Here is a 415,214-nt window from a genome sequence, read left to right as displayed (position 1 = left end):
GGCTTCCCTGACCGTGATCATGCATCGATTCCGCCGCACGCGGCCTGATCAGGGCCGACCCTGTTTGTGATCATGCAGTGTCCGCCCGTCGGGCTCACCCGCGTGATGCATGATCACGCTCCATGAAGCGCCAGGTAGGACGTTGCGTGCGGGAACTCGCGCATGATCACGCTGCACAAAGGGTGCGTGCGGGAACTCGCGCATGATCAGGGGGCATGAAGTTCGACCACGGAGCCGGTGGTGGCGGAGCGCTTGGCGGCCTCCAGCACGGCGAGAGTCTCGATGGCGGTCTCCATCGTAACGGGCGGTGGAGCGCCGTCCCGCAGGCAGGCCACCACGCCCGCGTAGAACTCGGGGTAGGCCCCGGGCTCGGTCGGGACGGTACGGCTGTCGCCGTCGACGCCCAGCACGCCCCAGTGCTCGGCGGGCTCGGCGCCCCAGCCGGGGCCGCCCGGGCGCTCGCCCGCCCGCAGGCGGTCCTCCTGTGGGTCGAGGCCCCACTTCACGTACGCGGCCCTGGACCCGAGCACCCGGAACCGGGGCCCGAGCTGCCCGGCCACCGCGGTCATCCACAGGTGGGAGCGCGTGCCGCTCTCGTGGGTCAGGGCGATGAACGCGTCGTCGTCGGTCTTCACTCCGGCCCGCCTGATGTCGGTCTCCGCGTAGACCCGCGACGCCGGCCCGAACAGGCGGAGCGCCTGGTCGACGAGATGGCTCCCGAGATCGAAGAGGACGCCGCCGATGTCGTCCGGGCCGCCCAGCTCGCGCCAGCCGCCCTTCGGCACCGGACGCCAGCGCTCGAACCGGGACTCGAAGCGGTGGACGTCGCCCAGCTCCGGCTGCAGGCGGCGGATCGTGAGGAAATCGCCGTCCCAGCGCCGATTCTGGAAGACGGTCAGCATGAGGTCGCGGTCGCGGGCCAGCCGTACGAGATCGCGGGCCTCGGCGGTGGTCCCGGCGAGCGGCTTGTCCACGACGACCGGGAGGCCCGCCTTGAGCGCCTCCTGGGCCAGCGGCACGTGGGTCCGGTTGGGAGAGGCGATGACGATCAGATCCGAGCGGTCCCACAGCTCGTCGGCGGAGCCGAAGACCTCCGCGCCGGGATGGTCCCGCCGTACGAGATCGGCCTTGGCGGGGTCGCGGGTGACGACGGCGGCGAGGCGCAGCCCGGGCGTGGCCGCGATCAGCGGCGCGTGGAAGAACGACCCGGCCGGGCCGTAGCCCGCCAGCCCGACGCGGATCTCATCAGATTCGTACGGCATGAGCACACGATATGCCGGATGGATCAGTTGTCGCGGTCGTCCCGTTCGGCGAGGAATGCTTCGAACTGGGCGGCCAGTTCGTCGCCGGTCGGCATGGGAGTGCTCTCGGCGAGGAGGTTCTCCCGCTCGGCGCCCGACTGGAAGGCGTCGTATTGCTGCTCCAGCCCCTGGATGGCGCCGGACAGCTCCGCCGAGGCGCTGATCTGCTCCTCGATCTCGGCCGTGGTCTTGTCGGCGGCGTCCCGGAGACTGTCCATGGGGAACACCAGACCGGTCCCGCGCGTGATCGCCTCGAGCGCGGCCACCGCGGCCTGGGGATATTCCGCCTGAGCCAGGTAGTGCGGCACGTGGATGGCGTAACCGAGCGCGTCGTGGCCCTTGGCCCCCATCCGGAACTCGATCAGGGCCTCGATGTTCCCGGGCACCTGCACCTTGCCGAAGGGGCTCGGCGGGCCGGTGACCAGCTCGGGACGGCTGCCATGGGCCGTGAGGCCCAGCGGGCGGGTGTGCGGGACGCCCATGGGGATGCCGTGCACGCTCACCAGCTTGCCGACCTTCAGCCGGGTGGCCAGCATGCCGACCGCCTCGGTGAACAGCTCCCACTCCCGGTCGGGCTCCGGGCCCATCATGATCAAGAAAGGTGTTCCGGTCATGTCGTGGGTGAGGCAGACCACCAGCTCCGGCGCGTCGTAGTCGACCCAGTGATCGCCGTCGAACGTCATCACCGGCCTGCGGGACCGGTAGTCGAGCAAGCGGTCCACGTCAAAGGTCGCCACGATCCGGTGCTCGAGCTCGGCGAGCAGGTGCCCGAGGGCGAGCTTTCCGGCGCCACCCGCGTCCACGAACCCCTCCAGGTGGTAGAGCAGCACCGGATCGGACAGCTCGGGAAGGTCCCCGTCGAGCCGGTAGAGATCCGTGGGGTCGAACACCGTGTCCCAGCCTTTCGCAAAGGGTCTTTACCTAGTGAACCGACGGAGGGTCGTCTGGATTCCTGTGATTGCGGTGGACCCTATCGGTGGACAATGGTTGGTATGGAGCCGGACCCGGAAGTGGAAGAGTTGGCGACCAAGCTGTTCGGCCTCGCGAGGGCGGGGGAGACCGGCCCGCTGTGCGCGTACGTCGACGCGGGGGTGCCCGCGAACCTGAGGAACCAGAACGGCGACACGCTCCTCATGCTCGCGGCCTACCACGGGCACGCCGACACGGTCCGGGCCCTGGCGGAGCGGGGCGCGGACCCGGATCTCGCCAACGACCGGGGGCAGACCCCGCTGGCGGGCGCCGTGTTCAAGAAGGAGCCCGAGGTGGTCAGGGCCCTCGTGGACGCCGGTGCCGACCCTCGGGCCGGCACGCCGTCCGCCCTGGAAACCGCTCGCATGTTCGGCAACTCCGAGCTTGTCGCACTGTTAGAAAAGTAAGTCAAGAGTCCGAAATAGCCGTAAATGCCGCTGGTCTGGCGATCTATTCAGCCGATGGTCATGCTTGTCGGGTGGCTACTACCTCTGCGGACCCCATCAGTAGGCACCCACTCCGCATCCCCCCGCTCGGCTGCCCCTTCCCCAGTGCGGTGAACCCGCACGTCGAGGAGATCGACCGGGACACGCTGGCGTGGCTCTCCGCTTCCGGGATGATCGGCGACGAGGGTCACCTGGAGCGTTTCCGCCAGGCCAGATACGGACTATTGGGTGCGCGCGCGTATCCCTACGCGTCTCGGGAGCTCTGCCAGCTCGTCACCGACTGGTGCGTGTGGCTCTTCGCGTTCGACGACGCCTTCTGCGAGTCGGACCGGCGGGCCGCCGAGATCGCCCGGACCCTTCCCCAGCTCTACACCGTCGTCGACGACCTCGACGGGGGTGAGGCGGTCGAGAACGTCTTCGCGCGCGCCCTGCTGGACGTCAAGTCCCGGATCGCCGCCCACGGCGACGCCGACCAGCTCGACCGGTGGCGCACCATGACCAAGGACTACCTGTTCGCCCAGGTCTGGGAGGCGGCCAACCGGGAGGACGACGTCGTCCCCACCATCGATGACTACATCTTCATGCGCCGCAGGACCGGGGCGATGCTCACGGTCTTCGCGCTGATCGACGTGGCTGCCGAATGCCGGCTCGCCCCCGCCGAGTGGCGGCACCCCGCCGTGCGCGCAATGACCGAGCACGCGAACGACGTCGTCGTGTGGGACAACGACCTCATCTCCTACGCCAAGGAGCGGTCGGAGGCCAACATCCGCAACAACCTGGTCAGCGTGCTGGCCGGCCACACCGACTGCACCGTCCAGCAGGCGATGGACCGGATCGGGCGAATGCGCGACCAGGCCATCGCCGAGATGGTGGCGCTCGGCCCGGTGCTGGACTCGTTCCGCTCCCCGTCCGTCTCCGCCTACGCCAGAGGTCTGGAGTACTGGATCAGCGGCAGCGTCGACTACTCGCTCACCAGCTCCCGATACGTCGACGCCTGGCGCTGACCGGACCCGCGTTCACCCCGGGGGAGCGCGAAACTCGTCGAAGTCGTCCAGCGCGAACTCGATGAGGTCACCCAGGTTGAGCCGCGTTCCCTCGGCGTAGGCCTCCTCGTAGGCGGCGTCGCCGATCAGCTTCTTGCACTCCTTGACGCACTGCTCGTGCTCCGCCGTGAAGAACGGCGAGCCGAACTGGGGCAGGCCGAAGGTCCGCCAGTTGGCCTGGGCCGCGCCGAGGAGGAGCGCCGTGCGGTCCGGCCAGCCCAGATCGAGGCTGAGCCGCGCCAGTGTGTCAACGCAGAGGACGACGCCGAGCACGTCGTGGAAGTGCCGCTTGATGCGCAGCGCCTCCTTGCAGCTCGACAGCGCGTCGTCGCGCCGGTCGGTGGCGCGCTGGACGAGCGACGTGACATACCAGGCGTAGGACCGCAGCCACAGCTCACCCCGCTCCTGGCAGACCTTCATACAGTCGGCCAGCAGCGTCTCGGCCTCCAGGAAGTCGCCCTGTGCGAGCAGCACCATCGACAGCTCCACGATCGCGGGCAGCAGTCCGGGGTTCAGCTCGCGCCCGCCCCGGTGGAACTCGATGGCGACGCCGAGCAGGGCCGTGGCCTTCTTCGCGTCGCCCTGCAGCATGGCGGCGGTGCCCTGCATCTTGGTGGCCAGGAGGACGGCTCCCGAGTCGCCGACCCGGACGGCGTCGGTGCTGCACTCCTCCGCCGCCGCGAGCGCGCCGGCCATGTCGCCCTGGGCGCTGCGGATGTAGGCGAGCACCCACAGCGCCTTGCAGCGCTCCTTGCTCGGCGTCGGGCAGGTCTTGAGCGCCCGCTCCAGGTAGACCGTGCCCTCACGGGCGAACCCGCAGGCCACCCAGAGGAACCACAGGGACGACAGCAGCTCCAGCCCGACCTTCGCCTCGCCCGGGACGGTGAGGCAGTAGTCAAGGGCGACGCGGATGTTGTCGTGCTCCTGCCGCATCCGCGTGAACCAGTGCACCTGCCGCGGACCGGACCAGGAGTGCTCGCTGCGCTCGGCGAGCTGGAGGTAGTAGTCCCGGTGACGGCGGCGCAGCGTGGCCGTCTCGCCGAGCTTGTCCAGCCATTCCCCGCCGTACTGCCGCAGCGTGTCGATCAGCCGGTAGCGCTGGCCCGCCGGCGTGGCGAAGCTGAGCAGCACGGACTTGTCGACCAGGCCGGAGATGACGTCCATGATGCCGCCGGCCGGGAGGGCGTCGCCCGCGCAGACGTAGCGGGCGGCCTCCAGCTCGAAGTCTCCCGCGAAGACCGACAGCCGGGCCCAGAGCAGCCGCTCGGCCGGCTCGCACAGCTCGTGGCTCCACCCGATCGCCGCGCGGAGCGTCTGGTGCCGCGGCAGTGCCGTACGGCTGGCGCCCGCGAGGAGGCTGAACCGGTCCGCGAGCAGGGCGAGGATCTGCTCGACCGACAGTGTCTTGAGACGGACCGCGGCCAGCTCGATGGCCAGCGGAATCCCGTCGAGGCGGCGGCACAGCTCCGCGACGGCCGTGACGTTCTCCTCGTCCACCACGAAGTCGGGCACCACGGCGGACGCCCGCTCGCTGAACAGCTCCACGGCCTCGTTGTTGTACGGGTTCTCCGCCGGCTCGTCGCCCGGCACGGTCAGCGGCGGGATGGCGAGCGTGTACTCGTGCCGCGAGTTGAGCGACCGGCGGCTCGTCGCGAGGACGCGCAGGTTGGGCGCGGCGTCGAGGAGTTGCTCGATGAGCTCGGCGCAGGCCTGGACCAGGTGCTCGCAGGTGTCCAGCACCAGGAGGATCTCGCGGTCGGCCAGCCACTCCGCCAGAGTGTCCGCCCCGTCCCTGGCCCGCTGGTCGGCGATGCCGAGCGCGGCGGTGATCGTGTGATGGACCATCCCGGGGTCCTGCAACCGGGCCAGGTCGGCGTACCACACGCCGTCCCTGAACTGGCGGCGGATCTGGTGCGCGATGCGCAGCGCCGTGCGGGACTTGCCGACGCCGCCGATCCCGGTCACGGTGACCAGCCGGGATTCCTGCAGCCGCTGTCTCAGCGAGGCGAGCAGCCTGGTGCGGCCCACGAAGCTGGTGAGCTCCACGGGCAGGTTGCCTTCTCGTCGCCATCCTGCTGGCGTTGCCATGCCGCCTCACGGGGGGGATCGTCCGGCGTGCTGTCTGTTCCCGCATCGTACCTTTGGGGGCCGACAGATGTCCGGGGGTACCGCGGTGACGTTTCTCCTCCATGCGCGACCGGGACGGGGGGATTCCGGGGTCATCCTTCGCGGCGTTGCCGATACGATTGGCCCGTGACTGTGCAGCATCCGGATGACATGCGTCCGGTGGACCTCTTCGACGAGGGACTGCCGGTGCTGCCCGACCAGACAAGCGACGACACGGATCTCGGGTGGGGCGATTGGCGCTCCGACTCCGACGATTCCCGCTACCTGGAGGAACGCCCACCGCACTGGGACTAGCGCGTCAGCCGCAGCTGGAGCCAGAGGAACAGCCGCGCGTCGGCGTCGCCGAGCGTCAGGCCGAAGAGGTCCTCGGCTCTGCCGAGCCGATACCTGCAGGTGTTGGGGTGCACGTTGAGCCGCCGCGCCGTTGTCGAGATGTCGCCGCCGGAGGCGAAGTAGGCCAGCAGCGTGTCGCCGTACGACGTGCCGTGCGTGCGGTCGTGCGCGCGGATCACCGGTCCCGCGCCCTCCGACAGCCGGGGCATCAGCGTGGACAGCTCGGCCAGCTCCGCCAGCGCGACGCTCGGCCGGACGTCGTCGATCGTCGCGACGTCCGGAGCGCCGGGGTCGTCCTCCTCCCGGCTCGCCAGCGCGCGCAGCACCGCGTCCGCGTCGTCGCGGGACCGGGCGGCCGCGCGCAGCCCGGTGACGACGGACCCCAGAGCCGCGCGCACGGGCACCCGCAGGGCGCGCCGGGCCCGGGACGCGATGTCGGTGATCAGCTTCCGGTGCGCCGCCCCCGGTGACCCGGCGGGCAGCAGCGCGTAGACCGTGCCGCCGATCAGGGCGCAGCCGTGGCGGCCGTAATGCGCCTCACAGTGCAGGCTGACGAGGTCGGTGAGCTGAAGCGCCGCCCGGGCCGCCACGACGCCCTCGGGATCGTCGGACGTGATGAGGAAAGCGGCCACGACGGCGCTCGCGTCGGGCCGCATGCCGAGTTGCGGGGCCACCACGGTGGCGCTGGCCGGGTCTTCCAGCACCCGGCGCAGCAGGTCGCCGCGCTGGCGCCGGGCGAGGTCGTGAGCCGTGCGAGCGCGCAGCAGGTGCAGGGCGGCGATGTGGGCGGCGTTGTCGAGCGCTCGCTCCGCGTCCTCACCCAGGTCGTCGTCGGCGTCGACCACCCATAGGGAACCGAGCAATTCGCCCCCGGCCCGGACCGCCACCGCCATCCGCGCCAGGCCGCCGGGCTCCGCCGGGAATCGGCACACCCCGTTGGTGCGCGCCAGCAGGCGGTACTGCTCTTCGTTGACCGGCGCGTACGGCACGTGCAGGCCGAGGATGCCCTGGCGCCGGTCTTCGTCGATGGGCTGCCCTCCGAGCGTGGAGTATGCCAGGATCCGCTGATGCGGGTCCTCGATCGCCGTGGCGCCGCCCACCGTCCCCGCGATCGCGTTGGCCAGCGCGAACAGGTCTCCCGTGTCGGGTCCGGCCGCGCCGGGTCCGGTGCGCGCGATGGCCGACAGCGCGGAGGAGACCAGCGCGTCGAGCTGCTGCCAGGTCAGATCCTCGTCGGCGGACAGCAGCGCGGCGCCGGCGGCCTCCGCGACCGCCGCCAGTTCGGTGACCGGCTCGCCGTAGCGCTTCACGACGACCCCGGCGAACCCGGCCTCCGCGGCCCGCCGCACCAGCTCCTCGGCCTGGGGCCGGGCGGGACGTGTCCCGACCGCCAGCAGGAGCGCTCCGTTGAGCCTCGGCAGCGGCGCGCGCGGCTCGTGGATCAGCGTGCCGGACACCAGGGCGTCGCCGCCGCGCGGAGCGGCGATCAGGCGGAGCGACGACGGCCCGAGCGCGTCGAGGAGCTGCTTGACGCTCGAAGTGAACACCTGGTGATGGTAAATGGGGCTTTGACCGATTCCACAATTCGGCCGGGTCATTTCCGTCCGATGGTCTGAAGCCGTGCCGGGTGCCCGCTTCCCAGACTGGGGTCCGTGTTCACCTCTCCTCCCACGTCTGACGACGAGGGTCTCCCCGAAGGCATGGCGGATGCGGCGCGTCACGCGGAGGCCGCGGCCGCCGCGGCGGGCGTGCGGATCCAGGAGGTCGGCGATCCGCGGCGGCTGCGCGCAGTCGCCGGCATGTTCGCCGAGGTGTGGGAGTCCCCGCCGGGACAGGACCCGCTCGCCGGCGACGTGCTGAGGGCCATCGCGCACTCCGGTGGCGCGGTGCACGTGGCCTACGGAGCGTCGGGGCTGGCGGGGGCGACGGCGGCGGTCTTCGGGCCGCCCGGGTCGCGCGGCGTCTACTCTCTGATCGCGGCCGCGCCGTACGCCGACCGGGGAGTGGGGTTCGCGCTGAAGCTGGCGCAGCGCGCGTGGGCGCTGCGGCACGGGGCCACGTCGATCGCGTGGACCTTCGACCCGCTGGTGCGCAGGAACGCCCGGTTCAACCTGGTGAAGCTCGGAGCCGTGGCCCGCGAGTACCTCCCCGACTTTTACGGCCCGCTCGACGACGGCGTCAACACAGGGGACGAGACCGACCGGTTCACCGCGCAGTGGTCGCTGACCGGAGCGAGGACCGCCGAGGCCGCGCGGGCGAGGCAGGTCACCGTGGAGGGCCCCGACCTCGCGGTGGTCACGGTCGACCCCGCGCCCGGGCCCGACGGGCGTCCGTTCCTCGCCCGTGGCGCCGGATCGGTGTGGTGCCGGATCCCCGAGGACATCGTCGCGGTCCGCCGCGCCGACCCCGCCCTGGCCGCCCTCTGGCGTACGGCGGTGCGCGAGGCCATCGCGCCGGCCCTGGCCGACGGCCTGGCCGCGACGGCCATGTCCCGCGACGGCTGGTACCACCTGACCCGTGAGGAGACCCAGTGAAGATCGAACGCATCGAGCTGCTGCACGTGCGGCTGCCGCTCGTCGGCCGTTTCCGGACGTCCTTCGGCACCGCGACGGACCGGGACACGTTCCTGCTCCGCGTGGTCACCGACGCCGCCGAGGGGTGGGCCGAGTTCGCGGGCGACCCCGACCCCCTGTACTGCTCGGAGTTCGCCGCGAGCGCGCACCTCGCGCTCCGCGACCACCTCGTGCCGCGCGTGATGGCGCTCGGGGAGGTGACCGCCGCCATGGTGGGCCAGGCCGTGGAGGAGATCAAGGGCCACCGGCTGGCGAAGGCCGTGCTGGAGACCGCGATCCTCGACGCCGAGCTGCGCTCCTACGGGATGTCGTTCGCCACCTACCTCGGGTCGGTCCGCGCCCGGGTGCCGGCGGGGGTGTCGGTCGGGATCATGGATTCGATCCCCGAGCTGCTCGACGCCGTCGCCGGATACCTCGGCGAGGGCTACCTCCGGATCAAGCTGAAGATCGAGCCCGGGTGGGACGTGGAGCCGGTCAGGGCGGTGCGCACGGAGTTCGGCGACGATCTGCAGCTCCAGGTCGACGCCAACACGGCCTACTCACTGACCGACGCCGAGCACCTGCGGCGGCTCGACGACCACGGGCTGCTGCTGATCGAGCAGCCACTCGCCGAGGACGACCTGCGCGGTCACGCGGCGCTCTCCGCGCTCGTCCGCACGCCGATCTGTCTCGACGAGTCGATCACCTCGGCGCGCGACGCGGCGACTGCGCTGGCCCTCGGCGCGTGCCGGGTGATCAACGTCAAGCCCGCTCGCGTGGGCGGATATCTGGAGGCCAGGCGCATCCACGACCTCGCCGCCGCGAGCGGGGTGCCCGTCTGGTGCGGAGGAATGCTCGAAACCGGCGTCGGCAGAGCGGCCAACCTGGCGCTCGCCGCACTGCCCGGTTTCGTGCTGCCGGGGGACACCTCCGCGTCCAGCCGCTACTACGCGGAGGACATCACCGAGCCGTTCGTCCTGGACGGCGGCCACCTGAACGTTCCCGACGGCCCCGGGATCGGCGTCGACGTGCTCCCTGGCCCGCTGGGCCGCGTCACCGTCGCCCGGCACGACCTCTATCCCCTCTGAGCTCCGTCCCGTCCGAGCTCCGTCCCCTCCGAGCATCCGTCCCCTCTGAGCATCCGTCCCCTCTGAGCATCTGGAAGCCGAACGCATGTCTCTCATCCCACTCGGTCCTCGGCGCCTGGCCGGCGCGGCGGCCGCGGTTCTCCTGCTCGGAGCGGCCGCGGCGTGCGGCTCCTCAGGCGACGCCGCGCCCCAGCCCGTGGCGACGACCGCCCCGCTGTACAAGGACCTGCCCGGCGAGCAGCAGAAGGCCGGGAAGGTCGTGGTCGGCTCGGACATCTCCTACGCCCCGATGGAGTACTACGACACCGACGGGACCACGGTCCTCGGCTTCGACAAGGAGCTCGCCGACGCGCTCGGCAAGCAGCTCGGCGTGCCGTTCGAGTTCCAGAACGCGTCCTTCGACGGCCTGATCACCTCGTTGAAGGCGAACAGGATCGACGTCGTCATGTCCGGGATGTCCGACACCCCGGAGCGGCAGCAGAGCGTGGACTTCGTCGACTACTACACCGCCGGCGCGATGCTGCTCGTGCCCAAGGGCAACCCGGACAAGCTGACCGCACTGGCCGACCTGTGCGGGCGCACGATCGCGGTCCAGCGCGCCACGACCCAGGAGGGCTACGCGCAGAAGCAGAGTGCGAGCTGCGTCCAGGAGGGCAAGCAGAAGATCGAGATTCTCTCGTTCGACCGCGAGACCGAGGCGCTGCTGCAGGTCAAGCAGCACCGCGCGGTGGCCGGCCTGGAGGACTACCCCGTGGCCACCTACAACGCCCGGACCTCCGGAGGAGGCGGCGACTTCGAGGTGGCCGGACAGCAGATCGAGGCCGGCCCGCTCGGCATGGCCGTCTCCAAGCAGGACACCGCGCTGCGGGACGCGCTCAAGAAGGCCCTGGACGCGCTCATCGCCAACGGCGAATACAAGAAGCTGATCGACAAGTGGGGCATCCCGGCCGGAGCACTCAGCGCGGCCACGGTCAACGGCCAACCGGCCGGCGGCGGGGCCTGACGGTGGCGGACGTGAGCACGCACCCCGGCCCGCCGCCGATCCGGGCCGTCCCCGTGCGCCACTACGGGCGCTGGGTGTTCGTCGCCGTCATGGTGGTCGCGCTCGCGCTCGTCGTGCGGGCGTTCTGGGGCGCCGACATCGACTACTCCGTCACGCTGCGCTTCCTCACCGCGGGCAACGTGCTGAGCGGGCTGGTCAACACCGTCGTGATCAGCGTCCTCGCCCAGGCCGTCGGCATCGCGCTCGGCGTGGTGTTCGCCGTCATGGCCATGTCGCGTCACGCCGAGGTGCGCGCGGTCTCCGCCGCCTACGTCTGGCTGTTCCGCGGCACGCCGGTGCTGGTCCAGCTCCTGCTCTGGTACAACCTCTCGCTCGTCGTCAGCACCGTGACCGTCCCTGGAGTGGGAAGCTGGCCGACCAACCAGCTCATCACCCCGTTCATCGCGGCGCTGCTCGGTCTCGGGATCAACGAGGGCGCCTACATGGCCGAAATCGTCAGGGCGGGCATCCAGTCGATCGACCACGGGCAGAGCGAGGCGGCGCAGGCGCTCGGCATGTCACCGCTGCTGACCATGCGCAGGGTCGTGCTGCCGCAGGCCATGCGGGTCATCGTGCCGCCGACGGGCAACGAGTTCGTCAGCATGCTCAAGATGAGCTCGCTCGCGTACGCCATCCAGTACGGCGAGCTCCTGCAGTCCGCGGTGAAGATCTACTCCAACAACCTCGCGATCGTGGAGCTGCTGCTCACGGTCTCGATCTGGTACCTGGCGCTGACCTCCGTGGCGACCGTGTTCCAGGGTTTCCTGGAGCGGCGGTTCTCCCGCGGAGTCATGGGCAACGGCCGCCCGTCGGTCCGCTCCCGGCTGCTGGGCCTCGGAGGCCCGGGAACGAAGGGGGCCGTGCGATGACCGCCAAGCCCATGATGACCGCCAACCCCGCGATGCCGGTGGTGAGCGCGCAGGACGTGCACAAGTGGTACGGCCAGGCGAAGGTGCTGAACGGCGTCGACCTGGAGGTCGCGCCCGGCGAGGTCTGCTGCGTGATCGGCCCCTCCGGGTCGGGCAAGTCCACCTTCCTGCGCTGTGTCAACCACCTGGAGAAGATCGACGCCGGGCGGCTCCAGGTCAACGGGCACCTGGTGGGCTATCGGGAACGCGGCGGCAGGCTCCACGAGCTGCGCGAGAAGGAGGTCGCCGCGCAGCGCCGGGACATCGGCATGGTCTTCCAGCGCTTCAACCTGTTCCCGCACATGACCGCGCTGGAGAACATCATGGAGGCGCCGTGCCGGGTCAAGCGCGAGGCGAAGGCCGTCGTGCGGGAGCGGGCCATGCGCCTGCTCGACCGGGTGGGGCTGGGCGCCCGCTGCGACGCCTACCCCGCCCAGCTGTCCGGCGGCCAGCAGCAGCGGGTGGCGATCGCCCGGGCGCTGGCGATGGAGCCCACGCTCATGCTGTTCGACGAGCCCACCTCAGCGCTGGATCCCGAGCTGGTCGGCGAGGTCCTCGACGTCATGCGCGACCTGGCGACCTCCGGCATGACGATGGTGGTCGTCACGCACGAGATCGGCTTCGCCAGGGAGGTGGGCGACGCGCTGGTCTTCCTGGACGAGGGCACGATCGTCGAGTCGGGCCATCCGCGGGAGGTGTGCGCCCGGCCACGCCATGAGCGGACCCGCGCGTTCCTGTCGAAAGTCCTTTAGGAGACCGGTGCTTCAGGAGACCACGTCCTTGCGGCGGAAGCGCCGGAAGGCGAGCGCGATGAGGATCGCCGAGTACGTCACCGACAGCGCGACGCCCTTCACCATCCCGCTGTAGTCGGGCCGCGGGGCCAGCGCGTCCAGCCAGGCCGTGTTCCAGAACGTGGGCAGGAACTCCCGGATCGAGCCGAGCGCCTCGACCGCCTGGAGGATGCTGCTCACGATGACCAGGCCCACGGCCCCGCCGACGGCGCCCAGCGGCGAGTCCGTGCTGACCGACAGCAGGAAGGCCAGCGACGCGACCACTAGCTGGCTCACCAGGGCGTACGCGATGACGATGCCGAACTTCGGCAGCACGTCGGCGGCGGCGATGACCTCACCGGTGCCGGGCACGCGGATGTCGTGCCAGCCGAACGCCAGCGTGCCCGCCACCAGGGCCATGACCGGCAGCACGGTCACGGCGGCGGCCGAGTATCCGAGCGCGACGATCAGCTTCTGCCGCAGCAGCCGGTCACGGGGCACCGGGGCGGCCAGCAGATAGCGGAGCGACGACCAGCTGGCCTCACTCGCCACCGTGTCGCCGCAGAACAGCGCCACGGCCACGACGAGCAGGAAGCTCGCCGACACCGACAGCGCGAACGCGGCGAAGTTCAGCCCGCCTTCGGTGGCGAGGTCCGACAGACGCAGGGCGTTCTGCTGGTTGCCCGACTGCGGCCCGAACTGGAACGCCACCACGAGGATCCACGGCAGCGCCAGCAGCAGGCCGAACATGGCGATCGTTCGCCGCCGCCGGAACTGGCGGACGATCTCGACGCGCAGCGGCAGCGTCCGCCCGGGGGCGTATCCGGCGGCCGCGCCGGTCGTCTTCGTCGCGGGGGTCAACGGCTTTCTCCGATCAGGTCGAGGAAGACGTCCTCAAGCCGGGGGCCGGAGCCGTTGCCGGAGGTCGTCGCGCCGAGCAGGTCGCCCACCGGTCCCGCGGACACCAGCCTCCCGCGGTGCATGACCACCACGTGGCTGCAGGTCTGCTCGACCTCGCCGAGCAGGTGGCTGGAGATGATCACCGTCCGCCCGCGCGCCGCGTACGCCTTGAGCACCCGGCGCATCTCCGCGATCTGCGGCGGGTCGAGCCCGTTCGTCGGCTCGTCGAGCACGAGCAGATCCGGCAGGCCGAGCATGGCCTGGGCGATGGCGAGCCGCTGCCGCATCCCCTGGGAGTAGGTGCGAACCGCGCGGTCGAGGGCGCCGCCCAGCCCGGCGATCTCCAGGGCCTCCTCCAGGTGCGCGTCCCCGGCCGGCCGCCCGGTCGCCTGCCAGTACAGCTCCAGGTTGGCCCGGCCGGTCAGGTGCGGCAGGAACCCCGGCCCCTCGACGAACGACCCCAGTCGCGACAGCACGGGCGCGCCCGGCACCACGGGGTGCCCGAAGATGCGGATCTCCCCCTCGTCGGGGAGGATCAGGCCCATCAGCATCCGCATGGTGGTGGTCTTGCCGGCGCCGTTGGGCCCGAGCAGCCCGAGCACCTGGCCCTTCTCCACCCGGAACGACAGGCCGTCCACGGCCTTCTCGCCGTTGCTGTAGCGCTTGCCCAGCCCGGTGATCACCAGCGGCACGTCATCGTGCCCCGGCTCCGTCTCCGTACGGCTTTCGCCCCGATTGCCCCGGTCGCCCCGCTCGGCCAGCCGCGTACGGCCGGCCAGCAGCAGCGCGGCGGCGATCACGATGGCGGCGAGCGGCATGGCCCACGTCCACCAGGCCGGGCCGGTGGCCGGGGCGTCCAGCGCCGGGTCGGCGGGCAGCGTCAGCCCCGGAGAGGCGAGCCCGATCCGGTAGACGGCGGGGGCGGCCGGAGTGGCGTACCCGAGGTCGGTGGTCGACACCACGAGCCGCAGCCGGTGCCCGGCGTCGAAGCGCCTGTCGATGGCGGGCAGCGTCACGGTGACCGGCGTGCCCGCCTCCGTCGCGGTCACGCGCAACGGCGCCACCAGGCTCGACGGCAGCACCGCCAGCGCCCCGCCGGACGAGTCGTAGAGCTTGGCGAACAGCGTCGCCTCGCCCGTGCCGTACACGCGGATCTGGACCGTGGGACTGCCGGTGACCTGCGTGGATCTGGGCAGCGGCGCTGATTCGAACGCGGCGGCCTGCCCGGGGATGTCCAGGGCCACCCCGACGTTGCCGCCCACGCCGCTCAGCAGGCCGCCGAATCCGGGCACGGACGAGATCGCGGCGGGCGATCCGCCGGGCGGGTTCGCGACCTGCTGGTCCGGTCCGGCGACCGCCACCGTGGTGCGGGCGCTGCCGGACAGGCCGGGATAGCCGCCCCCGGTGGCGTGCACGATCACGGGACGCCGGGTGCCCGGGTCACGCCCGCCGTCTCGGCTGACCGTGAAGGCCGCCGCACCCGCACCCCCCGCGTCCGCACCTCCGGAAGCGGCACCTCCGGAAGCCGCACCCGCCACGTCGGCACTCCCAGCAGCCGCGCCCCCGGCGCCGGGGGCGTCCGCCTTCTTCTTGAGCCAGCGGTCGAACCAGTCCGAGACGCGGTCACCGGCCCAGTCCGGCTCGCTGTCGCCGCCGTCGTGCCCGCCGTTGATCCAGGCCACCTCGACGGGAGCGCCGGTCGCCGCGATCGCCCGGGCGTTGGCGTCCGCCTGGCCGAGGGGGAACAGGGAGTCACGCTGACCCTGGACGAGGAGTGTGGGAATGCGGATCTTCCCCTGCACCGAGACCGGGCTGGACCTGCGGAGCAGCTCGACGGCGGCCGGAGTGGCCCGCCCGGTCTCCGCCACGGTCTGGTACATGTCACAGATCGCGGGGAGGAACCGCCCGCACCTGACCTGCTGCGCCGTCATCGGCTGGGCGGCCGGCGGCATGTCCCCACGCCCTCCGCCGGATGAGAACGGTCCGTTGCCCGCGCCGCCGGCTGTGCTGCCCGGTCCTGTGCTGCCGAGGCCTCCTGAGGTGAGCCCGCCGCCGGGGGACAGACCGGGGGACAGGGGGCCGTTGCCCGTGCTGAAGAAGATCCCCGCCCACATCTTCTTGAAGACGCCGTTGACCGGACCCCTGCCGGTCGCGTCCGGGAAGAGGGCGTCGGCCAGGTCGTACCAGGTCACCATGGGGGCGATCGCGTCGATCCGGCTGTCGTAGGCCGCCGCCATCAGCGCGATGGCTCCGCCGTACGAGCCGCCCGTGATGCCCACGCGAGGGTCTCCGCCGGCGTCGAGACGCACCTCCGGCCGCTTCGCCAGCCAGTCGACGAGCTGACGGACGTCCTTGACCTCGTAGTCGGGGGAGTTGAGCGCGATCTCGCCGGTGGAGCGGCCGAACCCGCGAGCCGACCAGGTGAGCACCGCGTAGCCCTGATCGGCCAGCCGTTCCGCCTGGGCGCGGACGCTCTCCTTGCTGCCGCCGAAGCCGTGCGCCAGCAGCACCGCGGGGGCCTTGCCTCCGGAGGCCGGCGGGAAGAACGTCGCGTCGATGGTCACATGCTGATCGCCGGCGGGGCCGTCCACGACCGGAATGGCGACGTCCTGGCCCTTCGCGGGCGCGCCGGACGGCCACAATGCCCACGTCAGGCCGCCCGCCACCAGGATGACCAGCGCGACCGCCACGACCAGGGCCCGCCGCCCACCTGGAAACGTCATGTCGTGATGCTACTGAGCCGACCCTGAGAGATCGCTGAGGAGGAGGCGCGGATCGTCGGGAATGGCCGATCCGGGCGGACCTTTTCCCCCGATCAGATGGCAGGAAACGGCATCGCCCTTGTGATCTGACCGGGATCGATCAAGATGGGCTCACATCCCCACATGCCGCAGCAGGAGACGAGCCTCGTGACGGACCACGATTCCCCCCGGCTACCGGACGAGTCGCCACTCAAGATCGACACCACCGTGCCGCACAGCGCCAGAGTCTGGAACCACCTTCTCGGCGGCAAGGATAATTACCTCGTCGACCGCCAGGCCGCTGACCGGTACCGGGAGATATTCCCGCAGATCGTCGACATCGCCCGCACCGATCGGGCCTTCCTGGGCCGCGCTGTCCGCTACCTCGCCGGAGAGGCGGGCATCCGGCAGTTCCTGGACATCGGCACCGGCCTGCCGACAATGGACAACACCCACGAGGTAGCCCAGCGCGTCGCCCCCGAATCCCGCGTCGTCTACGTGGACAACGACCCTCTGGTCCTGCTCCACGCCCACGCCCTGCTCACCAGCACCCCGCCCGGCGTCACCGACTACATCGAAGCCGACCTGCGCGAACCCGATGAGATTCTCAGCGCCGCCGCCAAGACGCTGGACTTCAGCAAGCCGGTCGCCATCATGCTGCTGGGGATCCTGCATTTCGTCAGCGATTTCACCGAGGTGCGCCAGATCGTCACCCGGCTCCTGGACGCCGTGCCCTCCGGCAGCTACCTCGCGCTCACCCACGCGACCTACGACATCGGCGACCAGGCCACCGTTCAGGCCAACGTCGAGGTCCACCAAGACTGGAACGACAACGCGGCGGTCCCGATCACGGCCCGCACCAGGCACGAGATCCGCCGATTCTTCGATGGCCTGGAGCTGCTGGAGCCCGGCCTGGTCTCGATGTCACGATGGCGGCCCGAAGCCACCCCCTGGGATGAGCCCCCCGAGGTCGCGGGCTTCTGCGGCCTCGGCCGCAAACCCTGAGCCCTGGTTTCAGGCCGTGTCCGGCGAATCATGCGAACCCGGCCGGCACGCGCGCCGGCCGGGGACTCGCCGGAACCGTGGGCGCGAGACAGGCCTGCACGGCCTCCCGCCCCGCCCGGGCCTCCTTGTCGCGCGGGCGCACCGTCACCGTGCCGTTGCCGTACGCGATCGGCTCCAGGCCGATTGCTCGGCCGGCTCCACCTGACGCGAAGGCGCGGATAGGATAAGCGGCCGGGCCGCCGTGCGGAATCGTGACAACGCATCCGGGTAATCCCTGATTGCGCCCGCAACCTGCGGACCGGCATCATTTCGCGCGTGACGACAGGAACGACGCTCAGGCACGCGCCCGCTCGCATCCTCGGATGGGCCCTTCCTTACTGGACCCGTGGAGAGGCGGGAAGGGAGACCCCGGCCGATCTCTTCCGGGTCCTCTACCTCGGCTGGCTCGCGGCGTTCGTCCTGAAGGTGCTCGGGTCCACATGGGACGTCTCGTGGCACTTCCGGTGGCTGCGCGACGACCTCGCCCCGCCGCACCTGCTCAACTCCGTCGGTACGGCGATCGCCGTCGGCCTGGCCCTCGTCCACTGGTACACCGGCTACGGCGTCGACCGCACGGCCTCCCGGCTGATCCAGTGGGGCACCGGGATCTTCCTCATCGCGATCCCGCTCGACCTGATCAACCACCGGGTCAACGGGCTCGACATCACCGCCTGGAGCCCCTCGCACGCGCTGCTGTTCATCGGCACCGCGCTGATGATCGCCGGGGTGATCCGGGGGTGGTATCTCGGCGCGGGGACGTCCGGCGCGGTTCCGGAGCGGCGGCGGACGCTGGTGCTCGGCGCCCTCTTCGCGTTCTTCCTGGAGAACGTGCACTTCCCCGCCCAGCACCAGGAGTACGGCGTGCTGGAGCTGGCCTCCTGGGACCGGGGCCAGCCGTACGCCGAGCCGAGCCTGCTCCGGTTCGCGGCGGCCCAGATGGGCCGGCCCGTGGACCACGCCATGATCCTTAAGTTCTCGCTGCCGGTGCCGGACTACGTGTACCCGGTCTACGCGGGCGTGATCGGCATGGCCGTGCTGGTCTTCGCCCGGCTGATGGTCGGGGCGCGCTGGACGGCCACCGGGATCACGGCCGGCTACGTCGCCTACCGCTGCCTCGTGTGGCCGCTGCTCGTCGGAGGCGGCTTCCCGCCGTCGGCGATCCCGTTCTTCTTCGTGCTCGCCGGGATCTGCGTGGACCTCGCCTTCTTCGTGCGTGTGCCGTACATCCGGCCGGTCCTCGGAGCCGCCATCGTGACGACCGCCGTGTACGGCGGGCTCGCCGTACAGGACCGGGTGCTGGAGGCTCCGCCGTTCGCGATGGGAACGTGGCCGGTGACCGCCGCCGCGCTGGCGGCCGTCTGGCTCGCCGTCGAGTGGTTCGTCGGGAGATATCACCTCTCGGGCGCCGACGCGCCGGCCTATGCGCCTGCGGACGTCCTCGGGACAATCGCCGTCGCGCCCGCTGCCGCCGCGGAGCCCCCAGCCGTCGTTCCCGTCGCCGCTGCGGAGTCCCCTGCCGTGGCCACCGCGCCCTCGGCCCCGGCCGGAGAGCGATGACGCCGCACGACATCTCCCGCTGAGCCGCGATATCTCCGTGAGGTCGCGAGATGCCCCGGTGAGGTCGCGAGCCAGCTTCGCTGGGCTCACCTCCGGGCGCGCCGCTCGGGGTCCGTCATGAGCTCGGAGAGGGTCATCGCCACGGTCCGCTCCACGACGGGGAGCCAGTCGAGCGTGCGCAACACCGCGTTGCGCACCTTCTGCAGCGGGCCGCGGCCCAGCGTGGCGAGGCGGGTCATCCGATGCGTGAGGGCCACCACCTCGGCCGCGACGGGCCGCCGCTCCGCCTCGTAGCGGTCGAGCTCCGTCTCGGGGGCGCCGTCGCGCACGACCGCCGTCAGCCGGGCGGCGAGGGCGACGGCGTCCTGGATGCCGGTGTTCATGCCCTGCCCTCCGGCGGGGCTGTGCACGTGCGCGGAGTCCCCGGCGAGGAGGAGACGCCCGGCCCGGTAGTGGTCGGCGAGCCGGTGATGCACCCGGAAGCGCGAGCTCCACACCACGTCCCGGACCTGGGCGGGCCGCTCTCCCGGGCCCCGGGCGTCCAGGATCGCCTGGACGTCGTCGCGGCCGGGATGATCTGGCGCCTCGTCCGTCGTGGCGACGACGCGGTGCCGTCCCCCGGGCAGCGGCGCCACGACGGCCAGACCGGCCGGCGCGAAGAACAGAACGACCTCGTCGCCGGGCAGGTCCCAGTCCAGGTGCACGTCGGCCAGCACGAACGACTCCGCGTAGGTGTCCCCGGTGAAGCCGATCCCCGTCTGCTCCCGGACCGTGCTGTGCATTCCGTCGGTGCCCACGACGTACGCCGCGCTCACGGTCTCTCCGGTCGCCGTGGTGACGGTGACCCCGCCGGCGTCCTGCGCCACGGCCGTCACCTCGTGCGGGCGGTGCACCTGACCGCCGAGGGCGTGCAACCGGTCCAGCAGCACCTTCTCGGTGACGTTCTGCGGGACCATGAGCGTGAAGGGGTAGTCGGTCGGCAGTTCGGTGAAGTCGATCGACATGAGCGTCCGGTCCCGATCGCGGACGGTGAAGCGCGGCACGACCACGCCGTGGCGGACCAACTCGTCGGTGACGCCGAGGTCGCGCAGGACCTCCAGCGTGCGCGCGTGCACCACCGCCGCGCGTGAGGTGTTGGCGCCCTCGGCCTGCTTGTCGAGGAGCACCACGTCCACGCCCTCGGCGACCAGCGAGGCGGCCAGCGTCAGGCCGACCGGCCCGGCGCCCACTATCAGGACATCGGCCGTGCTGGGAAGTCGGTTCCGTTCGGCCATTTCGGCCTCCTAGGCCTACGAGAGGGGCGTCCGACATCGACCTGCGTCTGCCCGACCTGAGCACCATGCCCCGCGAAGAGGCGGGTGAGACGCTGATGCGGCACTTCATCGAGCGGTGGGAGGGCGGGCTCGCCGATGAGGTCCTGATCGTGCTGTTCCGCTCGGCCATCACCAACGAGGCGGCGGCCGAGCGGCTCCGCGCCGTTTCGGCGCGCAGGTCGCCCGGACGCAGGGGGCGATCGTGGACGACCCGGAGGAGATCTCCACTTTCGCGCGATGCTCCGTCCGCCGTTGGCCGTCCGCCGTTGGCCGTCCGCCGTTGGCCGTCCGCTGTCCGGACTGTCCGCGCGCCGGGTACGTCAGATGACCGGCGCCCTGGTGAGCGCGACGGCCACGCCGTACGCCAGGCCCATCACGGTCAGCTCGAACGCCGCCCACGCGGCGAACGCGGTGGGGGCCTGACGGGCTATCGACGGCATCAGGCGCCAGCGGATGTTGGCGCCGAGCACCGCGATCACCCCGGTGAGCAGTGTCTTGGCCAGCACGAACCAGCCGTACCGGGTGGTCGCCAGCGACAGGGGGAAGGTCTGCCCGGGGGCGAGCAGCAGCTCGATGAGGCCGTTGAAGACTCCCGACAGGCCGACGACGAGCAGCGCGACCGTGGCCAGCTTCGAGAAGCGCGGCAGGGCGAGCGCCAGCAGGTCGCGGTGGCGGGGGAGCAGCACGGCCAGCGCGACCAGGCCGCCGGTCCACGCCGACGCGCCGATGACGTGCAGCTCCATCGAGACCATGCTGAAGTCGTGCCAGTACCAGTTCGAGGCGTGGCCGGTGACCGGGAGCGGCAGCAGGCCGAACCCGGCGATGAGCACCCGCAGCTCGGCGGGGACCTTCTCGCCGAACCGCACGGCGAGCATGCCCACGGCCGAGCTCGCCAGGGCGCAGGAGGCGCTCACGATGATGCCCTGACCGGAGCCGATCCGCTCGACGTAGGAGGCGACGTCCGGCAGCCCGCCCGGTTCGAGCTCGGCAGCGCTCAGCACGGCGGAGAGCAGCGCTGCGGCGCACCAGATGAGGGCCGTCAACACGGCCCAGTGCCTGGCCTTCGCGGCCACCCGCTCCGTCCGCTCCGGCGTGTCGAAGCCGAGGAGCTTGGGCAGCAGGCTCAGGCCGACGGTGGCCATCGCGGCCAGGTCGAGGATCACACGGGCGACGGGCAGGCCGTATTCGACGAGCCGTCCCGGCATCGGAATCCCCGGCGCGGGGGCGGGGAGGGTCAGCCACGTCGCGATGACGACGGCCAGGAGCCCCGCCGCGACGACTCCCGCGACCGGAATCCGGGTCCGCGACGCCTCGGAGATGCCGGCCGGCGCCTGCCCGCGCTCCGCCGTCGCCGTCACGCGCCGCTCCTGAGGCCGGGCTCGCCCGATGAGCCCCCCGCCGTGTGGGGGGCGTCGTCTAGATACGCGAGGGCGCGGCGGTCGTGCCGTACGAGCACGAGGGCGGCCAGGGCGAGCAGCGCCGCGGTGGCGATCAGCAAGCCCCAGACCCAGCCGCCGCTCGACCCGGGAATCTCCAGAGACGCCGGCTTCCCGATGGCCGCTGTCGTGCCCGGCTTCGGGTCAGGGGCGGGACCCGTCCCCCCCTGGCCGCCGGCGCCCGTGACGGTGAAGCCGATGGTGCCGGTGACCGGGTGGCCGTCGTTGGAGACGATGCGGTAGCCGATCACGTAGGCGCCCGAGGGCCCGGAGCCGCGCACACCGATGAAGACGCTGTCACCGCTCACCCAGACGTCCCCCTGCTCGTAGCGGGCTCCGTCGGGACCGGTCACCGCGATCCTGGCGAAGTCACGGCGGACGGCCTGGTCGAAGGTGAGCGTCACCCTGGCCGGCATGGCCGAGAGCCGCGCGCTGTTCTCAGGGTCGCTGGCGATCAGGACGTTGTGGGCCCGCGCCGGCGTGGTCAGGAACAGCAGCGGCGCACAGGCGAGCAGCAGCACGACAAGGGTCCGCGCGAGCGGCCGAACTGTCCTGCCGAGCGCCCGCCCGAGGACGCTGAGCGGTCTCGTGATCAGGCCGGTGGTCCACGGCGCGCGATGGGGAAGCCGTGTGGCCGGGGTGCGCCGGGGCGCGCCTCCGGAACGGTGGGCGAGGAATGACACCCCCGGGCGGTGCAGGTGACCCCCTGGCCGGGACGATCCGGCCCGCGCGACCTCGAACAACTGCCTTGCCTCCCGGTTGGGGACCCGCTGACCCAGACATGGTCCCACTGATCGCCCCCGGCCGATTCCCGGCCCCCGGCAAGCCCGCGACGGGCCCCTCCAGACCCCTGACGAGCGGTGCCCGGCGATCCCTTGTGGGGATCGCCGGGCACCGGTTGGGACTCCGGGCCGCGCGAGCGTCACCGGTCTCACGCGGCCCGGAGGCTATGCCCGGCGGCGAGGGCGTGTCGCGCCTGCCGCCGAGCACGTCTTCGGCGGGGTCAGATCTTCTTCCAGAGGGCCGGCACGTTGGGCGGTTCCCAGCCCGTGATGGCCGTGTGCGCCTGGAGGCACTGGTAGTTCGACCCGCCGTAGCTGACCTTGGCCCCCACCGCGTAGCTGGTCCCCGCGGCCCAGGCCGGGTAGGCGCCGGTCGGGCTGGGCGTGGGGCTCGGCGTCGGAGTCCGGGTCGGAGTGGGCGTGGGTGTGGGTGTGGGCGTGGGTGTGGGCGTGGGTGTGGGCGTCGGGCTCTTGGTCGGCGTCGGCGTCGGGGTGGGCGTCGGGGTGGGCGTCGGGGTGGGCGTGGGTGTGGGCGTGGGTGTGGGGGAGGGGCTGCCGCCCGCGCAGGCTCCCTGGTCGGCCCACACGTCCGCGCTCCCCGGCGTTTCGCCCTGGGTCCACCACTTGGCCTTCCAGGTGTGGCCGTTGTAGGAGGCCAGGTCGCCGCCGACGTAGACGGCAGTGGACGACCAGGCGGAGGCCGTACAGGATCTCGTGGGGGAGGGCGACGGCGACGCGCTCGGCGACGCGCTCGGGGAGGCCGACGGGGAGGGCGACGAGGTCGTGCCGCCGCGGGCGTAGTCCTGGAGGAGTCCGTACGTCTGGCCGCCGAACGTCACCGTCCAGTTCGACGGGGTTGAGACCGGCAGGTAGTAGACGAAGGCCACGTCGACGGAGGCGCCGGGGGCGAGCGTCTGCCAGCTCGGCAGCTTCAGGGACACCCGGTTGTAGTCGCCCTGGAGCCCGCCGATGTTGTTGGCCGCGGTGTGGTCCTTGCGGATCACGACGGACCCGAATCCCGACTGGTCGGCCGCGTTGCCCGGAGCGGAGTTCGCGTAGTCGAACTGGAACTCCGTGCCGCCCGGCAGGGTCACCGACGAGTTGTTCGTGATGTGGATCTTCGGATTGATCGGGTAGTTGTTGTCGCCGAGGGCGAACTCCCGGAAGTCGACCGAGATGTCCAGCTTCTGCGCCGGGATCGTCGTGGTCGCCCGGGTGTTCCCGTACGCCGAGGCCGTCTTGAACTTGTCGTACATGACCGTGGTCAGCGTGGACCCGGGCTCGTACTGGCCCTTGGCGGCGTTCCAGTCGTAGTCGCCGGCGAGCTCCCAGACCATCGCGCCGCCGAGGCCCTTGGACACCACGTAGTCGGCCTTGGCGCCGACCGACTGGTCGTCCTCGGTGGACAGGAACACCTTCTTGGTGGAGTTCCACAGCCAGGGGGCGACGAGGGTCGAGTTGTAGTAGCGGGTGTAGGCGCCGGTCAGCGACGTGTCCGTGATGCCGTATGAGGACAGGTAGTCGCCGAGGATGCCCTGCTGGAGGTTCTTGGCGTGCCACATCGGGTTGGACCCGGCGGGGGCCTCCTTGCCGGCCGTGTCCAGGTCGTGCCACAGGTTGTCGATGCCGACCGCTCCGTCGCCGCAGCTCGTCAACCCTGCTCCGGCCGGGCATGTCGTGGCGGCAGCCGTACCCCACAGGCCGTTCGTGCCGCCCGTGACGTTCTTGAAGCCGCGCGTGTAGTACGGCAGGCCGATGTTGATCCGGCCGGGCTGCATCGCGCCGCGGAAGTAGTGGTACGCCCAGTCGGTGTTCAGGTAGCCGATCCCGCCGTACTGCGAGGTCGTGTAGACACCGGCGGCGGCCAGCTCGGCGTCCTTGCCGTCGTCGTACAGCGAGGCGTTGGGGCCGACGAACTTGTTCCAGGCGCCGTGCAGGTCGTACGACATGATGTTGACGTAGTCGAGGTACTGCGTGACCTGCGTGGTCTCCATGCCGCGCAGCAGGTAGCCGGAGGACGGCGCGGCGATCGACAGCAGGTAGTACTTGCCGTCGGCGGCCGAGGCCGTGTCGAGCTTCTGGCGCAGCGTCTTCATCAGGGCGACGTAGCCCTTCATCAGGCTCGCGCGCTTGGCGTTGGCGGTGTTCCAGTCGAGCGGGTTGCCCGCGTCGTTCATCGACGTCGGGTACTCGTAGTCGATGTCCACGCCGTTGAAGCCGTACGTCCGGATGAACGAGACGGCCGAGTCGGCGAAGGTGTTGATCCCGGTCTGGTTCACCGAGCCGTCGGAGTTGACGGTCATGGAGTAGAACCCGCCGCTGGCCTGGCGGTTGCCGCTGTCGTCGAAGTAGCCGCCGGTCTCGGCCCAGCCGCCGACGCTGATCAGCGTCTTCGTGTTCGGGTACTGCTTCTTGAACTTGTTGAGCAGGTTGAAGTGGCCCTTGTAGCTGTAGGCCGGGTCCATCTCCGCCCCGGCGACGCCCGGCCAGGTCTCACCGATGGCGGCGTTGGCCGCGGTGTTCGAGCCGACGGAGAGCTTGTTGTCCGGCCCGACATGGCCGAACGCGTAGTTGATGTGGGTGACCTTGCCCCAGGGGATGTTGTTGACCAGGTAGCGCGTCTGCCCGTTGGCGCCGTCGCGCCATCCGGTGAAGTAGCCGATGATGCGCCGGGGGTGGTCGGAGCCGTTCTTCTCCCGGCCGCCCGTGTCATAGGCCAGGCAGTAGGGGACGTCCACGCCCGGCGTCCGGTAGAGGCCGTCGGGGCGGCAGGTCTCGTTGTCCACCGCCGCGCTGGCGACGCCACCGATGCCGCCGACTCCGCCGATGACGGCGATGCTGCCGGTGAATATCCCGGCCATGAGAGCGAGCGAGGCTGCTCCCGCTGATGCCGCGCGCAAGCGCACAGGCCACCTCCGATAGGCGACGTGCCAGTGTTACGACCCCCACCCCAGGGGATTGCTCGGAAACTAAGCCTGTGTGAACTGGCGCGTCAATGCCTTCTTTTAAGAAACTTTCCTGATAGTTATTTGTTAAGGGCGCCTTAAGGAACGCTTGACCCCCGCACGCTCGTCTCTTGTGCCCGGATCAAGGCGCGGACTAAGATCCGAGCACTGCTCACGAACAACCGCTAGGTAGGTGGCCGTGGCCGCTCCCGCCGCTTCCCCGGTGGCGCTGGCGGAGCCGGTCCGGCGGGTGGGGCCGAGCGGCGCGCGCCGCGGCCACTGCGGAGGATCTGGTGTTGGCGTACGCGTTCGCATGCAGAGCCAGGTAAGACAAGCGGCCCTGGGGTGCCTGTCGGCAATGTCGAGCCGAAGCTGGGCTACTTGGCCTCGCCGACGACGAAGCAGTCGTCCCGGTCGTCGATCAGGACCAGGTCAGCCCAGCCGCTCCCGAGCAGGAGGCGGCGACCCGCGTCCGGACCGCGTCGATATCACTGCTCTGTGATTATCTGAGCACCGTCGGTGATGGATATGGGAGTATGGGTTCATGGGTATGGTGACCAATATGAAGACCACGGTCGACATCGCCGACAGCCTTCTTCAGGAGGCACGCCAGGTCGCCCACGCCGAGGGGACCACGCTGAAGTCGCTGATCGAGGAGGGTCTCCGCGCGGTGCTGTCTCGCAGGGTCCCCAGAGTCGACTTCCTTCTGGAGGACGCCTCGGTTCCGGGTGACGGCTTGCAGGCCGCGGTGAACACGGCGTCGTGGGACGACGTGCGCGCCCTCGCGTACGGAGATCGCCTGTGATCGCCGTGGACACGAACATCCTGGTCTACGCTCATCGCCAGGACAGCGAATTCCATGCCGACGCCGCAAGGCGGGTCAGGGAACTGGCGGAGAGCCGTGCCCCATGGGCGATTCCGTGGGCGTGTCTGCACGAGTTCTTCTCGATCGTCACACATCCACGCATCTATGCCCCGCCGAGCACCACCGACCAGGCGCTGCGCCAGATCGAGGCATGGCTGGCGTCTCCCTCGCTGGTGACCCTTGGCGAGGGAGCTGGATACTGGCCGGCCCTCAGGAACGTCCTCGTCGAGGGGAAGGTCACGGGGCCACTGGTGCACGACGCCCGTATCGCGGGTCTCTGCCTTTCCCATGGTGTCCGCGAGCTGTGGACGATGGACCGCGACTTCAGCAGATTTCCCGCATTGACTACGCGGAACCCGCTTCGCCGTGAAGGCCGGGGTGCATGATCACTGCCGGAGAGTGCGCAGGTGGCGATGGGAGCCGGGGAACCTGTGCATGATCACGGCCTGGGGAGGCGGTGGTCGTTGACGTAGGACTCCAGGCGGTCGCGGCTCCACCGGCCGTCCGCGACCACGACGCGGTAGGCCAGACTCAGCGTGTCGCCCGGCGCCAGCCGCACCTCCTCGTCGAAGGCGATCGACGGGTTCACCGCCGCGAACGGGGTGGTTCTGACGAACCACTTCGCCGGTTGCGCGCTGATGAACAGCAGCGTCGAGGAGCGGTCCACCTCGTCGTGTCCGCCGGCGTAGGCCAGCCACCGCGCCTGGCGGCCCATCATCTCCGGGCCGTCTCCGGTCTCCGCGATGACCTCGCCGTGCTCGAACGAGCGGGGGCCGCGCCAGAACAGGCCGCAGTAGCCCGCCATCGGCCGGCCGTTCGTCGTCGGGCTGCCGAAGACCAGGTCCTCGCCCCGTGTGTTCGTCATGGCGGTGGTGAGGTCGAGGGCCCACGAGTCGTCCTCGACGTCGCGGATCTCCAGCGTGCGGACCTCGTCGACCCAGTGGTCGCCCGCCTGGGTGTGCCAGGTCAGCCGCTCCACGCCGGGCTCGGGGAAGCCCTCGTGCCGCATCGTCCCGTTGTTCGGCAGATCGACGTAGGTCTCCTCCTCGCGCACATAAGTGCCGCCGCCCCAGAAGTTCTGCCCCGAGAGGTTGGAGACGGTCATCTGGAGGCCCTTGTGCCACAGGTGGTCGTGCGGCCGGTAGGCCGTCACCACGTCACCCGCGAGGGTCCGCATCGGATGCAGGTACGGCTTGGGCGACTCGTAGATCGGCATGTCCGGTTCGTAGACGTAGTGGAGGATCTCCACGCCGCGTTCCTCAACGACGAGCTTCTTCACCGATCCCACCGGGCACCTCCGTTGTCGTGAAAAGTCCACGCCGAGACGTGGAGGTCCAGGAGCTCACCGGCGTGTCACCCGAGCAGCCAGCCGTACAGCCAGGCGAGGAGCGCCAGCCCGGCCAGGCTCGGCACGATCTGGATCGCCCGCGCCCGCAGCCGGAAGGCCGCCACGGTGGACAGCGCCGTGGCCAGGACGGCGAGCAGGCCGTACCACGGCAGCGCCTTCGGGACGCCGATGGCGAGCGCGGTCTCGTCGGCCATGCCGTACACGCTGAGGGCGGACAGCCCGGCGAACGCGAGCCCGGCGAGCCCCGCCAGCGCGGTCGGCCCGCCGCCCCGCCGCCTGACCAGCCCCGCCAGCCCGGCGAGGAGTTGTACGGCCGACACGAGCACGAACAGCGCGAGCGGCGCGAAGAGCGCAGGCGAGTTGATCGCCTTGTAGGCCGACGAGGTGAGGGCGAGCTCGCCGGGACGGACGATCGGGTACGGCGCGCGCGCCGGGTCGCACGGCGCTCCGGTGGCCGCCGGGTCGTCGAGGAACGCGGCGATCGTACGGCGCCCGCACTCGCTGGACAGGAACACCGCGTGCCCGATCCCGGCGAACTCGGTGAAGCGGGCCCCCGGCACGCCGCGGGCGGCCTCGCGGGCGGACTCCGGAGGCGTTGTCGGGTCGAACTGTCCGCCTACGACGAGCACGGGCGGCGCCGGCGTAGGCCGGCCCAGGGGAGCCGGTGCCGTCCCGTCTCCGGTGGCCGTGCCTCCTGTGCCCGTCGCGTTCCCGGTGTCCTGCGTGCTGATGGCGGCCACGCTCTCGCCGCGGGCGGCGGGCAGGTTCCAGGCCCCGCACACGGCCGCGTCCGCGACTCCGGTGAACAGCCGGAGGCGGCCGCCGCCCCGGAAGGAGTTGAACGGCACCTCGTCCTGGCACTGGACCGCGTAGTACAGCCCCCAGTCGTGCGAGGTCAGGCCCTCGCCCACCTGGTCGATCAGCGGCTGCAGCAGCCCCGTGCGCCCGTCGGCCAGGCCGTCCACCAGCGCCGGGACGATCGGGATGACGTCGGCCTCGTGCAGGGCCTCTTCGAGGATCGTGGCCACGTCGTCGCCGGTCAGGTTGACCGTGATCCGCTTGTGGGTGAGCGGGTCGCGGGTCTCCAGCGTGGCGGGCCGGGCGTTGAGCCGGGCCACCATCGCGTCGAACCGCGCCGTGATCCCCAGCTTGGCGATGGTCGCCCCGAGCGCGGGGGTGGCCTCGTCGTACCACTTCGTCTTGGCCGGGAGGAAGGAGTCGAGCACCACGCTGCGCGTGCCCGCCGGGTCGTCCGACGCGGCCTGGAGCATCGAGCGGGTGGAGTAGCTCACGCCGAAGAGGTTCCACTTCGGGTAGCCGAGCGCCTTGCGCAGGTCCACGACGTCGGCGGCGATCTCGGCGGTCTGGTAGCCCCGGAGGTCGATGTGCTCCCCCTGGAGACGGTCCTGGCAGGTCAGCGCCTCTCTAATGATCGGCGCGGTCTCCGTGGCCATCTGCGCGGGGCTCTGCAGGGTCTGGACGAGGCCCCTGACGATCTCCGGACAGGCCAGCCGGGGCTCGGAGTAGCGCCCGCCGCGCTGCTCGACGACCACGACGTCCCGGTCGGGCAGCATCCGGGAGAGCAGCCCGATGAGCTGGAGCGACGGCGACCCCGGGCCGCCGTTCGAATAGACCACCGGGTCCTGCTTGCGTCCCGCCGCCGTCGATCGGTGTACGGCGTAGCCAACCTTGATCGTCCTGCTGTTGGGGACGTCCCGCCGCTCGGGTACGAGGAGGAACCCGCAGGTCGTCCCCTCCGGCACCGCGACCGGGCAGGGCTGCTCCTCGGTCTGGCCCGGTCCGGCGGCGTACGCCGCGCTGGAGAGGCCGCTGGAGAGGCCGCTGGAGACGCCGCTGGAGGCGCCCAGAAAGGACACAACGAGGGCCGCGGCGAATGCCGTGACGGCCGCTTTACGCACACCCCGCAACCGTCAGCCCCGTCCCGCGAACCCGGCGATATCCGCAGAAACCTTAGCGCGAATCATCCCCAAGCCGTGTCAAAGCCCCCTATTCGCCCCACGAGCCGTTGCTGTGCATGATCACGCTGGGCATCGTGGCTGGTGAAGACGCGGGCGGGGGAAGACGTGCATGATCACCAAGGGGATGCGGGCTTGTCAGGCCGCCCACGCGGGAACATGTGCATGATCACGCCGGAGGCCTGCTCGGCCGCGAACCTTTCCGCGCGGACCTCTCGTGGACCTTTCGCGCGGACCTCTCGGCACGGACAACGACTCTGGGCTATTTCCCGGTCCGCAAGATTCCCGCGCGATACAGTTCCGCCGAGGCCACACGTCTGTGACCTTCTTGAACGGCCCCGGCTCGCCTACTGTCGAAGCAGGGGACGGCGAAGCATTGGGAGCCCGCGTGCCTGAGACCTGCGACGTCGCGATCATCGGTGGTGGAGTGATCGGGTGCGCGATCGCTCACAGGCTGGGAGCCGAGGGCCGGAGCGTCGTCCTCCTGGACGCGGAGCCGAAGCTCGGCCAGGGCGCCTCGGACGCCGCCATGGGCGGCATCCTCACCCAGACGGAGCCCGCCTGCCTCGGGCCGCTCAGCACCGTGCTCAAGCGCGGCCGGGACCTGTACCCCGACTGGCTGGCGGAGCTCACCGCGATCTCGGGGGTCACCGTCCACGTGCTCGACGGCGGAGACATCCAGGTCGCCCTCAACGAAAAGGAGATGGAGCGCCTCGAGACGCGCGTCCTGCCGCTGTGGAAGAACTCACCGTTCGCCGTCGTCCGGCTCACCGCCTCCGATGTCAAGGAGCTGGAGCCCAAGCTGAGCGACGCGGTCGTCGGCGGGTTCCTCCTCCCGGAGGAGCTGGCGCTCGACCCGCGAGAGCTCATGGTCGCGCTGGCCGCGACCCTGACGGCGGGGCGCCACCCGATCCGGGTCCTGCTCGGCTCCCGCGTCACGCGGGTGGAGTCGGCGGCCCACGGCGCCGAGGCCGAGCTCGAGGACGGCACCCGGATCTCGGCCGGGACGGTGATCGTGGCCGCCGGGCATCGGAGCGGCGCCTTCCTGCCCGACCACAGGAAGCACCTGTTCCCGATCAAGGGTGAGGCGTTCGACATGCGGCCGCCGGGAGCCACCACCTACGCCCTGCGGCACCACGTCTTCACCGAGATCGTCGAAGAGGGCGGCGTGGAGCGCTACCCCTATCTCGTGCCGCGCCATGACGGCAGGGTGGCGGTGGGAGTCACCTACGAGCCCCACGTGGGCGATCCCCAGGTGACCGACCGCGCGCTCGACGAGATCATGGAGGGGGTGACCGCGCTGCTGCCGGAGGCCGCCACCTGGGACGTCGGGAAGAGATGGGCGGGGCTCCGTCCGGGCAGCACCGACCACCGGCCGATCATCGGGTACGTCGACGAGCACGAACGGGTGCTCGCGGCCACCGGGCACACCGGCCTCGGCGTCACCCTCGCCCCGGTCACGGCGGAGATGGTCTCGGCCCTCGTCAACGGGGACGTCGACGCGGACACCCGCGAGCGGCTCGACGTCTGCCGGCCGGACCGGGAGTTCCGCCCGCCTACGCCGGTGGGGACGCCGACTCCCACAGCTCAGTGAACCGTTCGACCTTCTCCTTCACCTTCTCCGGCTCGCGCACCAGGATCGTGCTGAGGATCATGGGCGCGATGCCGTCCCCTCTCTGCGGCGAGGGATTCGACTCGTAGTACAGCACGCCGTCGAAGAGGATGAAGTCGGACAGCGAGCCCCTGAGGGTCGGCGGAGCCTCGGCGTACGTCAGCACCCTGACCTCGATTCCCACCTCCGACTGCGACTTCCAGATGCGCTGGAAGGCCTCGGAGTCGAGGAGCTCGGAACGATCCACGATGAAGATGCGGCGGGCCCGGGCGCCGCGCTGCACGAGGTCCCGCTGGATCTTCACGTATCGCTGGCCGAGGTCGGTCATCCAGAATCCGCCGTCGAACTCGGTGGCCCGCGCGTCCACGCTGGTCGTGCTGATCGCGTCGAGACTCGTTCGCGTGCTGGCCGCCAGGGCGAGCAGCCAGTCGCGGTCCTCGCCCTCGTAGATGGCGTGGCCGCCGTCGCCCAGCTCCTTGAGGAACTTGGACATGCGGCCGATCTCGTGGTGCACGAGGTTCCTGACCAGCTCGGGCACGTCCTCGCCGATCTTCGTGGCGTTCCGCACGAACTGCGTGACCACGTCGCTCTGCAGCGCGGAGGCCTCCATCAGCCCGAACAGCTTGCTCGCCTCGTTGATTTTGGAGAACCCGTCTCCGACCAGCACGTGGGTGCTGCGGTGCTGCTCGCGCTGCTCCTGCCGGACGACCTCGAGCTGGGCGTCCACGTCCGCGAGGAACTGCACGACGAAGACCACGCCACTGATGAACGTCGCGAGCAGCAGGCTCCACAGGTCCTCGTTCGGGCCGTGGATGAACGAGTTGGTCACCAGGTAGCTGACGCCACCGACCAGCATGGTGACGAGCAGCTTACGAATGATCTTGGGGACCACCAGCGTGGCCGGCTCGCGGGCTCCGCCGTTCATTGCCGCCTCCGTCCGGCGTCCGCGGTCGCGCTGAGAAGGGCGAGGGTGTTCACGGCGACCTGGTCACGGACGCGGTCGACCAGGGACTGCCACTGGCGGGTGAACCCGGGGCGGCGATCGAGGCTCTCCCAGAAGGGCGCCAGCGCGTCGTCCACCCGGGCCGCGGGCATCCACAGGTGCAGGAGGTGATCGACGGCGGGAGCGAGTTTGGCCGCCGCCTCCGGGCCGGGCCGGCCGCCGACGCGGGCCCGTTCGATGATGACCAGAAGCGCCGTAAGCAGCCAGTCGTGCAGCGCCAGATCCTCGCAGAGGTCGGCGACGGCCGGTGTGAACTCCCCTTCGTGGACGATGCGTAGCGTCCGCACCTGATCGGAGTGCAGGGTGAGGCGGATGGCCGGCTCCCCCGTCCGCGCCACCCACCGGAGCCGGGCACGAGCGATCTTGAAGGGCGCCCGCCGGTCCAGCAGGGGCGACGCCTGGACGGTGTCCATGAACCGCGCGCTGATCGCGCCGAGGTCCAGGCAGTCCGCCGGTGGGTCCTCGGTGAACCCGTCGGCCAGGTCCTCCGCCCTGGCCTTCCCGAACACCTCGATGACCCCCGGGCGGGCGAGGTAGTGCGACCACGCCAGCCGGCGGTCGGAGCCGCTGCGCTGGACGTGCGCGTAAGACGAGCCCTGCACGACCCGTCCGCCGGTGATCGACGACCGGGACACGACCGTGCCGACGCCCCTGACCCGGGACTGCGAGGCGGCCGGAAGCCTGCAGTCCACCCCGGTCAGCCGGTCGGGCGACACCGCGTAGGCGATCGGACGCCGGGAGACGCGGACCGTCTCACCCGCCAGCAGCCGGAGAACGTCACGGGCGCTGGACTCGGGGATCTCCCCGGAGTTCTGCAGCAACCCGGTGTGCACTTCCCCCATGACCAGCATCAGTCCGGACTCCAAGGGACACGACCTAGGTGAAGACGTAGGAGATGCGGTCGACGAGCTCCTCTTCGAGCCTGACGCCCTCGCTCTCGCTTCGAGCCGCCACCTGCCGCAGGACGTCCGCGTCCACCGCGACCTGGCTCAGAATCGTCCGCACCGCCAGCTCGACCGGCAGGAAACGGGGCGAGAGAACGGACAACGTGGTGTACGCGCTGAACGGCGTGGCCGCCGGGTTGAGCTGGACGACGGCGGGGAGCGAGTCCCAGTCGCCGGGGAAGGCGTCCTCGCGGGGGACCGGCCGGAGCGGCAGCCGCCCCTCACTCCGTAACAGCCCGAGCCGCAGGAGCTGCCAGACGGCGGCCAGAAACGGGCACGACCACGTGCGCCGCCCGGCGGCCTCGTCCCACAGCTCCACGTCGACGAAGATCGAGTGGCCTCGTTTGGCGTTCTGCACGGGCGGCGCCCACCGCTGCGCCTTCCCCATGGCCTGGACGGCGCCGACCTGCGGGGACCGCGCGCCGTTGGACAGCCACCCCGTCTCCTTCACCGGAGGGCGGGATCCGTTGGTCTCCGGCGCCGGGTCGTCGACGAGCCGGTCCTCGACCAGCCTGGCCAGCTCGACGCCGTCGCTCTCCGCACAGGAGGACTCCCTGGCGAGGTAGTCGATGGTCAGGTCGCTCTCGGCCGCGGCGTCGAGCACCATCGGCACCAGCTCGGCCGGGGTGCTGAACGGGCTGAAGTAGTCGTCGATCAGGAAGCAGGTGCTGACCCTCGCCCTGCGTCCCGGCACCCGGTCCTGCCAGCTCGCCCTTACGCTCCGGACCCAGGGAGCCACCCGGCGGAACTGCTCCCGCAGCCGCTCGGGACCGGCCTCGAAGTCCTCCATGTAGAGATGTCCGAGCTCGATGGACACGTGGGAGAAGGGAGCCGACGCGATCCGGCGCTCCGCCGCGACCTCGCCGAACGTCGCGTTCACCGACGTCACAGACCCTCCCATGCGCTGTCGTCGACGATCTTCTTGGCGAGATCGTCGAACGCCGCGGTGGTCTCCGCGTTCGCGATCTTGCTGGCCAGCACGTCCTCGTCCGAGATGAGCTGCTCACGCCACTGGAGGACCGGATCGAGAGGGATCTTGCCGAGCATGGCCGTACGGCCGACCTTGTGCCGGCGCGCGAGCTCTCGCAGGTCGTTGTCGCAGGCGCTCAGCCAGGCTCGCTGCTCGTCGCGCAGGCCCACCAGCTCGGCGGCGTCGGGCTCCAGGACGGCGGTGCGGACGAACCGGATACGGTCCCGCAGCATGTCAGCGTCGTGCCCGACCCTGGCGCCCACGTCGAGCAGCCCGTCGGCGCCGGTCACCAGGCCGTCGGCCGCGATGATGTGCTGCCGCGTCCAGCGGTGGAAGACGAGCCAGCGGAAGGGGATCGCCGGAAGCCGCACGGTCGCCTTGAGGACCATCTCGGCGGTGAACGAGCGTCCGGCGCTCACGTCCACCATGCACAGGTCGAACTCCTCCTCCAGGCGGCTGAAGAGCTGCACGCACCTGCTGATCATCTCCTCGTCCACCGTGGCGAGCTCGCCGCCTCCCTCGGTGCCGGGGAGCAGCACGAGCCGCCCGGCGCCGGGCGGTTTGATCCGGAGACCTTCGCGGTCGGATTCGGACCAGATGTCGATCCGGCGCGGCTCGGCGCAGTCACCTCGGAGGTATTCGTGGAGGCCGCCCGTCTTCGTGCCGCGGGCCACCGAGCTGACGCTGAAGATGGCCCCGGCCGTGGGCGAGCCGAAGTCGAAGTCGAGGTAACACACGTCGTTGCCCTGCAGCGCGTGCCGGTAGACGATGTTGGTGCTGGTGACCGAGCGGCCTGTGCCGCCCTTGTCGGAGATCGCGAAGATGAGCATCTAGATCGCCTCCGACGCGCTGTCGCGGGCGACGGCGAGACGCTCCAGGTCGAGCAGGGCGTTGTTGATGAGCGCGTTGGCGGTCGCCGGCCGGTCACTGATGATCGACCGCGCCCGCTGGAGCGCCGCCTGGATGCTCCGCAGCTTGGGCTGGATGGTCTGTCCCTCCACGAGCTGCCTGGTGACCAGCTCCTGATCCAGGAGGTGCTCGGCCTCGCTGAGCATCTGGTAGGCGAAGTCGACCAGCTGGGGGCTGCGCAGGGGGGACTCGCCGCTGGCGCGGGCGGCGGCGACGAGGAACTCGACGACCCGCTCGCTGAAGTACCAGGAGGGCTCCTCGTGCCGGACGTCTATGTCGGTGAAGATGTTGCCCGGCTGGTCCCAGAGCCCGCGCGCCGCCCCGTCCGTGCAGCGGCGGTGCATGATGTGCCGCCAGATCTGGTCGGCCAGGGTCAGCAGCCGCTCCCTGGTCCGGGTGTTCTGCGCGATCGTGGCGGCCCAGATCGTGCGTTTCAGCAGCGTGATCGCGAAGTCGGAGACGACCCAGATCATGGGCGGGCCGAGCTCCTCGCTGCCGCGCAGGTTGACGGAGACTCCGGGGGAGTGCATGAGGACGGGGGGGTCGCCGGGCACGGCCCTGCGGATGATCCTGGCCCTGATGGCCAGCTCCTCCAGCACGTTGGCGACGCGGCCGAGGTCGACGTCACTCGCCCTGCTGTTGACCAGGCTCTGCACGACCATGGCGGTGACGCCGAGGCTGTAGTAGTCCGACTCCTTCTCGTCGGTGGTCTTCCAGGGGATGTCCTCCAGCGGCCAGGTGCCCCGGCCGTACATGGCGATCGTGCGCCAGTAGAGCTGGGTGAGGTCCCAGCGGCGCTGGAGCGACTGGGCGAGGTTGAGCTGGTCGTCGTTGAGCAGGCCGAGCACGCGGGTGCGCTCCGACCACAGGTCGCTGATGCCGACGAGGGCGTTGACGGTGAAGTAGAGGAACGGGTTGTCGGCGGCGACGCCCTTGGGCTGCGGCCCGATCTGGAGCGGCGTGGAGACGTCCGGGGCGTCCTTGACGATGCCCCAGGTCCACCCGCACTCGAACAGCAGGTTCTCGTTGTCGAGGTCCACCTCGCTGCCGGACCCGATGGTGAGGTCGCGCAGGCCCGCCCGGACCGGGCGCAGCTCCCGCCGGAGATCGTCGAGCACGCGACGCTCGGGGGCGCCGGTCTGGTTGACCGTCCGGAGCAGCGCGCGGCCCGCCGGCGCCCCGGGATCGAACGCGTTGATGGTGAAACTCCGCAGCAGTCCAACCATGGCGGCCGACAGCCGGCTGCTCGCGAGATCCTCCAGCTCGCGGATCTCCCTGCGGATGTCCTCGCGCCGCACGCTCTGCCGGAAGACCTTGAGGAAGCCCAGTGTGCCGAGTGCGAGCGTGACCGACATGGAGAAGGAGTCGACCACGTCGAGCTGTAGCTGCTCGGGGGTGATCTTGGCGTCCTCGTCGGCCGGGATGAAGTAGCTGCCGCCCGAGAAAATCGGCCGTCCGTCATCTCCGGTATAGGTCCGGAGGTATTCGCCGATGACTTTCAGGAGAAGCTTGGGGATTTCGACGCTGTCACCCAGGCCGGTGAGTGCCGCCAGCACGTCGTCGGCGGTCTCGTCCGGGGTGTCAAGCCGGAAACCCGGCAGTTCGGAGGCGGGATACATGAAACAGAGGAGCTGTTCGGCATCCGATATGGAGTTCGAACCGCCGCGCCCACCCCAGGTCCACCCGCCGTCGCGGAGGGAGGTGCGCGCCGCCGCCTCCCAGACCTCCAGAAGCTGCTGGCGGGGCTGCAGTTTCATGTGGACCTCTCTGCACTACGAGTGACTTACGTAGTCGGGCGGGCGGAGGTCGGTCTCGCTTTCTCTACCTAGGGGTCGGCCTTTAACGACTAGGTGGAGACGGGGCCCCCAACTCCTTATACCATTGAAAACCGACTCCGTCGCCTGACCGGCCGGTAATTCCGGCATGTTGCCCGGGTTTGAGCGATAGGAAGCCCGAAAACGGACACCCGTGTCCTGACTCTGAGAGATATTTAAATGTCCCAAACCGAGGTTACCAGGCATATAACGGACCATCTGGATAATAGTTTCCCGTCCACTGGTGAGACGCCGGTGACGAGCGGGAAGCTCCTGGTGACCGGGGCATGGATCGACAGGGCGCGCCTGGAGTCCCTGGAGAGGCTGGGACTACGGCTGCGCAGGCCGTCGCATGTACTGACGGAGGAGGAGCTCGAACACGAGCTGAAGGGCGCGGTGGCCTACCTGCACGGCGGGGAGGAACGGGCCACCGCCGCCGCGCTGCTGAGCGCGAAGGAGACGCTGAAGGTCGTCGCGTTCGTCGGCGTGGGATATGAGAGCTTCGTCGACGTGGCCGCGGCCGACGATCTCGACATCGTCGTGACCAGCACGCCCGGAGCCGCCAGGGACTCGGTCGCGACGTTCACCGTGGCGCAGATCATCAACACCAACTGGCAGATCGTCCAGCAACTCGGCAACCGCTACCCGGACTGGGACAACCCCGACGAGCTTCCGCACGAGCTCAGCGCCCGCAAGATCGGCATCGTCGGCATGGGGACCATCGGCACTCGGATCGCGGAGATCCTCAGGCAGGCGTTCGGCGCCAAGGTCGGATATTACAGCCGGACCCGCAAAGAGATTCTGGAAAAAGAGCTGGATTTGGAATACCAGCCTCTCCGGGAGTTGGTGGCATGGAGCGACATTCTCGTCGTCATGGTGCCGGGAAACGAGAAGACGAAATACATGATCGACGCGGGGATCCTCGCCGAGGCGCGGAAGGGGACGATCCTCATCAACACCGCCAGGCCGTCCGTCGTGGATCCCGAAGCTCTTTACACCAGCATGGAGGAGGGCCGGATCAGCCTCGCCGTCTTCGACGGCTTCTACCCCAAGGACTCCGAGGCGGCGGCACGCCTGCTCGAAGACTTCGGCGGCCGGCTTCTCGTCACCGGCCATATCGCGTCCCACACGCGTGAGGCGATGGACCGGATGGTCAATCAAGCGGTTCGGTCGATCGAAAACGTTCTTAACGGCCTGACCGATCCATACGCCGTGGGCGCTCGCTCCGACCGCCTTCCGGAAGCACGGGAAAGCTCGCCCTGAAAGACAAAGAATTGCGTCCCTGTCTGGCGTAGTGGGAGCGGGAAAACGTACCATGAAAACTCCCGCGACTCCTTGCCGGAAAGTGATGCGTGATTTGACACCCGCAACCGCACGGACGACCCCTGCCACGGGGGCAGGTGCGCTTGTCGCGGCTCTCAGGGCGCACGAAGTGGACACGATCTTCGGAATTCCGGGGACGCACAACCTCTCGATCTACCAGGAGCTCGACTCAGCCGGGATCAGGTGTGTGACGCCGCGCCACGAGCAGGGCGCCGGATACGCCGCCGACGGCTACGCGCGGGTCACCGGCCGTCCGGGGGTCGTCGTCACCACCACGGGCCCGGCGGTGGTCAACGCGGCCACGGCTCTCGCCCAGGCGTACTCCGACTCGTCTCCGATCCTGCTCATCTCACCGGGAGTGCCGACGGACCACCCGCGCCAGGGCCGGGGCTACCTGCACGAGAGCAAGGACCAGTCGGGGGCGATCGACGCGCTCTGCGCGTGGAGCCACCGGGTCGCGTCGGTGCGGGAGATCCCGGCCGCCGTCGCCCGCGCCTTCGGCCAGTTCGCGGAGGGCCGTCCCCGTCCCGTGCACATCGAGATCCCCGCCGACCTGCTCGACCGGGAGGACGCCGCCGCGCTGGCCCCGCCGTACCGGCTGATGCCCCGCGTGCCCGACCCCGCGGCGCTCGATGAGGCCGCGAGGCTGTTGCGTACGGCCGGCCGGCCGGGCCTGGTGCTCGGCGGGGGAGCCCAGCGGCCGGGGGACGACGGGCAGCCCGTCGGCCGCCTGGCCATGCGGATCGCCGAGCGCGTCGGCGCGGGCGTGGTGACGACGGTGAACGGCAAGGGCGTCGTGCCGGAGAGCCATCCGCTGGCCCTCGGGGCCACCCTCCACCTGGACGGCGTGCGGCGGTGGCTGGCCTCCTGCGACGTTGTCCTCGCCATCGGGACGGAGCTGGGGCCGGCCGACCTCTGGGAAGACGACTTCGCGCTCGGCGGGACGCTCATCCGGGTGGACGTGGACCCGGGGCAGATGTACGGAGACCACGTGGCGGCCGTGGCGGTCGTGGCGGACGCGGCGCTGGCCCTGGAGGAGCTGCACAACCGGATGGGGGAGGCCGAAGCCGCGTCGCGTCCGGAACGCCCGCACGTCCCCGAAGGTCACGTCGCCGAGCTGGCGGAGCTCGCCCGGCGATGGGCGGGGCACGTCGAGGCGCTGCGCAGGGCCATGCCGCAGGAGACCGTCGTCGTCGGCGACAACTCGATGATGGTCTACCACGGTGCGCTCGTCGCCCTGCCCATGGACCCGCCGGGGCGGTTCCTCTTCCCGGCCGGGTTCGGCACGCTCGGCTTCGCGCTGCCCGCGGGGATCGGCGCCAAGATCGGCAGACCGGACCGGCCGGTCGTCGTGCTCGCCGGGGACGGCGCTCTCCAGTTCAGCGTGCAGGAGCTGGCCACCGCTGTGGAGCTGGGGCTCAGCCTGCCGATCGTCGTCTCGGTCAACGGCGGCTTCGGGGAGATCCGGGAGGAGATGAAGCAGCGGGGGATGACCCCGGTGGCCGTCGATCTGCTCGGGCCCGACCTGCTCGCCCTGGCCGTCGCGTACGGCGCGCGGGGGCGGGCGGTGGAGACGCCGGAAGAGCTCCAGGACGCCGTCGCCGAGGCGCTTCAGGCCCCGGTCCCCACGGTGATCGTGGTGACCGAGGCGCAGTGATCCGCGCAGTGATCCGCGCGCTGAGCGACTCTCCGGCGAGGTCTCATTCCTTTGGCGCCGACGGGAGCCGCATGACGAACCGGGCGCCCATCGAGCTGTCCTCGATGGTGAGCGTGCCCTCGTGGCTTTCGGCGATCTGGCGGGCGATCGAGAGGCCCAGCCCCGTGCCGCCGGCGTCCTTGCTGCGTGCCGCGTCCAGCCGGGTGAAGCGCTGGAACACCACCTCGCGCTTGTCGGGCGGGATGCCGCCGCCGTCGTCCACGACCTCCAGGACGCATCTGTCCTCGTCCCGGTCCACCTTCACGACGAGCATCGAGCTGGCGTGGCGCTCCGCGTTGTCGAGCAGGTTGTTCAGCACGCGGGCGAGCCGGAGCCGGTCGCCGATGACCTCCGTGCCGAAGGTCAGCTCCCGGAGGACCTCGACCTTGCGCTGGCGGCGGTCGAGCTCCCAGGCGGCGAGCTCGGCGAGATCGATCCGGTCGTGCTTGGGCGGCGCTCCGGCGTCCAGCCGGGCGATCTGCAGCAGGTCGGTGACGAGGGCCTGCAGGCGATCAAGGCTCTCGAGCAGGGTCTCGCCGGTCGAGGGCCAGTCGGCCTCCTCGGGATGCAGGAGCGCCTCCTCGATCTCGGTGCGCATCGCGGTGAGCGGGCTGCGCAGATCGTGAGACGCGTCGGAGGCGAACCGGCGCTGCTGCTCGACCGCCATCTCGGCCCGGTCGAGGGTCTGGTTGGCGGTCTCGGCCAGCCGCCGGATCTCGTCGCGGAACTTCGGCACCGGCACGCGCTGCCCCAGGTCGGTCGCCGTGATGACGCCCAGCTTGTCGGCGATCGCCTCGACCGGCGCGAGCGCCCTTCCCACGACCTGGTACGTCCCGAACGCCGTCAGCGCGATCAGCAGCAGCGACCCGCCGACGAGCGCCGTCACGAGCGGGGCGTTGACGTATCTGGGCACCTGGTAGTCGGCCGCGTAGACGATCCACATGCCGTCGGGCTGCGGCACGCGGAAGGCCACGACGATCACGCACTGTTCCGGGAAGGCGGGGCTGTGGCAGAGGACCTTGTTGGCCTGGGGGCTCGACTCGCTGGGCCGGAAGGCCGCCATCCGGGGCCGCCCCAGGATCCGGGCGCTCGTCGAGACGATCTGACCCTTCGGGTTCAGAACCTGAATCCCGGTGACCTCCTCGTCCAGCATGACGGGAGGGAGCCGCTCGCGGTTGATGAGGTAGACGACGCGCACGGCCGCCGCGATGACCTCCTCGGTCTTGTACCTCTCAGCGGTCCCGCGGACGGACATCAGGATGAAGGCCGCGGTGGCAGCGCAGACCAGCGCCATGACGGCACTGGCGATTACCGTCAGGCGAGTCCGTACCGACCATCCGTGCCAGAACCCCACCTGATCCCCCCGGTGACCAGACGATCACATTAGGTCAACCCTCCGCCACTTAAGGGAGATTCGGGGATAAAAGAGGGCAAACCTACTCTCTAGTGGGGGCTCTCCTCACATGTTTTACGGCATCACGCTCCCGAGGAGCCCTTCCGGGCCCCCGTCAGGACTCCTATAAGGACTTTTCCAAGGACTGCTCCACGGATGTCCACGGGTCACTTCCACGGGGCTTGCGGCCCCGGCCCATGATCATCCGAGCGGGGGGGATGAGCAGGGCGCATCCCGCGACGAGGAGGAGCAGAACGAAGATCCACTCCCGGGAGCCGCCCGGGCCGTACACGAGGTGAGGACGGCCCGTGTCGATCGCCCGGACCTGCTCACCCGGCCGCAGGGTGTCGCGGTCGGCGCCGTAGAGGGAGACGTCCCGCTGCCCGGCCGGGCCGCGGAACGTGCCCGACCACGAGCACGCCTCGTGTCCGGGATGCTCGACGCAGGTGACCCGGCCGGCCGTGAAGACGCCGGGCGTCCCGTCGCCGCGCGCCGCCCGGAAGGCGGGCGCGACGTTGGGCACCGAGAGGAACAGCAGCGCGAGGCCGGCCACCGTCGCCACCACCAGGCCGAAGCCGGGCCGGCGAGGCGGCCGGGTCATGCCGCGGCGTACGCGCAGGAGCAGGCCATGCTCTTACGCTCGTCGGTCCTCGGCCAGCGGTGCAGCACCATGGCCACGACCATGGGGATGAACACCACGGTGTTGTAGAACAGGTGCAGCTCCACGCGGGGGACGATGAGCTGGATGATGCTGGTCGGCACCGGCTTGCCGAAGAAGTTGTGGTGGCTCTGCGCCTGGATCAGGAGCAGGAGGTGCTCGAAGTGATGCCAGACCTGGATGCCGAGCGCGATGTTCCACCAGGTGCGCGAGCGACCCACGAAGCCCTTCCGCAGGAGGATCAGCCCGACCAGCATGACCAGCGCGTAGCCGTAGTGGAGGAACTCCGACTTGACCAGCCAGGGGAACCAGAGCCCGAGGACGCCGCGCGCCTGTGGCACGGGCCAGCCGAGGACCCAGATCTGGACGGCCTGCGCGATGTGCTCGGCCCAGTGGGCGAGGACTATCGCGGCGAAGACGTTGAGCCCGATGCGGTGACGGTCGGTGTTGAGTGCGGTGGTCAGCCCGCTGCCTGTCGCGGTCATGGGGGGAACTCCTTGTCGGCCGGGGAGAGGTCCGAGTGGACGCCCCGAGCGCGGGCGCCCCGAGATGGGCGACCGTCCTGGAGCCGCGCGGCCGGGGATCAGGCGGCCATCGCGGACTCCCTTCCGGCTCTCGCCATCCGTGGCTCACGGTAAGAGCCCGGGGCTTTCCCGGTCCTCTTCCAGATTGCGGAAATCCACGAACCTGACCGGCCCGGCCCGATCCGACCGGCCCGGCCCGGCCAGCGGCCGGTTATGCGGGCAGCCACTCCACGGAGGTGGTGACCTCGGCCAGGACGGCGGGGTCGGGGTCGACGCCGATGCCCGGCCCGGTGGGGACGGCGAGGTGTCCGTCGCGCAGCTCGAAAGGCGCCGTGACGTCCCTGGCGTAGTACCTGCGGGAGGCCGACGTGTCGCCGGGCAGCGTGAAGCCGGGAAGGGCGGCGAGCGCGACGTTCGCGGCCCGGCCGATGCCCGTCTCCAGCATGCCGCCGCACCACACGGCCACACCGTGCGCCCGGCACAGGTCGTGGATGCGGCGGGCCTCCAGGTAGCCGCCGACCCTGCCGGGCTTGATGTTCACGATCGAGCAGGCCTTGAGCGAGATCGCGGCCGCCGCGTGCGCCGCCGAGTGGATCGACTCGTCCAGGCACAGCGGCGTCCTGAGCCGCCTGGCCAGCTCCGCGTGCTGCACCAGGTCGTCGTCGCCGAGCGGCTGCTCGATCAGCAGCAGGTCGAACGCGTCGAGCCTCGACAGGTGGGCGGCGTCCGTCAGCGTGTAGGCGGCGTTCGCGTCCACCTGTAGCGGAATGTCCCCGAACCGCTCCCGGACCGCCCTGACCGGTTCGACGTCCCAGCCCGGCTCGATCTTCAGCTTGATCCGGACATATCCCTCGGCCAGATAGCCGCCGACGGCGTCGAGCAACTGGGGGATCGAGTCCATGATCCCCACTGAGACTCCGCACGGCACGGCGTCCCTGGAGGCCCCGAGGAACCGCGCGAACGGCTCGCCCGACGCGCGGAGCTGGGCGTCGAGCACGGCCGTCTCCAGGGCCGCCTTCGCCATCCGGTGCCCCTTGAACGGCTCCAGCGTCCGGCCCACGCCGTACGCGTCGACATGGTGGAGCGCGGCCAGCGCCGGGACCATGAACCGGCGCATCACGTCGGCGGCCCCGTCCACGTACTCCGGCGAGTACAGCGGCTCCTCCATCGCGACGCATTCGGCCCAGCCCTCGGCGTCCGGCGTCACCACCCGGACCAGCAGCACGTCACGCGCCCGCTCGGTCCCGAACGACGTGCGGAACGGCGCCACCAGCGGCATCGAGATCCGCCGCAGCTCCACACCTGTGATCTTCATGCGCGCTCCACCACGTAGCAGCCCTCCGCGAAGCCCGTCACCCGGGCGCCCCGCGCCATCATCCCGCCCAGCACGTCCCGTACGGCATGCCGCCACGCCTTGGCGCCGCCCGGGTCCTGGCGGCGGAGCGCCTCGATGTCCCCGGGGAGCGCCACGAGCACGACGCCCCCGTCCGTCGTGCCGATCGACGGCCGCCCTTCCCGCGCCGCCACGCCGACCACCGCGTCCGCCGGGATCTCCGGCCGGTACGGCATGCCGTCGCAGGCCGCCACGACATGGCGCTCGCTCAGCCGCCAGACCGCCAGCACGCGATCGGACTCGTCGCCCACGTTTATCGCGTCGGCCATCGCCCCGTAGAAGTCCGGCAGGTACTCCTCCGGCCGGGCCCCCAGTTTGGCCATGTTGAAGTGGGCGTTGCGCCGTACGAGCGGGTCGTAGGTCCAGGTGACGCGGGCGATGCCCCGCCGGAGGGCCCAGGCCCGCTGATGGAGCTTGAGCGCGAACCCCGCGCCGCGCTTGACCGCCCCGGTCACCTGGGAGTGCAGCACCTCGCCCGGGGGCCCCGCGAGGAACCCGGCGGAGGCTCCCACGAGAACCGCGCCGTCGAAGGCCCCGGCGACGTAGTTCCCGGTGTGGGAGAGCGCCCGCATCAGCTCCACGGTGGCCGGAGGGTTGGCGGGGCCGGGGTGCCAGATGTCGTCGAACAGCCGGACGACCCGCTCGAAGTCGGCGATGTCGTGCAGCTCCCTGAGCTCCACCCCGCTCCGGATCGCCGCCTCTTCGGCCTGCCTGGCCGGGTCCGTCATCTGGCCGGCTCCCCGTTGAGGACACTGCCGGGGCCGCCGCCGGGGCCGCTGCTGAGCACCTCGGCCGCCAGGGCGGCGACGAGCCTGGCGCGGACCGGCATCTCGGCCACGACGACATGCTCCTCGGCGGCGTGGGCGCCGCCGCCGACCGCGCCGAGGCCGTCGAGCGTGGGGCAGCCGACCCCGGCCGTGAAGTTGCCGTCGGAGCCGCCGCCCACGGAGACTCCCCGGAGAGGTCCAATGCCGAGACCGCCGGCGATCCTCGTGGCGACCTCGAAGAGCGCCGCCGAGGCCGACGCTTCCAGGGGCGGCCGGTTGGGGCCGCCGCGGAGCTCCAGGCGTGTCCCGGGAGTGCGGGGAGTCAGGCCGCGCATGAGCTCGTCCACGCGCTCCTGCGCCGCGACGTCCGGCACCCGGACGTCGATCGCGACCCGTCCCACCGCCGGAACCGTGTTCGTGCTGGTCCCGGCCGACATCAGGGTCGGGGTCACCGACACCACGCCCGCCTGGGAGGACGACTCGACCTGCCGGGCGATGTCGTTGACCGCGAGGATCTGGTGGGCCAGCTCGACTCCGGCGTTGATCCCCAGCTCGGGTTCGAGCCCCGCGTGGGCGGCCTTGCCGTACACCACGAGCTCGTAGCGCGAGACGCCCTTGCGTGCGACCTTGAGCGCGCCGCCGTCCGCGCTGGCCTCCAGCACGAACGCCGCCCCGCACTCCGACGCGATCGACTCGATGAGCGGACGGGAGGTCGGTGAGCCGAGCTCCTCGTCGCCCACGACGAGCACCGTGATCCCGTCCGGCGACGGCAGCGAGGCGACCGCGTGGAAGAGCTGCACGAGCCCGGCCTTCATGTCGAAGACGCCCGGCCCCCTCGCCACCCCGTCCACGACGGACCAGGGGTGGTCGCGGAGCGAGCCGATCGGCCAGACGGTGTCGTGGTGGCCGAGCAGCAGCACCTTCGGCGTGCCGAACGACCAGCGCAGGTGGGTCACCCCGCCGATCACCGCCGTCTCCGGCTCGGCCTGGAGCACCCGGCGTCCCTGCGCGGCGACCACCCGCGCGCTGCTGGCCACGGCCTCGTGGTCGGCGGAGTACGACTCGCAGAGGACGAGCTCCTCGAGGTCGGCCAGCATGTCCGCCAGCGACTCGTCCGGCGGGCCGACCGGCATACCGCCGAGGTTCACGGCCGGGCCCGGCCCAGCTCGGCGCGGAACAGGCGCATCACGTTGCCGCCGAGGATCTTGACGATCTCCTCCTCGGAGAACCCGTGCTTGAGCAGCGCCTCGGTCACCATGGGCAGGCCGCGCGGGCCGTCCAGGCCGGGAATCGCCGCGGCCGAGTCGATCTCGCCGAGGCCGAAACCCTCGCAGCAGGGCGGAGTCAGGTCGCGGTGGACCTCGCGGATGAAGTCCGGGCCGAGACCGACGTGGTCGATGCCCGCGACACCCGCGACGTGCTCGATGTGGTCGACCAGGTGGTCGATCGTGGCGCTGCGCGCGTCCACGGTGAGGAACGCCGCGAGGAAGTTGACGCACACCACGCCGCCGTTGGCCGCGATCCCCCTGAGCTGGTCATCGGTCAGGTTGCGGTGGTGGTCACGCAGCGCCCGCGCGGAGGAGTGCGTGGCGATGACCGGCCGGGTGGCGATCTCCAGGACGTGCCCGACGCCGGAGGCGCCCAGGTGGGACACGTCGAAGATCATGCCGAGCCGTTCCATCTCCTGGAGGGCCTCAACGCCGTGGCTCGTCAGCCGCGAGCCGGTGCCGTCCTGCCCGCTGCCGTCGGCGAGAGCCGTACGGTCCCAGTGGGCGATGGAGGCCACGCGGACGCCGAGCCGGTGCACGGTCGGGATCAGCTCGACGCTGTCGCCGATGCCGGGCATGCTCTCCATGGCCAGCACCAGGGCGATCCTCCCGAGAGCGAGCGCCTCGTCGATCTGCTGCCCGTCGTAGCAGATCCGCACCGCCTCCGGGTTGCCCTCGGCCAGGACGTGCGCGCACTCGATCATGCGGAGCGTCTGGCGCAGCGCGCCCTCAGGCCGGTACTGGTCGTCGATGAACACCGGCAGGACCTGCACGTTGACGCCGCCCGCCACGAGTTGCGGAAGCCACTGGTCCCGGAAGAACGAGGCCCACATCCGGGGAGGCCGGGCGGAGACCGCCATGAGGAGGTCGTTGTGCGCGTCGGCGACGACCGCGTCCGCGTGGAGGTCACTGAGCTGATCAACGGGCACGTCGGAGTCCTTCCTGGCGGCGGGAGCCTTCATGTGACGTTACCTCTCCCGCACCGGCGCTCCGAGTGGCGATTTCTTGTCCGCCCTGCCCTTCCCTGAGTTCCCTTCCCCGGAGCCCGGCTGGGAGCGCGGTAGTCTGCGCGGGTGTCATCGATCTCCTGCTCCCTGGCCGAGGTCGTCGCCGAGATGGAGGCGATGTACGACCCGTCCTGGGCCGAGCCCTGGGACGCGGTGGGCCTCGTCTGCGGCGATCCGGCGGCGGCCGTACGGAAGGTCCTGTTCGCGGTCGACCCCGTCGCGGTGGTGGCGGACGAGGCGCTCGAATGGGGCGCCGACCTGATCGTCACGCATCACCCCCTCTATCTCCGCGGGACCACGAGCGTCGCCGCCACCACCTTCAAGGGCCGCGTCATCCACCGGCTGATCAGGAACGACGTCGCGCTCTACACGACGCACACCAACGCCGACGTCGCCGATCCCGGGGTCTCCGACGCGCTCGCGCGCGCCGTGGGGCTGCGTTCCGCCCTCCGCCCGCTGCAGCCCTCTCCGGCCGACCCGCGCCGCGGGCTCGGCCGCATCGGGACCCTGCCGTCGCCCGTGTCCCTGCGGGAGTTCGCCGCCCGGGCCGCGTCGGGCCTTCCCCGTACGGCCGGCCCACTGCGGGTGGCCGGCGACCTCGAACGCCCGGTCGAGACGATCGCGGTGAGCGGGGGAGCGGGGGATTCCCTTCTCAGTACGGCTCGCGCCGCCGGGGCCGACGTCTTCCTCACCGCCGACCTGCGCCACCACCCCGCCAGCGAGCACATGGAGGCCGGGGACGGGCCGGCGCTGATCGACGCCTCGCACTGGGCCACCGAATGGCCCTGGCTGGCCGACGCCGCCGGACGTCTGACGTCAGCGTTGCGGGCCAGGGGCATTACTGTTGAGGCGCGCATCTCGGACGTCGTCACGGACGCGTGGACGGCGACCGCACCAGACACCGCAACAGACCTGGACACGCGAAGACCTTGAGGATAGGGATGAAGGCCGCACCGGAAGCACAGAAGCGTCTGCTCGATCTGGCGGAGCTGGATGCGGGTCTCGACCGGCTGAGGCATCGCCGCCGCACCCTGCCCGAGCTCGCCGAGATCGAGGAGCTGTCCAAGAAGGTGGCACAGCTCGCCACCCAGGCGATCGGCGCCGAGACCGAGGCGGGTGACCTCGCCAGGGATCAGGCCAAGGCCGAGTCCGACGTGGACGCCGTCCGCACCCGGGCCGAGCGCGACCAGAACCGCCTCGACTCCGGCCAGGTGTCCTCGCCCAAGGACCTGGCGAGCCTCCAGTCGGAGATCGCCTCGCTCCGGCGGCGGCAGGGAGACCTGGAAGAGGTCGTGCTGGAGATCATGGAGCGTCGTGAGGCCGCCGACGCCCAGGTGGCGACGCTCAAGTCGGAGCGCGACAAGGTCAGCGGCACGCTGGCCGCCGCCGAGGACCGCCGCGACGCCGCCCTCGCGGAGATCGACAAGGACGCCGCCGAGCTTCAGGGCAAGCGCGCCTCGATCGCCGGCATCCCCGCCGACCTGCTGGCGCTGTACGAGAAGCTGCGCGAGCAGTCGGGCGTCGGCGCCGCGATGCTGCACGGCGGCCGGTGCCTCGGCTGCCGCACGACCCTGTCCATCGCCGACCTCAACCGCATCCGGGCCGCCGCACCGGACGAGGTGGTCCGCTGCGAGGAGTGCCGCCGGATCCTGGTCCGGACGGCCGAGTCGGGCCTGTGAACGGCCGTTAAGGATCTGGGGGCGTTTTGGCCGGCGTGAAGTTCGTCGTCGAGGCTGACGGCGGGTCCCGGGGCAACCCCGGACCCGCCGGATACGGCGCGGTCGTGAAGGACCCCGCGGGCCAGGTCCTCGCGGAGGCCGCCGAGTCGATCGGCACCGCGACCAACAACGTGGCCGAGTATCGCGGGCTGATCGCCGGACTTCAGGCACTGCTGGCCCTCGGCGCCGAAGGCGAGCCCGTCGAGGTCCGGATGGACTCCAAGCTCGTCATCGAGCAGATGGCCGGCCGCTGGAAGGTCAAGCACGAGGGTCTGCGGCCGCTCGCTCTGGAGGGCGCCGCCCTGGCCCGGCGCTTCCGGGTCAACTGGAAGTGGATCCCCCGCGAGCAGAACAGCCACGCCGACCGCCTGGCCAACGAGGCCATGGACGCCGCCGCCCGGGGCGAGAAGTGGCAGGCCAAAACCATTTCGGCGAGCACCTCAGCGACCACGTCCGCGTCGGTGACGTCCTCGTTCGAGCGACAGCCGGACGCCCTGTTCGAACCGCCCGGCGCCCAGGGGCCCGGCGTCCGGGCCGGGCGTGGCACCGGCTGGATGGCCCGTCCCACCAGGACGGCCACCTCGCTGCTCCTGCTCAGGCACGGTGAGACCCCGCTGTCCATCGAGAAGCGGTTCTCCGGCCGGGGCAACCCCGCCCTCACAGCGAACGGCGTGGCCCAGGCGGAGGCCGCCGCCGTACGCCTGTCCGGCAAGCCGTACGAGATCGAAGTGATCGTCAGCTCCCCCCTGCTGCGCGCCCGGCAGACCGCGGAGGCGGTGGCGGCCCGGACCGGCCTGCCCGTGTCAGTGGAGGACGATCTCCGCGAGACCGACTTCGGCGCGTGGGAGGGGCACACGTTCGCCGAGATCCAGGAGCGGTGGCCCGATGAGCTGGCCGCCTGGCTGGCGGACCCCGACGTGCCCCCGCCGGGCGGTGAGAGCTTCGCGACGACGGCGCATCGAGTCGACCGGGCCAGGGACCGGATCGTCAAGGCCCACGAGGGTAAGACCGTGCTCGCGGTGTCCCATGTGACGCCGATCAAGATGCTCGTACGGTTCGCCCTGATGGCGCCTCCGCAGGCGCTTTATCGCATGCATCTCGATCTGGCCTGCCTTTCGCTGATCGAGTACTACGCTGATGGGCCTGCCGTGGTCCGGGCGCTCAACGACACCGCCCACCTGCGCTGATCCGCATCTCCTTCGTCGGCCCCCTGATCGCGACCCCTGTCCGTACGGCAGGGTGGCGGGCGACTGGGGCGAACCCATGACGAACGTGGCCTGTCGGACCTCGGCGGCGTAGCGGACAACGGGGGACCAGAGCGTACTCGGCGCGCCGGATCTCTGCGGGCCACCCAAACCCCGCGAACTACTTCCGAGGTTTTCGTTGTCCGCGATCGGAGCGCCGGTCTCCTCTATGGCGGCACATGCGTTCCCGCCAGCCTCGAAACCCCCGGACCGCTCTACGAAGGGCACTGAAATCATGAGTGAGACTGTTCCGGCGGCTGCCGCGCCGGCTGGTGTGGCGGCCCGGCGGATGCGTCATGTCGCGGTCGCCGGCGTTCTCCCGATCTTCCTGGGCGGCTCCCTGGTGAACGGCATACTCCCGGCCCATGCGGCCGATGCTCCGATTTCACAAGGCCGCCCGGTGGTCGCCTCCTCGTCCGAGCGGGGCGATCTCTCGGCGGCGGCCGCGGTGGACGGCAACGACGGCACACGCTGGTCCAGCAGGTTCAGCGACCCGCAGTGGCTGCAGGTGGACCTGGGAAAGTCCACCGCCATCACGAAGGTCGTACTGAAATGGGAGCGCGCCTATGCCACCCACTTCAAGATTCTGAGCTCCGCCGACGGTAAATCCTGGACGACGCTGTACGCCACGACCTCCGGCAGAGGAGGCGTGCAGACGGTCAACGTGTCGGCCACCGGCCGTTACGTCCGGCTCTACACCACCAAGCGGGCCACCCCGTACGGCGTCTCGCTATGGGAGTTCCAGGCCTTCGGACAGACGTCGGCCACCCCCGCTCCGAGCGCGACCCCGACGAAGCCCGCACCGAGCTCCAATCCGAGCACAGCTCCGGCCACGCCCGCGCCGACCGGCCCTTCGGCGGCGTCCGGCAAGAAGGGGGTGGGCGTGTGGAAGATGACCGGAGTCAGCGAGGCGCTGGCCAAGTCGGGTGCGAGCTGGTACTACACCTGGTCCTCGAATCATGACGGCATCACCACACCCAAGGGGTCCGAGTTCGTCCCCCTGATCTGGGGAGCCGGCAGCGTCACCGACAAGACGCTCGCCGAGGCGAAGAGCGCCGGACCCTACCTGCTCGGTTTCAACGAGCCAGACATGGCCGAACAGTCCAACATGTCAGTGGACAAGGCGCTGTCCCTGTGGCCCAAGCTCATGGCAGCCGGTCGTGTGGTGGGCAGCCCCGCCGTCGCCTACGGCGGCGACAGGCCGGGGGGCTGGCTGGATCGCTTCATGTCCGGAGCGGCCCAGCGCGGCTACCGCGTCGACTTCGTCAGCCTGCACTGGTACGGCGGAGACTTCCGCACGGAGGCGGCGGTCGGGCAGCTCAAGTCTTATCTGCAAGCCGTGTACGAGCGCTATCACAAGCCGATCTGGCTCACCGAGTACGCGCTGATCGACTTCTCCCACGGCGTCCGCTTCCCCACGGAGGCGCAGCAGGCCGCGTTCGTCACCGCCTCCACCACGATGCTGGCCGGCCTGCCGTACGTGCATCGCTACGCCTGGTTCGGCCTGGGCACCTCGGACACCGGCCCCAGCAGCGGCCTGTTCCATGGCAACGGCGTCGCGACCCCGGCCGGCCGCGCCTTCCAGGAGGCCCACTGATCGGCCCTCCGCCGCGCATCCCATGCCAAGCGTCCGAAGAGACGTGAGAGAAGCGGCGATGCGGGCAAGGCTTTGCCTGGCGGGGAATGAGCGCGTAAGCCGATAGGGTTTCTATTACGGCGGACGAGCCGGCCGGGCGGCCGCGTCAGAGCTTCGTGCTCTGCCGAGGAAGGTCCGGGCTCCACAGGGCAGGGTGGTCGGTAACGCCGACCCGGGGTGACCCGCGGGACAGTGCCACAGAGAGCAGACCGCCCCCTTCGCGGGGGTAAGGGTGAAAGGGTGGTGTAAGAGACCACCAGCGCCCACGGCGACGTGGGCGGCTCGGTAAACCCCACCCGGAGCAAGGTCAAGAAGGGACGCTTCCCTGGAAGCGTCCCGCGCGCGACGTTCGAGGGCTGCCCGCCCGAGCCGCGCGGGTAGACCGCTTGAGGCCGTCGGCAACGGCGGTCCTAGATGGATGGCCGCCGATCAGCCAAGGCTGATCACAGAACCCGGCCTACAGGCCGACTCGTCCGCCCTCACCCCGTCTGAGCTGGCCCTGAAGCCTGATCAATCAAGATCAGGGCACAGTTGGGGCACATCCCGTAGTGGATCACCATGACACCTCCCACCTCTGGCTGGTTCACGTCCGAAGCAATCAGGTTGAAAAGGGTCCACGAGCCCTCATGATGCGCAAGGGTGGCTTGGCAAGGCAGTGGCATCTGTCAGTGACGGGGAGTACTGTCGGATCGAATAGACGTTCGATGTGCTGGGGTTAGAAGATTGTCCGTCTCAGGATCGGCTGTTGTCGCCTTGGCGTGTCAACCGAATGCTCCGCACTCCCAATAGCCACAAGACGAAGTCCCACGGAGGAGTAGGGCGACATGAAACATGAATTCCTCTCGCCCGGATCCGTTTCTTATGATGATCCTGCGGTTGAACGGGCAATGGAGACGATTGATGGTCTTCGACTGTCTGAACAAAGAGCACTTCTGCGTAACTCGTATCGCGCAGCCCTCGCCTTCGAACGAACCAACGATGTTGACCATCTCGTAGCTTTCGCGAAGAATCTCCTCGCGACCGTTCATCTGCGGGGTATTCCCGCCTATGCGGAAGCGCTGAGAAACACCAGTGGCAGTGCCGAATCCGGTGAGTCGCTGGACGTCGAAGAGGTGCTTAACCGACTCGTGGAGTGACCATGGCGGTACTGCGGCTCCATCCGGAGAGCGGACGAGTGCTCGCAGACTGGTGGGACTCGGCCAAGCCGAAGGAGGGAGATCACCAGCTCGTCAAGGAACTGCTCCGCACAATCGCCGATGGAACGTGGACATCACGGTGGTACGACCCTGAGGACTTGGCAAACGATCAGCCGGGTCGTCCACTGAAAGCGTTTCGGCCACGCGAGACATGAGTGGTAATGGTCCGTTTCCTGCCAGACGTGAATCCACCCCAGTTCCAACTGATCAACATCTTTGATGAGGCGGACTTCCCAGAAGACGAGTAGCGGCGTCGCCACAAGTCAGGCTTTAGTCGCCTGTGCAAACGCAACGTCTATTGCCGTACGTGCCCTATGGGAAGCATCCGGAACCAGGTGACCGTAGAGGTCGACAGTCGTGGTGATCGACTCATGGCCGAGCCACCGGGACACCTCGGAGATCGGAACGCCTTCCGCCAGAGCCGTACTCGCGAAGGTGTGTCGCAGGTCGTGAGAGGTCGTGTCCGGGAGAAGACCGGCCGCCTTGATTGCGGGTTTCCAGATGCGAGCGTTGAAGTAGTCGCGCCGCATGAGGTTGTCGCGCGAGGTCGAGAACAGGAGATCGGCGGGGGCATGGTCCGCGATGTGCTTTTCAAGCGCTTCGGAGAGGAAGGCCGGCATTGGAACCTCGCGGACCGATGCGGGACTCTTCGGAGCCGCCAAGACTGGCCGGCGATCGACGATGACCACTTGGCGGTCAATCGTGATCATCTGTTCGGCGAACCTGACACGATCCACCGAGAGGCCGAGCGCCTCACCTTGCCGCAGGCCGGCAGCAGCGCCGAGAAGGACCAACGGGCCGTACTTGCTGGGCATGGCACGGCTCAGTCTTATGACCTGCTCGGGTGACAAAAGCCGGATCACGGTTTTGGCGGCGTGAGGCAGACGGATATCCCGACAGGGTGTCTTGCTGATCAGACCGTCACGGACGGCACCGCGCATGATGCTTGCGAAGATCGTGTAAATGGTCTCGATCGTCCGAGGAGCAAGGCCCTTTGACTGGAGACCCTTGACCCACTGCTGTACGGAGGTGGGCCGGATCGACGCCAGGGAAACGGCCTCGAAGGTCGGATAGATGTGCTTCCGGAGGTGGTTCCGGTAGGTCTCCTCAGTAGTCGGCTTGTGCAGCCGAGCGGCGAGCCACTCAGGGGCGTACTCGCCGAACTTCGTCTGGCCCAGCTTGGGGTCAATCCACTCCCCGCGGGAGGTGTCCGCCTTCCGAGCAGCGTCGAAGCGTTCAGCATCGGCTTTCTTATCGAAGTTCCGCTTGGTCTGGTTTCCGGACTCGTCGCGGTAGCGGACTTGCCAGCGGTCGCCGATGCCATGCTCGGAGGTGGGAGCCTTCTTGTGTTCGGAGCATCGAGACTCGCCGGGGTTGGGCCTGGACTTGTGCCATCGATCATAGATCGTCACGACTGTTCACGCACCCAGGCAACTACATCTTCCGGGAGGTAGCGCAGATGCTTACCGATCCTGTGTCCGGTAGGGCCGATTTTCCGAGTCCGCCACTGGTACAGGGTTCCGGCAGGGACGCCAAGGAACTCGGCGACATCCTCGACAGTCCACAGACGAGACGTTGTCACTCTGGCCCTCCATTGAGACGGCGCGGTTGAGGATCAGCGGTTATCCCGGCAGCGAGGAGGGATTCACCGGGGGTGTAGCCCTGGCCGGCGAAGCTCCAGTGCGCAAGTACGAGCGTGGTGTCCGGGTCGAAAGCCCAGCCCGATTCGCGGATCTGTGCCTGTCGGTAGTCGGCCCGTGCCTGCCGCAGGGCGGTCATGGTGGTCGAGTAGGCGCGGGATCGGGTCGAGAAGTGGCCCCGGAAGCCGAGCATGTGCGCCCACTTGCGGAGCCGCAGCGTGAGCAGTTCCGGGTGTGCGACGGGGTCGCCGAGCTCCCACGCGGTGCGGATCAGCCGCGCGGCGTGGTCGGTGACGCCCTGCTGATGGAGACGGCCGAGGTCGTGAGGCCGGATACGGCGGTCCAGGGTGCCAGCTGTTTCGGCGGCTTTGGTGGCGTACTTGGCGATGTAGCCGGCAACCTTCTGCTCGGTGAGCTCGCCGGCGTCGTCGAGGTCACCCGGGGCGATGAACCGGACATCGACCTGTTGGCCCCAGACCAGGTACCGATCGGGTTGGCCGAGGTCGGGACCTTCCACCCGCACGGCAGCAGCCGCAGAGTGGATGGCCGCGTCGAGGAGCTGCACGGTGGCCCAGTCCGGCGGGGGGATCGTGGCGTCGTCTCCGTCGTCGTCGTCGGTTCGGCCGTCGAGGCGGATCACGGCATGGAAGTGGACCAGGCCGCGGGCTTGGTATTCGGCGACCTTGGCGAAGGACACCTTGACCTGACGGTTGAACGCGGCCTGAGTGAGCCCGGCAGCGCCGGCCAAGTGACGGCGCAGGTAGATCGTGAAGCGGCGCCACAGGTCACCGGCGTAGGCGTTCCACAGCACGTGACCGACGTAGTCGTAGCTGTCGGGGTCGAGGGGTTGGCCTATGCGGGGATCGTCGGCGGTATGCCGGTCGAAGCAGGCCGGCCCGGTGCGGCGGGGGTGGCACACCTGGGGTGCGCCGTGCTTGTCCGGCCCGCGATGGACAGGGCCGAAGCTGGGCGCGGTCAGCGTGGCGAGGACGCGGGGGTGAGTACGGACGGTCTCGGGAACGCCTTTGTCTCCGCCGAGCAGGCCGGCGCGGATCAGGTGGAAGGTGTCTTTGCGGTAGGTCTCGGCGCAGGAGGGGCAGCGGGAGGCGCGGCGGTTGCCGCAGCGCACGAGGAGATGCCCGTGCGGTTCGTTCCTTGTCGAGTAGGTGGCGAGGACCTCACCGGAGGCGGCATCGACGGTGTGGGTTTCGCCGGTCAGGCGGATGGGTTCGGCGCAGCCGCCGAGGCGGGCGACCTGGTCAAGCCAGCGGGTGAGGTCTTTGCCTGAGCGGCGGGCCAGGTCACGGATGACCGGCCCGACCAGCTCGGCGAGCGGCGCGGGGGCGCTCAAACGGTGATCCTCCTTGTGTCGGTGATGACGATGCGGGGGCAGCAGTTGGGGCACTGCTGGTGCAGTGGGAGCCGGCGACCGCAGGCGATGCGCCGGCGGCGGCCCGCGAGGCGGACCAGGACCGGGGCTAGGCACGGGCCGGACTCGAACGCCAGCACGCGGCGGATGGTGAGCCAGGGCTGCTCAGCCCCGGGGGCGAAGACCTCTGTGACGTGGACGCGGTGAAGGCTCACGAGGTCACCGCCGGCCCGGGCAGTCGCAGCCGGGGGTGTTGCACCAGCCGGAGGCGTTGGCCCAGGTGCGTTCGTAGATGGCCCAGCCGCCGGGTTTGGCTCCGCCGGTGTGTACGGCGTTTTGGTGACCGCATCCGGCGCAGGGCTGTTCGAGTTCGGCGAGGGTGGGAGGCATGACGGTAGCCGCCTACTGGCTGCACTTGTGGCAGGTGGTCGAGGTGCGGGGGTTGATCCCGCCGCAGCTGCACACCCAGGTCGAGGGGGTGCCGGGCGGGAGCCAGGCCGAGCCCGAGCGGAGGGGCAGCCGGCGGGGGCGAAGGTGGCGCATACTGGTGTCTCCTTTGCTTGTGGGCGAAGGGGACGCCTCACGGGGCGGCGGTTGCTGGCAGGCTTTGGCCGCCCCGTGCAGGCGTCGCAGATCAAGACCCCGGGAGTTCGGGGGTCAGCGCTTGGTGTTCGTGGCGTCCGTTCCGGTCGTGGACTGCTCGGCGAGCATGGCGTCATAGGCGTCGCGGACCACCTGAGGTTCGCCGTTGGGCCAGACGCCGTTCTGAGGTCCGTGGTCGACGCGGACGATTCGCGGCATGGCGGTGTCTCCTTTGCGTGGGCGGGAGCAGAGATGCGGTGTGGGGCGGCGGTTGCTGGCAGGCTTTGACCGACCAGGGGAGTTCAGTTGTGGTTGTCGATTCCGGTGCCGGCGCAGTCGCGGCACGTGGCGCTGTCGCAGTCGATTCCGGTGCCGTTGCAGGTGCAGCAGGCGAGACGTTCGCGCCGGGCGGCGCACGGGTTGATCGCCATCGGGGGTTCACCTCCCTACTGGGGTTCGGGGGCGGCGTGGCCGGTGCCCGAGCAGGTCAGGCAAGCGGCGTACTGCTCGACGGTGCGGCGGCGAAGACGGCCGACCACCTGAGCGGTAAGGACCTGGCCCTCCCCGTCACAATCGGGACATGGGGTCTGTGTGACCCGCACCAGAGCGTCAGCCAACATGCGGCGGTGAGCCGGGAACACCTCGCCGGCGTACGTGCGCGTGAGGTACTCGACGAGATGCTCGTAGGTGTCGGCACGCACCCATGCGGCCCGTGCGGCGTCGTCAGCGCCGACCACTTCCGGCGGGTCGTCGCGGTGGTAGGTGCCCAGGTGCGTGCGGACGGGCACGGTCACCATCCACGCCTCGTCACTGGCGCGGGGATCGGGCACATACCGAGCCGGCAGCGCCGTCCAAGCGGATGTGATGGCGTGCAGCCCGGTTTCCTCGTGCAGCTCCCGGATCGCGGCGGCTACCGGGTCCTCTCCGGGTTCGACGTGTCCCCCGGGTAGTGCCCACCCGTAGCCGTCGGCGCGTTCGACCATGACGAGCCACCGGTGCCCGTCCGGGTCTGTGGCGGTCACCATGGCGTCAGCCGCGAGGGCTTCTCCCCAGTGGCCCAGCTCGTTGCGTCCGTAGCGGATACCGGTCTGCTGGCAGGGGTTGACCGGGCGACCCTCGATCACCTTGAACGGGATGGCGGCGCGGGCCTGTCGGGCGGTCCAGTCGATACGGGTGGGGTCGGTGATCGGGTCGGCCCACCCGTCGCGGATGCCGATCGTCAGCACGTCGGGATGCGTGTACTCAACGCTGTTGGTTACCACTGGTCTCTCCTTTGCGGTCTTTGGGGCGAGGTCAGTTGGGGGTCAGCAGTGCGGGATACCGTCGTCGCAGTAGCAGGTGTTGGCGTTGGGGTCCTCGGTGATCCACCCGCAGATCAGGCACCAAGAGACGGGGTTGTATTCGTCGTCGTTCGGCATGGCGCTCCAGTCAGGTGATGATCAGGGCGGCGATGAACAGCCATCCGATGTGCCAGGACTGATCGAGCAGGTACAGGCCGTTCATCCCGCCGGTGGCCAGGTCGGCGAAGTCGCCTTTGCCGACCCGTACGGCCAGGGATCGCAGGGTGTGGCGGCGGTCGGCCCACCAGTGAGTGACAGCGGAGATCAGCAGACCGGCGGCCAGCCGGGCGGGGTCGAGGGGGAGCCCGGTGCGCCAGGCCATGAGGGTGACCGCGAGGAGAGCGGTTGCGGTGTAGGTGGCCACGTGGGCGGTGTTGGCTAGCCTTCCGGCCCAGGTCGGTGTGGACTTGGTCAGCGCTTGGCCGTGGGTCTGCACCCAGTGGTCGGCGACCATGTGCGCGGCATACAGCGAGGCGAAGACCGCGCCGAGGTCACCAGTCGCATTCACCAGACGGTCCTTTCAATTCAGGATGGACAGGAAGCCGGCGAGGTCGTCAGCGGCGGCGTGCGCGGCCCGGACGGCCTGGTTGACCAGTCCGGCGGCCGAGGCCGGGTGAGTGAACAGGTAGAACAGGGCGAACAGCACCACGGCCCGGACGACCAGCTTGCGGAGCATGGGGTTTCACCTGGCCTTCAGACCGAGACGTTGTCGCTGTAGCTCATGAGCGCGTGCCAGTCGTCCATGCGCTCCTCCGAGACCGCGACGGCGCGGTAGGTGACGGGTCCGAAGTCCCGGGCGGTGACGTAGTGGCCGCCGTCCGAGGCGGGGGCGCCGATCAGGTCGGCGATGCGGTCCACCGCCGCGCGCTGCTGGGTGTCGGTGCCGTCCGCGTGGACGGAGATCTCGGTGCCGTAGGTCGGGACGGGGACCTTGGGGTTGTCGGCCAGGAACGCGGCCAGGCGGCGCAGGCCCGCGATGAAGTCGGCGCGGGTGGTGGGGTCGGTGGTCATCACGGTTGGGCTCCTTCGGTCAGGCGGTTTCGGTGACGGGGGCGAGCCGGCGCAGCAGCTCGTGTGCGAGGTCGGGAGTGATCCGCATGCGACGGATCAGCTCATCGGCGGGGATCGGAATGCCGTGTAGCCGGGCGTACTCGGTCGCGAAGTACCGGGCGTCATCGAGGACGACAGGGCTGATCGCGGGAAGATCCGGTGCCAGGGGTGCGGAGTCGAGTTCCTGCGGCTCGTGGAGGCTCGGCAGTTCCGGCCGCTCGTCGGCAATCGCGGTGTTCGGAGGTTGGTCGGCGACGAGTTCGGCGTCCACCACGGGCGGCGGTTCGGGGGTGTGGGCGGCGCGGCGTTCGAGCATCGACATGGCGATCAGGAACGCGCCGGCAGGGGTTGCGGCGAGGATCCAGCCCCACATGCTGTGGTCGGCTTCGGCCAGGTTCGCGGCGAGGGTGAGGACGATTCCGCCGGCCAGGACCAGCGACGGCCAGGACAGCAGGCCGCGGCGACGACGGCCGGTGCGCTTGTCCCGCTGGATCTCCCGGGCGGCCATGACGCACATCAGGTCGATGCACACCGCGACCGCCCAGGAGCGCCAATCTTTCTGGCCGTTCTTGGCGGCCAGTTTGCTGATGTGGTCGAAGGAGCCCACCGCAGCGATGCCGGCGAGCACCACCACCGGCCCGGAATCGGCCAGCAGCGACCGCAGACGACGCAACATCACGGGTCTCCCTTGGAGATTCGAGGGGGTTTTCGGCATGAGTCGGGTAGGGACCTGGCGTGATCAGGGCTCACGCCAAGCCCGTACGGGAGGGGAAGGTCAGATCAGCGGTTCTAGAACGGGCAGTCCTTGACGAACTCCTGCAAGTCCTCGCGCGTGCACTGCTCGTGCGCCGCGATGTACTCCTTAGCGGCCCGGCGGTACTCCTCCAGCGTGCTTCCCTCGCACGCGGCGAGATGCGCCCGCTCCGCCGCCCCCAGTCGGTCCAGCTCCTTGTTGCCCATCGGGTTCTCCTTGTGAGCCTGATAAGCGGCACGGTCGGCTCTTACGCGACGGTGGCGGGTCAGACCGGAAGGTCTTCCAGGTCGGGGGCGGTGAACTCCTCCAGGTCGCCCAGGTCGAGGTCACCGGTCGTGGTGGTGCCGGCGGTGAGGTCGGCCCACGCGGGGGTCAGATGTGCGTGCGTGGCAGCGGCGGCTTCGGCCTGCTCTTCGGTCACGTGAACCGAGCGCATCCGGTGCCAGCGCCCTTCCGAGCCGATCACCACAGCGGTTCCCGGCATGGCCGGGGAGATCTTCCGCGCGGCCACCAGCGCGCCGGGGTCCATGTCGCCGAGCGCCATCTTGGCTGTCTCTTCGTCGTTGACCATGTGGCAGATCCGCCCGGTGAGCTGCGCTCGAAGGGCGGTGACGCCGGGGCCGAGGTCGGAGCCGACCCGCTGCCCGCACACCACCAGGTAGATCCCGAAGGCGCGGCCAAGCTGGGCCACCCGCAGCAACCGTGTGGCGACCGCGGAGACCTCGTCTTGCTCCTTCTTCTTGTCGGCCATCAGGAACAGTTCGGCCACCTCGTCCACGAGGACGACGATCGGGGTAGGCCGCTCGACCTCGGGCAGGCGCGGGTGCCAGATGTTCTTGACCCGGTGCCGGCGGCACAAGGCCATGCGGTCTTTGATGATGCCGACCAGGTCGGCGAGCAGGTCCGCGCATTCGGCCCGCTCGGTCGCCAAGGCGGACATGCGCGCCTCATACGGGGTGAACTCCACCCCGCCCTTGAGGTCGAAGCCGACCAGCGCAACCGGCTGCGGTGCCAGCCCGACCACCAGGTCATTGGCGAGATTCGATTTACCGGACTGGGTCGCGCCGACGTTGAGCCAGTGCGGCACCGTGCGGAAGTCGACGGTGAACGGGTCCCCGGTGTCGAGCAGACCGACGCGCACCCGCAGCAGCCCATCGGACAGGACCGGGATCGTCACCGACTCCAAAGGATCGGTCAGGGTGGCGACCAACGTGACCTTGCCAGGCTTCCATGAGACGAGCCGCACGGAATGGACCTTCCAGGCGTGGGAGAGCTTGTCCAGCACCCGCCCGTAGTCCTCCGGGGTCTGCCCGTCATGCAGCCGAACCGTGATCCGAAACCCCAGCGAAGTCGGCCGGATCACCCCCAACCGGGGAGCCCGCTCGACATCGACACGGCGCAGCTTGCGGCGCTGCTTCATCAGCATGACCATGACTCAGCCCCCCAATCCGGGGAAGGTCCACCGCCAGCGCTGACGACGCCTCGCCAGCCCGCAACCGGAGGCCACGGCCTTCCACGTGCTGTAGACCACCAGCGCCTTGACCGGGAAGCCCACCACCAGCCAGAACGACACTCGGTGCAGACGACGCCACACCAGCAGTCCCGCGATTATGGCCGCGACGGTCACAGTCCCCGGAATCAGGTAGTCGGTCATACTGGGGTCCTCCTTTCCTTTCCTCGTGAGTGGTTGGGAGACCCCGGGGCGGCGGAAGCTGCCAGGCGAACGGCCGTCCCGGGACCTACCTCGTGGTTGCTCAGGCCGACGGTGCGACCTCGTGCGCCGGGCGGATCGCCTCGCAGCGAAACCCGAGCCCCGACCGGCCGTTCATCTGCCAGTAGAAGGCAGACAGACCCACCGGGCGAACCTGCACCCCCTGCGGGATGTGCGGGAAGTCGATCGAGGGGAACGTCACCACGATCACCGGGTTACGACGGTCGTCGTTCGGCTGCGGCAGCAGCGGAATCGTGTACAGGTCACGACCCTCCGCATCCCGCTTCACCTCACCCGTAGCCCGATCCACAATCTTCGGCTCAGGCTCGCCGGCGACCGTGAACGCCAGACCCGAGATGTCCACCGGAATGTTTCGCATTACATGTCCTCCGATCCGTGTAGGACTCCCTACACGAAAGACTGTACAGTGCCCCCTACACGGTCGTCAAGGGGGTCCTATACGGAACTTCTGTCTAGGGGGAGCTATACGAGTCACGTACACTGAGTGCATGAAAGAAGAGGACGCGAGCGAGGCGGTCACTACCGCTCTCGGTCACCTCGATCGCGCCTACGACGCTGCCGCCGAAGCGATTCGAGCTGAATCCGATCCCCGCCGAGCATTCGAGCGCTCTACTGAGCTCGTCGAGGCGATTCGCCGGCTGTATGAAGCATCGGGCGACCTGCGAGCGCAATCAGCCGCTCGGATCTTCGAATCCGAAAAAATGTCGCTGTCGGTGCTGGCGAACCACATCGGAGTATCGAAAGCCCGCGCAGCGCAGCTCATCAACACTGCGAAGGCGATCAACAAGCCTGACAAGCCTCAGAAGTCCTGATCCACCCCCAGGGAGGGACGCGCATGACGACCAACACGACCGTTCGTGTCGAGGTCTGGCCTGTATCCGCCGACCGCGCCGGGCTATGGCTGCTCAGCGGTTCCGACGCCTGGCGGTCTGCCCCCATCCAGCAGGACCGTGACCCTCACTCAACCGTCGAGGCCATCCTTTCCGATCACGGTATCCTGACCGACGTCAAGCTCTTGCACTCCACGTCGTGGCGAGTCGATAGCCTGCACGCCACTTCATGGAGAGCCGAAGACGATTCCGTCATCCTGACCTACCTCGCCGTGATCGGATGCTCGGATTTCGTTCATGAAAACTGGCCGACGGCAACGCCGATCAGCCCTGCGGTTGCCGAAGCGGTTGGTAAGGCGATCCCTGTTGACGCTGCCGATGCACCGCTCCCGCGATACATCGACGTCCTGTTGCACGGTCTTCGTCACCTCCGGTTCCTGCTCTACACCGACTCGTCAGCACGAAACGCGCTCTGCGATACGTGGCGTGGTCACCTCGCCGCCTTTGAGCCCGCTCTTGCCGGCATGTACGACCACGAGCGCGGGGAGAAGCCGATCATGCTGCCTGACACCAGCGCCCTTCAGCGGCAGTGAGTGAGGAGCAATGCCAATGATCGAGACGACCGCCAGCGAACGACACGACTGGCAGCAGCAGAGCCATGCAGTCCTCGGGCGTCTACTCGACCGAGCCCACGACGAGGGACTACCCGTGATCGCGTGGACGATCACTGACGCTGGAGCCGGACCCTTGATCGTGGGTAATTGCTACGCTCCCGACCCCATCCAGCGTCGTCACGACTTCGAGACCTGGGCTGAGATTCTGCAAGCCACGGCATGGCCGAACGGTATCCAGCGCGACGGCGTTTTTCGCCTGCATGCCCACTCCAACGGGTTCGACGGGGCTGTATCCGTGTCGGTGTCAGCCGAGTTCGCGACCGACGAGACGAGCTGACCTGTTACCGATTTCCCTACGTCGTCAAGCCGCCGCTTTCGCGGCGGGGGGCAGCGGAGGGCGAGGAGGGGAGGGGCGGTAAGGAGAGGGATGCCAGGAGGGGGCAGTCTCGACAATCCAGGGGAGGAGGCGGTCCGTAGGAAAGGGACCGCCGGGGGTGAGATCGGCGAGGTGGGCTGTTTCCTGGGCTGCTTTCGGGGCACCGCGGGGGATCGAGTGAGGGGGATGCACAGCGCAGCCCGGTTGCCATCACGGCCCGCACTCGAAGAGAGCACACGGACGAAAGAGTCAATCCGTTGGACCGCGCGCCCGCCCTCCGGCGGGCTGCGGCTCTTCGGCCGGTCCCGCCGTCGGCGGCGCGCACCACGCCGACAAGCGGCGTGGCGTCACTAGATGGCGGCATTGGCTTGTGCCGATGGAAGTTCTCTCCCAATGGTGAACGGTCATGGCGATGAGCAGACACGAAGCCGAGGAGACCCGGAGACCGAGGGGCGACGCTGGCGGGAGATGGAAGAAGGGGCGAGGAGGAGGCGGGAAGGTGCAAGGGGAAGACCTTGGGGCGCTGCCCCAAACCCCGGGGCGCTCCGGCTCCGGGATGATCGCGATTCACAGGCGGCAGGCTCGTCAGTGGTTGAGGTAGGAGCCCTGATCTTCCCGTCCGCCTTCGACCCGCCCGTAGGGGCAGCAGACCGACTCCTACAGGTCAAGCCCGGCTGTGCAGGCAGGGCAACCAGTGCACGAGGAAGTCCACCGGGAACATGTACACGCGAAGCCGAGCTTGCCCCTCCGTCGCCGGCCCGCTGCCCCTACGGGCGGGTCGAAGGCGGACGGGAAGATCAGGGCGGGGCGTAGGAGTCGGCTGATAGCACGGACCGGCTAGGCCTCGGATATAGATGAGCAAAGTGGCGGTGCATCGCCGGGAACGAGCGCCATCCGCTCAGAGGGGGCCCTGGACTTGAGACAGATACGCCCTGACACCCAGTGGATATGTCGTCGATAACACGGCGACTCGCGCCGGAGGTCGGCGCGAGGCATCGTGTTTTCTGGGCTACTCGAAAATGTTTGGGACCGGGATCTTGTTGACGCGACGATTAGCGTTCCAAGCCGAGGCAACCGCCAGGTGGGCTGCTTTGAGGCGTCCCTTGGTGCCGTCGAGGCGGGTGTTGTTGTTGGTGGCGGCGATTTGGATCTTTGCCTTGAAGGTCGCGGGGTCGCCCTGGCGCTTGAGCTTCTGCGCCAACTCGGCGGGCTTGACCACATCGGGATGCCGGCTGATCACGATGGCGATACCTCCGATGATGACGGAGTGCCAGGTGTCAGGAGTGCGGCCCCATGCCTCCTCGGCGATGGTGAGTGACTGGTCCAGGACATCGGGACCGTACTCCTTGACTACATCGAGGATTCCCTTGATGCCTCGTACAGCGTTGACGGCACGGGTGCCGACCTTGAGCTGGTGCTTTTCGAGGACGGTATTGGTGTCCACGAACAGCGGGTGTCCAGCTACCACGCCGATCCTGAACTCATCGGTCGGGCCGACCTTCGAGGACTCCTTATTCTTGATGATGAACAGGGACGCCTCGTTGGCCATCGACAGGCGAGAGTGGACCTCACAGGTGATGGTCTGAACGGCATCGCGGACCTCATCCCGGACGGTAACTGTCTCCGCCAGGATGAGCTGGCAGGCGTAGATTCGGTGCATGCCGTCCACCGCGTACATGCCATCGTCGTCGCGGTGCGAGATGATCGGCGTTCCGAGAGCGGTGGGAACGAGTTTCTCAGCGATGGTTTTAGCACGGGTCTTGTTGAGGCTGCGCTGCGCCCGATGATCGAACTTGATGATCCTCGGATCCACCTCGACGTACTTGATCGGATGATCCGGAATGTCGTAGCTGTAGTCCTTGCTGGACAAACCCCTACTCCTCCCGTGTCAGCACCCCAGCGGGGGTGACGGCGACACGTAGTCAGCTCCCGAATGCGGGAGACGGCGACCTAACAGCGATCAGACTACAGACTGATTTGTCGCTTCACAGAGGAATTCAAGAAATACAGTCTGGAATTCGAATAGCACCAGGTCAGGGTGACAGGGAGCGCCCGAAAGCAACCCATGGTGAGGGTGATGTGCACGAGCATGCGGTCATTCTGAATGAATTGGCGCAGGACCTTCGTCCGATGTCGTGGGGTGTCGTCTGGTTCGAGAACCTAACAGCTGAGGACCAGTTGGTCGTGCTAGGCGATCTCGCCAACTACTGCATTCAGGCTGGTGCCGTCGTCGAGGATGGGCCAGAGAGTGTCCTCTTGGCGGGGATACGGCTCACCCATACTCCGGCGGTACTGATAACTCGGGGGCGACTGGCTGAGCAACTGGCGAAGATTATCAATCTGCCACAGGACGAGCGCGCCAAGGCATTCCGTCTTCTGATCGCGCTTCTGACTGTCGCGGACGGGCGCCGACGTGAGCGCTACTGCGCCGGCGGATGCAGCCACGCATGGCACCAACTGAGGAACCAGCGCGAAACGGAACGGCCACTGCCCAATTATGAAGGGGGTGTGGACCCCTAAATGAGATGAACCTGGTCGGCCTAGTGCTGCGTACAGCAACCGCTACAGCAACGCCGCCTCACACGACCACACACCACCGGCCCGTAACTGCCTCTTCAGCAGGGCGACGAGCCCTCTCCGTCGTGACTGGCTCCCGTTTGCAAGCAGGCGGTCATGGGTGACGCGCCAGCAGACGCGGGCAGGTACCGGGAGGCTTCAGGGCACAGCCAGGGCACATAAACGCGAAAAGCAACGCGAAACGATGAAGCCCGGCGAGCACTGAAAGACCAGCTTAAAGCGCGAGCTGAGCAGTCGTCGCAGGTCAGCCAGCAGGACGGATCAGATCTACGACTTGTAACCAGCCCCGCCACGCCTGTCCGGGCGGATAGCAGGGGCCATCAAGGACCTACGAGATAATGATTGGTCTTGGCTGTGATGTGCCGTCAAGCTGGAGGGGGACGATCTGGTGGGGTTCTTCGGCACCTATTTGTATGACGGAAGCCGCTGGCTGGAGCACGAGGCCGATCAACATCTCGATCTCGCCGAGCCCTGGCTCATGGTCAGTATTCATGACAGCGACATCACCACTGTGGTCTATCGGCCGGCAGGGCCGGGCTCTGGCGTCGCTTATCTGGGTGTTACCCCGCGTACCTACTTCGAGGATTCGGAGGCCTCAGCGCCTACCGACCCGGCACTTGAAGCGGCAGGACTGGCGAACTGGTGGGGGCAGGTACACGGCGTTACCAGCGATGCCGAGCGCAAGGCGAAAGAGCGCCAACTGGAGGCTTACCTTGCCGAGGACATTGACCCGGGGGAGATCAACGCGGATGAGGATGAAGACGTTGACGACCTTGATGATGCAGAGATCTTCGTGGAGGTGAAGACCGGCGCCTTCCTCGGGACACTGGATCTGCCTATACCTGATGATCTCTCCCGGTAATACCAGTAGTGACCGGGAGCGGGTAGCCGCTACCGCAGTGCAGCCGGGGCACTTTGGGGGCACACGCGCTCCGAAAACGCTGGCAAGCGATGACAACGAACGGAAGCGTTCCCGCAGGTAGCTTCTGGTGCGGAGCGATTCGCCGCAGGTAGGGGGCGGGCAGAATTTGAACCCGGCCTACAGGCCGACTCGTCCGCCCCTCACCTCTTTGACCTGGGCTTATGTTCGGGTCAAGTGCCGCTGTTCCGGCGCTGTTCCGTCAGCGCTACAGCGATCATGGTTTCGACGGGACCTCTGCCGAGATTCATCGTCGGGAAACAGGGGGCCGTATGTGTCCATCGTCTCGGCGATGGTGGCATGCCCAAGACACGCCTGAATGACCTTCGGATTCAAGTTAGCTCGGAAGAGACTCGACGCGTAGAAGTGTCGCAGGTCGTGAAAGCGCGTCCGGGCACCCTCGTCTGGCTCGTCGCGTGGCGGGTGAGGGATCACGCTGGACACGCCGACGACCTGGCCCAGGCCCGGCACCAGGCGGATGAGCTGCCTGTCGATGGGCCAGCTCACGCTGAACGCGGCGGGTGACCGAGCTCTAGGCGCGCACCACCTCCTCCGGCCTGGCCGAGGCGGGCGGCACCGGCACCTCCGCCTGACGACCTGCCCGCACCAGCAGCCGGCCAGCACCGGGATCAGAGCGAGCACCAGCAGCGCCCGGCGAATGCCGCTACCACCCAACACGGCCGAACGGCAGCCCGCTGAACTCCTTGACGTTGAGAACCGCTCCCCTAGATTCATGAAGGGACCCTTTCCTTTTATCAGGGGCCGACGGGCCTCAACTCGACTCCCGAGCTGATGACACTCTTCGTAACGGTCCTCCGTATGGCCTTCCCGCAAGTCTTGTACATCCGCAAGAAGGACAGCGCGCGAGACAAGAAGGCAAGATGGCGCGTGATGAGCGAACGGACTACCTGCGGGTCTCGATCGGCGGCCGGAAAGTGGCGGCACCTCTCGTGACTGCGGCCTACATGCCTCTGCTGGGATGGGCGCAGATTAGTGGGGGGTCGGGTTGAGCGCAGCGATGCCCTTGTTCACCCAATTTCTGGAAGACTGCCGCACATGGGGCGTGCTCTCGCATGGGTCGGAACCTGGTTGGGCTTGATCTCGGGCCTCAGCCTCATGCACATTGCGGCTTTCGAATCCAGAGATCCACTTGCCTGGAGACTGCTCCTCTTCGCGATAGGTGCCTTGCTCTTCGCACACCTGCTTAGAGGCACCATTAGGGAATGGCTAGCCTGGAGACGATACCGCTCCGGTGATTCGTCCGCCAAGCATGTTTCCCGCCGGGCAACGGTTGAGGGCGAGCTGAGGGCCACGCCCATTCTCGATTGGAAGCATCCACGGGTACTGGGGTTGGTGGCCGAAGTCCAGGACGGAAGCGGCGGGACGGACAGGGATCTCCTGGTCACGGCCCATCGGCTTATCACCGCACGGGTGCGGCCTGTGTACGCCATGAACGAGAAGCAGCCTGTCTCCAGGACGCTCCTCCTGGAGCGCGGCTCGTGCAGCCAGCGGCTGGCGCTCATGGAAGCTGTGGCGCGGGCCTGTGGGATCGCCAGCCGGGTCAGAGGATTGCTGGTAGACGGACGTTTCTGGTACACGCGATTTCCCCGGCTCCGACCGTTTATCCCTCACCAGGTGATGCTTGCCTGGCCGGAGTTCCAGCTCGACAGTCGGTGGGTAAGCGTCTCAGAGCTGTACGGCGACCTGGACACGTTGCAGAAGGCCGGCAGATTCGCCAATGATGGCGGTGAGACGCTCTTCGACGCGGTTGCCCGCACCGCCGTGGACTGGGACGGCCTCACCTGCTCATCATGCGACCTATCCGGCTATGTGCTGGCTGATCTGGGTTATTTCAGCTGCCGTGATGTCCTGTTCAGGACGCATGGCCAAACGTTGTGTCTGCCGGTTCGCATCCCCGCGGACATCATCATGAGTCGTTGGGCGGCTTGAGTTCCTGTCCGCTTCTCGAGATTGTCACGACATAACACGGCTGGGCCGGGGCGCTTTCGGCAGTGCACATTCAGGGCATTCACCGCCGTTGATCAGCAAGACGCACGCCGTTTCGGCGCCGGCTCAGGCCGTGAACGCGGTGACGGCCCCTCTGGCCTCCGATGTGACGACCGCTCAGCAGGTCGCGGCGTTCTGGCTCGCCGACGGGGGCGCCAACCTGAAGAACGCCACGCCCTACGCCGTGCAGACCTACTTCGACGGCGAGTTCTACGGTGTCTACAGCGCGGCCAAGAACCTCTGGTCCGGCTCCATCGCATAGACGACCGCCGTACATCTCCGCCGCGCCCGCCCACCCGGGCGGGTGCGGCAGGCCCCCGCATTCATCCGATCCGTGACGTTTCGTGAGGCTCCGGCGAGGAATCGGGGCGATTCACTGCGTCGCGGCGGTTAGCAGGGCGTGGAACTGCTTCAACAGGGCCGTATCGCCCGAGATGCGTACGGATGTGTCGTCGCCGCGGTTCCAGAGCCAGAGCAGGAGCGCGACCGCGTCCCCGCTCACCAGCGCGTCCCCGTCGAAGCCCATGGCCGCGTCCTTCACGTTCACATGGCCGGGCTGGGCGCTGTGGCCCGCCACGGCCGTCAGCGTCCAGGCGTGGTGGCTCGTGGAGACCGAGACCGGGCGCTCGTCCGGCGCGTCGAGAAGGGTGCCGAAGTCGTCCAGCCAGCGGGTGCTCCCGTAGCCGACGAACAGCCGCAGGACCTCGTCGATCCCGTCGAGGGCCAGATCGTCCGGGACGGGGGACACCGGACACCCCGCCGCGAGCTCCGCGTCGACGCGATGGATCACCGTCTCCTGAGCCATGCGGCGGATCCAGAAGCCGACGGTCTGATCGGACTCGTACCATGTGGCCGCGGGGTCGGCCGGGGAGTGCGCCGAGAACATCTCGGTCAGCACGGCATGGGTCTTGTCCAGCGAGGTCACGGGATCGGGGTCGAGGACGCCGGGCGGCCACTCTTCGGGGAAGGCCCCGAGCCGGATGCACTCGGCCTTGTGCAGGTAGACCTCGGCGACATGTCGCGCGAGATCGCCGACGGACCAGCCGGGGCACGACGGTACGCGCGCCGACGGATCGGCACTGACGACGGCGGCACGCAGCAGGGCGAAGTCGTCCTCAAGACAGCTGAGAAGCCGGGAGAAGTCCATCGTCACATGGAACCAGCCATCCCCGGCATCCATAAACCCATTTCCGGGAGCGGGTGCTCCTCCACGGTGCTCCTGGGGGGACGATGCACCTCGTATGGGCGGCCGTGCCAAGACTGACGTGGAGGGTCATCGGGCCGGAGGCCTAACACTGGGTGGCCAGTGGGGACCACACGCTGCACGGTTGGGTCGTTGTCGATGGCGTGCCCTACAGTCGGCACGTGCCGCCACTTGTCCCGCCCGCTTTGCCGCCCGGCTCGATGGCGGCGCTGACGCAGCCCGAGATCCGCGAAAACGGTGTGGTACTTCGGCCCTGGCGGCCGTCGGATCGGCCGGCTGTCATGGCGGCCTACGCAGATCCTGCGATCCAACGCTGGCACTGCCGGTCGATGACCGACGACGAGGCCCGTGACTGGATAGATTCCTGGCCGCGCCGGTGGCACGAGGAGACCGGTGCCGGGTGGGCCGTGGTCGAAGCGGGAGACGTCGCCGGGCAGATCAGTCTGCGCCGGATCGACCTGGTCGACGGCCTGGCGGAGGTGTCGTACTGGGTGCTGCCGGGCGCGCGGGGCCGTCGCATCGCCCCGCGAGCGCTGTCCGCCGTGACCGCGTGGTCCTTCGAAACGCTCCGGCTGCACCGCGTCGAGTTGCGCCACTCGACGGTGAACGTCGCGTCCTGCGGGGTCGCCCAATACGCCCGCTTCACGGCCGAGGGAACGAAACGGGGCGAGGCCCGCCATGCCGACGGCTGGCACGACATGCATCTCCACGCTCGCCTGCGCGACGACGCCTGACGTGGGACGAGCCGTGCGCCACAGTGGCGGATTCCGCCGCCGTGAGGAGCTTCCGTACGTCTCCCAAAAGGGTCCCCGAACGGCCGCACGCGCCGCTGTGCCGAGCCGTGCTGTCAGAGCCAGCCGCGGGTGGCGGCGTTGACGCCCGCCTGGAAGCGGGTGGTGGCGCCCAGGTCGGCCATGATCTCCGCTATCCGGCGGGTGGCGGTGCGCGGGCTCACTCCGAGCTGACGGGCGATGGCCTGGTCCTTCATGCCGGCCTTGAGCATCTGCAGGATGAGCAGGTCGCTCTCGCTGGGTTGGTCATCGGGCTGCGGACACCCGCCCGCGATCGGCTCGGCCCGCTCCCAGTAGACCTCGAACAGCTCGATGAGCGCGTCCAGGATGCCCGACGGGTGGATCACGGCAAGGCTGTCGTAGACCTCGCCGACCAGCGGCAGAAGCGCGATGCGCCGGTCCACGATCCGTAGCTTGAACGGAAGTGTGGGCAGGAGCCGGGAGTGCTCCCCGAGAGAGGCCAGCTTGACGATGGTCTCGAACCGGCCGGGGCGCTCCATGGACTCGGGACAGTAGACGGAACGCACCTCGACCCCCCGCTTCATCATCGCGAGGGTCTCCGCCGTCTCCGCCTCGTTGGTGTACGGCTGGCCGTTCGCCATGGGGCGATAGGGCGGCTTGTCCAGCACCCACAGGTGAGTCCTGATCGCGGGTGACAGCTCTTCCAGCCTCCGGTCGACTGTTTCGCGGCCCGAAAGCACTTCCACCAGGCTGTCGGGATCGCTCCTCAACTGGCCGGCCCGATGCACGTGGGCGAGGTCGGCCACTGCCGACTGCACCTCGGTGAAAGCCAGTTCGACCTCCAGCCGGCGCTGATTGAGCAACGCTGCCAGTGCGGTGTCCGGGCTGACCGGCTCGTAGTGGCCGCGCGTGTCACGCCTGACCACACCGAGCGCGCTGAGTCGCGCGAGGGCGCGCCTGACCCGGGAGGGTGACGCGCCGACCGAGACGGCGATTTCCGAAGGCCCCGGATCGACCTCACTGAGAAGCAGGAGATACACGCGCTCGTCGAACTCGCTGATCCCCAGTGCGCCCAACACAGGCTTGTTCCCCACGCGACGGCCTCGAAGAGGGACGAATGTGTCATCTTTCGCCACATGGCTAAAAGAGGCCACAAGTGTATCTAGACAATCATTAGTCGCACGACGTTCACTTTTCTCGCCGAACATCGGCGACCGCACGACGCGTGCCTAACCTCCGCGACGCGTGCCGGCGCCGCCGCGTCGAAGGGAGTCAGTCCGTCGCGTGCCGTTCGGTGATCTTCGCCGCAGAGCGGTGCAAGCCCGCTCTCGGCCTCTTCTCGCCCCCGGAGGAACAAAACGTGGCCTTCAAGTCACGAAGAACACATGCCCCCCACGGTGTGGCCGTCGTCGCAGCGGCTTTGGCGCTCGCGGCCACGATGACCCCGGCACAGGCCACCGCCTCGACGACATCCCCTGCCGAATCCCCGGCCACCGCGGCGGCGCCCGGCGCCGCGCCGTCCCCGGAGACGGGCTCTCCCGAGTCCCTCGCCGGTCGTTACATCGTCACCCTCTCGGACAAGCCGCTGGCGACGTACGAGGGCGGCGTGCCCGGCATCGCCGCCACCAAGCCGGTGCACGGCCGGAAGGTGGACACCACCACGGCCAACGCGAAGCGCTACCGGGAGCACCTCGTCGAGGAGCAGGCCACGGTGGCCGCGGCCGTAGGCGCCGAGTCCGTACGCGGCTACTCCGTCGCCACCAACGGTTTCGTCGCGGACCTGTCCGGTGTGCAGGTAGTGCAACTGATGAGAACACCCGGCGTGGTCTCCGTCGTCCGGGACGAGCTGCACCAGACGACGGACGACAAGAACTCCACCGACTTCCTGGGCCTGTCCGGCCCGAACGGTGTGTGGTCCACCCTGGGTGGTACGGCGAAGGCCGGCAAGGGCGTCGTCATCGGCGTCATCGACACCGGGATCTGGCCCGAAAGCCGCTCGCTGGCCGCGCCCGCGCTTGACTCCGCGCCGCCCTCCGCGGACGACCCCTACCGGCCGTACCTCCAGGGCGCCACGACCGTCATGCGCAAGGCCGACGGCGGCACGTTCACCGGGAGCTGCCAGACCGGCGAGCAGTTCGCGGCGAGCGCCTGCAACCAGAAGCTCATCAGCGCCCGCTACTTCGGGGACACCTGGCTGAAGCAGAACCCCCCCGCCAAGCGGGCCGACTACGTGTCCCCTCGTGACGGGCAGGGCCACGGCACCCACACCGCCACGACCGCCGCCGGCGACGCCGACGTCGATGTCAAAATCGGCGGCCGCGACTTCGGCAAGATCACCGGGGTCGCTCCGGGTGCGGCGATCGCCGTCTACAAGGCGCTGTGGCAGGGCAAGAACGGCGGTGCCACCGGCGGTTACTTGTCGGACATCGTCGCGGCCATCGACCAGGCGGTCGCCGACGGCGTCGACGTGATCAACTACTCGGTCGGGTCCGCCTTTGAGACGCCGGCCGACAGTGCCATCAATTTCGCCTTCCTCAACGCGGCCTCGGCCGGGATCTTCGTCTCCGCGGCGGCCGGCAACCAGGGGCCGGACACGTCCACCCTGGACAACACCATGCCGTGGGAGACCACGGTGGCGGCCAGCACCGTCGAGCCGTACGCGGGCACGGTGGAGTTGGGCAACGGCGCCCGCTACACCGGCGTCAGCACGTCGGTCGCCGCGACGGTGGGGCCGAAGCCGCTCGTGCTGGCGGAGTCGGTGAAGAACGCGACCGCCACGGTCTACGACGCGTCGCTGTGCTCGCCCGGCTCGCTCGATCCCGCCAAGGTCGCCGGGACGATCGTCGTCTGCGACCGGGGCGTCATCGCCCGGACGATCAAGTCCGCCGAGGTCAAGCGGGCCGGCGGTGCCGGCATGGTGCTGGTCAACCTGACCGACAGCAGCGAGGACGGTGACCTGCACAGCGTCCCAACCGTGCACCTCAACACGCCTCACTCGCTGGACGTGCGGGAATACGCCAAGACCGCCGGCGCGCAGGCGACCCTCGTCCCGGGTGGGGGGGCCATGCCGTACCCGCAGATCGCCGGGTTCTCCTCGCGGGGCCCATCCCTCACGAACAGCGGCGACCTGCTCAAGCCGGACATCGCCGCACCCGGAGTGTCGATCCTCGCCGCGGTGGCCCCGCCCACCAACGAGGGACAGGACTTCGCCTTCGAGTCGGGCACGTCCATGGCCGCGCCGCACATCGCCGGTCTGGCCGCGCTCTACCTCGGCGAGCACCCCGACTGGTCGCCGTCCGCGGTCAAGTCGGCGATGATCACAACCGCGACCGACACCAAGACCGCGACCGGTGACGCGAACACCGACCTGTTCGCGCAGGGCGCGGGCGAGGTCACCCCCACCCGGATGCTCAACCCCGGCCTGGTGTACGACTCCTCCGAGGAGGAGTGGCTCGGCTACCTCGAAGGCCGCGGCGTCCACACCGGCTCCGGTGTCCCGGCGATCACCCCGACCCAGGTGAACTACCCGTCCATCGCGTTCGGCCAACTGCTCGGTTCCCGGACCATCACCCGCAGGGTGACCGCGGTGACGCCGGGCGTGTACCACGCCAAGATCGACCTTCCGGGGATGAAGGCCACCGTCCGGCCTTCCACCCTGAAGTTCGACGCGGCGGGGGAGACCAAGGAGTTCACGGTCACCCTGACGCAGAAGACCGCCGAGTCGGGGGACACCACGATCGGCTCGCTCACCTGGGTCGGCGGCGGCGTCGCCGTGCGCAGCCCGATCGTGCTGACGCCGGAGAGCGCACTGGCGCCCGCGCAGATCAGCGGCACCGGCAAGGCCGGCAGCGTCACCTTCACGGTCACCCCCGGCCTGTCGAAGTTCCCGATCAACGCGTACGGCATGGTCTCCGGCCCGCTGACCCCCGGGTCGGTGTCCAACTTCGGCAACCCCGAGCAGGACTTCTGGACCACGGTGCCCGAGGACGCGAAGGCCGTCGAGTTCACCGCCCGTACGGACAACCCGGAGGCCGGGCTGACCGTCCTGGTCGCCCGCGAGATCGACGGCAAGCTCTGGTTCGAGGCACTCTCGGACATGGTCACGCCCGACGCCCGGGTGAGCCTGCCCAACCCGAAGCCCGGCAGGTACTTCGCGGCGGTCATCACGCTCGGCGACCTGCCCGGGACCACCTCGACGCCGTTCACCTTCCAGACGAACCTCGTCAACGGGGAGGACGGCGCCGGTGAGATCACCGTGTCGCCCAAGCACCCCAAGGTCACCCCGGGCGAGCCCCTGCAGGTGACCGCGTCCTGGTCGAACCTGCCCAGCGACGCCCGCCACACGGGCTACGTCGAGTTCCCGAACGGGTCGGGCACGGTCATCACCGTCAACTGACCCCGAGCGGCGCACAGGCCACACCCGGACCCCGGGTGTGGCCTTTTGCTTGTGCGAGGCTGGCTGCTCAGGCCGCTCAGTGTTGCGGGTGCAGGGAATTACCGATGTACATGGCCGCGAGCATGGTGAAGAGGAACGCCTGGAGGAACTGGATAAAGATCTCCAGGCCCGTCATGACGACGGCCATCGCCACGCTCAGTACGCCTATGGGCGAGCCGGGCACGGTGGGGTGCTCGATCAGGAACCAGAATCCGACCGCGCTGAAGAACGCCAGCAGAAGGTGCCCGGCGAACATGTTCGCGAACAGCCGTACAGCATGGGTGAACGGCGCGGTGACGAAGTTGTAGAGCAGTTCCAGGGGCGCGAACACCGCGATGGCCAGGGGCTTGGGCAGGCCCGGCGGGAACATCATCCCCTTGAAATATCCGGCGAGACCCTGGTGCCTGATCCCCAGATAGATCTTTATCACGTAGACGACCAGGGCGAAGACCACGGGAAAAGCGATGTGCGAGTTCACGGGGAACTGCACGGCCGGGATGACGCCCATGAAGTTCCACAGCAAGATCACGAAGAACATGCTCAGCAGGAGCGGCATCCAGCGGTCGGCGTCCTTGCCGAGGAACGGCCGGGCTATCTGGTCCCGCACGAACTCATAGCCGTACTCACCGGCGTTCTGCAGCCCCCGGGGGACCAACTTCGGCGTGGCGAACGCCGCCCAGGCCAGTGCGCACAGCACCAGCACACCGACGGCGGCGAACACCACCGGCTTGGTCAGCCAGTACGGCGCGCCGCCCCAGAGCGGGGGGAAATCGAACAGCCCCACATCCGGAGCCTTGAACCCGTCCATGGCGACGATGGCCGGCACGCTCACGGCGGCCCTCCTCCCGAAAAGCCCGAGGTCGAAACCCCGGGAGCGCCGGCATGCGAATACCTAGATGAAGGGGCGATGACGCACATCCTGAAACTGGGTACGCCGTACTCGGTTGCAGGGTCGACGATACTTACCCGGTACGGTGTACGCAATAGAACTGTTCGGTACGAGGCGATGACCGATGAAAACGCGCGAGAACCTGTGGATGCGACCCGAGCGTCCGGCCCGGGGACCGAAGCCGAGCTTCAGCCGGTCACGCCTGACAGAGGCCGCCATTCAGATCGCCGACTCCGAAGGGCTGGACGCGATCTCCATGCGGCGGCTGGCCACGGAGATCGATGCCGGGACGATGTCCCTCTACCGGTACGTGTCAGGCAAGGACGACGTGATCGAGCTGATGATCGACGCCGTCGTGGCGGACTACCTCCCGGTGGACACCGCCCTGTCCGGGGACTGGATGACCGACCTCCGGGCGCTGGCCCGGCACGCCCGGCAGACGATGCTCCGCCACCCGTGGCTCGCCCCGCTGGCGGCGACGCGGCAGCAGGCCAGCCCCAACCGGGTGCGGCTGCTGGACACCTCGCTCCGAATGGTCGACGGCCTCGGCCTCGGCGTCAACGAGATGCTGACCATCATCGGGACGGTCTTCGCCTACGTCCACGGGTTCGTGCAGAGCGAACTGGCCGACGCCGAGGCCCTCCGGCGCACCGGCCTGGATCTCATGCAGTGGATGACCCTGCAGGTTCCGTTCCTGCAGTCCGTCGTCGGGAGCGGGCAGTACCCCATGGTCGCCCGGATGCTGACGGAGGGAGGCCAGGAGTACACCGACATCGACGACCGGTTCGACTACGGGCTCGAACGCCTCCTCGAAGGCATCGCGGCCCGCCTCCCGCGTGGCGAGGGCGGCTCATCCCCTGCCGGCCGGTAGGCGATAGAGCGTCCGGACCTGCTTCCATACACGGGCGTCCAGGGTGCCCGCCTTGTTGCCGAACGAGACGGCGGGCACCCGGAGCGGCCCGGTGAGGTCGAGGAAGCTGTTGTGGTCGGCGTCCGGATCCCAGGTGCGGGTGGGGATCTCGACGTGGTCCTGGCGGTGGCGCTGGTCCTGGCTGGTGATCTTCAGCACCTCGGCGCCGTCCCCGTGGGTCCTGAGCACGACGCAGGGCCGGACCTTGGATCCCGGGCCGTCCTCGAAGGGGACGTCGGCCCACCAGATCTCCCCAGGCCGGGGCCCGCCGTCCGCGCCGGAAGCGCCCGTACGGCCAGGCGCCTCCGTACGGCCGGAACCCGCGGGACGCCGGGAAGCGCCGGTGCGCCGAAGAACACCGGTGCGGCGGGAGGCGCCACCGCGGCCGGGAGTTCTCGTGCGGCCCGCGCCGCTCCGGCGACCGGGCGGCCGTTCGGGGGCCGGGCGGCGCAGCCGCGACGCGACCGCGAGACCGAGGACAACGAGCGCAACCACGCCAAGAGCCCACCACACCATGGGGGCAAGCCTACGCCGGAAGATCAGTCGCGTGCGTCCCATGCGGCGAGGATGCGCGCCTCCTTCTCCGGGTCGATGCCGTGGCTCAGCATGGCCGACGCGAAGCTGCGCCGATCCTCGGGGATGTCCCTCAGCCACGCCCAGGTGTCCCGGACGGTCTCGGAGACCGGACGGCAGGTCAGCCCGGCGGCCACCGCCTTGGCCGACGAGGGCGTCCACGCGCCCGCCGTCTCCGGGGTGTCCGCCAGCCAGCACGGGAACTCGGTCCACTGCTCCACCCCCTGGTCGAGCAGGAACCGGTCGTCCGCCCACACCAGCTCGGCGCCGGAGCCGGTGGCCTCGACGCAGTCGGCCAGCCAGCTTCCGTACGTCGCGTTCCCCGGGATCCCGCTGGTCAGGAACCGGCCCGTGCCGCCCCTGGCCGCCTGGGCGACGGTGAAGGCGGCGATGTCCCGGGCGTCGATGAGCTGGATCGGCCGCTCGGGGTCGCCCGGGGCGAGCACGCGGCCTCCGCGCGCGATCCGGGTGAGCCACCAGGGCAGCCGGCCGACGTTCTCGTGCGGCCCGATGATCAGGCCGGGGTCGATGATCAGCGTCTTCCCGTCGAAGTGCTCCTCGACCGCCCGCTCGCAGCCCGCCTTGAGCACTCCGTAGTCCCCGTAGCTCGCGTCGGCGTCGGGCGGGCACTCGTGCCGGGGGAAGCTCTCGTCGAGCCCCGTCTTCACCGGCCAGTCCGGAAAGGCCGAGATGCTGGAGATGCACGTGTAGTGCCCCGCGTGCCCGGAAATCCGCCGCACCGAGTCGAGGACGACCCGGGGGGTGCGCCCGCAGACGTCGATGACGGCGTCCCACTCCCGCCCCTCGGCGAGCCGGTCGAGGTCCGCGCGGACCTCCCGGTCGCCGTGTACGGCATGCGCCCCCGGCAGGTCGGCGCCGCTCTTGCCGCGGTTGAACGTCGTGACCTCGTGCCCCTGGCCCAGCGCCTCCTCGGCGATCGCCCGTCCCAGGAACACCGAACCACCGATGACCAGAATTCTCATGAGGCCATCCTTGGCGAAGGCTCCGCGCCATGTCGCCGCGGTTTCACGGTCGGCGGACGTGATCCGCTGAGAGCGGACGGACGTGCTCCCTTACGGCTCAGCCGGTGCGAAGCTCGGGCACGGGCGTGAAGCGCTCCCGGTCGAGCACGTGGACGCGGGCCGCGCCGATGTCGAAGTACAGCCCGGTGAGCTCCAGCTTTCCGGCCAGCACGAGCCCGTCCACGAGGGGATGGGTCCGCAGGTTGTCGAGCTGCTGGATCACGTTGGCCCGGCACAACCGGTCGAGCGGCCCTCCGTCGTCCTCGGCGCCCTCCATAGCGACGAACCGGGCAAGGCTGTGCCGCCCGTGCCGCAGCCAGCTCCGCAGTGCGGGAAGCTCCGGGCTCTCGCCGAGCAGGGCGGCCATCGCGCCGCATCCCGAGTGGCCGCACACGGTGATCGTCCGGACCTCCAGCACCTTCACGGCGTACTCGATGGCCGCCGCAACCGAGTCGTCCGGCGGGACGCTCGACGCGCGCGGCACCAGGTTGCCGATGTTCCGCACGGTGAACAGGTCTCCCGGACCGCTCGCGGTGATGATGTTGGGCACGATCCGCGAGTCGGCGCAGGTGATGAACAGGTGCGACGGGGTCTGCCTGCGCGCCATCCGGTGCAGCAGCGGCCGGACCAGCGGCGCGGTCCGCCGCTGGAACTCCCTCGTGCCCGCCAGCAGATCCGGTACGGCTCTCGCCCCGCCCGAGGGGGCCCCGCACGTCTCGCCGTGATCCGCGGCGTCGCCGGCGCTCTGGCAGAGGACGGCGCAGGGAGCGTCGGAGGAGTCCGCGCGCGCCCCGTCATGGGCCGCATCGTGACGGGCCCCGTCATGGGCTCCGTCATGGACATTGTGATGGGCGTCGTCATACGCGCACTCGCCGCGGGCCTGCCGTACGGGATCGAGGGCGCGGCGGCGGTAGGCCCACGGCAGCCACCAGCGCTCGTGGCGGGGCGGGGTCTTGGCGGGGAAGAGACGGGCGCCGCTGACGGCCGCGGCGTACCACTCGCCGTGCAGCTCGTCGATGTCGACCGTGCCCCCGCCGCGCTCGTGCTCGAGCCGCCAGGCGTGCAGCGCCTCGAAGGCGGCGTTGTCCATGAAGTCGAGGTTCAGATCCAGCTCGACGGCCGCGCCCGGCGGGATGGCCCTCAGCGACTCGGTCAGCCGCGGCACGCCGATGAAGGTGAGGGAGCCCGTGACGACGATCCGCCAGCGCTCGCCGACCTGCCGCACGAGCACGGAGATCCAGGCGAGCCGACGGAGCGCCAGCAGCGCCGCGAGGCCGAGTCCGAGCGCGACGCCCTCGGCGAGGCCGATCAGCACGACCCCGCCCATCGTGACGAAGTAGATGGGCACCTCGCGGTGGCCCCGGAGGTTGCGGGCGTGGCCGAGGTTGACCATCTGCACGCCGATGAACAGCAGCAGCGCCGCCAGGGCCTCCAGTGGGATGAGCGCCATCACCCAGGCGAAGGCCGCCGTGAAAAGCAGCACCCACACGCCGTGCAGCACGGCGGACCAGCGGCTACGGGCCCCGGCCCGGACGTTGGTGGTGGTGCGCACGACCACGCCGGAGACCGGAAGGCCGCCCAGCGCGCCGGACACCAGGTTGGCCACGCCCTGCGCCGTCAGCTCCCTGTCGAGGTCGGCGCGCGGCCCGTCGTGCAGCCGGTTGGAGGCGACGCAGGTCAGCAGCGACTCGACTCCGGCGAGCAGGGCGACGAGCAGGACGGCGGAGGCGATGGCGTGCCAGTCGCCCTGCGGCAGCAGCGGCCCCTGGAGGGAGGAGAAGCCGCCGGACAGGTCGACCTTCGTGAGGTCCCACCCCAGGACGGAGGTCGTCACGGCGGTGATGAGCAGCGCGGCCAGCGGCGCCGGAATCGCGCGGAGCCGGGGGAGCCGCGCCCACCCGACGAGGATCCCGATGGTGACGACGCCCGCCATGACGGCGTGGCTGTGGTTGTGGATGATCTGCGCCGGCAGCTCCACGATGTTCTCCAGCGCGGAGCGCTGCGGCTTGCCGCCGAGCACGATGTGCAGTTGCGAGAGGGCGATGGTGACGCCCACCCCGGCGAGCATGCCGTGGACGACCGCCGGTGAGACGCCCAGCGCCGCCTTGGCCACGCGGAACGCCCCGAGCAGCACCTGCACCAGCCCGGCCATGAGAGTGATCATGCACGTGGCCCGCCAGCCGTACGTCTGGACCAGCTCGGCGACGACCAGTGCGAGGCCCGCGGCGGGCCCGCTCACCTGGACGACGGACCCGCCGAGCGCTCCCGCCACCACGCCGCCGACGACGGCCGCGACCAGTCCGGCCGCGACCGGAGCGCCCGACGCGACGGCTATGCCGAGCGAGAGCGGCACCGCCACGAGAAAGACCACGAGTGAAGCGGGCACGTCGTGCCGCAGCACGGATGTCCAGTGACTCTTCGGATTCGCCCGACTACTCTGCGCCATGAGGCGACCATATGACGGGTCGCCGGGCGATCAGGCAAGCTCGAAGAAAATCAGCGGTAATAGTCGGGATAGTCGGTGTCGGGGTTCCGGTGGTTGCCCCGGCGCGCGCCGGCCGAGGGTGACGCGTCGCCGTACAGCTCGTCGTAGGACGGCCAGCTTCCGCCGGTGTTCTGCTCCGGCCAGCCCGAGTTCTGCTCCGGCAATGAGGGGTGCTGGGGGTCGCCGTAATCCTGCCGCTGCTGGTCGGAGCCGTAGTAGCTCTGCCCGGAGGGGACGTCGTAGCCCGCCGACTCGTACGGCGAGACGGTCGGCGAGGGGCCGGTGGGGACGCCGGTCGCGGGGCTCGGCCCGGTCACCGCGTCGGATTCGTCGATCGTCGCCCATCCGGCGCTGACCTCGTACGACGAGGACGTGGCGGGGTAGGACGGGTCGGTGGAGTACTGGGGGTAGCCGTCGTAGGAGGGCGTCTGGTAGGTCTCGGCGTTCGGCCAGGACGACGCGCTGCGCGGGGGCTCCGGATCGTCGAGCACGTCACGGGCCGCCCATCCACCCGACGGAGTCGCCGAAGAGCCCGGAGACGCCGAGGACGGGGATGCGGACGAGGGTGGGGGCGTGACGGCGTACGACGAACCGGTGTCCGGCGACGCGAACGGACCGGTCGAGCCGTGGGACGCGCCGCCGGTCCGGGTGGTGTCGTAGGCGGCCCACGTGTCGAAGGAGCCCGTCGAGGACGCCGAGGCGTCGCCCGCGGGCCTCGGGGACGGCGTGGCATCGAAGGGCGCGGCGCTCCCTTGGGCCTCGAAGGGGCCCGTGCCGCGCGTGGCTTCGAACGATCCACGTGTGCGGCCGGTCTCGAAGGAGCCGGTGGAGGGGAACGGGCCCGTCGCGGGGAGCCCGGTGCCGGTGGAGGATCCGGTGCCGCCGACGGCGGTGAAGAAACCGGTGCTGGGTATCGGTGACGGCGTGGCCTCGAACGACGGTGCGTTTCCGGTGGCGTCGAACGAACCGGCGCCGCCCGGGACATCGAAGGGTCCGGTGCTCCCCGGGGCCCCGAACGGTCCGGTGCCGCCCGGGATGTCGTACGACCCCGTGCCCCGGCCGGTTTCGAAGGAGCCGTTCGCACGGCCCGCCCCGGTCGTGGCGTCGGCCGAGGCCGCGGAGCGACGGCCGGATCGGGCGGACCTGGTGGACCGGCCGGACGTGGAGGCTCCGGATCCGGCAGGCCGCGGCCCGGTGGTGAAGGGGTCGCTCGCCGGGGAGGAGTCCAGCGGCCCTGTGGAGGGGGCGCCCAACGTGCCCAGGATGTCGGGCGTGGGCGCGGCGAAGGTCACGGTCTTCTGGTCGGCGGAGGCGGCGGGCCGCGCGGGCCGCGCGGGCTCGACGAGGTCGGCCAGCCCGGCCGCGGCGGGCCGCTGCGGAAGAGCGGCCTGGACGGTCACGGCGTCAGGGTCGGCCATGGGGGGCCGGGAGTCCCCGGACGGGGAGCCGTTTGACGCGGAGGTCGCCGAAGCCGGACCGGCGGGGGAGTCGGCCGCCGACTGGGTGACCGGGCGCGGCGTCGCCATGCGGGCGGCGATGGTGCCGCCGAAGCCGCCGTCGTCGGCGCGCACGCGGCTCCAGTAGTCGTCGTCGTAGTCGTCGGGCTCGCCCCACTCGTCCACACCGCGCTTGCCGCGCGCTGCGGCGGGCTGTTTGCCGCCGCGCTGCGCGGGACGGGAGGCCTGCCGGCCTCCGGGGCGGGGCGCCGGGCGCGGGCCCGCGGCACGCTGCTTGGAGCCGCGGTCCGCGGGCTCCTCGAAGGCGTCGAAACCCTGGGGGAAGCTCTCGAAGAAGGTCTCCTCGGCGGGCCGCCGAGGCTTGGGGCCCTTGTTCTCGGCCATCGCCTTGATCCGCTCAGAAGAGAGAGCGCTCTCCCTGCGGTTCATCGACCGCATGCCCAGTGCCACGACGACGAGCACAAGGAGCACGACGGCGACGAGGCCCATAATGACCGCAGTCATAGCACCACCCTCAAGGCCATGGCCTTCCAGCGGCGCCGGTGAGATCGCGCGGCCATCGACGCGACCTGCCCCCTTTGATCACCTGCGCTCAGCAATTGGATCCGATTCTGCTTGACCACAATGACCGTTGTCACACCCTAGGTGAAGATTGGTGTAGCACGACTTCCTCCGGTGTTCAGCATGTCACTCGATGTTGTCCGCCGTGAGCCGTCCGCGAGCGATGGTGTGATCGGCGATGCGCTCCAGGGTCTCCGCGAGGGGGGCGCCCTGCTGGAGATCGAGTTTCGCGTTCAGGGCGTAGACCGTGAAACGGTAACTGCCGTTGGGCTGGCAGGGGGCCATATAGCCCACTTTCCCGTTTGTCGTCCGGCCCTGCCGCGCGCCCCTGGGGACGCCGTTCTCGCCCAGCTCGGTGGTGTTCGGATCGATGTTGAACACCACCCAGTGCACCTCCGCGCCGCTCTGTGTGTTGTTGTCGTCGACCACGAGCGCCACGGACTTGGCGCCCGATGTACCGGACCAGCGGAGCGGCGGATTGCCCAGCCCTCCACTACAGGAATAGCCGTGCGGCAGGGGGGCGCCGTCGCGGAACCGCGGGCTCGACACACTGATCACGTCGAGGTTCCTGGGCGATCCGCCGCCCAGGATCCCGCAGCCCGACGCCGCGAGCGTGACCGCCGTGATGGCGGCGGCGACTCGCGCGACCGGTGACTTACTCGGCGACCCCATGCCCGATGATGCTACGCGGATTGCAAAGGTGCCCTGACCCGATCGCGTTGATCCGTACCACGGCCCGGGTCCGCCCACGCCTCTCACCTGCTGTCGCGCCTTTTACGATTCGTCAAGTCCGCTGTCGCCGCGCTTCCGCGGCGGCGGCCGGAGCCTCCGCGGCGCGCGGAACGCTCCCTTTCGGCCACAATCGAGGTCCGGCCACAATCGAGGCATGAAAAGGGGGCGACTGTGGACACGGGCGTGAGCTTCGCCGTCCTGGGCCCCCTGGAGGTGCGCCGGGGCGGCCGGCTGATCGAGGTCGGCGGGCAGCGGCTGCGTGCTGTGCTGACGTTGCTGCTCCTGGACGCCGGGCGCACCGTCCCCATGGACGCCCTCGTCGCCGGAGTGTGGGAGGACAACCCTCCGACCGGCGTGGGCAACGCCCTTCAGGCCCTGGTCTCCCGGCTCCGCGCCACGATCGACCGCGGCCTCGTGGTCGCCGACCCGTCCGGATATCGCCTCATGGTGTCGCCGGACCAGGTCGACGTGCACCTGTTCGCCCGCCTCGCCCGGGAGGGCCGCGCCGCGCTGGCGGCGGGCGACACCGAGAGGGCCGCGCTGACGCTCAAGGACGCGCTCGGCCTCTGGCGCGGCGCGCCGCTCACCGACCTGCACCCGTCCGGGCCGCGCGTCGGCGTCGAGGTCTCCCGGTTGGAGGAGCTGAGGCTCGCCGCCACCGAGGACCGGATCGAGGCCGAGCTCCTGCTGGGACGATCCCCGGACCTGGTGCCCGAGGTCTCCCCGCTGGTCGCCGCCCACCCACTGCGGGAGCGGCTGCGCGGCCAGCTCATGCGCGCCCTCTACGGCTCAGGACGCCGGGTGGAGGCGCTCGCTGCCTACGAGGACGCTCGGGCCGCCTTCGCCGACCAGCTCGGCGCCGACCCGTCGCCCGCACTCACCGGCCTGCACCTTTCCATGCTGCGTGGCGACCTCGCGCTCCCCGCACCCCCGGATCAAGGGCCGGGCCCAGACCGTGAACCGGATCCGGGTCGGGGCCGGCCCGAGGCGTCTCCGCGGCCGGCGTTGGACTCGAGAGCCGTACGGAAGGGGAACCTGCGGGCGCGGCTGACCAGCTTCGTCGGCAGGGAGGAGGACGTCGAGTGGGCCGGGGAGCTGCTGGCGGCCCACCGCCTGGTCACCCTGCTCGGCCCGGGAGGGGCGGGCAAGACGAGGCTCGCGGTCGAGTCCGCCGAGGCGTTCGCGGCACGCCTTCCCGACGGGGCGTGGCTGGTGGAGCTGGCGCCGGTGCTCGACCCGGCGGAGGTCCCGCAGACCGTGCTCGCCGCGCTGGGCCTGCGGGACACGGGCCTGGTCCCGGTCCGGGCCCCGTCGGCGAGCCAGGTGCCCGACGCCGACGCGACCGGCCGCCTGCTCGCCGCTCTGTCGGGGCGCGCCATGCTGATCGTGCTCGACAACTGTGAGCACCTCGTCGGCGCCGCCGCGACGCTCGCCGACCGGCTGCTCGCGGACTGCCCGGGCGTGCGGATCCTGGCGACCAGCCGCGAGCCGCTGGGGATCACCGGCGAGATGCTGTGGCCGGTCCGGCCGCTCGACCTCGGCCATGCCGTACGGCTGTTCGCCGACCGGGCCGCGGCCGCCCGGCCGGGCTACCGGCCAGAGGACGACCGTGAGGTGGTCGAGCGCATCTGCCGCGGCCTCGACGGCATGCCGCTCGCCATCGAGCTGGCCGCCGCGCGGCTGCGCACCCTGTCCGCCGAGGTGATCGCCGACCGGCTCGGCGACCGTTTCCGCCTGCTCACCGGCGGGAGCCGTACGGCCATGCCGCGGCACCAGACCCTGCGCTCGGTCGTCGAGTGGAGCTGGGACCTGCTCGACGAGGAGGAGCGCGCGCTCGCGGCGCGCCTGGCCGTCTTCGCGGGCGGCGCCACGCTGGAGAGCGCCGAGCAGGTGTGCGAGGGCGACCCCGACGTGCTCGGCCGTCTCGTCGACAAGTCCCTGGTGGTGTTCGACGGAGAGCGCTACCGGATGCTGGAGACGATCCGCGCCTACGCCGCCGAACGCCTGGCCGAGTCGGGCGACGAGCGTGGCGTACGGCTGGCGCACGCCCGGTTCTTCGCCGAACTGGCCGAGGAGGCCGAGCCGCATCTGCGCCGCAGAGAGCAGGTGGAGTGGCTGCGGCGCCTGTCGGCCGAGCACGACAACCTCTCGGCGGCGCTGCGCTGGGCGACCGACCAGGGTGAGGCCGACCTCGCTCTGCGGCTGGTCGGCGGGCTCGGATGGTACTGGTGGCTGGTCGGCCACCGGCTGGAGGGCGCGCACCGGGCGGCGGAGGCCATCCGCGTGGCGGGCGACGGCGATCCCCTGAAGCTGGCCCTGGCCCACGCCGTCCACGGCATCACGTGGGCCGGAGGGGCGCTGACCCGGGACGAGGCCCGCGCGAGCCTGACGACGGCGAGCGAGCTCGCGGCGGCCGGCGCCGCCGGGCCGCCGCATCCGCTGATCGCGCTGGCGATGCCCGTCCTCGCGCTCTTCCTCGGGTCCGAACCGCAGGCCGCGTCGCATGTGGAGGACCTGCTGGGCCACCCCGATCCCTGGGTGGGGGCCGCCGCGTACATGTTCCGGGGACATCTGCACTTCAACAGCGGCCGGGTGGCGCAGGCCGAGGCCGACATCCGCATCTCGCTCGACGGGTTCCGCGCCGTCGGAGACCGGTGGGGGATGGGCAACGCCCTCGCCGCGCTCGCCGAGGCCAGCACCATGCGCGGCGACACCGCCGCGGCCATCCCGGTCATGCAGGAGGCGATCGCGCTCGTCAACGAGGTCGGCGCGGTCGAGGAAACCCCGTACATGTGGACCCGGCTCGCCATCGCCCTCAACGCGGACGGCGACCGGCAGGCCGCGATCGCGGTGCTGGACGAGACCGACCGGCTCTGCGCCACCACCGGGGATGTGATCGGGGAGTCCGGGGTGCGGCACATCAGGGGCGACTTCGCCCGCGAGGACGGCGACTTCGACGCGGCCCGCACGCACTATCAGGACGCGCTGCGGCTGCTGGACGGGCCGGGCCTGGTCCCGAAGCAGTTCGAGGCCACGCTCAGCACGTCCTTCGGCATGCTGGCCGAGCAGGAGGGGGACGCCCGCCGGGCCCGGAGGCTGCACGGGGAGGCGCTCGCCCTGGCGGTCGAGGCCCAGGACGGCCCGGTCGTCGGACACGTGATCATCGGATACGCCTGCCTCGCCGCTCTCGAAGGCGACCACGCGAGGGCGGCCGTGCTCCTCGGCGGGGCGGGCGCCATCCGGGGGTTCTTCGACGTCGTGGGTTTCGACCACGTCCGCGTCACTGAGGCCGCGAAGGCGGCGCTCGGGCACGGAGAGTTCACCCGGTGCCACGAGCGCGGCCGCGCGATGACCAGGGACGAGGTCGTCGCCTTCGCCCGGTAGGCCTGAGCCCCACTCCACCGTCGTGGCCGCCGCTCAGATCCGGTTACGGAAGGCACGGATCGAGAACGGGGCGAAGACCAGCACCAGCCCGGCGGCCCAGAGGAGCGAGATGATCGCGTGGGAGGCGACCGGGCCGCCCCCCAGCAGCCCGCGAACCGCGTCGGCGAGGTGGCTCACCGGGTTGACCTCGACCCACTTCTGCAGCCAGGTGGGCAGGGTCTTCGTCGGGACGAAGGCGTTGCTGGTGAAGGTGATCGGCATCATCAGGGAGAACATCAGGACCTGCACCTTCTCCTGGTCGGCCGCCTTGAGGCCCACGAGCACCGCGACCCATGACATGGCGAGGGCGAAGGTCACCAGCAGCGCCAGCGCTCCGAGGACGCCGGCCACGCCCATGTGGACGCGGAAGCCGAGGACCATGCCGAGCCCCAGGAACAGGGCGAACGCCCACACCTGCTTGAGGTTGTCGGCCACGATCCGCCCCGCCAGCGGGGCGGATCGCGCGATCGGCAGGCTGCGCAGCCGGTCGAACACGCCCTTCGTGATGTCGGTGTTCAGCCCGACCGCCGTGGTCATGCTCGCGAACAGCATGTTCTGCGCCACCAGGCCGGGCAGCGCGAACTGCAGGTAGTCGCCCGTCGAGCCGGCGATGGCCCCGCCGAACACATAGGTGAACAGCAGCAGGAACATGATCGGCTGGATGCTGAGGTCGATCAGCTCCATCGGGTTGTGCTTGACCTGCACCAGGCTCCGCCACGCCAGCGTCATGGTGTGGCGGAGGGTGGCCGCGGGGCTGACCCGCGGCGAGACGACGACCGCCGGAGCGGTCTGGGTGATCGTTGTCATTGCCTCTCCTCAACAGTGACGCCCGTGGCGCCGTGGGTCTCCCGCCGGATGCCGTGCGGGTCTCTGCCTAATGTGCTCACGCCGCGGCCTCCTCGGTCTCCGATCCGTCCTCGGCCCGGTGGCCGGTCAGGACCAGGAACACCTCGTCGAGGCTCGACTTGCGCAGCGACAGCTCCGCCGCGATCACGCCCAGGTCGTCGAGGCGGCGGACGATCGCCGGGACGACCGCGGGATCCCGCACGGCGGCGGTGACCAGGCCCCCCGAGAGGTCCGGCGCGGCGCCGAGGACATCGGCCACCACTCGCGCGACCAGGTCGGCATGAGCCGCCTCGGCGGGCCGGACCTCCAGCACCTGACCGCCGGTCGTCGCCTTCAACTCGTCCGACGTGCCGGACGCGATCACCTTGCCGTGGTCGAACACGATGATGTCGTCGGCGAGCTGGTCGGCCTCCTCCAGATACTGCGTCGTGAGCAGCACGGTCACGCCCTCGCGCTGGAGGTCGCGCACGACGCCCCACAGCTCGGTGCGGCTGCGCGGGTCGAGACCGGTCGTCGGCTCGTCCAGGAAGAGCACCGTGGGGTGCCCGATCAGGCTCGCCGCGAGGTCGAGGCGGCGGCGCATGCCGCCCGAGTAGGTCTTCGCGGCCCGGCCGCCCGCCTCGGTCAGGTCGAAGCGCTCCAGCAGTTCGGCGGCGCGCCGCCGGGCATCGGCCCTCGGCATGTCGAGCAGCCGGCCGATCATCACCAGGTTCTCCATGCCGGTCAGCGCCTCGTCGACCGCGGCGTACTGCCCCGTGAGGCCGATCAGCGACCGCACCTGGTGGGCCTGCCGTACGACGTCGAACCCGCCCACCTGCGCCCGGCCCCCGTCCGGCCGCAGCAGCGTGGCGAGGATGCGCACCGCCGTGGTCTTCCCCGCGCCGTTCGGCCCCAGCACGCCCAGCAGGCGCCCTTCCGGGACTTCCAGATCCACCCCGTCGAGCGCCTTGGTGTCGCCGTATCGCTTGGCCAGCCCCTCGGCCTGGATCGCGTATCTCATGATTCATCTCCGTTGCTCAGGTCACCCCCACCATGGACCACGGCACTGACAGTTCTCTGAGGGCTCGCTGAGGGCGGCTGACATGCTCGCCGGGGTGGATATCAGCCGCTGACAGATCGCTGACGGCCCTCCCGCGATCTCTTAGGGTGGGGAATGTGAGAGGTCCGCTGCGGGATCCCGCCCACCGCGTGTCGCGGCGTGCGATCGCGCTGTGGCTCGTGGAGGCGCTGATCGGGTTCGGCTTCCTGGTCGGCGGCGCGGCGCTGGTCGCGTACTGGATCGGTGGCAGCGACTGGGCGCTCGTCCCCGGCTGGCTGTCGGACCACGCGTGGCTGCTGCCCGTGGCCGTCGCCGTCGTGATGCTCCCCTTCGTGATCGTTGAGCCGCTGTGGCGCTATGCCGTCCACCGCTGGGAGCTGGCCGGGGACGTGGTCTACGCCCGCTCCGGGTGGCTCAGCCGTGAATGGGTCTTCGTGCCGGTCAGCCGCATCCAGACCGTGGACAAGGCCCAGGGCTGGTTCGAGCGCGTGTTGCGCCTGGCCACCGTGCGGATCAGGACGGCGTCCCACGCCGGGTCGTCCACCATCCAGGGTCTCGACTACGAGGTGGCCGCCCGCCTGGCGGAGGAACTGGCCCGCCGGGCCCAGGAGCTCAGGGACGACGCCACGTGACCGGCCCCGGCTCTCCTCCTTCCCGGCCCGGTACGGCACAGCCGGGGCGGCAGCCGTACGGGCAGGGGGCCGCGCGGCTGAGCCCGCTTGTCCTGCTGATCGACCCCATCCGGATGCTGCCCTCGCTGTTCCTGCCGCTCATGGGCGTGCTCGTGGCGGGCGGGTTCTCGCCCACGTCGTTCGGCTGGGCGGCGTTCGGCGTGGCCGGGTCGGTGCTGTACGCGGTGATCCGATGGGTGACGTTCACCTACAGCGTCACCGCTGACCGCGTGGAGCTGACCAGGGCGTTCGTCGGCCGCTCGGTCCGGACGATCCCCTTGGAGCGGATCCGCGGCGTCGACATCACCACCCCGCCTCTGCATCGCCTCCTCGGCCTCGCCGTACTGAAGATCGACACGGGTGCGGGCGGCGGGGACGCGGAGGGCGAGCTCGACGGGCTCACGATGGGGGAGGCCGAGCGACTGCGCGCCGTGCTGCTCTCCCGCGGGCCCGCGGCCCTTCCCCACCCGCAGGGAAGCCTGGCCCGCGACCATGCCGGGTCCGATATGCCATCGAATATCGGGTCGAATGCCGGATCGGGTGCCGGGCCGGGTGTTCCGGCGTTTCCGGCCGGGACCACCGCCGCTCATGTGCCCATCCCCGCCGCTCATGTGCCGGAGCAGGTGCACGCTCGCGTGCCGCGCTCCTGGCTGAGGTACGGCCCGCTGTCGGGGGCATACCTTCTGACCCCGTTCGCGCTGGCCGCGGGCGCGGTCGGCCTGGTCTTTCAATGGGGTGACGAGCTCGGCCTCACCGAACGGAACGTCAGGCGGGCCGTCGAGTGGGTCTGGGCCCATCCCGTCCTGCCGGTCGCCGTCGTCGTCGTGCTGGTGCTGGCCATGCCGCTGGCCGGTGGAATCGCGTACGCCATCTTCAACTGGGACTTCTCCCTTCGCTCCCGCGACGGGTACCTCATCGCCGAGCGCGGCCTGGTCACTCGCCGTGCGGTGTCGCTGGAGCTCCGCCGCATCAGGGGATACGAGCTGGTCGACGGGCTGATCGAGCGCTGGGTGGGGGTCGTGCGGCTGTGGGCCGTGGTCACCGGCCTGGGCGACTCCCAGACCCGGGGGCAGCTGCTGCCCGTGACGCCCAGGAAGTTCGCCGCCGCGGTGGCCTCTGAGGTCATCGGGCCCCTCTCGGCCCCACTGCGGCCGCATCCGCCGCGGGCCCGCCGCCGGAGGCTGTTCCGCGCCGTCGCGCCGTGGCTGGTCACCGCCGCGGTGGCGCTCGCGCTCGGATGGGCCGTCGTGACGCTCGCCGCTCTCGCTCTGGCCGCCGTCGGCATCCCTCTCGGGCTCGACCGTTATCGCTCCCTCGGACACGCGTACGACGGCACGCGGCTGTCGGTCCGCTCAGGATCGCTCCGACGGGCGCAGGCGGTGGTGGAGCGCCGCGCGATCGTCGGCTGGACCGTGCGGCAGACGCTGTTCCAGCGGTCGTCGGGCGTGCTGACGGTCGTCGCCGGGGTCGGCGCGGGCAGCGGCGGCTATCTCGCGATCGACACGGGGGAGGCTCAGGGCGTCGAGTTCGCCGCCGAGGTCACTCCCGACTGGATCCGTCCGTTCCTCAGCAAGCCGCCGTCATAGTTCAGTCCTGCTTCCGGGCTCCGAACATGATCTCGTCCCAGGTCGGGACCGAGGCGCGGCGGCCCCGGGACTTCCTCGGGCGCGGAGGAGCCGGCTTCGGAACAGGCGGTGCGGGCGTCTCAGGCTTGGCGTCCTTCGCCGTGTCCTTAGCGGTGTCCTTCGCGACGTCCTTGCCGGTGTCCCTGGTGACGTCTTTCACGGCGTCCTTGGCGGCATCCGCGGGAGGAGCCGCCGTGCTGCCCGACGCGACCTCGGCAGCACCCTTCGCGTCGCTCTCAGCGGCGTCGGGCTTCACGGCGTCCGGAGCGCTCTTCGCGCTGCTTCCGGCGATGTCCGCGGCGACCGTGGCGGCCGTGGCGGCCTCCGCGGAGCGGACCGGGGCGTCCGCGGCGATGTCCGTAGAGCTCTTCGCGCTGGTCTCAGCGGCGTTCGGGCCGGCGGTGTCAGTAGTGCTCTTCGGGTTCGCCGCGGCCATTTCCGGGGCACCGGTGACGGGGTCCGGGGCCTTCGCGGCGCTCACGGCGGCGCTGTCCCTCTCGCCGTCCCTGGCGCCGTCCTCGGTGCTGTCCTCAGTGCTGTCCGCGTCACTGGGCCTGGCGCTGTCCCCTTCACCGGGCCTGAGGCCGTCCTCGCCACCGTCTGCGGCGATCGTGGGCGTACGGCCGGCATCGCCCGGCTCGGCGGCGGGCTGTGGGCCGGCATCGCCGGTCGGCGCGCCCGGCGACACGGCGCCGAGCGCACCCTCGGACGCGCCAGGAATGGCACCTGGCGTCGCGTCAGCGGGCCCGTCGGCGGCGCGGGGCCCGGTGTCGGTCCGGCTCGCGGCCGCATCAGGTGCGGTGCTGGTCTGGCTCGCGGCTGCACCAGGCGTGGTCTCGGTGCGGTGGCCGGCCTGAACCTCAGCCGGGGTGGCGGGCGTCTCGGGAGCGGCGGACTCTTCCTCCGGAACGACGGTGGACGCATCCTGCCGACCGGGGGAGGAGAGCGCGTCATCCGCAGTGGGCGCGGTGTGCGCCTCCTCTGCACTGGCCGCGGTGCGTGCGTCGTCCGCAGTGAGCGCGGTGGATGTGCCGTTCGCAGAGGCGGTGACCGTCTCCTCCATTGAGGGGGCGGTGGACGCCTCGGCCGCGCTGGGGGCGGCGGGCTCCTCCTCCGCAGCGGTCTTCGAGCTCGCGGGCCGCTGCTCGGGATCCGCCACGGGGCGCAGCACTGCGGGGCGATCAGCGGCGCGATCGGCGGGGCCCGCCGACGTGTCGTGAAGCTGCGACTGCTGGGGAGGGGCGAGCCTCTGAACGACCGGCGTCGCCTCCGGCATGCGGGCAACGCGGGCGGCTTCCGGCTCGGTTGCGGGTTCCGGCATGCGGGGGGCAACCCGGGTGGCTTCCGGCTCGACCGGAGGTTCGGGGAGGCGGGCGAAGCGAGCTTCCGGCTCGGTCACGGGCTCGGTCACGGGCTCGGGCAGGCGGGTGGATGCCGCCTCTTCCGGCTCGACCACGGGGTCGGGGAGACGGAAGGGCACAGGGATCGGCTCGGGCCGGTACGCCGCGGGCTCTTCGTGGCGCGGCTCCGGCCAGGTGGCGGGCTCCAGCCGCGTGGCCTCCTGCCGGGCGGGCGGCTCGAGGCGTCCGGGCGGCTCGTGGCGCAGCGGTGCCTCCAGGCGTCCCGGAGGCTCGTGCCGTACGGCGGGCTCGGCGAGGGCGGCGGGCTCATGCCAGGCGGGGGGCTCGAAGCGCCCCGGGGGCTCGGCCAGGGCGGCGGGCTCATGGCGTACGGGGTCATGCCGGAGCGGCTCGTGCCGTACGGCTGGGAAGTCGTATTCGGCCTCCGCCCGGCGGAGCGGCTCCTGGCGTGAGGGAAGCGTGGAGTCGGGCAGCGGCGGCACGGGGGCGAGCTTGGACGCGAGCCGCGGCACGAAGGGGCGCACGGTCGCGTCATCCCTGGCCGGCTCGACGTACTCGGCCGCGGACAGGCGCATGGCCTCGTCGTCGTTGGGCGTGATGTGGCGGCGGCGGGGGTCGAACAGCCACTCGGCATGCCGGGTGTGCCCGTTCCAGACGAAGCCGAGCTTCACCCGCCAGAGGTTGTCGTCGCGCTTGGAGGAGTCCCAGTCGATCTCGTCGGCGGGGACGCCGCGCCGGGTCAGCCGCTCCGCGACGAGATCGCCCAGCGTGGGACCCGGCGTGTTCTCGCCGGGCATGCGGACGGAGACGCGCTGAGCCTGCTGAGCCATGTACTCGCGCTCCTGGAGAACGGGTCCCTCGAACCAGCGGACGCGTTCCACCGGGATTCCGGCGGTGGCCGCGATCTCCTCCGCCGTCTCACCGGCGCGGATACGAGCCTGGATCTCCTTGGGGCGCAACGGACTCTCCACTTCGATCTCGTACTGGCCGAGACGGGAGAAGTTGCCGCGGACCGCCGCGCGGAGCCGATCGTCGACGGGAAGCGTGAACCGCGTACCCCGCCCGGCCGTGGCCAGGACGAGATACGTACCGTCCTCACTTACCGCGACGAGGCGGAGCTCCTGCATGCGAGTCCCTTCGTCGTCGTGCTGAGTCTTCCCCCGGACCCTTGAGTCTCTCGCGTGAGCCGGTTGCCTTCCAGCACCGTACCCGGCATGTCCGAACATCGCCTCGCCCAGAGGCGGGGAGGATGTTGTGACCCCGGTCACATTGGTCTCGTTCACCTTGCTACAGACCGCCGGTCGAGGGGGAGCGGCTGGGTGCCTTGGACCAATTGTCCCGGATTTGCTCCCGGATTTGCCGCCGGATTTGCCGCCGGATTTGTCTCCGGATGCCGCCGGTCGCGGTGGCGGGCTCCGGTGAGGACGCGAGAGAGCGGGTCGTTGTTCCTGAGGTGGTGCGCGCCTTCTGCCCGTCCCGGAGCGGCGACGTGGTGAGCGGCTCAAGGGGCGACTCGGTGGGAGACGTCGGGGCCGCGGTGGCGGCCCGGGCCGCGTGAAGCGTCGGGCCGGATCCGCGAGAGGGGTTCATCTGCTCGTGCTCCCTCGAGGTCGAATGGCGCGCCGGGCTCAGGCCGCCCGTGTTCCGCAATGTGCCTGCCCCGGAGCCCGCCGACGCAACGGGACACGCCCGGCCAGCCCGATCAGGGGAACGGGCTTTACGCCACCGTGGGTTACCGCCCGCCGCCCCCATCCCCCGCGTGATCATGCGCGGATTCCTGATCAAGCCTGCCGACCTGGCCGAATGCCTTCGCTGATCATGCGCCTTGCCGGGGCGCATCCGGCGGCGTGCCGAGGACCCGGTCCAGGTAGTCGTTGGTGAACAGGCCCTGGGGGTCGAGCTTGTCGCGCAGCGCCACGAAGTCGGCGAACTTCGGGTAGACCGTGCGCAGGTAGGCCGCGTCGCGGGTGTGCAGCTTGCCCCAGTGCGGCCGGCCCCGGAGCCTCGTCATGATCTCCTCGACGCCCTCGAAGTAGGCGTCGTTCGGCGTCGGGCGGTAGACGTGGCAGGCGACGTACGCCGACGGCCTGCCGTACGCGGTGGAGAGCCAGGCGCCGGACGGCGGCGTCACCCTGACCTCGACCGGAAAGGTGATCTTCCACCCCGCCCTCTCGATCAGGTCGCGCGTCTCCCTCAGCGCCTGGGCGAGATGGTGGCGCGGTATGGCGTACTCCATCTCCAGGAACCGGACCTCGCGCACGGACGTGAAGACCTTGTACGAGCGGTCGGCGAAGTCCGACGCGCTCAGCACGCTCGCCGAGATCGCGTTGATGCGGGGGATGGCGCCGGGGAAGCGGGCGCCCACCGCGCACACGGCGCCGAAGAGCGTGTTCTCCAGGAACACGTTGTCCAGCCAGCGCCTGAAGGCTCCCGGAGGCCGGGCCGGGCCGGGGGAGCGGTTGTTCCGCTTGACCAGGCACGTGTCGGTGTGCGGCAGCCAGAAGAAGTCAAGATGCTCGTTGGCCTCGGTCAGCTCGTCGAGCGACTCCAGGATGCCGCTGAACGGCAGCGGTTCGCGGCGGCTGCGGAGAAGGAAGGCGGGCTCGACGCGGAACGTCACCGCGGTCAGGATGCCGAGCGCCCCCAGGCCGACCCGGGCCGCGTCGAACAGGTCGCCGTCGCGCACGGTCGCGAGCGTGCCGTCGGCGAGGACGATGTCCATCTCGAAGACCTGGTCGGCCAGGCCGCCGATCTCCCGGCCCGTGCCGTGGGTGCCGGTCTGGATGGCCCCCGCGACGGTCTGGGCGGTGATGTCCCCCATGTTGGCCAGGGCGAGGCCGCGCCGGTCCAGCTCCTCGTTGAGGGCGCTGAGCGGGGTGCCTGCGGCGACTTTGACCCACCCGTCGCCCGCGCCGAGGACGCCGGTCAGGGCCGTGGGCCGCAGCAGGATGCCGTCGGTGAGGGCCACGCCCGTGAACGAGTGTCCGGTGCCCAGCATGCGGACCCGGCGACCGCTGCTCGCCGCGTCCCGTACGGCTCGCGCCACCGCGTCCGCCGACACGGGCGTACGGACCTCCGAGGGCGTGATCGACTGGTTCCGCGCCCAGTTGACGAAGGCGTCCATGTTCCTCCTTGCCGGCGGCCTGCCCGGGCCCCCGCCAGGAACATGAACACTACTCATAAAGCAGGCGGCTGCCTATGGGTCAGGAGGTGCGCCGCTCCACCCGCATGAGCGTGGACCCGGTCACGCCCACGGCCACCGCCACGAGCGCGCAGGCGTAGGAGAAGCCGTACGCGTTGGAGGCGCCGTAGAGGTCGGTCAGCCGGCCGCCCGCCCAGGCGCCGACGGCCACCCCGAAGCCGATGGACGTTGAGATCCACGACATGCCCTCGGTGAGCTGCGCGGCCGGGACCAGACGCTGGATGAGCGAGAAGCCGGTGATGAGGGTGGGCGAGATGGACAGTCCGGCGAAGAACAGCGCGACCGACATGGCACGGATGTCATCCATCAGGAGCACCGGGGTCAGCCCCAGGGTGAACAGCGACAGCCCCCTGACGAACCGGCCGCGGAGGCTGATCTTCCAGTTGCGCGAGCCGTACCACAGGCCGGAGAGCATGCTGCCGCTCGCGATCGAGGCGAGCATGAGGCCGGCCGCGGCCTTGTCGCCGTGCTCCTCGGCGAAGGCGACGGTGATGATGTCCAGCGAGCCGAACACCGATCCCATGGAGAGGAAGACGGCGGACAGCAGCGCCACCCCCGGGATCGCGATCGGCGACCCGGCGTCCCCCCGGTGCCGCACGACGGGCGGCTCGGTCCGCCTGAAGGCGGCGAACACGAGGGTGCCGGCCACGGTCAGCACGAGCGCCACGATGAGTCCCGAGTACACGCTGACCGTGGTCGCGAGGGCCGTCACGAACGCCGGGCCGCCGACGAAGATGACCTCGTCGGCCACCGACTCGAAGGAGAACGCGATGTGCAGCTTCGCGGAGTCGTCGAGCACGTGCGACCAGCGGGCCCGGACCATCGAGCCGAGCGAGGTGGCGGTGCCGCCGACGGCCACGCCGGTGGCGTAGAGCGTCCAGGCGGGAGCCTTGCCGTGGGCGCACAGCATCAGGCCGGCGAGCGCGGCCCCGTGGAGGAAGACGAAGGGGACAAGCACCCGCGCCTGGCCGAACCTGTCCACGAGCCGGCCGGAGAGGGGAGCGGCGACGGCGTAGGCGAGCGACACCGTCGCGGCCACCGCGCCTGCGGTGGCGTAGGAGCCGGTGAGCGCCGAGATGAGCAGGACGATGCCGATGCCGAGCATCGACATCGGGATCCGCCCGACGAACCCCGCGATGACGAAGCCCTTGACTCCCGGCGTGCCGAACAGACCCCGGTACGGCCCGACCATGTCGCATTCCCCTTCGGCACTGCCTTGTGCGGCGATCTCACCCGGAGGAGAGGTCGCCGTGCGTCCGGGCGCGCCAACTGGAGTGGCGGGCGGCCGCGGGTGATCGCACCCATGGCACGCGGACGGTGTTTTATCCTATTTGAACCTTTGCGTACCTTTTACCCTGACGCACCGGCCCGTCAAGTGCAAGTGATTTTTACGTCTCTGGGATGAAGGGTTTAACGTGAGCCTTGTGCGCCCTGTTCCCCGGTTCACAACCCTTCGCACCCTCGTGGCCGGGCTCGCGGCGGTGATCACGGTCGTCATCGCCTCGGGATGCGCCTTCTTGATCCTGGACGGCGCTGGAACGCCCGGTGTCTCCATAGGCGAGGGAGACACGGGCGCGGGGGACAGAGGCGAGGGAGCCGTAGGCGAGGGAGACACAGCCGCTCAGAGCCCGGCCGCGGCGCTCGTGCCGGATCCCACGCTGCCGTCGAACTCGCCGGTCATCGGCGGTCCCGGTGTCCAGGTCACCCCGCCACGGCTCATGGCGATCTCGCCGTCCCCGGTGTCGGCCAGGACGCTACGGAAGATCGCCGCTCTCCGCCACGTGCAGAAGGTGGCGGCCACCGACGGTGGCACGGTGCGCATCTCCGGCAACGGCCTTCAACTGCTCGCCGTCGATCCCGCCCAGTTCCGGTCGTGGACCCCCAAGCCGGTGGCCGAGCACCCGGAGGTGTGGAGCGCCCTGGCCCGGAACGAGTTCGTGGCCGACGGCGCGACGATCAAGCGGCTGGGCATGGTCCTTGGCGCCGAATACCAGCTCGACGGCGGCCCGCGGCTGCGGGTGGCGGCCTCGGCGTCGCTGGGGCTTCCGGGGGTGGACGGCCTGATCAGCAAGGATCTCGGGCGGAAACTCGGCTTCGCCTCCGGGGTGGTCGTGCTCGTCCACGGCGACTCCGGCAAGGTCGACGAGCACCGCGTCGGACGTCTTCTGGGCCCCAAGGCCCAGGTGGTGACCATGGGCCCGGCCCGTGCCGACCCCAAGCCCCCGCCGGCGGCGCGGCAGGCGCTCGTGGGACGGCCCGAGAGCTACCTGGAGCTCTACCAGCGGGCCGCGACCCTCTGCCCCGGCCTTTCCTGGACCGTGCTCGCCGCCATCGGTCAGGTGGAGAGCGGCCATGGGCGCAACAACGGGCCGTCGTCGGCGGGAGCGCTCGGACCCATGCAGTTCATGCCGAGCACCTGGAAGTCCTACGGGGTCGACGGCGACGGGGACGGCCAGGCCGACATCTGGAGCGCCTACGACGCCGTCCCGGCCGCCGCCAAGTATCTGTGCGCGAACGGCGCGGGGCTCGGCGGCGAGAAGCTCAGGAAGTCGGTGTGGTTCTACAACCACTCCTGGGCCTACGTGGACCGGGTCCTGTCCCTCGCCACCGCCTATGCCCGCACGTACTCGTGAGCTCCCGAGCCTGGAGGTGCTCCTATGAGGCTCTACGAGGCCGCCGGTCGCCTGACGGGGGCCGGGCAGCAGGTGGCGGCGCAGGGCGCGGGCTCCGGCTCGGCGAGCAGCTCGCTCACCATGGACACGAACCTCGGATGCGTGCCCGCCGTGGCCGCCCTGGTGAGCGCCATCCCGAGCTTGTCCGCCGTGGCCGCCGCCTCGACGTCGAGGTCGTAGACGACCTCCATGTGGTCGGAGACGAATCCGATGGGCACGAGCACGGCCGCCCGGACGCCCTCGGCGTGGAGCGCCTCCAGATGGTCGGAGACGTCGGGCTCCAGCCACGGGATGTGCGGCGGGCCGCTGCGGCTCTGCCAGACCAGGTCCCACGGCCGCCCTGCGTCCTGCGCCTTCACCTGTTCGGTGACGAGCGCGGCGGCCCTCCGGAGCTGGGCCTCGTACGCCCCGCCGGACGGCCCGGCCGTACGGGCCATGGAGACGGGGATGCTGTGCGCGGTGAAGACGAGGCGCGCGCCGTCCCGCTCGGCCTGGGGAAGCCGGTCCAGCGCCTCGCGGGTGTGGTCGGCCATCGCCGCGATGAAGCCCGGGTGGTCGAAGTAGTGGCGGAGCTTGACGATCTCCGGGGCGCCCGGGACGCTCGCCCGCGCCCGCGTGATGTCGTCGAGGTACTGCCGGCAGCTCGAGTAGGAGCTGTAGGCCGCCGTGACGAACGCCGCCGCCTTGCGGACCCCGTCGGCGGCCATCTGGCGGACGGTGTCCTCCAGGAACGGATGCCAGTTCCGGTTGCCCCAGTAGACCGGCAAGTCCACGTCGAGCGCGTCGATCAGGTCACGGCACTGCCGGTTGATCGGGCTGACCCCGCCGAAGCCCTGGTAGTGCGCCTCGACCTCGAGCAGCCGCTCACGCGGCACCCCGCGACCGCGGACCACGTTTTCCAGGAACGGCATGACGTCCTCGGGCTTCTCCGGCCCCCCGAACGAGACGACGAGTAGCGCGTCGTAGGCGTTGGTGCTCCCCATGACCCCACACCCTACGCGCGCCGGGGGCCGGTCCTACGCGGGAGGCGTAAAGCGTTGGGGACGGCCCGAAGATCCGGGTAGGTTCGATCGGTGAGCCAATTTCCTGACATCCGTAATTACGTTGCCCTGCCGCGTGTGGTGTCGCTGCGGCTCTCGCCCGACGGGACCCGGCTCGTGTCCGTGGTCCAGTCCCTCAACCCCGACGGGAAGTCGTACGGCACGGCCCTGTGGGAGATCCCACTCGACCCGGACGCCACGCCGTACCGGCTGACCAGGTCGGCGAAGGGAGAGGCGGGCGCGCAGTTCGCCCCCGGGGGCGAGGTGCTGTTCGTCTCCCGGCGGCCCGACGCGACGGTCAAGGACGGTGACGAGGAGGTCCCGGCGCTGTGGCTGCTGCCCGAGCGCGGCGAGCCCCGGCGGATCGCGACGCGGCCCGGCGGGATCGGGGGAGTGCGGGCGGCGGGCGGGACCGTCGTCTACGCGGCCCAGGTCCTCCCCGGTGACGCCGCCACGGAGGAGGAGCGCCGCAAGGCCCGCAAGGACGCCGGGATCAGCGCGATCCTGCACGAGAGCTACCCGATCCGCTACTGGGACCACGACCTCGGTCCGGCGGAGACCCGGCTGTTCGCGGCCGCCGCCGGCGACGGGCCGGGGGCGGAGGGCGCGTTCGACGGCGCCGTGGACCTGACGCCCGAGCCGGGCAGGGCTCTCGACAACGCCGACTTCGCTCTCACGCCTGACGGCTCCACGGTGATCACCACCTGGCGCGTCCCGCTCCCGAACGGCGAGTCGCGGCACGAGCTGGCCGCCTTCGACGTGGCCGCCGGCCCGGGCTCCCGCCGCACGCTCGCCGCGTCGGAGTCCCACGACTTCGGCGGCCCCCTGGTGGTCTCCCCGGACGGGCGGTTCGTCGCCTGCACGAGGGAACGGCACGCCACCGAGACGGTGTCGTCCTCCGCCGAGCTGTGGGTCGTCGACCTGGCGACGGGGGAGGGCCGGGCGCTCGGGGGCGAGCTGTTCCCGGCCGCCGTAGCGTGGGCGCCCTCGTCGGACGCGCTCTTCGTCGCCGCCGACCACCTGGGCCGCCGCCCGGTCTTCCGCATCCCCCTGGATGTCTCGCTCGATTCGCCGGTCGAGAGGCTCACTCCGGACGACGGGGCCTACTACGACCTGTGTCCGGCTCCCGACGGCTCGCTTTACGCGCTGCGCGGCGCGGTCGACTCGCCGCCGCGGCCCGTGCGGATCTCCCCGGACGGTTCGGTCACCGATCTGCCCTCGCCCACGCCCGCTCTGGACCTGCCGGGCACGCTGACCGAGGTGAGCGCGGTCGCCGACGACGGCACCGAGATCCGCGGCTGGCTCGTCCTGCCCGCCGGCGCCTCGGCCGAGAGCCCCGCGCCGTTCCTGCTGTGGATCCACGGGGGACCGCTGGGCAGCTGGAACGACTGGTCGTGGCGCTGGAACCCGTGGATCATGGCGAAGAACGGCTATGCCGTGCTGCTCCCGGACCCCTGCCTGTCCACCGGCTACGGCCAGGCGATGATCGACAGGGGATGGGGCGAGTGGGGGCCGGTCACCCACGGCGACCTGATGGCGATCACGGACGAGTGCCTCAAGCGGCCGGACATCGACGACCAGCGGATCGCGGCCATGGGCGGCTCCTTCGGCGGCTACATGGCCAACTGGGTGGCCGGGCACACCGACCGGTTCAAGGCCATCGTGACCCACGCGTCGCTCTGGAACCTCGACCAGTTCGCCGGGACGACGGACGCCTCGATGTACTGGCAGCGGGAGTTCGGCAGGCCGGGCTCCGACCGTCTCGCGCGGCTGTCCCCCCACCACTCGCTGGACAAGATCACCACTCCGATGCTGGTGATCCACGGGGACAAGGACTACCGCGTCCCGATCGGCGAGGGGCTGCGCCTCTGGTGGGATCTCCAGCGTTCCGGGGTCGAGTCGAAGTTCCTCTACTTCCCGGACGAGAACCACTGGGTGCTCAACCCGGGCAACGCCGTGGCCTGGTACGAGACCGTGCTGGCGTTTCTGGAACACCACGTGCTCGGCGCCCCCTGGACCCGGCCCACCTCCACGGCGTGATCATGCACAGGTTCTGTGGCAGGTATCGCCCCCTGCCCCCTCCTGGTGCGTGATCATGCACACATTCCGGATCATGGCTGTTGATCTGGGAGGATGCCATTCGTGACCATGCAGTCGGTAAATACGCTGACTTATGCGTAAATGCGAAGAAGTATCAGCATCGTCCCGACTGCATGATCGCGGACCGTGTCCGCGCTGGCCGCACGCGATGATCGGGAACCCGTGCATGATCACGTACCAGGAGGGGGAAGGTCGGAATGGGTGATCGGGAACCTGTGCATGATCACGCCGAGGGGGCGGGGCTGCTGGAACTGGCGGTGGCCATCGCGGAGGAGGCAGGCCAGATGCTCCTCGCCAAGCGTCCCGCCCGGCCCGAGGTTCTGGCGACCAAGTCCAGCCCGACCGACGTCGTGACGGCCCTCGACCGGGCCGCCGAGCAGCTGATCCGCACCCGCGTCGGCCAGGCCAGGCCGTACGACGCGATCCTGGGCGAGGAAGGCGGCGCCACGCCCGGCGACGGAGGCGCCCGCTGGGTGGTCGACCCGATCGACGGCACCGTGAACTTCCTGTACGGCGTGCCCGACTGGGCCGTCAGCATCGCCGTCGAGGTGGACGGCGAGATCGTCGCGGGCGTGGTGAACAACGTCCCGCGCGGCGAGCTGTTCACCGCGTCCAAGGGCGGGGGAGCGTGGCTGGCCGGAGAGCGGCTGCGGTGCAACACCGGGGTTCCGCTCGACCGGGCGCTGGTCGCCACCGGGTTCGGCTACGCGGCGGAACGGCGCCGCGTTCAGGCGGAGGTGCTGTCCCAGGTGCTTCCGAGGGTCCGTGACATCAGGCGCGGCGGCTCCTGCGCGATCGACCTCTGCTCGGTCGCCTCGGGACGGGTGGACGCCTACTACGAGCGCGGCACCAACTACTGGGACCACGCGGCCGGGGGACTCATCGCGGCCGAGGCGGGTGCCCGCATCGCGGGTCTCAACGGCAGGCCGCCGAGCGTCGAGATGGCGGTGTGCGCGGCCCCCGGGCTCTTCGAGGACCTCCACGACCTGCTCGTGTCCCTCGACCCCGAACACGACTGATCATGAGCCTCTCGCCGGTGCCGGCCGGAGACACGACGCGGGGGCCCGCCCTGAGGCGAGCCCCCGCGTCCCTGGTCGTCGTTTAACGCTGGATCGGCACGCCGTGATCGTCTGCGAGACGCCGCAGGTCTTCGATCTCGGCGGTGAGGGTGTCGGCGAGGAAATCGTCCCCGTTCGACGTGGCCTCCTCTAGACCTTTGTAGGCCTGGTCGAGCCGGGTTTCGATCGTGGTCGTGAACTCGCCCATCTCACCTTCTTTCTCAGGGGGCGAAAGCGTCGTGCACAGACCCCGCAGCGGATCCTGGGGAGAGCGCGCCTTCCCCGGCACACGACAATTGGGGTGTAGCCGAGCCCTTACCCATAGGGGGTACAGCCTCAAACCATCGAATTCCTGTGCTCTACCTCACGTAGAGCCAGGGAACCGCTTACCGTCCGCTTACGTCGAATACGGCCACAATGAAGGCGTCGTTCCAGCTGAGGAGGATCTTGATGCGGGTGCTTGTGGTGGAGGACGAACGGGTGCTCGCTGACGCGATCGCCACCGGACTCCGCCGTGAGGCGATGGCCGTGGACGTCGCGTACGACGGCGCGGCCGCGCTGGAGAAGACCGGATACATCGACTACGACGTGATCGTGCTCGACCGCGACCTGCCCAAGGTCCACGGTGACGAGGTGGCCCGCCGGCTCGTCGCGCAGCGGTCGGCGTCGCGGATCATCATGCTGACGGCCGCCGGCGACGTGGACGACAAGGTCGAGGGGCTGGAGCTGGGCGCCGACGACTACCTCGCCAAGCCGTTCGTCTTCATGGAGCTGATCGCCCGGGTGCGCGCCCTCGGCCGGCGCTCCTCCCCTCCGCTGCCGCCCGTGCTGGAGCGCGCCGGGATCCGCCTGGACCCGGGCAAGCGCCTGGTCACCAGGGAGGGCAAGGAGATCGCGCTGACCAAGAAGGAGTTCGCCGTCCTGGAGGAGCTGATGCGCGCCGAGGGCGCCGTCGTCAGCCAGGAGGACCTGCTCGACAAGGCGTGGGACGAGCACATCGACCCGTTCACCAACGTCGTACGGGTGACCATGATGACGCTCCGCAAGAAGCTCGGTGAGCCGCAGGCCATCGAGACCGTCCCCGGAGTGGGATACCGGCTGTGACCGGGCGGGGCAATCTTCCGATGACGTCCCGGGAGGCGAGGTCATGACTCCACCGCGTGAGCCCGGCACCGGGCCCGGGGACAAGGGGGACAAGGGGGACAAGGCGGTGACGGGGGACAGGGCGGCGAGCCCGCGGATCCTCCCCCCGGGCGGTGACGCCGAGGCGGGATGGCGTGCCGAGACCCTCGGCGGCGGCCTTGCAAGGCGGATGTCGTCTCCGATGGGCACGGGCCCGTATCGCAGCCAGGTCGCGCCTCCACCCAGCGGCCCGCCCGCCTGGGACGGCCCCCCGCCCTTGAACGCCCACCCGGTGAAGCCCACTCTCATCGACGAGATCAGGGCTCTCCAGGGGCGCGTGAGCATCCGCTGGCGGCTGACGCTCACCTACGGCGCGCTGTTCTTCGTCGCCGGAGCCCTGCTCCTGTTCGTGATGTACACGCTGGTGGGTCTGTCGATCAGCGCCGCATGGCCGGAGATCGGCGTGCCCGACGGCGCGCCCGCCGGGTATGCCGAGTGGGCTCAGGGCTGGTGGACCCAGGCGCAGAACTACGCCATCCAGTCCGCGCGTGCCCACCTGCTCACCAGATCGCTCATGGCGCTGCTGGGGGTGGGCATTCTCGCGCTCATACTTGGATACGTCGTGGCGGACAGGGCGCTGCGGCCGATCAAGACGATGACGGCGACGGCGCGGAAGCTGTCGGAGACCTCGCTGGCCCACGAGCGGATCGGCCTGACCGGGCCCGACGACGAGCTCAAGGAGCTAGCGGACACCTTCGACGCGATGCTGACCCGGCTCAACACGGCGTTCGACGCGCAGAGACGGTTCGTGGACAACGCCTCACACGAGCTCAGGACCCCGCTCGCGATCAACAGGACCGTCCTGGAGGTCGCCCTCTCCGACCCCGAGGCGTCCGAAGACCTCAAGGTGCTCGGACGCACCCTCCTGGGCACCACCGCCCGCAACGAGCGGCTGATCGAGGGGCTGCTGCTCCTGGCCCGCAGCGAGCGGGCGCTGTCGGTCCGCAAGCCCGTGGACGTCCAGGAGGTGGCCAGGACGGCCGTCGAGCAACTGGCGCCGTTCGCGGCCGAGGAGAACGTCACGGTCGAATACGACCTGCACCCCGCTCCCACGACAGGTGATCCGGTTCTCCTGGAACGGTGCGTGTCGAACCTGGTGGAGAACGGCATCAAGCACAACTCTGGCCCCTCAGGAAAAGTCTGGGTCCGGACGGGAATTGTGGACGGGGGTGCCGTTGTTCAGGTCGCGAACACGGGACCGCACGTTCCCGCGTATGAGGTGGAGAGCCTGTTCGAGCCGTTCCGGAGACTGAACGCCGACCGGGTCCAATCCGCCAAAGGCGCGGGGCTGGGCTTGTCCATCGTGCGCGCGATCGTCCGGGCGCACGGCGGATCGGTCGCCGCCGTCCCCCGTGACGGCGGAGGGCTCGTGATGACGGTACGTCTCTCGGGGACCGGGGCCACCTCCGGAATGCCGCAGTCGGCGCGCTGATGGAGCGTGCGCGCCGTACATGTGGTTGGATGTGCCGTCGAAACGCGGTGGGTCATACCGTCGATACTGTGGTTTTCGCCATATTTGGCTAACCGGAGCCTTGTACGGCATACCCCCCGCGTGTCGGGAGGTTCAGTGTTCGTCGAAGCGGGGTACCGATTGCAAAATCTCCCGGATCCCGCGGGCACAACATCGGCCTTCCGAGCGTTGAAAACGCGCGACACGGCGCAGACAGATAGATGAGGGGGATGGAGTACGCAAATGGCTACCGACTACGACAGCCCGCGCAAGACTGACGATGACCTGAATGAGGACAGTCTTCAGGAACTCCAGGCACGGCGCAGCGACAAGTCGTCGGGCAGCATCGACATCGACGAGACGGACCTTGCCGAGTCGCTTGAGCTGCCAGGGGCTGACCTGTCGAACGAGGAGCTCTCGCTCCGGGTGATTCCTCGGCAGGCCGACGAGTTCACCTGCTCGCGTTGCTTCCTGGTGCACCACCGCAGCCAGCTGGCCTCCGAGAAGAACGGCCAGCAGGTCTGCCGCGAGTGCGCGGCCTAGGAGACTCTTAGGAGGGTCCGTGACTTCCGGAGCGGATCGATCACACGAAGAGGTTGCCGATCTCGTCGGTAAACTCGTGGCCCCTGAGGAGACGGACGGGGCCGAGCGGCGTCGGCTGCTCGGCCGCCTCAGCAGGGCGCTTTCGCAATCCGCCAGGAAGGCCGGCAAGTCAGGCACAGGCCGCGGCCGGTGGCTCGCCGACGTGTTCATGAACATCGCGCCGCGCTTACCCATCAGGGACCGCGCGACCCTTCAGGAACACCACTACGGGCTCACCGGAGAGCAACTGGCCGACGACCTCGTCCGTACGGCGACCAAGGCCACCATGGCCGTCGGCGCCGTCGGGGGAGCGCTCGCCGCCGCCGAGTTCGCCGCTCCGCCCCTCCTCCTGTCCGCCCCCGCCCAGCTCGTGGCCGAGACGCTCGTAGTCGCCGCCATCGAGGTGAAGCTCCTCGCCGAACTGCACGAGGTGTACGGCGTGCAGATCCCCGGCAACGGGTCGCAGCGCGCCGCGGCCTACACCGCGGCATGGTCCAGACAACGGGGCATCAACCCCCTCGCCCCGGGATCGGCCACCCTCGCCCTCGGCGCCGCGGCGAAGACCGCGCTGCGCAACCGCCTGATGCGGACGCTGGGCAGGCATCTCACCACGCTTGGCCCCTTCCTCACCGGCGCGGTCGCCGGTGGCGCGCTCAACCGGGCGGCCACCAAGCGGCTCGCGGAAGCCGTACGGGCCGATCTGCGCCGGCAGCGCGCGCTCCCGCCCGCCTGACAACGCTCGCTTGAGGTGCCCGCGCGCCCGTCTGAAACGCTCGCCTGGGGTGCCCGCGCGCCCGCCTGATCACCGTCGGGATCTCGTCCTGCCGCCTGGTATGGAAGTGTCACCGATTGGTCTAAACCTCTTCGCCACCCGCCGTGAGCTGCGTGAGATCATTCTCACACGACCTATCAGGAATTGTGCACGTCATTACGGGTATGGGCGATCGCACTGGCCTTTCGTATGGTGGGCTCAGGCGACCCTGGAGGGGCTTCATGCGTGGCACCAGCTCGTTTCTGATCGTCGCTAACCGGCTTCCGGTGGACCGGGTGGGCGAGAATGAGTGGCGTCGCAGCCCCGGCGGACTGGTCACCGCCATCGCGCCCGTCATGCAGCGGCGTCATGGGGCCTGGCTCGGCTGGACGGGAGCGGCGGGGGAGGAGCTCAAGCCGTTCGAGGACGACGGCATGCACCTGATCCCGGTGCCGCTCTCGGCTCTCGAGATGGAGCTCTACTACGAGGGGTTCTCCAACGCCACCCTGTGGCCGCTCTACCACGACGTCGTCGCGACTCCGGTCTACTCCCGCGTGCTGTGGGACGCCTACCGGGCCGTGAACGACCGGTTCGCCCGCGCCGCCGCCGACGCCGCCGCGCCGGGCGCGGTGGTCTGGGTGCAGGACTACCAGCTCCAGCTCGTGCCCGCCATGCTGCGCAAACTCCGGCCCGACCTGAAGATCGGGTTCTTCCTGCACATCCCGTTCCCGCCCGTGGAGCTGTTCTGGCAGCTCCCGTGGCGCAACGAGATCATCGAGGGGCTGCTCGGCGCCGATCTCGTCGGCTTCCAGCGCCCGGGCGGCGCCTCGAACTTCATCCGGCTCTGCCGCCGGCTGCTGGGCCTGCAGAACTACCGCAACGAGATCCTGGTCGACGGCCGCACCGTGCGCGCCGAGGCCTTCCCGATCTCGGTCGACTTCGGCGAGCTGGACCAGCTCGTCCGCGAGCCGAGGATCCTGGCCAGGGCCAAGGAGATCCGGGCCGAGCTTGGCGACCCGGAGCACGTGCTGCTCGGCGTCGACCGGCTCGACTACACCAAGGGGATCGGCCAGCGGCTCAAGGCGTTCGGCGAGCTGCTCGGCGACGGCGCGATCAAGCCGGGCGAGGCGGCGTTCGTGCAGGTCGCCACGCCCACCCGGGAGCGCGTCGCGGAGTACATCCGGCTGCGTAACGACATCGAGCTGAAGGTGGGCCGGATCAACGGCGAGCACGGCATGCTGGGCCGGCAGCCGATCAGCTACCTCCACCAGTCGTACACCAAGGACGAGCTGGCGGCGCTCTACTGCGCGGCGGACGTCATGGTGGTCACCCCGCTGCGTGACGGCATGAACCTCGTGGCCAAGGAGTACGTCGCGTGCCGGCACGACCTGCGCGGCGCGCTCGTGCTCAGTGAGTTCGCCGGGGCCGCCGACGAGCTGCGGCAGGCATTCCTGGTCAACCCGTACGACATCGACGGCATGAAGAGGGCGATGCTGGCGGCGATGCGGGCGACCCCGCACGAGCTGTCGCGCAGGATGCGCTCGCTCAGGCGGCGGGTCGCCACGCACGACGTCGACAAGTGGGCCAGCGACTTCCTCACGGCCCTGGAGTCCAGCTAGGCCGTTACCCGGAGTCGAATCAGGGCCTTCCCGGGCGTCGACCAGGGCCGTTCACTCCCGAGCAGCCGGCTGTCTTCCGAGAAGAGGGCCGCAGCGAGGATTTCCGGGCATGCCGGGCGTTTCCCGGCATGCCCGGACGGGTCGGTCCAGCCGTAGGGGCTTTTAGGCTGTGATGTCCTTGGCCGCGTCCTTCCACGACCGCCACTTCTTCGCGGCGGCGCGGGTGGTCACGATGCGGGTGATCTCCATGCCCAACCCCATCACGACGGCATAGGCGATCGCCTCACCGAGGCCGATCTCCAGCGAGTCGGCACTCGCCGGGGGCTTCTTTCCGGTGGCCTTCTCCCAGGCGAAGGAGAGCACCTTGCGCGAGGCGAACCCCACGGCGAGGCCCACGAGGCCGCCCACGATCCGCCACTGCATGTCCGGTTTCTCGGACACACCCAATTCACGCCGCGCATCCCGCGTGATATCCGCCATGATTCCTCCTCGATAACGACCTTAGTGTCTCCCCGCGGCGGTGTTGCGCACGCCATAACATTGGGAGGCATGACCGAACAGCGACCGCGCCTTTCCGCCATGCCCGAGAAACCGACTCTCGACGGCCTGGAGACGGTATGGGCAGCCCGCTGGGAAGCCGACGGGACCTACCGGTTCGATCGGTCCCGGAGCAGGGACGAGGTCTACTCGATCGACACCCCGCCGCCGACCGTGTCCGGCTCTCTTCACGTCGGACACGTCTTCTCCTACACGCACACGGACACGGTCGCCCGCTTCCAGCGCATGCGCGGGCGCGAGGTCTTCTACCCGATGGGTTGGGACGATAACGGCCTGCCCACCGAGCGCCGCGTGCAGAACCACTTCGGCGTGCGCTGCGACCCGTCGATGCCGTACGACCCGTCGTTCGAGCCGCCCGGGAAGCCCGATCCCAAGCGGCAGGTGCCGATCTCGCGCAGGAACTTCATCGAGCTGTGCGAACGGCTGACGGCCGAGGACGAGAAGGCGTTCGAGGAGCTGTGGCGCCGGCTCGGCCTGTCCGTCGACTGGTCGATGACCTACGCCACGATCGACGCCCGCGCCCGGGCCGCCTCGCAGCGCGCCTTCCTGCGCAACCTCGCCCGCGGCGAGGCCTACGTCTCCGAGGCACCGACGCTCTGGGACGTGACGTTCCGTACGGCGGTCGCCCAGGCCGAGCTGGAGGACCGGGAGTGGCCCGGTGCCTTCCACCGCATCGGCTTCGACCTGTCGCAGGCCCAGCGTGACCAGGGGTTCGGCGACCGGGTGTGGATCGAGACCACCCGGCCCGAGCTGGTCCCGGCCTGCGTGGCGCTGGTGGCCCACCCGGACGACGAGCGCTACCGGCCGCTGTTCGGCACGACGGTCCACACGCCGATCTTCGGGGTCGAGGTCCCCGTTGTGGGGCATCACCTCGCCGAGCCGGACAAGGGCTCTGGCATCGCCATGATCTGCACCTTCGGCGACATCACCGACGTCACCTGGTGGCGCGAGCTCGACCTGCCCACCCGGCCCGTCATCGGCTGGGACGGCCGCCTGCTCCCCGAGGCTCCCCACGGTGTGGCGGCCGAGCCGTACAAGGAGCTGGCGGGGAAGACCGTGCACAGCGCGCGGGAGCGCATCGTGGAGATGCTGCGGGAGTCCGGCCATCTGGACGGCGAGCCGCGCAAGATCCAGCGGCCGGTGAAGTTCTACGAGAAGGGCGACCGGCCGCTCGAGATCGTCACCACCCGGCAGTGGTACGTCCGCAACGGCGGCCGTGACGCGGAGTTGCGCCGCGACCTGCTCGATCGCGGCCGGGAGCTGACCTGGCACCCGCCGCATATGCGGGTCCGCTACGACAACTGGGTCGAGGGCCTCGCGGGCGACTGGCTGATCTCCCGCCAGCGGTTCTTCGGCGTGCCAATCCCGGTCTGGTACCCGCTCGACTCCGAGGGCGAGCCGATCTACGAGGCCCCGATCACTCCGCCGGAGCCGGCCCTGCCGGTCGACCCGTCCAGTGACGTGCCGCCGGGATTCACCGCCGACATGCGCGGCAGGCCCTTCGGCTTCGTCGCCGACCCGGACGTCATGGACACGTGGGCGACGTCGTCCCTCACGCCGCAGATCGCCGGAGGATGGGAGCGCGACGACGACCTCTTCCGCCGGGTCTTCCCGATGGATCTGCGGCCCCAGGCACACGAGATCATCCGGACCTGGCTGTTCTCCACGGTCGTCCGGGCGCACCTGGAGCACGGCGGGCTGCCCTGGAAGCACGCGGCGATCTCGGGCTGGATCCTCGACCCGGACCGCAAGAAGATGTCGAAGTCCAAGGGCAACGTGGTCACCCCCATGGGCCTGCTCGAGGAGTACGGCTCGGACGCGGTCCGCTACTGGGCGGCCAGCGGGCGGCCGGGCACCGACACCGCCTTCGACACGGGACAGATCAAGATCGGCCGCCGCCTGGCCATCAAGATCCTGAACGCCTCCAGGTTCGTGCTCGGTTTCGAGTCCACCGGCTCGACGGACGTCACCGAGCCGGTAGACCTGTCGATGCTGGCGGCCCTCCGGGCCGTGGTGGCGGAGGCCACGGACGCTTTCGAGGGCTACGACTACACGCGGGCGCTGGAGCGGACCGAGCGGTTCTTCTGGGAGTTCTGCGACGACTACCTGGAGCTCGTCAAGGCCAGGGCCTACACCGGGGACGCCTCGGCCGTCGCCGCCCTGCGCCGGGCGCTCGGCGTGCTGCTCCGGCTGTTCGCGCCGTTCCTGCCCTTCGTGACCGAGGAGGTCTGGTCGTGGTGGCGGCCGGGCTCGGTGCACCGAGCCTCCTGGCCGTCAGTGGACGAGGCTTCCTGGCCGTCAGGGGACGAGGCTTCCCGGCCGTCGGCGGACGGGGTGGGCCCGGCGGGCGATCCGGCGGTGCTGGAAGCCGTGGCCGAGGTGCTCCGCATGGTCCGCCGGGCCAAGTCGGAGGCTCGCGTGTCCATGCGGGCGGAGGTCTCCCGCCTGGTCGTCTCCGGCCACCGGGCCGATCTCGTACGGCACGCCCAGGACGACCTGTGCGCGGCCGGCAACGTGGAGGAGTTCATCCTCGACACCGCCGGCTCGGACTCCGCCGACGTCCCCCTCACGGCGGTCACCACGCTGTCGTCCTGACGTCGCCTGATCATGCACGAGTTCCTCTTCAAAGCCGCTGACCTGCGCAAATTCTTTGTGTGATCACGCGCCATCTTGTCTCATGCCAGATCACGAGTAGAGACTGCGCAGGTCAGGGTGCACGCCGGGGAACCTCTGCGTGATCACCCGGGAGGGGGTGGGGCGGCCAAGTACAGGGCCGGGTAAAACCCGTGCGCGTTCGGCATGGGAACGTGACAGGCTGGACGCGTGATCTCGCAAAACAAGCGTGACAGCGAGGGTGTGCCCCAGGTTCTGGTCACCCTGGCCGCATGGAGCTGGCGGGTGCTGCTGCTCGGCGCGATGATCTATGTCTTCTCGTCGATAGTGGCCCGGCTCAGTTTCGTCGTGATTCCCGTGGCCGTCGCCTTCCTGCTGACCGCGCTGCTGTTCCCGTTGACCAGGCGGCTGCGCGGCGCGGGGCTGCGGCCGATATACGCCACCTGGCTCACCATGCTGCTCGGCCTGGCGGTCATCGTCGGCATCGGCTTCCTGATCGGCGTGCGCGCCAACGAGGAGTTCCCGCGGCTGGTCGAGCAGATCCAGCTCACCGCCCGCAACGCCCAGGACTGGCTGCTCCACGGGCCGCTCCACCTCAAGGAGGCCCAGCTGGCCGGTATGGTCGACCAGCTCAGTCAGCAGATCAACGAGCAGCGCAGCCAGCTCACGCAGACGCTGCTGACCGGGGCGACGGCGGTCGTCGAGGTGCTGGCCTCCATCGTCCTGCTGCTGTTCGTCACCTTCTTCCTGCTGAAGGACGGCGACCGCATCTGGGCGTGGTTCCTGCGCGCCTTCGGGGGCGCCGCGCCGCGCGTGGACCGCGCCGGGCGGGCGGCCTGGGTGACGATCTCCCACTACGTCCACGGGACCGTGGTCGTCGCGGCGATCCACGGCGTCGTCATCGGCATCGTCCTGGCCGGGATGCGGGTGCCCCTGTGGGCGCCCCTGGCGGTGCTGGTGTTCTTCGCCAGCTTCATCCCGATCGTCGGCATCTTCTTCGCGGGCACCATCGCGACCCTCGTGACCTTCGGGTCCCAGGGCTGGGTGTACGCGCTGATCTTCGTCGGGGTGCTCGTGGTCGAACAGCAGTTGGAGAACCACGTCCTGCAGCCGCTCATCGTCGGACGGGCGCTGGCGTTTCATCCCTTGGCGATCATCCTGGTCCTCGCCGTGGGCGGTGTGCTGGGCGGAATCGCGGGGGCCGCGGTCGCGGTGCCGTTGACCGCGGTGATCTACCGGGCGCTGCCCGAGCTCCGCCGGGACCAGCCCGCGCTCCCGCCGGCCGGCGAGGCCGGCAGCGAAGGAGCCGAAGGAGCAGAGAGAGCCGGAAGAGCCGCCGGAGCCCCCGCGGGTGTCACGGCGGCCGAGCCCCGGCCGGGGGAGGTGCGGCCGTTGCCCGGTCCCGCCGCTCCGGGACCCCGCCCGGCGACTGACCCGGGAGAGGCCGTGTCTCCGCAGCGCAAGGGGTAGGGTCTTGCCTCATGAGCGTTGAGGTGCTGATCCACCGGCTCGACAGCGGGCTGCCGCTGCCGTCGTACGCCCATCCCGGTGACGCGGGGGCGGACCTGTACGCCGCGGAGGACGTCGAGCTGCTGCCCGGGGAGCGGGCCGTGGTCGGCACCGGAGTCGCCATCGCGCTTCCCGACGGCTACGCCGCGTTCGTGCATCCCCGTTCGGGACTGGCGGCGAGGTTCGGCGTGACCCTGGTGAACGCGCCGGGCACCGTCGACGCCGGCTACCGCGGCGAGATCAAGGTGACTCTGATCAACACAGACGCCAAGGACGCCGTCCGGCTCAAGCGCGGCGACCGCATCGCCCAACTGGTCATCCAGCGGGTGGAGAAGGCGGCTTTCTACGAGGTGGACCGGCTGCCGGGCTCCGTCCGTGGCGCCAACGGCTTCGGGTCAACCGGCAGCTGACACAGACAGAAGAGGGTGAAAGACGTGTTCCGACGCCGGCGACGCGCGGAGGAGGAGACGGCACCGGTCGTCGCGGAGGAGGGGCCCTCCGCTCCCACGCGCACAACAGGCCCCTGGGACGTCCAGGACAGCTATCCGGAGGCCGAGAGGGTCGATCTGGGCGGTCTTCACCTGCCCATCGGCCCTGGCTTCGAGGTGCAGCTCAGCCTGGCGGGTGAGCACATCGACGGCGCGGTCGTCCTCGTGGACGAGAGCGCCCTGCAGGTGCACGCGTTCGCCGCGCCCAAGCGCAGCGGCATCTGGGACGAGGTCCGCGCCGAGCTCGCCCGTGAGGTGACCGCCGCGGGTGGCACGGTCCAGGAGCAGGAGGGGCCGTTCGGCGTCGAGCTGGCGGCCAAGGTCCCGGGTCAGGGCCAGTCCGGATCTACGGGCCCGCAGCCCGTCCGCTACATCGGGGTCGACGGGCCCCGCTGGTTCCTGCGGGCGGTCATCAGTGGCCGCGCGGCCATCGACGCCGCCGCCGCCGAGACTCTGGAGAGTGTCGTGCGCGGCGTCGTGGTGGTCAGGGGCGACGAGCCGATGGCGCCCAAGGAGCCGATCCAGCTCCGGCTGCCGGCCGAGGCGCGGCAGGCGATGGAGCAGCAGGCGGCCCAGCAGGAGGAGTTCAAGCCCTTCGAGCGCGGTCCGGAGATCACCGAAACCCGTTGACGGAAGAGTGCTGTTGACGACCTCCGGTGCAAGCCCTGCCCATTTGCGTCCTTCAGGCATGGCGTGCGCTCAAGTAGGCTGCGGACAGACGGTCCTCTACCCTTGGGAAGTCATGCCGAGGGATCCTCGGGACTGTGAGCGAGGAAGCTGGTGACCGACCGATGAGCACGCCGGAGCCTGCCAAACGGGGCGGACTGCGGGGCTTTTTTCAGCGGCTGACCACAAGCCAGGCCGAGCTGGAGGCCGCCGAGCTCCGCGAGGATCTCGGACGCCAGGGCGCCACTCCCATCGCCTCGTGCGGGGAGCGGCAGCGGTTCTGCGTGGCCGGCACGCTGCGGACCGTGACGCTGCGGCCCCGTGGCGGCGCGCCCGCGCTCGAAGCCGAGCTGTACGACGGGTCCGACGTGATCGACCTGGTCTGGCTGGGCCGCCGGAAGATCGTCGGCATCGAGCCCGGCCGTGTCGTGCGGGCAGAAGGCTTGGTGAGCTTCCAGGACGGCCGTAAGGTCATGTTCAATCCCCGCTACGAGCTTCGCCCGGCGGGTGGCCCTTGATCTCCCAGGAGACCGAATGAGCACAGCGGACATGACGGCCGCGCCCGCGGCGGCGCACGTAACTGTGGAGGCGGCCGTTCGTGCCCAGCTGTCCAAGGCGCTGGGCGGCAAACGGGGAATCGTCGAGGCGGCGGTTCCCACGATCGTCTTCACCGGGATGTGGGTCGCGACCAGCGAGCTCAAGCCCTCGCTGATCGTCAGCATCGCCGCGGCGGTGGCCCTTCTGCTCGTACGGCTCGCGCAGCGGTCCACGCCGCAGTTCGTGCTGAACAGCCTTGTCGGCATCGGCATCGGGGCCTTCTTCGCCTCACGCAGCGGTGAGGCGAAGGACGTCTTCCTGCCGGGCATCCTCTATAACGGCGCCTACGCCGCCGGGATGCTGCTGTCGATCATCGTCCGCTGGCCGATCGTGGGCTTCCTCATCGGCTCGGTGACCGGCGATCCGACGGCCTGGCACAGCGACTCCGCCCTGGTCCGGCTCTGCTCGCGGCTGACGTGGCTGCTGATGCTGCCCTGCCTGATCCGCGTGGTGGTGCAGCTGCCGTTCTACTGGGCGGGACAGGTGACCGCGCTCGGAATCGCGAAGATCGCCCTCGGCTGGCCGCTCCAGGTGGCCGGCCTGGCCGCGATGGTCTGGGTCCTCGCCCGCGGCCGGACGCCGCTCCAGCCCGCCGCCTGAAACTTCAGCCCGCCTGAATCTTCCCGGTACGGCTGCCGCCCGCGGGCGGCAGCCGTACCGGCGTGAAGCGTCAGTGCGAGGAGAGCAGGTGGGCCAGCTCGTGCTCGACCTCCTGGTTGGCGACGAACAGCAGCTCGTCACCGGCCTCCAGCGGGTCGTCGGCCGAGGGGACCAGCACCCGGCCCTCGCGCAGGATCGCGACCAGGGCGGCGTCCACCGGCCAGGGGACCGACCCGGCCCGCTGGCCGACCACGGGGGCGTCCTCGGCCAGGGTCAGCTCGACCAAGTTGGCCTGACCCTGCCGGAAGGTCATCAGCCGCACGAGGTCGCCCACGCTGACCGCCTCCTCGACCAGTGCCGACAGCAGGCGCGGCGTCGACACGGCGACGTCGACCCCCCAGGACTCGTTGAACAGCCACTCGTTCTTGGGGTGGTTGGTCCGCGCGACCACGCGCGGCACGCCGTACTCCGTCTTGGCGAGCAGCGAGACGACCAGGTTGACCTTGTCGTCGCCGGTGGCGGCGATCACGACCTGGCAGCTGTTCAGCCCGGCCTCGTCGAGCGAGGAGATCTCGCAGGCGTCGGCGAGGAGCCACTCGGCCCTCGGAACGCTGTCGATCTTGATGGCCCGAGGGTCGATGTCGATGAGCAGGACCTCGTGGCCGTTCTCCAGGAGCTCGGCGGCGATGGAACGGCCGACGGCGCCCGCGCCGGCGATGGTGACGCGCATCAGTGCTCCTCGTCGGACGGCGGGCTTGACAGCACCTTGTTGATCCGGTCCATGTCGTTCTCGGCCGCGACCAGGTGGATGATGTCGCCCTCCTGGATCACGGTGTCGTCCTTGGGCACCAGGGACTCGCCCATCCGGTTGACGAAGGCGAGGCGGGCGCCCGCGGCCTCCTCGACTGCCTTGGCCCGGACGCCGATCCAGCCCTGGTTGAAGGCCACCTCCGCCAGGATCACCGTCCCGGTCGGGTCGCGCCAGAGCGGCTCGGCGCCCTCGGGAAGCACCCGGCGCAGGATCTGGTCGGCGGTCCACCGTACAGTGGCGACCGTGGGGATGCCGAGCCGCTGGTAGACCTCGGCCCGGCGGGGATCGTAGATGCGGGCGACGACGTTGTCGACGCCGAACATCTCACGCGCCACCCGGGCGGAGATGATGTTGGAGTTGTCTCCGCTGCTGACGGCGACGAAGGCGGCGGCCGATCCGATGCCCGCCTCCTCCAGGACGTCGCGGTCGAAACCGATCCCGGTGACCCGCCGTCCGCGGAATCCGGCGCGGAGGCGGCGGAACGCCTGCGGATCCCGGTCGATGATGGCGACCGAGTGTCCGTTGTCCTCCAAAATATGGGCTAGGGTCGAGCCGACCCGCCCACATCCCATGATCACAATATGCATGCTTCCCCGCCGTGGGTTGGTGGCGGACTCCTATTCCAGACAGTATGTCGCGCTTGGTCCGGGACCGCGTCAGCCGGGCGCGGCGCAGAAGGACTAGGCTCAACAGACGTGTCCAAGGTGACGGATCTTGTCAAGCGGCTTCTCGTGGGGCGTGCTCTCCGCAGCACGCAGCTCCACGACCAGTTGCTGCCCAAACGGGTGGCTCTGCCGGTCTTCGCGAGCGACGCGCTGTCGTCCGTCGCTTACGCCCCGCAGGAGATCCTGGTCATCCTGTCGTTGGCCGGGGCCACCTTCTACAGCTACAGCCCCTGGGTGGCGGCGGCGGTCGTCCTCGTCATGCTGGTCGTCGTCGCGTCCTACCGGCAGAACGTGCACGCCTACCCAAGCGGCGGCGGCGACTACGAGGTCGCGACCACCAACCTCGGGCCGAACGCCGGGCTGACCGTCGCGAGCGCGCTGCTCGTCGACTACGTGCTGACCGTCGCGGTCTCGGTGGCCAACGGCGCCGACTACGTGGGCGCCACCATCCCGTTCGTCGCCGAGCATCGGCCACTGGTGGCGATCGGGATCGTCGTCCTGCTCACCGTCATGAACCTCCGCGGCATCCGCGAGTCCGGCGTGGCGTTCGCCGTCCCCACCTATGCCTTCATGGCGGCGGTGATCCTCATGATCCTTTGGGGCATGTTCCGGCTTCTCGTGCTGGGCGAGCCCCTGCGCGCGCCAACGGCCGACTACACGATCGTGACCGAGAAGACCGACCTGGCCGGGTTCGCGCTGGCGTTCCTCGTCCTGCGCGCGTTCTCGTCCGGATGTGCCGCGCTGACCGGCGTCGAGGCGATCAGCAACGGCGTCCCGGCCTTCCGCAAGCCCAAGAGCCGCAACGCCGCGACGACGCTGCTCATGATGGGCGTCATCGCCGTCACGATGTTCAGCGGGATCATCTTCCTCGGCCTGAAGTCCGGGGTGAAGGTCACCGATCCCGCCAACGTCGCCAGGGACATTCTGATCAACGGCCATCCCGCCGGTCCGGGCTACTACCAGCAGCCGATCATCGCGCAGGTCGCCTCGGCCGTCTTCGGAGACGGCTCCATCCCGTTCGTCGTGATCGCCGCGGTCACCGCGCTGATCCTGTTCCTCGCCGCGAACACCGCGTTCAACGGCTTCCCGGTGCTCGGCTCGATCCTCGCCCAGGACCGGTACCTGCCGCGCCAGCTCCACACCCGCGGCGACCGCCTGGCGTTCAGCAACGGCATCGTCATCCTCGCCGCCGGAGCGGGCCTGCTGATCTGGGCGTTCAACGCCGATGTCAGCAAGCTGCTCAACCTCTACATCGTCGGCGTGTTCGTCTCCTTCACACTGAGCCAGACCGGCATGGTCCTGCACTGGACGCGCCATCTTAAGACCGAGACCGACCCCAAGGCCCGCTTCCGGATGATGCGCTCCCGCGTCATCAACGGCTTCGGCGGCATCATGACCGGTCTCGTCCTCGTCGTCGTCCTTCTCACCAAGTTCACCCACGGCGCGTACATCGTCTGCATCGCCATCCCCGTGCTGTTCCTGATGATGAAGGGCATCCGGCACCACTACGACCGGGTGGCCGACGAACTGGCCGCGCCCGAGGAGGGCGAGATCGACGAGTCGCTGCTGCCCGCGCGCAACCATGCCATCGTGCTCGTCTCCAAGATCCACAAGCCCACGCTGCGCGCCCTGGCGTACGCCAAGGCGACCCGGCCCTCGACCCTTGAGGCGGTCACGGTCAGCGTGGACGCCGACGAGGCGGCCAAGCTGCATGAGGAATGGGACCGCCGGGGTATCCCGGTGCCGTTGAAGATCCTCGACTCGCCCTACCGCGAGATCACCGGGCCGATCCTCGACTACGTGAAGTCGCTGCGCCGCCGCTCGCCGCGCGACGTGGTGACGGTCTACATCCCGGAATACGTCGTGGGCCGCTGGTGGGAGCACCTGCTGCACAACCAGAGCGCGCTGCGGCTCAAGGGCCGGCTGCTGTTCAAGCCCGGCGTCATGGTGACGAGCGTGCCGTGGCAGCTCGCCTCCTCGGACCGCCTGAAGGGCCGCCGCGAGCCGGTGGCGCCAGGCGCGGCCCGCCGCTCCTATCACCAGCCCGCAGCCAAGGATGACCAGGTCAAGGCATGATTGACCCAGCGAAGGCCCGGAAGGGAAGGGGGCGGTCGTGCCGATTGAGCTGACCGTGGGAGGCGTCGCCAACGGCGGCTGGTGCGTGGCCAGGCATGAGGGCCGCGTTGTGTTCGTACGGCACGCGCTGCCGGGGGAACGGGTCCTTGCCGAGATCACCGAGGAGACCGCGCGTTTCCTGCGGGCGGACGCCGTGGAGATCCTGGAGCCCTCACCGGACCGGGTCACCCCGCCGTGCCCGTTCAGTGGCCCCGGCCGGTGCGGCGGCTGCGACTGGCAGCACGCCTCGCTCGACGCCCAGCGGCGGCTGAAGGCCGACGTCGTCGCCGAGCAGCTCCAGCGGCTGGCGGGGATCGACTGGAAGGTCCTGGTCGAGGAGGTGCCGGGCGCTCCGGACGGCCTCGGCTGGCGGACCCGGGTGCGGTTCGCCGCCGACCGGGACGGCTCCGCCGGTCTGCGCCGCCACCGGTCCCATGACATCGAGCACATCGGCCACTGCCCGATCGCCCATCCCGCCGTTGAGGAGATCGGCGTCGAGGCGCTGACGTGGCGTGGCGCCGCCTCCGTCGAGGCGGTCGCGTCGTCCGGCGGCGGCAGGGCGGTCATCATCGAGCCCCGGCCGCACCGGGCGGCAGCCGTACCGGACGTGGACGCGTCGGTCCTGCTCGACGAGGGCAAGCGCGGGACCCGGGCGCTCAGCGGCCAGGCGTCGCTCGTCGAGCGCGTCGGCGGCCGGGACTTCCGGGTGACCGCCAGCGGGTTCTGGCAGGTCCATCCGGGCGCGGCGGCCACCCTGCTCGACGCGGTGCTCGACTTCGGGCAGCCGGAGGAGGGCGAGTGGGCGCTCGACCTCTACTGCGGTGCCGGGCTGTTCGCCGCCGGGCTCGCCGAGGCCGTGGGCCCCGGCGGGGCCGTGCTCGGCATCGAGTCCGAAGCGCAGGCCGTACAGGACGCGCGGTGGAACCTGCGCGACCTGCCGCAGGCGAGAGTCGAGCGGGGGAGGGTCGAGGAGGCGCTCGATCGCCTGGAGATCGAGCGGGCCGACCTGGTCGTCGCCGACCCGCCCAGAGCGGGGCTGGGCCGCCCCGTCGTCGACCGTGTGGCCACGCTGGACGCCCCCCGCATCGTCTACGTGTCCTGCGACCCGGCCACGATGGCCCGCGACATCGCCTGGTTCGCCCCGTACGGCTACCGCCTCGCCGGGTTGCGGGCTTTTGATCAATATCCGATGACCCACCACGTGGAGTGCGTGGCGCTGCTGGTCAAGGAGTCGATCTGAGGGCCCGCATCTGAGGGTGGGGCCACGCGGTCAGAATTGAGGGGTGGACCTACGCCACCTGGAGTATTTCGTGGCGGTCGCGGAGGAGCTGAACTTCACCAAGGCGGCCCGCCGGCTTCATGTGGTGCAGTCGGCGGTGTCGGCGGCGATCCGGTCTCTTGAGCGGGAGCTGGGGGTGACGCTGTTCGAGCGCTCCGCGCAGCGGGTGGCGTTGTCGGACGCGGGGGCTGCGCTGCTGCCCGAGGCCCGTGGCCTCCTGGAAGCGGCCGCCGCCGCCCGGCAACTGGTCCAGGGGGCCGACCGCCAACTGGGCGGGACCGTCAGCCTCGGCATGCTGCCCGCCATCTCGATCGTGGACATCCCCGCGCTGCTCGGGCGATTCCACGCGGAGCATCCCGAGGTGACCGTGCGCCTTCGCATCCCCGGCACCGGCTCCGCCGGTCTGGTGGAGGGGGTTGCCTCCGGGGAGCTCGATATCGCGATCCTGGCGGTGTCCAGCCGGCTTCCCGCGACCCTCGCCGCACGCCGCCTCGCCGACCCTCCACTGGTGCCGGTGACGCGCTCGGACCATCCGCTGGCCGGGCAGGAAAGCGTGGAGCTGGCCCGGCTGGCGGAGGAGGACTTCATCGACTTTCCACCCGGCTACAGCAACCGGGCCATCGTGGACCGCGCCTTCGTCGCGGCGGGATTGGAGCGCCGCATCACCCTCGAGGTCCCCGACCTCACCACCTGCTGCGCGCTCGTACGGCAGGGCCTGGGCGTCGCATTCCTCCCGGAGTTCGCCGTCGTCGACGCACCCGGCCTGTCCATGGTGAACCTGGCGGACACGACCCTCATCTGGCCGCTGGTCGTGGCGACCTCGGCCACCCGGCGGCCGAGTGCCGCCGTCCGCGCACTGCTCGATCTCGTCGACGGCTATGTGCTCGTGCCGGTCACCCGGGCGCTTCAGTAGTAAATCGGTAGGAATGGGTAGGGTGATCGAGCATGAGCCTGATATGGGAGCAAGTGGTGGTCGACGCGGCCGATCCGGCGGCGCTGGGTGAGTGGTGGGCCAAGGCGCTCGGCTGGGTGGTCGTCAACGACGCCGACGACGAGTACGAGATCCGAATCGCTCCCGATATTCTGCCCGGACTGATCTTCGTGCCCGTGCCCAAGGGCAAGACAGTGAAGAATCGGCTCCATCTCGACTTCCGTCCGGAGGACCAGCAGGCGGAGGTCGATCGGCTCCTCGCCCTGGGGGCGCGCCCGGCCGACGTCGGCCAAGGCGACCAGCCGTGGGTGGTCCTCACCGACCCGGAAGGCAACGAGTTCTGCGTGCTGAGCGCCCGCAGGTGACCCCACCCGGTATGCCCGATCTGGTGTGTGAGAGGCGTGTCGGGGGATTAAGGGGCGATCCGGATCACGGCGTCGGCCACGCTTGACGTGATGCAGAGCGCGGCGTTGCAGATGCACATTGGAGAGCGTCGGGGGCAGGCGGTGACAATTGGACTGTGGACCTACGCCACCTGGAGTATTTCGTGGCGGTCGCGGAGGAGCTGAACTTCACCAAGGCGGCCCGCCGGCTTCATGTGGTGCAGTCGGCGGTGTCGGCGGCCATCCGGTCGCTTGAGCGGGAGCTGGGGGTGACGCTGTTCGAGCGCTCCGCGCAGCGGGTGGCGTTGTCGGACGCGGGGGCGGTGCTCCTGCCCGAGGCCCGTGGTCTCCTGGAGGCGGCCCGAGCCGTTCGCCAGTCGGTCCAAGGATCTGGTGGCAGTCTCAGCGGAAGCGTCAGCATCGGCATGCTGCCCGCCATGCCCATCGTGGACCTCCCCGCGCTGCTCGGGCGCTTCCACCGCGAGCATCCCGAGGTCACCGTACGGCTGCGCTTCACCGCCACCGGCTCCAGCGGCCTGGCGGAGGCGGTGGTCTCCGGCGAGTTGGACATCGCGATCCTCGCACTGCCCGCCCGCTTGCCCTCGGCCCTCGCCGCGCACCGGCTCGCCGACGCGCGGCTGGTGCTGGTGATGCACCCCGATCACCCGCTCGCCGGCGAGCACAACGTGGCCCTCGCCCGGCTGGCCCAGGAGAACTTCGTCGACTTCCCGCCGGGCTACAGCACTCGTGTCATGGTGGACCGCGTTTTCGCCGCGGCAGGCTTGGAGCGCCGCATCCCCCTGGAGGTCCCGGACCTCACCACCTGCTGCGCGTTCGTCCGGGAGGGGCTTGGCGTCGCCGTCGTCCCCGAGTTCGCCGTCGTGACCGAACCGGGCCTATCCATCGTGTACCTGTCGGATACGACCCTCATCTGGCCACTGGCGGTGGCGACCTCCTCCGCCCGGCGCCCGAGCGCGGCCGTCCGGGCACTCCTCGACCTGGTCGACAGCTATCTGGTCGTGCCACTTTCCCCACCGGTGTCGCCGGATGGCCCTTCGTAGTCGCGCGAGTCGCGAGTCGCGCGTCGCGAGTCGCTGGCGGTGGCTGTGGCGGTGGCGTTCCTGCGCTGCCCGGGGCCAGCGTGGGGTCCGGATTCCTCGACCTGGGCGAACAGCTATCTGCTCGGGAAGCTCGCCCCGCGTTGAGGGATCCGTGCCCCGGTACGGTCGCGTCCCGAGCCTGAGGACCGGTCTGTGCTGCCAAGTGTTAGTTGGTCCGTCGTCGTTTGTGATCAGGAGCGGGCGCCACGGGCGGGTAGCGTTTGGTAGATCTTTTAACTCCCCTCCTGGCCTGGGCTTTTGTAGTGGATCAAGCTCGGGTTTGTCGTAGGTGCTGGATAGCGTGAGGGCAGTTCTTGAGATCCGTGGGAGCCCAGGGGAGGTGCCTTTCGATGGTCGGGTGGCCGATCGATGTCTTTGGTTCCTCTCGTACGGCGCGTGCCGCCAAGCGCGGGCTGCCCGAGATCCTCAGGGGCACTGTGCTGGACCCTGACTACGTCCCGCCGCAGCGCTCGGCCGACGACCCGGCCGACGACCCGGCCGACGACCCGGCCGACGATGCGTGCGGCGACGCCTGGCAGCACCAGGCGTACCCGAGCAATCCCCCAGGATCGGCAGGCTCAAGTGGGCCGGTCGGGCCGACGGGGCGGCCTGCGGGGTCGGCAGGAGGGCGCGCAGGGTGGGGCGATCGCGTGGGGGCCGGTGCCTCCTCCGGCGGTGAAGGGTCTGGTGGTGAAGGGTCTGGCGGTCAGCCGGTGGGGTCGGGGGTGCTGGTGGCGGAGTTGCGGGAGCTGGCGTCCCGGCTGGCGGTGGCCGACCTTCCCGGCACCGCCGCGGTGTGTCTGGCCGAGGCTGAGGAGTTGCTGTACGCGCGGGACCGGTTGATCTCGGCGGTCGCCGCGCGGGTGGGCCGGGTCCACGCCACCGGGGAAGCCAAGAGCGTTGGGTATGCCTCGACGGGGACGTGGCTGCGCGGCGCTGCGGGGATGACGGGTGCGGGGGCGTCGCGGCTGCTCCGGCTGGCCACGGAGCTGGCGCGGTTGCCTGTGGTGCGGGGGCGGTTCGCGGCCGGCACCCTGCCGGAGGGGTCGGTTGATGCGATCACCCAGGTCACCTCGCGGTTGACCGATGAGCAGGTCGCGCTGGTGGAGCCGATCCTGGTGGACCTGGCCGACCATGCCACCCCGGCCGAGATCGCCAAAGCCGGGCGGTATCTGCGCGAGCTGCTCGACCCCGGCAGCCTGGATGATGAGGCGGATGCCGATTACGCGGCGCGGTTCCTGCTGGTCCGCCCCTCCTCCACCGGTGGGGTGGAGGGCGAGTTCCGGCTGCCGCGTGAGGCGGCCGCCCGGCTGCGGGAGTTCCTGGCCGCCTACGCCCGTCCCAAAGGCAAAGACGACGACCGGCCGCTGCGGGTCCGCCAGGCTGATGCGCTGGCCGCGCTGTTGAGCAAGAAGGTCAGCACCGAACTGCTGGTCCTGGTCCGCGCCGAATCCCTCCCCGACGACCTCACGCCCACCAACCCCACCACCTCCGCCACCGAAGCCGCAGACCCCAACGGCGACCTCGACGACGAGCCCACCAGGGGCGACCACGCCACGGGTTCGGCCGCAGCGAGCGCTCGGACTGCGAGCACGGACCAAGAGACGGTAGACGGGGCCTGTGACAGCGCGGACGCGGGGACGGGTGCCGGCGCGGACGCGAGCGCGGACTCGGGTGCCGGCAACGACGTGGGAGCGGGCGCCGGTGCGGACGCTGGTGGCGCTGCGGGTGAGGAGGCGGGTGAGGGGGTGGGGGATGCGGCGTGTGGGAGGTGTGGACACCACCCCGACCGGCTCGCTCCCGGGCTGCTGATCGCGACCGGGCAACTGCTGCCGATCTCCGACGTGCACCGGCTGGCCCGCACCTCCCGCCTGGTCCGCATGGTCGTGGACGCCAAGGGACAGGTCCTGAACATGGGCCGCGCGGTACGGCTGGCCACCCCCGCCCAACGCCAGGCGTTGATCGCCCGCTACGCCACCTGCTACTGCGACGGCTGCGCGATCCCCGCCGACATGGCCGAGATCGACCACGTCAACGGGTGGATCAACGGCAGCGCCACCGACCTGGAGGACATGGCTCCCGCCTGCACCTGGCACAACCGCGACAAAGCCGCCCACCCCGACCGCTACACCACCCACCGCAACCCCGACGGCACCTGGACCCTCACCCACCTCGGCAGAAAAGGCCGCTACGCCGCCCGATTCCGAACCTGAGCCGAAGAGCGCCACGACGTATGGGAGCAGGTGCGCTGTCCCCGGGAATGAGAGCGTGCGTGACTGCGCCATCGCCTGGGGCTTCTTGCAGCATGGCGCTGGGGCCCCGTGAGGTAGGGCTGCCTGCCGGGCGGCGTGGTCTAAGGCGTGGTCTAAGGGGTGGTCCAAGGGCGGGAGCGGACTCAGGAGATCGGAGACGAGGTGAGGAGCTGGATCACGGCGTCGGCCGGCCGGGCGCCCCGGACTGAGAGCCAGGCGAGATCGGTCTTCGAGCGGAAGCCGACGAGGTGCTGGGCCTCGGCCACGGTCAGGTCCTCCGGATTCACGATCACCGGAGTGAGAGCCATCCGCTGCCAGCCTGGCTGGCCGGTCAGGCCGAGGGCCTCCCCGACCTGGCTGTGCGCCGACTTCGCCGCGGCGAGCAGACGGCGCATGTTGTCGGGGGAGCCTGGCACGAACGATACGAGCAGGTTGACCGTGTCGATCTCGGCTCCCGCCGCGCGGGTGGCCCGCAGCATGCCGGTGTCGGCGGGGGCCAGGCCGTACTCGGTCGCGGGAAGGGTGAAGGTGACCTCCAGCGGGCGGCCCCTGTCCCGGGCCTCCCGCTGGAGTTGCGCGATGGCCGCCGCGCGGCGCCCGGTGGCGGCCGTGTCGGCGGAGTCGCGAACCTCGAAGTCGATCCCGGCCGGGTCGAAGGCGCCGATCACTCGCCGGTAGGACGCCATCAGGCGGGTCTGGCTCGTACACGTGGACGACAGCTCGGGGCCGGCCGGCCCTCCGAACGAGAGCCCGGCGTCCCCGCCTTGGGCCCGGAGACGGCCGAGCCGGTTGGCGACCGGGTTGCGGCCCTGCTCCATGACGCCGCCCCATTTCGGCGTGCAGCCGTCCGGGCCCGCGGTGAGGTGGCCGATGGTGTACCAGTGGACGCCGGTGCGCCGGGCGCTCGTAGACAGGTCGAACCGGGGATTGCCCATGGCGTCGACGAACCCCATGTAGCCGGAAGGGTGGCTCGTCCGCACGCGCTCAGGCGACCCGAAGCGGCCCGCCGGGGGCTCGGCGGAGGCGGCTGCCGAGGATGTGACCGTAGATGTGGCTGTGACCGCGGTCGGGGGTCTGGCGGCGGCGGACTGACGGGCGGCCGGGCCGGTCGGCGGCCTCGCCGTACGGACCGCGACCACGGGGTGGGCGGCCACGAGGGACTCGGCGGGCTTGAGCCCAGCGGGGGAGCCCCAGTCGGCCCGAATGGTGGATGGAAGCAGCCAGAGGGCGAGGCCGGTGCCCGTGACAAGCGTCAGAGCTCCCAGCAGCACGAGGGATCGGGGCGGGGTTCCCGCTTCGCGGGCGTGCCGTGCCGACTCCACCGTTCACCACCCTCCGCTGTCTTGCGACTACGTTGCGCACACGAGGCTTGAACTTTAGCAATCACCCGCGACGGCAGAGGCGATAATGGGCAGATGAAGTTAAGGATCTTCACGGAGCCGCAGCAGGGATCGACGTACGACGACCTGCTCGCGGTGGCCCAGGCGACCGAGCGGCTCGGGTTCGACGCGTTCTTCCGCTCCGACCACTACATGCGGATCGGGGCGGGCGACCCCGGCCCGGGTGCGAATGACGCGTGGGTGACCCTGGCCGGCCTCGCGCGGGAGACCTCGCGCATCCGCCTCGGGACGCTGGTGACCCCCGCGACCTTCAGGCTTCCCGGACCGCTCGCGATAAGCGTGGCGGGCGTCGACCAGATGAGCGGCGGGCGGGTCGAGCTCGGCCTGGGCGCCGGCTGGTTCGACGACGAGCACCTGGCGTACGGCATCCCGTTCCCGCCGGTCGGCGAGCGGTTCGAGCGCCTCGAGGAGCAGTTGGAGATCGTGACCGGCCTCTGGGCGGCGACCAAGCCGTTCTCGTTCGAGGGCCGGCACTACCGGCTGGTGGATTCTCCGGCTCTGCCCAAGCCGGTGCAGCGGCCCCGCCCGCCGATCATCATGGGGGGCACCGGCGCGAAGCGGACGCCGAGGCTGGTCGCCCGGTTCGCGGACGAGTACAACGTCCCGTTCCGCGGCCTGGAGGACACCGGGGTCGCCTACGACCGGGTGCGGGAGGCCTGCGAGGAGGCGGGGCGCGGCTCGATCCTGCTGTCGGCCGCCCAGACGGTCTGCGTGGGAAGGGACGACGCGGAGGTCGCCAGGCGTGCTGAGGCCATCGGCGAGGACATCGCGCGGCTTCGGGCCGGCGGTCTCGTGGGAACCCCCGAGGAGATCGTGGACAAGATCGGCAAGTTCGCCGAGCTCGGCGCCGAGCGGATCTACCTCCAGGTGCTCGACCTCGCCGACCTCGACCACCTGGAGCTGATCGCGGCCGAGGTCCTGCCGCACGTCTGAGCATCCCGATACGCGCGGTCGGCTGCACCGGCGCCCCTTATTTCGCTGGCGGGCAAATCAGGCGTCCGTCACACTTTCGGGGTGCTCCTCACCATTTCGACCACCGTACGGCCTGCCACGGATCTCGGCTTCCTCCTGCACAAGCATCCCGACCGGGTGCGGGAGTTCGGCCAGTCGTTCGGCACGGCCACGGTCTTCTATCCCGAGGCGGGGGAGGACCGGTGCACGGCCGCCCTGCTCCTGGAGGTCGATCCGGTCCGGCTCGTACGCTCGCGCGGGAAGTCGTCCCCCGACTTCTCGCTCGGGCAGTACGTCAACGACCGGCCGTACGCCGCGTCCTCGCTGCTGGCGGTGACTCTCGCCGACGTGTTCCGTACGGCACGGGCCGGGCGGTGTGCATCCCGGCAGGAGCTCGCCGACCGTCCGATTCCGCTGGAGCTCTGCCTGCCCGCGCTGCCCTGCCGGGGCGGCGCGGACCTCGCGCATCGGCTGTTCGAGCCTCTTGGCTGGCAGGTGGAGGCGTCAGCCGTACCGCTGGATGAGGCGTTCCCCGAGTGGGGAGACTCCCGCTATGTACGGCTGACACTGCGGGGAGAAGTGCGGCTGGCCGACGCGCTCAACCACCTCTACGTGCTGCTGCCGGTGCTGGACGACGCCAAGCACTACTGGGTGGCCGATGACGAGGTCGACAAGCTCATCCGCGCGGGGGAGGGCTGGCTGGCCGCCCACCCGGAGAAGCCGCTGATCGCCCGCCGCTACCTCGGCCGCCGACGGGCACTGGCCCGTACGGCTTTCGCGCGCCTCGCCGAGGTGGGGGACGACGTCGAGGAGGCCCTGGAGCCGCCCGTCGAGGAGGAGCCGCTGGACCTGCCGGCGGGCGAGGAGCCCGTGGGCACGTCCGCCGAGGCTCACGCAGCCGAGAAGCCGACGGGGGACGAGGTAGCCGGGCCGCCGATCGGGGACGCGTCCGCCGGAGAGCCGATCAGGCAAGCAGCGGAGCGGCCGATGGGGGACGCCGCCGCGGCCGCCGCTGAGGACGAGCGGAGGGTTCCGCTGAACGTCCTGCGCCGCGAGGCGGTCGTGTCGGTCCTGGAGGAGATCGGCGTTCGTACGGTGATCGACCTCGGGTGCGGCTCCGGGCAACTGGTGTCCGCGCTGCTGAGCGGGCCCGCGTTCGCCAAGGTCACAGGGGTGGACGTGTCGGCGCACGCACTCGCTCTCGCGGCGCGCAGGCTCAAGCTCGACAGGATGCCGGAGGCCAAGCGAGCACGGCTGGAGCTGTTTCAGGGGTCGCTGACCTACACCGATGCCCGGTTCGCCGGATATGACGCCGCCGTGCTGATGGAGGTCGTCGAGCACGTCGACCCGCCGAGGTTGCCCGCGCTGGAGCGGGTGGTGTTCGGCGTGGCCAGGCCGGCCCACGTGATCGTCACCACGCCCAACGTGGAGCACAACATCAGGTACGAGTTCCTGGCACCCGAGAAGGGCGGCCCGGCGGCGCGACGGCACCCGGACCACCGGTTCGAGTGGACTCGGGCCGAGTTCGCGGAGTGGGCCGCGGGGGTCGGCGAGACGTACGGATACCAGGTGGATTTCCGGCCGGTGGGCGAGGACGACCCCGAGGTCGGCCCGCCGACCCAGATGGCCGTGTTCACCTCCATAGCGCGCGCAGCGCGTGATCATGCACAGGTTCCGGAGCTGGGCGATGACCGGAGCCTTCGTGGCGCGTGATCATGCACGGGTTCCCGCGTACGGCCCCCTGCCTGCGGAAACTCTTTTCGTGATCTGGCAGTGGAGACCTAAGTGCATGATCACGAGTGACGTCTTTCGAGGTGAACGGGGATGGCGGGGAGGGTGTGCATGATCACCAAATCGATGTGGGCAGGTAGCGGGTCATCTGGAGGAACTTGTGCATGATCACGCGGGGCGGGCGGTGGAGGTGAGCGTGCCGGGGATGTCGCTCGTGGTGCTCGTCGGCATCTCCGGCAGCGGGAAGTCGACCTTCGCGGCGAAGCACTTCCGGCCGACCCAGGTCATCTCCTCGGACTTCTGCCGGGGTCTGGTGTCCGACGACGAGACCGACCAGGCCGCCACGCCGGACGCCTTCGACCTGCTGCACCACATCGTCGGCACCCGGCTCCGGCGCGGACTGCTCACGGTCGTCGACGCCACCAACGTCCAGTGGGAGGCTCGTAAGAAGCTGATCGAACTGGCCCGGAGCCATGACGTGCTCGCCGACGCGATCGTGCTCGACGTGCCGGAGGAGGTGGCGATCGCCCGCAACGCCGCCAGGCCGGACCGGCCCTTCGGGGCGCACGTCATCACGCGTCAGCGCAAGGACCTGCGGCGCTCTCTCAGCAAGATCAGCAAGGACGGCTTCCGCCGGGTCCACGTGCTGCGCGGCGACGACATCGCCGACGCCGTCATCACGTACGAGAAGGCGTGGACGGACCGGACCGACCTCACCGGGCCCTTCGACATCATCGGCGACGTCCACGGGTGCAGATCCGAGCTGGAGACCCTGCTGCGCGACCTCGGCTGGGAGGTGACGCCCACGGGGGCGGTCCACCCCGAGGGCCGGACGGCGGTGTTCGTCGGCGACCTCGTCGACCGCGGCCCCGACACGCCGGGCGTGCTCCGGCTCGTCATGGGCATGGTCGCGGCCGGCACCGCGCTGTGCGTGTCCGGGAACCACGAGCAGAAGCTCGTCCGGGCGCTCGACGGCCGCAAGGTCAGGGTGGCCCACGGTCTCGAGCGGTCGCTGGAGCAGTTCGCCGCCGAGCCGGAGGAGTTCCGGACCGCCGCCAGGGCGTTCATGGACGGCCTCATCAGCCACTACCGGCTCGACGGCGGCAGGCTCGTGGTCGCCCACGCGGGGCTCAAGGAGGCCTACCACGGGCGGGCGTCCGGCCGGGTCCGCGCCTTCGCCTTGTACGGTGACACCACGGGGGAGACCGACGAGTACGGCCTGCCGGTCCGGTACCCGTGGGCCAACGACTACCGGGGCCGCGCCATGGTCGTTTACGGCCACACGCCGATTCCCGAGCCCGAGTGGGTCAACAACACGATCTGCCTGGACACCGGAGTGGTCTTCGGAGGGAGGCTGACCGCGCTCCGCTACCCCGAGCGCCGGCTCGTCTCCGTCCCGGCCGAGAAGATGTGGTACGAGCCGGTCCGTCCGCTCACCTCGTCGGCGGCCCGCGATCCCGGCGTCCTCGACATCGGCGACGTGGACGGCACCCGATACGTCGAGACGAGGTACGGCGGGCGCATCAAGATCGCCGAGGAGAACTCGCGGGCGGCTCTGGAGATCATGAGCCGGTTCGCCGTGGACCCCCGCTGGCTGGTCTACCTCCCGCCGACGATGGCCCCGCCGGAGACCTCCTCGCTCGATGGCTACCTGGAGCACCCGGCCGAGGCGTTCGAAGAGTTCGCCAGGGCCGGAGTGTCCCGCGTCGTGTGCGAGGAGAAGCACATGGGCTCGCGGGCGATAGCCGTACTGGCCAGGACTCCCGAGGCGGCGGCCAGGCGGTTCGGGGTGACGGACGGCTCGGTGGGGACCGTCTACACGCGAACCGGGCGTCCCTTCTTCGACGACCTGACCGCGGAGCTGGTCGACCGGCTGCGGGACGCGGTGAGCCCACTCTGGGAGGGGCTGCGGTCGGACTGGGTGGTGCTCGACTGCGAGCTGCTGCCCTGGTCGGCGAAGGCGGAGGGGCTGATCCGCGACCAGTACGCCTCGGTGGGGGCGGCGGCCGCGGCGGCGCTGCCCGAGGTGATCCGGGCGCTGGAGACGGCGGCCGGGCGCGGCCTGGATGTAGGCGGTCAGCTGGACCACGCCCGACGCCGTGCGGGAAATGCTGCCCGCTTCCGCGACGCCTATGCGCGCTATTGCTGGCCGGTTTCCGGTCTCGACGGTGTACGGCTCGCGCCGTTCCAGATTCTGGCCTGTGAGGGCCGGGCCACGGCGGTGGGGGAGCCGCACGCCTGGCATCTGGACCTGCTCGGCCGCCTGGAGTCGGACATCATCACCCCGACCAGGCACGTGTTCGTCTCCCTCGACTCGGAGGAGGAGCGGGCCGCGGCCGTGGAGTGGTGGTCGGCGCTGACGGCGGAGGGAGGCGAGGGCATGGTCGTCAAGCCCGCCGATCCGCTGCCCGCCGCGCCCGGTCTGCCTGGTCTTCCCGGTTCACAGGCTGTGCCCGGTCAGCAGGCTGTGCCCGGTCAGCAGGGTGCGTCCGGTCAGCAGGGTGCGTCCGGTCAGCAGGGTGCGCCCGCGCTCTCGGGCGACCCGCTGCTCTCAGGAGAGCCCGTGCCGGGTGACCCGACGGCGGAAGGGACGCCAGGGGTCAGGAGAAGCCGGGTGCAGCCGGGGATCAAGGTGCGCGGGCGGGAGTACCTGAGGATCATCTACGGCCCGGACTACACCGAGTCGCTCGATGTGCTGCGGCGGCGCTTCCCCGGCAAGAAGCGCTCGCTTGCACTGCGAGAGCAAGCTCTCGGTCTTGAGGCGCTCACCCGGCTGGCCGAGGGAGACCCGCTCTGGCGGGTCCACGAGGCGGTCTTCGCCGTTCTCGCGCTGGAGTCCGAGCCCGTGGACCCCCGGCTGTGAGGCCTCATCCCATCTCCTCGCCCCCTTATCCCATCTCCTCCAGGGCGCGGCCCTTCGTCTCGCGGATGAACGCGACGACGAAAGCGCCCGAGAGGACGGCGAAGCAGGCGTACATCGCGTAGGTCAGCGGCAGGTTCCACGCCCCGAGGGTGGGAAACGACACGGTGACCAGCCAGTTGGCGATCCACTGCGCCGCCGCGGCGACTCCGAGCGCGGCGGCGCGGATCCTGTTCGGGAACATCTCCCCGAGCAGCACCCAGACCACCACGCCCCACGACAGCGCGAAGAACAGCACGAACACGTGCGCCGCGAGGAGCGCCACCAGGCCCTGCGGGCTGGGCATGCGGACGGTCCCGCCCGTTCGTACCGCCGAGCTGAACGCCCACGCGGCGGTGGCGAGCGACACCGCCATGCCGATGGAGCCGGCCAGGAGCAGCGGCTTGCGACCGGCCCGGTCGACGAGGGCGATCGCGATGAGCGTCCCCACGATGTTGATGACGGACGTCGAGAAGCTGATCAGCAACGACCGGCTCACGCTCAGCCCGACCGACTGCCACAGGGCCGACGAGTAGTAGAAGATCACGTTGATGCCCACGAACTGCTGGAACGCCGACAGCGCGATGCCGGCCCAGACGACGGGCAGCAGGCCGCGCCCGGCCCGGCGCAGGTCGGCGAAGCGCGGCCGCCGCTCGCCCCGCAGCACGGCCTGGATCTCGGCGATCCGCGCGTCCAGGTCAACGCCGGGCCCTTCGATGACGGCCAGAATCCGCCGCGCCGCGGCCGGGCGCCCCATCGCGATGAGGAACCGCGGCGACTCGGGAATGGCCAGCGCCAGCAGCAGATAGATCGTCGCCGGGACCGCGCAGACGATCAGCATCCAGCGCCAGGCCTCGAATCCGGCCAGCGGGCCTCGCACGTCACCGCCCGCCGCCTCCGCGAGGACGTAGTCGACGAGCTGGGACACCGCGATGCCAAGCACGATCGCGAGCTGCTGGAACGAGCCGAGCCGGCCCCTGTAGGCCGCCGGAGCCACCTCGGCGATGTAGGCCGGGCCGATCACCGACGCCATGCCGATGGCCACGCCGCCGAGGACGCGCCACGCCGCCAGATCCCAGATGGAGAAGGCCAGGCCGGATCCGATCGAGCCGACCGCGAACAGCACGGCCGCCAGGCGCATCACGCGGAGCCGCCCCGCCCGGTCGGCGAGGCGCCCCGCCACCCACGCGCCGAGCGCCGAGCCCAGGAGGGCCGACGACACCGTCAGCCCGATCGCGAAGGCGCCGACTGCGAACCGGCTCCGGATGCCGGTGACCGCGCCGTTGATCACCGCGCTGTCATAGCCGAACAGGAAGCCGCCGAGCGCCGCCGCGCCCGCGATGAAGACGACCTGGCCGAGCCTGTGGTGCGCGGCGGAGTCCCGCACGCCGTCCATCGATCCCCCGGACGGTCCTTACCCGGCCTTGTGCGCCCCGAACGCCGCCGGTGCCCCACCCGGCGAGTGCCCCGACCCGCGAGCGCGCGGACTCGCGAGCGCCCCGACCCGCGAGCGCCCCGGCCCGCGAGTGCATCCGCCCGGCGAGTGGCGCGACGGGGCGAGGGCGGACAGGAAGGGACGGGCGAGACGGCATTAGCATCTGGCCATGAATCCGACCAGGGCCGACCTCGAGGCGGCCAGAGGCACGACGATCGACGACGTGCTCGGCCCCGGTCTCGAAGTGCTGTTCTGCGGGATCAACCCCAGTCTCTACTCCGCGGCCACCGGCCACCACTTCGCCCGGCCCGGCAACCGGTTCTGGCCCGCGCTGCACCTGTCGGGCTTCGTTCCCCGCAGGCTCGCGCCGAGCGAGCAGCATCTGCTCCCGTCGTACGGCCTCGGCATCACGAACATCGTCCCCCGGGCGACCGCACGGGCCGACGAGTTGTCGGCGGAGGAGATCCGTGCGGGCGGTGTACGGCTGGCGCGGCTCGTCGAGGAGACCGGGCCCCGGACGCTGGCCGTGGCCGGGGTGTCGGCCTACCGGGTCGCCTTCGGTCGCCCACGGGCCGGGATCGGCCCGCAGGACGACATGATCGGCGACGCGGCCCTGTGGGTCCTCCCCAACCCCAGTGGGCTCAACGCCGCGTATCAGCTTGACCGGCTCGCGGAGGAGTTCGCCTCGCTGCGCCGGGCGATCGAGTCCCTACCGCGCCGCCGACGATGACCCCGTGGCGCGGTAGAGATCGCGCAGGAGGGCGATCCCGGCGCCGTGGTGCCAGCAGTCCTGGTTCACCCACCAGACGACGTCGGTGAAGGGCTCGTCCGGGTCGCGCCGGGCTGCGGTCCACCGCGGTGAACCGGTGAGCCGTACGCGGCCGGCGAGCCGGGTGAGCCCCGGGCCGCTCAGGTGGAGATCCGGCTGATCTCGGGCGGGGGGAGCGGTGCGACCTCCCGCTCGTAGTAACCGAGCATCCCTTCCGCCCTGCCGTACAGGTCGGCCAGGACGCGGACGCAGGGCTCGATGACGCGCGGGTCGGTGATCCGCCGTCCTCCGATGTGAGCGCCGATCTGGTCGTAGAGGATCTCGTACATCAGGTCCGGGCCGAGGATCAGTAGTTCGGGAAGCGGGGCCGCCCGCTCCAGATGTCGTACGGCGGCCGCATCCAGCGCTCTCGCGCGCTCGCCCGCGCGGGTGCGCGCCGCCAGGAGGACGATCTCCCACTGCATGTACGGCGTGAGCGGCGTGTCGACGATCCGCAGGCGCCGGAGCTCGACGTGTGGCGGCAGGTCGTCGGTGAACCGCATCTTCTCCATCAGGGCGAGGGCGCGGTTCCAGTCGCCCTCCATCAGCGCGGCCCAGCTGGGCACGTCCGGCTCGTGGAAGTGCTGGGCGCGTTCCAGTTTCCACACCACGCCTTCCACGCGCTGGAAGCGTTCGTAGAATTCCGTCAGGTAATCGGCCGCCGCCAGGATCTCTCCCGCGGTCTGCCTGACGTGTTCGATCGCCTCTCCGGGCATGAGGGCCTCCTCCGGCGTACGCCGAAATCGTTGGTCGGACCCGCACGTCAAAGGTCCAGCCCGGATCGTGGAACCTCGCGCGCGCCTTCGTCTTTCGCGAACGTCGTGCTGTCAGTTCCCAGTTGAGTTACTGCACACCGTCGTCTCCGTCGTGTCCAGCCTTCTGATCAGGATTTTCACCGTGGCCTGTCGTTCGGCCTCGTGCTGCGCCTCTGGCTCCGCCTCGGCTGGGTCCATCTCACCCTCCGTTGTCGGATGCGTTGTGGGCACCGTCATGGCCCCGTTCTCCGCACGGCCGCACGCGTTTCCCCCGAGGGCGACACGTCGATGGTTCGCCGCCGCCGATCTCCGGTCAAGACCCAAATCCCGTACGGCGAGGCAGGAGGTGCTCCGGCGGCCGGAGCGGGGCCACCTCGCGGTCGAAGAACGGGAGCAGGTCCCTCCGCCTCGCCGTACAGGGAGATCACCGCGGCGCGGCAGGGTGACGACATGCGCCCCATCAGCCGATCGGCCGGGTCGGACCTCGCGCGAGAAAACAGGCCGATCATCATGCGGCTGACTTGACCGGTCAAGGCCCAAAACCGCCGGGCTGCTCCTCCTGGAGTCCCGCACCGCTGGAGCCCCCGCACACCGGGCATTCCGGGCGGGGCGGATGGCGGACCCAGACGTGATGGTCGGGGGCGATGAGGTTGATCCCGGCGACCGTTCCCGTGGCCGGTTCCGGCACTCCGGTGATCAGGGAGATCACCGCATGGGCGACCAGATGGCCCGAGATGCCGGCCGAGGCGGCGACCACGCCGGGTCCTCCCAGGTCCACGGGGAGGCCGGGTCGCCGGCGGCGCGCCTCCCCCTCGGAGAGGCATTCGAAGCAGGCTCCCCGTCCGCGGGTGAACGCCCCCACGGTGACCAGCGGCCCGTTGTACCCGCCGCCGACCCACGGGACCCCGGCGGCGGCGCAGGCCCGGTTCGCCCAGATCCGGATGCCCTGCCCGCGCGGCTCGTCGGCGCACAGCGCCAGCACGTCGCAGTCATCCAGCAGGGCGGCCAGTTCGGGCTCGCTCCCGATCATGCGGCGCTCGCCCGTGACCTCGATCTCGCTGTTCACCCGCCGCAACGCGGCCACCGCGGCCTCGACCTTCGAGCCGCCGATGTCGGCCTCGGTGTAGAGCACCTGGCGGTTGAGGTTCGACAGCTCCACCACGTCCGCGTCGACGCAATGCAGGCGGCCCACGCCGGACGCCGCCAGCGCCCAGGCGGCGTGGCTGCCGGTGCCGCCGAGGCCGATCACCACGACGCGGGCCCGCTTGAGGCGGAGCTGCGCCTCCCAGCAATGGTCGCGCGGCGTCAGATCGACCCGATGGAAGAATGCCTGGCTCCTGCCGTACCTTTCCCGCTCGGGCTCGCTCAGCTCCTCGGGGACCTGTGCCGACGCGTCCTCCACATGGCCCGAGGCGATCAGCGCGCGGACGATGTCCCGCGCCTCGGCCATCGAGACGCCAGGAAGGGAGCGGCACATGACCCCGGCGATGTCGTCGGGCGTGCGCGTGCCGTCCATGAGCGTCAGCGCCGCCCACGCGCCGCCCAGCGGGTCGGTGATCTCGGTGGCCAATCCGTAGATCTCGCCCCCGATCCGCACCGTGCCGTCCTCGAACCTGAACGGCTCGTGCTTCTGCTTGACCCGTGGCAACAGCACCTGTCCCGGCCCCCCTCGCGAAACGGCAGGCGGGACGGGGATTCCGTCCCGCCGTCTGCTCGTAGTCACGCGTTCAGAACCGTGGCCGCGCCGGTTGGAGTGAGTGCCGGGCTGCGGACCGTGACCGGTTCCGCACGACACATCTCATCTGTCGCCGCGTTGTTCAAGACCCAATTCCGCGGCGATGGTGGTGGTGCCACCCGCCACGCCGGTGACCGTGCCCGCGGCGGTGGCGGACCAGGCCCGCCACGGCCATGATCAGCGCACCGAACAACAGCAGCTTGACCGCGGCGAACAGCGGCCATGCCGTGCCGGAGACGAGGGCGGCGACGACCAGCGCCGCCAGGACGAGCGGCACCACCCGGGGCCCGCCCCCGCGAGCACGGCGCGCGTAGGCCCGCCGCGACTCGGCCACGTGCCGGCCCCGCATCGCCAGGTCACCCCGGCCTCCGGGCCACTGCCACCCACCGGCTCCGTACGGCATGCCGTACGGAGCTCCGGACAGGCCCGGGCCACCGAACGGCGGGCCGAACGGGCCACCGATCGGGCGGGCGGAGCCGTACGCTCCCGGGAGGCCGTGCGCCTGGCGAGAGCCGTGCGGGCCCCGCAGGTCGTGGGCATCGTCCGAGCCGTACGCCCCGGGCAGGTCGGCCGTGACCCGTCGCAGGTCGCCGGCGGTGCGCGCGGCGAAGACCGCGTCGAGGCGGTCGTCGAGCTCGTCACGGGTGATCCGGCCCTGCGCGAACGCGTCGTGCAGAACCCGGGTCACCTCGTCACGCTCCTGGTCGCCGATCCGCAGATCGTCGCGGGAGACCATGTCCGTCACTCCTCGTCCTCGTCCCTCTTTCACTACTCGTCGGAGGGGTCGCCGTCGGCGAGGATCTGGTAGAGCTTGCGCCGGGTCTCGGTCAGCACCTGCTTGGCCTGCTTGATCTGGCCGTCCGTGCCGGCCTGCGCGATCTGGAACAGGGCGGACGCGGCCTGGCGGGACAGGGCGAACAGCTCGTGGACGTTGTCCCCGATGTCGGGCGTCATGTCCTCCCAGGGCGCGCGGACCTCGTCCGGGTGCTCCGCGACGTACGCGCGGCCGGCCTCCGTGAGCTGGAAGGTCTTGCGGCCGTCCGTCTCCTCGGCGCGGACCAGGCCCTCGTCGGTGAGCTGCTGCAGGGCGGGGTAGACCGCGCCGGGGCTCGGCTTCCAGCCTCCCTCGCTGCGCGCCGCGATCTCCTGGATGATCTGGTAGCCGTTGCGCGGCTCCTCGCCCAGCAGCGCGAGGATGGCCGCGCGTACGTCGCCGCGCTTGGCCTTGCGGCCCATCCGGAAGCCGCGGCCCCCGAAGGGGAAGCCTCCCGGACCGAACGGCCCGCCGGGCCCGAAGCCGCCTCCGCCCGGGCCGCCCCACGGGCCGCGCCCCCGAGGGCCGCCCCTGTGCCGGCGCTCGTGCGGCCCTTCTTGGCCTTGGATGCCGTGGTGGATGCCGTGGCCGTGGTGGTCGTGCTCTTCATCCGAGTGGTGCTGCCACATCGCGGCCCCCTTGAGAAAACTGGCGTGCAGTGCTCGCCGCATTTGGCGGCGGCTGTCGGCGGGAGGGCGCCTGTCTGAGAAGCCCCAGGGCCCTCCCATGGCGTAGATCGTCATGTCGTCCCCCTTGCTGAAACGTTCTTGATGGCTCAAAGATATATCGAGAACATTCTACTGACAAGCCGCCGCCGATAGTGACACACATCACGCGAAACTTTCCCGAGACGGGAACATGGCCCGAGACCGGCGCGTTATGACCAGCAGGACGGGAGCGTTCTGCTCTGAGAGGGCTGGGGGGTGCTCTTGGAGCGGAACGGTCCCGTCTTTTGCGTTCCCAGCTCCCGGCTCTCGGCTGTCAGCTCCCGGTGGCCCCCCGCGACACGCCGCATGGTTCGAGCATTTTGTCGGTGCTTTGCCGTACAGTCTCCGGCGTGATCTTGTCATGATGGGGCATTCGCACGCTCTCAGCGGGGCCGCGGTGTGGCTCGCGGTCACGCCGGCCCTGATGGCCCTCCCGGGGATCCTGGCGCATCCGGAGCTCGCGACCGTGACAGGGACCGTGCTGACCCCGCCCGAGTTGGTCGCGGGGGCGGTCATCTGCGCCGGCGCCGCCATGCTGCCCGATCTCGACCATCCCAGCGCCACCATCGCGCAGACCTTCGGCCCGGCGACGTGGCTGCTCAGCAAGGGCGTCAACTTCGTCAGCGGCGGGCACAGGCACGCCACCCACTCACTGCTGTTCGCGGTGTTCGCCGGCGTCGGCACCCATCTGCTGGTCCAGCGCTACCCGATCGGGCGCGACATCATGGTCGTGTTGATGATCGGGCTGGCGCTGCGCGCCGTCGGGATCGGGGTGCCGGGACACACGATCACCTCCGCGCTCGTCAACATGGCGCTGACGGCCGGCCTGTTCGTCACCTTCCACATGATGGGCGTGACCTACTCCTGGCTCGGGTTCGCCATAGGCGTCGGCTGCCTGGTGCACGTCATCGGCGACTGCCTGACCGAGCGCGGCTGCCCGGTGCTGTGGCCCATCAAGGGGCGGTGGCTCCTGCCGTTCGACATCGGGATCAAGACGGGGAAGACGTTCGAGAAGCAGATCCTCGGGCCCGTCCTCTCGGTCGCCGTGCTGGTCTTACTCTGCCTGCGGCTCATGCCCGCCTGAGCACCCGGGCCGGACGGCGTGGGTCCGGCGGCGGGTTCGGCGTGGGTTTCGCGTGGGTTCCGCGCCCGTCCGCCTCGGTCCGCGCCCGTCTGCCTCGGTCCGCGCCCGTCCGCGCCGAATCCGGGCGCGGAAACGCCGGCCCGAAAGAATGAACGCGGAAAAATCCGCTTTTTCCCGGTGGGGACGTGTCGGCCGAGCACCTACTCCTGAGTAACTTGATGTCGAGATAACCATCGGGATATCTTGATGTCGAGACATCCGCCGACTTAGGTCAGCCTAACTGCCTTGAGTGTTCCTAAGGTGCGGCAGGATGCATACGCGAACTTTTGACAAGCCCGGAAAGTTGGGGAGGCGAACTTCGTGTCCGCGAACAGCTTCGGCAGCCGTGACACGCTGCGCGTCGGTGAGGCGTCGTACGAGATCTACCGGCTGGACGCCGTCGAGGGGTCCGCGCGCCTCCCGTACAGCTTGAAGATCCTGCTGGAGAACCTGCTCCGCACCGAGGACGGCGCGAACATCACCGCCGACCACATCCGCGCCGTCGGCGACTGGGACCCGAACGCGGCGCCGAGCGTGGAGATCCAGTTCACCCCGGCGCGCGTGATCATGCAGGACTTCACCGGCGTGCCCTGCGTCGTCGACCTCGCCACCATGCGCGAGGCCGTCCGCGACCTCGGCGGCGACCCCGCCAGGATCAACCCGCTCGCCCCGGCCGAGATGGTCATCGACCACTCCGTCATCGTCGACTACTTCGGCCACCCGGACTCCTTCGCCCGCAACGTCGAGCGGGAGTACGAGCGCAACCGCGAGCGCTACCAGTTCCTGCGCTGGGGCCAGACGGCTTTCGACGAGTTCAAGGTCGTCCCGCCGGGCACCGGCATCGTGCACCAGGTCAACATCGAGCACCTGGCCCGCGTGGTCATGACGCGAAGCGTCGAAAAGGACGGCAAGGCAGCGTTGGCCGCCTACCCGGACACCTGCGTCGGGACCGACTCGCACACCACCATGGAGAACGGCATCGGCGTCCTCGGCTGGGGCGTCGGCGGCATCGAGGCCGAGGCCGCGATGCTCGGCCAGCCGATCTCCATGCTGATCCCGCGTGTGGTCGGCTTCAAGCTGACCGGCAAGCTGCCCGCCGGCGCGACGGCCACCGACCTCGTGCTCACGATCACCGAGATGCTGCGCAAGCACGGCGTCGTCGGGAAGTTCGTCGAGTTCTACGGCGAGGGCGTCTCCAGCGTGCCGCTGGCCAACCGCGCCACGATCGGCAACATGAGCCCCGAGTTCGGCTCGACCTGCGCGATCTTCCCGATCGACGGGCAGACGATCGACTACCTCACGCTCACCGGCCGCCCCGCGGAGCAGGTCGCGCTCGTCGAGGCGTACGCCAAGGAGCAGGGACTCTGGCTCGACCCCTCGGCGCCCGAGCCGGTCTTCTCGGAGTACATCGAGCTCGACCTCGCCACGGTCGTCCCGTCGATCGCCGGTCCGAAGCGGCCGCAGGACCGCATCGCGCTCGCCGACGCAAAGCAGGCCTGGCGCGCGGCCGTCCGCGACTACGCCCCGGGCGACAGCATCCAGGGCCCGGCCGACGAGGCGTCCGCCGAGTCGTTCCCCGCGTCCGACTCCCCGGCGATCTCGCACAGCGGCAACGGCGACGTCCCGCACGCCGCCCACCTGAACGGCCGCCGGCCGCACAAGCCGACCCCGGTCACGCTGGCGGACGGCACGTCGTTCGGGATCGATCACGGCGTCGTGACGATCGCCGCGATCACCTCGTGCACCAACACCTCGAACCCGTACGTCATGCTCGGCGCGGCCCTGCTCGCCAAGAACGCCGTGGACAGGGGCCTGACCCGCAAGCCGTGGGTGAAGACCTCACTCGCTCCGGGCTCCCAGGTCGTCACCGGCTACTTCGAGCGTTCCGGGCTCACGCCCTACCTCGACAAGCTCGGCTTCAACCTGGTCGGCTACGGCTGCACGACCTGCATCGGCAACTCCGGCCCGCTGGAGCCGGAGATCTCCGAGGCGATCCAGTCCGCCGACCTCGCGGTGACCGCGGTGCTGTCCGGTAACCGCAACTTCGAAGGCCGGATCAACCCGGACGTCAAGATGAACTACCTCGCCTCGCCGCCGCTCGTCGTGGCGTACGCGCTGGCCGGGACGATGGACATCGACCTCAACAACGAGCCGCTCGGCGCGGGCGCCGACGGTCAGCCGGTGTTCCTCAAGGACATCTGGCCCTCGCCGGAGGAGGTCGCCTCCGTGGTGGCCGAGTCCATCGGCCAGGACATGTTCCTGCGGGACTACGCCGACGTGTTCAAGGGCGACGAGAACTGGCAGTCCCTGCCGATCCCGACCGGCAACACCTTCGAGTGGGACCCCGCCTCGACCTACGTGCGCAAGGCGCCGTACTTCGACGGCATGCCCGCCACGCCGGAGCCGGTGTCGGACATCTCCGGCGCCCGGGTGCTGGCCCTGCTCGGCGACTCGGTCACGACCGACCATATCTCGCCCGCCGGTTCGATCAAGCCGGACTCCCCGGCCGGTCGCTACCTGCGCGAGAACGGCGTCGAGGTCAAGGACTTCAACTCGTACGGCTCCCGCCGGGGCAACCACGAGGTCATGATCCGCGGCACCTTCGCCAACATCCGGCTGAAGAACCTGCTGCTCGACGGCGTGGAGGGCGGGTTCACCCGGGACTTCACCAACGGCGGGGAGCAGTCGTTCATCTACGACGCGTCGCAGAACTACCAGGCCGGCGGCATCCCGCTCGTCGTCCTGGCGGGTAAGGAGTACGGCTCGGGGTCGTCCCGTGACTGGGCCGCCAAGGGCACCGCGCTGCTCGGCGTCCGCGCCGTCATCGCCGAGTCCTACGAGCGCATCCACCGGTCGAACCTGATCGGCATGGGCGTGCTGCCGCTCCAGTTCCCGGAGGGCCAGACGGCCGCCTCGCTGGGCCTCACCGGCGGGGAGACGTTCGACATCACCGGAATCGAGGAGCTCAACAAGGGCGCGACGCCCGCCACCGTGACCGTGCGGGCCGGTGACATCGAGTTCCAGGCCGTCGTCCGGATCGACACCCCGGGAGAGGCCGACTACTACCGCCACGGCGGCATCATGCAGTACGTCCTGCGCTCCCTGCTCGCCAAGAGCTGACGCCCGGAGCCTGAGCCGCCCCGGGCCCCGATCCCTGGGGCGGCTCGGACTTCAAAGCATCTGCTCCAGCAGCGTGAGCACTTTGTCCAGGACGTGATCGGGAGCCTGGCCCAGCCGTGCTTTCATCCGCATCGTGGAGAGAGACCTGACCTGCTGGACCATCACCCAGCTGGTCGTGCGCAGGCCGGTGCCCCCGAGGGGAACCTCTACGTGGTTGCTCCATCCGCGATCACGGGTTGTCAGCGGCGCCGCGATGACAAGGCCGAATCCCGCCGTGTTGTAGGCGTCGTTGCTGATGACCAGTGCGGGGCGCGCGTACCCCTGCTCTCGGCCGACCGGTTCGCCGAAATCGGCGAACCAGATGTCTCCCTGAGACGCTTTCATCCCTCTCCTTCGGGGAAATCGATGAGGCCCTCCCACTCGGGCGCGAGGCGGAGGCTGGCGGAGGGCGGCCCTTGGAGCACCTCGACCTCCGCGAGGTAGTCGGCCCAGCCCTCGGGGTCTTCTCGCTGTGTTCGTTCGATCTGCTGGCGCACCGTCTGCCAGAACTTCTTGTGCTCGTAGTCGGCGACGGCGCTGTCGATCACTGCGGTCATGGGTCTGCCTTCCTGTTTGGCGATTTCCGCGATCTTGTCGCGAGTAACGATGCTGACCCGGATCGTCGTGTGCTTCGCCTCGTGCTTCGGCTCGGTGCTCATACAGGCGAGGCTACGTTGGGGTCTACAAAGCGGTCTATGCCATGTCCTCATCTGGAAGTTTAGGGACGGCCGATTACTCTCGCAACAACTTTCCGTTACTGTCGGTGATTGTCTGGCTTTCTCGTTCCCGGCGGTGGCGGATAACCCGTTTCGGGCCAGGGATGGCGGGCCGTTAGGGTCTGCGGCCATGACTCATGACGCGATATCGCTGCTCATAGCGGGATTGGCCGTCTTCACCGGGGCGGTCGTGCAAGGCGGTGTGGGGTTCGGGCTCGGGCTGGTCGCCTCGCCCCTGCTCACGCTGCTCGACCCCACCGTCATGCCCGGCGCCGTGCAGGTCGTCAACGCGACGCTCCCGTTGTTCACGCTGGCGGCCGAATGGCGCCGGGTGGACTGGCGCGGCCTCGGCTTCGCCGTACTGGGCAGGCTGCCGGGCAGTGTCATCGGCGGGTTCGTCGTGGTCTATGTGAGCACGCGCGTCCTCGGCGTGCTCATCGGCGTGATGGTCGTGATCGCGGTCGTGCTGACCGCCAGGGCGGTGTCGCTGCCGCGGAACGGCGGCACCCTCACAGCGGCAGGGTTCATCTCCGGGATCACGGGCACCGCGACGGGCATCGGCGGGCCGCCCATGGGCCTCGTCTACCAGAGCGCGAAGGGCCCGCAGATCCGGGCCACCCTGGCGATGTTCTTCTTCCTCGGTGCCGTGCAGTCGCTCGGCATCCTGGCCTTCGTCGGAAAACTGCCCGTCAGGACTCTCGGGACCGGGGCGGCGCTGATCCCCTTCGTGATCCTCGGGTACGCCGTCTCCGGTCCGCTGCGCCGCTACCTCGACGGCGGCCGGGTCCGCGCCGCCGTGCTGGGAGTCGCCGCCCTTTCCGCCTGCGCGCTCATCGGCCAGAGCCTCGCCCATTGAGCCAAGACCGATTAAGCCGCCGTTTCGTCATTGTTACCGCGGACAACAAACGTTACCTTCCTGTGTCTATCACCACCATGACTTCTGGCTTACGTTGTCTCAAACAACATTCCCTGGAGCGGTGATGGCCGTGACCCGGCTCTGCCGTACCGGACGGCCACGTCACCCGCGATCGCATGCCGACTTCTGAGATCGCGACGAGCTCGGCCGTACTTCCCTCATAGACCCCCAGCCAGAGAAAGGACCCACGCCCAATGCGCAAGGGGATCCTCAGCATCGGTGCCGCCGCCGCGGCGCTTTCCTTCGGTCTCACCGCCTGCGGGGGCGAGAGCGGTGACACCACTGCCCAGGGCGCCGGCGCCTCGTCGTCCGCGCCGGCCGCCAAGCCCGGCAAGATCGGCGTCATCCTCCCGGACAGCAAGTCGTCGGCCCGGTGGGAGACCGCTGACCGGAAGTACCTCAAGGAGGCGTTCGACGCGGCCGGCGTGCAGTCGGACATCCAGAACGCCCAGGGCGACAAGACCGCCTTCCAGACCATCGCCGACCAGATGATCACGAACGGCGCGACCGTGCTGGTGATCGTGAACCTGGACAGCGGCACCGGCAAGGCCGTCCTGGACAAGGCCAAGTCGCAGGGCGTCGCGACGATCGACTACGACCGCCTGACGCTGGGCGGCAGCGCCTCCTACTACGTGTCGTTCGACAACACCAAGGTCGGCACGCTGCAGGGCGAGGGCCTGGCGAAGTGCCTGACCGACAACAAGGCCGACAAGCCGATCATCGCCGAGCTGAACGGCTCGCCGACCGACAACAACGCCACGCTGTTCAAGAACGGCTACGACGGCGTGCTCAAGCCGAAGTACGACTCCGGCGAGTACAAGAAGGGCCCGGACCAGTCGGTCCCGGACTGGGACAACGCCCAGGCCGGCACGATCTTCGAGCAGATGCTGACCCAGGAGCCGAAGATCGGCGGCGTGCTCGCCGCGAACGACGGCCTCGGCAACGCCGCCATCGCCGTGCTGAAGAAGCAGAAGCTCAACGGCAAGGTCCCGGTCACCGGTCAGGACGCCACCGTGCAGGGCCTGCAGAACATCCTCGCCGGCGACCAGTGCATGACGGTCTACAAGGCGATCAAGAAGGAGGCCGACGCCACGTCGCAGCTCGCGATCGCCCTGGCCAAGGGTGAGAAGCCGGCCGCGACCGCGACGGTCAAGGACACCCAGAGTGGCCGGGACGTGCCCGCGGTTCTGCTCGACCCGCAGCCGATCTACTTCGACAACGTGAAGGATGTCGTGGCCGACGGGTTCGTCGCCAAGGACGAGCTGTGCACCGGCGACTTCGCCGACAAGTGTGCCAAGGCCGGCATCAGCTAAGCCCCTTCCCCTACGGGCCGGTACGGCGCGGCAAGCCGTACCGGCCCCCTTCTTCAACGGAGTAGCCCATCGTGTCCCAGGGACCGGTCCTGGAACTGCGCGGCATCGACAAGAGCTTCGGTCCCGTGCAGGTCCTTCACGACGTCGCCTTCTCGGTGTACCCAGGAGAGGTGACAGCACTGGTCGGCGACAACGGCGCCGGCAAGTCCACGCTCGTCAAGTGCATCGGCGGGATCCACCCGATCGACGCCGGCGAGTACTTCTTCGAGGGCGAGAAGGTCCAGGTGAACGGGCCGAGGGACGCGGCGGCGCTCGGCGTCGAGATCGTCTACCAGGACCTCGCGCTCTGCGACAACCTCGACATCGTGCAGAACATGTTCCTCGGCCGCGAGCGCACGAGCGGCCTGGTCCTGGACGAGGCCATGATGGAGGAGATGGCGGCCAAGACGCTGGCCGGCCTGTCGGTCCGGACGGTGAAGTCGCTCCGCCAGCAGGTCTCCAGCCTCTCCGGCGGCCAGCGGCAGACCGTGGCGATCGCCAAGGCCGTCCTGTGGAACAGCAAGGTCGTCATCCTCGACGAGCCGACGGCCGCGCTCGGCGTCGCGCAGACCGCCCAGGTCCTGGAGCTCGTCCGACGACTGGCCGACAACGGACTCGCCGTGGTACTCATCTCGCACAACATGAACGACGTCTTCGCCGTGTCCGACCGGATCGCGGCCCTCTATCTCGGGCGGATGGCCGCCCAGGTCAGGACCTCCGACGTGACTCACTCGCAGGTCGTGGAACTCATCACCTCCGGGCGCAGCGGGGAGCTCGGCCTCAGGAACGGCAACGGAGCGGCATCATGACGACGGAAACGCTCCCGGAGCGGAGCACCTCCGAGTCCGCGATCGGCGTCCACGTGAAGGGCTACGTCGAGCGGGTGCGCGGCGGCGAGCTCGGGGCCCTGCCCGCGGTCTTCGGCCTCGTCGTGCTGTGCGTGGTCTTCTCGGTCCTGCGCCCGGCCTTCCTGTCGCCGGTGAACTTCGCCAACCTGTTCACACAGGGCGCCGCGGTCACCGTCATCGCGATGGGCCTGATCTTCGTGCTGCTGCTGGGCGAGATCGACCTGTCGGCGGGCTTCGCCAGCGGCGTCTGCGCGGCGGTGCTCGCGGTCCTGCTCACCAACGAGGGCTGGCCCTGGTACGCCGCGGTCGGGGCCTCGATGCTGACCGGCGCCATCATCGGCACGGTCCTCGGCACGCTGGTCGCCAAGCTCGGGATCCCGTCCTTCGTCGTCACGCTGGCGGCGTTCCTCGCCTTCCAGGGCGTGCTGCTGCTCCTGGTCAAGGGCGGCACGAACATCTCGATCCGCGACGAGACGATCCTGGCCATCGCGAACAACAACGTTCCGCCGGTGGTCAGCTGGGTCGCCGTGATCGCGGGCGTGGCCGCCTACGCCGCCATCCAGTTCGTGAAGGCCCGCCGGCGCAGTGCCCGTGGCCTGGTCGCCGACCCGCTCATTCTGATCATCTTCCGCGTGGCGGCGCTCGCCGTGATCGCGGGCGTGGCGGTCTACGTGCTGAACCTGGAGCGCAGCCGCAACGAGCTGATCGTGTCGCTCAAGGGCGTGCCGATCGTGGTCCCGGTGATCGTCGTCCTTCTGCTCGTGTGGACGTTCGTCCTGCACCGCACAAGGTACGGCCGGCACGTGTACGCGGTGGGCGGCAACGCCGAGGCCTCGCGCCGGGCCGGTATCAACGTCGACGGGATCCGCATCTCCGCGTTCGTCATCTGCTCGTTCATGGCGTCGATCGGCGGCATCATCGCCGCGTCCCGCGCCAACTCGGTCGACCCGAACACCGGCGGCAGCGACGTGCTGCTGTTCGCCGTGGGCGCGGCCGTCATCGGCGGCACCAGCCTGTTCGGCGGCAAGGGCCGCGCCCTCGACGCAGTGCTGGGCGGGGCCGTCGTGGCCGTCATCCAGAACGGCATGGGCCTGATGGGCTACAGCGCGGGCGTGAAGTACGTCGTCACCGGTTCGGTGCTGCTGCTGGCCGCGGGCGTGGACGCCCTGTCCAGGAAACGGGCTGCCGCCACCGGACGACGGTGATCTACGCCGGATCACAGTAGGGTGTCCCCGACCCCTGACCCCCCAGGAAAGCCGAGGCTGGCTCCATGATGCGCGCAGGTCCCTCACAGGAGGAGATCCGCAAGCACAACCTCGGCACCCTGCTCCGCCACGTCCACCTGGGAGGGCCGACCTCCCGGGCGGAGCTGACCACCCTCATGGGGCTGAACCGCAGCACCATCATGGCGCTCACCGCCGACCTGACGGCCGTGGGCCTCGTCAGGGAGGAGCTCCCCAGGGACACCGGGCGGGCGGGTCGCCCGTCCCTGGTGGTGCGGCCCGAGTCGGCCCGGGTCTACGTGCTCGCCTTCGACGTGGGCGTGGACCGGGTGGCCGCCGCGCGCATCGGCCTCGGCGGCGTGATCCTCGACCGCCGCGAGGCCGTACGGCAGCGCGGACCGTTCGACATGGCCGAGGTCGTCGGCATGCTGGCCGGGTTCGCCCGGCAGATGCACCGCAAGACCCGCGCCGACACGGTCTGCGTGGGGGCGGCGGCGGCGTTCTGCGGCGCGGTGCGCAAGTCGGACGGCGTCGTCAGGATCGGGCCCAACATCGGCCTGGAAGAGGGACCCTTCGGCGACGAGCTGTCCAGGAAGCTCGCGCTGGGCCTGCCCGTGGCGGTGGGCAACGACGCCAACCTGGGCGCCCTCGCGGAGCACACGCGGGGCATCGGCATGGGCTGCCGCGACCTCATCTATCTGCACGGCGACGTCGGCATCGGCGGTGGCATCGTGGTGAACGGCCAGTTGCTCGGCGGCTTCGCCGGATACGGCGGCGAGGTCGGCCACATGGTGGTCAACCTCGGCGGGCGCCCCTGCGGCTGCGGGTCGCGCGGCTGCCTGGAGGCCGAGGTGGGGGAGCGGGCCCTGATGGAGCACGCGGGCCGGTACGGCGAGGCCATCGGAAGGGACGGCGTGCGGGCCGTGGTGGACGCCGCCGACCGGGGCGACGTGGTGGCCCAGGAGGCCCTTCAGCGCGTCGGCGACTGGCTCGGCCTGGGCGTCGCCAACCTCGTCAACGTCTTCAACCCCGAGATGGTCGTCTTCGGCGGCATGCTCAGGGAGCTGTACCTCGGGTCGGCCGCCCAGGTGCGCAGCCGGATCAACACCGTGACGCTCGCCGCGTCACGGGAGCGCCTCCGGCTGCGCACGTCCGTGCTGGGGGACGACGCGACCCTGATGGGGGCCGCCGAGCTGGCCTTCGCCCAGGTGCTCGCCGACCCCCTGGAGGTCCTGGCGCGATTCGCGCCGTGATCCCCGCTGTGTGTGAGCGCGTCAGGCGACCTTGGACGCCGGGGCGGTGAAGGTGTTGCACACGCTCGGGCCGTTGCCGTTCCAGCCGCGCGTGGCCCAGTAGATGATGTTCTTCCGCTTGCCGTGGAACTTGTCGCCGGACGTGTAGTCCAGCAGGTCGTCCCAGTCGAACTGGTCGCGTCCGAGGGAGTGCCAGATGCTGCCGATGAACGCGCCGGAGAAGCACTCGGCCTGGAGCTCGACCCGCCGGTTCAGGGCGTAGAACTTGGCCGTGCCGAAGTGGGGCGCCAGCTTGTCCATGGCTCGGAGGATGCCGACGCGGTCCTGGACGTAGTGTCCGTACTCGTGGGCGATCACATCGAACAGCTCGAACTCCGACGGGTCGGCGAGCTGCTGCTTGTAGATGAGGATCCACATCGTCTTGTCGGCCTGGCAGTAGATCCCCGCGGCGTACGGCGCCGGATACTTGCCGCAGCCCGTCTTGACGGCGCTGGTGATGTACCGGACCTTCGGCTTGGCGAACGACAGCCCGGCCTGCCGGAACTCCTCCGCCCACGAGAGGTTGAGGCAGTCGAGCAGGTGGTCCAGGTAGATCTTGTAGGAGTCGACGTCGTCCGGGCGGCGGTCCAGCTCCTTGCACTCGGTGAAGTCGAACTGGCCGGTCTTGTAAATGGGGTTCCGGGTGAGCGCGGCCTTGCCCGTCGGAACCGGCGTGGCCGCGCGGGTGGTGGTCCCCCCTGAGACCCGGGGGGCGGTGGCGCCCGAGGCGGCGGCCGTACCGGACAGGGAAAGGACGGTGGCGGCCGCGGCGACCGCTACGGCGATCGGGCGGAACCTGGTGCGGATCATGAGTAAGCGTCCCCAACGCAAAGAGAGGCAGGCAGGAAGCGTGGCAACGTGACGAAAACTAACGAGATGTAACGAAATATCCGGACACAGCGCGATATGGCGTGACATCGGTCTCGGCACGAGATCACGAGCGTAGGGGACGATTCAGCTGTGGGTAAAGCGGAATCAAAGGGATTCCAAGGTGGGTACGTCGAGGTTCAGTGCAGCCCATGGAGGGACGCGCTCCGCCGCGAACTAGACTCGATCTGTTCAACGGCGAGCGGGAAGGGATGACTCGGTGGGGATTCTGGAGACGATAAGGGACCCGCTCGATGTGAAGAACCTGGAGGCCGGACAACTACCGCGCCTCGCCGCCGAGATCCGCGACCTGTTGATCACCTCCGTCGCCAGGGCGGGCGGCCACCTCGGCCCCAACCTCGGGGTCGTCGAGCTGACCATCGCCCTGCACCGCGTCTTCGACTCCCCGCGGGACCGCATCCTCTTCGACACCGGCCACCAGGCGTACGTGCACAAGATGCTGACCGGCCGCGCGGGCGACTTCGGCACGCTCCGGCAGGAGGGCGGGCTGTCCGGCTACCCCAGCCAGGCGGAGTCCGAGCACGACGTCATCGAGAACTCGCACGCCTCGACCGCGCTGTCCTACGCGGACGGCCTGGCCAAGGCCTTCCGGCTCCGTCAGGAGTCCGACCGCACGGTCGTGGCCGTGATCGGCGACGGCGCGCTGACGGGCGGCATGGCCTGGGAGGCGCTGAACAACATCGCGGGGCACAAGGACCTGCCGCTGATCGTCGTGGTCAACGACAACGGCCGCTCCTACTCCCCGACGATCGGCGGCCTCGCGTCGCACCTGTCGTCGCTGCGGATGACCCAGGGCTACGAGCACGCGCTGGAGCTCGTCAAGAACAACCTCGGCAAGGTCCCGGTCGTCGGCGGTCCCCTTTACGAGACGCTGCACGGCGTCAAGAAGGGGCTCAAGGACATCTTCTCCCCACAGGTCATGTTCGAGGATCTGGGGCTGAAGTACGTCGGCCCGATCGACGGCCACGACGAGGAAGCCGTGGAGGCGGCACTGCGGCGCGCCAGGGCGTTCCGCGGACCGGTCATCGTGCACGTGCTCACCCGCAAGGGCAACGGCTACTCGCACGCGGAGAACCACGACGAGGACTGCTTCCACAGCCCCCAGCCGTTCGACGTCGAGACCGGCGAGGAGCGCGCCAGGCCGCACAGCTGGACCAACGTGTTCAGCGAGGAGATGGTCAAGATCGGCGCGGAGCGGCAGGACGTCGTCGCGATCACCGCGGCGATGCTCCACCCGACCGGCTTGGCCGCGTTCGCGGACGCCTACCCGGACCGGATCTACGACGTGGGCATCGCCGAGCAGCACGCGCTGACGAGCGCGGCCGGGCTGGCGCTCGGCGGCCTGCACCCGGTCGTGGCCGTCTACGCGACCTTCCTCAACCGCGCCTTCGACCAGCTCCTGATGGACGTCGCCCTGCACCGGCTGCCCGTCACGGTGGTGCTCGACCGGGCCGGCGTCACGGGCGACGACGGGGCCAGCCACAACGGCATGTGGGACCTGTCGATCCTCCAGGTGGTCCCCGGCCTGTCCATCGCCGTCCCGCGCGACGCCGTACGGCTCCGCGAGCTGCTGGGCGAGTCTCTCGGCGTCGAGGGCGGCCCGTCGGTGGTCCGCTTCCCCAAGGGCGCGGTGCCCAAGGAGATCGAGGCCGTCGGGAAGCTCGGCGAGATGGACGTGCTGCGCGCGGGCGACCCGGACGTGCTGCTGGTCGCGGTGGGCCCGATGGTGGAGATCTGCATGGAGGCGGCGACCCTGCTCGACGCCCAGGGCATCTCCGCCACGGTGGTGGACCCGCGCTGGGTCAAGCCGCTGGACGAGGCCCTCGTGCTGGCCGCCTCCGCCCACAAGCTCGTCGTCGTGGTGGAGGACAACGGCAGGGTCGGTGGCGTCGGCGACGCCGTGGCGCGCCTGCTGCGCGACGCCGACGTGGACGTGCCGGTGCGGACCTACGGCATCCCGCAGCGGTTCCTCGACCCCGCCAAGCGGGCGAAGATCCTCGCTGACGTCGGCCTCACCGGGCAGGACCTCGCCCGGGAGATCACCGAGGCGGTCGCCAAGCGCTCGCCCGTCCTGGAGGGCCACCCCGCCCGCCAGGTCTAGCGCCCGCCGCTCGGTAACTCTCCGGGCAACTGCTCCGTCAACCGCGAGTAAGGATCGCTTTTCCGGGAAGCCTGCAGGTCATCGGCATGATGAGGAGCCTGCGGATGAGCGTCTTCCGGACAAAGTCGGTGGAGCAGTCAATAGAGGACGCCGAGGGCGGCGAGCATCGCCTCAAGCGAAGCCTGACCGCCCTCGACCTGACCGTCTTCGGCATCGGCGTCATCGTCGGCACGGGCATCTTCGTGCTGACCGGCGTGGCGGCGCGGGACACGGCGGGGCCGGCGGTGGCGCTCTCCTTCGTGGCCGCCGCCGTCGCCTGCGGTCTGGCGGCCCTCTGCTACGCCGAGTTCGCCGCCACCGTCCCCGTGGCGGGATCGGCCTACACCTTCGCGTACGCCACGATCGGCGAGTTCCCTGCGTGGATCATCGGGTGGGACCTCATGCTGGAGCTCGCTCTCGGGGCGGCCGTGGTGGCGTCCGGCTGGTCGGGCTACTTCGCCTCGCTGCTGAAGAACTTCGGCGTCTACCTGCCGGAGTCGATCGCCGGTGACAAGGCGGTCTTCAACGTGCCGGCCGCGCTGATCGTGCTGCTGCTGACGGCCGTCCTGGTGGCCGGGATCAAGCTGTCGGCCCGGTTCAACGCCACCATGGTGGCGATCAAGGTCGCGGTCGTGCTGCTCGTCATCGTCGCCGGGCTGTTCTTCGTGAAGGGCGCCAACTACCAGCCGTTCATCCCGCCGTCCCACGAGATCGCGGGCAAGAGCGGGCTCGGCGCGCCGCTCATCCAGGTGCTGTTCGGGGTGAAGCCCGTCGTCTACGGCGTCTTCGGGATCTTCACCGGCGCCGCGCTCGTCTTCTTCGCCTACATCGGGTTCGACGTGGTCGCGACGGCGGCCGAGGAGACCCGCCGCCCGCAGCGCGACCTCCCGATCGGCATCATCGCCTCGCTCGTCGTCTGCACGATCCTCTACGTCGCGGTCTCGCTCGTCGTCGTGGGCATGCAGCACTACAGTCAGCTCAGCGTCTCGGCCCCGCTCGCCGACGCCTTCCGCGCCGTGGGGCAGCCGTGGCTGGCGACGCTGATCAGCTTCGGCGGCATCGCGGGCCTGACCACGGTCGTCATGATCCTCATGCTGGGTCAGAGCCGGGTGCTGTTCGCGATGTGCCGGGACAACCTGCTGCCGCGCCGGTTGGCCCGCGTCCATCCCCGGTTCCGCACGCCGTACGTCATCACGATCATCATCGGAGTGGTGACCGCGCTGCTGGCGGCGCTCATCCCGCTCAGCGCGATCGCGGAGCTCGTCAACATCGGCACGCTGTTCGCGTTCGTCGTCGTCTCGATCGCGGTCGTGATCCTGCGGAGGACCCGCCCCGACCTGCCGCGGTCGTTCCGGACGCCGTGGGTTCCGGTGCTGCCGGTCCTCTCGGTGCTCGCCTGTGTCTATCTGATGCTCAACCTGCCGGTGGAGACCTGGCTCCGGTTCCTCATCTGGATGGTCGTCGGCACCGGCGTCTACTTCGGGTACGGCCACCGCCGCAGCCGGGTCTCGGTCACCGGGGAGCGGCCATCACTCCTTGAAACATGAGCCCTTGAGACATGAGCACGGCCCCGGCGGCGGTCAGCAGGACGCCGGCGGCGCCCAGCAGGATCCGGTAGCCACCCGGGGTGAGGCGGTGCCGTCCGGCCCCGATCGCCCAGGCCAGCACCACCTTGGACCCGCACAGGACGAGGTAGAAGCCGGAGACGAAGGCGAGCGCCGACGCGGGGGCCCTGCCCCACGCGGCGGTGAAGACGGGCGCGCCGGCCGCGATCCAGAAGAGCCAGGGATGCGGGTTGAGGAGGTTGACCACGACCCCGTGGAGGACCGCCTTCCGCGCGGGCGTCTCGTCGGCTCCGGGCTCGGGCGGCTTCGCCGTACGGGCTTCGCGGATGGTGGAGACGCCGAGGTAGACCACGTAGAGGCCGCCCACGACCGACAGGACCCGCACGATCAGGCCGGGCAGCGCGCCGACGGCCGTGATGGACAGCAGCACGACCGGGAGGTCCGACAGCAGCGGCACGCAGGCGAGACGCAGCCCGGCCCGGAAGCCGCCGCGCAGGCCGGAGGTGATCACCAGGCTCAGCAGGGCCCCCGGCGTGACCCCCGCGCCCAGCCCGAGGCTGAGCCCGAGCAGCAACTCGCGCACGCCGCCACCCTCCCGATATCCCCTTTCGAGATGTTCTCGTGAGGCTATCGAGAGGGCGGCGGCGCGTCTAACCGGCTATGCGGGAACCGAGGCGACCCCCGGCGGCAGGAACCGGCCGCCGGTGACCTCCTCGGAGATGCCGGTCCGGTCGAGGTACGGTGTGACGCCGCCGGTGTGGAACGGCCAGCCCGCCCCGAGGATCATGCACAGGTCGATGTCCTCGGGAGCGGCCACCACGCCCTCGTCGAGCATGAGCCGGATCTCCTGGGCCAGCGCCCGGAGCGCGCGGAGCCGCACCTCCTCGGCGGAGGACGGGCGGGAGCCGCCCTCGAACAGCGCCCGCACCTCGGGGTCGATCTGGAAGTCCGCGCCGTAGACGCCGGGCTTGCCCGCCGCGACGAGCCTGGCCAGGTTCTCCGAGACGCCGTAGCGGTCCGGGAAGGCCGCGTGCATGGTCTCCGCCACGTGCAGCGCGACGGCGGGGCCGACGAGCTGGAGCAGCGTGAACGGCGTCATCGGCAGGCCGAGGCCGTCCAGCGCGTGGTCGGCCACCTCCAGCGGGGTGCCCTCGTCGGCGGCCGCGGTGACCTCGCCCATGAAGCGGGTCAGCAGCCGGTTGACGACGAACGCGGGGGCGTCCTTGACCAGCACGGACGACTTCTTCAGCGACTTGCCGACCGCGAAGGCCGTGGCGAGCGTCGCGTCGTCGGTCGCCGCGCCTCGGACGATCTCCAGCAGCGGCAGCACGGCGACCGGGTTGAAGAAGTGGAAGCCCACCACCCGCTCCGGATGCCGCAGCTCAGACGCCATCTCGGTGATCGACAGAGAGGAGGTGTTGGTGGCCAGCACGCACGTCTCGGAGACGACCTCCTCGACCTCGGCGAAGACCCGCTGCTTGACCTTCAGGTCCTCGAAGACGGCCTCGATGACGAAGTCGGCGTCCGCGAACGCGTCCTTCGTCAGCGAGCCGGTCACCAGGGCCTTGAGCCGGTTGGCCTGGTCGCCGGAAATCCGTCCCTTGCCCAGCAGCTTGTCCACCTCGGCGTGCACGTAGCCGACGCCCTTGTCCAGGCGGGCCTGGTCGAGGTCGGTCAGCACGACCGGCACCTCCAGCCGGCGCGCGAACAGCAGCGCGAGCTGCGAGGCCATCAGCCCGGCGCCCACGACGCCGACCTTGGTGACCTTGCGGGCCAGCGACTTGTCCGGCGCGCCCGCGGGCCGCTTGGCCCGGCGCTGCACGAGGTCGAACGCGTACAGCCCGGCGCGCAGCTCATCGCCCATCAGCAGGTCGGCGAGCGCCTCGTCCTCGGCCGCGAAACCCTCGTCCCGCGACGCGGTGCGGGCCAGCGCCACCAGGTCGAGCGCCCGGTAGGGCGCGGGGGAGGCGCCGCGGAGCTTCAGGTCGACCAGCGTCCGCGCCTGCTCGATCACCGCGGTCCAGTCGTCCTCGGTGTGCGACGCGCGCTCCACGGCCACATCACCGCGCAGGAGCTCGGCGGCCCAGCGGAGCGATTCCTCCAGGAAGTCGGCCGGCTCGAACATCGCGTCGGCGATCCCGAGCGCGTACGCGTCGCGCCCCTTGATCATCCGGTTCTGCGACAGCGGGTTCTCGATGATCAGCTTGATGGCCTTCTCGGGGCCGATCAGGCGGGGGAGGAGCTGCGTGCCGCCCCAGCCCGGGACGAGGCCGAGAAAGCACTCCGGCAGCGCGATGGCCGGGACGCCGGAGGACACGGTGCGATACGTGCAGTGCAGCGCGATCTCCAGGCCGCCGCCCATCGCCGCGCCGTTGACGAAGGCGAACGACGGGACGGACAGCTCGCCGAGGCGGCGGAACACGTGGTGCCCCAGCGCCCCGATGGCCTTGGCCTCCTCATGCGAGCTCACCGTCGCGGCGCCCTTGAGGTCGGCGCCGACCGCGAAGATGAACGGCTTGCCGACGACGCCGACGGCCGCCACATCGCCGCGGGCGGCGATGCCGTCGAGGGCCTCGTTCAGCGCGAGCAGGCCGTGCGGGCCGAACGTGTTGGGCTTGGTGTGGTCGAACCCGTTGTCCAGCGTGATCAGCGCCATGGTGCCCGCGCCGTACGGCAGCTCGACGTCGCGGACGAGAGCCTTCGTGACGACCTCGTCGGCGGTCTTCTCGCTGAGGAGGGACTTCCAGTTGTCGACGTTGCTCATGCCGGATTCCCTCCGATGTTCTCCCAGATGACCGTGCCGCCCATGCCCATGCCGACGCACATCGTGGTGATGCCGTACCGGACGTCGGGCCGCTCGGCGAACTCGCGGGCGAGCTGGGTCATCAGCCGGACGCCCGACGACGCCAGCGGATGGCCGAACGCGATCGCGCCGCCGTACGGGTTCACGCGGGGGTCGTCGTCTGCGATGCCGAAGTGCTCCAGGAAGGCCAGCACCTGTACGGCGAAGGCCTCGTTGATCTCGAAGAGGCCGATGTCGCCGATGGACAGCCCGGCGAGGCGCAGCGCCCGCTCGGTCGACGGGATCGGGCCGACGCCCATGACCTCGGGGTCAACGCCGGCGAAGGCGTAGGAGACCAGCCGCATGCGGGGGGTCAGCCCGAGCTCCTCGGCGACCTCCTCGGCGGCCACGATGCAGCCCGTCGCACCGTCGTTGATGCCGGACGCGTTGCCCGCCGTGACCCTGCCGTGGGCGCGGAAGGGGGTCTTCAGGCTCCGCAGGCCCTCCAGGCTGGTGCCGGGCCGGGGCGCCTCGTCGGCCGTGGCCAGGCTCCAGCCCTCGGCCGCCTTGCGGGTCGCCATCGGCACCAGGTCATGCTGGATCTTGCCATCGGCGTACGCCTTGGCCACCTTCTCCTGCGAGGCGACGGCGTAGGCGTCGGCGCGGTCCTTGGTGATGGACGGGTAGCGGTCGTGCAGGTTCTCCGCGGTCATGCCCATGATCAGGGCCGAGCCGTCCACGAGCTGCTCGGACAGGAACCGCGGGTTGGGGTCGACGCCCTCGCCCATCGGGTGGCGGCCCATGTGCTCGACCCCGCCGGCGATGGCCACGTCGTATGCTCCGAAGGAGATGCCGCCCGCCACCGTCGTGACGGCGGTCATCGCCCCGGCGCACATGCGGTCGATGGCGTAGCCGGGGACCGACTTCGGCAGCCCGGCGAGCACGGCGGCCGACCGGCCGATGGTGAGACCCTGGTCGCCGATCTGGGTGGTGGCCGCGATGGCGACCTCGTCCACCCGCTCGGGCGGGAGGCTGGGGTTGCGCCGCATCAGCTCGCGGATGACGCGGACAACCAGGTCGTCGGCACGCGTCTCGGCGTACAGGCCCTTGGGGCCCGACTTGCCGAAAGGCGTCCGAACGCCGTCGACGAAGACGACTTCACGGGACGCAGGCACGGGGTTGGCTCCTACTTGTCGGTAGCTTCACCCCACATGCTACTGGCCAGTAACTGTTGTCGGGATCAGGGGTGCGGCCATGGAAGCATGGCCTCGTGCCAGCGGTGCTTTGGCATACTGGAAACCGCTTTCCGAATGGAGGTGGCGTGGTCACTCTGGAAGACGTCGCGAGGCACGCGGGGGTGTCGCTCGCGACGGCGTCGCGCGTGCTCAACGGAAGCTCCCGCAACGTGGGGCGGACGATGCGCGAGCGGGTGGAGAAGTCGGCCGCCGTGCTGGGCTACCGGACGAACGTGGCCGCCCAGACGCTGGCCCGCGGCGCGAGCAACGTCATCGGGCTGGTCGTGCACGACCTCGTCGACCCCTACTTCGCCGCGCTCGCCGACGGCGCGATGCGGGCGGCCGAGGCGCACGGCCACATGGTGATGGTCGGCACCACCCACCGCGACCCCGAGCGGGAGATCGCCTACGTCTCCACCCTGAACGCCCAGCGCGTCCGCGCGGTGCTGATCTCGGGCTCCCGGGTCACCGACCCGGACGTGACCTCCCGGCTGCGGGTGGAGCTGGACCGCTACCGCGAGTCCGGCGGCCGCGTCGCCTGCGTCGGCCAGGACCTGCTCGGCGTCGGCACGATCGCGCCGGCCAACCGCGAGGGGGCGGCCGAACTGGCCCGCTCGCTGGCCGCCCTGGGGCACACCAGGTTCGCCGTGCTGGCCGGGCCGCCCCACCTCATCACGGCGGCCGACCGCTCCGCCGGGTTCGCGGAGGCGCTCGCCGGGCTCGGCCTCCCCGAGCCGCAGGTGATCCACGGCCCCTTCGACCGGGACGGCGGCTACGAGGCGGTCCAGGAGGTCGCCGGGGCGACCTGCGTCTTCGCGGTCAACGACGTGATGGCGGTCGGCGCGCTCGCCGCCCTCAGGAGCCGGGGAGTGCGGGTGCCGGACGACATCTCGGTCGCCGGATTCGACGACATAGGGCCCCTGCGCGACCTGACCCCGAGCCTCACGACGGTGCGGCTGCCGCTCGCGGAGATGGGCGCCCAGGCGGTCGAGCTGGCCCTCTCGGGGGAGGAGGGCGACGAGCCCCGCGTGGTCCCCGTCGAGTGCGAGGTCGTCCTCCGAGAGAGCGTCCGTCCCCTGGCCTGAGCGCCGTTAAGCCTCAGGCGGCTTCAGACCAGGGGCCAGGGGGCCGGTCAGAGCGGCCGGACGAGGGCGGCGAAGCGGGCCCTCATCGTCGCCATGACCTCGTCGGGGTCCGCCGCCCAGACGTCGGCGTTGAAGATCTCGACCTCGATGTCCCCCGCGTACCCGGCGGCCGTGACGGCCTCGGTCAGGGGCCCGAAATCGATCACGCCGTCGCCCATCATGCCGCGGCCCAGCAGGACGTCGGCGGGCAGCGGGCTCAGGAAGTCGCACACCTGGTAGGACGCGATCCGCCCCTCCCGGCCCGCGCGCTCGATCTGCTCGAACACCTGCGGATCCCACCACACGTGGAAGGTGTCCACGACCACCCCGACCGTCTCCGGCGCGTACGGCGCGGCGAGGTCGAGCGACTGGCCCAGGGTGGACAGGACGGCCCGGTCGGCGCAGTACATCGGGTGCAGCGGCTCCAGAGCCAGCCGCACGCCCCGCTCGGCGGCGTAGGGGGCGAGCACGGCCAGGGCGTCGGCGACCCTCTTCCGGGCGTCCGGCAGGTCGCGGGAGATCTCCCCGAGCGGCTCGCCCGGCACGACGCCGGGCAGCCCTCCGACGACCATGACCAGGCACGCCGCGCCGAGCGCGGCCGCCTCGTCGATCGCCCGCCGGTTGTCCTCCTCGTAGGAGTCCCCGGTGAGGAAGCCGCCCCGGCAGAGCGACGAGACCCGCAGCCCGGCGTCGCGGACGAGCATGATGGTCTCATCGAGCCCCTGCTCGGCGACGTTCTGCCGCCACAGCCCGATGGCCTCGACGCCGTGCCGTACGCACCCGTCCACGGCCTCCTTGACCGACCACCGCCTGGTGGTCCACTGATTCAGCGAGAGAGTCATGGCAGGACACCACAGGTGGTCAGGAGAGCCTTCATACGGTGGACGGCCAGCTCGGGGTCGGGAAGCAGGCCCGCCTGGTCGGCCAGGCGGAAGACCTCGGCCAGGTGGGTGATCGAGCGCGCCGACTGGGCGCCGTTGACCATGACGAACCCGTCCTGGCGCCCGGCGAGCCACGCGAGGAAGACGATGCCCGTCTTGTAGTGGTACGTCGGGGTTTCGAAGATCTTCCGGGACAGCGGCACCGTCGGGGCGAAGATCTCGTCGTAGGCCGTCAGGTGCCGCGCCCGGGTGGGCTCGTCGCCGGCCCACTCCGCCTCGTCGAGGGCCTGGAGCGCGGCGGCCGCCGCGGGGGCGATCGCGTCGAAGATGCCCAGCAGCGCGTGCGAGCCCGACTTGATCAGCGACGGGTAGTTGAAGTCGTCGCCGGTGTACAGCCGGACGCCCTCGGGGAGCGCCGCGCGGAGCCGCACCTCGTGGTCCTCGTCCAGCAGCGACACCTTGACGCCCTCCACCATGGGCGCGTGGTCGCGGATGAGCGCGAGGAACGACTCGGTGGCCGCCTCCACGTCGCGTGACCCCCAATATCCGGCGAGCTGGGGGTCGAACATCTCGCCCAGCCAGTGCAGGATCACGGGCCGGTCGGCCTGCCCCAGCAGCTTGCCGTACACCGCGTGGTAGTCCTCCGGGCCCCTCGCGACGCGGGCGAGCTGGCGGCTGGCCATCAGGATCACCCCGGCCCCGGCCGTCCGCACGGTCTCGACCTGCTCGGTGTACGCGGCGACGATCTCGTCCAGGGTTCCGGCGTCCGGCACGTGGTCGGTGCCCGCGCCGCAGGCCACCAGCTCCGCCGGGTCGCCGAGTGAGCCGGCCTCGGCGGCGCTGCGCCGGATCAGCTCCCGCGTGGCGGCCCAGTCGAGGCCCATGTTCCGCTGGGCCGTGTCCATGGCGTCCGCGACGCGCAGGCCGTACGACCACAGGTGCCGCCGGAAGCGGAGCGTGGCGTCCCAGTCGACGTCGGCGGGCAGACCGGGGCCGTTCTCGCCGTGGACGTTCGCGACCACGTGGGCCGCCGCGTAGACGACCCGCGAGGACGGCGCGGCGGGCGGCGGCGCCCAGGTCACGGGCTCACGCAGCCGGTACGGCTCGGCCGACCCCGGCAGCCGGATCTCCAGGCCGGTCACAGCTCCTCCACCGGGAGGCGGCGCCCCTCGGCGTGGGAGCGCAGAGCCAGCTCGGCCAGTTGCACGCCACGGGCGCCCGCGGCGAAGGTGTGCGGGAACGGGGCGTCCTCCAGGACGTGCCGGATGAACATCTCCCACTGGAACTTGAAGCCGTTCTCGAACTCGGTGTTGTCCGGCACCTCCTGCCACTGGTCGCGGAACGACTCGGTGACCGGGACGTCGGGGTTCCAGATCGGCCTCGGCGTGCTGCCCCGGTGCTGGATCCTGCAGTTGCGCAGCCCGGCGACCGCACTGCCATGTGTGCCGTCCACCTGGAACTCGACCAGCTCGTCACGGTTGACGCGGACCGTCCAAGAGGAGTTGATCTGCGCCACGACGCCGCCCTCGATCTCGAAGACGCCGTAGGCCGCGTCGTCGGCGGTCGCCTTATAGACCTGGCCGCGCTCGTCCCACCGCTCGGGGATGTGGGTGGAGACGTGCGCGTACACCGACTCGACCCGGCCGAACAGGTTCTCCAGGACGTAGGCCCAGTGCGGGAACATGTCCAGCACGATGCCGCCACCGTCCTCGACCCGGTAGTTCCACGACGGGCGCTGCGCCGGCTGCCAGTCGCCCTCGAACACCCAGTAGCCGAACTCGCCGCGCACCGACAGGATCCGGCCGAAGAACCCGCCGTCGATCAGGCGCTTGAGCTTTAGCAGTCCCTGCAGGTACAGCTTGTCCTGCACGACGCCGTTCTTCACCCCGGCCTCGGCGGCGGCCTCGGCCAGCCGTACGGCGTCGGCGACCGTCTCGGCGGTGGGCTTCTCGGTGTAGACGTGCCTGCCCAGCTCGATTGCCTTGAGAGTCGCCGCGACCCTGGCCTGGGTCACCTGGGCGTCGAAGTAGATCGTGTTGTCCGGGTCGGCCAGGGCGTCGTCCAGGTCCGTGGTGTAGTCGGCGATGCCGTGGCGGTCGGCGACGTCGCCGACCCTGCGAAGGTCGCGGCCGACGAGGACGGGCCGGAGGCTCACGCGGCTGCCGTCGGAGAGCGTCACCCCGCCCTGCTCGTTGATGGCCAGAACGGAACGGACGAGGTGCTGGCGATACCCCATCCGCCCGGTGACGCCGTTCATCACGACGCCGACAACGCGGTCGCTCATCCGGAGCACTCCTCATCGCTGTAGGAAAGCGCTTTCCCGAAAAGGATAGCCACGCCGCGATCGCCATGACAAGGCAGAGATGTCAGACCTCGCCCTTGATCTCCAGCCTTTCGAGCGCCTTGGCCATCGGGTGCGCGGTCAGCGCGATCTGCCATTCCCGCGCCCCGAGCTCGCGCAGCCGTACGGCTATCGCCTCCTCCGAGAGATCCGCGGGCGGCTCCCACGTGAGCCTCCGTACCGCGTCGGGCTGGAGCAGGTTCTCCGTGGGCATGCGGTGCTCGTCGGCGAGGGCGGCCACCACCGCCCGCGCGGCGGCGAGCCGTTTCGCGGCGACGGGGTCGCGGTCGGCCCACCGGTTGGCCGGGGGCGGGCCGTCGCCAGGGCCGACCGGCTGTGGCAGCTCCACGTCGGGCATGCTCCGCGCCCGCGTCACCGCGGAGAGCCATTCCCGCAGGTGGCGCCGGGCGCTGCGGCCGGTGAACGGCGCGATGTCGGTGAGCGCCTTGGTGGTGCGCGGCTGGTCCAGAGCGGCCTGCACGATCGCCGAGTCGGGCAGCACCCGGCCCGGCGCCAGGTCGGCGGCCTGGGCGATCTCGTCACGCAGCGTCCACAGCTCCCGCACGACGGCGAGGCCGCGCAGCGTCCGGACGCGGTGGATGCCCGACGTGCGCCGCCACGGGTCGCTCCTCGGCGGCGCGGTCGGGGCCGCCAGGATCGCGGCGAACTCCTCCAGCGCCCACTCCAGCTTGCCGGTGGCCTCCAGCTCCGCGTAGAGGACGTCGCGGAGCTCGATCAGCACCTCCACGTCGAGCGCGGCGTAGCGCAGCCACGCCTCGGGCAGCGGCCGGGTCGACCAGTCGGCGGCCGAGTGGCCCTTCTCCAGCCGGAGCCCGAGGACGACCTCGACCATCGTCCCGAGCCCGACCCGTTCGTAGCCGAGAAGCCGCCCCGCCAGCTCGGTGTCGAACAGCCGCCGGGGCCGGAAGCCCAGCTCGGCCAGGCACGGCAGGTCCTGGGTCGCCGCGTGGAGGACGATCTCGGCATCCCCCAGGGCGTCGTTCAGGGCGGTCAGGTCGCGGCAGGGCACCGGGTCGATGAGCGCGCTCCCCGCTCCCGCGCGGCGGAGCTGCACCAGGTAGGCGCGCCCGCTGTAGCGGTAGCCGGAGGCGCGCTCGGCGTCGACCGCGACCGGCCCGGTCCCCCGGGCGAAGGCCTGCACGGCAGCCGTCAGCGCTGCCGGGTCCTCGATGACGGGCGGAATTCCTTCGCGTGGCTCCAACAGGGGCTGGACTTCAGGTTCGGTCACTTGTTAAGGGACTTTCGGATCTTCACGGCGGGCCGGGCGCGGATGCAGCGCCGCGACGTCGGGGGGCAGGGGCGGGATGCCCGCCGCGATGCACATCAGGTCGCACCAGGCGGCGACGTGCGGCGACAGGTCCTCGTCCAGCGGGGACCAGGACGCCCGCAGCTCCAGCTCGGTGGTGACGGGATCCTCGGCCTTGTTGCCGAAGCCCTCCGACACCGCCCGGGTGACCGTGCCGCCGGCGGCGGCGTACGTGGCGCCGTGCGCGTCGAGCGCCTCGGTGAGCCAGCTCCAGGCGACCGGTCCGAGCAGCGGGTCGGAGGTGATCTCCGGCTCCATGTCGGCGCGGACGTAGGCGACCAGGCGGAACGGCCCCTCCCAGCCCCGCTGGCCGTCCGGGTCGAACAGCATGATCAGGCGGCCGACGGCGAGCTCGTCGTCGTCGCGGTAGACGGAGGCTCCGACCGCCCCGGAATAGGGCGCGAGCCGCTGCGGCGCCGGGATGTCCTCCAGCTCGATCTCCGGCCTGACCTGGGCGGGGCGCAACGTCTCCAGCGCGCGCCGGAAGGCGGCGGGAGGCGCCGGCGGTTCACCGAGGGTCATGACCGAAGAGTAGGTCGGATTCGGGATAGCGCGAAGCAGGGGGGTGGCTGTGGGGGGCATCGGTAGTCGTCAAGCCGTAACCATCGCAACTAGCGGGGCGCGCCCGCCGACCGTCAACACCGGTTCCGGACGCACGCCGTGGCCGGCCATGGCGCGCGGCTGCTCGAACATCTGTTCGGAGTCGCAGCCGGCACAGTGCTCAGTGCGGCGTTCGGGGGAACTCCACATCGAAGTCATCGCTCCGGGCCTCTCGTCGGATCCACGGTCGTGTCGGTCGCTCGGGACTGATCCGACGTTGGCACGTCCCGCCGACATTTCCCCGCAACGCGCTCGGCGTGTCTCGAAAGTGGTATTGGAATGGATGCCGGATGGCCGCATAACGAACACTTTGCCGAGTTGTGAAATGACTCACACGACGGGGTGGGAATCACCATACCGATCATTGACACCGTCCGTGCCGCACGACACGGGCGGCGTGGCGTGCCGCGTCCGCCCATGGTCCGTCCCGATGGCCGCCGAGACTGGTGGGTTGGGGGCCCGGCCGGTGTGCCGACGTGGGACGCTTGGAGAGTGAATCCCCAGCTGGCCGACTCTCTGGCAGACTCCGCCTTTCTCCGCGCCTGCCGGCGCGAGCCCGTTCCGCACACGCCGGTCTGGTACATGCGCCAGGCCGGCCGGTCGCTGCCCGAGTACCGCCGGTTGCGCGAGGGCATCCCCATGCTCACCGCCTGCGCCACGCCGGACCTCGTGGTGGAGATCACCATGCAGCCGGTCCGCAGGTACGGCACGGACGCGGCGATCTTCTTCAGCGACATCGTCGTCCCGCTGAAGGCCATCGGGGTCGATCTGGACATCAAGCCGGGAGTCGGGCCGGTCGTGGGATCCCCGATCCGGGACCACGCCGCCGTCGCCGCCCTGCGCCCCCTTGAGCCGACCGATGTGCCGTACGTCACGGAGGCTGTACAGGCGCTCGTCAAGGAGCTCGACGGGACCCCGCTCATCGGCTTCGCGGGCGGTCCCTTCACGCTGGCGTCGTACCTCATCGAGGGCGGCCCCTCGAAGAACCACGACCGCACGAAGGCCATGATGTACGGCGAGCCCGATCTGTGGCACGAGCTCATGGAGCGGCTGACCGCCATCACCCTGGGCTTCCTCCGCGTGCAGGCCACCGCGGGCGCCTCGGCCGTCCAGCTCTTCGACTCCTGGGTCGGCGCGGTCGCCCCCGCCGACTACCGGACCTATGTGCTGCCGCACACCCGCGCGATCTTCGCGGGCCTGGCGGATCTCGGCGTGCCCCGCATTCACTTCGGGGTCGGGACGGGCGAGTTGCTCGGCGTGATGGGAGAGGCCGGGGCCGACGTGGTCGGCGTCGACTGGCGCGTGCCGCTCGACGAGGCGGCGCTGCGGGTCGGGGCGGGGAAGGCCCTGCAGGGCAACCTCGACCCCGCGATCCTCCTCGCCCCCTGGGAGGTCGTCGGCGAGCGGGCCCGCGACGTCCTGGAGCGCGGCCGGGTGGCGGAGGGACACGTGTTCAACCTCGGACACGGCGTGCTCCCGTCCACCGACCCGGACCAGCTCGCCCGGCTCACCGACCTCGTCCACGAGATCTCGGTCCGCTGAGCGGTGCGCGGCCCGGCCCGGCGCGTCTGGATGGCGCGCGGCCCGGCGCGCCGCGTCTGGATGGCGCGCGGCCCGGCGCGCCGCGTCTGGATGGCGCGCGGCCCGGCCGGCCGCCGCGTGTTGAGCAGCGGTCACCGCTCGGCCGGCGGAGCCCTTGAGGCTCCGGGACCGCCGCCTACTCCCGCCCGTGCTCGTGCGGCTCCTGCTGTTCCGGCGTTGGGGAGCCGGGCTGCCGCCCGGGCGAGTGGGCTGCCGCTGAGTGAGCCGGCTCCGCCGTACGGGATTCGAGGCGCGGTGACGGCGGGACGGGCGACGGCGTGGATGACGGCGCGGGTGACGCTCCGGCCGTACGGCGTGGCCTTCCGCGGCGCAGCACCAACGCGACGACCAGCCAGACCACGGCGACTATCACGAGCCAGGGGAGCAGCGCGCCGAGCACGGTCAGCGCGACCTCGGTCGATGTCACGAGGGCCCTCCACCCGCCCTTGAGACCGGAGATGAAGCCCGACTCCTTCTCCTTGGGCTTCGCGGGCGCGGCCGCCGGACCGGCGAGGGTGAGGGTGACGGTCGCCATGCCGGTCTGCGCGGCGAGGGCCTTCTGCCTGGCCTGGAGCGCCTCCAGGTCGGCCTCGCGGCTGGAGATCTCCCGCTCGATCTCCAGGATCTCGCCGATCTTGCCCGCCTTGGAGAGCAGCGTGCGGAACTGGTCGAGAGTGGACTTGGCCGACCGCACCCGGCTGTCCACGTCGGCCACCTCCTCGGTGACGTCCTGCGCGCCCTGGTGCAGCGATTCCCGCTTGCCGAGGTCGCGGCCGAGCTGAGCCAGGACGTCCTGGTAGCGGGCCGGCGGGATCTTGAAGGTGATGACCGCCTCGTCGCGGCGGGAGTAGGAGTCGCTCTTCTCCTCCGCGACGTAGCCCCCGGCGGTCGTCACCAGCTGCTTGGCCTTGTCCGCCGCGGCCGCCACGTCTGTGGCCCGGACCGTCAGCTCGGCCGTGTAGACGATCGACCGATCGACCGGCTCCATCTTCAGCGGGGCCTGGTCACGCGTGGTGTCCGCCCCCGCCCGCGCGTCCTCGGCCAGGGGGGCCGGCTCCCGCTTGGCGTAGGACCTTACCCCGGCCCCCTCTGTGCCCCCCGCCGCGGGCGCCACGGGAGCGGCCACGCTCCGGGCCGTCCCGCCGCTGTCGGACATCGACGACTCCCCGCCGCCGCCGCACCCGGAAATCATGAACGCCACCGCGGCCAGGGCCGCCATTCCGTACCGGAATCGTGTCATGCCCTTAAGACGGAGCGCCGGGGACGCGGGTTTGGCGGCGGCCGTCACGATGACGTCACGGGTCCATCGCGGTCCTGCGGCGCCGCCTCCGGACGCGCGAGGGGTGCGGCGGCTGTGCCGGTGTGCCGCGCGAGACGTCACGGCGGTGGGAGGCCCGGCGCCCCGGGCGGGTAGCTTTCTCGTATGGACGGGACTCGTGATCGTCATGTGGTGGTCGTGGGGGCCGGCATCGCCGGTGTGACCGCCGCCTTGCACCTGAGCCGCGGCGACGTTCGCCTGAAGATCACCGTACTCGACGGCGCCTCGCGGATCGGCGGCAAGCTGCACGCCTCCGAGGTCGCCGGCGTCGAGGTCGACGCGGGCGCCGAGGCCATGCTGGCGCGGCGCCCCGAGGGCAAGGAGCTGGCGCGGCTGGCCGGCCTGGGCGACACGCTGGTGGACCCGGGGACGACCCAGGCCGCGATCCTGTCCAGGGGCTCGCTGCGCGGCCTGCCCAAGGGCCAGGTGATGGGCGTCCCCTCGGACCTGCTCGCGCTCGCGAGGTCGGGCATCCTGTCGCCGGGCGGCCTCGCCCGGGTGCCGCTCGACGAGATCCTTCCCCCGACGCTCGTGACCACGGACGTGTCGGTCGCGGCCTACATCCGCGCCCGGGTGGGCGGAGAGGTCGTGGACCGGATGATCGAGCCGCTGCTGGGCGGGATCTACGCGGGCCGTTCCGACATGCTCTCCCTCGAGGCGACCATGCCGCGGGTCGCCGCCGCCGCCCGCACCGAGCGGTCGCTGCTGCGGGCGGCCAGGGCGATCGTCGAGGAGGCGCCCAAGGACGCCGGGCCGGTCTTCACCACCCTCAGGAACGGCCTGGGCGGCCTGCCGCACGCGGTCGCGAAGGCCTCCGGCGCGGAGCTCCGGACCGGCGTGATGGTCCGCGAGCTCGCCCGTACGGCGGACGGCTGGCGGCTGGTCACCGGCCCGACCAGGGACGAGGAGGTCATCGAGGCCGACGCCGTCGTCCTCGCGGTCCCGGCGGCCGCCGCGTCGCGGCTGCTGGCGCGCGAGGTGCCGAAGGCGGCGGCCGAGCTGGCCCGGATCGAGTACGCCAGCATGGCCATCGTCACGCTGGCCTACCCCAAGACGGCCTTCCCGGAGCCCCCATCCGGCAGCGGCTACCTCGTCCCGCCCGTGGAGGGCAGGCCGGTGAAGGCCGTGACCTTCAGCACCACCAAGTGGCCGCACCTCGCCGAGGCCGACCGCAACCTCGTCATCCTCCGGTGCTCCCTCGGCCGCCTCGGGGAGGAGGCCGTGCTGCAACGCGACGACGCGGAGCTGGTGGCCCTGGCGATGAACGAGATGGCCGAGATCATGGGGGTGCGGGGCCTGCCGACCGACACCCGTGTCACGCGGTGGGGCGGCTCGCTCCCGCAGTACGACGTGGGCCACCTCGACCGCGTGGCCCGCGTCCGCGCCGCGATAGCCGTACAGCCCGGTCTTGCCGTGTGCGGCGCGGCCTACGACGGGCTCGGCATCCCGGCGTGCGCGGCCACGGCCCGTACGGCTGCCGCGCGCGTCCTGGAGCATCTGGAGTCACGGGCGCTGGCCGGGGCGGGAGAGGAAGCGGACCGGTGACGCGGCAGAATGGCGGTATGACGGACGGCACCCCGCGGCCCAAGGCGCGTGATCTGAACCAGGTAATCCGCTACACCATGTGGTCGGTCTTCCGGCTGCGCGACCACCTGCCGCCCAACCGCGACGGCCTCGCCGAGGAGCTCGACGAGCTGCTGGCGCAGTCGGCGGGCAAGGACGTGGTGACCCGGGGCTGCTACGACGTCTCGGGGTTCCGCGCCGACGCGGACTTCATGTTCTGGTGGCACGCGCCGTCGGCGGAGGACCTGCAGGAGGTCTACACCCGGTTCCGCCGCACCGCGCTCGGCCGCGCGAGCGAGCCGGTCTGGTCGGCCATGGCGCTGCACCGGCCCGCCGAGTTCAACAAGTCGCACATCCCGGCCTTCCTCGCCGAGGAGGAGCCGAGGGGCTTCGTGTGCGTCTACCCGTTCGTGCGGTCCCTGGAGTGGTACCTGCTGGACGACGCCGAGCGCAGGGCGATGCTGGCCGAGCACGGCAAGATGGCCCGCGACTACCCCGACGTGCGGGCCAACACGGTCGCCTGCTTCGCGCTCAACGACTTCGAGTGGATGCTGGCCTTCGAGGCCGACGAACTGCACCGCATCGTCGACCTCATGCGCCACCTCCGGGGGGCCGAGGCGAGGCGGCACACCCGGATCGAGATCCCGTTCTACACGGGAACCCGCAAGCCCGTCACGGAGCTCATCGCCGCCCTTCCCTGACGGTTGTTCCGGCCCCGCCAGAGCCACGGGAACTCGCCAGGACCACGGCCCTTCCCACCGGCCCGGGAAGCAGTCCGATGCCGGTCGCGCGGGAGGCGAGAGGGGAGTGCCCATGGAGGAGCGCGTCTGGTCGCTGGCCGGTTCCCGGCCATTGGCGGGGGACGTCACGGTCCGCCTGCTCGACGGCCACCGATGCCGGACGAAGGAGTCCCTGCTCACCCATTGGGCCGGGCGGCTGTCGTTCCCGGGGTACTTCGGCCGGAACTGGGACGCGTTCGAGGAGTGCCTGATCGATTTCCTGCACGACAGCGTGCCATCCGGGGATGGACTCGTGCTGCGCGTCGAGAACGCCGGCGACCTGCTCATCGAGGGTGACGAGAGCGAGCTGAGGGTTCTCGCCGACATCCTCCGGACCGTCGTCGCTGATTTCCGCGAGCCGGGCAGCCCGGATGTCGCCGTCGAGCTGGCCGACGACGAGGCCCGCCTCGCGGCCCTGAGGCGGCGGCTGGAAAGGAAGGGCTCCGGCGGCATCAGCGGGTGAGACAGGGCGCCGCCCGCGCCGGCGGACTTCGCCCCTGATCCGGTTCTTGCCGAGGATGCGCCAGAGAGCGCCGGACGCAGCCCCCATGACCATCCCTGGGGGCGGAAAAGGGTTTGCGCACCCGGCGGCACCTCGGATAGAACGTCGAGGAGCATCCGGCCGCCGACGACCGGAACCGAACGAGAGGAGGGATAAGCCGATGCGTGCCATGACCGTCGTGCCAGTTCCTTCCTGGGCCGCAGCCTGTAGCTGACCCCCGGGACGAGCGGGCACACCTGTTCCAAGGGAAGTGCCTTGACCCAGAACGACCTGACCATGCGCCCTATCACCGGGCGCGAAGAAATCGAGCTCTTCTGTCGCCTGCCCTACGTCCTCAACGAGGAAATGGCGCACGATCTCGACTCCGGCCGCCGACGGCCGGAATGGATGTGGATGGCGCTGCGGGGAGACCGCCCTGTCGCCAGGCTGGCCTGGTGGGCTCGGCGCGAGAACGACCCGCCGTTCATGCTGGACACGCTCGACCTCGACGACGCCACGCTTGAACCGGAGCGTGTCGACATCGGAGTCCGGCTGCTCGGGACCGCGATGGCCGCGATCCTGCCGGTGGGCGTCCGCCCGCCTGAGTACAGCCGGTTCCTTCCCCCTCGGTGGCGCGACGAGGGGGCGACCAGGCGCATGGTCGAGGACCGCATGGCCGTACTCGAACGGTCCGGCGCCCGGCTGCTTGTCGAACGGCTGCGCCTGGAGTGGCGTCCCGGGACGCCGATTCCCGAGCCGAGCCGGCGCCTGAGCTTCAGACCGGTCGGCGACCGCGAAGAGCTCGTCGAGCTGATGACTCTCGTCCTGGAGGGCACCCTCGACGCGCACAGTCATGCCGATCTGGCCCGGATGACGCCCGCACAGGCGGCCGTCGCGCAGTACGACGAGGAACTGGCGGCCTACCAGAGCCCGCGGGACTGGTGGCGGATCGCGATGTCGGCCGACGGCGATCCCGTGGGATTCGTCATCCCGGCCCGCAACAGCTACAACCCGATCATCGCTTACCTCGGCGTCCTGCCACGACACCGAGGGAACGGCTACGCCGGCGATCTGCTCGCCGAGGGGACGAGGATCCTCGCGGAACAGGGCGTCCCACGGATCCGTGCCGCCACGGACGTCGGAAACATCCCGATGGCCGAGGCGTTTCACCGTGCCGGATACGTCATCTTCCAGCGCGAGATCAATATGGCCTGGGGCTGACCCGCGGCGCGACAGCGTCCACGAACGCCTAATGGGCCGCATGAGTTAATGGGCCGCATGGGCGTCTGCCATGGGTTGCCCTTCTCGCTCACGTCGCCGTCGCCTCCGTTCCCTCTGATGCGGTCGGATGAGCGTACGCGGCCACCGCACCGGGGTCTCGACCCCCGGTGTGGTCCATCTCTGCCGCCGGACGGAAGGAACGGAATGCGGCGCAGGCGAATCGTCCTCACGCTGAAGCTCGTGCCCAGCCGGGTGCCCAGCCAGGTGCTCAGCCAGGTGCTCAGTCGGATGCTCACGCTCGTGCTCGGACCCGTGACGGCTCTCGTGACGGCTCTCGTGACGGCTCTGATCACGGGCACGCTCGGCGGGGCGGCGGCCGTACAGGCGGCCACCCTCATGCCGGTGCCCACTCCGGTGCCCATGCCGGTGCCCGCGCAGGCCGTCGCGCAGGCCGTCGCGCGGGGCGGGGCCACACCGGGGACCGCGTTCGTGCCGGTTACCCGGAGCGACGGCCGCGATGACGCGATCCGCGCGTACGGCTGGGCGGCCGCCCTGGGATTTCCGAAGTACCGGCATGTGTGGGCGGTCGGACACGGCTACTGGAACTCCGGGGGCGCGTTCCGGAACCGTGAAGGGCTGCTCCCGCCGGGAGGGGCTTACGATCGCCCTGCGTACTACGAGTACGACATGCACAGCCGCCCGCGGAACGCCCATAGAGACGCCTACCGGATCGTCGTCGATCTCCACCACCGCGATTGGGCCGGGAGGTACTCCACCTGGTACACCACCGATCACTACGGGACCTTCCGCCGGCTGTACTGAGATCCCTGTTGAGGTCTCTGTCGACTTATCGCGGCAGTGCCGGGAGCAGGGAAGATTTCCCCTTCTAACGGGACATCGATGGGCTATCTTGCGCGGAATGTCGGAAACGGTCGTGTGATCGCCATGTCTTTGCCATACTGTGACGGGATCTCCGCGTTCGAGTGAGGCATGGTGTCGACGGGTCTGGCACGTTCCAGGGGGCGCCGCCGGAAAAGGCGGGCCAGGGCACGAGTGGTTGAGGTTTCTCTGGGGGTCGCGGCCTTCACGGCGGGGGCGCTGGTGGTCGCCGGTCAGCTGACCCATCCGGGCTCCGCGGCCCCGGCGGGTACGGCTTTCGCGCCCGTGCCGTCGAGCAGCCCGGCGGGCGAGCTGACCGTGGCCAGCGTGGACACCGGAGAGAAGACGGAGAAGGCCGCGAAGAAGGCATCGGGCCCGTCGAAGTACACCGACAACAAGGCGGTGGCCTACTTCCGCGGCAAGTGGAAGGACGGGCCGGCCGCCAAGGTGCGGGACATCCGGACGACGGGCCGATACCTGCGGATCTACACGAGCCTGCCGGAGGACGCGGGCAACTCCAAGTCCGCCATCACGCTGTGCAAGCGCGGGCTGGAGTACCTGTCCGAGCAGGGGGAGCCGAACCCCGTGGTCTTCGTCCAGGCCGAGTTCGGCGAGAACGGGAACCCGGTGCTCGCGAACATCCTCGGCCCGGACGACACCGACTGCCGGGTCAGCGCGCCCAAGCCGAAGTGATCACTCCGTGAGCCCGTCCTACCCGGCGGGCTCCAGGGTCAGGGAGACGGAGTTGATGCAGTACCGGTCGTCGGTGGGAGTGGGGTAGCCCTCACCGTGGAAGACGTGCCCGAGGTGCGAGTCGCACCGGGCGCAGCGGACCTCCACCCGCCTCATGCCGAGCGAGTCGTCCTCCAGGAGCGTCACGGCCTCGGACTTCGACGGCTCGAAGAACGACGGCCATCCGCAGTGCGAGTCGAACTTCGTGTCCGAGCGGAACAGTTCGGCGCCGCAGGCGCGACAGGAGTAGACGCCCACCGTCTTGGTGTCGACGTACTCGCCGCTGAAGGGGCGCTCGGTCCCCGCCTGCCGGAGGACGCGGAACTCCTCGGGCGACAACTGCGCCCGCCACTCGGCGTCGCTCTTGATGACCTTGTCCATGGTTCACCAGCCTAAGCGTGGCGGCCCCTCTCGGGGATTACGTACTGAGAACCACATGGACCCGGGGGATCTTCCCGCAAGAGTTCTTTCGGGCGAAGCATCCTTTCGCCGTTCTTTTGGCGTCTTCACTGATGAGGGGGCTGATCGTCCTCCCTGAGGGGGAAGGCAGCCCGTCCCGCCGTCATGGCGGCGACGCGCCCTACCCGTGCTGGGCGCCGCCGGGCGGCAAGAGGATGCCGCCCCACGGGTGGCCCGTTGTGGTCCGTCCCGTCGCGATCGCAGCGAGCGCGTCACGCGCGCCGCGCGTTCCGCGACCCGAGCTCCGCGCCACGAAAGCGGGAGAGCTCGCGGGAGCTCCCGGTCCGGCCGCCGTTGGCAGCCCGGGACGGACCCCCTCTTCCCGGGTAGTGTCCGAACCATGGCTTCGCCGTACATCGAACTCGACGTCAACGGGCGCACCGTCAAGGTCACCAACCCGGACAAAATCTACTTCCCCGCCATCGGGGCCACCAAGCGGGACCTGGTGGAGTACTACGTGAGCGTCGGGGAGGGCGCGCTCCGCGCCGTCCGGGACCGGCCGACCTACCTCAAGCGGCACCCGGACGGCGTCGAATCGGAGGCGATCTACCAGAAGCGGATGCCCAAGCACCCCGACTGGATCGAGACCGTCACGGTGACGTTCCCCAGCGGGCGCTCGGCCGACGCCTTCTGCCCGACGGAGGTCGCCGCGCTCGCCTGGTGCGCGAACCTCGGCACGATCGACTTCCACCCCTGGCCCGCGCGCCGGCCCGACCTCGACCACCCCGACGAGTTGCGCATCGACATCGACCCGCAGCCGGGCACCGGTTTCGACGAGGCCAGGAAGGTGGCCTTCGCCGCCCGGGAGATGCTCGCCGAGCTCGGCATGGAGGGCTTCCCGAAGACCTCCGGCAACCGCGGCATCCACGTCAACGTCCGCATCGCGCCCCGCTGGACCTTCACCGAGGTGCGGTACGCCGCGATCGCCTTCGCCCGTGAGGTGGAGCGGCGCCTGCCCGACCTCGCGACGACGGCCTGGTGGAAGGAGGAGCGGGGCGAGAAGGTCTTCATCGACTACAACCAGAACGCCAGGGACCGCACGGTGGTCGCCGCCTACTCGGTCCGCGCCCGGCCGGACGCCCTGGTCTCGGCGCCGGTGACCTGGGACGAGCTCGCCGGTTGCGACCCCCGCGACTTCGACATCAGGACCATGCCGGAGCGGTTCGCCAAGCTGGGCGACGTCCACCAGGCGATCGACGACCAGGCGTTCACCATCGACACGCTCCTGGAGTGGTACGAGGCTGACGGCCGGGGCGACATGCCGTACCCGCCGAACTACCCCAAGATGCCCGGCGAGCCCAAGCGCGTCCAACCGTCCAAGGCAAGGCCATCTGGCAGCGAGTGATACAACCGTGGCCGCATGACGCCTGAGTAGCCTGACCTGAAGTCCGCATTGCCCAAAATCCCTGGAGAGAAGCGAGCACCGATGAAAATCGTCGTTGACGACCTGTCCGGCTCCGAGATCGCCACGCTCCTTGAAGAGCACATCCGGGAGATGCGGTCCATCACTCCCCTGGAGAGCAAGCACGCTCTGGATCTCGACGGGCTTCGTCAGCCCGAGGTCACGTTTTGGTCGGTCATAGACGGCGACACCCTGGTGGGCTGTGGTGCGATCAAGAGGCTGGACGCCGGTCACGCCGAGCTGAAGTCGATGCGCACCGCGTCGACGCGCAAGCGAAGCGGGGTCGCGTCCTTGCTGCTGGAGCACATCATCACCGAAGCCAGGCGCATGGGCTTCACTCGGCTGAGCCTCGAGACCGGCGGAGCCGAGTTCTTCCTGCCCGCCAGGAAGCTGTATGAGAAATTCGGGTTCGGCTACTGCGAGCCCTTCGCCGATTATCGACCCGACCCACACAGCGTGTTCATGACGCGAGCCCTCTGAAAGATCCTGCGGAGGCCGGGGCGGCATCGCCGGGACATCGCCGGGACATCGCCACCGCGGTTACCACGGCCGACGCACCAGGCGTAGCCGGCTGCCCGCTGTCGTAGAGACCTGGAGGTAATCAGTCACGTGGCCCGGCCCTATGGCAGGGCTCTCTCGCTGTTCAACTCTTGGCTGGGGCTTCCTTTGGTCCGCGCTCGCCGCCAGCGGGGCTTCGCAAGAACTCAATTAGGGCGGCGAGCAAGAGAATGACGGCGATGGCCAGAAAGACCAATGCGGGGACGCGGACCACGCTGCGAAGGCCGTCACAGGCTTGTGTGGCTGCGGAGCCCTCTGGGCTTTCCAGGAACGCCGACCCGCACGTGACCCCGTACGACACCGGGATGTAGCCGGTCAGCAGGCCTGCTATCAGGAGGATTGTGCCGATCCCTGCCAAGATTTTCGCCATAGCCCGATGATGTACTACTTCGGGTAAGGCCGCCCAGACTTTTGGCATGGGTCGAGAAGCGCATCGCGGATGTGATCTCTCCCGGGAGGCTGAGCCCTTATCTGACGGCCAGTGGAGGCTTCGGCGTCAAGTCACCGGAGCCCGACACCTGGTCCCGACGACGTCGTAGCCGCGCTGTCCCTCGGATTTTGGTCGCATTTGCTGGGCAGGCGCCATAATTATGAGTCGCATCTTTGGCGGCCCGTTCTCCGCCATGCCTTTCTGGGGCATTCGGGCGTTCCGGGACCGCTTCATGGGGACGTGTTCCATATTCGGTTGCTTCGGAACCGTATCGCGCACTGTGAGCCGATTCATCAACGTCACCTTGCCGCCGACTTGGAGACCCTTCTCAACGTGGTCAAGAAAATCTTTCCAAAGGCAGCCCGGTGTATTGAACGGTTTCACCCGCGTTCAGGAGGTACTCGATCGGAAAGCAGGCGTGCTTGACGGCAGCCTGCCTCCTCGGATCTGAGCTCCGAGCTTGCCCGCGCGGCGGGTTTGTCGGGGCGGTGTGCCACTGTAGAGGGCGTGCGCCGCATGCATCCCGACGTCCAGGACGAGCCCGATCTCGTCGCCGCCTACACCCCGCCGCGCCAGGAGTGGCTGCGGCTGAACATGGTGACCAGCGCCGACGGCGCGGCGTGGCTCAAGGGGCTGTCCGGCGGCCTCTCCAGTAAGGCGGACAAGCGGATCTTCGGAGTCCTGCGCGGCCTCGCGGACGTGGTGGTCGCCGGCGCGGCCACCGTCCGCACCGAGGGGTACGGCCCGGCCCGCCCGCGCGAGTCCTGGCTCGCCATGCGGGCGGGGCGGACGCCCGCGCCGCCGATCGCCGTCATCACCCGGCGGCTGGACCTCGACCTCGGGAGTCCGCTGTTCACAGAGGCCGAGCCGTACGCGCGGACGATCGTCATCACGACGGAGTCGGCGCCGAAGGACCGCCGTGAGGAGGCGGCCAGGAACGCCAGGGTGATCATCGCGGGGGACGACCGGGTCGACATGGCGACAGCCGTGCGGGAGCTGCGCGAGCGCGGGCTGAGCGGGATCCTGTGCGAGGGCGGCCCGCGGATCAACGCCCAGCTCGCCGCCGCCGGGCTGGTCGACGAGCTCTGCCTCACGATCAGCCCGCAACTGGTCGGCGGCGACGCCGCCCGCATCCTGAACGGCGTGGCGTCGCCGAGCCCGATGGTGCTCGCACAGGTCCTCGAAGAGGATGGCTTCCTCTTCTGCAGATATGTCAGAGAGGTGGGCGATGAACCTTCCGCCTGAGCCCCTTCCTATCGGGCTGAACCTGCCGGTCCAGCCGCCCGTCGCGCCGATGCTGGCCAAGGCGGTCAAGGGCATGCCGCCCCAGGACGGCTCGCTCTACTACGAGCCCAAGTGGGACGGCTTCCGCTGCATCGTGTTCCGCGACGGCGACGAGGTCTACCTGGGCAGCCGCAACGAGCGGCCGTTCACGCGCTACTTCCCCGAGCTGGTGGAGGCGGTCAGGAACGAGCTCCCGCCGCGGTGCGTCGTGGACGGCGAGATCGTCGTCATCGGGGGGCAGTCGCTCAACTTCGACGTCCTTCAGCAGCGCATCCACCCGGCGGCCTCGCGGGTGAAGCTCCTCTCCGAGCAGACCCCGGCGTCGTTCGTGGCCTTCGACCTGCTCGCGCTCGGGGACCAGGACCTCATGGAGACGCCTTTCTCCGAGCGGCGGGCGCGCCTGGAGGAGATCGTCGTCAAGGCGGGCGGCTCCGTACGGCTCACACCCGTCACCCAGGACGAGCGGCAGGCGGCCGAATGGTTCGACATGTTCGAGGGCGCCGGGCTCGACGGGATCATCGTCAAGCCGGGGGAGCTTCCGTACACGCCGGACAAGCGGGTGATGTTCAAGGTCAAGCACGAGCGGACGGCCGACTGCGTCGTCGCGGGCTACCGCGAGCACAAGACCGGCCCGATCGTGGGCTCGCTGCTGCTCGGGCTGTACTCGGACGACGGCCGCCTGCACCACGTGGGTGTGGCCGCGTCGTTTCCGATGAAGCGGCGGGAGGAGCTCGTTGAGGAGCTCGCGCCGTACCGGATGGAGGACCTGAGCGAGCACCCCTGGGGCTCGTGGGCCGAGTTCGCGGCGGGCGGGTCGGACGGCCAGCGCCTGCCGGGGGCGGTGTCGCGGTGGAACGCCAAGAAGGACCTGTCTTTCATCCCGCTCCGGCCCGAGCGGGTCATCGAGGTCGCCTACGACCACATGGAGGGCGACCGGTTCCGGCACACCGCCCAGTTCCGGCGCTGGCGGCCGGACCGCACGCCGGAGTCCTGCACCTACGAGCAGCTCGAAAGGCCCGTCGTCTTCGAGATCGACGACATCCTGCGGCGATAGGCCCGGATAGGTCCGGATAGGCCCGGATAGCTCCGGATAGGCCCATAGCCCGGACAGGTCCCGGATGGCCTCGCGACCCGAGCAAGCGTACGCTTGGTGCTGGTAACGGTCTCGTTCCGTACGGCTGACGCGGGAGTGTGGCATGTCCGAAAGCATCACCGGGAGCATCACCGGGGCTATCACGGAGTTCCGCAATCTCATCGGCGGCGAGCTGGTGGCCGCCGCGGACGGGCGCACGCTCGACTCGGTCAACCCGGCGACCGGCGAGGTGTGGGCCCGCGTCCCGGCGAGCGGGGCCCCCGACGCCGACGCGGCGGTGTTCGCCGCCCGCGAGGCCCTTACGGGGTGGGCGGGGATGCCCGCGCTCGGCCGCGCCCACTTCCTGCGCGCGGTGGCCGACGTCTTCACCCGGCACGCGGAGGAGCTGGCCAGGATCGAGACACGGGACAACGGGCGGATCATCCGCGACACTCTGAATAGAGACCTGCCGGGGATGACCTACCTGTGGCAGATCGCCGCCGGCGAGGTCATCGACGCCGTCAAGGGGGAGAGCGTCATCCTCGGCCCCGACTCGTGGGGCTTCACCCGGCGGGAGCCGTACGGCGTGGTGCTGGGGATCATCCCGTGGAACTCGCCGATCTCGACGTTCTCCGCCAAGGCGGCGTACGCGCTGGCGGCGGGGAACACGGTCATCATCAAGCCGGCCGAGCAGGCGTCCGCGTCCGTGCTGCGGCTGGGCGAGCTACTGGCCGGCGTGCTGCCCCCGGGCGTCCTCAACATCGTCAGCGGCCTCGGCGAGGAGGTGGGCGACACGCTCGTGCGGCACCGCGGCGTCAACAAGATCAGCCTCACCGGCTCGACCCAGACCGGCCAGGTCATCACCCGCGCGTCGGCGGACGCGCTGAAGCCGCTGACGTTCGAGCTCGGCGGCAAATCGCCCAACATCGTCTTTCCGGACGCCGACCTGGACGCCGCCGCGCAGGGCGTCACGGTCAACTCGATCTTCACCGGCAACGCGGGACAGGTCTGCGTCGCCGGATCCCGGATCCTGATCCACCGCTCGGTCTGGGACGAGATGATCGGCCGGATCGCGGCCATCGCCGGCGACGTGACGCTCGCCGACCCCCTCGACATGGCCACCACGATGGGCCCGATCGTGTCCGAGGGGCAGTTCGAACGGGTCACCGGATACCTGGAGATCGCCGAGAAGGAGGGGGCCGAGCGCGTCTTCGGCGGCCGGTCGGGAGCCGAGGTCGTGCCCTCGATGCCGGGCGGCTACTGGGTCGAGCCGACGCTCCTCACGACGGCCGACAACTCCCTGCGGGTCTGCCAGGAGGAGATCTTCGGGCCGGTCGCCGTGGCCCTGCCGTTCGAGACCGACGACGAGGCGCTCGCCATCGCCAACGACTCGCCGTACGGCCTGGCCGCCGGGCTGTGGACCCGCGATCTGGGGCGGGCACAGCGCTTCATCCGGGACCTGCAGAGCGGCACGGTGTGGGTGAACACCTTCCGCCAGATGCCTCCAGGGCTGCCCTTCGGGGGTGTGAAGGACAGCGGCTACGGCCACGACGCCGTCCTCGCCTACACGCGCGAGAAGGCGGCCATCATCCAGACCTAACCCCCTCCGCCGTGATCATGCACACGTTCCCGGGGACCATCCCGGACCTGCGCATATGGGGTGCGTGATCATGCGCGGATTCCTAGAGTTCCTGGTCCGCGGGACGGTGATCATGTACGGGTTCCCGGTGACCACGCCTGAGCTGGGAATGCGTGTGTGTGATCATGCACAGCCGGTCCTGGGAATGCGTATGTGTGATCATGCACAGCTGGTAAATGCTTGATCACGCCCAGGCTGTACGCAGGTCAGCAAGGGGGCGGGGGAAGCCGTGCATGATCACGAATGGCTGCTTCGCAGGTCAGAGGCATTCCTCGGGAACCTGTGCATGATCACGCGGGGTTGGGGGTGGGCTCGCAGCGGAGGATCTGGAGGGACCTGTCGGTCACCGAGATCTTGGCGCCCGCCGTCCATATGTCCTCGGAGTACGGGTCGTCGCGCGGCCCCTCGTCGGCCGTGTCGAGGACCAGCCGCCAGCTCGGCCCGAACTCCGGCCCGGGGAGGGTGAACGCCAGGTTCTCGTGATGGGCGTTGATCAGCAGCAGGAAAGAGTCGTCCGTGATCTTCTCTCCGCGCTGACCGGGCTCGCTGATGGCGTCGCCGTTCACGAAGACCGCGAGCGAGTTGGCGTAGGCCGGGTGCCAGTCGGAGTCGCCCATCTCCTGGCCCGACGGGGTCAGCCACACGATGTCGCGGGTGCCGTCCTGGACCTTGCGGCCGTGGAAGAACCGGCGCCTGCGGAAGACCGGGTGCTCGCGCCGCAGCCCGGCCAGGGTCCGGACGAACTCCAGCAGGTCGCCCTCCTGCCTGACCAGCGACCAGTCGACCCAGGAGACGTCGTTGTCCTGGCAGTAGGCGTTGTTGTTGCCGTGCTGGGTCCGGCCGAACTCGTCTCCCGCGAGCATCATCGGGACGCCCTGGGATACGAAGAGCGTGGCGAGGAAGTTGCGGCGCTGCCGCCTGCGGAGCCGTACGATGCCGGGATCCTCGACGGGGCCCTCGGCGCCGCAGTTCCACGACCGGTTGTCGTCGCTGCCGTCGCGGTTGCCCTCGCCGTTGGCCTCGTTGTGCTTGCGGTTGTAGGACACCAGGTCGGTCAGCGTGAAGCCGTCGTGGCAGGTGACGAAGTTGATGGACGCCACCGGCCGGCGGCCGCTCGTGGCGTAGAGGTCGCTCGAACCGGTCAGTCGCGAGGCGAACTCGGGCATGGTCCGGGAGCCGCCCCGCCAGAAGTCCCGCACCGCGTCGCGGTACTTCCCGTTCCACTCCGTCCACAACGGGGGGAAATTGCCGACCTGGTAGCCGCCGGGGCCGACGTCCCACGGCTCGGCGATCAGCTTGACCTGGGAGATGATCGGGTCCTGCTGGATGAGGTCGAAGAACGCGCTCAATCGGTCCACGTCGTGCAGCTCGCGGGCCAGCGCCGCGGCGAGGTCGAAGCGGAAGCCGTCCACGTGCATGTCGAGGACCCAGTAGCGCAGCGAGTCCATGATCAGCTGGAGCGCGTGCGGCGAGCGGACGTTGAGCGAGTTGCCGCAGCCGGTGTAGTCGAGGTAGTAGCGCCTGTCCTCGTCGTGCAGGCGGTAGTAGGCGACGTTGTCGAGCCCCCGGAAGCCGAGGGTCGGGCCCATGTGGTCGCCCTCGGCCGTGTGGTTGTAGACGACGTCGAGGATCACCTCGATCCCCGCCTCGTGCAGCGCCCGGACCATCGCCTTGAACTCCTGGACCTGCTCGCCGCGCTGCCCCGCGCTGGAGTACGCGTTGTGCGGCGCCAGGTAGGCGATGGTGTTGTAGCCCCAGTAGTTCGTCAGGCCGCGCGCCACCATGGCGTGCTCGGGCACGAACTGGTGGACCGGCATGAGCTCGACCGCCGTCACGCCGATCGACTGGAGGTGCTCGATCACGGCGGGATGGGCGAGGCCCGCGTAGGTGCCGCGCTGCTCCTCGGGCACCTGTGGGTGCCGCATCGTCAGGCCCCGCACGTGCGCCTCGTAGATCACGGTCTCGTGGTACGGCGTGCGCGGCGGGCGGTCGTTGCCCCACTCGAAGAAGGGGTTGACCACCACGTTCTTCGGCATGTAGGCCGCCGAGTCGGCCGTGTTGAGCCGGCCCGGGTCGGCGAAATGGTAGGAGAACAGCGACTCGTTCCACCGCACCGAGCCCTCGATCGCCTTGCCGTACGGGTCGAGGAGCAGCTTGGAGGGGTTGCAGCGGTGCCCGTGCCCGGGCTCGAACGGCCCGTGGACGCGGAAGCCGTACCGCTGGCCGGGCATGATCCCCGGCAGGTAGCCGTGCCAGACGAAACCGTCGACCTCCGGCAGGTCGACGCGGGTCTCCCCGCCGTCGTCGTCGAAAAGGCACAGCTCGACCCGCTCGGCCACCTCCGAGAACACCGAGAAACTGGTGCCCACGCCATCCCAGGTAGCGCCGAGCGGGTACGGCTCTCCAGGCCAAACTTCACGCATGTAACCTCATTCTCCTCTCCCGCGGCCAATCGCGCACCAAGGAAGATTCGCCCGTAACGGGCGGGAGAAGTGAGAGCCCCCGACCGGAACGGTGGGAATGGTCCGGACGGGGGCCTTCGTGGTCGTTCAGCCGACGAGCTCGGCGTTCAGCGTGATGGTCGTGCCGGCCAGGGCCTTGCTGACCGGGCAGTTGGCCTTGGCCGTCTGGGCCGCCTGCTGGAAGTCCTCGGCGGAGATGCCGGGCACCTGACCGCGGACCGACAGGACGATCCCGGTGATGCCCTCACCGGGCTGGAAGGTCACGTCGGCCTTGGTCTCGATGGACTGCGGCGGCGTCCCGGCCTGGGCCAGGCCGTGCGACAGGGCCATCGAGAAGCACGACGAGTGAGCCGCGGCGATGAGCTCCTCCGGGCTCGTCTTGCCGTTCGCCTGCTCGGCTCGCGACGGCCAGGAGACGTCGAAGGTGCCGACGCCGGAGGTGTCCAGCGAGACGGTGCCGGAGCCGTCGAGGAGCGCGCCCTTCCACTGGGTCGTCGCGGTACGGGTGGTCGCCATGGCGATATCCCTTCAGTCGAGAGTCTTATCCATCAGCGACCTTAACGCCGCCGCCCTACTGGAAGAGGCACCGGCATCCCGTCCCCCCCTCTCCACCGCCGTGATCATGCACGGGTTCCCGCGCATGCCTCGGGACCCGCTCACCCCCACGCCGTGATCATGCGCACTTTCCCGAACACCTTGCCAGCCTGCGGCTGTGCCGTACGTGATCATGACTGGACGGCGCGATCACAATGCCGTACGGGCCTGGTGGGCGCGGTGTTCGGCCCGGACCAGGTCCTCCACGGTGGCCTTGAGCTCGAGGAACTCGGGGGAGCGCTTCATCTCCAGCGACCGCGGCTCCGGCAGGTTAACCGCTATGTCCTGACTTATCCGGCCGGGGTCGCTGGACAGCACGAGCACCCGCTGCCCCAGGAACACGGCCTCCTCGACGTCGTGGGTCACCATGACGATCGTGGAACGGTGGGCCGGGTCCGCGGGCGCGTGCGGCGCCTCCGGGTCCGTCAGCGGGGCCGTCAGCGGGTCCGTGCCGACGTCCTGCCACACCTGCCGGATGAACAGCTGCATGTCCTCCTTGGTCTGCACGTCCAGCGCCCCGAACGGCTCGTCGAGCAGCAGGACGCGGGGGGAGCAGGCGAGCGCCCGGGCGATCGACACCCGCTGCTGCTGCCCGCCGGAGAGGCGGCCGGGGAGCGCCGTCGCGAGGTGACCGAGGCCGACCTCGTCCAGCAGCCACCGGACGCGCTCCTGGCGCCGCCCGCGGGGCACGCCCAGCGCCTCCAGGCCGAACGCCACGTTGTGCGCCACGTTCCGCCAGGGGAACAGGGAGGCGGTCTGGAACACCATGCCGCGGTCCGGACCCGGCCCGGCGACCTCGTGGCCGTCCAGCAGCACCCGCCCGGCCGTGGGCCGGGAGAGGCCGGCGATGAGGCACAGCAGCGTCGACTTGCCCGATCCGCTCGCCCCGACGACGCAGACGAACTCGCCCGGGGCGACCGCCAGGTCGACGTCCTGGAGCACCGGCCTGCCGGCCGTGAACTCCTTGCTCAGGCTTTCGATCCGGAGCCCGGCCATGGCAGCGGATGTCACCGCGTCCACCTCCCCACGCGGGAGCGCAGCAGCCGGAGCGCGATGTCGATGGTGAGCCCGATCAGCCCGATGACGACGAGGATCGCGAAGATCCGGTCGGTCTGCAGGAACCGCTGCGCCCGCGTGATCCGGTAGCCGAGGCCCGAGGTGGCCGCGACCAGTTCCGCGACCACCACGAAGTTCCACGCGGCGGCCGCGTTGACCCGCATGGCGTCGATGATCCCGGGCAGCGCGTACGGCAGGACCACCCGCGAGGCCACCCTGAGACGCGACGCCCCGAGCGTCGCCGAGACCTCCAGCAGCCGGTACGGCACCTGCCGTACGGCGTCGGCGGTCATCAGCGTGTTGAAGAACACCACCCCGAGGACGAGCAGCGCGATCTTGGACGGCTCCCCGATGCCCAGCCAGATGATCAGCAGGGGAATGAACGCCGAGGCCGGCAGGTAGCGCAGGATCCCGATGACCGGTTCGAACAGCGGCTGGGCCCACCCCAGCGTCCCCATGGCGAACCCCACGGGCACCGAGATGAGCACGGCCAGGCCGAAGCCGGCGCCGATCCGGCCGAGGCTCGCCAGCAGGTCGGACGGCAGGTCGCCGCTCTGCGCCATGGTCACGCCGGCCGTCCAGACCGCCGAGGGCGACGGGAGGAACGTGGGATCCACCACGCCCCCCGCGCTCAGCGCCCACCACGCGGCCAGCGGGCCGAGGATCGACAGCGCCCGCAGGAGCCACGCCGTACGCGAGGACACGGAGGTGGTGAGGAGCTTGACGCGGGCCGGGGGCGGCGCGGTGGCCGCGGGGCGAGCGCCGGGTGGCGCGATCGTGGTCTCCGATGTCGATTGCATGATCACCATCCGCGCGACGCCTGGTGGGAGGGCGTGACCGGGAATCCGTGCATGATCACGCCGGGGGAGGGGGCAGGTGAGGACGGGTCCCTGGGAACCCGTGCATGATCACGGCGGAGGGGGCGGGTCATGGCTGGACCGCCTGGACGAACTGGGGGGCGATGAGGCCGTCCAGGGGCGGCGCGGAGTCCACCAGCTTCGTGGAGACCAGGAAGTCCGAGATCCGCTTCGCCTGGTTCGCCAGGTCGCCGCCGAAGGCCTGCCGGTTCTGCTCCAGCGAGAAGATCGTCGTGCCCTTGTCGTACGACTCGTAGTCGGGAACGTTGACCCCGCCCCGCTTCGCCATGATCTCCATGGCCTTCGGCCGGTTCGCGGCGATCCACGCGGTCGTGTCGAACCAGGTCTTCACCAGGGCCTGTACGGCTTTGGCGTCCCGGCCGATCAGGTCACGGGTGACCACCAGATGGTCCGGGATGGCCCCCGGGAAGTCGGCCGAGGTGGCGATGGCCCGGCTGCCCTTCAACTTCAGCGCGGTGGTGGTGAACGGCGCGAACACGCCCACGGCGTCCACCTGGCCGGAAACGAAGGCCGCCGCGGCGGCGTCGGTCGCCAGCGGCTGGAACTTGACGTCGGCCTCGGTCAGCCCCGCCTTCTCAAGCGCCAGCAGGAGCAGGTAGTGGTCCACCGTCCCCTGCTCCGCCGCGACCGTCTTGCCCTTCAGGCCGGCGAGAGAGGAGATGCCGGGGCGGGCGATGATCTGGTCGTTGCCGGTCGAGTTGTCGTTGACCAGCACGATGCTCTGCTTCGCGCCACCGGCGACCGACGCGAGCGTGTCGTTCAGCGTCTGGCTGTTGGCGTCGATCTTCCCGGTGGCCAGCGCGTTCAGCGAGTCGGTGTAGCTGTCGAAATACTTCAGCTCGACGTCCACGCCGTTCTTCTTGAACAGGCCCTCCTCCTCGGCGACCTGCCAGGGGAGCCAGCCGGGCCAGGCGCTGAAGCCGAGCGTGATCTTTGTCCCGCCACCGGAGGGCGACGTCCCGGCCTTCTGGGGCGAGGTGCAGGCGGTGACGACGGAGACCAGCAGGACTGCGGAGACGACAAGCGGTAAACGGCGTGGCATCACGCCACCCCCTTCTTCTTGGGGAGGTGACCCGCGCGAACGAGGCACCCGAGGGTGTCGCAGATCACGCGGGTGGCGATGAGCGAGGTGATGTCCGCGTTGTCGTACGGCGGGGAGCACTCGACGACCTCGATCCCGGCGAGCGGCCGGGCGTCGGCGATGAGCTGGATGAACTTGAGCACCTCGCGAGGGAGGAAGCCGCCGGGCTCGGGCCATCCGGTGCCCGGCACGAAGGCGGCGTCGAGGCAGTCCACGTCGAACGACAGCCAGACGGCCTCGGCGCCGTCCCAGGCGACCTCCAGGGCCCGCTCGGCGGCGGCCTCGATGCCCATCTCGACGCAGTCGGTGACCGTCATGATGGTCGTCCCGCGCTCCCGGCCGACCTTCACGCCGGGACGAGGGGCCTGCCAGCCGCCGATGCCGATCTGGACGAGGTTCTTGGCCGGCACGTTCGGGATGTCCGTGGCGTGGAACCACGGCGTCGTGTGCATCCGCTCGTCGAGGTCCGTCTCCTGGGTGTCGACGTGCCGATCGAAGTGAATGATCCCGATATTTCCGGAATGGTGCTCGGCGATGCCCCGGACGGTCGGGTAGCCGATCGAGTGGTCGCCGCCCAGGATCACCGGGAAGGCGCCGCTCTCGTAGACGTGCGAGACGCCCTTGCTGATCTGGTCGAAGGTCTTCTCGATGTTCGCCGGGATCGTGAAGATGTCGCCCAGATCGCAGATGGTGATGGACTCCCGGAGGTCCACGCCCAGCTCGAAGCTGTACGGGCCGTAGAGAGCGGAGATCTTGCGGATGCCCTGCGGCCCGAACCGGGTCCCCGAGCGGTAGGTCGTGCCGCCGTCGAAGGGCGCCCCGAGCACGGCCACGTCGTACTCTCCGCAGCGCCGAACGTCCTCGACGTACGGAGCTTTGAGGAAGGTGTTGATCCCGGCGAAGTGCGGCAACTCGCCCCGCGAGAACGTCGGGATCGTCCGGTCGACGATCGAGTCGGCCCCCTGCAGGCCCAGCTCCAGGCCGCGCTCGATCTCACGCTGGTGCATGGTGGTGGGCAGCTCGGCCTCGCGCTCGACGGCGTATCTCGCCTCGGGGCCGTAGTTGTGGTGGAGGTGTCCCACGGATGCTCCTCAAAGGGGAAAGCCTCATGCGCAGAGGCAATGGCTTGCCTCCCGGGCTTTTGTCCCGCCGTGGAACGGCTCACGCGAGCCGCCTGCACCTCTCGGACCAGCCGAACGGAACCCTAGGTGCGCCCCACCGTCGTCCGGTGGGTCCCCTTCATGACACCGGCGTCCTGTTTCCGATTGATTAACTGCATGTAGCTGTCCCGTGACCGGCTACAGGAAGGCGGCCCGCTCGATGACGGCGTCCAGCTCCAGACCGGCTGGCAGGGTGCCGAACGCCCGGCCCCAGTCGCCGGAGAGGCGGGAGGCGCAGAACGCGTCGGACACGGCCGGGGGCGCGTGCCGTACGAGCAGGGACGCCTGGAGGACGACGGCCATCTCCTCGGCGACGCGGCGGGCGTCGGACTCACCGGCGGAGGCGACGGTCTTCAGCACCCGTTCGGACGCCTCGCTCACGCGGGGGTCGCCGGCCAGCGCCACCTCGGCGAAGAACGCCTCCAGCGCCTCGGGCTCCCGCGCGAGCGCCCGCATCAGGTCGAGCGCGGCCACGTTGCCCGAGCCCTCCCAGATGCCGTTCAGCGGCGACTCCCGGAACAGCCTGGGCATCTGCGACTCCTCGACGTACCCGTTGCCGCCCAGGCACTCCAGCGACTCGGCCGCGTGGACGGGGGCTCGCTTGCACACCCAGTACTTCGAGGCGGCGAGAGCCGTACGGCGGAACAGGCCCTCGGCGGCATCACCGCGCACCGCCCGGTCGGTCGCCCCGGCCAGGCGCAGCATCAGCGTGGTCGCCGCCTCGGACTCCAACGCCAGATCGGCCAGCACGTTGCGCATCAGCGGCTGGTCGATCAGCTCCCTGCCGAAGGCCTTGCGGTGCCGGGCGTGGTGGAGCGCCTGGGCCACGCCGTACCGCATGCCGGCGGCGGACCCGATCACGCAGTCGAGCCGGGTCATGTTGACCATCTCGATGATCGTCCGCACGCCCCGGCCCTCCTCGCCGACGAGGTACGCCACGGCGCCGTCGTACTCCACCTCGGCGGAGGCGTTCGACCGGTTGCCCAGCTTCTCCTTGAGCCGGACCAGCCGAATCGCGTTGCGGGAGCCGTCCGGCAGCACGCGCGGCAGCAGGAAGCACGACAGGCCGCCGGGAGCCTGGGCCAGCACGAGGAACACATCGCACATGGGGGCGGAGTTGAACCACTTGTGCCCGGTCAGGGCGAAGCTCCCGTCGGCGAGCGGCTCCGCCCGGGTGGTGTTGGCGCGGACGTCCGAGCCGCCCTGCTTCTCGGTCATCGCCATCCCGGCGAGCACCCCGCGCTTCTCGTGGGCGGGCCGGAGCCCGAAGTCATAGGTGCGCGAGGCGAGCAGCGGCTCCCACTCCGACCTGAGCGCGGGGGAGTGCCGGAGGGCGGCCACGGCGGCGTACGTCATCGAGATCGGGCATCCGTGCCCGGCCTCGACCTGGGACCAGGTGAAGAACTTGGCCGCCCGCGCCACATGCGCGCCGGGCCGGCGAGCGGTCCACGGCGACGCGTGCATGCCGCTCTCGACCGCGACGGCCATCAGCTCGTGCCAGGCCGGGTGGAACTCGACCTCGTCGATCCGGTGGCCGTAACGGTCGTGCGTCCGCAGCACCGGCGGGTTCTCGTTGGCGAGGCGCCCCCACTCCTGCGCCTTCGCCGATCCGGCCAGCAGACCCAGCTGGCGGAGCTCTCCCGTGGCCCAGTCCGCGCCCTCCCGGGCCATCCCGTCGAGCAGCGCGCGGTCACCTGAGACGTCGTGCCCGATCAGCGGGGGTACCTGGTTGATCACGTCGTGGGTCACTGAGGGCCTCCTGGCTGATTGTCGTAATTCATCTCAACATCTTTGGCGCAGAAAGAAATGGCCGGGTCGCCGGACGGAGGCTCCAAAGAAGGCCCGCGGCCCAGCAAGGAGGCCCAGCGGCCCATGACGAGGCCCATGACGGCGGCCCATGACGGCGGCCCATGACGGCGGCCATGACGGCGGCCAAGGCGGGGCCCATGACGGCGGTCCGAACGGCCCTTGGTGGTGACTCCATGATCGGCTTCGCGGCGCCGTACTTCGGCCTGGCGGTCGGCGTCACCAGGCAGGGCTCACGCCCCGGAGATCTCCAGGCCGAGCTCCCGGGCGGCTTCCAGGGCCAGATCGCGGGCGTAGTCCTGGTCGGGCCCACTCTCGCACAACACGCGGTGGACGCCGTCGATCGCCCGCCGGTCGCCGCGCGCCGCGAGGCCCTGGGCGGCCTCGGCGACCGTCGTGAGGTCGCTGTCGGCCAGCCGTTCGGCGAGCGCGTCACGGATCAGCGGCGTGTCGGCCGCCAGACCGGCGAGCCCCATCGTGGCCCAGTCGCGCACGTCGGCGTCGGGGCTCTCGCTCAGCCGGATCAGCGTGGCCAGCCCCTCGTCATGATCGGGAGGCAGGACGGCCGCCAGCGCCATGGGGTCGTTGACGGTCGGAGTCCGCCCGGGCCGGTTGACGATCTCCAGCACCTCGGCCACGGCCCGCTGGTCGGCGTGGTGGCCGAGCGCGTGCAGCACCGACTCGACGACCGCCGGATCGCCCTCCTGCGCCGACATGTCCTGGAGGAGCGGCAGGCTGCGCTCGCGGTAGGGCCTCCTGTCGGCGTCGTAGCCGAAATCGGCCAGCACGTCCACGCCGAACTCGCGCTCCAGCGGATCGTCGCTGTCGCACAGGCGGGCCGCCGCCTCGAACGTCTCGTCGTCGTGGCGCCGCTGCAGGGCGTGCACGGCCGCCCACCAGGTCTCGTCGTCCTCGTCGAGGGCCCGGTACGGCAGGGCGCGCCTGAGCAGCTCCTGGGCGGACGGACGGATTCCCATCGCGACCTCCAGCGAGGTGGCGATGGCCGCATGGCCGTACTGCCGGGTGATCCCGTAGCCGCCGCCGTCAAGGTTCCTGGCCTCCACGGTGACGCGCTGGGTGCCGTCGGAGGCGTGCGTCCTGGCCGTGATCACCGTGTGGTCGCCGGTGGTCTGGGCGGTGACCTCCTCGCGGATGGCGGTCTCCAGATCGACGGCGGCCCAGCGAGTGGCGGTCTCCAGGGCGGTCGCGCCGCCGAAGCCGGGCAGGGCCGGATCCGCGCCGTGCTCCAGCAGGGACCACACGAGTCCGTACGCCCCGAACCGCGCCGCCAGGGTCAGCGGGGTGTCGCCGTCGTCGTTGGCGAGGTCGGGACCGGCCCCGGAGTCGAGCAGGATGTCGGCGGACGCCAGGTTTCCGTTGGACGCCGCCCACAGGAGCGCCGTCCATTCTCCGCCCTCCCTGGCGTCCGGGTCGGCGCCGCCGTCGAGCAGCGCCTGGACGGTCTCCGCGTGATCCCAGGAGGCGGCCGCGCAGAGCGGGAGCCCCTCACACTCGCCGCCGCTCACCTGGTCCGGGTCGGCGCCGTACTCGAGGAGGAGCCGCACGATCTCGTGCGCGCCGTCCACGGCCGCCTGGTAGAGCGGCGTGGTGCCCTGGACAGGGTTCAGGACCCGGTTGACGGGATTCAGCGGGGTGTCCGGGTGGAGCATCGCCGCCACCCGGGACACGTCCCCATGCGCGATCGCGTCCAGAAGCTCCTTGCGGGTCACCTCTCCATGCTCACACAGGCGGCCGATTCCTTCCCAAGGAGGATTGGGCGGGCCCGCCCGGCGGGATAGCGTGTAGGGCGTGAATGATCCGGGCGGAATGCGTGCTTCCGACGCCGAGCGGGAGTCCGTGGTGGAGAGGCTCCGTGAAGCCTCGGTCGAGGGGCGGCTCACCCTCGCGGAGTTGACGGAGCGCACGGAGGCGGCCTACCTCGCCCAGACCCACGCCGAGCTCGCGCAGATCACCGCCGATCTGCCCGGCGGCGCTCCGGCCGCCGCCCCTCAGCCCGCCGCCCCGCAGCCCGTGGCTCCGGCGATGCGCGGCGGGGTCCGCAAGTGGATCGTCGCGGTCATGGGCGACACCGTCCGCAAGGGAAAGTGGCGGATCGACGAGGAGATCGGCGCGGTCTGCGTCATGGGAGACGTGACGCTCGACCTCCGGCAGGCCGAGGTCCGCACGAATCAGGTGGACATCGTGGCCACCTGCGTCATGGGCAACATCAAGATCATTGTCCCGGACGGCGTCGACGTCGAGCTGACCGGCATGGCGATCATGGGGGACAAGAAGGTCCAGGTCGTCGAGGCCCCGTCCGGGCACAACGCTCCCGTCGTCAGGGTCAGGGCGTACGTCGTGATGGGCGACGTGAAGGTCATCGGCGACTCGCGGGCGGAGCCGATCAAGCGCGCCTGGTTCGCGTGGAGCGAGTGGTGGTTGGACCGTCGCGAGGAGATGCGCCACGGTCTCCTCGGCTACGACCATCAGCAGTTGCGCCACGACGTCTGGCAGGCCGTACAGGACGGCCGCGAGGCCCGCCGGGAGATGATGCGCGAGGGCCGCGACGCCCAGCGCCAGTTCATGCGCGAGTCGCACCAGGCCGAGCGCGAGATCAGGCGTGAGGCGCGTCAGGCCGAGCGGGAGATCCGGCGCCAGGCCCGCCACCCCCGCCGCGACTTCGGCGATCACGCGTAACCTCCCTCTCTCTTGGGTGGTGATCATGCGCATCCCCACGTCGTGATCATGCGAGGCTTCCCCGAGGTGGCTTCCGGCCTGCGCATCCCCACGTCGTGATCATGCGCGGAGTCCCGCGGACACGCGCCGGCCTGCGGAGACGGCGCCCGTGATCATGCGCGGGACCAGGCCCAGAATGCGTTTAGGGTTTCCACTTCGCCGGGGGATGCAACGGACGGACGGGGCCGGGGCGTACTGCTCGGTGTGACGGTTCACCGGACGACTGAGGACGCCGCATGCGCGATCGAGCCGATTTCGAGCGCTACGTCGAGCAGCGCTCGGCTCGCCTGCTGCGGACGGCCTACCTCCTCTGCCGCGACTGGGCGACGGCCGAGGACCTGCTGCAGACCGCGCTGGCCAAGGCCTGGCTCGCCTGGGCCAGGGTCGGCGACAACCCCGACCCCTACGTCTACCGCGTGCTGGCCAACACCCACGCCTCCTGGTGGCGGAGACGCTGGCGCGGCGAGGTGCCGACTTCCACGCTGCCCGAGCCCGCCGCCGAGGACCGCACCGACCTCCTCGGCTCCCGCGACGCCGTACGGCGGGCCCTCGCGTGCCTGCCGCCCAAGCAGCGAGCCGTGATCGTGCTGCGCTACTTCGCGGACCTGGGCGACCCGGAGATCGGCCAGATCCTCGGCTGCTCGGTGGCGACCGTACGAAGCCAGGCGAGCAGGGCCCTGGCCAAGCTCCGTGTCGATCCCGCGGCCCGCTCCGCGATGAGCCTGGAGAGCTAGAGATGCCCATCACCGAAACCGAACTTCGCGATCTCCTCGCCTGTGACAGCGACGACGGCCTCGCCAGGGGCGTGACGGTCGCCGACGTGAACCGCCGGGTCCAGCGCATCCGGCGGCGTCGGCTCGCCTCCGCCGGCGCCGTTCTCGCGGCCGGACTGGCCACCACTGGCCTCCTCGTCACGCCCCACACGGTCACCACCCGGGCGCCGGACGACATCTGGTCCGCCGTCATGGCCCAGCCGTCCCCCACGTGGAGGCCCGGGGAATACACGGTGACCAAGGTGCTCGCCCACGCCGGCTACAGGGAGGGCGGCGTCAAGCAGCGGCTGCCGTTCGAGGGCGGGCAGAAGGCGATGGGGCTCGAAGTGGGCTGTCCGGCACCCTTGTACGTGCTTGTCTGGATCAACGGCGTCCCCGCCGCCAGCGGCCCGTGCCGTGGGACGGACGCGTCCCGCACCGGGTACAGATTGTTCGGCGAGGACGGGGAGCATCCGCGTCCGGGAACGAACACGGTGGACGTGCTCGTGGTGGCCGCCTCGGACCTTCCACGTTCGGTACGGACCTTCCAGCGGCCCCTGAACATGGCCGAGGTGGAGTCGGTCGCCGCGGGGGCCAAGCCGTACGCGGTGCGGTGGAATGTCGCCGTCACCGAGATGGAGTTTGGATCGAGTGACCCTGTCGAGTCCTCAATGTTGCCGCCGACGCCTCGCAGTTGCACCAAGGACATCGTGATCCACAAGCCCAACGGGCAGGATGTCCTGTCGTCAGAGTGCGAAGGCGCCTCCGTCGGCAATCCGTTCGCCGAGGAGTCGCAGAATCCGAGCGAGACCCTCTACGTGCCGCCGGACGGCGGCGACCCCTTCACCGAGTGACCGTTCAGGCCGTCGCCACGTCCGGCGAGCGGTGTACGGCCTGCGCGTACCGTTCGACCAGGATCGTGACGAGTTCGGGCGCCGGGCCGAGGACTCCGGCCACCACGTCGGCTCCGGCCTTCAGGCTGTCGCGCTCGACCTTGTCGGCGAAGTGACCGGGCGCCAGCAGGTAGGGCGCGACGACCACGTGGGAGGCCCCAGCGCGCCTGAGCCGTACGACCTCGTCCTCGGGGGACGGGGCGGCGGCGGAGGCGTACGCGGCGGTCACCGACCACCAGGGGCGTGACCGGGCCCATTGCCGGGCCATGCGGGCGATGACGGCGTTGGCCCGGCGGTCGCTCGAACCGGCGGAGACGAGGACCACGGCGGTGTCCGGCGCGCCGATAGTGACCCCGGCCTCGGCGAGGCGGCGTTCGAGGGCCGTGACGAGCAGCGGGTGCGGCCCCAGGGTCTCGCCCCGGTGGACGCGGAGCCTGGGGTTGCGGGCGGACGCCTCACGCAGCGCGCCGGGGATGTCCACGCGGCTGTGGTAGGCCGCCGTGAGCAGCAGGGGAAGGACGACGGCCTCATCCAGCCCGGCCAGGGCACGGGCGAGGGTGGGCGGCGCGTGGTCCAGGTACGCCGTCCGGACGTCGAGATCCGGGCGCGTCAGCCGTACGGCATGCAGGAGCTCCTCCACCGTCGCGGCGGCGCGCGGATCGCGGGACCCGTGCGCCACCGCGATGAGCGGCGGGTTGTCAGCGGTACGGCTCTGCATGATCACGGATGGACTTCTGCCTGGTCGTCGGGTGCGGACGGGAACTTATGCATGATCACGGCGAAGGGTGGGGCAGGTCGGAGGCCGTTCCCGGGAACCTGTGCATGATCACGGCGGAGGGGTGGCTCAGAGGTGGATGCCGCACTCGATCTTGCCGAGGCCGGACCAGCGGCCGCTCCTCGGGTCCTCGCCGGGGGCCACCTGGCGGGTGCAGGGAGCGCAGCCGATCGACGGGTAGTTGTCGTAGTGCAACGGGTTGATCAGCACCCCGTTGTCCGCGATGTAGTTGTCGACCTCCTCCTGGGTCCACCGCGCGATCGGGTTCACCTTGACCATCTGGCGCTTGGCGTCCCACTCCACGACCTTGGTGTTCGTCCTGGTCGGGGACTCGTCGCGGCGGATCCCGGAGATCCAGGCGAGGTACGGCTCGAGCGCCCGGTTGAGCGGCTCGACCTTGCGCAGGTAGCAGCACAGGTCGGGGTTGCGGCCGAACAGGCGGGGCCCGAGGTCGCGCTCCTGCTCGGCGACCGTCCTGGACGGCGTGATGTTGATGACGTTGACGTCGTAGACCTGCTGGACGGCGTCGCGGGTGCCGATGGTCTCGGCGAAGTGGTAGCCGGTGTCGATGAAGAGCACGTCAACGCCCGGCTTCACCCGGCTGACCAGGTCGATCAGCAGCGCGTCGCTCATCGAGGAGGTGAGACAGAGGCGGTCGCCGAACGTGGCCGCCGCCCAGCGGATGATCTCGCGGGCGGGCGCGTCCTCCAGGAACTCCGCCGCGGACTCGACGATGCTCTGCAGGTCGAGCGTCGCCCGCTGCCGGTCCAGATTGGCCTCTATCTCCACCAGGGTCATTGCTACTCCTCACACGTCAATCAACGGATCATGGATTAAGTGGTTCAGGAACGGACGCCCAGGCCGAGGAACTTCACCCGGAAGGCGCGGGCGCAGGAGCGGCAGTACCATCCGTGGCTCTCCTCCTCGGTGACATAGGGCTCCAGGTCTTCCTCGCCGCAGTAGGGGCAGTAGAACGGCGCCGCGCGCTCGCTCATTTCAGGTCTGCCTCGTCGGCGCGCTGGACCCACTCGCTGAAGGTCTCGCCCTCGTTCTTCTGCTTCTCGAAGTTGCGCACGACCCGCTCCACGTAGTCGGGGAGCTCCGCGGCGGTGGCCTTCAGCCCCCGGACCTTGCGGCCGAAGGTCGGGTTGAGCCCGATCGAGCCGCCGAGGTGGATCTGGAAGCCCTCGACCTGCTCGCCCTTGTCGTCGACGACGAGCTGGCCCTTGAGCCCGATGTCGGCGACCTGGATGCGGGCGCAGGAGTTCGGGCAGCCGTTGACGTTGATGGTCAGCGGGTCGGTGAAGCCGGGGAGCCGCTTCTCCAGCTCGTCGATCAGGTCGGACGCGGTGGCCTTGGTCTCGACGATCGCGAGCTTGCAGAACTCGATGCCGGTGCAGGCCATCGTCTGGCGGCGGAACGTCGAGGGGGTGACCCGCAGGTCGGCCGCCTCCAGCTCCCTGACGATCGAGTCGACCTGGTCGGGCGCGACGTCGAGGACGACCATCTTCTGCTCGACGGTGGTCCGCACCCGGGTCGAGCCGTGGCGCTCGGCGATGTCGGCGATCTGGTGCAGCTTGTCGCCGTCGACCCGGCCCACCTTGGGCGCGAAGCCGACATAGAAGTTGCCGTCCTTCTGCGGGTAGACGCCGACGTGGTCGCGCCGGCCGCCCCGCGGCTGCTCCGGAGCCGGGCCGTCGGGCAGTGTGTACTTCAGATATTCGGTCTCGAGCACCTGGCGGAACTTCCCGGCGCCCCAGTCGCCGACCAGGAACTTGATCCGGGCACGGTGGCGCAGGCGGCGGTAGCCGTAGTCGCGGAACACCCCGCAGATCCCCGCCCACACCTCGTGGACCTGGTCGGGCCGCACGAAGGCGCCCAGCCGCTTGCCGAACATCGGGTTGGTCGACAGGCCGCCGCCCACCCAGACGTCGAAGCCCTGCTCGCCCCGCTCGTTGACGACGCCCACGAACGCCACGTCGTTGATCTCGTGGACGGTGCAGTGCGCCGGGCAGCCGCTGACCGCCGACTTGAACTTGCGCGGCAGGTTCGAGAACGCCTTGTCGCCGATGTACCGCTCGGTGATGTCGTGGATCTGCCGGGTGCCGTCGATCACCTCGTCCGCGTCGATCCCGGCCAGAGGGCAGCCGAGCACGACACGAGGGGTGTCGCCGCAGGCCTCCGTGGTGGACAGGCCGACCGCCTCCAGCCGCTCCCAGATGTCGGGGACGGCCTCCACCTCGATCCAGTGGAGCTGGATGTTCTGCCGGTCGGTGATGTCGGCGGTGCCCCTGGCGTACTCGTTGGAGATGTCGGCGATCACCCGGAGCTGCTCCAGGCTGAGCTGGCCGCCGTCGATGCGCACGCGGAGCATGAAGTAGCGGTCGTCGAGCTCCTCGGGCTCCAGGATGGCGGTCTTGCCGCCGTCGATCCCGGGCTTGCGCTGGGTGTACAGCCCGAGCCAGCGGAACCGGCCGCGCAGGTCGGCCGGGTCGATCGAGTCGAAACCGCGCTTGGAGTAGACGTCGATGATCCGCTGACGGACGTTGAGCCCGTCGTCGTTCTTCTTGTTCTCCTCGTTCTTGTTCAGCGGCTCACGGTAACCGAGAGCCCACTGGCCCTCGCCGCGCGGGCGCTTGTGGTGGCGATTCGCCGGGCGGGCCGGGGTGCTCATGGGCACGTCCTTTTCCGAGGATCGGTCTTCTGAGGATCGGTCTACGGCTCGGGACGCGCTGCGCAGGCGGCCTCCCACCTCTTCGTCGAGTGTGGGGGCAAAGAAAAGACGCCTGTCACGCGCCCGATCTCAACAGCGGAGGGCGGCGATCAGCTGGCGTCGATACAGATGGCACTACGGACACGCAGAAGGTCGACGTGGCGTCGCACGACGAGCAATGGGTCCGCTGGCATGTCCCAAACGATACCCCGGAGAACCTGGATGTCCAAGTTCGCGTCCAGGATTCGGGACTGTAATCGGCCGTTCACGCTTTCGGCGGGCCTGACCCGCGGCGCCTACCCCTGGCGGATCCAGTTCTCCGGCGGCTCGGGGTGGCGTCCCTCCGGGGGCTCCTGGTGCTGGCAGTCGCACCACGAGCCCCCACGGCAGTCCTCGTGCCTGCGGTCTTTGCACGCTGCGCAGATCATGTACCTATTGTTCTCCCTCGGTTACGCTGGCGTGAGCCGTACGTCACCGGGAGATGTCATGGGCGTTACCATGTCCGAACTGATCGCCGACCTCCGGGCCGAGACGGCTGAGCTCATCACCGTGATCGAATCTCTCGACCCGGCCGGCTGGGAGCTGCCGACCCCCGCCGAGGGCTGGGCCGTACGAGACCAGATCAGTCACCTGGCCTGGTTCGACGACGCCGCGACCGGTGCCGCGGCCGATCCGGAGGGCTTCCGCTCCGCCCGTGACGCCCTGCTCGCCCGCGGTGACGGCGCGGTCCACGAACTCGTCCTCGCCTCCCGCGGCCTCGCCCCGCGGCAGGTCCTCGACTGGTTCGGCGCCGCCCGCGCCCGCATGACCGAGGCGCTGGCGGGGCTGGACGCGAAGGACCGGCTGCCGTGGTACGGGCCGGACATGTCGGCGGCGTCGTTCGTCACGGCCCGCCTGATGGAGACGTGGGCGCACGGGCAGGACGTCGCGGACGCGCTCGGCGTAGTCCGCGTGCCGACCGTCCGGCTCCGCCACGTGGCGACCCTCGGCGTGCGGGCCATGCCGTACGGCTTCGCGATGCGCGGCCTGCCGATCCCGGCCGGCCCCGTGCGCGTCGAGCTGACTCTGCCCGGCGGGACCGTGTGGGCCGCGGGGCCGATCGGCGTGCCCGACGTCGTGCGCGGCCCGGCCCTCGACTTCTGCCTGCTCGTCACACAGCGCTGTCACCGGCACGACACCACCCTGGAGGTGGCCGGCGAGACGGCGGACGCCTGGATGGAGGTCGCCCAGGCGTTCGCGGGTCCTCCGGGGAAGGGCCGCGCTCCCGGCCACGCCCCGGCCCTCGCCGGATAGGGGTTCCGGCCGTTCGTTCAGCGTGCTCCTTTTACGCGTGCCCGCCCCTATTCTGAGCGTCATACGACGGCGGCGAGGATCCGGCGGCGATCGAGCGGAGATCCGGCAGAGGTCCGGTCCGGCCGGTCCGTACTATCCGGCCCGTCAGCGGGTAGTTCTCAAATCCTGACAATTCGGTGTTTGTGTCATGATCGCGTTCTGCGCAGACACCTTGACTGTGCGAATACGGTTGGGTGCCATGACGTCCACGGACGCTTCGACGCGCAGGCGGAGGCATGACTCGCGCCGCGGGATGGCCCGCGCCCGGGCCCGCATGAGCGCGGTGCAGCAGACGAGCGCGTGGGAGCTGGCCAAGGCCACCACTCTGGCGGGCGTCAACTACCGCGTCACCGGGCTCGCCGGCGAGGCCGCCTTCTTCGCGCTCCTGTCGCTGCCGCCGTTCGTGCTGGGGCTGCTCGGCGTCATGGGCCACCTGAGCGGCCTGCTGGGCCAGAACAACGTCCTCGAGGTCAAGCAGTGGGTCCTCGACCAGTCGGAGCTGCTGTTCACCGGCAACACGGTGGACAGGGTGGTCAAGCCTCTCCTCAACGACGTCCTGAGCGGCGGGCAGGCCTCGCTCATCTCCGTCGGCTTCCTGCTGTCGCTGTGGTCGGGGTCGCGGGCGCTGTTCGTCTACGTGGACCTGATCTCCATCGCGTACGGCCTGGGGGAGACGCGGGGGATCATCCGCACCCGGGTCATGTCGTTCGCGCTGTACGTCGCGGCGCTGGTGATCGGCCTCGTCGTCATGCCGATCCTGGTGATCGGGCCGACCCTGCTCTCCAACGCGCTGTCCCGGTACGGCGTGCTCGTCGCGGTCTTCTACTGGCCCGTGGTCATCCTGGGGTCGGTGCTCATGCTCACGCTGCTCTACCACGTGAGCGTGCCGCACCGGACCCGCTGGTGGCGCGAGACCCCGGGAGCCGTGCTCGCGCTCATCATCTGGATCCTGTGCGCCGCCGTCCTCCGCGAGGTCCTGGCCGCCTGGTTCACGCCGCTGTCCATCTACGGCTCGCTCGCCGCCCCCATCGCCGTGCTGCTCTGGCTCTACATCACCGCGCTGGCCGTGCTCATCGGCGCGACCCTGAACGCGGAGGTCGACCGCCTCTGGCCGCTGAACGGCACGGCACGTCCCCGTTCCTGATCAGGGTTCCCGGTTTTCAGTCGAGATCGGGCGGGACGGCTCCCGGGGAAGCCTCCGATAAAGTGGGGTGGTCGCGACTGGCGCTGGCGTGCCCACGGGCGCGCCGCTAGGTGGGTCACCACCGGGGAGCGAACTCGCGGAGGCCGTGCGCCTGGGTCGCCGCCGCAGTCGACGTGGACAAGGAAGGCGCCAATGGCCGAGAACTCGCTGAACGTCGTCGATCCCGAGATCGCCGAGCTCATCAGGGCGGAGGAGCGGCGGCAGGCCGACACCGTCAAGCTGATCGCCTCGGAGAACTACGTCTCCCGCGCCGTGCTCGAGGCGACCGGGACCGTGCTCACCAACAAGTACTCCGAGGGCTACCCCGGCAAGCGCTACTACGAGGGCCAGCAGGTCATCGACCAGATCGAGACCCTCGCCGTCGAGCGGGCCAAGTCGGTGTTCGGCGTGAACCACGCCAACGTCCAGCCGTACTCGGGCTCGCCGGCCAACCTCGCGATCTACATGGCGTTCCTCAACCCGGGGGACACCGTGCTCGGGATGGGCCTGCCGTTCGGCGGCCACCTCACCCATGGCTGGTCCGTCTCGGCCACCGGCAAGTGGTTCAACGCGGTCCGGTACGGCGTGCGCAAGGACACCGGCCGCATCGACATGGACGAGGTCCGCTCGCTGGCGCTGGAGCACCGGCCCAAGCTGATCTTCTGCGGCGGCACTGCGATCCCGCGCACGATCGACTTCCCGGCGTTCGCGGAGATCGCCCGCGAGGTCGGGGCCGTGCTGGCGGCCGACATCGCCCACATCGCCGGTCTCGTCGCCGGCGGGGCCCACCCGTCGCCGGTCGGCCACGCCGACGTGATCTCCACCACCACGCACAAGACGCTGCGCGGCCCGCGCGGCGCGATGCTGATGGCCACCTCGGACGAGCACGCGACGGCCCTGAACAAGGCCGTCTTCCCCGGACTCCAGGGCGGCCCGCACAACCACACGACCGCCGCCATCGCCGTGGCCCTGCACGAGGCGGCCCAGCCCGACTTCAAGGCGTACGCCGCGCAGGTCGTGAAGAACGCGCAGGCCCTCGCCGAGGAACTGGCCGGCCGCGGCTTCGACCTGGTCTCCGGGGGCACGGACAACCACCTGATCCTGATGGACCTGACCCCCAAGGGGATCGGTGGCAAGCCCGCCGCGCAGGCCCTCGACCGGGCCGGGCTGGAGACCAACTACAACACCGTGCCGTTCGACCCGCGCAAGCCGTTCGACCCGTCCGGGATCCGGATCGGCACCCCGTCGGTCACGTCGCGCGGCATGGGCGAGGCCGAGATGCGGCAGATCGGCGCCTGGATCGACGAGGTCGTCACCGCCGTGGCCAAGGGCGACGCCGAGGACGTCATCACCCGGGTGCACCACGAGGTCAGCGAGCTCACCGCCAAGTTCCCCGCGCCGGGCCTCTCGTAATTGGGTTGCGGGGGTGAGGGCGGCGTGCGCTACTGTTCGAGCGTCGCCGCTTGAGGAGGCGGCCACGGAATCCGGGAGGTGACGACTATGCGGGTCTTTCTGACGACCACGCCGTCCGTCAACTCCCGGGTGTCCGCCTAGACCGCGCCGAGGCACCCGGTTTCCGAAGGGTGTCTCACCGCAATGTCTTTCGATCTTTCTCTTCTCGGCTGGCAGCATTTCCTGGCCGGCCTGGACCTCGACGCCGAGCTTCCGGCCGGCACCGTTCCCGCCCGCGTGGCCCGGGTCGACCGGGGCGCCGCGGAGGTCATCGCGGCCGACGGCCAGCACCAGGCCCGGTACGGCTCCCGCATCCGCCGGGCCTCCGCCGCCGACCCGGTCGCCCTGCCCTGCGTGGGCGACTGGGTGGCGCTGACCTGGCTCCCCGAGGGCCGCTACGAGCTCGACGAGGTGCTTCCCCGGCGAACCGCGTTCGTCCGGGGAGGGGTCAGCCGCCATTCCACGGGCGGCCTGTCCGGCGACGGGCAGGGCCAGGTCCTGGCGGCCAACGTCGACATCGTGTTCGTGGCCGAGCCGTCGATGCACTCCACCGACTTCGCCGATCTCGGCCGAATCGAGCGCCTCGTGGCGCTGGCCTGGGAGAGCGGCGGTCAGCCGGTCGTGCTCGTCACCAAGGCCGACCTGTTTGACCAGGGCCTCGACGACCTGCTCGCCGACGTGGCGTCCGCCGTGCCCGCGGTGGACGTCCATCCGGTCTGCTCGCTCACCGGCGAGGGCGTGGACCTCGTCCGCGGCTACCTGGGCGGCGCGAAGACCGCCGTCGTGCTCGGCCCGTCAGGCGCCGGGAAGTCCACTCTGGTCAACGCGCTCGCCGGGGACGGCGTAATGGAGACCCAGCAGGTCAGGGCGGCCGACGGGCGGGGCAGGCACACGACCGTCCATCGGGAGCTCATCCCGCTGCCGGGTGGCGGGCTCATCATCGACACCCCCGGAATCCGCCGGGTGGGCCTGTACGAGATGAGCGACGGAGTCGACCTGGTCTTCTCCGACATCGAGGAACTCGCCGAGGGCTGCCGGTTCTCCGACTGCGCTCATGGGGACGAGCCCGGCTGCGCCGTACAGGCCGCGATCGAGTCGGGCGAGTTGCCGGAGCGGCGGCTGGAGAGCTGGAACAAGCTCCAGCGCGAGGCCGCCTGGATGGCCCGCCGCACCGACGCCCGCCTGCGCAGCGAGGCGACCCGCAAGTGGAAGATCATCCACAAGCAGATGCGGGGTAGATCTCGCCCGTGAGGATCCCCGGCGGCTTATGCCGGGTATGACGGTTTTGTGAAACCGAGGCGGGTCCGGCTGCCGTTCATCGACAGAACGGAGGCGGGAACACTACTCGCCGAGGTCCTGTACGGCATGCGGCCGAGGGACCCGGTGGTGCTGGCGTTGCCGCGCGGCGGTGTGGCGGTCGCCGTGCCCGTCTCGGAGAGGCTTGACACGCCGCTCGACGTGCTCGTCACGAGGAAGATCGGCTGTCCGGGCCAGCCGGAGCTCGGCGTGGGGGCCATCGCCGAGGGCGGCGAGCCGGTGTTCGACCGCGACCTGCTGGACAAGCTCGGCCTGGAGCCGGACGACCTCGCGCCGACGGTCGAGCGCGAGCGGCGGGAGCTGGCCAGGCGGGTGAAGGTCTACCGGGGGGATCGGCCGCTGCCGGAGCTCACCGGCCGGAACGTGATCATCGTGGACGACGGCCTGGCGACGGGGGGCACCGCGAGGGCGGCGCTGAGAGCCGTCCGGGGACGGCAGGAGGGAAGCGGCACGGTGACGCTGGCGGTGCCGGTGGCCGCGGCCGACACCGTCGAAGCCCTCAGGCGCGAGGCCACCGACATGGTCGTCCTGGCGACGCCGTGGGGTTTCCGGGCGGTCGGGCAGTGGTACGAACTGTTCGATCAGCTCTCCGACGAGGACGTCCTCGACCTGCTCACCGGGAGAGCCAGGGGACCATGACAAAGGGCCAGGGGGCCACGACCAGAAGGGTGTCCCGCTGCCATGATCGGCATGCGGAACACCCTACGGCCTGCTGAAACGTGTCGGGGAAGGGGGAAGCCAGCTCAGGCGACTGCGCTGATGCCGGCGCTCGCCGCGCGGCGCATGCGGCGACGACGCTCGGAGGCCCGCTCGTCCTCGTTCAGGCCGCCCCAGGTCCCGTACTTCTCGGGCCGGGAAAGGGCGTAGTCGAGGCACTCGGCCCGCACTGGACACTGAGCGCAGATGGCCTTGGCCTTGCGCTCCCGGATGTCGCGCTCCGGCTGACGCTCACCGTCAGGACCGAAGAACAGCACAAGGTCCTCTCCCCGGCACGCGGCATCATCCTGCCAACCCCAGCTGGGGCGCGGGCGGGCGAGCTGCCGACGTACCTGAGACATGAGAAACCACCTTTGGTGAGAGGTATTTCAGTGTTTGTGCCGCTTTGGACGCTTGTGGCGTCCCTCGATCCAACGCCGGGATCGGCCGTGGTGTTCCCGGCTCCCAGGGGAGCCCTTCAGGTCAAAGCCGGGCTGAGCTGCCTCAACTCGGCCAACCTGTAGGTCGAGATCTCTTCGGCACAGGTTGTACCACACGGCGCCGTGAGCACCGCGGGTTCTACCACTACCCGAAATCGCGACGTTCCACGCTGTGACATGCATCGCACAATGCACACCGTGGTGTCGCTTTCCGACCGGGAGGATTCCACGGCCACCCCGCCGACCGAGAGCTCGCCGGTGTGGGACCGGACGAAATGCTCGGCGGCTTGCAGTGGCTCAGGGATACCCGCGCGTCCCCGGAAACGGTCGAGGACGACCTCGCCGTGCCGGTACGCGTTTGCCGCCGCGATCGCAGCAGCCTGAGACATGCTGCCGTAGTAAAGCCCGTGTGGCAAGCATACGAGGTTAGCGGCGTATCGATCGCCGCCGACATGTGTGGTTTCCCACACCTCGCCGGGAAGGTTCTCACCAAGGAACCGGGCCAGCGGAAGGCCGAGGCGGGCGCAGCACGCATTGCGCTTGCCGTGCGTGCAGACCAGAAACATCGGCTCGTTCACCAGTATGCAGGACTCCGGAACCACTCCGCGCATCACCGAGGCCAGGTCAAGATCGTCCGGGCGCTCGAAGAAGCCCTCGGCCAGCCACGGATCATCGCCGGTCGCGGAGGCCACGAAGACGTGCAGCGGCCCCCCGTGGTCCCGGCGGTGGCCGGGGCGGCGGATCAGCTGGGGCCGGATCCCGAGCGCGGTCGCGCGGTCGATCAGCGCGTGCACCTCGTCCGGAAGCCGGGACTGGTCGAGGTAGGCGGCCCAGGGGCCGGAATGCTCGACGAGCAGCCAGAACCGCGCGCCGACCGTCGCGCTCGCGAGGATCGGCGCCTCCCCGGTGTGGCAGGCGGCGAGATGGTCACAGCCGTTGGCCATTCGGTCCCGCCTCCTCGCGTAATTAGGTAAGACTTACCTTAGCCAATGGAGTCAAGCGACGCGCGATCAGGGTCCCCGCCGGCGGCTCACGGCACGATCAAAGCTTGATCACGGCGGGATCGAGCATGATCACGGCACGGTGGGAGCGCGACCAGGGGCCCCAGCGGCGCGCTCGTGTCGGCGGCGTCGCGCCCGTTCCGGCGTCGCCTGCCGTGACGAAGCCTTCACGGCGCCGCCAGGGCGGCCTCCGCGGCGGGGAGCGCGGCCGCGCGGTCCTCGGGGACGAGCCCGATCCTGGTCCGCCGGTCGAGCAGGTCCCCGGCGTCCAGCGCGCCCTCGTGGCGGACCGCCCACACCAGCTCCGCCCGGGTGACGCCCAGCGCAACCGGCTCCGCCAGCGCCGGATCCTCCCGCATCAGGTCCTGTACGGCCTCGGCCTCCGCACCGTAGCGCTCCACCAGCCGGCGGGGCGCGTTCACGGCACTCGTCGTTGCCCCCACGAGGGGGAGCCGGGCCGTACGGCTGGGGCGGGCGTGCGGGCAGGCCGCGTCGACGGCGTCCTCGGCCATCCGGCGGTAGGTCGTGAGCTTGCCGCCGACGACGGTCACGACACCGCCCGACCGGAGGACCGCGTGCCTGCGGGAGACGTCGGCGGTCCGCCCGTCTCCGGCGTCGATCAGGGGCCGCAGCCCGGCGAAGGCCCCGGCCACCTCCTCCCGTCGCACCGGCTCGGCCAGCACCGAGCCGAGCACGTCGAGGAGGAACGCCACGTCGGCTTCCGGCGCCTCCGGCACGTCGGGCACGGCCCCCTCCAGGGGCTCGTCCGTCAGGCCCACGTAGATCCGCCCGTCGGCCTGTGGCAGGACGAGCGCGAAGCGGTTCCGCTCGCCGGGGATCGGCACGTGCATCCCCGCCCGCGGCCCGCCGAGGGCGCCCGGCCGGAGCACGAGATGGGTGCCGCGGGACGGCCGGAGCCGGACCGAGGGGACGAGTTGCCCGGCCCACACCCCCGTCGCGTTGACGACCGCCCGCGCCCTGATGCCGAACTCGGCCCCGGTCAGCTCGTCGCGCACCTGGGCCCCGTCTTCGGACAGGGAGAGCGCCCGGCACCTGGTGAGGATCCTGGCTCCGTGGGCGGCGGCCGTGCGGGCGACGGCCACCACCAGCCGGGCGTCGTCCACGACCCGGCCGTCCCACGACAGCAGCGCGCCGCGCAGGCCGTACGGGCGGAGTGACGGCACGAGGGCGAGCGCGCGTTCCGGGGTGACGCGGGACGGGCCGGGCAGGGTGGGCCGTGGTGTTCCGGCGCCGGCTCTCAGCGCGTCGCCCAGCCGGTAACCGGCCATGACCGTCGCCGCCTGCGCGGGCGTGACGGAGGGCGTGAGGGGCAGCAGGTACGGCTGGGCGCTGACCAGGTGCGGAGCGGTGCGGCGGAGCAGGATGCCGCGCTCGGCGGCGCTCTCGTGTGCCACGCCGACCTGCCCCTTGGCGAGGTAGCGCAGGCCCCCGTGGATCAGCTTGGAGCTCCACCGGGACGTCCCGAAGGCGAGGTCGTGGGCGTCGACGGCGGCGACGGACAGGCCCCGGGAGGCCGCGTCGAGGGCCGCTCCCGCGCCCGTCGCGCCCAAGCCGACGACGAGCACGTCCACCACGACATCACGAACCTCGCGAAGCTCGCGGGCGCGGCGTCCGGCGTTCAGAGAAGAGTTCATGCCGTTTCCAGAATCGCCCATTACTCTTGAGTAACCTACCTGGAGGCGTGCTGGCCGTGGAAACTCCGACGACCCCCGTGGAACCGATGCTGTGGTCGGGCTGGGGGGACCCCGCGAAGGCCGCCGAGCTGCCCGAGCCGGTGCGCAGGCTGCTCGGCGAGGTGCTCGGCATCCGGGAGCCGGCGGCTCCCGCCGCGACGTTCGGGGAGGTGCGGCTCCCCGCCCCGGCGCTGTCCCCGCTGGTGCTGACCTCGCTGGGCGCGATCGTGGGCGGCGACCACGTGCGCTTCGACGACGACGCGCGGATCCGCCACACGCGCGGCAAGTCCACGCCCGACCTGCTGCTGATGCGGGCGGGGAACGGTTCCGACGCGCCGGACGCGGTCGTGCTCCCCGGCACGCACGGCGAGGTGGCCGAGGTGCTGCGGCTGTGCGCCGAGCATCGGGTGGCCGTCGTGCCGTTCGGCGGCGGCACGTCCGTGGTCGGCGGCCTCGTCGCGTCCCGTAACGGCTTCGCCGGGGTGGTGGCCCTCGACCTGGCCCGGCTGAACAGGCTCGTCTCGGTGGATCCCGAGTCGATGGTCGCGGATCTGGAGCCGGGCCTGCGCGGCCCGCAGGCCGAGCACTTGCTGGCCGGGCACGGGATGACGCTCGGCCATTTTCCCCAGTCCTACGAGTACGCGACACTCGGCGGGTTCGCGGCGGCCCGGTCGAGCGGGCAGGCGTCGGCCGGATACGGCCGCTTCGACGACATGGTCGTCGGCCTCACCGCCGCGACGCCGCGCGGCACGCTCGACCTCGGCCGGGCCCCGAAGTCGGCCGCCGGGCCCGACCTGCGCCAGGTGATCCTGGGGTCGGAGGGCGCCTTCGGGGTGATCACCTCGCTCCGGCTGCGCGTCCGCCGGGCTCCCGAGCTGCGGGTCTACGAGGGCTGGCGCTTCGGGGCCTTCCCCGCCGGGGTGGCCGCGCTGCGGCGGCTCGCGCAGGATGGGCCGCTGCCGACCGTCCTGCGGCTGTCGGACGAGGCCGAGACCATGGTGGGCCTGGCCAAGCCGAGCGATCTCGGCGCGCTGTCGCCGGACTCCGGCTGCCTGGTCGTGGCGGGCTACGAGGGCACGCCCGGCGAGGTGTCGTACCGGCGGGAGCGGACCGCCGCCACGCTGGCCGAGATGGGCGGCGTCTACCTCGGCCCCGAGCCGGGGGAGAAGTGGGCGCACGGCCGCTACGCCGCGCCCTACCTGCGCGACTCGCTGCTCGCCGCCGGGGCGACCGTGGAGACGCTGGAGACGGCCTGCTTCTGGTCCGGCGTGCCGCGCCTCTACGACGCCGTGCGGCGGGCGCTCGCCGCCGCCCTCGGCTCGCCGCTCGTGATGTGCCACGTCTCCCACGTGTACGGCACGGGCGCGTCGCTCTACTTCACCGTGGTAACCGCGCAGACGGACGATCCGCTGGGCCAGTGGGCCGAGGCCAAGCGGGCGGCCGGCGAGGCGATCGTGCAGTCGGGGGGCACGATCTCGCACCACCACGGGGTCGGCCGCGATCACCGGCAGGCGTACGCGCTGGAGATCGGCGAGCTGGGAGCCGAGATCCTGCGCGGGATCAAGGAGCGCCTCGACCCGGCGGGCATCCTCAACCCGGGTGTCCTGATCCCTTAGGAGTGTCGTGATCCCGGCGTGTTGTGATCCTGGCGTGTTGTGATCCTGGCGTGTTGTGATCCTGGCGTGTTGTGATCCTGGCGTGTTGTGATCCCGATGTGTTCTGATCCCGCGGACACCGTGTGCGAACCCCGGAAAAAGGTCAAGATTGTCCCATGGTGGATGGCGTGGTGGATGTCGGCGCGGCGGCGGCGCGCGGGAAGCAGGTGTCGTCCAGGGTCTCCGAGGAGGGGGCCGGGTGGAACTGCCAGGAGATCGGCACGTTCGCCGCGCTGCGGCCGAACACGAACAGCTTCACCTGGCTCAACCCGAAGACGCTCTGGCGCTCGCGCAACGAGATCCTGTCCGGGCTCTTCGGCGACCCCTCGGCGCAGGTCCGCCGCAGGTGGGTGGCCGCGCAGCGCGAGCGGGGTGTCGACCCCGACTTCCGGATCACGCACGAGGTGGGGGAGGAGTACTCGTTCCTCGTGCTCGGCGACACCGGGGAGGGCGACGCTTCGCAGTACGCAGTGGTCCCCGGGCTGCTCAAGCTCGGCTCGGGCACGTCGTTCGCGGTCGTCGCCAGTGACGTGATCTACCCGACGGGGTCGGGCAACGAGTACTGCGACAAGTTCTTCCGCCCCTACAAGGACTACCGGGCGCCGATCTACGCCGTCCCCGGCAACCACGACTGGTACGACGGGCTCGGCGGCTTCATGCGGGTCTTCTGCGACGCGCGGCCCCTGAAGGTCGAGCGGCAGGGGTTCCGGCTCTCGCCGGGCGGGCTGCGCGGCCTGCTCTGGAAGAAGCCGGACCCCATCGACGAGGCCGCCCTGGCGGAGGCCCAGAAGATGCGGCACGGCCCCGAGCAGAGGGCCGTGCAGCCCGCGCCGTACTGGGTGCTGGACCTCGGCAGGCTGCTGCTCGTCGGCATCGACACCGGGATCAGGGGCGACATCGACCGCGAGCAGGGAGAGTGGCTGCGCCGCGTCTCGGCGGACCCCCGGCCCAAGATCCTCATTACCGGGAAGCCGATCTATGTCCGCAACGACTACCACCCCTGCGCGATCGAGGGCGGCGGCACGGTGGACGAGATCGTCCGCGACCCGGCCAGCAACTACGTGGCCGCGATCGGCGGCGACGTCCACAACTACCAGCGCTTCCCGGTGAGGGTGGACGGCCGGACGATCCAGTACATCGTCTCCGGCGGCGGTGGCGCGTTCATGCACGCCACGCACACGATCCCCAGGGTGGACGTGGGCGGCGTGCACGAGGACGAGTTCAAGTGCTATCCGCTGCGCGGCGACTCGCTGTCGTTCTACAGCCTGCTGTACAGCAGGCGGCTGCGGATGCGCTGGCTCTACATCACCCCCGAGCAGGGGCTCGCGCTGATGTCCCGGCAGATCGGCAACAGGCCGCCGAGGCCCACGCCCGGCGCGGCCATCACCGCGCGGACCCGATGGGCCGCCCGCATCCTCGGCGGCTGGCCGATGCCGTTCCACCTCCCCGTCGGCCGCGTCTTCCACCGGTACATCTCCGAGCTGTCCGACTGGGACACCCCGCCGTTCTTCAAGAGCTTCCTGCACGTGTCGGTCACCGGGGACCGGTTGAAGATCCGCTGCTTCGCCGCCACCGGCTGCCTGCCGCAGGAGATCGAGCCCCCGCTGGAGGACGAGGTCGAGATTCCCCTCTGACCGGGTCCCGGGCCCTCAGACGGATTGTCGGGCCCGCCTGGCACCCTGGAGGCGTGCACGTGGTGGTGGCGGCCGACCCGGACGGCGGCGGGACGATCCGTCCCGTCGGCGGCGCGCCCGCACGGGCCACCGACCTGGCGGCAGCCGTACGAGACCTGGAGGCCCACGCGGGCCAGGCGCCGCCCCGGTGGGTGTGGGCGGACGCGCGGCGCGCCTACCCGCCGCTCCTCGACCGAGGGGTACGGCTCTCGCGCTGCCACGACCTCGCGCTGACCGAGGGGCTCCTGCTGGCCGCGGAGGGCCGCTACGGCGAGCCGAGACAGGCGCGGGCGGCCTACGCCCGGCTCCACGGCCTTCCGGTGCCTGAGGACGCCCACGAGCCGCCCGAGGGAGCTCAGGCCACGCTCTTCGAGCCGGTCACCGGGGCTTGGTGGGGCGGCGCCCCGGGCGGCGCGGAGACAGGATCCTCGGGCGGCGTGGGGGCGGCGGCCCGGCCCGGCGGGGCGGGATCGGACGGGCCCGACGTGGCCGAGGCCGACCTCGTCACCGAGGTGTTCGAGGACCAGCGGCGGCGGATCGCCCGGACGGCCGATCCGGGGCGGTTCCGGCTGCTCGTGGCCGCCGAGTCGGCGGGGGCGCTCATCGCGGCGGAGATGGCCCACGACGGGATGCCGTGGCGCGAGGACGTCCACGACGCGCTGCTCACCGAGATGCTGGGGCCTCGCCCGGCCCACGGCATGCGGCCCGTCAAGCTCCAGGCCCTGGCCGACGAGGTCGCCGCGGCCTTCGGCCAGCCGATGAACCCCGACTCCCCGCAGCAGATCGTCAAGGCGTTCAAGAGCGCGGGCATCTCGATCCCGTCCACCAGATCCCATGTGCTGAAGCAGGTCGAGCATGCCGGCGTCGGCCCGCTGCTCGCCTACAAGGAACTGGCCCGCCTCTACAGTTTCCACGGGTGGGTCTGGGCCGACCAGTGGGTCAAGGGCGACCGGTTCCGCCCGGAGTACGTCGTGGGAGGCGTCGTCAGCGGCCGGTGGGCCACCAGCGGCGGGGGCGCGCTGCAGATCCCCAAGGTCATGCGCCGGGCCGTCGTGGCCGACGACGGCTGGACGCTGGTCGTGGCCGACGCCGCCCAGCTGGAGCCCCGCGTCCTGGCCGCGATGGCGGGGGACGGCGGCCTGGCGAGGGCGGCCGGGGAAATCGACCTCTACGCCGCGCTGGCCCAGTCGTTCGGCGGGTCCCGCGACTCGGCGAAGATCGCCATGCTGTCCGCGATGTACGGCGGGACCAGCGGCGACGCCCCCAAGCTGCTGGCCGTCATGCGGCAGCGGTTCCCCCAGGCGTACGCCTTCGTGGAGGACGCGGCGCGGGCGGGGGAGGAGGGCCGGCTGGTCAGGTCGTGGCTCGGCCGGACGTGCCCGGCGCCGTCGGCCCGCTGGCGCGAGCTCGTGTCGGGCCCCGAGGGCGGCGGCGCGGCCCGCAACCGGGGCCGGTTCACCCGCAACTTCGTCGTCCAGGCGACGGCCGCGGAGTGGGCGCTGACGCTCATGGCCGTGCTGCGGGGCCTGTTACCCGCCCCGGCCCGCCTCGTGTTCTTCCAGCATGACGAGGTCATGGTGCACTGCCCGCTGGAGCTCGCCGCCGAGGTCCAGGCCGCGGTCGGCCGGGCGGCGGAGGAGGCCACCCGGCTCCTGTTCGGCCAGACCGGCGTCCGCTTCCCGATGGAGGCCGTCCCGGTTACCTGCTACGCCGACGCCAAATGACACGCGCCCCCCACCAACCCTCGGCGTGATCATGCACGTGTTCCCGCTTGTGCCGTGCTGCCTGCGGCTTTGCCGGCCGTGATCATGCATGTGTTCCTGCTTGTGCCGTGCCACCTGCGGCTTTGCCGGGTGTGATCATGCACGTTGTTGACGCCTCCGTCGGAGGGGCGCTGCATGATCACGAAAGGGGAGGTGCTGGTCAGACTGGGTATGGAGGAATCCGTGCATGATCGCGTTTTGGGAAATCGCACGTCCGGGAGTTTCCCGGGAAGCCCTGCATGATCACGGCGGGATGGGCACGGCGACGGGGACCGGGTCTTCGGCTTCTATGCGGGGGTGAAGGTGCTCCAGAGGGCCTGCCGTACGGGTGCGGCGGACTCGTTCCAGTCGTAGTCGGGCGAGCTGAACGTGATGGCGTAGGCCTGCCCCTTGGCCTCCAGGTAGCGGATCACCGTGTGGACGGTCACCTTGCTGGAGTTCGTGTAGGTGTACTCCCAGTCGGCCGCGGGCCAGCGGTAGCTCGCCTCGCCGAGCTGGACCTGGGTGTAGTCGGGGTAGTCCTTGATGTTCAGGTTCTGCTCGGCGGCCTGGAGCGCGGAGAGGCTGCCGTCCGGGATCTTCTGGACCCTGACGGTCTGCGCGCTGTCCTTCGGCCCGGAGAACGTCACGGCGTCGCCCTGGGCCGCCGCCGTCCACTCCTTGGGCACGGCGAGCGACACCCCGCCCTGGCTGACGCTCTTGAAGCCCTTGGGCACCTCGACCGCGGTCTGCGGCTGCTGGAACGGCGACTGGGTCCTGGGCAGCGAGACCGGCTGCCGGGCGGTGCTCTGGTCGTCGTCCGGCCCGCTGGGCAGCAGGACGAGCAGGACCGTCACGACCACGCCGATGACCGCGACCGCCGCCACCGCCATGAGCACCACGGAGCGGGATCCGCGCTCCTCCAGCGGCGCGACCTCCTCCCTGCGCCGGCGGCCGCCGGGGCGCGTGCTCCCCGTCCGAGTGCCTCCTGTTTCCGTGCTTCCCGCTACCGCCCCCGCGGAGGACCGGCTCCGGGTGGGGCCGGCCGTCGCGAGGTCGCGGGAGCCGTCCCTGGCCGGCTCACGGGGGAGGCCCCTGGCGAGATCGCCGGGAAGGTCGCTGGGCGACGGCGTGGGCCAGATCGCCTCCCGTGACCGCTCCGGGGCGTGGCTGGACCCCGAGGGTCCCGAGTGGGAGGTCAGCGGGTCGAAGGCGGGCAGGGCGTGCGGCCCCGGCACGTTCACCCCCGAGCTGTTGACCCGCGGCCCCGGCAGACCTGCCGCCTGCGGCCCGGTCACGTGCGGCCCGGTCACGTGCGGCCCGGTCACGTGCGGCCCGGACATGTGCGGCCCGGACACGTAGGGCTCGGTCACGTGCTGCCCGGACGCGTCCAGCGGGTGACCGCTGCGGGAATGTCCGCCGAGTGGGTCCGACAGTTGCTCCGGCGTGTACGGCACGCGGACGGGGCCCGACGGCGTCTCGATGATGCGCGACGGCAGCGGCCCGGACGGCAGGTCGAAGGGCGGCAGCAGCCGCACGGGCGTGGAGTCCTGCGGAGTCGGCATCGACGCCTGAGCGGGGCCACGGCCGGGCAGGCCCGTGCCGTTGCTGTGCAGAACCCGCTCCAGCATGTCGGCCACCTGGGCGGCCGGGATCCGGTCGGCGGGGTTCTTGCGGAGCAGGCCCTCGATCACCGGGAGCAGGGCGCCGGCCCGCTGCGGCCGGTTCGGCTCCTGCGTCAGCACCGCGCCGAGGACGGCCACCGCGTCCGGCCCCTCGTACGGCGGGCGCCCCTCGACGGCGGCGTACAGCGTGGCCCCGAACGACCACAGGTCGGCTGCGTGCGTGATCGGGCGGCCCTGGAGGCGCTCCGGCGGGATGTAGGCCGGGGAGCCCATGAGCAGGCCCGTCTGGGTGATGTTGACGTCGCCCTCGATCGCGGCGATGCCGAAGTCGGTCAGCACCACGCGGTCGGCGGTGAGCAGCACGTTGCCCGGCTTCACGTCCCGGTGGAGGATGCCGGCGGCGTGCGCGTGGCGGAGCGCGTCCAGCACCCGGATGCCGATCTCGGCGGCCTGGACCACGGGAAGCGGCCCGCTCTGCCGTACGGCCTGCTCAAGGGACCAGGCACGGACCAGTTCCATGACGATCCACGGGCGCCCGTCCTCCTCGACGACGTCGTGGACGGTCACGATGCCCGGATGGGAGAGCCTGGCGGCCGAGCGCGCCTCGCGGAGCATGCGGCGGTGGGCGACCTGGGTGCCCGCGTGGTCGAGGCCGTACGGCAGGATCAGCTCCTTGACCGCCACGTCGCGGTCGAGCAGCACGTCGTGGGCGTGCCAGACCATGCCCATGCCGCCGCGGCCGACCGGCGAGAGCAGGCGGTAGCGCCGGCCGACGAGACGTCCCTGCCCTTCGGGCGTCCCCCCGGGCGGGACGCTTCCCGGGGGCCTCTGACCCTCTGGCATAGGGGGGACCATACCGAGCAGGCGATCGGTCGTCATAGGAAGGTCCCCAATTCACGCTAGATTCGCACGATCCCCCGACTGGATCCTGCCAATTCCACTGATATGTGAGGCTGGCCACCGATATTAGGGTCAAAAGCGGGTCAATGGGAATTCAAGCGTCGGCCAATGCCTCCAGCGCGGCGGTGAACGCGTCGGCCGGCGGGCTCACCAACCCGGCCCCCACCTGCCCGGTTCCGGCCACGCGGCCGGCGATTCCGGTGTTGACGACCGGCAGCACGCCGGTCCGCGCGACCAGCGTGATGTCGATCCCGACCGGCGTGCCGCGGAAGCCGAGCCCGGGGATCTGGTACGCCGGGTGCTCGGCCAGGGTGATCTCGTACATCGACGTCGTGGCGGCGACCGCGTCGGACACGTCGCCGCCGACGAACCGCACGATCGCGGGGGCCGCCGCCATGGCGAAGCCGCCCAGGCCGGACGTCTCGGTGATGGTCGAGTCGCCGATGTCGGGATTGGCGTCGTCCGGGCCGTACGCGCCGAGGTAGAGCCCGTCCGGCACCCCGGCCGGACCCGTGAACCACCTATTCCCGAGCCCGGATACCTGGATTCCGAAATCGGTGCCGTTGCGGGCCATCGCGACGACGAGACTGGAACCGGGAACGTTCCTCGCGGCGTCGGCGCTGACTTTCGCGGCCGCCATTCCCGCGTTCAGGAAGAAATGATCATTTCCATTGATGAAACGCAGGACCTCGGCGGCGCGCTCCGGCGCGGCGTCCACGATGGCCGGGGCGATCTCGCGGACCAGCAGCGAGGTGGCCGCCCGGTTCCGGTTGTGGAGTTCGTCGCCCATCTGCAGCGCCTGGGCGATGAGGGACCGGAGGTCCAGCGGTCCGCTCCGCTCGAGCGCCGCCTGGAGCACCGGCCCGAGCACCTCGCCCATCCAGCGGAGCCGGTCGATCACCTCGGGCCCGTACGCGCCGTAGCGCAGGACCTTGCCGAGGCCCTCGTTGAGCGAGCAGTAGGCCGTGCCGCCGTGCTCGGCGTCGGCGACCTCCAGCATCCACATCGACGGGCTGACCACCCCGGCCATCGGGCCGACCGTGCGGTGGTGGTGGCAGGGGTCGAGCGTGGTTCCGCCGGATGAGAGCCTGTGCTCGGCCTCCTCCGGGGACGCGGCGAGGCCCTCGAACAGCATCGCGCCGATGAGCGCCCCCCGCATCGGGCCGGAGGCCCGTTCCCAGGTGATGGGCGGCCCGGCGTGGAAGAACGTGCCGGGCTCCAGCCCCAGGACGTCACGGGCCGGCCGTACGCCGATCAGATGGGGGCGGGCGGACAGCAGCCGGCCCACGGCGACGTCGTTGGCCTGCTCGCGGCGCGGGTCCGCGAGCAGCTCGGCCAGCGCGGGGGCGGTGCCGGGAAGCGGCGGCCGCCAGTCGACACGAGTCTGCGGCACGGCCTGCGCGTCCAGCGCCTCGCTGAGAACCGACGTCCCCACCGTGATCACGCGCGGCTCGCCATGCAGCATCGACAGCGTCATCCCCTCCCCTTTCGCCGTGATCATGCACACCTTCCCCTGTCTCCGGTCCGACCAGGGCCGCCCTGGTTCGTGATCATGCACACGTTCCCCGCGCTCCGGCGCGGCCTCGGCGAACGCGTTCCGTGATCATGCGCTCGCGAGGTGGCGGGCGTGGCGGGCGGCCGCCGCGTTGGATGTGAACACCGCGGCCCCCGCCGAGTTCAGCCGGGCGGCCTGGGCCCGCAGTCCCTGCGGGTCGCCGTCCGTGCCCACGAGCGCGACCACCACGGCGACGCCCCTCGCGCGGGCGTCCCCGATCGCGGGCGCCAGCCACGCGGACGGGTCCGGATCGGCCCCGTGGCCGAGCACGACGTCGAGCAGGACGACGCCGGAGCCGACGGCGGCGAGCGCCTCCAGGCGCAGCGCCGGGTCGATCATCGGATGCGCCCGCCCCCGGGTGTACTCGTCGTCGCCGAAGTCGGTGAACTCCCCGGACACGTCGCCGCCGGCGAGGGCGATCAGCGCGGCCTCGGTGCAGAGCGTGCCCCCCGAGTACAGCCCGCGGAGCACGCCTCCCCCGGACGGTGCCCCGCCCGCCTGCCCACGGCCGCCCGCCTGCCCACGGCCGTCCGCCTGCCCACGGCCGTCCGCCTGCTCAAAGCCGTCGGACTGCCCGGCACCGGACTGCCCGGCACCGGAATGCGCGATGCCTGGTTGCTCACGGCCTGGCTGCTGGGTGCCCGGTTGCTCGTCGCCGTCGGGCTGTTCGGCGGGCCATGACGGCCACTCGGGGATCTCCCTGCCGAGCGCGCCGAGCACCTTCTCGGCCGTCGTCGTCAGGTCGTCCTGCCCCGGCCCGAGAAGCGCCGCGACCAGGGGCTTCGAGAGGCCGAGATCCCGTACGGCCGCGGCCACCTCGGGGGCGGGCGGCTTGGAGATCAGCACGATCAGCTCGGTGGCCGGGTCGGCGTCGAGCGCCCGGAGCGCCTGGACGGCCGATCGGCCGCCGACCTCGGCGGACAGGTCCCTGCCGCCGACCCCGAGCAGGTGGCTGACGCCGACTCCGGCGAGGTCGAGCAGGCTCGAAACCTGCTGCGCGCCGGTGCCCGAGGCGGCCACGACCCCGACGGGACCGGGCCTCAGCACGTTCGCGAAGCCCAGGCCCGCGCCGCCGATCACCGCGGTCCCGCAGTCCGGGCCCATCACGAGCACGCCCTTCGCCCGGGCGCGCTCCTTGAGCTGGATCTCCTGCTCCACCGGCACGTTGTCACTGAAGATCATGACGGAGAGCCCGGCCTCCACGGCGTCGGCCGCCTCCACGAAGGCGTGCTCCCCGGGGACGCTCACGAGCGCCACCGTCGCGTCCCATGACCGGGCCGCCGAGCGGGTGGTGCGGGGGAGCGCCGCGCCGGCTTCCGCGCCGCCGCCGGACGCCTTGGCCGCGAGCTGCCGCTCCAGCTCGGCCGCCGCCGCTCCGAGCTCCTCCTCCGACGAGGCCCTGATCGCGACCAGCAGGTCGCCCGCCGTCGCCGCCGGTACGGCGAAGCCGACGTCGCGGGCCAGCTCGACGTTGAGCTCGGTGGCCATCGCGACGATGGCGACGGTGACCCCGGCCCGGCCGGTGAGGGCCTGACTCACGCGCATCAGGCTCACCGAGTCGTGGTAGACCCCGGCGCGCACCTCGACCAGATCGTTCACGAGCACTCCCCATGAGACAGGACGGCACTGTGCGGCAGCAGGGCCCCCTGGGAAAGTACGGCCGACAGGCCGGTGTGGACGCCCCAGGCCATGTCGGCGCCCGAGGTGTGGCCGAGACGGAGCAGCCGGTGAGCGGCGGGCTCCAGGGGCTGGTGACCGGCCACGCCGCGCAGGACCCCGAGCACCTCCTGGCTGGCCTCCCCCCGCGCGGCGCAGTGGAGCAGCGTGGCCGAGATCGGCGTCGTACGGGTCCGGGCGTCGTAGGTCACGGTGGCCGCCAGCCAGTCGGCCAGCCACACGGCCCTGGGGACGTCCGCGGCGAGTCCGAGGTGCCGCAGCGCGACCAGCAGGCCGGCCAGCATGTCGTCGCCGCTCGGCGTCAGCCCCGGGCCGAGCCCGATCAGCCGCTCCGCCGCCGTGACGCTGTCGATGAGCGAGCCCGCCCGGCAGCCGTCCGCGAGCAGCCCGGGGGCTCCGGCGGGGTCGAGCCCTGGCCGTCTCGGCGACGCGGCGCGGATCTCCTCCAGAAGCGTGAGCGCCCGCGACAGCCGTACGGGATCGGCGGGCCCGAGCCGCGGGGCCGGGTCCCACCAGCGGCGGACCTGGATGCCGAGGTGCTCTCGATGCCCGCCTATCTCTATGGAGCCGTCGCCCACCCAGCCGTCGTCGCCGGCGGAGAAGCCGTCGAGGGGCTCGCTCAGCACGACCGCGTTCGGCAGCCGGGTCGCCTTACCGGTGACGACGGCGATGACGTGCGGCTCGGTCTCGCTCCTGACCTCCAGGTAGACGGCGAGCGGGAAGGCCGCCAGCACTCGGGCCGGGCGGCGCGGGGACTCCAGAGCCGGGCGCAGCGCGACGCTGGCCGCTCCGCTGGCGTATACCGGGTTCCCCGTGAACCGGGACGCGGGCGCCGTGGCCCGCCGTGCTCTCGGGCGCGTGCCAACAGTCACCGAACCTCCCGACACCTCCCCGGCAAGCAGAGTCGTTGCCGACGCTAGAGCGCCGTTGGCACGGTCCGTACGGAGAAAGGTGCCAACAGTCGGCCAAATGCTTGGCTCTTCCTGCCAGTCAGGTTGATCCTGCACAATCTGCGGGAGAAGCACGACTCTCGGAGCGCACGATGACGACGGACCCGGCCCCTCCGGCAATGCGGCTGGCCAGCACTGGAACCATCCTCCACGGCGTGTCGGTGGGCGAGGTGCTCGGGGTCTCCACTCTCGCGGACGCGCGGCTGATCGCCGGCAAGAGCGGCCTCGACCGCATCGTCCAGCGGCTCAACGTCATGGAGGTGCCCGACATCCTCGCCTGGGTGAAGCCGCACGAGTTGCTGCTCACCACGGGCTACCCGCTGCGCAACACGCCCCAGTCGCTGGACCGGCTCGTGGCGGACCTCGACGAGCGCGGGCTGGCCGCCCTCGCGATCAAGCTCGGGCGCTACCTCGACGAGCTGCCCGGCGAGATGGTCGAACAGGCCGACCGGCTCGGTTTCCCGCTGATCCTGCTGCCCAACGACGTGGGGTTCGACGACATCCTCAACCAGGTCCTCACCGACATCCTCAACCGGCAGGCCGCGATCCTCGCGCGGGCGGAGGAGGCCCACCGGGCCCTGGTCCAGATCGTGCTCGCGGGGGGAGGCATGCGCGAGGTGACGGCCGAGGTGGCCGGGCTGCTCCACGTGGCCGTCGGCGCGGTGGACGCCTCCGGCCAGCTTCTCGCCACGGCCGGGGAGGCCGAGCAGGTCGCGACGCTGCGTCAAGCCGGCGTCGCGGCCGCAGGGGCCGAGGGACACTACGCGGCGGTGCCCGTCGTCGCGGGCGGCCACCACCACGGCAGGATCGTGGCGTACAGCGCGGCGGGCACGCTCACGCCGAGCGACATCGGCATCCTGGAGCGCGCCGCGACCGTGGCGGCGCTCGTCATCACCAAGCAGGAGGCCGTCAACGCGGTCGAGAGCAAATACCGCGCCGACTTCCTGAGGGACGTGCTGACCGGCCGGGGTGGCGGCCGGGTGGCCGAGCGCGCCAAGGCGTTCGGGTGGGACCTGGAACGCCCCGTGAGCGTGCTCGTGGCGGAGATCGACCCCGACGCCGAGGAGCGCTCCACCCACGACCGCCTGCTCGCGGCCTGGCAGGCGGCCGTCCGCAGGTACGACCCGCGCGGCGCCGTGGCGGGCTTCTCGCACGAGGTCGTCGCCATCGTCGGCGCGGCCGTCGACGCCACCAGGCTCGCGCGGGACGCCCTGTCCGCGATCTCCGACGGCACGTTCTCCACCGGGCTCAGCCGGGTCGCCCCGGGGGCCGACGCCCTCCCCGGCGCGTACGGCCAGGCGCTCAAGGCCGCCAGAGTGGGCCGCCAGCTGCACGGCTCGGGGGCGGTCGCCCACTTCGACGAGCTGGGCGTCTACCGGCTGCTCTCGCTGGTGAACGACACCGACGAGCTGCACGCCTTCGTGCGGGAGACGCTCGGCTCCCTGGCGGGCGACGACGACGCGGAGAACGCCGACCTGCGCCGGACGCTCCAGGTGCTGCTGGAGACCAACCTCAACGTCGCCGAGACGGCGCGCAGGCTGCACTTCCACTACAACACGCTGCGCTATCGGATCGGGAAGCTGGAGCGGCTGCTCGGCAACTTCACCGAGGACGCCCACCTGCGGCTGAACCTGACCCTGGCGCTCCACGTGCTCCGCATGCGCGGCATCTGAATCTAAGCTGGCGGCGTGAAAGAGACGTTCGAGCTGAGTGGCGACTACATCCCCCTCTGCGACCTGCTGAAGTACTGCTACGTCACGGAGAGCGGCGGCGCGGCCAAGCACTTCATCGCCGAGGGAAACGTCCGGGTGGACGGCGAGGTGGAGCTGCGCAAGGCGTGCAAGATCCGGGCCGGGCAGGTCGTCAGCGGCGACGGCTTCGAGATCCGCGTGGTGTGACGCCGGGACCCCCGCCGCTTTGGCAGATCATGCCCATGTCTGGCGGGGACGGCGGTCCTACAGTGCCCCAAACGGCCGACGGCTTCGGGGCGGCCACCGGCCAACGGTCCGTTAGCTGAAGGGGCTCACATGGCTCTCAGATGGACACCGCACGGCGACGGAAAGGCCCTGGCACCGGGCGACGTCGTGAAGCCGGACGAGCGGCTGAGCTGGCCGCGCATGGTCGGGTTCGGCGCCCAGCACGTGATCGCGATGTTCGGCGCGACCTTCGTGTTCCCGATCGTGATGGGGCTCGATCCGAACGTCGCCGTCATGATGTCCGGCGTCGCCACGATCCTTTTCCTGCTGATCGTGCAGGGCAGGATCCCGAGCTACCTCGGCACGTCCGCCTCGTTCGTCGGCGGGGTCGTCGCGATCCGCGCGGCGCAGGGCGACAGCGCCACGGTCACCGGCGCGATCCTGGTCGCCGGCCTCGTCCTCGCGGCGGTCGGCGTCGCGATCCACTTCCTCGGCGTCGGGGTCATCCACCGGATCTTCCCGCCGGTCGTGACGGGCGCGGTCGTCATGCTGATCGGCTTCGGCCTGGCCTACGTCGTCGCTCAGTTCTACTGGCCCAAGGACCAGTGGGTCGCGCTGGCCACGATGATCGCCACCGCCGTCTTCCTCGTGCTCTTCAAGGGCTTCCTCGGCCGGATCGGCATCCTCCTCGGCCTGGTCTTCGGCTTCGCGCTGTCCTGGATCCTGGACCTGACGGCAGGGAAGATCACGGCGCCCACCGCCACCGGTCAGGTCACCTCGCTCCGGATTAACTTCGACGACGTGGCCAAGGCCGACTGGATCGGCCTGCCGCACTTCCACGCCCCGAGTTTCCGGGCGTCGGCGATCGTGCTCGTCCTGCCCGCCGTCATCGCGCTGATCGCGGAGAACGTGGGCCATGTCAAGGCCGTCGGCTCGATGACCGCCACCGACGTGGACCCGTACATGGGCCGGGCGATCATCGGTGACGGCGTCGGCACCGCGGTCGCGAGCGCGGTCGGCGGCTCCCCGACGACCACCTACGCCGAGAACATCGGCGTCATGGCCGCCACCCGCGTCTACTCGACGGCCGCCTACTACATCGCCGCCGTCATCGCGATCCTCTTCGGCCTCATCCCCAAGTTCGGCGCGCTCGTGTCGGCCACGCCGGCCGGCGTGCTCGGCGGCGTCACGGTCATCCTCTACGGCATGATCGGCCTGCTCGGCGCGAAGATCTGGATCGAGAACCGGGTCGATTTCTCCGACCCGGTCAACATGGTCCCGATCGGCGCGGGCATCATCCTCGCGGTCGGGCCGGTGACCCACCAGATCACCGGCGATTTCTCGCTCGCGGGCATCGCGCTCGGCACCATCGTGGTACTTGGTGGGTATCACCTGCTCCGCGCCGTGGCGGGCAGGCCCGTGAAGGAGGTCTCCGGTGGCGAGATCGGATTCGAGCGAGATGCGAGCGGCTGACCGCCGGGCGGCGGCCCCGGCCCGGACCGGGGCGCCGCGCTGGTGAAACCACCCCCGTTCGACTACCACGGCCCCGCGAGCCTCGGCGAGACCCTCCGGGTCCTCGCCGAGGTGGGGCCGCACGGCAAGGTGCTGGCCGGCGGCCAGAGCCTGATCCCCCTGCTCAACATGCGCCTGGCCGCGCCGGCCCACCTCGTGGACATCAACCGCGTCGCGGAGCTGGACACGATCGCGGCCGAGCCGGGCGGGGTGCGCGTGGGCGCCCTCGCCCGGCACGCCGCCGTCGAGCGGTCGGCCGCGGCGAGAGCCGTACAGCCGCTCCTGGGCCAGGCGCTGCGGCTGGTCGCCCACCCCGTGATCCGCAACCGCGGGACCGTGGTGGGCAGCCTCGTCCACGCCGACCCGTCGGCCGAGCTGCCCGCCGTCCTCGCCCTCCTCGGAGGTTCCGTACGGCTCGCGCGCCTCGGCGGCGAGCGGGAGGTTGCTGCGGCGGAGTTCTTCACCGGCCCGCTGGAGTCGGCCGTGGCGCCGGGCGAGCTGGCGGTCTCGGCGTTCTTCCCCGCGCTGCCCGAGCGGTCCGGCACCGCGTTCTGCGAGGTGGCGCGGCGGCACGGCGACTACGCGGTGGCCGGGGTGGCCGCCGCCGTGACGCTCGACGAGGACTTCCGGATCGCCGCGGCCCGGGTGGCCTGCGTCAGCGTCGGGCCGGTCCCCGTGGTGGCCGACGTGACCGAGGTGTGCGGCCCCCGCCCGGCGGCGTCGGTCGGCTGGGACGTCGACTGGGATGCGGTCGCGAGAGCCGTACAGGACCGGATCGATCCCGAGGAGGACATCCACGCGACGGCCACCTACCGGCGGCACCTGACCGGCGTCCTCGTCACCCGGGCGCTGAAGAGCGCCGCGCACGAGGCCGGACACGGGGAACAGGGAGAGCTGTGAACCACCACATCACGCTGGTAGTCAACGGCGTCGTGCGGGAGGCGTCCGTGCCGGCGCGGCGGCTCCTGTCCGACTGCCTGCGCCACGACCTCGGCCTGACCGGCACCCACGTCGGCTGCGAGCACGGCGTCTGCGGCGCGTGCACGGTGCTGCTCGACGGGGAGCCGGTCCGGTCGTGCCTGACGTTCGCGGTGACGGTCGACGGCCGCGAGATCACCACGGTCGAGGGGCTCGCGACCGGCGGGGAGCTTTCCCCGGTCCAGCGGGCCTTCGCCGAGTGCCACGGCCTCCAGTGCGGCTTCTGCACCCCCGGCTTCCTGTGTACGGCGACGGCGTTCCTGCGGGACAACCCGGCGCCGGACGACGAGGAGGTCCTGGAGGCGATCTCGGGCAACCTCTGCCGGTGCACGGGCTACCAGAACATCATCAAGGCGGTCCACCGCGCCGCGGAGATCCAGGCCGAGGAGGCCGGATGAGCGAGCGAAGAGAACCGGCGAGAGAGCACGTGACGGGGGTGTTCGGGAAGCGGGTCCAGCGGCGCGAGGACGCCCGGCTCATCACGGGCCGGGGGCGCTTCCTCGACGACCTGGGCGGGAACGCGCTGGCGGCGGCCTTCGTGAGGTCGCCGCACGCCCATGCGAGGATCAGGGACATCGACGTCGCCGCCGCCCTGGACGTGGACGGGCTCGTCGCCATCTACACGTGGGAGGACCTGCCAGGCGTCCTGGCCGAGCCGCTGCCGCTGCTGATCCCGCATCCCGCCCTCACGCACGGCCGGACGGCCTACCCGCTGGCGCGGGAGGTCGTGCGGCACGTCGGAGAGCCCGTCGTCATGGTGGTCGCCCGCGACCGCTACGTGGCCGAGGACGCCTGCTCGCTCATCGAGGTCGACTACGAGATCCTCAAGCCGGTCGTCGGCGTAGAGGAGGCGGCGCAGGCCGCGCACCTGGTCCATGAGGACGTGCCCGGCAACGTCGCGGCGCACATGGTGCAGGAGGTCCCGGCGCCGGACGGGCGGTCGGCCCGCGAGGCCATCGAGGCCGCTCCGCACACGCTCGCGTTCCGGCTGGACATCGAGCGCAGCGCCTGCACGCCCCTGGAGGGGAAGGGCGTCTACGCCCGATGGGACGCCGACGACGAGTCGCTGCGGGTCTACTCCTCCACGCAGACGTCCACCAGCGTGCGGATGGCGATCGCGGCCAAGCTCGGGCTCCCGCTGCCCAAGGTGGAGGTCATCGCGCCCGACGTGGGCGGCGGCTTCGGCGTCAAGATCGTCCACCCCTGGCCGGAGGAGATCCTCGTCCCGTGGGCGGCCCGCCTGCTGGACCGCGAGATCAAGTGGACGGAGGACCGGCGGGAGCACTTCATCTCGTCGGCGCACGAGCGGGCCCAGGTGCAGTACGTCCGGGTGGGCTTCGACGACGACGGACGGGTCCTCGGCCTCGACGTCAACATCCTGCACGACAACGGCGCCTACACGCCGTACGGGATCATCGTGCCCATCGTCACCTCGACCCAGCTGCTCGGGCCGTACAAGATCGGGGCCTACCGGGTGGAGTTCTCCTCGATCTACACCAACACCGTGCAGGTCACGCCGTACCGCGGCGCGGGGCGCCCGCAGGGCGTGTTCTGCATGGAGCGGACGATGGACCGCATCGCGGCCCACCTCGGCCGGGACAGGACCGACGTGCGGGCGGCGAACTTCATCCAGCCGGACGAGTTCCCCTACGACCAGGGCATGACCTTCCAGGACGGCAGGCCGCTGATCTACGACAGCGGGGACTACCCCGAGTCGCTGCGGATGCTCAAGGAGCTGATCGGCTGGGACTCCTTCCCGGCCATGCGGGACCAGGCGGCGGCCGAGGGCCGGAGGATCGGCATCGGCGTCGGCTGCTACGTCGAGGGCACCGGGGTCGGGCCGTACGAGGGTGGCCACGTGCAGGTCACCTCCGACGGGCGGGTGCACGTCTCGACCGGCCTCACCTCGCAGGGGCAGGGCCATGAGACGGTGTTCGCCCAGATCGTCGCGACCGAGCTCGGCGTGCCGTTCGAGAAGGTGTCCGTCGTGACCGGTGACACGCGGCGGTTCGGCTACGCCGTGGGGACCTTCGCCTCCCGGGCGGCGGTCGTCAGCGGCAACGCCATCGCGCTCGCCTGCCGCAAGGTCAGGGAGAAGGCCCTGAGGATCGCCGCGGACGCGCTTGAGGCCGACCCGCGCGACCTGGAGATCACCGACGGCGTGGTCCACGTGGTCGGCGCGCCGTCGGCGTCGATCCCGCTCTCGACGATCGCGGTCCTGTCGAATCCCCTGCGATACGCGTTCGACGACGAGACCCGGCGGGCCACCCAGTTCGCCTCCGCGCCCTCGCCCGATCGGCCGCCGGTCAGCGAGGGGGAGGAGCCGGGCCTGGAGGGCAGGGACTACTACTCGCCGATCCGGTCGACCTTCGCCTCCGGCATGCACGCCGCGATAGTCGAGACCGACCCGCTGACCGCCGAGATCAAGATCCTCCGGTACGCGGTCGTGCACGACTGCGGCAAGCTCATCAACCCGATGATCGTCGAGGGGCAGATCCACGGGGGAGTGGCCCAGGGCGTCGGCGGAGCGCTCTACGAGAAGATGGTCTACGACCAGCACGGCCAGTTGCTGAACGCCTCGTTCATGGACTTCCTGATGCCCTACGCCACCGAGGTGCCGCGGATCGAGACGACCCACCTGGAGACGCCCTCACCGTTGAACCCGCTCGGAGTCAAGGGCGCGGGGGAGGCGGGGGTCATCCCGGTCTCCGCCGTCATCGCCGCCGCCATCGAGGACGCCGAGGGCATCCCCATCGACCGGATGCCCATCTCCCCCTCCGACCTCCACGCCCTCCGCCTCGCGCGGTGATATTCAGAACCCCAGCACCAGCCGGAGCCCGTCCAGCACAGTGCGGAACTCGGCGTCGCGGGCCTCGCCGGTCTTGCGGGTGAACTCCGCCTTGCTGACCACCGAGAGCAGCGCGCAGTGCGCCAAGCGGTCGCCCACTTTCGGCAAGGTCGCGGCGGTCAGCCCGATGTCGGGAATCAGAGGCACGACCGCGATGTCGTCGCGGACGTCGTACACCTCGGTCGCGCCGACGGCCAGGACGTGATACTCGCCGAGGGCTTGCCAGATTTCGCCACGCCTCACGCTGCGCCTTCCAACGCTCGCGCCAAGGCTGCGCGGCTCGCGGCCCGATGCTGGTCGAGCAGCTGCCGCATCCGCGGTTCCGCCGCCACCACGGCGGCCGCCTCGGCGGCGAGCGCCTCACGCTTCATCGTCCGGGTGACCCAGGCCGACAAGGAGAGCCCTTCGCGGGAGGCCGCCGCGCGCGCCTGTTCGACGACCGTCTCCTCCACCGAAAGCGTGATCTTCTTCGTGCGTTCCATACTGTCAGTATGGAACGTTGGTATGGCCTCTCTCAATGACATCCTCATGCGAGAAAGGTAGCCATTTCTTATGGCAGTTCTCAGCGGAAAGATCTAATGAACGGATATGTCTGAGACCGCTGAGGTCAGGCGCTTGCGGAAGACCCAGTAGGTCCAGGACTGGTAGGCGATGACGCCGGGCAGGGCGATGAGGCCGATCCAGGTCAGGACGGTCAGGGTGTAGGGCGCCGACGCCGCCTCGGCGACCGTCAGGCCGGGCAGCGGAGCCGGCCACAGGGCGCCGAACAGCGTGGCGGTGGTCGCCGCGATGGTGGTCGCGGTCGCCGTGAACGCCATCCCCTCGCGCCGCCGCCAGGCCAGTGCCACCCCGGCCGCAAGGGTGGACACGGCCACCAGCGCGGCGGCCCACATCCACGCCGACCCGTGGTCGGCCGGGATGGCGGACAGCGCCGCGACCGCCGCCGGGACCGCGCCCACCGAGGCCAGCAGGGCGGCCATGCGGGCGCGGGCGCGGACCGGCCCGGTGGTCTTGAGGGCCACGAAGACCGCGCCGTGGAGCACCGCCAGCGTCAGGGAGAGCGCGCCGCCCAGGACGGTCGCGAACGCCGTGCCGTACAGCAGGTTGCCGAAGATCGCGCCCCACAGGAAGGCGGTCAGCACGCTGCCGGTCACGATCCCGGCGTCGCAGAGCGCCAGTTCCCTCCGGGAGGAGACCTTGCCGCGCCACTCCAGGCCCACGCCGCGGACGATCAGACCCCCGACGATGAGGAAGAGCGGCAGGTAGAAGCTGCTCAGCAGGCCCGAGTACCAGGCCGGGAAGGCGGCGAACATCGCGCCGACGGCCGTGATCAGCCAGACCTCGTTGCCGTCCCAGACGGGGCCGATCGTGCCGATCACCTGCTTGCGGTCGGCCTCGTTCCGGGAGAGCAGCGGCATCAGCGCGCCCACCCCGAAGTCGAACCCCTCCAGCACGAAGTAGCCCGTCCAGAGGAACGCGATCACTGTGAACCAGAACGTCGTCAACGTCATCGGGGGGCTCCTCAGTACATGAGGGTGGGCGTGAGCCGCACCGCGTCGGGGTCGGAGCGCACCGGCTCGGCCGGCGCGGGCTCGGGCCCGGCCTTGATGTGGCGCAGCATCAGCGCGCCCTCCGCCAGGGCCAGCACGCCGTACAGGACCGTGAAGGCGGCCAGAGTGATCGCCACCTCGGCGAGGCTGACGCCCGGCGACACGCTGGCCGCCGTCATCAGCTCACCCTGGACGGTCCACGGCTGGCGGCCGATCTCGCTGAGCAGCCAGCCCGCGATGATCGCCATCGTGGGGAGGGGGAGCGCCAGCACGCAGAGGCGGGCGAACCAGCTCGGAACGGGCCTTTCCGTACGGCTCCCGCGACGCTTCCTGGGACGCCGTGTGAGCCACAGCCCGAGCACCGACAGGCCAACGGCAGCCATTCCGAAATAGATCATCAGGCGGAACGACCAGAAGACGACCGGCAGGTTGGGGGTGTAGTCGGCGGTGCCGAAGGACGTGGCGTACCGCCGCTGGATGTCGTCGATGCCCTGGACCTGCGCGTTCGGGTCGTGCGCGGCCAGGATGCTGAGCAGGCCGGGGATCTCCACGCCGGGGACGGGGCTGAAGGGCGCGGCGGTGGTGTCGTGCCGCAGGCCCTCGGCCGCGGCCAGCTTCATCGGCTGCTGCTCGCGCAGGAGCTGCCCGGACAGGTCGCCGCTTCCGGCGACCACGACGCCCGCGATCGCCGTCATGACGAGCGCGCCGCGCAGGGCGGTCCGCCACATGCCGGGCGTCCGGCGAAGCGGCACGGTCGCGTCAAGGTCGGGCGTCTCGGGGAGGCCGCGGCCGGTACGGCGGGGCGTCAGCGGGAGCCCGCGCTCGCGGAGGATCTGGTAGCCGCTGACCGCGATCACGAAGCCGCCGGCCACGACGAAGGCCGCGGCGACCACGTGGGGGATCTGGGCGAGGGCCGTCGAGTTCGTCAGCACCGCCCACAGGTCGGTCATGCGGGCGCGGCCGCCGACGACCTCGTAGCCCACCGGATGCTTCATCCAGGCGTTGGCCGCGAGGATGAAGTACGCCGAGAGGTTGGACCCGATGACGGCGGCCCACAGGCAGGCGAGGTGCGCCTTCCTGGGCAGGCGGTCCCAGCCGAAGATCCACAGGCCGAGGAACGTCGACTCCAGGAAGAACGCGAGCAGCGCCTCCATCGCCAGCGGGGCCCCGAAGACGTCGCCCACGAAGGTCGAGTAGTCGCTCCAGTTCATGCCGAACTGGAACTCCTGCACAAGTCCTGTGACCACGCCCATGGCGAAGTTGATCAGGAAGAGCTTCCCGAAGAACTTGGTGAGCCGCAGGTAGTGCTCCTTGCCCGTGCGGAGCCACGCGGTCTGCAGCCCGGCGACGAAAACGCCGAGCCCGATCGTCAGGGGTACGAAAAGAAAGTGGTAAACGGTGGTGACCCCGAACTGCCACCGTGCCAGGTCCAACGCGTCCATGTCCCCCTCGCGGGTGCCGGAGCTCTACAGCGCGTAGTTCTACTTCTAGTAGTACTACGAGTTGTAGAGCAATGGGAGAGTGCGGTGCCGCGAGGGAGTGCGATTTCGGTCACAGGACGTCGTCGCGGAGCCGGGAAGCCCCCTGGTCCCCGGCTCGCGGCACCGGAAGTGCTCAAGCGTGCGGTGCTGAGAATGCGGGTCGAGCGGTCCCGGCCGCCAGGGACCGTCGCCCCGTCCCGCCGGGAAGTGCCCTTCACGAGCACGCCACCAATAGTGGGCGGATCTCATCGAATCTTCGTCCGCCGCTCGGCTGATTCCCTGGTACATCGCGCGATTGACGGAGTGAGCACTCGACGTCCTCCCGCGCCCGGCCGTGGGCGACGATGACCCTGGAGGAGACGGTCGACCTCAACGAGGCGTCCGCCTGGTCAACGGCTGTGGACTGTGCACGACCACGACGCGGGCGGGAGGCAGATCTTGCCGTTCTCGCCGGTCTCCGTGATTGTCTAGTGTGCTCGGCATCGGAGGTGGCCCATGAAGGTCGTTGGCAGTGCGCTGCTCGGGGTGGAGCGCAAGCGGGTCTGGAACGCCCTGCAGGATCCCGGCGTCCTGGTCCGGACGATCCCCGGCTGCGAGCGCCTGGAGGAGGTCGGGGACGACGTCTACAAGATGACGGTGACCGCCGGGGTCGCGTCGATCAAGGGCGTCTACCAGGGCGAGGTTACTCTCGCCGACCCGGCGGAGCCCGAGCGGTTCGTGCTCAGGGCCCGCGGGCAGGGCGCCCCCGGCACCGTCGAGGCCACCGTCCTCGTACGGCTGAGCGAGGTGGACGGCGGCACCCGCGTGGACTACGACGCCGAGGCGGTCGTGGGCGGCATGATCGGCGGGGTGGGCCAGCGCATGCTCGGCTCGGTGGCCAAGAAGACGGCGGGCGAGTTCTTCTCCGCCGTCGAGCGGCATCTCCTCTCCGGCCCGGCGGCCGGGGGACTTACCCCGGAGGTCGCCCAGCCCGCCGACGTCGACCGGGCCGCCCCTCAGGTCTTCACCCGTCCCGCCGAGACGCTTACCCCTGTCCGGCAGGGCGTTCCGGCCTGGTCGCTGCTGGCCGCCTTCGGGATGGGCGCCGGCATCTCGCTCGGCAGCGCCGTCATCGGCTGGGTGCTCGGACGCCAAAGGTCTCGCCGTTAGCGATCTAGCGGCGTACCTTGACCCTATGCGCGAGGCTCATGCGGAGGACGCTCGATCCCAGGCCAGACGGCTGATACGTGACCTTCTTGGCGAGGACCGGCCCACGGCGGCGAGGCTGCTGGACCAGGCCCGTGCCGTACTGGGCGGTGACCGCACGGAGCGCGCCGCCGGGCTGGCCCGTGAGGCTCCGCTGACGCGGCGGTCGTCCGAGCTGGCCGCCGTGGCCGCGCTGCACGTCGGGACCGCCGACCTCGGCGGCGAGTGGTGGACGAGGAGCCGGGGAGGCAAGCAGCCGCCGCCGGACGAGGTGCTCGCCACCGCCATGGCCGTCGAGCCGTGGAGCGACCTGACCGTGCTGGAGATGCTGGCCGCCTGGATCTCCGACGACGTGGCCGATGTGTTGTGGGGTCCTCCCACCGGCTCGGCGGACCTGAACTCCTGGCAGGCCGAGGACCGCGTCGAGGTCCCCGAGGACGCGCGGGCCGGTGATCGCCTGGTTGTGGCGTTCGACGCCGGGGGCCGCCTGGACGCCGTGGTCGTCGACCGGAGGGACGGCCTGCCGGGGTCCAACCTCGACTTCGGCTCCCTGCGCTACTCCCGCCCCGCCGAGGCCCAGTGGAGCTGGGGCGTGGCCGCCGGGCTCGGCCCCCACCCGCTTCCGGGGGAGACCCCCGACCCCTATGCCGAGCCCGTGGACTCCGCCGTCTCCGCCGCCCTGCGCGACTGGGCCGTACGGCACGGCGCCACCGGGGAGATCGCCGGGCCCGCGTGGGATGTGCGCGGCGACGTGGTCGCCGCCGTGGAGCGGGTGGACTGGATGTGGCGCAGCGCCGAGTGGTTCGCCTGGTGGCGGGTGGCCTCCGCGCTGATCGACGGAGACGAGGAGCATCTCACCGCCCGCCTCGCGGACCTCGCCTCCGCTCCGTGACCGGGCCGCTCACGGCGTGGACGGCGGCTCCGCCCGCCGTGCCGTGCCGAGGTCGCCGCTGCGGTGGTGGCGGCGGCACAGAACCCGGTAGTGCACCTCGGAGCCGTCGGTGTCGGCGATCACGACCTGCTCACCGGTCCGCGCCATGACCCCGTTGACGACGCGGGCGTTCAGCCTGCCCTGGCGCCCGCACCAGCACAGCACCTCCACCTGCAGCCGCAGCACCTCGTCGGCCAGCTCGAACAGCCGCTGCGCGGCGGGGAACATCTGCGACCGGAAGTCCGAGGCGAGGCCGAAGGCGTAAACGTCCACGCCGTGGTCGTCGACCAGGTCGGCGAGCTGCTCGATCTGCGCCACGGTGTAGAAGCACGCCTCGTCGCAGATGAGGTAGTCGATCTGGTCGTGTGCGCGTACCAGTTCGAGCAGGTTCAGCTCGTCCACGACCTCGATCGCGTCGAGGCCCAGGCCGATGCGGCTGGTGACCTGCGGCCCGCCCGAGCGGTCATGCTTCGTCAGCACCAGACCGCGCCTGCCCTGACGGCCGTGGTTGTAGTTCATCTGCAGCGCCAGCGTGGACTTGCCGCAGTCCATGGGCCCGTGGAAGAACCGCAGCACGCCGTCCCGGCGCGGATGCGCGGGCGCGCCTGACAAGGCATGCGACAAGCCGGCGGGCATGGCTTCGGGCATGGCTTCCGGCATGGCTTCGGGCATGGCTTCGGGCATGGCGGTGAATGCGGCGTTGGACAAGGCGGGCGTTTCAGTCACGGCCGGTCAGCATACAGTTCGACCCCCTGCGCGACCTCGGGAACGGAGCCCGGCGATCTTCGGCCGGGGACGGGAAGCGGGGAGCGGGGAGCGGGGAGCACCACACCTGCCGACTAATCACCGATACGTTGGCGAACGTTGCTGGTTCCGAGGGCCGGAGGTGTTGAGTAGACACTGGAACATGCCCAACGTCCGCATCGGGGTCGACACCGGAGGCACGTTCACCGACGTTGTCCTGGTCGACGAGGAAACCGGTCAGATCATCACGACCAAGACCCCCTCGACACCTGCCAATCCGGCAGACGGATTCATGGCAGGGGTTCACAAGGCGCTGGAGACGCACAGCGGCTCCCGCGACCTCGGCGGGGTGTCCGCGCTCGTCCACGGCACGACGGTGGCCACCAACCAGCTGCTTGAGGACCGGCCGGACGGCACGTCCCATCTCGGCTTCGTCACCACCGAGGGCTTCGAGTTCATCCTGGAGATCGCCCGGCAGAGCGTCCCGGATGGCTACGGCAACTCCTACTTCTGGGTGAAGCCGCCGAGGATCGTCCCCGTGCACCGGGTGAAGACGGTCGGCGGGCGGCTCGACCACCTCGGCCGGGAGGTCCGGCCGTTCGACGAGGCACAGGCCGTCGAGGTGGCGCGGTGGTTCCGGGAGCGGGGCGTCACCGCGGTCGGTGTCTGCTTCCTGCACTCCTACGCCAACCCCGCCCACGAGCTGCGCATGCGGGAGGTCTTCGAACGCGAGCATCCCGGCGCCGTCGTGTCGCTGTCGAGCGACGTGCTCCGGGAGTACCGCGAGTATGAGCGCTCGGTCACCACGCTCGTGGACGCGGCCGTCAAGCCGATCATGCGACGGTACATCGGCAACCTCTCTGACAGGCTCGGCCGCCAGTTCTCGGTCATGAAGAGCAACGGCGGTGTGCTGTCGGCCTCAGAGGTGGTGCACCAGCCGATCACCACGGTCCTGTCCGGACCGGCGGCGGGCGCGCTGGGGGCGGCGCTCATCGCGGGCACCGCCGGGCATCCGAGCGTGATCACCCTTGACGGCGGCGGCACCTCCACCGACGTGGCGGTGGTCGTCGACGGGGAGCCCTCGCTGACCACCGAGGGCAGCATCGGCCGCTACCCCTGCAAGATCCCGATGATCGACATCGTCACCGTGGGAGCGGGCGGCGGCTCGATCGCGTGGATCTCCCCCGAGGGGACGCTGAAGGCCGGCCCGCGTTCCGCCGGAGCCGACCCCGGGCCGCTCTGCTACGGCAGGGGCGGCACGGAGGTCACAGTGACCGACGCCCACGTGTTCCTCGGCCGCGTCCCCCCGCACCTGCTGGGCGGCGAGATCCCGCTCGACGTGGCCGCCGCGCGGGCGGGCGTCGAGGCGCTCGCGGGCAAGCTCGGCCTGACCCCGGAGCGGTGCGCCACCGGCATCCTGGAGATCAGCGCGTTCAACCAGTCGAACGCGATCCGCCAGATCACCGTCAAGCGCGGCTTCGACGTCCGCGACTTCCCGATGGTCGCGTTCGGCGGCTCAGGCCCGCTGCTGGTCTGCCGGCTGATCGACATCCTCGGCCTGCCCGCCGCGATCGTCCCGCCGAGCCCCGGCAACGTCTCGGCGTTCGGCCTGCTCACGGTCGATGTGAAGAACGACTACGTCCGCACGCACGTCTCCCGCGCCCCCTCGGCTGAGACCCTGGGGGAGATCTTCGCGGAGCTTGAGGGCCAGGCCGCCGCCGCGCTCGACCGTGAGGGCTTCACCGACCACGTGTACGCCCGGAGCGCCGACCTGCGCTATTACGGCCAGGCCTACGAGGTCAGGGTGCCCGCTCCGGACGGCCCTCTGGACGACGGGTGGCGGGCGGCCGTCCTCGACCGGTTCCACGAGGCCCACGAGAAGCTCTACGGGTACGGCTACCGCGACGATCCCCGCCACGCCGTCGAATGGGTGAACCTGCGGGTCTCCGGCATCGGCCCGATCACCCGCCCCTCGATCGCGCGCCTGCCGCACCAGGAGGTCGAGCCCAGCCCGGTGGCCACCCGCGATGTCTTCTACGAACAGTGGGGGAGAACGGTGATCTACCGCCGGGGCGATCTCGGCGCGGGCGCCGTGGTCACCGGTCCGGCGGTCATCGAGGAGTACGGCTCGACCCTGCCCGTGCACCCCGGCTTCACGGCGACCGTCGACGACTACGGCAACCTCGTGGTGGTGGCCGACCAGTGACGAGGAGTGGTGAGCGACCGGTGACCTGGAATGCCGAGCGACCGGTGACGTCGAGTGGTGAGCGACCGGTGGCGTGGGATGGCGAGCGACCGGGGAACTCGGTCGATCCGGTTCTCGCGGAGATCGTGGAGGGGACGCTCGCGTCGGTCGAGATGGAGGTGGAGACCGCGATCGCCCGCACGGCCCGCTCTCCGATGATCCGCGACGCGCACGACTTCCGTGCCGGCATCCATGACGTACGGCTGCGCAAGCTGACAGGCAGGTCCTACTCGGCGCTGGTCCAGCCGATCGTGCGGGACTTCCCGATCGAGACGATGCGGCCGGGGGACGTCTTCTTCCACAACGACGTCTACCTGTCCGAAGGCGGGATCGGCCACCTGCCCGACCTGTGCGTCACCGTGCCGGTGTTCCATGACGGCGAGGTGGTGGCGTTCGTCCAGGCGTTCGGCCACCACGACGACATCGGCGGCGCCGTACCGGGCTCGATGCCGTCGCACGCGCGCAGCGCCTTCGAGGAGGGACTGATGGTCCCTCCGATCAAGCTGTGGGACCAGGGCGTGCCGAACCGGGCCGCGTTGACGATCATGACGCGCAACTCCCGGATGCCCGACTCCCTGGCCGGCGACCTCGACGCGGAGTGCTCCGCCTGCCTGATGGGAGCGCGGAGGCTGGGCGAGCTCTTCGGCCGCTACGGGCGGGAGGCCGTCGAGGCATGCTTCGACGCGATCATCTCCAAGACGACGGAGACGTTCCGGCGGGAGCTGCTCGCGAAGATCCCCGAGGGGGTCCACGTTTGGGAGGACTACGCCGAGCACGACGGCGTGGACGCGCCCCGGCTGCACGCCCAGCGGATCACGCTCACCGTGGACCACTCCGCCGACGCGCCGCTGACCATCGACTTCACCGGCACGTCCCCGCAGGCCAAGGGCCCGATCAACCACGCGGGCGACTACGCCGACGGGGTCTTCCTGAAGAAGTGGCTCGCCCCGATCCTGCGCAACCTCGCCGACACGCCCGAGCGGATGGCCGAGCTCGACGTCAACGAGGGCGTCGTCCCGCTGATCAAAATGGTCTTCCCGGAGAAGGGCACACTGCTCACGCCCGTCTTCCCGGCGCCGACCAACGCCCGGACGTTCGTGATCCTGCGACTTCTCGGGGTGCTGGCGGGAGTGCTGGCCAAGGCCACGGGGGGCCGCATGCCGGCCGACCAGGAGACCATCCGCTACACCGGCGTCTACGGCGAGTCGGACGACGGGGCGTACCTCATGCGCGAGGTCCTCGGCGGCGGCTCCGGCGGCCGCTGGTACGCCGACGGCGAGGACACCATCCACGTCGTGCCCGACTCGCGCAACATCCCGGTGGAGTTCGCCGAGGCACGCTGGCCGTTCCGGGTCGAACGGCTCGGCCTGGCCGTCGACAGCGGCGGCCCGGGGCAGTTCCGCGGCGGTTTGGGCTATGACAAGCACATCCGGATGCTGCGCGACGCCTCGTTCATGTCCATCGCGGACCGGTCCATCCTGGCCTGCTGGGGCGTGAACGGCGGCCGGGCGGGCCGTCCCTTCCTCGTCACGGTGAACGGTGAGGAGATGGAGGGCCTGGTCGACGACTTCCCGGTCAAGGCCGGTGAGGTCGTCAGGGTGCGGACGACCGGAGGCGGCGGCTGGGGCTCGCCGTACGACCGCCTGCCCGAGATGGTCGCGGCCGACGTCCGTGACGGCAAGGTCTCGCTCGAGGCGGCGCGCGAGGACTACGGCGTCGTCCTGTACGGCTCACACGACCACCTGGAGATCGACGTGGCGGCGACCGAGCGGCTGCGGGCCGACGGCCGGCCCGCAGAGCGGGCATTCTTCGACCGCGGCCCCGGATACCCGCTGCTCTCCGGCGGCCACCCCCACGCCGACGTCGACCACCTCTGACAGAAGACCGGAGCGTGCGAGGGCGGCGTGCGGCGTGGTGTGTGCGGACGGAGCGTCCGGCGGCGGATGACCGCCGCCGCACGCCCGACCTTCAGTGGCCCGTTGTCACGGCGACTTCGGTGTGGCCGTGGAGCGCATTCCTAGTAACACCCGGTATTGGAACCGGTGCACGTCTGGCCGTTGGAGCCTGTCACCGTGACGGTCGTGGTGATGCAGGCGAACGGCGCGGATCACGAACCTTCGGCCGTCGGCGCGAGAGCGAACCACACGACGCAGTGGGGGACTTCTTCCACGAACCCCCACTGGCTGGACAGGGCCCGAAGCAGGCGGATCCCCCGCCCGTACTCCGCCAGGTCGTCACGAGAATGACCACACACTGAGGGCAATGTCTCCGATCCCTCATCGATGACCTCGACTTGGACGTGGCCGTCCCGCTCGACGTGGACGACGGCCCCGATCGCCGCCGATCGGGTGTGGACCACGGCGTTGGTCATGGTCTCCGACAGCAGCAGCATGGCGTCGTCGCGGCGTGGATGGCCGTCGAGCAGCTTCCGGACCCATCGCCGGGCCTTGCCGACCGACGCCTCGGTGGCGGGAAAGGTGGCTCTTTCGAGAAGCAGGATCTCCGGCACTGTGGTCATCGTGTCGTCGCGCATGGATTTCAGGTGTCCTTCTCGGGACGGCGGCTCAGATCGGCGACGTTAAGCGGCGGGGCATGTCCTCAGGCAGAGGGCCGATGTGTCACGCCAGGTCGCGTGCCTGTCGCGTGCCTGTCGTCCCGGCGTCATGGAGGCGTCGTTGAGCGAAAGGCCAAGCCTGGGAGCGCCGAGACATCTAATTTACGGAGGGTAACGATGGTGATTCGAGGAGTGAGTCGGATACGTGTCGAGCCAGCCGACGTTGTTGAAGGCGCTGCTGCTCAAGCGCCACCAGGAAACGCACCGGGCGTTCTGTGTCGAGTACGACAAGGTGGCGCGGAGCATCGACCGGAGCCTCATCGGCACGTCTCCCAGCAGAGAGGCGTTCGGCCGGTGGCTCAAAGGACACCTGAAGACCAAACCCCAGGCGCACCACTGCCGTGTCCTGGAGCGCATGTTCCCGGGCCATACCGTTGCGGAACTGCTCACCCCGTATGACCCTGTGACTAAGGACTCCGGCGTTCCCCAGACGCGCCCCGAACACCGGGAGGCGGCGACGAACCGGCGAGAAGTGTTCCACCTCGGCGCCATGAGCATCACGGCAGGACTCATCGAAAGCGTCTACCGAGGCCCCGACCTCCTGGAACAAATCCTCGACTCCACGACGGCGAGTGAAAGCCGAATCTTGTTTCTGGAGAATGAGGCAGCCCGGCTCGGCCAGAAAGTCGAGAAGGTGCTGCCCGCCTCCTTGCTGTCCGAGGTGGTCCTACGCCTGTCCAGCGTCCGGGAGCTCCTCACGGAACGGCAGCCCGTGGAAGCGCAGAGACGCTTGGCGCGTGTCGCCTCGAAGCTCTCGATCGTGGTCGGGGAGATTCTGTTCAACACCAACCAGTTCTCGCTGGCGAACCGCTGGTGGACTGCGGCGGCTCGGGCGGCCGATGAGGCCGGAGACCGCTGCCTCGCTGATCTGGCTCTGACGAGTGCGGCACTGGTGCCGACTTATTCTGGCGACCCGCGCGGAGTGCTGGCCATGGTCAGCCCACGGTTGGAGCGGGCGGTGGGCGCCACTCCTCCTATCGCGTGGCTCTGGGGACTCGCCGCGTTGGCGCATGCCACTCTTGGTGATCGCGCCGCCTTCGAGCGGGCGATCAATAGATCCCGCACGACTTTGGAACGATGCCCGCCGGACAGCCTGTTTCCAGGGATCTTGTCATTCCAGCCCGAGAGGCACGCCTTCTACGAGGCGCGTGGATGGGCGGATGTCGGCGACGTGCAAGGCACTGCGCGGGCGACAGATCGAGCACTCGCGGCTTATGACCCGACCGTGTCCAGTGATCCAGCGCTGGTGCGTTTCGCGCACGCCACCGCCCTTGTCAAGGCGGGGGAGGTTGAAGAGGCCTGCCGCATCGCCATCGCGGCTATCACGAACCCGCACACCCTCCCCGTCATCAGCGTGGTCGTACGCGCTCACGAGTTCGACACTTCACTCGGTTCCGGCGGTGTGGCGACACGAGACTGGCGAGAGGTGCTCGCCGATCTTCGCGCACCCGACCCGGCAGCGCTTTTCGCTCCTGCGGGCAAGGTGGTATGAAATTTCGAGTGCGTCGTTTTGGAGGACGTGGGAAGGGTCGCACTCCGAGCCGCGAATCGTCGACATCTCAGCTATCCCCAGGCGCTCAGGCTGGACGCGGCCGTCCTGGAGATCTTGCTGGGCGTGGCGCGGAGCTCGGCTTCAAGCTCGGCGAGCACGTGCTGGGCGGCTGTCTTGACGCGTGCCCTGCGGCCGTTGAGTTCTTCGCCGAAGGCCCGGGCGGTCGGTCCCACCCATACCGCCTGGCCGCCGAACTGCGCGCATGCCGGGTCGAGCGCGGTTTCCAGCACATGGATGTGCGCACGCACGGCCGCGAGCGCCGTTTCCAGATCCCGATATCGGGGATTCGGCACCAGATCGTCGTTAAGGGCCAACGCTGGACTCCTGCTGCGGTCAAAGCCTTAATGGCTGTGTGGATACTGGGTGGCGCAGCGGTTCTCATTGAGATTATGTGGGCTGAAAGTGATCCCGGCCATACGTGGAGGCGAAGACGATGCTCGTTCTGCCCAGCCCCGGACGGCTTCGCCGAACTCTAGCCGTGCTGGGGCTCGCTGCGCTCGCCCTGGCCGGCTGCACTTCCGACAAAGGCCCCACTGCCGCCCAAGCCGGTCAAACTCTAAAGAACCACATTCTCCAACTCCTCAAGGAGCGCGATGCTGAGAATGTGACCATCACCGACCCTGGCGGACGGAACATTCCCTGCGCGGACGGCAAAGCCAAACAGACTTTCTCCGCTACAGGCAACGATAATTTTCGGAAAACTGCCCCACATATCCTGCGTACCGCGATGCTGGGGGCCCTGGAACGTGTTGGCAACTACGACGTCGTCGGCGTACCGGAGCCGAACAAGCCGATTCATGTGACAGATGTGTCCAGTGCGACCAATCTTGTCCTTGATTCACCTTCCGTCGGCGTATATTCGATCAGTGGCGAGACTCGGTGTCTATCAGTCTCGCGATAATGGCTTATGTCAAGTATTCAGCCCTCTTTCTAGCGGTGATGTTGTTACCGTTGAAAGTGTCAGAGAACATTCTGACAGATTTTCCCAGACTGAAGGGATCCTTGCCCAGTCCATTTGCAATGAACCAGCCGTCAAGGGCTTTCAAGCCCTTGTTGCCGGATTTGGCGATGTCGGGGAAGGGGCGGAGTTTGCCGTTCGCGTCGGTGATGGCGACACTGGACGGACTGGCGGTCTGATAGTCCTGGGGTGAGACCTTGGGGGCGAAACCCGAATCCATCAGCAGTTGGGCCATGGTGTGCCGACGGCCAAGGGTTTCCAGATCGAAGTCCTTTTCTTGCTTTTCGGCGTTTTTCTCTGAGTCGGGTTTAAATGAGTCGTAGGTGGACCATCCCGTGCTCAGGGCCGTCCACAATGTCGCTCCCATTATTCCGTAGGGTACGATGACGCCAACTAAGCCAAGTGCGGTTCCCGTGCCCCAGCTCTGAGATTTCCTGTCTATTTCGGCGGCGTCGTCCATGGCCCTGGCGAACTTTTCGGCGGAAGCCTGCTCCAAACCGCGCACGTTGCCCAGGGCTGCGAACACCTCGTCCAGTTGAGTGGAGTCTTTGGTCTTCAACATGATGGGCACGCTCCCGTCGACCAGCTGCCGGGTGAGATTGCCCATGCCTGTGTCGAATGGCCGCCGATTGTCCAAGGTGTCGGCGAAGGTCTTGATGAATCGATAGGTGTCCTCGGGGCTGAGCCGGAACATGGGCTTCAAGCCTGGAAGGCTGGAAGCGACTGGTTCGAAGGCGCTCGGCATTAGCTGGTTGTCGTCGCTGAGGTTCGCGCCCTCGGTTATCTCGGCCGCGTACCCGCCGGCGATTTCCGAGAGGTGCACCCGGGCCGGTGCGGCGAACTCGACGTGACCTGCCGCCGTCATGAGATTGAAGGCGAACCGGGCGGCGACGTCACTGTGATGCCCGTCTTTTTCGCCGTAGACGCCGGATGCCGACGCCAGCAGGCGCCCGAACGCGTCGGCTGACGTAGGGTCGAGCGCCGCCCGGCCGTTGAGGTTGCTCAGGAAGGTGGCCAGATCAGGCCTGGGGTCCGCCAGCGCCGGATTGAACAGCAGCAACTCAGCCGCCTTGTTCCCCACACGTGGGCTGCCGCGGGTGACCATGCTGATCGCCAGTCGTGCGGCCGCCGGATCCCTGGCGAGCGCGTTGAGGTATGGCGTGAGCAACGATCCCAAGGTGGCATCGCCAGAGTCGTACATCCGGGGAGACGACCCGACGGCCATGTCCTTGCGGCCGAGCGCCTGGGAGGCGACGACTTCGGCAAGCCACTCGGTGGGGAAAGTTCCTCCCGACACCAAGTCGCCGACGGCCCCTCTGTCCTGAATAGTTTCGGTCCGGTTCTTCATGGCGTTGCTGATCTTCGCGAAGCCTCCGGTCGCCGCTCCTGCGCTTACCGCCGTTCCGAATGCGCGGCTGACTGTGTCAATCGCCGACTTTTCGCCTTCCTGCAGTGCCTGCCGGAGCCGTTGCGGAAGGTCGAGGGTCCCCCGTAGACCCAGTTCGGCGAAGAAGGCGACCGTGAACTCGGAATCGTGAACATGCGCGGCGAGCACATCCACGATCTTCTGATACTTCTTGGCCAGGTCGGGGTCGAAGGGATGGCACTGTGTATATTCCGCTGCCAACTCTCGTCCCAGACGCCGCGCCTCCGCTGGTGGAAGGATGGTCTTCTCGTCGTATGGCACCAGCGCGCTCGCTGCCGCGGGCGTCCAGGTCGGTAGCTTCGCCATGTTGCGGGCGATCTGGGTGCGGCGTCGCAAGTCAGGGAGGCGTTCGTCGATCCACCGCTCGACCTCGCCGATCGGGCCGAGGGAGGCCGCGGGGATGCCGTTGGCGGCGAACACACGCCGGATCGACTCGGCGTGTTCGCCGATCATTTCCCGAGCATGCTGCATCTGGTCGACGAAGCCGTCCATCAGCCCGGGATCGATACCGGTGAACTCCGGCGAGAGCGGTCCCGTCCCCGGCGGCACAGTTCCCATGCGTTATCGCCCCTCCGACGCCCCTGTTTGCCGGATCACCAACGTAACTCCCTACAGCCGTCCGTGCGGAGATACCGCCGGGTACCGTCCGCCTCCACCATTACGATTGGCCGTAATGCCTCGGGGTAGCCGTCTTAGGGACAAAGGAACCAAAACGGGCGGTGAGTGGACAGATGGCTTCCATGGTTGAGCGAATCAAGGAGTTCTTCCGGAGCCCGCAGGGAAAGCGGGCCGTCGGCAGGGCCAGGACGATGGGCCGCGACCCGAGGAACCAGCAGAGGGTGCGGCAGTTCATGGACCGGTGGCGCCACAGGAACACGCATTAGGCAAGCACCTCCCCGGTGGAAAGCGGGAGGGCCGACCTGGCAGGCTTGCCGGTGAAGACCCCGACCCATCGCCGGTGGAGGCCGACCTTGCAGGGACCTCTCAGTGACGTCGTCGTTCTCGACCTGTCCCGGGCCCTCGCCGGGCCGCATGGGGCGCAGATGCTGGCGGACCTCGGCGCCCATGTCATCAAGGTGGAGCACCCATCGGGGGACGAATCACGGGGGTGGGGCCCGCCGTTCGTCGGCCCCGATCACGATATTTCCACCTACTTTCTGGCGGCGAACCGCAACAAGCGGTCCATCACCGTCGACATGAAGTCGGACGAGGGCCGGGATCTCATCGAGCGGCTCGTACGGCAGAGCGATGTGCTGATCGAGAACTTCCGCACGGGTGTTCTCGACCGGCTGGGCCTGTCCACCGAGCGGCTGCACGAGCTGAATCCTCGCCTGGTCGTCCTGTCCATCACGGGGTTCGGCCACGACGGGCCCGAGGGCGGCAGGCCGGGTTACGACCAGATCGCCCAGGGTGAGGCCGGCCTGATGTCGCTCACCGGGCCGTCGCCGGACGAGCCGTACCGCGTGGGGGCATCGATCGCCGACCTGCTCGCGGGCATCCACGGGGCGTACGGCGTCGTGGCAGCGCTCTACGAGCGGGAGAGGACCGGCCGCGGAAAGGTCGTCAGGACGTCTCTGCTCGCCTCGGTGGTGGGCGTGCACTCCTACCACGGCACGGCCTGGACGGTCGGCGGCAGAGTGCCGAGGGCGGGCGGCAACCACCACGCTTCCATCGCGCCCTACGGCGCGTTCCACTGCGCCGACGGCATGATCCAGATCGCCGTGGCAAACGAGGGTCAGTGGCGCAAGGTCGCCCACCTCCTAGACATAGACCCCGATATCCCGAAATATGCGACAAACAGGGAGAGGTTCGCCCATCGGGAGGAGTTGATCTCCGACATGGAGAAGGCTCTGGCCGTACACGACCGGGCGCACTGGCTTGCCGCGCTCGGCGGTCTCGGCGTGCCCGCTGGGGCCATCCGGTCGATCGACGAGGTCTACGCCTGGGACCAGGTGCGTTCGCAGGGCCTGCTGGTGACCGTGGACCATCCCGTCCTCGGCCCCATCGAGCTGCCCGGCCCGCCCCTCCGCTTTGACGACGTTGTCCCCGCGAATCACATCGCGCCGCCCGCACTGGGACAGGACAACGACGCCGTCCTCGACTGGCTGAGCGAGCGCGAACGATGACCCCGCGCCCGGACGCGCGGGCCCTCATCGGGCGGGTGCTCGACGCCCATTCCTGGAAGTCCTGGGACGAACCGCCGGTCGATCGAGCCTCTCCGGGGTCGGAGTACGCCGAAGAACTGGCCGCCGCCCGGGCCAGGACCGGTTACGACGAGTCGGTGATCACGGGGGAGGGGACGCTCGACGGACGCCGGGTCGCGGTCGTCGCCTGCGAGTTCTCGTTCCTCGCGGGGTCGATCGGCGTGGCGGCCGCCGAGCGGCTGACGCGAGCGGTCGAGCGGGCCACCGCCGAGGGGCTGCCCCTGCTCGCCGCCCCGGCCAGCGGGGGCACGCGCATGCAGGAAGGCGCGCTGGCCTTCACCCAGATGGTCAAGATCACCGCTGCCGTGGCGGCCCATCGCGCAGCGGGCCTGCCGTACGTCGTCTACCTACGCCACCCGACCACGGGTGGCGTGTTCGCGTCGTGGGGCTCGCTCGGTCACGTGACGGCGGCGGAGCCGGGCGCGCTGATCGGCTTCCTGGGGCCGCGGGTCTTCGAGGCGCTGCACGGCTACCCCTTTCCCAAGGGCGTGCAGGTGTCGGAGAACCTCTTCGCCCACGGCCTGGTCGACGCCGTCGTCTCCGCCGAGGACGCCAGAGAGATCGCCATCCGGGCGCTCGCCGTCCTCTGCGCTCCGCGAAGCCTGGTCCGCGAGCTTTCGGAGTCCCGGCTCTCGGAGTCGCGCGGGAACCCGGATCGCGGGCCCGAGCCGGAGGAGGCCGACGTGCCCGTCGAAGCGTGGGAGGCCATCACGCGCTCCCGCCGGGACGACCGCCCCGGCGTGCGGAGCCTGCTCAAGCTCGGCGCCTCCGACGTCACCCCGCTGAACGGCACCGGCACAGGCGAGAGCGACCCCGGTCTGCTGCTCGCCCTCGCCCGGTTCGGTACGGCTCCCGCCGTCGTCCTGGGCCAGGACCGGCGGCGGCAGCGGGCCGATGGCGCGCTCGGCCCGGCCGGGCTCCGGGTGGCGCGGCGCGGCATGCGGCTCGCGTCCGAGCTGGGCCTTCCCCTGGTGACCGTCATCGACACGGCCGGGGCGGCCCTGTCGAAGGCGGCCGAGGAGGGCGGCCTCGCCGCCGAGATCGCCCGTTCGCTGGCCGACCTGGTAATGCTCGACGCGCCGACCGTGTGCCTGCTGCTCGGTGAGGGCGCGGGCGGCGGGGCTCTCGCCCTGCTGCCCGCCGACCGGGTCGTCTGCGCGCAGCACGGCTGGCTGTCGCCGCTCCCGCCGGAGGGCGCCTCGGCCATCGTCTACCGTACGGTCGACTTCGCCCCGGAGATCGCGCGGTCCCAGGGCGTACGGGCGGCCGACCTGAAGCGGGACGGCATCGTGGACCGCATCGTCCCGGAACGTCCCGACGCGGCGTACGAACCGGCCGCGTTCTGCCGGCGGGTGGCCGAGACGCTCGAATACGAGATCATGGACCTGCTCGGCCGGCCCCCAGGCGAACGGCTCGCCGCCCGCTTCGCGCGTTACAGGTCGCTGGGCTCCTGATCGCGGGTGGTCGGGACCGGCACGCGCTCGACCCGGATGGAATGGACCTCGTCGCGGGGCACGACGACCTCGTAGGCGCCGTGGTCGACGAGCCAGTAGCCGAGGGCCTCCGCCTTCATGCCGCTGTGGCCGGTGTAGGCGATGTGCAGCCCGCCTCCCTCGCCGTCCTTCCCGCCGTCCGAGCCTTGCCCGCCGTCGTCCCTGCCGTTGTCCCCGCCGTTGTCGTCGTCCAGCACGAGGCACGGCTCGCCGCCGAAGGCGCCCACGGTGCGGAGCAGCGTCAGCCACTCGAGGTCGTAACGGCTCACGCGGAGCCGCCAGTAGCCCCCCGCCTTCGTGAAGCCCTCCTCCGGGGACTCGCTGAAGAGGATGACGTCGTCGCTGTCGGGCCCGATGGCCGCGGCGTAGGTCTGGTCTCGGTAGCGGGCGATGAACCCCAGCCCCACCGGCTCGATGCCGGTCATGACGCCGGCCGCCAGGTCAGGCCGTCGTACCCGGCGAAGGGCCGCTCTCCGGCCTTCGTGAGATGGACGATCTCCGCGCCCGCCGGGATCGGCATGGGCATCGTGTGGAACTGCGGCACGACGTGCTCACGTGACGCGGTGAACCCGTTCCCGGTGAACGGCGGTGAATCGCTCCAATCCCCGCCCATGTGCGGGCCGTACGGGACGACATAGGTGTCGATGTCCCGCGCGAACCACCGCATGATGTACAGCTCGGGCACTTTGGCTGTCAGCTCCGATCCTTCGAACCCCAGGTCGAGCGCCTCGACGAGTGACCCGGGGGTGGTGAGACGGCCACAGTCCTGCACGCGGTAGACGTACCCCGAGATGATCGTCCGCTTGCCTGCCAGGTAGGGCACGAGCAGCCTCGGCGGGATCACCTTCTGCATCTGCGTCCTGCGTCCCGGCTCACTCATGGGGCCAAGTTTACGATCTGGTGACTCCAAGCCGTCGATGTTCCAGTGACGGAAGGGTCCTCCGCACGATTTCCGTCAGTCCCTGGTCGATCTCTCCAACCTCTACGGCAGTCCCGGGGCCGAGGTCGTGCCGGGCCACGCCCATGGGGTCGACCAGCATGCTCCGGCCCACGCCGAAGCCGTCCTGGACGAACGGGTTGGGAGCCTGGCCGACCGCGATCGTCCACGTCGTGTTCTCGATCGCCCTGGCCTTGACGAGCGTCACCCAGTGCTCCTCCTTCATCGGTCCGGTGCCCCAGGCCGCGATGACGGCGAACACGTCGGCCCCCTCGTCCACCAGCGCGCGCGCCAGCTCGGGGAAGCGGACGTCGTAGCAGGTGATCAGCCCGACCCGGAGCCCGCCCAGCGACACGACCGCCGGAGCGTCCCCGGGGGAGACCAGTTCGGACTCGCGGGAGCCGAATGAGTCGAACAGATGGATCTTCCGGTAGGCGGCCACCAGTTCGCCCGTCTCGTCGACGGCGACGGCCGTGTTGTAGACCCGGCCGCCCTCGGCGGGCTCGAAGACGCCCGCGATCACCGCGGTGCCGTGCTCCCGCGCCGCCTCCGCCAGCCCCGTCACGAACGGCCCGTCGAGGGGCTCGGCCGTCTCGGTCACACCCCTGCCGAAGCGGGTGAGCGTGGCCTCGGGGAAGACGGCGAGCCGCGCGCCCTCCGCACGCGCGAGCGCGTCACGAACGCTCTCGAGGTTCGTCTTCGGGTCGTGGGCGACGGGGATCTGGCAGAGGGCTACGCGTGTCACGGGTCCCAGTCTGCCGGTTGCGGACCGGTTCCCACCAGGTGAGGCTCCGCCAGACCCATTCAAGGGGCCCGTAGCGGTAGCGGGCGAGCCACCACCGGCTGAACGCCGCCTGGGCCGCGAGCGTGACGGCGCTGACGCCCAAGATGGCCGCACCCGTGCCGTCGGCGGCCAGCAGCGGCGTCGCCGCCAGGATGACCGCCGTGCTGCTCAGGTAGTTGGTCAACGCCATCCGGCCGAGCGCCTCGAAGATCGCGGTCTTCCGCGCCAGCAGCAGGAAGCCGGTGCCGTACGCGGCGGCGCCGCACAGGGCGGCCGCCTGGTAGACCCCGCCGCTCGGCGGCGAGTGATTCCACCACCACGTCAGCACGACCGTCAGCGCCGCGCTCACCCCGAACGGGACCAATCCGGCGAGCCGGTCCGCCCTGCCGTACCGGACGGTGGCCAGGCCGAACAGGAACAGCGCGGCGATCAGCACGTACGGCTTGCCGGTGAGCAGGGCGGCGACCATGGTCCCCGCCCCGAGGAGCAGCACCAGCGGCGCGGGAAGGAAGCTCGCCGGGAGCAGGACGGTGGCGCCCAGCAGGGCGTACGGCAGGAGCACGTCGCCGGGATAGAAAGACCAGTGGACCACGCCGAGCAGCGCCAGCACGGCGAGCCGCCTGAGCAGCACCAGCCGCGGACGCGCCGACCGCGCGGCCGCCGAGTTGAGGAACAGCGCGAAGCCCATGCCGAAGAGGAACGAGAAGATCGGATAGAAGCGGCTCTGGAAGAGGTTCGCCATCACCCAGTCGATCTGGGTGGACTTCCGCTGTGTGAGCGTGTGCTGCCAGGTGTTGACCAGCATGATCCCGCAGATGGCCAGCCCGCGCAGCGCGTCGAGCGCCCGGATGCGGCCGACCGCGGGAGAGCCGTCCATGACGGCTATTCCATCAGGGGATCGTGCCGATCACCAAACTCCACCCGCAGGCCATGTCACATGGGCCCGATATGGTGACCGCTGTGAGTGAGCCGCTGGTGGAACGGATGCGCGAATTCGGCACGACCGTCTTCGCGACGATGACGAAGCTCGCCGTGGAGACCGATTCGATCAACCTCGGCCAGGGCTTCCCGGACACCGACGGGCCCGAGCGGATGCTGGAGCGCGCCGTCGAGGCCGTCCGGAGCGGGGCCAACCAGTACCCGCCGGGGCCGGGCGTCCCCGAGCTCCGCCAGGCGGTGTCCGAGCACCGCAAGGAGTGGTACGGCCTCGCCTACGATCCCGACGGCGAGGTGCTCGTCACGGTCGGCGCCACCGAGGCCATCACGGCGACCGTCCTCGCCCTCTGCGAGCCGGGCGACGAGGTGATCGTCTTCGAGCCTTACTACGACTCCTACTCGGCCGCCATCGCGCTCGCGGGAGCCGTGCGGAAGCCGGTGACCCTGCGCGTCGACGCCGGCCGGTTCACCTTCGACCCCGCCGAGCTGGCCGCCGCGGTAGGCCCCCGGACCAGGGCGATCCTGGTGAACTCGCCGCACAACCCCACGGGCACCGTGTTCACCCGCGCGGAGCTGGAGGTCATCGCCGCGCTCTGCCGGGAGCGCGACCTCGTCGCCATCACCGACGAGGTCTACGAGCATCTGACCTTCGACGGCGTCGAGCACATCCCGCTCGCCACGCTGCACGGCATGCGCGAGCGCACCGTGATGATCTCCTCGGCGGGCAAAACGTTCAGCGTGACCGGCTGGAAGACCGGCTGGATCTGCGCGCCGCCGTCGCTGGTGCGGGCCGTGCAGACGGTCAAGCAGTTCCTCACGTTCACGTCCGGCGCCCCCTGGCAGCTCGCCGTGGCGTACGGCATGCGCGAGGAGATGGGCTGGGTGGCCGCCCAGCGCGCGTCCCTGGAGGCCAAGCGCGACCGGCTGATGGCCGGGCTGGAGGCGGCCGGTTTCGCCGTCCTCCGTCCCGCGGGCACCTACTTCGTCCAGACCGACATCCGGCCGCTGGGCTTCGACGACGGCCTCGACCTGTGTCTCCGGCTGCCCGAGCTCGCGGGCGTCGTCGCCATCCCGACGCAGGTCTTCTACGACCATCCCGCCCGTGGCAGTCATTTCGTCCGGTTCGCCTTCTGCAAGAAGGACGACGTCATCGACGAGGCCGTCACCCGCCTCCAGCGCCTGGCGGCCTCCGGCGGATAATCGCCTGACGACTATGTGTGACTGACCTTATGCTTTCTGTGACTGGTATCAGATTGATACTGGCGACGTAGCATGGAGGTATGGCCATGACGCTTCGCTTGAGTGACGAGCAGACCGAGGCCCTTCGCCGGCGTGCCGAGGAGGAGGGCCGTAGCATGCAGCAGGTCGTCCTCGCTGCCGTGGAGGAGTACCTTGCCCGGCACAGTGCCGACGAGGAGGTCCACCGGCTGGGAGTGGACGCGGTTCGCCGGTGGAAGCCCGTTCTCGACCGTCTCGCCCAGTGACCCGCTACCTGACGGTCGAGCAGGTTCTTGATCTGGCCGAGCTCGCCATCGAAGGCACCCCGCAGCTACGTGATCTGGGACTGCTCGACTCGGCCGTGCATCGCCCTCAGGCGCGGATGTTCGGCCAGGAGGCGTACCCGGACCTGGTCACCAAGGCCGCCGCTCTGCTGCATTCGCTGGCGGTCAACCATCCATTCCTCGACGGCAACAAGCGGGTGGCCTGGGTGTCCACGGTGGTGTTCCTCGCGTACAACGGCGTGGAGCTGGACACAGACGATGACTCGGCCTATGACTTGGTGATCGCCGTCGCCTCGGGCAAACTTGATGACGTGGGCGAGATCGCCGAGGTTCTGGCGACGTTCGTGTGCACCTGAACGTCCTGCGCCACCCCTGACGGGCGGGCTCCGCCGCGCGCTGTCAGTCGCGGCGGTGGTGGAGGGCGCGGCTGAGCACGTAGGCCAGGTTGACGAAGGCGACGACGCCGAAGACGAGCATGAGGCCGACGGTGCCTCCACCGTGAGTGATCGTGATGGCCGACAGCGGGACGGACAGGGTCAGGGACCCGAGCCCGAGGGCCATCTGCGCCCAATCGAGCGGCGGGCGCTTGTTCTTCTGCACGGCCAGCCGGGAGTCGATCACGGCGTTGACCCGGTCGACGAGTGACTCGGCGAGCTCCAGTTCGTACTGGGGGCCGAGCTCGCGGCGCGCGGCGAAGGCCGCGCCGACTTCGTTGGATTCCAGCTTCTCGGGGGGCACGTCCCCGATTCTGCCGCCAATTGGTCCGGCATGGGCAGGTCCGCCGCACCGAGGGGAAGGCTTGCCGAAGGATGGGCGCTTGATGGGCGATATTCGCCAATGTAGGCCCGTCGTCGCGTGGATAGTTTCGCGATGTGGGCGGACGCGTACTGATCGCACTGGGCGGCAACGCCATGACGGCTCCCGACGGGAGCGCGTCGCCGGATGACCAGCACCGTGCCATCGGGCAGGCCATGACCCATGTCGCCGGCCTCATCAGGGCCGGGCACGAGGTGATGCTCACCCACGGCAACGGCCCGCAGGTCGGCAACATCCTTCTGAAGAACCAGCTGGCCGCCCATGTGCTGGCGCCCGTCCCGCTGGACTGGTGCGTCGCCCAGACGCAGGGCACGCTCGGCACCCTCATCATGAACGCCCTGGAGCGGGCGCTGGCGCCCGAGCCTGTGCGCGTCGCGACTGTCGTGACGCGCACGCTCGTCGATCCGGACGATCCCGCGTTCCGCGAGCCTGTGAAGCCCATCGGGCAGTACTTCGGAGAGGACGAGCCCCGCCGGTTCGAGCACCACGGCCAGACCTGGCGGCGATTCGAGCGCGGCTGGCGCAGGGTGGTCGCCTCCCCCTGGCCGGTCGAAATACTCGACGCCCCCGCCGCGATCGCCCTCATGGAGGCCGGGTACACCGTGGTCGCCGCCGGAGGCGGGGGAGTGCCCGTCGTCCGGGCAGAGGACGGCACACTGAGCGGGGTAGAGGCCGTCATCGACAAGGACCTGGCGGCCGCCGCGCTCGCGAGAGCCGTACAGGCGACCGATCTGGTGATCGCGACCGACGTGCCGCACGCGATCGCCGGGTACGGCACGCCCACCGCCCGGCCGATCGAGGAGATCACCGTGGCCGAGCTGCGGGTGCTGCAGGCGGCGGGCCACTTCGCGAGCGGCAGCATGGGCCCCAAGGTCGAGGCGGCGCTGCGCTTCGCCGAAGACGGTGGAAACAGAGCCGTGATCACCTCACTGCAGCACATCGGTGAGGCGCTATCAGGAAATATCGGCACAAGGGTGTCCAGAGGGGTGGAGAGATAGATGCCGGATCCGATCGAGGTGCGGAAGGTCGCCATCGAGAGCGTCACGGACGCGTCCGGGCTCGCGCGGCTGATCGACGACGGAGTGATCGAGGCCGACCGCGTGCTCGCGGTGATCGGCAAGACCGAGGGCAACGGCGGCGTGAACGACTACACGCGCATCCTCGCCGACCGGGCGTTCCGCGAGGTCCTCGTGGCCAAGGGCACCCGGACGGAGGAGGAGGTCAAGCAGGTGCCGCTCGTGTGGTCCGGCGGCACCGACGGCGTGCTGAGCCCGCACGCCACGATCTTCGCCAGCCTCGACCCGGCGAAAGCCGTACAGACCAACGAGCCGCGGGTGAGCGTCGGCGTGGCGATGAGCGAGGTGATCCTCCCCGAGGACATCGGGCGGCCGGCGATGGTGGACAAGGTCGCCGCCGGAGTGCGGGAGGCCATGAAGATCGCCGGCATCGAGGATCCCGCCGACGTCCACTATGTGCAGACGAAGACGCCGCTGCTGACGCTGTCCACGATCACCGACGCGAAGGAGCGCGGCCGGACCGTCGTCACAGAGGACACGCTCAAGTCGATGGACATCTCCAACTCCACGACGGCTCTGGGCATCGCCGTGGCGCTCGGGGAGATCGAGATGCCGTCGGCCGGGCAGATCCACAAGGACCTGTCGCTCTACTCGTCGGTGGCCTCGTGTTCGAGTGGTGTCGAGCTCGACCGGGCCCAGATCGTGGTGGTCGGCAACGTCCGGGGGATCGGCGGCCGCTACCGGGCCGGTCACTCGGTGATGAGGGACGCCCTGGACGCCGACGGCATCTGGGAGGCCATCCGCGACGCGGGTATCGAGCTGCCCGAACGCCCCCACCCGAGCGACCTCGGCGACCGGCTGGTCAACGTGTTCATCAAGTGCGAGGCCGACCCCTCGGGACGGGTCCGCGGGCGGCGCAACATCATGCTCGACGACTCCGACGTCCACTGGCACCGGCAGATCAAGGCCACCGTGGGCGGCGTCGCCGCCGGCGTGACCGGCGACCCGGCGGTGTTCGTGTCGGTGGCGGCCGTCCACCAGGGCCCCTCCGGCGGCGGCCCCGTCATCGCCATCGCCGACCTCGCCTGACCAGCGCAAATCCGTGCCGTGATCATGCGCAACTTCCCGGATCGCTTCGCTGACCTGCTTCTACGCTCACTGTGATCATGCATTGACAGCTGCATGATCACGATCGGCGTTTGCGCCGCTCCGGCCGAATGTGCTGGAACCTGTGCATGATCACGGCATGGGTTTGCGCTGGTTGGGGCCACGTCCGGGAACCCGTGCATGATCACGGCCGGGGTGAGGGGGGTGGGGGTGTGGAGCGGGTAGGCTCGCGGAACGTGCCCGCGATTCCACAGCCTCTGCGCCCTGATGACGACGGCGGCGTCGACGCCGCCGTCGGGTCGGCCCTGTCGGCCTTCCACGCCGGTACGGCGACCGCCGCCGACGTGCTGACGGCCCTCGGCCAGGCCAGGCTCCTGGTGCCCGTGGTCGCGCTCCTCACCGAGTCCGAGGTGGGGGAGCACGGGCTCAAGCAGGAGAAAGAGAGCGAGATGGCGCTCCCCAAGCTCGTCGGCAAGGACGGGCGGGAGGCCGTTCTCGCCTTCACCGGCGTGGAGCCGTTGCGGATGTGGCGCCCGGACGCCCGGCCCGTCCAGGCGACGGGTCCCCAGGTCTGTCAGGCCGCCCGGCACGAGCAGGCCGCCGCCGTGGTGATCGACGTGGCCGGGCCGATCCCGTTCGTGATCGAGGGGGGCATGCTGCAGGCCCTCGCGACGGTCGAGGAGGCCAAGCACGACGCCTCGGCCCTGGACCGGCTGGCGGAAGCCGTACCGGACCTGACGGTGGCGCGGCTGCGGGAGCGCCCCCGGCACTGGTGGGACAGACGCCGTCGCTGAGCCCCCGGCGATCCGTGACGATCCGCAGGTGATCCACGGCGACGGTTCGCCAACCGCACCTCGATGGTCAAGTGAGGGCGCCGCCGCCATTAGGGTCTGCGCGTGGCCCTCCTTCTAGCCGTGATCCTCGGATTGATCGCGGGATCGTACGTCCGTGAGCTCGCGGGTGGTTTCGGCATCGATCCGGACGACACCCGTAAGGAGGCCAGAGAGGCGTACGCGTACGCGATCCGGATCGTGCCCGTGCCCCGCCCGCCGTACCTGATCGAAGCCGCAACCGCCGTCGCCGCCGGGCTCGTGACCTGGGGACTGCAGGATGACCACCAGCACAACGGCTGGCTGCTGGCCGCCTGGCTATACGCGGCGGTCGCGGGCGTGACGCTGGCGGTGATCGACTGGCGGATCTGGCGGCTCCCCGACGCGATCGTCGTGCCGTCGTACCCGATCGTCGTGGCCCTGCTCGTGCCCTCGGGGCATCTCATGGGCGCGGTGACGGCCGGGTGCGCCATCGGGGGCGTGTACGCGCTGCTGTGGTTCGGGCGTCCTGCGGCGCTCGGTTTCGGTGACGTCAAGCTCGCCGGGCTCATCGGCCTGCTCACCGGCGCGCTGGGGGTCCAGGCGGCGCTGGTCGCCGGGCTGGGCGGTCACTTCCTGGGCGCCCTGTACGCCGCCGGCCTCTTGATCACCAAGAGGGCGACCCGGAAGAGCGAGTTCCCGTTCGGGCCGTTCATGCTCGTGGCGGCCCTCGTGGCGGTGCTCGTGCACGCCTGACACATGGAAGACTTGTCACCATGTTGCGCTGGTTGACCGCCGGGGAGTCCCATGGCCCCGAGCTCCTCGCGATCCTGGAAGGCCTGCCCGCGGGCGTGGAGGTGACCACCGCCCAGCTCGACGAGGCCCTGCGCCGCCGTCGCCTCGGTTACGGCCGTGGCGCGCGGATGAAGTTCGAGCAGGACGTGGTGACGATCTCCGGTGGCGTACGGCACGGCCGCACGCTCGGCTCGCCCGTCGCCATCCGGATCGGCAACACCGAATGGCCCAAGTGGGAGACGGTGATGGCCGCCGACCCGGTGGACCCCGCCGTCCTGGAGGGGCAGGCCCGCAACGCGCCGAGGTCGCGGCCCCGGCCCGGCCACGCGGACCTGGCCGGCATGCAGAAGTACGGCTTCGACGACGCGCGGCCGGTGCTCGACCGGGCCAGCGCCCGGGAGACCGCCGCCCGCGTGGCGCTCGGCCAGGTCGCCCGGAGCTTTCTCAAGCAGGCCCTGGGCGTCGACATCGTGAGCCATGTCGTCGCCATCGGCGAGGCCACGGCGCCGGGCGACGTGCTCCCCGGCCCCGGCGACATGGCGACGGTGGACGCCGACCCGGTGCGCTGCGTGGACCCCGCCGCCAGCGCGGCGATGGTGGCCGAGATCGACAAGGCGCACAAGGACGGCGACACGCTCGGCGGGGTCGTCGAGGTCGTCGCGTACGGCCTGCCGCCCGGCCTCGGCAGCTACACCCATTGGGACCGCCGGCTCGACTCCCGCCTCGCCGGCGCGCTGATGGGCATCCAGGCCATCAAGGGCGTGGCGGTCGGCGACGGCTTCGAGACGGCCCGCCGCCCCGGCTCCCGGGCCCACGACGAGATCGAGAACACGCCCGAGGGCGTCCGCCGGATCACCAACCGGGCCGGCGGCGTCGAGGGCGGCATGACCAACGGCGAGCCGCTGCGGGTCAGCGCGGCGATGAAGCCGATCTCCACCGTGCCCCGCGCGCTCGCCACGATCGACGTCCTGACGGGGGAGGCCGCCAAGGCCCACCACGAGCGTTCGGACGTCTGTGCGGTGCCGGCCGCCGCGATCGTCGCCGAGGCGATGGTCGCGCTGGTGCTGGCCGACGCGGCGATCGAGAAGTTCGGCGGTGACTCCGTCGAGGAGGTCGCGCGCAACCTGTCCGGTTACCTCTCTTCCCTGGTGATCAAGTGATCGTGAACTCGGCTCCTCAGGGGTCTGAACGGCCCGCCGCCGTCCTCATCGGCCCGCCGGGCTCCGGCAAGTCCACGATCGGCCACCTGCTGGCCGAGCGGCTCGGCGTGTCCTTCCGCGACACCGACGCCGACGTCGAGGCCGTCGCCGGAAAGCCCGTGAGCGACGTCTTCGTCGAGGACGGGGAGGCCAGGTTCCGCGAGCTGGAGGCGGAAGCCGTACGGGCCGCGCTGGAGAGCCACGGCGGCGTGCTGTCGCTGGGCGGCGGCGCGATCCTGCACGAGCCCACTCAGAAGCTGCTCGCCGGGCACCAGGTCGTCTACCTGCAGGTCGGGCTCGACCAGGCGGTCAGGCGGGTCGGGCTCGCCTCCGCGAGGCCGTTGCTCGTGCTCAACCCGCGCAGCCGGCTCAGAAAGCTGATGGAGGAGCGCCGCCCGGTGTACGAGCGGCTGGCCGTGATAACGGTCAGCACCGATGACCGGGAGCCCGCCGACATCGTGGACCAGATCGCGACCGAAATCTCGGCGGAGCTATGACGGCGACGCGCATCACCGTGCGGGGCGACAGCCCCTATGACGTCGTGGTCGGCACCGGCGTGCTGGGCGAGCTGCCCGGCCTGCTGAGCGCCGGGGTGCGGACCGTGGCCGTGATCCACCCGGCGAGCCTGCCCGAGATCGCCCGGCCGGTGTGCGGGGTGCTGGAGACGGCGGGCTACGAGGTGATCTCCCTGCCCGTGCCCGACGGCGAGGAGGCCAAGAGCGTCCATGTCGCGGCAGAGCTGTGGTCGGCGCTCGGGCGGTACGGCGTGACCAGGTCGGACGCGGTCGTCGGCGTCGGCGGGGGGGCCACCACCGACCTGGCCGGATTCGTGGCCGCGACCTGGCTGCGCGGTGTCCAGGTGGTGCAGGTCCCGACGACGCTGCTGGCCATGGTCGACGCGGCCGTCGGCGGCAAGACCGGCATCAACACCCCCGAGGGCAAGAACCTCGTCGGCTCGTTCCACCCGCCGAAGGGCGTCCTGTGCGACCTCGCCACGCTGGTGAGCGTGCCGCGCGAGGACTACGTCGCCGGGCTCGCGGAGATCATCAAGGGCGGCTTCATCGCCGACCCGACGATCCTCATGCTGATCGAGGACGACCCGGCCGGGGCCTGCACGCCGGAGGGCGAGCACACCCGCGAGCTGATCGAGCGGAAGATCCGGGTCAAGGCCGACGTCGTGGGGGCCGACCTGCGCGAGAGCGGCCTGCGGGAGATCCTCAACTACGGCCACACGCTGGCCCACGCGATCGAGCGGGTGGAGAGCTACCACATCAGGCACGGCGAGGCCGTCGCGATCGGCCTGGTCTACGCCGCCGAGCTGTCCCGCCTGGACGGCCGGATCGGCCGGGACATCGTCGACCGGACGCGCTCGATCCTGACGTCGGTCGGCCTGCCCACGGCGTACCGCCGGGAGGCGTGGCCCGCGCTCCGCGACCACATGCGGGTCGACAAGAAGAGCCGGGGCGCCACGCTGCGGTTCGTGGTGCTGGACGACATCGCCAAAGTGTCCCGCCTCGAGAACCCCGCCGAGGAGTTGCTCGAGGCCGCCTACCAGGAGGTCGGCCGATGAGGCCCGTTCTCGTCCTCAACGGGCCCAACCTCGGGCGGCTCGGCATCCGGGAGCCCGACGTCTACGGGGCGCAGACGTTCGACGACCTCGCCGCGCTGTGCCGCGAGACCGGCCGGGAGCTCGGCCTGTCCGTCGAGGTCAGGCAGACCGACGACGAGGCCGAGCTGGTCGGCTGGATCCACGAGGCGGCCGACGCCCGGACGCCCGTCGTGCTCAACCCGGCCGCGTTCACGCACTACTCCTACGCGCTGCGCGACGCCATCGCGCAGCGGACGGCGCCCCTGATCGAGGTGCACATCTCCAACCCGAACGCCCGGGAGGAGTTCCGCCACACCTCGGTCGTGGCGGCCGTCGCGACGGGCACGATCGCCGGGTTCGGCATGCGGTCCTACGAGCTGGCACTGCGGGCCATCGCGGATACTGGTCAGTAATCAGTAAAAGCGAAGCAAGGCAGGACCCATGGGATACACGTCGTACGTCGCGGTCGGGGACAGTTTCACCGAAGGTCTCAATGATCCGGTCGTGAACGGCCAGGCGGTTGGAGAGGTCGCGCGGTACCGCGGATGGGCCGACCGGGTCGCGGAGCGGCTGGCCCAGCTGGAGCCGGAGTTCCGGTACGCGAACCTGGCGGTGCGCGGCAAGCTGATCGACCAGATCGTCGAGGAGCAGGTGCCCCGCGCGGTCGAGCTGAAGCCCGACCTGATCAGTTTCTGCGCGGGCGGCAACGACCTGCTGCGGCCGGGCAGCGACCCCGACCGGATGGCCAAGAAACTGGCGGGAGCCGTACGGCAGTTGCGGGGCACCGGCGCGGACGTCGTGCTGTTCACCGGCATGGACCCGCGCGACACCCCGATCATGCGCAGGGTGCGCGGCAAGTTCGCCGTCTTCTTCATGCACGTCCGCGCGATCTCCGACCTGTACGGCTGCCACCTCGTGGACATCTGGTCGATGCAGAGCCTGCGGGACTGGCGGGCGTGGAGCGAGGACCGGCTGCACCTCAACGCGGACGGCCACCGCCTCGTCGCGGCAAGGGTTCTCGACGTGCTGGCCGTGCCGTCCGACGACGACTGGCGGATGACCTGGCCGCCCCGGGAGCAGGTGGATCCGAGGATCAAGCGCCGAGAGGACGCCCAATGGCTGCGCGAGCACCTCGGCCCGTGGATCGGCCGCCGCCTCCGGGGCCGGTCCTCCGGCGACGGCCTCGACCCCAAGCGCCCGGACCTCACCCGCCTGCCGTGAGGCGCCTTACGCGTCAGCTGTGAGACGTCGCAGCGCGTCGCGGACCTTGGCGGGGTCGGTGGTGCGCCAGAACGGCGGGAGGGAGCTCACCAGGAACCCGCCGTAGCGAGCCGTCGCCAGCCGGGGGTCGAGGACGGCCACTACGCCCCGGTCGTCCATCGACCGCAGCAGGCGGCCCGCGCCCTGGGCCAGGAGTAGCGCGGCATGGGTGGCGGCGACGGTCATGAAGCCGTTGCCGCCGGTGGCCGCGACGTGCCGCTGCCGCGCCGAGGCCAGCGGGTCGTCGGGACGCGGGAACGGGATCCGGTCGATGATCACAAGCGTCAGCGACGGCCCGGGAACGTCGACGCCCTGCCAGAGCGACAGCGTGCCGAACAGGCACGTGGCCGGGTCGGCGGCGAACTGCTTCACGAGCTGTGAGGTGGAGTCGTCGCCCTGGCAGAGCAGAGGGACGTTCAGCCGGTCCCGCAGCGCCTCGGTGGCGGCCTTGGCGGCCCGCATCGAGGAGAACAGGCCGAGCGCGCGCCCGCCCGCCGCCTCGATCAGCTCGGTGATCTCGGTCAGATACGCCTCGGGGAGGCCGTCGCGGCCCGGCTGCGGCAGATGCTTTGCCACGTAGAGGATCCCGCTGCGCGGATGGTCGAACGGCGAGCCGACGTCGAGACCCGTCCATTCCTCGCGGCCGAGCCCCCACTGACGGGCCAGGCCGTCGAAGGAGCCGCCGAGCGCCAGCGTGGCGCTCGTCAGGACGACCGTACGGTCCCCGAAGAGCTTGTCGCGGAGCATGCCGCCCACCGACAGCGGCGCGACCCGGAGGGCCGGCGCGGTGCGCCCACGCCCCTCCTCCAGCCACACGACCTCCGCCCGGTCGGCCTCGGACGCGGCGCCGAACGCGTCGAGCATGCGCTGGGCCGTGTCGTGCACCTCGTCGAGCATCGTGAACGCGGCCTTCCGCAGGCCCGCGTTCTCGAGATCTTCCTTGTCCTTGTTGCGGGGGCCGAGCGCGGTGATGCACGCGAAGGCGGCGTCGCGCACCAGCGCGAGAGTGAGCCCCAGCGATTGGGGCAGGTCGTCTATCCGGCCGGGCGGGGCCGCGGCGAGCAGGGCCTTCAGGTCCTCCCCCGCCTCCTGCAGCCGGTCGGCCACCCCCTGCTCGATCAGCCTCCCGGCGCGGCGGACGGCGATGCCCACGGTGCTCTCCGACAGCTCGCCGGTGACCACCGAGGTCACCCTGTCGACCAGCTCGTGCGCCTCGTCCACGATGACGACGTCGTGCTCCGGAAGGACAGCGAAGTCCTCCATGGCGTCGATGGCCAGCAGGGCGTGGTTGGTGACCACGACGTCGGCCTCTCCCGCGCGCTCCCGGGCCAGCTCGGCGAAGCACTCGGCACCGCTCGGGCACCGCTGCGCGCCGAGACACTCCCTGGCGGTCACGGAGAACTGCCGCCACGCCTGCTCGTTGACGCCGGGAATCAGCTCGTCGCGGTCGCCCGTCTCGGTCTCATTGGCCCACTCCTGGATCCGTTGGACCATCCGGCCGGTGGCGCTGACCTCGCGAGGGTCGAAGAGCTGGTCGTCCTCGTCGTCGGGCATTCCGGCGCCCATCTTGTAGCGGCACAGGTAGTTGCGGCGGCCCTTGAGGATCGCGAACGCCGGCCGGCTCGGCAGCGCGCCCTCCAGCGCGTCGGCGAGCCGGGGCAGGTCACGGTCCACGAGCTGGCGTTGGAGCGCGATCGTCGCGGTGGAGACCACGATGGCGTTGCCGGTCTCGGCGGCGTGCCTGACCGCGGGCACCAGGTAGGCGAGCGACTTGCCCGTGCCTGTGCCGGCCTGGACCGCGAGATGCTCGTCGCCCTCCACGGCCTGCTGCACCGCCTGAGCCATCTTTACCTGGCCCGGGCGCTCGCTGCCCCCCAGCTCCGCCACCACGGTGGTGAGCAGCTCTTCGACGGGCGGAAGCTCGGGACGGTCCTTGGGCACGGGAGAACGCTACCCGCTGCCGCCGACATTCGGTGCGTGACCGGATTGACACATCCTGGCGTTCCAGGAGCCGGATTCGATCCCACATGGCAGACTAGGGCTCAGCGCTCAAGGTCAACGGTGATCTACCGAGTGAGGTCAAGAAGGACGAAACGAACGTTTCGGTAGGGTTCCCGAGGTCGAGTGGACGGATAAGGGCAGGTAAAGGCACTATGTCTGCCATGTCGGAAGTTGTCCCATTGCCATCGTTCGGTGAGGTGTTCTTCGACGCCCGAGGACAGGACCGGGTCCTACGGGTCACCTGGCACGAGGGCACGCTGGTGCTGAGCCTGTGGCGCGGCGAGATGTGCACGGCCAGTTTCCGGATGCCGATGGGCGACGTGGAGCGCCTCATCGACACCCTCGACGAGGGCTTCGCCGAAGCGGGTGGCCAGTACTCCGAGGACGACGCCGGGACGGGACCGTTCCCGATGCCGGACACCGGCGAGCCCGGCGCCCGGGATCAGGCGGTCGGCTATCAGGACTACCCCGACCATTCCGACTACCCGGAATACCCCGACTACCCCGGCACGGGTCAGTACGCCAGGCCTGCCCCGGCGGCGCTGGGGCCGAACGATGTGCTGGTCGCCCGGGGCGCTCCTTCCCGGGACCGGCTGGTCGCCGCCAACCACGAGCCGCCGCCCGCCGAGCCGGTGTACCAGTTCCCCTCGCCCATCCCCGGACGGCCCGCGTACCAGTTCGACCCGGAAGAGCCGGCCTACGCCCAGGAACCGGCCTACCCGCAGCAGCCCGCATACGCCGGGGACCCGACGTACCAGCAGGACCCGCAGTATCAACAGGATCAGTATCAACAGGATCAGTATCAACAGGACCAGTACCAGCAGGACCAGTACCAGCGGGACCAGTATCAGGACCCCGCGCAGGACCTGAGGTACCAGCGGGAGCCGTCGTACCAGCGCGAGCCTGCTTACCGGCAGCAACCGGCGTACGCCCAGCAGCCGACGGGGGCCTACTCTCAGGAACCCGCCTACTCTCAGGAACCGGCCTACCAGCAGCAGCCGGGTTACCAGCGAGAGGCCGCCTACCAGCAGGAGCCGGCCTACCCGAACGAGGCCGCCTACCAGCAGGAGCCGGCCTACCCGAACGAGGCCGCCTACCAGCAGGAGCCGGCCTACCCGAACGAGGCCGCCTACCAGCACGACGCCGGTGCGTACCAGCACGAGCCGGCGTACCCGCCGCAGCCCGGCGCGGTCGACGTCGACCCGAATGACCCTCTCGGCCTCGGTCAGGTCCGGCCGTACGTCCCGGAGCCGATGTACACGACGGGGGAGCGGCTGCGGCCCGACCAGCGGCCGGATCACCACTCAGATCATCAATCAGATCAGTCCTCAGATCACCGCGCCGGACGCCGGCCGGAACACCGGGAGGACCAGCGCGGCTGGTAGCGGTGGGGGTGGACGCGGCCGGTCATCAGCGGTCCCAGCCGTAAGTACGCTCGTCGATTGATGGACACCTCGACGGCATTGCAGTTTCTGTTCCTCCCGGCGGTCGCGCTGGCGGTGGCCGGCTTCGCGAGATGGCGAGGGTGGTCGGCGCCCCTGCTGCTGGTCCTCGCCGGGCTTGTGGCCTCCTACGTGCCCGGCATCCCCGGCTATGAGCTGGACCCGCAGGTGGTCTTGTCGATCTTCCTGCCGCCGATGCTCTACTCGGCCGCGCTCGACAGCTCCTACCTGCGGTTACGCGACGCCCAACGGCCGGTCGGCATGCTGGCCGTCGGGCTCGTCCTGGTCAACACGGTCGTGATCGGCTTCGTCGCGCACGCCCTGATCCCGCACCTCCCGCTCGCCGCGGCGTTCGCGCTCGGCGCGATCGTGGCCCCCACCGACGCCGTGTCCGCCGTCGCCGTCGGCCGCAAGCTGGGCCTGCCGAGGCGCGCGATCACCATCCTGATCGGGGAGGGGCTGTTCAACGACGCCACCGCGCTCACCGCCTACCGGGTCGCGGTCGGGGCGGTCCTCGGCACCGCGGTCAGCCTGGTCGACGCCGGGACGCAGTTCCTCTTCGCCGCCGGAGGCGGCATCATGATCGGCCTCGCCCTGGCGTACGTCACGGGGCTGCTGCTGCGGCGGCTCGCCGACCCGCTGATCGCCAACGGGGTCTCGCTGCTCGTGCCGTACGCCGCGTACATCGCGGCGGAGGCGGTCCACGCCTCCGGCGTGATCTCCGTCGTGATCGTCGGGATCTACCTGGGCCACCAGCTCAGCCGCACGTCGTACGGCACGCGCCTGCTGTCGAGCGCCGTCTGGCAGGTCGTCGACCTCGTGCTGGAGTCGATCGTGTTCGCGCTCATCGGCCTGCAGGTGCGCCCGATCATCGTGGGCCTGCAGGGCGAGGACCCCGGACGGGTCGCCGTCTACGCGGTCGCGCTCTTCCTGGTGGCCGTGGTGGTCCGGGCGTTCTGGGTGCCGCTCTCCGCCTATGTCCCGCTGATGCTGTCCAAGAGGATCCGCGAGCGCGAACCGAAGAAGCCACCGTGGCGGAGCTCTTTGCTGGTGAGCTGGGCGGGGATGCGCGGCGTCGTCTCGCTGGCCGCCGCCTTCGGTCTTCCGGAGGACTTCCCCGAACGCAATCTCCTGCTCTTCCTGACCTTCGCCGTCGTGATCGGAACCCTGGTCGTCCAGGGCCTGTCGTTCCCGTGGCTGATCAGGAAGCTGGGCGTCTCGACCGAGAAGGAGCAGTACGCCGACGATCTCGCCGAGGCCGCCGCCCAGCAGGCCGCGGCCGCGGCCGCGGTGGCACGGCTCGACGAGCTGGTCGCCGACGGCGTCCTCGACGTGCACGAGGAGGTCGTCCAGCGGCTGCGCGACCGCTCCGAGCGGAGGGCGCTGCACGCCTGGGAGCGGCTCGGCGGCGGCACCGGCCCGGACGGGGAGGAGACCCCCGCCACTATCTACCGCCGCCTCCGCAGGGAGATGCTGGCAGCCGAGCGTGACGTGTTCGTACGGCTCCGCGACGAGCGGCGGATCGACGACGAGGTTCTTCATCGGGTGATGCAGGAGCTCGACTTCGAGGAGGCCACCCTGGAGCGCGGCTAGGGAGCCGGTCGGGTAAACCCGTCGCCGTGATCATGCATGGTTTCCCGGGAAGCTCGGGGACGTGTGGTTCCTGGGGGTTCCTTGGATCGTGATCATGCATGGTTTCCGCCGTATGCGGTCTGATCAGGGTCGGCACTGTTTGTGATCATGCGGTGTCCGTCCGCCGGCCGCACTCCGTGCATGGTCACGCTGCACAAAGCGTCAGGTAGGACGGCGCGTGGCTAGAGGTCGCGAACATGATGGCGGAAACGTCCGTGGCGGCTGTTAGCTTCTGGGGGCATGACTGAAGAGGCGGGGAGCGCGGAGCACGGAGCGGCGCTCGCGGAGCGAGTGGTCGAGACGGTACGGCAAGAGCCGGGTCGGTCGATGCTCAGCTACCAGCACGTCCCGTGGGTGGCGGGGACCTCCGGGCCAATGCCGGCGGACGCGCTGGCGGAGGCGGTCTTCCCCTCGGGCCGCCCGTTGCCGCCCAGCCTGCGGGCTTGGCTGGGGTTCGACACGAGCCTGCTGGAGCGCTTCGGGTGGTTCGCCCCCGGCGGAGGTTTCTCACCCCGGCCGCTGGACCGGCTCGTAGGCGAGGAGATGGGCGACCACTGGGGTGAGTTCTTCGCGCCGCTGGCGGACCGGTTCACCGAGTGCTTCCTGCTTCCCGGTGGATCGGACTCCCGCCGGGTCCTGGCGGTGGGCGAGCCGGACTCCCGGAGCGAGTACCCGGTGCTCGCCGTCGACGTGGACGACCTGCCGTTCGTGGGCCTGATGTACCCCGGCTTCGATGTCTACCTGGCCCACACGGCGGGGCTCGTCCACCGCGACTTCCCGTCCTATACGGCCCTGGCCGGGGACGCGGTGTACGGCCCCCGCATGCGGGAGCACTGCGCCCACTGGTTCGCGGGGGATGTCTGCGCCGAGTTTCCCTTCTGACCCACCCCGCGGCACCCGAACTCACCTCGCGCGGCACCCCACCCCGCGCCGCATATCACCCCGCGCCGCATATCACCCCGCGCCGCATATCACCCCGCGCCGCGGGCGGCTGACCGCTGGCGCTAGCGGTGCCGAGGAGTGTCAGGCACGACCTAGCCCAGCGTCTGGTCCGCGTAGCACCAGCGCCACTCTTCGCCCGGCTCGAACGAGCGGACGGTCGGGTGGCCGACGTGCTGGTAGTGGCCGGTGGCGTGGCGGCCGGGGGAGGAGTCACAGCACCCCACGTGGCCGCATTCGAGACACTTGCGCAGGTGGACCCAGCGCGTGCCCAGTTCGAGGCACTCCTCGCAGCCTTCCGGCGTGCGCGGCTCGGCCTCGACCGGGCTGAGCAGATGTTCACAGATACCCATGAGCAGATGCTACGGCCCACGCCAAATCAGGAATTGGGTAGGGTTTCGGCCATGCGACTCCTCCCGTTCGCTGCCGTCGCGGCGGCCGCCGTCCTGCTGGCCTCCGGATGCTCCGCCGCCGGCAAGGCGCAGTCGTGCGTTGAGGCGCCGAAACTGATCGGCGAGACGATCAGCAAGATCGGCGCGGTGGTCAACGACCCCGAGGCGATGCGGAAGGAGCTCTCCGATGGCGCCGCCAAGCTGGACGATCTCGCCGAGAAGGCGGGGGACACCACGCTGAAGCAGGCGCTCCAGGGCCTCGCCGACAGCTTCCAGAAGCTGAACGTCGACGACGCCAACGCGGCGGTGGACGCGGCGCAGAAGGTCGCCACCGACGGAGCCGCCTACCTGAAGCGCGTCAGCGAGGCGTGCCTCTGACCCGGCCTGCCGCTAACCCGGCAAATCTAGAGGAAATGGGGCAAAATTACCCTGTTTCTCATGCAAGGGAACGAGCCTGACCCGCGGTTCACATTGGCCAACGAGCGGACGTTCCTCACCTGGCTCAGCACGTCCCTCGCCCTCAGCGCGGGCGGCATCGCGATGGCCGTGGTGCCGGAGAGCGTCTTCGTGCCCTGGGTCCGCACGGCGCTCGCCCTGATCCTCGTGCTGCTGTCCGCCGTCGCCGCCGTCACGGCCTACCCCCGCTGGCGCCGCATCCAGCGGGCGCTCCGCCTGGACGAGCCGCTGCCGCCGCCCGCCCTCGCCCCGCTCTTCGGGTACGGCGTGGCCATGGTGGCGATCCTCGCGCTCGTCCTCATCGTCCTGTCGCCGTGAATCCGGAACCATGAGCCCGCAAACCATGAGCTCGCAACCATGAGCTCGCAACCATGAGCCCGCAACCATGAGCCCGCAACCATGAGCCGGCAACCATGAGCCCCGGCCTGCACAGCGAGCGGACCCGGCTCGCGTGGGTGCGCCTGGGGACCGTACTGGCCGCGGCGGCGCTCGGCGCGGCGGGGGTGGGGCTGCGTCACCGCGCCGGCGCGGGGGTGACCGTGCTGTTCGCCTTAGCCGCGCTGAGCGGCGCGCTGCTCCTGCTGCGCACCGGGGTCCGGTTCAGGCGGGTTGAGCGGGCGCTCCGGGACGGGCGCCCGCTGGACGACACGCTGGACGCGCGGGTGGCCTGGCTCGGCGTCCTTCTGCTGGTCGCCGGCGCGCTGTCGCTGGTCCTGACGCTGGCGCCCTGACGGTTCGGCGGCGGGGTCGGACGGCGGGGTCAGGCGGCGGGGTCAGGCGGCGGGTCACTCGCTCGCGGAGCGGATGGTCTCGGCGACCTCGGCGTGCCGTTCGGCCTCCTCGCTCGCGAAGCGGTCGGCGTCGAGCCTGTCCGCGATGTCCTCGTCCTGCTTCATCAGCGCGTCGAGGTTCTGCCCGGCCATGTCCAGCACGCCCATGTCGGCGTACGCCTTCTGCAGGCGGGGGCTCCACAGGCCGATGTCCTTGACGCAGGGGACGATCCGGCTGAAGAGCAGAGACCGGAACAGCTTCAGGTATTCGGACTGGTCGGTGGCCTCCATCACTTCGGCCGTCTCCTGCTTGGACAGGCCGAGGTGCTCCCAGCTCTCGCGGCCCCGGAGACGGTCACGCATGAGGTAGCAGCCCTCGATGACGAAGTCCTCGCGCTCGCGCAACTCGGTCTCCGACAGGTTGCGGTAGTAGTCGCGCAGGGCCATCCGGCCGAAGGCGACGTGCCTGGCCTCGTCCTGCATGACGTACGCCAGGATCTGCTTGGGCAGCGGCTTGTTGGTGATGTCGCGCATCACCCCGAAGGCGGCCAGCGCCAGGCCCTCGATCAGCACCTGCATCCCGAGGTACGGCATGTCCCAGCGGGAGTCGTTCAGTGTGCTGTCCAGGAGCGCCTTGAGGTGCTCGTTCATGGGGTAGGCGAGCCCGATCTTCTCCTGGAGGAACCGGGCGTAGGTCTCGGCGTGCCGCGCCTCGTCCATCGTCTGCGTGGCGGCGTAGAACTTGGAGTCCAGGTCGGGGACCGACTCGACGATGCGGGCCGAGCAGATCATCGCGCCCTGCTCGCCGTGCAGGAACTGGGAGAACTGCCAGGCCGCGCCGTGCAGCCGCACGTCCTTGCGCTGCTTGTCGCTCAGGCGCTCCCACAGCGGCGTGCCGTAGATCGCGATGGTCTCGTCCGGGACGCCCAGCACGTCGTACGGATCGACCTCGAGGTCCCAGTCGATGCGCTTGACCGAGTCCCACTGCTTGTCCTTGCCCTTCTGGTAGAGGGCGAGCATGCGATCCCTGCCGTCGTCGTACTCCCAGGTGAACCTGGCGGCTCCGGTCATCTCCACGTCCCACGTGGAGAGCTCGGCGGGGATGGTGTAGAGCTCGTGCGTCGACACTGGGAGGGCCTCCTTGACGTACACCGTACGTATAGCGCGAGCGTGACACGTACGCTGTACGTCCGTCAACACGTGCGGGAGAATCGACCCATGCTCAGCCGGAACCGGATCGTCGCCGCCGCCATCGACCTCATCGAGCGTGAGGGCGCCGACGCCGTGTCCATGCGCCGGATCGCCAGTGAGCTGAGCGTCGGCGTCATGTCGCTCTACAACCACGTCCCCAACAAGTCCGCGCTGCTCGACGCCGTCGCCGAGACCGTGCTGTCACAGATCGAGTTCACCGACGACCCGGCGGCGCACTGGACCGACCGGGTGCGGATCCAGGCCAGGGCCTTCCGGCAGATCGCCCACCACTACCCGCGGTCGACCATGGTCGTCGTCAGCCGCCAGCTCCAGTCCACGGCCGGGCTGCTGCCCGTCGAGCGGGCGCTGTCCACGCTGCGCGGCGCCGGCTTCGACGGCCAGGAAGCGGTGCGGATGCTCCGCATGTTCATCGCGTACATCGTCGGCTCCCTGCTCCGCGAGGTGGGCGTCACCCCGACGTTCGCGCCCGTCCGGCCCGACATCAAGGTGGCGGAGGCCGACCCCGCGCTGTTCCCCCAAGTGAGCGCGCTCTCGCCCTATCTGCTGTCGTGCGACCACGACGAGGAGTTCGAGTTCGGGCTGGAGCTGCTCGTCGAGGCCATGGCCGTACGGGCCGGCCGGAAAGCCGGGAAGAGGAGCGCCCGGGAGTGATCCCCCGGGCGCCCTCAGGGAGTGTTCCCTTCCCCTGGGCACTCCCTGGACACTCCGTCAGTACCAGTTGTGGGACTGGAAGTGGCCCCACGCCCCGCAGGGCGAGCCGTACCGCCCCTTGATGTATCGCAGACCCCATCGGATCTGGGTCTGCGGGTTGAACCGCCAGTCCCCGGCGACGTATCCCATCTTGCTGCCGGGCAGCGCCTGGGGAATCCCGTAGGCGCCCGAACCCTGGTTGTAGGCCCGGTGGTCCCAGTTGCTCTCCCTGGTCCACAGGCTGTCCAGGCATTGGAACTGCTGACCCGACCACGTGTGCCGGGTGACGAGGCGGAAGGCGTACGCCTTGCTGCGGATCTTCGCCGGTGCCTGCCGGGTCCTCCGGGCGGGCACCTGGACGCGCATCTTCCACACCCCGAGGTGCACGCCCTTGGCCTCCTCGGCCATCACGGGCGTGGCACTCGCGCCGCCGATCGCCGTGAACGCGATCACGGCCGCGACTGCGTTGCGCAGAACACTGTTGCTGTCCAATTCGGTCCTTGTCGTCGGGTCGCGTGCGGAACGCGTGGGAAAGCGGGCGCACGGGTGCGCCCGCCGTTCGTCCCCGCCCATGGAGTGGGCGCGGGCCGTCCGCTCGGCCCACCGGATCCATGACAACTCCCGGCAGGCACCGCGACGGGTCCTTTAGGCGGATTGAAGTACGCCGACCCCGCTCAGGCGGATCACCCGCGACACGCTGGGGGCGGTTCTTTACCGATCCCGTCCCGATCTCTGGACATCCGGCGGGGGAGCGCTGAACCGGCACGGCGGCCGGGAGACCGGCGCCCCGGCAGGTGATGACCATGAATTGGGGTTTGACCTCGGCTTCTCCGTGACGGCAGGCGTTGACCTGGTGTTTTGCCGCCGCGAAACCGGCACGCCGAGGATGGAACGATGTTCTGTAAAGTTCGTTCATGAGCATTCTGGAGATCCCGGTGAACACGCTCGCCGGTGAGCCGACCACCCTCGGCGCCCTCCTCGGAGGCCGGGCGGCGCTGGTGGTCAACGTGGCGTCGAGGTGCGGCCTCACGCCCCAGTACGGCGGCCTGGTGAGGCTGCAGGAGACCTACGGGGACCGCGGCCTCACGGTCGTGGGCGTCCCGTGCAACCAGTTCCTGGGCCAGGAGCCCGGGTCGGCGGAGGAGATCCAGGAGTTCTGCTCCACGACGTACGGCGTGGACTTCCCCCTCCTGGAGAAGACCGAGGTCAACGGCGACGACCGGCACCCGCTCTACGCCCGGCTGGCCGAGCTTCCCGACTCGGAGGGAGCCGCCGGCGACATCCAGTGGAACTTCGAGAAGTTCCTCGTGAACGCCGGCGGTGACGCGGTGGCGCGGTTCCGCCCGCGCGTCGATCCGGAGGCCCCCGAGGTCGTCGAGGCGATCGAGAAGGTCATCTCCTAGGCGCGCAGCTCGCCCGCACGACGAGCTCCGTCGGCAGGGTGACCGTTCTCGGGCGGCGCCCCTGCCGCAGGACCAGCTCGGCCGCGCGGTAGCCGACGTCCTGGGCCGGCTGGGCGATCACCGTCAGCGGCGGGGAGCACAGCTCGGCCCAGGGCACGTCGTCGAACATGACGAGCGACAGGTCCCTCGGGATCCGCACGTCGAGCTCGCGCGCGGCGAGCACGGCCGCCTCGCCCAGCATGTTGCCGCCGGCCAGCACGGCGGTCAGGTCCGGCCGGTGCTGCAGCAGCCCGGCCGCGGCGGCGTACGCCGAGTCGCGGCTGGCCCGCGCGTGCACCACGAGACCCGGGTCCGCCGGCACGCCGAGCGACGTCAGCGTCTCCGTGAAGGCCGCGACCCGCTGCGACTGCCCGTGCCTGCCGAGGAAGGCGATCCTCCGGTGGCCGAGGCCGACGAGATACTCCAGCGCGGTCCGGAGCCCGGCGCGGTCGTCGGCCACCACGCCCGGAACGTCGGCCCGGACCCGGCGGTCCGCGAAGACGACGTTCAGGCCCGCGCGCAGGGCGGGCGCCCACATCTCGCCGTCGCCCGACGGGACGGCGATGACCCGGTCCATGCTCTGCTCGATGAGCGTGCCGATCAGCTCGGCCTCCCGCTCGGGGTCGTCTCCGGTGACCCCGAGCGTTACCGGCTCGCCGTACGACCGGGCGCACGAGAGCACGCCGTCGGTCAGTCTGGCGTAGAAGCTGTCGGTGATATCCGGGACCAGCAGCCCGATCCCGCCGGTCCGCTGCTGGCGCAGGTTGCGGCCCAGAGCGCTCGGCCGGTAGTCGAGCCGCGCCGCCGCGGCCAGGACCCGTTCCCGCGTCTCCGCGCTCGCAGACCCGCCCGACAGGACGCGGGACACCGTGGCGACCCCCACGCCCGCCGACTCCGCCACGTCCTTGATGGTCGTACGGCGCTGTCCCGGCATCAAGTTGTTCATGGAAACGATTCCAGCATGGTTCCAACGCCGATGCCAACAGAAGCTTGACAGTAGAGGGCAGTTCAGGTGAGATTCATGAAAACGTATCCACTTCCCTCTATGGTTCCCCTGTTTCGGAAGCGTTAAGGACTGGCATGGCTTCTATCGTTCTGAGCAACGTCGACAAGATCTACGCGGGTGGCGTCAAGGCCGTGAACGGCCTCAACCTGGAGATCAAGGACGGCGAGTTCATGGTGCTGGTCGGCCCGTCTGGGTGTGGCAAGTCCACCGCCCTGCGGATGATCGCCGGCCTGGAGGACATCAGCGGCGGCGAGATCTCCATCGGCGACCGGGTGGTCAACCACCTGCCCCCGAAGGACCGCGACATCGCGATGGTCTTCCAGAACTACGCGCTGTACCCCCACATGACGGTCGAGGAGAACCTCGCCTTCGGCCTCAAGCTCCGCAAGATGCCCAAGTCGGAGATCCAGAAGCGGGTCCAGGAGGCCGCCCGGATGCTCGGCCTGGAGCAGTACCTCAAGCGCAAGCCGGCCGCCCTCTCCGGTGGTCAGCGGCAGCGTGTCGCGATGGGCCGCGCCATCGTCCGCGAGCCGCAGGCGTTCCTCATGGACGAGCCGCTGTCGAACCTCGACGCCAAGCTCCGCGTCTCCATGCGCGCCTCGCTGAACCAGCTCCACGAGCGCCTCGGCGTCACGACGGTGTACGTCACCCACGACCAGGTCGAGGCCATGACCCTCGGCGACCGCGTCTGCGTCCTCCGCGACGGCCTTCTCCAGCAGGTCGACACCCCGCAGAACCTGTTCGACAGCCCGGTCAACCTGTTCGTCGCCGGCTTCATGGGCTCGCCGTCCATGAACTTCGCCTACGCCGAGCTGACCCGGGACGCGGGCGGCGCGGCGGTCGTCTTCGCGGGCTACAAGCTGCCCGTTCCCGACTCGACCTTCGCGGAGAAGCCGGGCCTCGACCGCTACATCGGCAAGAAGATCATCCTCGGCATCCGCCCGTCGGACTTCGAGGACTCCGTGGCCGCCAACGGCAACGCGGCCGGCTGGGTGCGCATCCCGGTTCGCGCGAACGTCACCGAGGAGCTGGGCTCCGAGATCAACGTCCTGTTCACGATCGACGCCCCGCCGGTCGAGCACAAGGACACGGTGGCCGCGCAGAACGACGGTGACGAGGAGGAGACCACCCTCCCGCTGACCGGCGACAAGTCCCTGTGGACCGCCCGCGTCAACGCCCGCAGCCACGTCCGTCCCGGCCAGAACATCGAGCTCGTCGTCGACACGCACAACCTGCACTTCTTCGACGTCGACTCGGGCCTGTCCATCGGCCACGAGGCCAACATCGGCCGCTGAGGAACGCGTTCAGCGCTGACGAGCGCTGAGAAGCGCTGACAGACGCGAGAAGGTCGTGTCAGTGGAGGCCCTCGCCTTTCCCGGCGGGGGCCTTCGCCTTTCCCGGCCGGAGCCCTCGCCGTCCTCACCCGCTGCTCAGCCCTTGGCTGTCGCCGGGCGGCCTACCTGTTGCTGAGCTCGGACCGTGACGCGCCGCGAAGCGACCGGAAGAGGGCCTCGGTGTCGGCCACCAGGCGCTCGACGCCGAACGAGCGGGCCGTCCACTCACGGGCCGACTCACCCATGCGCCTGGCGAGCGCGGGGTCGGACAGCAGCCGGACCGTGTGGCCGGCCAGCTCGCCCACGTCCGGGGCGGCCAGGAGGCCGGTATACCCGTCGTGGACTATCTCCGCGACGCTCCCCACGCGCGTCGACACGACCGGCACGCCGGCCATGCCCGCCTCGATCAGCACCAGCGGCGTGCCCTCGCTGTCGGAGGTGAGCACGACCACGTCGGCCGCGCCGTACACCGTCTCGACGTCCCTCCGCCAGCCCAGCAGCCGGAACGACTCCCACATGGGCGGGATCTTCCGCTCCACCTCCTCCTTCTGCTCGCCGCTCCCGCAGACGAGGAACCGGCAGCCCGGCACCTGCCGCAGCACGGCGTCCGCCACTTCCAGGAACCTGTCCGGCCGCTTCGCCCTGGTGAGCCGTCCGACGTAGGCCACGACCGGCGCGTCGGCGGGGATGCCGAGGGCGGCGCGGGCGGCCTCCCGGTCGGGCACCGGGCCGGGCCGGACGCCCGGCGGGATCACGACGTACTGCTCCGGGCTGCCGATTCCCGCCTCCAGGAGGTCGTCCCTGACCCGCGCGCCGACCGTGACGAGCCGATCGGCCGTGGCGGCGAGATAGCGCTCCGACCGCACGTAGACCGACCGTCTGACCCCACGCCCGTTCAGCGAATGGCCGTGGAACACGTGGACCCGCGCGGCTCCGACCCTGGAAAGCCGGACGGCCATCCGCCCGAGCGCGCCCGCCTTGGTGGCCCTCGTCTGGACGATGTGCGGCCGGAACGCCCGCATGGCTCCGACCAGCCGGTAGAGGGCGCGGAAGTCGTCGATGGGCCTGACGGACCGGCCGAGGCCGGGGACCCGGTGGACCGGGACCGTCGTGCCGCGCAACTGGAGGTGATCGCCCTCACCGCCGTCGACGTGGCCGGTGTACAGGCGGTGGTCGAACTCCTCGGCGTTGAGCCGCCCGCACAGCTCCGACACCTGCGTGGCGGGGCCGCCGACGTTCATGCGGGCGATTTCCATGACGCGAATCCGACTGGTCACGTTCGAGAAGCTAACCCGCCACCTGCTCCGTTCGTACACACCGCGACGGCGGTGGGCGAAATGTTTCCGCCTACTTGGTGCCCCGGATGACGTACATGCCGAAGTGACGGTCGATCGCGACCTCCCGCAGGGCGAGATCGCGGGTCCACCGCTCCAGCAGGCGGCGCGGCTGAGGGCGCAGGTGGCGCGGTGAGAGCCACTCGAATGTGGTGACCACCGCCCAGCTCAGCGCGGTCTCCCCGTCCAGGTGGTCCAGACCGGGGATCGCGCGGAGCGCCAGCAGCTTCGGCACGGCCTTCTCCACCAGGCCGTACAGCACGGCCGGCGGAAGGTGCCTGGTGATCGGGCGCAGCGGCCGCAGCGGGTGGGTGCGGGTGACGGCGGCCGCCCGCACGTCGACGCAGAACCGGCCCCCCGGGCGCAGGTATCGGAACAGGGTCTTGAAGGCCGCCTCCGTGTCGCCGCAGTGGTGGACGACCCCCCGGCAGAACACGAAGTCGAACGACTCCTCGGGAAGCGGCAGCTCGCCGAGGGCCGCCCGCACGAGCCGCAGGTTGGGGAAACGGCCGTTCGAGGTGGCGTTGGCATGGACTGCGCTGGTGGGCTCGACGGACGTCACCAGCGCGCCGGTCTCGCACAGCACCTCGGTGAACCGCCCGGCGCCGGCGCCGTATTCGAGCACGGTGCTCCCCCGGAGATCCGCGGTGGACCAGCCGCTCTGGTTCAGCAGCAGATCTCGGTTGATCGGCAGGCCGGAGCGCGAGTCGAGCTGTTCCAGACGGCGCCGGTTCCAGCGGTAGCCGAATCCCTCGGCGTAGTCGGCCCGAGGCACGAACCGGGGAATGCCCCCGTCGACGGGGTATGACGCCCGGCACACGTCGCACCGGAAGCTGCCCCCCTGCTGGAGAGGGCCGCGGCAACGCGGGCAGCGCAGCACGGACCACCACGGAGCCGTGACGTCCGGACCACCGGTCACTCGTTCAGAAAGAGTCATCATCCCCCCGCAGGTACGGAGGTCATATTACGGAGCGTGACCGCCCCGGGATGGCAGCGTGGCGGGCGTGTCCTCACGCCGTCGCGGGGGCGGCGCTCCTACAGTCGTGGGGCATGGGGGAGAAGCTGGTCGTCGTCGGGCAGGGCCGTACGGGCCTGACCTTGGCGATGCGGGCGGTCGAGGCCGGGTTCCACGTCGTGGGGATCGACGCGGACGAGTGGCGGGTGAAGCGGCTGAGCGCGGGGGAGTCCTGCGTCGAGGACGTCGGCGACGGCGTGCTGGCGGCCGCGCACGGCTCGGGGAGGTACGCCGCGAGCGCGGACTACGCCCGCGCGGAGGGGTTCGACATCTGCGTGATCACCGAGCCGGTCGCGGTGCGCGGCGGGGTGCCGGACCTCCGGCCCGTCGGCTCGGCCGGGGAGGCGGTCGCGCCGCTGCTGCGGCCCGGGGCGACGGTGATCCTGGAGTCCACCACCTATCCCGGCACCACCGAGGAGCACCTGCGGGCGCTGCTGGAGGAAGGCTCGGGCCTGCGCACGCCCGGCGACTTCTTCCTCGGCTACAGCCCCCAGCGGATCGACCCGGGGAACGCCCGGTGGCGTCTCGACAACACGCCGAAGGTCGTCTCGGGGATCGACGCGGCCTCGCTGGAGCGGGTCACGGACTTCTACGGCCGGATCGTCCGCGAGGTGGTCCCCGTCTCCTCTCCCCGGGTGGCCGAGCTCTGCGCGCTCCTGGAGAGCGCCTTCAGGCAGGTGAACATCGCCCTCGTGAACGAGATGTCGATCTTCGCGGGGCAGCTCGGGATCGACATGTGGGAGGCCGTCGACGCGGCGTCGACCAAGCCGTTCGGCTTCATGCGGTTCACGCCGGGCCCCGGCACGGGAGGGCAGTGCCCGCCGATCGACCCGTCGCAGGTGTCATGGAATGTCAGGCGCGGGCCGGGGCGGACCTTCCGGTTCGCCGAGCTGGCCGGCGACGTCAACCGGTCCATGCCGGACCATGTCGTCAACCGGCTGGCGCTGGCGCTCAACCGGCGCCACCTCCCGATCAGGGGCAGCCGCGTCCTCCTGATGGGCCTGTCCTACAAGAAGAACGTCGGCGACTGCCGCGAGTCCGCCGCGATCGAGATCGCCAAGAGCCTCCGCAAGCTCGGCGCGGACGTGCGGGCCGCCGACCCGCACGCCGACGACTTCCTGCTTCCGGTGGGGATCGAGCTGGTCGAGCCCACGAGCGGGGAGCTCGCGGCGGCGGACGCCGTCGTCGTGCTCACCGACCATGACTGCTTCGACTACGAGCTCGTCCAGCGCTCGGCCCGGTTCGTGTTCGACACGCGTAACCGCTGTCACGGCCCCAACGTGGAGAAGCTCTGATCTAACGGCGGCCCAGGCGGGTGGACACGCGGCCGGCCAGATTGCCCGGGACCAGCCTGCCCAGGCCCACGATCGCCTTGTAGCGCGCGGACGGGACGCTGACGCGCAGCCCGCGGGCCAGGTCGCGCATCGCCTCGTCGACGACCCGCCCGGCCGGCAGCCAAAGGAAGCCGGGGATGCCGGAGGTGTCCATGTGCGCCCGCTCGTGGAACTCGGTCCGGACGAACCCCGGGCACAGGGCCATCACCCGTACGCCGGAACCGGCGATCTCGGCTGCCGCCGACTGGCTGAAGTTCACCACCCACGCCTTGGACGAGCTGTAGGTGCCGCGCGTGAAGAACGCCGCCACCGACGCCACATTGATCACGCCGCCGCGCCCCTTCGAGATCATGTACGGCAGGGCCGCGCGGGTCAGCCGCAGCACCGCCTCGCAGTGGACGCGCAGCATCCGGAGCTCGTCGGCCACGGGGACGTCGAGGAAGGCCCCGCGGTTGCCGAACCCGGCGTTGTTGACGAGCAGGTCCACTCCCGCCCGCAGCCGTTCCTCGACGGCCTCCAGCCCCTCGTCGGCGGACAGGTCGGCGGGCAGCGCCTCGGCCTCGACGCCGTACCGCTTGCGCAGCTCGGCGGCGGTGGCGGCGAGCCGCGCGCCGTCGCGGGCGACGAGGACGAGGGAGAAGCCGTCGGCGGCGAGGCGGCGCGCGAACGCCGCCCCGATCCCGGCCGTGGCCCCGGTGATGAGTGCGGTCGGCATGACCGCAGACTATCCAGTGCCCCTGGGGGTGTCAGAACTGCCTAGCCTCGCATGAACCGGTCGATGAGCTCCTCGACCTGGGCGTTGAGCTTGGCCCCGCGCGGCCAGCCCGCGTAGTGGGTCAGGAAGACGACGATCTCGCGGAGCTCCGCGGGGGTCAGCTCGCCGGTGCGCAGGGCGGCGTCGAGCTGGAGCTCGACCTCCTCACGCATCCCCTCGCCGACGAGCAGGCCGACCAGCAGCAGCCGCCGGTCCCTGACGGTCAGCGTCTCGCCGGACCAGACCTGGGCGAACATGTGCTCGACCGTGATCCCGAACTTGAGCCCTCGGGCTCGACGGTCGAGATCATCGATGCTGTCGCTCATGCGGCACTCCACGTCCGTCGGCCCAGGTTTCCCGGTATTCCTGACATGCACAGATATGTCGCGTTCTAGGGCATTACGTGTTACACGCCCTCGTGGTCGTGTGCGACCGCATTGTGTCAAGAAGACCGTTGCATGGACGTTGCAGCGGTTTGCCGATCTACCTCACAGTGTCTCGTCGGCCGCGGTCCGGTGCGGGACATGGTCCGCCGGAATGACGCCCATGCGGCCCGCCTGGAAGTCCTCGAAGGCCTGGACGATCTCCTCGCGGGTGTTCATGACGAACGGTCCGTACCGGGCGACGGGCTCCCGGATCGGCAGCCCGCCGAGCACGAGGATCTCCCACCCCTGCCGCGAGGCCAGCGGCTGGCCGTCGGCGGCCCGCATGGTCAGAGCCCCCGCGGTCTCCTTGTAACCGCCGAAGACGCCGAGCCGGCCCTCGTGGAGCGGCCGGTTGTCGGGGCCGACGTGGCCGTCGCCGCTGAGGACGTACACCATCGCGTTGAACTCGGCGGGCCACGGCAGGGTGAGCCGCGCGCCGGGCGCGACGGTCGCGTGCAGGTAGGTGATCGGTGTGTAGGTCACTCCGGGCCCCTCGTGGCCCGCGAGCGATCCCGCGATGACCCGGACGAGTGAGGACCCGTCGTCGCTGGCGAGCAGCTTGACGTCACGCCCCCGGATGTCCTGGTAGCGGGGCGGCGACCACTTCTTGGCGCGTGGCAGGTTCACCCAGAGTTGGACGCCGTGGAAGAGGCCGCCCCTGGCGACCAGCTCCGGCGGCGGCTGTTCGATGTGCTGCAATCCGCTTCCGGCGGTCATCCACTGGGTATCGCCATCCGAGATGAGCCCCCCGCCACCGTGTGTGTCCCGATGCTGGAAGGCGCCATCCAAGATGTACGTGACGGTCTCGAACCCGCGGTGCGGGTGCCAGGGCGTTCCCTTGGCCTCGCCCGGGGCGTACTCCACCGCGCCCATGTGGTCGAGCAGGAGGAACGGATCGGCGAGGGAGAGGTCCACTCCCGGGAAGGGACGCCGCACGGCGAAGCCCTCTCCCTCCAGGAAGCGCTGGGCGGTGACGACGCGCGCCACGGGACGCCACACCGTCCCGGCGTCGGGCAGCTTGGGCAGGCGGTCCAGGGTCAGCGTGTCAGCGGTGACGGCGGGCATCGGGTCTCCTCTGTCGGATGTGTTCCTCGTAACAACTATTGATATCTCAACTATTCCGCGCGACGCCAGGGGTGCCCGTGTAACAAGTAGGGCCACTCTTCGGCCAAGATTCGGTCTAGATTTCCGAGCCATCACCGAACTACCGTGATATGGAGACGTCGAAAAACGGGCACTACTACCTCGTAGACCCGCAAAGCGGAGGTTGGGCCCTAGTGGAGAGATCGCGGGTATGGCACGGGGTTGCGGCGGCGGCTGTGGCCGCCGCCTTGCTGTGCGGTTGCGCACAGTCCGATTTCACCTATGTCCGCGACGACGACGGGGCCACCTACTTCAAGGTCCCCTCGGGCTGGCGGAAGGTCGACCAGAAGTCGCTCGACAGCAGGATCTTCGGCGACCTGGAGTCCGCCGCCGCGCAGGCCCAGAAACAGGCCAGCTGGACCGTCGCCTTCGACGCCCACACCCGGCCGTCCGCCGACCACCTGCTGATCGGCGCGACCGGTGCGGAGGACCAGCCGTTCGTCGTCGCGAAGGTCCAGAAGCTCAGCGAGTCCGAGCAGAACCAGGTCTCGCTCAACGTCCTCCGCAACTCCATCGGGCTCCCGGTGGCGGTGCCCGACACCCTGCGGCAGCAACTGGAGGCCGACGCGGCCAACCCGTTCAAGCAATTCGAACTGCTCGCCGACCAGGTGCTGCCCGCCCACGACGGAATCCGGGGGGTCCGCAGCGTCTTCAACTTCCGCCTGCTCAACGGCCCGGTGCAGACGTTCGACGAGACGGCCTACCTGTCGGCCGACGGCTCGCACATCTCCACCCTGCTCATCCGCTGCTCGGCCACGTGCTACCGGAAGCGGGCCGGGGAAATCAACGTGATCGCGCAGTCCTTCAAGGTGAAGCGACTCCTCAACCAATGAAGGAGCCCCGCATATGAGCACGGCCCTCCCACCGCAGCACCACCCCGAGGGACTTCGCGAACCCGGGTCAGGTCCCGAGGACCGCGATCCGGTGACCCGCAAGCGACTGGCCCTCTGGGACCGGACGAAGTTCCTGCTCCTGCTCGCCATCGCGTACGGCGTGCTGCTGTGGAACACCATGGCCGCCACCCCGGGGATCATCTCGGCGCACGACGCCTTCGTGAACACCAATCAGGACGCCTCGTGGATCCTGTGGCTGGCGGCGATCGAGGTGCTGCGGCAGGCGCACTTCCTGATCAGCGAGCGGTCGGCGTCCTACCACCGGTTCTGGACGCACAAGGTCTTCGGCGGCTTCAACCGCTGGTCGCACCGGCGGTTCAACGACTGGAACCGGTTCCGCCTCGCCCGGGCGATCAAGTGGCTCGTGTGGATCGTCGTCATCGCGCTCGTGCTCGCCAGGCTGCAGAAGACGTCGCCCCTCGAAGCGCTGTTCAACGTGCCCGCCACGGTCTGGGGATACCTCCCCACGTTCCTGCAGATCGTGATGATCATGCTGGTCGGCGTGCTGCAGTTCGTGGCGATCTTCTGGTTCCTGTCGCGCGGCGGTGTCGACGTCTACTTCCCGGATGACATCAAGACCCGCTTCTCGGACGTGTGGGGACAGGACCACGTGATCGAGCGGGTCAAGGAGAACATCGTCTTCCTGGAGAAGCCCGACGAGATCGAGGCCAAGGGCGGCTACGTGCCCAGCGGCATCCTGCTGTGGGGGCCGCCCGGCACCGGCAAGACCCTGATGGCCGAGGCGGTGGCGGGCTCGACCGGCAAGCCGTACGTCTTCGTTGATCCGGGCGCGTTCATCAACATGTTCTTCGGCGTCGGCGTGCTGAAGGTCAAGTCGCTCTTCCGCAAGCTCCGCAAGCTGGCCCTCCGCTACGGCGGGGTGATCGTCTTCTTCGACGAGGCCGACTCGCTCGGCAACCGCGGCGCGCTCGCGCAGGGCGGCCCCGGCGGCTGGGGCCGTGCCGTCCCAGCGCCGTTCGAGAACGCCGGGTGCAACGGCTTCGCCTACCTCGACCCGCACACCCGCCGCGTGCTCGGGCAGCGTTCGGCAGAGCCCGCCGCGCCGGCGCCCGTCTCGAAGACGGGCGCCTTCGTCAACCGCATCGTGTACGGCGCGGGCATGGGCGGCGGCGGTGGCGGCATGGGGACGCTGGAGTCGCTGCTCACGGAGATCTCCGGCCTGAAGAAGCCGCGTGGGTTCGTCAACCGGTACGTTCGGCGGCTCCTCGGCATGCGGCCCAAGCCGCCGCCGAAGTACCGCATCCTGATCATGATGGCGACCAACCTGCCGGAGGCCCTCGACGAGGCCCTGCTCCGGCCCGGCCGCATCGACCGCATCTACAAGGTCGGCTACCCGTCCAAGGCCGGCCGGATCCGGACGTACAAGGGCTACTTCGACAAGGTCCGGCACGAGCTGACCGACGAGCAGATCGACAAGCTCGCCACGATCACGCCGTACGCCACGGGCGCGACGATCAAGGACATGGTCAACGAGTCGCTGATCACCGCGATCCGCGACGGCCGCGAGGTCATCACCTGGTCCGACGTGATGCGGGCCAAGCGGCTCAAGCAGCTCGGGCCGCCCGAGGACGTCGAGTACATCGAGCGCGAGCGGCACGCGGTGGCCGTGCACGAGGCGTGTCACGCGGTCGTGGCCTACCGCACCCGCCACCACCTGGAGATCGATCTCGCCACGATCGAGAAGGGCGCCGACTACCTCGGCATGGTGGCGAGCATCAAGCCCGAGGACCAGTTCACCCGGTGGAAGTCGGAGTACGAGGCCGACATCATGGTCTCCCTCGCCTCGCTCGCCGGCGAGCGGATGTTCTTCAGCGAGGACAACTCGTCCGGCGTGTCCGGCGACCTCCAGTCGGCCACCATGCTGACCGGGCTGATGGAGGCCCACTGGGGCATGGGCATCGGCGTGGCCTCGCTGCCGGCGCTCCAGGATCTCGGACTCCGCGAGGGTAAGGCGGCCCATCTGCCCGGCGCCGGCGGCGGCGCCGGCTTCACCGGGACTCCCTCGGGCAAGCGCGACGAGATGGTGCCCGACATGCTGCCGGAGCGGATCGAGTTCAACCTCGCCCAGCTCCTGGAGAAGACCGCCGAGCTGCTCAGGGAGAACCGGCGCGCCGTGCTGTCGGTCGCCCACGCACTCGAACACCACAAGACGCTCAACGGCGACGACGTCGTCGCGGTCATCGAGGGCCGCCACGGGCCGCTGATCGACGGCACGATCTACAACGCCGACGAGTTCTACGAGGAGATCGAGGCATACCACGTGGCCGCGGCGGAGGCGCACCGCGGCCACAGCGAGGTCCCGGTCGAGCTGCCGGTCCCCGCCTCCCGCGTGCTGGAGCTGGAGCCGTCGGTCGTGGTCGCGCCCGCCGGCGGCCAGGCGCCCGTCTTCGCCCCGGCGCAGCCGCAAGGACTACACGCGCAGCCGCAAGGACTACACGCGCAGCCTCAGGGACTACACGCGCAGCCCCCGCCGCCGCACGTGCCGTCCCACGTGGGCAACGGGCACGTGGTCCACCAGCCGGACTTCGTCCCCTGGAACGGCGCGCCGCCCCCGCCGCCCCCGCCCAGCATGCCGCCGCGGGCCCAGAAGAGGTCGTACGGCATGCTGTGGGCGCTCGTCGGCGGCGCCGTCGCCCTGGTGCTGTTCGTCCTGCTGGGCGTGGCGGTCATCGGTGGCGGTGGCGGTGAGGACGCCGCCGCGGCGCCGGGAGTGTCGGCGGGCGTCGCGCTCCTTCTCGTCGTCGCGCTCATCGCGGTGATCGGCGGCATCGCCGTCGCGATCCTCGTCGTCCGCAGCCACCAGTCCGGCCGAAGGCAGGCCGAGGAGGCAAGGGACCGGGCGGCCGAGCGCGCCCAGCTCCTCGCGGCGGCGATGGACCCCGAGGTGGCCATGCGGCTGCTCGGCTACGACGGCCGCCGCGGCCCGGACAACCTCTAAAGGCGGAAGCCCAGGTCGGGCGTGATCTCGGCCACGTCCATCTGGGCCTTCTGGAGGCGGCCCGAGTAGTCCCAGTTCAGCGCCTGCCAGCGGGTGAACTGGTCGAGCACCCAGATCCCGCTCTGCCGGCTGCCGTTGCCCGACCTGCCGTTGCCGCCGAACGGCAGGTGGGCCTCGGCGCCCGACGTCGAGTTGTTGACGCTCACCATGCCGGCCGAGACCCCGGCCCGGAAGCGGAAGGCCGCCGCCGGGTCGGTCGTGTAGATCGACGACGACAGCCCGTACCCGGGCCGGTTGGCCAGCTCGATCGCCTCGTCGAGCGTGCGGAACGTCGTCACGCCGACGATCGGGCCGAACGTCTCCTCCAGGAAGAGCCGGTCATCGGCGCGCACGCCGTCCACGATCACGGGGTGGTAGTAAAGGCCGTCGCCGTCGATCCGGCCGGTCGGACCGGGTAGCACGGTGTGGTGCGGCTCGATCCAGGTCAGATAGTCCTCGTAGCGCTCGGCGAACTTGCGGTCGAGCAGCGGGCCGTACAGCACGTCGCCGTTCGGGTCGCCGATCTTCGCGTTCCGTACGGCTTCCGCGAACCTGCTGAGGAACTCGTCGTGGACGTCCTCGTGTGCGATGACGGTGCCGAGCGACGTGCACCGCTGGCCGGCCGTACCGAACCCGGCGAACAGAGCGCCCTCGACGGCGAGGTCGAGGTCGGCGTCGGGCATGACGACCATCGGGTTCTTGCCGCCCAGCTCCAGGCACGGCGACTGGAGGTGGCGGCCGCACAGCTCGCCGATGGCCCGGCCGACGGCGCTCGAACCGGTGAAGCCGACCTTCTGCACGGTGCCCTCGGCCAGCGCGCGGTCGAGTCCCTCGTAGGTCTGCGGGCCGTCGGCGAAGACGATGCCGAGCACGCCGTCCGGCAGCCCGGCCGCCGCGAACAGCCGGTAGAGGGCGTGGGCCGAGGCCGCGGCGTACTCGGCGGGCTTCCAGACCACCGCGTTGCCGCACAGGAGGGCCGGCACGAGGTACCACGAGGGGACGGCCACCGGGAAGTTGCCCGCTGTGATGATCGCCGCGACCCCGACCGGGACGCGGAACGTGAACAGGCTCTTGTCCGGCATCTCCGACGGGACCGTCTGGCCGTAGAGGCGGCGGCCCTCGCCGAGGAAGAAGTCGCAGGTGTCGACGATCTCCCGGACCTCGCCCAGCGCCTCGGTGTACGGCTTGCCGATCTCCTCGGTGACCAGCCGGGCCAGCGTCTCGGTGTTCGCCTCGACCAGCCGGCCGATCGACGCGATCACCCGGCCGCGCACCGGGGCCGGGACGCGCGCCCACTCCCGCTGCGCGGCGGCGGCCGTGCGGCACGCGCCCGCGAACGTGTCCGCGTCGGCGAGGTGGACGGCCGCCACGGTCTCCGCGGGCCGCGCGGGATTGATCGACTCGTACAGCAGCCCCGAAGGTGCGTCCTTGCCGCCGACGACGGAAACGATCTGCCGGGTCACCGTTTGACCTCCTTGCTGTCTGGCGTCTCGCTTACACAGTATTTTCCGCTGAGCTCTGCGAGGGTCCGCCCACCGCGCGGAAGTCGGCGAAGTCGAAGCCGGGGGAGACCACGCAGCTCACCAGGACCGCCTCCGGGCCCGCCGGCCGGGCGGACTGCCAGACCCCGGCCGGGACCAGCGCCTGCGGCACCTGGCCGTGCTCCACGCCGGGGCCGAGTGTGATCACCGACTCGCGGCCGGGCACGTCGCCGTCGCCGCCCAGGACCAGGGTGAGCGGGCCGCCCCGATGCCACAGCCACACCTCGTCGCCGCGCACCACGTGCCAGACCGACTCCTCACCCGGGCCGAGCAGGAAGTAGATCCCCGTCGCGCTGTGCCGTACGCCGCCGTAGCCGGGCGGCTCGAACGTCACCGGCGAGCGCCACGTCTCCCGGAACCAGCCGCCCTCAGGGTGCGGCAGCAGGTCGAGCGCCTCGGCCACGGGGGGCCGCTCCTCGATCGACACGAACGCGCCCGACACGTCACGGCGGACGAACCGCTTCCTGCCGTCCTCCAGCGCGATGACCGGCTCGGGGCCGGTGAAGGCCCGGCCCGCCACCTCCAGCGCCTCGGCCTCGCTCCGGGCCTCGACGGACGGCCCGTCCGGATACGCGTCAAGCGTCATCAGCCGCATGCAACCCCTCCTGGTGGGCGATCGCCGCCGCCTGCGTGCGGGTGGCCACGCCCAGCTTGGCCAGAATGTTCGAGACGTGCACGCTGACGGTCTTCTGTGAAATGAACAGCAGCTCGCCGATCCTCCGGTTAGGTAGGCCCGCCGCGACGTGCGTGAGCACCTCCCGCTCCCGGCCGGTCAGGCCGCTCAGGACATCGGTGGCGGCGCCGTCTACGAACCGGGCCCGGCGGCCCAGCTCGTCCAGGGCGGCCCGGAACGGCTCCGCCTCCAGTTCGTCGGCGACCTTCGCCGCCTTCATCCACTCCGCGTGCGCCGCCTCACGGTCGCCCGCTTCGAGCAGGGCCTCCGCCAGCCGCCACCGTGACCGGGCCTCCTCGTAGACGAAGCCGAAGCCGAAGGCGTCCGTGGCCTTCCGCCACACCTCCGGGGCCGCCGTGCCGCACGCCCGCTGCCACTCCGCCTCGGCGCGGGCCAGCCACGCGCGCCCCTCGGGGCCGAGCTCGGCGCGCGGGCCGGACGGGCCGTTGGCCGCCGCCCAGCGGGCCCTTTCCAGCAGGTCGCCGCCCTCCCGCAGCCGGTCGCGTCCCTGGTCGTGCCGCTGGTCGTGCCGCTGGTCGGCGAGGGCCCACAGCCCTGTGGCGGCGATCCGGATCACGCCGGGGTCGAACGGCTCCAGCACGTCCAGGATCGCGGTGACGTGGTCGAGGGCCGTGGCGGGGTCGCCGCGCCAGAGCGCCTGCTCGGCGGCCATGCCGCGGGCCATGTAGGCCACGAGCTCGTCGGACAGGAAGGGGGAGAGCCACTTCAGCCGCTCGTCCGCCATCGGCCGTCCCCTGCCCACCTCCACGAACAGCGCGAATGACGACAGGCAGGCCTCGGCCTTGGTGCCGACCCGGATGCCGAACTCGGCCCCCAGCCGCTCCGCCCTGCCCCAGTCGCCCTTCGCGTAATGCACCAGGTAGTAGAGGAACCGCAGGTCCGTGCCGTAGGTGCTCCAGGTGAGGCCGGTCTCGCGGGCCAGCCGTACGCCCTCTCCCGCCGTCCGGGCCGCCGCCTCCAGATGCCCCTGCTCGTACTGCAGGCGCGCGTGGTTGAAGTGGGCCCGCATGTCGATGGACAGGTCGCCCGACGGCTGCCGGATGGCGCGGGCCAGTAGCTCCTGGGCGTGCTCGGCTGTGCCCGTGGCCTCCTCGAAGAGCGCGAGCGAGACCAGCGCGCTCGTCTCGGCGTCCCTCGCGCCGGTCGCGCGCGCGACCTCCAGCGCGCGGGTGGCCACGGCGGTGGCCTCCTCGACGCGGTAGTTCCACCACAGGGCCCGCGCCTGGGTGGCGAGAGCCCTGGCCAGCAGGGGGCTCTCCGGCGCGAGCTCCACCGCCTCTTGGGCGGCCGCCGTCATCCCCGGCGCGTCGTCGTTCGCGTCCGCGAGGTAGTAGGCCAGCCGCTCGTCGGTCTCCGCGATGAGGAGCGGGTCGCCGGCCAGCCGGCGCAGTAGCCTGAGCTGGGATATCGCCCGATGGTAGTCGCCGCTCTCGGCGGCCGCCGCCGAGCTCGCCAGCGCCAGCCGCGCCCGCGGCTCGCCGGCCACCTCCTCGGCCGCGGGCACCTGGTCCCACACCTCGAGCGCCCGCTCGAAGTGCCGGTGCGCCTCGGCGGGCGCGCCCAGCTCGACCGCGAGCCGGGCCGCCTCCACCGAGGCCCTGAGGGCGCTGGGCAGGTCGTGGCTCGCCAGGTAGTGGTGGGCCAGCTCGGCGGGCGAGCCGCCACGCGCGGCCAGCAGCTCCGCGAACGCCGCGTGCAGCCGGGTCCGCTCGCCGGGAAGCAGGTCGTCGTAGACCGCCTCCTGCAGCAGAGCGTGCCGGAAGGCGTAGCCGTCCGTGCTCGTCGTCAGCAGCCCGCGGGACACGATCTCGCGCAGCGCGTCCTCCAGGGGGAGGTCGCTGAGGCGCGTGGCGTCCCGGAGCAGGTCGTGGCCCACCCGGCGGCCCGCCACGGCCGCGACCCGCAGCACCTGCCGGGCCGTGTCCGGCAGCGCCTCCACGCGGGCGAGCAGGAGGTCCGCCAGCGTGCCCGGGACGCGACGGCAGTCGGCGGACGCGGCCAGCAACTCCTCGGCGAAGAACGGGTTGCCCCCGGCGCGCTCCACCACCCCGCCGATCACCTCGCCGATCACGCCGCCGTCGGTCTCGCTCAGCGTGGACAGGTATTCGGCCATCTCGTGGTTGGCCAGCGGGGCCAGCTCGACGGCGGTGACAAGTGGAAGCCGGTTCAGCTCGGCCAGGACCGGGCGCAACGGGTGGCGCCGGTGCAGGTCGTCGGTCCGGTAGGTCCCCACGAGGAAGACTCGCTCGCGCTGCAGCATGCGGGTGAGGAAGACGAGCAGGTCACGCGTGGAGCGGTCGGCCCAGTGCAGGTCCTCGAAGACGAACAGCACCGGGCAGTCGCCGGCCACCTCCGACAGCATGTCGAGCACCGAGCCGAACAGCCGCTGCTGCGCGAGCGCGCCGGTCGCCGCCTCGGCAGGTCCGGAGTCTCCTCCCGGCAGCAGGCGCTGCAGCACCGGCCTCGCGCCCACCGCCGCGCCGATGGGGTTGCCCGAGGCGGCCGCCGCGCCGCGCAGGGCGTCCGCGAGCGGCAGGTACGGCAGGGCGTCGCCGAGCTCGGCGCACTGGCCCACCAGCGTGACGAACCCCCGCCCCTGGGCGTGGTGGCACAGCTCCGTGACGAGCCGGGTCTTGCCGATCCCGGCGTCCCCGCCCACGAGTGCCACCCCGGCGAGCCCCTCGGCGGCGGCGTCAAGCACGCCCAGGAGCCGATCAAGCTCTCCCGAACGCCCGATCAAAGCCTTTTGGGTCGTTCGCGCCATCACCCTCGTGAGTATTCCACCCACCCCCGACACTTCCGGCGACGCCGGCTATCGACTTCCGGCTGTCAAGGGTGAGGGCCGGCCGGGCTGAGTTTTCCCGGCGATCCCGCGGAGCATTTATCGGGTGAGCGTCAGATAGGCCTCAACGGCGTCACCTCGGTCTGTGCTGTCACGAAGTGTGATCCACGGTGCTTGGCGAGTATCCCCAGTCAGACCGAGCCGTCGCAGATGCGTGCGGTCGCGGGCGGTAAGCCGGTCGCGCAACTGCCGGGGGTTCTCGACAAGGCTCAGCAGGAAGGCCAGGTCGAGCAGATGCCGCTCTGGATCGCGGGAGTCGGCAATTGCGGCGCGGGCCTTGATGACAAGCGCACCACCGAGGTCAGGCACAGGAACATAACCCCGCCTGGAACCGAATATTACGGGGATGATGCCCGCGCTTTGCAGCGCGCGCCAGCCTCCATCGATCTCGATGGCGGCCTTGCCCGCGATCCGGAGCGGAAGCAGATGGCGCGGCGGGTGGTCCGGCGCCACGATGTCGATGACCAGGTTGTCCTGGGTGAAGCGGTGCAGTCGCTTGCCGTCTGCGGTAGGAGTGGGGGCGAAGCCCAGGGAGCGGACATGAGTGGCGCAGGTGGTCAAGCTGGACGGGCTGAGCACGAGATTGGCGATGACGTCCAGGTCGGAGGAGAAGCGGATCGGAGACCTGCCCATGGCCAGGCCGTGGAGGGCGACCATCTGGCCCCCGATGAGTGCCCATGAGCGCTCTTCCAGTAATTCCGACAGGCTGAGGAGGGTGGGCCAGAGGCGGTCGTCGGGCAACTGGACCTGAGTGAGGTCAACTGGTTGGTCGCGTAGGCGAGACAGAGAAGTTTCAGTCACGGGCGGCTGCTCTCGAAAGTTGTTCGATGATTTGAAGCGCAGTGCGCCGGGAACGCGGATCACCGCTGTCAAGAAGGTCTACGGCAACCACCGCGACCGGCATGACCTCGCGGCCGAGGACGAACGGCAAGCGAGCGTCGGGGACGGCGGGGACCCGCAGCACAAGGTTGCCCGATTCGCTGGGAGCAAGGTGGAACTCCCGCTGAAGCAGCTGCCAGGTCTCTTCATCGGTGTAAGCCTCTGCCTCCCCCGTGGCGACGAGGTCGAGTCTATGCGTGGTGGTCGCGGAGACACCGGACCGGACGACGCCATCCCACCGCAAGATCTCGTCCAGATAAGCTGCCCGGGTCTGCACCCTGTGAGCCCTGGCCCGGACCCTCGCCAGGGCACTCCAATCGTCGGCCGACGTCCGGGCGATCAGCCTCTTGAGGTTGTAACGCTGCTGCGAGGACAAATCGAGGGACCTGGTGAGCTCCATCCAGTCCACGGTCCCCAGATCGCTCAGCAGAGCGGCCCACGCGGATGCGGGGGTCAACGGCCGCCCCGGCCGCCGGGGGGTCGCCACGAGCCGGTGAACCGAGACAGGATCGATGAGCCGGGTACGGCCCGCCATCCGAAAGGAGAGCTTGCCCGATTTGGCGAGGGCATGGACTCGTCCGGGCGTGACCCCGAGTATCCGAGCCGCCTCGTCGGTGGTGAGCCAGTCCTCCGGCATGCGTCAACTATAACTGTGACGTGTTAATAAGTTATATATAGCGCTCTTCTGCGAGACCGGTGGTCAGCAGCCATCGGGGTGTGGCCGGTGTCGGCATGGCGACGCGTGCCCGGCGGATTTGTCGGAGGGCCTGGCTAGTGTGCGGCGGGTGATCGAACGGTGGAGCCGGGATCAGGTGCTCGCGCTGGCGCCTGACGCGGCGTCGCGGAAGGCGGCGTCCGGTGTCGGGGCGCCCGCGAAGTGGTCCGGCGCCGGCGCGCTTCCCGACGTGGTCTGGGGTGAATGCGCGGGCAGCGGCGCCAAGCCGTACCGGGCGTGCGTGGACCTTTCCGAGCCGGCCTACAAGTGCAGCTGCCCGAGCCGGAAGTTCCCCTGCAAGCACGCCCTCGGGCTGCTGCTCCTGTGGTCGTCGGACGGCGTGGGGGCCGCCGACGGGCCCGTTGACTGGGTGGCCGAGTGGCTGGACCAGCGGCGTGCCCGGGCAGACAGGCAGGCGGCGAAGGAGGCCCGGGTTTCCGAGGCGGCGCCGGGCGGCGGGGACGGGTCTTCGGGCTCGCCAGGGTCGCCGGGCGGCCAAGGATCCTCCGGCGAAACGGCCGCGTCTTCGGCCGAGTCTTCTGGCGGGACGGCGGTGCCGGGCGGGGCGGGCAGGTCCTCGGGTGTCGCCGCGCAGCGGGAGAGCAGGGTCACGGCGGGGCTGTCCGAGCTGGAGCGGTGGCTGTCCGACCAGATCGCACACGGGATCGCGGGTGCCCGGCAGACCGGCCTCGCGGACTGGGACGACCTGGCGAAGCGGCTGGTCGACGCCCAGGCGCCCGGAGTGGCGAGCGCGGTGGCCCGCCTGTCCCGCGTGCTGCGCGAGGAGGACTGGCCGGGCCTGCTGCTGGAGGAGTACGCGCTGATCCACCTGCTCGCCGTCGCGCATCGCCGTACGGCGGAGCTTCCCGGCGAGCTCGGGCAGACGGTCAGGTCGCGGGTCGGCTTCCCGGTCGCCAGGGAAAGCGTGCTGGCGTCGCCGCCGGTCCGCGACCGCTGGGACGTGATCGGCAGCCGGGACGAGGAGCAGGACCGGCTCGTCGCCCGTCGCGTCTGGCTGATGGGCCGGGAGACCGGGCGTCCCGCGCTCGTGCTGTCGTTCGCGCCCATCGGCCAGGCCCTGGACGCCTCACTGGTGACGGGCACGACCATCGACGCCGACCTGGCGTTCTACCCGGGGTCGTCCCCGCTGCGCGCACTGGTGGCCGAGAGGCACGGCCTCGTGAGCGCGGGCCCGCCGCAGGGGATGGAGATCTCCCGGCTTTCCGGCCGCATCGCCCGGGTGCTGGCGGGTGACCCCTGGGCGGACTCCTGGCCCGTGGTCCTCGCCGACGCGGTCCCCACACTGGAGAGCCTTCTCGACCAGGAGGGGAGCGGGCTGCCGCTGCATCCCGGGGGTGGCGTTCCCTGGCGGCTGCTGGCCGTTTCCGGTGGCCGTCCGGTGACGGTGGCCGCCGAGTGGACGCCGCGCGGGCTGCGCCCCCTCACGGTCTGGGACGAGGGAGGCCGGGTGGTCCGCCTGTGAACGAGGCATGGGAGGGGGCGCTGTCCTCCGCCTCGGTGTCCGCCGTGCTGGTCGGCGCCGAGCGGCGGGCCGTACGGCTGGCCGATGTGCTGGAAGGCGTGGTGGGTGCGTGGGGGTGGGCGTTGTGAGCGGGTCGTGGGAGGAGTTGGTGTCCGCCGCTCTGGTGGGCGCCGAGCGCCGGGCCGTGCCGCCGGCCGGTCTGCTGGAGGAGGCCGCCGTGTGCGTGACGCGGAGGCGGGCAGGGTGGCGGCCGCGCAGGGGCCGGCCGCTGCCTTCCGCCTCCGCCGAGACGCGGCCGCTCGCGTCCCGGGCGGCGGGTGACCGGCTGGCTCGGATGCTCATGGGCGAACAGGCCCGGCTGCTGCCGGAGTGGCTGGAGATCGCGGCGGCGAGCGGCGTGCGGGTCCCCGCCGCGCTGATTCCCGATCTCCTCGACCACGGGGCGCGGGACCGCTCGATCCGTTCCCACCTCGGCCTGCTGACCGGCTCCCGGGGCCGCTGGCTGGCGGAGCTCAACCCCGCCTGGTCCTACCTCCTCGCGGAGCCCACCCTCGTGCCGCCCGCCGAGACGTGGGAGCTCGGGACGAGCGGCGACCGGCGGGCGTTCCTCGCCGCGCTGCGCGCCACGGCTCCCGCGCGCGCCCGCGAGCTCCTCGAAGGGGGCTGGAGCGGGGAGACGCCGGAGGACCGGGCCGCGTTCGTCGCCGTCCTCGCCGACGGGCTGAGCATGGACGACGAGCCGTTCCTCGAATCGGCCCTCGACGACCGCCGCCGGGAGGTGCGGCAGACCGCCGCCGACCTGCTCACTCGGCTGCCCGGTTCCCGGCTGGCCCGCCGGATGGCCGAGCGGGCCGCCCGCTGCCTCGTCCGGGGGAGGGCGGAGCCGCCCAGGGCGTGCGACAGCACGATGGAGCGTGACGGCGTCCGGGGCAGGCCGCCCGCGGGGATGGCGCAGCGCGGCTGGTGGCTCCAGCAGGTCGTCGCGCACACGCCGCTCGCCTTCTGGCCGGATCACCTCGGCCTTCCGGTTGGTGAGATCACCCGGATGAGGATCGGCGACTGGGAGAGGGAGGTCCGCATGGGCTGGACCCGGGCGGCGATCCTGCAACGCGACGCCGAGTGGGCGCGTGCGCTGTTCGAGGTGGAGCCCCTGACCGACCTGCTGGCCGTGCTGCCGCCGGCGGAGCAGTCCGACCGGGCGGCCGAGCTGGTCAGGCGGCAGCCGGTCGACGGGCAAATGATCATGATGCTGGGCGGCGTGGCCAGGCCATGGGGCCCGCGCCTCGCGAAAGCCGTACTGCGGAAGATCGTCGAGACCTCGGGCGCTCAGCCGTGGAACGCCGGCGAGCTGATCAGGCTGGCCGGTGAGCGGCTCGACCCCGCGGTGCACGCGCACGTCCACGACGTGCCCGACCTGGCCGCCACCCTGCTTTTCCGCTATGAGATGTCGAAGGAGCTTTCGTGACGACCGTTCTGCGCCCCCACGCGGAAGACCAGTACGCCGACGAGCTGGCGATGCTGGCGAAGAGCGACGACCGGCCCCGCCCGCCGGGCTGGCGGCTGTCGCCGTGGGCCGTGACGACGTATCTCCTCGGGGACGGCGACCAGATCACCCCCAAGTACGTCGGCCCGCGAAGGATCGTCGAGGTGGCGGTGGCCACCCTGGCGACCGACCGGGCGCTGCTCCTGCTCGGCGTCCCCGGCACGGCCAAGACGTGGCTGTCGGAGCATCTCGCGGCCGCGATCAGCGGCGATTCCACCCTGCTGGTGCAGGGCACGGCCGGCGCGGCCGAGGAGGCGATCCGCTACGGGTGGAACTACGCCCGCCTGCTGTCGGAGGGCCCGTCCCGGCAGGCGCTGACCCCGAGCCCGGTGATGCGCGCCATGGCCGAGGGACGGCTGGCGCGGGTGGAGGAGCTCACCCGGATGCCCTCGGACGTCCAGGACGCCCTGATCACGATCCTGTCGGAGAAGACGCTGCCGATCCCCGAGCTGAACGAGGAGGTCCAGGCGGCCAAGGGCTTCAACGTCATCGCGACCGCCAACGACCGCGACCGGGGTGTCAACGACCTGTCCAGCGCGCTGCGCAGGCGGTTCAACACCGTCGTGCTGCCCGTCCCGGCGAGCGCCGAGGAGGAGGTCGAGATCGTCTCCCGGCGGGTGGCCCAGCTCGGCCGTTCGCTGGAGCTGCCCGACACTCCGGCCGGGCTGGAGGAGATCCGCCGGGTGGTCACGGTCTTCCGCGAGCTGCGCTCCGGGGTGACCGCCGACGGGCGCACCAAGGTCAAGTCGCCCAGCGGCACTCTGAGCACGGCGGAGGCGATCTCCGTCGTGACCAGCGGGATCGCCCTCGCCGCCCATTTCGGCGACGGGGTGCTGCGCGCCTCGGACATCGCGGGCGGGATCGTCGGCGCGGTGATCCAGGACCCGGTGTCCGACCGCGTCGTCTGGCAGGAGTACTTGGAGGCCGTGGTCCGCGACCGCGAGGACTGGCGTGACTTCTACAGGGCCTGCCGCGATGCGGGCTGACGCCGTGACCCCCAAGGGCCAGGCGACGGTTCAGGCGGCGACGCGAACGACGGTTCAGACCGCGATCCTGGGCGTCCGGCATCACGGGCCCGGCTCGGCGAGAGCCGTACGGGCCGAGCTCGAACGGCTCAAGCCCGACGTCGTGCTCATCGAGGGCCCGCCGGAGGCCGACGCGCTGGTCGCCCTCGCCGCCGACCCCGGGATGGAGCCGCCCGTCGCCCTGCTGGCGCACGCGCAGGGCAAGGCCGCCTTCTGGCCGTTCGCGGTGTTCTCGCCGGAATGGCAGGCGATCACCTATGCGCTCCGGGCCGGGATCGAGGTGCGCTTCTGCGACCTGCCGGCCGCCCACAGCCTGGCCATGGAGATCGAGGCGGAGACCGCGAACGCGGGGCGCGACCCGATCGGCGAGCTGGCGGAGGCGGCCGGATACGACGACCCCGAGCGCTGGTGGGAGGACGTCGTGGAGCACCAGGCGCCCAGGCGCCCGGCCACCGGGCATGAGGCCCCTGAGCACGAGGTCTCTGAGCACGAGGCCTCTGAGCACGAGGCCGGTGGACGTGGGGTCGGCGGGCATGGGGTCGGGAGCGGTGTTCTCCAGGTGGTGGCCGAGGCGATGGCGGCCGTCCGCGTGGGCTACGTCCCGGACGGCACGGAGGCGCGGCGCGAGGCCCACATGCGCAAGACGCTGAGGACGGCGATGAAGGACGGCTTCGAGACCATCGCCGTGGTGTGCGGCGCCTGGCACGTCCCCGCGCTGACGACCCTGCCCCCGGCCGCCGAGGACGAGCGGCTGCTCCGCGGCATGCCCAAGGTGAAGGCCGACATGACCTGGGTGCCGTGGACGCACGGGCGGCTCTCCGCCCGGAGCGGCTACGGCGCGGGGATCACGTCCCCGGGCTGGTACGACCACCTGTTCGCCGCGCCCGACCGCCCGATCGAGCGCTGGCTGACCAGTGCCGCGGCGGTCCTCCGGGAAGAGGGACTGCCGGTCTCCTCCGCCCACGTGATCGAGTCCGTACGGCTGGCCGAGGGCCTGGCCGCCTTGCGGGGGAGGCCGCTCGCGGGGCTGTCGGAGGTGACCGAGGCGGCCAGAGCCGTGTTGTGCGAGGGCGACGACCTCCCGGTCGAGCTGATCCAGCGCCGCATGGTCGTGGGGGAGCGGCTCGGCCACGTGCCCGACTCGACCCCGATGGTCCCTCTTCAGCGGCATCTGCGGGAGGAGCAGCGGCGGCTCAGGCTCAAGCCCGAGGCCCTCTCCCGCGAGCACGACCTCGACCTCCGCAAGCCCCTTGACCTGGACCGCAGCCGCCTCCTGCACCGGCTCGGCCTGATCGGCGTGCCGTGGGGGGCCCGGCGAGAGACCCGGGGGAAGGGCACGTTCAAGGAGTCGTGGACGCTGGAGTGGCGGCCCGAGTTCGACGTGGCCCTCATCGAGGCGGCCCACTGGGGCATCACCGTCGACGCCGCCGCGACCGGCCGCGCCCGCGAGTGGGCGGCCGGGCCGGACGTGTCGCTCGCGGACCTGACCTCGCTGGTCGAGCGGTGTCTGCTGGCCGGCCTGTCCGAGGCCCTGCCCGACGTCCTCCAGGCGATCAAGGACAGGGCGGCGCTGGACAGCCAGGTGACCCACCTGATGGCGGCTCTTCCCGCGCTCGTCCGCGCCCAGCGGTACGGCGACGTGCGGGGCACCGGAGGGCTCGGCGCGATCACCGGCTCCCTGCTGGCGCGGATCTGCGCGGGCCTTGCGCCCGCGCTGACCGGGCTCGACGACGACTCGGCCCGCGAGATGGTCGCGCTGATCGACGGCGTCCACATCGCGGCCGGCCTGCTGGAGGGCGACCTCTGGCTCGCGACGCTCACGGGCGTTCCCGGCCGGACCGGCGTGCCGGGGCTGATCGAGGGCCGCGTCGTGCGGATCCTCTTCGACGCCGACATCGTGGACGACGTCGCCACCCGCATGGCGCGGTCGATGTCCCTCGGCAACCCGCCGGCCCGCGCCGCCTCCTGGATGGAGGGCTTCCTGTCCGGGGGCGGCCTGCTGCTCGTCCACGACAGCCGGCTGCTGGCCACCGTGGACGACTGGCTCACCGGGCTGTCCCCGGACGCGTTCGTGGACGTGCTGCCGCTGCTGAGGCGCACGTTCGGGGCGTTCCCGCCGCCCGAGCGGCGCATGATCGGAGACCGCGTCCGGTCGGGCACGGCCGCCGCCGCGCCCGAGGTGGACGACTACGACGACGAGCAGGCGGCGGCAGCCGTACACACCGTTCTGGAAATCCTGGGGCTGGAAGATTCGGGGAGGGCGTGATGGAGGAGCGGGCCCGCCGGTGGCGGCTGGTGCTCGGCGGCGCGGCCGAGGGCGCCCTGGACGGCGGCCTGGAGGGCGCCGACGCCGGCATGGACGCCGCGCTGGCCGCGCTCTACGAGAGAGGGGCGGGCCTGGGCGCTTCCGCGCCGAGGGTGGCGAGGTGGCTCGGGGACATCAGGGAGTATTTCCCGTCCACCGTGGTCCAGGTCATGCAGAAGGACGCGATCGAGCGGCTCAACCTGACCCGCCTGCTGCTGGAGCCCGAGATGCTGGACGCGGTGGAGCCCGACGTCCACCTGGTCGGCACGCTGCTGTCGCTCAACCGGGTTATGCCGGAGAAGGCCCGGGAGTCCGCCAGGGCCGTGGTCCGCCGGGTCGTTTCGGAGCTGGAGGCGAGGCTCGCCAGGCGGACCCGCGCCGCCGTCGCCGGCGCCCTCGACCGGTCGGCCCGGACGCACCGGCCGAGGCGGGCCGCCGACATCGACTGGAACCGCACGATCCGGGCCAACCTCAAGAACTACCTGCCCGAGCGGAACACGGTCGTGCCCTCCCGGCTGGTGGGATACGGCCGCAGGCAGCAGGCCGTACAGCGAGAGGTCGTCCTGTGCGTCGACCAGAGCGGGTCGATGGCCGCGTCGGTGGTCTACGCCGGGGTGTTCGGCGCCGTGCTCGCCTCGATGCGGTCGCTCAGGACGTCGCTCGTGGTCTTCGACACGGCCGTCGTCGACCTCACCGACCAGCTCCACGACCCGGTGGAGGTGCTGTTCGGCACCCAGCTCGGCGGCGGCACGGACATCAACCGGGCCCTCGCCTACTGCCAGGGCCTGGTCACCCGGCCCGCGGACACGATCTTCCTGCTGATCAGCGACCTCTACGAGGGCGGCGTGCGTGAGGAGATGCTGCGCAGGATGGCGGCCATGACCGCGGCCGGAGTCCAGGTGATCGTGCTGCTGGCGCTGTCCGACGAGGGCACGCCGCAGTACGACCACGACAACGCGGCGGCGCTCGCCGCGATGGGGATCCCGGCCTTCGCGTGCACGCCGGACGCGTTTCCCGAGCTCATGGCGGCCGCGATCGAGCGCAGGTCCTACGACCAAGGTCCGATGGCGTCCCCATCCCCCATTCCGTAATGTCCGTAACGTGACTTCAGTAGTGACCGCACCTCCTCCCGTCTTCGCGCGCCGTTACCGAGCCATGAGCGTCGGCATGGTGGCCCTCATCCTGCTCCTCGCGTTCGAATACCTGGCCGTGGCGACCGCCATGCCGGTCGTCGGACGCGAGCTGAACGGCTACCACCTGTACGGCCTGGCGTTCAGCGGCGGCCTGGCGGCGACCGTGATCGCCACGGTGGTGGGCGGCCGCTGGAGTGACGCCAGGGGGCCGCGCGCCCCACTCTGGACCGGGATCGCGGGCTTCATCGCCGGGCTGGCGGTGGCCGGGGCGGCCCCCACGATGGAGGTCTTCCTGGCGGGCAGGTTCCTCCAGGGCCTCGGCGGCGGCCTGTTCAATGTCGCCCTTTACGTCCTGGTCGCGCAGGTGTACCCGGCCGAGATGCACCCCCGCGTGTTCTCCCTGCTCGCCGCCGCCTGGGTGCTGCCCTCCGTGGTCGGCCCGGGGATCGCCGGGTTCGTCGCGCAGAACCTGAGCTGGCGGTGGGTTTTCCTGGCCGTGCCGGTCCTCGCCGTCCCGGCCGCGTTCGTCCTGTGGCGCGGGCTCCCCGGCGGCGAGCCGCAGGTTCGGGAGGCCATGGGCCGCGCCTTCCTGCCGAGGCTCGCCTGGGGGGGCATGGCCGCGGCCGGGGCGGCCCTCCTGCAGTACGGCAGCGGCACGCCCGGCACGGGGCTGCCGCTGGTGATCGCCGGGCTGGCCGTCCTCGCCTTCGCGCTGCCCCGGCTGCTCCCGCCGGGAACGCTGCGGGCCGTCCGCGGGCTGCCGACGGTGGTCGCGCTCCGCGGGCTGGCCGCCGGGGCGTTCTTCGCCGCCGAGGTGTTCGTGCCGCTGACCCTCACGCGGGTGCGCGGCCTCGACCCGGCGCAGGCGGGGGTCGCGCTCACCGGCGGCGCCCTGGCGTGGTCGCTCGGCTCGTGGATCCAGGGGCGCGGGCGCTTCGGCCGGGTGCCGGTGCTCCGCGCAGGCACAACGATGATCGCGGCGGGGATCACGGTCACCGCGCTGACCGTCTTCCACCAGGTGCCCGTGCTCGTGGCCTTCGGAGGATGGGTCCTTGCCGGGCTTGGCATGGGCATGGTCTACCCGACGCTGTCCGTGCTGGTCCTGGAGCTGTCCGCCCCCGGCGAGGAAGGCAGGAACAGCGCCTCCCTCGGCATCGGGGAGTCGGTGTTCTCCATCGTCGCGGTCGCGATCACGGGCGCGCTTTTCGCCGGCTTCGACGGGAGGACGCCGGTTTACCTCCTGTGCTTCGCCCTGCTCGTCGTCATGGCGGGGACGGGCACTCTCATCGCGGGGCGTTTTGAGCACGCCCGCCGAGCGGGCACCATGGAGGTCTAGCCGAGGGGGATTCACATTGCCGCGCGTCCGGGAGCTCGAAGTCTTCAGACTGACCCTGCCCTACGGCAGGCGTCCTGAGAGCGTCCTGGTCAAGGTCACCGACTACGGCGGCATGGTCGGTTGGGGCGAGGTCGTCGAGCCGCAACACGGTCACGCGCTGGAGCAGTCCCTGCCCGCCCTGATCGGCGTCGACTGGGAGCACCCCTCCGAGCTGGGGGAGATCCCCGGCGGCACGGCCGGTGACATGGCCTGCTGGGACCTGTGGGGGCGGATGACCGGCGTCCCCCTGTCCCACGCGCTGGGCGGGAGCCGTACGTCCCTGATCGCGACCGTGCGCCTGTCCGCGGACCGGTCCCTGGAGAGCATGGTGGCCCGGGTCAACCGGCACGTCTGCGCGGGCTACGGGCACGTCACCATCGACGTGCACCCCGGATGGGACGTCGAGCCGCTCCGGGCCGTCCGCGCCGCCTATCCGGGCCTGGCCATCGCCGTGGACGGGCATGGCGGCTACTCCGACATCGCCCAGCTCGAAGCCCTCGACTCCTACGACGTGGTGGCCATCGAGCGGCCGTTCAAGGACCTGCTGACCAGCGCCGACCTCCAGGATCGCGTCTCGGCGGCCGTGGCCGTCGAGGTGGACTCGGTGGCCGAGCTGGACGAAGCCGTCGCCGTGCACGCGGGCAGCGCGCTGCTGCTGCGCCCCGCCCGGTTCGGCTCGCTCGGCGCCGTACGGCTCGCCCACGACCGGGCCGTCGAGGCGGGCTGGGACATCGTCTGCGCGGGCGGCCTCGGCGCGGGGCTGGCCCGGGCGGCGACCGTCGCCGTGGCGAGCCTGCCCGGCTGCACGCTGCCGAGCGACGTGGCGGAGCCGCCGCAGAGCGCCCAGGTCGTCGTCCCGCCTGTCGGCGCGTCGGGCGGCGTGGTCGCCGTGCCCCTCACCCAGCCCGGCCTCGGCCACACGGTGGACGAGGCGCGGGTGCGCCGCCTCGCCCGCGAGTCGTTCCACGTCTGACAGGTCCGAGCGGCCCGATCCTCCAAGCGATTCCCGGCTCCACGGGCCCGCGCGGCTCCCTGACCGGCGAGACGTGAAGCCGGGGCTGGACGCTCAGACGGCGCCGCAGCCCTCGTCGATGGGGGAGAACACGGGTTGAGGCGTGGGCGAGAGCCGGTGCCGCCGGTGCCCGGGGAACACCGAGTCCCGGATCGCCTTGGCGGTCAGCAGGCGGATCCGCTCCCAGTCCGGGCTGGCCGTGCTGATCAGCGGCGGCACGAACTGGAGGCTGGTCACCTCGGCGTGCTTGACCTTCCATGCCAGCGGCACCAAGTGCTCCAGCATGGGCCGGGGGACGTCCGTCTGGAAGATCTTCCGCATGACCGCGGCCATCTCGGTGAACCGGCTCAGCACGGTCGCCGGGTCGGCCTGGTCCAGCAGCGCGTTGAAGACGCACCGCTGCCGCCGCATCCGGTTGTAGTCGTCGCTGCCGGTGCGGGACCGGGCGTACCACAGCGCGTCGGCGCCGCTCAGCCTGCGGGTGCCGGCCGGCACCACGCCCTCGCCGTACTTCCCGAACACGATGTCCCGGTCCACCGTGAGGACCAGCCCGCCCAGCGCGTCGATGATCTTGGCGAAGCCCCAGATGTTGACCAGCGCGTACCAGTCGATCCGGATGCCGAGGATGTAGCCGATCGTCTCCTTCAGCGTCTCCGGGCCCATGTGCCTGCGCCCCCCGAACAGCTCGGGATGGTCGTCGGCGTACTGCCACACGGAGAACAGCAGGTCCTCCCGCCAGCCGGGCTTGTACTCCGGTAGCCGGAATCCGTAGGGGAAGCGCTGCGCCATGGGGCTGCCCGGCGGGAACAGCACGTGCTCCAGGTTGCGCGGCAGGCCCAGCAGCACGGTGTTGCCCGTGTGCACGTCCATGCTCGCCACGTTGATGCTGTCGGTCCGCACGCCGATCCGGTCGTTGCCCCAGTCGCCGCCGAGCAGCAGCACGTTGACCCGGTCGCGGCCCGCCCAGGGGTCGCCCGCCTCCGGCCCGCCCCGCGCCCCGGCGGCGGGCTCGGCGAACACGGTGTCGATCGTCCGCTGCGAGACGGCGACGTACTGCGCGGCCAGGGCGAACGGCACGGCGACCGTGACCGCCAGAGCCCCGCAGACCAGGCCGGTGACGACCTGCCCCGCCCGCGTCAGCGTCCCCGGCCGCAGGACCACGAAGGAGTGGATCACCAGGGAGAACCACGCCACGGCGCAGACGGCGGCGGTCACGGTGATCTGGGTCAGCCAGTTGAGCGCGCGCCCCGCGAGCCCGGCGTCCGCGGTCGCGATCACCACCGCCGCGCAGCCGGCCACGACCAGATAGCCGCCCAGCAGGGCGTATCCCGTGCGCTTCCAGCCGGCCCGCAGATGGGCGGCGCCGGGCGCCACCACGGAGAGCGCCACCCAGCCGATCAGCGCGGCGGCTCTCCTCGTCGACACGGCAGCCGGCACACCACAGGAATCCACCTAGCCCATTGAAGCGGCGGAGGGCCGGGAAACCCGTCGCCTCACGAGTGCCTGACGAGTCGAGACCGGCATTTGAACCGGCATTTAGACGAGGCTTGCCCCTACCAGGGAACGGTGAACAGCCCGTAGTACGCGGCCGTGATCAGAAGCAGCCCCGTGCCGCCGAGGACGCCGATCAGGATGTTCTTCTGCCAGCGGGTCGGCTCCCAGCCGTGGCGCAGGCCCTCCGCGACCGCCGCCGCCGTGACGACCTCCTGCGCGAGCATCATGACCGCCAGCAGCCGCACGACGAGCCACCCGGCCTGTACGGCAGGCCACGCTCCGGCCTGGTTCACCGAGAACAGCACGATCAGCGTGATGAACGCCAGCACGGCGGCCAGCTCGCCGAGGCCGGTCCAGGCCATGCGGCGCAGGCGGCGGCGGATGGCCGGCCACAGGTCGGCGTTCGTCTGGAGCCGCAGGTCGCGGCCGCGCAGCCGGATGACCATCTCCGTGACCGGCGCGGCGACATAGCCCACGGCCGCCAGCGACAGGGTGAACCACAGGGTCGTGCTTCCGCCGTACCACGGAGCGGCCGGCACGTCGCTCGCCTCGAACCGCTGCACGGGAGTCGCGCCCGCGATCGGCACCGCGGGCTTGGCCGTGCCGGGAAGGCCGGTGATCCAGTTGGCCAGGGTCGGCAGGTAGTCGGGGACGAACCCGCCGCCGTTCCTGCGCATCGCGTGGTCGGCCCCGGCCAGGAACCGGATCGTGTAGGCGGGGTTGCCGCCCTCCCTCAGGGACGTGATCAGCGTCTCGGTGCTCTCCACGAACGGGATCGAGGGGTCGTTCGTGCCGTACAGCGCCAGAACCGGTTGCTTGACGGCCCGCAGGGCGGGGACACCGTTGTAGCGCAGGAAGTCGAACCCGACCCCACCCATGGCACGGGTGAGCAGGTCGCGCACTCCGCCCGGAGCGTGCAGGCGCAGCAGTTGCTCGTTGAGCGCCCAGGCGACCTGGCGCAGGGGGGAGACGTTCGGCGACGAGACCAGCACCACGAACGCCGCCTCGGCGCTGTGGGCGGCGATCGGGACGACCCAGCCGCCCTCGCTGACCCCCCAGATGCCCGCCCGCGCCGGATCGACGTCGGGCCGCTGCCGGAGCACCCGCAGCATCCGCAGGGCGTCGTCGGCCAGCAGGGAGAAGTCGCGGCTCCGGAAGGAGTAGCCCACCGTGCGCTTGTCGTAGGCCATGGTCACGATGCCGGCCCTCGCCAGCCACTCGGACTGGACGGTGAACTCCGACCCGCTGCTCGACCCCGAGCCCTGCACGAACACCATCGCCGGGTGCCTGCCCGGCGACATGGGCGACCTGATCGTGGCCGACAGCGTCTCGCCGCGCGCGGCGACCCTGACGGTCTCCGTCCGGACCCGCGCCGTGGTCGCGACGTGCCGGATCTCACCGGCGGGCTGGGCGGGCAGCGAGCGGAACTCCGGGGACGCGGGCAGTGGTGGCGGATCGAAGGCGGGCGGCGAGAGCACGTAGCCCAGCACCGCGAGCACGACCATCAGCACGCCGGCGACGACTCCCAGCGTGCCCCGGCCCAATTTCATGAGGCCGCTCCCCGGTGGATCATCCTGTACCGAAACCAGGCTAAGTCATTACCCGATCTCCGGAGGTGGCTGGGGAGGCCACATTTGTCGGAGGGACCTGTTAGCTTCCTGCGACATGCGCGTCTTGCACAGCTCCGATTGGCATCTCGGCCGGTCCTTCCACCGGGAAAGCCTGCTGAGCGCCCAGGCGGCGTTCGTCGACCACCTGGTCGAGACGGCACGGGCGGAGCGGGTCGACGTCGTGCTGGTCGCGGGCGACGTCTACGACCGCGCGCTGCCGTCCGTCGACGCGGTGGCCCTGTGCGACGAGGCGCTCGCCAGGCTCAAGGCGCTGGGCGTGCACACCGTGCTGATCAGCGGCAACCACGACTCGGCCGTACGGCTCGGCTTCGGCGCCGACCTCATGGAGCTGGTGCACCTGCGGACCGACCCGGCGCGGGCCTGGGATCCGGTGGTCATCGGCGACGCGGCCTTCTACGGCATCCCCTACCTGGAGCCCGAGCTGGTCAGGGGTCCCTGGGAGCTGGCCGAGCGCAGCCACACCGCCGCCATCTCGCACGCGATGGACCGGATCCGGGCCCACCGGCCGGAGGGTGGGGCGCGGCGCAAGGTCGTGCTGGCCCACGCGTTCGTCACGGGCGGGGAGGCGAGCGACAGCGAGCGGGACATCAGCGTCGGAGGGGTCGCCCACGTGCCGCTGAGCGCCTTCGCGGGGGCCGACTACGTGGCGCTCGGCCACCTGCACGGGCGCCAGACGATGAGCGAGACCGTCCGCTACTCGGGCTCCCCGATCGCCTACTCGTTCTCCGAGGCGAACCACACCAAGGGCTCGTGGCTGGTCGATCTCGACGCCGGCCCAGAGAATGCCGCGCGGGTCGAGTTCGTCCCCGCGCCGGTTCCCCGCCCCGTCGGCAGGCTGCGGGGCCGCCTCGACGACCTGCTCTCGAACGAGAGGTTCGCCGAGCGCGAACAGCACTGGCTCCAGGTGACGCTCACCGACCCGGTCCGGCCCCGTGAGGCCATGAAGCGGCTCCGCGGGCGCTTCCCGCACGCGCTGGCGCTCTCCTTCGAGCCGGACGGCACGGCGGACCCGCCGGCGCGCTCCGCCCGGATCGCCGGGCGGGCCGAGTTCGACGTGGCGCTCGACTTCGTGCGGGAGGTGCGCGGGGAGCCCGCCGACGAGGACGAGCGACGCCTGCTCGCAGAGGCCGTCGAAGCCTGCCGGATCAAGGAGGTTTCGTGAGACTGCATCGGATGCGGCTGGTCGCGTTCGGGTCCTTCCCGGGAACGGAGGAGGTCGACTTCGACGCGCTCGGCGAGGCCGGCCTGTTCCTGATCCACGGGCCGACCGGGGCGGGCAAGACCACCGTGCTCGACGCGGTCTGCTACGGGCTGTACGGCCGGGTGCCCGGCCAGCGGGACAGCGTCCGGAGCCTGCGCTGCGACCACGCGCCGCCCGGCCGGGGACCGGCCGTCGTGCTGGAGGTCACGATCAGGGAGAGGCGGTTCCGGATCACCCGGTCGCCCGCCTGGACTCGGCCCAGGCGCAAGGGCACGGGCATGGTCGAGGAGAAGGCCAAGGTCCTCGTGGAGGAGTTCACCGGGGAGTGGACCGCCCGCACCACCCGCAGCGACGAGGCCGGTCACCTGATCGGTGAGCTGATGGGCATGAACGCCGACCAGTTCTGGCAGGTGGCCATGCTGCCCCAGGGCGAGTTCGCGCGGTTCCTGCGGGCCGACGGCGACGACCGGCGCAAGCTGCTGGAGAGGCTCTTCTCGGTCAAGCTCTTCACCGAAGTCGAGAAATGGCTCGCCGAGCGCCGCACCGTGACCGGCCGCGAGCGGCAGGAGCTCCGGCAGAGGGTCGATTCGGTCGTCGACCGCATGCGGGGCGCCGCCGGAGACGAGCTGCCGGTGCCGGACGACGAGCCGGAGGCCGTGCTCACCCTCGCCGGCGCCGCCCTCGACCGGGCCGCCGAGGCCTGTACGGCCGGCCAGGCCGCGCTCCGCTCCGCCCGATCCCGGCTCAAGGAGGGCCAGGAGCTCGCGGAGCGGCAGGCGCGGCACGCCACCGCCCTCGCCCGGCGCGACGAGATCGACCAGGCGGCGGAGGAGCGGTCGGACCTCGAGGCGATCCTCGACGAGGCGGCGCGGGCCGATCGGGTGCTCCCTCTGATCCGCCAGGTCGAGCAGCGCGCCGAGGCCGCCGCCAAGGCCAGGCGGCTGGCCGCCGACGCCGTCAGCCGGGCCCTGCCGGTCCACGAGGGCCAGGAGGGCCAGGAGGGCCAGGCAGGGGAGAGGCCGGATGAAGGGCCGCGGGACGCGGAGTGGCGGTGGGAGGAGCGGCTGGCCGAGCTGGAGCGGCGGCGCCGCGACGAGATCGCCCAGGTCCGGCAGCTCCTCCCCGAGGAGTCCCGCCTGAACGACGTGCGGGCCGAGCTGCACGCCGCCCGCCGGGCGCTGTCCGGTCTCGCCGAGCAGGAGACGCGGCTGGCCGGGCGGCTCGCCGTGCTGCCCGGAGAGCGTCAAGAGGCCGAGAGCCTGCTCGTGGACGCCAGGGTCGCCGCGGCCAGCATCCCCGGCCTCGCCGCGGCTCGCGACCTCGCCGTCCGCCTCCGCGAGGTCACCCGCGAGGCCGAGCGGGCGGAGCGGGCGGAGGCCGAGCCGGCCCGCCGGGAGGCGGAGGCCCTCGCTGCCAGGGACGAGCTGCCCCGGCTGCTCGACGCCGCGCGGGCGCGGCTCAAGGTCCTGCTGGCCGAGGCGGCGCGGGTCCCCGCGCTGGAGGCCGCCTGCCAGATCGCCCGGGACCGGCTGGACGCCGCCGTCCTTCGCGACGCGCTGGCGGGCGAGCTGGAGTCGGCCGAGCGGGACCGGCGCGCGGCGATCGACCGGGCGCAGGACGCCCGGGACCGGCTCCAGGAGGTCCGGCGCGCCCGCATCGACGGCATGGCCGCCGAGCTGGCGGCGTCCCTCGTCGAGGGGGAGCCGTGCGTGGTGTGCGGGTCGGCGGACCATCCCGCCCCGGCCCAGGCCTCCGGGGCCGGCTTCACGGAGCGGGACGAGCAGGCCGCTCACGATCACTTCGAGGCCGCCCGGCAGATCCGCGAGGAGGCCGAGGCCCGGGTGGCCGGGCTCTCGTCACGGCTCGGCGACGTGACGGCCCGAGCCGGAGGACTGCCCGCCGCCCAGGCCCGGGCGGCGCTGTCGGAGGCCGAGGCCGAGCTGGCCCGGCTGCGCGAGGTCGCGGCGGGGGAGCCGGGCGCCGCCGCCGAGGTGGCACGGCTCGCCGCTGACCTCGACGCGGCCCGTGACGAGGCCGAGGAGGCCGGCCGCCTGGTCGCCGAGAGCCGGGCCCGCCTGGCCGGGCTCCTGGCCGAGCGGGATCGCCTCGCGGGCGACGCGGCAGATCTGGCCGACGCGGAGCGGAGCCTGCGGCGGGCGGAGCAGACGGCGGCGCGCGAGCCCGGCCTCGTCCAGGCCGCCGCCCGGCTGACGGCCGAGCTCGAGGAGCTGACCGGCCGGGCCCGCCAGATCGAGATCGAGGCGGCCCGGACCCGGGCACGCCGGGAGCGGCTCGCTGCCGACGAGGAAAGGCTGGCCGCCCTGGTCGACGGGGCCCGGGGCGCCGACCCCTCCCTCGCCGCCCGCCTGGACCGGCTCCTCGACGAGGCCGAGCTCATGCGGGACGCGGCGGAGGCGACGCGGACGGCGGCCACGGCCGACCGCGAGCACGAGGAGGCCCTGGAGCGGGCCGCCGACGCCGCGGCCGAGGCGGGCTTCCCCGGCCCCGGCCGGGCCGGGCTGGATCGGGCCGGCGCGGCGGTCCGCTCCGCGGCCGACCGGGAGGCGATGGCCGGGCGGCTCCGGTTCCTCGACACCGAGCGGGCGACGGCCGACCGGCTCCTGGCCGATCCCGAGCTGGCCGCCGCGGCCGCCGAACCGGCTCCCGATCTGGCCGGGCTGCAGCTGGACCACGACCGCGCCGAGCGGGAGCACGCCACGCGCACGTCCGCACGCGACCGGGCGCGGGACAGGCTGGACCAGCTCACCGGGCTCGCCGCGGAGTTGGATGCGGCCGTCCGGCGTTACCGCCCCGCCGAGGAGCGTCATCGCCTCGCCCGGAGGCTCGCGGAGCTGACGGGCGGCACCTCCACAGACAACGAATGGCACATGCGGCTGTCGTCGTTCGTCCTCGGCGAGCGGCTCCGCCAGGTCGTCGAGGCCGCCAACGAGCGGCTCGACCACATGTCCGCCGGGCGCTACCGGCTCCAGCACGACATGCGCAAGGCCGCGGGCGACCGGGCCAGGTCCGGAGGCGGGCTCGGGCTGCGGGTGCTCGACGGCTGGACCGGGGTGGACCGCGACCCGGCCAGCCTGTCCGGCGGCGAGAGCTTCATCACCTCGCTCGCCCTGGCGCTGGGGCTCGCCGACGTCGTGACGACCGAGGCGGGCGGCGCCGAGATCGGCAGCCTCTTCGTGGACGAGGGGTTCAGCACGCTCGACGACGAGACGCTCGACGACGTGCTCGACATCCTCGACGGCCTGCGTGAGGGAGGCAGGGCCGTCGGCATCGTCAGCCACGTGGCCGAGCTGCGGGTCCGGATCCCCGCCCAGCTCAAGGTCGTCAAAGGGCGTTCAGGGTCAACACTTCTCTGACCAGCAGGTAACCGCCGGCGGCGAGCGCGCCGGCCGAGACGAGGAGGAACAGCAGGACCCAGATGGCGCCGGGGATCCGGGTCAGGCGGGCGAGCTGGTCGGCGTCGGAGTCGGGCGCCCGGCCGCGGCGGCGCTTGGTCTGCAGCTCCAGGATCGGCCGGACTCCTCCGAGCAGCAGGAACCACACCGCCAGGTAGGCCGAGACGGCCTGGATGGCGGGCGGCGCGAAGTAGGACAGCGCGAAGACGGCGCCCCCCACGACGAGCAGCGTCACCGCGCCGAAGAGGTTGCGGATCATCAGCAGCATGCAGACGAGGAACGCGAGCACGGCCCACAGCAGGAGCGTGATGTAGCCGGCGGCCACGAGCCAGGCGGCGCCCATCCCGATCAGCGACGGCGCGACGTATCCCGCGGCCGCCGTCGCGATCATGCCGAGGCCGGTGGGGTTGCCCTTGGTGAGCGTCACGCCCGAGGTGTCCGAGTGGAGCCGGATGCCGCGGAGTTTCCTCCGGGTCAGCACGGCCGCCAGCGCGTGCCCGCCCTCGTGGGCGATCGTGATCAGCCCCCGGGAGATGTGCCACGCGGGCGGGTACGCGACGATCCCGAGCGCGATGCACCCTGACAGGACGATCAGCCACAGCGGTGGCGGGACCTGGGTCGAGGTCAGCTCGTTCCAGAGCGCTTTCAGGGGGTTCACCTCCTACTGGCAGGCTCTACCTTCTATGTGTGGCTGAGCGGCGTATGCGTGGACTGCGTGGACTGATGAGGATCAAGCCCGAGCAGGCTCCCGAGCATTCCATGGACCCCTGGGGGAGCGGCGACGAATCGATCAAGCAGAGCGTCATCGACAACGCGGTCTACGTCAACGGCCGGCGGGTGGACTCCCCGCTGTCGCTGGGCGGCGCGATCGCCTCGTTGCGCTCCCGGCCCGGGGCCATGGCGTGGATCGGACTCTACCGCCCGGAGGAGTCGGAGCTGATCAAGGCCGCCGAGGAGTTCGGCCTGCACGAGCTCGCGATCGAGGACGCCATCGTGGCCCACCAGCGGCCGAAGGCGGACCGTTACGGCAGCACGCTCTTCGTCGTCCTGAGGGCCGCCCAATATCTCGACAAGCCGGAGAAGGTCGAGTTCGGCGAACTGCACGTCTTCATCGGGCCGGACTTCGTCCTGACCGTACGGCACAGCGAGGCGCCCGACCTGTCGAAGGTGCGCAGCCGGATGGAATCCGACCCCGACCTGCTCCGCCAGGGCCCGCAGGCCGTGCTGTACGCGATCCTCGACGCGGTCGTGGACGGCTACGCGCCGGTCGTCGCGGGCCTGCAGAACGACATCGACGAGATCGAGGTGCAGGTCTTCGGCGGGGACCCGGCCGCGCCGCGCCGCATCTACGCCCTCTCCCGTGAGGTCATCGAGTTTCAGCGGGCGACGAGCCCGCTGGTGGGCATGCTCGACGGGTTCATCGCCGCGTCGCCGAAGTACGGCGTGGACGCGGAGCTGCAGAGCTACCTGCGGGACGTGTCCGACCACGCCATCACCGTGACGGAGCGCGTGTCAGGTTTCCGTCAGATGCTGCAGGACATCCTGATCGTCAACGCGACCCTGGTCAGCCAGGCGCAGAACAAGGAGATGGCCGCGCAGGGCGACGAGGTCAAGAAGATCTCGGCCTGGGCGGCCATCCTGTTCGCCCCGACCCTGGTCGGCACGATCTACGGGATGAACTTCGACCACATGCCCGAGCTGCACTGGGCTCTGGGCTATCCGCTGGCGATCGTGCTCATGGGGGTCGTCTGCGGCACGCTCTACCTGGTCTTCAAACGCCGCGACTGGCTCTGAAAGCGCGGCCCGCCCGGATAAGCAGCCCTGAAACGACCTTGCGTCTGCCAACTATCTAGATATATCTTTCACGTATCTCGATAGTTGGGGTGATCAGCATGCACGAGCACACGCACGGGGACATGTACGAAGAGAGGGGCGGGGACATCTACGGGGACCCTCACGGGGACGTCTGGATGGTCCATGCGCCGTTCCCGCCGCGGGCCCCCTTCCCTCCGCCGCCCATGCCTCCACTGCCGCCCATACCTCCCTTGCCGCCGGTCCCGCCGTCGCCGCCGCACTTCTCCCCACGGGTACGGCGCGGCGACGTGAGGGTGGCGCTGCTGGCGCTGCTCAGCGAGGAGCCGCGGAACGGCTACCAGATGATCGAGGAGATCTCCCGGCGCAGTGGCGGCATCTGGCGGCCGAGCCCGGGCTCGGTCTACCCGGCGCTCCAGCAACTGGAGGACGAGGGGCTGGTCAGGAGCGAGGAGTCGGGCGGCAGCCGGACGTACCGGCTGACGGAGGAGGGGCGCCGGCACGCGGACGCGAGTGCCGAGCCCTGGGCCGAGGTGGCGCGCAGCCTCCCCGAGGACAGGCACGAACTGCGCATGCTCTGGGGACAGCTCGGCGAGGCGTTCGTCCACCTCACCCACGTGGCGGACGACCGGCAGGTGGCCGAGACCAAGAAGCTGCTCAAGGAAACCCGGAAGACGATGTTCAGGATTCTTGCGGAGGATGGCGGATGAATGCCGCGGTAGCCGTACGCGGGCTGAAGAAGACGTACGGCAAGGTCGAGGCCGTGAAGGGCGTCGACTTCGAGGTCTCCCCGGGCGAGGTGTTCGGCTTCCTGGGGCCGAACGGCGCGGGCAAGACGACCACGATCAGCATGCTGTGCACGCTGATCAACCCGACCGGCGGCTCGGCCATGGTGGCCGGGCACGACGTCGTGACCGAGCGGGACCAGGTCCGCCAGAACATCGGCCTGGTCTTCCAGGACCCCACCCTGGACGGCTACCTGACGGCCGAGCAGAACCTCCGCTTCCACGCCGAGCTGTACGGCGTGCCGAAGGACGTGCTCGGCGACCGGATGAGGCAGGTCCTGGAGATGGTGGCCCTCTGGGACCGCAAGGACAGCAAGGTCATGACGTTCTCGGGCGGCATGAAGCGGCGGCTGGAGATCGCCCGCGGCCTGCTGCACTCGCCGCGCGTGCTGTTCCTGGACGAGCCCACGGTCGGCCTGGACCCGCAGACGAGGTCCGCCATCTGGGGATACATCAACAAGCTGCGGCACATGGAGGACATCACTATCTTCATGACGACGCACTATATGGAAGAGGCCGAGTTCTGCGACCGGATCGCGATCATCGACCACGGCCGGATCGTGGTGATCGACTCTCCGGAGGCGCTCAAGGCGAGCGTCGGCAAGGACCGGGTCCAGATTCAGACGGGTGACGACGAGAGCGCGATCGCGCTGCTCAAGGAGCAGTTCGGCCTCGACGCCGCCGTCCGGGACGGTCAGGTCACCTTCGCCGTGGCGTCCGGCGAGGAGTTCGTGCCGCGGCTGTTCGCCGACCTCGGCCTGCCGATCCGGTCGGTCAGCGTCTCGCGCCCATCGCTCGACGACGTGTTCATGTCCTACACCGGCTCCACCATCCGCGACGCCGAGTCCGGCCCGGGGAACGAGTGGATGCGCGCCATGGCCAGGGGAAGGTGACACCGATGGCGACCGAAGTGGTCGGGGTGAGCGTGCCGCGTGCGAGTGGATCGCACAACGCCCGCGCGGTCAAGGTGGTGCTCCACCGCGAGATGCTGCGGTTCGTCAACGACCGCACGCGCATGGTGTCCATGCTGATCCAGCCGATCCTGTGGCTGTTCGTCATGGGCACCGGCCTGGGCTCGCTGGTGCGTGGCTCGATCCCCGGCATCGACTACCGCACGTTCATGTATCCGGGCATGATCTCCATGACGGTGATCATGACGGCGATGTTCTCGGCCGGATCGATCGTCTGGGACCGCGAGTTCGGCTTCCTGCGCGAGATGCTCGTCGCCCCCGTGAGCCGGGGCGCGATCGTGATCGGCAAGTGCCTCGGCGGCGCCACGGTCGCGACCGCGCAGGGCATCATCATCCTCGCCCTCGCGGGCCTGGTCGGCGTGCCGTACTCGCCGAGCCTGATCGTCACCCTGCTGGCCGAGATGTTCCTCGCCGCGTTCACGATCACGGCGTTCGGCGTGCTGCTGGCCGCCCGGATGAAGAACATGCAGTCGTTCTTCGGGGTCATGCAGATGGCCATCATGCCGATGATGTTCCTGTCGGGCGCGATGTTCCCCCTGGCCAACCTGCCGTCGTGGCTGCACGTGCTGACCACGATCAACCCGCTGACCTACGCGGTCGACCCGATGCGGCGGGCGGTGTTCGGCCATCTGGACGTCCCGGCGCAGGTCGACGCGGTGCTCAACCCCGGCATCAGCTGGTTCGGCCATCGCCTGGCGGTCGGCGTCGAGCTCGGCCTTGTGGCGGCCATCGGCGCCGTGCTGCTGAGCATCGCGATCGCCCAGTTCCGCCGGACCGAATAGCCCGCGCCCGAAAGCGCGAACAGGAGTCGCGAGCAACCGTACGGAGGCGAACGAAACAGCCCGGGGCGAGAACGCCCCGGGCCGTCCAGCCGTGATCAAGCGCTAGTGCTTGACCCTGACCCAGTCCCAACGGCTGGAGGAGCCGTCGGCCTCGTCGTTGCCGTGGAAGACGACCTTCCAGTAGCCGGACTTCCAGGCCCGGCTCTTGGTGTAGAAGCTGCCCGAACCGTTGGTCCAGGTGGTCTTCACGTACTTCCAGTGGCCGTGCTTGGTCTTGAACCACAGGGTGACCTTGGCGTCGCCGTAGCCTTCCCAGCCCTCGTCCCAGACCTGGAGCTTGCCCCTGAAGTACAGGTAGCGGCCGTGCTTGACCGGCTCGGGAGCGGCGTCGAACCTGATGACGCGGCTCTCGAAGCTTGGCTCCGGCTCGTGCGGCGGCGGCGCCGAGACCACGTCGACCTGGTCGGTCTCGCTCTGCGTGCTCAGCGACTCGTCCTTGACCCCGTCGAACTCGGCCTTCCACCAGCCGGTCTTCCAGGCCTTGACGCCGACGGCGAACTCGCCCTTCCAGTTCGTGTAGTCGTAGGCGACCCGCTTGTACGACGAGGTGCCCGCCTCCTTGAAGGAGATGTACACCTTCTGGTCGCCGTAGCCGTGCCAGCCCTTGGAGCCGTTGATCAGGAGCCGTCCCGACAGCGTCAGGACGTTGCCGGCCTTGATCGGCTCGGGGGCCGCGCCGAACCCGGCGATGTCCGTCTCCCAGATCTGGATGACCTTGAAGCCGGTGGACTTCGAGTCGGGCGTGGAGCCCGTGGCGCCGTTGGCGTCGAACCGCACGGTCCAGTCGCCCGGCTTCTCGTCCCGGGTGAACTTGAGCGTCAGCGTCCACGTGTTCTTGTCCGCCGAGACGGACGTCGGGCTGAACGGAGTGGCGACGCTGGGCCCGGGGGGAGTGAGGTAGAACTTCCCGCTCTCCGTCTTCTCCGTGGTGGCGGTGAACGTCACGTTCGTGCCGCCGCTGCCCGCCACCCTGACCGGGTTGTCGCTGACGGTCAGCGACTTGATCACGGGATTGTCGACGGATGTCGCGGATGCGCTCGCTGGTGCGGCCACCAGCGCCGCGCCGCCTATCGCCACGGCGGCGACGACGGCCTGGATGCGTTTCAACATCTCGGGTGAACCTTCCCTTCCCCGTTGGTTGAACGCGGCTTGAGGGTGCCACGTCATTCCTTACTAGTAGACGAACGAAACGGGTGGATGGTTGTAACCTCTTACGGTTCGTCACCGATTTGTGTCAAAGAATCCTCAAGGAAACCTCAAGAGAAGCTCGATCCGCAACAAGAGGCAACAGACTGGTCACTGTGCGGGACGGAGCGTGCATCCTGCGACATAATCGGGCTTGTGGTGCGGGACGCTGTGGAGACGCATTTCGCCGAGGCCGTCGGCGCGCTGACGCCGGGGCCCCCCAGGGATCCGGACCTTCCGGTGCGGGAGGGCACGACCCTGACGGGAGCGCGGTGCCGCGAGCTCTTCGCGGTCCAGCTCGGCAGCCGCCTGCTCGACGTGGCCGCCCGCGTCCTGCGCGAGCAGAACGAGGGCTTCTACACGATCGGGTCCTCGGGGCACGAGGGCAACGCGGCGGTGGCCGCCGCGCTCCGCGTGACCGATCCGGCTCTCCTGCACTACCGTTCCGGGGCGTTCTACCTCGCCCGCTCCGCCCAGGCCGGGCGGCTGGCCGAGGAGGGGCTGCGTGACGTGCTCCTCGGGCTGGCCGCGGCGGTGGAGGAGCCCATCGCCGGCGGCCGGCACAAGGTCTTCGGCCATCACGACCTGGCGGTGATCCCGCAGACCTCCACGATCGCGAGCCACCTGCCGCGCGCCGTGGGGGTCGGCTTCGCCATCGAGCGCGCCAGGACTCTCGGCGTCCCGTCGAAGTGGCCGGCGGACGCCATCGCCGTGTGCAGCTTCGGCGACGCCTCCGCCAACCACGCCTCCGCGCTGAGCGGGCTCAACACCGCCGCGTACAGCCGGTTCCGCGGGCTCCAGCTCCCCGTGCTGTTCGTCTGCGAGGACAACGGCATCGGGATCAGTGTGAAAACGCCCCCAGGCTGGGTGGAACAGGCCAGGAACCCGCTGCTCGAATACTTCTCGGCGGACGGCTGCGACCTGGCCGACGTCCACGACGTGGCCCGCCGGGCGGCCGACCACGTGCGGTCCACCCGCGGCCCGGCCTTCCTTCACCTGCGGACCGTACGGCTGATGGGACACGCGGGCTCCGACGTCGAGATCGCCTACCGCACCCGCAAGGACATCGCCCTCGACCTCGAACGCGACCCCCTCGTCCGTACGGCACGGCTGCTCGTCGAGGGCGGCCTGATCACGCCCGACGAGCTGCTGTCCCGCTACGAGGCCGAGCGCGAGCACGTGATGAAGCTCGCGATGGAGTGCACCCGGCGGCCCCGGCTCACCTCCGCCCACGACGTCATGGCGCCGCTCGCGCCGCGCCACCCCGGCCAGGTGGCCGTCGAGGCCGCCCGCGTGGCGTCCGCCCCGGCGCGGGAGCGGGGGTTCGCCACGCTGCCGGAGCTGGAGGGCAAGCTCACGCTCGCCCAGTCGATCAACCGGACCCTCGCCGACGCGATGGCCCTCGACCCCGGCGTCGTGCTGTTCGGCGAGGACGTGGCCCGCAAGGGCGGCGTGTACGGCGTGACCCGCGGGCTGCTGCGGAAGTTCGGAGCCGAGCGGGTCTTCGACACGCTGCTGGACGAGCAGGCCATCCTCGGCCTCGCGCTCGGGGCAGGGGTGTCCGGGCTGCTGCCGGTGCCGGAGGTGCAGTATCTGGCCTACCTGCACAACGCGCTCGACCAGATCCGCGGCGAGGCCGCCACGCTGCAGTTCTTCTCGCAGGGGGCGTTCCGCAACCCGATGGTGCTGCGGGTCGCGTCCTACGCGTACCAGAAGGGCTTCGGCGGGCACTTCCACAACGACAACTCGATCGCCGCGCTGCGCGACATCCCCGGCGTGGTGGTCGCCTCGCCCGCGCGGCCCGACGACGCCGCCGCCATGCTGCGCACCTGCCTGGGTGCCGCCCGTGCCGACGGCACCGTGTCCGTGTTCCTGGAGCCCATCGCGCTCTACCACACCCGTGACCTGTTCGACGAGGGCGACGGCGGCTGGCTCGCGCCGTACGTGCCGCCCGCCCGGTGGGCGGAGACGCACGTCCCGATCGGCCGGGCCCGCTCGTACGGCGAAGGCCGCGACCTCACCATCGTCACCTTCGGAAACGGCGTCCGGATGAGCCTGCGGGCGGCGGTCAAGCTCACGGCCGAGGAGAAGAGCTGCCGGGTCCTCGACCTGCGGTGGCTCTCCCCGTTGCCCGTGGAGGACCTGCTGCGGGCGGCCGAGCTGACCGGCAGGGTCCTGATCGCCGACGAGACGCGCCGGGCCGGTGGCGTGTCCGAGAGCGTGATGGCCGCGCTGCTCGACAACGGCTTCTCCGGCCCGATCGCCCGGGTGACCTCGCAGGACAGCTTCATCCCGCTGGGTCAGGCGGCGGACACCGTGCTGCTGTCCGAGGCCGACATCGAGCAGGCCGCCCGCAAGCTGCTCAAGTGAGCACACCCGGCCATGTGAGCACGCCCGGCCAGGTCGGCGCGGCTCCTCAGGTGAGGGTGGTGATGGCGGCTTTCGCCATCTCGAGCAGCAACGCGGTCATGGCCTCCGGCCGGAGCTCGCCCGCGCTGCGGGGAGTCGAGTTGAGGAGGCCGAAGACGGCGTGGGTGGCGGCCCGCAGCCGCGCGGGCGGGCACGACGGGTGCAGTTCGGTGAGCACCGTCACCCACTCCTCCACGTAGAGGCGCTGGAGCCGCCGGATCGCGCGGCGGGCCGGCTCCGGCACGTTGTCGAGCTCCCGCTCGTGCACGCGGATGAGCGCCGGGTAGCTCAGGGCGAAATCGATGTGCCCCAGCAGCAGCGCGTCGAGCGCCGCCTCCGCCGTGGCGGGGTCGGCCGTGGTCGCGAGCCTGGCGCCCTGCTCGCGCAGCCGCTCGCTGATGTCGAGCAGCATCTCGCCGAGCAGCGCTTCCTTGCCACTGAAGTGGCGGTACAGGGCGGGTCCCGAGATCCCCACGGCGGAGCCGATGTCCTCGATCGACACCCCGTGGAAGCCCCGCGCCGCGAAGAGAGCCGCCGCCGCGTCGAGGATCTCGGCGCGGCGATTGCGGGTAGGGGTCCGGGCGGTGGTCACGGCACACCATAGTAGACGAAGCGAGTTAATGATGACTAACATCCGAGCATGGACGTGAGTGCCTGGCCGGTGCTGGAGAGCGCCTGCGACCCGGGCGGCGAGCCGTACAAGCGGAACGCCGAGGTGCACGAGCGCCTCGTGGCGGATCTGCGCGAGCGGCTGGCGGCCGCCGCGAGGGGTGGGCCCGAGCGGGCCAGGGAGAGGCACGTCCAGCGCGGGAAGCTGCTGCCGAGGGACCGGGTGGACACGCTGCTCGACCCGGGCGGCCGGTTCCTCGAGCTCTCCCCGCTCGCCGCGACCGGCCTCTACGACGGCCAGGCCCCCGCCGCGGGGATCATCACCGGCATCGGGCGGGTCTCCGGCAGGGAGTGCGTGGTGGTCGTCAACGACGCCACGGTGAAGGGCGGCACCTACTACCCGATCACGGTCAAGAAGCACCTGCGGGCCCAGGAGGTCGCTCTTCACAACAACCTGCCGTGCGTCTACCTGGTCGACTCGGGCGGGGCGTTCCTTCCCAAGCAGGACGAGGTCTTCCCCGACCGGGAGCACTTCGGGCGGATCTTCTACAACCAGGCCACAATGTCGGCGCGAGGCATCCCGCAGATCGCGGCCGTGCTCGGGTCCTGCACGGCGGGCGGCGCCTACGTCCCCGCGATGAGCGACGAGGCGGTGATCGTCCGTGGCCAGGGCACGATCTTCCTGGGCGGCCCGCCGCTGGTGAAGGCCGCCACGGGCGAGACCGTCACCGCGGAGGAGCTGGGCGGCGGTGAGGTCCACGCCCGCGTCAGCGGCGTCACCGACCACCTCGCCGAGGACGACGCGCACGCCCTGAAGATCGTCAGGGACATCGTCGCCACGCTGGGGCCGCGGCAGCCCCGGCCCTGGGACGTCGCGCCCGCCGAGCCGCCGGCCTTCGACCCGCGCGAGCTGTACGGGATCGTCCCGGAGGACACCCGCACGCCGTACGACGTGCGCGAGGTCATCGCCCGCATCGTGGACGGCAGCCGGTTCCTGGAGTTCAAGGCGGAGTACGGCCCGACGCTCGTCACCGGGTTCGCCAGGATCCACGGCCACCCGGTGGGGATCGTGGCCAACAACGGCATCCTGTTCAGCGAGTCGGCCCTGAAGGGCGCCCACTTCATCGAGTTGTGCGACCGGCGGAGCATCCCGCTGGTCTTCCTGCAGAACATCAGCGGCTTCATGGTCGGCAAGGCGTACGAGGCAGGTGGGATCGCCAAGCACGGCGCGAAGATGGTCACGGCCGTGGCCTGCGCCCGGGTGCCGAAGTTCACCGTGATCATCGGCGGTTCGTTCGGCGCGGGGAACTACGCCATGGCGGGGCGGGCCTACTCGCCGCGTTTCCTGTGGATGTGGCCGAACGCCCGCATCTCGGTCATGGGCGGCGAGCAGGCCGCGACCGTGCTGTCCACCGTGGGTAATGCCGGCGCCGACGAGATCCGGGCCCAGTACGAGCACCAGGGCAACCCCTACTACTCGACGGCCCGGATCTGGGACGACGGCGTCATCGACCCGGCGGACACCCGCACCGTCCTCGGCCTGGCGCTCGGCGCGGCCGCCAACGCCCCCCTCGATCCCGTCGGCTACGGCGTCTTCCGGATGTGAGCGTGCATGATCATGAAAGGTGTGTCCGCCGGTGGCGGGGCATGCGGGGGAATCCTCGCATGGTCACGAGAAGCGAGTGTGCTGATCGCCAACCGTGGGGAGATCGCCGTCCGGATCATCCGGACGCTGCGGGCCATGGGCGTCAGGTCCGTCGCCGTCCACAGCGACGCCGACCGGGACGCGCCGCACGTCCGCGCGGCCGACCTGGCCGTACGGCTCCCGCGCGGCTACCTGGACATGGACGGGGTCATCGAGGCCGCCGGGCTCACCGGGGCCCGGGCCGTACATCCCGGATACGGGTTCCTCGCGGAGAACGCGGAGTTCGCCCGGCGATGCGCGGCGGCGGGGCTGGTGTTCGCCGGGCCGCCGCCGGAGGCGATCGAGGCCATGGGCGACAAGATCCGGGCCAAGGCGACCGTCGCCCGCGCCGGGGTGCCGGTGGTCCCTGGCGCGGCCGAGCCCGGCGACGACCTCCTCGCTTGGGACGGCTTCCCCGCCCTGCTGAAGCCCTCCGCGGGCGGCGGGGGCAAGGGCATGCTGCTGGTGAGGTCGGCCGCCGAGCTGCCCGACGCGATCGAGTCGGCCCGCCGTACGGCTGTCGCGGCGTTCGGGGACGGCACGCTCCTCATCGAGCGGTTCGTGGAGCGGCCCCGGCACATCGAGATCCAGATCATGGCCGACGCGTACGGCAACGCCGTCCACCTGGGCGAACGCGAATGCAGCCTCCAGCGCCGCCACCAGAAGATCGTCGAGGAGGCGCCGTCGCCGCTGCTCGATCCCGTGACGCGGGAGCGGATGGGCGCCGCGGCGGTCGAGGCCGCCCGGTCCGTGGGGTATGTCGGCGCGGGCACGGTCGAGTTCATCGTCTCCGGCCGCCCGGGGGCGCTGGAGTTCGGGCCGCTGGAGTTCTTCTTCATGGAGATGAACACCAGGCTGCAGGTCGAGCACGCGGTGACCGAGATGGTGACCGGCCTCGACCTTGTGGAGCTCCAGCTCAGGATCGCCGCCGGGGAGCCCCTGCCGTTCGCGCAGGAGGACGTGCGGCTGAGCGGCCACGCGGTCGAGGCCCGGGTGTACGCCGAGGACCCGGCGCGCGAGTTCCTCCCGACGGGCGGCCGCGTGCTGGCGTTGCGGGAGCCGTCCTCGCCCGGCGTGCGGGTGGATTCGGGGCTGGCCGAGGGCCTGGTCGTAGGCAGCGACTACGACCCGATGCTGTCGAAGGTCATCGCCTGGGCCCCCGATCGGGTGGCCGCGCTGGCGGGCCTGGACCGGGCGCTGGCCTCGACCGCGATCCTCGGCGTGACCACGAACATCGCCTTCCTCCGCGCGCTGGTCGCGCATCCAGAAGTCGTGGCCGGGCGGCTCGACACCGGGCTGGTCGAGCGGCATCTCGCCGATCTCGCCGGCGGGCCGCCGCCCGAGGACGTCCTGGCGGCGGCCGCGCTGGTCTTCCACGGCGCAGGGGAAGGCGAACGGGAAAGTGAACGGGAAAGTGAACGGGGAGCGGGGTCCGGCGACCCGTGGGACGTCGCGGACGGGTGGCGGATCGGGGAGCGGGCATGGACGGACTACCGGTACGCGAAGGTCCGCGGGGCCGCCGCCGAGGCCGAGATCGAAGTTAATGAGCGTTCACTTGGATCGGCCCGGCTGGCCTGGGCCGGCGACGGCTACGCACTCGTCACCGTCGAGGGGATCACCCGGCGCTATGTCGTGGCGAAGGACCGCGACACCGTCTGGCTGGCGAGGGACGGCCACGCCTGGCCGTTCGTCAGGCACGAGCCGGGCGACCCCGGCGACCGGCCGGGCGGGAGCCGTACCAGCGACGGCGTCGTCCGCAGCCCGATGCCCGGGACCGTGCTGGTCGTCAAGGCGGCGGAGGGCGACGAGGTCACCGCGGGTCAGCCGCTGCTGATCGTGGAGGCGATGAAGATGGAACACACCGTGACGGCCCCCGTCGACGGGGTGCTCGCCGAGCTGCGCGTCCGGCCCGGCCAGGCCGTCGAGCTCGACGCCGTGCTCGCGAGAGTGCTCGCGAAGGTTCAGGTCACGTCATGAAGGTGACGATCTACGAGGTCGGGCCGAGGGACGGTCTGCAGAACGAGGACGTCACCCTGCCGGTCGAGGTCAAGAGGGAGCTCATCGGGCGGCTCGCCGAGGCGGGGCTGCGCACGATCGAGGCGACCAGCTTCGTCCACCCGAAGTGGGTGCCCCAGCTCGCCGACGCCGAGGAACTCCTGGACGGGCTGCCGCGCGCCGACGGCGCCCGCTACCCGGTGCTCGTCCCGAACGAGCGGGGTTTGGACCGCGCGCTCGAACGCGGGGTCACCGACATCGCGATCTTCGGCAGCGCGACCGAGAGCTTCGCCCAGCGCAACCTCAACAGGACCGTGGACTCCCAGTTCGACATGTTCGCGCCGGTGGTCGAGCGGGCCCTGGCGAACGGCCTGCGGGTCAGGGCGTACGTTTCGATGTGCTTCGCCGACCCCTGGGAGGGCCCGGTCGCGCCCGAGCAGGTGGTGAGCGTCGGCCGGAGGCTGCTCGACCTCGGCTGCTACGAGCTGTCGCTCGGGGACACGATCGGCGTCGGCACCCCCGGGCACGTCGAGGCGCTGCTCGACGCCTTCCAGGCGGACGGCATCGGCCCGGAGCGGCTCGCCGTCCACTTCCACGACACCTACGGCCAAGCCCTGGCCAACACCCTCACCGCGCTGCGCAAGGGGGTGACCGTGGTGGACGCCTCGGCGGGCGGTATCGGCGGCTGCCCCTATGCCAGGAGCGCCGCCGGCAACCTCGCCACCGAGGACCTCGTGTGGATGCTCGACGGCCTCGGCGTCGAGACCGGCGTGAACCTCCGATCACTGGTCGCCACCAGCCTGTGGCTGGCCGGGAAGCTGGGCCGTCCGAGCCCGTCCCGGGTGGTCCAGGCCCTCGCGAAGGAGATGTAGATGCTGGGCGACGAGCACATCGAGCTGCGCAGGACCGTCGAGGAGTTCGCCCGCGAGGTGGTCGCCCCTGTGATCGGGGACTACTACGAGCGGTGCGAGTTCCCCTACGACATCGTCCGCAAGATGGGCGCGATGGGGCTGTTCGGCCTGCCGATCCCCGAGGAGTACGGCGGCATGGGCGGCGACTACTTCGCCCTCTGCCTGGCGCTGGAGGAGCTCGCGCGGGTCGACTCCTCGGTCGCGATCACCCTGGAGGCGGCGGTCTCGCTGGGCGCGATGCCGATCCTCCGGTTCGGTACGGCCGAGCAGAAGGAGCGGTGGCTCCCGAAGATGGCCTCGGGGGAGACACTGGGGGCCTTCGGCCTGACCGAGCCCGGTGGCGGCTCCGACGTGCCCGGCGGCATGCGGACCACGGCCGTCCTGGACGGCGATGAATGGGTCATCAACGGGACCAAGGCGTTCATCACGAATTCCGGGACGGACATCACGGGCGTGGTCAGCGTGGCCGCGATCACGGGACGCGGCGGTGAGCGGCCGGAGATCTCCACGATCCTGGTGCCCTCCGGGACGCCGGGCTTCACGGTGTCGAAGAAGTACTCCAAGGTCGGCTGGTCGGCCTCCGACACCCGCGAGCTGTCCTTCACCGACTGCCGCGTGCCGTCGGAGAACCTCCTCGGCGAGCGGGGCCGGGGATACGCCCAGTTCCTCCAGACCCTCGACGAGGGCCGCGTCGCCATCGCCGCCCTCTCGGTGGGCCTCGCCCAGGGCTGCGTGGACGAGTCCGCCCGCTACGCGAGGGATCGCCAGGCCTTCGGCCAGTCGATCGGGCGCTTCCAGGCGATCCAGTTCAAGATCGCCGACATGGAGGCCCGGGTTCACACGGCCAGACTCGCGTACTACCACGCGGCCGAGCGGATGCTGGCCTGCCTGCCGTTCAAGAAGGAGGCCGCTATCGCCAAGCTGGTCGCGTCGAACGCGGCGATGGACAACGCCCGCGACGCCACCCAGATCTTCGGCGGCTACGGCTTCATGAACGAGTTCCCCGTGGGCCGTTTCTACCGCGACGCCAAGATCCTGGAAATCGGCGAGGGCACCAGCGAGGTCCAGCGCTTGCTCATAGCCCGCGAGCTCGGCGTGGGGGCGTAACTGGAAACCGTCTTCGGGATGGCGTGTTATCTGATGGTGGCGGGTCTATTCGCGATCTGTTGGCACAGGCATTCTTTGTCCATGGAGGCACCCTTACGATCGCCGGCCTGCTTCATGAGTGACCTCGGCCGATGACGCTTGTCACAGGATTGCTCGGTGTGTCGTAAATCCGTCGCTATCCGCCACAATCGGCACATGTTAAGAATCGGATCCGCTGTACTGGGCGTCTCAGATGTGCCGCGCGGTCGCGTTCTAGGTTGGGGGGCGGCCATAGAAGGACGCCTGTAGGTTTATCGGGGCGATTGGACATTCTGGTATACGCTGCCAAATATGGTATAGCTAGGCATTTCGGAGGTAGGGCAGATATGTCATCGGATGCATTCTCAATAATGCGGCAGTGGGATCTAAAGAGCCGCTGACCACTGTTTTGTGTAGGGAATGGCCGGGCAACTAGAGAAACGCAGTGATCAACTGCAGAAGGTTGTCTCCACGACATTTCGCCAGGCTCGGCGCGTAACGGCGAATGTCCGGCAGTCATTCGTTCAAGGGGGAAAGCGAAATGCCCAAGCCTCAGGGCCTCGTCGGGGTTCTCGTGATCAGTGCCGCGCTGACCACCGGTGCCGTCACCGCTGCGACCGCCACTTCCGCCGGCGCCACAACCGGCATGAGCGGCATCCTCGGCCCCACGATGGCCATGCGGCCTGGCCCGCCGGGGAAGAACGCCGGCAAGAACCGGCAGCGGCAGCATGGACGCCAGCACGAGCGCCAGCGCCAGTTCCTGCTCCGTGATGTCACCCTCGTGCTCACGCCGTTCCAGAAGACGGAGACGGATTCGCGGGCGCTGCCGGCCAACCACCAGGCCACCGACTCGAAGGCGATTCCCTCGAACGACCAGTTCGTGACGGCCGAAACGGAAGCGAGGCCGCGGCAGAGCGCTTCCGCCGAGCAGAAGACGGAGACGACAGAGGAGACGACAGACACGGCGACGTCGCCACAGGATTCGGCGACGACCACCCCGCGGGACCCGGCGACGACCGGCGTCGCGACCGCCGTCGCGCCGAATCCGAGCACGGCGGGGACGGCCGTCGCTCCGGACCCGGCGGCGACCAGCGGGACCACGGCCGGCACGACTACCACCGGGGCGTCCACCCCCACGAGCATCGGGGGCGGCCTCGGACTGTCGGCCGACCTGGGAGTGTCGGCCGACCTTGGAGTGGCCGCTGACCTCGGGGCGTCGGCGGCCGCCGGAGGCTCGGCGGGAAGCGGAGCCGCCGGCACCGGAGCCGCGTCGGGCACGGCGGTCTCCGGGGGTGCCGACGCTTCGGCCGGTCTCGGAGTCTCGGCGGGCGCTGGGGTCGCAGCTGACCTTGGAGTGGCCGCTGACCTCGGGGCGTCGGCGGCCGCCGGAGGCTCTGCGGGAAGCGGAGCCGCCGGCACCGGAGCCGCGTCGGGCACGGCGGTCTCGGGCGGCGTGGCCGCGCAGTCCGGTCAGTCGACGGTGGCCACGGCTCCTCAGTGGGTCTGCGGGGGCGCCTTGCTTATCGTCCCCGTGGCCGCGCAGCTCTCTGTCGAGCTCGCGCTGGGGCTCAACGTCGCCGTCTGAACGCCCAGCCATGCGGGCGATGCCCCAAGCGGCGCGTGCGGCCATCTGTGGAGCCGCCCCTGAGACCAGGGGATTCATCGATCCATGGGGTCAAGCCATCGATCCACACCATTGACGCGGCGGGATGGCCGCACGCCGACGCGGGGTGCCGGGTAAGTGCCGGGTAAGTGCCGGGGCCCCGCGTTGTCGCAACGTGACAAGCGCCGGCTCGGCAATCCGGTTGCGCGGGAGTGGCGCGGAAGCGGCGCGGGGGGCGGCGGGTTGGACGTGGGCGCATTAGGACCCTAGAGTCCCTTTCATGAGCTCTGGTGATCTCCAGCTCCGGAAGGCCGAGAAGTCCGATGCGGACGAAATCTTCGGGCTTGCCCGCGAGTTCGCGCTGACGTTCCGGCCGGAACGGGCGGCCTTCGACGCGGCGTTCCCACAGCTGCTGGAGAACGAGGACGCGCTGCTCCTGGTGGCCACCGTGGAGGGGACCGTCCGGGGCTACCTGCTGGGCTTCACCCACCTCACGCTCTTCGCCAACGGGCGGGTCGCCTGGGTGGAGGAGGCCATCATCGAGAACGCCTACCGCCGCCACGGCATCGGCCGCATGCTGCTGGAGGAGTTCGAGACCTGGGCCCGGTCCCGCGACGCGGGATACGTCGCCCTGGCGACCCGGCGCGCGGCGGAGTTCTACCGCGCCCTCGGGTACGACGTGTCGGCCACCTACTACCGGAAGCTGCTCGACGTCAAGAAGTGAGCTGGGCGTCGAGGCGATAGCCGTCCACGGTGACGTAGACCGAGTCGCCCGGCCGCGCGTTCAGCCGCATGAGCACGGGCTGCAGCGAGTCGAACATCGGCTGCCGGTCGCGCCAGATGAGGACCACCGCGTTGTCGCCCGGACCGGTGACCGACAGCAGCGTGCCGGGCCGCATGCCGAGCTGCGCGGCGTACCCTTCCGGGACTGCCACCGGCTCGCCGCGAAGGTGGCCGCTGGTCACGTCGATCCGCTGCCAGCGGCGCGGGTCCGAGGTGGGGCTGGGCGTGGTCCGCGGGTTGGGGACGAGGTGCGGCCGGGGGGCGCCACCGGTGAGCGCGTTGAGCGCCGCCAGGGCCGTGGCCGCGTCGGGCCCGTTGTTCGCCTGCGAGGGAATGGGAACCCCGCCGCGCTGGTGATGGTGGCCGTTCGCGCCCGGTGTGCGGCGGGGGAGCGGCTTGGTGCCCTCAGCCGCGGCCTGGTCCGGCCGCTGCGCGCCAGACGGCGTCGCGGGGGGCATGGAGTCGAGCCAGGCCTTGGCGGAGTGCGCCCGGATGCCGAGCTGGCCGAGCAACTCGACGACGTCGGCGTCCGCCGGCTTGTTCGCCAGCAACTGCCTGGTCTTCTCCCGTAGCCCCGCGAGGTCGCCGACGACCAGCCAGCCGTCCTGGAGGCGGCGGTCGGGCATGAGCGTGACGAGGACTCGCCAGAGCGGCGTGCCGAGCGTGGGCACCTCGATCGGGTGGGACGGGTCGGCGGCGATGAGCTGCTCCTGCGTGGCCGCCGCGCCGAGCCACTCGGTCAGCCCGAACATGTGGCCGGTGAGCGGCGCCGAGTCGGGGGAACGCAGCCAGTGCAGCACCCGCTCCTCGGCGGCGCGCTGAGCATGGGAGAGCATGTCCCGGTCGACGTTGAGGTCGTGGGCGAGCGTCCGCAGGCTGACGGGCTCGGCCGCGAACAGCCGCTGGGCGGCCACCGCCTTCGCGAGTGGATCCCAGCCCCGGAAGAGCCCGTCCACGACTCCCACCATCGGGTGCTGGTTCGGTGCGGGCTGCGCCACAGGCGGGGGCTCCGAGGCCTGGGCGACAGGCTGCTGAGACAGCGGCTGCTGGGCGACGGGTTGCTGGGGGAGCGGCTGCTGGGGCGACTGCCGCTGGGGGAGGGGTTGCTGGGGGATGGGCGGCTGCACGGGCTCGGACCGCGTGGCCTCCGGGCGCCCCGGCATCGGCGGCTCCGGCTGCTCGGCGCGTGGCCCCGGCACCAAGGGCCCCGGCACCGGCTGTTCCGGCCTCTGCGCGTCCGGTCCCTGCATGTCCGGCCTTTGTGCGTCCGGTCCCTGCATGTCCGGCCTTTGTGCGTCCGGTCCCTGCATGTCGGGCCGCTGCGAATCCGGCGCGGGGGGAGCCGTCACAGATGCGGCCGTCGGCTGTTCCGCGCGGTGCGGCTGCCGCTGGAGGTGGCCGAAGATCTCCCGGAAAAGCGTGGACAGGATGACCTCGGGAGACGCTGCCGCAGTGGGGGACTGGAGGTCGTAGGGCGTGAGGCGGCGCAGCCGGTACCAGCCGCCGATCCCGTTGACCACGGCGCGGGCGGACTCGGGCCAGCCGGGAAGAGCGGGGTCGACCGTGTGGACCTGGAGCGCCGGAAGCAGGTCGGTGAGGGGCAGGTGATCCCACCGGCCCACGGCGAGCCGGGCAAGCCGCTCGCACAGCCAGTCAATTCCGGTCGTGTCCAGGGCGCGTCCGAGCGCGACGGAGGCCCACCAGCCGCCGGGCAGGCGAGGGTCGGCTAGCATCTCGGCCACCTGCTGAGGACGGCTCCAGCGCAGCGCCGGAACCAGGTCGCTCAGACAGATCGTTGACTCGGCGTCCATCGGTGAGACCGCACCCTCCTGAGAGTGACGGATGTTGCTAGTGGTGCAGCTTACGCCGCAAGCTATCAATTGGTGTCAATAGGGTAAAGTTCCCAGGCCTCGGCGGGGGCAGGCGCCCAGGTGGGCGGCCCGGAAGACGATTTTTTCCACTCTTTCGTCCTCCCGAGGGCCGCCGGACCCCGACGCCGCACCGGCCCGTCTCCCGGCTACTTCTCCTGGACCCAGGATGCCGCGATCTCGGCGGCGAGACGGGTGTTTCCTCTGACGGCGGCCAGATTCGCCTCCAGCGACGCGCCCCCGGTGCCGTTGACCAGATATTCGAGGAGGAACGGCGTGATGGCCTGCCCGGTCACGCCCTGGTCCTCGGCGGCCTGGAGCGCCTCTGCCAGCACCCTGTCGTGAAGGGCGGGGTCGAGCTGCTCCGTCACGGGCACCGGGTTGGCGACGATCAGTGCCGTCTCCGGGCCGCCGAGCGCGTCCTGAGCGCGCATGATCCCGGCCGCCTCGCGCGGGGTCTCGATGCGCCAGTCGACCGGCTCGCCGGAGGTGTGCAGGTAAAAGCCGGGGAAGTGGTCCGTACGGTAGCCGACGACCGTGACCTGCCGGGTCTCCAGCCGTTGCAGCGTCGCCGGCACATCCAGGATCGACTTCACGCCCGCGCAGACGACCGTGATCCTCGTACGGCTGAGCGTGTCGAGGTCGGCCGACTCGTCCTGCACGGTGGTCCAGCCGCGGTGGACGCCTCCGAGCCCTCCGGTCGCGAAGACCCGGACGCCCGCCCTGGCCGCCAGGAACGAGGTGGCGGACACGGTCGTCGCGCCGCTCAGCCCGAGGGCCGAGGCGGGCGCGAGGTCGCGGAAGCCGAGCTTGCGCAGGCCCGGCTCGGTCGCGATCCGGTCCAGGCCGCCCTTGTCGAGGCCGATACGCGGGACGCCGTCGAGGACCGCGATCGTGGCCGGTACGGCTCCCGCCTGCCGGACGATCTCCTCCAGCTCCAGGGCCACCTGGAGGTTGCGGGGCTGCGGCAGCCCATGGGAGATAATGGTGGACTCCAGGGCCACGACCGGCCTGCCGTCGGCGAGGGCGTCGGCGACCTCATCGGATGTGCGCATAACTCTCCTGTGTGGGGTTGACGGAAGATGTCCGCTTCGGGATATTGTGCCCGCCATGGTGTCATTTGAGGTGCTTGAGCCCCTCTTCCGCCCGTGACGCGCTACGACGTCGTGATCGCCGGCGCCGGGCACAACGGCCTGGTCGCCGCCGCCTACCTGGCGAAGGCCGGGCGCCGGGTGCTCGTCCTCGAACGGCTCGGCCACGTCGGCGGCCTCGCCGTCTCCGCCCAGCCCTTCCCCGGCGTCGACGCCCGGCTGTCCCGATACTCCTACCTCGTCAGCCTGCTTCCCACCAAAATCGTCAAGGACCTCGGTCTCGGCCTGGAGTTGCGCCATCGCCGCTTCGCCTCCTACACCCCCGTCGGGGACACGGGGCTGCTCGTCGACAACGGCGACGCCGGCCGTACGGCGGCCTCGTTCGCCGCGGTGACCGGAGGTCGTGGGGACCTCGACGCCTGGGAACGCTTCTACGCGATGACGGCCCGCGTGGCCCGCCGCGTCGCCCCCACACTCCTCGAACCCCTCAGGGATCGTGCGGCGCTGCGCGACATCGTGGGGGACGACGTGGCGTGGCGCGACCTCTTCGAGCGGCCCATCGGACAGGCCGTGGACGAACGGTTCGCCGACGACACGGTCCGGGGAGTCGTGCTCACGGACGCGCTCATCGGCACCTTCGCCGACCCGGCGGCCGACCTCCTGGCCAACCGGTGCTTCCTCTACCACGTCATCGGCGACGGCACCGGGGACTGGAACGTCCCCGTCGGCGGAATGGGCGCTGTCACCACCGGCCTCGCCGAGATCGCCGTACGGCACGGCGCCGAGATCCGCACCGGCGCCGAAGTTCTGGCGATCGATCCCGGCAGCGGCGAGGTGACCTTCACCGACGGCGCAGAGCACGTCGTCACGGGCGACCGGGTCCTGGCCAACCTCCCGCCGGCAGTGCTCGCCCGGCTGCTCGGTGAGCCCGCGGAGGCCCCGGAGGGCGCCCAGCTCAAGATCAACATGGTGCTGTCGCGGCTGCCCCGTCTCAAGGACCCTTCGGTGGATCCGGCGGAGGCGTTCAGCGGCACGTTCCACATCAACGAGGGCCGCGACCAGCTCGCCGCCGCGTACGCCCAGGCGTCCGCCGGACGGATCCCCGATCTGCCGCCCGCCGAGGTCTACTGCCATTCGCTCACCGACCCGTCGATCCTCGGGCCGTCGCTCCGGGAGTCCGGCGCGCAGACCATGACGCTGTTCGGGCTGCACATGCCGGCCAGGCTCTTCCGCGATCCGGAGGCCAAACGGGAGGCGCTGCGCCGTACGATCGCGTCGATCGACAGCGTCCTCGCCGACCCGATCGAGGGCTGTCTGCTGCGCGCCCCTTCAGGGGAGCCGTGCCTGGAGGCCAAGACGCCCGCCGACCTCGAGAGGGAGGCCGGGCTGCCGGGCGGGCACATCTTCCACCGCGACCTGTCCTGGCCGTTCGCCGAGCCGGCCGGAGCGGGGCCGGCGGGAGCGGGGCCGACCGCAGCGGGGCCGTGGGGCGTCGAGACGGCGCACGAGCGGATCCTGCTCTGTGGGGCGGGCGCCCGGCGCGGCGGCGGGGTCAGCGGAATCCCGGGTCACAACGCCGCGATGGCCGTTCTCACCTGATTCTCATGGCGCACGTTCGGGGGGCTACGCGTTCGAGGGCCACATCCGGGGGTACGACGAGAAGCCTGCCGAAGCGGAAGGATGATGACCATGGACCAGCAGGCTTTCATCGCCCTCCTGAACGAGGACCTGGAAAGCGAGTACCGCTCGATCGTGCAGTACGTCCAGCACGCGGCGACGATCAAGGGCGCGGAGTACCTGTCGATCATCGAGGAGCTGAAGAAGCACCTGGGCCAGGAGCTGACCCACGCGACCACGCTCGCCGAGCAGATCGACTTCCTCGGCGGAGTTCCCAGCGTGAGAGTGCCGGAGGTGCCGGTCGCGACAGACGGCGCGGCGGCGCTCCAGCTCGACCTGGAGTTGGAGCAGGAGCAGTTGCGCCGTTACCGCGAGCGGGTCGAGCAGGCGAAGGAGCTGGGCCTGCTCGACGTGGGCGAAGCGCTGCGACCGCTGCTCCAGCAGACACAGGACCACGTCATGGACCTGCAGACGGTGCTCGGCAAGTGACACGCCCGAGTGACGGACTCGAAGGGCTCGAAGTGACGGGCTCGAAGTGACGGGCTCGAAGTGACGGGCTCGCAGTAACGGGCTCGGGGCTGACGGCGGTCAGGCGGGGAGAGCGGCCATGAGGTAGGCCAGCCGGTCGGCGGCGTCCTGGACGCTCTCCACCGTCCCGAGCCGGTAGCCCCACGAGGTGACGAACGCGCCGTCGGCGGAGCAGGTGACCGTCTCGCTCAGGGTCTCGCTGAAGCGGTTGCGGACCTGGACTCTGGGAGGGCTGCCGCCCATTACGCGAACCGAGAGGTCGATGTGCCGGCGCGTGGCGGAGGCGAACTCCTGGATGCCGGAAACCGTGTCGACCATCGCCCGTCACCTCCCGTTCAGAGGGACAGGATTGCATGCCGCCGGAGCGCTGTTCAAGCAATTGCCGCGATTAGCCGGGCGATTGTCTCGCGTAGTCGTCGAGGACGCGGACGATCACTGCCCTGGCCGCGTCGCTGTGGGCCGCCACCTCGCAGAACTCCTCGAACGCGTGGGCGTAGAAGGCCACGTCGTCGGGGTCGCGGAGCACCAGGTCCTTGGTTCTGGTCGCCACCCCCACCATGGAGTCGTTGTAGATCCAGAATCCGTTCACCAGCGCGGCGGGCAGGGGCGCCTCGAAGGGGAGGATTCCGAACTCGACGTTTGGCAGCGTCGTGACGGCGAGTAACCGGTCGAGCTGGCCCCGCATGACGTCGGGCGGCGCGAGCCGGTAGCGCAGCACGGCCTCCGGCATGATGAACCGGAACCGGCGGGACGGGTCGTACAGGATCTCCTGCCGCTGCATCCGGACCCGGATCGCGGCGTCGATGTCGTCGGTCGTCTCGTACAGCCGGCGGACCTTGCTGAAGATGTGACGGGCGTATTCGGCGGTCTGGAGCAGCCCGATCACCACGCCGGGCTCGAACACCCGGAACAGCTTCGTCCGTGACTCCAGGTCGCGGATGTCCTCCTGGAGCGCGGCGAGGCCGCTCTTGTGCCGCTGCCGCCACGAGTCCTGCCGCTCCAGCAGCCCGGCCGCCTGCGCGATCAGGCCGTCGACCGTCTCCGGGCCGACCCTCACGGCCTGGGCCCACACGACCACGTCGTCCTCGGTCGCGGTCTGCCGGGCGTTCTCGATGCGCGAGACCTTGGACGGCTGCCAGCCGAGGCGCTCGGCGAGGTCTTTCCCGGACAGGTGAGCGTTCTCCCGCAACTGCCGCAGCTGGGCTCCCAGGTCGATGCGGGCCTGCTGGAAACTACTCACTGCTACCTCCGGCCGTGGTGCGCTCAAAGGTAGACGAGTGGCGATGGATCAAGCCATAGGGAAGTCCCTAATGTGATCAGTCGAGCACACGCCTGGCGATCTCGACGAGGAGCTCCCGCGGCACCTCGACGGCGGTTTCGCCGTCGAGCACGTGTAGCAGGTCGGCCCTTGCCTGGACGTCGGCCAGCTCCAGGCCCTGCACGACGATCGTGCCGCGATCGGTCTCGTAGAGGGAGGGGCATGCCCCAGCCTCCGAGGTCGAGCCCAGAAACCGCAGTCGCATCGCTGTCCCCTTCCATAGCAATTGCGCGCAATGGTAGGGGCACTCATGTTTCTCATGTGGTGCGATCGTGTGAAATATCCTCAGAAAAGACGGGAATGGGCACCGGAGCCGCCCGCAACCGCTCGCCGAGGGCCTTCGCCTGGGCATCGAGAAGCGGGCTGGCGGCCACGCCTCTGCCAAGAATCCCGTGGACGACGAAGTTGAGCGCGAGCAGGTTCGGCAGGGCGAACCGCTCGATCACCAGGTCGCCGGTCTCGGGCAGCAGCTCCCGCAGCCGGTCGGCCGTGAGGAACGCGGCCAGCCAGGCGTACTGCTCCGCCGTACGGACCCAGACGCCCACGTTGGCGTTGCCGCCCTTGTCACCGGACCGGGCGCCCGCGACCGTCCCGAGCGGCAGCATCCGCCCGGCCGCCCAGCCCCCCGTTGAAGCCGAGTTCCCAGTGAGAGCCGGATCGCCGTCGCCCACGGGGGCGGGCGGGTACGCCGGAGGCTCCTGCGGCTCCGGGACCTCGGCCCCGGTAGGGGCGGTGGCCCGCGCCACCTCGATCCGCTCGCCGTTCACGGTCACCACGGCCTGTACGGCTCTCGCGTCCACGAGCGACGGCCAGTAGACGCCGTAGGGCGACGCGTCGCCCGGGGGAGTCAGGCCGTAGAACCCGGGGTAACCGGCGAGCCCGGTCTCCACGACGGCCGACGAGAACGCCCGCCCGGCCTTCCGCCGGTCGGCGTCCATCACGGTGATCCGCAGCAGGGCCGTCCCGCCCGATCCCGTGGTCTCGCCCGGCCCCGCCGTCCCTTCGAGCCGGGCCGCGCCCAGGGGCGTCAGCTCCACGTGGACCTGGTCGAAGGAGTCCCTCGGCACGCGGGCCCAGATCGCCTCCTCGGCGGCCAGCGCCTTAGCCTCGATGTCGAGGCCGGTGAGCACGAGCGTCATCGTGTTCCGATAGCCGCCGAGGTAGTTGACGGCGATCTTCAGAGTGTCCGGCGGGGGCTCCCCGCGCACGCCGGAGACGCGCACCCGGTCGGGGCCCTCCTGCTCCAGCCGGATGGTGTCGAACCGGGCCGTCACGTCGGGCCCCAGATAGCGCGGCGAGCCGATCTCATAGAGGAGCTGGGCCGTTACCGTGCCGACTGACACCAGCCCGCCCGTGCCGGGATGCTTGGTGATCACGCTCGACCCGTCGGGGTGCAACTCGGCGATCGGGAAGCCGCAGTGCGCGAGGTCGGGCACCTCGCGGAAGAACGCGTAGTTGCCGCCGGTCGCCTGGCAGCCGCACTCGATGACGTGCCCGGCCACCACCGAGCCTGCCAGGGCGTCGAGGTCGCCGGCCTGCCAGCCGTACCGCCAGATGCCGGGGCCCGTCACCAGCGCGGCGTCGGTCACCCGGCCGGTGACGACGACGTCGGCTCCGTGCTCCAGCGCGACCGCGATCGGCCGCCCGCCGAGGTAGGCGTTGGCGGTGAGGGGCGTGGCGTCCAGCGTCTCGCCGGTGTCCAGGTTGACCGGCGGCGTGGTGAGAGGCATCAGGTCGTCGCCGGTCACGTGGGCGACGCTCGCCCGCAGCCCGAGCCGGTCCGCCAGCTCCGACACCGCGCCCGCGCAGGCCACCGGGTCGAGCCCGCCCGCATTGGAGACGATCTTGATGCCCCGGTCGAGGCACGCGCCGAGGACCTGCTCCATCTGGGTGAGAAAGGTCGTGGCGTAGCCGGGGCGGCCCTTCAGCCGGTTCCCCGCGAGGATCAGCATGGTCAGCTCGGCCAGCCAGTCGCCGGTCAGCACGTCGATCGGCCCGCCCTCGACCATCTCACGGGCCGCCGACAGGCGGTCGCCGTAGAAGCCGCTGCAGTTGGCGACACGCAGCGTCATGACGCGTCGCCCGGGACCCAGGTGGGGGGTCGCTTCTCCATGAAGGCGCGGATGCCCTCCTGACCCTCCTCGGAGGTGAAGCGCTCGGCCGACAGGGCCGCCATCCGGCGCAAACCCTCCTCGACCGGCATCGCCGGCACCTCGCGGACGAGCCGCTTGGTGATCGCGAGCGCCTCGGGGCCGCCGCGCAGCAGCATGCCGGTGTAGTGCGCGACGATGGCGTCGAGGTCCTCGTCCGGCACGGCGCGCGTCAGCAGGCCGATCTCCGCGGCCCGCCGGGCGGTGAAGACCTCACCCGTCAGGAAATACTCCGCCGCCGCGCGGGGGTCGAGCCGCCGCAGGCAGGTCACCGCGATCATCGCGGGTGCCACGCCCAGCCGCACCTCCGTGAACGCGAACGACGCCGTCTCGGGGGCGACGGCGAAGTCGCACGCCGCCACGAGGCCGAGGCCGCCCGCGCGGGCCGTGCCGTTCAGCCGGCAGACCACCGGCTTCGGGCTCTCCCAGATGAGGCTGAGGATGTCGGGGAAGGCGGTGGTGACCTGGGCGGCCTTCGGCTCCTTGAGGTCCGCCCCGGCGCAGAAGACTGGGCCGGCGCCGGTCAGCACGATCACCCGCACGCCGGGCTCGCCCAGCGCCCAGGTCAGCGCCTCGTCCAGCTCCCGGAGCAGCCCGGCGGACAGCGCGTTCCGGTTCTGCGGCGAGTCGAGCGTGATCGTCGCGACGCCCCCCGCCTCCTCGTGCCGCACGAGTTGCCCGGTCATTCCTCGCTTCCCCTTCCCTCGGCTCCCTCCGCGGCCGCCCCTTCGATGACCGCGCCCTCGACCACTGGGCCTTCGACCACTGTGCCCTCCACCACTGGGCCCTCGATGGTTGGGCCTTCAGCGACTGCGCCTCCGACCACTGTGCCCCCGATGACCGCTGAGGCCTCGATCACGGCCAGTACGGCTCCCGCCTCGACCTGCTGGCCCGGCGTGACGTTCAGGGCGGACACCGCCCCCGACGCGGACGACACGATCTGATGCTCCATCTTCATGGCCTCCAGCACGACGACCGGCTGCCCTGCGGCCACCGTGTCGCCCTGCTTGATCTCCACCCGCAGGACCGTGCCCGGCATGGGGGCCAGCAGCGATCCCGGCACGACCTGCTCCACCGGCTCCGGCAGCCGGTCGACCGGCGTGAGCCGCACGGGGCCGAGCGGCGAGTCGACGTGAACGGCCCCTGGGTGGCCGGGGTAGGCCGCCACCGCGAACGCCCGCCGGACGCCCCCGGTCTCCAGCACCACGAGGTCCGGCGCGGACGACACCAGCGTCACACCGTCGAAGCCCTCGCCGGAGACCCCGCCGGGCACCTCGCCGGAGACTTCGGCCGACAGGCCGTCGCGGGTGAGCCGGTAGCCGATCTCCAGAAGGTCGCCTCCCTCGGTCCGGAAGGCCGTCCGCTGCGGCTGGGAGACGACGTTGCGCCAGCCGCTGGGCAGCCCGGCGAGGACGCGCGCCCCGGCGCGGTTCGCCGCCGCTCCCGCCAGCGCCGCCGCGAGCGCGGACAGCCGTACGGCGTCGGCCCCGGCGAGCGGGGCCGTCGCCGCGTGGCGGTCGAGGAAACCTGTGTCGAGCGCTCCCGACAGGAACTCCGGATGCCGCAGCACGGTCACCAGCAGGTCGCGGTTGGTCGTGAGCCCGTGGATTCTGGCCCCCGCGAGCGCGGTGGCCAGCTTGCGCGCGGCCTCGGCGCGGGTCTCCCCGAAGGCGATGACCTTGGCCAGCATGGGGTCGTAGTGGACGCCCACCTCGTCTCCCGAGACCACGCCGGAGTCGAGCCGCAGGCGGCCGCCGAGCGTGAACTCGCCGTCGACGCCGGGGATCTCGAAGCGGCGCAGGACGCCGCTCTGCGGACGCCACCCCTGGGCGGGGTCCTCGGCGTAGAGGCGGACCTCGATCGCGTGGCCCACCGGGCTCGGCGGCAGCGCGGCGAGCTGGGCGCCCTCGGCGATCTCCAGCTGGAGCCTGACGAGGTCGACCCCGTAGACCAGCTCGGTCACCGGATGCTCGACCTGGAGCCGGGTGTTCATCTCCAGGAAGAAGAAGCCGCTCTCCCCGAGGAGGAACTCGACGGTCCCCGCTCCCACATAACCGATGGCCCGGGCGGCCCTGATCGCCGCGTCGGACAGCTCCCGGCGCAGCTCGGGGGAGACGGCGGGGGAGGGGGCCTCCTCCACGACCTTCTGGTGGCGGCGCTGGATCGAGCATTCGCGCTCGCCCAGGGCCCAGACGGTGCCGTGGGCGTCGGCGAGGATCTGCACCTCGATGTGCCGGGCGCCCTCCAGCAGCGGCTCGGCGAACACGGTGCCGTCGGCGAAGGCGGACAGCGCCTCGCGCCGGGCCGACTCCGCGGCGTCCGCCAGCTCGGCGGCGTCGCGGACGATCCGCATGCCGCGCCCGCCTCCCCCGGCCGACGCCTTGATGAGAAGGGGCAGGGGCAGGCCGGGAGACTCGCCGGGGGCGACCGTGACGCTCGGGAGGACGGGGACCCCGGCCTCGGCCATCAGCGCTTTGGCCTCGATCTTGGACCCCATGGCGGCGATGGCCTCGGGGGAGGGCCCGATCCAGGTCAGGCCCGCGTCCAGGACCGCCCGGGCGAAGCCGGCGTTCTCCGACAGGAAGCCGTAACCGGGATGCACCGCGTCGGCGCCCGACTGCCGGGCCGCATCGATAAGCCTCGCGGGGTCGAGGTAGGCCCGGGGAGCGCCGAGCCGTACGGCATGGTCGGCCTCGGCCACGTGGAGCGCGGACGCGTCGGCGTCGGTGAAGACGGCGACGGTCTCGACGCCCAGCTCGCGGGAGGTGCGGAACACGCGCCGGGCGATCTCTCCCCGGTTGGCCACCAGCAGCCGCCGGATCATCCCCCACCTCCCGCGTGATCATGCACAGGTTCCCGTACCACACCGCTGACCTGCGACAACCCTGTTCGTGATCGTGCGCGGATTCCCGTACATCCGCGCCCACCAGGCAAGACATCGTTCGTGATCATGCGTCACATCCGGAAGACGCCGTAGCCCGCGGGGTCCGCCACGGGCGCGTTGCCGATCGCCGACAGGCAGAGCCCGAGGACGGTGCGGGTGTCGCGGGGGTCGATCACGCCGTCGTCGTAGAGCCTGCCGGACAGGAAGTACGGCAGGGACTCGGCCTCGATCTGCGCCTCCACCATCTGCCGCATCGCCGCGTCGGCCTCCTCGTCGTAGACCTGGCCGCGCGACTCGGCGGCGGCCCGGCCCACGATCGAGAGGACGCCCGCGAGCTGGGCCGGCCCCATGACGGCCGACTTGGCGCTCGGCCAGGCGAACAGGAACCGGGGGTCGTAGGCCCGCCCGCACATGCCGTAGTTGCCCGCGCCGTACGACGCGCCCATGACGATCGTGAGGTGCGGGACCGTCGAGTTGGACACCGCGTTGATCATCATGGCGCCGTGCTTGATGATCCCGCTCTGCTCGTAGTCCTTGCCGACCATGTAGCCGGTGGTGTTCTGCAGGAAGACCAGAGGCGTCCGCGACTGGTTCGCGAGCTGGATGAACTGCGCGGCCTTCTGGGCCTCCTCGCCGAACAGCACGCCGCGCGCGTTGGCGAGGATCCCGATCGGGTGGCCGTGGACCGCCGCCCAGCCGGTCACCAGGCTCGACCCGTAGAGCGGCTTGAACTCGTCGAAGTCGCTGCCGTCCACCACCCTGGCGATGACCTCGCGCGGGTCGAAGGGGATCTTCAGGTCCTCCGGCACGATCCCGAGCAGGTCGTCCTCGTCGTAGAGAGGTTCCGACGCCGTCAGCGGAGCGCGGCCGGGCTTGCTCCAGCCGAGCCGCCTGACGATCTGGCGGCCCATCCGGAGGGCGTCGTGCTCGTCGGCGGCGAGGTAGTCGGCCAGGCCGGACGTCCGGGCGTGCATCTCGGCCCCGCCGAGCGACTCGTCGTCGGACTCCTCGCCGGTCGCCATCCTCACCAGCGGCGGCCCGCCGAGGAACACCTTCGCCTGCTCCTTCACCATCACGACGTAGTCGCTCATACCCGGCACGTACGCCCCGCCCGCGGTCGAGTTGCCGAAGACCAGCGCGACGGTCGGAATGCCGGCGGCGGACAGGCGGGTCAGATCCCGGAAGATCTGGCCGCCCGGGATGAAGATCTCCTTCTGCGTCGGCAGGTCGGCTCCGCCCGACTCCACCAGGTTGACGTACGGCATGCGGTTGCGGAGCGCGATGTCCGCGGCGCGGAGGGTCTTGCGCAGAGTCCACGGGTTGGACGCCCCGCCCCTGACGGTCGGGTCGTTCGCGGTGATCACGCACTCGACGCCCTCGATCACGCCGATCCCGGTGACCACGCTCGCGCCCACCGGGAAGTCGGTGCCCCAGGCCGCCAGCGGCGACAGCTCCAGGAAGGGCGAGTCCGGGTCGACGAGCAGCTCGATCCGCTCGCGGGCGAGCAGCTTGCCGCGCGCGCGGTGCCGGTCGACATACTTCGGCCCACCCCCGGCGACGGCCTTGGCGTGCTCGGCGTCCAGGTCGGCGAGCTTGGCCAGCATGGCCTCCCGGCGTGCGGCGTATTCGGGGCCGGAGATGTCCAGCCTGCTTCTGAAGACGCTCATGGGCCGCCCTCCGGAAGCTCGATGGCCCGCGCCCAGAGGGTGGTGAGCAGGCGCACCGCGGTCTCCTCGTCGGTGCGCTCTCCCAGGTCGAGCCAGACGTGGGCGAAGTGCTCGACCATGCCCCCCAGCATGATCGCGGTCAGGCGGGGGTCGAGCGACGGATCGGCCAGGCCCTCCTCCTGGAGCCGCCGCAGGCCGTCCGCGCCACGCCGGACGAACACCTCCCGGAGCTCCAGCAGCAGGTCGCGGAAGCTCTCGTCGGCGGTGGCCGCCTGCTCCAGCATGCGGACCAGGCGAGAGTTGCTCGCCCAGGCGCGCAGGTAGAGCCGGTTGGCCGCCTCGATCCTCGCGTACGGGGCACCGGGGGCGGCCGGGCCGACGACGCTGGCGGAGAACATCTCGCCGACGACCGCGCCCGCCACCTCGCGGAACAGGGACTCCCTGGAGTCGAAGTAGGTGTAGAAGGTGCCATGCGAGACCCCCGCCCGCCGGCACACGTCGTCCACCCGCACGCTGTCGTACGGCTGCTCCTCGAACGCCTCGCGTCCCGCCCTGATCAGGGCGGCCCGCGTGCGGAGCCCGCGCTCTGTAACGGACTTGACGATCACGTCAGGTACTCTAGCGGGCCTACCCGCAGTGAGACCAGGCGCTCTTCCAGGTCGCCCCGCCGTACCCGCCTCCCCAGATGACGCACTTGCCCGCGGCGGCGAGCCGGAGCGGCCCCGCGTAGACGGTGTAGGCGCCCCACTGGCTCGCGCTCGCCCCGCCCTTGACCTGGAGGACGGCCCCCATCTTGATCTTCCCGGGGACGACGTACCTGGACAGGGTGATCACACAGTTCTTCCCCGTCGCGGAGTTGTAGAGCAGGTAGGTCGTGGCCGCCCCGCTCCACCCGTGCGCGTCGACGACCTTGAACCCCGAACCGCAGACCCCGGTCGCGGTGTACGGATTGGGCTTCGGCGTCGGTTTGGGAGTCGGCGTCGGCTTGGGGGTGGGCGTCGGCGTGGGTTTCGGGGTCGGCGTGGGTGTCGGCTTGGGCGTCGGTTTCGGGGTGGGGGTCGCCTTGGGCGGCGCGGACGGCGTCGCCGTCGGGCTCGGTGTGGGGGTCGCTTTGGGGGTGGGGGTACGGCTCGGCTTCGGCGACGGGCTCCGCTCGGGTCTGCGGGAGTGGCCCGGCGAGGGAGCCCCCTCGCGGCTGGGCCGGGGCCGGTGGGTCTTCGGCGTCGTCTGGGCGGCCCCCTGAGGGGCGCCGGGCGTGGCGATGCCGCCCTGCGCGGCGGCGGGCTGGGCCTTGCCCGACTGGGAGGCCACCACGGCCGTGGCGGTGAGCGCGAGCGCAACGGCTGCCGCCCCCGCCGCCGCCACCGGCATCCGCCGGTTCGTCGTCTTCCGCGGTGCGTTGTTCCGCGGTGCGTTGTTCTGAGGCGCGTTGTTCTGAGGCGCGTTGTTCTGAGGCGCGTTGTTCTGAGGCGCGTTGTTCTGAGGCGCGATCTTCTGCGGCGTGTTGTTCGGTGCCGGGGGCGCAGGTCTGCGCACGGGCGCGGTGGGCTGTCCCGTCAGGTGGGCGACCAGCTCGTCCGCGGATGGGCGGAGGGCGGGATCCTTGGCCAGGCAGGCGGCCACGACCTCGCGGAGGGGCGAGACCAGGCCGCCGAGGTCCGGCTCCGAGTTGAGAATGCGGTTGATCACCGTGGGGATCGAGTCGGCCCCGAACGCGGGCCGCCCCGACGCCGCGAAGACCATGGTGACGCCCCACGCGAAGACGTCGGCCGCCCCGGTGACGTCCCCTCCGGAGAGTAACTCGGGGGCGAAGTAGGACGGCGTGCCCATCGTCGTGCCGGTGGCGGTCGCCTGCGGCGAGTCGAGCGCCTTGGCCACGCCGAAGTCGATGACGACCGGCCCTTCGGGGCCCATCAGGACGTTGGCGGGCTTGAAGTCCCGGTGCGTGATCCCGGCCCGGTGGATGGCCGCGAGCGCGGTGGCCGTGCTGATCGCGAGCCGTTCGAGGGCGGCGCCCCGGCGCGGGCCCTCCCGGTCGACGAGCTGGCGCAGCGACGGCCCGGGGACGTACTCGCTGACGATGTAGGGCTGGTTCCCTTCGAGGTCGGCGTAGAGCACGGGCGCCGTGCAGAAGGGGGCCACCCGCTGGGCGAGCGCGACCTCACGGAGGAACCGGCTCCTGGCCTCCTGGTCGGCCGTGAGCCTCGTGTGCAGCAGCTTGACGGCCACCCGCTCGCCGCCCGAGCCGCGCCCGAGGTAGACGACGCCCTGGCCGCCCTCACCGAGCCGTTCCAGCAGTTCGAACGGCCCCAGCCGGACCGGATCCTCCACCGTGACCCCGTCTCCCCGAAATATCGCTACAAGTGAGGAAGAACGGTACCAGTGGGACTACAGCGCCGCGCCGTACAACACCAGGCCGTGCGGCACCGCGCCGCAGTGCATGATCACGCTCGGGATTTCGCGAGGTGAAGACGCTCGGCAGGAACCTGTGCATGATCACGCACCAGATTTCGCGAGGTCGGTGCGCCGGGCGGGAACCTGTGCATGATCACGCGGGGTGTTTTTTTGGGGGGGTTAGATGGCCTTGCCGGGGTTCAGGATGTTGAGCGGGTCGAAGACCTGCTTGATGCCGTGGTGCAGCTCGGTGACGACTGGTCCGGCCTCCAGGCCGAGCCAGCGGCGCTTCAGCAGGCCCACGCCGTGCTCTCCGGTCAGCGTCCCACCGAGGTCGAGGGCCGCCCGGAACACCTCGTCGGCGGCGGCCCAGACCTCCGGCGGCGGCTCGGCCAGCCCCCGGTCGAAGACGAACACCGGATGGAGGTTGCCGTCCCCGGCGTGCGCGATGGTCGCGATCATCACACCGTGCCGGGCGGACGCGGCCTCGACGGCCGAGACCATGTCGGGCAGCGCCGACCGGGGCACACAGACGTCCTCGACCAGGAGCTGCCCCAGGCGCTCCTTGGCCTGGTAGGCGAGCCGCCGGACGCCGATCAGCTCGGCGGCCTCCTCGGGCGTCGACGCCTCGGCGACGAACGACGCCGCCCCGCACAGGGCGGCCATCTCGTCCGGTGAGCCCTCGGACTGGGCGATGAGCATGGCCTGGGTCTCCGGCTCCAGGCCGATGTTCTTCCAGTCGTCGATGGCCTGGAGGGTGGTGCGGTCCATCAGCTCCAGCAGCGAGGGCTGGCACCCCGCCGCGATGATCGCCGACACCGCGGCGGCGGCGTCGCGGAGCGAGGTGAACTCGGCGGCGATCGTGGCGACCTGCCGGGGGACCCGGCGAAGCCGGAGGGTGGCCGCGGTGATCACCCCGAGCGTGCCCTCCGAGCCGACGAACAGGCCCGTCAGGTCGTATCCGGTGACGCCCTTCATGGTCCGCCGCCCGGTGTTGAGGATCCGGCCGTCGGCCAGCACGACCTCCAGGCCCAGCGTGGAGTCGCGGGTCACGCCGTACTTCACGCAGCGCAGGCCGCCCGCGTTGGTCGCGAGGTTGCCGCCGATCGTGGAGATCTCGTAGGACGACGGGTCCGGGGCGTACATCAGCCCGTGCTCGCGGGCGGCGCGGTCGAGGTCGGCGGTGATCACTCCCGGTTCGGCGACCGCGATCTCGTCCTGCGGCGACAGCTCGCGGATCTCCGTCATCCTGATCAGCGAGAGGATCAGGGAGCCGTCGGTGGCGGTGGCCCCTCCCGCGAGACCCGTCCCCGCACCCCTGGGGACCACCGGAACCCGGTGCTCGCTCGCCCAGCGCAGCGTCGTGACCACGTCGTCCCTCGACTGCGCGAGGACGACGCCGAGCGCCTTCCCCGGCTCGGCGAACGTCCGGTCGCGCGCGTACGAGTCCGTCACGTCGGGGTCGGTCAGCACCCGACCCTCGGGCAGCGCGCTGAGGAGGTCCTTCAGGTTCACATCTGGACTGTACGGCCAGGCCGCAAGGGGGTGGTAACCGTACGTTCCGGATCTTTTCGGGATACATCACGTTTTGACAACCTTCAGTGGACGGTCTTTACCTTCCCTTTAACTGCTCTTTAAGGTCGCGCCTGCGCGCTCATCTCGGCGCGTCCTCGCATGGCGTCCGGAGAACCCGGGCGGGGAAGGATCTGGTTGTCCAGCAAACTGCGGCGTCTTGTCGCGATCGTGCCGGTCGTCGGCCTGGTGGCGGGAGGACTCGCCACCGCCGCGAGCGCGACCACCCCCGGGGCGTCCTACCAGCCCTCGGCGAAGGACCACTACATCAACTTCGCGCCCCCGCGTGTGCAGGGCGACGTCACCACCTACAACGAGGAGGTGCAGGCCAAGGGGGCCCGGCGCACCGCCGGGGTGGCGACCGCCATCGACCACAAGTTCGCCGCCGGCAACCCCGTGGCCGCGCGTGAGCTGGTCAAGCACGAGAAGCAGGCCCTCAGGACCGGTAAGAACCCCTTCGACTTCATCTACAAGAAGGCGGGGACCACCAAGACGGCCAAGCTGCTCACCCTGCTCGTCGAGTTCAACGACAAGGCGGACGACGACTTCTCCGGCTGGTCGCACCCCAAGAGCATCGACGACGTCGACGACTGCGTGACCGAGCCGGCCGGCACCAAGCTCAACGGCCCGGTGCACAACACCATCCCGAACCCGGCCACCGTGGCCGGCGGCGGGAAGGACAACAACTCGATGTGGGTGGCCGACTTCAACACGGCCCACTACAACAACATGCTCTACACCTCCAAGGGGATCACCACCCGGGTCCGCCCGGACCTGACCGACCCCCGGGACGGCAAGAAGGGCATCGACATCTCCGGCTCCACCATGAAGAACATGTACGAGGAGCTGTCGAAGGGCGCCTACACCGTCACCGGCCAGGCGGTCGGCTGGCTCAAGGTCCCGCACTCCGAGGCGTGGTACGGCGCGGGCAAGTGCGGCACCTACCCGCAGGAGATGGCCGGCCACCCGGACAACCCGCGCGGCGCGGCCCAGCTCCCGATCGACGCGGTGAACGCCCTGGCGGCCCAGAACCCGTCGTTCCCGTGGGCCGACTACGACAAGGAGGACGTCGGCGACGTCGACGGCGACGGGAACTACGACGAGCCCGACGGCGTCGTCGACCACCTCGTGCTGATCCACGCCGGTGAGGACAAGTCCGGCGGCGGCGGAGCGCAGGGCACGTTCGCCCTGTGGGCCCACTCCAGCGACGTGACCGGCGGCTACACCGTGCCGGGCACGAACGTGAAGATCTCGAACTACATCCTCCAGCCGGAGGACGCCGGCGTGGGCGTGTTCGCCCACGAGTACGGCCACGACCTCGGCCTGCCGGACCTCTACGACACCTCCGGCGCCGGCGACTCCGACGTGGACTTCTGGGACCTCATGTCCAGCGGCTCCCACTCCGGGCCGATCTTCCAGTCGCTGCCGACCCACATGGGCCTCTGGGACAAGTGGGTGCTCGGCTGGGCCAACCCCAAGATCGTGAACCCCGGCGACGCCGCGAAGCTCGTGGCGATCGGCCAGACCTCCCGCACGCCCAAGGGCACCGAGGACGGCCTCCGGATCAACCTCCCGGACAAGCACGTCGTCCTGTCCACCCCGCACAGCGGCTCCAACCTGTGGTGGTCGAACGCCGACCAGAACTGGGCCGACACCCGGCTGACCCGCACGCTCGACGTGCCCGCCGGGGCGGACGAGAAGTTCTGGTGGTGGAGCGACTGGGGCATCGAGCAGGACTGGGACTACGGCTTCGCCGAGGTCTCCGCCGACGGCGGCGCGACCTGGACCGAGCAGAAGGTCTACAAGGAGGACGGCACCCTCGCCTCCACCGGTGACGACTACACCGACCCCAACGGCCGCCTGGTCGACTACGGTCACAAGAAGTACGGCGTCACCGGCGAGAGCGGCGGCTGGGCGCACCTCTACGTCGATCTCGCCCCGTTCGCGGGCAAGCAGGTGCAGTTCCGCCTCCGGTACGCCACGGACGCGGCGACCGTCGGCCGCGGCTGGTTCAACGACGACTTCTCGCTGACCAACGGCGGGACGACGGTGTGGAGCGACGACGTCGAGGGCGGCGCCAACGGGTGGACCGCCACCAAGGGCACCTTCACCGACACCTCCGGCGCCGGTTTCGTGATCCACCCGGGCCAGACCCAGGCCGCGCAGTACTACCTGGCCGAGTGGCGCAACTTCGACGGCTTCGACAAGGGCCTGCAGTACGCCTACGACACGACCTACCTGCGCGACGGCGCCTGGAAGGTCGAGAAGATCAAGTACAACGCGCCCGGCCTGCTCGTCTGGTACCGCGACACCGCCCGTGGCACCAACGTCGTCGGTGACAGCACCTTCGACCTGCCGTCCGTGGGGCCGAAGGGTCAGCTCCTCATCGTGGACTCGCACTTCGACCCGCTCCGCCGTACGGGCGAGGCGGCCGCGAAGGACCCGTCTACGCTGAAGAACCTGGCATCCCGCCCGCAGTCGTCCAACGCGGCGTTCAACTTCGCCGGCACCTACCCGTTCAAGGAGTGCCTCGAGGGCGAGCCGTTCACGGAGTACTGCACCTCGTTCGGCAAGCTCCCGGCGGTGACGACCTTCACCGACGCCAAGGGCTGGTACCCCGGCATCGAGGCCCGGAACGGCAAGCTGTACTACCGGCTGCGCGACGCCTCCACGGTCGTGCCGTCCAAGGACAACCAGCCGTACACCACCCGGGTCGTCCACGAGGACGGCACCCCGGCCACGGAGCTGTACGGCGCCGACATCGGCAGCGTCCTCGGCACCGGCAACCCGGGTGACGAGGGCAAGCAGCTCGGCGTCCAGCTCAAGCTGATCAGCCCGCTGCCCGGCAACCTGGGCGTGCTCGTCCAGGTCACCCCAGCCAAGAAGTAGGCGAGAAGTAAGCACTGTGATCGTGCCCGGCGGCCCGAGCGGCCGCCGGGCACGACCATGCGCGCGGCATCCGGCGCGCCCGCCTAGCATGTGATCATGCGAAGCAAGGCGGACCACACGGCGGCGATCCACGACAAACGGCGGGCCGCCGTGGTGGTGAACACCCGGTCCCGCCGGGGCCGCCGCCACTACGCCGAGGTCTTACGGCTGCTCCGCGCCGCCGGTTTCGACCTGACCGGGATCCACCAGGTGACGGACCCGAGCCGGCTGCGGGAGACCCTGCTCCGCGCGCTCTCAGCCGAGCCGGACCTCCTCGTCGTGGGCGGCGGGGACGGCACGCTGAGCAGCTCGATCAGGCACGTCGCCGGCCGGGACGTCGCCCTCGGCGTGCTCCCGCTCGGGACCACCAACAACTTCGCCCGCAGCCTCGGCCTGCCGCTCGACCTGCCCGGCGCGATCCGCGTGTTCACCGCGGGCAAGGTCGCCGACATCGACCTCGGCCTGTGCGGCGACCGCCCCTTCGCCAACCTCGCGAGTTTCGGAGTCTCCGCCGAGGTCGCCGGCACCGTCCGCCCCTGGCTCAAACGGCTGCTCGGCAGGGCCGCCTACCCGCTGACCGCCATGACGATCCTCCCCGGCCACCGGCCGTTCCGCGCGTACATCACCGTGGACGGCAGGCGCCACGAACTGCTGACTCACCAGCTCAACGTCGCCAACGGCCGCTTCCACGGCGGCTGGCAGATCGCCAGGGACGCCGGCATCGACAACCACAGCCTCGTCGCCTACCAGCTCGGATCGGGCAAGCGGCTGAGGCTGGTCGGCGAGACCCTCGTGCGGGCCACCACCGGCCGGTGGCGCAGCCTCGCGGGCGGCCCGTTCCTCACCGGCCGGGAGATGCTGCTGGAGACCGACCCCCCGATGGCCGCCGACATCGACGGCGAGGTACGGCTGCGCACCCCACTGGTGATCAAGACCATCCCGAACGGCGTCAGGGTGATGGTTCCCCAGCACTTCGTGGATCAGTGAGGCTTCCTGAATCGGTGAGGGTTCCTGGATCGGTGAGGTTTTGCGCATCGCCGAGGCGCCGGTAGGCGGGGCGCAGCAGGTCGAGGATCGGGATGTGCCTCACCCTGATCGGCGGCGGGTCGAGCGTCCGCAGCAGCAATTCCGGCGGAGCCGGCGCCTGCGACGTCTGGCTCCTCAGCCGGGCCAGCGAGGTGCCCGGCTCGTAGAAGTCGGCCAGCCGTTCGGCGAACGGCACATCCTCCGTGTTCTGGCCGGGGACCTCGCGGAGGTCGTCGAGCAGGGTCTCCTTGGCCATCCCGCGCCAGGCCAGCACGAGGAAAGGGTCGTCGTCGAACCGCTCGGCGAGCAGGTAGAGCACCGCCGACAGGTGCTTGCACGGGAAGCCCCAGTCGGGGCAGGAGCACTCCATCTCCAGGCCCTGCTCGTCGTCTTGCTGGTTGGAGGAGGGGAACAGCGGCAGGCCGCACTCGCTGAACACGTCCTCGATCTCCCGGGGCATCTCCCCGGCCAGCAGCTTGGCCCGGTAGAGCGCCTGGGCGCCCAGCGCCTCCGTCAGCCGCTCCCAGTCGGCCGCGCCGTACGCCGCGATCTCGATCACCACGTCGTACGGCTCGGGCCGCGAGCCCTGCACGCGCGACCTGACCAGCCCGGGCGCGATGTCGAGATCGAGCACGTTGCCCGCGCGGGCGTAGGAGCGCCCCCGGCTCAACCGGCCCTTGTCGCAGATGCTCTCCAGGATGTCGATGAACCGCCGCGACCACCACCGCTCGCCCATGGTCCCGCGCCTGCCCCGCGCCTTCAGGCCGTCCATCAGGCTCAGCTCACCGCCTCGGGGGAGAGGCGGAACAGCTCGCGCAGCTCCGCGGTCGACAGGGTGGCGATCCAGTCCTCCCCGGTGCCGACGACGCTCTCGGCCAGCGCCTTCTTGCGCTCGATCATCTCGTCGATCCGCTCCTCCAGCGTGCCCACGCAGATGAACTTCCTGACCTGCACGTTCTTAGTCTGCCCGATCCGGAACGCCCGGTCGGTCGCCTGGTCCTCCACGGCCGGGTTCCACCACCGGTCCACGTGGACGACGTGGTTGGCCGCCGTCAGGTTCAGCCCGGTGCCCGCGGCCTTGAGCGACAGGAGGAACACCATCGGCTCGTCGTCGCTCTGGAACCGCTCGACCAGCGCGTCGCGCCGCGCCTTCGGCAGCCCGCCGTGCAGCCAGAGCACCGGCCGGTCCAGATGCGCCGCGAGGTACGGCTGGAGCATCGTCCCGAACTCGGCGTACTGCGTGAAGACCAGAGCCTTGTCGCCCTCGGCGACGATCTCCTCGGCCAGCTCCTCCAGCCGGGCCAGCTTGCCGGAGCGGCCGGGCAGCCGCGAGCCGTCCTTGAGCAGGTGGGCCGGGTGGTTGCACACCTGCTTGAGCTTGGTCATGGCGGCCAGCACGTTGCCGTGCCGTTCGATGCCCTCGCTGTCTTCGATGCGGCCCAGCATGTCCTCCACGACGGCCTGGTAGAGGGTGGCCTGCTCCGGGGTGAGGGTGCACCAGACCTTCATCTCCATCTTGTCCGGCAGATCGGAGATGATCGTCTTGTCGGTCTTGAGCCTTCGCAGCACGAACGGCCCGGTGGCCCGGCGGAGCGCCGCGGTCGCCGTCTCGTCGCCCTCCCGTTCGATCGGCTCCTGATAGCGCTCGCGGAACGTTCTGACCGACCCGAGCAGGCCGGGGTTGCAGAACTCCATGATCGACCACAGCTCGGCCAGATGGTTCTCGACCGGCGTGCCGGTCAGCGCGAGCCTCGTCCGCGCCGGAATCGACCGTACGGCCTGCGCCTGCCTGGCCGCGCTGTTCTTGATCGCCTGAGCCTCGTCGCAGACGACCCGGCCCCAGGGGAAACCGGCGAGGGCCTCCCGGTCACGCAGCGCCGTGCCGTACGTCGTGAGGACCAGGTCGGCCCGGCCCACCCGCTCGGCGAGCTCCTCGTCGCGCAGCCGCGCCGTGCCGTGATGCAGGTAGACGTCGAGCGACGGGGCGAACCTCGCCGCCTCCTTCTGCCAGTTGCTCAGCAGCGACATCGGGCACACCAGCAACGTCGCCCCCGGCGCGGCATGTCCGTTTCGCTCGTTTAGTAACAAAGACAACGTTTGTAGGGTTTTACCCAAGCCCATGTCGTCGGCGAGGATGCCGCCGAGGCCGATTTCGGACATGAAGGTGAGCCAGGACAGGCCGCGTTCCTGATAGGGGCGCAGGGTGCCGTGGAAGCCGTCCGGGGTGGCCACCGGCTGGAGGCGGCGATCGGCCTCGCCGGACAGCAGGTCGCCGAGCAGGCCGTCGGCGTCGACCTCCACCATGGGCAGGTCGTCGTCTCCTCCGTGGACGACCTCCTGGAGGACCTCGCCGACCGTCATCTCGCCCGCACGGCGGCGCTCCACGGCCTTCAGCGCGGCGCCGAGCTGCCGGTCGTCCAGCTCGACCCACTGCCCCCGCACGCGGACGAGGGGCACCTTGAGCCGGGCCAGCTCGGCGAGCTCCTCCTCCGTGATCGTCTCGTCGCCGACGGCCAGGTCGACGCGGAAGTTCACGAGCTGGCCGAGCCCGAAGCCCTGAGCGGCCACGGCTCCCGGCCCCTGCTTCTTCGACCTGGTGGTCAGCTTGAGCCCGAGCCTGGTCTTGCCCGCCCAGGCCGGGAGCTGGACGCCGAACCCGGCCGCCTGGAGAAGGGGAGCGGCGTGGCGGAGGAAATAGAAGGCCTCCGCCATGTCCAGCTCGACCGACGCCGGCCGTACGCCGCGCAGGGCGTCCTCCACCTTCGGGTAGAGGCGGGCCGCCCGGCCGAGGCCCGTGAGCAGGGTCTCCTCGGGCCGGCCGCTGAGGCCCGGCACGGTCTCACCCGCCCAGATGAGCGAAGCGGGCAGGTAGAGGCTGGGATCCTCGGTGGACTGGACGGCGAACTCGACCTCCCAGGGCGCGTCGTCCTTCGGGGGCTCCCTGAGGCGGAAGCTCACCCGGAACGGGCCGTGGGACCGCTGCGCCTGCGTGAACCACTGCTCCAGCGGCCTGACCAGCTCGTCGGCCTCCTTCGGCGGCACGCCGGGAAGCGCGGCGCTCTCCGCGGTGAGGGCGACCATCCAACGGTCGGCCAGCGGGCTCCGGGCGCCCGGGCGATGCCCGAGGAGCAGCCGCTCGGGGAGCGCCTGCCGTACCGCCGCGTCGGCGAGCCCGACCAGGGCGTCGCCGAGCACGTGCGCGGAGGGCCGCTCCTCTCCGGCGGCCCGGCATACCGGGGGCATCGCGGTGGCGAGCTCCCGGAAGCGGGCGGCGTCGGCGCCGGTCAGCACCGGCAGCCAGCGGGCCGCGTAGCCGTCCTCCTCGGTGACGAGCTGGGGCAGCACCCGGCCCCGCCATACGAGGTCGCGGGCGGCCGCGGCGACGACGGCGAGGTAGCGCAGGGAGGCTCCGGGAACCGGCGCGCCGTCGAGGGACTCGCCCGGCTCGTACGCGGCCGCCGGCAAGTGGGCGATCTCGTCCACGGCGTCGAGCAGGCCGAGCGCGGCGGGCGGCTCGACCAGTAGTACGGGCACGAGCCAGCGGCCGATCGCGGGAGCGCGGGCCTTGACGCTCACTCCCGACTCGGGGGAGGGCAGGGGGCTCTTCGCCGAACCGGGGAGCAGCATGGTCAGCTCGGACTCGGCCGCCTTGCCGGAGACCGCGGCCCCGGCGTCTCCCCAGGAGGACAGCTCGGCGGCGATGCCGGTCGCGGAGGCCGCGAAGGGATGCGGGCGCGCCTTGGAGACGCTCCGCGCCCTGGAAGCACTCGGAGACTTGGAGGCGCCCGGGGACTTCGAAGGGCTCGGGGACTTTGAAGGGCTCGGGGACTTTGAAGGGCTCGGGGGCTCTGAAGGGCTCGGGGACACGAGCGAGGAGTCCTCGGCCCAGAGCGCCAGCCTGCCGCCGACCCAGGTTCCGTGGACCACCAGCACCGCTGCCCCCTTTCGCCACCGAAACCGTAGCAGCGCGGCCGCGCTTCCTTCTCCCCATCTTTGCCGGGAGCCGGTGAGAACTCCGCCGTATCGTGACATTTCTATGTTCACCGTCCCGACATCGGTGGTTAGGGCTCTCGCCTGGGGGTAGTCGCTTCCCAACTTGGAAGGGAGGCCGGCCATGACCAATCAGGCGACCAATCAGGTGACCGATCGGGTGCCTAATCAGAGGGAAACTCTGTCCACCGGCGAACTCGTCCGGCGTCTGTCCGAGGACGTCTCCCGCCTCGTCAGAGACGAGCTGCGGCTGGCGCGACTGGAGATGACGGAGAAGGGCAAGCGCGCGGGAGTCGGCGCCGGGATGCTCGGCGGCGCGGGCGTCGTGGCCCTCTACGGCGGGGGCTCCCTCGTGGCCGCGGCGATCATCGCGCTCGCGATGGTGCTGCCCGCGTGGGCGAGCGCCCTGATCGTGGGCGCCGCGCTGCTTCTCGTGGCCGGGGTGGTCGGCCTGGTCGGTAAGCGCCAGGTGTCCAGGGCGACCCCGCCGACTCCCGAAAAGGCGATCCAGAGCTTCAAGACCGATATCGACGTGATGAAGGAGAGGGCCCGGAGATGACCGAGACCGACCCCGGGCGCGACGCCCGGACGGGCGCCGGCGGCGTGGGGGTTCACCGCCAGGACGTCACCGACCCGGTGACGGAGACCGAGTCGCTGAACGCGGTGCCGCAGCGCCAGGCGACGCCGGCCGGCTCGCCCGACCCGGCGCATCCGGCCGACTCGGCGGACGAGCTGACCGAAGTGCGGCAGGACATCGCCCGGACGCGCGAGGACCTCGGCGACACCATCGACGCCCTGGCCGCCAAGGCCGACGTGAAGACAAGAGCACAGGAGAAAGTGGAGGGGACGAAGATCATGGCGAAGGAGAAGGCCGCGGAGGTCGTGGAGCGGGTCCGCGAGGCCACGCCGGACACGGTGAAGGACGCGGCCGACAAGGTCGCCGAGCGGGTCCGCGACGTCACGCCGGACACGGTGAAGGACGCGGCCGACAAGGTGGCGGAGCAGGCCAGGCGGCGTCCCGCCGTGGCCATCGCCGCCGGCGCGGTGGCGCTCCTCGTCGTGCGGACGTTGCTGCGGAGGAAGAGGAGCCGATAGGCAGGCCGGGACGACGACGACAGATGGCTGACCGTAAGGACGACAAGGGGCCGGTGAAGCGGCTGTCACGCCGCGACTGGCTGGCGGCGCTCAAGCGCACCGCCCGGGAGTTCAAGAACGACAACATCCCGGACTGGGCCGCGGCCCTGACCTACTACGCCGTTCTGTCGATCTTCCCCGGGCTCATCGTGCTGGTGTCGATCGTGGGCCTGCTGGGCCCGGGCGCCGTCGAGGGCCTGCTGGGCAACATCAAGGGGCTGACACCGGGGCCGGTTCAGCAGCTGCTGTGGACCGGCCTCGGCAACGTCAGCAACAACCAGGGGACCGCGGGGGTGTTCGCCATCGGCGGTCTGCTGCTCGCCCTCTGGGCGGCCTCCGGCTACATCGCGGCGTTCATCCGCGCGACCAACGCCATCTTCGACATCCCGGAGGGCCGGCCGTTCTGGAAGGTCACGCCGCTGCGGGTCCTGCTCACGCTGGTGCTGGTGATCCTGATGGCGGCCGCCGCGGTGGCGGTCACCCTCACCGGGCGGCTGTCGGAGATCGTGGGGAGGCTCCTCGGGCTCGGCGGCGTCGCGGTGACGGCCTGGAACATCGCGAAGTGGCCGGTGCTGGTGATCCTGGCGGCCGGGATGATCACCCTGCTGTTCTACGCCGCCCCCAACGTCCGGCAGCCGGGCGTCCGCTGGCTGACGCCGGGCAGCCTGACGTCCGTCGTGCTGTGGATGATCGTGTCGGCCGGGTTCGGGCTGTACGTGGCGAGGTTCAGCTCCTACAACAAGACGTACGGCACGCTCGCGGCGGTCGTGGTGTTCCTCGTGTGGCTCTGGCTGTCGAACATCGCGATCCTCATCGGGGCGGAGTTCGACGCGGAGCTCCAGCGGGGGCGGAAGATCGTGGAGGAGGGGTCCGCGGCGGAGCCGTTCGTCGAGCCGCGCGACGAGCCGAAGGACAAGGAGAACGACGGCCTGAGTCAGACCTGACGGCGCCCATGGCTCCAGAATAGGATTCTGGCGTGACGGTGCATGAAGCCCGGATCGGGCGCCATTACGAGGACTTCGTGGTCGGGGACGTCTACCAGCACCCTCTGGGCCGCACCATCAGCGAGGCGGACAACACCTGGTTCACGCTGCTGACGATGAACACCAATCAGAACCACTTCAACGCCCACTTCGCGGAGAGGTCGCCGGTCGGGCGGATCATCGTCAACTCGGGCCTGTCCGTGGCGATCGTCCTCGGGCTCTCGGTGATCGACGTCAGCCAGACGGCGATGATGAACCTGGGCTGGGACGAGATCAGGCTGACCCATCCCGTGTTCGTCGGCGACACGCTCTACGCCGAGTCCATGGTGCTCGGCAAGCGCGAGTCGAGGTCCCGGCCGTACGCCGGGATCGTCGAGTGCCGGACCCGCGGCCTGAACCAGGACGGCGCCGAGGTCATGTCCTGGCGCCGCGCGGTCATGGTCTACAAGCGGGACGCCCCTCACGACAAGGGGTACTTCCCGGAGGCCGCGACCGGTCCGATGGAGGCGTGATGGACTTCGAGCTGAACGAGGACCAGCGGCTGTTCCAGCGGACGCTGCGCGAGTTCGTCGAGAGGGACATCGTTCCGGTGGCCGCCGAGTGGGAGCGCGCCGGACGCCACCCGGCCGAGATCATCGAGCGGTTCCGGCAGATGGGGCTGTTCGGCATCACGATTCCCGAGAGGTACGGCGGGCTCGACCTCGACCGGGTGTCGTTCGCCCTGGTCTTCGAAGAGATCGCCCGTGGCTGGATGGGCGTCGCGGGGATCCTGGGCTCGCACTCGCTGGCGACCTGGATGATCGCCGAGCACGGCACCGACGAGCAGCGCTCGCGCTACCTGCCCGAGCTGGCCACGGGGGCCCGCCGTACCGGCATCGCGCTGACCGAGCCGGGCGCGGGGACCGACCTGCAGGGCATCCGCACCCGGGCCGTGCGGGACGGCGACCACTACGTGATCGACGGGACGAAGACCTGGATCACCAACGCCAGGCACGCCGACCCGCTCCCCGTGCTCGTGAAGACCTCGGCCGAGAGCCCCGCCCACAAGGGCATGTCGGTCCTGCTGGTGGACGCGTCCAGCGAGGGCCTCACGATCAGCAGGGACCTGCCCAAGCTTGGATACAGGGGCACGGAGACGTGCGAGGTGGTCCTGGAGGGCGTCCGCGTGCCCGCGTCGCGGCTGCTCGGAGGCGTGGAGGGGCGGGGCATGCGCCAGGTGCTCTCGGCGTTGGAGCTGGGCCGGATCAACATCGCGGCCAGGGCCGTGGGAGTCGCCCAGTGCGCCTACGAAGCGGCGCTCGGCTACTCCCGGGAGCGGCAGGCGTTCGGGCAGCCGATCGCGGACTTCCAGGCGATCCGGCTCAAGCTGGCCGACATGGCGACGGAGATCCAGGCCGCCCGGCTGATGACCTACTGGGCGGCCGTGCGGTCGGAGTCGGGCGCCGTGACGACCGAGGCCGCGATGGCCAAGTATTTCGCCTCGGAGGTCGCGATGAGGGCCACGACTGAGGCGATGCGCGTCCACGGGGGATACGGCTACTCGCAGGAGTTCGTGGTCGAGCGCCTCTACCGCGACGCGCCCCTGATGGTGATCGGCGAGGGCACCAACGACATCCAGCGCCTGATCATCGCCAAGTCGCTCCTCCAGGGCACCACCACCCTCGGCTGGTGACCCCCCACCCCTGCCGTGATCATGCACAAGTTCCCGGAAATGCCGCCTGCCCTGCGACAACCCTTGCCGTGATCATGCACGAGTTCCCGGGCGGGTCGCCTGACCTGCCCACACCCTGTTCGTGATCATGCACGGGTGGGGGACAATACGGAGATGATCGCCAGAGGGACACGCCTGGCCGGATGCCTGTTCTGTGACATCGCCGCCGGGGACAAGCCCGCGTATGTCGTGCTGTCCGACGAGGTCGCGGCCGCGTTCCTGGACACGCGGCCGGTCTTCAAGGGGCACGTCCTCGTCGTGCCGCACGCCCACGTGGAGACCCTGGCCGACCTGCCGCACGAGACGGTCGGCCCCTTCTTCGAACGGGTCCAGGCCGTTGCTCGCGCGGTCGAGGAAGGCGTGGACGCGGCCGGCACCTTCGTGGCGATCAACAACCGTGTCAGCCAGAGCGTCCCGCATCTGCACGTTCACGTGGTGCCGCGCAACCGCAAGGACGGCCTGCGCGGCTTCTTCTGGCCGCGGGTGAAGTACGCCGACGACGTGGAGACCGAGGACTACGCGGCCCGCGTCCGCGACGCGCTCAAGAAATCTACAACGTAAAGGCGTCCGATCGGGACGCCTCAACGGATGGCGCTGGTCACTTCCTCAGAAGCGAGCTGGGGGAGGCGGTCGCGGCCTCCGTACGCGAGTAGGCTCCGGCGACGTGGAACCGCTCGTCGCCGCACTCGTCGTCCTCGTCCTCATCGGCGTGCCGGCCGTGGTGCTGTGGCGGGTCCTCCGCGGCCGCCGCGACCTCGGGAGCAGCCCGGCCGAGCGGGCCACGTTCGAGACCCTGCACACCGCCTCCCTCGCCGCGCCGCCCCTGCGGGCCGGGCTCACCCAGGCGGGAGCGCTGAAGGCGTCGCGGCATCTGCGGGAGCTGCTCGGCTCGCCCGCGATCGCCATCACCAACGGCGAGGAACTGCTGGTCTACGACGGCGCGGGGGAGCACCACGCCCATGAGGCCTTCGAGCACGCCGCCGAGACCCTGAAGGACGGCCGCACGCAGGTGCTGGCGCTCGACTGCGGCCTGCCCGAGTGCCCCGTACGGCACGCCGTGGTCGTGCCGCTCACCACCGACGACCGGGTGGTCGGGTCGCTCGCGGCGTACGGCGACCACGCCTCGGCCGGGCTCGTCCGGGCCGCGCAGGAGGTGGCCCGCTGGGTCGACTCGCAGCTTGAGCTCGCCGAGCTCGACCGGTCGCGGACGATGCTCATGGAGGCCGAGGTCCGGGCGCTCCGGGCGCAGATCTCGCCGCACTTCATCTACAACTCCCTCACGACGATCGCGTCCTTCGTCCGGACCGATCCCGAGCAGGCCCGCGAGCTGCTGCTGGAGTTCGCCGACTTCACGCGTTACTCCTTCCGGCGGCACGGCGAGTTCACGACGCTGGCCGAGGAGCTCCGGTCGATCGACCGCTACCTGACCCTCGAACGCGCCCGGTTCGGCGACCAGTTACAGGTCACGCTCCGCATCGCCCCCGAGGTGCTGGCGGTCGCCGTGCCGTTCCTGTGCCTGCAACCCCTGGTCGAGAACGCCGTACGGCACGGCCTGGAGAGCAAGCCCGGGGTCGGCCGGATCACGATCATCGCCGAGGATGCCGGAGCCGAGTGCGGGATCACGGTCGAGGACGACGGCATCGGCATGGACCCCGAACGGCTGCGGCGCGTCCTGGCGGGGGAGGACCGCTCGGGAGCGGGCGGCGTCGGCCTGGCCAACGTGGATGAGCGGCTCCGCCAGGTCTACGGCGACGAGTACGGCCTGGTGGTCGAGACCGGCCACGACGCCGGCACCAAGGTCACCCTCCGCGTTCCCAAATACCACCCCGGCGTCTCCGCCACCTGAATCCCTCGAACGCGAAGAGCGATCGTATAGTTACTGTTAGTGTTAGCTCCGGTCAGGATGCCCCTTGCCTGGAGGATCTGCGCTTGTGACCAGGACCATCGACTTCGGTCTGCACCGGATCGATCACCCTTGGACCCGGAGGGACACGTGCGAGTTGCCCGAGGGATTCCGGTACGAGATCGAGGACGGAAATCTCCTCGTCTCGGCGTCTCCCGCGCTCAAGCACCTCTGTGTCGCCTATCGGCTGATGCGCATTCTCGACGACGCAGCCGAGGAGGCGGGGCTGGATCTGATCTCCGTTGGCCCGGTCGACGTCGCGGTCCCCGGCTTCTTCGAGGGCTATCGGAGCCCCGACCTGGCGACGATCCCCGGGAAGCTCGCTGAGGGAAATTACGAGCTGCTCACCGGTGACGATGTGCTGATCGCGACGGAGATCACTAGCAAGGACGCCATCACGCGGGACATGATCACCAAGCGGCAGGTGTATGCGAGCATTGGCATCCCGTTCTACTGGGTCGTCCGGCTTGACGAGGCGGAGCCGCGCCTCATCGTCTTCAAGCTCGTCGAGGGCGAATACCGCCAGATCCACTCCGTCCGGGCTGGGGAGCCGGCGACGATCAGCGAGCCGTTCACGGTCGTGATCGACCCCGGCGCGCTGGTCCGCCGCCGCAGAGGCTGACCGAAGCTCACCTTCACCGGGGCTGTGACCCGGTTGTGATGGCGGGAGGCGTTGACTTCCGGCCATGCGGGTCAGCACCCTCAGGGGTGGTGAGAGGGGTGGTCGGTGAGCGGCCTGCGGGTCTTGGCGGTGGACGATGAGCAGCCCGCCCTGGAGGACCTGGCGTACCTGCTGAGGGCCGACGCGCGGATCGGCGACGTCCTGACCGCCCGCGACGGGGCCGCGGCGCTGAAGCTGCTCGACCGCGCGATGGCCGACGGACGGCCGATGGACGCGGTCTTCCTCGACATCCGCATGCGCGGCCTGGACGGCGTGGTGCTCGGCCGGCTGCTCACCCAGTTCACCAGGCCGCCGAAGGTGGTCTTCGTGACGGCCTACGAGGATCACGCGGTCGACGCGTTCGAGCTCAAGGCCGAGGACTACCTGCTCAAGCCGGTCAGGCCGGAACGGCTCGCCGAGGCGATCAGACGCGTGTGCGGCAGCCGTACCGAAAAGGAGGCGGGGCCGCAGGCGGACACGATCCCGGTCGAGCTGGGTGGGGTGACCAGATTCGTGGCGAGCACCGAGGTCCGGTACGTCGAGGCCCAGGGCGACTACGCCCGGCTGCACACCGCGACGGGGAGCCATCTGGTCCGCATCCCTTTGGCCGCGCTGGAGGAGCGCTGGGCGTCGGCGGGGTTCCTCCGGGTCCACCGCAGCCACCTGGTCGCGGTCAAGCACATCGACGAGTTGCACATCGACTCCGGCAGATGCGTCGTCCGCGTCGGGGAGACCGAGATCCCGGTCAGCCGCCGCCACACCCGCGAGCTGCGTGACCTCCTGGTCCGCCGGGCCCGCAAAGCGAAGCGGGAGGCGTAGGTCATGACGGGCAAGCCACGCAGGGTCGTCGTGACAAGCCCCCGCACGGCCGCCGCCCGCAGGCCGCGCCATCCCCTTACGCGCGAAATAGACGAGCAGACGCGGCTCGGCGAGGTCTACATGCGGTCTCTGGTGAGGACGCAGTTCCGCCTCGGCCTGTTCGTCTGCACTGTGCTGGCGTGCGTCGTCGGCGGGCTGCCGCTGCTGTTCCTGCTGGTCCCCGAATTGCGCGGGATGCTGCTGCTCGGCGTGCCGTTGCCGTGGGTGGTGCTCGCCGGTCTGATCTATCCCGCCTTCGTCGTGGGCGCCTGGCTCTACGTACGGCAGGCCGAGCGGAACGAGCGCGACTTCGCCGACCTCGTAGAACGCCGGTGAGCGGGATCGTCGCCGTCGTCCTGGTGATGCTGGCTGCTCTTCTGATCGGGGCGTTCGGCATCAGGATGTCCCGCACGACGTCGGACTTCTACGTCGCGTCCCGGACGGTGTCGCCCCTGTGGAACGCCTCGGCGATCGGCGGGGAGTATCTCTCGGCGGCGTCGTTCCTCGGCATCGCCGGGCTCATCCTGACCTACGGCGCGGACATGCTGTGGCTCCCGGTCGGCTGGACGGGCGGCTATCTCGTGCTGCTCGTGCTGGTGTCCGCGCCGCTGCGGCGTTCGGGGGCCTACACGCTGCCCGACTTCGCGGAGGCCCGGCTGGAGTCGATGGCCGTGCGCCGGATGTCGAGCGTGCTGGTCCTGCTGATCGGCTGGCTGTACCTGATGCCGCAGTTCCAGAGCGCCGGGCTGGTGTTCCGTACGATCACGGGCGCGCCGACCTGGGCCGGGGGGCTGCTGGTCGCGGGGGTGGTCGCGGTCAACGTGCTGTCGGGCGGGATGCGGTCGATCACGTTCGTCCAGGCGTTCCAGTACTGGCTGAAGCTCACCGCGCTCGCCGTGCCGCTGGTGTTCATGCTGGCCGCGTGGCGCTCGGGCGGGTCTCCGGGGCTCCGGACCGGCGATCCGTGGGCGCTGCCGCTGCACGGCCGGGAGCACCCGCTCTACGAGACGTACTCGCTCATCCTGGCCACTTTCCTCGGCACGATGGGCCTGCCGCACGTGCTGGTCCGCTTCTACACGAACCCGGACGGCCGGGCGGCCCGCCGTACGACCCTGGTGGTCCTGACCCTGCTGGGCGCGTTCTACCTGATGCCGGCGATCTACGGCTTCCTCGGGCGGGTGTACGGCCTGCCGGCCACCGACACGGTGGTGCTGACGCTGCCCGGGCGGCTGGTGGGCGGTATCGCCGGGGAGTTGCTGACCGCACTCGTGACGGCCGGGGCGTTCGCGGCGTTCCTGTCCACGTCGTCGGGGCTGACGGTCTCGGTCGCCGGGGTGATCGCCCAGGACATTCTCCACGGCGGGGTGCGCTCGTTCCGGGTCGCCACGGCGGTCGCGGTGGTCGTGCCGTTCGCGCTGGCGGGGATGGCGCGTTCGCTGCCGGTCGCCAACGTGGTGGGGCTGGCGTTCGCGGTGGCCGCGTCGTCGTTCTGCCCGCTGCTCGTGCTGGGCATCTGGTGGCGCAGGCTGACCACGGCCGGGGCCCTGGCGGGGCTGCTCATCGGGGGTGGGCTGGCCTGTGCGGCGGTCCTGGCGACCATAGTCGGCGGGCCGTACACGGGCTGGACCGAGGCGCTGCTGGCGCAGCCGGCGGCCTGGACGGTGCCGGTGTCGTTCACCGTCATGGTGGTGGTCTCGCTGCTCACGCCGTCGCGGGTGCCGCGCGGTGTCGCCCGGACGATGGTGCGCCTGCACACCCCCGAGACGCTGAACGTCGACCGCGGCGACTGGCATCCCCGCTCGATCTGAACCGCGGCGCGGGACCGTTCGGCGCGCGCAACCGACCTTTCGCCGCATGCCCCGCCCAGGTGACCGAGCGACCGGTACGGCTGGGCGACGCGGCGGCGTCCGGGTCTCGAAAGGGAAGGGTCCGCGCTCCTACGTTGAGGTGATCCAGATCACTGTCGAAGGAGGGCATGTGACCGTTCAGCACGACTCATCGGTCTATGAGGAGATACAGGCCAGCGACCAGTTCCAGGAACTGCGCCGCCGGTACCGTTCCTGGGCCTTCCCGATGACCGTCGCGTTCCTCGCCTGGTACCTGCTTTATGTGGTGCTGTCCGGCTTTGCCCGCGGCTTCATGGGCACCAAGCTCTTCGGCAACATCAACGTCGCCCTGGTCTTCGGCCTCCTGCAGTTCGTGTCCACGTTCCTGATCGCCTGGGCGTACTCCCGGCACGCCGCTAGCAAGCTCGACCCGCTCGCCGACGAGCTCCGCGACAAGGTCGAGGAGAAGGCCAAGTGAAGCACGAGACCCTGTCCACCATCCTGTTCCTGGTCTTCGTCGCGGGCACGCTGGGGATCACCTTCTGGGCGAGCCGCCACACGAAGGACGCGACCGACTTCTACGCCGGCGGCCGCTCGTTCAGCGGCGTGCAGAACGGCCTGGCGATCGGCGGCGACTACATGTCGGCGGCGTCGTTCCTCGGCATCGCGGGCATCATCGCGCTGTCGGGCTACGACGGGTTCCTCTACTCGATCGGCTTCCTCGTCGCGTGGCTGGTGGCGCTGCTGCTGGTCGCGGAGCTGATGCGGAACTCCGGCAAGTACACGATGGCCGACGTGCTCGCCTTCCGGATGAGCCCCCGCCCGGTCCGCACGGCCGCCGGGGTCTCCACGATCACGGTGAGCATCTTCTACCTGCTCGCGCAGATGGTCGGCGCGGGCGCCCTGGTCGGACTGCTGCTCGGCATCAAGTCGGACTCCGGCAAGATGTGGACGATCATCGCCGTCGGCCTGCTCATGGTGATCTACGTCGTGATCGGCGGCATGAAGGGCACCACCTGGGTGCAGATCGTCAAGGCCGTCATGCTGATGACCGGCGCCGCCCTGGTGACGCTGCTCGTCCTCGGCAAGTTCGGCTTCAACGTGTCGAAACTCCTCGGCGACGCGGCGGCGCAGAGCGGCAAGGGCGACGCGTTCCTCAACTCCGGGCTCAAGTACGGCACGGAGGCGCAGGGAATCGCCGGGAAGATCGACCTGATCAGCCTGGGGCTCGCCCTCGTGCTCGGCACGGCGGGCCTGCCGCACATCCTGATCCGCTTCTACACCGTGCCCACCGCGAAGGACGCCCGCAAGTCGGTCATGTGGGGCATCGGCATCATCGGCGTCTTCTACCTGCTGACCCTGGTCCTGGGCTTCGGCGCGGCGGCCATCGTCGGGTCCAAGAAGATCTCCACGGCCAACGCGGCGGGCAACACCGCCGCGCCGCAGCTCGCGGAGGAGATCGGGAGGCAGATCTTCGGCGACGTCGGCGGCACGATCCTGCTCGCGGTCATCGCCGCGGTCGCGTTCGCCACGATCCTCGCCGTGGTCGCCGGCCTGACGCTCGCCTCCTCGTCGAGCTTCGCGCACGACCTGTACGCCCACGTGTTCAAGCGGGGGAACGTCACCGACAAGGAGGAGGTGCTGGTCGCCCGCCTGTCCGCGTTCGTCATCGGCGCGGTCGCGATCGTCCTCGGCATCCTCGCCCAGTCGCTCAACGTGGCCTTCCTCGTGGCGCTCGCGTTCGCGGTCGCCGCGTCGGGCAACCTCCCGGCGATCCTCTACAGCCTGTTCTGGAAGCGGTTCAACACGGCCGGCGCGGTGTCGGCGATCTACGGTGGCCTGATCTCCGCCGTCGTCCTGGTCATCTTCTCGCCGGTCGTCTCCGGCTCGAAGACGGCCATGTTCCCCGACGTGGACTTCCACTGGTTCCCGCTGTCGAACCCCGGCATCGTGTCGATCCCGCTCGGCTTCCTGTTCGGTTACCTCGGCACGGTCCTCAGCAAGGAGTACAACGCGGAGAAGTACGCCGAGATCGAGGTCCGCTCGCTAACCGGCGTCGGGGCGGAGAAGGCTGTCCAGCACTGACCCACCCGGCACCCCCACGCTGGCCTGTCCGTGGCGTCATGGCGTGGGGGTGCCAGGTATGGCTATCGTCGTCCCCGTGAACAGGAGGTTGCCGGACGGCGACGCGCGGACCCGGATCCTCGACGCGGCCGAGGAGCTGTTCGCGGGCGGCGGGTACGACGCGACGCCGACCGCGAGGATCGCCGAGCTGGCCGGCGTGCCGAAGGGCCTGGTCTTCCACTACTTCCCCCGCAAGATCGACGTGCTGATCTCCCTGGTCGACGAGCGGACGGTCGTGACCGAGGAGGACGTCGAGGCCGTGCCGGGCGACGCCGCGGGCACGCTGTCCAAACTGGCGCAGATGCTCCCGCTCCGGGCCTCCCCGGCGATGCGGCGCATCCTGTTCCGGGAGGCCGACACCCACCGCTCGGTCCGGGAGCGGCTGGGCCGCCTCAATACCGAGATCATCCGGCGGGCCAGGTTCGCTCTGGAACTGGCCCTGCCGGGCAGCCGCGGCGACGCGGCGCGGCTGGAGGCCGCGGCCGCCACGTTCGCCGCCGTTCTCCTCTACCAGGAGAGCCTCTGCCTGCTCACCGGCCACCACATCGACCCCGACGCGGTCGCCGAGCTGATCGCCCACGCGCTCGGTTAGGCGGGAACCTTAACGGGAGCGTCGGCGCTCTCCTCCTCGTCCTCGACGAGCGCGGTCAGCTCCTCCATCGACTCATGGAGGTGGCCGATGACGCTCCACACGTCAGGCACCCGTGAGGGGCAGGCGACGATGCCGAAGTCGAGCCGCCCGTCGTAGGACACGCACGTGATGCTGATGCCGCCCGTCAGGTCGGTCACGACCGACATCGGGTGGTAGGACAGCATCCGCGCGCCGCACATGTACAGCGGGACGGGCGGGCCGGGCACGTTCGAGACGATCAGGTTGACCCCCGCCCCGGCCAGGCCCGCCAGGCGGAACAGCGCCGGCGTCGCCAGCGCGGAGAAGGCCGAGGGGAACATCGCGCACACGTCGCTCATCCAGGTCCTGCGGGACACAGCGAAGCGCCGCTTGGCGGCCGCCATGGTCGAGCGGACGACCGTCAGCCGCTCCCTCGGGCAGACCACGTCGGTCGCCATCGGAGTGATCATGGCCGATATCTGGTTGCCGATCCCGCCGCCCCCGCCCGCCGTACGGACCGCGACGGGGACCGCCGCGACGAGGGGCCGGCCGGGCAGCGCGTCATGGTCGGTCAGCCAGCGACGTAGCGCCGACGAGCACAGGGTCATGACGACGTCGTTGCGGCTCATCCCGAATGCGCGGGCGACGCTTTTGACCTCGCTCATCGGGATGGATCCGAAGGAGAAGACCCGCTCGCCCGAGACGGGCCCGTTGAACGGTGTCCGCGGCGCGGTGATCGACGGCAGCGCGGGCAGCGGCCGGGAGTCGCCGCCCATCCGGCGCGTCAGCCCGGCCACGAGACGGGCGCCGGGCAGGGCCGAAACGACCGGGATCGCGTCCAGGTCGACGGCGGCGCGGGCCATCGAGCGCAGCGTCTGGACGGGCTGGGCGACCGACCGGGTGACCGCTCCCGCCAGCATCGGCAGCAGGCCCGGCCCACGCTCGGGCGCGATCTCGGGCGTGGCCTCCACCAAGCGCGGCTCGGGGGAGGGGTCGAAGAGCGAGGTGAGGATCTCCGATCCGGACACGCCGTCGATGGCGCAGTGGTGGACCTTGGCGTAGAGGGCGACCCGGCCGTCCGCGAGGCCGTGGATCAGGTGCATCTCCCAGAGTGGACGAGTCCGGTCGAGCCGCCGCGCGTGGATCCGCGCCACGTGCGCGGCGAGCTGCCGCTCGTCGCCGGGAGCCGGAAGGGTCGCCTCGCGCACGTGATGGTCGAGGTCGATATCGGGGTCGTCCACCCAGTAGGGCCGGTCGAGGCCGAACGGCAGGCCCGCGAGGCGCATCCGCAGGGGAGGGGCCAGGTGGATGCGCTCGCGCAGCAGATTGATCAGGCACTGGCGGGTCACCGTGCCGGAGGGGGCCGAAGCCGGGTCGAGGATCGCCACCCCGGCGACGTGGGCCGCCGTCGTGGCCGACTCGACACCGAGGAATTGCGCGTCGAGTGCCGTCAGCTGGCGCATGGCCGTCCTCCCCCTAATCGCTCCGGAGGGTAACCATCATCACGGCACAGAGTTGCCGGGACGTTTCGCGGGAATCTCCGGAAGGTTCCTTCAGCACGACACGGCCCCGCTCACACCTGTCCGCGAAACGCCCGCCCAGCTGACTGCCGGAGGACATTCCCGCTCAGGGCACGACGGTAACGGGGTGATCGACGATCCCGCCGAAGAGATAACCCATGGTGTTGTACGGCGTGCGCAAAGGCTGACCGGCGCCGGTGTCGTCGACGGCCCTGGCGTTCAGCGCGTACGTCCCGGCCTCGGGAGGCGACCACTCGACGTCCCAGAGCGTCCAGCCGCCGGCGGGGCCGTCCTGCCGGATGCGGGCGGGCCGCCACGACCTGCCGTGGTCGGCGCTGACCTCCACCCGGACGATCCGCCCGGTGCCCGACCAGGACCTGCCGTACAGGACGTGCGCCCGGCCCGACTGGAATGTCGCGTTCCAGGGGAGCTCGAAGGCGCTCTTGACCACCTGAGTCGTGAGCGGTTCGCTGCCCAGACGGTAAGTCTCCGTGCTCCAGGGGGAGGGCAGCGGCGCCGTGGAGACCTCGATGTCGCCCAGCCACTTGATGGACGCGATCCCGATCCAGCCGGGTACGACGAGGCGGGCGGGGAAGCCGTGGTCGGGCGGCAGCGGCTCGCCGTTCATCTCGTAGGCGACCAGCACGTCGTCGAGGGCCTTCGCGACGGGGATCGGGCGGCGGACGTGGCCGAGGTTCACGCCGTTGTCGACGTATTCGGGGTCGAGGCCGGTGGGGAGCACGTCCACGGCGTCGCCGGAGATCCCGGCGAGGTCCAGGAGGGTGGACAGCGGCACGCCGCGCCAGCGGGCGACGCCGATGCCGCCGAGCCGCCAGGGCGTGCCGGACGCGCGGCGCCCCTGCTGGGACGCGAAGAACGACCGCCCGTTGCCCGCGCACTCGATCGCGCAGTCGACAGTCGTCGAGGGGAGGGCGAGCAGGTCCTCGTAGGTGAAGGAGCGTGGAGCGCGCAGGCCCGAGCCGTGCAGGCGCAGCCGCCACGTCGAGGCGTCGATGAGGGGTGTGCAGGTGTGGTTGCGGACGAAGAACCGGTCGTTGGGGACGTGGTAGCCCAGGCCGCGCATGGCCTCCCAGCGGGTCTCGGCGCAGGACCCGTGCACGACGAACAGTTCCGGGGGTAGGGGTTTGACTATGGGGGACATCCCGCCCCCGGCGAGAGGGGTGATGTCCCCCAAGGTACAGAGAGCCTGCCTGCTCGTGTCCATGCGGACCACCTCCCGGTATTACCTACTAGGAAACCATTTAATAACCGGTGAGGTGCACAGCGCTACGACGGGGCCTCACTGAGTGGCCGCCCCTGGGTGAACAGGAGGAATCCATACACGAACATCGCCGCCACAGCACCCACGGCGAGCCAGTAACCGGGCAGCAGGATCGGCCCGCCGCTGAGGGAGATGAGGAGCGTCGGGAGGAATACCACCGCCGTCCCCATCGCCATTCCGCCGGCGACCCCCCGAGAAGCGAATCCCCCCGCGAGCGCGAGCACCACCACGGCCCCGACGGCAATGGCGAAACCTACGAGGTCCGAGTACAGATCCTGCTCGTAACGGAACATCACACAGCAGTCCAGGTATCCGGGCCCGCCCAGCCCTGTAACCGGGATGCGGACCCACGGAAGCCAGTCGGCGGCGAGGTAGACCAGCGGCAGCGCACCGGCGGCGATCGTGCGGTGACGGCCCTTCACCTGAGCGAAGCGCCCTTGCCGATGCCACGCGACGACCCCGAGGACGAGCATCACACGCGCGATCGCCCCGGCCAGCTGAAAGGGAGTGAGCTCGTCCACTGCCACGAGAGAAGGCGGCCTGAGGTGGTGCACGGCGTGGTCCACGGTGTTCACGAAGAAGCCGACGGCGTATAGGCCGACGAAGAGGCCCGTACCCGCTGTGGCTGTACGCCTGAACTGGAGCAGCACTGTCGTGACGACGGTGGGGGCGATGGACAGCGCCAAAACGGCGAGATCGAAGGATCTGAACTGCAAGATCGACGGCGCGGTAGGCCGGTGGGTTTCGGCGGGCCCGCAGGGCCGGTTTGGTGGTGACCCGCTGAGAGGCTCGGTTATGACCTGCGGAGGAAGGTGAGGAGGCGGTCGAGGGGCCAGGTGTTGACGACGTCGTCGGTCGTGAGCCACGCCCGCTGCGCGATGCCGACGCCGAACCTCTGGTGGGCCAGGTGCGGGATGGCATGGGAGTCGCTGTCGATCGAGAACTTCACGCCGTGGTGCCGCGCGAGCCGTACGAGATCGGACGGCAGGTCGGCGCGGTCGGGATAGGAGTCGATCTCCATGATGGTGCCGGTGCGGCCGGCCGCCTGGAAGACCGCGTCCCAGTCGGCGTCGACGGGCGGCCGCTTGCCGATCTTGCGGGTGGTCGGATGGCCGATGATGTGGACGTTCGGGTTCTCGCAGGCCGCGATGAAGCGCCGGGTCATCTCGTGGCGCGACTGCGTGAAGTGCGAGTGGACCGAGGCGACGCAGACGTCGAAGCCTTGCAGCACCTCCCCGGGCCAGTCCACGGCGCCGTCGGGGGCGATGTTCAGCTCGGTGCCGTGCAGCAACCGCATGTCCGGATATTTCGACTGAAGTTCGGCGAGCTGTCCGCGCTGCTCCAGGGCCTTCTCCAGCGTCATCCGCTGCATGGCCAGGTCGGGCGCGTGGTCCGTGACCGCGTAGTAGGAGTAGCCGCGCCGCGCGGCGGCGGCGACCATGTCCTCCAGCGACGCGATCCCGTCGGTCAGGTCGGTGTGCGTGTGCAGGTCGCCCTTGATGTCGCCGAGCTCGACCAGGCGGGGCAGCTCGTCGCGCAGGGCGGCCTGGACCTCGCCGCCGTCCTCCCGGAGCGCCGGCGGCACCCACGCCATGCCCAGCGCGTGGTAGATGTCCTCTTCGCTCTGGGAGGCGATGATCCGGTCCTCGCTGTCGAACAGGCCGTACTCCGACAGCTTCCAGCCCTTCTTGACCGCCATCTCCCTGATATGGACGTTGTGCTCCTTGCTGCCGGTGAAGTAGACGAGCGCCGCGCCCCACGAGTCCGCGGGGACCACCCGCAGGTCGACCTGGATCCCTCGGTCCGTCCGCACCGACGTCTTCCGCTCGCCCCGCGCGATGACCTCCGCGACGTACGGCTGGCCGACGAAGAGCTCCATCAGCTTGACCGGGCCGACGGCGAGGATGTCGATGTCGCCGATGGTCTCGCGCATCCTGCGTAGCGACCCGGCGTAGGCGATCTTGTCGGCGGGCAGCGAGGCGATGACGCGCTCGGCGAGGTCCATCGCCACGCCGAGGTGCACGCGCCGCCCCGACTGCTCCATCTGCTCGATGCCCTTGAGCAGGTTCTCCTCGGTCCTCGCTCCGAACCCCTTGAGGCCCGACAGCCGTCCGGCCCGGATCGCCTCGGCGAGGGCCACGGGCGAGTCGATGCCGAGCTCCTGGAACAGGAACAGCGCCTTCTTGGGGCCGAGCGAGGGGATCCTGGTCAGCCTGCGGACGCCTTCGGGCACCCGGCCGCGCAGGTCGTCGAGCTGGCGGAAGCTCCCTCTGGACAGGAACTCCTCCACCTTCTTGGCGATCGCCTCGCCCACGCCGGGGATCTTCCGGACGTCGGCCTGCCGTAGGTCGTCGGGGAACCCCGCGATCGACTTGGCCGCCTTCTGGTAGCTCCGCACGCGGAACGCGTCGCCGCCCGTCAGCGCGAACAGGTCCGCGTACTCCTCCAGCGCCGCCGCGGCCTCATCATTCGCCCGTCCCATGCGAATCAGCGTACGGCCTGCCACTGACAATACGCCCGTCGTACCGCCGTCTCAGGGGCGACGCTCCCGACTTTCGGGAGTTCCTTCTCTCGGATCCCGACTGGGACGACGACGTGGAGATTCCCCGGAATCGGGACCTGCCTCGAGAGGTTGACTTCGACTGATGGGCGTCGGTTACCTGCTTGACACGAACGTGGTTTCCGAAGCGCGAAAGCGAAACGGGAGCGCGCAGGTCAAGGACTGGATCGGCGCGGCTCACGGGCCCACGCTCTATCTCAGCAGCCTCACCGTCGGCGAGATCCGCTGCGGAGTAGAACTTCGCAGGCGCAGTGATCCCGCGCAAGCGGCGGCACTGGAACGCTGGCTCCATGGCCTTCATCGGCAGTTTCGTGATCGGATCGCCCCCGTCACCTCCGAGGTGGCTGAGGAATGGGGCGGCTGAACACGATACGCACGCTGCCGACGGTGGACGGTCTCCTCGCCGCGACGGCCAGAGTGAACGGCTGGACGCTGGTCAGCCGGAACCTCAAGGACTTCGCCGGCACAGGGGTCTCTGTGGTGAATCCCTTCGAACCGATCCATTGACGCCGATCGGCTGACGGTCAGGGCCGGGTGTAGCGGTGTTTGACGCCGGGTGGGAAGTGCTCGGGGTCTCCGGTGTCCCTGAGCCGCACGACGGGCCGCCGCTTGGCCGGCGGGACGTAGTTGGCGAACTCGCTGTTCAGCCGGAGCAGGTGGGTGAGGACGGACTCGCCGATCCGCTCCGCCAGCTCGGGTGAGGGGGTTGCCCCCGGGGCCACTTCCACAGTGATCTGGAGACGGCGGTCGCGGTCGGCGTCCTCGGTCACCTCCAGGACGAACTTGCCGGTCACCGACTCGCTCACCGACGGCTGCTCCAGCCCGACCGAGACGTTCTCCGGGTAGACGTTGGCGCCGTAGTAGGACACGGTGAAGTGGCTGCGGCCGAAGACGTGGACGAACGGCAGGTCCGGCCCCTCCACCGACGGCCGGAAGCCGTGGCCGGCGAGGAAGCCCAGCATGTCAGCGTGCTTGGTCACGCCGCCCTCGTCGGCGATGTGGTAGCGGATGAGCGGCACGCCGTTGTCCCCGGTGAACAGCAGCGTGCCGTCGAGTTCCTCGAAGAAGCGGACCCCCGGGTCGTACTGCACCAGGGTGGGCAGGCGGGGGTCGCCGAACAGCTCCCTCGCGACGTCCGGACGGCCGGCCAGGAATCGGCGGATGTCGATGGACAGCGGGGTCTCGTTTCCGAGGACACCCGCGTCGGCCGTGCCGTACAGCGAGGCCGTGGCGAAGCGGGGGTCGGTCATCCCGGTGCGCCGCGCCATCAGGCCGCGCCACTCCTCGCTGAAGACCTCTCCGGCCATGACGAGCTTGACGTCGTAGGACGCCCAGGGGACGCCGCCCGCGTCGACGACGTCCTTGAGGAACGGCGGGTAGCCGAGCAGGACCACCTGGTCGAAATGCGGCGCGAGCTGGGGGACGACCCGCTGGATCTCGGCCGGGTTGTTGCCGGGCGCCACGGCGGTGACGGGGTATCCACGGGCGGCGAGGTGGCGGCAGCAGGCCAGGCTGAACAGCCCGCCCACCCAGGTGCCGAGGGCGAAGCACACCACGGCCAGGGTCCGGCGCTCGCGTGCGCCGAAGGCGTCGAAGACCTGCGCGAACCGCTCGGCGATGACTTTCTCGTCGGCGGCCGAGCGGGGCCAGAACGACGGCTCCCCGGTGGACCCGGACGAGACGGCGATCATGTCGCCGATCTTCCCGTCGCGGCACAGGTCGGGCAGCGCGTACCGGCGGGTGTAGGTGTCCTTGGTGGTCAGCGGCAGGCCGGTGAAATCGTCAAAACTCCGGATCGTGCCCGGATCGACGTCGTGCGCCCTGAGGAACTCGGCATACGCCGGCACGGTCCGCGCCACCCGCTGGAACAGCCCGACGACCTCGTCACGTGGATCCACGCGCCGACCCTAACGCAAGTGCGGGAGGCCGCCTCACACCCTGGAGAACGGCTCGGCGTAGGCGAACAGGCCACGGGGAGCCGGGCGTCTCCCGGCGCATCAGCATCCGCTCAGCGTGCCGCCCGCCGGCGCGCCCCCGCAAACCGTTTAGAACTGCTGCGGCCGCGTCTGGTAGGGCTCCTCGATGAAAGCGATCTCCTTCTCCGTCAGCGTCAGGTCGACCGCGGCGAGGGCGTCGTCCACGTGGTGGTCCCTGGTGGCGCCGATGATCGGGGCGACGACGCCGGGGCGGCTCAGCAGCCAGGCGAGGGCCACCGTCGCGGGCTTCGTCCCCCGCTCGGCGGCGGTCTGCGCGACCCGATCGAGGATCGCCGCGTCGGCGGGGCCGCTGTAGAGCTGCTGCTGCCGCGCGCCGTCGCCGGTCTGGCGGGTGGTGTCGGCGGGCGCTCCGGCGCGGGCGAGGAGTCCGCGAGCGAGCGGGCTCCACGGGATGAGGCCGACGCCCTGGTCCACGCAGAGCGGGACCATCTCCCGCTCCTCCTCCCGGTGGAGGAGGTTGTAATGGTTCTGCATCGAGACGAAGCGCGTCCAGTGGTTCAGGTCGGCGACGTGCTGAGCCTTGGCGAACTGCCAGGCCCACATGCTCGAGGCGCCGATGTAGCGGGCCTTCCCGGCGCGGACCACGTCGTGCAGCGCCTCCATCGTCTCCTCGATCGGCGTCTCGCCGTCCCAGCGGTGGATCTGGTAGAGGTCCACGTAGTCGGTGCCGAGCCGGGTGAGAGAGGCGTCGATCGCCGAGAGGATGTGCTTGCGGGACAGGCCGTAGTCGTTCTTGCCGCCGCCCATCGGGAAGTAGACCTTCGTGGCCAGCACGTAGTCGTCGCGCCGGGGGAAGATCTTGCGCAGCAGGTTGCCGGTGATCTCCTCGCTGACGCCGGCCGAGTACACGTCGGCGGTGTCGAAGAACGTCACGCCGCCGTCGGCCGCCTTGCGCACGATGGGCTCCGCCTGGTCCTCGGCGAGCACCCAGCCGCCCCACTTGTCGGGCTCGCCGTAGCTCATCATGCCCAGGCAGATCCTGCTGACCTTCAAACCGGTAGTGCCAAGCCGTCCGTATTCCATATGGATCACTCTATTTCGGATGGCGACTGGAGGTGTGTGCTCCCCGCACTTCCGGGAGCCGTTCGGACCGGCTTCACCGAACGTACGGAGGCTCGATTGGGTCGTCGGCCTGGTCATCAGCGTCTTGGGTCTGGTCCTGGGGGGCGGCGGCCGAGAAAGATCGGCGCTCCCGGACGGCGGAACTCGGGCTCCCGGGGTTCCGGGAGCCCGGTTGGCTTCTACTGAATCTCGCAGACCAGCGAGTCGGAGGCGCCGCGGGAGGCGCTGAGAACGACGCCTGTCGTGAGGTAGTCGCAGGCCGCGTAAGGGCTGCCCGATCCGGCGTACTGGTTGCCGTTGCCTCCGTAGCACTGGATCGAGCCCCGATCGAAGCCGATCCACGCGAAGGAGCTGACCTGGGCGTGGCAGTATTCGCCGATGGACGTGGGGCCGAAGGTGACGTTGGTCGAGGCCTGCGCGGGGGAAGTGCTGGCGAGTGCCGCAGCGCAGGCCAGGACCGCGCCGCCGGTGAGCGCGAGGACGCGTCGGAGCATGGATGCCTCCAGGGGGGTGGGGAGGGGCGACGACGTGGTGACGGGAGGTTCCCCCGCACGACTGTCCGACAGGCGACAGCGCGTCACCGTACGCAGGGGGCGAGTGATGTGAGGTTGAGGCGAATGATCGACAGTATTCAATAGGAAACTTTCCTAAGCAATACCCATGTTTCGGCCGGGTGACGGCCGCGCTCCCGGCGGGAAGCGAGGCCGTCCGGAGCTTGGCCTGCGACCGCCTGCCATGTGGCGTCCACCAGGTAAGTGAGCGCGGAACCCCACTGCTCCCAATCGGTCGTCAAGTCGCCGCCAAGTAGGGCGCCGTACAAACGGATCGTGAACGAATTCGACATCCGACGGCCGGTGAGGGCTGACGCCCCGGCGATCCACGAGCTGGTCGCCGAGCACGACATCGCGGTGACCGGCAAGCCGGACTGGACGCTGGAGGACATCGCCGACACGCTGGGCGAGCTGGATCTGGCCAACGACAGCTGGCTGGTCGACGACGGCGACCGGCTGCTCGGGTGGGCATGGGCCCGCCGCAAGGGCACGAGCGACAACGTGGACATCGACGTGCACGCCAGGGACGCCCGGGCCGGCGACCGGCTCTGGGACACGGTCATCGAGCGGGCGGTCGAGCTCGGCCGGGCCGCCGGTCACGAGCACGTCCGCCTGGACATCGGCATCTACGCGGAGGACACGGCCATGCGGACGGCCGCCAAGGCGCGCGGGTTCGACGCGGCCACGAGCTTCCACCGCATGCGGATCGACCACCAGGGGGCCGAGCCGGTGTTCCTGCCGGGCGTGACGGTCGAGACCGGTTCGCCGGACCACGGCGAGCTGCTCCGTACGGCCCATCGGATCCAGCAGGAGGGGTTCGCCGAGCACTTCGGGTTCGTCGCCAGGACGTACGAGGAGTGGGCCGGCGAGATGGAGGCCTCCAGCGCCAACGACTGGGGTCAGCTGCTGGTGGCCCGGGTCCACGGCGAGCCGGCGGCGATGCTGCTCGGGACCAACCACTTCGTGCCGGACGAGAACTGCGGCTATGTCCGCACGCTGGCCGTGCTGCCGCGCTTCCGGGGGAAGGGCCTCGGCCGGTTCCTGCTCAGGCGGGCCTTCGCGGCGGACGAGAGGCGGGGGCGGGCCGGCACGATCCTGCACGTGGACTCCAACAACACCACCCCCGCGCTCGACCTCTACCTCTCGGTCGGCATGCGCCCGGTGCTCGCCATCGACGTGTGGCGCAGGCTGGTCTAGCGCCTAGCGCCTTCGCAGGAGGGGGAGGGCGCAGACGCCGGCGACGAGCGATGTGGCGGCGAGCCCCACCTCGGTGACCGTGATGGCGTGCGCCGACGGCGTGAGGCTGAGGAACAGCGTGCCGAACGCCGCCACGCCGACGACCTGGCCGAGCTGGAGCATCATCGCCATCAGGCCGCTGGCGTCCGGGGCCTCGGCTGGGGCGACCTGGGCGAGTGCGACGGCCATGAGCGGGCTGAAGGTGCCCGCCATGCCGATCCCGATGACGGCGAAGGCGATCTCCAGCAGCGGCTCGCCGTGGCCGCCGCTCGCCAGGATCGCCGCGAGGGCGAGCTCGCCCAGCGCGGTGACGACGGCGGCGGTGACGATCAGCGGGCGGTGCAGGCGGGCGGGCAGCCGCTTCCAGTTGAGGCTGGTCAGCCCGAACCCGGCCGCGGCCGGGATGAACAGGCACCCGGCGCGCAGCGGGCTGTCGCCCAGGCCGCTCTGCAGGTGGAGGGCCATGCTGAACAGGTAGCCGCCGTAGGCCACCATGACCAGGAAGATCCCGGCCGCGGCGGCGGTCAATCCCGGTGTGCGCAGCAGGTGGCCCGGCACGAGAGGGTGCCTCGCCCGCCGCTCCACCAGCAGGAACGCCCCGAACAGGGCGACCGACCCGCCCATGGAGATCCAGCCCCACAGCGGCCAGCTCTCCTCGTGCCCCAGCACCAGCGGCACCACGAGCAGGGACACCGCGAGCGAGAGCGTGACGAGCCCCGGCAGGTCGAGACCCTGCTCCCGGCGCACATGGCCGGACGGCAGCAGGCGCGCCCCGGCGACCAGCAGGACGAGGCCGATGGGCACGTTCACGAGGAAGACCGGACGCCATGCCGTACCGAACAGGTCGGCCGTGACGAGCAGGCCGCCCAGCACCTGGCCCACGACGGCGCCGACGGAGATCACCGTGGCGTAGACGCCCAGCGCCCTGGCGCGGGAGGCGCCGTCGAAGGAGAGCTGGATCAGGCTGAGCACCTGCGGCACCATCAGGGCGGCCCCCGCGCCCTGAAGCAGCCGGAAGGCGATGAGCGGGCCGGTCGAGGGGGCCAGCCCGCACAGCAGCGACGCGGCCGTGAAGACGACGAGCCCGGTCAGGAACAGCCGCCGATATCCGAGGAGCCCGCCGAGCCGGGCCCCGGTGATCAGCAGCATGGCGTACGCGATGGTGTAACCGGAGATGACGAGTTGCAGGGCGGAGCCACCCGCCCCGAGGTCGGCGCGCATGGTGGGCGCGGCGACGTTCACGATGGAGACGTCCAGAATGGCCATGAACTGCCCGGCCAGGATGACGGTGAGCAGCCACGACGCCGAGCGGCGCGCGGCGGGCGCGCGAGTTGCGACAGCGGTCATGGCCATCACGATGCGGCTGCGCCGATACCCGTAACGAGAGCCTGCTGATACTGGTACTGACACCACCTGGCAACACCCCCGGGCCATGGGCCACCATGATGGAGTGACCATCCAGCCTCACACGCGGACCCACACGAGACGGGACCAGCTCGCCGCGTTCCTCCGGAGCAGGCGCGAACGCATCACGCCTCAGGACGTCGGGCTGCCGCCGGGCCTGCGCCGCCGTACGCCGGGGCTGCGGCGGGAGGAGGTCGCCCAGCTCGCGGGCGTGGGGGTGACCTGGTACACCTGGCTGGAGCAGGGCCGCCCGATCAACGCGTCGGTCCAGGTGCTCGACGCGATCGCCCGCACGCTGAGACTCGACGCGGCGGAGCGGGAGCACCTCTACCGGCTGGCCGACCTGCCCGAGGTGCTCCAGCCCCCCTCAGGGGATGCCCTGGAGCCGGAGGTCCAGACGATCCTCGACCAGCTGGACCCGCTCCCCGCCTGCGTCTACAACAACCGCTACGACCTGCTGGCCTGGAACGACGCCTACGCCGCGATCTTTTCCAGCTTCGTGCGGCGGTCCGGGTGCGAGCGCAACGCCCTGTGGCGGATCTTCACGCTGCCGGCGTGCTGCTGCCCGGTCGTGAACCGCGACGAGGAGCTGCCGCAGATGGTGGCGACGCTGCGGGCGGCCTTCGCGAGGCACGTGGGCGAGCCCGCGTGGACCGGGTTCGTCAGCCGGTTGTCGGCGGCCAGCTCCGACTTCGCCCGGATGTGGGCCACGCACGACGTGGCCAGGCCGGGCAGCCGGATGAAGATCTTCAATCACCCGGCCGTGGGGCTGATCCGGATGGCCTCCACCAGCCTGGCCCTCCCGACGCCTTCCGAGACCCGCGTCGTCGTCTACACCCCGGCCGACGAGGAGAGCCGGGAGCGCGCCGGGTGGCTCAAGGCCCATCCCGGCGCGTCCTCGGACCACCCTCACACCAGGGTGACGGAGAACAGCCTGCGCTCCGACAGCAGCGCGTCCCACAGGCCGCCTACGGTGGCGGTCATCCAGTCGAACGCGCTGTAGGTCACGTACGCCTCGGCCGGATAGCCCGCCCATGACTGCGGACAAGGGTGGCGTGCGCGGGGCCGCCCTTCCCGCTCACCGGCGGCGCGTGAGCGCTGCCGCCGCGAGCGGGAGAACGGCGACGGCGCAGGTCAGACCGTCTCCCACGAGTTCGAGACGACCGATCGGTAGAGAGCGGCGACCACGCGCTGCGTGAGGAGGGCCGACTCTCCCGAGGCCAGCGGTTCACGCCCCTCGGCGAAGCTCTCGATGGCGTCCTTGATGACCGACCGGTGCCACTCCACGGGCATGCCCGTCGGGTCGGTCGCCGTGGTGGCGTTCGTCCCCGAGGCGACGACCTCCATGCTGATGTCCTGGTAGAGGTCGAGAGCCGCGCCATGCTGTACGGCGGTGCCCTTGGTGCCGGTCAGCCACAGCTCCTCCTCCCTGCCGGGGAAGGCCGCGGTGGTGGCGTGCACCGTGATCACGAAGTCGCCGTAGTCGAGGAGGCCCCCGAACACGTCCTCCGCCTCGAGCTTGTGCGCGGGGCTCCGGCTGCCGCTGGCGACCACCCGGCGCGGCACCCCGAGGACCCACAGCACCAGGTCGAGGGAGTGGATGCCCTGCACCATGAGCGCGCCGCCGCCGTCGCGCTCGAACGTGCCGCGGCCGGGGTCGTCATAGTAGGACTGCTCGCGCCACCAAGGAACGTGCAGGAAGCCGCCGGTGATCTGGCCGAGCGTCCCCTGGCGGACCAGGTCGTGCAGGGCCCGGCCGCCCGGCTTGGCCCGGTGCTGGAAGCAGACGGCCAGCCCGATCCCGGCCTCCCGGGCGATGCGCACCAGATCGACCGCCTGGTCGTTGTTGGCGCCTAAAGGTTTCTCACAGAGCAGGTCCACCTTCCTGGCGGCGGCCTCGGTGACGACCTCGAGATGGGTGTTGGTCGGGGAGGCGACGATGGCGAAGTCCACCCCGGCGTCGAGCGCCTCGCTCGCGGGCCAGCATCGCTTCGCATTCGGGAAGACGAACTGCACGTTCCTGGCCCGGTCCTCGCGGCGCGTCACCACGGTGACCACCTCGTGGCCCAGCTCGTGCAGTGCCAGCACATGGGGCCGGGAGGCGAACCCGGCGCCGATCAGGGCGACCCTCATCGGGTGCCTCCTCTAGTGTCCATGAGCCAGCGGCTGATGATGAGTCGCTGGATCTCGCTCGTACCCTCGTAAATTCTGGTGATCCGGGCGTCCCTGTACAGGCGTTCCGGCAAGTAGCCCTGAATGTAACCTGATCCGCCGAAGACCTGGACGGCCATGTCGGCATGCCGTACGCACGCCTCGGAGGCGTACAGCTTGGCCATCGAGCAGGCCGCGGCGGCGTCCTCCTGACCCTGGTCGAGGCGGCGGGCGGCGTCCTCGGCGAGCAGGAAGGCGGCGCGGTATTCGGCCGCCGCGTCGGCGATGGGGAAGGCCACCCCCTGGTTGGCGCCGATCGGCCGGCCGAAGGCGGTGCGCGTCTCGGCCTGCTCGGTGGCGGCCGTGATGGCGGCCCGGCTGATGCCGAGAGACAGCCCCGAGATGCCCAGGCGTCCCCGCGCGAGCACCGAGGTCATCAGTGTGAACCCCTCGCCGAGGCCGCCGAGCAGCGCGCCGGCCGGCAGCCGCACCGACTCGAAGGCGAGCCCGCCCACCTGGCTGGCCCGCTGGCCCATCTTGTGCTCCCGGTACGTACGGCTGACCCCGTTGGCGTCGAGATCGACGAGGAAGACCGAGTAGGAGTCGCCGGTCCTGGCGAGGACCGTGGCGAAGTCGGCCACCGGGGCGTTGTGGATGAAGACCTTCTCGCCGTCGAGGATCCAGCCGTCGCCGTCGGGCCGGGCCCTGGTGGAGACGCCGCGCAGGTCGGAGCCCGCACCCGCCTCGGTCAGCGCGTACGCGCAGAAGCGGTCGGCGCGCAGCAGGGGCCCCAGGAACTCGCGCTGCTGGTCGGGGGTGCCGTGCTTGGTGAGCAGCGTGCCGACCAGCTCGACGAGACCGCACTGGTCGGCGACCGAGGCGTAGCCGAAGCTGAGCCCCTCCATGACGTGCAGGTAGTCGAGCGCCCGCGCGCCCGCGCCGCCCAGCTCCTCGGGAACGGTGATGCCGAAGAGCCCGGCCTTGGCCATCTCGCGGTAGATCTCGGCGGGGAACCGCGGCGACGCGTCCAGGTCGGCGGCCACCGGCATCACGTGCTTGGCGGTGAAGTCGCGAACCAGTTGCCGCACCGGCCGGTTGTCGTCCCCGGCGGCCGACAGCTCGAGCCCAGGAGGAAGTGGCATGGTCACCTCATAGGTCGTACGTCGTGGATGATGGGACGAAAGCCCATGAAAGGGAGAATGTCGCGCTCGATTGTGAGGCCCTCGGCGATCTCGGTGAGCTCGACGCCCTCGGGCGTGAGGCGGAAGACCGCGCGCTCGGTGACGTAGACCGCCTCGCGGCCCTCGGCGAGCGCGAAGGGGCCGGAGTAGGTCACCTCGTCCACCTTCGGGACGAGCTTGCGCACGGTGCCGTTCTTGGCGGTGAACGTGCCGCAGAACACGGCCTTGCGGGCGTTCTGCGAGATGTCGACGAACCCGCCGGGACCGATGATCTGCGAGCCGAACCGGCTCACGTTGACCGATCCCGTCTCGTCGAGCTGGGCCATGCCGAGGCAGCACACGTCGAGGAGGCCCCCGGAGAACAGGTCGAACTGGGTGGTCGAGGCCACCCTCGCCGACGCTCCGCGCGCCACGCCGAACAGGTCGCCCGTCTCCGGCACGCCGTCGAACAGGCCCTGCTCGATGGCTAGCGTGACCCCCGGCAGCCTGCCCTGCTCCGCGAGGACGTCGACGACCTGCGCGGACATGCCGAAGCCCACGTTCAGCACGGCGCCGTCCGGGACCTCGAGCGCGGCCCTGCGGGCGACCGCCGCCCGGACCGGGTCGGTCAGGGCGGGCGTCACCTCGCCGCCGGCCGGCCCGCACAGCGCCGGGTCGTACTCGGAGGCGTAGGTCTGCCACTGGTCCGGCGCGGCGACGACCACGTCGACCAGGGCGGCCGGGATCACCACGTCACGCGGGTCGAGCGGGTCGCCCCGCAGGCGCTTGACCTGGGCGACGACGAGGCCGCCACTCGCCCGGGCCGCCTGGGCGAGCGCGAGCGCGTCGAGCACCGCGGCCTCCTCGCCGCAGCCGATGTTGCCCCGCGGGTCGGCCTCTGTGCCGCGGATCAGCGCCACGTCGACCCGCATGGGCCGGTAGTGCAGGAACTCCTCGCCGTCGAGCCTCACCAGCGAGATGAGCTCCTCCTCGGCCGCGGCGTTGAACCGGCCGCCGCCGTGGCGCGGGTCGGCGAACGTGTGCAGCCCGGTCCTCGTGACGAGGCCGGGCCGCCGCGCGCCGACCTCGCGCATCAGCAGGCTGATGGCCCCGGCGGGCCAGGAGTACGCCTCGATTCGCCCGGCCGCGGCCAGCTCGATCATCTTCGGCGCCCAGGTCCAGTGGCCGCCCACGACCCGCTTGACCAAGCCCTCATGGGCGAGTGCGTTGAGCCCGCGGGTCTTGCGATCGCCGAGCCCGAAGGCGTGCACGACGGTGAGCCCGCGCGGGCCTCCGGAGCCGAGAAACCGGTCCTCGACGGCGGCGATCAGGGCGTGCGGCTCCAGGACACCGCCGCCGGAGCCGGTGAGCGCGACCGTCGCGCCGTCCGGGATCCGGGCGACCGCCTCTGCGGCGGTCATCACCTCGGTGGGCATGTAACCGGTTTCTCCTCGTTATGAGTTCGTTCTGTACGGCCTCGCCGCACTGTGCTACTCGTCCTTCTCCGGGGGTCGTGGGAGCTTGCTCTGACGGGCTGTGGAGGTTTACTTCGGGGGGGCCGTGGAGGCGCGGATCACCGGTTGGGTGGTGAGCATGGTGCGCGCGCCCGGCCGGTCGCCGTGCAGCAGTCCGGCGGTCATCCGCCAGGTCGCGCGGCCGATGTCCTCCTGCGGGCTGTGGACGGTGGTCAGCGCCGGGGAGGTGAACCGGGCGAAGGGGATGTCGTCGAAGCCGGTTACCGAGATGTCGCCGGGAACCGAGACGCCGTGCTCGTTGAGGCCGGCGATCAGGCCGATCGCGGTCAGGTCGTTGTGGGCGAGCACGGCCGTGCAGCCGGTGGCCAGCACCCGGTCCGCCGAGTCCCGGCCGTTCTCCATGGTGCCGCCCGCGCGGATCGGGGTCACGGTGACGCCCGGCACCCGCAGGGACCGCATCGCCCGCCACCGCTCCTTCTCCTGCCACGACCTGACCGGGCCCTGCAGGTAGACCAGGTGGCGGTGGCCGAGCTCGACCGTGTGCATGGCCAGCTGGCGCATCGGGGTGAAGTTGTCCAGCAGGACGCTGGACAGGCCCAGCTCGTCGATCTGGCGGTTCACCACCATGATCGGCTTGCCCTGGCCGCCCAGCTCCTTCAGCACCTCCGAGCCGCAGCGCGGGGACAGCATGATGAGGCCGTCGGACCGGCCGAGCAGGCTCATCCCGAGCGCGGGCTCGGCCGCCAGGCTCTCGTCGGAGTCGGCCACGATGAGGCGGTAACCGTCCCGGTCGGCCTCGTGGAGCATGTTCTTGATCAGCGCGTAGAAGTACGGGTTGGCCAGGTTCGGAACCAGGACGCCCACCACGCGGGTGCGGCCGCTCGCCAGGCTCTGGGCCACCGCGTGCGGTGTGTAGCCCAGGCGGCGGGCGGCGTCGAGCACCCGCGCGGTCAACTCCTCAGACACCGAGCTCGACTGGGCGAAGACCCGGGAAACGGTCGCCACCGACACGCCCGCACTGTGCGCGACGTGCCTGATCGTGACCCGCTCGGTGCTCACTTCGTGCTCCTCGATCCGATTACTTCCCGCCCCAGGTCTGCGGGAAGCCGGGCATGTCCTGGCAACCACAGGTGGGGTAGAAGAGCGGGGGCATGTTGGGTGTGACGTACTGTGCCAGGTTCTGCTCGGTGATCACCGGCTCGGGCAGGACCCACTCCTTGGGAACCTGCCGGCCCGACAGGATGTCGGTCGCCGCGATGACGGCGGTCCGCCACTGGTAGACCGGGTAGGTCGCGGCCATCGCCGTGAGCTTGTCCTTCTGCCACAGCGCGAGGAAGTCCTGCTGGTCCTCCCCGTTGATCGGCGGCACGGGCTTGCCGGCGTCCTGGAAGGCCTCGATCGCCGCGACCGTGGTCGCGCCCGCGTCCATCCAGACGCCGTCCAGGTCGCCGAACCGCTGGAGGTAGTCCGACACGATGGTCTTCACCTTGGCGGGGTCGCCGTCGGTGAACTCGGCGCCCACGACGTTCGCCCCGGCCTTCTGGAAGGCCAGCCTGGCCGCCTCCCAGCGGTTCTCCAGCACGTCCACGCCCGGCAGGATGCGCAGGGCGAGCACCTTCCCGCCCTTCGGGATCTTGGACGCGATGAACTCCGCGGAGTCGGTGCCGAAAGCGTAGCCGCCGATGGGGTGGACGAAGCTCACCGGGCAGTCCGTGGTGACCCCGCGGTCGAAGACGACGACCGGCACGCCGCTCTGGCACGCCTTCTCGACGGCGGGCGTGAGGGCCGCGGTCGTGTTCGGCGAGATGATCAAGGCGTCGCACTTCTTGCCGAGCAGGTCGGAGATGTCGGAGATCTGCTTGTCGTCCTTGCCCTCGGCGTCGACGACCGTGAACTCCCCGATCTCCTTGTGGAGCTTGACCTCCTCCTTCATCGTCGTCAGGCCGGTTACCCGCCAGGGGTTGCCGACGCCGGCGTTGGAGAAGCACACGTGCCAGGGGCCCGGCTTCTTGAACTTCGCCGTGTCGGCCATCTGCGGCTCGATGGTCTGCAGCCACGGCTTCGACGGGTCGCCGGTCGGGGTGGACTTCCGCCACGCGAGCTGCTTGTCGTAGGCGGCCTGGTCGAAGAACTGGGAGGCCGGCTGGGCCGACGCCGTCATGGCGGCGGCGCTCGACGCGGGAGGGCCTCCGGCGGGCCGGGTGGAGCTGCAGGCCGTGAGCGATAACACGGCTACCGCCAGGGAGGCGGCAAGTCTGTTCGGCATCACTGTTCCTTACGCAGACGGTAGGCGGCGAAGGCCGCCGCGAGAATGATCAGGACACCCTGGACGGTATCCCGAAGGGGCTTCTCCAGGCCCAGAAGATTGAGAAGAGTGAACAGGCACTGGAGGGTGAGGGCGCCGGCGACCGCGCCGCCGGCGGTCCCACGCCCGCCGCCGAGCACGGCGCCACCGAGGACGACCGCGGAGATTGCCTGGAATTCGTAACCCGCGCCCGCCTCTTTGGACAGGCCCGCGAAGCCGGCGAGCAGGATCGCCGCGACGACGGCCGAGAGCCCGGAGATGACGAAGGCGATGATGCGCATCCGCGCCACGGGGACGCCGGACAGAGCGGCGGCCCGGGTGCCTCCGCCCGTGGCCAGCGCCAGGTGCCCGAACCGCGACCGGTGGAGCAGCAGCCACGCGACGGCGACGACCACGGCCGTCACGGCCACGGCGTAGCCCGTCTCGCGGCCGTACTGCCGGAACTCGGGAGCCAGGGATCCGGTCGGGGAGCCGCCGGTCCACAGGAACACCGCGCCGTTCAGCACGAGCATCATGCCCAGCGTCGTGATGAACGACGGCACCCGCAGGAGGGTCGTCACGAGGCCGTTGACCAGCCCGACCCCGGCGCCGAGCAGCGCCAGCAGCCCGATGACCGGCCAGGTGAGGGCGGGGTCGCCCGCGGACACCTTGGCCGCGACCACGACGCAGGCGGTGATCAGCGCGCCGGCGGACAGGTCGAACTCGCCCGTTACGATCACGAAGAGCTGCCCGGCCGTCAGGACGATCAGCGGGGCCGACCGCTTCAGGAACGTCAGCAGCGACAGGGGCTCGGCGAACGACGGGTTCCGCCAGATGATCACCGCGGTGACGATGAGCAGCACCAGCCAGATCGCCGGGACCCGCCGCAACGCTCCCGTCATCGGTGCTCCTGTCATCGGCGACCACCCCGATAGGCGTACAGGGCGACGGCGCCCACGATGATCAGGCCGCGGACGAGGGTGCGGAGGAACGGATCGGCCTGGAACTGGTTGAACACCGAGTCGACGACCGCGAGGATCAGCACCGCCGCGACCGTGCCGAGCAGCCGCCCCCGCCCGCCGGTGAGCGCCGTGCCGCCGAGCACCACGGCCGCGATCGACTCCAGGTCGTATCCGCCGTCGGGCCCGACCCACGGCGCGCCCGCGCCGAGGCGGCTGGCCAGGAACACGCCGCTCGCGGCAGAGCAGAGGGCGCACAGCACGTGCGCGAAGACCAGCACGCGGCCCGACCGGATGCCCGACATGCGGGCCGACTCCGGGTCGCCGCCCACCGCGTAGAGGTGGTGCCCGAACGGCGTCCTGTGCAGGAGGAACCACGTGACCGCGACGACCGCCACGAGCATCACCACCGACACCGGGATCCCGGCCACGAGGTCGTAGCCGAGGGCCTGGAACTCCTCCGGGACGGCTCCGGCGAAGTTGTCGAACGTCGCGTTGAGCAGGCCGCGCAGCACGAGCGAGACGCCGAGGGTGGCGATGAAGGGGTTGACCTTCAGCCGCGTGATCACCAGCCCGTTGGCGAGGCCCACGGCCACGCCGAGCAGCAGTGCGGTGAGCACCCCCGGCACGATGAGCCCGGTCTGGCCGGTCATCACGACCGAGCAGGCCACCGCGGACAGGCTCACGACGTAGGCCACCGAGAGGTCCAGCGACCCCGCGAGGACCACGACGGTCTGCCCGACCGCTACCAACCCGAGCGCGACCGAGCGGAGGGCGATGTTGCGCAGGTTGTCCGCGGTGCCGAAGTCGCCGCCCCGGGTGCCGGCCGCGACCCAGGCCACCACGAACACCAGCGCGAACACCAGCCAAACCGGAAGGCTGGTGCCCTCCGCCCGGCGTCTGAGGGAGGTTCTGGGAAGGGGGAGGTCGGCGGGGGATGCGTTCACGCGGCCCTCGCCCCCTGGGCGACCAGCATGATCTCCTCTTCCGGCGTCCCGGCGGGCAGCTCGCCCGCCACCGCGCCGTCACGCATGACCACGATCCGGTCGCTCATCCCGATCACCTCGGGCAGCTCCGACGAGATCATCAGTACGGCGGCGCCCCGGTCGGCCAGCTCCCGGATCACCTCATGGATGCCGGCCTTGGCGCCGATGTCGATGCCGCGGGTCGGCTCGTCGAGCACGTAGACAGTGGCCTCGGTGGCGAGCCACTTGGCCAGCACGACCTTCTGCTGGTTGCCGCCCGACAGCAGCCGGGACTCGCGGCGCAGGGCCTCGGGCCGCAGCCCGACCTGGTCCGCGATCCCCTCCAGCGCGGACCTCGCCAGGCCGCGGCCGAGCGCGCGGGTGGCGAGCCGGGCGTTGTCCGCCCCCCGCAGCCCCAGGACCAGGCCTTCGGCCTTCCGATCGGCCGTCAGGTAGGCCAGTCCCGCCCGGATGGCGGCGCGCGGGGAGCCGATCCGCACCTGACGACCGTCGATCTCCAGGTCGCCGCCCGTGAGGGGCGTCACGCCGAACAGCGCCCGGGCGAGCTGGGTGCGGCCCGAGCCCTCCAGCCCGGCCAGGCCGACGATCTCTCCGGCGCGGACCTCCAGGTCGACGCCGTGGAGCCCGGCCGCCCGGGCGCCGCGGAGCGAGAGCCGTACGGGACCGGTCTCGGACGAGCGGCGCTCGGGGTAGTAGTTTGACATCTCCCGGCCCACCATGAGCCGGGCCAGGTCCTCCGGGCCGGTCTCCGACACCGGCATGGTCGCCACCCGGCGGCCGTCCTTCAGCACGGTGACCCGGTCCGCCAGCTCGAACACCTCGGCCAGGCGGTGTGAGATGTAGAGCACCGAGCGGCCCTGGGAGGCCAGTCTGCGGACCTGAGCGAAGAGCGCGGCCACGTCGGCTGGGGGCAGCGCGGCCGTGGGCTCGTCCATGACCAGGATGCGGGGGTCGTAGGAGAGCGCCTTGGCGATCTCGACGGTCTGCTGCTGGGCGACGGTGAGGTGCCGGGCGAGCCGCTTCGGGTCGATGGCCTCGCCGCCGATGCTAGCGAGCAGCTCGGCCGCCCGGCGCTCCATGGCTCCGCGGTCCACCAGCACGCCGGCGCGGCGTGGCTCGCGCCCGAGCGAGATGTTCTCGGCGACGGTCCGGTCGGGAAGCAGGGTGAACTCCTGGTAGATGACGCTGATGCCTTCGGCGAGCGCCTGCCGTGGGTGAGTGAAACGCGCTTCGCGGCCGTCAAGGAGAATGCGGCCGCCGTCTTGCTGGTGGACGCCGGACAGCACCTTCATGAGGGTCGACTTGCCGGCTCCGTTTTCCCCGACAATGGCGTGGATCTCGCCCGAACGGCATTCCAGGGACACCTCGTCCAGCACGGTGGTGCCGAAGAAGCGCTTGGTGATGCCCTCCATAGAAAGGGTCATTCGGGACTCCCGGGCGTGAAAGTATCGGCCTCCGTCGGCAAGCGCTTTCCACCCAGTGGCCACCTTGCTGTGAAACCGGTTACTTGTCAAGGTGGTCACCATTGTTGATCACATGGTGATATTCCTTGACATGCTTGTTCTGTCCGGAGTACAAACCCTCTACCGCGTCGCTTGTAACCGCTTTCTCCGCGGTCTGGCGCTTTCCGCCCCTCCCTGAAGCGTCACCAAGGAGATCGACATGCGACTGGTCGCGGTCGGTGTGGGTGCCAACGTCTGGCACATGCACCTTCCAGGTGTGGCCGCCATCGGCGGGTCCGTCGTGGGCGTCCACGACGTGGACACCGAGAAGGCCAAACGGGCGGCAGCCGATCTGGGCTGTTCCGCCTTCGACGACTTGGACGGGCTGCTGGAGCAGCCCGCCGACGTCGCCGTCGTGCTGGCGCCGCATCGCCTGCACCACGATCTCGTGGTGCGGTGCCTGCGGGCCGGCCTACACGTCCTGGTCGAGAAGCCGATCGCGGTCACCGCGGCCGACGCCGACCAGATGTGCGCGGAGGCCGAGCGGGCGGACCGCCTGCTGGCCGTCGCGCTCCAGCAACGGGCCCGGCCAGAGGTGCGGCACGCCCAGCGGCTGATCGCGGAAGGTTTCCTCGGGGAGGTCCGCCGCGTCGAACTGGTGTCGTCGTGGCCCCGCCGGTCGTCCTACTTCGGCACCGCGCCATGGCGCGGAACATGGGCGGGGGAGGGCGGGGGCGTGCTGGTCAACCAGGGTCAGCACGACCTGGACCTGCTGTGCCTGCTCGCCGGCCTTCCGGACCGCGTCACCGCGCGGACCAGGGTCGTCCAGCATCCCGTCCAGACCCAGGACACGGCGGCCGCGCTGCTCGAGTGGGCAGGTGGGGCGTATGGCACGCTCCACGTGACCACGGCGGCGGCCGACGAGGTCCAGCGCATCGAGCTGACGGGCACGGCGGGCCGCATGCGGCTCACCCCCGGCAGACTCGACCTCTGGCGTAGCGCTGTGGACTTCCGCGACTACGCGGCCGACCCCGGCGACCCCTACGCCGCGCCGTCGGAGGAGCGCCTCGAATCCGTGACCGGACGTCGCGGGACTCACACCGACCTCTACGAGAACCTCGACCGGGCACTCCGGGGCGAGGAGCCTCCGCTGGGGGCCGGCCGTTCGGCACTGGCGGCAGTGGAACTCGCCAACGCCATCCAGCTCTCCGCGGACCAGCACGGAGAAGTTGACCTCCCGGTGAACCGGGATACATACCGCCGCTTCCTCGAAAGGGAGACCTCATAATGAACTGGACCTGTCGCGCCGTCGCCGCGATCGCCGCTTTATCCGCTCTGACCGCGTGTGGCTCCGGCGGATCCGGTGGTGACACGACAAAGCAGGACCAGGGGGGCAGTGACAAGGTCACCATCACCTGGTGGGACTACTTCGGCTACTCGCCGCAGTCCGACGCGGCGGTGAACGCGCTGATCAAGAAGTACGAGGACAGCCACCCCGGCGTGGACATCCAGCGCACCGCGATCGGTTTCGCCGACTTCCGCACCAAGTTGCTCCAGGCCGCCGCGACGGGCAAGTTCCCCGACATCGCCGCGATCGACAACAGTGACGTGCCGGTCTTCGCCTCGCAGGGCGCGCTGGCGGACCTGACGAGCAAGATGTCCACGTGGGCGAGCAAGGACAAGTACCTTGACTTCGTCATCAAGAGCGTGCAGTACGACAACAAGTTCTACGGCGTCCCGTTCCGGAGCAACACGACGGCGCTCTGGTACAACAAGGACCTGTTCAAGGCGGCCGGGCTCTCCACGCCCCCGCAGAACTGGGACGAGCTGCGCGCCGACGCCAAGAAGCTGACCGATTCCAAGCACTCCGGCATCTGCTTCTCCGCCGCGCCCACCGAGGAGGGCACGTTCACGTTCCTGCCGATGATCTGGCAGGCCGGCGGCGACGTCCCGACCCTCGGCGACCAGGCCAGCGTCGACGCGCTCACCTACGTGGACGCGCTGGTCAACAAGGACAAGAGCGCGCCGAAGTCCGTCCTGCAGTGGGGCCAGTCCGACGTGGGCGACCAGTTCGGCTCGGGCCTGTGCGCGATGATGTTCAACGGCCCGTGGGTGCTCGGCTCGGTCGAGAAGGGCAAGTTCGAGTGGGACGTCAGCCCGTGGCCGGCCGGTAAGGGCGGCACCGCCTCCCCGCTGGGCGGCGAGGTGTGGGCGGTCGGCAAGAACGCCAACGTCGACGCCGTCTGGAAGCTCACCGACTGGCTCGCCGACCCGGCGAACAGCCGTACGGAGATCTCCGAGGGTCTGAGCAGCATCCCGAACCGCAAGGACACCCTCGACGACCCGGCCTGGCTCTGGCACCCGATGGTGAAGGCGTTCGCCCAGCAGATGCCGTCCGCCCGGCCGCGCGGGGCCTACGGTCCGAAGTACGCCCAGATCTCCGAGGTCGTCTGGACCATGGAGCAGCAGGTCCTCTCCGGGGCGAAGAGCCCGCAGGACGCGGCCGCCGAGGCCAAGGGCAAGATCCAGCCCCTGCTCGGATCCTCCTGATAGGGAACAACGCATGATGCGAAGAAATTCATGAAGCCGGAAACGACCTTCGTGAAGCACGACGCGTCCTTCGAGAAGGGCACGGCCCCCACCCGGGCGGCCGTGCCCTCCCCGAAGAGAAGGGGCGCGGCGGCCCGCCGCGCCCTGACGCCGTACCTGTTCGTCCTGCCCGCCCTGGTGTACATGGCCGGGCTCCTGGCCTACCCGATGGTGCTCAACGTGCTGACGTCCTTCAAGGACGTCACCGCGGTCAACCTGCTCAGCGGCGACGGGCAGTGGGTCGGGCTGGAGAACTACCGGCAGGCGCTCGGCGACTCCCAGTTCGTCGACGCGGCCGTCCACTCGGTCGTCTACGCGCTCGCGGCGGTGGCCCTGCAACTCCTGATCGGCCTGGCGCTCGCCCTGTTCTATGTCCGCTCCTTCCCGGGCGCGACGGCGACCCGTTCGCTCTACCTCATCGGCTACGCGATCCCGATCGTCGTCTCCGCCGAGGTGTTCCGGTGGCTGCTCGACGGCAGGACTGGGTTCGTCAACTGGGTCTTCTCGCTGCTGGGGCTCCAGCACGAGCCGGTGTACTGGCTGGCCGACCGGACGTGGGCGCTGCCCGCCATCATCGGGATCCAGGTCTGGCTCGGCATCCCGTTCGCCATGGTGACGCTGCTGGCCGGGCTCACCGCCATCCCCCACTCGCTGCACGAGGCCGCGCAGATCGACGGCGCGACCGGCTGGCGGCGGTTCCGCCACATCACCGTGCCGCTGCTGCGGCCGACGTTCCTGGCGGCCGCGATCCTCAGCCTGATCTTCACGTTCAAGAACTTCGACCTGATCTGGATCGCCACGCAGGGCGGTCCTGCCAACGCCAGCGAGGTGCTGCCGACGCTCGCCTACAAACTGGTGTTCCTCCAGTTCCTGTTCGGCAAGGGCGCGGCCGTGCTGAACGTGATCTTCCTGGTGCTGCTGGTGCTCTCACTGCTCTACCTGGCCGCCCTTCGCAGGGAGGAGGATCATGCCGCCTAGCAGCCGGACGGTCAGACGCTCGGCCAGATGGTCGACCGTCGTCGGGATCGGCCTCGTCGCCGTCTACCTGTTCCCGATCTACTGGATGGTCACCGCGTCGGTGAAGACGCAGCCGGCGATCCGGGCGGTGCCGCCGCAGATCGTGCCCATCGACATCGACCTGTCGTCGTGGGTGGACCGCGTGTTCGGCGACCCGCGGGTGCTCCGCTACATCTTCAACAGCTTCGTGGTGGCCACCGGCACGATGCTCCTGACCCTGGCGCTGGCCGCCCCCGCGGCGTACGCGCTGGCGAAGCTCCGGCTGCGCGGCAAGTCGCTGCTGATGACGCTCAGCCTCAGCAGCCTCATGTTCCCGGCCATCATGCTGGCCACGCCGCTGTTCGTGATCTTCGGCCGGCTGGGCCTCACCGACAGCTACATCGGGCTGATCCTCGCGGACACCACGCTCGCGTTGCCGTACGCGATCGTGCTGCTGCGGCCGACCTTCGCCCGCATCCCCAAGGAGTTCTCGGAGGCGGCCCGCATCGACGGGTGCTCGGAGTTCGGCGCGTTCCTGCGGGTCATCGTGCCGCTCGCCCGGCCGGGGCTGGCGACGGTCGCCGTGCTGGCCTTCCTGTGGGGATGGGGCGACCTGGTATTCGCGCTGACGCTGGCGACCGAGGACAGCATGCGCCCGGTGACCACGGGCCTGTGGGGCTTCTTCGGCGCCAACACCAGCGACTGGGGCGGTGCGATGGCGTTCTCCACGCTCGCCATGCTGCCTCCTTTGATCGTGTTCTTGTGGTCCCAGCGGCTCGTGGTCGCCGGGGTCACGGCAGGAGGAATCAAATAAAATGAGAATCTCCGACGGCAGGCACTACATCGACGGCTCCTGGGTCCCCGGAGCGGCCACCGCGCCCGTGACCGAGAAGGCCACTGGCGCCGAGATCGGCACGTACGCCCTGGGTGACGCCGCCGACGTGGACAGGGCCGTGGCGGCCGCCGTACGGGCACAGCCCGCGTGGGCGGCGCTACTCGGCGAGGAACGCGCCGCGGTGCTGCGCCGCGCGGCGGCGATCCTGGAGCGGCGCGCCGACGAGTTCGAAGAGATGCTGATGCGCGAGACCGGAGGGGTCCGCGGCAAGGCCAGGGGCGAGATCAACGCCGCGATCGGCAAGTTCCTCGAGTCGGCCTCGCTGGCCAGGCGCGCCGGCGGCGACCTGCTCCCGGCGTTCAAGCCCGGCAAGCTCATCCTGAACCAGCGCGTCCCGCTCGGCGTCGTCGCCGCGATCATCCCGTGGAACTTCCCCATCGTCCTCGCGCTCCGCCCCCTGGGCCCCGCGCTGGCGCTCGGCAACACGGTCGTGCTCAAGCCGGCCGAGCTCACCCCGATCGCGGGCGGCCAGCTGCTCGTGGAGGTGCTGGAGGAGGCCGGAGCGCCCCCGGGCGTGATCAACCTCGTGACCGGCGACGGTCCCGACGCCGGCGAGCCACTGGCGGCGCACCCCGACGTCGCGATGATCCACTTCACCGGCTCGACCGAGATCGGCCGCCTGATGGCGCGGATCGCCGCCCGCGACTTCAAGCGCACCAGCCTGGAGCTGGGCGGCGACAACGCGCTCGTCGTGCTCGACGACGCCGACGTCGAGGCCGCGGCCTCCTGCGGCGCGTGGGCGTCGTTCGAGTTCCAGGGCCAGACGTGCATCACGGCCGGCCGCCACATCGTCCACGAGTCGGTCGCGGACGCGTACACGGACGCGCTCGTGGCCAAGGCCCGCGCGCTGACCGTGGGCGACCCGTTCGACGCCGGCGTGCGGCTCGGCCCCATGATCAGCGAAGGCCAGCGGGACCGGGTCGACGACCTGGTGGCCCGGTCGGTGAAGATGGGCGCGCGGCTGGTCGAGGGCGGCACGCACGACGGCCTGTTCTACCGGCCGGCGGTGGTCACCGGAGTCACCCCGGACATGCCGCTGTTCACCGAGGAGACCTTCGGGCCGGTCGCGGCGATCACGGTCGTATCGTCCGAAGAGGAGGCCCTGGAGCTGACCAACCGGTGCCCCGCCCTGGTCAACTCGGTCTACACGGGCGACCTCATGCGCGGTCTCGCCTTCGCCGAGCGGGTCCGCTCCGGGATGGTCCACGTGAACGACGCGATGGGCCGTCCCACGGGCGAGGAGGACATCGACGAGTTCACCCAGCGCCGCTGGATCGGCATCCAGCGCGCCCCGCTCACCTGGGAGGTCTCGTCGTGAAGGCCGTGCAGGTCATCGAGTACCACACCCCGGTCCACGTGACCGAGGTGCCGGAGCCGGTGGTCGCCCATCCCCTCGACGTGGTGGTGCGGATCGCCGGGGCCGGCATCTGCCGGACCGACCTGCACATCCTGGAAGGTCAGCTCGCCGACGCGTTCCATCCGGTCCTGCCGTACACGCTGGGGCACGAGAACGCCGGATACGTCGCCGAGGTCGGGTCGGCGGTGAGCTGGCTCGCCCCCGGCGACCCGGTGATCGTCCATCCCGCCGTCACCTGCGGGTTCTGTACGGCATGCCGGTCGGGCGACGACATGCACTGCCCGACCTGGCGCTTCCCCGGCGTGGACGGCTGGGGCGGCGGCTACGCCGAGTACATGCTGACCAGCGCCCGCTCCCTGGTGAAGCTGCCCGCCGGCGCCGACCCCGCCGCGATGGCCCCACACGCGGACGCCGGGCTGACCGCGATCCACGCGGTCAAGCGGCTGGCGCCGCACCTGCGCCCCGGCAGTACGGTCGCCATGATCGGCTTCGGCGGCCTTGGGCACCTCGCGATCCAGTTGCTGCGGCTCTACACGACCGCGCGGGTGGTCGTCGTGGACAACAGCGCCGAGCGGCTCAAGTGGGCCGAGACGTTCGGCCCCGACGCGGTCTTCGAGAGCGTGGCCGACATGGTCGCGCGGACCGGGGGCGTCGACGCGGTGCTCGACCTGGTGGGAGAGCACGACGTCCCCCGGGAGGCGCTGGCGGCCCTCCGCAAGGGCGGCGTGTACTCCATCGTCGGCTACGGCGGCGGGACGCACATCGACTTCCTCGACATGATCAACCGGGAGCTCACCGTGCTGGGCAACCAGATCGGCACCCACACCGAGCTGACCGAGCTGATGAATCTCGCGGCGCGGGACCGGATCCGGCTGGAGGTCCGCCGGTTCCCCCTCGAGGAGGTCGCCCACGCGCTGGACGAGGTGGCCGCGGGGCGCGTCCTCGGCAGGGCGGTGCTCGTCCCCTGATCGTCCGTTGATCATGGCAGCCGTCAATCACACTACGCACTGTCGCGACGCGATGGCGTCCGGGAGGTGGACAGGATCTTCACCGTAGACGAGGCCAAGGCAATCATGCCAACGGTGCTCGAACACGTCCGGGAGCTGGTGGCCGTCAGGGCCGACCTGGCCGAGCTCACCTATGACCTGAAACAGTCGGGGGTCTCCGCCATCGGCGGGCTCCCCGAGTCCAAGGCGCTCGAGGCCCGGATCGACGAGCTCCTCAGCTGGTTCGCCGCACAAGGCATGGAAATCAAGGGAACGGCGCCCTTGCTGATCGACTTCCCGTCCGTCCTCGACGGCGTCTCGGTCCGGCTCTGCTGGATCGAGGGGGAGACCGAGCTGGGGTGGTACCACCGCAGCGAGCTCGGCTTCACGGCCCGCCGCCCACTCCCATAACCCCGTTACCCAGATACCAGTTGCCCAGTTACTGAGATACCCAGTTTGCCGAGTCGCCCAGTTGCCGGTGCATGATCACGCACCCCCTCCCCGTGCGTGATCATGCACAGGCTCCCGCAGAGCCATCCCTACCTGCGTCCACCCTCTGCGTGATCATGCACGGTTTCCCATGAACGCCCGCTGAGCCGCGACGACCTCAGTGGTGATCATGCACCGCGCCCTACTCCGCCAGGTCGTCGAAGTCCTCGAACCCTCCGAACGTCGCCCCGTAGCGCACGCACACCATCCGGGCGACGGCCTCATGGGCCCCCAGCGCCGCGGCGCAGCCCGCCCCGATGGCCTCGGCCGCGGCCGTGATCCGCTCCTGGTCGGTCTCCGGCCCGATGACGTAGGGCACCATGGCCAGCCGGTTGGCGCCGATCTTACGCAGCCGCTCGGCGGCGTCCCGCACGGTCGGCACGCCGTCCAGCGCCGCCGGGACGACCGGAAGCGTCAGCCGGGCCGCGAGCAGCACGGCGGTCGCGTCGGCCCCACGCGCGGCTTCGTCGCCGCCCGCGGTCGCGACGATGATCCCGTCGACCGGCGACGTGACGTTGAACAGCCGCATGCGGTCCGCGCGGGCGAGGCCCGCCTCCGACAGCCGGACGTGCAGCGCCTCCGCCAGCAGCGGATGCGGCCCCAGCGGCTCGGTGATCTTGACGGCCGCCTCGCTCTGCCTCACGGCGTCCCGTACGGCCCGCAGGACCCGCGGGTGGGGCCCGGTGACGAGGGGGACCACCACGGCGGCCGGCCCGTCGGAGGGGCGCTCCGCGGCGATGGTGGTGAACTCCTGGGTCAGGTCGGCGCCGCCGTCGCCGAGCGAGACGAGACGAAGGTCTATCTGGGGGTTGTCCAGCCGTACGATGGCGGCGACCTCGGCCGCCACCTCCTCGGCCTTGCCGGGCACCGCCAGGACCAGAGCGGGCGCGTCCGGCGGCAGGTTCGCCGGTAGCGGCCGTCGGTGGCGGCCGGTCCCGGGCCGGGAGGATCGCTCCCGGATTGGGAGCTTCGGCGGCTCCTCGTGACCTTCGTTCACATCGGCGGATTCTAGGGCGAATCTGCTCGAATAGCAGAACCAACGCGCGGCTTGTTGCCGAGGGGTGATCAGCGAGCCGTACGGCCCGCACGCGGGGGCTGGGACATGGGCTGGCCGGGCCGCACGGCAGGATCGGTGTCCGGGGCCCTGAACGGCGGGGCGCTCCAGGCTGGGCTCGAGGAAGGACGCTCGTGATCTCGGTATTCGGCAGCGCCAACATGGACCTGGTGGCCTACGTCGCGACGGCTCCCCAGCCTGGGGAGACCGTGACGGGGCGGGCCTTCCGCACGATCCCCGGAGGCAAGGGGGCCAACCAGGCGATCGCCGCGGCGCGGGCGGGAGCGGAGGTCGCCTTCATCGGCGCCGTGGGCGACGACGCCTTCGGGTCCGGCCTGCGGGCGGCGCTCGCCGGCTCGGGCGTGGACACCGGTCGCCTGCGGGTGGCGCCCGGACCGTCGGGAATCGCCCACATCGTCGTCCAGGACAGCGGAGCCAACTCGATCATCGTTGTGCCCGGGGCCAACGGCGCCGTGACCGGCCCCACCCCCGAGGACGCCGAGGTGATCGCGCGATCCGGCGCCCTCCTGCTCCAGCTGGAGCTGCCGATGGAGGCCGTCGTGGCGGCCGCGCGGGTGGCCGCGGTGGCCGGGGTCCCGGTGGTCCTCACCCCGGCGCCCGTCGTGCCGCTCCCGGGCGGGCTGCTCGACGCGGTGGGCCTCATCGTGCCCAACGAGCACGAGGCGGCCGCGATCACCGGTCTGGCGGCCCCTGACGCGGCCCTGGAGGCCCTCCTGGACCGGGTCCCGGAGGCCGTCATCACCCTGGGGTCCAAGGGCGCGCTGTACGGCTCCCGCGACGGCACCCGCCTCTGGGCGCCCGCCGTACCGGTGAAGGCCGTGGACACCACGGCGGCGGGGGACACGTTCGCCGGGGCGCTCGCGGTCGCGAGGACCGAGGGGCTCTGCCCCGAGGACGCGCTCAGGTTCGCCTCCGCCGCCGCGGCGCTGTCGGTCCAGCGGGAGGGCGCGAGCACGTCCATGCCCCACCGTCCCGAGATCGACGCCGCCCTCGCGTGAAACTAGTCGCGCTCGACCGTGTCCTCGAGGACGATGCGGCCGATGATGTCGAACTTCAGCGGGTTCCTGATCTTCAGGTAGAGGGCCAGCCCGGCTCCGAGGGCGGCGAAGCCGACCACGATCCACGGGATGAGCGTGAAAAACAGGCTCTTGGAGGCGTCGCCGGCCGCGGCCTCCTGGTTCTGGAAGAGCAGCAGGACCACGTAGATCATCGCGAGGCCGCCGCCAAGCGGGGCGAGGAGCGTGCGCCAGATGTTGGCCGTCTCCGGGTGCTTCTTCTTGACGTGGAAGTAGCCGATCACGGCGAACGAGCACAGCGACTGCACAATGAGGATGGCCAGCGTGCCGAGCACCGCGAGCAGCGTGTAGATGTGGATGTACGGGTCCATGCCGGCGAAGAAGAACGCCAGGACGATGACGACGGAGATCGCCGTCTGCGCGAACCCGGCGATGTGCGGGGAGCCGTGCCTGGGGTGCGTGGCCCCGAGCGTGCGGCCGGTGCCGGGGATCAGGTCCTCCCGGCCCAGCGCGTACAGGTAGCGCGAGGCGCAGTTGTGGAACGCCATCGAGCAGGCGAACGACCCGGTCAGGATCAGCACTTTGAAGAGGTCCACGGCCCACACGCCGACGAGTTCCCCGGTCGGGTTGAAGAAGATCCCGGCGAACTCCTTGGCGGCGATCTCCGGCGCCTTCACGCCGTTGGCCGCGACGACCATCCAGGAGACGAAGGTGTAGAACAGGCCGATGCCCACCACGGAGACCAGCGTCGCCCTGGGAACGATCCGCTTGGGGTCGCGTGACTCCTCGCCGTACATCGCGGTGGACTCGAAGCCGACCCACGACCAGAAGCACATGAACAGCCCGAGCCCGACCGCGCCCGCCGCGAGGCCGTTCGTCGTGAAGGCGTTCACCGGGTTGATGGACGAGACCATCAGCCCGTCCGGGCCGCCTCCGTGGAACAGCGTCACGGTGGCCGTGAGGCCGAGCATGAGGATTTCGGTGACGAGGAAGACGCCGAGCACCTTGGCGGTCAGGTTGATGTCGAAGTAGGTCAGCACGGCGTTGAGCGCGAGGCCGAGTAGCGCGAACCACAGCCAGTGGATGTCCACGTGCGCGAGGGTCTTGAACGTGTCGTTGGCCGAGTAGGCGAAGAACCCGATGATGGACGCTTCGAACACGACGTACGCCATGGTGGCGAGCAGGCCCGCCACCATGCCGACGACCTGGCCGAGGCCGTGCGAGATGTAGCCGTAGAACGCCCCGGCCGAGGTGATGTGCTTGGCCATCGCGACGTAGCCCACCGAGAAGATGGTCAAAACGATGGTCGCGAAGAGGTAGCCCGCCGGGGCACCCAGTCCGTTGCCGAAGCCGACGGCGATGGGGACGTTGCCGGTCATGGCGGTGATTGGGGCGGCGGTGGCGACCGCCATGAAGATCACGCCGACGAGGCCGACGGCGTCCTTGCGGAGGCGGCTGACGCCCGGCGTCCCGGCGGGCGCGCCAACCTCTTGCTCAAAAGTGCTCAAAAAAGATCCCTTACGGAGAAACCGGTCGATATAGCGATATCTCGCCTTGAGGTGCGGAAATGGTGCCATTTACCGGTTTGTCCGGGCAAGACCCGTGGTGTTTCGTAATCTTCACCACGCGAACCGCGCGGTCCGCTCGGATCTCAGTCACTGAGGACGAGCTCGCTTGGTGTGCCGCCGGACGCGTGCGCCGCGCGATCGTCGCTTCCGGCGTCGCCGCTCCTTCGGTAAAGTCCGGGGCGGTGATCCGAACACGCGGAGCAGTGCTCGCCCGGCATGAGCACCTCTTCCCCCTGGTCTTGGACGGCCTCGCGCCCCACTGAAGGAGGACGCATGGAGGTCCACGACCTGTCCGGGGGACCCGGCGTGCTCGCCCGGGTGGAGGAAGCCGCCCGCCGCGCCCTGCGGCGGTACGACCTCTCGCCGCATGCCGCCGTGACGCTGATCAGCGTGTCGGAGAACGCCACCTTCGCGGTCGAGGACTCCGGCTCCCGCACGATCCTGCGGGTCCACCGCCTCGGCTACCACACACTCGACGCCATCGTCTCCGAACTCGACTGGCTGGAGGCGCTGCGCGCGGAGGCGGGGATCAGGACCCCCGCCGTTATTCCCGCCCGCGACGGGTCGAGGGTGGTCGCTGTGGAGGATCCGGGGGCCGAGCCGCGCGCCTGCGTGATGTTCGAGTTCCTCCCCGGCGGCGAGCCCGCCGAGGAACGGCTCGCCGAGCACTTCGAGCCGCTCGGCGCGCTCACCGCGCGCATGCACCGGCACGCCCGCGAATGGGCCCGCCCGTCCGCGTTCACCCGGTTCCACTGGGACTGCGACGCCGCCTTTGGCCCGATCGCCCGGTGGGGGAGGTGGCAGGATGGGGCCGGTGTCGACAAGGAGGCCCATGCCGTACTGACCCGGCTGGAGGCGACGTTGCGCGACCGGCTGGGGCGGTTCGGCAAGGGGCGGGAGCGCTACGGCCTGATCCACGCCGACCTGCGCCTGGCCAACCTGCTCGTGGACGGCCAGGCCGGCACGAGCGTCATCGACTTCGACGACTGCGGCCTGGGGTGGTACCTCTACGATTTCGGCGCGGCCGTCAGCTTCATCGAACATCATCCCCAGGTGCCCCAGATGATCGACTCCTGGCTCCGCGGCTACCGGACCGTCCTGGATCTACCGAAGGACGACGAGGACGAGATCTGGACCTTCGTCATGTTCCGCCGCCTCCTGCTGGTCGCCTGGATCGGCTCCCATACGGGGGTGGAGTTCGCCCGCGGGCTCGGCGCCGGATACACCCGGGGCGCCTGCGAGCTGGCCGAGCGCTATCTCAGTGGATCACTCTGACGGTTCGCTGTGCATGATCACGACTGGTGGTTTCGCAGGTCATTGCCTGTATCCGGGAATCCGTGCATGATCACGCCGGAGGCGGGAGGCCCCGGCCCGGGGGCTTGCGGACGGGGAAGGGGGATTCCGCCCGGGCCGGGGGTGGTGACTGGGTTAGATCTCCAGGTAATCCAGGTTGGGGCCGCTGGTGGCCGTGCTGCCGGTGGCCCGGATGACGTTGGCGCCCGCGTTCAGCGGGACCGTGAGGGTCGCGGTCTGCCAGGTCGTCCACGCGCCGGTGGGCGAGAAGGTCAGGGTGCCCGCCGTGGTGCCGTTGACCGTGATGGTCATCGGCCGGTCGGCGGTGGTGCCGTTGGCGAAGCGGAACTTCAGCGTCGCCGTGCCCGCCGCTTCGGCGTTGGCGGTCCACTCGACGTAGCTGCCCGCGACGTTGTCCAGGTTGACGAAGCCGGTGCCGCTGAAGCCCGCCCAGTTGGATTCCACGACGCCCTGCGAGATCGTCGCGTTCTCCGCCTCGTAGCGGGTGCCCGCCGGCGGCGGGTCGTTGGCCGGAACCAGGCTGGCGTCATCGGTGATCAGGACGCGGTCCAGCTTGGCGCCGTCCTCGCGGTAGGCGACGGTCAGCGTGTGGGAGCCCGCCGAGAGGCTGGCCGTTATCGGCGCGTCCGAGGCCGCGTCGTTGGTGACCTGCGCCCAGTGCCACGCCGCGCCCGGGGTGATGTCGTTCCAGTTGACCCACGATCCGCCGTCGACCTTGACCCAGAAGGAGTCATCGGTGTTGGCGGGCGCGATGACCCGGCCCCAGAACCGGTAGGTCCCGGCGGCCGAGACGGTGAACGGGATCACCGTCGAGCCGTTCGACGGCGCGGAGCCGGTGCTGTTGTTCCCCGACGCGACCGTCACGTACTGGCCGCCCCACGCGGCCGCGTCGCTCGCCACCTGCATGGGCGCGGTTACCGTGCCGCTCTCCGCCTCGGCCGTGACGGTGGTTCCGCCGCCGCCGGAGGTGCCGACGGTGAGCCCGGCGGTCGCGGTGCGTGTGCCGGACGAGCCGGTGCCGGTCACGGTCAGGGTGGACGTGCCGTCCGGTGTGGACGCCGTCGTGTCGACCGTCAGCGTCGAGCTGCTCCCCGGAGTGACCGGGTTGGGGCTGAAGGTCGCGGTGGCGCCGGCCGGGAGGCCGCTCGCGCTCAGCGTGACCGGCCCGGGGGAGCCGGACACCACGGACGTGTTGACGGTGTAGGTGGTGCTCGACCCCGCGGTCACCGTACGGCTCGACGGGGTGACCCCCAGCGAGAAGTCGTCCGTGGCCGGGCAGTTCTCCGTGGAGCTGGTGTTGCTGATCCGCAGCGCGCCGCCGGTGGTGTTGGCGCTGTCGGCCACGCAGTAGCCGGTTACGGATTGGAAGCCCACGTCGTGCGGGCTGCTGGTGCCCCGCTCGGCCGTGAAGTGGTTGAACCTGATCGAGCTGCCGGCGTTGGCGAGCACGGCCGGGCGGCCGTCGTTCGACGCGAACTCCACCGAGCTGTCATTGAAGGTGATGTTGTTGGCGTTGTGGATGTACCACCCGTAGGCCGGCCGGGTGCCGATGCTGTTCGGGTTGTAGTTGTTCGGGTCGTTGGACGGCACGCCGGTCGACATCGTGCCGTTGCCGCCGGGCACGGTCAGGTGGACGTTCGTGAAGGTGACGTCGCTGATCCGGTTGGACCCCGACTCGCCCCACAGCGTCGGGCTGAACGACGGGCTGGCGCCGGTACCGGTCACGTTCTCGTAGGTGATGTTGCTGATGCGGCCCACTCCCGGACTGTTCCCGCATCGTTTCCGTGTGCCGACCTTCTGCATGATCGGCGACCTGACCCCGGTCATGGTGATGTCGTGGTAGTGGACGTCGGTGATGACCGCGCCGTCCATGGACACCAGGCCGAGGCCCGACTTCTGCGCGCCGGTGATGTTGATCCGGGAGAACTGGTAGTCGGTGAAGTCGCCACAGGTCTCCGAGCCGAACATCAGCGCGTTGCAGCACTGCGCCGACAGGTGCGAGTCGGTGACCGTCACGTGCCCGTTCGGCAGCTTGGCCCCGAGCGCGTAGTCGCTCTTGAACACGAGGGCGTCGTCGTTGGCCGCGATGTCGGCGTTGGTGACGGTGACGTTCTGCGCGCTGATGACGTTCCAGCCGTCGCGGTCGCTGGCGGTGTCTATCCGCAGGTGGTCGGACGTGATGTTGTTGCAGTTGTTGGTGAGGATCGCGAAGTGGCCGCCGCGCCGGAACTTGACCCCGTTCAGGGTGAGGCCGTCGCACCTGGTCAGCGAGAGGATCTTGTCTGCCTCGCCGGAGTTGGGGTTGCCCGTGATGAGGTTGCCGCCGCCGTCGATCGTGCCCGATCCGGTGAACCCGATGTTCGTGAGACGGTCCCCGTAGATCATCGCGTTGTGGAAGTGGCTGTGCCCGTAGTCCTGGTAGGCGTCGTACGGGTTGGACTCCGGCGCGTCGTAGGTGTCCGCGCTCGATCCCATGATCGTGGAGCCCGAGTCGAGCTGGATCGTGACGTTGCTCTTCAGGTGGATCGTGTTGCTGGACTTGTAGGTCCCCGACGGGAACTGCACGATGCCGCCGCCCGCGCTGTTGGCCGCGGTGATCGCCTTGTTGATGGCGGCGGTGTCGTTGGTCGAGCCGTTGCCCGCCGCGCCGTAGTCACGGACGTTGAAGGTGGCCGCGGCCGAGGCCGGGCTGACCACCAGCGCCGTGGCGGCGAGGACGATGAGCGCGGCCAGCCACGCCCAGCCCTTTAAAGCGCGTCGTAACACAGGAAGTCTCCGTTCCGAGCGGCCGGTTGTCGCCATCACCGGCCTTGCCAGGTGCTGTGAGAACTGCCATGCGTCCACGCGCGCATCACCGCGACCTGCGCGGCTCGCTCAGATTAGGCTCGATAGATCCGATGAGTCAACCCAGTCAAGTGGCGGGAATACGCTACGGATTTACGGTCGGACGTAATACCTCCGACCTATTTACGTCCAGGCGTATCGTGGCGGCATGACGCTGGAGGCCGACGGCAGGGAAGTGCGGATCACCAACCCTGACAGGGTGGTCTTCCCGCGCACCGGGCACACCAAGGGCGATCTCGTCGCCTACTACCGGGCCGTCGCCGAGGGGGCGCTGCGCGGAGTGGACGGCCGGCCGGTCATCCTCAAGCGCTTCGTCCACGGGGTGGACCAGGAGGCGTTCTTCCAGAAGCGGGCCCCGTCGAAGCGGCCCGCCTGGATCGAGGTCGCCGAGCTGAGCTACCCCTCCGGCCGCACGGCCGACGAGGTGGTGATCCGCGATGTCGCCGCCCTCCTCTGGACGGTGAACCTCGGCTGCGTGGACCTGAACCCGCATCCCGTCCGCGCCGGGGACCTCGACCACCCCGACGAGCTCCGGATCGACCTCGACCCGGTGCCCGGCGTCGGGTGGGACCAGATCGTCGGCGTCGCGTTCGTGGCCAGGGAGGTGCTGGAGCGGCACGGGCTGACCGCCTGGCCCAAGACGTCCGGCTCTCGCGGCTTCCACGTCTACGCCCGGATCGAGGCGCGCTGGGCGTTCCGCGACGTACGGCGGGCCGCCGAGGCCGTGGCCCGCGAGGTCGAGCGCCGGGCGCCCGGGATCGCCACCAGCCGGTGGTGGAAGGAGGAGCGCCAGGGCGTCTTCGTGGACTACAACCAGAACGCCCGGGACCGCACGGTCGCCTCGGCCTACTCCGTACGGCCCACCGGCCTGGTCTCCACCCCGCTCACGTGGGACGAGGTGGAGCGCCGCCGGCCCAGTGAGTTCACGATGGACAGCGTGCCGGAGCGGTACGCCGAGATCGGGGACCCCTGGGCGGCCATGGAGGACGAGGCGGGCTCGCTGGAGGCCCTGCTGGAGCTGGCCGATTCGCAGGAGCCGCGTCCTCAGGCGCCCAAGGGCGAGGGACGGCGCAAGCCCGTCATGCCGCTGATCGAGATCGCCCGCGCCGAGACACGGGACGAGGCCATGGCGGGGTTCGAGCGGTGGAAGGCCCGGCATCCCGAGGTGGCCGGGCGGCTGGAACCGGCCGACGTCCTGGTCGACTCCATGCGCGGCCGCAGCTCCGCGTGGACACGGATCCGGGTGAACCTCCAGCACGTCCCCGAGGCCGAACGCCCGGCCCAGGAGCCCCTCGAAGTCGACTACGACCCCTGGAGCGGCCGGTAGACCTCCCACAGCTCGCCGAGGAAGAACCGGCAGAACCGGGCGAGCGCGGCGGCCCCGTCCGGGCCGGCCGTACGGAAGGTCGTCAGCATCTTCACGAGGTCGGACGGCAGGATGCGCAGCGTCCCCTCGGCGATGACCTTCTCCTCCGCCTCCTCCGTGCCCTCCTCGACGTGCCCCTCCAGCAGCCGGGCGTGCAGCGTGGAGGTGTCCAGCCACAGCCGCGTCGGGGGCCCGTGGTGGACGTCCTTCCACCCCGCGAGGGTGAGCGGCCGGTCGTCCCCGTCCCAGAAATGCAGCCGGTAGCGCATCTCCCTGCGGCCGGGCGCCCCGCCCGGCACGAAGAGGTTGAACCAGCCCCGCGCGACCGGACGCCGGCCCCCGCAGATCGCGGCGTCTATCCATCCCTCGGCCCGGGCCTGGTGCTCGGGCTCGGAGAGGAAACGGTGGACGTCGTCGGCCGTGATGGTGAGCCGGAACGCGAAGTCGCCGCCGAGCGAGCCCCGCATCTCCTCGGCGAACCACAGGGACGTGCGTTCCCCTGAAACGAACGCCGAGGCGACGGCGGACACGGGGGAGGGCACGGGGGAGGACACGGGGGAGGAGACCGCAACGGACATCGGGGCGGACGGGGCGGCGGATTCCCGGCTCTCCAGCATGCGGGTGCACATGCGGTCGGCCAGCGCGGCGATCGTGAGCGCCGGATTGGCGCCCACCGGGCCGGGCAGGGCCGCGCCGTCGGCGATGTAGAGGCCGGGGAAGCCGAAGACCTCGCCGTAGGCGTCGCACACGCCCTCACCGGAGTGGCGGCCCATCGGCGCCCCGCCCAGCGGATGCACGGTCATGACCCTCTTGCGCCGCCACGACGGGCTGTCGGCGTAGTCCGCCCCGAGCACGTGGCTGATCCGCCGCATGGTGGCGCGCAGCCGGTCGAAGTACTCCTCGCTCGTCCCGGCGTTCCACACCACGTCGAGGCGCCCGTCGCGCAGCCGCAACTCCCCGTCCGGAACGTCCCTGCCCATGCCGAGCAGCGGCAGCGAGCTGCCCGACAGCTCGCCCCTGCCCATCAGCCCGGCCATCTCCGCCGACAGGTTGGTGTCGTGCGTCAGCAGGCCGCGCAGCCGTTCGAGCACGAACCTCGCCGCCCGGCCGAGCTCGCTCCCCAGGTCGGCGCCCTCGACCAGGTAGTCGACGAACGCGGGGTAGCCGCCCTCCTCGATGTAGGCCCCCCGGCCGTCGGCGCCGTCCGGCAGCCGGATGGCGCTCGTGATGACCGGCCCCCGGCTGGCGTTGATGGGCCGCGTCCGGGTGCGGTCCCTCGCCCTGAGCAGGAACGCGAGCAGGTCGCCGTTCCCGGAGAACCGCGTCCCCAGCGTCCCGCTCAGGCCGGGGAACGCCTCCCGGTCGCGCAGCAGCAGGTGCGACGTTCCGTACGTGCCGGCCGCGAGGACGAGGCGGTCGCAGCTGATCGTGTGCGGGCCCGTCCGCCTCGGCCCGGGGGGCATGTGCTCGACGTAGTCGACGTCGTAGCCCCCGCCCACGCTCGGCCGGATGGCCCGCACCTCGTGCAGCGTGCGCAGGTCCGCGCCGCCGCGCCGGGCCGCCGCCAGGTAGGTGTGGTCCAGGCTGTTCTTCGCGCCGTCGTTGCAGCCGATGTCGCACTCCCCGCACAACCGGCACGTACGGCGGGGCACGCCGTGCGCGCTGCCGTACTCGGGATCGGCGATCGGCAGGCCCGGACCCGGCTCCGCTCCGGGGGACGGCGCGAAGCTGATCGCCAGCGGCGGCAGCCGCCAGTCCAGCCCCAGCTCGGCGGCCGCGTCCCGCATGGCGAGGGTCTTGAGGGTGTCGCCGTAGGCCGGCCGGTCCAGCGGGTACGGCGAGACGCCGATCATGCGCTCGACCGCGTCGTAGTGCGGATCGAGGTCGGCCCGCCCGACCGGCCACGACTCGTAGCCGCCGCCCGGCATGGCCTCCTCGTGGACGAACCATTCCTCGTCCTTGCGGAGCAGCACGTTCGCGTAGATGAGCGAGCCCCCGCCGAGGCCGCTCGACACCACGGAGTCGCAGTCGCGGAAGCTCCAGACGTCGAACATGCCGTACAGGCCCTCGTCCGGGTCCCAGAAGGCCTGGCCGAGCTGGGCGGGGCCGCGCGGGAACGAGCCCGGCGCGTACGGCCTGCCCCGCTCCAGCACCACCACGGACAGCCCGGCCTCGGCGAGCCGGTAGGCCGTCACCGCGCCGCCGAACCCCGAGCCGACCACGACCACGTCGACGTGTTCCATGCCCCCGCCGTTCTCAGTGCCGCTTGAGGAAGTCGAGGATGTGTGGGAACACGTCCATGTGGGCGTCCTTGCCGATCAGCGGGTCGATGTGCCCGTAACCGGGAAGGACCCGCAGCTCGTGCCGCCCCGGCGCGGCCTTCGACATGACCTCGTGGCAGACGATATTGGAGTCGGTGAAGACGTCGTTGTGGTCGCCGGTCAGGTAGAGGATCGGCGTGTCGACGTCGGCGGCGTTCACCAGGTAGTCGTCCGGCAGGGCGGCGTGCCGCGGCTCGGCCGGGTCGAACTTCACCACGCGCCCAGCCGCCACCATCTTGCGGACGTGCCGGTAGTAGTTCACGTCGCAGGCGCCGTTCAGGTCGGCCAGCCTCTCATGGACATGGGTCTCCGGCCGCAGGTTGCCGTGCCGGTACATCGCGGGCCTGCCGCTGCCCCACATGAAGCTCTGCATGTGGCAGGCCGCCTCGCCGCACTCCGGGTGGAACAGCGAGACGGCCCGCGCCAGCAGCCACCGCCGGGTGAACGGCGGCGCGTCCCTGAACCGCGGGTCCAGGTACGGCAGGCCCGTGCCGTACTCGAGCAGCACGGGCCCGGCGGCGAGCTTGAGCCTGGCCCAGCGGTGCACCCGGGGCGTCAGCCCCACGCTGTTGGCGACCAGGCTCGCGATCCCGTCGACCGCGCCGGAGAACAGGCTCATGTGGAACGACACCGACCCGAGGCAGTGGGCCACCACGTGAATCCGCCGCGCCCCCACGTGGCGGCGGAGTTCACGCAGTGCTGCCGGGTGGTCGTACTGGGCGATGTCGTCCAGCGTGTGCCTGCGCGTCTCGACGTTGTACGGGAACCGGTTGCTCATCCGGAAATCGAGCGCCCACACGTCGCCGAACCCGCTGTCGTGCAGGAACCTGACCAGGTTGAGGTGCTCCGGCATGATGAACATGTCGCTCGACGAGGTCAGGCCGTGGACGAGCAGCACGACGTCGTCCGGCGACCCCACCGCCGGAAAGCCGGCCCGGCGGAACCGGGTCAGCGTGAGTCCGAGCCCGTCCTCGGTGGCGAACGGATGGACCGACACCTCGGCGTCCCGCACGCCGTCGAGCGTGAACCGGGGTATTCGGTGTTCCATCTGTTCGCCCTCCCGGGGCAACGATCTCAATCCCTGCAGCGGCGGCACCATCGTGGAAAACCCGTACATGTCCCGCTGTGTCCTGCCGCCTCTTCAGTCACGGCGGCTGAGCGCGGTGGCCACGCCCACCCGGGAGGACACCTCGAGCTTGGCGAAGATGCGGGACAGATGCGTCTCGACCGTCCGCACGCTGAGGAACAGCCGCTGCGCGACCTGCTGGTTCGTCAGGCCGTCCGCGACGAGCTGGGCCACCTCCATCTCGCGGGGCGACAGCCCGAGCCGCGAGGCGTCCCCGCCGGCGGTCACGCGGACGCCGAGGCGGCGAAGCGCGCGCTCGGCCTGCGTCTTGAGGTTGCCCGCCCCGCAGGTGCCGAAGACATCGGCGGCGGCCTTGAGCCGCTCCCTGGCCCGCGTCTTGTCGGCCGCCTCCTGATGGGCCAGCCCGGCGACGAGCAGCGCCCGGCCCGCGTCGAGCCGCCGATCGGCGGCGGCCAGCAGTTCCGCCGCCTCGGCGGCGGCCGCCGCCGCGGACGCGGGCTCCTTGGCGCGCAGCGCGTGCGCCCGGGCGAGCGGCACGAGCCCGGAGAAGGCGGGCAGCGCCGGGTCGTCGAGCTGGGCCGCCCGCGCCGCCCACGCCATCGACTCGACCGTATGGCCACGCGCCGCCGCGACCTGCGCCAGCGTTTCACACGACAGCAGGAGCGTCGCCCGGTCCAGCCGCGGCGAGTCGAACCCGTTACATGCGTCGAGCACGGCGTCCGCGCCCTCCTCCAGCCGCCCGGCGTTGATCAGCGCCTGGCCCCTGGCGTAGCGGGCGGTGGCCTCCCAGACCTCGCCCCCGCCGACTCCACGCTGGACCGCCTCGTTCCCCGCGCCGATCGCCGTGTCGTCGTCGCCCGCCCATGACGCGGCGAGGCAGACCTGGGTGAGCGCGAAGACGAGCTGCTGGCCGGAGTCGAGCAGCCGCGCGCCCTCGACGGACTCCTCCGCGGCGACCATCGCCGCGTCCAGCCGTCCCATCGTCACCAGCGTCCTGGCCCGGCCCGCGAGGAGGTTGGTCAGGATGTAGCTCTGGCCGGTCGACCGGGCAACGGCCGCCGCCCGGTCGAAGTGCCGGAGGGCGTCGCCGTACCGGCCGAGGCTGGTCTCCGCCCAGCACAGCCACGCGATGGCGTCGAGCCACTCGGAGAGATGGTCGTCGGGCGCAGTGTTGATCAGCCGGTCGGCCCTCTCGGCGTAGCCGAGCGCCTCGGTCGTCCGCCCGGCGGCGAAGGCCGGCATGGGCCGCAGTGCGGCCACCGCCACCTCGAGGCCGGGCTCCCAGTCCTCGGCCGTGTCCGGCATCAGGTCGAGCACCGCCTGGGCCGCCCGGAAGTCGACCCGCATCATGCTCTCGGCGACCAGCCGCATCCGCAGCGGCACCGCGGCCGCGGCCCGGGGGTTCGGCATGCGGCTCAGCTCGTCCAGCAGGAGCGCGCGGGCCTCGTGCGGACGGTCGAGCTGCCGCTCCATCAGCGCGCACAGCCGCGCCGCCCGTGCCCGGCGGGGGTAGTCGTCCTCCGGCAGCAGCCGCAGCAGCTCCCGGGCGGTGTCGCGCCCGTCCGCCAGCCTGCCGCTGACGCCCTGCGCCCAGCTCAGCTCCATGAGAAGCGCCAGGCGCTCCTCCCGCGTCGCGGCGTCGCCCGGCATCAGGCGCAGCGCCGCCTGCAGCCAGTGGGCCGAGGTCGCGGGCGCGTGCGTAGTGACCGCGCGGGCGGCCGTGACCAGCACGCCGACGGCCTCCAGGTCGCCGAAGGACCCGGAGTGCTCCACGTGGTGCGCCCGCACGGTGGCCGGGGCGCCGAGCCGCGCCAGGTGGGCCGCGATCCGCGCGTGGGCCGCCAGCCGCCAGCCCGCGGCCGCCGACTCGTAGGCGGCCCGCCGTACGAGCGGGTGGCGGAACCGGAACCGGCCCCCGCTCGCCCGGACGATGTCGCGCTCCACCAGCTCGTCGAGCGCCGCCAGCGCGGTCGGGGCGGGCACCTCGGCGGCGACGGCGGCCATGGAGGGCTCGAACTCGTCGGCCGCCACCGCCGCGGCCTGCGCGACCAGCAGAGCGTCGGGGGAGAGGTCGCCCAGCTCGACCTGGAGCGCGGCCAGCACCGTGGGCGGCAGCGCGGCCACGTCGGTGTCGCCCATCCGCGCCAGGGCCTCAAGGTAGAACGGGTTTCCCGCGCTCGCCTCGTAGAGCGCTCGGCTCCGGGGGCGGCTCACGGCCGGCCCGAGGAACTCCTCGACCTCGGCCGGGCCCAGCGGTCCGACGACGACCTCGTGGCCGCGCGAGGCGGCCGTCGTGGCGAGGGTGGCCAGGCGCGGCGGGGCCTGGGCCGGGCGGTAGGCGGCCGCCACGAGCACCGGCCTCGCCGGCGGGTGCCGGATGATGTGGTCGAGGAACTCCATCGAGCTGTCGTCGGCCCAGTGGACGTCGTCAAGGATCAGCACGAGCCCCGACGGCCCGGCCAGCAGGTCCACCATCTGCCGCAGCGCGCGGTAGAGCCGGTAGCGGACCAGGCCGCTGCGGTCGGCCACCGGACGCTCCTCCCCGGTCGCCAGCGCGGGGAAGACACCGGCCAGCAGGCCCGCCTGGGCGGCCCCGACCGAGTCGACGATGTCCTGACGCCGCGCGTCGAGGTGGTCGTCGAGTGCGTCGACCAGCGCGCTGAACGGCATGACCTGCTCGAACTCGGCGGCGCGGCCCCACAGCGTGGTGAAGCCCCGCTCGCCGGCCATCGTCACCAGCTCGCCGAGGAGCCGGGTCTTGCCGGCTCCCGGGTCGCCGACCAGGGTGACGAACTGGAAGCCGTCTCGGAGGCTCGCGGCCAGGACGCTCCCCAGCGCGGACAGCGCGTTCTGCCGTCCTACGAGAGGCGTGGGACCCACACTGACGCCCTCACTCAGCCGCGCCTACATCCATCAGTAAACGTACTTTACAGATCAAGCGCCGTACATGATGCGTACAAAGGCATTAACTCGCCATGGAAAGTATCCGAAAAGAAACCCGTCAGTTCGGTCGGCTTCCGTGCCCAGGGGTGCGCCGCGGGGTACGGGGAGCGTCGTTCACACCATGTGACCGGGGAGGTGCCAGGTGCCGGACCCGATCGCCGACCCCTGGGGGCGGCGTACGCCGTACGGACCTCCCGGCGGGGTGGAACGGCTGGCCGCGGCCTTGCCGGGACGCCTCCGGGACGCGCTGCCCGCCGAGCTGGGCCTCGGCAGTCCCTGGCCCGTGAGAGTGGACACGTTACTCGACGACGGCCTCACCGAGGCCGACGCCGACGGGTGGGTGCAGGGCGTCTCCTTCCTGCACTCCGGAGGCGACGCGCTCGACTTCGCGGTCAGGGACGGCCGTCTCGTGGGGCTGCGCGGCAGGGCCGCCGACCGGATCAACCACGGCCGGCTCGACCCGAGGGAGACGTACGGCCGGCCCCCGGGAGCCGGCCGGGGGGAACGGGCCCGGCTGACCCGCCCGCTGGTCAGGGAGGGCGGCGAGCTGGTGGAGACCGACTGGGACACCGCCATGGGGCGGGTCGTCGCCCGCTCGAAGGAGTTGCTCGACGCGCCCGGAGGCTGGGGCCGGTTCGGCTTCTACACCAGCGGGCGGCTGTTCCTCGAGGAGCACTACACCCTCGCCGTCCTGGCCAGGGCCGGGATCGGCACGCCGCACCTGGACGGCAACACCCGCGTCTGCGCGGCGACCGCGGCCGCCGCGCTGAAGGCCAGCTTCGGGGCCGACGGGCAGCCCGGCTCCTTCACGGACATCGACCACTGCGACACGATCGCGCTGTGGGGCCACAACGTGGCCGGCACCCACACGGTGCTGTGGGAGCGGATGCTCGACCGCCGCCACGGGCCACGGCCGCCCGTGATGATCGCCGTCGATCCGGACGACACGCCGCCGGCGCGGGAGGCCGACGTGCACCTGGCCGTCCGTCCCGGCACGAACGTGGCGCTGATGAACGCCCTCCTCCACGAGCTGATCGCGAACAACCGGTACGACGCCGCCTACGTCGGGAACCACACCCTCGGCTTCGCGGAGCTGTGCCGGGTCGTGGAGGCCTATCCCGCCAAGCGGGCCGCCGACATCTGCGCCGTCCCCGCGGGGCTGATCGAGCAGGCCGCCGAGATCCTCGGCTCGTGCGAGCGGCTGGTGTCGAGCGTGCTGCGCGGCTTCTACCAATCCAACCAGGGGACCGCCGCCGCGTGCCAGGTGAACAACCTCCACCTGCTGCGCGGCATGCTCGGCCGGCCGGGGGCCGGCGTCTTCCAGATGGCGGGGCAGCCGTCCGCGCACAACGCGCGGGAGACCGGCACGGGGGGCGACCTCCCCGGAATGCGCAACTGGGAGAACCCCGAGCACGTGCGCGACCTCGGGGCGCTCTGGAACGTCGACCCCGTCTGGGGGCCGCCGACCCACGCCCTGCAGATCTTCCGGTACGCCGAGCAGGGCTCCATCAACCTGCTGTGGATCGCGGCGGCCGACCCGGCGGCCTCGCTCCCGCACCTCGACAGGGTCCGCCGGACCCTCGCCGGGGAGGACCTGTTCGTCGTCGTCCAGGACCTGTTCCTGACCGAGACCGCGCGGCTCGCCGACGTGGTGCTCCCGGCCGCGACGTGGGGGGAGAAGCTCGGCACCCTCACCAGCGCCGACCGCACGGTGCACATCTGCGAGAAAGCCGTGGAGCCGCCCGGCGACGCCCGCCCCGACCTCGACATCTTCCTCGACTACGCCCACCGGATGGACTTCTGCGACAGGGACGGCGCGCCGCTGATCCGATGGCACGACCCCGAGTCGGCGTTCGAGGCGTGGAAGGCCTGCTCGAAGGGCCGCCCGTGCGACTACACCGGCATCACCTACGACCGGCTGCGCGGCGGCAGCGGCATCCAGTGGCCCTGCACGCCGTCGACGCCGCACGGCACCGAGCGCCTGTACGCCGGGGGGCTGTTCGCCACCGACCCGTCCGAGTGCCAGACGTACGGGTACGACCTGGCAACGGGCGCCGAGTGGGGCACGGAACGCTACCGCGCGAAGGACCCGCGCGGCCGCGCCTTCCTCCACGCGGCCGACTACCGGCCCTCCGCCGAGGTGACGGGGGAGGGCTATCCGCTGCTGTTCGTCACCGGCCGGGCCGTCTGCCTGTTCCCGGCTCCGGCCCCGGCGCCCGAGCCCGGCGACGCGGCCCGGGAGCCCTGGGTGGAGGTGAACTCCCAAGACGCCGCCGCGCTGGGTATCGGCGACGGCGACCTCGTGCGGGTGGAGTCGCGGCACTCGGCCCTGGAGGCGCCCGCCCGTGTGCGCGGAACACGGCCCGGCGTCGTCTTCATGCCGTTCGACCCCGGCATGGCGCGGGCAGCGGACGAGTTGACGGTCACGGGCTGGGACCCGGTGTCCAAACAGCCGATCTTCAACGTCGCCGCCGTCCGGGTCACGAAGGTGTCCGGCGTGAACGCCGGGGCAGGAGGCATGGCGGAGGACCTCGGGTCCCTTGAGGGTTCCGAACGCCTAGAGGAGGTGTGACCGATGCACCTCGCCCACTACCTGCGGCTGCTCCACCGTTCCCAGAACGCGCTGGCCGAGGCGTTCCGCGAGATCAGGCGCGGCCACCCGCACGAGCCCGACATGTACGGCGTCTGCGAGTGCCTGGCCGTACAGTGCGGGGAGCAGGCGAGGCGGCTGGAGCCGTTCGTCCGGCGTTACTCGGCCGGGGCCTGCGAGGAGCCCGAGCGGCTGCACTCCGCGCTCTTCTCGGGCACGCGGCCCGGCGGTCTCGGGCTGCTGCGCGACCTGCACGACCTCTACCTCCTGGCGACCGAATGCGAGATCGCCTGGTCGATCGTCGCGCAGGGGGCCCAGGGCGCCCGGGACGAGGAACTGCTGGAGGTCGTGCGCCACTGCGGGGGAGACACCGCCGTTCAGTTGCTGTGGCTTCGCACCAGAATGAGACACGTCGCCCCGCAGGCCCTCGTCGTCGCATCCTGATATGGCGCCTGGCCTTCAGTCAGGGCGTCACCTGGTAGCGAACAGCCGTTGTGCCGCCCGGCGAGGCGCGCCTACGGTGTGGCCGGGAAGATCTCTCCATGGGGACGGGGACGGGGGCCGTTGGCGGAGAACACCTCGGGGGACACCTCAGGGCCGACCGCGAGGGCGTCCTCCCGCTCCTTGTGGGGGAACCGCGGCTTCACCGTGTTCCTGGGCGCGCAGACCCTCTCGGTCGTGGGCGACTCCTTCTCGGCGGTGGCGCTGCCGCTGCTCGTCTTCCACGCGACGGGCTCCGTCGTGCAGATGGGCCTCGTGACGGGTCTCGCAGGCGCGGCGGCGATCGTCGCGGGGATCTTCGCCGGGGTGCTGGCCGACCGGGTGAACCGGCGGCGTCTCCTGATCGTCTGCGACGCCGGCCGGGCGCTGCTGTACGCGCTCATACCGCTCGCGTGGGTGTTCGCCCCGCAGGTGTGGCTGATCTATGTCGTCGTGCCGCTCGGCGCCGCCATCGGCATGGTCTTCCAGGTCACGTACGTAGCCGTGGTGCCCGCGCTCGTCGACGAAGGCCAGATCATGGCGGCCAACAGCCGTCTCTACGGGTCCTACGCAGTGGCGAGCGTCGCGGGGCCCGCGCTCGGCGGGCTGGTCTCGGCGGCGTTCGGCCCCGCCGCCGCGATCGCGATAGACGCGGGAAGTTTCGCCGTCTCGGCCGTCGGCCTCTGCTTCGTCCGCCCGCGCGTGAGGGTCACGCCGGCCGCGCCCGCGACGGTGTGGCGGGACTTCCTGGTGGGTGCGCGGTTCCTGTGGCGGCATCCGGTCCTGCGGGCCCTGACCGTGCTGCTGTCGTTCCTCACCTTCGTCACCTACGGCCTGCCGGACGTGCTGATCTACCACCTCAAGCACGACCTCGGGCAGCCCGACAACGTCGCCGGGTATGTGCTGGCGGTGGCGACGACCGGGACCGTCGCGGCCGCTCTCCTCATATCGCCGGTCCGCAGGACGCTCGGGTTCGGCGTGGCCTGGATCGGGTCCTACGCGCTGTGCGGGCTCGCCCTCTCCTTCCTCGGGCTCGCCGCGAACGTCCCCATGGTCGCGGTGCTGGCGACGGCCTATCTCTTCTCCACGGGCGCGGCCGGGATCGCCTCCATGTCCTTACGGCAGGAGGTCACCCCCGACCACCTGCTGGGACGGGTCACGTCGGCGTTCTGGACCGTTCACTCGGCCCTGGGGCCGCTCGGCGCGGCCCTGCTCACCTGGGCGGCCGGCCGTTACAGCGTGGCGGCCGTGTGCCTGGCGGCCGGGATCGGCTGCCTGGCCATCGCCCTGTCCGCCACGGCGACCCCCATCCGCCGCCCCCGCCCCGAACTCCCCGACCCCGCCTGAAGTTGGCGTAGATAGGAACGGCATATCTGTTTTCCGCCGCCGCTGATTGCTCAAATGACCGTATGAGCGACCGACGGTTGTTATGGCACTTGCTCTTCACGTACGCGCCGTGGTCAGCACATGGCCGAAGCCGAGTTGAGCGGGGTCGTTCTCGGTACGGCGGGCCACGTCGAGCAGCAGGGTGCGTCGTGCGGGGTCGTCGAGCCAGTCCTCGGCGTACAGGGCGAAGACTCCTTCGAGGGCGTATTGCGTGGCGCCGGGCAGTCCGGCCTCGGCGAACTCGCCGAGGACTTCCTGGGGGTCGTGGAAGTAGGCGGTGGTGAACCCGACGTCGCCGTTGCCAGGCAGGACGCCGGTGTGGGCCGACTGGTCGGCCGCCTGCCGCACCTGCTCATCCTGGTAGCGGCCCAGACGGATCATGTCGTGGACGGCGGCCCAGCGGGCGATGGTGGCGGTGACGACGAGACCGTCCGGACGTACCGCCCGCCGGGCCTCGGTCAGCGCGGTGATCCGGTCGGTACGGTCGATCAGGTGGTAGAGCGGGCCGAGCAGCAGGACGACGTCGACTGAGGAGTCCGGGACGTCGAGGCGCCGGGCGTCACCGAGCCGGGCCGTGACGCCGGGCAGCCGGGAAGCCTGCTGGACGTGGAGCGGAACCGGATCGATCAGCTCGACCTGATGGCCGGCGGCAGGAGGCGGCGCAGTACGTCCTGGGTGCGCCAGAACTCCAGCCTGTTCCTGCCGCTCCGGAGGCGGCCGTCCTCGCGGCCCTGAAGGTAGTAGTCGAGGATCTCCGGCGCGAATCCGTTGGATGGCATCGACGTCATGGTCGGCATTCTGGGCAGATGCGCATAAGGAGATCAATCGAATAAGCGCCGGGCGGAGGCCCGGCAGGCGAGACTCGGCCGCGCCTTACGGAATCTGATCGAGCGGGACAAGCCGGTCTGACCGTTTCCCTAGGACGTCTTGCCTAGGACGTCCTTGGTCGACGACCTGGAAAGCAGAAAGTCCCAGGCCGTTGACCTGGGACTTCTTGAGTGGACGATACTGGGATTGAACCAGTGACCTCTTCCGTGTCAGGGAAGCGCTCTCCCGCTGAGCTAATCGTCCGTGCGGTCGTGCTCGTACTGCGAGCGGAAGACGGGATTCGAACCCGCGACCCTCACCTTGGCAAGGTGATGCTCTACCACTGAGCCACTTCCGCGTTGTCGTCCGGGTGAATCCCCGGCGACGCATGACTTACTTTAGCGGATCCGGCAGTGTGCCCGCGCCGGTCCGTCAGAGGTGGAGACGGGATTTGAACCCGTGTACGCGGCTTTGCAGGCCGCTGCCTCGCCTCTCGGCCACTCCACCAGGTGCTCGACCACTCTAACGCCCGTGCGGTCCGCTCCCGGCAACGAGCAGACCAAGATCCGCTCCGGAAGAACGCGTGCTTCCATACCGGGGGGTGGCATCACTTCGCGTCTGTTCCTGCCCGAATACGGGCAAGAAACTTGATAATCGGCGTCCACGCTGCGTTAGGGTCCTGGTCTGTGTCCACGGCACGGCATCCCTTTGAAGATCTGATCGGTCATCTCACCAGGACCACCATGCTCGGCCCCGGTGAGGCGGCACGTGTGGTCGCCGACGTTCTGGCGTACTTCGCCGAGCCCGTCGACGAGTACGTGCGGCGGCGCCATGGCGAGCTCAAGTTGAGGGGGTTCACCAACGACGAGATCTTTCCAAGGATCTCCGCCGAGCTTTCGGGAAGGCGTGTCGCGGCACCGGAGCTGTCCCTGCGCCAGCTCCGCCGGATCGTTTACGGATAGGAGCGGATATGTGCGGAATCGTCGCTTACGTCGGGCCACAGGACGCGGCGCCCATCCTGCTCGAAGGCCTCCAGCGCCTTGAGTACCGCGGCTACGACTCGGCGGGCCTCGCCGTCGTCAACTCCAAGAGCCTGAGGACGCGCAAGGTCAAGGGCCGGGTGGCCGACCTGGCGGCAGCCGTACCGTCCCGGTTCAAGGGCACGCTCGGCATTGGGCACACCCGCTGGGCCACGCACGGGGCCCCGAGCGACGTCAACGCACACCCCCACCTCGACCACGAGCAGCGCATCGCGGTCGTCCACAACGGCATCATCGAGAACGCCGACGAGCTGCGCCGCCGCCTGGAGGCCGACGGGGTCGTCTTCGACAGCGAGACCGACACCGAGGTCCTCTCCCACCTGATCGGGCGCACCGTCAGGGAGACCGAGTCGCTGGAGGAGGCGGTCCGCAGGGCGCTGAAGAGCGTCGTCGGCACGTACGGCATCGCGGTCGTGGACGCGCAGCGCCCCGGCGAGATTGTGGTCGCCCGCAACGGCAGCCCGATCGTCCTCGGCATCGGCGAGAAGGAGATGTTCGCGGCGTCCGACGTCGCCGCGCTGATCCGCTACACCCGGCAGGTCGTCCACCTGGAGGACGGCGAGCTCGCGGTCCTCAAGGCGGACGGCTTCCACACGTTCACGAGCGACGCGCGGGAGACCGCGAAGGAGCCGTTCACCGTCGACTGGGACGCCGGCCACTACGACAACGGCGGCTACGAGCACTATCTCCTCAAGGAGATCTCCGAGCAGCCCGACACGGTCGCCCGCACGCTGCGCGGCCGCGTCGACGACCGGTTCCACATCGCCCACCTCGGCGGGCTCAACATGGACCCGCGCGAGTCCCGCTCGTTCCGCCGCGTGAAGATCATCGGCTGCGGCTCGGCCTACTACTCGGGCCAGATCGGCGCCCAGCTCATCGAGGAGCTGGCCCGCATCCCCGCCGACGCGGAGCCGGCGTCGGAGTTCCGCTACCGCAGCCCGGTGGTCGAGCCCGACACGCTGTATGTCGCGATCAGCCAGTCGGGGGAGACCTACGACACGCTCGCGGCCGTCCAGGAGCTCAAGCGCAAGGGCGGCCGGGTGCTCGGCATCGTCAACACGGTCGGCAGCGCGATCGCCCGCGAGTGCGACGGCGGCGTCTACCTCCACGCGGGCCCCGAGGTCTCGGTCGCCTCGACCAAGGCGTTCACCTCGACCACGGTCGCGTTCGCGCTGCTCGCGCTCCACCTGGGCCGTGTCAGGGACCTGTCCCCGGCCGACGGCAGGCGGATCTGCGAGGGGCTCAGGAAGCTGCCCGAGCAGATCAAGGAGATCCTCACCCAGGAGGAGCAGATCAGGGCGCTCGCGATGAAGTACGCCGACGCGCCCGGCATGATGTTCGTCGGCCGGGTCAGGGGCTACCCGGTGGCACGCGAGGGCGCCCAGAAGCTCAAGGAGATCTCGTACGTCCACGCGGAGGCGTATCCGGCGAGCGAGCTCAAGCACGGCCCGCTCGCGCTCATCAGTCCCGAGCTTCCGACGGTCGCGATCGTCCCGGACGACGAGCTGCTCGACAAGAACCTGACCACGCTCGGGGAGATCCGGGCCCGGCACGGGCGCATCCTGATGGTCGGTCACCGGACCGCCGACGCGGCGGACGACTGCGTCGTGGTCCCGAAGAACGAGAACGAGCTCGACCCGATCCTGCTCACGATCCCGCTGCAGCTCTTCGCCTACCACGCCGCCGTGGCCCTCGGCCGCGACGTCGACCGGCCCCGCAACCTGGCCAAGAGCGTCACCGTGGAGTGAGCCCTAGGTCCTGAAAGATCCCAAAAGCCGGAAATATGGTCACATGGCGTAATTAGTCGTACTCTGTCCGTATCGGGGGCTTCTGGGGGAGGGTGCCGACGTGCGACGCCGTGCGGTTCTCGTGCTGGGGGCGGGCGTGGCGGCCCTCGCGGCCGGGTGCGGGACGGACGGCCCGCCCTTGCAGGGTGACATCTCCCTCGTCGTCCCGGGGTCCGCCGGCAACCTGTGCGACGGCTTCGCCCGCGAGCTGAAGGCGTTCATAGAGGGCCGCAAGTGGGCGCGCAGGGTGGACATCAGGAGCCGGCAGAGCGACGGCGGGAGCGGGACGCCGTCCGTCGCGCGGTTCGTCGCGGCGGGGCGCCGGGGCGACCTGATGGTCGCGGATCCCGCCCTCATCGCCGTCGCGGCGATGGACCGAGCCCGGCCCTTCGCCGTCGGCGCGTCGCCCCTCGCCCGGCTGGCCGGCCAGTGGGAGGTGCTCGTCACCTCGCCGGACTCCCGGTTCCGGACGTTCGACGACTTCGCCGCCGCGCTGCTCCGCGACCCGTCCGGGCCCAAGGTCGCGGGCGGGGCCCCGGGCGGGGCCGACCACCTGCTCTACGGACTGACCGCCCAGGGGCTCGGCGTGGACCTGCGGCTGCTTCACTACACCTCCTTCGGAGACTGCCCTCAGGCGGTCGCCGCGATGCTGGACGGCCGGGCGTCGATCGGGTTCGGCGGCCACGGGGAGGTCGCCCGGCACATCCGGGCCGGGCGGCTCCGGCCGCTGGCCGTCTCGTCGCCGGAGCGCCTGGCCGGGGTGGACGCGCCGACCCTGGTCGAATCCGGGGTGCGCCTCGTCTACGCCAACTGGTTCGGCCTGCTCGGCCCCGGCACGCTGCGAGACCGGGAGCGCGACGCGCTGCTCGATCTCTGCCGGGCCGTGGACGGCTCGCCCTCCTGGCGGCGGGCGTGCGCCCGTAACGGCTGGACGCCGATGTGCCTCGCCGGGGACGACTTCCGGCAGTGGCTCACCAACGAGGCCGGCCGTACCAAGCAGGTTCTCGGCGACCTGGGGCTGATGTGACGGACACAACCTGTAGGGGTTGTTGCGTCGCATGGCACTAGATGTAGGATCCACACGTTGCTGGTTCACCTCAGGGTGAGGCAAGAGGGAACCCGGTGCGAGTCCGGGACTGCCCCGCAGCGGTGAGCGGGAACGACCGCCGTCAACCGAGCACTGGGCGCGATGAGACGCGCCTGGGAAGCGACGGCCAGTAGGACCGGAAGGCGAGAGCCGTACCGGATGCCCGCGAGTCCGAAGACCTGCCGGCGACGTGCGCGCGGAGCTCGCGCGCACTCCGCCGGGCCTCGCGGGAGGGTCCGCCGCGGTACGGCACGGCGCCGCCGTGCTCGTGCCGAGGTGTGCCCGTCTCACGATGCCCTTGAGTTCGCGAGGGAGAGCACGTGACACAGACGACGATCGCGGATCCGCGGCAGAGCCGGTGGCTGGCGATCGAGGAGGCGGCGGCCGGCGTCGTCACCGACCCGGAGAACTCCAAGGTCGCGGCTCGGCTGCTGGGCAGCCTGATCGCGGACGAGGTGGCCGCGCACGGGGTGCGGAGCTTCTCGGAGTCGGTCGCCGCGACGCACGAGGCGGGACTCCTGCACGACGGGATCGCCGGATTCGTGGCGGCCAACGCGGCGGAGCTCGACGCGCTGATCGACCCGGAGGCGGACGGCCGGTTCGAGTACTTCGGCCTGCGGACGGTCTACGACCGCTACCTGCTGCGGCACCCGGTCACGCGTGGCGTGCTGGAGCGGCCCCAGCACTTCCTCCTGCGAGTGGCCTGCGGGCTGTCGTCCTCGGTGGGCGAGGCGGCGGAGCTCTACCGCCTGATGTCGACGCTGGCGTATCTCCCCAGCTCGCCCACGCTGTTCAACTCGGGCGCGCGCAGGCAGCAGCTCTCGTCGTGCTTCCTGCTCGACTCGCCGCGCGACGAGCTGGAGGGCATCTACGAGAGGTACGCCCAGGTGGCGCGGCTGTCGAAGTACGCGGGCGGGATCGGCGTCTCGTGGACCCGGGTCCGGTCGCGGGGCTCCCTCATCCGGGGCACGAACGGGCTCTCCAACGGCATCGTGCCCTGGCTGCGGACCCTGGACGCCTCGGTCGCGGCGGTGAACCAGGGCGGCCGTCGCAAGGGCGCGGCCTGCGTCTACCTGGAGACCTGGCACGCGGACATCGAGGAGTTCCTGGAACTGCGGGACAACACGGGCGAGGACGCCCGGCGCACGCACAACCTCAACCTGGCCAACTGGGTGCCGGACGAGTTCATGCGCCGGGTCGAGGCCGACGGGGTGTGGTCGCTGTTCGACCCCAAGGAGGCGCCCGAGCTGACCGACCTGTGGGGCGCCGACTTCGACCGGAAATATCGCGAGCTGGAGGACTCCGGGCGGTTCGTCCGGCAGGTCTCCGCGCGGGCGCTGTACGCCCGGATGATGCGGACGCTCGCCCAGACCGGCAATGGCTGGATGACCTTCAAGGACGCCGCCAACCGCACCTCGAACCAGACCGCGCTGCCGCGCAACGTCATCCACCTGTCCAACCTCTGCACCGAGATCCTCGAGGTGACGAGCGACGCCGAGACGGCCGTGTGCAACCTCGGCTCGGTCAACCTCGCCGCGCACCTCACCGCGGGGGATCTCGACTGGGCGCGGCTCCGCGCCACAGTGCGCACCGCCGTACGGTTCCTTGACCGGACGATCGACCTGGGCTTCTATCCCACGCCGCAGGCCGAGGACGCCAACCGGAGGTGGCGCCCCATCGGTCTCGGCGTGATGGGCCTGGCGGACGTGTTCTTCGCGCTGCGCCTGCCGTTCGACTCGCCGGAGGCGCTGGCGCTGTCGACGAGGATCGCCGAGGAGATCGCGCTCGCGGCGTACGGCACGTCGGCCGATCTGGCGGCGGAGCGGGGGCGCCATCCGTCCTACGAGGAGACCCGGGCCTCGGACGGCGTGCTCCACCTGGACCACTACCCCTGCGCGCCGCGGCATCCCGGCGAGTGGGCCGCGCTGCGGGCCAGGATCGCCGAGACCGGCCTGCGGAACTCGCTCATGATCGCCATCGCGCCGACGGCCACGATCGCGTCCATCGCCGGCTGCTACGAGTGCATCGAGCCGCAGGTGTCGAACGTCTTCAAGCGGGAGACCCTGTCCGGAGAGTTCCTCCAGGTCAACCGCTATCTCGTCCGTGACCTCCAGGCCCGGGGGCTGTGGACCCAGGCCATGCGCGACGCCATCAAGCGGGCGGACGGCTCCGTGCGGGACATCCCCGGCATCCCGGAGGAGCTGCGGGCGCTCTACCGGACCGCCTGGGAGCTGCCGCAGAAGGCGCTCATCGACCTGGCCGCGGCGCGGCAGCCGTACATCGACCAGGCGCAGTCGCTGAACCTCTTCATGGCCACCCCGACGATCGGCAAGCTCTCGTCGATGTACGCCTACGCGTGGCGGTCGGGCCTGAAGACGACCTATTACCTCCGTTCGCGCCCCGCGACGCGGATCGCCCAGACGACGGTGTCCGTGCCGGCCGTCGAGGCCGAGGCGATCGCCTGTTCCCTCGAAAACCCCGAGACCTGCGAAGCGTGCCAATAACTCCGCGTGATCATGCAGACATTCCCGCGAAGGTCGGCTGACCTGCGCCAACCATGCGCGTGATCATGCGCGCCTTCCCGCGAACGCCGGGTGCGCTGGGGTTGCCCCATTCGTGATCATGCAGCTCCCCGGCAGTGCATGATCGCGTACGGCATGTGCGCCGGTAGACCTGCATGGTCGGGACTCTCTGCATGATCACGATTGGGGTCGGCGCAGGTCATGCCGGATGCGCGGGAACCTGTGCATGATCACCTCCAGAGGAAGGGAGAAAAGATGATGTTGCTCGATCCGGGAATGGACCTGACCTTGCGGCCCATGCGGTATCCGGAGTTCTACGAGCGGTTCCGCGCGGCGATCAGGAACACGTGGACCGTGGAGGAGGTGGACCTCCACTCCGACCTGGCCGATCTGGCGAGGCTCAACGACGGCGAACGGCATCTGATCAACCGGCTCGTGGCGTTCTTCGCCACCGGTGACTCGATCGTGGCCAACAACCTCGTGCTCAACCTCTACCAGCACGTCAACGCCCCCGAGGCGCGGCTATATCTCAGCAGGCAGCTGTTCGAGGAGGCGGTGCACGTCCAGTTCTACCTGACCCTCCTCGACACCTACCTGCCCGACCACGACGAGCGGGCCAAGGCGTTCGCCGCCGTGGAGCACATCCCCTCGATCCGGGACAAGGCCGAGTTCTGCTTCCGGTGGATCGACTCGATCAACGGGCTCGACCGCCTCCTGACGAGAGACGACCGGCGGCGGTTCCTGCTCAACCTGATCTGCTTCGCGGCCTGCATCGAGGGCCTGTTCTTCTACGGCGCCTTCGCCTACGTCTACTGGCTCCGCTCCCGCGGCCTCCTCGGGGGCCTGGCCACGGGGACCAACTGGGTGTTCCGCGACGAGTCCATGCACATGGAGTTCGCCTTCGACGTCGTGGACACCGTGCGGCGCGAGGAGCCCGGCCTCTTCGACGACGACCTCGGCGAGCAGGTCACCCTGATGATCGAGGAGGCGGTCGCCGCCGAGCTGGCCTTCGCCCGCGATCTCTGCGGCGACGGGCTGCACGGCATGAGCGCGGAGCAGATGCGGCAGTACCTCGAATACGTCGCCGACCAGCGGCTCGCCCGGCTCGGCCTGCCCATCCGGTACGGCACGGCCAACCCGTTCGCCTTCATGGAGCTCCAGGACGTCCAGGAGCTGGCGAACTTCTTCGAGCGCAGGGTCTCCGCCTATCAGGTCGCCGTCGAGGGGGACGTCAGCTTCGACGAGTCGTTCTAAAGGCGCATAAGAGGGCAAAGGGACCACCATGACGACGAAGGGGGGCGCCGTCCTGTCGGCCGCGTGGAATTCCGAAGCCCTGTGGGATTGGGGCACCCTGTGGGATTGGGGAGTCATGGCGATCGCCGTCGTCGCCGCGATCATCGCGGTGGAGCTCATCAGGCGAGTGCTGAAATCGCGACTCATCGGGGAGCGATGGGCGCTCGCCGGCCCGGTCGTGCGCCGGTGCACCTGGCCGGGGTTCGCCACGGCCGTGCTGGTGACCGCCAACGCCGTCTACACGCCGGACATGTCCCTGCCCGCGGCCCACGGCCTTCTCCAGCACCTGTTCACGCTGCTGCTGATCACCTGCGTGACGTGGCTCGTCATCCAGGCGGCCTACGCCGTCACCGACGTCGTCCTGGACCGCCTGCTGCACGTCCAGGGCGAGCGCAACCGCCGGGCCCGCCGGATCCGCACCCAGATCACCTTGGTCCGCCGGATCTCGGCGGCCGTGGTGGTGATCGTCGCCCTGGGCGCCATGCTGTTCACCTTCCCCCAGGTGCGGGCCCTCGGGGCGGGGCTCCTGGCGTCCGCCGGGATCGCCGGAGTGGTGGCCGGTGTCGCGGCCCAGTCCACGCTGGGCAACATGCTGGCCGGGCTGCAGCTCGCCTTCAGCGACGCGATCCGCCTCGACGACGTGGTCGTCGTCGAGGACGAATGGGGCCGCATCGAGGAACTGACCCTCACCTACGTGGCCCTCCGGCTGTGGGACGAGCGGCGGCTCATCCTCCCGGTGTCCTACTTCACCACCAACCCGTTCGAGAACTGGACGCGGCACGAGAGCCGGATCCTCGGCAGCGTCTACCTCCGCGTGGACTGGTCCGTCCCGGTCGAGGAGCTCCGCACGGAGCTCTACCACGCTCTGCGGGCCAACCCGCTCTGGGACCAGAAGGATTGGACCCTCCAGGTCACCGACATCACACCGGCCGGGCTCGTCGAGCTGCGCGCGCTGATGAGCGCCGCCGACTCGCCGAGCGCCTGGGACCTGCGGTGCGACATCCGCGAGCACCTCGTCACGTTCATCCGCGAGAAGTACCCGGAGACCATCCCCCGGCTCCGCGTGGAGGAGACGCGGATCGAGGAGTCACCGTCCACGCCCGGCCGCACTCAGGTCGGCACGAACCTCAGCCGCCGGGCCACCTCGCTACCGTCCAGCTGACTCAACTCGGGTAGATCAGGGCAAGCTATTCGTTGTTTTGGGCTCCGGGCGCCGCAGTGCTCCTCTTCTCGGGCAACGACAGGCCGAGTCGGGCCGGAGCGGCTTGGGCCAGGTCGGCTTCGGAAAGAGGCGCATCCACTTCGCGGATGCGCCTCGCCGGGGTCTTCCGTGCTCTGAAGGGCTCGTCGTGTTACACAGGCTG

At 70.6% G+C, this 415,214-nt stretch carries 365 protein-coding genes, 3 tRNA genes, 1 other RNA gene, 3 pseudogenes and 2 riboswitches; of the genes and pseudogenes, 195 read left to right on the top strand and 177 right to left on the bottom strand.

Translation table 11 applies throughout. The features are described from left to right. Nucleotides 1-206 precede the first annotated feature (206 nt). On the bottom strand, nucleotides 207-1,262 hold the full coding sequence (locus N5079_RS05220) for a Gfo/Idh/MocA family oxidoreductase (RefSeq protein WP_261582273.1): 1,056 nt from the start codon (nucleotides 1,260-1,262) through the stop codon (nucleotides 207-209). A 23-nt stretch (nucleotides 1,263-1,285) separates the two neighbouring features. Further along, nucleotides 1,286-2,191, bottom strand: coding sequence for a proteasome assembly chaperone family protein (locus tag N5079_RS05215; RefSeq protein ID WP_261582272.1), 906 nt, complete (start codon nucleotides 2,189-2,191; stop codon nucleotides 1,286-1,288). Between the two features lie 102 nt (nucleotides 2,192-2,293). On the opposite strand from N5079_RS05215, the gene N5079_RS05210 reads away from it, so the two are divergent. Together N5079_RS05210 and N5079_RS05205 are read left to right on the top strand one after the other, a co-directional pair. Next, a complete protein-coding gene (locus tag N5079_RS05210; RefSeq protein WP_410007741.1) occupies nucleotides 2,294-2,677 on the top strand; it encodes an ankyrin repeat domain-containing protein in 384 nt (127 codons plus the stop codon). Between the two features lie 149 nt (nucleotides 2,678-2,826). Next, a complete protein-coding gene (locus N5079_RS05205) occupies nucleotides 2,827-3,720 on the top strand; it encodes a 4-epi-cubebol synthase (RefSeq protein ID WP_261582269.1) in 894 nt (297 codons plus the stop codon). Between the two features lie 12 nt (nucleotides 3,721-3,732). On the opposite strand, the gene N5079_RS05200 is transcribed toward N5079_RS05205, so the two are convergent. Next, nucleotides 3,733-5,847 (bottom strand): ATP-binding protein, encoded by a 2,115-nt coding sequence (locus N5079_RS05200; protein ID WP_261582268.1) that lies wholly within the window; start codon nucleotides 5,845-5,847, stop codon nucleotides 3,733-3,735. 165 nt (nucleotides 5,848-6,012) lie between these two features. On the opposite strand from N5079_RS05200, the gene N5079_RS05195 reads away from it, so the two are divergent. After that, nucleotides 6,013-6,180 carry a hypothetical protein gene (locus N5079_RS05195; RefSeq protein WP_261582293.1) on the top strand — a complete coding sequence of 56 codons (168 nt, stop codon included), beginning with the start codon at nucleotides 6,013-6,015 and terminating at the stop codon, nucleotides 6,178-6,180. On the opposite strand, the gene N5079_RS05190 is transcribed toward N5079_RS05195, so the two are convergent. Continuing rightward, complete coding sequence (locus tag N5079_RS05190; RefSeq protein WP_261582267.1) at nucleotides 6,177-7,766, bottom strand: PucR family transcriptional regulator; 1,590 nt, start codon at nucleotides 7,764-7,766, stop codon at nucleotides 6,177-6,179. The genes N5079_RS05195 and N5079_RS05190 overlap by 4 nt on opposite strands. A gap of 105 nt (nucleotides 7,767-7,871) precedes the next feature. Here N5079_RS05190 and N5079_RS05185 point away from each other — a divergent pair, with 105 nt between their 5' ends. From N5079_RS05185 to N5079_RS05165, 5 genes are all read left to right on the top strand, one after another. Beyond that, on the top strand, nucleotides 7,872-8,753 hold the full coding sequence (locus N5079_RS05185; protein WP_261582266.1) for a GNAT family N-acetyltransferase: 882 nt from the start codon (nucleotides 7,872-7,874) through the stop codon (nucleotides 8,751-8,753). Then, nucleotides 8,750-9,859: an o-succinylbenzoate synthase gene (gene menC, locus N5079_RS05180; protein ID WP_261582265.1), complete on the top strand. Its 1,110-nt coding sequence runs from the start codon at nucleotides 8,750-8,752 to the stop codon at nucleotides 9,857-9,859. Before N5079_RS05185 ends, menC (N5079_RS05180) begins: the two co-directional genes overlap by 4 nt. A gap of 85 nt (nucleotides 9,860-9,944) precedes the next feature. Next, a complete protein-coding gene (locus N5079_RS05175; RefSeq protein ID WP_261582264.1) occupies nucleotides 9,945-10,862 on the top strand; it encodes an ABC transporter substrate-binding protein in 918 nt (305 codons plus the stop codon). An 11-nt stretch (nucleotides 10,863-10,873) separates the two neighbouring features. After that, the gene (locus N5079_RS05170; RefSeq protein ID WP_261582263.1) at nucleotides 10,874-11,770 is read left to right on the top strand and encodes an amino acid ABC transporter permease; all 897 of its coding nucleotides are present in this window, start codon (nucleotides 10,874-10,876) and stop codon (nucleotides 11,768-11,770) included. Continuing rightward, nucleotides 11,767-12,561 carry an amino acid ABC transporter ATP-binding protein gene (locus tag N5079_RS05165; protein WP_315967783.1) on the top strand — a complete coding sequence of 265 codons (795 nt, stop codon included), beginning with the start codon at nucleotides 11,767-11,769 and terminating at the stop codon, nucleotides 12,559-12,561. The genes N5079_RS05170 and N5079_RS05165 overlap by 4 nt, the downstream gene beginning before the upstream one ends. 12 nt (nucleotides 12,562-12,573) lie before the next feature. On the opposite strand, the gene N5079_RS05160 is transcribed toward N5079_RS05165, so the two are convergent. Continuing rightward, on the bottom strand, nucleotides 12,574-13,440 hold the full coding sequence (locus tag N5079_RS05160; protein WP_261582262.1) for an ABC transporter permease: 867 nt from the start codon (nucleotides 13,438-13,440) through the stop codon (nucleotides 12,574-12,576). After that, a complete protein-coding gene (locus N5079_RS05155; RefSeq protein WP_261582261.1) occupies nucleotides 13,437-16,202 on the bottom strand; it encodes an alpha/beta fold hydrolase in 2,766 nt (921 codons plus the stop codon). The genes N5079_RS05160 and N5079_RS05155 overlap by 4 nt, the downstream gene beginning before the upstream one ends. Before the next feature lie 186 nt (nucleotides 16,203-16,388). On the opposite strand from N5079_RS05155, the gene N5079_RS05150 reads away from it, so the two are divergent. Further along, on the top strand, nucleotides 16,389-17,225 hold the full coding sequence (locus N5079_RS05150; RefSeq protein WP_261582260.1) for an SAM-dependent methyltransferase: 837 nt from the start codon (nucleotides 16,389-16,391) through the stop codon (nucleotides 17,223-17,225). Nucleotides 17,226-17,540: 315 nt separating this feature from the next. Continuing rightward, nucleotides 17,541-18,821, top strand: coding sequence for a hypothetical protein (locus tag N5079_RS05145; protein WP_261582258.1), 1,281 nt, complete (start codon nucleotides 17,541-17,543; stop codon nucleotides 18,819-18,821). 86 nt (nucleotides 18,822-18,907) lie between these two features. On the opposite strand, the gene N5079_RS05140 is transcribed toward N5079_RS05145, so the two are convergent. Beyond that, complete coding sequence (locus N5079_RS05140; protein ID WP_261582256.1) at nucleotides 18,908-20,095, bottom strand: FAD-dependent oxidoreductase; 1,188 nt, start codon at nucleotides 20,093-20,095, stop codon at nucleotides 18,908-18,910. 65 nt (nucleotides 20,096-20,160) lie between these two features. On the opposite strand from N5079_RS05140, the pseudogene N5079_RS35465 reads away from it, so the two are divergent. After that, nucleotides 20,161-20,301 (top strand): annotated as a pseudogene (locus N5079_RS35465) (hypothetical protein); the annotation flags it as partial. A gap of 153 nt (nucleotides 20,302-20,454) precedes the next feature. Here the strand turns inward: N5079_RS35465 and N5079_RS05135 are convergent. The 3 genes from N5079_RS05135 to N5079_RS05125 all read right to left on the bottom strand — a co-directional run bounded on the left by N5079_RS05135 (nucleotide 20,455) and on the right by N5079_RS05125 (nucleotide 25,258). Next, complete coding sequence (locus N5079_RS05135) at nucleotides 20,455-21,492, bottom strand: copper resistance D family protein (protein ID WP_261582255.1); 1,038 nt, start codon at nucleotides 21,490-21,492, stop codon at nucleotides 20,455-20,457. Next, a complete protein-coding gene (locus tag N5079_RS05130) occupies nucleotides 21,489-22,313 on the bottom strand; it encodes a copper resistance protein CopC (RefSeq protein ID WP_261582254.1) in 825 nt (274 codons plus the stop codon). The genes N5079_RS05135 and N5079_RS05130 overlap by 4 nt, the downstream gene beginning before the upstream one ends. Nucleotides 22,314-22,573: 260 nt before the next feature. Beyond that, the gene (locus N5079_RS05125; protein ID WP_261582253.1) at nucleotides 22,574-25,258 is read right to left on the bottom strand and encodes a chitinase C-terminal domain-containing protein; all 2,685 of its coding nucleotides are present in this window, start codon (nucleotides 25,256-25,258) and stop codon (nucleotides 22,574-22,576) included. A 601-nt stretch (nucleotides 25,259-25,859) separates the two neighbouring features. On the opposite strand from N5079_RS05125, the gene N5079_RS05120 reads away from it, so the two are divergent. Then, nucleotides 25,860-26,102 carry a type II toxin-antitoxin system VapB family antitoxin gene (locus N5079_RS05120; protein WP_261582252.1) on the top strand — a complete coding sequence of 81 codons (243 nt, stop codon included), beginning with the start codon at nucleotides 25,860-25,862 and terminating at the stop codon, nucleotides 26,100-26,102. Continuing rightward, nucleotides 26,099-26,548, top strand: coding sequence for a type II toxin-antitoxin system VapC family toxin (locus tag N5079_RS05115; RefSeq protein ID WP_261582250.1), 450 nt, complete (start codon nucleotides 26,099-26,101; stop codon nucleotides 26,546-26,548). Before N5079_RS05120 ends, N5079_RS05115 begins: the two co-directional genes overlap by 4 nt. Nucleotides 26,549-26,601: 53 nt before the next feature. On the opposite strand, the gene N5079_RS05110 is transcribed toward N5079_RS05115, so the two are convergent. Further along, on the bottom strand, nucleotides 26,602-27,450 hold the full coding sequence (locus N5079_RS05110; protein WP_261582249.1) for a PmoA family protein: 849 nt from the start codon (nucleotides 27,448-27,450) through the stop codon (nucleotides 26,602-26,604). Between the two features lie 65 nt (nucleotides 27,451-27,515). Further along, on the bottom strand, nucleotides 27,516-29,429 hold the full coding sequence (locus N5079_RS05105; RefSeq protein ID WP_261582248.1) for an alpha/beta fold hydrolase: 1,914 nt from the start codon (nucleotides 29,427-29,429) through the stop codon (nucleotides 27,516-27,518). Between the two features lie 445 nt (nucleotides 29,430-29,874). On the opposite strand from N5079_RS05105, the gene N5079_RS05100 reads away from it, so the two are divergent. Further along, the gene (locus tag N5079_RS05100; RefSeq protein WP_261582247.1) at nucleotides 29,875-31,080 is read left to right on the top strand and encodes an NAD(P)/FAD-dependent oxidoreductase; all 1,206 of its coding nucleotides are present in this window, start codon (nucleotides 29,875-29,877) and stop codon (nucleotides 31,078-31,080) included. On the opposite strand, the gene N5079_RS05095 is transcribed toward N5079_RS05100, so the two are convergent. The 5 genes from N5079_RS05095 to N5079_RS05075 are packed head-to-tail and all read right to left on the bottom strand — an operon-like array spanning nucleotide 31,043 to nucleotide 36,681. Then, the gene (locus N5079_RS05095; protein WP_261582246.1) at nucleotides 31,043-32,023 is read right to left on the bottom strand and encodes a hypothetical protein; all 981 of its coding nucleotides are present in this window, start codon (nucleotides 32,021-32,023) and stop codon (nucleotides 31,043-31,045) included. The genes N5079_RS05100 and N5079_RS05095 overlap by 38 nt on opposite strands. Then, nucleotides 32,020-32,967, bottom strand: a complete 948-nt coding sequence (locus N5079_RS05090; protein ID WP_261582245.1) for an SCO2521 family protein — start codon at nucleotides 32,965-32,967, stop codon at nucleotides 32,020-32,022. Before N5079_RS05090 ends, N5079_RS05095 begins: the two co-directional genes overlap by 4 nt. Before the next feature lie 10 nt (nucleotides 32,968-32,977). Further along, on the bottom strand, nucleotides 32,978-33,934 hold the full coding sequence (locus N5079_RS05085) for an SCO2522 family protein (protein WP_261582244.1): 957 nt from the start codon (nucleotides 33,932-33,934) through the stop codon (nucleotides 32,978-32,980). Further along, a complete protein-coding gene (locus tag N5079_RS05080; RefSeq protein ID WP_261582243.1) occupies nucleotides 33,931-34,845 on the bottom strand; it encodes an SCO2523 family variant P-loop protein in 915 nt (304 codons plus the stop codon). Before N5079_RS05080 ends, N5079_RS05085 begins: the two co-directional genes overlap by 4 nt. Further along, a complete protein-coding gene (locus tag N5079_RS05075; protein WP_261582242.1) occupies nucleotides 34,846-36,681 on the bottom strand; it encodes an SCO2524 family protein in 1,836 nt (611 codons plus the stop codon). A 312-nt stretch (nucleotides 36,682-36,993) separates the two neighbouring features. Between N5079_RS05075 and N5079_RS05070 the strand changes: the two genes are divergently transcribed. Then, complete coding sequence (locus N5079_RS05070) at nucleotides 36,994-38,001, top strand: 2-hydroxyacid dehydrogenase (RefSeq protein ID WP_261582240.1); 1,008 nt, start codon at nucleotides 36,994-36,996, stop codon at nucleotides 37,999-38,001. Between the two features lie 85 nt (nucleotides 38,002-38,086). After that, nucleotides 38,087-39,718 carry a thiamine pyrophosphate-binding protein gene (locus tag N5079_RS05065; RefSeq protein WP_261582239.1) on the top strand — a complete coding sequence of 544 codons (1,632 nt, stop codon included), beginning with the start codon at nucleotides 38,087-38,089 and terminating at the stop codon, nucleotides 39,716-39,718. A 43-nt stretch (nucleotides 39,719-39,761) separates the two neighbouring features. On the opposite strand, the gene N5079_RS05060 is transcribed toward N5079_RS05065, so the two are convergent. From N5079_RS05060 to N5079_RS05030, 7 genes are all read right to left on the bottom strand, one after another. Further along, on the bottom strand, nucleotides 39,762-41,051 hold the full coding sequence (locus tag N5079_RS05060) for a sensor histidine kinase (protein ID WP_261582237.1): 1,290 nt from the start codon (nucleotides 41,049-41,051) through the stop codon (nucleotides 39,762-39,764). Nucleotides 41,052-41,274: 223 nt separating this feature from the next. After that, the gene (locus N5079_RS05055; RefSeq protein ID WP_261582235.1) at nucleotides 41,275-41,751 is read right to left on the bottom strand and encodes a hypothetical protein; all 477 of its coding nucleotides are present in this window, start codon (nucleotides 41,749-41,751) and stop codon (nucleotides 41,275-41,277) included. Further along, nucleotides 41,748-42,293, bottom strand: coding sequence for a hypothetical protein (locus N5079_RS05050; protein WP_261582234.1), 546 nt, complete (start codon nucleotides 42,291-42,293; stop codon nucleotides 41,748-41,750). Before N5079_RS05050 ends, N5079_RS05055 begins: the two co-directional genes overlap by 4 nt. 250 nt (nucleotides 42,294-42,543) lie before the next feature. Next, the gene (menC, locus tag N5079_RS05045) at nucleotides 42,544-43,647 is read right to left on the bottom strand and encodes an o-succinylbenzoate synthase (protein ID WP_261582233.1); all 1,104 of its coding nucleotides are present in this window, start codon (nucleotides 43,645-43,647) and stop codon (nucleotides 42,544-42,546) included. Continuing rightward, nucleotides 43,644-44,453 (bottom strand): GNAT family N-acetyltransferase, encoded by an 810-nt coding sequence (locus N5079_RS05040; RefSeq protein ID WP_261582232.1) that lies wholly within the window; start codon nucleotides 44,451-44,453, stop codon nucleotides 43,644-43,646. The genes menC (N5079_RS05045) and N5079_RS05040 overlap by 4 nt, the downstream gene beginning before the upstream one ends. Then, complete coding sequence (locus N5079_RS05035) at nucleotides 44,450-45,625, bottom strand: M20/M25/M40 family metallo-hydrolase (RefSeq protein WP_261582231.1); 1,176 nt, start codon at nucleotides 45,623-45,625, stop codon at nucleotides 44,450-44,452. The genes N5079_RS05040 and N5079_RS05035 overlap by 4 nt, the downstream gene beginning before the upstream one ends. A gap of 11 nt (nucleotides 45,626-45,636) precedes the next feature. Continuing rightward, complete coding sequence (locus tag N5079_RS05030; RefSeq protein WP_261582229.1) at nucleotides 45,637-46,722, bottom strand: dipeptidase; 1,086 nt, start codon at nucleotides 46,720-46,722, stop codon at nucleotides 45,637-45,639. A gap of 111 nt (nucleotides 46,723-46,833) precedes the next feature. Here N5079_RS05030 and N5079_RS05025 point away from each other — a divergent pair, with 111 nt between their 5' ends. The 6 genes from N5079_RS05025 to N5079_RS05000 all read left to right on the top strand — a co-directional run bounded on the left by N5079_RS05025 (nucleotide 46,834) and on the right by N5079_RS05000 (nucleotide 52,501). After that, nucleotides 46,834-47,700 carry a Nif3-like dinuclear metal center hexameric protein gene (locus tag N5079_RS05025; protein ID WP_261582228.1) on the top strand — a complete coding sequence of 289 codons (867 nt, stop codon included), beginning with the start codon at nucleotides 46,834-46,836 and terminating at the stop codon, nucleotides 47,698-47,700. An 8-nt stretch (nucleotides 47,701-47,708) separates the two neighbouring features. Beyond that, nucleotides 47,709-48,446, top strand: a complete 738-nt coding sequence (locus N5079_RS05020; RefSeq protein WP_261582226.1) for a zinc ribbon domain-containing protein — start codon at nucleotides 47,709-47,711, stop codon at nucleotides 48,444-48,446. 26 nt (nucleotides 48,447-48,472) lie between these two features. Next, nucleotides 48,473-49,672, top strand: a complete 1,200-nt coding sequence (locus N5079_RS05015) for a bifunctional RNase H/acid phosphatase (protein ID WP_261582225.1) — start codon at nucleotides 48,473-48,475, stop codon at nucleotides 49,670-49,672. A 292-nt stretch (nucleotides 49,673-49,964) separates the two neighbouring features. Further along, on the top strand, nucleotides 49,965-51,326 hold the full coding sequence (locus N5079_RS05010) for a glycosyl hydrolase (RefSeq protein WP_261582223.1): 1,362 nt from the start codon (nucleotides 49,965-49,967) through the stop codon (nucleotides 51,324-51,326). Nucleotides 51,327-51,450: 124 nt separating this feature from the next. Further along, nucleotides 51,451-51,841: RNase P RNA component class A (rnpB, locus tag N5079_RS05005), an RNA gene on the top strand. Nucleotides 51,842-52,189: 348 nt separating this feature from the next. After that, a complete protein-coding gene (locus N5079_RS05000) occupies nucleotides 52,190-52,501 on the top strand; it encodes a hypothetical protein (RefSeq protein ID WP_261582221.1) in 312 nt (103 codons plus the stop codon). A gap of 323 nt (nucleotides 52,502-52,824) precedes the next feature. On the opposite strand, the gene N5079_RS04995 is transcribed toward N5079_RS05000, so the two are convergent. The 17 genes from N5079_RS04995 to N5079_RS04920 form a co-directional block, all read right to left on the bottom strand. Next, the gene (locus N5079_RS04995; protein WP_261582219.1) at nucleotides 52,825-53,973 is read right to left on the bottom strand and encodes a tyrosine-type recombinase/integrase; all 1,149 of its coding nucleotides are present in this window, start codon (nucleotides 53,971-53,973) and stop codon (nucleotides 52,825-52,827) included. After that, entirely contained in the window at nucleotides 53,970-54,143 is a 174-nt protein-coding gene (locus N5079_RS04990; RefSeq protein WP_261582217.1) for a helix-turn-helix domain-containing protein, read from the bottom strand. Before N5079_RS04990 ends, N5079_RS04995 begins: the two co-directional genes overlap by 4 nt. Then, nucleotides 54,140-55,552: a replication initiator gene (locus N5079_RS04985; RefSeq protein ID WP_261582216.1), complete on the bottom strand. Its 1,413-nt coding sequence runs from the start codon at nucleotides 55,550-55,552 to the stop codon at nucleotides 54,140-54,142. The genes N5079_RS04990 and N5079_RS04985 overlap by 4 nt, the downstream gene beginning before the upstream one ends. Beyond that, complete coding sequence (locus N5079_RS04980; protein ID WP_261582214.1) at nucleotides 55,549-55,785, bottom strand: hypothetical protein; 237 nt, start codon at nucleotides 55,783-55,785, stop codon at nucleotides 55,549-55,551. Before N5079_RS04980 ends, N5079_RS04985 begins: the two co-directional genes overlap by 4 nt. 4 nt (nucleotides 55,786-55,789) lie before the next feature. Then, nucleotides 55,790-55,960: a hypothetical protein gene (locus N5079_RS04975; RefSeq protein ID WP_261582212.1), complete on the bottom strand. Its 171-nt coding sequence runs from the start codon at nucleotides 55,958-55,960 to the stop codon at nucleotides 55,790-55,792. Between the two features lie 12 nt (nucleotides 55,961-55,972). Beyond that, complete coding sequence (locus tag N5079_RS04970) at nucleotides 55,973-56,113, bottom strand: hypothetical protein (protein ID WP_261582211.1); 141 nt, start codon at nucleotides 56,111-56,113, stop codon at nucleotides 55,973-55,975. Between the two features lie 114 nt (nucleotides 56,114-56,227). After that, nucleotides 56,228-56,371, bottom strand: a complete 144-nt coding sequence (locus N5079_RS04965) for a hypothetical protein (protein ID WP_261582210.1) — start codon at nucleotides 56,369-56,371, stop codon at nucleotides 56,228-56,230. An 83-nt stretch (nucleotides 56,372-56,454) separates the two neighbouring features. Next, entirely contained in the window at nucleotides 56,455-56,583 is a 129-nt protein-coding gene (locus tag N5079_RS04960; protein WP_261582209.1) for a hypothetical protein, read from the bottom strand. A gap of 15 nt (nucleotides 56,584-56,598) precedes the next feature. Next, nucleotides 56,599-57,414, bottom strand: a complete 816-nt coding sequence (locus N5079_RS04955; protein WP_261582208.1) for an NUDIX domain-containing protein — start codon at nucleotides 57,412-57,414, stop codon at nucleotides 56,599-56,601. A 166-nt stretch (nucleotides 57,415-57,580) separates the two neighbouring features. Then, a complete protein-coding gene (locus N5079_RS04950; protein ID WP_261582207.1) occupies nucleotides 57,581-58,000 on the bottom strand; it encodes a DUF3307 domain-containing protein in 420 nt (139 codons plus the stop codon). A 12-nt stretch (nucleotides 58,001-58,012) separates the two neighbouring features. Continuing rightward, entirely contained in the window at nucleotides 58,013-58,168 is a 156-nt protein-coding gene (locus N5079_RS04945; RefSeq protein WP_261582206.1) for a hypothetical protein, read from the bottom strand. A gap of 17 nt (nucleotides 58,169-58,185) precedes the next feature. Continuing rightward, on the bottom strand, nucleotides 58,186-58,503 hold the full coding sequence (locus N5079_RS04940; protein ID WP_261582204.1) for a hypothetical protein: 318 nt from the start codon (nucleotides 58,501-58,503) through the stop codon (nucleotides 58,186-58,188). A gap of 19 nt (nucleotides 58,504-58,522) precedes the next feature. After that, nucleotides 58,523-59,218: a DUF2637 domain-containing protein gene (locus tag N5079_RS04935; RefSeq protein WP_315967781.1), complete on the bottom strand. Its 696-nt coding sequence runs from the start codon at nucleotides 59,216-59,218 to the stop codon at nucleotides 58,523-58,525. A gap of 113 nt (nucleotides 59,219-59,331) precedes the next feature. Next, entirely contained in the window at nucleotides 59,332-59,502 is a 171-nt protein-coding gene (locus N5079_RS04930; RefSeq protein ID WP_261582203.1) for a hypothetical protein, read from the bottom strand. A 59-nt stretch (nucleotides 59,503-59,561) separates the two neighbouring features. Further along, entirely contained in the window at nucleotides 59,562-60,728 is a 1,167-nt protein-coding gene (locus tag N5079_RS04925; protein WP_315967780.1) for an FtsK/SpoIIIE domain-containing protein, read from the bottom strand. Nucleotides 60,729-60,731: 3 nt separating this feature from the next. Next, the gene (locus tag N5079_RS35305) at nucleotides 60,732-60,950 is read right to left on the bottom strand and encodes a hypothetical protein (protein ID WP_315967779.1); all 219 of its coding nucleotides are present in this window, start codon (nucleotides 60,948-60,950) and stop codon (nucleotides 60,732-60,734) included. A 100-nt stretch (nucleotides 60,951-61,050) separates the two neighbouring features. Further along, nucleotides 61,051-61,371 (bottom strand): hypothetical protein, encoded by a 321-nt coding sequence (locus N5079_RS04920; RefSeq protein WP_261582201.1) that lies wholly within the window; start codon nucleotides 61,369-61,371, stop codon nucleotides 61,051-61,053. 145 nt (nucleotides 61,372-61,516) lie between these two features. Between N5079_RS04920 and N5079_RS04915 the strand changes: the two genes are divergently transcribed. Genes N5079_RS04915 through N5079_RS04905 form a run of 3 tightly spaced genes read left to right on the top strand, consistent with a single transcriptional unit; the run spans nucleotide 61,517 to nucleotide 62,809 of the window. Further along, entirely contained in the window at nucleotides 61,517-61,840 is a 324-nt protein-coding gene (locus tag N5079_RS04915) for a hypothetical protein (protein ID WP_261582199.1), read from the top strand. Between the two features lie 23 nt (nucleotides 61,841-61,863). Continuing rightward, nucleotides 61,864-62,451 (top strand): hypothetical protein, encoded by a 588-nt coding sequence (locus N5079_RS04910; RefSeq protein ID WP_261582198.1) that lies wholly within the window; start codon nucleotides 61,864-61,866, stop codon nucleotides 62,449-62,451. 16 nt (nucleotides 62,452-62,467) lie between these two features. Beyond that, nucleotides 62,468-62,809, top strand: coding sequence for a hypothetical protein (locus N5079_RS04905; protein ID WP_261582196.1), 342 nt, complete (start codon nucleotides 62,468-62,470; stop codon nucleotides 62,807-62,809). A 1,048-nt stretch (nucleotides 62,810-63,857) separates the two neighbouring features. Here the strand turns inward: N5079_RS04905 and N5079_RS04900 are convergent. Beyond that, complete coding sequence (locus N5079_RS04900) at nucleotides 63,858-64,718, bottom strand: DUF6551 family protein (RefSeq protein WP_261582195.1); 861 nt, start codon at nucleotides 64,716-64,718, stop codon at nucleotides 63,858-63,860. A gap of 209 nt (nucleotides 64,719-64,927) precedes the next feature. On the opposite strand from N5079_RS04900, the gene N5079_RS04895 reads away from it, so the two are divergent. Together N5079_RS04895 and N5079_RS04890 are read left to right on the top strand one after the other, a co-directional pair. After that, nucleotides 64,928-65,368, top strand: coding sequence for a DUF5958 family protein (locus N5079_RS04895; RefSeq protein ID WP_261582194.1), 441 nt, complete (start codon nucleotides 64,928-64,930; stop codon nucleotides 65,366-65,368). Between the two features lie 445 nt (nucleotides 65,369-65,813). Then, nucleotides 65,814-66,287: a hypothetical protein gene (locus N5079_RS04890; protein WP_261582193.1), complete on the top strand. Its 474-nt coding sequence runs from the start codon at nucleotides 65,814-65,816 to the stop codon at nucleotides 66,285-66,287. Nucleotides 66,288-66,506: 219 nt separating this feature from the next. On the opposite strand, the gene N5079_RS35460 is transcribed toward N5079_RS04890, so the two are convergent. After that, nucleotides 66,507-67,079 carry a tyrosine-type recombinase/integrase gene (locus N5079_RS35460; protein WP_410007740.1) on the bottom strand — a complete coding sequence of 191 codons (573 nt, stop codon included), beginning with the start codon at nucleotides 67,077-67,079 and terminating at the stop codon, nucleotides 66,507-66,509. 714 nt (nucleotides 67,080-67,793) lie between these two features. On the opposite strand from N5079_RS35460, the gene N5079_RS04885 reads away from it, so the two are divergent. Next, nucleotides 67,794-68,294, top strand: coding sequence for a transglutaminase-like domain-containing protein (locus N5079_RS04885; protein ID WP_261582192.1), 501 nt, complete (start codon nucleotides 67,794-67,796; stop codon nucleotides 68,292-68,294). An 88-nt stretch (nucleotides 68,295-68,382) separates the two neighbouring features. Beyond that, the gene (locus N5079_RS04880) at nucleotides 68,383-68,613 is read left to right on the top strand and encodes a hypothetical protein (protein ID WP_261582191.1); all 231 of its coding nucleotides are present in this window, start codon (nucleotides 68,383-68,385) and stop codon (nucleotides 68,611-68,613) included. A 111-nt stretch (nucleotides 68,614-68,724) separates the two neighbouring features. Here the strand turns inward: N5079_RS04880 and N5079_RS04875 are convergent, their stop codons facing one another. Further along, nucleotides 68,725-69,531: a maleylpyruvate isomerase family mycothiol-dependent enzyme gene (locus tag N5079_RS04875; RefSeq protein ID WP_261582189.1), complete on the bottom strand. Its 807-nt coding sequence runs from the start codon at nucleotides 69,529-69,531 to the stop codon at nucleotides 68,725-68,727. A 224-nt stretch (nucleotides 69,532-69,755) separates the two neighbouring features. Here N5079_RS04875 and N5079_RS04870 point away from each other — a divergent pair, with 224 nt between their 5' ends. Next, nucleotides 69,756-70,289: a GNAT family N-acetyltransferase gene (locus N5079_RS04870; RefSeq protein WP_261582289.1), complete on the top strand. Its 534-nt coding sequence runs from the start codon at nucleotides 69,756-69,758 to the stop codon at nucleotides 70,287-70,289. A gap of 113 nt (nucleotides 70,290-70,402) precedes the next feature. Here the strand turns inward: N5079_RS04870 and N5079_RS04865 are convergent, their stop codons facing one another. After that, the gene (locus N5079_RS04865; RefSeq protein WP_261582188.1) at nucleotides 70,403-71,386 is read right to left on the bottom strand and encodes a helix-turn-helix transcriptional regulator; all 984 of its coding nucleotides are present in this window, start codon (nucleotides 71,384-71,386) and stop codon (nucleotides 70,403-70,405) included. A gap of 320 nt (nucleotides 71,387-71,706) precedes the next feature. Here N5079_RS04865 and N5079_RS04860 point away from each other — a divergent pair, with 320 nt between their 5' ends. After that, nucleotides 71,707-74,703 carry a S8 family serine peptidase gene (locus N5079_RS04860; RefSeq protein WP_261582187.1) on the top strand — a complete coding sequence of 999 codons (2,997 nt, stop codon included), beginning with the start codon at nucleotides 71,707-71,709 and terminating at the stop codon, nucleotides 74,701-74,703. A gap of 76 nt (nucleotides 74,704-74,779) precedes the next feature. On the opposite strand, the gene atpB is transcribed toward N5079_RS04860, so the two are convergent. After that, nucleotides 74,780-75,574, bottom strand: a complete 795-nt coding sequence (gene atpB / locus N5079_RS04855) for a F0F1 ATP synthase subunit A (RefSeq protein ID WP_261582186.1) — start codon at nucleotides 75,572-75,574, stop codon at nucleotides 74,780-74,782. Nucleotides 75,575-75,755: 181 nt separating this feature from the next. Here atpB and N5079_RS04850 point away from each other — a divergent pair, with 181 nt between their 5' ends. Beyond that, the gene (locus N5079_RS04850; protein ID WP_261582185.1) at nucleotides 75,756-76,502 is read left to right on the top strand and encodes a TetR/AcrR family transcriptional regulator; all 747 of its coding nucleotides are present in this window, start codon (nucleotides 75,756-75,758) and stop codon (nucleotides 76,500-76,502) included. On the opposite strand, the gene N5079_RS04845 is transcribed toward N5079_RS04850, so the two are convergent. The 5 genes from N5079_RS04845 to N5079_RS04825 form a co-directional block, all read right to left on the bottom strand. Further along, on the bottom strand, nucleotides 76,482-77,036 hold the full coding sequence (locus N5079_RS04845) for a type II toxin-antitoxin system PemK/MazF family toxin (RefSeq protein ID WP_261582184.1): 555 nt from the start codon (nucleotides 77,034-77,036) through the stop codon (nucleotides 76,482-76,484). The genes N5079_RS04850 and N5079_RS04845 overlap by 21 nt on opposite strands. A 44-nt stretch (nucleotides 77,037-77,080) precedes the next feature. Further along, entirely contained in the window at nucleotides 77,081-78,097 is a 1,017-nt protein-coding gene (locus N5079_RS04840) for an NAD-dependent epimerase/dehydratase family protein (protein WP_261582183.1), read from the bottom strand. Nucleotides 78,098-78,194: 97 nt separating this feature from the next. Next, nucleotides 78,195-80,582 (bottom strand): SulP family inorganic anion transporter, encoded by a 2,388-nt coding sequence (locus tag N5079_RS04835; RefSeq protein ID WP_261582181.1) that lies wholly within the window; start codon nucleotides 80,580-80,582, stop codon nucleotides 78,195-78,197. A gap of 50 nt (nucleotides 80,583-80,632) precedes the next feature. Beyond that, the gene (locus N5079_RS04830; protein WP_261582179.1) at nucleotides 80,633-82,582 is read right to left on the bottom strand and encodes a hypothetical protein; all 1,950 of its coding nucleotides are present in this window, start codon (nucleotides 82,580-82,582) and stop codon (nucleotides 80,633-80,635) included. A 183-nt stretch (nucleotides 82,583-82,765) separates the two neighbouring features. Next, complete coding sequence (locus N5079_RS04825) at nucleotides 82,766-83,311, bottom strand: YbhB/YbcL family Raf kinase inhibitor-like protein (protein WP_261582177.1); 546 nt, start codon at nucleotides 83,309-83,311, stop codon at nucleotides 82,766-82,768. A gap of 231 nt (nucleotides 83,312-83,542) precedes the next feature. Here N5079_RS04825 and N5079_RS04820 point away from each other — a divergent pair, with 231 nt between their 5' ends. Next, complete coding sequence (locus N5079_RS04820) at nucleotides 83,543-86,755, top strand: AfsR/SARP family transcriptional regulator (RefSeq protein ID WP_261582176.1); 3,213 nt, start codon at nucleotides 83,543-83,545, stop codon at nucleotides 86,753-86,755. A 33-nt stretch (nucleotides 86,756-86,788) separates the two neighbouring features. On the opposite strand, the gene N5079_RS04815 is transcribed toward N5079_RS04820, so the two are convergent. Together N5079_RS04815 and N5079_RS04810 are read right to left on the bottom strand one after the other, a co-directional pair. After that, complete coding sequence (locus N5079_RS04815; protein ID WP_261582175.1) at nucleotides 86,789-87,601, bottom strand: ABC transporter permease; 813 nt, start codon at nucleotides 87,599-87,601, stop codon at nucleotides 86,789-86,791. Nucleotides 87,602-87,677: 76 nt separating this feature from the next. After that, nucleotides 87,678-88,640: an ATP-binding cassette domain-containing protein gene (locus tag N5079_RS04810; protein WP_261582174.1), complete on the bottom strand. Its 963-nt coding sequence runs from the start codon at nucleotides 88,638-88,640 to the stop codon at nucleotides 87,678-87,680. Nucleotides 88,641-88,795: 155 nt separating this feature from the next. Between N5079_RS04810 and N5079_RS04805 the strand changes: the two genes are divergently transcribed. Beyond that, nucleotides 88,796-89,311, top strand: coding sequence for a PH domain-containing protein (locus N5079_RS04805; RefSeq protein WP_261582172.1), 516 nt, complete (start codon nucleotides 88,796-88,798; stop codon nucleotides 89,309-89,311). Beyond that, a complete protein-coding gene (locus tag N5079_RS04800; protein WP_261582171.1) occupies nucleotides 89,308-90,936 on the top strand; it encodes a PH domain-containing protein in 1,629 nt (542 codons plus the stop codon). Before N5079_RS04805 ends, N5079_RS04800 begins: the two co-directional genes overlap by 4 nt. A gap of 1 nt (nucleotide 90,937) precedes the next feature. On the opposite strand, the gene sepH is transcribed toward N5079_RS04800, so the two are convergent. Beyond that, nucleotides 90,938-93,463, bottom strand: a complete 2,526-nt coding sequence (gene sepH, locus N5079_RS04795) for a septation protein SepH (protein WP_261582169.1) — start codon at nucleotides 93,461-93,463, stop codon at nucleotides 90,938-90,940. A gap of 263 nt (nucleotides 93,464-93,726) precedes the next feature. On the opposite strand from sepH, the gene N5079_RS04790 reads away from it, so the two are divergent. After that, nucleotides 93,727-93,894 (top strand): hypothetical protein, encoded by a 168-nt coding sequence (locus tag N5079_RS04790; RefSeq protein WP_261582168.1) that lies wholly within the window; start codon nucleotides 93,727-93,729, stop codon nucleotides 93,892-93,894. Between the two features lie 258 nt (nucleotides 93,895-94,152). On the opposite strand, the gene N5079_RS04785 is transcribed toward N5079_RS04790, so the two are convergent. Both N5079_RS04785 and N5079_RS04780 read right to left on the bottom strand, forming a co-directional pair. Beyond that, nucleotides 94,153-95,460 carry a D-arabinono-1,4-lactone oxidase gene (locus N5079_RS04785; protein ID WP_261582167.1) on the bottom strand — a complete coding sequence of 436 codons (1,308 nt, stop codon included), beginning with the start codon at nucleotides 95,458-95,460 and terminating at the stop codon, nucleotides 94,153-94,155. A gap of 79 nt (nucleotides 95,461-95,539) precedes the next feature. Further along, a complete protein-coding gene (locus N5079_RS04780) occupies nucleotides 95,540-96,730 on the bottom strand; it encodes an MFS transporter (RefSeq protein ID WP_261582166.1) in 1,191 nt (396 codons plus the stop codon). Between the two features lie 232 nt (nucleotides 96,731-96,962). Between N5079_RS04780 and N5079_RS04775 the strand changes: the two genes are divergently transcribed. Beyond that, entirely contained in the window at nucleotides 96,963-98,171 is a 1,209-nt protein-coding gene (locus N5079_RS04775) for a lytic transglycosylase domain-containing protein (RefSeq protein ID WP_261582164.1), read from the top strand. 32 nt (nucleotides 98,172-98,203) lie between these two features. Here N5079_RS04775 and N5079_RS04770 read toward each other — a convergent pair whose 3' ends face one another. Next, entirely contained in the window at nucleotides 98,204-99,193 is a 990-nt protein-coding gene (locus N5079_RS04770) for a ferrochelatase (protein WP_261582163.1), read from the bottom strand. Between the two features lie 90 nt (nucleotides 99,194-99,283). Between N5079_RS04770 and N5079_RS04765 the strand changes: the two genes are divergently transcribed. Next, on the top strand, nucleotides 99,284-101,290 hold the full coding sequence (locus N5079_RS04765; protein ID WP_261582162.1) for an alpha/beta hydrolase family protein: 2,007 nt from the start codon (nucleotides 99,284-99,286) through the stop codon (nucleotides 101,288-101,290). 257 nt (nucleotides 101,291-101,547) lie between these two features. Then, entirely contained in the window at nucleotides 101,548-102,369 is an 822-nt protein-coding gene (locus N5079_RS04760; protein ID WP_261582161.1) for an inositol monophosphatase family protein, read from the top strand. A gap of 82 nt (nucleotides 102,370-102,451) precedes the next feature. Here the strand turns inward: N5079_RS04760 and N5079_RS04755 are convergent, their stop codons facing one another. Next, nucleotides 102,452-102,616, bottom strand: coding sequence for a hypothetical protein (locus N5079_RS04755; protein WP_261582160.1), 165 nt, complete (start codon nucleotides 102,614-102,616; stop codon nucleotides 102,452-102,454). Nucleotides 102,617-102,858: 242 nt separating this feature from the next. On the opposite strand from N5079_RS04755, the gene N5079_RS04750 reads away from it, so the two are divergent. From N5079_RS04750 to N5079_RS04730, 5 genes are all read left to right on the top strand, one after another. Beyond that, entirely contained in the window at nucleotides 102,859-103,512 is a 654-nt protein-coding gene (locus tag N5079_RS04750) for a response regulator transcription factor (RefSeq protein ID WP_261582159.1), read from the top strand. A gap of 43 nt (nucleotides 103,513-103,555) precedes the next feature. Beyond that, nucleotides 103,556-105,022, top strand: coding sequence for a sensor histidine kinase (locus N5079_RS04745; protein ID WP_410007739.1), 1,467 nt, complete (start codon nucleotides 103,556-103,558; stop codon nucleotides 105,020-105,022). Nucleotides 105,023-105,283: 261 nt separating this feature from the next. After that, complete coding sequence (locus tag N5079_RS04740; protein ID WP_030505490.1) at nucleotides 105,284-105,583, top strand: DUF4193 domain-containing protein; 300 nt, start codon at nucleotides 105,284-105,286, stop codon at nucleotides 105,581-105,583. 19 nt (nucleotides 105,584-105,602) lie between these two features. Continuing rightward, nucleotides 105,603-106,355, top strand: coding sequence for a hypothetical protein (locus N5079_RS04735; RefSeq protein ID WP_261582157.1), 753 nt, complete (start codon nucleotides 105,603-105,605; stop codon nucleotides 106,353-106,355). Nucleotides 106,356-106,615: 260 nt separating this feature from the next. Then, nucleotides 106,616-107,992, top strand: a complete 1,377-nt coding sequence (locus tag N5079_RS04730) for a trehalose-6-phosphate synthase (protein ID WP_261582156.1) — start codon at nucleotides 106,616-106,618, stop codon at nucleotides 107,990-107,992. 162 nt (nucleotides 107,993-108,154) lie between these two features. On the opposite strand, the gene N5079_RS04725 is transcribed toward N5079_RS04730, so the two are convergent. After that, nucleotides 108,155-108,472: a DUF4235 domain-containing protein gene (locus tag N5079_RS04725; protein ID WP_261582155.1), complete on the bottom strand. Its 318-nt coding sequence runs from the start codon at nucleotides 108,470-108,472 to the stop codon at nucleotides 108,155-108,157. Between the two features lie 69 nt (nucleotides 108,473-108,541). Here N5079_RS04725 and valS point away from each other — a divergent pair, with 69 nt between their 5' ends. The 6 genes from valS to N5079_RS04695 all read left to right on the top strand — a co-directional run bounded on the left by valS (nucleotide 108,542) and on the right by N5079_RS04695 (nucleotide 115,023). Continuing rightward, nucleotides 108,542-111,145 carry a valine--tRNA ligase gene (gene valS / locus N5079_RS04720; RefSeq protein ID WP_261582154.1) on the top strand — a complete coding sequence of 868 codons (2,604 nt, stop codon included), beginning with the start codon at nucleotides 108,542-108,544 and terminating at the stop codon, nucleotides 111,143-111,145. Between the two features lie 228 nt (nucleotides 111,146-111,373). Beyond that, entirely contained in the window at nucleotides 111,374-112,633 is a 1,260-nt protein-coding gene (locus tag N5079_RS04715; RefSeq protein WP_261582153.1) for an AI-2E family transporter, read from the top strand. An 11-nt stretch (nucleotides 112,634-112,644) separates the two neighbouring features. Beyond that, nucleotides 112,645-113,082 (top strand): dUTP diphosphatase, encoded by a 438-nt coding sequence (dut, locus tag N5079_RS04710; RefSeq protein ID WP_261582152.1) that lies wholly within the window; start codon nucleotides 112,645-112,647, stop codon nucleotides 113,080-113,082. Nucleotides 113,083-113,106: 24 nt separating this feature from the next. Continuing rightward, nucleotides 113,107-113,790, top strand: a complete 684-nt coding sequence (locus N5079_RS04705; RefSeq protein ID WP_261582150.1) for a DUF3710 domain-containing protein — start codon at nucleotides 113,107-113,109, stop codon at nucleotides 113,788-113,790. A gap of 161 nt (nucleotides 113,791-113,951) precedes the next feature. Further along, entirely contained in the window at nucleotides 113,952-114,344 is a 393-nt protein-coding gene (locus tag N5079_RS04700) for an OB-fold nucleic acid binding domain-containing protein (protein ID WP_261582149.1), read from the top strand. A 16-nt stretch (nucleotides 114,345-114,360) separates the two neighbouring features. Beyond that, on the top strand, nucleotides 114,361-115,023 hold the full coding sequence (locus tag N5079_RS04695) for a DUF3159 domain-containing protein (protein WP_261582148.1): 663 nt from the start codon (nucleotides 114,361-114,363) through the stop codon (nucleotides 115,021-115,023). A gap of 70 nt (nucleotides 115,024-115,093) precedes the next feature. Here N5079_RS04695 and N5079_RS04690 read toward each other — a convergent pair whose 3' ends face one another. Together N5079_RS04690 and N5079_RS04685 are read right to left on the bottom strand one after the other, a co-directional pair. Next, entirely contained in the window at nucleotides 115,094-115,753 is a 660-nt protein-coding gene (locus tag N5079_RS04690; RefSeq protein WP_261582146.1) for a potassium channel family protein, read from the bottom strand. Then, nucleotides 115,753-116,421, bottom strand: coding sequence for a potassium channel family protein (locus tag N5079_RS04685; protein WP_261582144.1), 669 nt, complete (start codon nucleotides 116,419-116,421; stop codon nucleotides 115,753-115,755). Before N5079_RS04685 ends, N5079_RS04690 begins: the two co-directional genes overlap by 1 nt. 108 nt (nucleotides 116,422-116,529) lie before the next feature. Between N5079_RS04685 and N5079_RS04680 the strand changes: the two genes are divergently transcribed. From N5079_RS04680 to N5079_RS04655, 6 genes are all read left to right on the top strand, one after another. Beyond that, nucleotides 116,530-118,575, top strand: coding sequence for an APC family permease (locus N5079_RS04680; RefSeq protein ID WP_261582143.1), 2,046 nt, complete (start codon nucleotides 116,530-116,532; stop codon nucleotides 118,573-118,575). Between the two features lie 37 nt (nucleotides 118,576-118,612). Further along, a complete protein-coding gene (locus N5079_RS04675) occupies nucleotides 118,613-119,854 on the top strand; it encodes a class I SAM-dependent RNA methyltransferase (protein WP_261582142.1) in 1,242 nt (413 codons plus the stop codon). Nucleotides 119,855-119,897: 43 nt separating this feature from the next. Beyond that, nucleotides 119,898-120,806 (top strand): LysR family transcriptional regulator, encoded by a 909-nt coding sequence (locus N5079_RS04670; RefSeq protein ID WP_261582141.1) that lies wholly within the window; start codon nucleotides 119,898-119,900, stop codon nucleotides 120,804-120,806. A 32-nt stretch (nucleotides 120,807-120,838) separates the two neighbouring features. After that, nucleotides 120,839-121,189 carry a VOC family protein gene (locus N5079_RS04665; protein ID WP_261582140.1) on the top strand — a complete coding sequence of 117 codons (351 nt, stop codon included), beginning with the start codon at nucleotides 120,839-120,841 and terminating at the stop codon, nucleotides 121,187-121,189. Between the two features lie 155 nt (nucleotides 121,190-121,344). Then, nucleotides 121,345-122,268 carry a LysR family transcriptional regulator gene (locus N5079_RS04660; protein ID WP_261582139.1) on the top strand — a complete coding sequence of 308 codons (924 nt, stop codon included), beginning with the start codon at nucleotides 121,345-121,347 and terminating at the stop codon, nucleotides 122,266-122,268. A 389-nt stretch (nucleotides 122,269-122,657) separates the two neighbouring features. Next, complete coding sequence (locus N5079_RS04655; protein WP_261582138.1) at nucleotides 122,658-124,520, top strand: HNH endonuclease signature motif containing protein; 1,863 nt, start codon at nucleotides 122,658-122,660, stop codon at nucleotides 124,518-124,520. A 182-nt stretch (nucleotides 124,521-124,702) separates the two neighbouring features. On the opposite strand, the gene N5079_RS04650 is transcribed toward N5079_RS04655, so the two are convergent. Further along, nucleotides 124,703-125,881 carry a hypothetical protein gene (locus N5079_RS04650; protein WP_261582136.1) on the bottom strand — a complete coding sequence of 393 codons (1,179 nt, stop codon included), beginning with the start codon at nucleotides 125,879-125,881 and terminating at the stop codon, nucleotides 124,703-124,705. A gap of 93 nt (nucleotides 125,882-125,974) precedes the next feature. Here N5079_RS04650 and N5079_RS04645 point away from each other — a divergent pair, with 93 nt between their 5' ends. The 3 genes from N5079_RS04645 (at nucleotide 125,975) to N5079_RS04635 (ending at nucleotide 131,504) form a co-directional block, all read left to right on the top strand. Then, nucleotides 125,975-126,892, top strand: coding sequence for an LLM class F420-dependent oxidoreductase (locus N5079_RS04645; RefSeq protein ID WP_261582135.1), 918 nt, complete (start codon nucleotides 125,975-125,977; stop codon nucleotides 126,890-126,892). Nucleotides 126,893-126,973: 81 nt separating this feature from the next. After that, nucleotides 126,974-128,623 (top strand): 3' terminal RNA ribose 2'-O-methyltransferase Hen1, encoded by a 1,650-nt coding sequence (locus N5079_RS04640; protein WP_261582134.1) that lies wholly within the window; start codon nucleotides 126,974-126,976, stop codon nucleotides 128,621-128,623. 223 nt (nucleotides 128,624-128,846) lie between these two features. After that, the gene (locus tag N5079_RS04635) at nucleotides 128,847-131,504 is read left to right on the top strand and encodes a polynucleotide kinase-phosphatase (protein WP_410007743.1); all 2,658 of its coding nucleotides are present in this window, start codon (nucleotides 128,847-128,849) and stop codon (nucleotides 131,502-131,504) included. Between the two features lie 25 nt (nucleotides 131,505-131,529). On the opposite strand, the gene N5079_RS04630 is transcribed toward N5079_RS04635, so the two are convergent. Further along, nucleotides 131,530-132,936, bottom strand: coding sequence for a sugar porter family MFS transporter (locus N5079_RS04630; RefSeq protein WP_261582132.1), 1,407 nt, complete (start codon nucleotides 132,934-132,936; stop codon nucleotides 131,530-131,532). 208 nt (nucleotides 132,937-133,144) lie between these two features. On the opposite strand from N5079_RS04630, the gene mug reads away from it, so the two are divergent. Further along, the gene (mug, locus tag N5079_RS04625; protein ID WP_261582131.1) at nucleotides 133,145-133,705 is read left to right on the top strand and encodes a G/U mismatch-specific DNA glycosylase; all 561 of its coding nucleotides are present in this window, start codon (nucleotides 133,145-133,147) and stop codon (nucleotides 133,703-133,705) included. 179 nt (nucleotides 133,706-133,884) lie between these two features. On the opposite strand, the gene N5079_RS04620 is transcribed toward mug, so the two are convergent. The 4 genes from N5079_RS04620 to N5079_RS04605 all read right to left on the bottom strand — a co-directional run bounded on the left by N5079_RS04620 (nucleotide 133,885) and on the right by N5079_RS04605 (nucleotide 137,830). After that, nucleotides 133,885-134,499, bottom strand: coding sequence for a DUF6879 family protein (locus N5079_RS04620; protein ID WP_261582130.1), 615 nt, complete (start codon nucleotides 134,497-134,499; stop codon nucleotides 133,885-133,887). A gap of 568 nt (nucleotides 134,500-135,067) precedes the next feature. Continuing rightward, entirely contained in the window at nucleotides 135,068-136,192 is a 1,125-nt protein-coding gene (locus N5079_RS04615) for a HesA/MoeB/ThiF family protein (protein ID WP_261582129.1), read from the bottom strand. A 163-nt stretch (nucleotides 136,193-136,355) separates the two neighbouring features. Next, entirely contained in the window at nucleotides 136,356-137,009 is a 654-nt protein-coding gene (locus N5079_RS04610) for a DUF1707 domain-containing protein (protein WP_261582286.1), read from the bottom strand. A gap of 32 nt (nucleotides 137,010-137,041) precedes the next feature. Continuing rightward, nucleotides 137,042-137,830: a PadR family transcriptional regulator gene (locus N5079_RS04605; protein ID WP_261582128.1), complete on the bottom strand. Its 789-nt coding sequence runs from the start codon at nucleotides 137,828-137,830 to the stop codon at nucleotides 137,042-137,044. A gap of 325 nt (nucleotides 137,831-138,155) precedes the next feature. Here N5079_RS04605 and N5079_RS04600 point away from each other — a divergent pair, with 325 nt between their 5' ends. Next, nucleotides 138,156-138,878 (top strand): metal-dependent hydrolase, encoded by a 723-nt coding sequence (locus N5079_RS04600; RefSeq protein ID WP_261582127.1) that lies wholly within the window; start codon nucleotides 138,156-138,158, stop codon nucleotides 138,876-138,878. Nucleotides 138,879-139,238: 360 nt separating this feature from the next. Beyond that, nucleotides 139,239-142,037, top strand: a complete 2,799-nt coding sequence (locus tag N5079_RS04595) for an aconitate hydratase (protein WP_261582126.1) — start codon at nucleotides 139,239-139,241, stop codon at nucleotides 142,035-142,037. A gap of 51 nt (nucleotides 142,038-142,088) precedes the next feature. Here the strand turns inward: N5079_RS04595 and N5079_RS04590 are convergent, their stop codons facing one another. Both N5079_RS04590 and N5079_RS04585 read right to left on the bottom strand, forming a co-directional pair. Then, nucleotides 142,089-142,421 (bottom strand): type II toxin-antitoxin system PemK/MazF family toxin, encoded by a 333-nt coding sequence (locus tag N5079_RS04590; protein WP_261582124.1) that lies wholly within the window; start codon nucleotides 142,419-142,421, stop codon nucleotides 142,089-142,091. Then, nucleotides 142,418-142,735 (bottom strand): hypothetical protein, encoded by a 318-nt coding sequence (locus N5079_RS04585; protein WP_261582123.1) that lies wholly within the window; start codon nucleotides 142,733-142,735, stop codon nucleotides 142,418-142,420. The genes N5079_RS04590 and N5079_RS04585 overlap by 4 nt, the downstream gene beginning before the upstream one ends. Before the next feature lie 187 nt (nucleotides 142,736-142,922). Between N5079_RS04585 and N5079_RS04580 the strand changes: the two genes are divergently transcribed. From N5079_RS04580 to N5079_RS04560, 5 genes are all read left to right on the top strand, one after another. After that, a complete protein-coding gene (locus N5079_RS04580; RefSeq protein WP_261582122.1) occupies nucleotides 142,923-143,648 on the top strand; it encodes a sulfite exporter TauE/SafE family protein in 726 nt (241 codons plus the stop codon). A 254-nt stretch (nucleotides 143,649-143,902) separates the two neighbouring features. Then, nucleotides 143,903-145,021, top strand: coding sequence for a sugar ABC transporter substrate-binding protein (locus N5079_RS04575; protein WP_261582121.1), 1,119 nt, complete (start codon nucleotides 143,903-143,905; stop codon nucleotides 145,019-145,021). Between the two features lie 71 nt (nucleotides 145,022-145,092). Then, nucleotides 145,093-145,869 (top strand): ATP-binding cassette domain-containing protein, encoded by a 777-nt coding sequence (locus tag N5079_RS04570; RefSeq protein ID WP_261582120.1) that lies wholly within the window; start codon nucleotides 145,093-145,095, stop codon nucleotides 145,867-145,869. Continuing rightward, nucleotides 145,866-147,113, top strand: a complete 1,248-nt coding sequence (locus N5079_RS04565; RefSeq protein WP_261582119.1) for a sugar ABC transporter permease — start codon at nucleotides 145,866-145,868, stop codon at nucleotides 147,111-147,113. The genes N5079_RS04570 and N5079_RS04565 overlap by 4 nt, the downstream gene beginning before the upstream one ends. A 68-nt stretch (nucleotides 147,114-147,181) precedes the next feature. Continuing rightward, a complete protein-coding gene (locus tag N5079_RS04560; RefSeq protein ID WP_261582285.1) occupies nucleotides 147,182-148,384 on the top strand; it encodes an ROK family protein in 1,203 nt (400 codons plus the stop codon). 21 nt (nucleotides 148,385-148,405) lie between these two features. Here the strand turns inward: N5079_RS04560 and N5079_RS04555 are convergent, their stop codons facing one another. Beyond that, nucleotides 148,406-149,233 (bottom strand): neutral zinc metallopeptidase, encoded by an 828-nt coding sequence (locus N5079_RS04555; RefSeq protein WP_261582118.1) that lies wholly within the window; start codon nucleotides 149,231-149,233, stop codon nucleotides 148,406-148,408. A gap of 277 nt (nucleotides 149,234-149,510) precedes the next feature. Here N5079_RS04555 and dxs point away from each other — a divergent pair, with 277 nt between their 5' ends. After that, nucleotides 149,511-151,412 (top strand): 1-deoxy-D-xylulose-5-phosphate synthase, encoded by a 1,902-nt coding sequence (dxs, locus tag N5079_RS04550; RefSeq protein ID WP_261582117.1) that lies wholly within the window; start codon nucleotides 149,511-149,513, stop codon nucleotides 151,410-151,412. Between the two features lie 104 nt (nucleotides 151,413-151,516). Continuing rightward, nucleotides 151,517-152,998, top strand: a complete 1,482-nt coding sequence (locus N5079_RS04545) for an amino acid permease (protein ID WP_315967778.1) — start codon at nucleotides 151,517-151,519, stop codon at nucleotides 152,996-152,998. Here N5079_RS04545 and N5079_RS04540 read toward each other — a convergent pair. The 3 genes from N5079_RS04540 to N5079_RS04530 all read right to left on the bottom strand — a co-directional run bounded on the left by N5079_RS04540 (nucleotide 152,964) and on the right by N5079_RS04530 (nucleotide 156,973). Then, nucleotides 152,964-153,599: a LysE family translocator gene (locus tag N5079_RS04540; RefSeq protein WP_261582116.1), complete on the bottom strand. Its 636-nt coding sequence runs from the start codon at nucleotides 153,597-153,599 to the stop codon at nucleotides 152,964-152,966. The two genes, N5079_RS04545 and N5079_RS04540, sit on opposite strands and share 35 nt — an antisense overlap. A gap of 75 nt (nucleotides 153,600-153,674) precedes the next feature. Continuing rightward, the gene (locus N5079_RS04535) at nucleotides 153,675-155,780 is read right to left on the bottom strand and encodes a 3-hydroxyacyl-CoA dehydrogenase NAD-binding domain-containing protein (protein ID WP_261582115.1); all 2,106 of its coding nucleotides are present in this window, start codon (nucleotides 155,778-155,780) and stop codon (nucleotides 153,675-153,677) included. Further along, complete coding sequence (locus N5079_RS04530) at nucleotides 155,777-156,973, bottom strand: thiolase family protein (protein ID WP_261582114.1); 1,197 nt, start codon at nucleotides 156,971-156,973, stop codon at nucleotides 155,777-155,779. Before N5079_RS04530 ends, N5079_RS04535 begins: the two co-directional genes overlap by 4 nt. 146 nt (nucleotides 156,974-157,119) lie before the next feature. Here N5079_RS04530 and N5079_RS04525 point away from each other — a divergent pair, with 146 nt between their 5' ends. Next, nucleotides 157,120-158,118 (top strand): LacI family DNA-binding transcriptional regulator, encoded by a 999-nt coding sequence (locus tag N5079_RS04525; RefSeq protein WP_261582113.1) that lies wholly within the window; start codon nucleotides 157,120-157,122, stop codon nucleotides 158,116-158,118. 47 nt (nucleotides 158,119-158,165) lie between these two features. On the opposite strand, the gene N5079_RS04520 is transcribed toward N5079_RS04525, so the two are convergent. From N5079_RS04520 to N5079_RS04500, 5 genes are all read right to left on the bottom strand, one after another. Further along, nucleotides 158,166-158,999: a sugar phosphate isomerase/epimerase family protein gene (locus tag N5079_RS04520; RefSeq protein WP_261582112.1), complete on the bottom strand. Its 834-nt coding sequence runs from the start codon at nucleotides 158,997-158,999 to the stop codon at nucleotides 158,166-158,168. After that, nucleotides 158,996-160,171: a dihydrodipicolinate synthase family protein gene (locus N5079_RS04515; RefSeq protein ID WP_261582282.1), complete on the bottom strand. Its 1,176-nt coding sequence runs from the start codon at nucleotides 160,169-160,171 to the stop codon at nucleotides 158,996-158,998. The genes N5079_RS04520 and N5079_RS04515 overlap by 4 nt, the downstream gene beginning before the upstream one ends. A 5-nt stretch (nucleotides 160,172-160,176) precedes the next feature. Then, entirely contained in the window at nucleotides 160,177-161,322 is a 1,146-nt protein-coding gene (locus tag N5079_RS04510) for a Gfo/Idh/MocA family protein (RefSeq protein WP_261582111.1), read from the bottom strand. Nucleotides 161,323-161,404: 82 nt separating this feature from the next. Next, nucleotides 161,405-162,628 (bottom strand): HRDC domain-containing protein, encoded by a 1,224-nt coding sequence (locus N5079_RS04505; RefSeq protein ID WP_261582110.1) that lies wholly within the window; start codon nucleotides 162,626-162,628, stop codon nucleotides 161,405-161,407. A 3-nt stretch (nucleotides 162,629-162,631) separates the two neighbouring features. Next, the gene (locus tag N5079_RS04500) at nucleotides 162,632-163,228 is read right to left on the bottom strand and encodes a DUF3000 domain-containing protein (protein WP_261582109.1); all 597 of its coding nucleotides are present in this window, start codon (nucleotides 163,226-163,228) and stop codon (nucleotides 162,632-162,634) included. 570 nt (nucleotides 163,229-163,798) lie between these two features. Here N5079_RS04500 and hemE point away from each other — a divergent pair. Then, entirely contained in the window at nucleotides 163,799-164,848 is a 1,050-nt protein-coding gene (gene hemE / locus N5079_RS04495; RefSeq protein WP_261582107.1) for a uroporphyrinogen decarboxylase, read from the top strand. A gap of 175 nt (nucleotides 164,849-165,023) precedes the next feature. Here hemE and N5079_RS04490 read toward each other — a convergent pair whose 3' ends face one another. After that, nucleotides 165,024-166,127 (bottom strand): DUF4349 domain-containing protein, encoded by a 1,104-nt coding sequence (locus N5079_RS04490; protein WP_261582106.1) that lies wholly within the window; start codon nucleotides 166,125-166,127, stop codon nucleotides 165,024-165,026. 183 nt (nucleotides 166,128-166,310) lie between these two features. Between N5079_RS04490 and hemG the strand changes: the two genes are divergently transcribed. The 6 genes from hemG (at nucleotide 166,311) to N5079_RS04460 (ending at nucleotide 171,821) form a co-directional block, all read left to right on the top strand. After that, complete coding sequence (gene hemG, locus N5079_RS04485; protein ID WP_261582105.1) at nucleotides 166,311-167,750, top strand: protoporphyrinogen oxidase; 1,440 nt, start codon at nucleotides 166,311-166,313, stop codon at nucleotides 167,748-167,750. A 17-nt stretch (nucleotides 167,751-167,767) separates the two neighbouring features. Beyond that, a complete protein-coding gene (gene hemQ / locus N5079_RS04480; RefSeq protein WP_261582104.1) occupies nucleotides 167,768-168,469 on the top strand; it encodes a hydrogen peroxide-dependent heme synthase in 702 nt (233 codons plus the stop codon). Nucleotides 168,470-168,581: 112 nt separating this feature from the next. Continuing rightward, on the top strand, nucleotides 168,582-169,010 hold the full coding sequence (locus N5079_RS04475; protein WP_261582103.1) for a barstar family protein: 429 nt from the start codon (nucleotides 168,582-168,584) through the stop codon (nucleotides 169,008-169,010). A 294-nt stretch (nucleotides 169,011-169,304) separates the two neighbouring features. After that, nucleotides 169,305-170,249, top strand: a complete 945-nt coding sequence (locus N5079_RS04470; RefSeq protein WP_261582102.1) for a GNAT family N-acetyltransferase — start codon at nucleotides 169,305-169,307, stop codon at nucleotides 170,247-170,249. A gap of 204 nt (nucleotides 170,250-170,453) precedes the next feature. After that, nucleotides 170,454-171,071, top strand: coding sequence for a ribonuclease domain-containing protein (locus N5079_RS04465; RefSeq protein WP_261582101.1), 618 nt, complete (start codon nucleotides 170,454-170,456; stop codon nucleotides 171,069-171,071). Between the two features lie 231 nt (nucleotides 171,072-171,302). After that, nucleotides 171,303-171,821: a hypothetical protein gene (locus N5079_RS04460; RefSeq protein WP_261582100.1), complete on the top strand. Its 519-nt coding sequence runs from the start codon at nucleotides 171,303-171,305 to the stop codon at nucleotides 171,819-171,821. Between the two features lie 18 nt (nucleotides 171,822-171,839). On the opposite strand, the gene msrB is transcribed toward N5079_RS04460, so the two are convergent. Further along, nucleotides 171,840-172,241 (bottom strand): peptide-methionine (R)-S-oxide reductase MsrB, encoded by a 402-nt coding sequence (gene msrB / locus N5079_RS04455; protein ID WP_261582099.1) that lies wholly within the window; start codon nucleotides 172,239-172,241, stop codon nucleotides 171,840-171,842. 418 nt (nucleotides 172,242-172,659) lie between these two features. On the opposite strand from msrB, the gene ligD (N5079_RS04450) reads away from it, so the two are divergent. Both ligD (N5079_RS04450) and N5079_RS04445 read left to right on the top strand, forming a co-directional pair. Next, nucleotides 172,660-173,664, top strand: coding sequence for a non-homologous end-joining DNA ligase (ligD, locus tag N5079_RS04450; protein ID WP_261582098.1), 1,005 nt, complete (start codon nucleotides 172,660-172,662; stop codon nucleotides 173,662-173,664). A gap of 81 nt (nucleotides 173,665-173,745) precedes the next feature. After that, nucleotides 173,746-174,201, top strand: a complete 456-nt coding sequence (locus N5079_RS04445; protein WP_261582097.1) for a GNAT family N-acetyltransferase — start codon at nucleotides 173,746-173,748, stop codon at nucleotides 174,199-174,201. A 163-nt stretch (nucleotides 174,202-174,364) separates the two neighbouring features. Here N5079_RS04445 and N5079_RS04440 read toward each other — a convergent pair whose 3' ends face one another. Beyond that, entirely contained in the window at nucleotides 174,365-174,649 is a 285-nt protein-coding gene (locus N5079_RS04440) for a hypothetical protein (protein WP_261582096.1), read from the bottom strand. Between the two features lie 576 nt (nucleotides 174,650-175,225). Between N5079_RS04440 and N5079_RS04435 the strand changes: the two genes are divergently transcribed. The 3 genes from N5079_RS04435 to N5079_RS04425 all read left to right on the top strand — a co-directional run bounded on the left by N5079_RS04435 (nucleotide 175,226) and on the right by N5079_RS04425 (nucleotide 178,665). Next, on the top strand, nucleotides 175,226-175,954 hold the full coding sequence (locus N5079_RS04435) for a pyrimidine reductase family protein (protein WP_261582281.1): 729 nt from the start codon (nucleotides 175,226-175,228) through the stop codon (nucleotides 175,952-175,954). A 16-nt stretch (nucleotides 175,955-175,970) separates the two neighbouring features. Beyond that, nucleotides 175,971-177,047, top strand: a complete 1,077-nt coding sequence (locus N5079_RS04430) for an ATP-dependent DNA ligase (RefSeq protein ID WP_315967785.1) — start codon at nucleotides 175,971-175,973, stop codon at nucleotides 177,045-177,047. Nucleotides 177,048-177,189: 142 nt separating this feature from the next. Then, nucleotides 177,190-178,665, top strand: a complete 1,476-nt coding sequence (locus N5079_RS04425; protein WP_261582094.1) for an aldehyde dehydrogenase family protein — start codon at nucleotides 177,190-177,192, stop codon at nucleotides 178,663-178,665. Between the two features lie 329 nt (nucleotides 178,666-178,994). Here N5079_RS04425 and glgX read toward each other — a convergent pair whose 3' ends face one another. The 8 genes from glgX to N5079_RS04385 all read right to left on the bottom strand — a co-directional run bounded on the left by glgX (nucleotide 178,995) and on the right by N5079_RS04385 (nucleotide 189,471). Then, nucleotides 178,995-181,127, bottom strand: coding sequence for a glycogen debranching protein GlgX (gene glgX, locus N5079_RS04420; protein ID WP_261582093.1), 2,133 nt, complete (start codon nucleotides 181,125-181,127; stop codon nucleotides 178,995-178,997). 126 nt (nucleotides 181,128-181,253) lie between these two features. After that, a complete protein-coding gene (locus N5079_RS04415) occupies nucleotides 181,254-181,682 on the bottom strand; it encodes an OsmC family protein (RefSeq protein WP_261582092.1) in 429 nt (142 codons plus the stop codon). A gap of 228 nt (nucleotides 181,683-181,910) precedes the next feature. Then, a complete protein-coding gene (locus tag N5079_RS04410; protein ID WP_261582091.1) occupies nucleotides 181,911-182,771 on the bottom strand; it encodes an ABC transporter ATP-binding protein in 861 nt (286 codons plus the stop codon). Continuing rightward, nucleotides 182,768-183,616 (bottom strand): ABC transporter permease, encoded by an 849-nt coding sequence (locus tag N5079_RS04405; protein ID WP_261582090.1) that lies wholly within the window; start codon nucleotides 183,614-183,616, stop codon nucleotides 182,768-182,770. The genes N5079_RS04410 and N5079_RS04405 overlap by 4 nt, the downstream gene beginning before the upstream one ends. 127 nt (nucleotides 183,617-183,743) lie before the next feature. Further along, nucleotides 183,744-184,736, bottom strand: coding sequence for an ABC transporter substrate-binding protein (locus tag N5079_RS04400; RefSeq protein ID WP_261582089.1), 993 nt, complete (start codon nucleotides 184,734-184,736; stop codon nucleotides 183,744-183,746). Further along, nucleotides 184,736-185,857, bottom strand: coding sequence for an agmatinase family protein (locus N5079_RS04395; RefSeq protein ID WP_261582088.1), 1,122 nt, complete (start codon nucleotides 185,855-185,857; stop codon nucleotides 184,736-184,738). Before N5079_RS04395 ends, N5079_RS04400 begins: the two co-directional genes overlap by 1 nt. 46 nt (nucleotides 185,858-185,903) lie before the next feature. Continuing rightward, nucleotides 185,904-185,994: riboswitch (guanidine-I (ykkC/yxkD leader) on the bottom strand. A 79-nt stretch (nucleotides 185,995-186,073) separates the two neighbouring features. After that, nucleotides 186,074-187,684, bottom strand: a complete 1,611-nt coding sequence (locus tag N5079_RS04390; protein WP_261582087.1) for an isovaleryl-CoA dehydrogenase — start codon at nucleotides 187,682-187,684, stop codon at nucleotides 186,074-186,076. A 290-nt stretch (nucleotides 187,685-187,974) separates the two neighbouring features. After that, nucleotides 187,975-189,471, bottom strand: coding sequence for an ankyrin repeat domain-containing protein (locus N5079_RS04385; RefSeq protein WP_261582086.1), 1,497 nt, complete (start codon nucleotides 189,469-189,471; stop codon nucleotides 187,975-187,977). Nucleotides 189,472-189,550: 79 nt separating this feature from the next. On the opposite strand from N5079_RS04385, the gene N5079_RS04380 reads away from it, so the two are divergent. The 3 genes from N5079_RS04380 to N5079_RS04370 all read left to right on the top strand — a co-directional run bounded on the left by N5079_RS04380 (nucleotide 189,551) and on the right by N5079_RS04370 (nucleotide 192,083). Beyond that, nucleotides 189,551-190,438, top strand: coding sequence for a DUF1707 domain-containing protein (locus tag N5079_RS04380; protein WP_261582084.1), 888 nt, complete (start codon nucleotides 189,551-189,553; stop codon nucleotides 190,436-190,438). 275 nt (nucleotides 190,439-190,713) lie between these two features. Further along, nucleotides 190,714-191,211 carry a SigE family RNA polymerase sigma factor gene (locus N5079_RS04375; RefSeq protein WP_261582083.1) on the top strand — a complete coding sequence of 166 codons (498 nt, stop codon included), beginning with the start codon at nucleotides 190,714-190,716 and terminating at the stop codon, nucleotides 191,209-191,211. 2 nt (nucleotides 191,212-191,213) lie between these two features. Then, nucleotides 191,214-192,083 carry a hypothetical protein gene (locus N5079_RS04370; protein ID WP_261582082.1) on the top strand — a complete coding sequence of 290 codons (870 nt, stop codon included), beginning with the start codon at nucleotides 191,214-191,216 and terminating at the stop codon, nucleotides 192,081-192,083. A 4-nt stretch (nucleotides 192,084-192,087) separates the two neighbouring features. On the opposite strand, the gene N5079_RS04365 is transcribed toward N5079_RS04370, so the two are convergent. The 5 genes from N5079_RS04365 to N5079_RS35455 all read right to left on the bottom strand — a co-directional run bounded on the left by N5079_RS04365 (nucleotide 192,088) and on the right by N5079_RS35455 (nucleotide 195,804). Further along, nucleotides 192,088-192,840, bottom strand: a complete 753-nt coding sequence (locus tag N5079_RS04365; protein ID WP_261582280.1) for a sirohydrochlorin chelatase — start codon at nucleotides 192,838-192,840, stop codon at nucleotides 192,088-192,090. A gap of 126 nt (nucleotides 192,841-192,966) precedes the next feature. After that, on the bottom strand, nucleotides 192,967-193,695 hold the full coding sequence (locus N5079_RS04360) for a phosphoadenylyl-sulfate reductase (RefSeq protein ID WP_261582081.1): 729 nt from the start codon (nucleotides 193,693-193,695) through the stop codon (nucleotides 192,967-192,969). 44 nt (nucleotides 193,696-193,739) lie between these two features. Next, the gene (locus N5079_RS04355) at nucleotides 193,740-193,892 is read right to left on the bottom strand and encodes an Insertion element protein (protein WP_076434694.1); all 153 of its coding nucleotides are present in this window, start codon (nucleotides 193,890-193,892) and stop codon (nucleotides 193,740-193,742) included. Next, complete coding sequence (locus N5079_RS04350; protein WP_261582080.1) at nucleotides 193,889-195,571, bottom strand: nitrite/sulfite reductase; 1,683 nt, start codon at nucleotides 195,569-195,571, stop codon at nucleotides 193,889-193,891. Before N5079_RS04350 ends, N5079_RS04355 begins: the two co-directional genes overlap by 4 nt. Nucleotides 195,572-195,720: 149 nt before the next feature. Beyond that, entirely contained in the window at nucleotides 195,721-195,804 is an 84-nt protein-coding gene (locus N5079_RS35455; RefSeq protein ID WP_370020233.1) for a putative leader peptide, read from the bottom strand. A gap of 292 nt (nucleotides 195,805-196,096) precedes the next feature. Here N5079_RS35455 and N5079_RS04345 point away from each other — a divergent pair, with 292 nt between their 5' ends. The 5 genes from N5079_RS04345 to N5079_RS04325 all read left to right on the top strand — a co-directional run bounded on the left by N5079_RS04345 (nucleotide 196,097) and on the right by N5079_RS04325 (nucleotide 201,533). Further along, nucleotides 196,097-196,903 carry a TIGR03084 family metal-binding protein gene (locus N5079_RS04345; RefSeq protein ID WP_261582079.1) on the top strand — a complete coding sequence of 269 codons (807 nt, stop codon included), beginning with the start codon at nucleotides 196,097-196,099 and terminating at the stop codon, nucleotides 196,901-196,903. 238 nt (nucleotides 196,904-197,141) lie between these two features. Continuing rightward, nucleotides 197,142-198,086: a YihY/virulence factor BrkB family protein gene (locus N5079_RS04340; protein WP_261582077.1), complete on the top strand. Its 945-nt coding sequence runs from the start codon at nucleotides 197,142-197,144 to the stop codon at nucleotides 198,084-198,086. Nucleotides 198,087-198,278: 192 nt separating this feature from the next. Then, nucleotides 198,279-199,538: a serine hydroxymethyltransferase gene (gene glyA / locus N5079_RS04335; protein ID WP_261582076.1), complete on the top strand. Its 1,260-nt coding sequence runs from the start codon at nucleotides 198,279-198,281 to the stop codon at nucleotides 199,536-199,538. A 183-nt stretch (nucleotides 199,539-199,721) separates the two neighbouring features. Further along, entirely contained in the window at nucleotides 199,722-200,828 is a 1,107-nt protein-coding gene (gene rsgA / locus N5079_RS04330; RefSeq protein WP_261582075.1) for a ribosome small subunit-dependent GTPase A, read from the top strand. A gap of 36 nt (nucleotides 200,829-200,864) precedes the next feature. Beyond that, nucleotides 200,865-201,533 (top strand): phosphoribosyltransferase, encoded by a 669-nt coding sequence (locus N5079_RS04325; protein WP_261582074.1) that lies wholly within the window; start codon nucleotides 200,865-200,867, stop codon nucleotides 201,531-201,533. Nucleotides 201,534-201,637: 104 nt separating this feature from the next. Here N5079_RS04325 and N5079_RS04320 read toward each other — a convergent pair whose 3' ends face one another. The 3 genes from N5079_RS04320 to N5079_RS04310 all read right to left on the bottom strand — a co-directional run bounded on the left by N5079_RS04320 (nucleotide 201,638) and on the right by N5079_RS04310 (nucleotide 204,686). After that, nucleotides 201,638-201,952, bottom strand: a complete 315-nt coding sequence (locus tag N5079_RS04320; protein ID WP_076434697.1) for a WhiB family transcriptional regulator — start codon at nucleotides 201,950-201,952, stop codon at nucleotides 201,638-201,640. Nucleotides 201,953-202,068: 116 nt separating this feature from the next. After that, complete coding sequence (locus N5079_RS04315; RefSeq protein WP_261582073.1) at nucleotides 202,069-202,974, bottom strand: sucrase ferredoxin; 906 nt, start codon at nucleotides 202,972-202,974, stop codon at nucleotides 202,069-202,071. A gap of 224 nt (nucleotides 202,975-203,198) precedes the next feature. Continuing rightward, entirely contained in the window at nucleotides 203,199-204,686 is a 1,488-nt protein-coding gene (locus tag N5079_RS04310; protein WP_261582072.1) for a glycerol-3-phosphate dehydrogenase/oxidase, read from the bottom strand. Nucleotides 204,687-204,772: 86 nt separating this feature from the next. Here N5079_RS04310 and N5079_RS04305 point away from each other — a divergent pair, with 86 nt between their 5' ends. From N5079_RS04305 to N5079_RS04295, 3 genes are all read left to right on the top strand, one after another. Then, the gene (locus N5079_RS04305; protein ID WP_261582278.1) at nucleotides 204,773-206,341 is read left to right on the top strand and encodes an FAD-binding oxidoreductase; all 1,569 of its coding nucleotides are present in this window, start codon (nucleotides 204,773-204,775) and stop codon (nucleotides 206,339-206,341) included. Between the two features lie 155 nt (nucleotides 206,342-206,496). Next, nucleotides 206,497-208,014 (top strand): metallophosphoesterase family protein, encoded by a 1,518-nt coding sequence (locus N5079_RS04300; protein WP_261582071.1) that lies wholly within the window; start codon nucleotides 206,497-206,499, stop codon nucleotides 208,012-208,014. A gap of 53 nt (nucleotides 208,015-208,067) precedes the next feature. After that, nucleotides 208,068-209,777 (top strand): bifunctional 3'-5' exonuclease/DNA polymerase, encoded by a 1,710-nt coding sequence (locus N5079_RS04295; protein ID WP_261582070.1) that lies wholly within the window; start codon nucleotides 208,068-208,070, stop codon nucleotides 209,775-209,777. 326 nt (nucleotides 209,778-210,103) lie between these two features. Here the strand turns inward: N5079_RS04295 and N5079_RS04290 are convergent, their stop codons facing one another. The 4 genes from N5079_RS04290 to N5079_RS04275 all read right to left on the bottom strand — a co-directional run bounded on the left by N5079_RS04290 (nucleotide 210,104) and on the right by N5079_RS04275 (nucleotide 216,424). Then, the gene (locus N5079_RS04290; RefSeq protein ID WP_261582069.1) at nucleotides 210,104-212,263 is read right to left on the bottom strand and encodes a serine/threonine-protein kinase; all 2,160 of its coding nucleotides are present in this window, start codon (nucleotides 212,261-212,263) and stop codon (nucleotides 210,104-210,106) included. Between the two features lie 151 nt (nucleotides 212,264-212,414). Next, nucleotides 212,415-213,821, bottom strand: coding sequence for a DUF1116 domain-containing protein (locus N5079_RS04285; protein WP_261582068.1), 1,407 nt, complete (start codon nucleotides 213,819-213,821; stop codon nucleotides 212,415-212,417). Nucleotides 213,822-213,923: 102 nt separating this feature from the next. Continuing rightward, complete coding sequence (locus tag N5079_RS04280) at nucleotides 213,924-215,474, bottom strand: FdrA family protein (protein WP_261582067.1); 1,551 nt, start codon at nucleotides 215,472-215,474, stop codon at nucleotides 213,924-213,926. Beyond that, on the bottom strand, nucleotides 215,471-216,424 hold the full coding sequence (locus tag N5079_RS04275) for a DUF2877 domain-containing protein (protein WP_261582066.1): 954 nt from the start codon (nucleotides 216,422-216,424) through the stop codon (nucleotides 215,471-215,473). Before N5079_RS04275 ends, N5079_RS04280 begins: the two co-directional genes overlap by 4 nt. A 170-nt stretch (nucleotides 216,425-216,594) precedes the next feature. Here N5079_RS04275 and N5079_RS04270 point away from each other — a divergent pair, with 170 nt between their 5' ends. The 6 genes from N5079_RS04270 (at nucleotide 216,595) to cutA (ending at nucleotide 223,717) form a co-directional block, all read left to right on the top strand. Further along, the gene (locus N5079_RS04270; protein ID WP_261582065.1) at nucleotides 216,595-218,175 is read left to right on the top strand and encodes a PucR family transcriptional regulator; all 1,581 of its coding nucleotides are present in this window, start codon (nucleotides 216,595-216,597) and stop codon (nucleotides 218,173-218,175) included. 15 nt (nucleotides 218,176-218,190) lie between these two features. Continuing rightward, nucleotides 218,191-218,400 (top strand): RNA-binding S4 domain-containing protein, encoded by a 210-nt coding sequence (locus N5079_RS04265; RefSeq protein ID WP_261582064.1) that lies wholly within the window; start codon nucleotides 218,191-218,193, stop codon nucleotides 218,398-218,400. 129 nt (nucleotides 218,401-218,529) lie between these two features. After that, complete coding sequence (locus tag N5079_RS04260) at nucleotides 218,530-219,891, top strand: uracil-xanthine permease family protein (protein WP_261582063.1); 1,362 nt, start codon at nucleotides 218,530-218,532, stop codon at nucleotides 219,889-219,891. A 42-nt stretch (nucleotides 219,892-219,933) separates the two neighbouring features. Then, nucleotides 219,934-220,830, top strand: a complete 897-nt coding sequence (locus tag N5079_RS04255) for an FAD binding domain-containing protein (RefSeq protein WP_261582062.1) — start codon at nucleotides 219,934-219,936, stop codon at nucleotides 220,828-220,830. Continuing rightward, nucleotides 220,827-221,306, top strand: a complete 480-nt coding sequence (locus N5079_RS04250; protein ID WP_261582061.1) for a (2Fe-2S)-binding protein — start codon at nucleotides 220,827-220,829, stop codon at nucleotides 221,304-221,306. The genes N5079_RS04255 and N5079_RS04250 overlap by 4 nt, the downstream gene beginning before the upstream one ends. After that, nucleotides 221,303-223,717 carry an aerobic carbon-monoxide dehydrogenase large subunit gene (cutA, locus tag N5079_RS04245; protein WP_261582060.1) on the top strand — a complete coding sequence of 805 codons (2,415 nt, stop codon included), beginning with the start codon at nucleotides 221,303-221,305 and terminating at the stop codon, nucleotides 223,715-223,717. The genes N5079_RS04250 and cutA overlap by 4 nt, the downstream gene beginning before the upstream one ends. Nucleotides 223,718-223,720: 3 nt before the next feature. Here cutA and N5079_RS04240 read toward each other — a convergent pair whose 3' ends face one another. The 4 genes from N5079_RS04240 to N5079_RS04225 form a co-directional block, all read right to left on the bottom strand. Further along, on the bottom strand, nucleotides 223,721-223,999 hold the full coding sequence (locus N5079_RS04240) for a hypothetical protein (RefSeq protein WP_261582059.1): 279 nt from the start codon (nucleotides 223,997-223,999) through the stop codon (nucleotides 223,721-223,723). Then, nucleotides 223,996-224,238 (bottom strand): DUF6364 family protein, encoded by a 243-nt coding sequence (locus N5079_RS04235; protein WP_261582058.1) that lies wholly within the window; start codon nucleotides 224,236-224,238, stop codon nucleotides 223,996-223,998. Before N5079_RS04235 ends, N5079_RS04240 begins: the two co-directional genes overlap by 4 nt. Nucleotides 224,239-224,331: 93 nt before the next feature. Continuing rightward, the gene (cydB, locus tag N5079_RS04230) at nucleotides 224,332-225,267 is read right to left on the bottom strand and encodes a cytochrome d ubiquinol oxidase subunit II (RefSeq protein WP_261582057.1); all 936 of its coding nucleotides are present in this window, start codon (nucleotides 225,265-225,267) and stop codon (nucleotides 224,332-224,334) included. An 11-nt stretch (nucleotides 225,268-225,278) separates the two neighbouring features. Then, a complete protein-coding gene (locus N5079_RS04225) occupies nucleotides 225,279-226,748 on the bottom strand; it encodes a cytochrome ubiquinol oxidase subunit I (protein ID WP_261582056.1) in 1,470 nt (489 codons plus the stop codon). A gap of 534 nt (nucleotides 226,749-227,282) precedes the next feature. Here N5079_RS04225 and N5079_RS04220 point away from each other — a divergent pair. Beyond that, nucleotides 227,283-227,936: an SRPBCC family protein gene (locus N5079_RS04220; protein WP_261582055.1), complete on the top strand. Its 654-nt coding sequence runs from the start codon at nucleotides 227,283-227,285 to the stop codon at nucleotides 227,934-227,936. Between the two features lie 25 nt (nucleotides 227,937-227,961). Beyond that, on the top strand, nucleotides 227,962-228,864 hold the full coding sequence (locus tag N5079_RS04215; RefSeq protein WP_261582053.1) for a hypothetical protein: 903 nt from the start codon (nucleotides 227,962-227,964) through the stop codon (nucleotides 228,862-228,864). Nucleotides 228,865-228,873: 9 nt separating this feature from the next. Here N5079_RS04215 and N5079_RS04210 read toward each other — a convergent pair whose 3' ends face one another. Then, entirely contained in the window at nucleotides 228,874-229,629 is a 756-nt protein-coding gene (locus N5079_RS04210) for a thymidine kinase (protein WP_261582052.1), read from the bottom strand. A 181-nt stretch (nucleotides 229,630-229,810) separates the two neighbouring features. On the opposite strand from N5079_RS04210, the gene N5079_RS04205 reads away from it, so the two are divergent. Both N5079_RS04205 and N5079_RS04200 read left to right on the top strand, forming a co-directional pair. Further along, nucleotides 229,811-231,853 carry a hydantoinase/oxoprolinase family protein gene (locus N5079_RS04205; protein WP_261582050.1) on the top strand — a complete coding sequence of 681 codons (2,043 nt, stop codon included), beginning with the start codon at nucleotides 229,811-229,813 and terminating at the stop codon, nucleotides 231,851-231,853. Between the two features lie 20 nt (nucleotides 231,854-231,873). Next, complete coding sequence (locus N5079_RS04200; RefSeq protein ID WP_261582049.1) at nucleotides 231,874-233,769, top strand: hydantoinase B/oxoprolinase family protein; 1,896 nt, start codon at nucleotides 231,874-231,876, stop codon at nucleotides 233,767-233,769. A gap of 230 nt (nucleotides 233,770-233,999) precedes the next feature. Here the strand turns inward: N5079_RS04200 and N5079_RS04195 are convergent, their stop codons facing one another. Continuing rightward, on the bottom strand, nucleotides 234,000-234,425 hold the full coding sequence (locus N5079_RS04195) for an ATP-binding protein (protein WP_261582048.1): 426 nt from the start codon (nucleotides 234,423-234,425) through the stop codon (nucleotides 234,000-234,002). Nucleotides 234,426-234,651: 226 nt separating this feature from the next. On the opposite strand from N5079_RS04195, the gene N5079_RS04190 reads away from it, so the two are divergent. Then, nucleotides 234,652-235,998, top strand: coding sequence for a hypothetical protein (locus N5079_RS04190; protein WP_261582046.1), 1,347 nt, complete (start codon nucleotides 234,652-234,654; stop codon nucleotides 235,996-235,998). Nucleotides 235,999-236,069: 71 nt separating this feature from the next. Here N5079_RS04190 and N5079_RS04185 read toward each other — a convergent pair whose 3' ends face one another. Continuing rightward, nucleotides 236,070-236,372, bottom strand: coding sequence for a hypothetical protein (locus tag N5079_RS04185; protein WP_261582045.1), 303 nt, complete (start codon nucleotides 236,370-236,372; stop codon nucleotides 236,070-236,072). Between the two features lie 119 nt (nucleotides 236,373-236,491). On the opposite strand from N5079_RS04185, the gene N5079_RS04180 reads away from it, so the two are divergent. Continuing rightward, nucleotides 236,492-236,959: a hypothetical protein gene (locus N5079_RS04180; RefSeq protein WP_261582044.1), complete on the top strand. Its 468-nt coding sequence runs from the start codon at nucleotides 236,492-236,494 to the stop codon at nucleotides 236,957-236,959. 4 nt (nucleotides 236,960-236,963) lie between these two features. Here the strand turns inward: N5079_RS04180 and N5079_RS04175 are convergent, their stop codons facing one another. Further along, entirely contained in the window at nucleotides 236,964-239,000 is a 2,037-nt protein-coding gene (locus tag N5079_RS04175) for a hypothetical protein (protein WP_261582043.1), read from the bottom strand. A gap of 182 nt (nucleotides 239,001-239,182) precedes the next feature. Between N5079_RS04175 and N5079_RS04170 the strand changes: the two genes are divergently transcribed. From N5079_RS04170 to N5079_RS04160, 3 genes are all read left to right on the top strand, one after another. Further along, entirely contained in the window at nucleotides 239,183-239,326 is a 144-nt protein-coding gene (locus tag N5079_RS04170; protein WP_261582041.1) for a hypothetical protein, read from the top strand. A gap of 87 nt (nucleotides 239,327-239,413) precedes the next feature. Continuing rightward, nucleotides 239,414-240,568 (top strand): CaiB/BaiF CoA transferase family protein, encoded by a 1,155-nt coding sequence (locus tag N5079_RS04165; RefSeq protein WP_261582040.1) that lies wholly within the window; start codon nucleotides 239,414-239,416, stop codon nucleotides 240,566-240,568. Continuing rightward, the gene (locus tag N5079_RS04160) at nucleotides 240,565-242,100 is read left to right on the top strand and encodes an acetyl-CoA carboxylase carboxyltransferase subunit alpha/beta (protein ID WP_261582038.1); all 1,536 of its coding nucleotides are present in this window, start codon (nucleotides 240,565-240,567) and stop codon (nucleotides 242,098-242,100) included. Before N5079_RS04165 ends, N5079_RS04160 begins: the two co-directional genes overlap by 4 nt. Here the strand turns inward: N5079_RS04160 and N5079_RS04155 are convergent. From N5079_RS04155 to N5079_RS04140, 4 genes are read right to left on the bottom strand one after another with little or no spacing between them, the layout of a single operon-like run. Next, nucleotides 242,079-242,564, bottom strand: a complete 486-nt coding sequence (locus tag N5079_RS04155; protein ID WP_261582036.1) for a hypothetical protein — start codon at nucleotides 242,562-242,564, stop codon at nucleotides 242,079-242,081. The genes N5079_RS04160 and N5079_RS04155 overlap by 22 nt on opposite strands. Beyond that, nucleotides 242,561-243,019 (bottom strand): hypothetical protein, encoded by a 459-nt coding sequence (locus tag N5079_RS04150; RefSeq protein WP_261582035.1) that lies wholly within the window; start codon nucleotides 243,017-243,019, stop codon nucleotides 242,561-242,563. Before N5079_RS04150 ends, N5079_RS04155 begins: the two co-directional genes overlap by 4 nt. Before the next feature lie 10 nt (nucleotides 243,020-243,029). Continuing rightward, entirely contained in the window at nucleotides 243,030-243,821 is a 792-nt protein-coding gene (locus N5079_RS04145; RefSeq protein WP_261582034.1) for a carbon-nitrogen hydrolase family protein, read from the bottom strand. After that, a complete protein-coding gene (locus N5079_RS04140) occupies nucleotides 243,751-244,737 on the bottom strand; it encodes a DUF418 domain-containing protein (RefSeq protein WP_261582033.1) in 987 nt (328 codons plus the stop codon). Before N5079_RS04140 ends, N5079_RS04145 begins: the two co-directional genes overlap by 71 nt. Nucleotides 244,738-244,820: 83 nt before the next feature. On the opposite strand from N5079_RS04140, the gene N5079_RS04135 reads away from it, so the two are divergent. The 3 genes from N5079_RS04135 (at nucleotide 244,821) to N5079_RS04125 (ending at nucleotide 246,654) form a co-directional block, all read left to right on the top strand. Then, on the top strand, nucleotides 244,821-245,996 hold the full coding sequence (locus N5079_RS04135) for a pyridoxal phosphate-dependent aminotransferase (protein ID WP_261582032.1): 1,176 nt from the start codon (nucleotides 244,821-244,823) through the stop codon (nucleotides 245,994-245,996). A gap of 86 nt (nucleotides 245,997-246,082) precedes the next feature. Beyond that, complete coding sequence (locus tag N5079_RS04130) at nucleotides 246,083-246,280, top strand: FitA-like ribbon-helix-helix domain-containing protein (protein WP_261582031.1); 198 nt, start codon at nucleotides 246,083-246,085, stop codon at nucleotides 246,278-246,280. Beyond that, nucleotides 246,277-246,654, top strand: coding sequence for a type II toxin-antitoxin system death-on-curing family toxin (locus N5079_RS04125; RefSeq protein ID WP_261582030.1), 378 nt, complete (start codon nucleotides 246,277-246,279; stop codon nucleotides 246,652-246,654). Before N5079_RS04130 ends, N5079_RS04125 begins: the two co-directional genes overlap by 4 nt. A 43-nt stretch (nucleotides 246,655-246,697) precedes the next feature. Here the strand turns inward: N5079_RS04125 and N5079_RS04120 are convergent, their stop codons facing one another. Next, a complete protein-coding gene (locus N5079_RS04120; RefSeq protein WP_261582029.1) occupies nucleotides 246,698-247,036 on the bottom strand; it encodes a hypothetical protein in 339 nt (112 codons plus the stop codon). Between the two features lie 134 nt (nucleotides 247,037-247,170). On the opposite strand from N5079_RS04120, the gene N5079_RS04115 reads away from it, so the two are divergent. The 9 genes from N5079_RS04115 to N5079_RS04075 all read left to right on the top strand — a co-directional run bounded on the left by N5079_RS04115 (nucleotide 247,171) and on the right by N5079_RS04075 (nucleotide 254,849). Next, nucleotides 247,171-248,112: a carbamate kinase gene (locus N5079_RS04115; RefSeq protein WP_261582028.1), complete on the top strand. Its 942-nt coding sequence runs from the start codon at nucleotides 247,171-247,173 to the stop codon at nucleotides 248,110-248,112. Further along, nucleotides 248,113-249,219 carry a ring-opening amidohydrolase gene (locus N5079_RS04110; protein ID WP_261582027.1) on the top strand — a complete coding sequence of 369 codons (1,107 nt, stop codon included), beginning with the start codon at nucleotides 248,113-248,115 and terminating at the stop codon, nucleotides 249,217-249,219. 254 nt (nucleotides 249,220-249,473) lie between these two features. Further along, nucleotides 249,474-250,031, top strand: a complete 558-nt coding sequence (locus tag N5079_RS04105; protein WP_261582026.1) for an SseB family protein — start codon at nucleotides 249,474-249,476, stop codon at nucleotides 250,029-250,031. A gap of 102 nt (nucleotides 250,032-250,133) precedes the next feature. Beyond that, nucleotides 250,134-250,802 (top strand): prepilin peptidase, encoded by a 669-nt coding sequence (locus N5079_RS04100; protein ID WP_261582025.1) that lies wholly within the window; start codon nucleotides 250,134-250,136, stop codon nucleotides 250,800-250,802. 20 nt (nucleotides 250,803-250,822) lie between these two features. Beyond that, nucleotides 250,823-252,001 (top strand): chorismate synthase, encoded by a 1,179-nt coding sequence (gene aroC, locus N5079_RS04095; RefSeq protein WP_261582024.1) that lies wholly within the window; start codon nucleotides 250,823-250,825, stop codon nucleotides 251,999-252,001. A gap of 2 nt (nucleotides 252,002-252,003) precedes the next feature. Further along, nucleotides 252,004-252,537: a shikimate kinase gene (locus tag N5079_RS04090; protein ID WP_261582023.1), complete on the top strand. Its 534-nt coding sequence runs from the start codon at nucleotides 252,004-252,006 to the stop codon at nucleotides 252,535-252,537. Further along, complete coding sequence (aroB, locus tag N5079_RS04085) at nucleotides 252,534-253,610, top strand: 3-dehydroquinate synthase (protein WP_261582022.1); 1,077 nt, start codon at nucleotides 252,534-252,536, stop codon at nucleotides 253,608-253,610. Before N5079_RS04090 ends, aroB begins: the two co-directional genes overlap by 4 nt. Beyond that, the gene (aroQ, locus tag N5079_RS04080) at nucleotides 253,607-254,041 is read left to right on the top strand and encodes a type II 3-dehydroquinate dehydratase (protein WP_261582021.1); all 435 of its coding nucleotides are present in this window, start codon (nucleotides 253,607-253,609) and stop codon (nucleotides 254,039-254,041) included. The genes aroB and aroQ overlap by 4 nt, the downstream gene beginning before the upstream one ends. Before the next feature lie 28 nt (nucleotides 254,042-254,069). Then, nucleotides 254,070-254,849, top strand: coding sequence for an SGNH/GDSL hydrolase family protein (locus N5079_RS04075; protein WP_261582020.1), 780 nt, complete (start codon nucleotides 254,070-254,072; stop codon nucleotides 254,847-254,849). Nucleotides 254,850-254,855: 6 nt separating this feature from the next. On the opposite strand, the gene N5079_RS04070 is transcribed toward N5079_RS04075, so the two are convergent. Continuing rightward, on the bottom strand, nucleotides 254,856-256,829 hold the full coding sequence (locus N5079_RS04070; protein WP_261582019.1) for an ATP-dependent DNA helicase: 1,974 nt from the start codon (nucleotides 256,827-256,829) through the stop codon (nucleotides 254,856-254,858). A 221-nt stretch (nucleotides 256,830-257,050) separates the two neighbouring features. On the opposite strand from N5079_RS04070, the gene N5079_RS04065 reads away from it, so the two are divergent. From N5079_RS04065 to N5079_RS04055, 3 genes are all read left to right on the top strand, one after another. Continuing rightward, on the top strand, nucleotides 257,051-258,274 hold the full coding sequence (locus tag N5079_RS04065) for a hypothetical protein (protein ID WP_261582018.1): 1,224 nt from the start codon (nucleotides 257,051-257,053) through the stop codon (nucleotides 258,272-258,274). Nucleotides 258,275-258,334: 60 nt separating this feature from the next. Next, the gene (locus tag N5079_RS04060; RefSeq protein ID WP_261582017.1) at nucleotides 258,335-259,924 is read left to right on the top strand and encodes a Na+/H+ antiporter; all 1,590 of its coding nucleotides are present in this window, start codon (nucleotides 258,335-258,337) and stop codon (nucleotides 259,922-259,924) included. 279 nt (nucleotides 259,925-260,203) lie between these two features. Then, complete coding sequence (locus N5079_RS04055) at nucleotides 260,204-260,845, top strand: hypothetical protein (RefSeq protein WP_261582016.1); 642 nt, start codon at nucleotides 260,204-260,206, stop codon at nucleotides 260,843-260,845. A gap of 152 nt (nucleotides 260,846-260,997) precedes the next feature. Here N5079_RS04055 and N5079_RS04050 read toward each other — a convergent pair whose 3' ends face one another. Beyond that, nucleotides 260,998-261,255 carry a UBP-type zinc finger domain-containing protein gene (locus tag N5079_RS04050; protein ID WP_261582015.1) on the bottom strand — a complete coding sequence of 86 codons (258 nt, stop codon included), beginning with the start codon at nucleotides 261,253-261,255 and terminating at the stop codon, nucleotides 260,998-261,000. Between the two features lie 51 nt (nucleotides 261,256-261,306). Here N5079_RS04050 and N5079_RS04045 point away from each other — a divergent pair, with 51 nt between their 5' ends. The 3 genes from N5079_RS04045 (at nucleotide 261,307) to N5079_RS04035 (ending at nucleotide 262,481) form a co-directional block, all read left to right on the top strand. Further along, nucleotides 261,307-261,672 (top strand): hypothetical protein, encoded by a 366-nt coding sequence (locus N5079_RS04045; protein WP_261582014.1) that lies wholly within the window; start codon nucleotides 261,307-261,309, stop codon nucleotides 261,670-261,672. Nucleotides 261,673-261,732: 60 nt separating this feature from the next. After that, nucleotides 261,733-262,068, top strand: a complete 336-nt coding sequence (locus N5079_RS04040; RefSeq protein WP_261582013.1) for a YidH family protein — start codon at nucleotides 261,733-261,735, stop codon at nucleotides 262,066-262,068. A 95-nt stretch (nucleotides 262,069-262,163) separates the two neighbouring features. Continuing rightward, nucleotides 262,164-262,481: a DUF202 domain-containing protein gene (locus N5079_RS04035; RefSeq protein ID WP_261582012.1), complete on the top strand. Its 318-nt coding sequence runs from the start codon at nucleotides 262,164-262,166 to the stop codon at nucleotides 262,479-262,481. 54 nt (nucleotides 262,482-262,535) lie between these two features. On the opposite strand, the gene N5079_RS04030 is transcribed toward N5079_RS04035, so the two are convergent. Then, a complete protein-coding gene (locus N5079_RS04030) occupies nucleotides 262,536-263,648 on the bottom strand; it encodes a ferritin-like domain-containing protein (RefSeq protein ID WP_261582011.1) in 1,113 nt (370 codons plus the stop codon). Nucleotides 263,649-263,738: 90 nt separating this feature from the next. Between N5079_RS04030 and N5079_RS04025 the strand changes: the two genes are divergently transcribed. After that, nucleotides 263,739-264,383, top strand: coding sequence for a TetR/AcrR family transcriptional regulator C-terminal domain-containing protein (locus N5079_RS04025; protein ID WP_261582010.1), 645 nt, complete (start codon nucleotides 263,739-263,741; stop codon nucleotides 264,381-264,383). A gap of 57 nt (nucleotides 264,384-264,440) precedes the next feature. Here N5079_RS04025 and N5079_RS35300 read toward each other — a convergent pair whose 3' ends face one another. Continuing rightward, on the bottom strand, nucleotides 264,441-264,914 hold the full coding sequence (locus tag N5079_RS35300; protein ID WP_315967777.1) for a lytic transglycosylase domain-containing protein: 474 nt from the start codon (nucleotides 264,912-264,914) through the stop codon (nucleotides 264,441-264,443). A gap of 422 nt (nucleotides 264,915-265,336) precedes the next feature. On the opposite strand from N5079_RS35300, the gene N5079_RS04015 reads away from it, so the two are divergent. Further along, nucleotides 265,337-265,825, top strand: a complete 489-nt coding sequence (locus tag N5079_RS04015; protein ID WP_261582009.1) for a glutathione peroxidase — start codon at nucleotides 265,337-265,339, stop codon at nucleotides 265,823-265,825. Here the strand turns inward: N5079_RS04015 and N5079_RS04010 are convergent. Next, the gene (locus tag N5079_RS04010) at nucleotides 265,815-266,810 is read right to left on the bottom strand and encodes a LacI family DNA-binding transcriptional regulator (RefSeq protein WP_261582008.1); all 996 of its coding nucleotides are present in this window, start codon (nucleotides 266,808-266,810) and stop codon (nucleotides 265,815-265,817) included. The two genes, N5079_RS04015 and N5079_RS04010, sit on opposite strands and share 11 nt — an antisense overlap. A gap of 134 nt (nucleotides 266,811-266,944) precedes the next feature. On the opposite strand from N5079_RS04010, the gene N5079_RS04005 reads away from it, so the two are divergent. After that, the gene (locus tag N5079_RS04005) at nucleotides 266,945-268,165 is read left to right on the top strand and encodes an ABC transporter ATP-binding protein (protein WP_261582007.1); all 1,221 of its coding nucleotides are present in this window, start codon (nucleotides 266,945-266,947) and stop codon (nucleotides 268,163-268,165) included. A 161-nt stretch (nucleotides 268,166-268,326) separates the two neighbouring features. Here N5079_RS04005 and N5079_RS04000 read toward each other — a convergent pair whose 3' ends face one another. The 3 genes and pseudogenes from N5079_RS04000 to N5079_RS35450 form a co-directional block, all read right to left on the bottom strand. Further along, a complete protein-coding gene (locus N5079_RS04000) occupies nucleotides 268,327-269,481 on the bottom strand; it encodes a glycosyltransferase (protein ID WP_261582006.1) in 1,155 nt (384 codons plus the stop codon). Nucleotides 269,482-269,551: 70 nt separating this feature from the next. Next, nucleotides 269,552-270,313 carry a class I SAM-dependent methyltransferase gene (locus N5079_RS03995; RefSeq protein ID WP_261582005.1) on the bottom strand — a complete coding sequence of 254 codons (762 nt, stop codon included), beginning with the start codon at nucleotides 270,311-270,313 and terminating at the stop codon, nucleotides 269,552-269,554. A gap of 24 nt (nucleotides 270,314-270,337) precedes the next feature. Beyond that, nucleotides 270,338-270,475, bottom strand: a pseudogene (locus tag N5079_RS35450) (Trm112 family protein); the annotation flags it as partial. A gap of 113 nt (nucleotides 270,476-270,588) precedes the next feature. On the opposite strand from N5079_RS35450, the gene N5079_RS03990 reads away from it, so the two are divergent. Then, the gene (locus N5079_RS03990; protein ID WP_261582004.1) at nucleotides 270,589-271,848 is read left to right on the top strand and encodes a nucleotide sugar dehydrogenase; all 1,260 of its coding nucleotides are present in this window, start codon (nucleotides 270,589-270,591) and stop codon (nucleotides 271,846-271,848) included. A gap of 1 nt (nucleotide 271,849) precedes the next feature. Here the strand turns inward: N5079_RS03990 and N5079_RS03985 are convergent, their stop codons facing one another. From N5079_RS03985 to N5079_RS03975, 3 genes are all read right to left on the bottom strand, one after another. Then, the gene (locus N5079_RS03985) at nucleotides 271,850-272,602 is read right to left on the bottom strand and encodes an SDR family NAD(P)-dependent oxidoreductase (RefSeq protein ID WP_261582003.1); all 753 of its coding nucleotides are present in this window, start codon (nucleotides 272,600-272,602) and stop codon (nucleotides 271,850-271,852) included. 41 nt (nucleotides 272,603-272,643) lie between these two features. After that, nucleotides 272,644-272,967, bottom strand: coding sequence for a carboxymuconolactone decarboxylase family protein (locus tag N5079_RS03980; RefSeq protein ID WP_261582002.1), 324 nt, complete (start codon nucleotides 272,965-272,967; stop codon nucleotides 272,644-272,646). A gap of 162 nt (nucleotides 272,968-273,129) precedes the next feature. Further along, on the bottom strand, nucleotides 273,130-274,131 hold the full coding sequence (locus tag N5079_RS03975; RefSeq protein WP_261582001.1) for a pirin family protein: 1,002 nt from the start codon (nucleotides 274,129-274,131) through the stop codon (nucleotides 273,130-273,132). A gap of 254 nt (nucleotides 274,132-274,385) precedes the next feature. Here N5079_RS03975 and N5079_RS03970 point away from each other — a divergent pair, with 254 nt between their 5' ends. Then, the gene (locus N5079_RS03970; protein WP_261582000.1) at nucleotides 274,386-275,042 is read left to right on the top strand and encodes a hypothetical protein; all 657 of its coding nucleotides are present in this window, start codon (nucleotides 274,386-274,388) and stop codon (nucleotides 275,040-275,042) included. 13 nt (nucleotides 275,043-275,055) lie between these two features. Continuing rightward, on the top strand, nucleotides 275,056-278,061 hold the full coding sequence (locus N5079_RS03965; RefSeq protein WP_261581999.1) for an AAA family ATPase: 3,006 nt from the start codon (nucleotides 275,056-275,058) through the stop codon (nucleotides 278,059-278,061). Here the strand turns inward: N5079_RS03965 and N5079_RS03960 are convergent. The 5 genes from N5079_RS03960 to N5079_RS03935 form a co-directional block, all read right to left on the bottom strand. Then, nucleotides 278,058-279,563: an aldehyde dehydrogenase family protein gene (locus N5079_RS03960; protein WP_261581998.1), complete on the bottom strand. Its 1,506-nt coding sequence runs from the start codon at nucleotides 279,561-279,563 to the stop codon at nucleotides 278,058-278,060. The two genes, N5079_RS03965 and N5079_RS03960, sit on opposite strands and share 4 nt — an antisense overlap. A 31-nt stretch (nucleotides 279,564-279,594) precedes the next feature. Further along, a complete protein-coding gene (locus N5079_RS03955) occupies nucleotides 279,595-280,227 on the bottom strand; it encodes a cupin domain-containing protein (RefSeq protein WP_261581997.1) in 633 nt (210 codons plus the stop codon). Further along, complete coding sequence (locus N5079_RS03945) at nucleotides 280,217-283,099, bottom strand: helix-turn-helix transcriptional regulator (protein WP_315967776.1); 2,883 nt, start codon at nucleotides 283,097-283,099, stop codon at nucleotides 280,217-280,219. Before N5079_RS03945 ends, N5079_RS03955 begins: the two co-directional genes overlap by 11 nt. Before the next feature lie 117 nt (nucleotides 283,100-283,216). Next, nucleotides 283,217-284,050, bottom strand: a complete 834-nt coding sequence (locus tag N5079_RS03940; protein WP_261581996.1) for a hypothetical protein — start codon at nucleotides 284,048-284,050, stop codon at nucleotides 283,217-283,219. Further along, nucleotides 283,971-284,693 (bottom strand): helix-turn-helix domain-containing protein, encoded by a 723-nt coding sequence (locus N5079_RS03935; RefSeq protein ID WP_261581995.1) that lies wholly within the window; start codon nucleotides 284,691-284,693, stop codon nucleotides 283,971-283,973. Before N5079_RS03935 ends, N5079_RS03940 begins: the two co-directional genes overlap by 80 nt. A gap of 148 nt (nucleotides 284,694-284,841) precedes the next feature. Here N5079_RS03935 and N5079_RS03930 point away from each other — a divergent pair, with 148 nt between their 5' ends. From N5079_RS03930 to N5079_RS03895, 8 genes are read left to right on the top strand one after another with little or no spacing between them, the layout of a single operon-like run. Next, a complete protein-coding gene (locus tag N5079_RS03930) occupies nucleotides 284,842-286,254 on the top strand; it encodes an SWIM zinc finger domain-containing protein (protein WP_261581994.1) in 1,413 nt (470 codons plus the stop codon). Beyond that, nucleotides 286,251-286,382, top strand: a complete 132-nt coding sequence (locus N5079_RS03925; RefSeq protein ID WP_261581993.1) for a hypothetical protein — start codon at nucleotides 286,251-286,253, stop codon at nucleotides 286,380-286,382. The genes N5079_RS03930 and N5079_RS03925 overlap by 4 nt, the downstream gene beginning before the upstream one ends. Beyond that, nucleotides 286,379-287,719 (top strand): DUF5691 domain-containing protein, encoded by a 1,341-nt coding sequence (locus N5079_RS03920; RefSeq protein WP_261581992.1) that lies wholly within the window; start codon nucleotides 286,379-286,381, stop codon nucleotides 287,717-287,719. Before N5079_RS03925 ends, N5079_RS03920 begins: the two co-directional genes overlap by 4 nt. 50 nt (nucleotides 287,720-287,769) lie before the next feature. Further along, on the top strand, nucleotides 287,770-288,783 hold the full coding sequence (locus N5079_RS03915) for an AAA family ATPase (protein ID WP_261582277.1): 1,014 nt from the start codon (nucleotides 287,770-287,772) through the stop codon (nucleotides 288,781-288,783). After that, nucleotides 288,773-291,088 (top strand): DUF5682 family protein, encoded by a 2,316-nt coding sequence (locus N5079_RS03910; protein WP_261581991.1) that lies wholly within the window; start codon nucleotides 288,773-288,775, stop codon nucleotides 291,086-291,088. Before N5079_RS03915 ends, N5079_RS03910 begins: the two co-directional genes overlap by 11 nt. Further along, complete coding sequence (locus N5079_RS03905; protein ID WP_261581990.1) at nucleotides 291,088-292,218, top strand: VWA domain-containing protein; 1,131 nt, start codon at nucleotides 291,088-291,090, stop codon at nucleotides 292,216-292,218. Before N5079_RS03910 ends, N5079_RS03905 begins: the two co-directional genes overlap by 1 nt. A gap of 10 nt (nucleotides 292,219-292,228) precedes the next feature. Continuing rightward, entirely contained in the window at nucleotides 292,229-293,596 is a 1,368-nt protein-coding gene (locus N5079_RS03900) for an MFS transporter (protein ID WP_261581989.1), read from the top strand. Between the two features lie 16 nt (nucleotides 293,597-293,612). Continuing rightward, nucleotides 293,613-294,608 carry an enolase C-terminal domain-like protein gene (locus N5079_RS03895; RefSeq protein WP_261581988.1) on the top strand — a complete coding sequence of 332 codons (996 nt, stop codon included), beginning with the start codon at nucleotides 293,613-293,615 and terminating at the stop codon, nucleotides 294,606-294,608. A gap of 93 nt (nucleotides 294,609-294,701) precedes the next feature. Here N5079_RS03895 and N5079_RS03890 read toward each other — a convergent pair whose 3' ends face one another. After that, complete coding sequence (locus N5079_RS03890; RefSeq protein WP_261581987.1) at nucleotides 294,702-296,072, bottom strand: LCP family protein; 1,371 nt, start codon at nucleotides 296,070-296,072, stop codon at nucleotides 294,702-294,704. 128 nt (nucleotides 296,073-296,200) lie between these two features. After that, the gene (locus N5079_RS03885; protein ID WP_261581986.1) at nucleotides 296,201-297,691 is read right to left on the bottom strand and encodes an alpha/beta hydrolase family protein; all 1,491 of its coding nucleotides are present in this window, start codon (nucleotides 297,689-297,691) and stop codon (nucleotides 296,201-296,203) included. 115 nt (nucleotides 297,692-297,806) lie between these two features. Between N5079_RS03885 and N5079_RS03880 the strand changes: the two genes are divergently transcribed. Next, entirely contained in the window at nucleotides 297,807-298,934 is a 1,128-nt protein-coding gene (locus N5079_RS03880; protein WP_261581985.1) for an exonuclease SbcCD subunit D, read from the top strand. After that, the gene (locus tag N5079_RS03875) at nucleotides 298,931-302,347 is read left to right on the top strand and encodes an AAA family ATPase (RefSeq protein WP_261581984.1); all 3,417 of its coding nucleotides are present in this window, start codon (nucleotides 298,931-298,933) and stop codon (nucleotides 302,345-302,347) included. Before N5079_RS03880 ends, N5079_RS03875 begins: the two co-directional genes overlap by 4 nt. On the opposite strand, the gene N5079_RS03870 is transcribed toward N5079_RS03875, so the two are convergent. Beyond that, complete coding sequence (locus N5079_RS03870) at nucleotides 302,316-303,044, bottom strand: M50 family metallopeptidase (RefSeq protein ID WP_410007738.1); 729 nt, start codon at nucleotides 303,042-303,044, stop codon at nucleotides 302,316-302,318. The genes N5079_RS03875 and N5079_RS03870 overlap by 32 nt on opposite strands. 29 nt (nucleotides 303,045-303,073) lie before the next feature. Between N5079_RS03870 and N5079_RS03865 the strand changes: the two genes are divergently transcribed. From N5079_RS03865 to N5079_RS03850, 4 genes are all read left to right on the top strand, one after another. Next, on the top strand, nucleotides 303,074-304,180 hold the full coding sequence (locus N5079_RS03865; protein WP_261581983.1) for a magnesium and cobalt transport protein CorA: 1,107 nt from the start codon (nucleotides 303,074-303,076) through the stop codon (nucleotides 304,178-304,180). 98 nt (nucleotides 304,181-304,278) lie between these two features. Further along, nucleotides 304,279-304,908, top strand: a complete 630-nt coding sequence (locus N5079_RS03860) for a PadR family transcriptional regulator (protein ID WP_261581982.1) — start codon at nucleotides 304,279-304,281, stop codon at nucleotides 304,906-304,908. Further along, nucleotides 304,905-305,876: an ATP-binding cassette domain-containing protein gene (locus tag N5079_RS03855; protein WP_261581981.1), complete on the top strand. Its 972-nt coding sequence runs from the start codon at nucleotides 304,905-304,907 to the stop codon at nucleotides 305,874-305,876. The genes N5079_RS03860 and N5079_RS03855 overlap by 4 nt, the downstream gene beginning before the upstream one ends. A gap of 5 nt (nucleotides 305,877-305,881) precedes the next feature. After that, on the top strand, nucleotides 305,882-306,736 hold the full coding sequence (locus N5079_RS03850; RefSeq protein ID WP_261581980.1) for an ABC transporter permease: 855 nt from the start codon (nucleotides 305,882-305,884) through the stop codon (nucleotides 306,734-306,736). A 102-nt stretch (nucleotides 306,737-306,838) separates the two neighbouring features. On the opposite strand, the gene N5079_RS03845 is transcribed toward N5079_RS03850, so the two are convergent. Then, a complete protein-coding gene (locus tag N5079_RS03845; RefSeq protein ID WP_261581979.1) occupies nucleotides 306,839-307,906 on the bottom strand; it encodes a hypothetical protein in 1,068 nt (355 codons plus the stop codon). 231 nt (nucleotides 307,907-308,137) lie between these two features. On the opposite strand from N5079_RS03845, the gene N5079_RS03840 reads away from it, so the two are divergent. Then, nucleotides 308,138-310,351 carry a thiamine pyrophosphate-dependent enzyme gene (locus N5079_RS03840; protein ID WP_261581978.1) on the top strand — a complete coding sequence of 738 codons (2,214 nt, stop codon included), beginning with the start codon at nucleotides 308,138-308,140 and terminating at the stop codon, nucleotides 310,349-310,351. A 46-nt stretch (nucleotides 310,352-310,397) separates the two neighbouring features. On the opposite strand, the gene N5079_RS03835 is transcribed toward N5079_RS03840, so the two are convergent. Then, nucleotides 310,398-311,024 carry a TetR/AcrR family transcriptional regulator gene (locus N5079_RS03835; RefSeq protein WP_410007737.1) on the bottom strand — a complete coding sequence of 209 codons (627 nt, stop codon included), beginning with the start codon at nucleotides 311,022-311,024 and terminating at the stop codon, nucleotides 310,398-310,400. A 6-nt stretch (nucleotides 311,025-311,030) separates the two neighbouring features. Here N5079_RS03835 and N5079_RS03830 point away from each other — a divergent pair, with 6 nt between their 5' ends. The 6 genes from N5079_RS03830 to N5079_RS03805 all read left to right on the top strand — a co-directional run bounded on the left by N5079_RS03830 (nucleotide 311,031) and on the right by N5079_RS03805 (nucleotide 319,041). Next, the gene (locus N5079_RS03830; protein ID WP_261581976.1) at nucleotides 311,031-312,605 is read left to right on the top strand and encodes a carboxyl transferase domain-containing protein; all 1,575 of its coding nucleotides are present in this window, start codon (nucleotides 311,031-311,033) and stop codon (nucleotides 312,603-312,605) included. Nucleotides 312,606-312,617: 12 nt separating this feature from the next. Next, nucleotides 312,618-314,660 carry a biotin carboxylase N-terminal domain-containing protein gene (locus tag N5079_RS03825; protein WP_410007736.1) on the top strand — a complete coding sequence of 681 codons (2,043 nt, stop codon included), beginning with the start codon at nucleotides 312,618-312,620 and terminating at the stop codon, nucleotides 314,658-314,660. Continuing rightward, entirely contained in the window at nucleotides 314,657-315,550 is an 894-nt protein-coding gene (locus N5079_RS03820) for a hydroxymethylglutaryl-CoA lyase (protein ID WP_261581975.1), read from the top strand. The genes N5079_RS03825 and N5079_RS03820 overlap by 4 nt, the downstream gene beginning before the upstream one ends. Beyond that, nucleotides 315,551-316,696, top strand: coding sequence for an acyl-CoA dehydrogenase family protein (locus N5079_RS03815; protein ID WP_261581974.1), 1,146 nt, complete (start codon nucleotides 315,551-315,553; stop codon nucleotides 316,694-316,696). 559 nt (nucleotides 316,697-317,255) lie between these two features. Continuing rightward, the gene (locus N5079_RS03810) at nucleotides 317,256-318,299 is read left to right on the top strand and encodes a hypothetical protein (RefSeq protein WP_261581973.1); all 1,044 of its coding nucleotides are present in this window, start codon (nucleotides 317,256-317,258) and stop codon (nucleotides 318,297-318,299) included. A gap of 298 nt (nucleotides 318,300-318,597) precedes the next feature. Further along, nucleotides 318,598-319,041, top strand: a complete 444-nt coding sequence (locus N5079_RS03805; protein ID WP_261581972.1) for a GNAT family N-acetyltransferase — start codon at nucleotides 318,598-318,600, stop codon at nucleotides 319,039-319,041. On the opposite strand, the gene N5079_RS03800 is transcribed toward N5079_RS03805, so the two are convergent. Together N5079_RS03800 and N5079_RS03795 are read right to left on the bottom strand one after the other, a co-directional pair. After that, a complete protein-coding gene (locus tag N5079_RS03800; RefSeq protein ID WP_261581971.1) occupies nucleotides 319,031-320,911 on the bottom strand; it encodes a hypothetical protein in 1,881 nt (626 codons plus the stop codon). The genes N5079_RS03805 and N5079_RS03800 overlap by 11 nt on opposite strands. Nucleotides 320,912-321,117: 206 nt before the next feature. Continuing rightward, nucleotides 321,118-322,023 (bottom strand): pseudouridine-5'-phosphate glycosidase, encoded by a 906-nt coding sequence (locus N5079_RS03795; RefSeq protein WP_261581970.1) that lies wholly within the window; start codon nucleotides 322,021-322,023, stop codon nucleotides 321,118-321,120. A 93-nt stretch (nucleotides 322,024-322,116) separates the two neighbouring features. Here N5079_RS03795 and N5079_RS03790 point away from each other — a divergent pair, with 93 nt between their 5' ends. Together N5079_RS03790 and N5079_RS03785 are read left to right on the top strand one after the other, a co-directional pair. Continuing rightward, nucleotides 322,117-323,658, top strand: a complete 1,542-nt coding sequence (locus N5079_RS03790) for a phytoene desaturase family protein (RefSeq protein WP_261581969.1) — start codon at nucleotides 322,117-322,119, stop codon at nucleotides 323,656-323,658. A 90-nt stretch (nucleotides 323,659-323,748) separates the two neighbouring features. Then, nucleotides 323,749-324,165, top strand: coding sequence for a bacterioferritin (locus tag N5079_RS03785; protein ID WP_261581968.1), 417 nt, complete (start codon nucleotides 323,749-323,751; stop codon nucleotides 324,163-324,165). 99 nt (nucleotides 324,166-324,264) lie between these two features. Here N5079_RS03785 and N5079_RS03780 read toward each other — a convergent pair whose 3' ends face one another. From N5079_RS03780 to N5079_RS03735, 10 genes are all read right to left on the bottom strand, one after another. Then, nucleotides 324,265-324,522 carry a hypothetical protein gene (locus N5079_RS03780; RefSeq protein WP_261581967.1) on the bottom strand — a complete coding sequence of 86 codons (258 nt, stop codon included), beginning with the start codon at nucleotides 324,520-324,522 and terminating at the stop codon, nucleotides 324,265-324,267. A gap of 70 nt (nucleotides 324,523-324,592) precedes the next feature. Then, a complete protein-coding gene (locus N5079_RS03775) occupies nucleotides 324,593-325,444 on the bottom strand; it encodes a helix-turn-helix domain-containing protein (RefSeq protein WP_261581966.1) in 852 nt (283 codons plus the stop codon). Between the two features lie 76 nt (nucleotides 325,445-325,520). Beyond that, a complete protein-coding gene (locus N5079_RS03770) occupies nucleotides 325,521-325,727 on the bottom strand; it encodes a hypothetical protein (protein ID WP_261581965.1) in 207 nt (68 codons plus the stop codon). A 52-nt stretch (nucleotides 325,728-325,779) separates the two neighbouring features. Continuing rightward, nucleotides 325,780-327,594 (bottom strand): acyclic terpene utilization AtuA family protein, encoded by a 1,815-nt coding sequence (locus tag N5079_RS03765; protein ID WP_261581964.1) that lies wholly within the window; start codon nucleotides 327,592-327,594, stop codon nucleotides 325,780-325,782. Beyond that, nucleotides 327,591-328,358, bottom strand: a complete 768-nt coding sequence (locus N5079_RS03760) for an enoyl-CoA hydratase-related protein (protein ID WP_261581963.1) — start codon at nucleotides 328,356-328,358, stop codon at nucleotides 327,591-327,593. The genes N5079_RS03765 and N5079_RS03760 overlap by 4 nt, the downstream gene beginning before the upstream one ends. Next, nucleotides 328,355-330,496: a biotin carboxylase N-terminal domain-containing protein gene (locus N5079_RS03755; protein ID WP_261581962.1), complete on the bottom strand. Its 2,142-nt coding sequence runs from the start codon at nucleotides 330,494-330,496 to the stop codon at nucleotides 328,355-328,357. Before N5079_RS03755 ends, N5079_RS03760 begins: the two co-directional genes overlap by 4 nt. 131 nt (nucleotides 330,497-330,627) lie before the next feature. Next, complete coding sequence (locus N5079_RS03750; RefSeq protein WP_261581961.1) at nucleotides 330,628-332,223, bottom strand: acyl-CoA carboxylase subunit beta; 1,596 nt, start codon at nucleotides 332,221-332,223, stop codon at nucleotides 330,628-330,630. Next, the gene (locus tag N5079_RS03745) at nucleotides 332,220-332,831 is read right to left on the bottom strand and encodes a TetR/AcrR family transcriptional regulator (RefSeq protein ID WP_261581960.1); all 612 of its coding nucleotides are present in this window, start codon (nucleotides 332,829-332,831) and stop codon (nucleotides 332,220-332,222) included. Before N5079_RS03745 ends, N5079_RS03750 begins: the two co-directional genes overlap by 4 nt. Nucleotides 332,832-332,850: 19 nt before the next feature. Beyond that, complete coding sequence (locus N5079_RS03740; protein WP_261581959.1) at nucleotides 332,851-334,554, bottom strand: serine/threonine-protein kinase; 1,704 nt, start codon at nucleotides 334,552-334,554, stop codon at nucleotides 332,851-332,853. 243 nt (nucleotides 334,555-334,797) lie between these two features. Then, complete coding sequence (locus tag N5079_RS03735) at nucleotides 334,798-336,132, bottom strand: FAD-binding oxidoreductase (protein WP_261581958.1); 1,335 nt, start codon at nucleotides 336,130-336,132, stop codon at nucleotides 334,798-334,800. 195 nt (nucleotides 336,133-336,327) lie between these two features. On the opposite strand from N5079_RS03735, the gene N5079_RS03730 reads away from it, so the two are divergent. Then, the gene (locus tag N5079_RS03730) at nucleotides 336,328-339,078 is read left to right on the top strand and encodes an immune inhibitor A (protein WP_261581957.1); all 2,751 of its coding nucleotides are present in this window, start codon (nucleotides 336,328-336,330) and stop codon (nucleotides 339,076-339,078) included. A gap of 96 nt (nucleotides 339,079-339,174) precedes the next feature. Then, nucleotides 339,175-340,104, top strand: coding sequence for a diacylglycerol/lipid kinase family protein (locus N5079_RS03725; RefSeq protein ID WP_261581956.1), 930 nt, complete (start codon nucleotides 339,175-339,177; stop codon nucleotides 340,102-340,104). On the opposite strand, the gene N5079_RS03720 is transcribed toward N5079_RS03725, so the two are convergent. Further along, nucleotides 340,067-340,915, bottom strand: a complete 849-nt coding sequence (locus N5079_RS03720; protein ID WP_261581955.1) for an SWIM zinc finger family protein — start codon at nucleotides 340,913-340,915, stop codon at nucleotides 340,067-340,069. The two genes, N5079_RS03725 and N5079_RS03720, sit on opposite strands and share 38 nt — an antisense overlap. Nucleotides 340,916-340,920: 5 nt before the next feature. Continuing rightward, a complete protein-coding gene (locus N5079_RS03715; RefSeq protein ID WP_261581953.1) occupies nucleotides 340,921-344,076 on the bottom strand; it encodes a DEAD/DEAH box helicase in 3,156 nt (1,051 codons plus the stop codon). Nucleotides 344,077-344,257: 181 nt separating this feature from the next. On the opposite strand from N5079_RS03715, the gene N5079_RS03710 reads away from it, so the two are divergent. The 14 genes from N5079_RS03710 to N5079_RS03645 all read left to right on the top strand — a co-directional run bounded on the left by N5079_RS03710 (nucleotide 344,258) and on the right by N5079_RS03645 (nucleotide 355,925). Beyond that, nucleotides 344,258-344,692, top strand: a complete 435-nt coding sequence (locus N5079_RS03710) for a phage holin family protein (RefSeq protein ID WP_261581952.1) — start codon at nucleotides 344,258-344,260, stop codon at nucleotides 344,690-344,692. Continuing rightward, complete coding sequence (locus N5079_RS03705; RefSeq protein ID WP_261581950.1) at nucleotides 344,689-345,228, top strand: DUF3618 domain-containing protein; 540 nt, start codon at nucleotides 344,689-344,691, stop codon at nucleotides 345,226-345,228. Before N5079_RS03710 ends, N5079_RS03705 begins: the two co-directional genes overlap by 4 nt. A 23-nt stretch (nucleotides 345,229-345,251) precedes the next feature. Continuing rightward, nucleotides 345,252-346,211, top strand: coding sequence for a YihY/virulence factor BrkB family protein (locus N5079_RS03700; protein ID WP_261581948.1), 960 nt, complete (start codon nucleotides 345,252-345,254; stop codon nucleotides 346,209-346,211). Between the two features lie 32 nt (nucleotides 346,212-346,243). Then, the gene (locus tag N5079_RS03695) at nucleotides 346,244-346,762 is read left to right on the top strand and encodes a MaoC family dehydratase (protein ID WP_261581947.1); all 519 of its coding nucleotides are present in this window, start codon (nucleotides 346,244-346,246) and stop codon (nucleotides 346,760-346,762) included. Further along, nucleotides 346,762-347,922 (top strand): acyl-CoA dehydrogenase family protein, encoded by a 1,161-nt coding sequence (locus tag N5079_RS03690; RefSeq protein ID WP_261581946.1) that lies wholly within the window; start codon nucleotides 346,762-346,764, stop codon nucleotides 347,920-347,922. Before N5079_RS03695 ends, N5079_RS03690 begins: the two co-directional genes overlap by 1 nt. Before the next feature lie 135 nt (nucleotides 347,923-348,057). Next, on the top strand, nucleotides 348,058-348,522 hold the full coding sequence (locus tag N5079_RS03685) for an HIT family protein (RefSeq protein ID WP_315967775.1): 465 nt from the start codon (nucleotides 348,058-348,060) through the stop codon (nucleotides 348,520-348,522). 103 nt (nucleotides 348,523-348,625) lie between these two features. Beyond that, the gene (locus N5079_RS03680; protein WP_261581945.1) at nucleotides 348,626-349,807 is read left to right on the top strand and encodes a sensor histidine kinase; all 1,182 of its coding nucleotides are present in this window, start codon (nucleotides 348,626-348,628) and stop codon (nucleotides 349,805-349,807) included. A gap of 85 nt (nucleotides 349,808-349,892) precedes the next feature. Then, entirely contained in the window at nucleotides 349,893-350,486 is a 594-nt protein-coding gene (locus N5079_RS03675) for a Uma2 family endonuclease (RefSeq protein ID WP_261581944.1), read from the top strand. 105 nt (nucleotides 350,487-350,591) lie between these two features. Continuing rightward, a complete protein-coding gene (locus tag N5079_RS03670; RefSeq protein ID WP_261581943.1) occupies nucleotides 350,592-351,344 on the top strand; it encodes a LytR/AlgR family response regulator transcription factor in 753 nt (250 codons plus the stop codon). Nucleotides 351,345-351,347: 3 nt separating this feature from the next. After that, on the top strand, nucleotides 351,348-351,719 hold the full coding sequence (locus N5079_RS03665; RefSeq protein ID WP_261581942.1) for a hypothetical protein: 372 nt from the start codon (nucleotides 351,348-351,350) through the stop codon (nucleotides 351,717-351,719). A gap of 26 nt (nucleotides 351,720-351,745) precedes the next feature. Continuing rightward, nucleotides 351,746-353,191, top strand: a complete 1,446-nt coding sequence (locus tag N5079_RS03660) for a cation acetate symporter (RefSeq protein ID WP_410007742.1) — start codon at nucleotides 351,746-351,748, stop codon at nucleotides 353,189-353,191. Nucleotides 353,192-353,360: 169 nt separating this feature from the next. Next, complete coding sequence (locus N5079_RS03655; protein ID WP_261581940.1) at nucleotides 353,361-353,687, top strand: DUF485 domain-containing protein; 327 nt, start codon at nucleotides 353,361-353,363, stop codon at nucleotides 353,685-353,687. Then, on the top strand, nucleotides 353,684-355,294 hold the full coding sequence (locus N5079_RS03650) for a cation acetate symporter (protein ID WP_261581939.1): 1,611 nt from the start codon (nucleotides 353,684-353,686) through the stop codon (nucleotides 355,292-355,294). Before N5079_RS03655 ends, N5079_RS03650 begins: the two co-directional genes overlap by 4 nt. A gap of 76 nt (nucleotides 355,295-355,370) precedes the next feature. Further along, on the top strand, nucleotides 355,371-355,925 hold the full coding sequence (locus tag N5079_RS03645) for a TetR/AcrR family transcriptional regulator (RefSeq protein WP_261581938.1): 555 nt from the start codon (nucleotides 355,371-355,373) through the stop codon (nucleotides 355,923-355,925). Here the strand turns inward: N5079_RS03645 and N5079_RS03640 are convergent. From N5079_RS03640 to polX, 4 genes are all read right to left on the bottom strand, one after another. Beyond that, nucleotides 355,922-357,406, bottom strand: a complete 1,485-nt coding sequence (locus tag N5079_RS03640) for a WS/DGAT/MGAT family O-acyltransferase (RefSeq protein WP_261581937.1) — start codon at nucleotides 357,404-357,406, stop codon at nucleotides 355,922-355,924. The genes N5079_RS03645 and N5079_RS03640 overlap by 4 nt on opposite strands. A 163-nt stretch (nucleotides 357,407-357,569) precedes the next feature. Then, nucleotides 357,570-358,688, bottom strand: coding sequence for a sulfite oxidase (locus N5079_RS03635; protein WP_261581936.1), 1,119 nt, complete (start codon nucleotides 358,686-358,688; stop codon nucleotides 357,570-357,572). A gap of 62 nt (nucleotides 358,689-358,750) precedes the next feature. Next, complete coding sequence (locus tag N5079_RS03630; RefSeq protein WP_261581935.1) at nucleotides 358,751-359,461, bottom strand: hypothetical protein; 711 nt, start codon at nucleotides 359,459-359,461, stop codon at nucleotides 358,751-358,753. Nucleotides 359,462-359,538: 77 nt separating this feature from the next. Beyond that, nucleotides 359,539-361,227: a DNA polymerase/3'-5' exonuclease PolX gene (gene polX, locus N5079_RS03625; RefSeq protein ID WP_261581933.1), complete on the bottom strand. Its 1,689-nt coding sequence runs from the start codon at nucleotides 361,225-361,227 to the stop codon at nucleotides 359,539-359,541. Between the two features lie 163 nt (nucleotides 361,228-361,390). On the opposite strand from polX, the gene N5079_RS03620 reads away from it, so the two are divergent. Further along, entirely contained in the window at nucleotides 361,391-361,669 is a 279-nt protein-coding gene (locus N5079_RS03620; RefSeq protein WP_261581932.1) for a PIN domain-containing protein, read from the top strand. Continuing rightward, nucleotides 361,657-361,812, top strand: coding sequence for a hypothetical protein (locus tag N5079_RS03615; protein WP_261581931.1), 156 nt, complete (start codon nucleotides 361,657-361,659; stop codon nucleotides 361,810-361,812). The genes N5079_RS03620 and N5079_RS03615 overlap by 13 nt, the downstream gene beginning before the upstream one ends. A gap of 17 nt (nucleotides 361,813-361,829) precedes the next feature. Here the strand turns inward: N5079_RS03615 and N5079_RS03610 are convergent, their stop codons facing one another. From N5079_RS03610 to N5079_RS03600, 3 genes are all read right to left on the bottom strand, one after another. After that, complete coding sequence (locus N5079_RS03610; protein WP_261581930.1) at nucleotides 361,830-363,203, bottom strand: phenylacetate--CoA ligase family protein; 1,374 nt, start codon at nucleotides 363,201-363,203, stop codon at nucleotides 361,830-361,832. A 147-nt stretch (nucleotides 363,204-363,350) separates the two neighbouring features. Continuing rightward, a complete protein-coding gene (locus N5079_RS03605) occupies nucleotides 363,351-364,325 on the bottom strand; it encodes an aldo/keto reductase (protein WP_261581929.1) in 975 nt (324 codons plus the stop codon). A gap of 218 nt (nucleotides 364,326-364,543) precedes the next feature. Next, entirely contained in the window at nucleotides 364,544-364,858 is a 315-nt protein-coding gene (locus tag N5079_RS03600; protein WP_261581928.1) for a hypothetical protein, read from the bottom strand. Nucleotides 364,859-365,191: 333 nt separating this feature from the next. Here N5079_RS03600 and N5079_RS03595 point away from each other — a divergent pair, with 333 nt between their 5' ends. Beyond that, entirely contained in the window at nucleotides 365,192-366,112 is a 921-nt protein-coding gene (locus N5079_RS03595; protein ID WP_261581927.1) for a GNAT family N-acetyltransferase, read from the top strand. Between the two features lie 3 nt (nucleotides 366,113-366,115). Here the strand turns inward: N5079_RS03595 and N5079_RS03590 are convergent, their stop codons facing one another. Further along, the gene (locus tag N5079_RS03590) at nucleotides 366,116-367,498 is read right to left on the bottom strand and encodes an MFS transporter (RefSeq protein ID WP_261581926.1); all 1,383 of its coding nucleotides are present in this window, start codon (nucleotides 367,496-367,498) and stop codon (nucleotides 366,116-366,118) included. 103 nt (nucleotides 367,499-367,601) lie between these two features. Here N5079_RS03590 and N5079_RS03585 point away from each other — a divergent pair, with 103 nt between their 5' ends. After that, nucleotides 367,602-368,558, top strand: a complete 957-nt coding sequence (locus N5079_RS03585) for a helix-turn-helix transcriptional regulator (RefSeq protein ID WP_261581925.1) — start codon at nucleotides 367,602-367,604, stop codon at nucleotides 368,556-368,558. Between the two features lie 131 nt (nucleotides 368,559-368,689). Here N5079_RS03585 and N5079_RS03580 read toward each other — a convergent pair whose 3' ends face one another. From N5079_RS03580 to N5079_RS03545, 8 genes are all read right to left on the bottom strand, one after another. Continuing rightward, on the bottom strand, nucleotides 368,690-369,688 hold the full coding sequence (locus N5079_RS03580; protein ID WP_261581924.1) for a Gfo/Idh/MocA family protein: 999 nt from the start codon (nucleotides 369,686-369,688) through the stop codon (nucleotides 368,690-368,692). Beyond that, entirely contained in the window at nucleotides 369,685-370,848 is a 1,164-nt protein-coding gene (locus N5079_RS03575) for an acyl-CoA dehydrogenase family protein (RefSeq protein WP_261581922.1), read from the bottom strand. Before N5079_RS03575 ends, N5079_RS03580 begins: the two co-directional genes overlap by 4 nt. Before the next feature lie 2 nt (nucleotides 370,849-370,850). Continuing rightward, complete coding sequence (locus tag N5079_RS03570) at nucleotides 370,851-372,302, bottom strand: CoA-transferase (RefSeq protein WP_261581920.1); 1,452 nt, start codon at nucleotides 372,300-372,302, stop codon at nucleotides 370,851-370,853. 108 nt (nucleotides 372,303-372,410) lie between these two features. Then, nucleotides 372,411-373,400 (bottom strand): LacI family DNA-binding transcriptional regulator, encoded by a 990-nt coding sequence (locus N5079_RS03565; RefSeq protein WP_261581919.1) that lies wholly within the window; start codon nucleotides 373,398-373,400, stop codon nucleotides 372,411-372,413. A 19-nt stretch (nucleotides 373,401-373,419) separates the two neighbouring features. Further along, nucleotides 373,420-374,607 (bottom strand): ABC transporter substrate-binding protein, encoded by a 1,188-nt coding sequence (locus tag N5079_RS03560; RefSeq protein ID WP_261581918.1) that lies wholly within the window; start codon nucleotides 374,605-374,607, stop codon nucleotides 373,420-373,422. After that, nucleotides 374,607-375,527 (bottom strand): ABC transporter permease, encoded by a 921-nt coding sequence (locus tag N5079_RS03555; protein WP_261581917.1) that lies wholly within the window; start codon nucleotides 375,525-375,527, stop codon nucleotides 374,607-374,609. The genes N5079_RS03560 and N5079_RS03555 overlap by 1 nt, the downstream gene beginning before the upstream one ends. Before the next feature lie 11 nt (nucleotides 375,528-375,538). Further along, a complete protein-coding gene (locus tag N5079_RS03550) occupies nucleotides 375,539-376,531 on the bottom strand; it encodes an ABC transporter permease (protein ID WP_261581916.1) in 993 nt (330 codons plus the stop codon). Further along, nucleotides 376,528-377,994, bottom strand: coding sequence for a sugar ABC transporter ATP-binding protein (locus tag N5079_RS03545; RefSeq protein WP_261581915.1), 1,467 nt, complete (start codon nucleotides 377,992-377,994; stop codon nucleotides 376,528-376,530). The genes N5079_RS03550 and N5079_RS03545 overlap by 4 nt, the downstream gene beginning before the upstream one ends. A gap of 238 nt (nucleotides 377,995-378,232) precedes the next feature. Between N5079_RS03545 and N5079_RS03540 the strand changes: the two genes are divergently transcribed. The 7 genes from N5079_RS03540 (at nucleotide 378,233) to N5079_RS03510 (ending at nucleotide 385,246) form a co-directional block, all read left to right on the top strand. Beyond that, nucleotides 378,233-379,300 carry a Gfo/Idh/MocA family protein gene (locus tag N5079_RS03540; protein WP_261581914.1) on the top strand — a complete coding sequence of 356 codons (1,068 nt, stop codon included), beginning with the start codon at nucleotides 378,233-378,235 and terminating at the stop codon, nucleotides 379,298-379,300. After that, on the top strand, nucleotides 379,300-380,562 hold the full coding sequence (locus N5079_RS03535) for an ABC transporter substrate-binding protein (protein ID WP_261581913.1): 1,263 nt from the start codon (nucleotides 379,300-379,302) through the stop codon (nucleotides 380,560-380,562). The genes N5079_RS03540 and N5079_RS03535 overlap by 1 nt, the downstream gene beginning before the upstream one ends. A gap of 30 nt (nucleotides 380,563-380,592) precedes the next feature. Continuing rightward, complete coding sequence (locus tag N5079_RS03530; protein ID WP_261581912.1) at nucleotides 380,593-381,579, top strand: carbohydrate ABC transporter permease; 987 nt, start codon at nucleotides 380,593-380,595, stop codon at nucleotides 381,577-381,579. Beyond that, the gene (locus N5079_RS03525; protein ID WP_261581910.1) at nucleotides 381,569-382,411 is read left to right on the top strand and encodes a carbohydrate ABC transporter permease; all 843 of its coding nucleotides are present in this window, start codon (nucleotides 381,569-381,571) and stop codon (nucleotides 382,409-382,411) included. Before N5079_RS03530 ends, N5079_RS03525 begins: the two co-directional genes overlap by 11 nt. Nucleotide 382,412: 1 nt before the next feature. Beyond that, complete coding sequence (locus tag N5079_RS03520) at nucleotides 382,413-383,810, top strand: aldehyde dehydrogenase family protein (protein WP_261581908.1); 1,398 nt, start codon at nucleotides 382,413-382,415, stop codon at nucleotides 383,808-383,810. Then, entirely contained in the window at nucleotides 383,807-384,817 is a 1,011-nt protein-coding gene (locus N5079_RS03515; RefSeq protein WP_261581907.1) for an NAD(P)-dependent alcohol dehydrogenase, read from the top strand. The genes N5079_RS03520 and N5079_RS03515 overlap by 4 nt, the downstream gene beginning before the upstream one ends. 66 nt (nucleotides 384,818-384,883) lie before the next feature. Continuing rightward, nucleotides 384,884-385,246, top strand: a complete 363-nt coding sequence (locus N5079_RS03510; RefSeq protein ID WP_261581905.1) for a DUF2203 domain-containing protein — start codon at nucleotides 384,884-384,886, stop codon at nucleotides 385,244-385,246. Between the two features lie 220 nt (nucleotides 385,247-385,466). Here the strand turns inward: N5079_RS03510 and N5079_RS03505 are convergent, their stop codons facing one another. Further along, nucleotides 385,467-386,321, bottom strand: coding sequence for a sirohydrochlorin chelatase (locus N5079_RS03505; protein ID WP_261581903.1), 855 nt, complete (start codon nucleotides 386,319-386,321; stop codon nucleotides 385,467-385,469). Between the two features lie 191 nt (nucleotides 386,322-386,512). Between N5079_RS03505 and N5079_RS03500 the strand changes: the two genes are divergently transcribed. After that, a complete protein-coding gene (locus N5079_RS03500; RefSeq protein WP_261581902.1) occupies nucleotides 386,513-387,397 on the top strand; it encodes a ribokinase in 885 nt (294 codons plus the stop codon). A gap of 2 nt (nucleotides 387,398-387,399) precedes the next feature. Here the strand turns inward: N5079_RS03500 and N5079_RS03495 are convergent, their stop codons facing one another. After that, nucleotides 387,400-388,923 (bottom strand): APC family permease, encoded by a 1,524-nt coding sequence (locus tag N5079_RS03495; protein WP_261581901.1) that lies wholly within the window; start codon nucleotides 388,921-388,923, stop codon nucleotides 387,400-387,402. Nucleotides 388,924-389,256: 333 nt separating this feature from the next. On the opposite strand from N5079_RS03495, the gene N5079_RS03490 reads away from it, so the two are divergent. Beyond that, on the top strand, nucleotides 389,257-390,258 hold the full coding sequence (locus tag N5079_RS03490; protein WP_261581900.1) for a phosphotransferase enzyme family protein: 1,002 nt from the start codon (nucleotides 389,257-389,259) through the stop codon (nucleotides 390,256-390,258). Between the two features lie 153 nt (nucleotides 390,259-390,411). On the opposite strand, the gene N5079_RS03485 is transcribed toward N5079_RS03490, so the two are convergent. Continuing rightward, nucleotides 390,412-393,063: a glycosyl hydrolase family 28 protein gene (locus N5079_RS03485; RefSeq protein WP_261581899.1), complete on the bottom strand. Its 2,652-nt coding sequence runs from the start codon at nucleotides 393,061-393,063 to the stop codon at nucleotides 390,412-390,414. A 226-nt stretch (nucleotides 393,064-393,289) separates the two neighbouring features. Between N5079_RS03485 and ligD (N5079_RS03480) the strand changes: the two genes are divergently transcribed. After that, nucleotides 393,290-394,468 (top strand): non-homologous end-joining DNA ligase, encoded by a 1,179-nt coding sequence (gene ligD / locus N5079_RS03480; RefSeq protein WP_261581898.1) that lies wholly within the window; start codon nucleotides 393,290-393,292, stop codon nucleotides 394,466-394,468. Here ligD (N5079_RS03480) and N5079_RS03475 read toward each other — a convergent pair. The 3 genes from N5079_RS03475 to N5079_RS03465 form a co-directional block, all read right to left on the bottom strand. Further along, complete coding sequence (locus N5079_RS03475; protein ID WP_261581897.1) at nucleotides 394,444-396,750, bottom strand: FAD-dependent oxidoreductase; 2,307 nt, start codon at nucleotides 396,748-396,750, stop codon at nucleotides 394,444-394,446. The genes ligD (N5079_RS03480) and N5079_RS03475 overlap by 25 nt on opposite strands. A gap of 13 nt (nucleotides 396,751-396,763) precedes the next feature. Beyond that, nucleotides 396,764-397,876: an alpha/beta fold hydrolase gene (locus N5079_RS03470; protein WP_261581896.1), complete on the bottom strand. Its 1,113-nt coding sequence runs from the start codon at nucleotides 397,874-397,876 to the stop codon at nucleotides 396,764-396,766. 93 nt (nucleotides 397,877-397,969) lie between these two features. Continuing rightward, nucleotides 397,970-400,795 carry an ATP-binding protein gene (locus tag N5079_RS03465; protein ID WP_261581895.1) on the bottom strand — a complete coding sequence of 942 codons (2,826 nt, stop codon included), beginning with the start codon at nucleotides 400,793-400,795 and terminating at the stop codon, nucleotides 397,970-397,972. A 205-nt stretch (nucleotides 400,796-401,000) separates the two neighbouring features. On the opposite strand from N5079_RS03465, the gene N5079_RS03460 reads away from it, so the two are divergent. The 3 genes from N5079_RS03460 (at nucleotide 401,001) to N5079_RS03450 (ending at nucleotide 405,275) form a co-directional block, all read left to right on the top strand. Further along, complete coding sequence (locus N5079_RS03460) at nucleotides 401,001-403,430, top strand: molybdopterin oxidoreductase family protein (protein WP_261581894.1); 2,430 nt, start codon at nucleotides 401,001-401,003, stop codon at nucleotides 403,428-403,430. 3 nt (nucleotides 403,431-403,433) lie between these two features. Further along, the gene (locus tag N5079_RS03455) at nucleotides 403,434-403,892 is read left to right on the top strand and encodes a hypothetical protein (RefSeq protein ID WP_261581893.1); all 459 of its coding nucleotides are present in this window, start codon (nucleotides 403,434-403,436) and stop codon (nucleotides 403,890-403,892) included. 120 nt (nucleotides 403,893-404,012) lie between these two features. Beyond that, nucleotides 404,013-405,275 carry an MFS transporter gene (locus N5079_RS03450; RefSeq protein WP_261581892.1) on the top strand — a complete coding sequence of 421 codons (1,263 nt, stop codon included), beginning with the start codon at nucleotides 404,013-404,015 and terminating at the stop codon, nucleotides 405,273-405,275. Nucleotides 405,276-405,371: 96 nt separating this feature from the next. Here N5079_RS03450 and N5079_RS03445 read toward each other — a convergent pair whose 3' ends face one another. Beyond that, nucleotides 405,372-405,695, bottom strand: coding sequence for a hypothetical protein (locus tag N5079_RS03445; protein ID WP_261581891.1), 324 nt, complete (start codon nucleotides 405,693-405,695; stop codon nucleotides 405,372-405,374). A gap of 3 nt (nucleotides 405,696-405,698) precedes the next feature. Here N5079_RS03445 and N5079_RS03440 point away from each other — a divergent pair, with 3 nt between their 5' ends. Continuing rightward, nucleotides 405,699-405,845, top strand: coding sequence for a hypothetical protein (locus N5079_RS03440; protein WP_261581890.1), 147 nt, complete (start codon nucleotides 405,699-405,701; stop codon nucleotides 405,843-405,845). Here the strand turns inward: N5079_RS03440 and N5079_RS35445 are convergent. The 5 genes and pseudogenes from N5079_RS35445 to N5079_RS03420 form a co-directional block, all read right to left on the bottom strand. Further along, nucleotides 405,792-405,902, bottom strand: a pseudogene (locus N5079_RS35445) (hypothetical protein); the annotation flags it as partial. The gene N5079_RS03440 and the pseudogene N5079_RS35445 overlap by 54 nt on opposite strands. Nucleotides 405,903-405,940: 38 nt before the next feature. Next, the gene (locus N5079_RS03435) at nucleotides 405,941-406,102 is read right to left on the bottom strand and encodes a hypothetical protein (protein ID WP_261581889.1); all 162 of its coding nucleotides are present in this window, start codon (nucleotides 406,100-406,102) and stop codon (nucleotides 405,941-405,943) included. 211 nt (nucleotides 406,103-406,313) lie between these two features. Then, a tRNA-Val gene (locus tag N5079_RS03430) sits at nucleotides 406,314-406,385 on the bottom strand. 22 nt (nucleotides 406,386-406,407) lie between these two features. Continuing rightward, a tRNA-Gly gene (locus N5079_RS03425) sits at nucleotides 406,408-406,479 on the bottom strand. Nucleotides 406,480-406,557: 78 nt separating this feature from the next. Beyond that, nucleotides 406,558-406,628, bottom strand: a tRNA-Cys gene (locus tag N5079_RS03420). Between the two features lie 236 nt (nucleotides 406,629-406,864). Here N5079_RS03420 and N5079_RS03415 point away from each other — a divergent pair. The 6 genes from N5079_RS03415 to N5079_RS03390 all read left to right on the top strand — a co-directional run bounded on the left by N5079_RS03415 (nucleotide 406,865) and on the right by N5079_RS03390 (nucleotide 415,012). Further along, nucleotides 406,865-407,083: a hypothetical protein gene (locus N5079_RS03415; RefSeq protein WP_315967784.1), complete on the top strand. Its 219-nt coding sequence runs from the start codon at nucleotides 406,865-406,867 to the stop codon at nucleotides 407,081-407,083. 8 nt (nucleotides 407,084-407,091) lie between these two features. Then, entirely contained in the window at nucleotides 407,092-408,909 is a 1,818-nt protein-coding gene (gene glmS / locus N5079_RS03410; RefSeq protein WP_261581886.1) for a glutamine--fructose-6-phosphate transaminase (isomerizing), read from the top strand. A 100-nt stretch (nucleotides 408,910-409,009) separates the two neighbouring features. Further along, the gene (locus tag N5079_RS03405) at nucleotides 409,010-409,975 is read left to right on the top strand and encodes a tripartite tricarboxylate transporter substrate-binding protein (protein ID WP_261581885.1); all 966 of its coding nucleotides are present in this window, start codon (nucleotides 409,010-409,012) and stop codon (nucleotides 409,973-409,975) included. A gap of 44 nt (nucleotides 409,976-410,019) precedes the next feature. Continuing rightward, a riboswitch (cobalamin riboswitch) is annotated at nucleotides 410,020-410,237 on the top strand. Between the two features lie 118 nt (nucleotides 410,238-410,355). Further along, nucleotides 410,356-412,539, top strand: a complete 2,184-nt coding sequence (locus N5079_RS03400; RefSeq protein WP_261581884.1) for a ribonucleoside-diphosphate reductase subunit alpha — start codon at nucleotides 410,356-410,358, stop codon at nucleotides 412,537-412,539. Between the two features lie 273 nt (nucleotides 412,540-412,812). Then, nucleotides 412,813-413,811: a ribonucleotide-diphosphate reductase subunit beta gene (locus N5079_RS03395; RefSeq protein ID WP_261581883.1), complete on the top strand. Its 999-nt coding sequence runs from the start codon at nucleotides 412,813-412,815 to the stop codon at nucleotides 413,809-413,811. Nucleotides 413,812-413,839: 28 nt separating this feature from the next. After that, nucleotides 413,840-415,012: a mechanosensitive ion channel family protein gene (locus tag N5079_RS03390; RefSeq protein WP_261581882.1), complete on the top strand. Its 1,173-nt coding sequence runs from the start codon at nucleotides 413,840-413,842 to the stop codon at nucleotides 415,010-415,012. Nucleotides 415,013-415,214 lie beyond the last annotated feature (202 nt).

Origin of the sequence: Planotetraspora sp. A-T 1434, from assembly GCF_025420585.1 — a bacterium.
Taxonomy (GTDB): domain Bacteria; phylum Actinomycetota; class Actinomycetes; order Streptosporangiales; family Streptosporangiaceae; genus JAOEGB01.
Note: the sequence above shows the minus strand (reverse complement) of the source record. Positions and strands in the feature narration are given on the sequence as shown.

Excerpts from the sequence above, each read along its gene's own strand:
- N5079_RS03520 (WP_261581908.1), top strand. The coding sequence starts at position 382,413 with ATGAGAATCTCCGACGGCAGGCACTACATCGACGGCTCCTGGGTCCCC.
- N5079_RS04580 (WP_261582122.1), top strand. The coding sequence starts at position 142,923 with ATGACTCATGACGCGATATCGCTGCTCATAGCGGGATTGGCCGTCTTC.
- N5079_RS04620 (WP_261582130.1), bottom strand. The coding sequence starts at position 134,499 with ATGCCCGGAGAGGCGATCGAACACGTCAGGCAGACCGCGGGAGAGATC.
- aroC (WP_261582024.1), top strand. The coding sequence starts at position 250,823 with ATGTTGCGCTGGTTGACCGCCGGGGAGTCCCATGGCCCCGAGCTCCTC.
- N5079_RS35455 (WP_370020233.1), bottom strand. The coding sequence starts at position 195,804 with ATGCCAGCGGACCCATTGCTCGTCGTGCGACGCCACGTCGACCTTCTG.
- N5079_RS04405 (WP_261582090.1), bottom strand. The coding sequence starts at position 183,616 with ATGCAATCGACATCGGAGACCACGATCGCGCCACCCGGCGCTCGCCCC.
- N5079_RS03545 (WP_261581915.1), bottom strand. The coding sequence starts at position 377,994 with ATGACCCTTTCTATGGAGGGCATCACCAAGCGCTTCTTCGGCACCACC.
- N5079_RS04665 (WP_261582140.1), top strand. The coding sequence starts at position 120,839 with ATGAGCCTGATATGGGAGCAAGTGGTGGTCGACGCGGCCGATCCGGCG.
- N5079_RS04915 (WP_261582199.1), top strand. The coding sequence starts at position 61,517 with ATGAAAGAAGAGGACGCGAGCGAGGCGGTCACTACCGCTCTCGGTCAC.
- N5079_RS04235 (WP_261582058.1), bottom strand. The coding sequence starts at position 224,238 with ATGGAACGCACGAAGAAGATCACGCTTTCGGTGGAGGAGACGGTCGTC.
- N5079_RS04565 (WP_261582119.1), top strand. The coding sequence starts at position 145,866 with ATGACGACGGAAACGCTCCCGGAGCGGAGCACCTCCGAGTCCGCGATC.
- N5079_RS03760 (WP_261581963.1), bottom strand. The coding sequence starts at position 328,358 with ATGACCGGGCAACTCGTGCGGCACGAGGAGGCGGGGGGCGTCGCGACG.
- N5079_RS03825 (WP_410007736.1), top strand. The coding sequence starts at position 312,618 with ATGAAAGGTGTGTCCGCCGGTGGCGGGGCATGCGGGGGAATCCTCGCA.
- N5079_RS04635 (WP_410007743.1), top strand. The coding sequence starts at position 128,847 with ATGTCGCTCGTGGTGCTCGTCGGCATCTCCGGCAGCGGGAAGTCGACC.
- N5079_RS04475 (WP_261582103.1), top strand. The coding sequence starts at position 168,582 with ATGGAGGAGCGCGTCTGGTCGCTGGCCGGTTCCCGGCCATTGGCGGGG.
- N5079_RS04695 (WP_261582148.1), top strand. The coding sequence starts at position 114,361 with ATGAGCACAGCGGACATGACGGCCGCGCCCGCGGCGGCGCACGTAACT.
- N5079_RS04940 (WP_261582204.1), bottom strand. The coding sequence starts at position 58,503 with ATGACCACCGACCCCACCACCCGCGCCGACTTCATCGCGGGCCTGCGC.
- N5079_RS04535 (WP_261582115.1), bottom strand. The coding sequence starts at position 155,780 with ATGAGCAACGTCGACAACTGGAAGTCCCTCCTCAGCGAGAAGACCGCC.
- N5079_RS03455 (WP_261581893.1), top strand. The coding sequence starts at position 403,434 with ATGCACCTCGCCCACTACCTGCGGCTGCTCCACCGTTCCCAGAACGCG.
- N5079_RS04910 (WP_261582198.1), top strand. The coding sequence starts at position 61,864 with ATGACGACCAACACGACCGTTCGTGTCGAGGTCTGGCCTGTATCCGCC.
- N5079_RS04490 (WP_261582106.1), bottom strand. The coding sequence starts at position 166,127 with ATGACACGATTCCGGTACGGAATGGCGGCCCTGGCCGCGGTGGCGTTC.
- N5079_RS03395 (WP_261581883.1), top strand. The coding sequence starts at position 412,813 with ATGATGTTGCTCGATCCGGGAATGGACCTGACCTTGCGGCCCATGCGG.
- N5079_RS04835 (WP_261582181.1), bottom strand. The coding sequence starts at position 80,582 with ATGGCGCAGAGTAGTCGGGCGAATCCGAAGAGTCACTGGACATCCGTG.
- N5079_RS03615 (WP_261581931.1), top strand. The coding sequence starts at position 361,657 with ATGGGGCGGCTGAACACGATACGCACGCTGCCGACGGTGGACGGTCTC.
- N5079_RS04605 (WP_261582128.1), bottom strand. The coding sequence starts at position 137,830 with ATGACGATCTACGCCATGGGAGGGCCCTGGGGCTTCTCAGACAGGCGC.
- N5079_RS04435 (WP_261582281.1), top strand. The coding sequence starts at position 175,226 with ATGCATCCCGACGTCCAGGACGAGCCCGATCTCGTCGCCGCCTACACC.
- N5079_RS05220 (WP_261582273.1), bottom strand. The coding sequence starts at position 1,262 with ATGCCGTACGAATCTGATGAGATCCGCGTCGGGCTGGCGGGCTACGGC.
- N5079_RS05120 (WP_261582252.1), top strand. The coding sequence starts at position 25,860 with ATGAAGACCACGGTCGACATCGCCGACAGCCTTCTTCAGGAGGCACGC.
- N5079_RS03700 (WP_261581948.1), top strand. The coding sequence starts at position 345,252 with ATGGCTGACCGTAAGGACGACAAGGGGCCGGTGAAGCGGCTGTCACGC.
- N5079_RS03780 (WP_261581967.1), bottom strand. The coding sequence starts at position 324,522 with ATGGTCGACACGGTTTCCGGCATCCAGGAGTTCGCCTCCGCCACGCGC.
- N5079_RS03530 (WP_261581912.1), top strand. The coding sequence starts at position 380,593 with ATGAAGCCGGAAACGACCTTCGTGAAGCACGACGCGTCCTTCGAGAAG.
- N5079_RS04360 (WP_261582081.1), bottom strand. The coding sequence starts at position 193,695 with ATGACCCTGGTGGAGATAGAGGCCAATCTGGACCGGCAGCGGGCGACG.
- N5079_RS04755 (WP_261582160.1), bottom strand. The coding sequence starts at position 102,616 with ATGGGCGAGTTCACGACCACGATCGAAACCCGGCTCGACCAGGCCTAC.
- N5079_RS03705 (WP_261581950.1), top strand. The coding sequence starts at position 344,689 with ATGACCGAGACCGACCCCGGGCGCGACGCCCGGACGGGCGCCGGCGGC.
- N5079_RS05040 (WP_261582232.1), bottom strand. The coding sequence starts at position 44,453 with ATGACGGACCCGGCCAGGCAGGCCGAAGAGGCGGCGATCCGGAGCGGG.
- N5079_RS04215 (WP_261582053.1), top strand. The coding sequence starts at position 227,962 with ATGCGCGAGGCTCATGCGGAGGACGCTCGATCCCAGGCCAGACGGCTG.
- aroB (WP_261582022.1), top strand. The coding sequence starts at position 252,534 with ATGACGGCGACGCGCATCACCGTGCGGGGCGACAGCCCCTATGACGTC.
- N5079_RS04290 (WP_261582069.1), bottom strand. The coding sequence starts at position 212,263 with ATGCCAGAGGGTCAGAGGCCCCCGGGAAGCGTCCCGCCCGGGGGGACG.
- N5079_RS03710 (WP_261581952.1), top strand. The coding sequence starts at position 344,258 with ATGACCAATCAGGCGACCAATCAGGTGACCGATCGGGTGCCTAATCAG.
- N5079_RS04465 (WP_261582101.1), top strand. The coding sequence starts at position 170,454 with ATGCGGCGCAGGCGAATCGTCCTCACGCTGAAGCTCGTGCCCAGCCGG.
- N5079_RS04180 (WP_261582044.1), top strand. The coding sequence starts at position 236,492 with ATGCTCGTTCTGCCCAGCCCCGGACGGCTTCGCCGAACTCTAGCCGTG.
- N5079_RS03720 (WP_261581955.1), bottom strand. The coding sequence starts at position 340,915 with ATGGACGGCCTGAAGGCGCGGGGCAGGCGCGGGACCATGGGCGAGCGG.
- N5079_RS04370 (WP_261582082.1), top strand. The coding sequence starts at position 191,214 with ATGCCCATCACCGAAACCGAACTTCGCGATCTCCTCGCCTGTGACAGC.
- N5079_RS04340 (WP_261582077.1), top strand. The coding sequence starts at position 197,142 with ATGACGTCCACGGACGCTTCGACGCGCAGGCGGAGGCATGACTCGCGC.
- valS (WP_261582154.1), top strand. The coding sequence starts at position 108,542 with ATGACCGAACAGCGACCGCGCCTTTCCGCCATGCCCGAGAAACCGACT.
- N5079_RS04305 (WP_261582278.1), top strand. The coding sequence starts at position 204,773 with ATGCTGTGGTCGGGCTGGGGGGACCCCGCGAAGGCCGCCGAGCTGCCC.
- N5079_RS04830 (WP_261582179.1), bottom strand. The coding sequence starts at position 82,582 with ATGACTGCGGTCATTATGGGCCTCGTCGCCGTCGTGCTCCTTGTGCTC.
- N5079_RS04175 (WP_261582043.1), bottom strand. The coding sequence starts at position 239,000 with ATGGGAACTGTGCCGCCGGGGACGGGACCGCTCTCGCCGGAGTTCACC.
- N5079_RS03390 (WP_261581882.1), top strand. The coding sequence starts at position 413,840 with ATGACGACGAAGGGGGGCGCCGTCCTGTCGGCCGCGTGGAATTCCGAA.
- N5079_RS03835 (WP_410007737.1), bottom strand. The coding sequence starts at position 311,024 with ATGTTAGTCATCATTAACTCGCTTCGTCTACTATGGTGTGCCGTGACC.
- N5079_RS04905 (WP_261582196.1), top strand. The coding sequence starts at position 62,468 with ATGATCGAGACGACCGCCAGCGAACGACACGACTGGCAGCAGCAGAGC.
- N5079_RS04930 (WP_261582203.1), bottom strand. The coding sequence starts at position 59,502 with ATGGGCAACAAGGAGCTGGACCGACTGGGGGCGGCGGAGCGGGCGCAT.
- N5079_RS04140 (WP_261582033.1), bottom strand. The coding sequence starts at position 244,737 with ATGGACGGCTCTCCCGCGGTCGGCCGCATCCGGGCGCTCGACGCGCTG.
- N5079_RS05055 (WP_261582235.1), bottom strand. The coding sequence starts at position 41,751 with ATGACCCGGCCGCCTCGCCGGCCCGGCTTCGGCCTGGTGGTGGCGACG.
- N5079_RS04590 (WP_261582124.1), bottom strand. The coding sequence starts at position 142,421 with ATGAAAGCGTCTCAGGGAGACATCTGGTTCGCCGATTTCGGCGAACCG.
- N5079_RS04040 (WP_261582013.1), top strand. The coding sequence starts at position 261,733 with ATGCAAGGGAACGAGCCTGACCCGCGGTTCACATTGGCCAACGAGCGG.
- N5079_RS03575 (WP_261581922.1), bottom strand. The coding sequence starts at position 370,848 with ATGCCACTTCCTCCTGGGCTCGAGCTGTCGGCCGCCGGGGACGACAAC.
- N5079_RS35305 (WP_315967779.1), bottom strand. The coding sequence starts at position 60,950 with ATGACCGACTACCTGATTCCGGGGACTGTGACCGTCGCGGCCATAATC.
- rsgA (WP_261582075.1), top strand. The coding sequence starts at position 199,722 with ATGTCTTTCGATCTTTCTCTTCTCGGCTGGCAGCATTTCCTGGCCGGC.
- N5079_RS04025 (WP_261582010.1), top strand. The coding sequence starts at position 263,739 with ATGCTCAGCCGGAACCGGATCGTCGCCGCCGCCATCGACCTCATCGAG.
- N5079_RS04725 (WP_261582155.1), bottom strand. The coding sequence starts at position 108,472 with ATGGCGGATATCACGCGGGATGCGCGGCGTGAATTGGGTGTGTCCGAG.
- N5079_RS05020 (WP_261582226.1), top strand. The coding sequence starts at position 47,709 with ATGAAGGCCGCACCGGAAGCACAGAAGCGTCTGCTCGATCTGGCGGAG.
- N5079_RS04600 (WP_261582127.1), top strand. The coding sequence starts at position 138,156 with ATGATGGGGCATTCGCACGCTCTCAGCGGGGCCGCGGTGTGGCTCGCG.
- N5079_RS03665 (WP_261581942.1), top strand. The coding sequence starts at position 351,348 with ATGACGGGCAAGCCACGCAGGGTCGTCGTGACAAGCCCCCGCACGGCC.
- N5079_RS04365 (WP_261582280.1), bottom strand. The coding sequence starts at position 192,840 with ATGCAGAGCCGTACCGCTGACAACCCGCCGCTCATCGCGGTGGCGCAC.
- N5079_RS05035 (WP_261582231.1), bottom strand. The coding sequence starts at position 45,625 with ATGCCGGTCGGCCCGCCGGACGAGTCGCTGGCGGACATGCTGGCCGAC.
- N5079_RS05200 (WP_261582268.1), bottom strand. The coding sequence starts at position 5,847 with ATGGCAACGCCAGCAGGATGGCGACGAGAAGGCAACCTGCCCGTGGAG.
- N5079_RS03850 (WP_261581980.1), top strand. The coding sequence starts at position 305,882 with ATGGCGACCGAAGTGGTCGGGGTGAGCGTGCCGCGTGCGAGTGGATCG.
- N5079_RS03580 (WP_261581924.1), bottom strand. The coding sequence starts at position 369,688 with ATGAGGGTCGCCCTGATCGGCGCCGGGTTCGCCTCCCGGCCCCATGTG.
- N5079_RS04740 (WP_030505490.1), top strand. The coding sequence starts at position 105,284 with ATGGCTACCGACTACGACAGCCCGCGCAAGACTGACGATGACCTGAAT.
- N5079_RS03490 (WP_261581900.1), top strand. The coding sequence starts at position 389,257 with ATGGAGGTCCACGACCTGTCCGGGGGACCCGGCGTGCTCGCCCGGGTG.
- N5079_RS04780 (WP_261582166.1), bottom strand. The coding sequence starts at position 96,730 with ATGGTCGGGCCGTACCGGGGTCTGTTCGGCACGCCGGGAGTCAAGGGC.
- N5079_RS04655 (WP_261582138.1), top strand. The coding sequence starts at position 122,658 with ATGGTCGGGTGGCCGATCGATGTCTTTGGTTCCTCTCGTACGGCGCGT.
- N5079_RS03570 (WP_261581920.1), bottom strand. The coding sequence starts at position 372,302 with ATGCCCACCGAGGTGATGACCGCCGCAGAGGCGGTCGCCCGGATCCCG.
- N5079_RS04355 (WP_076434694.1), bottom strand. The coding sequence starts at position 193,892 with ATGAGCGAGCGCGCGGCGCCGTTCTACTGCCCCTACTGCGGCGAGGAA.
- N5079_RS04015 (WP_261582009.1), top strand. The coding sequence starts at position 265,337 with ATGAGCATTCTGGAGATCCCGGTGAACACGCTCGCCGGTGAGCCGACC.
- N5079_RS04870 (WP_261582289.1), top strand. The coding sequence starts at position 69,756 with ATGGCGGCGCTGACGCAGCCCGAGATCCGCGAAAACGGTGTGGTACTT.
- hemG (WP_261582105.1), top strand. The coding sequence starts at position 166,311 with ATGGACGGGACTCGTGATCGTCATGTGGTGGTCGTGGGGGCCGGCATC.
- mug (WP_261582131.1), top strand. The coding sequence starts at position 133,145 with ATGAATCCGACCAGGGCCGACCTCGAGGCGGCCAGAGGCACGACGATC.
- polX (WP_261581933.1), bottom strand. The coding sequence starts at position 361,227 with ATGGGACGGGCGAATGATGAGGCCGCGGCGGCGCTGGAGGAGTACGCG.
- N5079_RS03555 (WP_261581917.1), bottom strand. The coding sequence starts at position 375,527 with ATGACGGGAGCGTTGCGGCGGGTCCCGGCGATCTGGCTGGTGCTGCTC.
- sepH (WP_261582169.1), bottom strand. The coding sequence starts at position 93,463 with ATGCAGGAGCTCCGCCTCGTCGCGGTAAGTGAGGACGGTACGTATCTC.
- N5079_RS03800 (WP_261581971.1), bottom strand. The coding sequence starts at position 320,911 with ATGGACGCCGAGTCAACGATCTGTCTGAGCGACCTGGTTCCGGCGCTG.
- N5079_RS04545 (WP_315967778.1), top strand. The coding sequence starts at position 151,517 with ATGAGCGTCTTCCGGACAAAGTCGGTGGAGCAGTCAATAGAGGACGCC.
- N5079_RS04630 (WP_261582132.1), bottom strand. The coding sequence starts at position 132,936 with ATGGACGGCGTGCGGGACTCCGCCGCGCACCACAGGCTCGGCCAGGTC.
- N5079_RS05000 (WP_261582221.1), top strand. The coding sequence starts at position 52,190 with ATGAAACATGAATTCCTCTCGCCCGGATCCGTTTCTTATGATGATCCT.
- N5079_RS04520 (WP_261582112.1), bottom strand. The coding sequence starts at position 158,999 with ATGACTCTCTCGCTGAATCAGTGGACCACCAGGCGGTGGTCGGTCAAG.
- ligD (WP_261582098.1), top strand. The coding sequence starts at position 172,660 with ATGGCTTCGCCGTACATCGAACTCGACGTCAACGGGCGCACCGTCAAG.
- menC (WP_261582233.1), bottom strand. The coding sequence starts at position 43,647 with ATGAAGATCACAGGTGTGGAGCTGCGGCGGATCTCGATGCCGCTGGTG.
- N5079_RS05095 (WP_261582246.1), bottom strand. The coding sequence starts at position 32,023 with ATGAACGGCGGAGCCCGCGAGCCGGCCACGCTGGTGGTCCCCAAGATC.
- glmS (WP_261581886.1), top strand. The coding sequence starts at position 407,092 with ATGTGCGGAATCGTCGCTTACGTCGGGCCACAGGACGCGGCGCCCATC.
- N5079_RS04840 (WP_261582183.1), bottom strand. The coding sequence starts at position 78,097 with ATGAGAATTCTGGTCATCGGTGGTTCGGTGTTCCTGGGACGGGCGATC.
- N5079_RS04195 (WP_261582048.1), bottom strand. The coding sequence starts at position 234,425 with ATGCGCGACGACACGATGACCACAGTGCCGGAGATCCTGCTTCTCGAA.
- glgX (WP_261582093.1), bottom strand. The coding sequence starts at position 181,127 with ATGCGTGAAGTTTGGCCTGGAGAGCCGTACCCGCTCGGCGCTACCTGG.
- N5079_RS04960 (WP_261582209.1), bottom strand. The coding sequence starts at position 56,583 with ATGGCGATCAACCCGTGCGCCGCCCGGCGCGAACGTCTCGCCTGCTGC.
- N5079_RS03795 (WP_261581970.1), bottom strand. The coding sequence starts at position 322,023 with ATGCGCACATCCGATGAGGTCGCCGACGCCCTCGCCGACGGCAGGCCG.
- N5079_RS04510 (WP_261582111.1), bottom strand. The coding sequence starts at position 161,322 with ATGAGCGACCGCGTTGTCGGCGTCGTGATGAACGGCGTCACCGGGCGG.
- N5079_RS04575 (WP_261582121.1), top strand. The coding sequence starts at position 143,903 with ATGCGCAAGGGGATCCTCAGCATCGGTGCCGCCGCCGCGGCGCTTTCC.
- N5079_RS04560 (WP_261582285.1), top strand. The coding sequence starts at position 147,182 with ATGCGCGCAGGTCCCTCACAGGAGGAGATCCGCAAGCACAACCTCGGC.
- N5079_RS03935 (WP_261581995.1), bottom strand. The coding sequence starts at position 284,693 with ATGCCGGAGGACTGGCTCACCACCGACGAGGCGGCTCGGATACTCGGG.
- N5079_RS03560 (WP_261581918.1), bottom strand. The coding sequence starts at position 374,607 with ATGCCGAACAGACTTGCCGCCTCCCTGGCGGTAGCCGTGTTATCGCTC.
- N5079_RS03600 (WP_261581928.1), bottom strand. The coding sequence starts at position 364,858 with ATGCTCCGACGCGTCCTCGCGCTCACCGGCGGCGCGGTCCTGGCCTGC.
- N5079_RS04745 (WP_410007739.1), top strand. The coding sequence starts at position 103,556 with ATGACTCCACCGCGTGAGCCCGGCACCGGGCCCGGGGACAAGGGGGAC.
- N5079_RS04225 (WP_261582056.1), bottom strand. The coding sequence starts at position 226,748 with ATGGACGCGTTGGACCTGGCACGGTGGCAGTTCGGGGTCACCACCGTT.
- N5079_RS04825 (WP_261582177.1), bottom strand. The coding sequence starts at position 83,311 with ATGGGGTCGCCGAGTAAGTCACCGGTCGCGCGAGTCGCCGCCGCCATC.
- N5079_RS04610 (WP_261582286.1), bottom strand. The coding sequence starts at position 137,009 with ATGGTCTCCCGCGACGATCTGCGGATCGGCGACCAGGAGCGTGACGAG.
- N5079_RS03750 (WP_261581961.1), bottom strand. The coding sequence starts at position 332,223 with ATGAGCGTCTTCAGAAGCAGGCTGGACATCTCCGGCCCCGAATACGCC.
- N5079_RS05050 (WP_261582234.1), bottom strand. The coding sequence starts at position 42,293 with ATGACCGCGACAGGCAGCGGGCTGACCACCGCACTCAACACCGACCGT.
- N5079_RS04310 (WP_261582072.1), bottom strand. The coding sequence starts at position 204,686 with ATGAACTCTTCTCTGAACGCCGGACGCCGCGCCCGCGAGCTTCGCGAG.
- N5079_RS03885 (WP_261581986.1), bottom strand. The coding sequence starts at position 297,691 with ATGAAATTGGGCCGGGGCACGCTGGGAGTCGTCGCCGGCGTGCTGATG.
- N5079_RS03535 (WP_261581913.1), top strand. The coding sequence starts at position 379,300 with ATGAACTGGACCTGTCGCGCCGTCGCCGCGATCGCCGCTTTATCCGCT.
- N5079_RS04060 (WP_261582017.1), top strand. The coding sequence starts at position 258,335 with ATGGACACCTCGACGGCATTGCAGTTTCTGTTCCTCCCGGCGGTCGCG.
- N5079_RS04975 (WP_261582212.1), bottom strand. The coding sequence starts at position 55,960 with ATGCCTCCCACCCTCGCCGAACTCGAACAGCCCTGCGCCGGATGCGGT.
- N5079_RS04885 (WP_261582192.1), top strand. The coding sequence starts at position 67,794 with ATGAACGAGAAGCAGCCTGTCTCCAGGACGCTCCTCCTGGAGCGCGGC.
- N5079_RS03805 (WP_261581972.1), top strand. The coding sequence starts at position 318,598 with ATGAGCTCTGGTGATCTCCAGCTCCGGAAGGCCGAGAAGTCCGATGCG.
- N5079_RS04790 (WP_261582168.1), top strand. The coding sequence starts at position 93,727 with ATGCCGCCGGTCGCGGTGGCGGGCTCCGGTGAGGACGCGAGAGAGCGG.
- N5079_RS03945 (WP_315967776.1), bottom strand. The coding sequence starts at position 283,099 with ATGGCGCGAACGACCCAAAAGGCTTTGATCGGGCGTTCGGGAGAGCTT.
- cutA (WP_261582060.1), top strand. The coding sequence starts at position 221,303 with ATGAGCGAGCGAAGAGAACCGGCGAGAGAGCACGTGACGGGGGTGTTC.
- N5079_RS03540 (WP_261581914.1), top strand. The coding sequence starts at position 378,233 with ATGCGACTGGTCGCGGTCGGTGTGGGTGCCAACGTCTGGCACATGCAC.
- N5079_RS03910 (WP_261581991.1), top strand. The coding sequence starts at position 288,773 with ATGCGGGCTGACGCCGTGACCCCCAAGGGCCAGGCGACGGTTCAGGCG.
- N5079_RS03855 (WP_261581981.1), top strand. The coding sequence starts at position 304,905 with ATGAATGCCGCGGTAGCCGTACGCGGGCTGAAGAAGACGTACGGCAAG.
- N5079_RS04425 (WP_261582094.1), top strand. The coding sequence starts at position 177,190 with ATGTCCGAAAGCATCACCGGGAGCATCACCGGGGCTATCACGGAGTTC.
- N5079_RS04935 (WP_315967781.1), bottom strand. The coding sequence starts at position 59,218 with ATGTTGCGTCGTCTGCGGTCGCTGCTGGCCGATTCCGGGCCGGTGGTG.
- N5079_RS03830 (WP_261581976.1), top strand. The coding sequence starts at position 311,031 with ATGGACGTGAGTGCCTGGCCGGTGCTGGAGAGCGCCTGCGACCCGGGC.
- N5079_RS04130 (WP_261582031.1), top strand. The coding sequence starts at position 246,083 with ATGACGCTTCGCTTGAGTGACGAGCAGACCGAGGCCCTTCGCCGGCGT.
- ligD (WP_261581898.1), top strand. The coding sequence starts at position 393,290 with ATGACGCTGGAGGCCGACGGCAGGGAAGTGCGGATCACCAACCCTGAC.
- N5079_RS04160 (WP_261582038.1), top strand. The coding sequence starts at position 240,565 with ATGACCCCGCGCCCGGACGCGCGGGCCCTCATCGGGCGGGTGCTCGAC.
- N5079_RS03860 (WP_261581982.1), top strand. The coding sequence starts at position 304,279 with ATGCACGAGCACACGCACGGGGACATGTACGAAGAGAGGGGCGGGGAC.
- N5079_RS04700 (WP_261582149.1), top strand. The coding sequence starts at position 113,952 with ATGAGCACGCCGGAGCCTGCCAAACGGGGCGGACTGCGGGGCTTTTTT.
- N5079_RS04220 (WP_261582055.1), top strand. The coding sequence starts at position 227,283 with ATGAAGGTCGTTGGCAGTGCGCTGCTCGGGGTGGAGCGCAAGCGGGTC.
- N5079_RS04875 (WP_261582189.1), bottom strand. The coding sequence starts at position 69,531 with ATGGATGCCGGGGATGGCTGGTTCCATGTGACGATGGACTTCTCCCGG.
- N5079_RS04785 (WP_261582167.1), bottom strand. The coding sequence starts at position 95,460 with ATGGACGCCTTCGTCAACTGGGCGCGGAACCAGTCGATCACGCCCTCG.
- N5079_RS04110 (WP_261582027.1), top strand. The coding sequence starts at position 248,113 with ATGCCGGATCCGATCGAGGTGCGGAAGGTCGCCATCGAGAGCGTCACG.
- N5079_RS04445 (WP_261582097.1), top strand. The coding sequence starts at position 173,746 with ATGAAAATCGTCGTTGACGACCTGTCCGGCTCCGAGATCGCCACGCTC.
- N5079_RS05065 (WP_261582239.1), top strand. The coding sequence starts at position 38,087 with ATGCGTGATTTGACACCCGCAACCGCACGGACGACCCCTGCCACGGGG.
- N5079_RS04750 (WP_261582159.1), top strand. The coding sequence starts at position 102,859 with ATGCGGGTGCTTGTGGTGGAGGACGAACGGGTGCTCGCTGACGCGATC.
- N5079_RS03915 (WP_261582277.1), top strand. The coding sequence starts at position 287,770 with ATGCTGGCGAAGAGCGACGACCGGCCCCGCCCGCCGGGCTGGCGGCTG.
- N5079_RS04810 (WP_261582174.1), bottom strand. The coding sequence starts at position 88,640 with ATGAGATACGCGATCCAGGCCGAGGGGCTGGCCAAGCGATACGGCGAC.
- N5079_RS03820 (WP_261581975.1), top strand. The coding sequence starts at position 314,657 with ATGAAGGTGACGATCTACGAGGTCGGGCCGAGGGACGGTCTGCAGAAC.
- N5079_RS04285 (WP_261582068.1), bottom strand. The coding sequence starts at position 213,821 with ATGATCACGGCGAAAGGGGAGGGGATGACGCTGTCGATGCTGCATGGC.
- N5079_RS04320 (WP_076434697.1), bottom strand. The coding sequence starts at position 201,952 with ATGTCTCAGGTACGTCGGCAGCTCGCCCGCCCGCGCCCCAGCTGGGGT.
- N5079_RS04170 (WP_261582041.1), top strand. The coding sequence starts at position 239,183 with ATGGTTGAGCGAATCAAGGAGTTCTTCCGGAGCCCGCAGGGAAAGCGG.
- N5079_RS05010 (WP_261582223.1), top strand. The coding sequence starts at position 49,965 with ATGAGTGAGACTGTTCCGGCGGCTGCCGCGCCGGCTGGTGTGGCGGCC.
- dut (WP_261582152.1), top strand. The coding sequence starts at position 112,645 with ATGAGCGTTGAGGTGCTGATCCACCGGCTCGACAGCGGGCTGCCGCTG.
- N5079_RS03590 (WP_261581926.1), bottom strand. The coding sequence starts at position 367,498 with ATGACCGCTGTCGCAACTCGCGCGCCCGCCGCGCGCCGCTCGGCGTCG.
- cydB (WP_261582057.1), bottom strand. The coding sequence starts at position 225,267 with ATGACGTTGACGACGTTCTGGTTCACAGTGATCGCGTTCCTCTGGACG.
- N5079_RS03765 (WP_261581964.1), bottom strand. The coding sequence starts at position 327,594 with ATGACGCTGCGTGTCGCCAACTGCAGCGGCTTCTACGGCGACCGCCTG.
- N5079_RS03620 (WP_261581932.1), top strand. The coding sequence starts at position 361,391 with ATGGGCGTCGGTTACCTGCTTGACACGAACGTGGTTTCCGAAGCGCGA.
- N5079_RS04400 (WP_261582089.1), bottom strand. The coding sequence starts at position 184,736 with ATGCCACGCCGTTTACCGCTTGTCGTCTCCGCAGTCCTGCTGGTCTCC.
- N5079_RS04375 (WP_261582083.1), top strand. The coding sequence starts at position 190,714 with ATGCGCGATCGAGCCGATTTCGAGCGCTACGTCGAGCAGCGCTCGGCT.
- N5079_RS04065 (WP_261582018.1), top strand. The coding sequence starts at position 257,051 with ATGTCGGAAGTTGTCCCATTGCCATCGTTCGGTGAGGTGTTCTTCGAC.
- N5079_RS03975 (WP_261582001.1), bottom strand. The coding sequence starts at position 274,131 with ATGCCCGCCGTCACCGCTGACACGCTGACCCTGGACCGCCTGCCCAAG.
- N5079_RS03785 (WP_261581968.1), top strand. The coding sequence starts at position 323,749 with ATGGACCAGCAGGCTTTCATCGCCCTCCTGAACGAGGACCTGGAAAGC.
- N5079_RS05210 (WP_410007741.1), top strand. The coding sequence starts at position 2,294 with ATGGAGCCGGACCCGGAAGTGGAAGAGTTGGCGACCAAGCTGTTCGGC.
- N5079_RS35460 (WP_410007740.1), bottom strand. The coding sequence starts at position 67,079 with ATGAATCTAGGGGAGCGGTTCTCAACGTCAAGGAGTTCAGCGGGCTGC.
- N5079_RS03755 (WP_261581962.1), bottom strand. The coding sequence starts at position 330,496 with ATGATCCGGCGGCTGCTGGTGGCCAACCGGGGAGAGATCGCCCGGCGC.
- N5079_RS03470 (WP_261581896.1), bottom strand. The coding sequence starts at position 397,876 with ATGGAACACCGAATACCCCGGTTCACGCTCGACGGCGTGCGGGACGCC.
- N5079_RS03815 (WP_261581974.1), top strand. The coding sequence starts at position 315,551 with ATGCTGGGCGACGAGCACATCGAGCTGCGCAGGACCGTCGAGGAGTTC.
- N5079_RS03690 (WP_261581946.1), top strand. The coding sequence starts at position 346,762 with ATGGACTTCGAGCTGAACGAGGACCAGCGGCTGTTCCAGCGGACGCTG.
- N5079_RS05060 (WP_261582237.1), bottom strand. The coding sequence starts at position 41,051 with ATGGCGCTGGTCTGCGCTGCCACCGCGGCCTTCATCCTGATGTCCGTC.
- N5079_RS03640 (WP_261581937.1), bottom strand. The coding sequence starts at position 357,406 with ATGCGCCAGCTGACGGCACTCGACGCGCAATTCCTCGGTGTCGAGTCG.
- N5079_RS05075 (WP_261582242.1), bottom strand. The coding sequence starts at position 36,681 with ATGAAACTGCAGCCCCGCCAGCAGCTTCTGGAGGTCTGGGAGGCGGCG.
- N5079_RS04350 (WP_261582080.1), bottom strand. The coding sequence starts at position 195,571 with ATGAGCACCCCGGCCCGCCCGGCGAATCGCCACCACAAGCGCCCGCGC.
- msrB (WP_261582099.1), bottom strand. The coding sequence starts at position 172,241 with ATGGACAAGGTCATCAAGAGCGACGCCGAGTGGCGGGCGCAGTTGTCG.
- glyA (WP_261582076.1), top strand. The coding sequence starts at position 198,279 with ATGGCCGAGAACTCGCTGAACGTCGTCGATCCCGAGATCGCCGAGCTC.
- N5079_RS03660 (WP_410007742.1), top strand. The coding sequence starts at position 351,746 with ATGCTGGCTGCTCTTCTGATCGGGGCGTTCGGCATCAGGATGTCCCGC.
- N5079_RS04050 (WP_261582015.1), bottom strand. The coding sequence starts at position 261,255 with ATGGGTATCTGTGAACATCTGCTCAGCCCGGTCGAGGCCGAGCCGCGC.
- N5079_RS03965 (WP_261581999.1), top strand. The coding sequence starts at position 275,056 with ATGAGCACGGCCCTCCCACCGCAGCACCACCCCGAGGGACTTCGCGAA.
- N5079_RS04645 (WP_261582135.1), top strand. The coding sequence starts at position 125,975 with ATGAAGTTAAGGATCTTCACGGAGCCGCAGCAGGGATCGACGTACGAC.
- N5079_RS04555 (WP_261582118.1), bottom strand. The coding sequence starts at position 149,233 with ATGATCCGCACCAGGTTCCGCCCGATCGCCGTAGCGGTCGCCGCGGCC.
- N5079_RS03955 (WP_261581997.1), bottom strand. The coding sequence starts at position 280,227 with ATGACGCTTGACGCGTATCCGGACGGGCCGTCCGTCGAGGCCCGGAGC.
- N5079_RS03635 (WP_261581936.1), bottom strand. The coding sequence starts at position 358,688 with ATGGACACGAGCAGGCAGGCTCTCTGTACCTTGGGGGACATCACCCCT.
- aroQ (WP_261582021.1), top strand. The coding sequence starts at position 253,607 with ATGAGGCCCGTTCTCGTCCTCAACGGGCCCAACCTCGGGCGGCTCGGC.
- hemQ (WP_261582104.1), top strand. The coding sequence starts at position 167,768 with ATGACGGACGGCACCCCGCGGCCCAAGGCGCGTGATCTGAACCAGGTA.
- N5079_RS04150 (WP_261582035.1), bottom strand. The coding sequence starts at position 243,019 with ATGAGTGAGCCGGGACGCAGGACGCAGATGCAGAAGGTGATCCCGCCG.
- N5079_RS04770 (WP_261582163.1), bottom strand. The coding sequence starts at position 99,193 with ATGGGGAGCACCAACGCCTACGACGCGCTACTCGTCGTCTCGTTCGGG.
- N5079_RS04075 (WP_261582020.1), top strand. The coding sequence starts at position 254,070 with ATGGGATACACGTCGTACGTCGCGGTCGGGGACAGTTTCACCGAAGGT.
- N5079_RS04005 (WP_261582007.1), top strand. The coding sequence starts at position 266,945 with ATGGCTTCTATCGTTCTGAGCAACGTCGACAAGATCTACGCGGGTGGC.
- N5079_RS04965 (WP_261582210.1), bottom strand. The coding sequence starts at position 56,371 with ATGCCGCGAATCGTCCGCGTCGACCACGGACCTCAGAACGGCGTCTGG.
- N5079_RS05155 (WP_261582261.1), bottom strand. The coding sequence starts at position 16,202 with ATGACGTTTCCAGGTGGGCGGCGGGCCCTGGTCGTGGCGGTCGCGCTG.
- N5079_RS04500 (WP_261582109.1), bottom strand. The coding sequence starts at position 163,228 with ATGACCCTCGGTGAACCGCCGGCGCCTCCCGCCGCCTTCCGGCGCGCG.
- N5079_RS04205 (WP_261582050.1), top strand. The coding sequence starts at position 229,811 with ATGCCCAACGTCCGCATCGGGGTCGACACCGGAGGCACGTTCACCGAC.
- N5079_RS03725 (WP_261581956.1), top strand. The coding sequence starts at position 339,175 with ATGCGAAGCAAGGCGGACCACACGGCGGCGATCCACGACAAACGGCGG.
- N5079_RS04970 (WP_261582211.1), bottom strand. The coding sequence starts at position 56,113 with ATGCGCCACCTTCGCCCCCGCCGGCTGCCCCTCCGCTCGGGCTCGGCC.
- N5079_RS04585 (WP_261582123.1), bottom strand. The coding sequence starts at position 142,735 with ATGAGCACCGAGCCGAAGCACGAGGCGAAGCACACGACGATCCGGGTC.
- N5079_RS03435 (WP_261581889.1), bottom strand. The coding sequence starts at position 406,102 with ATGACGTCGATGCCATCCAACGGATTCGCGCCGGAGATCCTCGACTAC.
- N5079_RS04270 (WP_261582065.1), top strand. The coding sequence starts at position 216,595 with ATGACGACGGACCCGGCCCCTCCGGCAATGCGGCTGGCCAGCACTGGA.
- N5079_RS04945 (WP_261582206.1), bottom strand. The coding sequence starts at position 58,168 with ATGCTCCGCAAGCTGGTCGTCCGGGCCGTGGTGCTGTTCGCCCTGTTC.
- N5079_RS04010 (WP_261582008.1), bottom strand. The coding sequence starts at position 266,810 with ATGAACAACTTGATGCCGGGACAGCGCCGTACGACCATCAAGGACGTG.
- N5079_RS05080 (WP_261582243.1), bottom strand. The coding sequence starts at position 34,845 with ATGCTCATCTTCGCGATCTCCGACAAGGGCGGCACAGGCCGCTCGGTC.
- N5079_RS04035 (WP_261582012.1), top strand. The coding sequence starts at position 262,164 with ATGAGCCCCGGCCTGCACAGCGAGCGGACCCGGCTCGCGTGGGTGCGC.
- N5079_RS03905 (WP_261581990.1), top strand. The coding sequence starts at position 291,088 with ATGGAGGAGCGGGCCCGCCGGTGGCGGCTGGTGCTCGGCGGCGCGGCC.
- N5079_RS03980 (WP_261582002.1), bottom strand. The coding sequence starts at position 272,967 with ATGAGCGACAGCATCGATGATCTCGACCGTCGAGCCCGAGGGCTCAAG.
- N5079_RS05175 (WP_261582264.1), top strand. The coding sequence starts at position 9,945 with ATGTCTCTCATCCCACTCGGTCCTCGGCGCCTGGCCGGCGCGGCGGCC.
- N5079_RS05030 (WP_261582229.1), bottom strand. The coding sequence starts at position 46,722 with ATGAAGGCTCCCGCCGCCAGGAAGGACTCCGACGTGCCCGTTGATCAG.
- N5079_RS04815 (WP_261582175.1), bottom strand. The coding sequence starts at position 87,601 with ATGACAACGATCACCCAGACCGCTCCGGCGGTCGTCGTCTCGCCGCGG.
- N5079_RS04300 (WP_261582071.1), top strand. The coding sequence starts at position 206,497 with ATGGTGGATGGCGTGGTGGATGTCGGCGCGGCGGCGGCGCGCGGGAAG.
- N5079_RS04685 (WP_261582144.1), bottom strand. The coding sequence starts at position 116,421 with ATGCATATTGTGATCATGGGATGTGGGCGGGTCGGCTCGACCCTAGCC.
- N5079_RS04690 (WP_261582146.1), bottom strand. The coding sequence starts at position 115,753 with ATGCGCGTCACCATCGCCGGCGCGGGCGCCGTCGGCCGTTCCATCGCC.
- N5079_RS04315 (WP_261582073.1), bottom strand. The coding sequence starts at position 202,974 with ATGGCCAACGGCTGTGACCATCTCGCCGCCTGCCACACCGGGGAGGCG.
- N5079_RS03845 (WP_261581979.1), bottom strand. The coding sequence starts at position 307,906 with ATGTTGAAACGCATCCAGGCCGTCGTCGCCGCCGTGGCGATAGGCGGC.
- N5079_RS03880 (WP_261581985.1), top strand. The coding sequence starts at position 297,807 with ATGCGCGTCTTGCACAGCTCCGATTGGCATCTCGGCCGGTCCTTCCAC.
- N5079_RS03990 (WP_261582004.1), top strand. The coding sequence starts at position 270,589 with ATGGGGGAGAAGCTGGTCGTCGTCGGGCAGGGCCGTACGGGCCTGACC.
- N5079_RS03770 (WP_261581965.1), bottom strand. The coding sequence starts at position 325,727 with ATGCGACTGCGGTTTCTGGGCTCGACCTCGGAGGCTGGGGCATGCCCC.
- N5079_RS04345 (WP_261582079.1), top strand. The coding sequence starts at position 196,097 with ATGGGCGTTACCATGTCCGAACTGATCGCCGACCTCCGGGCCGAGACG.
- N5079_RS05140 (WP_261582256.1), bottom strand. The coding sequence starts at position 20,095 with ATGGCCGAACGGAACCGACTTCCCAGCACGGCCGATGTCCTGATAGTG.
- N5079_RS03475 (WP_261581897.1), bottom strand. The coding sequence starts at position 396,750 with ATGGAACACGTCGACGTGGTCGTGGTCGGCTCGGGGTTCGGCGGCGCG.
- N5079_RS03605 (WP_261581929.1), bottom strand. The coding sequence starts at position 364,325 with ATGGAATACGGACGGCTTGGCACTACCGGTTTGAAGGTCAGCAGGATC.
- N5079_RS04415 (WP_261582092.1), bottom strand. The coding sequence starts at position 181,682 with ATGGCGACCACCCGTACCGCGACGACCCAGTGGAAGGGCGCGCTCCTC.
- N5079_RS04045 (WP_261582014.1), top strand. The coding sequence starts at position 261,307 with ATGCGACTCCTCCCGTTCGCTGCCGTCGCGGCGGCCGCCGTCCTGCTG.
- N5079_RS04925 (WP_315967780.1), bottom strand. The coding sequence starts at position 60,728 with ATGGTCATGCTGATGAAGCAGCGCCGCAAGCTGCGCCGTGTCGATGTC.
- N5079_RS03985 (WP_261582003.1), bottom strand. The coding sequence starts at position 272,602 with ATGCCGACCGCACTCATCACCGGGGCCACGGCCGGGATCGGGGCGGCG.
- N5079_RS03445 (WP_261581891.1), bottom strand. The coding sequence starts at position 405,695 with ATGATCCGTCTGGGCCGCTACCAGGATGAGCAGGTGCGGCAGGCGGCC.
- N5079_RS04850 (WP_261582185.1), top strand. The coding sequence starts at position 75,756 with ATGAAAACGCGCGAGAACCTGTGGATGCGACCCGAGCGTCCGGCCCGG.
- N5079_RS03810 (WP_261581973.1), top strand. The coding sequence starts at position 317,256 with ATGCCCAAGCCTCAGGGCCTCGTCGGGGTTCTCGTGATCAGTGCCGCG.
- N5079_RS04730 (WP_261582156.1), top strand. The coding sequence starts at position 106,616 with ATGCGTGGCACCAGCTCGTTTCTGATCGTCGCTAACCGGCTTCCGGTG.
- N5079_RS03415 (WP_315967784.1), top strand. The coding sequence starts at position 406,865 with ATGCTCGGCCCCGGTGAGGCGGCACGTGTGGTCGCCGACGTTCTGGCG.
- N5079_RS04055 (WP_261582016.1), top strand. The coding sequence starts at position 260,204 with ATGACTGAAGAGGCGGGGAGCGCGGAGCACGGAGCGGCGCTCGCGGAG.
- N5079_RS03525 (WP_261581910.1), top strand. The coding sequence starts at position 381,569 with ATGCCGCCTAGCAGCCGGACGGTCAGACGCTCGGCCAGATGGTCGACC.
- N5079_RS04155 (WP_261582036.1), bottom strand. The coding sequence starts at position 242,564 with ATGACCGGCATCGAGCCGGTGGGGCTGGGGTTCATCGCCCGCTACCGA.
- N5079_RS04260 (WP_261582063.1), top strand. The coding sequence starts at position 218,530 with ATGGCTCTCAGATGGACACCGCACGGCGACGGAAAGGCCCTGGCACCG.
- N5079_RS04760 (WP_261582161.1), top strand. The coding sequence starts at position 101,548 with ATGGGTGATCGGGAACCTGTGCATGATCACGCCGAGGGGGCGGGGCTG.
- N5079_RS05165 (WP_315967783.1), top strand. The coding sequence starts at position 11,767 with ATGACCGCCAAGCCCATGATGACCGCCAACCCCGCGATGCCGGTGGTG.
- N5079_RS04440 (WP_261582096.1), bottom strand. The coding sequence starts at position 174,649 with ATGGCGAAAATCTTGGCAGGGATCGGCACAATCCTCCTGATAGCAGGC.